Here is a 453252-nt window from a genome sequence, read left to right as displayed (position 1 = left end):
GCACCACAGGGTGGTCACTCTTGACATAGACCCCGCCACCGCGGCCCGGGCGAACTTCGGCGACACCCCTGTCGGACAGCAAGCGGATGGCTTCGCCGACGGTTGACCGCGCAAATCCGCTTTGCTTCTTCAGTTCCTCGATGGTGCCAATCATCTGACCCGGGCCAAACCCACCCTCGACGATCCGCGTTTCGATATCCCCGGCGAGCGCTTCCGCCCGGGTCTGTACCTGTCGCCCGATCATCCGAACCTCGCCTCCGCGATTGCCGCCATCAGCTCACGTCACCCCCCCTTTTAGCCCGGCCGGCGACTTGAACGCAAATCAAAACATCATTATGTTCACGTCTATTAACAAATGGCGGGAGGAACCCATGTCTTTTGATGGCCGGACGACTGAACGATTCGTCGCTCAGAGCGCAATTCGCGACAAACTTCATCAATACGCGCTACTCGCGAAAGAAGAGGCGGATTTCGCTGCGATGGTTCCTCTATGGGTGAAGGGTGGGACCTTCACCCTTCCCAATGGGCATGTCGTTGGAGCCGATCAGATCCAAACCATCGTCGCAACCGGCCAGCCAAACTTTATCCGCCACCATATAACAACGGTGGGCTATGAGTTTCCGGCAGACGACCTAGCCTATACAGATACATATTTCATTGCCTATACGGACATCGCCCAACCTGATCATTGGGGACGCTGGAAGGATCGCCTGCGCCGACAGGAGAACGGTGAGTGGCTGTTCGAGAACAAGAGTGTCATCATCGAAGGTTGGGCGAAAATTTCCTTCTGGGCGGATCTGATGGCACGCCTGGGACACTGAGGGGTAGCGACCCGCTCAGCCGCGGCTGGCTGCGAAGGAGCCGCACCACCGCATGCGGAATGGCAGGGCACGGCAGGACTTTACCTTGGTCCTCTTCGGGTCTTGAACACGATCCGAGTAAGAGCGAAGCCACCTAAGCGGCGAGACAGCCTCTCACGCAGGGATGCCGCCAGCGTACGCCATCTGGTTCGCGACACAGGCCGATGCGGCCGGCCCAGCGCACTTCCGGTGAACTCCAGCTCACCGGAAGTGTTCCCGATCATTGATCTTACGCTTTTTCTTCACGCGGACCGCAGCCCACTCGCTCGAAGCCGTTCTAACGCAGGACGCCGCGCAGAAACCCTGCGGTCATGGCGAGGTTTTCAGGGGCGTCAAAGGCGTGGTCCTCATGTCCGGCGCCTCCCAGCAGGGCAAAGACCGACCGCGCACCGGCTCGTACAAGGGCGGCGTGCAGCGCCTCGCTTTCGGAGGCCAGGATCACCCGGTCGCGATCGCCATGGGCGATCAGGAAGGGGGGTGCAGCCGAGCCGACCCAGGAGACGGGGCTCGCGCTGCGCGCGAGTTCCGGCACCTTGGCGACATCGGCCACAGACTCGACCCCCAGCAGGCCAGCTTCGAAATTGAACGGTAGAATCAAGGTCTCCAACCAACTGCGGTGGGTGGTTTCACGCAGGTCGCTCTGCCCGAACCAGCTGACCACGGCGCCAACCGCGGTGGACTGCTCGACATGCGCGCCAACGACGCCGTCCATCTCCGGCTGCCCGGCGGTGAGGCCGGCCAGCGAGGCCAGGAGTGCGCCTGCGGATGCCCCCCACACAGCAATACGTCCGGCGTCCACGCCGAGTTCTGCCCCCCTTGCCCTCGCCCAGCGAATGGCGGCCTTCACATCGTGAAGCTGGGCCGGAAAATGCGCGGTGTCGACCAGCCGGTAGTCGATGGACAGGACCGCCAGGCCCAGAGCGGCGAATGGCCGAAGCCGTGTATCGGCGCCATCGGCCCGCGATCCGACCGCCCAGCCACCGCCATGTATGTAGATCACCAGCGGCGGAGGGGTCTCAGTGATCGGCCGATAGAGGTCGGCCAACAGCTTCAGCTCGCCGATCTCCGCATATACGTGGTCCCTCGTGATTTCAACGTCGTGCATTCGCTCGCTCCTCCGCAGGGCCCGGTCGGTCTCCGGCGATTGAAAGGTCGCGACCATTTAGCTTGTTAGCTGGGAGACTCCGGGGTCGCCCAAGGCATAGGGGCGACACTTCCGCCCGTCAATACGCAGGTTTATAGGATTTAATCCGCCTTACACTCCGCCTCTTGACAAAACTGACCCACTGGCTGCAATTTCAAACATAACAATGATCATAATGATTAGGCACCCGACGCGCCTAAGGGGAGGAAGAAAATGGTAGCAGAGTGGGACGTTGTCATTGTGGGGTTCGGTCCGGGCGGCGCAGTGGCCTCGTCGTTGCTAGGACAGGCAGGCCACCGCGTTCTGGTGATCGACAAGGCGCCCGGTCCCTATGGCCAGCCGCGTATGAGCACCCTCGACGGAGAAATCGCGCGCGTGCTCCAACATGCCTCCGATCCGCGCGAGGCGATGCTGGACGCCATTCCCGCCAGGGGTATCGCCCTGTTCGGTGCGGACGACGCGCCAGTTCCCCCAATCGACTGGGACTATCGGATCGCCGGCCACTGGTCACATTACTCCCTGCACCAGCCCAATATCGAGGCTGCCATGACACGGCGCATCGCCGCGTGCCGGCACGTTGCCCTGCGGTGGGGCTGCCGGGCAGTCAAGATCGAAGATGGCGAGACCGACGCTCTCATCACTATTGAGGTCTCACCTCAGGGCGGCGGCGAGTCGCGGACGGAAACGCACCGTGCACGGTACATACTGGGCTTCGACGGCGCCAAAAGCTTCGTGCGGGAATCGCTCGGGATCTCTCTTGAAGTCATCCACGAGCACAGCGACCAATGGATACTGACGGATTTCGACGCCCTCCGCCCACTGCCGCCCGAGCTTCAGCAGACGCAGTTCCACATGCGCCCCGAGCGCGCCTGGTTTGCCGGACCCAACGGCGCTAACCGATGCCGGACGGACGTGCGCGTCCTTCCGCACGAAGACCTGACCAGCGAACTCTCGGAAGACAAGGGATATGCCTTCCTGGAGCAGCACTTCGGCGTCACGCGCGCCGACGTTCGCCTGACGCGGCGGGTGGCCTATCGGTTCCGCTCGCACATCGCCCGTTCCTTCGGCAAGGGGCATGTCTTCATCGGCGGCGACGCGGCGCATGCGATGACGCCGTATATGGGCCAGGGCGCCTGCTGCGCCATGCGTGACGCCATCAATATCGCCTGGAAGCTCCGTCTGGTCCTCGACGATGCGGTCGATGCCTCCATTCTTGAAAGCTACGAGGTGGAGCGCCTGCCGCAGTCGCGCTTCTTCGTGAACGGCTCGCTTTACGCCTGGAAGACGGTCAACGAATCCGACCCTGCGGCGGCGGCGGCCAGAGATGCCGCCGGGCGGTCTGGCGGTCCGGTTCGTATTCCGATCCCCGGTCTGGTAGGCGGAATTGTCCGACGTGGCCCGTCCGGCGATCTGACGCCAGGGGCCGGCCAGCTCGCACCCCAGGGGCGGGTTGAGATGGAAGGGCGCGAGGGCCTGCTGGATGATCTCGTGGGGTTCGGCGGTCAACTCGTCAGCGCCGTGCCGATCCGCGATCTGCTGGGGCCGGAGCGGCTGCGCCGGCTCGCCGAACTCGGTGTGCATGTCCTGCATGTGGCCGGAGCGGATGCCGACGGCGCCGACGTGATCGAGCGTGACGACAGCTATCGCGACGCCTGGACGGCATTCGATGCGGTCGCGTTGCTCGCGCGCCCGGACCACTACCTCTATGGCTGCGCGCGCGATCCGCAGGACGTGGTGACCATGGTCGACGAGTTCTTCGAAGCGCTGCCTGCCGCCAGCCACGCCTATGAGGAACAGCCCATCTACCGCCGGGCCCAGGCGTAACCCGGGCCCAGGCGTAACCCGGCCTCGGCTCCCGTTGTCGCGGCGAACAGGCCGCGGCAACGGCGAGAGCCCGATGGCCGCAGCGTCCGAAACCCGCCGCTGCGGCGTGCCTATGCCAAGAAAGACAGGCCTGACATGATCAAGCATATCGTGATGTTCTTCTGGAAGGAGGGCGTCAGCGCCGATCAGATCTCTGACTTTAATCGAGATATGACGGAGATGATGAAACTCATTCCAGACGTGGTTGCGGCAACGCACGGACCGGATCTCGAGTTTCGCGAAGGCAACGCCAATTACATCTTGACGGCAACATTCAAGGACGAAGCCGGATGGAAGAGTTATCAGGATAATCCCATCCACAAGGCATTCATCCGCGACCGCGTAGCGCCGATCCTATCCCACCGTGTGGCGGGACAGATATCAGACTGAGCCGCGACCACGGGGCTATGGCGCCCGGCGCATTCGCGCAGGGTGATCGCGCGGCCGGGCCGGATCCACGCGCGGGGTTCGGCCGGAGCGCCGCTGAAATCGGGGGTGAACAGCTCCCGCAAGGCCGGTCGAGGACCGGCCCTCCTGAACTTAACTGCAAAGGTACGACGCCGATGAGACTTGTAACCTATATGCGCGATGGACAGGTACGCCACGGCGCTCGCATCGGCGAGCGGATACGTGAATATTCGGCGGCGCGCTGCATTCTTGATATCGTTTCGGATCCGGGCGGTGCGACGGGCGGCGAGTTCGCTGTCGTGGATGTGCAGTTGCTCCCCCCACTCACGCGACCGGGCAAGATTATCTGCGTCGGCCTGAACTATACCGACCACGCGAAAGAGGGGGGAAATCCGATTCCGGATTATCCCGCCATCTTCCTGCGGGCGATCACCTCCATCGCCAGTCCCGGTGCGCCGCTGATACGCCCGTCAATGTCCGAAAAACTGGATTTCGAGGCCGAACTTGCCGTGGTCATCGGCAGGACGGCATCCCGCGTTTCCCCCGCGCAGGCCCTTTGCCACGTCGCAGGCTATACCTGCTTCAACGATGGCTCGGTGCGTGACTACCAGAGAAAATCCACCCAGTGGACCATCGGCAAGAATTTCGACCGGTCGGGATCGTTCGGCCCGGAACTGGTGACCGCCGATGCACTGCCGTCCGGCGCTCATGGCCTGCGTATCACCTCGCGGGTCAATGGCAAGGTCATGCAGGACGGCAACACGGGCAACATGATCTTCAGCGTCGCGACACTCGTCTCGGTGCTGTCGGAATGCATGACGCTGGAGCCCGGCGACATCATCGCCACCGGCACGCCGGCGGGGGTGGGCTACGCCCGTACGCCGCCCATCTTCCTCAAACATGGCGACGTCTGTGAAATCGAGATCGAAGGCATTGGCACGCTGCGCAACCCGATCAGCGACGCGGTCCCGGCCGATGCCCTGGAAATGGAACTCGTCCGTTCCTGAGGACACGCCGCGCTCTCGAGGACCGGAAAGCTTGGGCGGGACCGCTGCCCGATTTGCGCCTACCGAGCGCGGATCCGCAGCAATATGCGGTTTGGAGATTGGCTTATGATCGTTGTTCCCGCCTCGCGGGTCGAAAAATTGATCGAGGACCGCAGCGCCTTCTTTGAAGGGCCGGTCTGGGTCGATGACGAGTCCGGCGGACATCTGAAGTTCACTGACATCGCGGGGGATGCCATTGTGCAATGGAGTCCAACCGAAGGGCTGTCGATCTTCGCGGACAATTTCGTCGAGCGGTCGCCGGTGTCCGAGCCGCGCCATTTCCACATCGCAGGGCGGGATGTGACGCTGATCGGGCCGAATGGGCTGACGCGGAACCATGATGGCAGCATCATCTACTGCGGCTATGGCCAGAGACACGTCGGCAAGATCGACATGGCGGGTGAGGTGCAGATCATCGCGGAATTCTACAATGGCAGGCGCCTGAACACTCCTAATGACGTTGTCGTCAAGTCGAGCGGCGAGATATATTTCACGGATTCATCCGCCGATTCCGTACGGTCGGACGAAGATCCGAGGAAGGGACACCCCTTTTCAGCAGTCTACCGCATCGTGCGCGGGCAGGTAGAACTGCTGGACGATGATGGATTTGGCGCCGCCAACGGGCTGGCCTTTTCCCCTGACGAGAAGGCCTTCTATGTCAACGACACCTGGCGGAAGCTGATCCACGCATATTCCGTCGCCGACGATGGGACGCTGAAGGATCGCCGCCTCTTCGCCGATCTCGGCGGCGACGATCGCCCCGGCGTTCCCGACGGCATGAAAGTTGATGCCGCTGGCCGCGTCTATTGCACGGGACCGGGCGGCTTATGGATTCTCGATCCTTCGGGCGATCTGTGCGGTCTGATCGAAACCGATGAGCGACTGACCAATATTACGTTCGGTGGCCCCGAGCGGCAGTTTCTATACATGACCGGACCCTCATATGTCTGGCGGGTCGATCGAGCCCTTCTGTTCGCCGACAGCGTCTGAGCGTCCACCACAAGCTTCATGCCTTTTCCTGTGCGCGGGGGCCTGGCCACGGCCCCAGCCGATGCCGCGCGCCTGTGCGGCTGTCGCGGAGCGCTGCCCACGGGCGGTCCGCGACCGAAGGGGGCGGCTGACGGCCTTCGATAAGAAAAAGCGATTACGCAAACGTCGAATACTCAACGATCGAAACGTTTTCCTAGGAGGGGAAATATGCCGAAGAAGTTTTACCGGGCCGCTGCCTGTGTGGCTGGGGCGGGTCTCTGCGTAGCCTCACCGTGACGTTGCCCCCTGAAATGACCCCGCTCAGAAGCTAGGATCCGTCGAGAGGAGACGGACGATGCGCAAGAGCCGGTTCAGCGAGGAACAGATCATCGGGATCCTGAAGGAGCACCAGGCCGGAATCCCGGTCGTGGACCTCTGCCGGAAGCACGGGATCAGCGACGCGACCTTCTACACGTGGCGCACGAAGTACGGCGGGATGGAGGTGTCCGACGCCCGCAACCTTAAGGCGCTCGAGGAGGAAAACCGGAAGCTGAAGAAGCTTCTGGCCGAGTCGATGCTCGACGTAGCCACTCTCCGCGAGGCTCTTGGAAAAAACTTCTGACGCCCAGTTCCCGGAGGAAGGTCGTGACCTGGGCGATCGAGGAGAAGGGCTACTCGCAGCGGCGTGCGTGCGGCCTCATCGGCATCGAGCCGAAGACCTATCGCTACGCCTCGACGCGAGGCGACGATACCGCGCTCCGCCAGCGCCTTCGTGAGCTGGCGAGCTTGCGTCGGCGGTTCGGCTATCGGCGTCTGCTGATCCTGCTTCGGCGAGAGGGCAAGGAGATCAACCACAAGAAGCTCTTCAGGCTCTACCGCGAGGAGCGGCTGTCGGTGCGCCGTCGCGGCGGACGCAAGCGAGCGCTTGGCACGCGAGCGCCGATGACCTTGCCGCAGGCACCCAACCAGCGATGGAGCCTGGACTTCGTCTCCGATGTGCTCGCGGACGGACGCCGGTTCCGCGTGCTGGTGATCGTCGACGACTTCACCCGGGAGTGCCTGGCGCTCGTGGCCGACACGTCGCTGTCGAGCCACCGGGTCGTACGGGAGCTGGACGCCATCATCCAACGTCGTGGCAAGCCGCTCATGGTCGTCAGCGACAACGGCACCGAACTGACCTCGCACGCGGTCCTGCGTTGGCAGCAGGACACAGGTGTCGAGTGGCACTACATCGCTCCCGGCAAGCCGGTTCAGAACGCCTTCGTCGAGAGCCTGAACGGCCGCTTCCGCGACGAATGTCTGAACGAGCACCTGTTCCAGGGCTTGCCGATGGCACGTCGGATCATCGAAGCTTGGCGGATCGACTACAACGGCCACCGGCCTCACACGAGCCTCGGCGGCCTTACCCCAAACGAGTTCGCAGCCCGGTCCAGGCAGGACCACAACCAGAACGGATTCTGGTTATGAACGAGGGCATTCAGGGGGCAACGTCACGCGGCCCTCTCGATCCAGCGCGTGCAGTGCCGGCATCGGGCGGCCCGCATAGCAGAACTCCGTATCGTGGTCGTCCTCCAGCACCCAGGCGCCGGCGGCGCTGGCCCATTGCAGCAGGGCATGTCGCCGTTCGAGGCTCAGTTCCATGCCGAGCGGAAATTGTTTGGACGGCGAGACATAGACGAGGCGGGCATCAGGCGCGAGAGCCATGCCCCGCTCCACCACGATCCCTAATTCGTCGACAGGTATGGCCACGGGAATGGCACCCGCCGCTGTCGCCGAGGCGTAGATGCCATCATAGCCCGGATCCTCGCACCAGACCTGCTCACCGCGCGTGAGCAGGACACGGCAGGCGAGGTCCACCGCATGCTGCGCTCCCGCGAAGATGACGATGTTATGCGGGGTGCAGGTGAGGCCGCGGCTGAGCGCGACGTGCTCCGCAATGGCGATGCGGAGGGGCTCGTAACCCTGCGGATCGCCCTCGCCGAGCAACTCCCCTGCGGCGTCGGGATCCAGCTCGCGATAGAGGGTGGCGGCGAGACTGGCCCATTGCCGGACCGGTTCTTTTTCTGCCTGCCGGCGATCCTCGGCATGGAACTAGGCAATGTGTTCTCCACCGTGCTCACCCTCTCGCTCTATATGGGCGCCATTTCCAGCGAGAGCTTTCGTGCGGCGCTCAGATCCATCGGCGCCGAACAGCGCGATGCCTGTGTCGCGCTCGGCCTGCCAGCGCGGGTGAGCGTGCCCTATGTGATCCTGCCCCAGACGGTCCTGCGCGCCGTCCCGACATTGCTCTCCAACTGCGTGACCCTATTCAAGGAAAGCGCGCTGGTCTCCGCCGTCGGTATGGCGGACCTGATGTATCAGGGTCAGATGATTGCCGATTCCACCGCACGGCCGATCGAGATTCTCACCGCGACGGCGTTGATCTATTTCATCATCGCCTTCTCGGTGACGCGGATAGTCTCCTTCTACGAGCGGGGCGATCTCGCCCGCATGCGGCTGTAGACACCCTCCCGCCGCTGTGTCGCCGGCTGGCACCTAGGTTCAGGATTCATTGAAGTGCAATGACCGGCAGGTGGTGAGCGGCATCGTCTATGTGATCGACAACGGGGCGCAGGGGAAGGATGCGCCGCAGGACGACGGCGGGCGACCCGGGCGCTCTCTAGGCGAAGCTGGTCGAGCGCGACAGCGCCTCCCACGCACTGATTTCGTCGCGCATGCGGTCGAGTTTCTGTTCGACTAGTCCCAAGGCATCGTCGCCGAGGAACAGCCGCACCGGCGGGTTCTCCGCATCGACCAGGGTGAGCAATGCCTGCGCCGCCTTGGCCGGGTCGCCGGGCTGATGGCCGCTCTTGGCCTGTCGCGCGGCGCGGACCGGGTCCATCACCGCGTCATAGTCGGCGATGCTGCGCGGCGTGCGCTCCATCGAGCGTCCCGCCCAATCGGTGCGAAATTGGCCGGGCGCCAGCGCGGTCACCCGAATGCCAAAGTTCGCCACCTCCTTGCCGAGCGCCTCGGAGATGCCTTCCAGCGCGAATTTGCTGCCGCAGTAAAATGAGATTCCGGGCATGGTGATGAAACCGCCCATGGAGGTGACGTTGATGATATGGCCGCGCCGCCGCGCGCGCATGCCCGGCAGCACCGCCTTGATCATCGCGACGGGTCCGAAGACATTGGCGGCGAACTGGCGCTGCAGATCGTCCATGGACGATTCTTCCAGCACACCCTCATGGCCATAGCCCGCATTGTTCACCAGCACGTCGATCGGCCCGACCTGCCGTTCGGCCTCAGTGGTCGCCGCCGGGATCGCGTCGAAATCGGTCACATCCAGCGTCAGCGGGTGCGCGCGGCCGGGAGCGAGCGCGGCGAAGGCGTCGGCGTCAGCCTGCCGCCGCATGGTGCCGATCACCGAGTGGCCCGCCGCAAGCGCGCCCAGGGCAAAGGCGCGCCCGAGGCCGGAACTGACGCCTGTGATGAGAAATGTCTTGGGGGCGAATGGGTTGGGGGCGGAAGCCATGGTACAACTCCGGCGATGATTAGATCTATATCATGATATAGATAAGCCATGACCGGAAACAAGACCCAATCGGCGCCGGCCGCCGCGCGCGGCGAGCCGGTGCGCCAGCGCGTGCTGGACGCGGCGGAGCGGCTGCTGCGCCGGGGCAAGGCCGATTTCTCGATGCGCGATCTTGCCACCGAGGCCGGGGTTAGTTTCGCCACGCCGTTCAATCAGTTCGGCAGCAAGGCGGCGATCATGCACGCCCTGTCGGGGCGGCGGATCGAGACGATGACCCGGCGCTTTGCCGCGCTGTCGCCGCCGCCCGATGCTGCCGGCAGGGTGCTGCTGGCGATCGACATGGCGGCCGGGGTGATGCTGGAGGAGCCGGAGATAAACCGCGTCGTGATGGGCTGGATCGGCACGGCCGGCCCGTCCCCCGGAAAGGTGCTGGCGCACTCCACGACTCTTTGGTCGCTGGCGCTGGGCGCCGGCGACGGCCTGGCCGCGACACACAGGGAGCGCGCGCTGCGCTGTCTGCCGCAACAGCTCGCCTTCGCCTTTCGCGGCGTACTGTCGTTCTGGACCGCCGGCGAACTGCCGGATGAGGCGCTTGCCTCGCAGGCGCGGGACATCGCGAAGACATTGCTGCTCGGATTTACCGAGCGGGCGGACACCCGCGATGCCGCCTCCTAGCGCAATTCCCGCAGAGGCGCATAGCGGTGTTGCGAAGGGACCTGAAGGCGTCGCGGCGTCCTCCCGTGCGGGGGGCGTCACCGTGCCAGGGTGGCGCCGGCGGCGGCGCGCACGGCGCGGGTGAGCTGGCGCAGCGCGCCGGCGTGGAGGCGGGTGACGGTCCAATAGAGCGGCACCTCGATCCGCCGCCCCGGCGCCAGCTCGACCAGACGGCCGGCGGCGAGCAGTTCGTCCACCATCACCGCGGGATGCATGCCCCAGCCCAGCCCGGCCCGCGTCAGGTCGAGAAAGCCCTGCGTCGACGGCACCCAATGCACCGGGCCGAGCCGCTCCACCCCGAGCGCCTCCCGCGCCCAGCGCGCCTGCAGGAAATCGCGCCGGTCGAAGCGCAGGCATGGCGCGGCGTGCAGCGCCTCCGCCGTCACGCCGCTCGGAAAATGGCGCGCGGCAAAATCCGGGCTGGCGCAGGCGGCATAGCGCAGCGCGCCCAGCGGCACGGTCCGGCAGCCCTGCACCGGCTCGCGCTCGGCGGTGACCGCGGCCAGCACCTCGCCGGCCCGCAGCCGCGCCGCGGTATGGCCCTCATCGTCGAGCGCGATGTCGAGCGAGACCTGCGCGTTCCGCGCGAAATCGGCGGCCGCCGCCGGAAACCAGGTCGCGAGGCTGTCGGCGTTCACCGCCACCGGCAGGGTGAGCCGCTCATCCGCCGCCGTGCCGGTGCCGAGCGCCGGGGCGAGGTCATGCTCCAGCAGGCGCACACGGTCGAGATGGGCGCAGAGCGTGCGGCCGAGCGGCGTCGGCGCGCAGGGCTGGCCGCGCACGACGAGAATGGCGCCGAGCCGCTCCTCCAGCCCGCGCACACGCTGCGACACCGCCGATGGCGTCACCGACAGAACGGCGGCGGCGCGCTCGAACGAGCCTTCGCTAACCACGGCGGCGAGGGCCGCGAGGGAGGGATAGTCCAGCATGGATGAAGCATTGCTTCATCAGGCTTAGGAGAACAAGTTTTACTTTTCTCCCGCCGCGCGCCACCACGGCCGGCATGACACCCTCTTCTCTCGCCGCCGCCCTGCCCTTCGCCACCGGCTTCGCGCTCTCCGCCGCGCTGATCATCGCCATTGGCGCGCAAAATCTGTTCGTGCTGCGCCAAGGGCTGCGGCGGGAACATGTCGGCGCCATCGTGCTGTTCTGCGCCGCCGCCGATGCGCTGCTGATCGGCGCGGGCGTCGCCGGCATGGGCGCCTTCCTCACCGCCCTGCCCCGGCTCGCCACGCTGCTCGCCCTTGGCGGCGCCGGCTTTCTTGGCTGGTATGGGGTGCAGGCGCTGCGGCGCATGGCGCAGCCCGGGGCGATGGCGGTCGACGCTTCGGCCGGCACCACCCTCGCCCGCGCGCTGCTGGCCACCGCCGGCTTCACCCTGCTGAACCCGCATGTCTATCTCGACACGGTGCTGCTGATGGGCGCGGCCGGCGCCGCCCAGCCGGCGGCGGCGCGGCCGGCTTTTGTCGCCGGCGCGGCGCTGGCGAGCTTCCTGTGGTTCGCGGCGCTGGGCTATGGCGCCCGGCTGCTGCGGCCGCTTTTTGCCCGGCCGGCGGCGTGGCGGGTGCTCGATGCCGGCGTCGGCGTGGTCATGCTGGCGCTGGCCGCGTCGCTGCTCGCCCGCGCCGCCGCCCTGGGCTGAAACGCCGCCTCGCGGCCCGTCGCCAGGAACCGCCCGCCCCGGGGAAGAGTCACGGCTCGGCGGCAGCCGGCCGGCGCGTCGCCTCTTTTGCCCCTCCCATGCCCTCCCCCGCCCGCCCCGGGGAAGAGTCACGGCTCGGCGGCAGCCGGCCGGCGCGTCGCCTCTTTTGCCCCCTCCCATGCCCCCCCGGCCGCCCCCTTCCCACGGGGCCGCGGATTTTCCTGTTGGGGATAGGTTGACGATCAGTCTATCAACCTGTCATACCAGACCAAGTGATCAGACGGCGGAACGATTGTTCGCGCCCCGGCCCTGCGGCTGGGAGGACGCGACACGGCCGGGGCCGCCGCCGCGTGTGTTGAGAGGGCAGTGAACATGAAGATTGCGATCGTCGGCTGCGGCGTGGTGGGTTCATCCTGGTCTCTGGTCTTCGCCCGCGCCGGGCACGATCTCGCCATTTACGACCGCAGCCCGGCGGCGGCGGAAGCCGCGCTCGCCTTCGTCATCGCGGCCGATCCCGCCCTCAAGGCCCGCTGCCGCCTCGCCGCCAGCCTCGCCGACGCGCTGGCCGGCGCCGATTATGTGCAGGAAAGCGCGCCGGAACGGCTGCCGATCAAGCAGGAGCTCTATCGCGAGATGGACGCGCTGGTGGCGCCCACCACCATCATCGGCAGCTCCACCTCCGGCTTCCCCGCCTCGGTGTTCACCGAAGGCCTCGCCAATGCCGCGCGCTGCCTGGTGGCGCACCCGATCAACCCCCCGCACCTCATCCCGCTGGTTGAGCTGATCCCCGCCCCCTGGACGGCGACGGAAACGCTCGATTTCACCCGCAATCTGATGGCGGAGGTCGGCCAGAGCCCGATCACCCTCACCCGCGAGATCAACGGCTTCGTCGTCAACCGGCTGCAGAGCGCGCTGCTGGGCGAAGCCTTCCGGCTGGTCGAGGACGGCATCTGCACGCCGGCCGAGGTCGATGCGGCGGTGTCCGACGGGCTTGGCCTGCGCTGGTGCTTCATGGGGCCCTTCGCCACCATCGATCTCAATGCCGCCAAGGGCGTGTCGGAATACTGCGCCAATCTCGGGCCGATGTATTACGGCCTGGCCAAGGAGCAGGCCGACCCGCGCGAATGGACGCCGGAACTCGTCGCCGCCATCGAGGCGAAGATGCGCGCGCAGGTGCCCGCCGAAGGCCTGCCGGCACGCCGGAAATGGCGCGACAGCTTCCTCGCCGGCATCGTCGCCGCCAAGCGCGAGATCGCGGACAAGCTCGGCGCATGAGCGGTTTCGGCACCCCGGCCCATCTGCGCCGCGACCGGCTGTCCGACAAGATCGCCAAGGACATCGAGGCGCGGGTGCTGTCGGGCGAATTGAGCGTCGGCGACACGCTGCCCTCCGAGCGGGAGCTGATGGCGCATTACGGCGTCGGCCGCCCCGCCGTGCGCGAGGCGCTGCTCTGGCTCAGCAAGACCGGGATGCTGTCCGTCTCCAATGGCGACCGCACCCGTGTCACCGAGCCCGACCCGCGCGATATGCTGCAGCTTCTCACCGGCGCGGCGCGCATGCTGGTCGCCCGGCCGGAAGGCATTCGCCAGTTCCAGCACACCCGCATCTTCGTCGAGGTGGCGCTGGCGCGCGAGGCCGTGCGGCTGGCGACCGAGCAGGACATCGCCGAACTGGAAGCGCTGCTGCGCGTCAATGAGGCCAGCGCCGGCGACATTCCGGCGTTCTCGGCCAGCGACGATGCGTTCCACCACCGCATCGCCCGCATCGCCGACGACCCGCTGCTCGACGCGCTCTACCACGTCGTTCTCGAACTGCTGGAAGAACAGCGCCGCTTCTCGCTCAGCCATCCCGACGGCCTCGGCAAGGCGATGGCGGCGCACCGGCACATTTTCGAGGCCATCCGCGACCGCGATGCCGACCGCGCGGAAGCGGCGATGCGCGCGCATCTCGAAACGGTGATCCGCACCTATTGGGACATGCGCGCGCAGACACCCGACCCCGCATGAGCGCAACGCCTCTCCGCTCCGCACTTCTGCAAAGGCTCTGACCATGCTTCTCGGCTGCATTGGCGACGACTTCACCGGCTCCAGCGATCTCGCCAACACCCTCGCCAAGCAGGGCATGCGGGTGACGCAATATTCCGGCGTGCCGATGGGCCCGGCCGATTCCGGCGTCGAGGCCGGCGTGGTGGCGCTGAAGTCGCGCAGCATTCCCGCCAGGGACGCCATCGCCCAGTCGCTGGCGGCGCTGGACTGGCTGAAGGCGCAGGGCTGCACCCAGTTCCTGTTCAAATATTGCTCGACCTTCGACAGCACGCCCGAGGGCAATATCGGCCCGGTGGCGGCGGCCCTCGCGCAGGCGCTGGACGCCCGCAAAGTCGTGGTCTGCCCGGTGTTCCCCGGCGCCGGCCGCACGCTCTATCAGGGTCATCTCTTCGTGCAGGACCGGCTGCTGAACGAGAGCGGCATGGAGCATCACCCGCTCAACCCGATGACGGATGCCGATATCCGCCGCTGGCTCGCGCGACAGACCGAGATGAAGGTCGGCCATGTCGGCTTCGCCGCCGTGCGCCAGGGCGCCGCCGCCATCACGGAGGCGCTCACCCGCGCGGATGCGGAAGGAGCGCGGCTGATCGTGGTCGACGCGCTCTCCGACGCCGATCTGATGCAAATCGGCGCCGCGCTGGACGGCGCCCCGCTGGTGACCGGCGGCTCCGGCATCGCCATGGGCCTGCCGGCGAATTTCCGCCGCAAGGGCCTGTTGTCGGGCGAAGGCAGCGCCTGGCAGGGGGTGGAAGGCGCCTGCGTCGTGCTCTCCGGCTCCTGCTCCACCGCCACGCGCGGCCAGGTCGCCCGCCACCGCGCCGCCGGCCTGCCGCTTTACGAAATCAATGCCGACGACGCGGTGGCCGGGCGGCTCGACCCGCAGGCCATCGCCGCCTGGGCGCTGGCGCAGAAGGCGCGCCCGCTCGTCTTCTCCTCCGCCGACCCGGAAGAGGTGCGGCGCGCCCAGAACACCCATGGCCGCGAGACTGTCGCGGCGGCCATCGAGACGCTCTTCGCCGCCATCGCCCGAGCCCTGGTCGCGGGCGGCGTGGGGCGTCTCGTCGTGGCCGGCGGCGAGACCTCGGGCGCCGTGGTCGAGGGGCTGGGCCTGACCTCGCTGGAGATCGGACCGGAAATCGCCCCCGGCGCGCCTGCCTTGCGCACGGTTCCCGCCGGCGGAAGGCCGCTGGCGCTGGCGCTCAAGTCAGGAAATTTCGGCGGACCCGACTTCTTCGCCGAGGCCGATGCCGTTCTGCGCGGCCGGTGAACGCCGCGGCCTGCCCGAAGGCGGGCCGTGAAACCATAAGATCAAAAGGAGGACGTGACTTGTTGAACATCACCGTGAAGACGCTGAAGCTGGCGGTTCTCGCCGCCACCTCGGCGCTCGCCCTTGCGGCCGCGCCGGCGCCCGCCCTCGCCCAGGACGTACTGAACCTCAAGCTCGGCCATATCCAGTCCGAGCAGGATCTGTGGCATCTCGGCGCCCAGAAGTTCAAGGAGGAGCTGGAAAAGCGCTCCAACGGCACCATCACGCTCACCATCTACCCCAACTCGACGCTCGGCGGCGACCGCGACCTCGTCGAGGGCATGCAGATGGGCACGGTCGATTTCGGCCTCATCGCCGGCGTGCTCGGCAATTTCGCTCCCTCGATCCAGTTGCTGGAACTGCCCTACCTGTTCAAGTCGCAGGACGAGTTCAACACCATCATCAAGGGCAAGATCGGCGAGGAAATCGCCGGCAACGTGCTGGAAACCGCCAATGTCCGTATTCTCGACTGGTGGGAGCGCGGCTCGCGGCAGGTCACCTCGAACAAGCCGATCAACGGCATTGACGACCTCAAGGGCCTGAAGATCCGCGTGCCCGAGATTCCCGCCATGGTGACGACCTGGCGCGCCATCGGCGCCAACCCGACCCCGATGGCGTGGAGCGAGGTCTATACCGGCCTTGAGCAGGGCGTCATCGAGGCGCAGGAAAACCCGATCCCCTTCATCTTTGGCGGGCGCATCAACGAGGTGCAGTCGAACCTCGCCTTCACCAACCACAAATATGAGTATGTGACACTGGTCATCAGCGAGATGCGCTGGAACCAGCTCACGCCCGAGCAGCAGAAGATCGTCGCCGAGGCGGCCAATGCCGCCACCGCGTTCGAGAACGAGCAGGTCCGCAGCAAGACCGACGAGATGCTGAAGACCATGCAGGCCGCCGGCCTCAAGGTCACTCATCCCGACACGGCGCCGATCGCCGCCGCGGCGCAGTCCGCGCATGATGCCTTCGGCGCCAAGGTCAATCCGGACCTTTATAACCGCATCAAGCAGGAACTCGGGCGGTAACAACCGGCCCGCGCGGCCCGCACCCGCCCGCCCCGGAACCGCGATCGCCGCCGTTCCGGGGCGCGGCGACCGGCGCGCCGCCTGAGGGAGACACGAGCTTGGACAAGCTGGATCGCCTGCTACATATTTTCCTTCTCTGGGCCATCGGCGCGCTGATGTTCGCCATGATGGGCGTGACCTTCGCGCAGGTGGTCTCGCGCTATGTCTTCGCCAATTCGCTGAGCTGGTCGGAGGAACTCGGCCGCTACATCTTCGTCTGGATCACCTTTCTCGGCATGGCCGCGGCGTTCCAGTCGAAGGCGCATATCGCGCTCGACTTCCTGCTGTCGCTGCTGCCGGCCAAGCCCTCGCGCGCGCTCAACGTGGTCAATGCGCTGCTCGTCGCGGCGGTGGGGGTCGCGCTGGTGGTGGGCGGCGCCTCGCTGATCAAGTTCGGCCTGCATCAGCGCAGCGCGGCGCTCGGCCTGCCCATGTACTATGTCTACACGGTCATTCCGTTCAGCGGCGCCGCCCTCACCTATTTCGCCCTGCGCGCCGCCTGGCGTCGCGCCAGCCCGCGCGAGGTCACGCCATGATCGCCCTGCTTCTGTTCGGCGGCTTCGCGCTGTTCCTCATTCTCGGCGTGCCGGTCGCCTTCGGCATCGCGCTGGCCTCGCTCGGCGCCATTCTCTACCAGGGCTACCCGATGGCGCTGTTCGGCCAGCGGCTGTTCACCTCGGTGGATTCCTTCCCGCTGATGGCGATCCCGCTGTTCATGCTCGCCGGCTCGCTGATGGGCCATGGCGGCATCACAAGGCGCATCATCAATCTCGCTTTGGCGCTGGTCGGCAATATCCGCGGCAGCCTCGCCCATGTCGTCACCACCAGCGGCGTGATCATGGGCGGCGTCTCCGGCTCGGGCGTCGCCGATGTCGCCGCGCTCGGCTCGGTGATGATCCCGGAGATGAAGAAGCGCAATTACGACGCCGGCTTCTCCGCCGCGCTCGTCGCTTCCTCCGGCAGCCTGGCGCTGATCCTGCCGCCGAGCATCGCCATCATCATCTATGGCGTCTCCAACCAGGCCTCGATCGGCGACCTGTTCCTCGCCGCCATCGCGCCGGGCGTGGTGATCGGCCTCGGCTTCGCGCTCTATTCCTATCTCTACGCCGTCCGCCACGGCTACCCGACCGAGGGCCGCGTGAGCGGGGCGGAGAAGTGGAAGCGGCTCAAGGAGGCAAGCTGGGCGCTGATGATGCCGGTCATCATCATCGGCGGCATCCGCATGGGCGTGTTCACCCCCACCGAGGGCGGCGCCGTGGTCGCGGTCTATGCCTTCGTGATCGGCCTGTTCGTCTACAAGGAATTCACCCTCGCCGATATTCCGAAAATCTGCATGGAAGCGGCGATCGCGACGGCTGTGATCGCCGCCATCATCGCCGCTACCTCGCTGTTCGGCTGGCTGCTCACCAATGCCCGCCTGCCGCAGACCATCGCCGGCGCCATTCTCGGGCTCACCGAGAACAAGATCCTGCTGCTGCTGCTGATCAATGTCATGCTGCTCGTGGTCGGCATGTTCCTCGACAGCGGCCCGGCGATCCTGCTGATGACGCCGATCCTCGGCCCGGTGGCGGCGCATCTCGGCGTCGATCCCGTGCAGTTCGGCCTCGTCATGGTGATCAACCTCACCATCGGCCTGCTGACGCCCCCTGTGGGAACCGCCTTGTACCTTGCCAGCAGCATTTCCGGCGTGCCTGTCATGCGGCTGTCGACGGCCATGCTGCCCTTCATCGGCATCATGCTGGCGGTGCTGGCGCTGGTCACCTATGTGCCCGGCTTCACCAGTTGGGCGCTGTCGAACTAGGGCATTTTCGAGCGAAGTGGGTTCCGGTTCGCGTGAAGAAAATGCGTAAAAACAAAAGCCTAGAGCATTTTCGAGAGAATGCGGGGCCGGCGCGGCGGACGCGCCGGCCTCATCCATCGCATGGAGGAAGAAGATGAGCGCGAACTCCAAGGCCGAACTGCTGTGCGCCCTGTGCAAGAGCCTGTTCGACCGGGGCTACAGCGTCGGCGGCGCCGGCAATGTGTCGGTGCGGCTGGAGGAAGGCGGCTTCCTCGTCACCCCCACCGGCGGCAGCCTCGGCCGTCTCTCCCCCGGCGCGCTGGCGCGGATCGACGGCGAAGGCCGGCCGGTGCCGGGGCCGAAGCCGTCGAAGGAATTCGCCTTCCACCTCGCTCTGTTCGCGGCGCGGCCGGAGGCGGGGGCGATCGTGCATCTGCACTCGACCTATCTCACCGCTTTGTCCTGCCTGGAAGACCTGCCGACCGACAACGCCCTGCGCCCGTTCACGCCCTATTACGTGATGCGCGCCGGCTATATGCCGGTCATTCCCTATTACCGCCCCGGCGCGCCGGAGATCGCCCGCGACCTCGCGGTGGCGGCGAAGGCGCACCCGGTCAACGCCTTCCTGCTCGCCTCGCATGGCGTGGTGGTGCTGGGCAAGGACCTGGAAGACGCGGTCAACAATGCCGAGGAGCTGGAAGAGACCGCCCGCCTCGCCTTCCTCCTGCGCGGCGAGAAGATCCGCTACCTCACCGAGGGCGAGATCGCCGAACTGCGCGCCATGAAGAGCTGAAGCCCAAAGCTGAGGCCGGCGAACCGGCCACTTAGCCGGCACATCGTCAACGCCCGCCCCGACCGCCACCCGGGCGGGCGAAGCGGCCCGTCCCCGCCTCCCGGCCGGGATTTTCAGCGCGTTAATAAATATGCTACGCCATCGGGCGTGAAACGACGCGCAGCAAGACCTGTCCCGGCGGCAAGGCCGCTCACCCTCGCCAGCCTCGCGCTGCTGGCGGGCGGCATGCTCGTGGCGACCCCGGCCTCGGCCGCGACCAACGCGGCCACGACCAAGAAGAACGCTCCCGTGCGCAGCGTGCGCGTGGTGGCCGTCACGCTCGCCCGCGTCGTGCCGCCGCCGGTTCTGGCCCCGGTGCCGCGCTGCCCGGCCGATCTCGTCGCGCCGTCCTACAGTGCCTGGATCACCGACCCCGCGCGCGGCGCGCTCACCGGCGAGCGGCTGGTGGTGCACACGGAAGAAGTGGCCCTTGTCCCCGTGACGCCGCGCGAAACCGCTCCGACGACGACCGCGCCATCAGCGCCCGCCTCCGTGGCCGAAGCGGCCGACACTCCCACGGGCGCGCCCGACCTGCCCGCCATTCCCGTGCCGCCCAAGCGCCTGGCGGAGAAGCGCGGCCTCGTCCTCGCCTCGCTGGTGCCGCTGCCGCCGAGCCGCCCGAGTGAGCCTCTCGCCTTCGCCGCGCCGCCATCGGCTGACTCCCCCGCCTTCCCGGCCGCCGAGGCCAAGGCGGCCGCGTCCGCCAAGGTGCCGGCCGAAGCGGTGGCCGAGGCGGAGGTCGAGCCGCTGCCCGCCGGGGAAGACGCCGCGCGCCCCATCGACGACGCGCCCGAGCCGGTGGCGACCCGCGCCACCGCCGACCGCGCGCCCGCGGCGATCGAGGCGCTGCTGGAGCGCCATGCCCAGCGCTTCGACGTGCCGGTGTGGCTGGTGCGCCGCGTCGCCTGGCGCGAGAGCAAGTTCGAGCCGAGCCGCCGCAACGGCCCCTATTGGGGGCTGATGCAGATCCGCGTCGACACGGCCCGCGCCCTGGGCTTCCGTGGCGCGCCGAAGGACCTGCTCGACGCCGACACCAACCTCACCTACGCCGTCGCCTATCTCGCCAATGCCTACCGGGTGGCCGGGCGCGACGAGAAGCGGGCGGTGATGCTCTATGCGCGCGGCTATTATTACGAGGCCAAGCGCAAGAAGATGCTGGATTCGCTGATCCGCACCGCCAGCGCCACCCCCGCCCAGACCGGCGACGCCGCCGAGCCCGCCGCCCCCTAGAGCCTGATCCGATCAGGCGCTAAACGTTCGCTGGCGGAACGGGCGGAGCGACGCCGCCGGCCCGGCTGCCTCAGGTCTGCAGCCCACCCGCCACGTCGAAGCTGCTCCCGGTCATGTAGCCGCCCTGCGGCCCGGCGAGGAAGCCCACCAGCGCGGCGACCTCCTCCAGCGTCGCGATGCGGCGGATCGGGTGCTGGTCCATCAGCGCCGCCGGAGGGCCGTCCTCGCCCAGCGCGTCCACCGCCATATCGGTCGGCATGATGCCGGGCTGCACCACATTGACGGTGATGTCGCGCGGCCCGAGATCGCGCGCGACACCGCGCGCATAGCCGGCGATCGCCGCCTTGCTGCCGGCATAGTCGGCCGCGCCGGCGAAGGGCACGCGGCTGCCCATCAGCGAGCCGATGAAGATGATGCGCCCGCCATCCGACAGCACCGGCGCCGCCGCCCGCGTGGTCGCCACCGCGCCGAGCACATTGACCTGCCATTGCCGGTCGAGACCTGCGGTGTCGAGAAGCGGATCGTCGACGGTGCGGCCCTGCACGGCGATGGCGGCGTTGTTGACGAGAATGTCCAGCCGCCCGAAATGCGCCAGCACCGCCTCGACCAGCGGCTTGGCCGCCGCCCCGTCCGCCTGGTCGGCGCGCAGGGCGAGCGCGCGCACGCCCTGCGCCCGCAATGTCGCGGCCACCGCCTCGGCCTTCTCCACTGATGCGACATAGGTGAGCGCGACATCGGCGCCCTGCTCGGCCAGGGTCGTGGCGATGGCGGCGCCCAGCCCGCGCGACCCGCCGGTGACGAGGGCGACCTGGCCCGTGAGGGGTTTCGACATGAAAAATCCTTTCGCGGCGCGCGGAGGCGCCGGTACGATGGAAGCGTTCTGTAACGCTCGTTATGTAACGATGGGTATGAAATATGGACGTCGCCTGTCAAGGCGTTTTATAATGCTCGTTATGAAAACGAAGGGAACCGCCTGATGGGACGCCCGCGCGGCTTCGATGTGGACGAGGCGCTGGACGCGGCGCTCGCCCTGTTCTGGCGCAAGGGCTATGAGGGCACCTCCTATGCCGACCTCACCGCGGCGGTGGGGGTGGAGCGCCCGGCGCTCTATGCCGCCTTCGGCAATAAGGAGGCGCTGTTTCGCCGCGTCCTCGCCCGCTATACCGAGCGGGAACTCGCCTATGTGCCCGAAGCCCTCGCTTTGCCCTCGGCGCGGGAGGTGGCGGCGCACATGCTCGCCCGCGCGGTGGAGCTGAACACGCGCTGCCCCGACCATACCGGGTGCCTCTACCTCAATGGCGTGCTCGCCGGCTCGGACGCGGCGGAGCCGGTGCGGCAGGCGCTGATCGCCGCCCGCGCCGAGGGCGAAGCGGCGCTGCGCCAGCGCTTCGAGCGCGCGAGGACGGAGGGCGACCTCCCTCCGGACGCCCGGCCCGAGGCTCTGGCGGCCTTTCTCATGGCGGTGCTGCACGGCATCGGCGTACAGGCCAAGGCCGGCTTCAGCCGCGACCGGCTGGAAGCCGTCGCCGCGCTGGCGCTGGCGAGCTTTCCCGCGCGCGCGCCGGCCGCGTGAGCGGCAACCGCCGGCCCCCACGCCCCGCCATTGCGCCGGCGGGGATCGCCCCCGACAATGACACGAATCGCGCGGCCGGGCCGGGCGCCCGAGGGAGTGAGCGCCAGCGATGGACACCCGCCATCTCGAAGCCTTCCGCGCCGTCTATGAGAACGGCTCGATGAGCGCCGCCGCCGTGCTGCTGGGCAAGTCGCAGCCGGCGATCAGCAATCTCATCGCCCGGCTGGAGGACGAGATCGGGCTGAAACTGTTCCACCGCGCCCATGGAAGGCTGGAGCCGACGCCGGAGGCGGAAACTTTCTTCGCCGCCATCGTGCGCACGCTCGACGCGATGGACCGCACCCTCGCCGTCTCGCGCAATCTCAAGGGCCTGTCCTCGGCGACGCTGCTCATCGCCAGCCCGCCGGGCCTCGCCACCTATCTGCTGCCCCCCATCATCGCCGATGTGCTGAAGGAGAATGCGGGGGCCACCGCCCGCTTCATCACCCGCTCCTCCTATGCGGTACGCGATCTCGGCACCATCGGCGCCTTCGATGTCGGATTCGCGGAGCTGCCGATCGACATCCATGTCGCCTCGCTCGAACTGTTCGAGGTGGCGTGCATGTGCGTGATGCGCGCCGACCATAAGCTGGCCGGGGAGCGCTGCATCGGCCCGGAACAGCTTGACGCCCTGCCCTTCGTCACCCTGTTTCCCGAGCACATCACCCATATCGCCGCCGCGGAGGCCTTCTTCGAGGCGCAGGCGCACTGGAACGTGGTGGCGGAGGTAGAATTTTTCGGCACCGCCTGCGTGCTGGTGCAGCAGCTCGGCGCGGTGACGCTGGTCGATCCCGCCACCGCCCGCTTCTTCGCGACGATGGGCCTGGTGGCGGTGCCGTTCCGCCCGCTCGTGCCCTACCGCTTCGGCATGTTCCGGCCCAGCACAAGGCCGCCCTCGCGCATTTCCGTCGCCTTCATGGAGCGTTTCCGCCGCACTGTCGCCCCGGACCTCGCCGCCCCGCGCTGAAAGCCCCCGCCGCGCGCTCAAACTTCGGGCAGCGGTAGCCGGCGCAGCCGAGTGTATAACTTTGCCTTATGGACTTCCCGCTAATTCCTGTTTGACGCCGACGCGAAATCGACGGGAAATCGGGTGCAGTCATCAGCCGCGTGAGGGAGCCCCATGAACATTCCGGCAAGCACCGCTTCCGCAACCCGGCGCGTGGAGCAACTCGGCCTCGTGCTGCCCGGCGCTGGCGGCGGGGCGGGCTATTACGGCACGCGCTACGGCAAGATGAAGCCGCATTATCTCAGCGACAGGCTGCTGTTCCTTTCCGGCCAGACGGCGGGCGTCGATGCGCAGGGGAAGGCGCTGTTTCCCGGCCGGCTGGGGCGCGATGTCACCGTGGAACAGGGCTATGAGGCCGCCCGCCTCACCGGGCTCAACTGCCTGTCCTGCATCAAGGACGCGGTCGGCGATCTCGACCTGGTGAAGGGGCTGGTGCGCTCGCTCAATTTCATCGCCTGCGACCCCTCTTTCACCCAGCCGCATCTGGTGGCGAGCGGGCTCACCGATCTGTTCGAGCAGGTGTTCGGCCCGGAAATCGGGGTCGGCGGGCGCGCCTCCATCGGCGTGATGTCGCTGGCCGATGACTACTGCTTCGAGACCTGGGTGACGGTGGAACTCCACTGACCCGCACGCCGACCCAACACGACACGGCCCCAAGGCCGGAACCTTCCGCAGCAGGCCGCACGGCTCATCTCTTCCAGAGGAGACTTCGCATGACGATCCATCGCCTTGCCGCTGCCGTGCTCGGCATCGGCCTTCTCGCCTCCCCCGGCTTTGCCCGGGCCGAGGAGATCACCATCGGCTTCACCGCCGCGCTGTCCGGCGATTTCGCCGCCTTCGGCCTCAACATGCGCAAGGGCCTCGACCTCGCGGTAGAGGCCCTGAACAAGAAGGGCGGCAACACCTACACGATCGACGCGGTGGATGATCGCGGCGAGGCGCGCGAGGGCGTGCTGATCGCCCAGCGCTTCTGCTCCGACAAGAAGATCGATGTGGTGATGGGCTATTCCTTCTCCTCCATCGCCCTTGCCGCCGTGCCCGTGTTCAACGAGTGCAAGCTCCCGGTGCTGGCCTCGGCCGTCACCAGCCCGGCGCTGTCCAATGTCAGCCCCTATTTCCGCCGCAACGTGCTGACCGATGCGGTGCAGGGCGCGATGATGGGCGACTATGCCGCCAAGACGCTCGGCCTCAAGTCGATCTATGTGCTGAACCAGCAGGACGACTACGGCATCGGCGTCGCCAAGGCGTTCTCCGCCGCCGCCGAAAAGGACGGCGCCAAGATCGTCGGCAGCGAATCCTATCTGCTCGGCTCCAAGGATTTCCGCACCCTGCTGACCAAGGTGCGCGCCGCCAAGCCGGACGCCATCTTCATCGGCGGCTTCTACACCGAGGCGGCGAAGATCGCCGAGCAGGCGCGCGCGCTCGGCATCAAGGCGCAGCTTCTCTCCACCGATGGCGCGCTCAATGTCGAATTGATGAAGCTCGGCCGCGGCGCCGTGGAAGGCATGATCGTCTACGGCATGTTCGACCCGGCGGTCGCTACCCCGGCGACGGAGAGCTTCCTGTCCGCCTACAAGGCCGCCTACAAGGAAGACCCGAGCGCCTGGGCGGCGCTGGGCTATGACGCCGGCATGGCGCTCGGCGCGGCGGTGGACCTCGCCGCCAAGGATGGCCCCGTCACCCGGGAGAGCCTCAACGCCGCCTTCGGCAAGCTCAAGGACGTGCCCGGCGTCACCGGCCCCACCACCTTCGACGCCTCGGGCGACCGCGCCGGCGCGCTGTATTTCCTCGAAGTGAAGGACGGCAAGTTCGGCCTCGCCCCCAAGCAGCCCTAAGCGCGGCGGCGAGAGCCCTTTCTGGAAAACCACGCGGCTAACCGTCATCCCGGCCGCAGCCGAAGGCGGAGGGCCGGGATCGCCCACCGTGAAACCGAAGCGATCCCGAATATGACCTTCGGTCATTCCGGGATGACGCCGGCGGAAAGGTCTCCAAACAGGTCTGATGCTTGGCGCGGGCCACCTCTCCCCACGGGAAGAGCAAAGGCGGGCGCTCCGCGCACAACCCACCCGTCCCGGCTCGCCCGGGCCGGCGCATTCCCAGAGGCAACGCAGGCAGGCGGATGGACTATCTCGGACAGTTGCTGGCGAACGGATTGGTGCTGGGGGCGATCTACGCCCTCGCCGCCGTCGCCTTCACGCTGGTGTATGGCGTCGTGCGGCTGGTGAACTTCGCCTTTGGCGAACTGTTCATGCTCGGCGCCTTCCTCACCGCGTCGCTGATGCTGCCCGAAGTACGCCTGCTCGGCGCCATCGTGCCGATGCCGGGCTTCTCGCTCCCGGTGGCGGCGGCGGGGGCGATCGCGCTCACCGCCGCGCTCGGCGTGCTGGTAGACCGCATCGCCTATCGCCCGCTGCGCAACGCCCCGCGCCTTGCCCCGCTCATCACCTCCATCGCCGTCTCCGTGGTGCTGCAAAGCCTCGCCCAGACCATCTGGGGCGCGGAGGAGCTGCGTTTCCCGGAATTCGCCCTCGCCACACTGCCGCCGGTGGTGCTGTTCGATTCCATCTATCTCTCGGTGATGGACCTCGTGGTGATGGCGACCGCGCTCGCCGCCATGCTCGGCCTGTCCGCCTTCATCGCCCGCTCCTCGCTCGGCCGGGCGATGCGGGCGAGCGCGGAAGACCAGATGGCCGCGACGCTGGTCGGCATCCCGGTCAACCGGGTGGTGGCCGCCGCCTTCGCCATCGGCTCGGGCTTTGCCGCGCTCGCCGGGCTGCTTTATGCGCAGACCTATGGCTTCGCCCATTCCAGCATGGGCTTTCTGCCCGGGCTGAAGGCGCTCACCGCCGCCGTGCTGGGCGGCATCGGCTCCATTCCCGGCGCGGCGCTGGGTGGGCTGATCCTCGGCCTCGTCGAGGCGCTGGGGTCGGGCTATCTGCCCAACGGCACCGCCTGGAAGGACGCGATCAGCTTCGTGCTGCTGGTCGGTCTGCTCTATCTGCGTCCGCAGGGCCTGCTCGGAAAGCCGGAGCTGAATTCCGCCGGGCGCGGCAGCCTGCTCGGCGGCGCCTCGGAGTTCGGCGCAGCCTGGCTGCGCGCCTCCTTCGCCCGCTTCGACGGCGTGCTGGCGCGCGCCGCTTCCGCCGGCACGCCCGCCGCGCTCGGCCTGCTGGCGCTGGCGCTTGTCGTCGGCGTGCTGCTGCCCTCCGATTACTGGCTGCGCATCCTCACCCTCGTGGTGATCTACGGCATGCTGGCGAGCGGGCTCAATGTCATTGTCGGCTTTGCCGGCCTGCTGGATCTCGGCTTCGTCGCCTTCTGGGCGGTGGGCGCCTATCTCACCTCGATCCTGTTCGTGCTGGTGCTGAAGGACCAGTTCGGCGTCGCCCCGGCCGATATCTGGTGGCTGCTCTATCTCAACCTGCCGCTCGCCGGCCTTCTCGCCGCCGGCTTCGCCGTGATGCTCGGCACGCCGACGCTGCGGCTGCGCGGCGACTATCTCGCCATCATGACGCTCGGCTTCGGCGAGATCGTCCGCGTGGTGGCCATCAACTGGATGGACCTGACCAACGGGCCGATGGGCATTCGCGGCATTCCGGCGCCGAACCTGTTCGGCATCGCGCTCGGCTCGCCGCGCGCGCAGTTCTTCTTCGCGCTGGCGCTGGCCGTCGTCGTCGTCTTCGCCATCGCCCGGCTGGTGCGCTCCTATGTCGGACGCGCCTGGGTGGCGATCCGCGAAGATGAGGAGGCGGCGGAGGCAATGGGCGTGCCCACCGCGCGCTACAAGCTCTATGCCTATGCCGCCAGCGGCTTCATTGGCGGCTTCGTCGGCGTGTTCTACGCCCACACCCAGCAATATATCAGCCCGCTGAACTTCTCTTTGTTCGAGAACATCCTGCTGCTGATGCTGGTGGTGCTCGGCGGGCTCGGCACCTTCATCGGGCCCTTTGTCGGCGCGCTGATCTGGATCGTGTTCCTGCAGCTCGCGCTCGACCTGCCCTTCGTGCAGGCGTACCCGGAAACCCGCTTCGCCCTGCTCGGCGTGGTGCTCATCGTGCTGATGGTGTTCCGCCCGCAGGGGCTCGCCGCCAGCGCCCGCGTCGCCCTCACCATGCCAGGCTCCCGGCCAGCCCGCGCGAAGGAGGCAGCATGAGAGCCCCAACCCCCGCGCCGCTGCTGCAAGCCCGCGCCATCACCGTGCGTTTCGGCGGGCTGCAGGCCGTCGGCGACCTCGACATGGCCATCGACCGCAACGCCATTCACGGGCTGATCGGCCCGAACGGCGCCGGCAAGACCACCGTGCTGAATGTGCTGACCGGCTTCGTCCGCCCGACCGAGGGCAAACTGGTGTTCGACGGCGCGGAAATCGGCGGGCTGGGCGTCAACGGTTTCGCCCGGCGCGGCCTTGCCCGCACCTTCCAGAACATCCGGCTGTTCGGCGCCATGACGGTGCTGGAAAGCGTGCTGGTCGGCGCGCATCAGCGCTTTTCCGCCAATGCGCTCTCCCTCGTCTTCGGCCGGCGCGCCGCCCGCGCGGCGGAAGCGGCGATGATCGCCCGCGCCTATGAGCTGCTCGCCTTTGTCGGGCTGGGGGCGGAAGTCGCCGACCGCGTCGCCACCACCCTGTCCTATGGCCATCAGCGCCGGGTCGAGATCGCCCGTGCCCTCATCTCCTCACCCAAGCTGCTGCTGCTCGACGAGCCACTCGCCGGCATGAACGCGGTGGAGAAGGCCGAAATCGCCGATCTCGTGCGGCAGGTGCGGGCGCAGGGCATCGCCGTGCTGCTGATCGAGCACGACATGCAGGTGGTCCGCCGGCTGTGCAACCACCTCACGGTGCTGGAATACGGCCGCAAGCTGGCGGACGGCCCTCCGGAAGAGGTGCTGTCCGACCCGGCGGTGCAGGCCGCCTATCTCGGCCGGGCGAGGTGAGCGCGATGAGCCAGACTGGACACATCGTCCACCACACCGCACTCACTGGTCACGCCGATGCGGCGACGCCGCCGCTACTCCAGGTTGAAAATCTGGCCGTCTCCTATGGCCGCATCCGCGCCGTGGACGGCGTCAATCTGGCGGTGGAGCCCGGCCGCATCGTCTCGCTGGTCGGCTCCAACGGCGCCGGCAAGACCACGACGCTGATGGCGCTGTCCGGCCTGCTGCCGCTTGGCTCCGGCCGGATTCGCTTTGCCGGAGAAGACATTACCGTACTGGCGCCGGAGCTGCGGGTGGCGCGCGGCATCGCCCATGTGCCGGAACGCCGCCGCGTCTTCGCCGGCATGAGCGTGCGTGAAAACCTGGTGCTCGGCGCCTATGCGCGCGGCGATGCCGTTGATATCGCAAGCGATGTTGAGCGCATGGTGGCGCTGTTCCCGCGCCTCGGCGAACGCATGGGCCAGCAGGCCGGCACCATGTCCGGCGGCGAGCAGCAGATGCTCGCCATCGCCCGGGGCCTCATGTCGCGCCCCTCCCTGCTCATCATGGACGAGCCCACCATGGGCCTCGCCCCGCAGATGATCGACCTGATCCTCGATACGGTGCTGGAGATTCGCAAGCAGGGCACCACCATCCTGCTGGTCGAGCAGAACGCGGTGGAGGCCATGCGCCTCTCCGATCACGTCTACATCATGCGCCTCGGCCGCATCGTCCATGAGGACAGCGGTGCGAATATCGACCCGGAGCGCGTGAAGTCTTTCTATCTTGGAGCCGACGCATGACCGATACTTCTGGAGCCCCACGCATGCGGCTCGGAACCTTTCTCGGGGTGCCCCCGGCAACATCCGTCCGTGCGGGGCAGATCGCCGTCATCGGCCTGCCCTTCGACTGCGGCACCCACGCCACCCGCATCGGCTCGCGTCAGGGCCCGGCGTCTTTCCGCGCCATGTCGAGCGAGGTGCGCCCGTTCTATCCCCCGCTCGCCGATACCGATCCGCGCGAAGGCGGGCGGGTGGTGGACCTCGGCGATGTCGATGTCGTCGCCTCCGATATCGGCCCGTCTATGGCGGCGATGGAGGCCGTGGTGCAGGAGGTGGTGACGGCGGACGCGGTGCCCCTCTGCGTCGGCGGCGACGGCACCGTCACATTGCCGGTTTTGCGTGCGCTGGCAAAGCGTTACCCCGAGCTGGTGCTGATCCATATCGACGCCCATACCGACGCCTATCCCGGCGAGGAGCTCAACACCGGCACCACTTTCACCCTGGCGGCGCAGGAAGGGCTGATCGACACCAAGCGCTCCTTCCACATCGGCGCGCGCGGCACCATGCTGGTCGGCGGCGCCTATGACTATACGCGCGGCCTTGGCTACCGGCTGATCCCGGGCGACGAAGTGCGCCGGCGCGGCCCGGAGGCGATCGCCGCCGAGGTGCGCGAGGTGGTCGGCACGCGCCCGGTGCACCTGTCCTTCGACATGGATTATTTCGACCCCTCCGCCGCGCCGGGCGTCGCCACTCCCACCTGGGGCGGCCCGCCAGTGGCGGAAGTGTTCGATCTTCTGCACGGACTCAAGGGGTTGGACCTCGTCGGCGTCGACATCAACACGCTGAGCCCGCCCCATGACGTGCAGGGCATGTCGGCCATGCTGGCCGGCCATGTCGCCGTCATCGCCCTTCATCTCGTCCAGCTCGGCCAGGCGGAACACCGCCTGAATGCCGGGCATCGCTGAACGAAAGGCCCCGGTCATGAGCCTCGAAACGACGCTGGTTCCCGAACCCTATGTCTGGTCCGAGCCGCCGCTCGGCGACGCCAAGAGCGCCCCGACCCGCTTCTACACCGACCCGGAGGTGTTCAAGGCCGAGGTCGCCCACATCCACATGAAGAGCTGGTTCTTCGCCGGCCGGGTGGAAGAAGTGGCCAAGCCCGGTGATTTCAAGGCGCTCGACAGCGTCGGCGGGCCGGTGCTGCTGGTGCGCGGCGAGGACGAGGTGCTGCGCGCCTTCGCCAATGTCTGCCGCCACCGCGCCTCCATCCTTATGGAAGGCTGCGGCAATGCCAGGAACCTCACCTGCCCCTATCACGCCTGGAACTACCGGCTGGACGGCACGCTGGCGGGTGCGCCGGGCATGCGCGAAGTGCCGAAATTCGAGAAGCCGCCGCATGGCCTCATCCCCATCCGCATGGAGGTGTGGGAGGGCTCGGTGTTCCTCAATTACGACGACAGCGCCCCCGGCCTGATGACCCATCTCGGCAACATGCCGGAGCTGGTCGGCAGCCATAAGCTCGGCGACATGGTCAAGACCTGGCACTACGAGATCGAGACGCGGTGCAACTGGAAGCTGCTGCTCGAAAACGCCATGGAGACCTACCACACCGGCATCGTCCACGCCGCCACCGTCGGCGCCCAGCGCTCGGTGAGTTTCCCCACCCAGGGCAATTGGCACGTCATCCAGGTGCAGTCAAACCGTTCCATCGCCGTGCTCGGGCAGGAGCCGCCCTTCCCGCCGATCGAGGGCCTGTCCGAGCAGGCGCGCAAGGGCACTTTCTTCACCGTGATCGAGCCAACCGTGCAGTTCGTCTTTGCCCAGGACTGCGCCTGGTGGCTGGCGGTGCGGCCGATTTCCGTAGACCGCTCCGTGCTTTCCGTCGGCGGCTGCTTCCCCAGGGCCTATACCGAACTGCCCGATTTCGAGGAGCGCGCCGCGCCCTATTACAAGCGCTGGGAAGCGGTGGCGATGGAGGATGTCGACATCCTGCAGAAGCAGCAGATCGGCCTTTCCTCCTGCCTCGCCCGCCCCGGCCCGCTCTCCTGGCGCGACGACATGGTGCTGGCGATGAACCGCTGGGTGATGGCCCAGCTGCCGGCGGACATCGTCGCCGGCATGGCCGAGGGCACCGAATGAAACCTATGCGTGTACTGCTCACCCATAACCGCGACCTGCTCAAACATTTCTACGGCTACAGGGCCGTCGAGGCCCTGAAGGCACTGCCGATCGAGCTGGTGATGAACGACAGTCATGAGCCCCTGTCGGGAGACACCCTCGTGAAGGCGGCGGAGGGCTGCGAGGTGGTCATTTCAGACCGCCTCGCAGCCGGCCCGCGCGAGGTGATGCAGCGGCTGAAAGATGTGAGGCTGTTCACCCGCTGCGCCGTCGACATGCGCAATATCGATGTGGACGCGGCGTCCGAGGCCGGCATCCTCGTCTGCAACTGCTCGTCCGGCTATGCCGACGCGGTGGCCGAGCACACGCTGGCCCTGATGCTCGATCTCGCCCGCAACATCACGCGAGATGCCGAGCGCTATCATGCCGGCGACGCCTCCCATCCCATGGTGTTCGGCCGGCAGATGGCCGGCGCCCATGTCGGCGTCATCGGCTATGGCTCGATCGGCCGGCGCATCGTCGAGCTGGCGCTGGCCTTCAAGATGAAGGTGACGGTCTACGACCCCTATGCGCGCTTCGACAATGGCGCGGTCATCCCGGTCGGCCTCGACGAGGTGCTGTCCCAGCCGGATTTCGTCGTCTGCGCCGCCTATGCGACGCCGGAAACGGAGCGGATGATGAATGCGGAGGCTTTCGGCAAGATGCGGCGCGACGCCTTCTTCATCAACATCTCGCGCGGCATTCTGGTGGATGAGGACGCGCTGGAGGCAGCGCTCACCTCGGGCACCATCGCCGGCGCCGGGCTCGATGTCGGCGACGGGCGCGACCAGCAGCCCTCGCTGCGCCTCGCCCGCCTGCCCAATGTGGTCGCCACGCCGCATTCGGCGGCGCTGATGATCGAGCCCTCGGAATTCCAGGCGATGGAGACGGTGGAGCAGGTGAAAGCGATGCTGGAAGGCCGGCTGCCGATCCACGCCAAGAACCCGCATCGCATCCCGAACTGGCGGTCGCGATGAACGCGCTGCTGCCGGCACGGGCACCGGCCTTCACGCCGCCGCCGGGCGCGTGCGACTGCCACATGCACATTTACGGCCCGGCGGAGACCTATCCGCCGGCACCCGCCTCGCCCTTCCCGCCGGTCGCGGGGGGCGATATCGCCGCCTATCTCAAGGTGCGCGCCACGCTCGGCCTCACGCGCGCTGTGGTTGTGCAGCCCTCGGTCTATGGCTTCGACAACCGCGCCACCTTGGACGCGATGGCGATCCTCGGGGAAGACGCGCGCGGCGTCGCCGTCGTGCCCCCCGACGTGAGCGACGCGGAGCTGGAGCGACTTACCGGCCTCGGCATACGCGGCATCCGCTTCTTCATGATCGGCGGCGGCGCGCTCGGCTGGGAGGATCTGGAAACGCTGGCCGCCAAGACCGCCGCCTTTGGCTGGCATGTGCAGATGCAGATGGACGGGCGGCTTCTGCACGAGGAAGCCGGGCGCCTCGCCCGCCTGCCCGGCCGGCTGGTGATCGACCATAATGGCAAGTTCTTGGAGCCCGTCGGGCTCGATCATCCCGGTTTCAAGGCGCTGCAGCGCCTCCTCGACAGCGGCCGCACCTATGTGAAGACCTCGGGCGTCTACGAGACCTCGCGCGTCGGAGCACCCGGTTACGACGATGTCGCCGCGCTCGCCCGCGCGCTGATCGCCCATGCGCCCGAGCGCTGCCTGTTCGCCACCAACTGGCCGCACCCGTCCAAGCCCGGCAATCCGCCGGACGACGCGGCGCTGGTCGACCTGTTCCGCGACTGGTGCGGCAGTGAGGCCCTTGCCGCTAAAATCATGACAGACAATGCGGCGGCGCTGTATGGCTTCCCCGCAGTACCGCCCGAGCAGGAACGCCTCCCGTGATCACAACCCAGCGCACCGATTTCTTCGGCCCCTCCCGCCCCACCCTGTTCGCCCGCGACGCGGCGATCGCCACCTCCCACCCGCTGGCCACGGCGGCGGGGCTTGAGGTGCTGCAGGCCGGCGGCAACGCCATCGACGCGGCTTTGGCGGCGGTGGCGGCGCAATGCGTGGTGGAGCCGGCGATGACCGGCATTGGCGGCGACTGCTTCGCGCTCTACGCGCCCAAGGGCCAACCGACCGTGGCGCTGAACGGCAGCGGGCGCGCGCCGATGGCGGCGAGCGTCGCGGCGCTGAAGGCCGCCGGCCTCACCACCGAGATTCCCCGCACCAGCCCGCACGCCGTCACTGTTCCGGGCGCGATTTCCGCCTGGACGCGGCTGCACGCGGACTATGCCAGCCTGCCGCTTGAGCGGCTGTTCGCCCGCGCCATCGACTATGCCGAGAACGGCTACCCCATCGCCCAGCGCGTCGCCTTCGACTGGGCCGACGACGCCCCGCTGCTGGCGCAGGATGCGAACGCCAGCGCCTTCTTCCTCAAGGACGGCAAGCCGCTGGTGGCCGGCGACCGCCATGCCCAGCCGCTCCTCGGCCAGCGCCTGCGCGACATCGCTGCCCATGGCGCGGCCGCCTTCTATGAGGGCGCAACCGCGCAATCAATGGTGCGCTATCTCAACAGCCTCGGCGGGCTGCACACGGTGGAGGACTTCGCGGCGATGAAGGAGGGCGCTTTCTACACCACGCCGATCGCGACCGAGTATCGCGGCTACACCGTGGAAGAGTGCCCGCCCAATGGCCAAGGCCTCGCGGCGCTGATGCTGCTCAACATCCTGCGCGAATTCGATCTCGGCGAGGGTCTGTCGCTGGCCGACCGGGTGCATCTCCATGCCGAGGCCGGCAAGCTCGCTTACTTCAACCGCGACGCGCTGCTCGCTGATCCCTCGGCGATGACGGTGCCGGTGGAAGAGCTGCTCTCGCGCGAGACCGCCCGCCGCCTCGCCGCCCGCATCGACATGGGCCGCGCTTTGCCGCCGGCGCTGTGGGACGAGCCGGAGCACAAGGACACGGTCTATATCAGCGTGATCGACCGCGACGGCAACATGGTGTCGTTCATCAATTCGCTGTTCCACGGCTATGGCTCGACCCGCATCGACCCGGAAACCGGCGTGCTGCTGCATTCGCGCGGCGCCTCCTTCCGGCTGATCGAGGACCATCCCAACGCCATCGCCGGTGGTAAGCGGCCGATGCACACCATCATCCCCGGCCTGCTGCGCAGGGAGGGCGAAGCCGTCGGCGTATTCGGCGTGATGGGCGGGCAGTACCAGGCTTCCGGCCAGGCGGCGCTGCTTTCCGGCCTGTTCGACCGCGGCCTCGACGTGCAGATGGCGGTGGACGCGCCACGCTCCTTCGCCCATGACGGCGTGCTGGAAATCGAGCCGACCTGGCCCGAAAGCCTGCGAGCGGAACTGGAGGCACGCGGCCACACCGTCACCTCCGCCATCGAGCCGTTCGGCGGAGCGCAGATCATCCTGCGCGATCCCGCCAGCGGCTTCCTGCTCGCCGGCTCCGACCCGCGCAAGGATGGCTGCGCACTGGGCTTCTGAGGCGACTTCCTCGACGCCCGGCGCCATGGTGCGCCGGGCTTTTCATGCCGGAACCCTCGCATGCAGAACGAATTCCCCTCCCCCCGGCGGATCGGCATGCTGACGCCGTCCTCCAACACCGTGCTGGAGCCCTATACGGCGCGGATGCTGGAACCGCTTTTCCCCGAGGTGACGGCGCATTTCGCCCGCTTCCGGGTGACGCGGATCGCGCTCGACGACAGCGCCTCCAACCAGTTCCGCCAGGAGCCGATCCTGGCGGCGGCGGAGCTGCTCGCCGACGCCCGCACCGACATCATCGCCTGGAACGGCACCTCCGCGAGCTGGCTCGGCTTCGAGACCGATGCGCGGCTCTGCGCGGCGATCGAGGCGCGAACGGGGGTGAAGGCGACAAGCTGCATTCTCGGCCTCAACCGGCTCATCGCCGAGCGCGACATCCGCCGCCTTGGAATCGTCACGCCCTATACGGGCGATGTCGGCGCGCGCATCGCCGCCAACTACGCCACGCTCGGCGTCGAGGTGGTGGCCGGCGCCCATGGCGGCCTGTCCGACAATTTCTCCTTCGCCGACATTGACGAGGATCGCATCGGCCGGATGTGCACTGACGTCGCCGGCGCGGCGCCGGACGCCATTGCCATCGTCTGCACCAATATGCGCGGCGCGCTGGTGGGGGCGCAGGTGGAACGCGCGCTGGGCATTCCCATCATTGATTCCGTCAGCGCGACCTTGTGGGGCTGCCTGCGAGCGCTGGAGATACCCACCGCCCCGCTCGCCGGCTTCGGCGCGCTCTTCGCGCCCGCCGCGCTGTGAACCCGATCGCCGGTCAGCGCCCCTGCGCGCGGCGCCATGCCGCCGGGGTAGCTCCGATAAGCCGGCGGAAGCTGCGGGTGAGGTGCGCCTGATCGGTAAAGCCGGTGGCGGACGCGATCTCGGTCAGCGCCAGGTCGGAGCCGGCGAGTAGCGCCTGCACTTTGCGCAGCCGCGCCTTGAGGTGCCACTGATAGGGCGGCACCCCGGTCGCCGCCTTGAAGGCGTGGCTGAAATAGGATTGCGACAGGCCGGTCAGCTCCGCCAGTTCCTGCAGGCGGATATTGCGCGCGCAATTGGCCTCGATGAATTCCGTCACCCGCCGGAGTTGGCGCGGCGAAAGCGCGGCACCCTTGCCCGCCGCCTCCGGCGCCGCCCGGCCGAGCCGCAGCAGGTCGATGAACAGCGCCAGCGTCAGCCCGTCGCCATAGAGGTCGTGGCGCGGCTGCGGCGCGGTGCACTCCTCGGCGATAAGCTGCGCCAGGGTGAACAGCCGCTCGTCGAGAAAATCGAGCCGCGGCGTCGTCAGCCGCTCATCGTCAAGGTCCTCGCCCAGGCGCTCGCTCAGTGTCGGCGCGTGGAAGTGGAGGTCGAGATGGCGCACCCGCACCGACTCGTCGACATGCGACCACACCTGCATCCCGGCCGGCACGAAGCTCATGCGGTGCGGCGCGCGCGGCACCCGGCGCCGCCGCCCGTCGGCGGAAAGCTGCACATCCGAGCGCCCGCCCTCGCGCTCCAGCACCACGAACAGCCGGGCGTCGCGCGAAACATAGTGCCCGCCCGCCCCGGCCGCGCAGGCGACATGCCAGACATCGGCGATGATCCCGTTCCAGCTACGCCAGCGCAGATCATCGAGGAGGGTGATGCCCTCTACCCTGGAGGTCATGCGGGGTTGAAAGGTCATGCGGCACGCCATTCGCCAAGATCAGGACGACACTTCATAGATTAGAATCAATATGAAGTGGAAATCCATCTTGATCTCGGGCCAAATCCGTTCGATCAAGGCCCAATAGAAAACACGATCGTTCAAAATACAAGAGAATACGACAAGAACGGCAGAATGATGATTGATATGAAGCGATGTTTCCCGGGGCCGGCGGGAGGCGCTTCTTTATAATTCATCTCAACTGCTGGAAAACGGGTAGCATGATGCGCGAACGGCTGGGCCTCTCAACGATGTCGCTGCTGATGGGCAGCGCGGCGATCCTTGTCTCGGCCTCGGTCGCGCGGGCCCAGCAAAGCGCGGCGCCCATCGAGCTCGAGCGGATTGATGTCGAGGGTCAGCGAACCGACGACACGCAGGGCTATGTCGCCCGCTCCACCACCGCCGGCACCAAGACCGACACGCCGCTGGTCGAGGTGCCGCAGTCGATCTCCGTCGTCACCCGCGACCAGATGGATGCGCGGGCGGTGCAGAATGTCGGCCAGGCGCTCGACTACACCGCCGGCGTCGTCTCCCAGCCCTTCGGCACCGATCCGCGCTTCGATTCGCCGATCATTCGCGGCTTCTCCGCCGACAACAGCATGTATCTCAACGGGCTCAAGCTGATGCGCGAGGCCGGCACCCCCGCCCTCGACCCCTATGGCATGGAGCGCATCGACGTGGTGCGCGGACCGGCCTCGGTGCTCTACGGCCAGGGCAATCCCGGCGGCCTGCTCGACTTCATTTCCAAACGCCCCACCTTCACCAATTTCGGCGAGGTGCAGGTGGAAGCCGGCAGCTTCGACCGCTATGTCGGCCGCTTCGACATTGGCGGCGTGCTGCCCGACAATGCCGACATCTCCTACCGCTTCACCGGCCTCGCCCGCGACAGCGACACCCAGACCGACTATATCGACGACAACCGGCTGTTCTTCGCCCCGGCGCTGACCTGGCAACCGACGACCGACACCTCGCTGACCGTGCTGGCCAACATTCAGTACGACCAGTCCGGCACCCCGGTCGGCTTGCCGGTTCAGTACACGGTAGACGCCGATGGCGGCCTGCGCCTGCCCCGCAGCCGGTTTCTCGGCGACCCTGATTACGACAATTCCAATCGCACCTTCGGCAGCGTCGGCTACGAGTTCAAGCACCGCTTCAACGATACGTGGGAGTTCCGGCAGAACGCCCGCTACGCCGTGCTCGCCTGGGATTATAACAGCCTCTATTACAGCTCGCTGAGTTCGACCAATCCGCTCGTCGCCAATCGCGGCTCCTCGGAGAATTCCGAATCGCAGCAGACCTTCACCATCGACAGCCAGATGCATGGCCGCTTCGAAACGGGCGCCCTCGCCCATGAGGTGCTGATCGGCCTCGACTACCGCCGCTACACCGAATCCAACGTCACCGAATTCGGCACCGCCTCGCCGATCAACGTCCTCTTCCCCATCTACAACCAGCCGGTCAGCGGCGCGGCCTGGTACACGGCCGATGTCAACGGCACCATCTCCCAGACCGGCATCTATGCGCAGGACCAGATCAAGCTGCAGAACTGGCTGCTCACCGTTGGCCTGCGGCATGACTGGGCGACCACCGATTCCACCAGCCTGACCAATTTCGGCGACACCGCGCAGGACCAGGACGACAGCGCCTTCACCGGTCGCGTCGGTCTCACCTATCTGTTCGACAACGGCATCGCCCCCTATTTCAACTATTCCACCTCCTTCGAGCCGGTCATCGGCAACATGCCGACCCAGCTCGGCGGCGCCGCCTTCCAGCCCATGGAGGGCAAGCAGGTCGAAATCGGCGTGAAGTACCAGCCAGTGGGCTGGAACGGCTTCTTCACCGTCGCGGCCTATGACATCACCCAGTCCAACGTGCTCTCCACCCAGTTCATCGACGGCGTCAGCTATGAGACGCAGATCGGCGAGGTGCGGGTGAAGGGCTTCGAGTTCACCGCCGTGGCGGGGCTGGCGGAAGGGCTGAACCTGATCGCCAACTACACCTACATGAATGCAGAGATCACCGAGGGCGAATATGCCGGCAACCGGCCGGCCAATGTGCCGGAGAACATGGCCAATCTCTGGCTCGACTACACCATCCCCTCGGGCCAGTGGGCCGGCTTCGGCTTTGGCGGCGGCGTGCGCTTCGTCGGCGACCGCTACGCGCTCGACGACAACAGCATCTTCCTGTCCTCCAACACGCTGTTCGACCTGGCGCTGCATTACGAGAAGGGCCCGTTCAAGGCCCAGCTCAACGTCAACAACATCGCGGACGAAACCTATGTCGCCAGCTGCGGCTTCTTCGGCTGCTACTATGGCGACGGGCGCACCGTGATCGGAACCTTGTCCTACAAATGGTAGAGGGCACGCCTTCCGCGCCGGGCGGCGCGATTCGGAATGCGCGTGCGGCGGGCGGCCCGACGTGAGCGCAGCGACGACCCTCTCCCGCCGCGCCCTGATCGGCGGCGGGCTCGCCGCGCTGGTGCAGCCCGGCGCGCCGGCCCGGGCGGAAGGGCTGCGCGCCGCGGCCATTGACTGGGCGCTGCTGGAGACGCTGCTCGGCATGGGGCTCACCCCGGTGGCGGCGACCGAGCTCGTGCTGTTCCGCCAGGTGGCGGTGGAGCCGCCCGTGCCGGCCTCGGTGGTCGATATCGGCCTGCGCGGCGCGCTCAATTACGAGGCGTTGCGCCTCACCCGGCCGAGCGTGATCTTCTCCTCGAATTTCTACGCCGGCATGGAATCCCAGCTCGCCCGCATCGCCCCGGTGGAGACGATCTCGATCTACCGCACCGGCCGGCCGCCTTATGACGAGGCGGAAGCGGCGGCGACGCGAATCGGCGCCCTCACCGGCAAGGAAGAAGCGGCGCGATCGCTGATCGCCTCCGTGGCCGGCGAGATCGCGGCGTGCCGGCACCGCCTCGCCGGCGAAACCGGGCGGCCGCTGCTGGTGCTCAATCTCGGCGATGCCCGGCATTTCCGCGTCTTCGGCGCCGACAGCCTGTTCGGCGAGGTGCTTGCCCGGCTCGGCTTCGCCAATGCCTGGGGCGAGCGGACCTTCTATTCCGCCTCGGCCCCCATCGGCATCGAGGCGCTGGCGCGCTTCCCCGAGGCCTTCCTCGTCGTCCTGCGGCCCGTGCCGCCGGATGCCGCGCGCGTGCTGGGCACCAGCGCGCTGTGGAACGCGCTGCCGCAGATCCGCGCCCGACGGCTCGCCGTGCTCGCCAGTGTCGATCCGTTCGGCGGCCTGCCCACCGCCGCCCGCTTCGCCCGGCTGCTCACCGGCGCGCTGCTGAACCCGGACAGCGGCGCGCGGGCGGGCGAACTGGCGGGCAAGGCGGGAGGCGACATTGGCTGATCTCGCCCTTTCCCGCCCCGCCAGCCTGCGGCCGGTGCCCTTCGGCCTCGCCCTTGGCCTGTTCGCCCTCGCCCTGTTCGCGCTGGTGCTGCTGCGCCAGCCGGAAATCCCCGGCGCCGGGGCGGATCTGCGCCACCTGCTGTTCTGGCACAGCCTGATACCGCGCGCGGCCACCGCGCTGCTGGCGGGCGCGGCGCTGGGTCTTTCCGGCGCCCTGCTGCAGCGCGTGCTGCGCAACCCCCTCGCCGACCCCTCGACACTCGGCATTGCCGCCGGGGCGCAGCTGGCGCTGACGCTGGCGCTCGCCTTCGCACCGGCGCTGCTCGCCTTCTCGCGCGAGGGCACCGCCCTAGCCGGCGGGCTGGCGGCGGCGACGCTGGTGCTGGGGCTTAGCTGGCGGCGCGGCTTCGAGCCGGTCACCGTCGTCGTCGCCGGCATGACGCTGTCGCTGATGGCGGGCGCGCTCAGCGCGGCACTCATTCTCGCGCGCGGCGAATATGTGTTCTCGCTGTTCATCTGGGGCGCCGGCTCACTGCACCAGCAGAACTGGCAGCCGGCGGCGCTGATCGGCACGAGGCTGGCGCTGGGCGCGGCGGCGGCCGCCCTGCTGCTGCGGCCGCTCGGCCTGCTGGCGCTGGATGACGAGGCGGCGCTCAGCCTCGGCATGGCGGTCGCGGCCATGCGCCTCGCGGTCATCACGCTCGCCGTGTGGCTGGCGGCCAGCGTGGTGTCGCAGGTCGGCGTGATCGGCTTTGTCGGCCTCGCCGCCCCCGCCTTCGCCCGCCTCGCCGGCGCGCGCCGGCCGGGCGAGATGCTCGTCGCCGCCCCGCTGATCGGCGCGCTTCTGCTGTGGATCACCGATTCGCTCGTCCAGCTAACCGCTGGGGACGGCAGCGATCTCATTCCCACCGGCGCGGCGGTCGGCCTGCTCGGCGGGCCGCTGCTGCTGTGGCTGCTGCCGCGCCTGCGCAGCGCCGCGCCGGTCCTGGCGCCGGCCGCCCCGTCCCGCCGACTGCACCGCCCGGGCCTCGCCCTTGCCGGCCTGGCCGTGGCGGTGGGGCTGGCGGCGCTTCTCGCCCTTGTCGCCGGGCGCGATCTCGACGGCTGGAGCCTCGCTACAGGCCCGCTGCTGGCCGAGCTTCTGCCGTTCCGGGCGCCGCGCGTGCTGGCCGGCGCGGCCGCGGGCGGGCTGCTCGGCGCCGCCGGGGCGATCATGCAGCGGCTCACCGGCAACCCGCTGGCCGGGCCGGAAGTGCTCGGCATCAGCGCCGGGGCCGGCGTCGGGCTCGCGGTGGCGCTGCTGCTGGCGCCAGCGGCCGGGCCGGGCCTGCTGCTCGCATCCAGCGCCGCGGGGGCGCTGGTCGCGCTGCTGCTGGTGCTGGCCATCGCCGCCGTCACTGGCTTCGGCGCGGAAAAGCTGCTGCTCGCCGGCATCGCGCTCGGTTGCATGGGGCTCGCCATTCTCTCCGCATTCTTCGCCGCCGGCGGACCGGGCAGCTTCCTGCTGCTGGCCTGGCTGGCCGGCACCACCGACCGGGTGGACATGATGCAGGCCGGCATCCTCGCCGCCTGCGCGCTGGTGCTGCTGCTCCCCGTCGCCCTCGCCGGCCGCTGGCTGAACCTTCTCCCGCTCGGGCGCGGGGTCAGCGCCGCGCTCGGCCTGCCGGTGACGATGAGCCAGTTCCTGCTCACCCTGCTGGCGGCGGCGATGACCGGGGTGGCGGCCTTCTTCGTCGGTCCGCTCAGCCTGGTCGGGCTGATCGGGCCGCATCTCGCGCGCCAGAGCGGCTTTTCGCGCGGCGTCGCCTTCATCTACGCCTCGGCGCTGATCGGTGCGCTGGTGCTGCTGGTGGCCGATTGGCTCGCCCGCATGGTCGCCTTTCCCTATCAGCTCCCCACCGGCCTGCTCGCCGCGCTGGTCGGCGGCCCGTATCTGATCTGGCTGCTGCAGAGAGGAGGCCGGCATGGCTGAGCCCTTCACCGCCCAGGCGCGTCTCGCCTGTCCCGCCCCGGCGGCGCTGCTCGCCCGGCTGTGCGCGCGGCTGGAGCCGGAGAGCCTGCGCGAGCGCACGCCCGCTTCCGCCCGGCTGGAAAACTGGTGCGGCGAGGCGACCCTGTCCGTCGACTCCGCCGGCTATCTCGCCATTGAGGCCCGCAGCCACCGCGAGGACCGGCTGTCCGTGCTGCGCATGCAACTGGCCGAGCATGTCTACGCCGCGATGGAGGGCGCCGCGCCCGCCTTCGCCTGGGAAGGCCACGGCGCCGGCAACCCGGCGCTGCCCTATTTCCGCGCCCTGCGCGTCGTCGGCTCGCACGCGCTGACCCCGCTGATGCGCCGCGTGGTGCTGGAAGGCGACGCCGCGCATTTCGCCAGCGGCGGGCTGCATGTGCGGGTGCTCATCCCACCCGCCGGCCGCACCCCCGTCTGGCCCTATGCCGCGCCAGACGGACGCACCATATGGCCCGGCGGGGCGGACACGCTGATCCCGCGCGTCTATACGCTGCGCGAGGTCGATGCCGCTGCCGGTACCCTGGCGATTGATGTCGTCCAGCATCCCGGCGGCTCCACCCCCGGCGCCGACTGGGCGCGCGAGGCGCGCGCCGGCGATCCGGTCGGGCTGCTCGGCCCGGGCGGGGCCGGCCTGCCGCCCGCCCGCTGGTACCTGCTCGCCGGCGACGAGACGGCGCTGCCCGTCATCGCCCGCATGGTGGCCACGCTGCCGGCGGACGCGCAGGCGGTGGTGCGGCTGGAAGTGGCGGATGCGCGCGAGTGCCAGCCGCTTCCCTCACCCGCCCGCCTCGATGTGGAATGGCTCACCCGTGACGGCACCGCCCCCGGCATGAGCGACCGGCTCGAACGGGCGCTGCGCGCCGTCCCGCTTCCGGCCGACCATGCGGAGGTGCATGTCTTCGCCGGCTGTGAACAGCGGACCGCGCGGGCGCTTCGCCGGCTCATGACCCGCGAGCGCGGCCTGGCCAAATCCCGCTGCGCCATCGCCGCCTATTGGCGCGCCGGCCACACGGATGTCGATCTCGCCGATTGAGGTCGATCTCGTGGATTGAGACGGCTATAAGCGAGCCATCATGCAGATCATCCGGCCCTTCCTTTCCTATTACGCGCCCTATAAGGGCCTGTTCGTGCTGGATTTTTCCTGCGCGGTGCTGTCCGGCCTGCTGGAGCTCGGCTTCCCGCTCGCGGTGAAGCTGTTCATCGACCATCTGCTGCCGGGACAGGACTGGCCTCTCATCGTCTGGGCGGCGGTGGGGCTGCTGGCGGTCTATCTGCTGAATGCCGGGCTGATGGCGGTCGTCACCTATTGGGGCCACATGCTTGGCATCAATATCGAGACCGAGATGCGCCGGCGTGCCTTCGATCATGTGCAGAAGCTGTCCTTCTCCTATTTCGATAACAACAAGACCGGCCATCTCGTCGCCCGGTTGACCAAGGACCTCGAAGAAATCGGCGAGGTTGCCCATCACGGCCCGGAAGACGTGTTCATCGCGGTGATGACCTTCATCGGCGCCTTTCTGGTCATGCTGAGCGTCAATGTGCCGCTTGCCCTGCTCACCGCCGTCATCGTGCCGGCCAGCGCCCTCATCACCACCCGCTATGGGCGGCGGATGACGGCGAATTTCCGCGCCCTGTTCGGCCGGGTCGGCGCCTTCAATGCCCGGATCGAGGAGAATATCGGCGGCATCCGGGTGGTGCAGTCCTTCGCCAACGAGGCGCATGAAAACCGGCTGTTCGCGGCGGAGAACGCACAGTACCGTACCACCAAGCTCGAAGCCTATCGCCTGCTGGCGGCCAATGCCTCGCTGTCCTATCTCGGCATGCGGCTGACCCAGGTCGTCATCATGCTGGCGGGCACCTGGTTCGTGCTGCGCGGCGAGCTCAGCAATGGCGGCTTTGTCGGCTTCCTGCTGCTGGTCGGCGTGTTCTTCCGGCCGCTGGAAAAGATCGCGGCGGTTATGGAAGTCTACCCCAAGGGCATTGCCGGGCTGCGCTCCTATCTCGATTTCCTCGCCACCCGCCCGGATGTCGCCGACCGGCCGGGCGCGCGGGCGCTGACCGAGGTGAGGGGCGCCATCCGCTATGAGGGCGTGCGCTTCGCCTATGGCAATGCCGCGCCGGTGCTGAACGGGATCGACCTCGACATTCGCCCGGGCGAGAGCGTCGCCTTTGTCGGCCCCTCCGGCGCCGGCAAGACCACGCTGTGCTCGCTGCTGCCGCGCTTCTACGATGTCACCGGCGGGCGCATCACCATTGACGGCCACGACATTCGCGACGTGCGGCTCGACTCGCTGCGGAAGAATATCGGTATCGTGCAGCAGGACGTGTTCCTGTTCGCCGGCACCATCCGCGAGAACATCGCCTATGGCCGGCTGGAGGCCAGCGAGGAGGCGATCCTGGAGGCGGCGCGCCGCGCCCAACTCGACGGTCTGCTGGCCGAACTGCCGCTCGGGCTCGACACGGTCATCGGCGAGCGCGGCGTGAAGCTGTCCGGCGGGCAGAAGCAGCGTCTCGCCATCGCCCGCATGTTCCTGAAGGACCCGCCGATCCTCATTCTCGACGAGGCCACCTCGGCGCTGGACAGCGAGACGGAATGGGAAATCCAGCGCGCGCTGGCGGCGCTGTCGGTGGGGCGCACCACGCTGATCATCGCCCATCGCCTGTCGACCATCCGCAGCGCCGACCGCATTCTCGTCGTCACCCGCGAGGGCATTGCCGAGCAGGGCAGCCATGGCGAATTGCTGGCGCGCGGCGGCATCTATGCCCGCATGGTCCGCACCCAGTTCGCCGAGGCCGAACGCCTGCCGGCCTGAGGCGCGGCGGCAGCAGCTTTTTTCTGCCGATTGCGGGAACCTTCCCGGCCGTCGCGGGTTTATGGGCGCCGGGGAACCGTGGACGCGCCGGCCCCTGCCGCGCGTCCCGCGCCTTCCGGCTTCCCTTGTCGCCTTTCCCGGGAGTCGTGGCGGCGTGCAGCTCAAGATGTTCGAGGAGAAGCCGGCCCTTCTCTATGCGCTCCTCGCGGCCTTCACCGCGCTGGTGTTCCTCGTCGATCTGTCGGTGCCACTCGGCGTCGCCGTCTGGGTCACCTATCTCATCCCGCTGGTGCTGGCCTATCTCGCCTGGCGCACCGCCGTGCCGCTCGTCACCGCCGCCGGCGTCACCCTGGTGATCGCCGCCGGCTTCCTGATCGACCGGCCGGGCATCGACCCCAGCCTGGCGCTGGTCAACCGCTCCATGGGCGCTGTGACGGTGTGGGTGCTGGCGGCGACCGGCTTCTTCTTCATCCGCAACAAGCTGGCGGTGCGCCGCGAGGAATGGATCCGCACCGCGCAGGTCGACCTGTCGCGGCGGATGATGGGCGATCTGTCCAGCGCCGAGCTTGGCGAGCGGGTGCTCACCTTCCTCGCCGAGCGGCTCGGCGCGCAGGCGGCCCTGTTCTATATCCGAGACCATGACGCCTTCGCCCGCGTCGCCGGCTATGGCGTGCCGATGGACGCCGCCGTGCCGGCCCGCATCCGCCGCGGCGACGGCCTTGTCGGGCAGGTGATCGCCGACGGGCGCAGCTTCGCCATTGACCGCGTACCGGACGGCTATCTCTATTTCGGCTCCGCGCTCGGCAGGGGAAAGCCGGAGCATCTGGTGCTGTCGCCGACCTTCGAGGACGATCAGGTCAATGGCGTGATCGAACTCGGCTTCGACCGGTCCCCGCGCGCCGAAGCGCGGGAATTTCTGGAGCGCAGCGCCAGCGCGGTCGGCGTCGCGCTGCGCTCGGCGCAGTACCGCACCCGGCTGGAGGAACTGCTGGAGGAAACCCGCCGGCAGGCCGAAGAGCTGCGCGCCCATGGCGAGGAGCTGACCGCCGCCAATGAGGAACTGCAGGAGCAGAGCCAGGCGCTGCAGCAGTCGCAGCACCGTCTGGAACGCCAGCAGGCGGAGCTGGAGGAATCGAATGCTCAGCTCGAAGAACAGACGCAGCTTCTGGAAGCCCAGCGCGACGATCTCGCCCGCACCCAGAGCGCGCTCAAGCAGCAGGCGAACGATCTCGCCGCCGCCAGCCGCTATAAATCCGAATTCCTCGCCAACATGTCGCACGAGCTGCGCACGCCGCTCAATGCGCTCCTGATCATGGCGCGGCTGCTCGGCGAGAACCGCTTCGGCAACCTCACCGAGGACCAGATCAGCTACGCCCAGATGATCGAAAGCTCGGGCAACGACCTGCTCACCCTGATTAACGACATTCTCGACCTGTCCAAGATCGAGGCCGGCAAGCTGGAACTGCGGCCGCAGCAGGTGGAGGTTTCCGCCCTGGCCGACAAGCTGGTGCGCAGCTTCGCGCCGCAGGCGGAAGAGAAGGGCATCGTCCTGCGCGCGCAGATCGCGCCCGATGTCTCGCCGGTGCTGGAAAGCGATCCGCAGCGGCTGGAACAGGTGCTGAAGAATTTCCTCTCCAACGCGGTCAAGTTCACCGCGCAGGGCGAGGTGGTGCTGGACATCCGCGCGGAAGCCAATGGCCGGCTGATCTTCGCGGTGTCGGATTCCGGCATCGGCATCGCCGAGGACCAGCAGGAAGCGATCTTCGAGGCGTTCCGCCAGGCCGACGGCACCATCGACCGCCGCTATGGCGGCACCGGGCTCGGCCTGTCGATCTCGCGCGAGCTGACTAACCTTCTCGGCGGCGAGATCCGGCTGGAGAGCCGGCTTGGCGAGGGCAGCACCTTCAGCCTTGTGGTGCCGACACGCTTCAGCGGCGTCGTCGTCGACAGCGCGGGCGCGGCGGCGCTGCCGGCCCGCGCGCCGCAACGCAGCCCGGCGCCGCGCCCGGTGGTCGCCTCGCCCGCTCCCGCGGATGCGCCGGACCGGCCGGCCCCCGCCGGCATTGACGACGACCGCTCCCGCCTCACCGCCGGCTCGAAGCTCATCCTGGTGGTGGAGGACGATCTGGCCTTCGCCCGCATCCTGCTCGATCTCGCCCATGAGCTCGGCTTCCAGTGCATCGTCACCACCACGGCGGATGACGGCGTGGTCGCGGCGCGGCAATATCTGCCGCAGGCGGTGATCCTCGACATGGGGCTGCCGGACCATTCCGGCCTCACCGTGCTCGACCGGCTCAAGCACGATGCCCGCACCCGCCACATCGCGGTGCATGTCGTCTCCGCCAGCGACTACGAGCAGACCGCGCTCGCCTATGGCGCCGCCGGCTACATGATGAAGCCGATCCGCCGCGAGGAACTGGTGCAGACGCTCGAGCGGCTGGAATTCCGCATGGCCCGCCAGTTGCGCCGCATCCTCATCGTCGAGGACGACCCGGCCCAGCTACGCGGCCTGAGCGAGCTTCTCGCCGCCAAGGAGGTCGAGACGGTGGGCTGCGCCACCGCCGCCGACGCCCTCAAGCGGCTGGAGGCGGAGACCTTCGACTGTATGGTGCTCGACATGACGCTGCCGGACGCCACCGGCTTCGATCTGCTCAGCCGGCTCGACGATAACGAGGCCGCCGCCTTCCCGCCTGTCATCGTCTACACCGCGCGCGAACTCACCGAGGCGGAGGAACTGCGCCTGCGCCGCTATTCCAAGTCGATCATCATCAAGGGCGCCAAGTCGCCGGAGCGGCTGATCGACGAGGTGACGCTGTTCCTGCATCAGGTGGTGTCGGACCTGCCGGTGCAGCAGCAGAAGCTGCTCGCCACCTCGCTCAACCGGGACTCGCGGCTGGAAGGCCGGCAAATTCTCGTGGTGGAGGACGATGTGCGCAACGTCTTCGCCCTCACCAGCATTTTCGAGCCGCACGGCGCCCGGGTGCAGATTGCCCGCAATGGGCGCGAGGCGCTGGAGGTGCTGGAAAAGACGCAGGGCCGCACCCCGTTCGACCTCGTGCTGATGGATGTGATGATGCCGGAGATGGACGGGCTGGCCGCCACGCGCGAAATCCGCCGCCATCCGGACTGGCACGGCCTGCCCATCATCATGCTCACCGCCAAGGCGATGGCGGACGATCAGGAACAGTGCCTGGCGGCCGGCGCCAACGACTATCTCGCCAAGCCGCTCGATGTCGACAAGCTGCTCTCCCTCGCCCGGGTGTGGATGTCGCGATGACCAGCCCCGCCAGCGTCAGCGAGAAGATCGAGCTCGACCTGCTGGTCGAGGCGATCCACCGCCGCTACCACTATGATTTCCGCGCCTATTCCCGTGCCTCGCTGGCCCGCCGGGCGGAACTGCTGCGCCAGCGGCTCGACTGCCCTACCCTTTCGCATGTGCAGGCGCGGCTGCTGCGCGAGCCGGAGCTGCTGCCAGTCATGATCGACTGCCTCACCGTGCAGGTGAGCGAGATGTTCCGCGATCCCGCCTATTTCCGCACCCTGCGCGAGGAGGTCATCCCGCATCTGCGCACCTTCCCCTCGCTGAAAGTATGGGTGGCGGGCTGCAGCGCCGGCGAGGAACTCTATTCGCTCGCCATCCTGTTCCGCGAAGAGGGGCTGGAATCCCGCACCCTGTTCTACGCCACCGAGATCAACCCGGTGGCGCTGGCGCGGGCGGAACTCGGCATTTACGATCTCGACCGCATTCCGCTGTTCACCGAAAACCACCGCAAATCGGGCGGGCGCTCCTCGCTGTCGGACTACTACACCGCCGCCTATGGCGGAGCGGTGTTCGACAAGTCGCTGCGCGCGCGCACCGTGTTCGCCGAGCACAGCCTCGCTTCCGATGAGGTGTTCTCCGAAATGCACCTGATCTCCTGCCGCAATGTGCTGATCTATTTCGATTCGACACTGCAGGACCGCGCGCTGCGGCTGTTCCGGGAATCGCTGACGCGCGGCGGCTTCCTCGGCCTCGGCATGAATGAGAGCTTGCGCTTTTCCGGACATGCCGACGCCTTCGCCAGCTTCGCCCCGGAAGAGCGCATTTATCGCCGGCTCGCCGGCGTGCCGCAGAAGGAGGCCCGCCATGGCGTCGCCTGAGCCGGTGAAGTTCCTGCTGGTCGACGACATCGAGGAGAATCTGCGCGCGCTGGAAGCGCTGCTGCGCCGCGACGGTCTCGCCCTCTACAAGGCCCGCTCCGGCGTCGAGGCGCTGGAACTGCTGCTGGAGCACGACTTCGCCCTCGCTCTGCTCGACGTGCAGATGCCGGACATGGACGGATTCGAACTGGCGGAGATGATGCGCGGCACCGAGCGCACGCGGCGCGTGCCGATCATCTTCGTCACCGCTGCCTCCACCGATGAAGGCCGCCGCTTCAAGGGCTATGAGGCCGGGGCGGTCGACTTCATCTACAAGCCGATCGACCCGCTGATCCTCAAGAGCAAGGCGGAGGTGTTCTTCTCCATCGCACGCCAGCACGAGCAGCTGGCCCGGCAGAAGGACGCGCTCGCCACCGCCGCCGCCGAGCTGAAGGCCGCGCTCGACCGGCTGCAGGCGCACACCGACAATTCCCCGCTCGCCATTGTCGAGTTCGACCCGGAAATGCGCCTGCTCGGCTGGTCCAAGGGCGCCGAGCGGCTGTTCGGCTGGACGGCGGCGGACATGACCGGCCAGTCGCTCGCCGATCTCGGCTGGATCTGCGACGGCAGCATCGGCGAACTCGCGGAGATGCTGTCCGGCTCGCTGGCGGAAACGGCGCATCAGCGCGGGCACCACACCATTCGCTGCCGCACCCGCGCCGGCACGGTCCTCGACTGCGAATGGTACAGTTCGGTGCTGCGCCGGCCCAACGGCCAGCCGGTCTCGCTCAGCGTGCAGATCCTCGACATCACCGACCGCCGCCGGGCCGAGGAAACCCAGACCCTGCTCATCGGCGAACTGAACCACCGGGTGAAGAACACGCTCGCCAGCGTGCAGGCCATCGCCACCCAGACGCTGCGCTACACCCGTCATCCCGACCAGTTTTCCGCCACCTTTTCCGGCCGCATCCAGGCGCTGGCGCGCGCCCATGGCATGCTGAGCGACCGCACCTGGCAGGGCGCCGACCTGATGGACCTCGTGCACGACCAGCTAAGGCTCGGCACCATCGACCCGGCGCGGCTGGAAGCCAGCGGCCCGCGCGTGCAGCTTCTGCCGCAGCCGGCGCTGCGGCTGGCGCTCATCCTGCACGAACTGGCGACCAACGCGCTGAAATACGGCGCCTTCTCCCGCCCCACCGGCCGCGTCGCGCTGGAATGGTCGGTGGAGGGCGACCGGCTGCAACTGCGCTGGCAGGAAAGCGGCGGCCCGCCGGTGCAGGCCCCGGTCAAGCGCGGTTTCGGCTCGACGCTCATCGACAGCAGCATGAAGTCCGATGGCGGCACCGCCTCCGTCTCCTACCGCAATGACGGCGTGGTGTGGGACCTCGTCATGCGCCTCGACCGCACGCCGGACCCGATGGCGGACATTGCCGCCCGCCCCGCCGCCCCCGCCCCGGCCGAGCCCGCCCGCGAGGTGCCGGCGCTGGACGGCCGCCGCCTGCTTGTGGTCGAGGACGAGGCGCTGGTCGCGCTCGAACTCATCGCCGTGCTGGAAGATGCCGGCGCCAGCGTGCACGGCCCGGCCCGCACGGTGGAGGAGGCGCTGGAGGCGATCGAGACCGGCGCGTTCGACGCCGCCCTGCTCGACGGCAATCTGCATGGCAAGCCGGTGGACGCAGTGGCGGCGGCGCTGACCCGGCGCGGCATTCCCTTCGCCTTCGTCAGCGGCTATGGGCGCGAGAACCTGCCGCCCGCCTTCGCGCAGGCCCCCGTGGTCAGCAAGCCGTTCATGCCGCAGCAGCTCGTCGAGATGGCCGGCCGGCTGGCGCAGCGCGCGGGCAATGTCGTCGCCTTTCCCGCCGCCGCCGGCGGGGGGCGCTGAACGACCTCGACGGCGCGCTCTTGACCTGCCGGGCGCGGGCGCGCCAAAACGGGCCGGCGGGTTCGGCGGAACCCGGCCGGCGCGGCGGGCGCGCACGGCACGGCAACAGGTGAGACAGGCAGGCGCCGGTGGCGGAGAGTGGCAGCGCAGGGCAGCCTTCGGGCGCGGCGGGAGCCGTCTGGCGCGTCGGCGTGCTGTTCTCCCGCAAGGGCCATATGCGCGAGCCGGAAACCGAGCATTTCCGCGGCACCGCCCTCGCCATCGAGGAGATAAACCTCGCCGGGGGCGTGCTGGGCCGGCCGATCGAACCGGTGTGCTACGATCCGGAATCGAGCCCGGAACTCTACCGCCGCTACGCCGAGCGGCTGCTGACCGAGGACGGCATCAGCACCATTTTCGGCTGCTGCACCTCCTCCTGCCGCAAGGCGATCCTCGCCACGGTGGAGCGACGCAACGCCCTGCTCTGGTATCCCTCGCTCTATGAGGGTTTCGAATATTCGCCCAACGTCATCTATACCGGGGCGGCGCCGAACCAGAACAGCCTGCAGCTCGCCCGCCATCTGCTCGCCCGCTTCGGCCCGCGCTTCTATCTCGTCGGCTCCGACTACATCTACCCGCACGAATCCAACCGCATCATGCGCGACCTCGTCTCGCGCGAGGGCGGCGAGGTGGTGGCGGAAACCTATGTGCCGGAACAGCCGCATGAGGACCAGATCCGCCGCGTGGTGGAAGACATACGCCGCCGCGCGCCCTCGGTGGTGTTCTCCACCGTCGTCGGTGAGGGCGCGCATCTGCTCTACCGCAGCTTCCGCGAGGCCGGGCTCGACCCGCGCATCTTGCCGATCGCCAGCCTCACCATGTCGGAAGGCGAGATCCGCGCCATCGGGCCGGAACTGTGCATCGGCCACATCACCTCGGCGCCCTATTTTTCTACCGTCGACACCCCGGCCAATCACCGCTTCGTCGCCGCCTACCGCGCCCGCTTCGGCCGCGACGCGGCGGTGACGATGTATGCGGAAGCCGCCTATTTCCAGATCCACCTCTTCGCCGACGCGCTCACGCGCGCGAAGTCGCTCGACACGCAGCGCCTTGTGGATGCCGCGCTCGGCACTGAATATGACGCGCCGCAGGGCCGCATCCGCATCGACCCCGACAACAACCACACCTATCTGCTGCCGCGCATCGGCATGGTGAACGAGCATGGCGAGTTCGACGTGGTGTGGGAGGCGAAGGCGCCGGTGAAGCCCGACCCCTATCTCGTCGATCATATTTACGACCATGCGTGAGCGCCGGCCGCACGCCAGCGGGCGCCGCCGATGAGCGCGTCGCAGCTCATCCAGAACCTGCGCAACATGCGCGTCGCCGTGGTGCATCCGCGCGACCAGGACGGCGAAGACCTCGTGCGCCAGCTCCAGCGCATCGGCTGTCAGGTGCAGGTGGTGTGGCCGCCGCCCTCGCAGCTCCCGCTGCCGCTCGACGCGGTGTTCTTCCTGCTCGACCGCGACACGAAGAGCTCGATGCCGTGGCGCATGGCCGATCTCGCCATCGCCCATATCGCCATCGTCGACTACGAGAACCCCACCGTGCTGAAGGCGTTGCTGGATTCCAGCGCCCATGGCGTGCTGGTGCGCCCCATCCGCGCCTCCGGCGTGCTCTCCAGCCTGGTGCTGGCGCTGTCGCAGCGCGGCTATGAAGGGCGGCTACTCGCCAAGATCGGCAAGCTGGAAGACACGCTGCGCACGCGCCGCGATGTCGAGAAGGCGACCCGGCTGCTGATGGGGCTACGCAACCTCTCCGAGGACGAGGCCTACCAGTTCCTGCGCAAGCAGGCGACCGCCAAGCGCGTGCCCATCGGCACCATCGCCGGCTCGATCATCAATGCCCATGCGATGCTGGCCGAGCTGGACCGCGACGGCGACAGCGACAAATGAGGCAGTATGCCTAACCCATAGGCATAATTGCCGCTGCCTCTATCCTCGGCATTTGCGCTTGACAGGAGGGGCCGCCTGCGCTTTGCTTTGACCCAGCGCTTCGTGAGCGTGGCGGCAGCGTTGCCGCCCTACATCCAGGCTATGCAGCCCTCGATGGTGCCGAAAGGCACTGCCGGGGGCTTTTTGTTTTCACGCCGCGGCGCGCCGCGGCGATCGCAGAGGTGTGCCTCCATGCCGGTCTCAAGCCTTGTCCGCGTCGCCTGCATCCAGATGGAGCCGCGCTTCGGCGACACGAGCGCCAATGTCGCGCACTCGCTCACTCTCATCGCCCGCGCGGCCGAGGGCGGGGCCAAGCTCATCGTGCTGCCGGAACTCGCCAATACCGGCTATGTGTTCGAGACCCGCGAGGAAGCCTTCGGCCTCGCCGAGACCATTCCCAACGGGCCAAGCTGCCAGGCCTGGGCGCAGATCGCCCGCGAGCGGGGCCTGCACATCGTCGCCGGCATCACCGAGCGCGAGGGCACGGCGCTCTACAACAGCGCTGTGGTGATCGGGCCGGAGGGCCATATCGGCACCTATCGCAAGATGCATCTGTGGGGCAACGAGAACCTGTTCTTCGAGCCCGGCAATAACGGCTTCCCGGTGTTCCACACCGCGCTCGGCCGCATCGGCGTCGCCATCTGCTACGATGGCTGGTTCCCCGAAACCTACCGGCTGCAGGCGCTGCAGGGCGCGGACATCGTCTGCGTGCCGACCAACTGGGTGCCGATCCCCGGCCAGGCCGAGGGGCGCGAGGCGATGGCCAACATCCTCGCCATGGCCGCCGCCCATTCCAACTCGCTCTATATCGCCTGCGCCGACCGCATCGGCACCGAGCGCGGCCAGCCCTTCGAGGGCCAGAGCCTCATCCTCAGCTACACCGGCTGGCCCGCCGCCGGCCCGGCCAGCCGCGACGGTGAGGAGATCGTTTCCGCCGAGATCGACCTCGGCGCCGCCCGCCGCGCCCGCAACTGGAACGACTTCAACCAGGTGCTGCGCGACCGCCGCACCGATGTCTATGCCGAGATGCTCGGCGCGCCCATTTCCCGGGGCTGGTACTAAAGCCCCGCTTCTCCCCACCGCTGCCAAAAACCCATAACCTTCCGGAGAAAGCCTATGTCCCGTACCTCACTGCTGATGGCCGGCGTGTTCGCCGCCGGCCTTCTCACTGGGCCGGCGCTCGCCGCCGACACCATCACCATCGGCATTCCCGTCGGCCTATCCGGCGCCAATTCCGTGGTCGCGCCTTCCGTCGTGCAGTCCGCCGAGCTGGCGGTCGAGGAGATCAACGCCAAGGGCGGCATCCTCGGCAAGAAGGTGGTGCTTGAGGTCGCCGACGACGCCTCCGGCGCGGCCGGGGCGCAGAAGGCCTTCGATTCACTGATCTTCCAGAAGAAGGTCGACGTGCTGATCTCGATGGAGACCTCGGCGGCGCGCAATGCCGGCCTGCCGATCGTCAATCGCGGCAAGGTGCCCTACATCTACACCTCGTTCTATGAGGGCCGTTCCTGCAGCCCCTATATGTATGTGAACGCCTGGGTGCCGGACCAGCAGGTCGCCCCCATTGTCGACTTCTTCAACAAGGAAGGCGCCAAGACCTATTTCCTCATCGGCTCGGACTACGCCTTTGGCCGCGGCATGCTGGCCTTCACCAAGGCCTATATCGAGAAGACCGGCGGCAAGATCGTCGGCGATGAATACGCCCCGATGGACGCCACCGACTGGACCGCCATCCTCTCCAAGGTGAAGGCGGCCAACCCCGACGCCATCATCACCTCCACCGCCGGCGGCGCGCCGAATGTGACGCTGACCAAGCAGATGCGCGCGGCGGGCATCAAGTCGCTCTATGGCAACCTCGCCGTGGATGAGGGCACCGCCAAGGCCATGGGCCCGGATGCCGAAGGCATCTATATCGCCGGTTCCTACTTCACCAATATCGACACCCCCGCCAACAAGGCGTTCCTCGCCGCGATGGAGAAGAAGTTCGGCAAGGACCTGAAGACCCCGAACGACCTCTCCGTGCCGGAATATGAGGCGGTCTACGCCTATAAGGCGGCGGTGGAGAAGGCCGGCACGACGGACGCCGCCAAGGTGATTCCGGCGCTGGCGGAAGTCGCGGTGGAAGGCCCGCGCGGCACCATCGTGATGAACAAGCAGCGCCACGCGCCGCTGACCATGTATCTCGGCCAGGTGAAGGGCGACGGCTCGGTCGAGATCATTTCCACCTTCAAGGACGTGGATCCCGGCGAGCAGTGCCCGAAGCTGAAGTGAGCGCCTGACGCTTCGCCACACCATCCCCGGCCACGCCATCCCCGGCCGCGCCGGGGATGGCACGTTCCTTGTGGCGCCTCCTTGCCGGACGTCGCCTGAAAACCCAAAGGACTTCGCATGATCGCCCAGACGCTGGACATCGTGACGACCGCCGCCATCCTCTATGCGGTGGCGACCGGGCTGCTGCTCGTGTTCGGCGTCATGAAGATCATCAATTTCGCCCATGGCGGACTGATGACCCTCGGCGGCTATGCCGCGCTCGTCACCACTCAGGCCGGGCTCAACCCCTGGCTTGCCATTCCGCTCGCCGCGCTGTTCGGCGGCGTGGTCGGCATGGCCATCGAGCGCTTCGTGGTGCGCCCGCTCTATTCCCGCCCGCTCGACGCCATCCTCGCCACCTGGGGCCTGTCGATCATCATCGGCCAGCTCATCACCCTCGCCTTCGGGCGCGGCGTGCAGTTCACCCAGTCGCCGCTCAGCGGCACCATCGACATTCTCGGCGAGGGCTATTCCGCCTATCGCCTCGCCCTTGTCGGCATCGCCGCCCTGCTCGGCCTCGCCCTCACCGCCCTGCTGCAGGGCACAAGGCTGGGGCTGGAGACGCGGGCGGTGATCATGAACGAGGATCTGGCGCGCGGGCTCGGCATCAATAGCGGGCTGGTGCGCTTCCTCACCTTCACCCTGGGCTCGGCGCTGGCCGGCATCGCCGGCGCGCTGATCACGCCCCTGTCGAGCGTCGATCCTGCCATGGGCGTGCCCTGGCTGGTCAACGCCTTCATGCTGGTGCTGGTCTCCGGCGCCTCGCTGGTCAGCCTGCTCTTCGCCTGCCTGGTGCTGGGCGGGGCGCAGGTGCTGGTCGCCACCCATTTCAGCCCGGTTCTCGGAGGCCTCACCATCGCCGTGCTCGCCGCCATCATTCTGCGCATTCGCCCGCAGGGGTTCGCCCGTGACTGAAGCGCGCCGCCTCTCCCTCATCCTCGCCGTCGCCCTCGCCGCGCTGGTGGCGATCTTCGCCGGGCCTTATGTGCTCGACACCTATTCGGTCAACGTGCTCACGCGCTCGCTGCTCTATGCGGCGGTGGCGCTCACCGTGGATCTGCTGTGGGGCTTCCTCGGCATCCTCACCTTCGGCCAGTCGGTGTTCTTCGCCTGCGGCGCCTATGCGGCGGGGCTCGTCTTCACCCATCTCGACTTCTCCACCGGCAATGCCGTGCTCGCCCTCGGTCTCGGCGTCGGCGGGGCGCTGCTGGTGGCGGCGATTGTCGGCTGGCTCGCCTTCTGGCACGGCGCCTCAGCGCTCTATGCCTCGGTCATCACGCTGGTGCTGCCCATCGTGGCGACACAGTTGCTCTACTCGGGGGGCACCTTCACCGGATCGTCGAGCGGCCTCTCCGGCTTCATGAGCTTCGACCTGTCGATGGAAGCCTGGTTCTGGCTGGCGGGCTGCTTCCTCGTCGTGGTGACCACGGCCGCCTACATCTTCGTCAAGAGCGATGCCGGCAAGCTGCTGGTCGCGGTGCGCGAGAATGAGCAGCGCTGCAAATATCTCGGCCTCGACACCTCGCGGTTGAAGATCCTCGTTTATCTCGCCTGTGCCGCCATCGCCGCCATCGCCGGCTATATCTATGCCGGCTATGCGATGGTGGTGGCGCCGGAACTCGCCGGCTTCGTCTTCGGCACCGAACTGGTCATCTGGACCGCGCTCGGTGGGCGCGGCACGCTGCTCGGCCCGGTGTTCGGCGCGCTGATCGTCGATTATGAGAGCGCCCAGCTCGCCGGCGACTATCCCTTCGTCTGGCAGCTCATCATCGGCGTGCTGTTCGTGCTGGTCATCGTCGCCTTTCCGCGCGGCCTGCTGCCGGTGGTGTTCGACCTGCCGCGCAAGCTGTTCGGCCTCCTTCGCCCGCGCCGCGCCGCCCCGGCGGCCAGCGTACGGCTTTCCACCCTCGACGCGGCGGAAACGCAGGATGTCGAGCCCGGCGAGGGGCCGGCGCTGAGCGTTGCCGGCGTCGCCAAGCGCTTCGGCAGCCTCACCGTGCTGGAAGCCATCGACTTCGAGGCGAGGGCCGGCGAACTCGTCAGCCTTGTCGGCCCCAACGGCGCCGGCAAGACCACGCTGATGCGCTGCATCGCCGATGGCGCCGAGCGTTCCGCCGGCAGCATCGCCGTCAATGGCTATGATATCGGCCGCAAGCCGCCGGAAGCCTGCGTCGCGCTGGGCGTCGGCCGCAAGTTCCAGATGGCCAATGTGTTCGAAACACTGACCGTCGCCCAGTGCCTGCAGATCGCCCGCGTGCGCCATGCCCGGCCCTCGCTGTGGCGGCGGGCCAATGTGCTGCCCCTGCCGGAGGCGGCAATGCATGTCATCGCCACCACCGGGCTGGACAAGCAGCTTTCCACCCCGGCACATCTGCTTTCGCATGGCATGAAGCAGGCGCTGGAACTCGCCATGGTGCTGGCGCTGGAACCGCGCGTGCTGCTGCTGGACGAGCCCACCGCCGGCCTCACCAAGACCGAGCGCATGCAGATCGGCGCCATCCTCATCGAGCTGACGAAGAAGCAGGGCCTGTGCGTGCTGCTGGTCGAGCATGATCTCGACTTCGTGCGCGAGATTTCCTCGCGCGTCATCGTGCTGCACCAGGGTCGCATCGTGCTGGATGGCTCGGTGGAGGAAGTGGTCGCCTCCGAGCTGGTCAGGCAGGTCTATGCCGGCTCCGGCCATGCCGGCATCGATCACGAGACGGCCCCCTCCCCGAGCCAGGAGATGCCGGCATGAACGCCCTCTCGGTCGACAACCTCTCCAGCGGCTATGCCGGCGCCGTGGTGCTGCGCGAGGTCAGCCTCTCCCTCGCGCCGGGCGAAATCCTCGCCGTTCTCGGCAAGAACGGCATGGGCAAGTCCACCCTGCTGAAAGCCGTGATGGGCTTCCTGCCGAAGATGACCGGAACGGTGGCCATTGCCGGAGGCGACGCCACACGCCTTTCCCCGCACCGCGTGGCGCGGCTCGGGGTCGGCTATGTCGCGCAGGAGAAGGCGCTGTTCCAGGATATGAGCGTGGAGGAAAATCTCCGCCTCGCCGTGCGCCGTCCGGATTTCGAGGCGGCTCTCGCCGAAGTGGAAGCCTCCTTCCCTTTCCTGCTGCAACGCCTGAAACAGCGCGCCGGCACGCTGTCGGGCGGCGAGCAGAAAATGCTGCTCATGGCCCGCTCTCTGGCGACGGGGGCGAAGCTGCTGCTGGTGGACGAGATCACGGAAGGTTTGCAGCCTTCGGTCATCGACCGGCTTGCCGGCGTCATCCGCAGCGCGCGCGAGCGGCACGGCACCACCATTCTGCTGGTGGAGCAGCATCTGCCCTTCGCCCTGGCGGTGGCGGACCGCTGGGCGGTGCTGGATCGCGGCGAGATTGCCGAGACCGGCGCCACCTCCGAACCGGATTCCCGCGCGCGGGTTCTGCAGCATTTGAGCGTGTGAGGCCAAAGGCATGACCTTCTCGATCGTCGCCCGCTGCCCCGCCACCGGCCGTCTCGGCGTCGCCGTGGCCACCGCCGTGCCGGCGGTCGGCTCCCTTTGCCCGTTCACGCGGCCGAAGCTGGGGGCGGTGTCGACCCAGTCCTGGGTCAATCCCTATCTGGCGCTGGGCGTGCTCGACGCCATCGCCGGCGGCGCCACCGCCCGCGCCGCGCTATCCGCCGTGCTGGCGGAAGACGGCGCGCGCGAGCTGCGCCAGATCGGCGTCGTCGATGCCGCGGGTGAGGCCGGCGCCTTCACCGGCGCCGACTGCACACCCTGGTGCGGACAGGAAATCGGCGACGGTTTCGCCGTGCAGGGCAACATGCTCACCGGGCCGGAGGTGATCGACGCCATGGTGAGCGCCTTCCGCGCCAGCGACAGCCAGCCACTCGACGAGCGGCTGATGCGGGCGCTGGAGGCGGGCGACGCGGCCGGCGGCGACAGGCGCGGGCGCCAGTCCGCCAGCCTCAGGGTGCAGGGGGAGGAAGACTATTGCGCGCTGGACCTGCGGGTGGACGAGCACGCCCAGCCCGTTACCGAGCTGCGGCGTGTGCTGGAAATCGCCCGGCTGCAGCTCGTGCCCTTCATCGACGGCATGCCCCGGCGCGGCCATGCCGCCGGGCCGGCGCCGGAGAGCGTCACCTCGATGCTGGCGCTCGCCCCGCCGGATCGGCCGGGCGGCGGCGGCAGCCGACGCCTAACCTGAGAAATCGGCGGCGGCGGCAGCCGACGCCTAACCTGAGAAATCGGCGGCGGCGGCGGCCGACGCCTAACCTGAGAAATCGGCGACGGCAGCCGGCCCGATTGACCGAAGACGAAAAAGCGGCGGCCCCGGAAGGAGCCGCCGCGAAGTCGCATCGAGAAACGCTGTCTTAAGGTCGCACTCAGTCGGTGCTGCGCGCGTTCTGCTCGATCTGGTTGGCGATGTAGGGCTCGACGCCCTGGGTGTTGGGGCCATACATCCCGCCGGCGCTGCGGCCGTCATACATGGTGCGGCCGTCATACATGGTGGCGGCGTTGCGGCCCTCATAGACCGTGCCCGGCTGCGACCAGCCACCGCGATGGGGCGCGGCGTAATTCTGCCCCTGCTGGGTCTGCGGCGACCAGCCCGAATTAGAGCCGATCACCGGGCGGTTGGTGTCGGCAAGGGCGGGGCCGACAAACGCGGCGGCAAGAACGGCACCCAGCATCGGAATGGAAACGGTCTTCTTCATAATCAACATCCTTTGAAGAGAGCGACACTTTGACACAATATCCGGCGTCGAAAGTGCCACGATGTCTGTTTCAACTCGCATTCACCTGGCAGGTACCGAACGGCCCGGCCGGTGAATCTGTGGGGACAACGTGGACCGGCCGGCATTGTTTCCGGCGTATCGCACTCATCGGATCGCAAGCGCGTGATGCACCGCGCTTCATCTATGCGGCAACGCAGCAGAGCCGTGGCTCCGCGGCGGCGCGGCGGGTCACTCGCCGCGCGGAAAGCGCTGGTTCTCTTCCAGCACATTCAGGTCCATATGGTTGCGCATGTAGCGCTCCGAGGCTTTCTGCAGTGGCTGGAAATCCCAGGGGTAATAGGCTCCGTTGCGCAGCGCCTCATAGACAACATGCCGCCGCGCCTGGCTGGCGCGCACCTCGGCGTCGAACCGGGCGAGGTCCCAGCGCGCCGTCATTGCCGCGGTCATCGCCACCATCACCCCGGCGCAGGCGGGATCGCCCGCCCGGTTGACCAATTCCTGCGGGTCCTCGTCGAGGTTGGTAAGGATCGGCGGGTCGAGCTCGCACAGGATGAGTTTCCACGGCCCGTCGCGCAGCGCCACCAGCGGGGCATAGGAACCCTCCGCCGCATATTCCATCGGCACCGGGGAGCGCTCCCCCTCTCCCCGCGCCGGCCCGACCAGACTCTCGCCATCGGTCCACGGCATCACCCCGCCGAGATCGAGCCCGACAAGTTCCGCCAGCGTCGGCAGCACGTCGAGGGTGGACGCCGCGCGCTCAACGCGGCCGACGGGCAGGCCGGGGGCGGCGATGACAAGCGGCACCCGGGCCGAGCCTTCGAGGAAGTTCATCTTGAACCACAGGCCGCGCTCGCCCAGCATGTCGCCATGGTCGGAGACGAAGACGATGATCGTGTCATCGCTTAGCCGGCAACGCTCCAATACGTCGAGCAATTCGCCGATCTTTTCGTCGACATAGGAAATGTTGGCGAAATAGGCCCGGCGCGAGCGGCGCACATCCTCGGGCGTCACATGGCTCTTGGCATGGTCGCTCGCCAGCATCAGGCGCTGGCTGTGCCGGTCCTGCGCCTCGAAGGGAATGGGCGCCACCACGGGGTCGAGCGCCGGACAGTCCGCATAGAGGTCCCAGAAGCGCTTGCGGGCGACATAGGGGTCGTGCGGGTGGGTGAAGCTCACGGTGAGGCACCAGGGCCGGGCGTCATGGCCGCGCGCGAGGTCATAGAGCTTGCGGGCGGCGTGATAGGCCACCTCGTCGTCATATTCGAGCTGGTTGGTGATCTCCGCCACCCCGGCGCCGGTCACCGAGCCGAGATTGTGGTACCACCAGTCGATGCGCTCGCCCGGCTTGGTGTAGTCCGGCGTCCAGCCGAAATCGGCGGGATAGATGTCGGTGGTCAGCCGCTCCTCATAGCCGTGCAACTGGTCCGGCCCGACGAAATGCATCTTGCCCGACAGCGCCGTGTGGTAGCCGGCGCGTCGCAGATGATGCGCGAAGGTCGGAATGTCCGAGGTGAACTCGGCGGCATTGTCATAGACCCGCGTGCGGCTGGGCAATTGCCCGGACATGAAGGAGGCGCGCGCCGGGGCGCAGAGCGGGCTCGCCGTATAGGTGTTGGCGAAGCGCGCGGAGCGGGCCGCCAGTGCTTTGAGATGCGGCGCGTGCAGGAAATCCGCCGGCCCGTCGGGGAAGAACGTGCCGTTGAGTTGGTCGACCATCAGGATGAGGATATTGGGGCGGGCGGGCGAAGGCGTCGGCGTCGCGGTCATGGCACGGTCCACGCGGCAGGCTTGGGCGAGGGTTTGGGCGAGAGCTTGGGCGAGAGGGAAGGCCGGCAGCACCGCCGCCGGCCTCCGCGTGGGGTCACAGGCCGAGCGAGGCCTTCACCGCCGGCAGGCCCGGCTTGCCGTCGATCGTGGTCACGCCCGAAAGCCAGGGGCCGAGCACGTCGGGCTTGGCCTTCAAGAGCGCCTTGGCGGCGGCCTTGGGGTCCTGCCCGTCATCGAGGATCTTGCCCATCATGGCGTTCTCCATGGCGAGGTCGAAGGTGAGCTGCTTGAACAGCGTCGCCGCGTTGGGGCACTCCGCCGCCCAGCCGGCGCGGGCGAGGGTGCGCACATCGGCGCCGCCGAAATTGGCGCCGAAATAGGCGTCGCCGCCGGAGAGATAGGTAAGGTCGAAGGTCTCGTTCATCGGGTGCGGCGCCCAGGCGAGGAAGACGATCCAGCCCTTGCCGTTCTGCGCCCGCTTCACCTGCGCCAGCATCGCCTGTTCGCCCGATTCCACCACCTTCCAGCCCTTGAGGCCGAAATCATTGGCGTCGATCATCTTGAGGATGTTCTGGTTGGCGGGCGCGCCGGGCTCGATGCCGTAGATCTTGCCGTCGAACTTGTCGGCATGGGCGGCGAGGTCCTTGAAGTCCTTCACGCCAGCCTGCGCCACATAGGTCGGCACGGCGAGGGTGAACTTGGCGCCCTGGAGATTGGTGGCGAGCACATCCACCGCCTTCGCCTCGTTCAGCGCGTCGATGAATTTCTGCTGCGCCGGCATCCAGTTGCCGAGAAACACGTCGATATTGCCGTTCTTCATCGACTCGTAGCCGATCGGCACCGACAGCGTCTTCACGTCCTGGGTGTAGCCGAGGCCGTCGAGCAGCACGCCGGCAATGGCATTGGTGGAGGTGATGTCGGTCCAGCCGGGGTCCGACATGCGCACGGTCTTGCAGGCGGGGGCGTCGGCCGCCGCAGCGGGGCCGGCGAGAAGCAGGAGGGACAGGGCCGAAGCGGCCAGCAGGCTACGGGTCATCAGGATCACCTCTGGAAGGAGCGAGACGCGCGGGATGGTCAAGGCGCCGCCTTGTCGCGCGGCGGCTTTCCTTGCCTCGTGGGGTATCAGGCGGTTAAATGTGCAAGGCTGTGAAGCCTGATATTTTCGATGAAAGACATAAGCCCTCTCTATGTCTGAACGGCAGCTCGATCTCGGCTGGATGCGCGTGTTCGAGGCGGTGGGGCGGCTCGGCTCGCTCACCGCCGCGGCGCGCGCGCTCGGCCTGTCACAACCGGCGGTGAGCTATGTCGTGCGTGAACTGGAAACCCAGCTCGGCACCCCGCTTCTGGTGCGCGGCCATCGCGGCAGCACTCTGTCGCCGGCCGGCGAGATGCTGCACCGGGCCAGCGCGGCGGCGGTGGCGGAAATCGACGGCGCCGCCCGCGCGGTGCGCCGGCTCAGCCGCCGCCCGGTGGTGCGGCTGTTCACCGATTACGGCTTCGCCTCGTTCTGGATGATGCCGCGCGTCGCCGCCTTCCGGCAGGTGCGGCCCGAAACGGATGTGCACATCATCGCTTCCGCCAGTGCTGACCCCGGCCTCGACGGCGCCGAGGATGTCGCGGTGCTGTTCGGCGCCCGGCGGGATTTCCCGCCCGAGAGCGTGCAACTGGTGGAAGAGCGCATCTGGCCGGTGTGCAGCCCGGCCTTCGCCGCCCGCCACGGCCTCGGCGGCAATCCGGCGCGCATCGTCAACCTGCCGCTGCTGCATCTGGAAAGCACGCCGCACCCGCGCTGGTTCGGCTGGAGCGACTGGTTCGCGGCGATGGGGCTGGCGCGCGGCCCGGCGGCGAGCGATCTCAGCCTCAACACCTATGGCCTCGTGGTGCAGGCGGCGATGGCGGACCAGGGCGTGGCGCTGGGCTGGGCCGGGCTGATCGACGGTGCGCTGGCCGACGGCACGCTGGTCGCAATCGGCCCGCCGCTAAGCCGGCGCGAAACCGGCTACTGGCTGTCGCCGGGCAGCACGGTTTCGGAGGCCGCGCGCGACCTGATCGAGTGGATCGGCGCCGAGGCCCGGGCCGCGACGGTACCGGAGGGCATGCCCCTCCTCGCGCGCGAAAAAGGTTCTTGACAAGACGGTAACTTCACGCGAGCCTAGAAAACGAGCGACGGGCAAGGATGCCCATTGTCGCGGCACTTTCGGTCAACATTTCCAACGACGGCGTGTCAACGCTGGCTGGTTGGTGGCAACGACGCCCACGGCCTGACGGCCGGCGGGCGTTTTTTATTTTGGGCTTCGGCCCGGCATTGGAGCGATACGTGGCGAAGCACTTCCGCATCGGCGTCATGTTCTCGACCACGGGACCGTACAATGTGGTCGCGCGCTCGATGCTGAACGGCGCCCTGCTGGCGGTGGCGGAGCGCCCGGCGCCCGGAATTACCATCGAGCCCGTCGTGGTCAATCCCGGCGGCGAGCTCGGCCGCTATGCCGCGCTCAGCCGCGAATTGCTGCATGACGGCATCCGCCATGTCGTGGGCTGCTACACCTCGTCAAGCCGCAAGGAAGTCATTCCCTGCTTCGAGAAGCATGACGGCCTGCTCTGGTACCCCTCGCATTATGAGGGCTTCGAGAGTTCCGGCAATGTCATCTACACCGGCGCCTCGCCGAACCAGCATGTGCTGCCGCTGGTCGATCACGCGCTGGCGACGCTGGGCGCTTCCGCCTTCTGCGTCGGCTCCAACTATATCTGGGCGTGGGAGAACACCCGCATCTTCCGCGAAGCGATGACCGCGCGCGGCGCCCGCGTGCTGGCGGAACGCTATGTGCCGGTGGGCGACACCGAAATCGACCAGGTGGTCGAGGCCATTCTGGAAGCCCGCCCCGCCTTCGTGTTCAACAATCTCATCGGCACCAGCAATTACGCCTTCTTCCGCGCCTTCCGCGCCGCCTGCGTGGCGCGCGGCATCGACCAGGCCCGGACGATCCCGGTGGTTTCCTGCACGCTTTCCGAGCCGGAGCTGGAGGAGATCGGGCGGGAAGCGGTGGACGGGCACCTGTCCTCCTCGGTCTATTTCTCCTCCCTCGCCTCCCCGGCCAATGCCGCCTTCACCCGCTCCTATACGCAGGCCTTCCCCGAAGGCCCCGCCACCTCGGCGGATGCGGAAGCCTCCTACATCGCGATGAAGCTGCTCATCCTGTCGCTGGCGGAAACCGGCACCGACGATGTGGAGGCGGTGAAGGAGGCCGCCACCCGCCAGCACCTGCTGGCGCCGCAGGGCGAGGTGCGGATCGACCCGCAGACGCTGCACGCCTATCTCACGCCACGAATCGGCATTTCCAATGCGCAGGCGCGCTTCGACATTCTGGTCGAAGCGCCCGGCCCGGTCCGGCCCGACCCCTATCTCGTCCAGTCCTCGCCGCGTTACGCGGTCGCTGCCCGCAACGCGACACTGAGAGTGGTGAAGTGATGGCACCTCGGCTGCTGCAGAACTTCAATGGCGGGCGGGCGCACATCGTCACGTCCAGCCTCACGGCGGTGGAAGCGCTGGAAAAGACGCTGGGCAAGCTCGGCGTCGCCGCGACCTATCCCGCCCTCATCGACGGGCGGGCTCAGATCGACCTCGCGGCGCTGCAGCCCGAGCGCGACATCCTGTTCATCGACGGCGATCTCGACAACCCGGTGGCGCTCGACACCGATGCGGGGGCGCATCATCCCCCCGTTCCGGTGATCGGCCTTGTCGGCGTCGAGGCGCCGAGCCGGCTGAAGCACCTGGTGCAGATCGGCGCCTCCGCCTTCCTGCGCAAGCCGGTGCAGGGCGGCGCGGTCTATACGGCGCTGTTCCTCGGCATCAACCAGTTCCTGTTGCGGGGCGACCTCCGGGCCCGCCTCGACGACATGGATCGCCGCCGGCGGGGTCGCCGCGCGGTGGTCAAGGCCATCATCGCCCGCATGACGGAAGCGGGCGTGGATGACGACGAGGCCTATGAATGGCTTCGGCGCGAAAGCATGCGCTCGCGGCAGACCCTCGAGGCCTATTGCGAAGCGTTCGTGACGGCGAGGGCTGGCCCCCTCGATGAACCCGTGCAGTTCCGCCCGGCGGAGCCCAGCGCGGGAAAAAGATAACCTTTCACAGGAGAGTAAGATGAACGGGAAGACCATGCGGGGGCTGCGTGCCGCAGCCCTCACGGGAACGCTTTTGCTCAGCGTCGCCCACGCTTTCGCTGCCGATCCGATCAAGCTCGGCGTGCTCGAAGACCAGTCCGGCGACTTCGCCGCCGCCACCATCGGCAAGGTGCACGCCATCCAGCTCGCCGCCGAGGAGATCAACAAGGCTGGCGGCATTGACGGCCGCCCGCTCGAACTGGTGATCTACGATACCCAGTCCGACAATACTCGCTACCAGGAGTTCATGCGCCGCGTGCTGCAGCGCGACAAGGTGGACGTGGTGTTCGCCGGCTTCTCCTCCGCCTCGCGCGAAGCCTACCGGCCGATCGTCAACCAGTTCGACGGCCTTGCCTTCTACAACAACCAGTATGAGGGCGGCGTCTGCGACGCCAATATGATCGTCACCGGCGCGGTGCCCGAGCAGCAGTTCTCCACCCTCATCCCGTGGATGATGGAAAAGTACGGCAAGAAGGTCTACACCCTCGCCGCCGACTATAATTTCGGCCAGATCTCGGCCGAATGGGTGCGCAATATCGTCAAGGAGAATGGCGGCGAAATGGTCGGCGAGGATTTCATCCCGCTCGGCGTGTCGCAGTTCTCGCAGAACATCCAGAACATCCAGAAGGCCAAGCCCGATTTCGTGGTGACGCTGCTAGTCGGCACCGCCCAGGCCTCCTATTACGAGCAGGCCGCCGCCGCCAACGTCAACCTGCCGATGGCCTCTTCGGTGAACGTCGGCCAGGGCTATGAGCACAAGCGCTTCAAGCCGCCATCGCTCAAGGACATGTACGTCACCACCAACTACATCGAGGAAATCGACACCCCGGCTTCGAAGGAGTTCTTCGCCAAGTTCAAGGCGAAGTTCCCCGACGAGCCCTATGTGAACCAGGAAGCCGAGAACTCCTATCTCGCGGTCTATCTCTACAAGCAGATGGTGGAGCGGGCGAAGTCGACCAAGCGCGACGATTTGCGCAAGGAGATCGCCAAGGGCGATGTCTGCATGGACGCTCCCGAGGGCAAGGTCTGCCTCGACCCGAAGAGCCAGCACATGTCGCACACCATCTATCTCGCCAAGGTCGGCGCGGATCACTCCATCACCTTCCCGAAGGTGTGGGAGGACATCAAGCCCTACTGGCTGGGCGAGGCCGGCTGCGACCTGACCAAGAGCGACCCGAGCGCGCAGTACACGCCTTCCAACCCGCCGCCGAAGAACTGATCTCTCCGCTCCCTCATGGCCGGGCTTGACCCGGCCACCCAGGCTTTCGGGCCGTCATCGGCACGAGGGCTGGATCCCCGGGTCAGGCCCCGGGGATGAGGGGGTAAGTGGTTTTCAGGATGACGGCCCGACATAACAACGCATCGCTTCATCCACCCCATCCGGCTGCCGCCCTGTCCCCCCTCGGCGGCACCCGAAGGCATCGCCCCGGCCCGACCCCCCAGCTTTGGCCGGGGCGATCGCCTGAACCGCCCGCCCGCCGTCCTTTCTGACCGACCCGCTCAAACGCTAAAGGCCCCACCGCACATGGATGTCGGAACACTCGCCTTCTCCGCGCTCTACCAGTTCGGCGACGCCTTCGCCTTTCTGGTTCTGTCCGCCTGCGGCCTCGCCGTCATCTTCGGCATGATGGGCGTGATCAATCTGGCGCATGGCGAATTCATCATGTGCGGGGCCTATGTCACCGTCTCCGCCGCCCATGCCGGCGTGCCGCTGCCGCTTGCCATCCTCATCGGGGCGCTGGTCTCCGCCGCCGTGGGCGCGCTGGTGGAAATACTGGTCATCCGCCATCTCTATGACCGCCCGCTCGACACCATCGTCGCCACATGGGGCCTCAGCCTCATCTTCACCCAGGGCACGCTGATCGTGCTCGGCTCCACCATGGCCGGCGTCGGCACCCCCTTCGGCAGCTTTACCGTCGGCGATTATTCCTATTCGCTCTATCGCCTCGTTCTGTGCGGCATGGCGGTGCTGGTCATCGCCGGTCTCTACGCGCTGTTCAACTGGACGCGCTTCGGCGTCATGGCCCGCGCCACCATCCAGGTGCCGCACATGGCCGCCGCGCTCGGCATCGACACCCGCCTCGTCTACAGCCTCACCTTCGCGCTCGGCGCGGGCCTGGCTGGCCTTGCCGGCGGGCTCTACGCCCCGACCATGACGCTGGTGCCGACCATGGGCACCACCTTCATCATGGAAGCCTTCGTCACCGTGGTGGTCGGCGGCGCCGATGTGTTCCTCGGCACCGCTCCGGCGGCGGCCGTGCTCGCCGTGGTCAAGGCGACCATGACCTCCTGGTACGGCCAGCTTGCCGGCCAGATCGGCCTGCTGATCGCCGTCATCGTCGTCATCCGGGTGCTGCCGCGCGGCATTTCCGGCTTCCTTCTGCGCGAGCGCGCCTGACCCGGACACGAGACACAGCCATGAACGCGCTCTCCCGCTTCTTCTCCCGCCTCGAAGGCCCGCAGACGCTGGGCCGGGGCCCCGGCTTCTGGCTCGGCTTCCTCGTCGTGCTCGCCGGCGCCTGCGCCTACCCGCTGTTCTCCGACGGCTACACCGTCGGCAACACCGTGTATTTCTTCACCTGGATCTTCATGGCGCTCGGCCTCTGCCTCATCTGGGGCTATGGCGGCGCGCTCAGCTTCGGCCAGACTGCCTTTTTCGGCATTGCCGGCTATAGCTATGGCATCCTCACCATCAATTTCGGCGCCGCCTATGGCTTCACCTTCGTGGCGCTGCTGCTCGCCATCGGCATCGCCGCGCTGTTCGCGGCGCTGCTCGGCTATTTCCTGTTCTTCGGCCGCATCTCCGGCGTGTTCCTCGGCATCGTCACCCTTTCGGTGACGCTGGTGCTGGAACGCTTCATGGCGCAGACGGCCGGGCCGGAATGGAAGATCGGCGCCGCCCGGCTGAACGGCTTCAACGGCATGAGCAACATGCCCCCGCTCACCGTGCCCTGGCCCGGCGGCGACATCGTGCTGTTCCCCGACGTGCAGCTCTATTACGTCGTGCTCGGCATGCTGGTGCTGGTCTATCTCGGCCTGCGCATCCTGGTGAACTCGCCCTTCGGCAACGTCCTCGTCGCCATCCGCGAAAATCCCGAGCGGGCGGAGATGCTCGGCTACGACATCCGCAAATACCAGCTCGGCACCTTCGTCATCGGCGCGGCGCTGGCGGGGCTTTCGGGCGTGCTCTACACGAGCTGGGGCCAGTACATCACGCCCTCCTCCATGGGTATGACGGCCGCCGCCTTGCCCATCGTCTGGGTCGCGGTCGGCGGGCGTTCGGACCTCACCACCACGCTGGTCGGCACGCTCACCGTGCTCGCCGTGTTCCAGGCGCTCACCATCCATGGCAGCCAGTACGCGCTTGTGGTGATGGGCATCATGCTGGTGCTCACCGTGCTCTTGGCGCCGCGCGGCCTCATCTATGCGCTGGCGCGGCTCGTTGCCCGTCCCTTCTCCAAGCGGCAGCCGGGAGACGCCTGATGCCGATGCTCGAAACCAAAGGCCTCAACAAGCGCTTCGGCGGGCTGCACGTCACCAACAATGTCGACCTGACGCTTCAGGCCGGCGAGGTGCACTGCCTCATCGGGCCGAACGGTGCCGGCAAGTCGACGCTGTTCCGGCTGATCCTTGGCGAGCATGTGCCGAGCAGCGGCGCCATCCTGTTCGGTGGCGAGGACATTACCGGCCTCAAGCCGTTCCAGCGCATCCGCCGCGGCATGAGCGTGAAATTCCAGGTGCCCGGCATCTTCAAGGCGCTGAGCGTGCGGCAGAACCTCGAAATCGCCATGCAGCACCATTACCCGCCGGCGGTGCTGGAAGGCGAGATCGACACGCTGCTCGACTTCCTCAACCTGACCACCGATGCCACGCGCCTCGCCGGCAATCTCTCGCACGGCCAGAAGCAGTGGCTGGAAATCGGCATGGCGGTCAGCCTCAAGCCGCGTCTGCTGCTGCTCGACGAGCCGACCGCCGGCATGTCGCCGGAAGAGACCCATGCCACCGGCGAAATGGTCAAGCGGCTCAATGCCGAGGGCATGACCGTGCTGGCGGTGGAGCACGACATGGCCTTCGTCCGCCAGGTCGCGCACAAGGTGACGGTGCTGCATCTCGGCCGCGTCTTCGCGCAGGGCTCCATCGACGAGATCGTCGCCAATGAGGATGTCGCCGCCATCTATCTCGGCCAGACCACGGCGCACGAAACCGCTCACGAGGCCGCCCATGCGTAAGGAAGTGATGCTGTCCACCCTCGGCCTGCGCGCCGGCTATGGCGGCAAGCCGGTGCTGCAGGGGCTCGACATCGAGGTGCGCCAGGGCGAGATCGTCGCCGTCATCGGCCGCAACGGCGTCGGCAAGTCCACCTTGATGAAGAGCCTCATCGGCCTCGTGCCGGCGATGGAAGGCTCCATCGTCTTCGGCGACAGGCCGGTGGAGCACCTCTCCGCCTTCAGGCGGGCGCGGCTCGGCATCGGCTATGTGCCGCAGGGCCGCGACGTGTTCCCCCGCCTGACCGTGGGCGAGAACATCGCGGTCGGCGGCATGCGCGCGGGCCGCGTCAGCGAGGCCGACCGCGAGCGCGTGCTCGGCTATTTCCCCATCCTGCGCGAGCGCTGGAGCCAGCGCGCCGGCACCATGTCCGGCGGGCAGCAGCAGCAGCTCGCCATCGGCCGGGTGCTGGTGGCCAATCCGCAGCTCATCCTGCTCGACGAACCCTCGGAGGGCATCCAGCCCAATATCGTGCAGGACATCGCCCGCATCATGGTGCAGCTCAACGCCGATACCGGCGTCACCGTGGTGCTGGTGGAACAGAACATCGACATGATCCGGGCCATGGCCCAGCGCTGCTATGTCATGGACAAGGGCCGCGTCGTCGCCGAACTCACCCGCGAGGACCTCGCCGATGGCGAGGCGATGCGCCGCCATCTCGCCGTCTGATCGCACAGCCAGAAATCAAGGAGAACCCCATGTCCTGGCTCGAAAATTCCCTCATGGCTCGCAAAGGCCTCGCCAAGGGCCAGGCGGGCGCCACCCACTCCCTCACCGAGGCGGAGCAGGGCAAGTATCACTATGTCTACGGCCCCTATGTCGATCCGGTCCTGAAGGTCGATCCCGGCGCGGTGGTGGCGGCGGAGACGCATGACGCCTTCGAGGGCGCGATCAAGCACGAGACCGACAACCCGCTGGAAATTCTCAACTTCCCCTATCTCAACCCGCAGAACGGCCCGATCTACGTCAATGGCGCGGAGAAGGGCGACACGCTGGCGGTCTACATCAAGTCCATCGTCCCGCGCGGGCCGCAGCCGGTGGGCACGACGCTGATCATGCCTGATTTCGGCGGGCTGGTGCCGACCAAGGATACGGCGATGCTGAACGCGCCGCTGCCGATCAAGGTGAAGAAGCTGCATGTCGATGCCGAGACCGGCACCAAGTGGAACGACAAGATCACCCTGCCCTATGTGCCGTTCATCGGCACCATCGGCACCTCGCCGGAAATCGAGGCCATCACCTCGCTGCAGCCGGATTATTACGGCGGCAACATGGACCTGCCGGATGTCGGCGTCGGCGCGGTGATCTATCTCCCCGTCAACATTGCCGGCGGCCTGCTCTATCTCGGCGACTGCCACGCCACCCAGGGCGATGGCGAACTGTGCGGCGTGGCGCTGGAGCACCCGACCGTCACCACCATCCAGATCGACCTGATCAAGGGCTGGACGATTCACACGCCGCGGCTGGAGACGGAAGAGTTCATCATGTCCATCGGCTCGACCCGGCCGATGGAAGACGCCACCCGCATGGCCTATCGCGACCTCATCCGCTGGATGGCGTCCGACTACGGCTTCGACGAGGTGGAGGCCTATATGCTGCTCACCCAGTGCGGCCGCGTGCGGCTCGGCAACATGGTCGACCCCAAATACACGATGGGCGCCTCGATCCTGAAGTCGTACCTCACGGCCTGAGCGCCCCTACCCTCATGGCCGGGCCAGCCCCGGCCATGAGCGCCTGACACCACCGCCTGAGACGCAACACCCGCCATCCGAGCGACATTCCCGGACCCGCCGCCGCAACCGGCCGGGCGCCGCACGCTCCTCCATGCCCGGAGACCTGCCATGACCGCCACGCTGAAGGTCGCGACCGTCCAGTTCGAGCCGACCATGTTCGAGAAGGAGCGCAACATCGCCCGGCTGGAAGCGCTGGTGAGCGAGGCTGCCGGCGCCGGCGCGAAGCTCATCGTCACGCCGGAAATGGGCACGACCGGCTATTGCTGGGTCGACCGCGCCGAGGTCGCCCCCTTTGTCGAGGCGATCCCCGGCCCGACCACGGAGCGCTTCGCGGCCATCGCCCGCGCGCAGGACTGCTACATCGTCGTCGGCATGCCTGAGGTCGATGCCACCACCAACCTCTATTACAATTCGGCCGTGCTCATCGGGCCGCAGGGCGTGGTCGGCACCCACCGCAAGACCCACCCCTATATTGCCGAGCCGAAATGGTCGGCGCCGGGCGACCGAGGCCACGCCGTGTTCGACACGCCGATCGGCCGCATCGCCCTGCTGGTGTGCATGGACATCCATTTCGTCGAGACCGCGCGCCTCGTCGGCCTCGCCGGGGCGGACATCATCTGCCACATCTCCAACTGGCTGGCCGAGCGCGCGCCCGCGCCCTACTGGATCACGCGGGCGATGGAGAATTCCTGCTACCTCATCGAATCCAACCGCTGGGGGTTGGAGCGCACGGTGCAGTTCTCCGGCGGCAGCTGCGTCATCGGCCCGGACGGGGCCATCGAAGCGGTGATCGACACGGGCGACGGCGTCGCCTGCGTCGACATCGACCTTGAACGCGCCCGCGCCCGCCGCATGCTGGGCGAACCGGTGTTCGAACAGCGCCGGCCGGAGCTCTATATGGAGCTGCCGACCAACACCTTCACCTGGAACCCGCTCGACTTCTTCAGCCTCTACGGTCACCGCCCGCTGCCCAAGGGAAGGCGCTCGCAGGTGGCGGTGGCGCAGTTCGCCCCCACCGGCGACATTGACGCCAATCTCGGCCGCATCGAGGAACTGGCCGCGCAGGCGCGGGCGGCGGGCGCCGAGCTGGTCGTCTTCCCCGAGCGCGCCGTCACCGGCCTCGACGCTCCCGCCGCCGTGCCGCTGGACGGGGAAGCGGTCGCCCGGCTCATCGCCATCGCCACACGCCACCGCCTGCATCTTTGCGCCGGCCTCGCCGAGGATGAGGGCGGCACGCTCTATAACAGCGCGGTGCTGGTCGGTCCGCAGGGCGTGATCGGCAGCTACCGCAAGACCCATCTCGACGCCTCCGACCATAATTGGGCGACGCCCGGCAATGAGTGGGGCGTGTTCGACACCACCTTCGGCCGTATCGGCCTGCTCATCGGCCATGACGCCGCCTTCCCCGAGGCCGGGCGCGTGCTGGCGCTGCGCGGCTGCGACCTCGTGCTCTGCCCGGCGGCGCTGCGCGGAAACCTCACCTCCGCCCATGCGGGCACGGCGATTTCCCAGAACTACCCCATCCCCACCGGCGCCGATCCGCATCACTGGCACCTGATGCGGGCGCGCGCGGGCGAGAACAATGTCCATCTCGCCTTCGCCAATGTGCTGGATGAGGCCGCCGGCTATGGCGGCAAGAGCGGCGTGTTCGGGCCGGACACCTTCGAATTCCCGCGCCGCGAGGCCATCCTTCCCGCCGGCGAAGGCGTGGCGGTGGCGGAGATCGACACCACCAATCTTGACACGCCCTACCCGACCAATGTGGTGCGGCGCAAGGATCTGGTGACGATGCGCCAGCCGCATCACTACCTCCCGCTCATCGGCTGAACACGGCGAGTTCATCCACAAGCCACGCCGCCGCCCGTGCGCGGCGTGGCCTTGCGGTCTGCGAGTGAATATTGTCGCGCCTCCCTTCACGCGATTCCATAGCCCGCATGACCGACAGCAGCCTCGCCACCGCCACCGCCCGGCAGATCGCGCAGACGATCGCGCAAGAGATCGGCGCCCGCCCGCAGCAGGCGGAAGCCGCCATCGCCCTGCTCGACGAGGGCGCGACCGTTCCCTTCATCGCGCGCTACCGCAAGGAAGTGACGGGCGGGCTGGACGACACGCAGCTTCGCCGGCTGGATGAGCGGCTGGTCTATCTGCGCGAGCTGGAGTCCCGGCGCGCGGCGATCCTCGACTCGATCCGCCAGCAGGAAAAGCTCACCCCGGAGCTGGAAGCCTCGCTCGCCGCCGCCACCACCAAGGCGGAGCTGGAGGACATCTATCTCCCCTTCAAGCCCAAGCGCCGCAACCGGGCGGAAATCGCCCGCGAGCGCGGCCTCGGCCCGCTGGCCGACGCCATCCTCGCGGACCGCGCACTGGTGCCGGCGGAGCTGGCGGCCGGCTATGTCACGGCCGAGGTGGCGGATGTGAAGGCGGCGCTGGAAGGCGCGCGCGACATCCTCTCCGAGCAGTTCGCACAGAATGCCGAGCTGATCGGCCGGCTGCGGTCCTATCTCCACGCCAATGCCTTCCTGCGCGCCAAGCTGGTGGAGGGCAAGCAGGAAGAAGGCGCCAAATTCTCCGACTATTTCGACCATGTCGAGCGCTGGTCCGGCGTTCCGAGCCACCGCGCGCTCGCCATGCTGCGCGGGCGCAACGAGGACGTGCTGGCGCTGGAGATCGAGGTCGACGCCGAGGATACCCGCCCGATCAAGCCCGTGGTGCGGATGATTGCGGACGCCTACGCCATCGGCGACAAGCTGCCCGGCGATATCTGGCTGCTGGAGATCGCCGGCTGGACCTGGCGGGTCAAGCTCTCGCTCCACCTCTCGCTCGATCTGATGACCGAGCTGCGGGCGCGGGCAGAAAAGGAAGCCATCGACGTTTTCGCCCGCAATCTGAAGGATTTGCTGCTCGCCGCCCCGGCCGGCTCGCGCACCACCATGGGGCTCGATCCCGGCATCCGCACCGGCGTCAAGGTCGCGGTGGTGGATGGCACCGGCAAGCTGCTGGCCACCTCCACCGTCTATCCGTTCCAGCCGAAGAACGATGTGCGCGGCACGCAAGCGGAACTCGCCCGCCTCATCCGCGCGCACAATGTCGATCTCATCGCCATCGGCAATGGCACCGGCAGCCGCGAGACCGAGAAGCTGGTGGCCGAACTCCTTGCCGCCCTCCCTCCGTCCGCCGCCGGCAACAAGCCGCTGAAAGTGGTGGTGTCGGAAGCCGGCGCCTCGGTCTATTCCGCCTCCGAACTCGCGGCCGCCGAATTCCCCGGCCTCGACGTGTCGCTGCGCGGCGCCGTCTCCATCGCCCGCCGGCTGCAGGACCCGCTGGCGGAACTGGTGAAGATCGACCCGAAGTCGATCGGCGTCGGCCAGTACCAGCACGATGTCGACCAGTACCACCTCGCCCGCGCGCTCGACGCGGTGGTGGAAGACGCAGTGAACGCGGTGGGCGTCGATCTCAATACCGCCTCCGCCTCGCTGCTGGCGCGCGTCTCCGGCCTCGGCTCCTCGCTGGCCGAGGCCATCGTCGCCCATCGCGACGCCAACGGCCCCTTCGCCAGCCGCAAGCAGCTGAAAGACGTGCCGCGCCTTGGGCCGCGCACCTTCGAGCAATGCGCGGGCTTTCTGCGCATCCGCGACGGCGCTGAGCCGCTCGACGCCTCCGCCGTTCACCCGGAAGCCTATGGCGTGGCGCGCAAGATCGTCGCCGCCTGCGGGCGCGACCTGCGCAGCCTGATGGGCGACAGTGCCGCGCTCTCCGGCCTCAACCCCGCCGCCTTTGTCGATGAGCGCTTCGGCCTGCCGACCGTGCGCGACATCATCGCCGAACTCGACAAGCCCGGCCGCGACCCGCGCCCCGCCTTCAAGACCGCCACCTTCACCGACGGCATCGACGACATGAAGGATCTGAAGCCCGGCATGGAGCTGGAAGGCACGGTCACCAATGTCGCGGCCTTCGGCGCCTTCGTGGATATCGGCGTGCATCAGGACGGGCTGGTGCATGTCTCCCAGCTCGCCGACCGCTTCATCAAGGACGCGCATGAGGTGGTGAAGGTCGGCGATGTGGTGAAGGTGCGGGTGCTGGAGGTCGATCTCAAGCGCAAGCGCATCTCGCTCTCCATGCGCCGCGATGCCGGCGCCGGCGGGGCGAAGCCGCAGGGCGAGCGTGGGCCCCGCGATGCCTCCCCGCCCCCGCGCGGGCCCCGTCCGCCGGCGCGCGAGCCGCAAAAGGCGCCGCAGGGCGCGCTCGGCGCCGCGCTGATGGACGCGCTCAAGCGGCGGTAGGACGCCGACGCTTCAGGCGGCGATCAGCGCGATCCAGCCGGCCGCCATCGCCATGCAGGCGAGTGTGACCGGCACGCCGGCGCGGGCGAATTCGCCGAACGAGATCTTCACCCCGCAGGCCGCCGCCTGTTCCACCACGATGATGCCGGCGAGGCTGCCGAAGACGATGAGGTTGCTGGAAAAGCCGGTGCCGAGCGCCAGCGCCGCACCCAGCGCCTCGGCGTCGCCCGCAGGGTCAAGGAAAGGCACCAGCAGGATCACGGCGGGGTTGTTGCCGACGATGTTGCTCAGCACGCCGCCGGCGACATAGAGCGCCAGCGGCGCGTCGAGATTGAGTCCGAGCGCGCGCAGCCCGCCCAGCAATTCCTGCGGCAGGCCGGTCGCGGCCATGGCGGCATTGACGACGAACAGGCTCATGATCAGCACCAGCAGGTCGCCATCGACATGCGCCAGCAGGTCGCGCGAGGCGATCTGCCGGTTGATCAGCAGCACGCCGGCGGCGCCGAGCGCGATCAGCTCGCGCGGCCAGTCGCTGACGATGAAGGCCGCGACCACGAGCACCGTCACCACCCCCGCCTTCGCCGTTTCCGCCCTGTCGAGCCGCACCGGCGGCGCGGCGGGATCCCGCGGCGGCGCGGCGCCGGCCGGCAGCGTCCAGCGGCCGCGATAGACTAGCGTCACGATCCCCCACACCAGCGGCAGCGAGGCCAGCGCCGGCAGGCCGGCGAGGGCGAGAAAGCCGGTGAAGGACAGGCCAAGCTGCTGGGCGGCGATCATGTTCTGCGGCGAGCCGATCAGCGTGCCGGCCGAGCCGGTATTGGCGGCGAAGCAGAAGGCGAGGAGGAACGGCACCGGGTTCAGCCCGCGCGCCAGGGTGAGCTGGACCAGCAGCGGCGTCATCGCCACCACCACCACATCATTGGTCAGCAGCGCCGAGAGCGCGCCGCCGACCCCCACAAGCGCCGCAAGCAGCACCGGCGGGCTCACCGGCAGCAGCGCCACCCGCGCGGCGGTCCAGGCGTAGAAGCCGGAGACGACGAAGGCAGCAGAGACCACCATCAGTCCGAACAGCATGCCGGCGCTGGCATAGTCGATCGAGTCCCACGCCGCCTTGGGGCTGATGCCGCCGGTCACGATCACCGCCAGCATGCCGATAATGGCCGCCCCGGTACGGTCCACCCGGAAGCCCGGCAGCTTGCCGAAGCCCATGGCGACATAGACGAGGACGAAGATGATCAGGGTCAGCGCCATCGGCCGCGCGCTCCGCCAAACGGGCCGGCGGCAGGCGCGAGGCCGCGCCCGGCACCGCCGGCAGCAGGGAAGCCGGGCGGGGCGCCCGGCGCACCCGGCTTACTTCCTGCGAAATGGCAGGCGGGTCCACCCCCGCCGGCTACCTTTCGCGCTGGATCGTCGCGGGAGCTTCCCCGACTGAGAAGACTGCCGCGCCGCGGGCTGAAGCAATGTCGAGCGAAACACGCTAAAGCTTGGCCGGCCTGTCCGGCGCCAACAGCCGGCCGACGAAATAGGCCGCCATGTTCGCCGCCTTGCCCGGCGCTCGCAGCGCCGCCCACCCGCCCGTGCCGAACAGCGAACGGGCAGCCTTGAGCGTGTGGTGCCAGCGCGGCCGGCGCGTGAAGCGCTCCAGCAGCCGCACCAGTTCCGGATCGGAGGGAAACGGGTTCGGCAGGCCGAAATAGCTGTCGGTGAGCGTGAGGAAGCGCTGGGTCGAGCGCTCCCATCCCGCCCGCACGGCGCGCTCGACCAGCGCCGGCGGGACGACGCCGCCGAAATCGGCATGGATGCGCCCGACGAAATCGAGCGCCTTCATGAGCGGTACTTCGGCCGTGCCCAGCCGGTCGGGCCGGCGGTCGGTGCATTGCGCCAGCGAGCAGAGGGCGCGCGACAGCGGATCGAGCTGCGCGATCCGCAGCCCCTCCCAATCCTCCATGACGAGGCCGGCCGCGGCCTCGTCGACCGGCAGGAGCGTCTCGTCGGGGTCGACAATGGTGCGATGCAGTTCGATCCGCGCCATTTCCTCAGGATGGAAAAAGGGCGGGTAATGCCGCGCGCAGCCACCAAGGCCGTCCTGGAAGCCGTAGCCAAGGCCGTTCAGCACAGTCATCGCCGCGCGCTGCCGGCTCTCCTCCGGCAGCCAGACATCCAGATCCATCATCTGGCGCCCGGCGGCCGGGCCATCGGGCGGCAGCAGGGTGAGCGCCCCCTTGAGCCAGACCGGCTCCAGGCCGGCGGCGTTGAAGGCGGCGCTGACCACCCGCATCTGGCGGCGGAAGCCCGTATTGCGCTCGGTGTTCCAGTCCGCCACCGCCGCCAGCACCTCGGCCAGCTCCGCGTCCACAGCATCGGCCAGGCCATGGCGCGCGAGGGCGACATGGAAAGCGGGGATGAGCCGGTGCATATCGGCCTGGGCGAGGGCCGCCGGCCAGGACGGCATGGTCGCGGCCGCCGCCCGCGCCGCCTCGGTGGTGGAAAAGGGCGAGAGCAGCACGCAGAGCCGCCGCAGGGCGTCGACCGAATTCGGGTGTGACATCACGCCTCCAGGGCCCACGCGCGGGCGCCATCTCCAATGTCGCCGGCGCCCACGCGACGGTAAGGGGCCAGGTCGCGACCGGCAAGCCGCCCCAATGTTCTCGTGGCCGCAAATAACGCTGGTGCCATAGAACCTTTTAGGTATCATAGGAAGGTGATTTCTGCGCGTCTGCCTTTCCTGCGGTCAGTACGAGATGGATATGTCCCAGCTCCCCTCAAATCCCGAAACCGACAAGGCCCCCGCCACCGACGAGCGCCGCCGCGAGACGTTGCGCAAGCTCGGCCGCGCCGCCGTCTATGCCGTGCCCACCACGCTGGCGCTGATGTCGGTACGCCGCGCCGCCGCTGCGAGCCCTGAGCCATGAGCCACGATATCGAACACAAGGCTGGGGAAGCCGCGCCCGCGACGGCCGCCGAAACGGATGAGCGCCGCCGCGAGACTCTGCGCAAGCTCGGCCGCGCCGCCGTCTATGCGGTGCCGACCACGCTGGCGCTGATGTCGGTGCGCCGCGCCGCCGCCGTGAGCATTCCGGGATGAACAGCGAAAACGGTGGCACGGCCGGCACGCGCACGCCCGCCACCGCGCCGGAAACCGACGAGCGCCGCCGCGAAACGCTGCGCAAGCTCGGCCGCGCCGCCGTCTATGCCGTCCCCACCACGCTGGCGCTGATGTCGGTACGCCGCGCCGCCGCTGCCAGTTGATGCTGACAATGCGGCGCCAAACACCCGCATATGCGTGGCCGGCGCCGCTGCGATTGACGCAAGGTCGTTGATGGTTCAGTACTACCTTCTTGCGGATCCGCCCGCCCTCCGGCGGAGGGCCCGGCAATGGAGGCGTGGCGTGGCAGCGAGCGGTGATACGACCCCGGAACGCGATCCGGCGGCCAAAGGCGACGAGGCTGCCGCGTCCGGCTGTGGCGCGCCGCCAAATCCGCGCCGGCGCGCGGCGCTGGCGAAGCTCGGCCGGGCGGCCGCCTATGGCGTGCCCGTCACCCTCGGCCTGATGATGATGCCCCGCTCAGCCCGCGCGAGCTGACCTCCCCCGCCTCACGGCGGCACGGGCGGCGGGCGCTCCATCCCGACCCGTGAAGGTCGGCCGATAATTGATGGCCGACAGCGGCGCCGCCGCCTGTCGAACGGAGACTGATATGTCCGCCGACGCCGACCGTCGCCCCGTCGAGCCGAACCGCGATGCGCGGCCCGACCAGGCTCCCATGTGCCAGGCTCCCGCGAGCGCCCCGCTGACGGCCGATACACGCCGCCGCGCCGCGCTGCGCCAGCTCGGCAAGGCCGCGGCCTATGGCCTGCCGGCCACGCTCAGCCTCATGTCGATCCGGCGCGCCGCCGCCGACAGCTAGATCATTTCACCGTTTCACGGAAAAAATGCAGTGATCTCATTCCTTGTTTCGTCGCGTTTTCTGCAGGCGAACCGGTATCCGCTTCGCTCGAAAACGCCCTAGGCGACAGCTTCCTTTGCCATGACATTCAGCTTCCATGACACGCTGCGCGACGGCCGGGCCGCCGCAGGCATCGGCACGCGCCGCGCGCGTTCCGCAGGAACGAGGCGACCGACCCCGACATGATTTCCGCCGCCGAACCGCGCTTCTATTTCCGCGTGCTCGATGACGTGCTGTTCGTCTTCGACCAGATCGCCGAAATGGCACATGCGCTCAACGCGCCCGCCGCGCGGCTCTTCCTGTCGCTGCCGGAGCAGTTCACCGCGCCCGCCGCCCTCGGCGAGGGCACGGCAGCGCTCGATGCGCAGGATGTCCATGCCTGCCTCGGCGCCTGGGAAGACCTCGGCTGGATCGAGCGCGACGGCGCCGGCCGGGTGCGGCTGCGCCCCGCTCCGGCCGGCGCGACCGCGCCTCCCCCCGCCGCCCCGCTGCCGGAGAGCCGTCCAGCGGAACTGCTGCAGCAATGCCAGGTCCGGCTGGCGGAAACCTCCGTCGTCCTGCGCCTGCTCACCACCGGACGCCGACGCGGCGGGACCAGCGTCCCCGGCTGCATGCAATCGCGCCTTGCCACCGGCGAAAGGCTGATGGGTTTCTTCAGCGGTTTTCTCGATCCCGCTCCCGCCCGCCACCCGGTTGCCGCCACGCTCGATGTCATCGTCGAGGAAGAAGGCTTCACCCTGCGCTGCGTCGAGGGCGGGGCCGTCACCCGCCGGCTGTTCACCGACGAGGCGTCGCAGGCGGTGGGCAAGTCGCATCTGTGGCTGCTCGATCTCGTCTATCGCGACCCGCCGCCAGCGATGTTCGTTCATGCCGCCGCGCTGTCCACCGCCGACGGCACGCTGATGATGGCGGGCATTTCCGGCGCGGGAAAGAGCACCCTGTCGGCCTATCTGGTGGCGCGCGGCTGGCGCTTCGGCACGGATGATTGCCCGGCCATCGCCTTTGCCGGCGGCGAGGCGGTGGTGCTGCCCTGCCCGGGCGCGATCAATCTCAAGTCCGGCAGCCTGGATGTGCTGGCGCCGTTCTATCCCGGCCTCGCCGACCAGCCGCGCATCGGCGCGGGCGAGAAGCGTGGCTGCTATCTCCCGGTGCCGCTGGCGTGCCACATGCCACCTGCCGGGCCGGAAAATCGCCTCGCCTGCCTGGTCTTTCCCCGTTTCGAGGCCGGCCGCCCCACCGAGGTCGAGCCCATCGGGCCGGCGCGGGCGCTGCTGGAACTGATGGACGCCGAATTCGGCCTCGCCGAGCCCGCCGGCGCCGCCGAGCTCGACGCCTTCTTCGACACGCTGGAGCGGCTCCCGCGCTACGCCGTGGTCTATAGCGACCTCGCCGAGATGGAATCGGTGCTGCGCCGGCTGCTGGAGCAGGCGCGGGGCTGAGGCGAGGGGCTGAGGCACGGGGCTGGCTCGGCCGCCGCCGGCCGGGCGTTCAGCCCGCTGCGCCCTCGCGCTCCCAGTAGAACGATTCCACCGCTTCCAGATGCGCGCGCATCGCCGCTTCCGCCGCGTCGGGATCATGGGCGGCGATCGCCGCATAGATGCGCTCGTGAAAGGCGAGGGCCAGTTCCTTTGCCTCGGCGACCTGCAGCGTCACCTGGCGCTGCTTGGAGAGCCATTGCACCACCGCCTGGTGCAGCCCATTGAACAGCGGGTTCTGCGCCACCAGCACGATCTCGTAATGGAAGGCGATGTCGGAAGCGCCGAACGCCGTCATGTCGCCGAGGTCGCGCCGGTTGCGGGCGAGCGCGTCGCCGATGCGGGCGATCTCCGCCGGGCCGGCCTCGCGCGCGGCATGGCGGGCCAGCGCCGCTTCGAGATGCAGCCGCGCATTCTGGAAATGCGCCATGCCCGCCGGGCGGGCGAGATAGGCCCGCACCGAGGCGGAAAGCTCGTGGATGAAATGGCTGGGGTCCGGCCGCACCACCCGCGCCCGCTCGCCATTGGCGATGGCGATCAGCCCCGCCTTCTGCAGCGACAGCAGCGCCTCGCGGATCGCCGGCCGGCCGACCTTGAACTGGTCCATCAATTCGCGCTCGGAAGGCAGCGCGTCGCCCTCGCCCAGCGTGCCGTCGAGCATGAGCTGCTCAAGGCGTTCGGCCACATCCTCATAGAGGCGGCGGCGGCGGATCGGTTCGATGTCGAGCACGGCAGGTCCCCCGGGGCAAGGCCCGCGCGAACTGGCAGATGTCGCGGCGGCAAAGCCGCCAGTCTCGCGCGTGGTATGAAAGGATCGCCGGCGGGGGCCCCTGTCAACCGCCGCGGCGCGCCGTCACCACACCAGCGCCGGCGTCGTCACCGGCGCGCACCACAGTTCGAACTCGGCCGGGGAGAGCAACGCCAGCGTCACCGAAAGCCCCGCCATGTCGAGCGAGGTGACAAAGGTACCGACCAGCGCCCGCGCCGGCACGATCCCGCGCTCGCGCAGAAAGGCACGGGCCAGCGCGTGGGCGTAGTTGAGCTCGATCGGCGGGGTGCCGCCAAAGCCGTTGACGATCAGCAGCGGACGCGCCCCGTCGAGCGGGGCGAGCTGCGCCAGCACCGGCTCGCACAGCAGCCGCACGATTTCCGCCGGCCCGGCGCGGCCGGTGCGGTAAAGCCCCGGCTCGCCATGGATGCCGACGCCGATCTCCATCTCGTCCGGGCCGAGGGCGAAGGTGGCGCGCGCCGTGTCGGGCGAAGTGACGCCGCGCAGGGCGACGCCCATGCTGCGCAGCCGGCCGGAGAGCCCCTCCCCCAGCGCCTTGAGCGCCGCGAGATCCTCGCCGCGCTCGGCCGCCGCGCCGAGGATCTTCTCCACCACCACCGTGCCGGCCACCCCCCGCCGCCCGCGGCTGCGCACGGAAGGCCCGGTCGCCGCATCGTCCTCGACGATCACCGTCTCCACGCGGTGGCGCCCGGCGGCCATTTCCGCCGCCATCTCGAAATTCATCACGTCGCCATCATAGTTCTTCACCACCAGCAGGCAGCCGGCGCCGGTGTCGGTCTCGTCCATGGCGGCGAGGATCTGGTCGGGCGTCGGCGAGGTGAAGACATGGCCGGTGCAGGCGGCATCCAGCATGCCCGCGCCGACGAAGCCGCAATGCAGCGGCTCGTGCCCGGCGCCGCCGCCGGAAATCACCGCCACCTTGCCCGGGTGCAGGGCGCGGCGGCGCACGAATTTCGCCGCACGGCCGAAGGCGACGAGTTCCTCATGCGCGGCGACGAAACCGATGAGGCTGTCCGCCACCAGCGTCTGCGTCGCGCCGAGGAACCGCGTCATCCGACCCTCGCCCCGTCCGCCATCCGGTATGCCACACGCTGCCGCACCGGCTCAGCCCCGCCGGCGCCGGCCATGCGCCTCGCCTGTCGTCGCCCGCATCACTCGCCCCCGTTCACCAGCGCCGCCATCTTAGCCACGAAGTCGGCGATGGCATCGTCGAAGCTGCGATTCTTCTTGTCGTCGCCGAAATCCGGCACCATCAGCGCCAGGGTCCGCATAGCCGAGGCCCCGCCCACATCCGGCAGCCGGCCGGGATGGGCGGCCTCATAGGCGGCGAGAAACCGCTCCTGTTCCGTCGGGCTGAAATGGCAGACCCGCAGGATGGTTGGCAGGTGCCGGGCCGGCAGCGGCGTGTCATAGGCCGGGCTCGTCACCTGGGTGACGAAGCTGCGGTGCTTGCCCAGCGCCGCCGCCAGGCGCTGGCGCGTGCCGGAGGGCCGGTTGTCGAGAATGCCGGCAAGCAGGGTCTTGTAGGCGATCACCGCCTCGTCGCTGGTCTCGCGCGCCATTCTCAATCCCGCTTCGCCCGTCCCGGAGCGCCGACGCCGGGCCGCGCCACCGCCGGCGCCGCCCGCAGCGCCGCCCGCACCGCATCGAGATGGGCCGGCGCCACGGAAAGCCCGTCGAGCCCCAGCGCGCACAGCCGCGCCGCCATCTCCGGCCGGGCGGCGAGGTCGCCACACAAATACACCGGCCGGCCGAGCGCACGGGCCGTGGCGCAGATCGTCTCCAGCAGCCGGAACATCGCCGTCTCCGCCCCCGCATAGAGCGGCGCCACCGCCGGATCGTCGCGCGCCGCCGCTGCGAGATACTGCATCAGGTCATTGGTGCCCACGGAAAAGAACGCCGCCTGCCCGAACAGATCGAGCGTCAGCGCCGCCGCCGGCACCTCCACCATGATGCCGAGCGGCGGGCGGCGACCTTCCACGCCCTGCCGCGCCAGCCGTGCCGCCTCCTCATCGAATAATTGCGCCATCGCCGCCAGTTCGTCCGGCAGCGTCACCATGGGCAGCAGCACGCTCACCGGGCCCAGCGCGCCGGCGCGGATCAGCGCCCGCGCCTGGATGCGGGCGAGATCGGGATGGGCGAGCAGGAAGCGCACCCCGCGCAGGCCGAGCGCGGCGGCCCGGTCGCCCTCGACGAGCCCGGCCAGCGCCTTGTCGCCGCCGAGATCGAACATGCGCAGCGTCGCCGGCTTGCCGGCGAGAGCGGCGAGCAGGCGGCGATAGATGGCGAGATGGCGCTCCTCGCTCAGCGCCTCGCCGGCATGGGCGAGCACGAATTCGGTCCGCACCAGCCCGATGCCGTCGACCGCCGCGGGATCGAGCCCGTCGAGCGCGGCGAGCGTGTCAATATTGGCGAACAGGCCCGGCCGGGATGCGCCGACCGGCGCGGCGGGGGCGGCAGGCCCGGGAGACCGGACGGCGGGAGAGGCGACGACGGCAGGCGCGGCGGCGGGAGAGGGGGTGGCAGGAGAGGTGGTGGCGGGGGGCGCGGTCGCGGCATCGGCCCCCCCAGCCTCCGGGTGCAGCCGGACGAGGCCGAGCGTGCCGTCGACCAGCAGCGGCTCGCCCGCCTCTCCCGGCAGGGCACCGAGCCCGACCACCATCGGCACGCCGCGCGCCCGCGCCAGCAGCGCGACATGGCTCGCCGCGCTGCCGGCCTTAAGCGCGATGGCGCCGCCCGCCGACCAGTCATGGGCGAGGAAGACGCTCGGCGGCATGTCGCGCCCGACATAAACCGACCCGGCGGGGAAATCGGCGCGGGTGCGGCCGGCCAGCGCGTCCAGCACGCGGTGCTGCAGGTCCATCAGGTCGGCGGCGCGCAGCGCGAAGGGATCGGGCGCGGCCGCATCGGTCTCTTCGGCCACACTGTCCGCCTCATCGGACTCACCGGCCATCTCGTTGATCCGCTCGTTCATCGCCGCCGCGAAGGCCAGCGCCGCACCCTCGCCACGGGCGATGCGTGCCAGCGCGGGCGCCAGCAATTCACCGTCGAGCAGAAGTTCGATCTGGAAATCGAGAATGGCGGCACTGTCGGCATCGGCCCCGGCCGCAAGAGCGCGCAATTCGGCGATGGCGCGCTCAATGGCGGCCTGCAGCGCCGCGCGCGGCTCCGCCGCTCCGTCGCCCGGCCCGGCGGGCACCGCCGGCTCGCCGGCCGGGAACAGCGGGCCGAGCGCCCGGCCCGGCGCAGCGGGCTGGCCGCGACGCTCACAGGGGGCGGCCATCGGCGCGCCCCGGCTTGCGATCCTCGTCGAAATCACGCCGCACCAGTTCGCTCAGCGCCGCGACGGCCTCCTGCGCCCGCGCGCCCTCTGCGCGGATTCGCAAGCGCGTTCCGCGTCTTATGCGGGCGCCGATGATCTTGACGATGCTCTTGCCATTGAGCCAGTCGGCCGATCCGTCGACCGCCACCTCGACCGTGCAGGGGAAGCTCTTGGCGAGGCGGGTAAAGGCGACGGAGGGCCGGGCATGCAGCCCGACGCCATGCGTGACCTCGACCTCGGCCTGGCAGCGATGGGCGGATGGCCGCACGAGGAGGGGGGGGGCGTCGGCCATCACGCGGACAACTCTTCCGCCGTCGCCACCACCCGGGCAAGGCTCGACCCGCCGGAAGCCTCCGCCGCCGCCACCACGGCGCCCTCCACCAGCGGCGCGTTGCAGATGGCGACCTTGGCCGCGCGCGCCGGGCCGAGCCGCTCCACCGCCATCTCGCTATTGGTCTCCGCCCCGCCGAGATCGACGAAGATGGCGACGCCCGCCTCCGACCAGGCCTGCTCGATGGCGGCAAGGATCCCTGCGACATGGGTGCCAAGACCGCCCTCCACGTTGCCCCCGCTCCAGGCCAGCGGCACGCATCCCCCCACCATCTGACGCACCATGTCGGCCGCGCCCTGGGCGACCAGAGGCGAGTGCGACACGATCACGATGCCGACATTGGCGCCGCGCGCGGGGGTCATGATGGGGCATGCTCCTGGAAATACTGGCAAATCGTCGTGGCGAGCAAGGCACAGCTAGAGGCGCCGGGGTCCTCGTGACCGACAGAACGCGCGCCGAGATAGGACGCCCGGCCGCGCCGCGCCAGCATCATTTGCGTGGCCTGTGCGGCATCGCGGGCGCAGGCGGCGATGCGGGCGGGGGCCGCATGGCGGGCGATCTCCACCTGCACGGGGTAGAGCACGTCGAGCAGCGTCTTGTCGCCGGGCCCGGAACGGCCGCGCCGGGCGACGGCGGCGACGGCCTGCGCCAGCGCGGCGGCGAAATCGGCAGGCGCGATACGGAGCGGCGCGGACGGGGGAGGCGTCTCGCCGCCGGCGAGGCCCCGCCCCAGTTCCATCAGCAGCGTGCCATAGAGCGGTCCGGCGGCGCCGCCGATGCTCATGACCAGCACCAGCCCGATGCGCTCCAGCGCCGCCGGCAGCGGCAGGGCGGAAATCTCCGCGCGCTCGCGATGCACCGCCTCCAGCCCACGCCGCATATTGGCGCCGTGGTCGCCATCGCCGATCGCGCTGTCGAGCCGGCCGAGATGCTCGCAGTTCCGCTCGATCTGCGCCCGGCACAGCTCGATGAGTTCGGCGACATTGGCGGCATCAAGCGGCATCGTCCTCGTCCCTCGCCCGCCGGCCGTCAGCCGCCGGCGGCCAGCGCCTCGAACACCCGCGCCACCGCGACCGCGCCGGGATCGGGCGAGCCTTCCAGATCGCGCGCGGCGACATAGGCCGCGCGGCCGGCGCGCGCTTGCGCCATGGTTCGGGTAGCCTCCGCCCCGGCCGTCGCCGCAGCCGCCGCGCCCGCGAGGTCACTCGCGGCGAGCGCCCTCAGCGCCGGGTCGAGCGCGTCGATCATGGTGCGGTCGCCCGGCGCGGCGCCGCCATAGAATTTCATGCGATCGAGGCCGGCAAGCAGGGCGGCGGCAAGATCCTGTCCCTCGCCGCGCGCCTGGCCGGCAGCGGTGAAGAAGATGGACAGCAGCACGCCGCTCGATCCGCCCATAGCGCTGCCGAGCACCGCGCCGATGGCCTTGAGCGTGGCGGCGGCATCGGCCAGCGGAAGGCGGTCAAGACAGGCCAGCACGGCGCGGGCGCCGGTGGTGGCGGTGGTGCCGGTGTCGCCGTCGCCGGCGCGGGCGTCGAGCCGGTTCAACTCCTCCTCCAACCCGACAAGCGTCGTGCAGACGCTGCGGATCACCGCCTCGGTGGCGGCGTCGGCGCTGGCGGCAATGTTCGTCGCGCGCGGCGCGGTCGGCGCCGCCTCAATCGCCACGGTGCCGGTTGGAACCGCCGGCCGCCACGCCAGCGGCTCGGCCGCAGCGGTGAGCGCCGCCTCGCGCTCTGGGTCGAGCTTGAGGTAGGACAGCGAAAAGCCGTTCATGTTCAAGGCGGTCATAAGCGGCGCCGGCCCGATGACCAGCTTCACCCCACGCCCCAGATCGGAGGCGAGCAATGCCTCGGCGATCAGGCTCATCTCCAGAGGCGGCACTGAACCGAGATTATTGATCAGCAGTGCATAGGCGGCCGCGGGATCGAGGCGGGCGCCGAGCCTTTGGTGCATCAGCGCGACGATGTCGCTCGCCGGCAGAAGCGGGATGCGCTCCACGCCAGGCTCGCCATGGATGCCGAGGCCGAGTTCGCCCTCCTGCGCCCCCAATCGCCCCTCGAAGGGCTGGCCGGGTATCGAGCAGGAGGACAGCGAGACGCCGAGCGAGGCAATGTCGGCCGCCGCCGCCCGGGCGGCGGTGGCGACGGTCGCGAGGTCCGCGCCGGTCTCGGCGAGATGGCCGGCGATCTTGTGCACGAACAGTGTTCCGGCCACCCCGCGCGGCTGGGGAATGTCCGGCAGGGCGATGTCGTCGGCCACGATCGCCATTTCAACATTGTAGCCTTCCGTGCGGGCGCGCTCGGCGGCGAGGCCGAAATTCAGCCGGTCTCCCGTGTAGTTCTTGACGACGAGGAGGCAACCCGGCGCGCCGGTGACGGCGCGGATGGCGGTGAGCACTGCCTCGACACTAGGCGAGGCGAAGATCTCGCCGGAGACAGCGGCGGTGAGCAGGCCCCGTCCGACGAAGCCGGCATGGGAAGGTTCATGCCCGGCGCCGCCGCCGGAGATGACGGCGACCTTTGACTTGTCCCAGTCCGCCCGCAGGATGACCCTGATGTCCGGATAAGTGTCGAGCCGGGTCAGGCGACCGGGAGGCGTGGTGCGCAGGAGGCCGTCCAGCGCCTCGGTGACGATGCTGTCCCGACGATTGAAGAAATGTTTCATGGCGCCTTCCCCTCGTTCGACGCGGCATCTGGCACGGGTGCCTTCCGCCCTCAAGGCACGTTGCCTGCTTAGGTGAGTCTTTGGCCGTCCGGGCCGAAATAGAGTGGATTCTTCAAGGTCAGGTTGATGCTGTCGCCTGGAGCCACCGCCATTTCGGGATCGGCGAGGGTCACCAGCTTGTGCGTGCCGAGCTGAATATGCAGGTGGTTCTGATCGCCGAGATGTTCGATCCAGTCCACCCGCGCATTGCCGCGATCCTCGCGGGACAGCACGATGTGTTCCGTCCGCGCGCCGATGGTGCGGGTGCCGGGCGGAATCGGTACCTCCGGGACGAGGCCGACGGGAAGAAGATTGATGTGCGGCTGGCCGAGCCGGGCGGCGACATGCAGATTGGCCGGGCTGGCATAGATGTCGCGCGGTGTGCCGATCTGCACCAACCGCCCCTCGGCGAGAATGCCGATGCGGTCGGCCATGGTCATCGCTTCGATCTGGTCATGGGTGACGTAGAGCAGCGTCGCGCCAAGTTCCTTTTGAATGCGCTTCAGTTCCAGCCGCAATTCGCCGCGCAGCTTGGCGTCCAGCGAGGAAAGCGGCTCGTCCATGAGATAGATGGACGGCCGGCGCACCAGCGCACGGCCGATCGCCACGCGCTGCATCTCGCCGCCGGAGAGACGGGTGGAGCGGTTCTCAAGCTTGTGGTCGATGCGGACCATCTTCGCCACCTCGCGCACCCGCGCGTCGATGGCCGCGCCGTCCATGCGCCACGCCGGGGAGCGCAGCGGGAAGGCCAGGTTCTCGTAGACGGTGAGGTGCGGATAGAGCGAATATTGCTGAAAGACGAAGGCGACATCGCGGCTCGCCGGCGCGAGCCCCGCCATCGGCCGCCCACCAATGCTCACCGTACCGGCATCCGGTGTCTCCAGCCCGGCGATAAGGCGCAGCGTCGTCGTCTTTCCCGCGCCGGTGGGGCCGAGAAGGACGACGAATTCGCCGTCGGCGATATGCAGGTCGATACCGTCGACCGCCCGCTTGGCCCCGCCTTTGCCGAAACTCTTGCTGATGCCGTTGAGCGTCACGTCAGCCATGGCGGGCCTCCCGGCGCAACGCGCCCTCGTGAAGGGCGGAAGGAATGACGCGGCCGGAGCCGGCGTCGAACAGCGATAGCCGGTCGCTCTTGAAGGTGAGCCCGACCGGCTCGCCGATGCGGTAGCTCTGCTCAGCGGCAAGCCGCGCGCGCACCAACCCGCCCTCCGTCTCCACCGTCACGATCTGGTTAGTGCCGAGATATTCGCTGCCATAGACCGCGCCGCGCAGCGGCGAGGCATCGGAGAAGCGCACATGTTCGGGACGCACACCCAGCGCCAGAGGCCCAGGGGCGACGTCAGCGCGCAGCTCCGGCATTGCCACCTCCGCCGCGCCGATCCGCGCCGTGCGCGCCCCCCGCGCCAGCCCTCCGGTGAAGCGGATGAAGTTCATCGGCGGCGAACCGATGAAATCGGCGACATACATGGAGGCGGGCCGATCATAGATCTCCTGCGGCGTGCCGAACTGCTCGATCACGCCGTGATTCATCACGGCGATCTTGTCGGCCATCGCCATGGCTTCGATCTGGTCATGGGTGACATAGACCGTGGTGGCGTGGATACGATTGTGCAGTTCGCGCAGTTCGCGCACCATCACCTCGCGGAATTCGGCGTCGAGCGTGCCGAGCGGCTCGTCCATGAGGAAGCACATCGGCCGGCGGACGATGGCCCGCCCAAGCGCCACGCGCTGGCGATCGCCGCCCGCCAGACCCGAGACTGGGCGGTCGAGAATATGGTCGATCTGGAGAAGCCGCGCCGTCTCCTCGACCCGCGCCTTGATCTCCGCCTTCGGCACGCCCTGCGCCAGCAGCGGGAAGCCGATATTCTTGCGCACATTCATGTGCGGGTAGAGCGCGAAGAGCTGGAAGACGAAGGCGATGTCGCGCTCGCTGGCGCGCTTGTAGGTCACATCCTCGCCCCCCAGCCGGATCGTGCCCCCTGTCGGGAGTTCCAGCCCGGCGATCATGCGCAGCGTCGTGGTCTTGCCGCAGCCGGAAGGACCGAGCAAGGCGAGGAACTCGCCATCCGCCACGGCGAAGCTCGACTCCTTGACGGCGATGAACTCGCCGAAGGCCTTGCGTAGATTCTCGACCCTGATCTCGGCCATGCGCCTACTCCGGGAACTTGGACACGATCATGAACATGAACGTGCCGGCGAGAAGGGTGACGAGGGAATAGGTGTAGAGCACCAGCGCGAAGGGCTGGAACAGCATGAGGAAGCCAAGGCCGATGAGGGTGACGGCGACCGCCTCCATCGGCCCGCGCCGCAGGAAGAAGGGGCGGGAGGGCTTCGCCGGAGCGAGGCTGCGCGGGGAGTGAACAGGCTCGCTCATTTGCGCACCGCCCCGAAAGTGATGCCGCGCAGCAACTGCTTGCGCAGGAGAATGGTGAAGACGAGGATCGGCACGAGGAAGATCGTCGTGCCCGCCGCCACGGCCGGCCAGTCCTGCCCGCCCTCGCCAATGATGGTGGGGATGAAGGGCGGCGCGGTCTGGGCGCTGCCGGAGGTGAGCAGCGAGGCGAAGGCGTATTCGTTCCAGGCGAAGATCAGGCAGAAGATCGCGGTGGCGGCGATGCCGGTGGTCGCCTGCGGCAGCACCACCTTGCGGAAGGCCTGCAGCCGGGAATAGCCGTCGATCATCGCCGCCTCTTCATATTCACGCGGGATCTCGTCGATGAAGCCCTTGAGCAGCCACACGGCGAGCGAGACGTTCACGGCGGTGTAGAGCAGCATCATGCCGAGCGCGGTATCGGAAAGGCCGAGCTGCCGGTACATGAGGTAGATCGGGATCGCGACCGCGATGGGCGGCATCATCCGGGTGGAGAGAATGAAGAACAGCAGGTCGTCCGCCAGCGGCACCTTGAAACGCGAGAATCCATAGGCAGCAAGCGTGCCGAGCCCGACGGCGAGGAAGGTCGAGCCAAAAGCGATGATCAGCGAATTGGTGAAGCGCGGCAGGAAGTTGGACGGCCCGGCGATCACCATGTTGCGCTGGCGGGTCACGGCATCGCACACGCCGTCCGGCGGTGGGAGTGAGGCGATGTATTCCGGTGTCTGCCGCGTGCGGGTGGTGAAGAGGTTGCAGTACCCCTCCAGCGACGGCGTGAACAGGATCTTCGGCGGATAGGAGATCGAATCCGGCGGCGACTTGATCGAGGTGAGGAAAATCCACACCAGCGGAATCATGGTGATGACCGCGTAGAGGATCACCAGAGTGGCGGCGATGCGCTTGGAACGGGCGCTCGGCTCGACGACTGAATGGGCGGTGTTTGCCGAGCTCATCGTTGCTTCACCCTGTTGAGCGCCTTGACGTAGATGTTGGCGAGGCCGAACACCGCGACGAACAGCACGATGGCAAAGGCGGAGGATCGCCCGGTCGCCCACGCCTCGAAGGCGTCGCGCTTGAGCGCGATGGAGGCGACCTCGGTGGTCGAGCCGGGTCCGCCGCCGGTGAGCAGGTTGACCATGTCGAACATCTTGAAGTTCTCGATGCCACGGAACAGCACAGCCAGCATGATGAAGGGCAGCGCCATCGGCACGGTGATCGACCAGAACTGCCGCCAGTTCGACGCGCGATCGACTTCCGCCGCTTCATAGATGTAGTCGGGAATGGAGCGCAGCCCGGCGAGGCAGATCAGCATCACATAGGGCGTCCACATCCAGGTATCGACGATGATGATCGCCCAGGGCGCCAGGTTGACGCTGCCGAGCATCTGGATCTCCGAGGTTGGAATGCCGGTGAGGAAGGAAACGGCATAGGCGAACAGGCCGATCTGCGGCTCATAGAGGAACCGCCAGAAATTGCCGACCACGGCCGGCGACAGCATCATCGGGATGAGGATGAGCGTCGTCCAGAAGGCGTGGCCACGGAACTTGCGGTCGATGAGATAGGCCAGCGCGAAGCCGATCACCGTCTGGAGAAGGATGGTCCAGAACACGAAATGCGCCGTGGTCTGCATCGAGGCCCAGATATCGGGGTCGTTCAGCACCCGCGAATAATTGCCGAGGCCGACATTCTTCACCTCCGCATTGGGGCGGTTGGCGCGGTAGTTGGTGAAGGAGAGGTAGATCGCCCAGAACAGCGGGAAGATGTTGATCGCCAGCAGCAGCGCGATGGTGGGCGCGATGAACAGCCAGGCAATCGCCTTGTCGGAAAGCGCCCGTACCCGCCTCACGAGAGGTTCCGGGGTTGCCCGCACCGCCGCCTCGGCGGCCTTGTCGGCATAGGTGTGTGGAGATGTCGTCACGCGCGCCCTCGCTGGCGTCGGCGGAAAAGGGGCGATCCGGTGGGTCTCGGGATGAGCCGGATCGCCCGCGGGAGGAAGCGGAGCCTACTCCCTCTCCCCGCCGGGGAGAGGATGGGGCAAGGGGTGGGAGGCGCTGGACGCGCAGCTCACCCGCTCACCGACCCGCTTGGCGGGCCCCTCTCCCATCGGGGAGAGGGTCACATGGTCGCGATCTCAGATCTTGCCGTCTTCCTTGAAGATCTCGGTCCAGTCCTTTTCGAGACCGTCGAGAGCCTCCTTTGCCGTGCCCTTGCCGGCGACGACATAGTCATGCACCCGCTTCTGCATCGCCTGCAGCAGTTCGGCGTAAGACGGCTCGGCCCAGAAATCCTTCACGATCGCCATCGATTCCAGGAAGGCCGGCGCATAGGGCTGGCTGGTCTTGAAGTCGGGAGCGTCGACCACCGCCTTCAGGCAGGAATAGCCGCCGAGTTGCCACCACTTGGCCTGCACCTGCGGCTGGGCGAACCACTTGATGTACTGAAGGGCGGCGTCGCGCTTGTCCGAGTAGGACACCACCGAGATGCCCTGCCCGCCCAGCTGGGCGTAATGATACTTCTCCGCCGGGTTGGGGAAGAAGCCGATGCGGTCGCCGCCGACTTTCTCGTCCTTGTAGAGGCCGGGCCAGGTGAAGGCGAAGTTCATCTGCATCGCCACCTGCCCGGACTTGAAGGCGTCGGCCGATTCCACCATGTAGACGTTGGATGCGCCGGGCGGGGTGCAGCAATCGTAAAGCGCCTTGTAGAATTCGAGGCCCTTGATGGCGTCCGGCGAATTCACATAGCCCTGCATGTCGTAGGGCTTCTTGGGGTTGTCATACATGAAGCCCCAATCATACAGGACGTTGGTCACGCCCATCGTGATGCCTTCCGACCCGCGCTCGGTGTAGATCGAGGCGCCATAGACGGTCTTGCCGTCGATCTGCCGCTTCTGGAAGAATTCGGCGATCTGCTTGAGCTGGTCATAGGTCTTCGGCGCGTCGAGGTCCCAGCCGTACTTCGCCTTGAATTCCTTCTGGATCTCCGGGCGCGTGAACCAGTCCTTGCGGTAGGTCCAGCCCACCACGTCGCCCATCGCCGGCAGGGCCCAGTAGTTCGGCGTGTTCTTCGGCCATTCGGAATAGCCGACGACGGTCGCGGGAACGAAGTCATCCATCTTGATGCCTTCCTTCGCGAAAAAGTCGTTCAGCTTCACGTAATGCCCGTTCTCCGCCGCGCCGCCGACCCACTGGCTGTCGCCGATGATGAGGTCGCACAGCTTGCCGCGCGAATTCAGTTCATTGAGGAAGCGGTCGGCATAGCTGGTCCACGGGACGAACTCGAACTTCATGTCGATGCCGGTCTTGGCGGTGAAGTCCTTGGACAGCTCCACCAGCGCATTGGCCGGGTCCCAGGCCGCCCAGCACAGCGTGAGTTGCTCGGCCTTCGCCGCCTGCGGCACGGACATCAGCGCGCAAACGGCCGTCGCCCCGAGAAGGGGTATCCACTGCTTCAGCATGCTCTCCTCCCAGAGAACGAGGGGCTTTTTGCCCCTTTCATGGCTCACCGTGGCGCAAGGCGCGCCGGAACGATTTAGCTTTGTGTTTAGTTATGCGCCGATCGCTCAACATGACAAGAGCAAATCGTTGCTGCACCGCAGCGGTGCCGGAAGACCGCACGGCCGATGTCGCCGACGCGGCGCGGCCTTGCTTAGGATCAGGGAAGTGCGCGTCGACAGGCCGAGAGACGCCGCGCGGCTGGGCCTCTACGCCGTCGCCGTTGCGCAGCGTCGCCGGAGGCGACAAGCGGTGCGGCTGGCATGCCAGCGGAATGCCACGGAATTGCTGCAATGCACCTAAACGAAGGTTCGCTTCTTTCGATTTGACGCTATTGCGACCAAAAACACTTTCGTATAGCGTCGATATGAAGATAAAAACGAAAGCGCTACTGACCTAAAGCAGCGCACCGGGAGACACGCCTTTGAACGCTCGCACCTTGGACGAGATTTACGACCTTGCGATCATTGGCGGGGGCGTGAATGGCTGCGGCATCGCCCGCGACGCGGCGGGCCGGGGCGTCTCCGTGGTGCTGCTGGAACAGGGCGATTTCGCTGGCGCCACCTCTTCCGCCTCCACCAAGCTCATCCATGGTGGGCTGCGCTATCTCGAACATTACGAGTTCCGGCTGGTGCATGAGGCGCTGGCCGAACGCGAAGTGCTGTGGGCGATCGCCCCGCACATTATCTGGCCGCTGCGCTTCGTCCTGCCCCACCACGCCGGCCTGCGCCCGGCCTGGCTGCTGCGCCTCGGCCTTTTCCTGTACGACCATCTCGGCGGGCGCAAGCTGTTGCCGTCGACGCGCACGCTCGACCTCGCGCGCGACCCGGCTGGCCGGCCGCTGCGCGAGGGCTATCGCCGCGCTTTTGAATATTCCGACTGCTGGGTGGAGGACAGCCGCCTGGTGGTGCTGAATGCGCTCGATGCGGCCGAGCGCGGCGCTGACATACGCCGGAGCACCCGCGTCGTCTCCGCCAGCCGCGAGCCTGAATTCTGGCGTATCGAATTCGAGGAGGACGGCGCACGCCGCGTCGTCAATGCCCGCGCGCTGGTCAATGCCGCCGGCCCCTGGGTGCACGATGTTCTGGCGCATGTGTTGCGCGCCAACTCGCCCGCCAATGTCCGCCTGGTCCAGGGCAGCCATATCGTCGTGCCCCGGCTCTACGACCATGACCGCGCCTACATCTTCCAGAACGCCGATGGGCGCATCATCTTCGCCATTCCCTATGAGCAGGACTTCACCCTCATCGGCACCACCGACCGGGATTTCGGCAGCACGCCGAGCAAGCCGGTGGCGAGCGAGGAGGAGATCGCCTATCTCTGCGCCGCCGCCAGCGAGTATTTCAGCCGCCCGGTGACGCCGGGCGATGTGGTGTGGACCTATTCCGGCGTCCGACCGCTTTATGACGACGGCGCGTCCAAGGCGCAGGAAGCCACGCGCGATTATGTGCTGGAACTGGACGACCAGGACGGGCGGGTGCCGGTTCTCTCGGTGTTCGGCGGCAAGATCACCACCTATCGCCGTCTTGCCGAGCACGCGATCGAGAAGCTGACGCCCTATCTTCCCGGCGCGTCGAAGGCGTCGTGGACGGGCACCGCGCCGCTTCCCGGGGGGGATTTCGGCGTGCACGACCAGCCTCGCATCATAGCCCAGTTGCTGCGCTCCCATCCCTGGCTCGATGAACGCCTCGCCCGCCGGCTGGTGGTGGCGTATGGCACGCGGGCCATGCGCATTCTCGACGGCACCCGTGCGGCCGGCGACCTCGGGCGGGTGTTCGGGGCCGACCTGACCGAGGCAGAGGTGCGCTACCTGATGCGTGAAGAGTGGGCTCGTACCGCCGAGGATGTGCTATGGCGGCGTTCCAAGCTCGGCCTGCGCTTCTCCGCTGAGGAGACGGCGGCGCTCGATGCCTTCATGGCCGAGAGCGTATTGCCGCGCGCGGCGCCGGCTTCGCTGCGGGGTATTGCGCAATGACACTCGAACTCGCCCATGTCTCGCGCAGCGTGCGCGGCGTCCCCTTCATCCGCGATGTGTCGCTGCGCCTGGAGCGCGGCAGCCTGAACGTGCTGCTCGGCGCCACCCTTGCCGGCAAGACCAGCCTGATGCGTCTGATGGCCGGCCTCGACGCGCCGACCTCCGGCCGGGTGCTGGTGGATGGTCGCGATGTCACCGGCCTGTCGGTGAAAAAGCGCAGCGTCGCCATGGTCTACCAGCAGTTCATCAACTACCCCGCGCTGACGGTGTATGAGAACATCGCCTCGCCGCTGCGGGTGGCGGGCCTCCCCAGAGCGGAGATAGAGGAGCGTGTGCTGTCGGCGGCGAAGCTGCTGAAGCTGGAGCCCTACCTCCAGCGCACCCCGCTGGCTCTCTCCGGCGGCCAGCAGCAGCGTACCGCCATCGCCCGCGCGCTGGTGAAGCGCGCCGATCTCGTCCTGCTCGACGAGCCGCTTGCCAATCTCGACTACAAGCTGCGCGAGGAACTGCGCGAAGAGCTGCCGCGCATCTTCGCCTCAACCGGCGCCGTGTTCGTCTATGCCACCACGGAGCCGACCGAGGCGCTGCTGCTCGGCGGGAACACCGCCGCGCTACTCGAAGGCGCGGTGACCCAATTCGGGCCCACGGCCGAGGTGTATCGGGGCCCGGCGAACCTCGCCACCGCGCGCGTCTTCTCAGACCCGCCGCTCAACGCGCTGCGCGTGAAGAAGCAGGGACACACCGTGCTGATGGAGAATGGCACCGTGCTGCCGGCGCACGGCCCGCTCGCCCATGTGCCGGATGGCCGCTACACGATTGGCGTGCGCGCCCATCATCTCGAAGTGGAAGATGTCGCCACCGCCGAGCGCATCGCCGGCGACGGGCTCATCCGTCTTGGCGCGACCATCGCGGTGACCGAAGTCACGGGTTCGGAGAGCTTCCTGCATATGGATATGGGCGCGGAACGCCTCACCGCGCTGGTTCCCGGCGTGCGGCGGCTGGAACCGGACGCGCCGGTGGAAGTGCTGATCGACCCCCGCCACATCCTGCTGTTCGACGCTGACGAGCGCCGTGTCGCGCCCGCCCGCGATGCGGCGGCGGCCTGAGGGAGAGCACCATGGCCAGCATCACCCTCGACGGTCTCGCCCATGCCTACCGGCCTGATCCGCGCGGCCCGCAGGACTATGCGCTGAAAGAGATCAACCATGTCTGGCGCCAAGGCGGCGCCTATGCGTTGCTCGGACCTTCCGGCTGCGGCAAGACCACGCTGCTCAACATCATTTCCGGCCTCGTCATCCCGACGCGCGGGCGCATCCTGTTCGACGGCCGCGATGTCACGCGGCTGCCGACCGAAGCGCGCAACATTGCTCAGGTGTTTCAGTTTCCGGTCGTCTACGACACGATGACGGTGCGCGAGAACCTGGCCTTTCCGCTGAAGAACCGGAAGATGCCGCGCGAAGCGATCGCCCGCCGCGTCGAGGAAATCGCCAGCCGGCTCGACATGACCTCCGTGCTCGACCGCAAGGCTTCCAACCTCACCGCCGACGCCAAGCAGAAGATCTCGCTCGGTCGCGGTCTTGTACGCGAGGATGTCGCGGCGATCCTGTTCGACGAGCCGCTGACCGTCATCGACCCCCACTTGAAATGGCAGTTGCGTTCCTCGCTGAAGGAACTGCACCGCGCCCTCGATCTCACCATGATCTATGTGACGCACGACCAGACCGAGGCGCTGACCTTCGCCGACACCGTCGTCGTCATGCATGACGGCGCCGTGGTGCAGACCGGCACGCCGGAAGAGCTGTTCGAGCGCCCCGCCCACACCTTTGTCGGCCATTTCATCGGCTCGCCGGGCATGAATGTGCTGCCGGTGAAGGTCGAGGGGCGCACCGCCCATGTGGGTGACGTCGCCATTGCGCTGGAGCGGGCCTATCCCGCCCTGCCTCCGGGGGAACGGATCGAACTCGGCGTGCGGCCGGAATTCGCCACGCTGGCGAGGCCGGGCCACGGCCTGCCCGTGAAGGTGACGCGCATCGAGGATATCGGGCGCGCCCGCATCGCCCGCATCGAGATTTCCGGCAATCCGGCGGCGGCCATGGTCCCGGAGGCTCTGTCGCTCGACGGCGATAGCGCCGGCCTGACGCTCGATCCCCGGCAGATCCACATCTACGCCAATGGCGTGCTGGTGCCCGGCGCGCCCGCCGGCCGCGAGGGAGTTGCGTGATGGACAAGCCCGTCAACAACCGCGCCTGGCTGCTGGTCGCCCCGGTTTTCCTCATCGTCGCCTTCTCGGCCATCGTGCCGATCATGACGGTGGTGAACTATTCGGTGCAGGACACCTTCGGCAACAACCAGTTCTTCTGGAACGGCCTTGGCTGGTTCCAGGAGTTGCTCGATCCCTCCACGGAACTCGGCGGGCGCTTCCTCGACGCGCTGTGGCGAAATCTTCTCTTCTCCGCCATCATCCTCGCCATCGAGGTGCCGCTCGGCATCCTCGTCGCGCTGTCCATGCCACGCGAGGGCTGGAAGGTCGCCGCGACGCTGGTGATCATGGCGCTGCCGCTACTGATTCCGTGGAACGTCGTCGGCACCATCTGGCAGGTGTTCGCGCGCGGCGATATCGGCCTCGCGGGCTGGGCGATCAACGCTCTCGGCATCGAGTACAACTACACGGGCGATCCGCTGGCGGCCTGGATCACCATCGTGGTGATGGATGTGTGGCATTGGACCAGCCTCGTCGCGCTGTTGTGCTATGCCGGCCTCAAGTCGATCCCCGACGCCTATTACCAGGCCGCACGGATCGACGGCGCCTCCCGCTGGGCCATCTTCACCACTATCCAATTGCCGAAGATGAAGCGGGTTCTGCTGATCGCGGTGCTGCTGCGCTTCATGGACAGCTTCATGATCTACACCGAGCCCTTCGTGCTCACCGGCGGCGGGCCTGGCAACGCCACCACCTTCCTGTCCATCGACCTCGTGAAGATCGCCCTCGGCCAGTTCGATCTCGGCAAGGCGGCGGCGATGAGCCTCGTCTACAACCTCATCGTGCTTGCCCTCTGCTGGGTCTTCTACACCGTGATGACGCATGCCGGGACCGAGCGCCGGCAGGAGGAGAACCCGGCATGAGCGCCTCGTCCCACGCCTCCTCGCGCGGCGGCACCCTCGTCATGGTGCTGTATCTCGCCTTCCTGATCCTGCCGATCTACTGGCTCGTGAATATGAGCCTGAAGACGAATTTCGAGATCAATTCAGGCGTCACCCTGTGGCCGAACGACATCACGTTCGAGCACTATATCAAGATCTTCACCGATTCGAGCTGGTACTCCGGCTACATCAACTCGCTGACCTATGTGGCGCTGAACACCATCATCTCGATCACGCTGGCGCTGCCGGCAGCCTATGCGTTCTCGCGCTACAGCTTTGTCGGCGAGAAGCACCTTTTCTTCTGGCTGCTGTCGAACCGCATGGCCCCTCCAGCCGTGTTCGCGCTGCCCTTCTTCAATCTCTATTCGGCCATCGGCCTGTTCGACACGCCCTGGGCCGTGGCGCTGGCGCATTGCCTGTTCAATGTGCCACTCGCCGTGTGGATTCTCGAAGGCTTCATGTCCGGCGTGCCGCGTGAGATCGACGAGACGGCGGCGATCGACGGCTATTCCTTCCCGCGCTTCTTCATCAAGATCTTCATGCCACTGATCGCGAGCGGCATCGGCGTTGCCGCCTTCTTCTGCTTCATGTTCTCCTGGGTGGAACTGCTGCTGGCGCGTACGCTGACTGCCACCAACGCCAAGCCGATCGCGGTGACGATGACCCGTACCGTCTCGGCCGCCGGCATGGACTGGGGCCTGCTGGCCGCCGCCGGCGTGCTGACCATCATCCCCGGCGCGCTCGTCATCTGGTTCGTGCGCAACTACATCGCCAAGGGCTTTGCCCTCGGGCGGGTATGAGGATCGACGGCATGGAAAACGCTTCGTCGCCCTTCATGGAACGTCTCGCCGAGAACACCGCCTGGATGGCCTGGACCTGGCCAACGGCAGCCTTTTTCGCCGTGATTGCCGGTCTGCTCGCAATCTTCACCATGCTGGCGCTGTGGAAGCCCGAGCGCGCCCGCGTCGGCGTGCTGGGCATTCCCACCACGCGCGGCGACCGCCTGTTCATCACGCTGCTCGGCAGCGCCTTCATCAATCTCGCCTGGCTCGCCCTGGTGGGTCCCAATCTCGGCTGGGCGCTCGCGCTCTGCCTTGTCTACGCGCTGGCGGTGTTCCGCCTCGTGTGAATTCGCCTAAGCGGCAGCAAGCCGCACGATCTGGAACGAACGGGAGGAAAGACCCATGTTGCCGACAATGAGCCGAGGCCGGCTTCTGCTGGCCGCCAGCGCCATGGCGCTGATCGCCTTCGCCGCGCCGGTACGCGCGGACGAGGCCGCCGCCAAGAAGTGGATCGACAGCGAATTCCAGCCTTCCACGCTCTCCAAGGACGAGCAGATGAAGGAGATGGAATGGTTCATCAAGGCTGCCGAACCGTTCAAGGGCATGGAGATCAACGTCGTCTCCGAGACGATCACCACCCATGAATATGAGGCGAAGGTTCTCGCCAAGGCGTTCTCCGAGATCACCGGGATCAAGCTCACCCACGACCTCATCCAGGAAGGTGACGTGGTCGAGAAGATCCAGACACAGATGCAGTCGGGCAAGAACATCTACGATGCGTGGGTGAACGATTCCGACCTCATCGGCACGCATTTCCGCTACAAGCAGGCCGTGCCGCTGACCGACTGGATGGCGGGCGAAGGCAAAGACGTGACCTCGCCGACGCTCGACCTCGCGGATTTCATCGGCATCTCCTTCACCACCGCGCCGGATGGCAAGGTGTACCAGCTCCCGGACCAGCAATTCGCCAACCTCTACTGGTTCCGCTACGACTGGTTCACCAACCCGGACATCAAGGCCAAGTTCAAGGCCAAGTATGGCTACGAGCTGGGCGTGCCGCTGAACTGGTCCGCCTATGAGGACATCGCCGAGTTCTTCACCAATGACGTGAAGGAAATCAACGGCGTCAAGGTCTATGGCAACATGGACTACGGCAAGAAGGACCCCTCGCTCGGCTGGCGCTTCACCGATGCGTGGCTCTCCATGGCCGGCAATGGCGATCGCGGCCTGCCCAATGGCAAGCCGGTCGATGAATGGGGCATCCGCATGGAAGGCTGCCGCCCCACCGGCTCGACCGTCGAGCGCGGCGGCGACACCAACGGCCCGGCGGCCGTTTACTCCATCGTCAAGTATATCGAGTGGCTGAAGAAGTACACGCCGCCGCAGGCTGCCGGCATGACCTTCTCCGAAGCCGGCCCGGTGCCTGCCCAGGGCAACATCGCCCAGCAGATGTTCTGGTACACCGCCTTCACCGCCGACATGGTGAAGGAAGGCCTGCCGGTCATGAACGCCGACGGCACGCCGAAGTGGCGCATGGCCCCTTCGCCGAAGGGCGCCTACTGGAAGGACGGCATGAAGCTCGGCTACCAGGACGTGGGTTCCTGGACGCTGCTGAAGTCCACTCCGGTCGATCGTCGCAAGGCCGCCTGGCTCTACGCCCAGTTCGTCACCTCCAAGACCGTCTCGCTGAAGAAGAGCCATGTCGGCCTCACCTTCATCCGCGAGAGCGACATCTGGGACAAGAGCTTCACCGAACGCGCGCCCAAGCTCGGCGGTCTGATCGAGTTCTACCGCTCGCCGGCCCGCGTGCAGTGGTCGCCGACGGGCGCCAACGTGCCGGACTATCCGAAGCTCGCCCAGCTCTGGTGGCAGGCCATTGGTGACGCCTCCTCCGGCGCCAAGACGCCGCAGCAGGCCATGGACTCGCTCGCCCAGGCGCAGGAATCGGTGATGGAGCGTCTGGAGCGCTCCGGCGTGCAGGGCGATTGCGGCCCGAAGCTGAACGAGAAGCACCCGATGGAATATTGGGTGAAGCTCGCCAAGGAATCCGGCAACCTCGCCCCGCAGCCCAAGCTCGCCAATGAGAAGCCGCAGGGCGAGACCATCGACTACGACACGCTGATCAACTCGTGGCCGGCCACCCCGCCTAACCGGAACTGATCCGCTAAAACCCGCCGGGGACCGCGCCACGCGCCCCCGGCACCTCGTCCCGGACGCCCCCGCCGTCCGGGACGCCCCTTCCGTCGTGCCTTCGCCAGGCGGAGTCCCGCCCGACATGGACACGCCTTCCGCAGGCTGCGAGCCTTTCGGGAGGATGCCTTCCCCGGAGCGCCACGTGACGACCTATCTTCTCGCCATCGACCAGGGCACGACTTCCTCGCGCGCCATATTGTTCCGGCCGGATACGTCCATCGCGGCGCAGGCGCAGCAGGAATTTCCGCAGCATTTCCCCGCCTCCGGCTGGGTCGAGCATGAGGCGGAAGACCTGTGGCAGACGACGCTCGCCACCGGCCGCACCGTGATCGACAAGGCCGGCGTCAAGGCCTCCGACATCGCCGCGATTGGCATCACCAATCAGCGCGAAACCACCGTGGTATGGGACCGCAAGACCGGCGCCGCCATCCATCGCGCCATCGTCTGGCAGGACCGCCGCACCGCCGATCTGTGCGGCCGGCTGAAAGCTGAGGGGCATGAGCCGCTGGTCAGCGAGCGCACCGGGCTGATCCTCGATCCCTATTTCTCCGGCACCAAGATCGGCTGGATTCTCGACCATGTGCCGGGCGCACGTGCACGCGCCGAACGCGGCGAACTCGCCTTCGGCACCGTCGACAGTTGGCTGCTGTGGAAGCTCACCGGCGGCGCGGTGCATGCCACCGATGCCACCAACGCGGCCCGCACGCTGCTGTTCAACATCCACACCGGCGATTGGGACGACGACCTGCTCGCGCTGCTGCGCGTGCCGCGCTCCCTCCTTCCCGAAGTGAAGGATTGCGCCGCCGATTTCGGCCATACCATGCCGGAGATGTTCGGCGGCGCCATTGCCATTGGCGGCATAGCCGGCGACCAGCAGGCCGCCACTGTCGGTCAGGCCTGTTTCCAGCCGGGCATGATCAAGTCGACCTATGGCACCGGCTGCTTCGCCCTGCTGAACACCGGGGACACCGCCGTGGTGTCGCAGAACCGGCTGCTCACCACCATCGCCTATCAGTTCGGCGGAAAGCGCACCTATGCGCTGGAAGGCTCCATCTTCGTCGCCGGGGCGGCGGTGCAATGGCTGCGCGACGGGCTTGGCCTCATCAAGAATTCGGCCGAGAGCGAAGCGCTGGCGGAAGCGGCCGATCCAGCCCAGCAGGTCTATCTCGTGCCGGCCTTTGTCGGCCTTGGCGCACCGCACTGGAACCCGGACGTGCGGGGCGCCATGTTCGGGCTGACGCGCAGTTCCGGCCCGGCCGAATTCTGCCTCGCCGCGCTGGAAAGCGTTTGTTATCAGACCGCTGACCTTATCGCGGCGATGAATGCCGACTGGGCGCGCTCCGGCGCGGGAGGGCACCGCGCGCCGGTGCTGCGCGTCGATGGCGGCATGGTGGCTTCCAATTTCGCCATGCAGCGCCTGGCCGATCTTCTCGCCGCGCCGGTCGACCGGCCGGTGATCCGCGAGACGACGGCGCTTGGTGCGGCGTATCTCGCGGGTTATCAGGCCGGGCTGATGCCCGCGCCGGGACGGTTTGCCGATTCGTGGCGGCTCGACCACCGGTTCGATCCGGTCATGCCGGCGGAGACGCGCGAGGCCAAGCTCGCCGGCTGGCGCGACGCCGTGCGCCGCCTGACCGAACCAAATATCTGATATCTCAGTATCTTTTCACGAACATTCCGCGCTTTGCATAGACGGCGGCGGCTTCCTCGACGAGAGCGGCGACGCGCGCGGCGCCGTAATCCCGGCGCAGAAGCGTGGCGCGGTCGAGAAGCTGCTGGGCATCCCGGGCGCGGCCCGGGCGCAGCAGCTCATAGGTGTCGAGAATGAGCGCTTGCGGCACGCGCACGAGATCCGCGGCGCGCTCGAAATTCTCCGCCAGCGTCGCCCTTCCGGCAGCACGGGCGATATTCGCCTGCAATATCAACGCTTCAGGCGTGATGGCGATGTCCTCATTGCCAACCTCGCCGGAAAGCACGGCCTCCAAAGTGAGGGCGGAAAGCGGCTTTCCGGTCGGTGTCCGCACCCGCTCCGGGGCCTTTTCGGCGACGGGGTAGAGGTCGAGGTCGCTCATGGGTTTCGCGCTCATTCGGCAGCCTCCGTCGCCGGCCGAGCGGGGCGGTAATTGAGTTCGATGGGGTGGACAGTGAGATCGATGAGACCGGTCTCGATGGCGTAGAGCAGCGCCACCCGCACATGAAAGCGCGCACCGAGCGCTTCGCCATGAGTGGGCACCACCACCGGCTCGGGCGCCTCGCCGTAGGTGTGGCGAGCGGCGTTGCGGCCGAGGGCGCGGTAATGTTCCAACCCCGTCAGCGGGGCGTTGGAAAACAGTTCGAGATTCATGTGCGGCATGCGGTCGGCCTGGTGCAGCACGGTCGTGCCCTTGGCCTGGATGCCGATGCCGAAACCCGAACCCGACAGCCTTGCGGCGGCGAGGCCGAGGAAGGAAGTGTCGGCCGTGTGCATCATCCGCACCAGTCGCGCCCTGCCGCCCCCCGCCTCGATGCCGCCGACCAGCGCCGCCACCACATCGGAGAGCGCGTGCCCGGCGGTGGTCTGGTGCAGTTGCCGGGCGAAAGCCGGGCTGACGCCGATCACCACCTCATGCGGGTCGGTACCCTTCGCCGCGACACCGGCCGGCAGCAGCCAGTCGGCCTCGCCCGCCGCCTCGCCGACGACATTCTCCGCCGCCAGCACCCGCTCGCGGGTAAGCACATTGCGGATGCCCTGCACAGCCTGCCAGCGGCGCTCGGGCATGCGGTAGCCGGTGCCGGGGCCGCGATAATCATTGGGGTCGTTGATCGCGCTCAGCACCCGCCCGTCGCGGATCAGGGCGGAGGTCTGGAGATAGTCGCCGGAAATACGCTGGCGCAGCATCAGCAGAAGGTTTTCCGCCTCCTCGGTGTAGCCGCGCCTCGCCAGCGCCCGCACCACATCGAGCGCGGTGATGCCGCGCGCCTTGATGGCGGCGCTGATCGGCGTCACCTCGCCGGCGCTGTAGCTCTGCGTCTCCTCCGAGCCGGAGGCGAAGACGACGGACATCATCCGCGCCCGCGGCACGGTGCCGAGGCCGAGTTCGTCCATGACCGCCGCCAGCGCTTCCACCGCCCGCACGCGCAGGCCCATCACCTGGTCCTCCTCCACCGGGGTCAGGCCGCCATCGGTTTCGAAGTCGCGCTGCAGCAGCAGATAGTCCTCGATCTCCTCGCCATTGAAGAGGGAGGGGTTGAACGAATTGTCGTATTTCTTGATCGAGCCGAAACCGGAACAGATGAGGTCGGAGCCGGCCAGCAGATAGGGCGTGATCTTGGCGCCGACGCGGATTTCCGACTCGCTGGTGCGGCAATCATTGCCGGAGGCGCATTCGAGCGCGAGCCAGACGGCGATGAGGTTCTCCGCCATCAATTCGCGCACGCCGCCGGCCATGGAGGCGGTGAGCGGGGCGCCATCAATGCCGCCATTCTGCGTGCCCTGCACGCCCATCGCCCGCTGCAGGCACAGGCAGCGTGCTTCGAGATAAAGCAGCGAGCGCTGTTCGTGAAAGCCCATCAGCAGTTCCGCCGCCGCGCCGGAGGTGCAGCGCGCCTTGATGCCGCGCGAGGCATAGGCGGCGGTCAGCAGCGCCTTGGACCAGGGCGTGTCGTCGCCGTCGATGAAGGCGCGCTCGGTGCCGTAGACCGACACGGTTTCGGCATAGGAGGCGAGCCCGGCGAGGCCGATCTGCAACTCCTCCGCTTCCTCGATGGAGCACTGGAACAGCACGCCGCCGCGCCCGACCGCCGCGCCCACCGTGCAGGCGAGCGCATTGGACCAGCTATTGGAGGAGACGCGCATCGTGGTCTCGATCTCGTCGAAGCCCAGCGCCACCGCGACGGCGGCATCGGCGGCAAGCTGGAGCGGGTCGTCCTTGGCGTTGGTGACGTGAGCCTGATTGCCGGGGGTCTGGCGCTGGCGCATCTTCGAATAGGCGAAGGCGATCTCCAGCGCGGACAACCGGCCCACAACCTCGGCAAGGCGCGCCGGGGTGAGCCCCCGCGCCAGCGCTTCGAGTTCGGCGCGCGGCACATTGATGTCGACCAGCATGCGGGCGATCTCGCCCGGGTCCATCGCCATCGCCTTTTCCGCCATGGCGGGGTCGATGTGGTGGGCGGCGATGAAGGCATCGAGAATGTCGAAATCGGCCGCCGCCTTGCCGTCCATGACGGTGACCCGGCCCTCCTCGATGGCGAGCGAGGGCGCGGGGTCATAGGGGCTGCGGAACACCGAGAAGCCGGCCTCGGGATTTTCCGCCGCAAACTGATCATGGCGCAGGGGGCGCGCGTCCCACTCCGCGAAGCGGCGCCAGCGATTGGAGCCTTGCGCGTCGGCGTCTGGCGGCACGTCGGTCATGGTCTGCCTCCCGCAGGGTCCTCTGCGGGACCTCGTGCCAGAATAGTGAAGACGGGAAGGTGGATAAAGCGGTCACGCGCCCGGCGCGTCAGGGGGCGGGCGCCGGCAGCGGGGCGGCTGCCCCGCGCGCGGCCGGGGCGCGCGGTCCCGATGCGACGGAGCCCCGACAGGACCCCGTTCGCCCGAAGAGCGACTCAGCGGAACAGCGACAGGCTTCGGCCACGGCGCCTTTCCGCCGCGCGACGCACAGCCGGCGTCGCCCGAAAAGGCGCTAATGCAGGCGCACGATCCGCTGGCCCGGCGGCGGCTCGACCTTCACCTGGTTGACGACGGTGAAATCGCCGGCGAGGCGGCCGACGGCATCCTCGATGCTGATCTGCAGGCCGCGCGTCGGCACCCGCCCGGTCAGGGTGATGATGCGCTTGTCGCGGCAGATACCGACCTCGACCTCGGCGTCCCTCAGAACGCGCTCCACGGCATCGCGCAGGCGGCGTTTCAGCTCGGCATTCGGCATGGCACCCTCCCACGTCGACCACGGGCGGACGTGAACGGGCGAAGCTCAGCACAGGCGCGCGCCGGGCGCCTTGATCTGCCGCAACCGAGCCGGCTTCAACCCGCCGCGACCACCCTTTGGCGCTGCTCGCCAAGCCCGGAAATGGCAAGGTGCATGGTCTGGCCGGGAGCGAGATAGACCGGCGGCTTCATGCCGAGCCCGACGCCCGGCGGCGTGCCGGTGGAAATGATATCGCCCGGCTGCAGGCTCATGAACTGGCTGACATAGGACACCAGCGTCGGCACGTCGAAGATCATGGTGCGGGTGGAGCCGGACTGGCGGCGCACCCCGTCCACCTCCAGCCACATGTCGAGCGCCTGCGGATCGGGGATCTCGTCGCGCGTCACCAGCCAGGGGCCGATCGGGCCGAAAGTGTCGCAGCCCTTGCCCTTGTCCCAGGTCCCGCCGCGCTCAAGCTGGAAAGAGCGCTCCGACACGTCATTGACGATGCAGTACCCGGCAACGTGGTCATAGGCCTCGTCCACCGCTACATACTTAGCCGGCTTTCCGATGACGATGCCAAGCTCGATTTCCCAATCGACCTTGCTGGCGCCGCGCGGGATTTCGACATCGTCATTGGGTCCGACAATGCAGCTCGTGGGCTTGAGAAAGATCACCGGCTCCTCGGGAAGGGGCATGCCGGCCTCTTGCGCATGGTCGGAATAGTTGAGGCCGATGCAGACGAACTTGCCGACCGCGCCGACGCAGGGGCCAAGGCGCGGCGCGCCTTCCACCACCCGGAGGTCGCCAATGTCGATATCGCGCAGCCGGGCAAGGCTTTCCGGCACCAGCATCTTGCCCTCAATGTCGGCCACCAGCGCGGAGAGATCGCGCAGCCCGCCCTCCGTGTCGATCAGGCCGGGCTTCTCGCGCCCGCTCTCTCCGTAACGCACCAGCTTCATCGCACCTGTCTCCCTCACCGCCGACACCACGACGCCGCCCTGCCGGGCCGGCTCAAGACGTAGCGGCAAAGCCCGGCGGCGTCGAGGCCGGGAAACCACGCCGGGGAAACGACGCCCTGGGGAAACGAGGCCGGGGGAACGACGCCGGGGGAACGACGCCCGGGGGAAACGAGGCCGGCTTGCCAAAGCACGCGCCCGCCCCTATCGCTCGGCGCATGGCCCGCGCGCCAGGGCCAAGCCGGGGGAGACGCCATGGGCCATGTGCTGGTGGTCGGAAGCGTCAATGTCGATCGCCTCTGGCCGCTCGACGCGCCGCTGAAGGCGGGCGAGCGGATCACGCGGGGCGAGGTGACGCTGCGCTGCGGCGGCGGCGGCTTCAACACCGGCGCGGCGCTGCGCGCGCTCGGCCACCGCGTGACGCTGGTGGCGACGCTCTCCACCGATGCCGCCGGCCGCGCCTGCCGGACCCGGCTTGAGGCGATGGGGTTCGACCTGCGCGCCTTGCGCGAGACCGACGCACCCACCGTCCCGCTCGATATTCTCGTCGGGCCGGAGGGGGAGCGCACCATCATCGCGCCGGCCGGCACGGAGGCGCGACGGCTCACCAGCCTGCCGGCGCTGGAGGCCGACATCGCCTATGTCAATGTCCGCCGCGCCGCGCCCGGAATTCTCGACGCGCTGGCGGCGCGCCTGCCCGTGGTGGCGCAGGTGCCGCTGGAGCGCGGCGAGCGCCGCCCGGCGCAGGCGCTCATCGCCTCCAGCGCCGACCATGCGCTGTTCACCGGGGCGGATGCCTATCAACAGGCACGGGTGATCGGCGGCGACGACCTCCGCTTGCTGGTGGTGACGCAGGGCGCCGGGCCGGTGCTGCTGTGCGAGGCGGAAGGGCGGAGTTCGCTGCCGGTGCCGCCGCTCGCCGCCCCCACGGAGACGACCGGGGCCGGCGACGCCTTCGCCGCCGGCTTCGTCGACGGCTTGCTTGCCGGCGGCCCGGCCCCGGTGGCGGCGCGGCGCGGCATCGAGATCGCCGGGCGGCTGCTCGCCGGCGCGCCGGGATTCGAGCGGGCGCCGCCGCTGCCGCTCGCCACGCTTGTCACCGCGGCCGGCTGACCCGCGTCAAAGTGGCGGGCCGGCCCTGTGCTAGGCTGCTGGCTGCCGGGCGCGGCTTGAGCGTCCGGCCCGAGGAGGACGCCATGTGGCCGGACGCGCCGTTCCCCCATCCGCTCGCCCTCGCGCAGGCGGCGCAGCGGAACTGGCAGCAGGCGCAGGCCGGCACGCTCGACCTCCTCGGCTATGGCGTCGCCGGGCAGCCCTATGACATCGCCGCCGAGATGCCGCTGCTGCGGCTGCGCCACTATCGGCGCCGGGCCGCACCGCAGGGCCCGGCGGTGCTGATGGTGCCCGCCCCGATCAAGCGCCCCTCTATCTGGGACCTGACGACGAAGCTCAGCGTGGTGCGGGTCGGCCTCGATCGCGGCATGGATGTGTTTCTCACCGAGTGGTGCCCGCCGGTGGAAGGCGGCATCCCTCACGGGCTGGAGGATTATGCCGCCGCCCTGCTCGCTGCGGCCGGGGAGGTGACGGCGCGGACCGGACAGGCGCCGGTGGTGCTCGGCCATTCGCTCGGCGGCACGCTGGCGGCGCTGGCGGCGGCGCTGGAACCGGCGCATTTCCGCGCGCTGGTGCTGCTGGCCGCGCCGCTGAGCTTCGGTCCCGGCTCCAGCGCCTTTCGCGATGCGGTGGCGGCGCGGGAAGACCGCACGCCAGAAGACGGCCTTCTGCCCGGCGGGCTGCTGGCGCAGTCCTGCGCCCTGCTCGCGCCCGGCACCTTCGTCTGGAACCGCTGGCTGGACGGCACGCTGAGCCTGGCCGACCCGGCGGCGCTCGATCTGCATCTGCGCATCACCCGCTGGGCGCTGGACGAGGTGCCGCTCGCCGGCCGGCTCGTGCATGAGATGGTGGAATGGCTCTACCGCGAAGACCGTTTCACCGCCGGGCGGCTGATGCTGGGCGAGCGCCGCGTCGGGCCGGACACGCTGCGCCTGCCGGCGCTGGCGGCGGTGAGCGCCGGCGACGAGATCGGCCCGCGCGCCGCTGTGGCGCCATTCTTCGCCCGGATGGCGCCGGGCAGCACCGAGATCATCGAGCACCCCGCCGAGATCGGCGTCGGGCTGCAGCACCTCGCCATCCTCGCCGGGCGGCGGGCGCACCGGGAGGTATGGCCGCGCATCGCCGCATGGATCGCCGCCCGCGCCTGAGATCGCCCGGTCAGCGCGCGGGACGCTTCAGCCCGCCGGCGACGAGCTGGGCCCAGATATCCTCGGCGGTATCGGCGAAGCGCAGGCTGGCGACTTCTTCCGCGCTCACCATGCCATTGTCGACCAGCACCTGAAAATTGACCACCGCGCGCCAATAGGCTTCATCGAACAGCACCACGGCGGCGGCCGGCGCCTTGCCGGTGATCTGCAGGTTGAGGATTTCGAACAGCTCGTCCAGCGTGCCGAAGCCGCCGGGAAACACCACCAGCGCATGGGCGCGCATGGCGAGGTGCATCTTGCGCATCGCAAAATAATGGAAGCGGAAGGTGAGCTGGGGTGTGGTGTAGGGGTTGGGCACCTGCTCATGCGGCAGCGAGATGTTGAAGCCGATGCTGGGCGCGGCCACGTCATAGGCGCCGCGATTGGCGGCTTCCATGATGCCCGGCCCGCCGCCGGTGGCGATGACATTGTCGCGGTAGCCGCCTTCCGACACATCGAGCGCGCCGCCGCGCTGCGAGGCGATCCGCCCGAAGGCGCGCGCCTGCTCGTAAAGGAAGGGCTGGCGGCCGGGACCGTCCGCACGCACGCGGGCGGAGCCGAACACGACGAGGGTGGAGCGGATGCGCCAGCGCCGCAGCTCCTCCTCCGGCTTGGCATATTCGAGCAGGAAACGCACGCCGCGCATGGAATCGCCGAGGATGAAGTCCTGGTCGAGCGCGGCGAGGCGGTAGCTGTGCGGGGTGGTGTCGTCAGTCATTCGGTCACGCCCGCGCGGCCGGCCGCGCGGCTCCTCATTGCGGCGGGTAGCGCTTCAGGCTTCCTCGGGGAAGTTGGCGTCGAGCTCGTCGAGCCAGACTTGCGCGCTGGCGTCGGAAGGCGCGCGCCAGTCGCCGCGCGGCGAGAGCGAGCCGCCCGAAGTGATCTTCGGCCCGTTGGGCAGGGCCGAGCGCTTGAACTGGTTGGCGAAGAAGCGCTTGAGAAACAGGCGCAGCCAGTGGCGGATCTCCGCGCGCGAATAGGCACGCCGGTCCTCCGCCGGCACATTGGCCGGCCAGGCGCCGCGCGCGGCATCGCCCCAGGCGTGCAAGGCGAGATAGGCGATGCGCGAGGGGCGGAAGCCATAGCGGGTGAGGTAGTACAGGTTGAAATCCTGCAGCGCGTAGGGCCCCACCACCTGCTGTGTCGACTGGATGGTGGCGCCCGCTTCCGCCGGCACCAGCTCGGGCGAAATCTCCGTCGCCAGCACCGCCTCCAGCGCCCGCGCCGTTGCCGCCGACACGTCGCCGGAGGCGGCGACGAAGCGGATGAGGTGCTGGATCAGCGTCTTCGGCACCGAGGCGTTGACGTTGTAATGGGACATGTGGTCGCCGACGCCATAGGTGCACCAGCCGAGCCCCAGCTCGGAGAGATCGCCGGTGCCGACCACCAGCCCGCTTTGCTGGTTGGCAAGGCGGAACAGATAATCGGTGCGCAAACCCGCCTGCACATTCTCGAAGGTCACGTCATAGACCGGCTCGCCACCAGCGAAGGGGTGGCCGAGATCGGCCAGCATCTGCCGCGCCGCCGGGCGGATGTCGATCTCGCCGCCGGTGACGCCGAGGGTCTCGATCAGCGCCTGCGCATTGGCACGGGTGGCGTCGGAGGTGGCGAAGCCGGGGAGCGTATAGGCGAGAATATCGCTGCGCGGCCGGCCGAGCCGGTCCATCGCCCGCACCGCGACCAGCAGGGCCTGCGTCGAATCGAGTCCGCCGGAAACGCCGATCACCGCGCGTCGAACGCCGGAAGAGGCCAGCCGCTGGGCGAGGCCCTGCACCTGAATGTTGTAGGCCTCGTAGCAATCCTCCGCCAGCCGCTCGGGGTCATCAGGGACATAAGGGAAGCGCTCGATCAGCCGCTCCAGCGGCGCCGGGGTAGGCGGGGTTTCGAGCGCGAAGCCGATGCGGCGGAAGTCAGCGGTGCCCTCCTCCCGCACGCTCTCGCCGAAAGTGTTGGTGCGCATGCGCTCCTGCCGCAGGCGCTCCAGATCGACATCGGCGGCGAGCAGCGTCGGCCCGTCGGGAAAGCGTTCGCTCTCGCCGAGGCAGTCGCCATTCTCGAAGATCGCCGCCTGCCCGTCCCAGGCGAGATCGGTGGTGGATTCGCCCGGCCCGGCGGCGGAATAGGCATAGGCGGCGATGCAGCGGGCGGAATGGCCGGCGCAGAGCAGCCGGCGGTGGCGCGCCTTGCCAATGGTGATGTTGCTGGCGGACAGGTTGAGCAGCACTTCCGCCCCCGCCAGCGCCCCGCGGGTCGAGGGCGGCAGCGGCACCCACAGATCCTCGCAGATTTCGACATGGAAGGTGAAGGGCACCTCACCCCCGGAGCGGAACAGAAGATCGGTGCCGAAAGGTACCTCTCTGCCCGCCACGACAATAGAGCCCGACGTGCCGAGGCCCGGGGTGAAATGGCGGCGCTCGTAGAATTCGCGGTAGTTCGGCGGGTAGCTCTTGGGCACCACGCCGAGGATCGCGCCGCGATGGATCACCACCGCCGTGTTGAACAACTGCCCCTCGCGGCGCAGCGGGGCGCCGACGACCAGCACCGGGAACAGGTCACGCGAGGCTTCCGCCAGCCCCGCTATGGCCGCTTCCACCCGGTCGAGCAGCGCATCCTGAAACAGCAGGTCGTCAATGGCGTAGGAAGACAGGCCGAGTTCGGGATAAAGCAGCACGCCGATGCCGCGCGCGCTCGCCTGCTGCGCCAGCGCCAGATGTTCGGCGAGGGCGAAGGCCGGGTCGGCCACGCGCCCGCGCGGCACCCCGGTGCCTACACGCAGGAAGCCGTGGCGATAGAGACAGTGCGAATCGGCCATTACGCCCTCACCAATGCAATAATCCGCTGATATTTAACGCCTCATGCGCTGTGAACCAGCAAAAGCCGCAGGCCGGCCCTTCAGGAGAGCGACGCACCGCCCCGCGGACGGCGGAAAGCCATGGCGGCGCCGGGCGGCGGGCGCCCTGCTGCTGGTGCTGCTCGGCGGCGGAGGTGCGGGGGCGGCGGAACTACCGACGCCCGAATCGGCGCGCCATATGCGCCGCTGCCTGGCGGAGGGGCCGGGCTTTTTCTACAGCCCCGACACCGACACCTGCCTGCGCCTCGGCGGCTATCTCTGGAACGAGACCTATGCCAACAGCTACACCAACTACCCCGCCGCCAATGCGCGCTCCTACTGGGTGTCGACCTTCGGGCTGCTGACGGACGCGCGGACGCAGACCGACTATGGCACGCTGCGTTCCTATACCGACCTGCGGATCATCTGGCGCACCGCCGAGCCCTGGGGCGAGACCGTGACGGACGGGGCGCGGTTCGACCCCTACGACATCCATATCGAGTTCGCCGGCTTCACCTTCGGCTATCTCCAGTCCTTCTTCGACTTCTACGCCAATGCCAATGTCATGGGCACCGACCCGGCGACCATCGGCGACCAGACGCAACTGCCGGTGCTTGGCTATAGCTGGCGACTGGCGGAGGGCTTCGTCGCCCAGTTCTCGCTGGAAGGCTCGGCCCAGCGCGACAATGGCATATTGCCGGTCGTGGCGAGCGGCGCGGAGATCGCCGCCGACGACGCCACGGACCCCGGCGGGGCGGCCCGCTGGCCGGAATTCGTCGCCACCTTCGGCCAGAGCGGCGACTGGGGGAATTTCCAGCTTTCCGGTGCGCTGCACCAGATCGCGCAGGCGCCGGCGAGCGAGCGGACCGGCGCGTCGACCGATGAATGGGGCTACGCGCTGCAGGCCGGGGTGATGGTCAACCTGCCCATGCTGGGTACCGGCGACACGCTCTATCTGCAGGCCGCCTATGCCGACGGGGCGACCTCCTATCTCGGGCTGATCGACCCCAGCGGCCGTTTTTCCGCGCCCGACGCCTTCCGGCGGCGCGACGGCTCGCTCGTTCGGGTACGCGGCTGGAGCGCGGTCGGGCAATATCTGCACAATTGGAACGCGCGCTGGAACTCGGCGGTCTTCGGCGGCTATGGCCGCTTCGACATCGACGACAGGCTGGCGCAGATCAGCTATGGCACCAGCGGCATCGGCAACTGGAATGTCGGCGCCAACCTGACATGGACGCCGGCGGGGCCGTTCGCCGTCACGCTGCAATATGACTATAATCTCTATCAGGCCGACGATTTCCGCCCCGGCACGCCGGGGCCGGCGCTGGCCGCGCAGGCGGCGAGCGAATTCATGCTGATGTTCGCCGCCACCTTCTGATGCATGTCACTGTTCCACGGAAACAGTGACATGATCTCTTTCCTGGTTTTGTCGCGCTTCTCCACGCGAACCGGGGCCGCGCGCGTCAGGGCGCGCCCATCTCGTCCAGCGCCATCGGCGATTCCGGCAGCACCTGGCCGCCGTCGATCACCATGCCCTGGCCGGTGATGTAGCCGGCTTCCTCGCTGGCGAAGAACAGCGCCGCATTGGCGATGTCGAACACGCTGCCGAGCTTCTTCATCGGCACGCAGGCGGCGGTGGAGGCGATATAGGCTTCGCCCATGCCTTCCATGCCCTCGGTGAGGATGTTGCCGGGCATGACGGCGTTGACCGTGATGTTCCACGGCGCCAGCTCGATCGCCGCCGTACGCATGAAGCCCATCTGACCGGCCTTGGAGGCGCCGTAATGGGTCCAGCCGGGAAAGCCGGTGATCGGGCCGGTGATGGAGGAGGTGATGATGATGCGGCCCTTCTTCGCCGCCTTCATCGCCGGCAGCACGGCGGAGACGGAGAGGAAGGTGCCCTTGAGATTGGTGCCCATGACATGGTCGAAATCCTCGCCCGTCATGTCGCCGAGCTTGGCGGCGGGGAAGATGCCGGCATTGGCGCACAGCACGTCGATGGCGCCGTAGCGCTCCACCGCGGTCGCCGCCATCGCCGCCATGTCCTCGGCCTTGGTGACATCGGCGGCGAAGGCGGAAGCGTGGGGCCCGATTTCCGCCGCGACCTTCTCGGCCTCCGCGAGCGAGCGGCTGACCACCAGCACGTTGAGCCCGGCCTGGCCGAAACGCAGCGCGAGGCCGCGCCCGATCCCCTTGCTGGCGCCGGTGACGATGACGGTCTTGCCTTCGAGCGACATGAACATGATGCGGCTGTTCCCGATGGTTTTCTGGTGTTTATTATCCGGCAAATGAAAATGCCGTCGGAAGACATGCCTGCAAAACAGGCTGCCCTCCTTTTCATCAGGGTGAGCCGCAATTTTGGTGTTGTAAAGCCCAAAACCTGATGTTTAGGATCACACACAGTCCAACATATCCGCCACATCCGCCATAGGCCGGGTGGCGACCAAATGCGCGGCCGCCCAACGTTCCGCGCCAACAATCCAGAGGGACTACGAGATGGCGCAGATTTCGAGACGGTCGCTACTGAAAGGCATGGGCGCGGGGCTTGGCGCGCTCGCCGCCGCCGGCCCGCTGTTCAACGCCAACAAGGCGTTCGCGGCGCGGGAGAAGGAGCTGAACATCCTGTGCTGGGAGGGCTACAACTCCGCCCAGGTGCTCGACCCGTTCCGCTCCAAGACCGGGGCGACGGTGAAGGCGGAAAGCCTGACCAACGACCCCACCATGATCAACCGGCTGCGCGCCGGCGAGATCAACACCTGGGACCTGATCAACGTCAACAATCCCTGGGCACGCAAGGTGATGCTGCCCGAAAAGCTGATCAAGCCGCTGCCCAAGGCCGAGTTCGAGCCCTATTTCGACAAGATGCTGCCGATGTTCAAGCCGCCCTATAAATGGGCGATGAGCGACAGCGGCACCGAGCTGATCGGCATGGCCCAGCGCTTCGGGCCGTATAGCTATGTCGTCAACACCGACAAGATCTCGCGCAAGACGGCGGAAGACACCGGCTGGGACCTGTTCAACGACCCCGCGCTGGCCGGCAAATACGGCATTCTCGAATCCGACGACTGGAACGTCTTCAACATCTTCATCATCGCCGGCATCGACCCGTTCAAGACCCACACGCCGGACGAGTTCGCCACGTTCGAGGAAACCGCCAAGCGCGTCTTCAAGGGCGCCAAGCTGATCGGCGACATCGCCTCGATGAACCAGGCGCTGATCTCCGGCGAGATCGACCTGCACATGACCGGCGGCACCTATTCCGTCTCCCCCGCCCGCGCCGACGGCCACCCGAACCTGCGCGGCATCACCCCGCTGAAGGGCCCGCTGCCCGGCGGCAAGGGCGGCATCGCCTGGATCGAGATCACCTCGACGGTGAACAACCCGAACCTGTCGCCGCTGGCGCTCGAGTTCCTGAAATATGTGCAGGCGCCGGACATCGCCCACACCGTCGCCTTCGCCGAGGGCACGTTCAACCCGGTGGCGCAGATGGGCAGCAAGGCGTGCTTCGACCTGTTCACCAAGGACGAGCTCGACGCCATCCAGTGGGACAGCCTGGACGAGGAAATGGCGCGCTCGGTCGAGTACGACATCGTGCCGGATTACGACAAGGCGCTCGACCTGATGAACGCCGCCAAGCGCCTGCGCGGCTGAGGCCGCGCAGACCTGCGTCCTTCACCTCATCCGCCCCTCATGGCCGGGCTTGACCCGGCCAGCCAGCGGCGACGCCGTGCGACGGCGGGAAATCTGGGTCCCCGGGTCAAGCCCGGGGATGAGGGGCGGATAGGGATGAGCGACATCCTCGACCACCTGCGGCGACCGCCCGCCACCGGCCCATGACGGAAGACCTGATGCTCCAGACCCTGCCGGCCGACGCCCTGAGCGCCGAACTGCCGAAGCCGATCCTCCAACTGGTCGGCATCCGCAAGACCTTCGGCGCCTTCACCGCCGTCGAGAACATCGACCTCGACGTGCGCGAGGGCGAGTTCCTCACCATTGTCGGCCCCTCCGGCTCAGGCAAGACCACGCTGCTGCGCATGCTCGCCGGCATGGACACGCCGAGCGAGGGCAACATCACCCTGCACGGCAAGCTCATCAACGACGTGCCGCCGAACAAGCGGCCGACCTGCCTCGTCTTCCAGTCGCTGGCGCTGTTCCCGCACAAGAGCGTGGGCGAGAACATCGCCTTTCCGCTCAAGGTGAAGGGCGTGGATGCGGCCGCCCGCAAGGCGCGGGCGCTGGAGCTGATGCGCATCGTCCGCCTGCCGGAAAGCTATTTCGACAAGAACGTGATGAAGTGTTCGGGCGGCGAGCGCCAGCGCGTGGCGCTGGCCCGGGCGCTGGCCTATGACCCGGAAGTGCTGTTCTTCGACGAGCCGCTCTCGGCCATCGACTACAAGCTGAAGAAGACGCTGGAGAAGGAGCTGAAGGATCTGCACCGGGAAACCGGCAAGACCTTCATCTACATCACCCATTCGCTGGAAGAGGCGATGGTGATGAGCGACCGCATCGGCGTGATGCGCGCCGGCCGGCTGGTGCAGGTGGGCACGCCGGAGGAAATCTATGGCGCGCCGGTCGACCGTTTCGTCTGCGAGTTCGTCGGCGAGGTGAACACGCTGAAGGTGACGCGCGGGCCGGACGGTGGCTGGCAGGGCGTCGACGTTCCGGGCACCTTCACCCTCGCCCCGCCGCGCAGCGGTGCCGATCTCAAGGACGCCTTCGTGGTGGTGCGTCCCGAATTCATGCGGATTCTGGGCCCCGGCGAGACCGCCGACAACCGGCTGGAAGGCGTGGTCTATAACGAATACTCGCTCGGCTCGCGCATCCAATATCAGGTGCGCGTAGGACCCAAGGTCATGCTGGTGGAATTGTCGCGCGGGCGCGCTTTGCCCGCCAGCCTCGACCGCCAGGTGACACTCGGCTGGGACGCCGCCGACGCCTTCACGCTGGAGGGCTGAGCATGGCCGATCTCGCCCTCGCCCCCGCACCGGGGGCCACCGCCGAAAGCGCCCGCCAGTTGCGCCATGCGCGGATGCTGTCGGTGGGCGCGCGCTGTGCGCTCCCGGTCGCCATCCTGCTCGGCATCGGCTTTCTCGCGCCGCTGGTGGCGATCTTCGGCTATGCCTTCGCCACGCCGCGCAGCTTCGACGTGTTCACCAGCTTCACCCTGGCGAATTTCGCCACGCTGTTCGACCCCAGCAATACGGTGTGGCTGTCCTTCCTGTGGTCCTGCGGGCTGGCGCTGCTCACCGTGGCGATCCTCGCCGTCATCGCCTACCCCATCGCCTATGGGCTCAACATGGTTTTCGGCCGCTGGTCGGCGCTGATCAGCGTGCTGTTCGTGTTCCCGCTCTTCGTCTCGGAGAATGTGCGGCTCTATGGCTGGGTGTTGTTCTTCATCAAGAATGGCGTGCTCGACGGCACTCTGAAATGGCTCGGCCTCTCCGGCGGGCCGGAAGTGCTGTACACGCCGGGCATCACCCTGTTTGGCATGGTCTATACCTATCTGCCCTTCATGCTGTTTCCGATGACGCTCGGCCTTGCCCTGGTGCCGCGCGACCTCGTCGATGCGGCACGGGACCTCGGCGCCGGCCGGCTGTTCATCTGGCGCGAGATCGAATTGCCGCTGGCCATGCCGGGAATCCTGATCGGCATGCTGCTCACCTTCGTGCTCGCCATCGGCGCCACGGCGGAGGCGAAGATCCTCGGCGGCCAGTCGATCATCGTCATCTCGCACGACATCGAAATCGCCTTCACCTATTCGCAGAACTGGCCGCTCGGCTCGGCGCTGGCGGTGGTCGTCACCTTCTTCATCGGTGCGCTGACCCTGTTCGCTCTGTCGAAGCTCGATCTCGACCGCATGCTGGGGAGGCGCTGAGCCATGGGCCACAGGCGCACCAATGCCGCGATCTGGGCGTGGACCCTGTTCGTCCTCGTCGCGATCTATCTGCCGATCCTCTGCGGCGCGCTGGCGAGCTTCAACAAGAGCCGGTATTTCGGCTTCCCGATCAAGATCTACGCCACCGAATGGTGGCAGAAGACGCTGGATTCGATCGAGATCGGCATGATCGTGAAGACCTCGATCACGATCGCGCTGCTGGTGACGGTGTTCTCCGTCGTCATCGCCACCTTCGGCGCGCTGGCCTTCGCCCGCTATGAGTGGAAGGGGCGCAAGCTCTACCAGAAGCTGATCCTGCTGCCGATCTTCTTCCCCCAGCCGGTGCTCGGCCTCGCCATGCTGCTCGGCTTCAACGCCGTGGGCATCCAGACAAGCTGGATGACGGCGGTGTTCGCGCACATGATCTGGATCGTGCCCGTGGTGACGCTGGTCATCGCCATCCAGGTCTATGGCTTCGACCCCTCGCTGGAAGAGGCGGCCTATGATCTCGGCTGCTCGCGCATCCAGGTGTTCCGCGAGGTGACGCTGCCGCTGCTGTGGCCGGGCATCTGGTCCGGCATGCTGTTCGCCTTCCTGCTGTCCTGGAGCAATTTCCCGCTCTCGCTCTACACAACGGGTGCCGACTCGACGATTCCCGAATGGCTCTACGCCAAGATGGTGGCCGGCTATACGCCGATGGTGCCGGCGCTCGGCACCATGGCGACGCTGGGCGCGGCTTGCCTGCTGCTGGCGGGCGGGCTGGTCGGCATCCTGCTGCGGCGGCGGGCGGCGACATGAACGGCGCCGCACCGAAGGACAGGGACGCCCCCCTCGCACGGGCGGAGCGGCGGGCACCACGCCTCGACAAGGCGGCGCGGCAGGCGCGTATCCTCGCCGAGATGCGGGCCTCGGCCTCCGCGCGCGTCGGCGATCTCGCCACCGAGCTGAACGTCTCGACGGAGACCATCCGCCGCGACCTGTTCGAACTCGGCGAAAAGGGGCTGATCAACCGCACCTATGGCGGGGCGGTGCGGCCCCTGGCCTCCGAGCCCTCCGTCACCGAGCGGCACGGGCTGATGGTGGCCGAGCGCGAGGCCATCGCCGCCGCCACGGTGCGGCTGATCGAGCCGAAGGAGGTGATCGCCATCGGCGCCGGCGCCACCACCACCCATGTCGCCCGCCGCATGGCCGCCGCCTGCCGCGACCTCACCGTCATCACCCATTCCTTCTCGGTGGCGACGGTGGTCTCGGCCAACCCGACCATCGAGGTGATCATGTGCCCCGGCCGCTACAATGCGCGCGAGGGCATGATGGTGGGGGTGGAAACCGGCGAGTTCCTGCAGAATTACAATGTGAACCGCGCCATTCTCGGCATATCCGGCATCACCACGGACGGCCTCGCCGATGCCGAGCCGGATGCCGCCTATGTCTACCGCGCCATGATGAACCGGGCGGCGCAGACCATCATCGTCTCCGACCACAGCAAGTTCGACGTGCCATCGCTCGCCATCTGGGCCCGCATCCCTGATATCCAGCACCTCGTCACCGACCGCGCGCCCGAAGGCGCGGTGGCGCGGGCGCTGGGGCGGTCGCGGGTCGAGATCACCGTCGCCGAAACGTGAAGCCATGACCCAGCCGCTCTATGACGCCGCCTTCCTCGCCCGGCTCGAACACGCGCTGCGCGCCGCGCTGCCGCGCTGGGGCCTTTCCGACGCGACCGAATTGCGGCTGCTCACCATTTCCGAGAACGCCACCTTCCGCGCCCGCGACCCCGCCTCGGGGCGGGAACTGGTGTTCCGCGTGCACCGGCCGGGCTATCACAGCCGCGAGGAGATCGACTCCGAACTCGCCTGGCTCACCGCGCTGGGACGCGCGGGCGTGGTGGCGACGCTGACCCCCGTGCCGCAGGTCGACGGCGGGCTGATCGCCGATCTCGACGAGGACGGCACAAGCCGCCACGCCGTGGCGTTCGAACTGCTGCCGGGGCGCGAGCCGGCGGAAGGCGACGATCTCGCCCGCTGGTACCGCGAACTCGGCGCCATCAATGCCCGGCTGCACCTGCATGCGAGGGCCTGGCAGCGTCCCGAGGGCTTCACCCGCAAGCGCTGGGACTATGACGCCATGCTGGGCGAGGTGAAGCTGTGGGGCGACTGGCGCGCCGCGCTCGGCCTCACCCGCGAGGGCCGCGCCGTTCTGGAGCGCACCGCCGCGGTGCTGCGCGCCCTGCTGGACGATTACGGCACCGGGGAGGACCGTTTCGGCCTCGTCCATGCCGATATGCGCCTCGCCAATCTGCTGGTCGAGGGCGACACGCTCTGCGTGATCGACTTCGATGATTGCGGCTTCAGCTGGTACCTCTACGACTTCGCCTCCGCCATCAGCTTCAGCGAGCACGAGCCCTATATACCGGCGCTGCAGGCGGCGTGGATCGAGGGCTATCGCACGGTGGCGCCGCTCAGCGATGACGACTGCGCCATGCTGCCGGTGTTCATCATGCTGCGCCGGCTGCTGCTCACCGCCTGGATCGCCTCGCATGCCGAGACCCCGACCGCGCAGGCGCTGGGCGAAGGCTACACCCATGGCACGGTGGACCTCGCCCGCGCCTTTCTCGCCACCTATGACACGCCGCAGGAACGGGCCGTCGCCGGGAGGGCCGCATCATGACGCGGCCGAACGAGCAGCCGGAACGGCCGATCCTCGATCTCAACGCCTTCTCCGGCGCCACCGGCACGATGCTGCCGGATGTCGCCGCGCTGGTGGAGCGCCGCCGCCGTGCCTTCGGCTCCGGCTCGGTGCTGTTTTATGACGAGCCGCTGCGCATCCTGCGGGCGGAAGGCGCCACTATCCATGCGTCCGACGGGCGGGCCTATCTCGATTTCTACAACAATGTCCCGACCGTCGGGCATTGCCACCCCAAGGTGGTGGAAGCGGTGCGCGCGCAGATCGGCAGCTTCAACACCCATTCGCGCTATCTGTTCGATGTGGCGCATGATTACGCGGAAAAGCTGCTCGCCACCTTCCCGGCCGCGCTGAGCAATGTGGTGCTGACCTGCACGGGCAGCGAGAGCAACGACCTCGCCTTGCGCCTGGCCCGCAAGGTCAGCGGCGGCGAGGGCATCATCGTCACCCGCGCCGCCTATCACGGCAACACCGCCACCGTTACCGAGGTATCGCCCTCCTCCTACAAGACCGGCGCGCCGCCGCGCCATGTCCGCACGGTGCCCCCGCCCGACCCGGCGCTGTTCGGCAATGATGTGGCGCAGGGCTTCGCCGATGCGGTGAAGGCGGAGATCGCCGCGCTGAAGGCCGACGGCATCGGTTTCGCCGGATTGCTGGTCGACACCATCTTCTCCTCCGACGGCGTTTATGCCGACCCGCCGGGCTTCCTGAAGGCGGCGGTGGAGGTGGCGCGCGCCGCCGGTGGCCTGTTCATCGCCGATGAGGTACAGCCGGGCTTCGGGCGTACGGGGGCCGGCATGTGGGGCTTTTCCCGCCACGGGCTGGTGCCCGACATCGTCACCATGGGCAAGCCGATGGGCAATGGCTACCCTATGGCCGGCCTCGTCACCCGGCCGGAGATCCTTGACGCCTTCTGTGCCGATTTCGGCTATTTCAACACCTTCGCCGGCAGCCCGGCGGCCTGCGCGGCCGGGCTCGCCGTGCTGGAGGCGATCGAGGAGGACGACCTCATCGCCAATGCCGCGCGCGTCGGCCGGCACCTCACCGCGCGGCTGACACGGCTGCAGGCGCGCGCGCCCATCACCGCCGTGCGCGGGGCGGGGCTTTATCTCGGCGTCGAGTTCGGCAGCGAGAAGGGGCCGGCGCCGGACATCGCCAAGGCGCTGATCAACGGGCTGCGCGACCACGGCATCCTCATCGGCGCCGCCGGCCGCTATGGCAATGTGCTGAAGATCCGCCCGCCGCTCTGCGTGACCATCGCCGATGCCGACAGGCTGGTCGACACGCTGGAGGAACTTCTGGCCTGAGGAAGCGGGATCAGCCGAACAGCGCCAGCAAATCCTCCAGCCGGTCGATCTCACGATCGACCTCGCCGAAGCCGCCGCCGCTCGGGGTGTAGCCGACGACATAGAGCCCGGCCGCACGGGCGGAGAGCGCGCCGGAGCGGCTGTCTTCCACCGCCACCACGCTGGCTGGCGGCAGGCCGAGCCGGGCGCAGGCGCGGCGATAGGGCTCGGGGTCGGGCTTGCCCGCCGCCACGTCGTTGAGGCTGAGCGAGAAGGCGATGGCGTCGGCGATGCCGAGCGCGGCGATGTTGGCGTCCACCACCGAGCGGCTGGAATTGGAGACACAGGCCTGCGCCACGCCCAGCTTTTCCAGCGCGCGGATGGTGGCGACCGCGCCCGGCAGGGCGATCAGGCTGTCGCGGTTGCCGACATAATGCGCGTCGATCAGCGCCGCCCATTCGGCCTCCGCCACCCCGGCGGCAAGGCGGGGGGAGACCAGCTTCCACACATCGCCCATATGGATGCCGCGAAATGCCTGGTCCGGCAGGTCCGAGAGATCGCTGCCGAGCGCCCGGCAGGCGGCGAGCAGCGCGCGGTGGTGCAGCGGCTCGCTGTCGATCAGCGTGCCGTCAATGTCCCAGGCCACCGCCCTGAAGCCCGGCGCGCTCATGAGGGGCGGCCTTCGAGGCGACGGTAGAGATCGCGGTAGCGGGCATAGCCGGCGGCATAAATCGCGGCAGAGGCGGGGTTGGGCCGCAAGGTCTCGTCCTGCTCGACAAAGCGGGAAATGCCGCCCCACTCCGCCGCGCCGATGCCGACCGCCGCCGTCCACGCCGCGCCGAGCGAGGAGCCGGGATGGCCTTTCAGCCGATGCACCGGCTGCTGCAGCACATCGGCAACGATCTGCATCCACACGCGCGAATGCGAGCCGCCATCCGACACCAGCACGCGGCCGGCGCTGTGGCCCATGTCGCGCAGCACCTCGACATGGTGGGCGCAGGCATAGGCATAGCCTTCCAAGAGCGCCCGCCAGACATGGCCGATATCGTGCGACAGGGTGAGCCCGTCGATGACGCCGCGCGCGGCGGGGTCGTGGATCGGGGTCTTCTCGCCGAGGAAATAAGGCAGCACGGTCAGCCCGTCCGCGCCGGCGGGGCGGGCATCGGCGAGCGTGTCGAGATGCTGGTGCAGGCTGAGCCCGGCTTTCTCCGCCGCCGCCGCCTCGCCGCCAGCGAAGTTGCGCACGAACCAGTTGAGCCCTGAACCGCCGGTCGCCATGCAGCCATTGGGCATATAGAGGCCGGGAATGAGGTGATAATCGAGATAGAGCCGCGGGTCCGGCTTCACCTGGTCGGTGGCCACCAGCACGTCGATGGCGCCGCCGAACTTCAACAGGATGTCGCCGCGCTGGGTGACGCCGGCGCCGAGCGCCGAGGCGATCATGTCGGCCGCGCCGCCGATCACCGGCGTGCCGATCGCAAGCCCCGTGGCGGCCGCGCCCTCGGGCGAGACATGGCCCATCACCTCATGCGAGGCGGTCTTGCGCGGGATGGCGCTGCGGGGAAGCCGGGCCCAGGCGACGAGATCGTCGTCGATCTCGTGGCGGGAGACATCGACGAAGCCGGCCTCCAGCGCCCAGTTCTGTTCCACCGCCCGTTCGCCGGTGAGGCGCCAGTTCACATAATCATAGGAGCCGAACACGGTGGCGATGCGGGCGAACACCTCCGGCTCGTGGCGGGCGATCCAGCGCAGCTTGGCGGTGACGAGCTGCTGGTTGATGCCGTTGCCGGCCTTGGCGATGAAGGCGGCCTCGTCGCGCTCGGCCCGCAGTTCCGCCACTTCCGCCCCGCAGCGCCCGTCGCTCTGCTGGATGGAGGGGCGCAGGAGGGTGCCCGCCTCGTCCAGCAGCACCACCGCCGGCAGCATGCCGGTGACGCCGACGGCGGAAATCTCCGCCGCGTCGATGCCGGCGCGCGCGATAAGTTCGCGGGTGAGGGCGCAGACATTCTCCCACCACTCCGTGGCGTCTTCTTCCGCCCAGCCGGCATGGCGCGAGGTCAGCGTCACCGGCCGCGAGGCGACAGCCAGAATCTCCCCCGGCAGCCGCAGCAGCAAGCCGATGGTGGAGGTGGTGCCGATGTCGAGGCCGAGGACGCAGCTCATCGTGGGAAGCCTCTTGGGGCGGTGGGCAAGCCTAGGAAGTGCAAGAACCCACCCCGGACGGCGGCGACGCCGCCGGTCCGGGAGGGTGCGGGCGATCAGCGGATGGCGTTCACCACATCCATGAAGCGCGACACCCGGGCCTGTTCCACCGCGTTCCAGGTGTTGCCGTCGACCTTGAAATGGGTGCCGATGACGACACCCGAAGCGACCGAGAAGATGTCGCGGATATTGTCGATATTGACGCCGGTATTGGCGAAGATCGGCACGTCCTTGACCGTCTCGGCCACCTTCTTCAGATGCGACTGGTCGGCCGGCTGGCCGGTGATCGGGCCGGAGACGAGGATGGCGTCGGCGAGCGAGGAGAACACGGCGCTCTTGGCGCGCAATTCGATCGGGCGCTGGTCGAGCGAATGCGCGAACTCGGCATTGATGTTGAACAGCATCTTCATGTCGTCGCGCTTGAGGTCGTGGCGCAGCCGCGCCGCCTCGGCGCAGTTCGGCTCCCACAGCCCCATGTCGGAGGCGAACAGGCCGGTGAAGATCTCGCGCACGAAGCTGGCGCCGGTGACCGCGCCGATGGCGACGGTGGCGACGGGATCCCAGAGATAGTTGACGCCGAACGGCACCTTGAGGCTCGGCTTCACCGACTGCACGATGGCGGACATGGCGGCGATGGAAGCGGGCGAGCCCTTGAACACGTAGGGCCGGTCGTTCTCATTGCCGAACATGATGGCGTCGACGCCGCCGGCCTGCAGCTTCTCGACATCGGCGAGCACGCCCTCGATCAGCTTGTCGAGGCCGCCATCGGCATCATAGAGCGGCGCGCCGGGCAGGGCGCCGATATGCGCCATGGCGATGACGACCTTCTTCTTGGCGCCGAAACACTCGAAAACCATTGCAACTCTCCTTGAGGGGACGGCGCGCGCGGCGCCTCACTGTCCGGCGACGGGCGGCGCAAGCCGCACCTCGACACGCGCCGCGGCGAGGGCGGCAGCGATGCGCGGGGGCGGCTCGGCGTCGGTGATGAGCAAATTGATGTCGGCCAGCGTGCCGACCTGGACCAGCGACATGCGCTGGAACTTGGCACTGTCGCACAGCAGGATCTTGAAGCCCGACCGGCGCAGATAGACGCGCTTCATGTCGGTGTCCTCGAAGGAATAATCGAAGAAACCTTCCGAGGTCATGCCCGAGGTGCCGAGCACGGCGACATCGAACCACAGCTTCTCGAACTGGGCGACGGCGGTGGGGCCCCACACCGACATTTCTTCCGGCCGCACCCGCCCGCCCGCGACATAGACTTCCGGCGCCCCGCCATCGAGACGGGTGGAGACGCGCAGGCTGTTGGTGAACACTTTGAGGTGGCCGGCCTCGCGCAGATGCCCGGCCATGAGATAGGTGGTGGTGCCGACATCAATCGCGCAGGTGCGGTAGCCGGCCACGATGCCGGCGGCGCAGGCGGCGATGGCGGACTTCGCCTCGCTGCCGCGGCGCAGGCGGGCGTCGAAGCGCGGCTCCTCGCTGTCCATGGCGACGCTGCTGGCCGGCGTCTCCGCCAGCACCGCCCCGCCATGCACGCGCAGCAGCCGCCCGTCGCGCTCCAGTTCCAGCAGGTCGCGACGGATGGTCATGTCGGACACGCCGAGTTCGGTCGCGAGAGCCGCCACGCCGACGGAGCCGGCGGCGGCGAGATGATCCAGAATCCGGGCATGACGTACAGGGGACAGCGGGCGCGGGCGTTCCTCGCCGGCGGGCGGCTCGGCCGGGGAACTCTCTCGGAAGGACACGTCGTCGGCCATCGCTCACCCCTGCCTGATCGCGGTTCCCTCGCAGAGGAGCGGATTCGCGGCCGGTCGGCCAATCCTGTTTAGCCCATCAATCGCACAAGATCAAACATAAGAATCTTCTTGATGTGCGTTTCTGTTTATATAAGCTGATCCGTGAACATGAGGAGCCCCGCATGAATCCGCCCGCCACTCACGCCCCGCCCCCCGCCTATTACGAGCTGAGGGGCCGCCTCGCCTTCGTGACCGGCGGCGCTACCGGCATCGGGCGCGCCATCGCCGTTGCGCTGGTCCGGCAGGGCGTGCGGGTCGCGGTCGGCGACATCAACCTGGCGGCAGCGCAGGAGACGGCGCAAGCGCTTGGCGACGGCGCCATCGCAATCGAGGTGGATGTGCGCAAGCGCGCCTCGGTCGAGGCTGCCTTCGCCCAGGTGCTGGAAGGGCTCGGCGGCTGCGACCTGCTGGTCGCCAATGCGGGCGTCTCCACCATGCGCGGCGCGCTGGACCTGACCGACGAGGAATGGGACTTCAATTTCGACGTCAATACGCGCGGCGTCTTCCTCACCAACCAGATCGCCGCCCGCCATTTCGTGGCGCAGGGCAAGGGCTGCATCGTCAATACCGCCTCGCTCGCCGCCAAGGTCGGCGCGCCGTTCCTCGCGCACTACTCGGCCTCGAAATTCGCCGTGCTCGGCTGGACCCAGGCGCTGGCGCGTGAACTGGCGGGCAAGGGCATCCGCGTCAACGCCGTCTGCCCCGGCTTCGTCGCCACCGGCATGCAGTCGCGCGAGGTAGAGTGGGAGGCCAGCCTGCGCGGGGTGAGCCCGCAGCGCGTGATCGACGACTATATCGCGCAGACCCCGCTCGGCCGGCTGGAAGTGCCGGAAGATGTGGCCGATGTGGTGGTCTTCCTCGCCTCCGAACAGGCCCGCTTCATGACCGGCCAGGGCATCAACGTCACCGGCGGCGTCTACACCACCTGAGGCGCCACCACGCAGCGTCCGGGCGCGTTCGAACAGGGCGCGTTTGAATTAGCACTTGCGATGTTCGTTTTTGTCCGATTACACTCCGATCGCCGGCGGTGCATCGGGCAGGATTGTTCTCTCCCCTGCGTGCCGCAGGGTCTCGCCCCGCCCACCCGGGCATAAGGACCGCCGATGTCGTCGATCGAACTCGATCATGTCTCCAAGCTCTACGCCAACGGCGCCTATGGCGTCCGCGACGTGGATCTTTCCATTGGAGAAGGTGAGTTCGTGATTTTCCTCGGCCCCTCGGGATGCGGGAAATCAACGACACTGCGCATGATCGCCGGGCTGGAGAGCATTACCTCGGGCGATCTGCGCATCGGCGGGCGCAGCGTCAACAATGTGCCCCCGCGCGACCGTAACATCGCCGTGGTGTTCCAGTCCTACGCGCTCTACCCGCATATGAGCGTGCGCGAGAATATGGGCTTCGGCCTGAAGATGCGCGGCGTCGCCCGCCCGGTGATCGACGAGAAGATCCGCGAGGCGGCGGGGCTGCTCGGCCTCACCCCCTATCTCGACCGCAAGCCCGCCGCCCTCTCCGGCGGCCAGCGCCAGCGCGTGGCGCTGGGACGCGCCATCGTCCGCGATCCCGTCGCCTTCCTGCTCGACGAGCCGCTGTCCAATCTCGACGCCCAGCTCCGGGCGGAGATGCGGCTCGAACTCGTCAAGCTGCATCGCCGGCTGGGACGCACCATCGTTCACGTCACCCATGACCAGGTCGAGGCGATGACCATGGGCGACCGCATCTGCATCATGCGCGACGGCCGGATGATCCAGGTCGGCCGGCCGCTCGATGTCTATGCCGACCCGGTGGACACTTTCGTTGCCCGCTTCCTTGCCACGCCGCCCATGAACCTGCTGCCCGCCCGGCTGGAAGGGCGCGGCGACGCACTCGTGGTGGTCGGCGACGGCTTTGAGGTCGCAGTGCCGGAGCGCCACCGCGCCGCCTATGCGCCGGTGGCCGGGCGCGAGGTGATTTTCGGCTTGCGCCCGGAAGACCTGCACGAGGCGCCGCAGCCCGGCTACGCGCCGATCGAGGTGAGCGTCGTGGCGATGGAATCGCTCGGCGTCGAGAATATTCTGGTCGGGCAGATCGGGACGGGCGCGGCGGGCGGGAGCGGCGCGGGCAAGCCGCAGGAAATCTCCGCCCGGCTGTCGCGGCACTTCACGGCGCCGGTCGGCGCGCGCGTGCCGCTCTATCTCGATCCGCGCCCCATGCACCTGTTCGACACGGAGACGACGCGGGCCTTCCCCCGCCCCAGCCTCCGCCTCGGTCAGAACTGAGGGAGGGGGCGGCATGCGGCGCATTGGACTTCATCTCGGACTATTCTTCGCCTGCGCCGTCATCCTCGTGCCCCTGCTCTGGGTCATCCGCACCAGCCTGCTTCCCGAGCACCTGTCCTATTCGCCGGAGCTGATGCCGGCGGTGACGCTCGACAATTACGTCGCCCTGTTCACCTCCACCCGCTACGGCCAGTCCTATCTCAACAGCCTGATCGTCGCCTTCGGCTCGGTGGTGGTGGCGCTGCCCTTCGCGGCGATGACCGGCTATGCCTTCGCCCGGTTCAAGACCAGCGGCCGGGCCGGACGCTTCGCCGTGCTGGCGACACAGATGCTGCCCCCGGTCGCCATCGTGCTGCCGGCCTTCGCCCTGCTGCGCACGGTGGGGCTCACCAATTCGCTCACCGGCCTCATCATCGTCTATGCCGCCGTCAACCTGCCCTTCCTGATCTGGATCCTGATGGGGTTCTTCGAGGGCATTCCGGTGGATCTCGAATGGGCGGCGCAGACCGATGGCGCCACCGCCTGGGGCGCGTTCTGGCGCATCGTGCTGCCGGTCTCGCTACCCGGCATCGCCGCCGCCGGCGTGCTCGGCTTCATCCTCACCTGGAACGAGTTCCTGTTCGCTCTGGTGCTGAGCGGTCCACAGACCGCGACCGTGCCGGTGGCGCTGGCCGCGCTCCAGACCTCGAATGGCGTGCAGATCGCCAAGGTTTCCGCCGGCGTCGTGCTCGCCGTGCTGCCGCTGGTGATCGCCTCGCGCTTCATCCAGCGCTTCATCGTCCAGGGCCTGACCTTCGGCAGCGTGAAGTGATCGTGCCTTCCGCCGCGCCCATTCGGGCGCGCGCCAACGAGGCGGGCAAAGCCCGTTCCAGAGGAACAGGAGAACGAGATGCAGTTTAGGTGTAGCCTCAAGGCGGCGCTGCTCGGCGCCACCCTGCTCGCGACGGCCGGCGCGGCGCAGGCGCAGGACGTGACCCTGCGCGCGCTGATGGAAGACGTGCCGGAGACGCAGATCATCGAGAAGCTGCTGCCGGAATTCGAGAAGGAGACCGGCATCAAGGTCGAATTCGAGAAGATCGGCTATGGCGACATGCACGACAAGCTGGTCGCCCAGCTCGTCTCGCCGGAGAGCTACTACAACCTGCTCGAAGTCGACTTCCTGTGGGCGGGTGAATTCCCCGCCGCCGGCTGGCTGGAAGACCTCAACCCCTACATCGCCAAGTCCGGCTTCGACCTGAAGCCGTTCATCCCGTCCATGCTGGACCTGCTCGGCCAGACCAAGGACGCGACGCCGATCCTGCCCATGTACAATTACTCCATGGGCCTGATCTACCGCACCGACCTGCTCAACGACGCGAAGATCAAGGCGGACTACAAGGCCAAGACCGGCAAGGAGCTCGCTTTGCCGGCTTCGCTCGCCGATTATGTCGCGCTCTCCGCCTTCTTCAAGGCCAACACGCCGGTGGTCGGCGCCGCCATGCAGGGCCAGCGCGGCGACCCGAACGCGATGGAGTTCTCCAACTACCTGTTCTCCGCCGGCGGCGCCTATCTCGATGCCAACCGCAAGGTGGTGCTCAACAGCCCCGAGGGCCTGACCGCGCTGAAACTCTATGCCGAGAACGTGCAGAAGGGCGCGCAGCAGGGCGCGCTGTCCGCCACGCTCGACGACACGATGCGGCTGATGTGCGCCGGGGAAGCCTTCAGCATGGTCACCTATTGGTGGATGCTGCCGCAGCTCGACAATGCCGAGAAGTGCCCGAAGGTGGCCGGCAAGCTGGCGCTGTCCGTCATGCCCGGCGGCCATGGCGAAAGCGGCGGCTGGGGCTGGGGCATCCCGAAGAACACCTCGGATGAATCCAAGGCCGCAGCGTGGAAGTTCATCGAATGGGTGCAGAGCAAGAAAATCTCGGTCGCCCGCGCCATGGAAGGCCACGCGCCGGTGCGCTCCGACGTGTTCGAGGACGCGGCGGTGCTGAAGAAGTACCCGTTCTACAAGACCGGCCTCGACGTGGTCGCCTCCGGCAAGTCGTTCCCGATCTTCGCCTATTCCGCCCAGTATGAGGATGTGCTCGGCGCCCAGCTCTCGCTCGCCGCCGGCGGGCAGGCCAAGCCCGAGGACGCGCTGAAGGCGGCGGCCGACGGCCTGACCCAGCTGCTCAACAAGTAACCCCATCCGCCGGGAACCCTGCGTGAGCCCCGCAGGCTCCCGGCGATACGGCGCGCCAGCCTTCACCCTCGTCGGCTGGCGCGCCGGTCTCTTTTCTCGACGCTCATGAAGTAACGGACGACGCGCATGCGCTTTGCGGCACTGGCGGATCGGGACTGGCGCACCGGCTGGGCCTTCGCGGCACCGGGCCTTCTCACGCTGGCCATCGTCATGGGCCTGCCGCTGGTCTATGCGGCGCTGATCTCGGTCTCTTCGCTCACTCTGCTGAAGCCGATGCTGCAGCCCTTTACCGGGCTGAAGAATTTCACGGTTGTCATGAGCGACCCGCTGTTCTGGGACGCGCTGTGGCTGACCATCAAATATTCCGTGGTCACGGTGGCGGGCGAATTCGTGCTCGGCCTCGGCGTCGCCCTGATGCTGAACCGCGCGGTGACGATGAAGCCGGTCTATTTCGCCATCCTCACCATTCCCATGGCGATGTCGCCGGTGAGCGTGGCGCTGATCTGGCGCATGCTGCTGCAGCCCAATCTCGGCATCGCCAACCAGTTGCTGGAGAGCCTCGGCCTGCCGCGCGTCGACTGGCTCGGCGATGCCGACCTCGCGCTATGGACCATGGCGGCGATCGACATCTGGCAGCAGACCTCCTTCGTCATCCTCATCCTCGCCGCCGGCCTCGCCTCGCTGCCGCGCGATCCCTATGAGGCGGCGGAGGTGGACGGGGCGACGCCCTTCCAGCAGTTCTGGTACATCACCTTGCCGATGCTGCGCCCGGTGGCGGCGATCGCGGTGATCATCCAGCTCATCAACGAATTCCGCACCTATGACCTGCCCTATATCCTGACCAAGGGCGGGCCGGGCAACTCCACCGAGGTGCTGAGCTTCTTCGCCTATCGCCGGGCCTTTCTCGGCCTGCACCTCAATGAGGGCGCGGCGGCGGCCTTCGTGCTGCTGCTGATCGTGCTCGGCCTCACCGTGCTGTTCTTCGCCACGCTGGAGCGCCGGCGCTGAAGCCACGCGCCGCCCCGCACGAAAAAGGGCGCCCCGGCAAGGGGCGCCCTTCCCTCGGCGCGCAGGGTCGGGGGGTTAGATGCGCGCCGAAGCGGCGTAGAAGGGCGTCGGTTCCGCCTCCGGCAGATAGCCCTCGTAGAACTTCTTCACATAGGGGAACACGGCGTGGCCGAGCTCGCGGCGGGCCACCTCGTCCTCGCTGCGCGGCTTGCCCAGCGTCTCGGCGATCTCCGCCAGCACCGCCTCGCGGTCGATCTTGGTGAAGCGCCCATCCTCATAGACCCGCTCGCCATTGATGAACACGGCGTCCACCGCGCCCATCTTGGCGCGCTGCACCAGCGCGTCGAGCATCGGGATATCGGGGTCCTGATAGGGATAGGTCGCCTTGGTCCAGTTGATCAGCACGGCGTCGAAGAAGCGCCCGGCGTCGAGCCGGCCGATGCTGGCGCCGAACGCCGTGGTCATGGCGCCGGACTCAGTGGCCATCTTCACCACCTGCGGGCAGGTCGGCACGTCTTCCTCGTCCATGCCCGGCTCGCGGTGGACGCGCAAGGCGAGGCGCAATTCGGACAGCATGTCGCGATCGTCATTGATGCCGGCTTCATCGAGACCCATGCCGACATTGATGCCCTTGGCCTCCCAGCGGTTGAGCGGGGCGAGGCCGGAGCGCAGGCGGAAATTCGACGAGCAATTGTGGCAGATGCAGGTGCCGGTTTCGGCGACGATGTCGATGTCTTCCTCGTTCAGCCACACCCCGTGGCCGAGCGTCATGTGCGGGCCGAGCACGCCGAGATCATGGAGGTGGCGCAGCGCCGTCTTGCCGGTGCGGCGACGGGCATATTCCTTCTGGTAGATGGTCTCCAAGAGATGCATGTGCATCGGCACGCCGGCAGCCTTGGCCTTGGCGTCGAGCGCCTGCAGGCCCTCATCCGTGCACCAGTGCAGATTCGCCGGGGCGAGCTGGATGCGGGTCAGGTCCTTGCCCGCATTCTCCCCCGTGAGCTGGTCGAACAGCTTGAGGAAATCGTCGAAGGGCATGGCCTGCGACTTCAGGTGCCTGGCCAGCTTTTCGCCGAGTTCGGCCGGCAGCCGGGCGCAGAAGGCTTCGTCCGCCTCATAGACCAGCCGGTTCTGCTCGCGTACGGCGTAGCAATAGGAGGCGCGCATGCCGAGCGAGCGGTAGGCGTTCAGCACCTTGGTGGCGGCGCCGTGGATGGCGTCATAGCCGCCCGGCATCCAGCCATGGATGTGCTGCACCGTGGTGACGCCGGAGGCGATCATCTCGAAGGCCGAGTAGAGCGTGTCCAGCGTCAGGTCGAGCCGCCGCGCCGGCATGCGGCTGGCGAACCACAGTTCCAGCGCATGGTCGGGCGAGCCGAGCTGCAGCGGCGTCATGCCGACATGGTGGTGGCTGTTGACGAAGCCGGGCAGCATGGCGTGGTCCGGGTATTTCCGCACCTCGGCCGTCGGCGCCAGCTTCTGCATGTCGTCCAGCGTGCCGGCGGCGACGATGACGCCGTCGCGCGAGAGCACCGCGCCCTCCTCGATCACCTCAGGGGTGAAGCGGTCGCGGATGCCGGTGACGACCCAGCGGGCCTGGACGATCAATTCAGACATGATGCTACCTCAAACTGACGGGGCAGGCGCAGGCGCGCCGCCGTGGCGTTGGTCTCTCGCGCCTTCGCGAGACGTTCAGGATCAATGGCGACCAGCAGCGGCCGGCGGTCGGCGCGCGCGGCGCGGGCGAGCAGCGCGCCGTCGGGGCCGAAGGCCAGCGTCTCGCCATCATGGCGCACCGGGCGGCCGGTGACGGTTTCCGTGCCGTAGCGCGCCGCCGCCAGCGCGTAGACGGCATTGGCGCGGGCGCTCGCCTGGAGTTCGGCCGCAAAGAGCCCTTCGGGATCGGAGGGGGCCGGCCCGCCGACCAGCACCGCCACGACGTCCGCCCCCGCCTGCGCGGCGGCGCGCCAGCATTCGGGGAAGCGGCGGTCATAGCAGATGAGCGCGGCGACCCGGACCGGGCCGATCTCGACACTGCGGATGACCGGAGCGCCCGGGGTGAAATGGTCCGGCTCGCCATAGGGTTCGCCTTCACCCGCCGGCGGCAGGTGGATCTTCCGCGCCAGCACCTCCACCCGCCCGTCGGGGCGGGCGAGCAGGGCGGCGTTGAAAGGCGGCCCGCTGTCATTCATCAGCGCCATGCCGAACAGCACGGCGGCGCCGCTCGTCCTCGCCGCTGCCCGCAGCGCTGTAACGGTCGGCCCGTCGAGCGCTTCCGCCAGCCCCGCCCAGTCGCCCGGCGGCTCCGCCGCCACATAGGGCACGGCGAACAGTTCGGGCAGTACGACGAGACCGGCGCCGGCGCGGGCGGCGGCGGCAATGCCGGCCTCGGCCTCACCCCAGAGCGGCGCGGGATCGCGACCCGCCGGGCCGATGGGCAGCGCGGCGGCGAGGAACGGGGCAGCCATGGCGCCTACACCGCCTCCTGCTCGGCGAAGGCGCGGTCCACCTCGTCCGCCAGCAATTCGGTGAACAGGTCGCGATAGGCGTGATAGCGCGGATCGCGCGATTCCCGCGGGCGCGGCAGGTCGATGGGCACGATGGTCTTCACCCGGCCGGGGCGCGAGGTGAACACCACCACACGGTCGGCGAGCGAGATCGCCTCGTCGATGGAATGGGTGACGAGCAGGATGGACGCGCCGCTGTCGCGCCAGATCTGCAGCAGGAAGTCCTGCATGCGCGCGCGGGTCTGCACATCGAGCGCGGCGAAGGGCTCGTCCATCATCAGCACTTTGGGCCGCATGGCGAGTGCCCGCGCGCAGGCGGCGCGCTGGCGCATGCCGCCGGAAAGCTCGTCCGGCTTCTTGTCCAGCATGTCGCCGAGGCCTACACGCTTCAGTGTGTCCACCGCGATTTCGCGCCGCCGCACCGGCTGCACATGCTGCACGGCGAGGCCGAAGGCGACATTGTCGGCGATGGTGAGCCAGGGAAACAGCGAGGCTTCCTGGAAGATCAGCCCGCGCTCGGCGGAAGGCTCGGTGACCGGCTCGCCATCGCAGGCGATGGTGCCGCCGGAGACCTCTTCCAACCCCGCGATCATGTAGAGCAAAGTCGACTTGCCGCAGCCGGAGGGGCCAAGAAGGACGATGAACTCGCCCGGCGCGACATCGAAGCTGAGATCGTCCAGCGCCAGCACAGGGGCGCGGCCTTCCGGCGTCCAGCGCTTGGAAACGGACTGGATGGAGACGGCGGGGCGGCTCATCGTGCGGCTCCCTGGTTGGGGGCGATCCACCACAGCATCTTGGTCTGCACCTGCCGCAGGGCGAAGTCCGAGAGGAAGCCGAGCAGGCCGATGATCGCCATGGTGAAGAAGACCAGCTTGGCGTTGAAGGTGGAGCGCGCCATGGAGGTGATCTGGCCGAGGCCGGTGCCGACCCCGACCGTCTCGGCGATCAGCACCACCATCCAGGCGGCGAACAGGTTCAGCCGCAGCGTCATGAACAGGCTGGGCAGGATGGCGGGAAGGATCACTTTCCAGAAGGTCTGGCGCTGGCTGGCGCCCATGATGCGGGCGACATGGATGTAGTTCTTCGGCACGCTTTCGATCTGCGCCCCGGTGGAGAGCACGATGGCGAAGAACACGGTGATGAAGACAAGGAAGATCGCCGGCACATCGCCAATGCCGAAGACGAAGATGGCGACCGGCAGCCATGCCACCGGCGAGATGGGCGCCAGCAGCAGGATGGTCGGCAGCAGCAGGTTGCGCAGGATCTTCACATAATGGATCGCCGCGCCCACCGCGACGCCGCAGGTGAAGCCGAGGGTGAGGCCGACCAGCACGCGCAGCGTGGTCGAGCCCATGGTGAACAGCAGCGGCCAGACGCCGCCGCCGCTCGCCACCGAGCCGATGCGGTTCGAGCGGTCGAAGAATTTCAGCGTGCCGGGAATATCGGACAGGAACATGTGCGGCGGCGGCAGCAGCAGCGGGTTCAGCATGCCGAAAAACCACAGCGCCTCCCACAGGCCGGCGAACAGGCCGACCGAGACCAGCCCCCAGCCGATGGCGGAGAGCCGCCGGCGCAGGGCGGGGGAGAGGAGCGGCGATTTCGGCCGCGGCGCGGCCGGCTTGGGCGCCGCGCGCCCGGCCTCGGCATGGCCGAGGCGCGTCTGCCCGGCATCTGCGGTCATCGTCATGGCGTCCTTCCAGTGAAGCGGGGCGGGATCGGAACCCGGGCCCCGGATGGCACGCCCACGGGCCCGCGTGGCGCCCGTGGAAGGCTCAGCAAGGGCGGGGGTCCGCGTTGGACGGCGGCAGACCCCAGCGCCTCAGCCCTCTCCCCATGGGAAGAGGGCCGCCGGGCTCAGGCCGACTTCAGCTTGAGGCTGTCATAAAGCGGCTTGTTGGCGGCGATCACCGTCTCCAGCAGGCTCCAGTCGAACGCGCCCTGGTCGGGCAGCTTCTTGACGTAGCCGAGCTCCATCATCGACTGGCCGCGGTCGATGATGAACTGGGTCTGGCTGCGCTGGTCGACCACGATGGGCTGCTTGTTGGAGGCGTCCTCGGCCGCTTCCATGCTGGTCTTGTAGTATTTGCCGACCGTGTCCTTGAGCGCGGCCTGCTTGTCCGCCTCGGCCTGCGACTGGGCGACCATCAGCGCCTTGATCACCGCCTTCACCGCCGCCGGGTTGCTTTCCAGCAGCGGGGTACGGACGGCGAGCACGCAGTCCGAATAGCCCTTGCCATAGACGTCGGTGCCGTCGGAGAGCACCTTGGCGCCCTTGCGGCCGAGCACGCATTGCGAGGCATAGGGCTCGATGTGGCAGATGGCGTCGATGGCGCCGGCCATGAAGGCCTGGGCGAGTTCCGGCGAGGTGTCGAGATATTTGATCTGTACGTCGTTGAAGGAAAGGCCGGCCTTCTTCAGGTAATCATAAGGCAGCACTTCCAGCGTGTCGGCCTGGAAGGTGCCGAAGGTCTTGCCCTTGAGGTCGGCGGCGGAATTGATGCCTTCCTTGGCCACGATCATGCAGCCTTCGACGCCGCCACCGGCGACGATCTTCACCGGCGCGCCGGCGTCGTAGAGCGTCATGAAGTTGGAATAGGGGATCATCGACATGTCGACGAGACCGGCACCGAACATGGTGGTGATTTCGGTGTTCGACGGGGTGACGACGAATTCGAGATCGACGCCATCGGCCTTGGTCAGTTCCCGCTCCTTGGCGAGGAAGATGCCCATATTGCAGAAGCCGGAGCCGTGCGTCGCCTTGATGGTGGTCTCGGCAGCGCGCGCCGCGTTCGGCGCCAGCAGGCTCGCCAGCCCGGCCGGCAGCGCGATGGTCGCCGCCGCGCCGGCGACCGAGGTCTTCAGGAAGCTGCGGCGCGAGAAGTTACGATAGAAGGTGCCGTCACGATCACACATGATCCCCTCCGGATCTTGAGAACCGATACGACCCCGCCTTACAGCCCGTTCGTTGTCGAACTGTAGATCACGCCGCTACGGTTGCATGCCGCAGCAACGGAACCCGCAGACGGGATCACGATGATGGGCACGCCAACCCGAAAGAGCATTTTCGCCCTGCGCTACACCACAGGTGCGGCGAAAACATCCGCACTATACGAGGCCAATACAGGCGGCCAAGCGCAAATAAGCGCCAAAAAACCTTCGCTTCTGACCAAGAAATGAGCTGAACACGCTCATTCCCCTTCGCGCTTGCCCATTCCCGCCGGAGCAGGTCTCCGCTCCGGGCGGCCTGCGGCACCGGGCTGTCTCTTCCTGCGAAGCGGCAGCCGAACCGCGCCTGAGGGGGAGTAAAAGACGGGTGGAGCCCCGGCGCAATGATTTTTTGTATGTTGAATACAATTTACTCCAAGCGCCTATTCCTACGTCAGAATGTGACTATAATTGCAGCGTTGGGGCTGCTTATCCCGGCGCGCCTGCGTGCTAGGATCGGCGGGGGGACGGAACGGATGGACACACCACGCAAGCGAGGACGCCCGCGCAAGCTGCGCCCGGTCGAAGGTTCGGCGACGGAACGGCTCAGCCGCGCCGGGCTACACGCCCAGGCCGGCCGCCAGTTGCGGGAGATGATCGTCACCGGCGCGCTGGCGCCGGGCGCACCGATCGTCGAGGCGGATCTGTGCGCGCGCCTCGGCATTTCCCGCACCCCGCTGCGCGAGGCGGTGAAGATGCTGGCGGCGCAGGGGCTGGTGGAGCTGCGCCCCAACCGCAGCGCCCGCATCGCGCCCTTCGACGCCACCCACATCACCGAGCTGTTCGAGGCGCTGAGCAATGTCGAGCGCATCGCCGCCGAATATGCCGCGCAGCGCCTGAGCGCGCGCGAACTCGGGCATCTGCGCGATCTGCAGGAGACGATGGAAGCGCATTACCGCGCCGGCGACCTCGCCGCCTATTTCGCGGTCAACCAGGCCATTCACAGCGCCATTCTCGCCGGCGCGCACAATGCCACGCTGGTGGAAATGCATGGCTGGCTGTTCGCCCGCGCCGAACGGGCCCGCTATTTCGCCCTCGGCACCCATGCGCGCTGGGCCGAATCCATCGAGGAACACCGCGCCATTCTCGCGGCGCTGGAAGCGCGCCAGCCCGACACCGCCGGCCGGCTGCTCGCCGCCCATGTCATGCACACGAGCACTGGCGTGCTGGCGCGGCTCGCCGCCACCGCCGGGGCCGCTGCCTAAGGATTCACCCCGTGCGCCTTCTCGTGCTCAACCCCAACACCACCGACGCGGTGACGCAGATGCTGCTCGCCGCCGCCCGCCCCGCTGTTGCCCCGGGCACGGTGCTCACCGGCCTCACCGCCCCGCACGGCGTGCCCTATATCGCCTCCCGCACCGAGGCCCAGCTTGCCGGGGCGATGACGCTGGAAATGCTGGCCGAGCACCAGGGCGGCTACGACGCCGCCATCATCGCCGCCTTCGGCGACCCCGGCCTGCTGCCGGCGCGCGAATTGTTCGACCTGCCCATCCTCGGCATGGCGGAAGCGGCGATGCTGACCGCCTGCACGCTCGGCCAGCGCTTCAGCATCGTCACCTTCACCACCACCATGGCCAACTGGTACCAGGACACAGTCGACGCCTACCGCCTCTCCGGCCGCTGCGCCGGCATCCGCGCGCGCAGCCTGCCCTTCTCCGCCATTGAGAATGTTCAGGCGGAGATGGAGCAGGCCATCGTCGCGCTCGCCTGCGAGGCGGTGGAGGAGGATGGCGCGGATGTGGTGATCCTCGGCGGAGCGCCGCTCGCCGGCATGGCGCCGCGCCTGCGGGCGCAGGTGCCCGTGCCGGTGGTCGATCCCATCGTCGCGGCGGTGAAGATGGCCGAGGGCCTTATCACCCTCGCCCCGCGCAAGCCGTCGCGCGGCCGCTTCAGCCGCCCGCCGGCCAAGCCGACGACGGGCCTCGCGCCGGCGCTCGCCGCCCGCATCGAACATCGCGACGCGCCGGCAGGCTGAGGCGCGCCAGCCTACATCTCCGCTGCGGTGAAGATGCCGAGCCGCCGCAGCAGCAGCTTCTCGCCTTCCAGCACGACCATCAGCCCGACGCCGATGGCGATGATCATCACCCCGTCGAGCAGCGCGACCGGGCGGGTGTCGAAGATCGCCTGCATGACGGGCAGATAGGTGAAGGCGAACTGCCCCGCCACCACGGCGGCCAGCGCCAGCAGCACCGCCGGCGTGCCCAGCGCGCCGCGCCAGGTCAGCGAGCGCATGTGCAGGAAGCGCACATTGAACAGGTAGAAAATCTCCATCACCACCAGTGTGTTGACCACCAGCGTGCGGGCCATTTCCAGCTCCTGCCCGCGCCACAGCGAGTGGAAGAACACCGCGAAAGAGATGAGGGTGAACAGCACCGAGACCAGCACCACCCGCCACAGCATGAAGCGGGTGAGCAGACCGGCGCGCGGCGGGCGCGGCGGGCGCTCCATGACCCCCGGCTCGGTCGGCTCGAAGGCCAGAGCGAGGCCCAGCGTGGCGCTGGTGGCGAGATTGATCCAGAGAATCTGCGCCGCCGACATCGGCATGGCGAGGCCGAACAGAATGGCGCCGATCACCGCCAGCACCTCGCCGCCATTGGTCGGCAGTGTCCAGGCGATCATCTTGCGGATGTTGTCATAGACGGTGCGTCCCTCCTTCACCGCCGCGACGATGGAGGCGAAATTGTCGTCGAGCAGCACAACTTCCGCCGCCTGCTTGGCCGCTTCCGTGCCCTTGCGGCCCATGGCGATGCCGACATCCGCCTGCCGGAGCGAGGGCGCGTCATTGACGCCGTCGCCGGTCATCGCCACCACCGCGCCGGTGGATTGCAACGCCCGCACGATGCGCAGCTTGTTTTCCGGGCTCGTGCGGGCGAACACGCTGGTGCGCGTCGCCATGGCGACGAGGTCCGCGTCGGAGACCGCGTCCACCTCCGCCCCGGTGGCAACCACCGGGTTCTCGGCGAGGCCGAGTTGATGGGCGATGGCGCCGGCGGTGGCGGCATGGTCGCCGGTGATCATCTTCACCCCGATGTCGGCGCTGCGGCACTCGGAGATGGCGGCCACCGCTTCCGGGCGCGGCGGGTCGATGAAGCCGACGAGGCCGAGAAAGCTGAACCCCTCGCCGATATCGGCAAAGGAGAGACGCGCCGGCGCCGCGGCAAGCCGCTTCATGGCAAAGCCCAGCAGCCGCTCGCCCGCCGCCGCCGCCCGGTCGATCGCCGCCTCCCAGGCGCCGTCGCCGGACAGGCCGGCCAGGCGCAGCACCTCCTCCGGCGCGCCCTTGACGAACAGCACCGCCTCGCCCTCCGGGCTGCGATGCAGGCTGGCCATGAAGCGATAGGCGGCATCAAAGGGAATCTCGTCGAGCCGGGCGAAGGCGGCGCGCTCGGTGGCCGGATCGAGCCCCGCCTTGACGGCGAGGGTGACGAGCGCGCCCTCCATCGGGTCGCCCTCCGCCCGCCAGACGCCATTCTCGGCGTGGAGATGCGCGTCATTGCAGAGCAGGCCGCAGCGCAGCAGCCAAGCGGCCGCGTCGGCGGGATCGGCCGCGTCGCCCGGCCTGTCCCAGCCGAGCGCGCCGGCCGGGTCATAGCCGATGCCGGAAACGGCGATCTCCGGCTGGCCGGGCCTTGCGACCACCAGCCGGCGCGCCGTCATCTCGTTGCGGGTCAGCGTGCCGGTCTTGTCGGAGCAGATCACCGAGGTCGCCCCCAGCGTCTCCACTGCCGGCAACTGGCGAATGACGGCGTGCTGGCGGGCCATGCGCCGCACGCCGATGGCCAGCGTGATGGTGATGACCGCCGGCAGCCCTTCCGGCACCGCCCCCACCGCCAGTGCCACCACGGCGATGAGCGCTTCGCTCCAGCCATAGCCGCGCACCGCGACGGCGAACAGGAACAGCGCCGCCGCGCTGGCGATGGCCAGCCAGGTGAAGCGGCGCGCGAAGGCGTCCACCTGCCGCAGCAGCGGCGTCGCCAGCGGCTCGACCTCGGCGATCAGCCGGCCGATGCGGCCGATCTGGGTATGGGGTCCGGTGGAGACGACGATGCCGGCCCCCTGCCCGGCGGCGATGGTGGTGCCGGAAAAGGCCATGGAATGCCGGTCGCCGAGCGGGGCCTCCGGCGGCGCCGGCGCCTCGTTCTTCACCGCCGCCACCGATTCGCCGGTGAGGATCGCCTCGTCGATCAGCATGCCGCGCGCCCGGATGAGCCGCGTATCGGCCGGCACCCGGTCGCCGGCCTCCAGCAGCACGAGATCGCCGGGAACGAGATCGCGGGCATGGACGCGCTGCCGCCCGCCGGCGCGCAGTACATGGGCATGCGGGGAAATCATGTTGCGGATCGCCCGCAGCGCCTGCTCGGCCTTGCCTTCCTGGATGAAGCCGACCAGCGCGTTGACCAGCACCACAGCGACGATCACCCCGGCATCGACATAATGGCCGAGCACCAGCGCCGCGCTCGCCCCGGCCAGCAGGAAATAGATCAGCGCATTGTTGAACTGGGCGAGAAAGCGCAGCAGCGGCGGACGGCCGGGCGGCTCGGGCAGCGCGTTCGGCCCATGCGCCTTGAGCCGGGCCTGCGCCTCTTCCGGCGTCAGCCCGGTGCTGGTGACACCGAGCCGGCCGGCCACCTCCTCATGGGGAAGCGCATGCCACTCGGCGGCGGGCGGGGCGGACGGGCGGGACGCGGCATCGTTCATCGGTCGGGGGCGCTCGCTGACGTTGCGTGAACCTGAACCTAGAAGCCCGCCCTCCCCCGGCCTAGCGGAGTTTTGCGTAGAGCGCCGCGACGGCCCGCGTCAGCGCGGCGCGCGTTTGGCGAGGATGCGCTGGAGCGTGCGGCGGTGCATGGACAGGCGCCGGGCGGTTTCCGAGACATTGCGGCCGCACAGCTCATAGACGCGCTGAATATGCTCCCAGCGCACCCGGTCGGCCGACATCGGGTTTTCCGGTAGCTGGGGCTTGTAGTCGCCCTGCGCGTTGAGGGCGGCGCAGATGTCGTCGGCATCGGCCGGCTTGGCGAGATAGTCGACGGCGCCGATCTTCACCGCGTTCACGGCAGTGGCGATGTTGCCATAGCCGGTGAGGATGATGCCGCGCGCTTCCGGCCGGCGGCGCTTCAGGGCGGAAATCACGTCGAGGCCGTTGCCGTCGCCGAGGCGCATGTCGACCACGGCATAGGCGGGCGCGCTGCCTTCGACGCTGGCGAGCCCATCGGCCACGGTCTCGGCCGTGGTCACCATGAAGCCGCGGGTTTCCATCGCCCGCGCGAGGCGCTGCAGAAACGGCCGGTCGTCATCGACGATGAGCAGCGTGCGGTCCTGCGGTTCCATGGCGGTATCGAGCATCTCAACGCTTTCCATTGTGCCGGCTGCGGCCTCGCCCCGGCGGGCGGGCCCGCGCGGCGATGCGTCGCCAATTCGACTTTTGATCAAGCTTATACCCCATGGGCAGCGAGATCAAAATGTCGCAACCCCTTCTACGGCCGTGCGGCCACGCCGGTGTCGCTCTCCGCTTCACGATCACCTGATATGTCGATCAGCCCGCGCGGCCAGCGCACGCCGACAGAGGCGCCATGCGCCGGCGGGGGGCGGTTGACGAAGGTGAGCGCGGCGCCGGTGCGCTCCAGCAGCGTCTTGGCGATGAACACCCCGAGGCCGAGGCCGTTCTGGTCCTCGCCTTCCGATTCCGCGCCGCGCTTCCAGCGGTTGCGCCCCCGGCTGGTGACATAGGGCGCGCCGATGCTGTCCAGCAGCTCGATGGGAAAGCCCGGCCCGTCATCGGTGACGGAGATCGTCACCTCCTCCTCGCTCCAGCTGGCAACGATGTTGACGCGGCTTTCGGCGAAATCGACGGCATTCTCGACGATGTTGCCGAGGCCGTAGAGCAGGCCGGGATTGCGGGCGATGATCGGCTCGCCCGGGGCGCCATTGGGCAGGGTGACGGCGATGGTGATGCCGAAATTGCGGTGCGGCGCCACCACATCCTCCAGCAGATGTGAGATCGGCATGCGGTCGAAAGGCGCCTCGCCGGAATCCAGCGTGGTGAGCCGGCGCAGAATGGCGCGGCAGCGCTCGGCCTGCTCGCTCACCAGCTTGACGTCCTCGCTCAGCGGACTGTCGGGCGGCAGCGAACGTGCCAGTTCCTTCGCCACCACGGTGATGGTGGCGAGCGGCGTGCCGAGTTCATGCGCCGCCGCCGCCGCCAGTCCGTCAAGCGCGGAGAGGTGCTGCTCGCGCGCCAGCACCAGCTCGGTGGCTGCCAATGCCTCGGACAGCTCGCGCGTTTCCTCCGCCACCCGCCAGGCATGCACACCCATGAAGGCGATGGCGATGGCGAGCGCCAGCCAGATGCCGACGAGATAGAGCGTCGGCAGTTCCGGCACCTCGCCGAGCGCGCTGCTCGCCGCCCAGGGCAGCGGCATGTGCCAGAAGCCGACCAGCGCCGCGCACAGTGCCGCCAGCACGCCGAGCAGAATGGTGGTGCGCGGCGACAGCGCCGTCGCCGAGATCAGCACGGGGGCGAGAAACAGCAGCGCGAAGGGGTTGGACAGCCCGCCGGTGAGGAACAGCAGGGCGCCGAGCTGCAGGATATCATAGGCCAGCAGCCATGCCGCCTCCACATCCGACAGCCGCCGCGCGCCGGGATTGCGCAGGCGAAGCGCCAGATTGAGCCAGGCGGACAGCGCCACCACGGCAAGGCTCGCGCCGATGGGCAGCGAGAATCCCAGCAGCCACTGCACCACCACGATAGCCACGGTCTGGCCGGAAATCGCCAGCCAGCGCAGGCGGATGAGCGTATCCAGCCGCAGCCCGAAAAAGCGCTCGCCAATGGGATGATCGAGGGAAAGCGACATGAAACGGCCCCTGCGCGCACCGTTCGCGGACGGGCGCGGCCCTCTATAGCCTTTCGTGAAGCTGTCATGCGAGGGTGGAGTCGCGTTGACGCGGGCGTGAAAGAGCCTATTTATGCTGCAATGCACAAGAACGGCCAGCGAGGACCGATCACGGGGACGGTACCAAAGCGGCGCGGACGACGGAGGACAGCATGGCGATCGGCGTTTTCGGCGATATGCCCGATGCGACGGAAGCGGTAGCCTCGCCCGAGGCGACGCTGGAGGTGGCCTCGGCCCTGACACGGCCGATGTACTGGATGTTCGAACTCGGCCATGCCGCGCTCGACCCGCTGCGGGTCATGGCCGATGCCGGGCGGCTGTTCTACCGCAACCCGGCCAACCCGCTGAGCCATACCGGCTTCGGCAAGACCATGTCGGCCTCGCTGGAAATGTTCGAGCGGACGACGCGGCGCTATGGCAAGCCGGAATGGGGCATTGACGAGGTTAGCGTCGGCGGCGTCAGCGTGCCGGTCGAGATCGAGACCGTGTGGGAGCGGCCCTTCTGCAAGCTGCTGCACTTCCGCCGCGACTTCGCGCAGAAGCCGCGCCGGCCGCAGCCGCGCATGGTGATCGTCGCACCGCTGTCGGGCCATTACGCGACGCTGCTGCGCGGCACGGTGCAGACCCTGCTGACCAATCACGATGTCTACATCACCGACTGGGTGGACGCGCGCAACGTGCCGGTGTCGGAGGGGCCGTTCAGCCTCGACGACTATATCGACTACGTCATCGACATCTTCCACCATCTCGGTGGCGGGGTGCATGCGCTCGCGGTCTGCCAGCCGGCCGTGCCGGTGCTCGCCGCCGTGGCGCGGATGGAAGAGATGGGCGACCCCGACGTGCCGGCTTCCATGGTGCTGATGGGCGGGCCGATCGACACGCGCGAAAGCCCGACGGCGGTGAACCATTTCGCGGAAGAGCGCGGCATCGAGTGGTTCCAGCGCAATGTCATCACCACCGTGCCCTGGCCCAATGCCGGGGTGATGCGGCAGGTCTATCCCGGCTTTCTCCAGTTGCACGGCTTCATGGCGATGAATCTGGAGCGCCATCTGAAAGCCCATGCCGACATGTTCGGCCACCTCGTCAAGGGCGACGGCGATTCCGCCGCCAAGCACCGCGAGTTCTACGACGAATATCTCTCGGTCATGGATTTGCCGGCGGAATATTACCTGCAGACGCTGCAGACCGTGTTCATCGACCATGCGCTGCCGCGCGGGCTGATGACCCATCGCGGCGCCAGGGTCGATCCGTCGAAGATCCGCAATGTCGCGCTGCTCACCGTCGAGGGCGAGAATGACGACATTTCCGGCATCGGCCAGACGCGGGCGGCGCAAACCCTGTGCTCCGGGCTCGCCGACGACATGAAGGCGCATTACCTGCAGCCGACCGTGGGCCATTACGGCGTGTTCAACGGCTCGCGCTTCCGCGCCGAAATCGCCCCGCGCATCTCCGACTTTGTGCTCTCGCATAACTGGCCGAAGAAGGGGCACAACCAGCCGGAAAGTTGAGGGCGCCGGGAAAATAACCGCCCGTTTTCCGGCGGCGCCGGTGCCGGCGCGGTGCTAGCGTCGGGCCATGCCGACCGAAACCCTGCACGACCTGTTCGACCTCACCTTGCCGGACGCCGCCACGCTCTATCAGGCGCTGCTGGCGCGTGACGCGCGCTATGAGGGGCGCGCCTATGTCTGCGTCGCCACGACGGGCATCTTTTGCCGGCTCACCTGCCCGGCGCGCAAGCCGCTGATCGAGAATTGCAGCTTCCGCCCCACCATCGGCGCCTGCATCGAAGCTGGCTTCCGCCCGTGCAAGCGCTGCCATCCGCTGCGGCCCGCCGCTGAGGCGGACCCGATGATCGCGGCGCTGCTCGCCGCGCTCGACGCGCGCCCGGCCTATCGCTTCGGCGAGGACGACATCACCCGCATGGGCTATGACCTCTCCACCGTCCGCCGTGCCTTCAAGCGGCAATTCGGCATGACCTTTCTCGACATGGCCCGGCACCGGCGGCTGCGCGAGGGCTTCGAGACGCTGGCGCTCGGCGGATCGGTCATCGCCGCGCAGCAGGAGGCCGGCTTCCAGTCCGCCAGCGCCTTCCGCGCCGCCTTCGCCCGGCTGATCGGCTGCGCACCGGGCGAGATCGCCGGCGAGGGGCGGCTGCTCGCCGACTGGATCGGCACGCCGCTCGGCGACATGATCGCGATTTCCAGCGCCACCCATCTCCACCTGCTCGAATTCGTTGAGCGGCGCGGCCTGCCGGCGGAGATCACCCGGCTGCGCAAGGGCGCGAAGGGGGAGCTGGGGATCGGCAGCTATGCGCCAACGGAGAGCATCCGCGCCGAACTCGCGGCCTATTTCGCCGGCCGGTCGGCGGAGTTTGCCACGCCTGTCGCGCTCGACGGCAGCGCCTTCACCCGCGCCGTCTGGGCGGAACTGCGGCGCATACCGGCCGGCGCGACGGCGAGCTATGCCGACATCGCCCGCCGGATCGGCGCGCCCTCCGCCATCCGCGCCGTGGCGCGGGCGAACGGCGCCAACCAGCTCGCGCTCATCATCCCCTGCCACCGTGTGCTCGGTACTGACGGCGCCCTCACCGGCTATGGCGGCGGGCTGTGGCGCAAGCAGCGCCTGCTGGAAATCGAGGCGCACTACCGCGCCGCGCCGGCACGCACAGCCTGAGGCGGCGGGCGGTGACCGGCCGGCGGCTCGCCCGCGCTCAGTGCGCGCGGGCGAACATCTCGTTGAAGGAATAGCCGGAGCCGCGCACGGTGCGGATCGGGTCCGGCTGGCGCGGACGGTTGAGCGCCTTGCGCAGCCGGCCGACATGCACATCGACCGTACGCTCGTCGATATAAACGTCCTGCCCCCACACGCCGTCGAGCAACTGCTCGCGCGAATAGACCCGGCCGGGCGACTGCATGAGAAATTCCAGCAGGCGGAATTCCGTCGGGCCGAGATGCAGTTCCCGCCCGGCGCGGTGCACGCGCTTGGTCTCGCGGTCGAGCTCGATGTCGCCGGCCCGCAGCAAGGTGGAGATGTGCTCCGGCTTGGCGCGGCGCAGCAGCGCCCGCACCCGGGCCACCAGCTCGGGGACGGAGAACGGCTTCACCACATAGTCATCCGCACCGGTGGCGAGACCGCGCACGCGCTCGGTCTCCTCGCCGCGGGCGGTGAGCATGAGGATCGGCATCCGCTCGGTTTCCGGCCGGGCGCGCAGGCGGCGGCACAGTTCGATGCCGGAGAGGCCGGGCAGCATCCAGTCGAGGATGAGGAGGTCCGGCACGCTTTCGCGCAGCCTTGTCTCCGCCTCGTCGCCCCGCCCGACATTATCGACCGAATAGCCTTCGGATTCGAGATTGTAGCGGAGCAGGAGGGTGAGGGGCTCCTCATCCTCCACGATCAGTATGTTGGTGGGCATGATGTCGTTCCCGAGCGGTCGCGGGTCGCCGGCGTCAGGCCGGGAACGCGACGCTGGTCAGGCTGCTGGTGTCCTGCTTGGGACGCTCCTCGGTGAGAAGCTGGCCGGTCACAAGATAGTGGATGGTCTCGGCGATGTTGGTCGCGTGGTCGCCGATGCGCTCGATGTTCTTGGCGCAGAACAGCAGATGCGTGCACAGCGAGATGTTGCGCGGATCCTCCATCATATAGGTGAGGAGTTCGCGGAACAGCGAGGTGTAGAGCACATCGACCTCGCCGTCGCGCTGCCAGACTTCCAGCGCCCGCGTCTCGTCGCGGGTGGCATAGGCGTCGAGCACCACTTTGAGCTGTTCGAGCACGATGGTGGACATGTGCTCCACGCCGCGCACCAGCTTCTGCGGGTGGAACTCGCCGGTGAGGGCGAGCACACGCTTGCCGGTGTTCTTGGCGAGGTCGCCAATGCGCTCGAGATCATTGGCGATGCGCATCGCCGCGACGATCTCGCGCAGGTCGCCGGCCAGCGGCTGGCGACGGGCGATGATGAGCACCGCCTTTTCCTCGATCTCGCGCTGCAGCAGGTCGACCGGACCGTCGAGCACGATCACCTTCTGCGCCAGTTCCGTGTCGCGCTTGACCAGCGCCTGCACGGAATCGGCGACGAGGCGCTCGGACTGTCCGCCCATCTCGACGACGCTGCGGCCGAGTTCCTTGAGGTCGGTGTCGAATGACGAGACGATATGTTCGGTCATGGGGCAGGCCTCTCTCGTCGCGGGCTCAACCGAACCGGCCGGTGATGTAGTCGCGGGTGCGGGCTTCGCGCGGGTTGGTGAAAATCTCGTTCGACGCGGCGACCTCGATCAGCTCGCCGAGATAGAAGAACGAGGTGATGTCGGCGCAGCGCGCCGCCTGCTGCATGTTGTGGGTGACGATGACGATGGTGAATTCCTGCTTCAGCTCGTCGATCAGATCTTCGATCTTCGAGGTGGAGATCGGGTCGAGCGCCGAGGTGGGCTCGTCGAGCAGGATCACTTCCGGCCGCACCGCGATGGTGCGGGCGATGCACAGGCGCTGCTGCTGGCCGCCGGACATGCCGAGCGCGGAAGTGTGGAGCCGGTCCTTGGTCTCCTCCCAGATCGCCGCCTTGCGCAGGCACCACTCGACACGCTCGTCCATCTGCGCCTTGGAGAGGCGCTCATGCAGGCGCACGCCGAAGGCGATGTTGTCGTAGATCGACATCGGGAAGGGCGTCGGCTTCTGGAACACCATGCCGATGCGCGAGCGCACCACGGTGGAGTCGAGATCCTTGCTCAGCAGGTCCGCGCCGTCGAACAGGATCTTCCCTTCCGCGCGCTGGCCGGGATAGAGCTGGTACATGCGGTTGAAGATGCGCAGCAGCGTGGACTTGCCGCAGCCCGAGGGCCCGATCATCGCGGTGACGCGCTTTTCCGGGATCTCGAAATTGATGTTCTTCAGCGCGTGGTTGTCGCCGTAGAAGAAGTTCAGCTTCTCGACCTTGAGCTTGGCTTCGGCCGCCGGCGCGGTGGCGCGGTTGACGGCGGAGGCGATGTCGATCGACGTTTCAGGTGCGAAGTTCATGGTCCGTCTCACTTCATCTTCGCCAGGACGAGGCGGGAAAGGATGTTCAGGGTCAGCACCCCGACGGTGATGAGCAGGGCGCCGGCCCAGGCCAGCGCAACCCAGTCCTCGAAGGGGCTGGCCGCATATTGATAGATCGCGATCGGCAGGCTGGCCATGGGCGCATCGAGGCTGACCGACCAGCCATTATTGCCGAGCGAGGTGAACAGCAGCGGCGCGGTCTCGCCGGCGGCGCGGGCAACGGCGAGCAGGATGCCGGTGACGATGCCCGCCCGGGCGGCGCGCCAGGTGACGAAGGTGACGACCTTCCACTGCGGGGCGCCGAGGGCGAAGGCGGCTTCGCGCAGGCCGATGGGGACGAGGTTCAGCATGTCTTCCGTCGTGCGCACCACCACCGGAATGATGATGATCGCCAGGGCGATAGCACCCGCCCAGCCGGAGAAGCCGCCGAAGGGGACGACCAGGAGCTGGTAGACGAACAGGCCGATGAGGATGGACGGGGCCGACAGCAGCACGTCATTGACGAAGCGCACCGCGTTGGCGACCTGGGTTCCGCGGCCGTTCTCGGCGAGGAAGGTGCCGCACATCAGGCCGATGGGAGTGCCGATGATGAGCGCGACGCCGATCTGGATCAGCGAGCCGATGATGGCGTTGAGCAGGCCGCCACCGGCACCGGGCGGCGCGGTGATCTTGGTGAAGACATGCGGCCCGATGGCGGGCAGGCCGCGCGCCACCAGGGTCCACAGGATCCAGGCGAGCAGGATGAGCGAGAGCACGGCGAAGCCGGTGCTGATGGCCTTGACGGTGTAGTCGGTGGCGCGGCGGCGGGCGAGGGATGCCATGTGTGTCTCTCCCTCAGCCCTTGAGCCGGGACCGGACGAGCAGGCGCGAGAGCGCGAGCACGATGAACGAAATCACGAACAGGATGAAGCCCAGTTCCAGCAGCGACTGGAGTTTCAACGAGCCGATGGAGGCTTCGGGGAACTCGTTGGCGATGGTGGAGGCGATGGTGGCGCCGGGGGCGAAGAGCGAGGCGGACATGCGCGTGGCATTGCCGATGACGAAGGTCACCGCCATCGTCTCGCCCAGGGCGCGGCCGAGGCCGAGCATCACCGCGCCGACCATGGCGGTGCGGCCATAGGGCACCGAGACGTTGCGGTAGACCTCATAGGTGGTGGCGCCGACGCCATAGGCGGATTCCTTGATCATCGGCGGCACCGATTCCAGCACCTCGACGAACATGGCGGTGATGAAGGGCAGGATCATGATCGCCATGATCAGGCCGGCGGTGAGCATGCCGGCGCCGAGGGGCGGGCCCTGGAACAGCGCGCCGATCACCGGCAGCGGGCCGAGCCATTCGATCAGCGGCGGCTGAACATAGGCGGCCATCAGCGGCACGATGACGAAGAAGCCCCACATGCCGTAGATGATCGACGGGATCGCGGCGAGAAGCTGGATCGCGACGCCGATCGGCCGGCGCAGCGGGCCGGGGGCGATCTCGGTCAGAAAGAAGGCGATGCCGAAGGACAGCGGCAGGGCGATGATCACGGCGATGACGGCGCTGAAGACGGTGCCGAACACCATCACGCCGGCGCCGAACACTTCGGTCACCGGGTTCCACTGGGTCGACCAGAGGAAGGAGATGCCGAATTCCCGCAGGGCCGGCAGGCCGCCATGGAACAGCATCGCGATGATGAGGCCGAGCAGCAGCAGCACGAGAATGCCGCTGGCCCAGAGAATGCCGACGAAGACCGGGTCGCTTACGCGGCCCGTCGGCTTATGCGCCGCGATCAGGCCGGCCTCCGCCTGCCTTCCGCTGAGAGTGGCATCCATGTCGTGTGATCCTCGGAGCGCCTTGTCACCCCGAGCCGCGATCGGCCGGAGGGGCGGCATACTGTGACGGAGCAGGGTCGACGCGGCGAATTAACGCTCGCCGGGGGCAGACGAGAAGAGGCGGCCGAGGGCCGCCTCTTCCCCTTGCGGGTCAGGATCAGTTGGTCCAGACGGGCTTGCCGTCGACCTTCACGTCGCTCGCCCAAGCCTTCTTGATCTCGGAGACGACCGAGTCGGGCAGCGGGATGTAGTGCAGCTTCTCGGCGATGGCGTCGCCTTCCGCACCATAGGCCCAGTCGAAGAACTTGATGACTTCGGCCGACTGCGCGGCGTTGGTCGGGTTCTTCGGCAGCAGGATGTAGGTGGCGGAGGTGATCGGCCAGGCGCCTTCGCCGGCGGTGTCGATCATCGAGGCGGCGAAGTTCTTCGCACCCTTCCAGTCGGCAGCCGCAGCCGCTTCCATGAAGGTCTTGGTCTCGGGCTTCACGACCTTGCCGGCCTTGTTCACGAGGTCGGTGGTGGCGAGCTTGTTGGCGGCGGCGTAGATGAACTCGACGTAGCCGATGGCGCCCTTGGTGTTCTTCACGGTGCCGGCAACGCCTTCATTGCCCTTGGCGCCCGCGCCGACCGGCCACTGGACCGAGGTGGCGGCGCCGACATTGGACTTCCAATCGGCATTGGTGGCGGCGAGGTAGGAGGTGAACACGAAGGACGTGCCCGAGGAGTCCGAACGATAGACCGGGACGATTGCGAGGTCGGGGAGCTTCGCACCCTTGTTCAGGGCGGCGATCTTCGGGTCGTTCCACTTGGTGATCTTGCCCTGGTAGATGTCGGCGATGGTGGCGCCATTCAGGGTCAGGGCATGGTCTTCGCCGAGGTTGACGATGGCGACCACCGAGCCGATCACGGTCGGGAACTGCAGCAGGTTGGCGGATTCGAGCTTGTCGTCCTTCATCGGCGCGTCGGAGGCGCCGAAGTCGACGGTGCGGTTGACGATCTGGTTCTGACCACCGCCGGAACCGATCGACTGGTAGTTGAGGCCGGTGCCCGTCTTCTCCTTATAGGCCGCAGCCCAGGCCTGGTAGACCGGAGCGGGGAAGGAGGCGCCAGCACCGTTGATGTCGGCGGCGAAGGCGGCGCCGGAAACCAGGGCGCCGAACGACAGCGCAGCAGCGCCGAGCAGATGGGTGAATTTCAAGGGTCTTCTCCTTAGGTCGGGAGATGGCAGCATGCCGGAACGAGGGCGGCTGCCCGATTGGCCGAAGGGCGGTGGACAGTTCACTCGGGACTCATACCGCCCGGGCACCAAGGTTCTATGACCCTTCAATGAACCCTTGATGACAGTTCAACTATCTGAAAATTCTTGCATTATCTCTTTGGCGTCGGGGATGTCGACAGGCGCACCGAAAATGTCGAGCCCGCGCCCGGCACGCTTTCAATGCCCATCTTGCCGCGATGGCGGGCGACGATGTGCTTGACGATGGCCAAGCCGAGCCCGGTTCCACCCTGCTCGCGCGAGTGGGCGGTGTCGACGCGGTAAAACCTCTCGGTGAGGCGAGGCACATGTTCCGGCGCGATTCCGGGGCCGTAATCACGTACCGATACCAGCGCGTCCGTGCCCTCGCGCAGGACCGCGATTTCCACCCGCCCGCCAGTGCCACCATATTTCAGCGCGTTCTCGACGAGGTTCTCGAACACCCGGATCAGCTCGTCGCGATCGCCGCGCACCACCACCGGTTCGTCCGGATGCTCGAAGGCGATCTCCACCCCGCGCTCGCGGCCGAGCGGGGCCAGCGCCTCGCGCACATGGCTGACGACGGCGACGAGGTCCACCGCCGCCTCCGGGCGCAGATGGGCGTTGAGCTCGATACGCGACAGCGAGAGCAGATCGTCGATCAGCCGCGACATGCGCCGGGCCTGCTCGTTCATGATCTTGAGAAAGCGCTCGCGGGCATTGGCGTCGTTGCGCGCCGGGCCCTGCAGCGTCTCGATGAAGCCGGAGAGCGAGGCGAGCGGGGTGCGCAGTTCGTGGCTGGCATTGGCGACGAAATCGACGCGCATCTGCTCGACCCGCCGCTGCGGGGTGAGGTCGATGAAGCTCAGCAGCACCGCCTCGGTCGGCGCGCCCTCGCGCAGCAGGCCGGGGCGGATCGGCACGATGTCGGCGCGCAGCCAGCGGTCGAGCGGCACGCGCTCGGCAAATTCGATGCGGCGGGCCGTTCCGTCCGCCACCGAGGCGCGCAGCGCTTCCAGCACTTCCGGCACCCGCACGGCGAAGGAGACGGGATCGCCGACGCGCACGCTGGCGAGAAGGCCGACGGCGGTGGTGTTGGCGGCGAGCACGGTGCCGCGTGCATCCAGCAGCAGCGCCGCTTCGGGCAGGGCACGCACCAGAGCGGGCAGCCGCTCCTCGGCGCGCGGCGAAGGCTTGGCTTCCCCGCTGAAGCGGGCAAGCGCGGCAGCCACCGGGCGCCGGCGCACCGGCAGCGCCGCACCCAGCGCCACCAGCCCGCCAATGGCGAGGCCGGCGCCCGGCGTCAGCGCGCCGAACCAGTGGGCGCCGGCGAGCCCCAGAGCGGCGGCGGCAAGAACCCAGCGCGCGCCAACCAGACGCTCGCGCAGCGTGTCCTCCGCCAGTTGCCGCGACTCTCCCAGAGCCATGCCCGTTCCCGCCCGATCCAAACCGGCGGCCTCGCCCGCTTTTTCAGGCGCGCCGCTCTTTCCTGATATGCTTTCAAGGCCGTTGCTGGAAGACGAATCGCCCGGGCCGAATCACCGGGCACGAACCTTCCGCAGTTCGGCACGTTGCCACCTTATGATAGCGTTGAAAGGCTTCCATATGACGAAGAAGCCGGCCGCCCCCGGCGCGGCCACCGGGCCCGCAGAGGCGGAGCTCGCCGCCGCCATCGCCGCCTTCTCGGTCGAAGCGCCGGACATGCCCGCCATCATCGCCGAGCGCGCCTATAGCAGCGGCTTCTATCCCTATTCCGACCGGCCCAAGCGCAAGACCTATGAGGCCGAGCTGCATGCGCTGCAGATCGAGCTGCTGAAGCTGCAGGAATGGGTGAAAGCGCAGCGCGAGCGCGTCGTGCTCGTCTTCGAAGGGCGCGACGCCGCCGGCAAGGGCGGCACCATCCACCGCCTGACGCAGCATCTCAACCCGCGCTTCGTGCATGTGGTGGCGCTCGACAAGCCCACCGAGGCGGAAGCCGGCCAATGGTATTTCCAGCGCTACATCGCCCATCTGCCGCGCCGCGGCGACATCGCGATCTTCGACCGCTCCTGGTATAACCGCGCCGTGGTCGAGCCGGTGATGGGCTTCTGCACCCCGCAGGAGACCGCGCATTTTCTCCAGCAGGTGCCGACATTCGAGAAGATGCTGGTGGATGACGGCATCCGGCTGTTCAAGATCTGGCTCGACATCGGCCGGGAAATGCAGCTTCTGCGCCTGCATGAACGCCACCAGGACCCGCTCAAGCGCTGGAAGCTCTCGCCGGTGGATCTCGCGGCGCCGGCGCGTTGGGACGCGATCTCCGCGGCGCGCGACGCGATGATCGCGGCGAGCCATGCGCCCGTTCCCTGGGCGGTGGTGCTGGGCAACGACAAAATGCGGGCACGCCTCGGCGTGATCCGCCAAATCCTCGCCCAAATCCCGTATGAGGGCAGGGATGACACGGTGGTGGGCATTCCCGATCCCGCCATCGTGCTCGACGGCCGCGCCTTCCTGGCGCGGGCCGCCACCTGAACCATGCGCCGCCGACCGAGCGAAGGAGCCCCGATGCGCCGTCCTGGGATTGCCCGCCTGCTGCTGGGCCTCGGCCTGTCCTTCGCGCTGAGCGCCGCCCGTGCCGAGCCGATGCCGGCCCCGGCGGCGGACTACCGCGCCCGCGCCCGCGTGCCGCAGGGCGTGGCGCTGAACGTGTTCCACCATCAGGGCAAGGTGCGGGTCGAGGTCGAAGGCGGCAAGCTGCCGGAAGGCATGGTCAGCCTGATTGATCTCGAGAACAGCCGCGTGGTGGTGCTGATGGACGTGCCGGGCATGGACCGTCTCGCCATCGAGAAGGACATGCCGCCGGGCTTCGCCTTCTCCGACGCCAAGCGGCAGGGCACCCGCGTCGGCCAGGGTGAAGCGCTGGGGGAAGCGTGCGAGCTGTGGCGCTTCGAGGTCAAGGCGATCAATGAGCCGGTGGAGAGCTGCATCACCCCCGACGGCATCGTGCTGAAGACCACCACGAAGATGGGCACCAAGCCGGTGGTGCTGTTCGAGGTGACGGAACTGACCCGCGCGCCGCAGGACCCGGCGCTGTTCAGCCTGCCCAAGGGCGTGAAGCCGAGCAAGCTGCCGCCCAGCATGCGCGCCCTGCTGCCCGACCTCGTGCGCTAGATCAGCTCACCGTTTCACGGAGACGGGGAATGATCAAATTCCCCGTTCTGTCGCGTTTTCTTCACGCGAACCCGTATCCGCTTCGCTCGGAAACGCCCGGGACGCCGCGCGCCAGGGACCCGGGGCCTCAGCCAGCGGCGCGGCGGCGCGCGGGCGGCGACGCCTCATCCGCAGGATCGGCTTCCGTCGCCATCACCGGCATGGCGGCGAGTGGATCGGGCGAGATGCCCTTGGTGGCGTCGAGCCGGCGCCGGCTGATCATCAGTTCGCGCGCGCCCATCAGCACCAGCGCGATGGCGAAAGGCGTGACGTAATAGAGCAGGCGCAGCAGCAGCAGCGCCCCCAGCAGCGGCTCGGTCTCGAACTGCGGCAGCGCCACCAGCATCGCCGCGTCGAACACGCCGAGGCCGCCCGGCGCGTGGCTGGCAAAGCCGAGCAGCGTCGCCGAGATGAACACCACGCCGAGCGCGATCGGGTCGATATAGGGCTGCTGCGGCATCAGCACATACATGGCGGCGGCGCAGAAGGAGAGGTCGATGATGCCGATGACGATCTGCATCAGGGTGAGCCGCCATCCCGGCAGGGTGACGGTCCAGTGGCCCTTGCCGACGCCGATCCGGCGCGGCTTCAGCCCCACCCAGGTGACATAGGCGGCAAGTCCGGCGAGCAGGGCGAGGCCGATCAGCCGGTTGATCCAGGCCGGCAGGTGGTCGACCGCGCTCGCCGCCCAGGGCTCGACCGTGACGCCGAGGCCGAGAATGGCGATGTTGCCGAGCCAGAAGGTGAGGCCGGTGATGAAACAGAGCTTGGCGACATCCACCGCGCCGAGGCCATGGGCGGAATAGATGCGATAGCGCACCGTGCCGCCGGTGAAGGCGGAGAAGCCGATATTGTGGCCGATGGAATAGGAGGTGAAGGAGGCCAGCGCGGCGACCCGATAGGGCACATGCGGCTTGCCGATGGTGCGCAGCGCGAACCAGTCATAGAAGGTGAGGGTGAAATAGGCGCAGGCCACGAACAGCGCCGCCACCGCGATGCGCCACGGATCGGTGGCCGAGATCGCCTCCAGCACCTCGGTCGGCCGGATGTTGCGCAGCATCTTGTAGAGCACGAAGCCGGCGATGCCGATGATGACAAGGCTCGCGACCAGACCGAGCGTGTGCCAGCCGAGCCGCGCGCGCAGCCAGCCGGGGATCGCCTTCAGTCCCGTCATCGCGTCTCCGTCCCTGCTGTTATGCCAGTGTGCCGGCCAGCCCTAGCAGACCGGGCAGGCTTGTGAAACACGGTCGACCGACGTCGCATTAGCGCATCCCGCCGCGCGGCGCCACAGGACGCCGGCGATGTGACGACGCGGTGACGAACCATTGCGCGTTGCGCCCCCCGCTCCCGCCGGCAGCCCGTCACAGCCGGACCGGATAGCCGATCTCGATGGTGCGCGGACGCGGCAGGCCGAAGCGGTCGACCGAGCGCTCGGCATTGCGGGAGAGGAAGGCGAAGATATGGGCGAGCACGTCGCGCACCCCCAGAATGTCGTCGGGCGGCATCACACGCTCGTGACCGATGACATAGACCGCGTCGTCGGGGTCGATGCCCTGGGCGTAGAGCGCCGGGCTGAGCACGGCCGGCACGTCGATCTGCTGCATATAGCCGAAGCGCACATCGACGCGCAGATGCGCGGCGTCGAGCGGCAGCACCCGCACCCGCTCGTCCACCGGCACGCGCGGGCGCGAAGCGACCCAGACGGAGACGATGACCGCGCGGGTGAACTGCACGTCGAGCAGTTCCGACAGCCGGCCCAGCGCCACCGGCGTCATCGCCCCGCCGCGCGAGAGGAAAATGGCGGTGCGCGGGCTCACCGCGCAGCCGGCCGGGCGGCCTCTGGCGACGAAGTCGTCCAGCGGTTCGGTGAAGCGGCGCTGCTGCAGGCCGACCCCTTCCATGCCGCGCCGCCAGGACACCATGACGACGAGCACCAGCGCGGCGATGGTGACGGGCAGCCAGCCGCCATCATGCAGCTTGGTGAGATTGGCGGTGGCGAAGGCGAGGTCGATCACCCCCAGCCCGCCGGCGAGCGCGACCAGCGCCGGCCAGGGCCATTTCCAGCGGCGGCGGACATAGGCGACGAACAGGAGGGTGGTCGAGACCATGGCCATGGCGACCGCGATGCCATAGGCGGAGGCGAGCCGGTCGGAGGAGCCGAAGGACACCACGATGGCGGCGCAGGCCGCCATCATGATCCAGTTGAGCCGGCCGACATAAATGTGCTGGTCATTGTGCTCGCTGGTGTAGCGGATGCGCATCGGCGGCAGATAGCCGAGCTCGATTGCCTGCTTGGCGAGCGAGAACACGCCGGTGATGATGGCCTGAGAGGCGATCACCGTCGCCAGCGCGGCAAGGATCAGCAGCGGCACCTCGAACAGATGCGGCGCCAGATCGTAGAACGGGTTGCGCACCGAATCCCGGTGCACCAGCACATGCGCGCCCTGGCCGTAATAATTGAGCAGCAGCGCCGGCATGGCGACGAACAGCCAGGCACGGGTGATGACCGGACGGCCGAAATGGCCGAGATCGGCATAGAGCGCTTCGCCGCCGGTGACCGCCAGGAAGGTGGCGCCGAGAATGAGCCCGGCCAGCATCGGATTGTCGGCCAGCAGCAGCACCGCATGGCGCGGATCGAGCGCCGCCAGAACCTGCGGCGCCTGCACGATGCCGTGCACGCCCAGCGCCGCCAGGGACAGGAACCAGGTCAGCATCACCGGCCCGTAAAAGGCGCCGATGCGCTCCGTGCCGGCGCGCTGGGAGATGAAGACGAGCAGGATCACCAGCACGGTGACGGCGACGATCCAGTGATCGAGTTCGGGGGCGATGACCTCCAGCCCCTCCATCGCCGAGAGCACGGAGATGGCCGGGGTGAGCACGCCGTCGCCAATGAGCATCGCCGCGCCGACAAGCCCGGCGACGAGCAGGAACAGGCGTCTGCCATTGGCCGAGCGGTGCAGATCGAGCAGCGTGACCAGGGCGAGGATGCCGCCTTCGCCGTCATTGTCCGCCCGCAGCACCAGCATGACATATTTGAGCGTGACGGAGAGGATGATCGCCCAACTGATCAACGAGAGCAGGCCGAACACATCCGCGTCCGACACGCCGGGCCCGCCGACGGCGTTCAGCCCCTGCTTGAATGCATAGAGCGGGCTGGTGCCGATATCGCCGAACACGACGCCGAGCGCCGCCAGCTCGGCGGTGAAGGGGATCGCCGGCCGGCCGGCGGCGCGGCGCTCAGCCATGCCGCGCCCCCTCGCCGCGCCGCCGCGCGTCCCGGTCGACCGGCAGGGCGTGCCCGCGCCCGGCACGCGGAGTGCGGGCAAGCGGGACAGGCGACGGAGACGATGCAAGGGGACGGGGCATGAAGGCCGATCACGCAGAACAATGCCGAGGCATCGGGAGCCTCGCAGCAATAACCCGCCATACCGGCGCCGCCAAGCGCCGTGTGCGGCGGCCGCTGCGGCGCCCGGTTCTCGCGCGGCATACCATTCGCACACAAATGTGAACCGGCCGCGCGGCATGGCCGGCGGGGCTTCCAGGCTGAGGGAGGAGGATTCGGGGGGGCGGATGAATCCCCCTCCCTCTACCAGCAACCCCTTGCGCCCAAAGGCTTGCGGGTTCCTTTGGAGAGGTTTGCTGGCGAGCAGAGATCATTAGGCGCTTGCGGGCGTCAGATCAACATCGACCGAACCGTTCGGTCATTTCTAAATTTGTGCCTATTTGCCGGCGAATGATCAGGATCCTCACTTGCGTTAGAGCGGCCCAACGCCGAGATTGACGGGCAGTGATCCTTTCCTTGCTCCTCCCGACCTGATTTTTCATGGCTTCCTTGCCCGATTTCGCGCACCAGTCGTCCACCCGCCACGCGCGTGGCGGGACCGAAGGCGATACCGGTCCGGGCGCGACGCCTCCTAGCCCAAGCGCCGCCAAGCACGACCAGATTTTGCGCGGCGCGCGCGAGGTGTTTCTCGCCTCCGGCTTCGACGGCGCCAGCATGGGCGAGATCGCCCGCGCCGCCGGGGTCTCGAAAGGCACGCTCTATGTCTATTTCGGCTCAAAGGAAGATCTGTTCACCGCGCTGGTGACGGATGAATGCACCCGCACCGCCGAAGCCTGTTTCGAGCTCGACCCCGACGGGCCGACCGAGGCAACACTGCGCACCCTCGCCTCGCACTATATCGAGGCGATGCTGGAACCGGGCCATGTCCGCACGGTGAGGATGGTGATCGGCGTCGCGGAAAAGCTGCCCGCCATCGGCCGCGCCTTCCTTCAGGCCGGGCAGGAGGCTGGCGTGCAGCGGCTGTCCGACTGGCTGCGGGCGAAGACGATGCGGGGCGAACTCGTGATCGACGATGTGGAGATGGCCGCCTGGCAGTTCGTGCTGGGCTGCCAGGGCAAGCTGATCATGCCGATGGTCTTCGGCGACCCCTCACACCCGGACGAGACCGCGATCGCCCAGGTAGTGGACCACATGGTGCACGCCTTCCTCGCCGCTTTCGCCCGGCGAGGGACGGAATCTCACCAGCCGGAGCCTGCGGAAGCCGACGCCGCGGCCAGCGCCGCCAGCCCGTCGCGATAGGTCGGGTAGCGCAGCGCGCCGAGCAGCACGTGCAGGCGGTCATTGCGCACCCGCCGGTTCTCGGCCCAGAAGGACAGCGCCATCGACGACATGCGCGCGGACGCCTCCTCGAAGCGCTCCGCCGGGGGCGGTGCCACGCCGAGCAATTCGGCCGCGTAGCGCACCGGGGCGCAGGAGGGCGAGGGTTCGTCATCCACCACATTCACCACCCCGTCGAGGCGCCGGGCGAGCGCAGCCTGGATGGCGCCGGCGATGTCGTCGACATGGATGCGGTTGAACACCTGGCCCTCGCGCTCGATGCAGCGGGCGGAGCCGTCGGCCATGTCGAGCAGCGCGTTGCGGCCGGGGCCGTAAATGCCGCCGAGCCGCAGCACGGCGACGGGACGGCCGGCGCGGCGGCCGAGTTCCTGCCAGCCGGCCTCCGCTTCGATGCGACGGCGCGCGCGCGGTGCGGTGGCGGCGGCGGGCGCGCTCTCGTCGATCCACGCCCCGCCGGAATCGCCATAGACGCCAATGGTGGAGAGATAGACCAGCGGCCCCTGCCCTTGCGCCAGCGCGTCCCCGAGCGGGCCGAGGAACGGATCGCCCGCCTCGCCCGGCGCGGCGGAGACCAGCACGGCATCCGCCGCGCGGGCGGCGGCGAGCAAGGCCGGCGGGGCGTCACCTTCAAAGCGCAGCATCTCCATGCCGGGCGCGGGCGCGCCTGAACGGCTGGTGCCGATGCGGCTGGCGAAGGCCTCGCCGTAAAGGGCAGTGAAGCGCCGGGCGCAATAGCCATGCCCGAGGCAGAGCAGGGTTCCGGTCATGCGTGCTCTCCAGCGCTACGGTTAAGGGCGATCCGCCATTCCGCCCGCACCTCGGCGTCGGTCTCGCCCGCATGAGCGGCGGAAAGGGCGGCGAAAATGTCGGGCGGCAGCAGCCGGGCGAGCGCCCACACCGCCGCCCCGCGCACCAGCGGATCGGTATCACCAAGATGCCGCTCGGCCTCGGGCGCCAGACCGGCCTCGCCGGAATTGCCCATCGCCACCAGCACATTGCGCAGAAATCGGGCGCGGCCGATGCGTTTGACCGGGCTCTTGGAGAAGCGGGCGCGAAACCCCGCATCGTCCAGCCGGGCAAGTTCGGCCAGCGACGGGGCGCGGTTTTCCTCGCGCGCCGCCAGCCGGGCTTCGCGGCCGAGCGCGGCGAATTTGTTCCACGGGCAGGCGGCGAGGCAGTCGTCGCAGCCATAGACGCGGTTGCCGATGAGCGGGCGCAAGTCGCGCGGAATGGCGCCCTTCAGCTCGATGGTGAGATAGGAGATACAGCGGCGTGCGTCGATGCGGTAGGGCGCGGGGAAAGCGCCGGTCGGACAGGCATCGAGGCAGGCGCGGCACGAGCCGCAATGATCGACCTCCGGCGGATCGACCGGCAGGGCGAGAGTGGTGGCAATCGCGCCGAGGAACAGCCAGGAGCCCTTGTCACGCGAGACGAGATTGGTGTGCTTGCCCTGCCAGCCAAGCCCGGCCGCCGCCGCCAGCGGCTTTTCCATCAGCGGCGCGGTATCGACGAAGACCTTCACATCGACCGTGCCGGGCGCGCCGGCGCGGGGCACGAAGCGCGAGGCGATGCGCTTGAGCTTGCCCTTGATCAGCTCGTGATAATCGTCGCCGCGGGCATAGACCGAGATCGCCCCGCGCGTGCGGGCGGAAAGGATGGCGCGCGGGTCCTCGTCCGGCCCGTAATTCAGCCCCAGCATGAGAATGGAGGCGACCTGCGGCCAGAGATTGGCCGGCGCGGCGCGGCGCTCGGCGGTCTCCGGCATCCACGCCATCTCGCCATGCGCGCCCTCGGCGATCCACTGGTGCAGCCGCGGCCCGGCCTGGGGAATGGCATCGGCGGCGGCGATGCCCATCGCATCGAAGCCTTCCTCGCGGGCGAGCGCGAACAGGCCGGCACGCGCCGCCTCGGGCGTCAGAAATCCAGATCCGCGTAGCACGGCGCCGGCGGCATGCCCGCCATGGTCAGCGCGAGCAGCGGCCGGAACGCCGGACGCGACTTGATGCGGGCGTACCAGATCTTCGCTCCCTCATCTTCGTCCCAAGGCACGTCGCCGAGATAGTCGACGCTGGAAATATGGGCGGCGGCGGCGAGATCGGCATAGGTCATGCGGTCGCCGGCGAGCCAGTTCCGCGCCTTCAGCAGCCAGCCGATATATTGCAGATGATAGCGTATGTTGGAGCGCGCCGCGCGGATGGTCGCCATGTCCGGCGGCCCCCCGCCAAGTTCGCGCGGTGTGTAGCGCTTGTACACCTTCTCGCGCACCAGCGGCTCGGACACTTCGGCGAAGAATTTGTGGTTGAACCAGGCCGAGAGCCGGCGCACCTCGACGCGCTCGCCAATATGCACCGGCAGCAGCCGCCGGGCGCCGAGGGCGCTGCCGCGCGTCTCGTCGAGATATTCGGTGATGGGGTCGATGCCCGGCACCACGAAGCCGTCCTCCTCCACCAGCACCGGCGTCGCGCCGGCAGGATCGAGCATGAGGAAATCGGGCCGCCGCTCCCACACCCGCTCTTCGATCAGTTCCGGCTCGATGCCCATCTCGCTGAGGGCGAGACGCACGAGGCGCGAATGGGCGCAGAAGGGGTGGTGATAAAGCTGCATGTTCCGGGAGGGTTGTCGCAGACCGTCGGCGGGCGGCGCCTGAAATCGGTCTAGAAGGGTTCGCGCCTCATCGCAAGCCATCGCGGCGTCAACATGGCGGGCGGGGCCGGCCGGCGGGGATGAACCCGGCGCGGCTTTTCGGGTTATGGTGTGCGAAGCGTTAACAGGGCGGGGGAAACAGCATGGAAACCAAGTCGGAAGCCGGGCCGCCGGCGGGGCGCCCGCACGGCATCTTCATCTGGAACGAACTCAACAGCCGCGATGTTCCCGCCGCCAAGGCGTTCTATGCGCAGACGCTGGGCTGGAGCTTCGAACTGATGCCGATCGAGGGCGGGCCGGAATACTGGATCATCCGCCAGGGCGAGACGCAGGTGGGCGGCATCTTCCCGCTGGAAGGGCCGGAGTTCTGCGGCATCCCCGAGCACTGGCTGCCCTATATCGCGGTGGACAATGTCGATGCACGCTGCGAGCGGGCGGTCGCCGCCGGCGGGGCGGTGCTGCGGGCGCCGTTCGACGTGCCGGAGGTCGGCCGCATCGCCATCGTCCGCGACAGCAACGGCGCCGTCGCCGGGTGGATGACGCCGAAAATGTGACGCGGCGGCGGCTCGCCAATGCCGGCTAACCTACCGTAAATCAAGACGATTCGGCGTAGCCGTTACGTCTGTGCCATATATGTGGCGTAAGAGGGCCGCGAGATGTCGCCCGGCCGTCACACACGTTAACACTCGACATCAGGGGAAGATCGACACGATGCAGTTTCACATTCCGGTTCCCGCCATTCGCGCCTGCGGCTTCTCTCTTCGCGAAGGGAGCCCCGAATTCGACGATGTGGGAACCGGGCTCGACGAGGCGGAAGCGCTGGGCGTCGATCTCGTGGAACTGCCGGTCTATGCCTGGCACCTCGTAGTGAACGGTCGCCTGCTCGACAACCGGCTGAAAGACCTCGTCCGGGCGCTGGAGGGCCGGCGGCTCGGCTACAGCGTGCATGGCGCGCTTGCCGTCAATCTGATGGACGTGCCGGAGCGGCTGGCCCGGCATGAACAGGTGCTGGCCGCCCATATCGAGATCGCCGCCGCCATCGGCGCCGAGCATCTCGTCATGCATTCCGGCTTCGTGCGCGACCCCGACGACGATATCGAAGTCGCCTATTCCCGCCAGCGCGACGCGCTCGTCCGCGCCGGGGACCTCGCAGCGGCGAAGGGGGTGACGCTGTGCGTGGAGAACATTTTCCGCTTCATCCATGCGCGCGAGACCGCGACCCCGGCCAAGCTGGCGGGCGAACTCGCCGCCATCGACCATCCCGCCGTCAAGGCGACGCTGGATGTCAGCCACGCCTATATTCGCTGCACCGATGCGCGGCTCGACCCGATCGCGGAAATGGCGGCGCTCGCCCCGCATGTCGCGCATTTCCACCTGCACGATTCCTTCGGCCGCCCCAATGAGCGCCGGCCGGGCGATGTGTGGTTCTACGACCCGGCCGAGGCGGTCGCCTTCGGCGAGGGCGACCTGCACCTGCCGATCGGCTGGGGCGGTATCGACTGGGACGCGGTGGTGCAGATGGTGCGCCCGCCGGCGGGAGCGCTCGCCATTCTCGAACTCAACCCCCGCCACTGGCGCGAACTCGCCGACCAGGTGCCGGTGCTGCGGGCGCTGGCCGGGCGCTTTCAGGCGGCGGTAACGCCGGCCGCCTGACGCCCCCGCCCCCCTGCCCGGCCAGGGGTCGGGCCAAGGTCCGGCCACGGTCCGGCGAGGCTTTGGCCCCGCGCATCTTTTCCGTGCAAGCTGCTTCTTGCGGCGGAATGAGCCGCCCCCTATATCGGCCCCGAACGGCGCGGATAGCGTCGTACCCGATTGTTTGGGGGCCGGTCCGGGGGCGCGGCACATTGCCTGTACCTCCCCGGGTGCTTCAAGAAGGTCCGGCCGGCCTGCCGGAAGGAGAAACACATGTCTAAAGTCATCGGCATCGACCTCGGCACGACCAATAGCTGCGTCGCGGTCATGGAAGGCACCTCGCCGAAGGTGATCGAGAACGCGGAGGGCGCGCGCACCACGCCGTCCATCGTCGCCTTCACAGAGGATGGCGAGCGCCTCGTCGGCCAGCCGGCCAAGCGCCAGGCGGTGACGAACCCGGAGCGCACCTTCTTCGCGGTGAAGCGCCTCATCGGCCGCCGCTACGAAGACCCGATGGTCGAGAAGGACAAGAAGCTCGTCCCCTACCAGATCGTGCGCGCCGACAATGGCGATGCGTGGCTGGAGTCGGACGGCAAGAAATATTCGCCCTCGCAGATCTCCGCCTTCACCCTGCAGAAGATGAAGGAGACGGCCGAGGCCTATCTCGGCGCCAAGGTCGACAAGGCGGTCATCACCGTCCCGGCCTATTTCAACGACGCCCAGCGTCAGGCCACCAAGGATGCCGGCCGCATCGCCGGCCTTGAGGTGCTGCGCATCATCAACGAGCCCACCGCGGCTGCCCTCGCCTACGGCCTCGACAAGAAGTCGGCCGGCACCATCGCGGTCTACGACCTCGGCGGCGGCACATTCGACGTGTCGGTGCTGGAGATCGGCGACGGCGTGTTCGAGGTGAAGTCGACCAATGGCGACACCTTCCTCGGCGGCGAAGATTTCGACATGCGGCTCGTCAACTACCTCGCCGACGAGTTCAAGAAGGAGCAGGGCATCGACCTGCGCAACGACAAGCTCGCGCTGCAGCGGCTGAAGGAAGCCGCCGAAAAGGCCAAGATCGAGCTGTCGTCCGCGACCCAGACCGAAATCAACCTGCCCTTCATCACCGCCGATGCGTCGGGCCCCAAGCACCTGACCATGAAGCTCACCCGCGCCAAGTTCGAGGCGCTGGTGGACGACCTGATCCAGCGGACCATGGAGCCCTGCAAGAAGGCGCTCAAGGATGCCGGCCTCACCGCCGGGCAGATCGACGAGGTCGTGCTCGTCGGCGGCATGACCCGCATGCCCAAGGTGCAGGAAGTGGTGAAGCAGTTCTTCGGCAAGGAGCCCCATAAGGGCGTCAATCCGGATGAAGTGGTCGCCATCGGCGCCGCGATCCAGGCGGGCGTGCTGCAGGGCGACGTGAAGGACGTGCTGCTGCTCGACGTGACTCCGCTCTCGCTCGGCATCGAGACGCTGGGCGGCGTGTTCACGCGCCTGATCGACCGCAACACCACCATCCCGACCAAGAAGAGCCAGGTGTTCTCCACCGCCGAGGACGGCCAGACCGCGGTCACCATCCGCGTGTTCCAGGGCGAGCGCGAAATGGCGGCGGACAACAAGCTGCTCGGCCAGTTCGACCTCGTCGGCATTCCCCCGGCGCCGCGCGGCGTGCCGCAGGTGGAAGTCGCCTTCGACATCGACGCCAACGGCCTGGTCAATGTCTCGGCCAAGGACAAGGGCACCGGCAAGGAACAGCAGATCCGCATCCAGGCCTCGGGCGGTCTCTCGGATTCCGACATCGACAAGATGGTGAAGGACGCCGAGGCACATGCCGAGGAAGACAAGAAGCGGCGCGCCGCCGTCGAGGCCAAGAACCACGCCGAGGCGCTGATCCACTCGACCGAGAAGTCGCTGGCCGAATATGGCGACAAGGTCGGCGCGGCGGAGAAGGCGGCGATCGAGACGGCGCTGGCCGATCTCAAATCGGCGATGGAAGGCAATGACGCCGAGGCCATCGCCGCCAAGACCAACACGCTGGCGCAGGCCTCGCTCAAGCTGGGCGAAGCCATGTATGCCGCGCAGCAGGGCGACGCCGGCACCGCCGAGGCGCCGAAGGACGATGTGGTGGACGCCGAGTTCACCGAGGTCGACGACGACAAGAAGAAGTCGGCCTGATCGCGCTCTGAGCGCCGCCCCCGGACAGGCGTCCGGGGGCGGATTTCTTTCCGTGGCCGCGCGGCCCGCGCCGCTGCCGCCACGATCGGCGACACGCCCGGCATGCAGGATCACCGCCGGGATGTGCTCCGGCAGGTTTCCTGCATGAGGGCCGGCACCGCCCGCCGCGGGACGCGCCGGCGGCCAAGGATGCGACGGCACCACCCATGTCCAAACGCGACTATTACGAACTCCTCGAAGTCACCCGGACCTGCAGCGATGGCGAGCTGAAAAGCTCCTACCGCAAGCTGGCCATGAAGTGGCACCCGGACAAGAACCCCGGCAACAGCGAGGCGGAGCTCCGCTTCAAGGAGATCAGCGAAGCCTATGACGTTCTGAAGGACCCGCAGAAGCGCGCCGCCTATGACCGCTTCGGCCATCAGGCGTTCGAGAACGGCATGGGCGGGCCCGGCGGGCCCGGCTTCGGTTCCGACTTCGCTTCGACCTTCTCCGACATTTTCGACGACCTTTTCGGCATGTCCGGCGGCCGGCGTGGCGGCGGCGGAGGGCGCGGCGGGCGCGAGCGCGGCGCCGATCTGCGCTACAACATGGAAATCACGCTGGAGGAAGCCTTCTCCGGCAAGGACGCCACTATCCGCCTGCCGACCTCCATCACCTGCGAGACCTGTTCGGGCACCGGCGCCAAGCCCGGCACCCAGCCGACCACCTGCCGCACCTGCTCGGGCTCCGGCCGCATCCGCCAGGCACAGGGCTTCTTCACCCTTGAGCGCACCTGCCCGACCTGCCAGGGCCGCGGCCAGGTGATCGAGGATCCCTGCCCCGCCTGCGCCGGCGCCGGCCGCACCACCAAGGAGCGCACGCTGGAAGTGGCGATCCCCGCTGGCGTGGAAGACGGCACCCGCATCCGCCTCGGCAATGAGGGCGAGGCCGGCGTGCGTGGCGGCCCGCCGGGCGACCTCTACATCTTCCTCTCGCTCGCGCCGCACGATTTCTTCCAGCGCGACGGGGCGGACCTGTTCTGCCGCGCGCCGATTTCCATGGTCACCGCCGCGCTCGGCGGCACCTGCGAGGTGCCGACCATCGACGGCGAGACCACCAAGGTGAAGATCCCGGAAGGCACCCAGTCCGGCAAGCGCTTCCGCCTGTCGGGCAAGGGCATGCCGGTGCTGCGCAGCCGCACGCGCGGCGACATGTATGTGCAGGTCGTCGTCGAAACACCACAGAACCTGACGCGCCGTCAGCGTGAACTTCTGGCGGAATTCGATGCGGAATGTTCAAAGGACACGCATCCCGAATCCAGCGGCTTCTTTGCCAAGGTGAAAGATTTCTTTGCCGGCGACGCCGATTGAACGGTAAAACGTAATCGGCTCGTCATCACGGGGCCTTAACAGGAGCGGCTGCGGCCTTTAGTGTCGGTCTCGGTCCTGTCGCCTCGCTCGCCCCTGCGTGCCGCGCCTCCCCGCCACGGATTACCGGAAACGAAGTCGCATGCTCCATCGTTCTGCCGTCCCCTCGCCGAAAGAACGTCCCGACGAAGTCCGTTTCCTCCAGTCCTGGCTGCAGAACCCGCTGCGCACCGGCGCGGTGTCGCCTTCGGGCCGCGCGCTGGCGCGGACCATGGCGGGCTATGTCGACCCGGCGCAGGACGGCCCGGTGATCGAGCTCGGGCCGGGCACCGGCCCGGTGACGGCGGCGCTGATCGCCCGTGGCGTGGCGCCGGAACGGCTGGTTCTGATCGAGTACAACCCGGAATTCTGCAAGCTGCTGCGGCTGCGCTTCCCCGCCGCCACCGTCATTGAGGGCGATGCCTACAACATGGCGCGGACCCTCGAAGGCCAGCTCGACCGTCCTTCCGCCGCGGTGGTGTCCAGCCTGCCGCTGTTCACCCGCCCGGCGCCGGAGCGCCACGGGCTGCTGGACCAGGCGTTCGGCCTTTCCGTACCGCGTGCGCCCTTCATCCAGTTCACCTATGCCGTCGTCTCGCCGGTGCCGCTCGCGCCGGAGCGGTTTGACGCCCATGTCAGCCAGCGCATCTGGGCCAACCTGCCGCCGGCGCGCGTGTGGGTGTATCGTTCCACTGCGGCCCGCGCCGCCGCGCCGGAGCTGAGCGCCCTCGGTGCGTGAGGCCCGGCGCCCGGCGCCACCGGAGGAGGTTCTCATGCGCCCGCCACGGATCGTCACCTTTGCCGGCTCCATCCGCACCGGCTCCTTCTCCGCCAGCGTCGCCGCGCTGGCCGCGCGGGAACTGGCGCTGATGGAATGCGAGCCTGTGCTGCTCTCGCTCGCCGACTATCCGATGCCGATCTATGATGGCGACTTCGAAGCGGCCGAAGGCGTCCCGCAAGCCGCCCGGCAGCTACGCGACCAGCTTGCCCGCGCCGATGGCGTGTTCATCGTCACCCCGGAATATAATGCCGGCCTGCCGCCGCTGTTGAAGAACGCGATCGACTGGGCGAGCCGCGTGCGCGGGGGCGAGGGCGATGCCTTCAAGGGCCCGGTCTATGCCATCGGCTCCTCCTCTCCCGGCGGGCTCGGCGGCTACCGCGCCGCCATGATGCTGCGCCAGACGCTCGCCCTCGGCCTTGGCTGCCTGGTGCTGGCCGAGCAGGTTATGGTGGCCGGCGCCTCGCATGCGTTCGACGCGCAGGGCGACTTCACCGACGAGAAGGCGCGCGAAAGGTTGCGCGCGGTGATGACAGCGCTTATCGAGCAGGCGGCGCTGCGGGCGGGTCTGCGCGCCTGAACGAGACGGCGCCTTCCCGCAGAGGGCGCGAGCGCGGAGACCGACGCCATGCACGCCCCCGTGTCCGATCCGCGCGACCGGCTGATCGTCGCGCTCGACCTGCCCTCGGTCGGGGCGGCGGAAAGCGTCATCTCCCGTCTCGGCGACAGCGTGAGCTTCTACAAGATCGGCTATGAGCTCGGCTTTGCAGGCGGCCTCGGCCTCGCCCGCGAATTGATCGCCGACGGGCGCAAAGTGTTCATCGACTTCAAGCTGCACGATATCGGAAACACGGTGGCGCGCGGCGTCGCCAGCCTCGCCGCGCTCGGCGCCAGCTTCGCCACCGTGCATGCCTACCCCCAGACCATGCGCGCGGCGATGGAGGGCAAGGGCGCCAGCCCGCTGCGCATCCTCGCCGTCACCGTGCTCACCTCCTATGACGAGGCCGACCTCGCGGAAGCCGGCTACGGCACTGGGGTGGCGCAGACCGTGGCGCGCCGGGTGGCGCAGGCGCGCGAGATCGGCATTGACGGCATTGTCTGCGCACCCACCGACGCGGCCTCGGTGCGCGCGGCGCTGGGCGAGAGGGGCGCCATCGTCACCCCCGGCGTGCGCCCGGATGGCAGCGATGTCGGCGACCAGAAGCGCGTCGCCACGCCCTTCGCCGCCATCCGCGCCGGGGCCGACCATCTCGTGGTCGGGCGCCCCATCGTCGCCTCGCCCGATCCCGCCGCCGCCGCCCGCGCGGTGCAGGCCGAGATCGCCCGCGCGCTTTCCTGAACCGACGCAGAAGGACCGAACCCATGGCCAAGGGCTACTGGATCAGCCGCCTCGATGTGCACGACGCCGAGGGCTACACGCCCTATCTCAAGGGCGCGGAACCAGCCATCGCCGCCTTTGGCGGGCGCTTTCTGGTGCGCGGGGGCACGCCGGAAGCGCTGGAGGGCACGGCCCGCTCGCGCAATGTCGTGGTCGAGTTCCGGGATTTCGACACCGCGCTCGCCTGCTTCCACTCGCCGGAATACCAAGCCGCCTATACGCACCGCGTCGCCTCATCGGAAGGCGAGCACCTGATCATCGAAGGCTATGAGGGCGACCAGCCGGCAGCCGGCGCGCTCGCGGGCCCGGCGGCGGGGCCGGGCACCGGCTATTGGGTGATGCGGATCGACGTGCACGACATGGAGACTTACAAGTCCTATGTCGCGGCCGACGCGGTCGCCATCGCCAAATATGAGGGCTGGTTCGTGGTGCGCGGCGGCCGGCACGAGGCGGTGCACGGAGCGGCGCGCTCACGCAATGTGCTGGTGGCGTTCAAGGATCTCGCGACTGCGCTCGCCTGCTACCACTCGCCGGAATATCAGGCGGCGCTGGCCTTCCGCAGCAAGGCGGCGGCGGCTGAGGTGATCGCCATCGCCGGCGTGTAGACGCCGAGTCGCACGCCCGCACGCGGCTTTGTCGCGCCCAGCGTCGCGCCCCGGTGGACAAGGCGGGTGAGTCCTGCTATGTGCGCTCACCCTGATTGGCTGCCCGTCGTCCCGGAGGCTCCGGAACACCCGCGTCAATCGCCAGAATTCAACGATGCGCGACACGCGAAGCACGAAAGAGGAAGACACGTGCAGGTTCTCGTTCGGGACAACAACGTCGACCAGGCCCTGAAGGCGCTGAAGAAGAAGATGCAGCGCGAAGGCATTTTCCGCGAGATGAAGCTGCGCGGACATTACGAGAAGCCGTCCGAGAAGCGCGCCCGCGAGGAGGCTGAGGCCGTCCGCCGCGCGCGCAAGCTGGCCCGCAAGCGCGCCCAGCGCGAAGGCCTGCTGCCCTCCAAGCCCAAGGTCGTTCCCGGCGCCCGCTGAGACGACGCGGCGTCCCCGTGCGGGACGCCCGTTTTTGAGCGCATCCCCAAGCGCGGTGACGCCTGTCGCCGCGCTTTTTGCGTTGGAGTTCCCATGCCGGATCGCGGGCTCATCGGCGCCGCCACCCTTGCCGATCTGCGGGCGGCGCCGGCCTTCGCACCGGTCGTCGCCGACCGCGTCTGGCGCGCGTGGTGGGAAGGAAAAGGCGTGAGCCTGGCCGAACTCCGAGCCCGGCTCGACGAGAGCTTCGGCACGGCCCCCGTGCCCTCCACCTTCATCGCCCTTGACGGCACCCGCTTTCTCGGCTGCGTCGCGCTGATCGCCTGCGATGTCGAGGAACGCCCCGCGCTCGCGCCCTGGGTGGCGGCGCTGTGGGTGGAGCCGGAGGCCCGCCGGCAGGGCGTCGGTGCGGCGCTGATGGCGCGGGCAACGGACGCGGCCTTCGCCGCCGGCCATCCGCGCGTCTATCTCGCAGCGGAGCCGGCGCTCGCGCCCTATTACGCGGCACGGGGCTGGGATCGCGTGGAATCGGATGTCGACGGGCTTGAGATTTTTGCCCGGCGGGGCGGCTGAGGGCGGCGTCTACTGGCGATTATAGGGGATGGTGTATTCGCCGGCGCGGATGCGCTCGGCCAGACGCTCGGCAAAACCGGCGGCGGCTTCCTCGCCATAGGTGGCGACCATGGAACGGATGGCGGTGAACAGCGCCGCCTGGGCGAGGCAATCCTCGTCGAGCCCGTCATAGACGGCCTCGTTCCACGCCTCATCGAGATAGGCGAGCGCGGCATGGCGCTCATCCTCATGGGCCTGGTCGGCCTTGTCGTCGAGGTCGAGCGTTTCAGGGTGCTGAGACAAACCAAATCCTCCGCGTGCCGAAAGTTCGCCCCGCGGGGCACGCAACGCCCGAACCTTAGCATGCCCTGCCGGTACGTCCGCCCAAGAATTGAAGGACGGTTAATTTGCCGCGGCATAAATGCGACAGGTGTGACATAATCGTCCGCCGCCGGCCGATTCCTCGCTCAATGGCGGGCCGGCTCAATTGCTGCCATAGCGGGTCGCCACGTCGCGGGCGAGCTTGGCGCCGGTCGCGAGATAGCGCTGGCTCGCCAGCTCCGCCGAAGGCGTGCAACTGCGATAGACCTGGCGATAGCTCTCATAACCATTGTTGAAGGCGGCGGTGAGCTGGCCCCGCCGGTCGCCCGACGGCGCCTCCACATCGAGCAGACCCTGCATCTCGTCGCGCCAGCGCGCGCTCTCCGCCGCGCCGCAGAGCGGGCGCAGATAATGCAGCGCGCCGAGGATTTCCGCGAGATGCATCAGATCCGCCTCATAGGGCGGCGCGCCGCCCTGCGTCGCCTGCGCGGCGGCCGGCCGGGGCGCGAGGGCAAGGCTCGCCAGCAGGGCGAGCAGGACGAGGCGGGGCGTGGTGCATCGCATCCGGCTGTGGTGCGCCGCCGCCGCGCGGGCGTCAAGAGCCCCGGCAGCGCTATTGCGCTTCGGGCACATCATCCGCCTGCGCCAGCAGAAAGGCCGCCTCGATGATGCCGGCCAGGCCCTCGGTCGTCTCCGTGGGAAGGGCGGCGGGCAGGAACCAGCCGACCTCCGCCGCCTCCGGCCCGATGGCGGCCTCGCCCTCGACCCAGCGCGCGGCGTGGCTGACCACGACGAAATGCGCCCGCAGTTCGCCCGCCGCATCACGCTGGATAATGTCGAGCGCGCCGGCGACGCCGAGAATGTGGCAGGCGACGCCGACCTCTTCCATCACCTCGCGCGCGGCGGCCTGCGCCAGCGTCTCGCCCGGCTCGACGCGCCCGCCGGGAAGAGTCCACAGGCCCCGCGCCGGCGCTTGGCCGCGCCGAGCCAACAGCACATGGCCGTCGCGGAACACGGCAGTGCTGGCGGCGAGAACGGGGCGGATGGTGTCGGACATGGCAGGCGCTCCGGCGGGGGGATCGGCGCCATCCTAGAGCGTTTTCGAGCGAAGTGGATACCGGTTCGCGTGAAGAAAACGCGACAAAACAAGGAATTAGATCATTTCACCGTTTCCGTGAAACAGTGAAATGATCTGGCCGGATTTTCGCATGGCGGCCGCAGCCGCCGCGCCCGATTGGGGCCGTATTCGCATCGGAGAGTCGGGGGTGCGTTCACCAGGCCGGAGGCACCTATGAGCAGGACAGGCAAACGCGCGTGGCAAGGCGCTCCCGGCCTGCTGCTGGCCGGCGCGGCGCTGCTCGCCAGCCTGCCGGCGGCGGCGCAGCCCGACGGGCCCGGCCGCACGCCGGGCGGTTCGACGGAAAAGACCGATCCGGCCTGCGCGGCCTATGGCGCCGGCTTCACCCGGCTCGCCGGCTCCTCCACCTGCGTGAAGATCAGCGGCACTGTCCAGACCGATTTCTATTCCACCGATGTGAACAGCACGAGCCGCGTCGACGCGCTGGCGCCGGGCCTTAAGAGCAAATAGCGGGTGCTCAGCGCCCGAGCGCGGCGAAATAGCGGGCGATCACATCGGCATAGACCCGACTGAGCGCCACCACTTCCGCCACCGGCGTCGCCTCGTCCACCGCATGCATTGACGTGCCGACCAGCCCGAACTCGATCACCGGGCAGTAATCCTTGATGAAGCGCGCATCCGAGGTGCCGCCGGTCGTCGACAGTTCCGGGCGGCGCCCGGTGGCATGGGCGATCGCCTCCACCACGAGATCGACGAATTCGCCCGGCGCGGTGAGGAAGCTGTCGGAAGAACGCGGCTCGAAGGCGAGAGCGTAGCGCACCTCGTTGCCGGCGGCGGCGTTTAGCCGGCGGCCGATCTCGGCGGCCAGCGTTTCCGGCGTCCACAAATCGTTGAAACGGATGTTGAAGCGGGACCGCGCCTCGGCGGGAATGACGTTGTAGGCGGGGTTGCCAACATCGACCGAGACGATTTCGAGGTTCGAGGCCTGGAAATGCGCATTGCCGCCGTCTAGCGGCTCCGCCTCCAGCGCCGCGAGCAGCCTCACCATGCCGGGGATCGGGTTCTCCGCCAGATGAGGATAGCCGACATGGCCCTGCTTGCCCAACACGGTAAGGGTGCCGGAGAGCGAGCCGCGCCGGCCGATCTTCACCATGTCGCCCAGTTCCGCCCGCGAGGTCGGCTCACCGAGCAGGCAATGGTCGATGCGCTCGTCGCGGTCCGCCAGCCAGCGCAGCAGCTTCTCCGTGCCGTTGATCGCCGGGCCTTCCTCGTCGCCGGTGAGAAGGAAGGAGATGGAGCCCGGCAGTTCCGCATGGTCCGGGTCGTGGCCATGGGCGCCGGCGAAATCGAGCCCAGCGGCGATGAAGGCGGCCACGCCCCCCTTCATGTCCACCGCGCCACGCCCGTAGATGATCCCCTCATGCACCGCGCCCTCGAAGGGCGGAAAGCGCCACTGCGCCGCATCGCCCGGCGGCACCACATCGGTATGGCCGGCAAAGCACAGATTGGGGCCGCGCGTGCCGAAACGGGCGTAGAGATTCTCCACATCCGGCGTGTCCGGCGCGGTGAGTGTCACCCGGTGGGTGGCAAAGCCGGCATTGGAGAGCAGCGCGTCGAGATAGGCCAGCGCGCCGCCTTCCGCCGGGGTCACGGACGGGCAGCGGATGAGGGTGCGCAGGATGTCGACGGGATCGGCGGGCGGCTGGGAGGGTGCGGTGGCGGTCATGCATGTTCCTCTCATCGTCATCCCGGACGGCCACAGGCCGATCCGGGATCGCGTAGCGACGACATGCCCCGCTGCCGCGCGCGATCCCGGTTCTTCGCTACGCTTCGGCCGGGATGACGGTCAAGCGGGAGCGCGAGGAACCGGCGCTCAGTCGCGCAGCAGCTCGTTGATCGAGGTCTTGGAGCGGGTCTGCTCGTCCACCCGCTTGACGATGACGGCGCAATAGAGCGAGGGGCCGGGCTGGCCATTGGGGAGCGGCTTGCCGGGCAGCGCGCCGGGCACGACGACAGAATAGGCCGGCACCTCGCCGATGAAGACCTCGCCGGTGGCGCGGTCGATGATCTTGGTGGTGGCGGAGATGAACACGCCCATGGACAGCACCGCGCCGCGGCGGACGATGACGCCTTCGACCACTTCCGAGCGGGCACCGATGAAGCAGTCATCCTCGATGATGACCGGGCCGGCCTGCAGCGGCTCCAGCACGCCGCCAATGCCGACGCCACCGGACAGATGCACATTCTTGCCGATCTGCGCGCAGGAACCCACCGTCGCCCAGGTGTCGACCATGGAGCCGGAATCGACGCGCGCGCCGAGATTGACGAAAGAGGGCATCAACACGACGTTCGGGGCGATAAAGGCCGAGCGGCGGACAATGGCGCCCGGCACGGCGCGGAAGCCGGCGGCGCGGAACTCACCCTCGCCCCAGCCCTCGAACTTGGAGGGTACCTTGTCCCACCAATGGGCGCCGCCGGGGGCGCCGGGAATGGCGGTCATGTCGTTGAGGCGGAAGGAGAGCAGCACCGCCTTCTTGAGCCACTGATTGACCGTCCAGTGGCCGTCGGCGCCCGGCTCGGCGACGCGCGCCTTACCGGCATCGAGCAGCGCCAGCGCCTCGTTCACCGCGTGGCGGATCTCGCCGCCGGTCTCGAAATTGACCTCCGCCCGGTTGTCGAAGGCGGTTTCGATGATGCTCTGAAGCTGGCTCGACATGTCATTCTCCGCTGTTCGCGGGTCTTGTCCGGTCGCGCGGCGCTTCTGTCAACGGCCGAGTCGCTTCAGGCGCTCCGCAGGCCGTTCAGGAACGCGGTCAGGTCGTCCGTCACCACGTCGATATGGTCGCCGTCGCGGCCCTCATGCTCCCACGCCTCGCGATCGGCCGGGTTCACCGCGAGGCCGGGCGGCACCACCAGCACGGTGCGCATGCCGAGCTGCGCCGGCACTTCAAGGTTGCGCGCGAGGTCCTCGAACATGGCGGCGCGGGCGGGGTCCACATCGAAGCGGGCAAGGAAGCCGCGATAGGCGATCTCGTGCGGCTTGGGGTGGAATTCCGAGGAGACGATGTCATGCACATCGGCGAAATGCTCGGAAATGCCGAGCTTGGCCAGAATCTGCTCGGCATGGCCGCGCGAGCCATTGGTGTAGACCAGCTTGCGCCCCGGCAGCGCGCCGAGCGCCTCGCCCAGCGCCGGGGCGGCCTCAAGGCTGGTGAGGTCGATGGCGTGGACTGCGCTGAGGAAATCGTCCGGGTCCATGGCGTGCTCGATCATCAGCCCGCGCAGCGAGGTGCCGTATTTGCGGTAATAGCCCTTCTGCAGCGCGAAGGCCTCGTCCAGTGTCAGGCCAAGGAAATCGGCGATATAGGCGCGCATCTTCATGTCGATCTGCCGCCACAGGTCGAGCCCGGGCGGGTAGAGCGTGTTGTCGAGATCGAATACCCAGGTGTCGACATGCGAGAAGTCGACGGGTGGCGCAGTGGCGGCGTTATCGGGGGGCGTCGTCATGCGTCCTCCATAGCGGAGAGCGGGGAGCGGGGCGAGGCGCAAGTTTGCGCGCCCCCTGAACCCGCCGCACCGTCATGGCCGGGCTCGGCCCGGCCATCCACGCCTTTCCTCCGCACGCACCCGCGAAGGCGCGGATCCCCGGGCCAGGCCCGGGGATGACGACCATGAAGACGTCACCGCGTGATCAGCGTGCCGGCGCCGTGGTCGGTCAGGAGTTCCAGCAGCACCGCGTGCGGCACCTTGCCGTCGAGGATCACCACCCCCTCGACACCCTGCTCCAGCGCATAGATGCAGGTTTCCACCTTGGGAATCATGCCGCCGGAAATGGTGCCGTCGGCGATCAGCGCCCGCGCCTGGGCGATGGTCAGTTCCTTGATGAGCTGCTTGTCGGCGTCGAGCACGCCGGGCACGTCCGTCAGCAGTAAGAGGCGCTTGGCGCCGAGCGCGCCGGCGATGGCGCCGGCGAAGGTGTCGGCGTTGACGTTGAACGTGCCGCCGTCGCGGCCGGTGGCGACCGGCGCCAGCACCGGGATCAGCTCGCGGCCGAGGATCTGGTCGAGCACGGTGGTATCGACCGTCTCGGGCTCGCCGACAAAGCCGAGATCGACCACCTGCTCGATGTTCGAATCGGGATCGCGCACCGAGCGCGTCACCTTGGAGGCGACGACCATGTTGCCGTCCTTGCCGGACAGGCCCAGCGCCTTGCCGCCGGCCTCGTTGATGAAGCCGACCAGGGATTTGTTGATCGAGCCGGCCAGCACCATCTCGACGATCTCGACGGTGGCCTTGTCGGTGATGCGCAGCCCGGCGGCGAATTCGGACTTGATGCCGAGCTTGGCCAGCATGGCGCCGATCTGCGGCCCGCCGCCATGCACCACCACCGGGTTCACGCCGGATTGTTCGAGCAGCACGATGTCCTGCGCGAAGTCCCGCGCCACCTGCTCGTCGCCCATGGCGTGGCCGCCATATTTCACCACGATGATGGCGTCGTCATAGCGCTGCATGTGCGGCAGCGCCTGCACCAGCACGCGGGCCTTGGTGTGGTCGTCGATGGTCTCGGTGGCAGTCGGGGTTTCGGCGGCAGTGTCGACGGTCATGGCGGGTCCGTTCGCACGGGGAGCAGGAAGAGACGGGCGGCGCATCGGCGCGGGCGCGCGGCGGGGCCAGCCCTTCTAGCCGATTTCGATGACGCTTCTCAATCGTCGCCGCGCGGCGTGTCGCACCGGCGGGGGCGGCGACGTCATGCCATCGCCATATGGCAGGGTGGTGGCAGGCGGGCAGCGACGGATCGGCGTGCGCGCAAGCAACGGGTTGCGCGCACGGGCCTGTCCGGCGCGCCGCGCGCATGCCATATGCCCCGGCATGGACAGGACCGCCCCCCGCAAGCCGCTCAATGCCCGCTTCATCGAAGGCTCGACGCTGCGCCATGTCGCCACCATGACCGCCGCCGGCTCGGTCGGGCTGGTGGCGGTGTTCGTCGTCGATCTTCTCAACCTGTTTTACATCTCGCTGCTCGGCGAGGAGGAGCTGGCGGCGGCCATCGGCTATGCCGGCACGGTGATGTTCTTCACCACCTCCATCGGCATCGGCGTGATGATCGCTGGCTCGGCACTGGTCTCGCGGGCCATCGGCAGCGGGCGGATCGAGGACGGGCGGCGGCTCTCCACCTCCTCGCTCATCTATATGGCGCTCGCCACCGGGGCGATGACGCTGGCGATGCTGCCCTTTCTCTCGCCCCTGCTGGCGCTGCTCGGGGCCAGCGGGCGCACGCTGGAGCTGGCGCGCGACTTCCTGCTGATCGTGCTGCCCTCCACGCCGCTGCTCGGCCTCGGCATGGCGGCGTCCGGCACGCTGCGCGGAATAGGCGATGCGCGCCGTTCCATGTGGGTGACGCTGTCGGGCGGGTTGACCACCGCCGTGCTCGACCCGCTGCTCATCCTCGCCCTCGGCCTCGGCGTCGAAGGCGCCGCCATCGCCACCGTGCTGGCGCGCGGGGTGATGGTCGCCTATGGGTTGAACGCGGTGATACGGGTGCACAAGCTCGCCGCGCGCCCGCGCGTCGCGGATTTCCTTGCCGATATCGGGCCGCTCTCGGCCATCGCCGTGCCGGCCATCCTCACCAATGTCGCGACGCCGGTGGGCAATGCCTACATCACCTTCGCCCTCGCCCCGCATGGCGATGCGGCGGTGGCGGCCTGGGCGGTGATCGGCCGGCTGATCCCGGTCGCCTTCGGCCCGCTCTTCGCCCTCACCGGCGCCATCGGCCCGGTGATCGGCCAGAATGTCGGCGCCCGGCGCTATGACCGGGTGCGGCAGACGGTGCGTGACAGCCTGAAGCTCATCGTCGCCTATGTACTCGGGGTCTGGCTGGTTCTCGCACTGGTGCGCCAGCCGCTCGCCGGGCTGTTCGGCCTCTCGGCGGAAGGCGTGGCGCTGGTGGAATTCTTCTGCCTCTATGCCGCCGGCGCCTATGTGTTCTTCGGCGCGCTGTTCGTCGCCAATGCCGCCTTCAACAATCTCGGCGCGCCGCTGCTCTCCACCCTGTTCAACTGGGGGCGGGCGACGCTCGGCACCATTCCCTTCGTCTGGCTCGGCAGCCGCTGGTATGGCGTCGAGGGGGTGATCGCCGGGCAGGCGCTGGGCTCGGTCTTCTTCGGCGTCGCGGCGCTGATCTGCGCCTTCGCCGTGGTGCGCCGGCTCAGCGCCGGCAGCCTGCCGCCCGCGCCGGCCACCGCGCTCGCCGGGCCGGAACTGCCCGCCTTCTCGCGCGGCGAGGACGCCCCGGCCATCGAGACCGCCGCCGGGGTCTTTCCTCGCGAGGAGGAGAACGGATAGAGTACGGGAATGAGCGACATCGGCTTTCCCGACCTCGTCCTGCCGCCGGATGGGCGCCAGTCCGAAACCGCGCGCGGCATACAGCGCGGGGCGCTGCGCTATCTCGCCGCGCGCGGGCTGGTGGGCGTGCCGGAATTCAGCCTCGCCTCCGGCCGGCGGGCGGACATCGCCGCGCTCGACCTGCGCGGCGAGGTGTGGATGGTGGAGATCAAATCCTCGGTCACCGATTTCCGCACCGACCGCAAATGGACGGAGTACCGCGCCCATTGCGACCGGTTGTTCTTCGCCGTCGGCCCGGATTTCCCGCTGGAGATCCTGCCCGAGGACACCGGCATCCTGGTGGCGGACGCCTTCGGCGCCGGGCTGGTGCGCGAGGCGCCGCTGCATGCGCTGGCCGGGGCGACGCGCAAGGCGCTGACCCTGCGCTTCGCCCGCGCCGCCGCCGGACGGCTGATGGGGCTGATGGACCCGGAAGCGCTGCGCGGCGTGGTGCTTTAGAGGGGATAACCGCACCCGGCGCTTGAAAGGCGCCCCTCCCCTCTGCCAGCGTCCCCGCCATGGATCAGCCCGAGAACAGCACCGCGCCCCAAGCGCTCGCGGATAGCGAGCGCGTCACGTCCAAGGCGGCCGCCGACACCGAGCGCGTGACGCCGATGATGGCGCAGTACATCGAGATCAAGGCTGCCAATCCCGGCAGCCTGCTGTTCTACCGGATGGGCGATTTCTACGAGCTGTTTCTCGAAGACGCCGAGATCGCCGCGCGCGCGCTCGGCATTGTGCTCACCAAGCGCGGCAAGCACCAGGGCGAGGACATCCCGATGTGCGGGGTGCCGGTGGACCGGGCTGAGGAATATCTCCACAAGCTCATCGCCGCCGGCCACCGCGTCGCCGTGTGCGAGCAGATGGAGCCGCCCGCCGAGGCGAAGAAGCGCGGCCCGAAGAGTGTCGTGAAGCGCGACGTGATCCGCCTCGTCACCCCCGGCACGCTGACCGAGGACGCGCTGCTCGATGCCCGGCGCGAGAACGTGCTGGCCAGCCTCGCCCGGGTGAAGGGCAGCGGCGAGGAAGGCGATGGCTATGTCTATGCCCTCGCCTTCGCCGATATCTCCACCGGCTCCTTCCGCGTCGCGGAAACCGACAGCGCACGACTGGCCGCCGACCTCGCCCGCATCGAGCCGGCCGAGCTTCTGGTCGCCGACGCCGTCTATGACGATGCCGAGCTGCGCCCGCTCTGGCGCACCCTGCCCGCCGTGACGCCGCTGCCGAAGGAGAGCTTCGATGGCACTACGGCCGGGCGGCGCATCGCCGGCTTCTTCCAGGTGGCGACGCTGGATTCCTTCGGCAGCTTCTCCCGCGCCGAACTCGCCGCCGCCGCCGCCATCGTCGCCTATATCGAGCGCACCCAGCTCGGGGCCCGCCCGCCGCTCGGCCGGCCGCAGCGCGAGGCCTCCAGCGAGGCGATGATCATCGACCCGGCGACGCGGGCCAATCTCGAAATCCTGCGCACCACCACCGGCGAGCGTACCGGGAGCCTATGCGCCGCCGTGGACCGCACCGTCACCTCGGCCGGGGCGCGCCTGCTCGCCCGCCGCCTCGCCGAGCCGCTGACAGACCCGAAGCGCATCGCCGAGCGGCTCGACGCGGTGGAATGCCTGGTCGAGGAAACCAGCCTGCGCGCGCAATTGCGCGACCGGCTCGCCGGCGTGCCGGACCTCGCCCGCGCGCTGTCCCGCGTCGCGCTGGGCCGCGCCGGGCCGCGCGACCTCGCCGCCATCGGGCGCGGACTGAATGAGGGCGCCGCCATCGCCGGGCTGATCGCCGACGCCCCGGCCCCGGCCGAATTGCAGGCCGCCGCCCGGGCGCTCAGTGGGGTCGATCCGGCGCTGGCGGCCAGACTTACCGCCGCGCTCGACGACGAACTCCCGCTCAACCGCCGCGACGGCGGCTTCATCCGCCCGGGCTATCACCCCGAGCTCGACGCCACCCGCGCCCTGCGCGACGAAAGCCGGCGCGTGGTGGCGGCGCTGGAGCGGCGCTATGTCGAGGAAACCGGGGTCCGCGCGCTCAAGATCCGGCACAATGCGGTGCTCGGCTATTTCGTCGAGGTGAGCCAGCAGAACGCCGACCGGCTGCGCGAGCCGCCCTTCGACGCCGTGTTCATGCACCGCCAGACCATGGCGGGGGCGATGCGCTTCACCTCCACCGAACTCGCCGAGCTGGAGGCGAAGATATCCAGCGCCGGCGAGCGGGCGCTGGCGCTGGAGCAGGGGCTGTTCGACGAACTGGTCGCCGCCGTGACCGCCGAGACCGAGGCGATCCGCGCCTGCGCCGAGGCGCTGGCGGTGATCGACGTCACCGCCGGCCTCGCCAAGCTGGCGGTGGATGAGAACCATGTGCGCCCGGAGGTGCATGAGGGGCTCGATTTCCGCATCGAAGGCGGGCGCCACCCGGTGGTGGAGCAGGCGCTGCGCCGCGATGGCGGGCCGTTCGTCGCCAATGAGTGCGAGCTTTCCCCGCCCGAAGGCGCCCGCGCCGGGCGGATCTGGCTGGTCACCGGCCCGAACATGGCGGGTAAGTCGACCTTCCTGCGCCAGAACGCGCTCATCGCCATCCTCGCCCAGGCCGGCGCCTACGTGCCGGCGCGGCTGGCGCGCATCGGCGTGGTCGACCGGCTGTTCTCCCGCGTCGGCGCGGCGGACGATCTCGCGCGCGGGCGCTCCACCTTCATGGTCGAGATGGTGGAAACCGCCGCCATCCTCAACCAGGCCACCGAACGCTCGCTGGTGATCCTCGATGAGATCGGGCGCGGCACCGCGACCTTTGACGGCCTCTCCATCGCCTGGGCGAGTCTGGAGCACCTGCACGAGGCCAATCGCTGCCGTGGCCTGTTCGCCACCCATTTCCACGAGCTGACCGCCCTGTCCCAGCGGCTTTCCCGCCTCGTCAACGCGACGGTGAAGGTGAAGGAATGGGAAGGCGAGGTGATCTTCCTGCATGAGGTGGTGCCGGGCGCGGCGGACCGCTCCTACGGCATTCAGGTCGCCAAGCTCGCCGGCCTGCCGCATGCGGTGGTGGAGCGCGCCCGCGCCGTGCTGACCGAGCTTGAGTCCGCCGACCGCGCCGCGCCGGCGCAGCGCATTCTCGACGATCTCCCGCTCTTCGCCGCGCTCAACCGCGCCCCGCCTCTCGCCGCCCCGACGCCGAAAACCGACCCGGTGGCGGCGGCGGTGAAGGACGCGCTCGCTACGCTCGACCCCGACGAAATGACCCCGCGCGAGGCGCTGGAAGCGCTGTACCGGCTGAAGGCGGCAGCGAAGGGCGGGTGAGGGGGAACAGCGCCCCCCTCGCCGACCCGCGTTATCCCCGGGCTCGACCCGGGGATCCACGATTTTTCATCGCCGCTCGATGATTGCGTGAATGCCCGGGCCAAGCCCGGGCATAAGTTTGTCTTGTGCAGGCTCGCCCCACTCACGCCTGGCTGGCGGCCTTGGTCTTCAGCGCGGCCTGGGCGGCGGCGAGGCGGGCGATCGGCACGCGGAAGGGCGAGCAGGACACATAGTCGAGCCCGACTTCCTCGCAGAAGGCGACCGAGGCGGGATCGCCGCCATGCTCGCCGCAAATGCCGAGCTTGAGCTTCGGGCGCACGGCGCGGCCGCGCTCGGTGGCGATCTTCACCAGTTCGCCCACACCATCCGTGTCAATCGACACGAAGGGGTCCACCTCGAAAATGCCCTTGGCGATATAGGTGCCGAGGAAGGTGCCGGCATCGTCGCGGGAAATGCCGTAGGTGGTCTGGGTGAGGTCGTTGGTGCCGTAGGAGAAGAACTCGGCGGTTTCCGCGATCTCGCCCGCCTTCAGCGCGGCGCGCGGCAGCTCGATCATGGTGCCGACCTGATACTCCAGCGCCACCCCGGTCTCGGCCTCCACCTTCTTCGCCACCGTGTCGATGTCGTGCTTGACGAGGTCGAATTCCCGCTTGCCGGTGATCAGCGGTACCATGATCTCCGGCACCACCGGCTTGCCGGTGGTCTTCTGCGCCGCCACCGCCGCCTCGAAGATGGCGCGCGCCTGCATCTCCGCGATTTCCGGGAAGGCGATAGCGAGACGGCAGCCGCGGAAGCCGAGCATCGGGTTGAACTCGTCGAACTCCCGCTTGCGGGCGGCGAGCTTGGCCGCGCTGACCCCGAGGCCCTGCGCCACCTCGGCAATGTCCGCCTCTGTGTGCGGCAGGAATTCGTGCAGCGGCGGGTCGAGCAGGCGGATGGTGACCGGCAGCCCGTCCATGATCTCGAACAGCTCCTGGAAGTCCGAGCGCTGAGCGGCGAGCAGCTTGGCGAGCGCGGCGCGGCGGCCCTTCTCGTCGTCGGCGAGGATCATCTCGCGCACGGAGCGGATGCGGTCACCCTCGAAGAACATGTGCTCGGTGCGCGAGAGGCCGATGCCCTCGGCGCCGAAATTCTTCGCGGTGCGCGCGTCCAGCGGGGTCTCGGCATTGGCGCGCACCTTCAGCCGGCGCACGCCGTCGGCCCAGCCCATGAGCGTGGCGAATTCGCCCGACAGTTCCGGCTGCAGCGTGGGCACCGCGCCGGCGATCACCTGGCCGGTGCCGCCGTCAATGGTGAGGATGTCGCCCTTCTTCAGTGTCACCCCGCCTGAGGTGAGCGTGCCGGCGGCATAGTCGACGCGGATGGTGCCGGCGCCGCAGACACAGGGCTTGCCCATGCCGCGCGCCACCACGGCGGCGTGCGAGGTCATGCCGCCGCGCGTGGTGAGGATTCCCTGCGCCGCGTGCATGCCGTGAATGTCTTCCGGCGAGGTCTCGATGCGCACCAGAATGACCTTGCGGCCCTGCGTCTTGAGCAGTTCCGCCTCGTCGGCGGAGAACACGATCTCGCCCGAGGCGGCGCCCGGCGAAGCCGGCAGGCCGGCGCCGATCACCTTCTTGTCGGCCTTGGGGTCGAGCATCGGGTGCAGCAATTGGTCGAGCGCGGCGGGGTCGACGCGGCCGATCGCCTCCTCGCGGGTGATGACGCCGTCATGGGCGAGCTCCACGGCGATGCGCAGCGAGGCCTTGGCGGTGCGCTTGCCGGAGCGGGTCTGCAGCATCCACAGCTTGCCGCGCTCGACGGTGAATTCGAGGTCCTGCATGTCGCGATAGTGGCCTTCGAGCACGCCGGCGATGCGGACGAACTCGGTGTAGACCTCCGGCAGCGCCTTCTCCATCGAGGGCTTGTCGGAACCGGCGCCAATGCGCGCGGCCTCGGTGATGTTCTGCGGCGTGCGGATGCCGGCCACCACATCCTCGCCCTGGGCGTTGATCAGGAACTCGCCATAGAGCGCGTTCTCGCCGGTGGAGGGGTTGCGGGTGAAGGCGACGCCGGTGGCGGAGGTCTCGCCCATATTGCCGAACACCATGGCCTGCACATTCACCGCCGTGCCCCAGCTTTCCGGGATCTGGTGCAGGCGGCGATAGACGATGGCGCGCTGGTTCATCCACGAGCCGAACACGGCGCCGATGGCGCCCCAGAGCTGGTCGTGCGGGTCCTGCGGGAAGGGCTTGCCCAGCTCATGCGCCACCAGCGCCTTGTAGCGGGCGACGATTTCCTTCCAGTCCTGCGCCGACAGATCGGTGTCGAGATTATAGCCGTGGTCGCCCTTGAAGCCGTCCAGCACCTCCTCGAAATGGTGATGCGGGAAGTCCAGCACCACATTCGAGTACATCTGGATGAAGCGGCGATAGCTGTCATAGGCGAAGCGGGCGTCGCCGGAGGAGGCGGCCAGCGCCTCCACGGTGACGTCGTTCAGCCCGAGATTGAGCACCGTGTCCATCATGCCCGGCATGGAGGCGCGGGCGCCCGAGCGCACGGAGACGAGCAGCGGGTTGGCGGGGTCGCCGAAGGTTCGGCCGGCGAGCTGCCCGACATGGGCCAGCGCGGCGTCGACATCGCCCTTCAGGCTGTCGGGATAGACGTTCCCATTGGCGTAATAATAGGTGCACACCTCGGTCGAGATGGTGAAGCCGGGAGGCACCGGCAGGCCGAGATTCGACATTTCCGCGAGGTTCGCGCCCTTGCCGCCAAGCAGGTTGCGCATCTCCGCCGCACCCTCTGCCGTGCCGTCGCCGAAGGTGTAGACCCATTTCGTCATTTCAGATGCCCCGTTGGGTGGGGCCGAATGGGTCCCCGCCGCCGTGATGGAAATTCAGCCATGGCTGAAATGCACGCAACGCCAAAGGGTTGAGCCAGGACACGCCAAGGGGTCCCGCGCCTTTTCCCACAAGTGGTCTAGCGTCTTGAGGTCTTCCCTTCAATCCATCATTCGCAGATGCGTCATGAAATTTGTGCCCTGCGCCAAAGGTGATGACGCCGGCGGATTGCCGCGCGCGGGCGGTTGGGGCAGGCTCCACGCGCCGGCACACCCCAAGCCTTGAGGGCGATCTTCATGAATGGCACGTTGACTCGACTGGCTCCCCACATTCTGAGCCTGCTGCGCATCATGGCGGCACTGCTGCTGCTCCAGCACGGCACCACCAAGGTGCTCGGCTTTCCCGCGACGCAGATGAGCGGCATCAGCCTCACTTCCATGCCGGGCCTTGCCGGCATCATCGAGCTGGTCGGCGGCGCGCTGCTGCTGATCGGGCTGTTCTCGCGCCCGGTCGCCTTCATCCTCTCGGGCATGACGGCGGTGGCCTATTTCCTCGTCCACGCGCCGAAGGACTTCTATCCCATCCTCAATGGCGGCGAGCTGGCGGCGCTGTACTGCTTCGTGTTCTTCTATCTCACCTTCGCCGGCCCCGGCCCGTGGAGCGTCGACGCCCTGCGCGGGGCGGAGCGGCGCTGAGCGCGTGGCACCGGAGCCCTGCCCGGCAGCCCGGGCAGGGCGCAGGCCTCAGATGCCGAGCCGCTGGCCGATATTCTCCAGCCCGCCGGTGCCGAGCAGGCCGACAATGCCGATGAAGATCAGATAGATGGCGACGATGAAGCTTAGCAGGCGCGGCATTACGAGAATGAGGATGCCGGCGATGAGCGCGACGATCGGCTGAATGGCGACGATATTGATGTCCATGGGACACTCCGCTGGGTGGTAGCGACATAAGCCGCGCCCGGCAGGATGGTTCCGCCCTCGGGTGCACGCAAGCGTTCCGGCGCCTGAACGTCCGATGGCCGTCATCCCGGCCGCAGGCAAAGCCGGCGAGCCGAGATCGCGATGGCGCGACGGCAAGACACCACGCGATCCCGGAGACGGCCTGGCGGCCGTTCCGGGATGACGGCGTAAGGAGTGCGCCGCCTACCCCTCGATGCGCTCGAAATCGGCGATGGCGCGGGTGGCGGCGCGGATGTCGGCGAGCAGGCGCAGGCGGTTGACCCGCAGCGCCTGGTCTTCCGCATTCACCGTCACCTTCTCGAAGAAGGCGTCGACCGGTGCGCGCAACTGCGCGATCAGCGCCATAGCGGCCTCGAAGTCTTCACGCGCCAGTGCCTGTTCGATCTGCGGGCCGAGCGCAGCGATCGCGTCAGCCAGCGCGCGTTCCTCCGGCTCGTGCAGCAGCACCATGTCGACGCCGCCTTCATAAGCGACGCCGTCCTTCTTCTCCTCGATGCGCAGAATATTCGCCGCGCGCTTGGTGCCGGCGAGCAGGTTCTTGCCGTCCTCGGTGGCGAGGAACCGCCCCAGCGCCTCGACGCGCTTCACCACGAGCAGCAGGTCGTCCTGGCCGGGAAGGGCGAAAACGGCATCGACCAGATCGTGGCGGGCACCGGCTTCGCGCAGATGGACCTTGAGACGGTCGGCGAAGAAGGAGAGCAAATCCGGCTCGGCAAACGCGCCGAGTTTCACCGTCAGCCCATTCTCCAGCACAATCCGCACCACGCCCAGCGCCGCGCGGCGAAGGGCATAGGGGTCCTTGGAGCCGGTCGGCTTCTCGTCGATGGCCCAGAAGCCGACCAGCGTATCGAGCTTGTCGGCCAGCGCCACGGCGATGGAGACCGGCGCGGTGGGGACAATATCGGTCGGGCCCTGCGGCTTGTAATGCTCTTCCGCCGCGGCGGCGATTTCCTCAGGCAGGCCTTCGAGACGGGCGTAATAGCGGCCCATCAGCCCCTGCACTTCGGGGAATTCGCCCACCACCTCCGTGCGCAGATCGCTCTTGGCATAGAGCGCGGCCTGCTCCGCGAGGTCCGGATCGGCGCCCACCACGGGCGCGAGTTCGCGCGCAAGACGGGCGATGCGGCGGATGCGCTCAAGCTGCGAGCCGAGCTTCTCGTGGAAAGTGACATTGCCGAATTTCGCCAGCCGCTCTTCCAGCGGCACCGAGGCGTTGGTCTTCTTGTCCGTCTCCCAGAAGAACTTGGCGTCGGAGAGCCGGGCGCGGATGACGCGCTCATTGCCGGCGATGATCGCCGCGCCGCCATCGCTGGCGGCAAGGTTCGACACCAGAATGAACCTGTTGGCGAGCCGCCCGGTGGCGGGGTCCTTCAACACGAAGCATTTCTGGTTGGCGCGGATGGTGGCGCGCACCACCTCGTCCGGCACGTCGAGAAAGGCGGGGTCGAACGACCCCATCAGCACGACGGGCCATTCCACCAGCCCGGAAATCTCGTCCAGCAGGCCGGCATCCTCCACCAGTTCCAGCCCCTGCGCGAGGGCGAGATCCTTGGCGTCGTTGAGGATGATGTCCTTGCGCCGCTCGCGGTCCACCACCACGAAGGCGGCTTCCAGCTTCGCCATCCAGTCTTCCAGCCGGCGCACGCGGATCGTGCCCTCAGCGAGGAAGCGGTGGCCGCGCGTGACATCGCCGGAGCGGAGGCCGTCGATCTCGAAAGCGACGATCTCCGGCTCCTCGGTCTCGGGGCCGAAGGTGCACAGGATGGATTGCAGCGGCCGCACCCAGCGCAGCGCGTTCGGGCTGGTCGAGCCCTTGCCCCAGCGCATGGACTTCGGCCAGGGGAAGGCGCGGATCACGGCGGGCACGATCTCGGCAATCACCTCTGGCGTCGGCCGGCCATGCTTGTGGATGCGGGCGATGTAGAACTCGCCCTTTTTCGGGTCGCTCTCGATGCTCGCCTGTTCGATGGAGGCGAGGCCGGCGGCTTTCAGGAAGCCGTCAATGGCGCCCTGCGGGGCGCCGACGCGCGGGCCCTTGCGCTCCTCATGCGTGTCCGGCTGCTGCGCCGGCAGGCCGTGCACGGCGAGCGCCAGCCGGCGCGGGGTGACGAACGCCTTGGCGCCCTCATAGACGAGGCCGCGCTCGACCAGCGCATCGGTGACGAGCTTGCGCAGGCTCTCCGCCGCGCCGGCCTGCATGCGGGCGGGGATTTCTTCGCAGAACAGTTCGAGCAGGAGATCGGGCATGGCGCTGCGTCACGTCGGCTGGCGGGCGGCACCTGGCGGCGCGCGCCGTTGCGGGAAGGTCGGCCGACGCCCTAGCACGTCGCGCCCGGCGAGGGGAGGCGTCTCGTTCAGGAAAGCGCCCGGCCACGGGTCTCCTTCATCGTCAGCGCGGCGGCGAGCGAGACCGCCGCCACCGCGATGAGATAGGCGGCGGGGCCCATGTCGAACTGTTCGCGATTGACCAGATACACCGCCACCATCGGCGCGGTGCCGCCGGCAAGGCCGAGGGCGAGATTGTAGCTGAAGGAGAGCGCGCTGCAGCGCGTGGCGGGGCGGAACATTTCCACCAGCACGCAGGGCATAGGCCCGGCATAGGCGGCGACCAGCACGGCAAAGCCGAGCTGGCCGATGAGCGCGTTCGCCGCCACGCCGGAATCGAGCAGGCGGAACAACGGCCAGGAGAACAGGATGAGACCGATCAGCCCGCCGCAGACCACGGGCTTGCGCCCGATCCGGTCCGACAACGCGGCGAAGAGCGGCGCCAGCCCGAGCACGGCCACCATGCTGATGGTGTTGATCTGCAGCGAGAGGCGCTCGGTGAGGCCGTCCACCTGCTGCATATAGGTGGTGAGATAGACGAACAGCATATAGAAGCTGACGCCCAAGGTGAGGTTGAGCACCGCGGCGCGGATCATCTCGCGCCCATCGGTGCGCAGGGCCTCGACCAGCGGCAGCCGGCCGGGCCGGTGCGGGCGGGAAGGCGCGTCGTCAATGGCGGAACCGCGCAGATAGAGCGTGAAGCCGCCGAGCAGGATGCCGAGCAGGAACGGGATGCGCCAGCCCCAGGCGACGAGATCGTCCGTGCTCATCATCATGGCGGTGACGGCGCCGACCATGGAGCCGAGCAGCGTGCCGCCGGAGGCGCCGCAGCCGGCGAAGGAGGCGATGAGCCCGCGCCGCCGCAGCTTGGCATTCTCGGCGAGGAAGATCGCCGAGGTGGTGTATTCCCCGCCGATCGACAGCCCCTGCAGCAGCCGCAGCAGCAGGAGCAGCAGCGGCGCGGCGACGCCGATCGTCGCATAGGTCGGGAGCAGGCCGATGGCGACGGTGGAGACCGTCATCATCGCGGCGGAGATGAACAGCGCCCGGCGGCGGCCATAACGGTCGCCAATATGGCCGAACACCATGCCGCCGACCGGCCGCATGACGAAGGAGGCGGCGAACACGCCGAAGGCGGCGATCAGGCCGACAAAGGGGTCGCTGTCGGGGAAGAAGTTCCTGGCGAAGATCGCGGCCAGAAAGCCATAGGCGGCGAAATCATACCATTCCAGCACATTGCCCAGCGCCCCGGCGATGAGCGCGCGGGAACCGGCCGGGGTCTCGGCCGGCTCGGGGCCGGAATAGGACGCGACATCGACGCTGGCCATGGGCGCGCTCCGCGCGGGGAGGAAGGAGAAGATCAGGCCGCCGGTGTGCCGCCCGCCGCCGTGGCCAGCCAGGCCGCCCCGCAGGCCTTGGCGAGTTCGCGCACGCGCAGAATATAGCTCTGCCGCTCGGTGACGGAGATCACCCCGCGCGCGTCGAGCAGGTTGAACACATGGCTCGCCTTGATGCACTGGTCATAGGCGGGCTGCGCCATCAGATGGCGGGTCTTGCTGCCGTCTTCCCAGCCGGCCTCAAGATATTTCGCCGCCGCGCTCTCGGCCATGCGGAACTGCTCGAACAGCATGTCGGTGTCGGCATGCTCGAAATTGTGCCGGGAATATTCCTCTTCCGCCTGCAGGAACACGTCGCCATAGGTGACCTTCTCGTCGCCCTCGCGGCCGTTGAAATTGAGGTCGTAGACGTTCTCGACCCCCTGCACATACATGGCGAGGCGTTCCAGCCCATAGGTCAGCTCGCCTGCCACGGGGGCGCATTCGAAGCCGGCGACCTGCTGGAAATAGGTGAACTGGCTCACCTCCATGCCGTCGCACCAGCACTCCCAGCCCAGCCCCCAGGCGCCGAGCGTCGGGCTTTCCCAATCGTCCTCGACAAAGCGCACATCGTGCAGGTTGAGGTCGATGCCGATGGCCGAGAGCGAGGCGAGATAGAGGTCTTGCAGGTCGGCCGGCGAGGGCTTCAGGATCACCTGGTACTGGTAATAATGCTGCAGCCGGTTGGGGTTCTTGCCGTAGCGCCCATCCTTGGGCCGGCGCGAGGGCTGCACATAGGCCGCCTTCCACGGCAGCGGCCCGAGGGCGCGCAGCGTGGTGGCGGGGTGGAAGGTGCCGGCGCCGACTTCCATGTCGTAGGGCTGCAGCACCACGCAGCCCTTGTCCGCCCAGAAGGCATGGAGCGCGAGGATGAGCCCCTGGAACGACTTGTCGGGGCGCATATGCGGCGGCAGAGCGGGATCGATCATGGGTAAGCCGGCGGTTGGCTGAAAAGGCGGCGCAACCTAGGCCGGGGAAGGGCGGGGATCAAGGTGCCGAGGCCGGATCAGGAGGCACGTCATCCCGGACGGCCGCAGGCCGAGCCGGGATCGGGGTCAGCGGAGTGCGATCCCGGCTCTCCGGCTCCGCCCCCGGCCGGGATAATGTAGAGGCCCGCCCCGTTTCCGCCCCGGCCAAAACCCATTATCACTGCCCCATGCCCGACAGCCTCGCCGAATCGCCCGTCTCCAACGCCGCCGACTGGACCGTCTCGGAACTTTCCGGCGCGCTCAAGCGCACGGTGGAGGATTCCTTCGGCCATGTGCGGGTGCGCGGGGAAATCTCCGGCTATCGCGGCCCGCATTCCTCCGGCCACGCCTATTTCAGCCTGAAGGACCAGAACGCCCGGCTGGACGCCGTGGTGTGGAAGGGCAATTTCGGCCGGCTGAAGATCCGGCCGGAGGAAGGGCTGGAAGTGGTCGCCATCGGCCGCATCACCACCTTTCCCGGCAAGTCCTCCTACCAGATCGTCATCGAGCAGCTGGAATTCGCCGGCGCCGGCGCCATCATGGCGATGCTGGAGGAGAGGAAGCGCCGCCTCGCCGCCGAAGGCCTGTTCGCGCCCGAGCGCAAGCGCCGCCCGCCTTTCCTACCCCGTGTCATCGGCGTCGTCACCTCGCCCACCGGGGCGGTGATCCGCGACATTCTCCACCGGCTGAACGATCGGTTTCCCCGCCATGTGCTGGTGTGGCCGGTGCGGGTGCAGGGCGACACGTCGGGGGCCGAGGTGAGCGCCGCCATTCGCGGCTTCAACGCGATACAGGCCGGCGGGGCGATCCCGCGTCCGGACGTGCTCATCGTCGCGCGCGGCGGCGGCTCGCTGGAAGATCTGCTCGGCTTTTCCGAGGAAAGCGTGGTGCGCGCGGCGGCGGAGAGCGCCATCCCGCTGATTTCCGCCGTCGGCCATGAGACCGACGTGACGCTGATCGACTTCGCCGCCGATCTGCGCGCCCCCACCCCGACCGCCGCCGCCGAGATGGCGGTGCCGGTGCGCGCCGATCTCGTCGCCGAACTGGCGCGGCTCGACGCGCGGCGGCGCGCCGGCCTCGCCCGCGCGCTCGACCGGCAGCGCAGCGAACTGCGGGCACTGTCACGCCTGCTGCCGAGCGCGGATGCCGTGCTCGCCGTGCCGCGCCAGCGGCTCGACCTGGCCGGCCAGCGCCTGCCCCGGGCGCTGAAAGCCAATGCCGGCGCGCACCGGCTGGCGCTGACCCGCATCGAAGGGCGGCTGACGCCCCAGCTTCTCGCCGGCGCCCTCACCCGCCGGGGCGAGCGCCTGGGCGACATCGCCGCCCGGCTGCCGCGCGGGCTGGCGGTCAACACCTCAAGCCACCGTCTGCGGCTCACCCGCGACGAGGGGCGGCTGCGGCTGCTCGCGCAGGCGCTGCGCGAGCGCGGCAGGCGCGGGCGCGACCGGCTGGAAAATGCGCAGGCGCGCCTTGTCCGCTGCCGGCGCCAGCAGGCGGCCGAGCGCGCCGGCCGGCTCGACGCGGTGGCCAAGCTGCTCACCGCCCTCTCCTATAAGGGCGTGCTGGCGCGGGGTTATGCGCTCGTCCGCGACGCCTCGGGCGCGCCGGTCCATGCGGCGGCGGGCATCGCCGCCGGGGACGCGATGGAGATCGAATTCCGCGACGGGCGGGTCGCCGTGTCCGCCACCGCCGCCGCCGGTCCGGACGCGCCGCCCTCCCCCGCCCGGCCGGCACGCAAGCCGAAGAGCCGCGCAGCCTCCCCCTTGCCGGAGGGGCCGCGCCAACCCACCTTGTTCGATAATTGACCGGGCGCCACGCCGATAGGTGCTCCATCGGACTTGCCGTATGGACCACCGGCTCTTTATTGTCGCGCCAACCGAACCGACAGGATGGGCGGGAACATGAACCGCTTCGAACGTTTCTCCGCCTCGGGTGAAGCCGAGGTGCGCTATCTCGACGGCGACTTCCGCGTCGTGCGTCCCGGCACCTTCGTACGCTGCGCCGTGACCGGCGAGGCGATCCCGCTCGACGAGCTGCGCTATTGGAGCGTCGACCTGCAGGAAGCCTATGCCAGCCCGCAGGCGGTGCTGGCGCGGCTGCATCCCGACCGCCTCAAGCCGGCCTGAACGGTGCCGAAGCCCGGCCGATCGGGTTGAATCAACCGGATCGGCATCCACTGCGCTCGAAAACGCGCTAGAGCGCGATCCGATCAGATTGAATCAATCTGATCGGTAAATCGCCCTCTAACTCTAAGATAGAGAACGCGTTATCCGATCAGCTTGCGATGCAAGCTGATCGGCGCGTGCTCTAACGCTCGCGCGGGCCGGATTCCAGGCCGCCCAGCATGCGCTCCAGCGCTTTCGCGCTCTGCGGCTCCAGCGCCATCCGCACCGGCAGCACATCCGACACTTCGATCAGCGGCTGGCCGACCTCGCTGCCGGCGAGGCGCATCGCGTCCTTTTCGGTGGTGACCAGCACGAGGTCCATCTTCTGCGCCTCGGCGCGAAGCTCTTCCACCTCGGCCGCCGTGTAGACATGGTGGTCCGGGAAGGCCCGCGTCACGACAGGCAGCACGCCGAGCGTGCGCAGCGTCTCGAAGAATTTGGCGGGACGGCCAATACCGGCATAGGCGAGCACGCGCTTGCCGAACAGCCGCGCCACCGCCTGCGCCTCCGGGGCGAGACGCCCGCGCAGCACCACGGCGCCGGCGGCATAGCCCTCGCGCGCGGCGCGCTCGCCTGGCGCTCCCTCGCCGATGACCAGCAGCGCCTGCGCCTGTTCGAGCTGGGGGGCGAGCGGCGCGCGCAGCGGTCCGGCGGGCAGGCACAGGCCGTTGCCGATGCCGACGCCGGCGTCGATGACGAGGATCGACAGAGATTTCGCCAGCGCCGGGCTCTGGAAGCCGTCATCCATGATGAGGATGTCGGCGCCGGCCTGCGCCGCCGCCTGCGCCCCAGCGAGCCGGTCTCGGGCGACGAAGGTCGGCGCCGCGCGGGCGAGCAGCAGCGGCTCGTCGCCCACATCATCGGCGCCGTGCAGCAGCGGATCGACCCGCACCGGGCCCTTCAGCCGGCCGCCATAGCCGCGCGTCAGCACCGCCGGCTTGTGGCCATGCAGGGCGAGCCGGCGGGCGATCTCGATCACGGTCGGGGTCTTGCCGGCGCCGCCGACGGTCGGGTTGCCGACACATATGACCGGCAGGCCGACACCCGTGCCCGGCCGGCGAAGCCGCGCCAGCGTGATTCCGCCGACCAGCGCGCCCAGCGGCGCCAGCAGCTTCGCCAGCAGGCTGTGTTCGCGTCGCCACCAGAAGTGAGGTGCCTGCATCACGTTCAGCGCCTCTCAAGCTGGATCTGCACCAGATAGGGGTCGATGGCGCCGAGCGTGCGCTCCAGCGCGCCGCCGAAGCTCTCGATCGTCGCCCGCCCGGCCGCGATCATCGTAGCGCGCGAGGCCGGGTCCGCCAGCAGCATATAGGCCGCCGCCGCGAGCGTGCGCGCATCGGTGACGCACAGCGCCCCGCCCGCCTCGTCGAGCCGGTCGTAGAGCGCGTTGAAATTGGTCACATGCGGGCCGTGCAGGATGGCGGTGTCGAGCTTGATCGGCTCGATCGGATTCTGCCCGCCCCGGCGCGCCAGCGAGCCCCCGAGCAGCGCCACCGGCCCGAGCCGGTAGAACAGGCCGAGTTCGCCGATCGTGTCCGCGACATAGATCGCCGTGCCCTTGTCCGGCTGGTAGCCGTCGCTGCGCAGCACCGCCGGGCAGCCGGCGGCGGTGGCGAGCTGCACCACCGCCGTGCCGCGTTCGGGATGGCGCGGGGCGAGGATGGTGAGCAGGTTCGGCAGTTCCTTGGCGAGACGCTGATGCGCCTCGATGACGATTTCCTCCTCGCCGGGATGGGTGGAGGCGGCGACGACGACGCTGCGCCCGGCCGTCGCCAGCCGCAGCGCGTCGAAGGCGGCGATATCGACGGGAGGCGGCGGCGCGTCAAATTTGAGATTGCCGGTGACGGTGACGCGCGGCGCGCCGAGCTGGCGCAGCCGCTCGCCATCGTCCGGCCCCTGCGCCAGACACAGGTCGACCCGCGACAGCAGCGCCGCGACGCTGCCCGGCACCCGTCGCCAGCTCTCGAAGGAGGAGGGCGACATCCGCGCATTGACCAGCACCAGCGGGGTGGCGCGCGCCTTCACCTCCAGAATGAGGTTCGGCCAAAGCTCGGATTCCACCAGCAGCACCAGGTCCGGCCGCCAGTGCCGGAGGAAGCGCCGCAGGAACAGCGGCGAATCCAGCGGCACGAACTGGTGCGGCACGTCGGGCGGTAGCCGCGCCTGGGCCAGCCGCGCCGAGGTCACCGTGCCGGAGGTGAACAGCACGCGGAAGCCGCGCTCGCGCAGCCGCTCGATGAGCGGCAGCACGGCGATCATCTCGCCGACACTGGCGCCATGCACCCACACCAGCGGCCCGCGCGGACGGGCGGCGCTGGCGCGACCATAGCGTTCGGTGAGGCGGGCGCCGTCCTCCTTGCCGCGCTTCAGCCGGCGCGCCAGCAGCAGGCGGACGAAGGGCGTCGCCAGCCAGGTCGCCGCCCGGTAGCAGCGGACGAGAAAGGGGGAATGCGCGCTGGCCATGACGCGCTAGCCGTTGGCGGAAGCGGCGGGCGCGGAATCCCCGGGCGCGGCGGCGGCGATCGCGCTCTTGCGGGCGAGCGCCCTTGCCTCTTCCGGCCGGCCGACCAGTTCCTCGGCGCGGGCGGTGGCGACTTCGAGCTGGCGCTGAATTTCGCGCCGCGCCGCTTCCAGCTCCTGCGGCCCGGCATCGGCAGCGACGCGCACCCCATCTCCGGCGACCACGGCGGCGCGGCCGAAGGGCAGGTGGATCGCCGACTTGTCCCAGGAACGGGCGATGATGCGCCGCGAGGTGGCGATGGCGACGGGATAGATCGGCCGCCCGGAATGCTTGGCGATGGTGACGACGCCCAGCCCGGCCACGCGCGAGATCTTCGGCACATCGGCCGTCATCGCGACATTGGTGCCCTCGGACAGGTGGCGGATCATTTCCAGCGTGGCGTTGAAGCCGCCCTTGGTGCGGAAATCGCGCCCCTGCGCGCCCGAGCCGCGCACCGCGCCGATGCCGAGCGCCTCCGCGGCGATGGCGTTCACATCCGCATCGGCGCTGCGCGAGATCATCACCTTGGCGCGGTGATAGGGCCGCACCAGGAACGGGGTGAGGAAATGCTGCCCGTGCCAGAAGGTGAGGATCATCGGCAGCTCGGCGTCAGCCAGCTCATAGAGATTGGCCGGCTCCATCACCACGCGCTGGGTCCGCCAGACGAAACGCAGATAGGACGCCATGCTCCGCCCGAGAACGGTGCGGACCGTCGGTGAGGTGCGCAGTCGACGCCACATACGGAAAGGCCGGCGCTCAGCTTGTCGTCGCGCTGGCGTCCGGGTCCAGCAGGCGATGGAGATGAACGATGAAATAGCGCGTCTGCGCCTGGTCGACGGTCTGCTGCGCCTTGGCCTTCCACGCCGCATGGGCGGTGGCGTAGTTCGGGTAGACGCCGACAATGTCGAGCGCGTCGAGATCCTTGAAGGTGACGCCGTCGATCTTTTCGAGCTCGCCGCCGAAGACAAGGTGCAGAAGCTGGGGACTGGTGGTCTCGGGCATTCCGGTCGCGTCCTGTGCTCGGGAACGATCAGCGCGCCACGGCCATGAGCGCCGGGTGCAGCCGGCGGCCGGCGGAAACCAGCGCCCCATGCCGCGGCACCGGCGCGTTATAGGCGAGCGGACGGCCGTCGAGCGTGGTCAGCCGTCCGCCTGCTTCGTGCACCAAAAGGTCCGCGGCGGCAAGGTCCCAATCATTACCGTTGGGCGAGGCGAGCGCCGCATCGAGCTCGCCGGTGGCGACTCGGGCGAGGCGCAGGGCGAGCGAACGGATGCGGTCCACCCGCCGCCAGTCACCGGCGCGGTCGAGATGGGCGAGCCACGGCGCCGGGCCGTCAATGCGCGCGCCATCCAGCGCGCCGGTGGCGGAGACGCGGATCGGCCGGCCGTTGCGGGTCGCCCCGCCGCCGCGCACCGCCATGAACAACTCGTCGGTGACGGGGGCGAACAGGGCGCCGGCGATCGGGCGGCCATCCTCGACCAGCGCCGCCTCCACGCACCAGTCGGCGTGCCCGGCCATGTAAGCCCGGGTGCCGTCGATGGGGTCGACGATCCACACCCGGCGGCGCGACAGGCGCGAGGGTTCGTCCACCGTCTCCTCCGACAGCCAGCCATAATCCGGCCCGACCAGGCTGAGCCGCTCGCGCAGCATCACGTCGACGGCGAGGTCGGCCTCGGTGACGGGGGAATCATTGTGCTTGGACCAGCTCTTCACCCCGGCGCGGAACATCTCCACCGCCACCGCCCCGGCGGCGACCACCGCCTCGGCCAGATGCCGCGCGGCGACGGCGGGATCGGCCAGAGGATCGGGACCGGGCAGATCGGCGGCAAGGCTTGGCATGGTTTCCATTCGCGGGACGTAGGCGCACGAGGCGGGGATTGCAAATGCGATATTGGCATTGCGAGCGATTCCGACAAGCAATCGTCAAGCATAGGTGCCATTCCCCGCCGGGAAGAAACTCTCAACCATGTCCTTTAAGCGGCGGAGCAAGGGGTCGCGACTAGGGTGTGCCCACGACCGAGGCCACTGAGCCAGAAAATCGGCGGGGAGATGCGTGATGCGTCAGGACAGACTGGACCTGAAGACAAGGCCGGAGGCGGCGCGCCAGACCTATGTGGCGCTGGCGCGCCCCACCGCGCCGGAAGAATGGCCGCTGCGATTCGACGCCGCCGACGACGGCGCGGATGACGGGGTGCGGCAGATCGAGATCGGGCCGGAGGGGGTGAGGCTGAGCCGGCGCCTCGCCGGCGTGACGGTGACGGCCGCATGCCCGCTCTCCGCCTATCGCGGCCTCGCCGTGGCGCTGCTCGACCCGGAAGGCGACGATGACGGCATCGCCCTGCTCTTCGTGCATGCGGACCCGGCGCTGTCGGTGACGCTCTACAGCGCGCCGCATATTGACGACGTGGTGGCGGAATGGCGCGGCTGGAGCGCGGCGCTCGGCCGGCCGATGCTGGTGACGCTGGCCGATGGCAGCCACCGGCCCGCCCATGCGATGATCGGTCGGCTCATCATCGGCGCGGTGCAGGGGCGCCGGGCACGGCGTGGCGCGCTCAAGCACCGCCGGCCGAGCGTCTACCGCCGGCGCGGAGCCGGGCGGCCGGGAGAGCTCACCGTGCATCGCGGCGAGCGCGAGATCAGCGCACGGGACTGACTGTCGCGGCGAGGTGCCTCACGGGCGGTTCCCTCGCCCGCGGTCAGTCGCCACCCTCGCGCCCGATCGGGTGCAGCAAATGGCCATGGAAGGCGAAGGCGATGGCGGTGAGGCCGGCCAGCAGCACGCAGGCGGCCGCCAGCGAGGGGACCAGCCCGCTCGCCGCCAGCAGCATGGCGCCGATGCCCGCGCCGATGACGAAGGACGCCCAGGAACCGGCATAGGACAGCGCCTCCACCGGTCCGCCGCGCCGCCGCGCCCAGCGGGCGAGCGCCTGGCCGACGCCGAACAGCGCACCGGTGACGAAGCTCTTGCCGACATCCGCCCCGGCGATGACCTGGTGCACGCTGTTCTGCATGCCCATGGCGAGCGCGACCGGCAGCAGCGACAGCCTTCCCGCATCCCCGCCCGCCAGCACCGCCGCCAGCACGAACAGCACCACCTCGCTGCCGAGCACGGCGACCAGTTTCCATTCGCCCGCCACATCGGCGATCAGCGTGCCGGCAAAGGCGCCGATGACGAAGCCGGCGATGACAGAGGCGGTGAACAGCGCCAGCGGCCAATGTCCCTGCGCCAGTTGAATGCCGAGCCGGGTGCTGTTGCCGCTCATGAAGGAGAGGAACAGCCCGCCGAGATGGGCGTAGCCGACGGCATCGACGAAGCCGGCGATCAGGGTGGCGAAGGTGGCGAAGAGCAGCGGGCGGTAGCCGTCGCGCATGGGGTCTCGAATCTCCCGCGCAGCGGCGGGATCGTGATGGAGCGGGAGACCGACAAAAAAGGGCGCGCACGCGCACCCTTCTCCGTGGATCAGCCACAAGGTGGGCCGGCTTGTGTCCCAAGGCGGCTCGCCTCAAGGCGGCGGCAGAGCCCGCAGGGTTTCACGCCGCCTCAGGGGCAGACATGCACCCAGCCGCCACCCCAGGTGCGGCGCCAGAAGCAGTTCGGGCGCACCGGCGGGCCCCAGCCACGGGCATAGGGGGGCACGTACCAATTATAGTTCGGGCGCCAGAAGCAGCGGAACGGGCCGCAGACCCAGGCCACATTCTCGGTGAGCGCGGCGGAGGGAGCGAGCGTGCCGGCGGCGACGGCCGACGGGGCGGCGAGGCCGGGCGTGACCACGCCGGCTTCAGCGGTGCCGCTGGCGAGGCCGGCGGCGGTGAAGGCGGCGACAGCCAGGGCAGCGGCAAACGCCGCCCGGCGCAGCCGCGCGACGGCGGAGGCGAAGGAGGGATAACGCATGAAGCACTCCCGAGGGGATCCGGTGATGATAGCGAGCAAGGATATCACGCGCCTGTCGCCGCACCAGCCGTAACCCCATGCGTCAATGCAAATTTCCTGTGCGCGCCGCGCCTGCGGGCGACAGCGGGCGCGGCTTCGCCTAAGCTCGGCTCCCGCATCCCGCGCCGCGTGCGGCGGCGCCATCCGGAGGCCACCCATGCGCTCGAAGATCATCGGCACCACGCTACCCGTGCTCGAACTCCAGCTCGACGCCGGCGACCGCATCGTCGGCGTGCCGGACCAGCTTTCCTGGATGTCCGGCGACATCGTGCTGACCACCTCCACCGCCGGCGGCGGGGCGGGCGGGCTGCTCGGGCTGGTGAGCCGGGCCGTTTCGGGCGGCGGCCTGTTCATGACCGAATTCCACGCCGAGCGCGGACCCGGCAATGTCGCCTTCGCCGCCAAGCTGCCGGGCAATTTCGTGGAGATCGAGGTCAGCCCCGGCCGCGCCTATCTCGCCCATCGTCACGGCTTCGTCTGCGGCACGCCGGGCATCGAGGTCAGCACCGCCTTCCAGCAGACGCTGGGCGGCGCGGTGTTCGGCGGCGAGGGCTTCGTGCTGCAGCGCCTCGCCGGGCAGGCGAGCGCCTATGTCGAGCTGAGCGGCGAACTGGTCACATATGAGCTGAAGGCGGGCCAGCAATTGCTTGTCCATCCCGGCCATGTCGGGCTGTTCGAGGAAAGCGTGTCCTTCGAGCTGACGACGATGCGCGGGGTGCGCAACGCCCTGTTCGGCGGCGACGGGCTGTTCCTGGTGCGGCTCTCCGGCCCCGGCAAGGTGTGGCTGCAGAGCCTGACGGCGCCGGGCCTCGCCCATGCGGTCAGTCCCTATCTGCCCGAGCGCCGCGGCTGAGCACGCCCGGCACGGCCCCTGCGGGAGGGGTCAGGACGGCGGCATCCCCGCGCCGGTGCCGCTGAGCAGGGCCAGCCCCACCAGCCCGCCGCCGAGCACCAGCAGCGCCGGGTTCACCTTCTTCACGCAATAGACCCCGGCGAAAACGGCGAAGGCGATGATGACGGTGAGCGTGCCGTCGATCGCCGTGCGGGCGATGGAGATGGTGCCCGAGGCCATCAGCCCGACCACCAGCGGCGCCAGCCCCTGCTGCAGCGAGCGCCGCCAGGGCGAGCCCTCGAAATGGTCCCACACGCGCGAGGCGGCCCAGGACAGCGCCCCCGCCGGCAGGAAGAAGCCGACAAAGGCCATCAGCGCGCCCATGAAGCCGGTGACGTGATAGCCGATGACGATGACCATCAGCATGTTCGGCCCCGGCACCACCTGGCCGAGGCCGTAAATGTCGCGGAACTGGTCGTCGTTCAGCCAGTGATAGGTGCCGACGACGAGTTCCTTGGTTTCCGGCAGTACGGCGGCGCCGCCGCCGACCGCGAGAACCGAGAGCAGGGAGAAGACGCCGAGGACGGAGAGATTCTCGTTCATGGCGCCTTCCGGTCGTGCGCATCCGTTTCGTCGGCGCCCTTGCGCGGGCGGAACAGGAACACCGCCACCGGGCCGACGGTGAGCAGCACCCAGATCAGCGAGATGTGCAGGAAGCTCACCATCAGCACGGTCGCGGCGATGATGGCGACGTTGACGATTTCGCCGAGCTGCTTGTGGCCGATCTGCAGCGTCACCGCCGAGAGCATGCCCACCGCCGCCGCGCCGACGCCGACGAGCGCGGCATTGACGTAAGGATTGTGGTCATTGGCGGCATAGGCGACGCCCAGCGCCAGCACCATGCTGCCGCCCGGCAGCGTCATGCCGATGAAGGCGACGATGGCGCCGGCCACGCCGCGCAGCCGGTCGCCGACGATGATGCTCATATTGGTGGCGTTGAGGCCGGGAAGCGCCTGGGAGATTTCCAGCGCCGAGAGGAAATGCTCCTCGTCGAGCCAGCCCTTCTTCAGCACCAGGCTGGCGCGCAGATAGGCCACCACCCCGCCGCCGAAGCTGATGGCGCCGATGAACAGGAAGGTGACGAAAATCTCCCACAGCGGCACGCCGCGCGGCACCGCATAGGGGGCGGGCGGCTCGCTGGCGGCGGCGCCCGGTGCTGGCGGAGGCGAAGGGGTCATGCGAGGCGTTTCCCGAGAGGCGCCGGCGGCGGGTTCAGCCCTCGTGACTGGCCACGAGCTGCTTGCCGAAATTATAGACCAGCGCGGTCTTGGTCGCGCCGAGCTTCACCCATTCCGGCGCCTGGGTCTGCGCCGCGCGGAAGAACTCCTCCGAGCGCGTCAGCGCCTTGGCATGCAGCGCGTCATAGCGGTCGAACTTCGCCTGGAAGGCGAATTCGCCGATGATCGCGCTTTCCGTCGTGCGGTCGCGCCACACCGAAATGGTCGCCTTGGCAATCAGCCCGTGGCCGAAATCGAAAGAGCCGACATTCACCTGCACCTCTTCGACGGGGAGGTTGTTGACCAGCGAGATGGTCGCCGCCTTGTCGGCCGGGCAATGTTCCGCCAGTTCCGGAAACACCGAGGTGATGCGCTCCAGCCCGGCGTCCAGCACGATGCCGGGGCTGAGCAGCACGCAATTATGCGAATAGAGCGAGCGCATACCGCCCAGGCTGTCCTTCAGCGGCAGCAGCTCTTCCTTGAACTTGATGTCCGCCTTGCCGCTCAGATGCGGCACCACATCCACCGCCGCCGCCACGGCAAGCTCGGGATGACGGAACTTGAGGGTCAGCTCATGCTCCGGCTCGGGCCAGCCATCGGTGTAGAAGGTGCGCTTGCGCAGGATGAAGGCGTTTCGGTAGAGGTCGTAGTCCGGCGTGTCGTAGAAGAGCACTTCGCGCACCTGGCGCTTGAAGCCGTCCTTGTTGGTCACCACCCCGACCTTGAACTCGGGCGCGATGAGGCCCAGCTTGTGCCAGTAGACCTCGAATTGATGCGGATCGAAGAAGCGCTCCGGGCGGAGCAGGATTTTATATTCGCGGTAGTGAATATCGTCCATGGCAGGTCCCGCTGGCCCAGGCCGCACGCCGGGCGTCGAGATTTACGCCTCTCGCGCCGCCGCGACAAGATCGTGCGCACTGCAATGTCACATGCGTGTCATCGCTTGCGCAGCTTGAAGACAGCGCCCCAAATGTGGTCCAACGAAGCTGATCCGTCGCCCGTGCCTGCGGACAGGACCACCGGGGTCCACTCCCGCGAGAAGAGAGATAGCGCCATGCCCTCCAAGCTCGACCAACTGCGTGCCATGACCGTCGTCGTTTCCGACACCGGCGACATCGAGACGGTCCGCCGCCTGAAGCCGCAGGACTGCACGACCAACCCCACGCTGCTGCTCAAGGCGGCGGAGATGACCGCCTATGCCAGCCTCGTCGACGAAGCGATCGACTGGGGCCGCCGGCAGGGCGGCGCCTCGGAAGCGGTGGTGGACGCCACCTGCGACCGGCTGGCGCTGAATTTCGGCGCGGAACTGTCGAAGATCGTTCCCGGTCGCGTCTCCACCGAGGTGAATGCCGACCTGTCCTTCGACACGCAGGCCACCCTCGCCAAGGCGCGCGCCTTCATCGCCTCCTATGAGGAGCGCGGCGTCGGGCGCGAGCGCATCCTGATCAAGATCGCCTCCACCTGGGAAGGCATCCGCGCGGCGGAAGTCCTGCAGAAGGAAGGCATCGACTGCAACCTCACCTTGCTGTTCTCGCTCACCCAGGCGGCGGCGGCGGCGGATGCGGGCGCGTTCCTCATCTCGCCCTTCGTCGGCCGTATCCTCGACTGGCACGTCGCGGCCGGCGAAGGCCCCTTCACCTCGGAGACCGACCCGGGCGTCGTCTCGGTGCGGCAGATCTACGCCTATTACAAGAAGCACGGCATCCCGACCGTCGTCATGGGCGCCTCCTTCCGCAACACCGGTGAGATCGAGGCGCTGGCGGGCTGCGACCGCCTGACCATCGGCCCCTCGCTGCTGGACGAACTCGCCGCCGCCGAGGGCGAACTGCCGCGCAAGCTCGACCCGGCCAACACCGAGGGCGCGCCGGAGCGGCTGCATCTCGACGAGAAGGCGTTCCGCTTCGCCCTCAACGAGGACCAGATGGCGACGGAGAAGCTCTCCGACGGCATCCGCCACTTCGTCAAGGATTTGCGCACCCTGCGCGGCCTCGTCGCCAAGCGGCTCGACGGCGCCAAGGCGGCCTGAGCCTCGGCCGGCGGCTGAGCCGATAGCAGCAACAGGCGGCGCCGTGCCGTCAGCGTGAGGAGGAGGGTGTTCGCCCTCCTCCGTTTCTTTCCCGGCCCGCCTGATGTTCGTACCCGATCCCGCTTTCGCCCTTGCCGCCGGCCTCGCGGCCTTCTTTGTCGGCATGGGCAAGGGCGGCGTGCCGATGATCGGCTCGCTCGCCGTGCCGACGCTGGCGCTGCTGATGTCGCCGGTCACCGCCGCCGGCCTGCTGCTGCCGGTCTATGTCGTCAGCGACATGTTCGGCGTGTGGGCATATCGGCGCGAATTTTCCGGGCGCAACCTCGCCATCCTCATTCCCGCCGCCACATTCGGCATCGGCATTGGCTGGGCCACCGCCTCGCTGGTGACCGATGCGGAAGTGATGCTGATCGTCGGCGCCATCGGCCTTGCCTTCTGCCTCATCCGCTGGCTGGGCGGGGCAGGGGCGGCGGCGCGGCCGGCCGATGTGCCGCGCGGGCTGTTGTGGGGCACGGTGACGGGCTTCACCAGCTTCGTCAGCCATGGCGGCGCTCCGCCCTACCAGATGTATGTGCTGCCGCAGCGCCTGCCGAAAATGGTCTATGCCGGCACGACGACGCTCACCTTCGCCGCCATCAACGCGCTCAAGCTCATTCCCTATGCTGCGCTGGGCCAGCTCAACCCGGCCAATCTCACCGTCACCGCGCTGCTGCTGCCGGTGGCGGTGGCGGCGACCTTCGCCGGGGTCTGGCTCACCCGCCGCCTGCCGGAAAAGCTGTTCTACCGGCTGGTGATGGGGGCGCTGCTGCTGATTTCGTTGAAGCTCATCTGGGACGGCGCCACAGGCATATTCGCCGGCTAATCCTCGTCCTCCAGCGGCCGGGCCAGCGCGGCCGCGCACCAGAAACCCGCCGCCAGCAGCGCGGCGAGGGCGATCACCGCGAACAGCACCGCGTCATAGGAGCCGGTGGCGGTCCACAGCATGGCCATGCCGGCGGGGGCCAGGGCGCGCGAGAACGTCGCCGGCACCGAGAGCGCGCCATTCACCGCGCCATAGGCCCGGCGGGTGAGCAGCTCCGGAACCACCAGCCCGCGCACGATGGTGATGATGCCGTTGACCGAGCCATAGGCGAGGGCGAACAGCGCGACATAGGCGAAATCCGGCGGGATCAGTTCCAGCGCCAGGAAGGCGAGCGGGAACACCGCGACGATCACCGAGCCCACCACCCGCACCGGCGCGCGCGGCGCCAGCAGGGTGACGAGGATGCGCCCGGCCACCTGCGCCGGGCCGATGACGGCGATGGCGCTCACCACGGCGGCGGTGTCGAAGCCGCGCTCCACCAGCAGCGGGTACATGTGGAAGGTGAAGCCGGAAAACATCGCGGCATAGGCGGTGAAGGCCACCGCCAGCGCCCAGAACACCGGCCGGCGGATCACCCCGCCGATCACCGAACGCGGTGTCCCCGCGGGGGTGGGGCGGGCCGGCGGGCGCTCCCGCCCGCCGCCGGCGGCGAGGAAATTCATCGTCGCGCACAGGCCGATATTGATCGCCGCCAGCGCCAGCAGCGTGCCGCGCCAGCCGAAGCCCTGCAGCAGCACCTGGATCAGCGGAATGAAGACGGTGGAGGAGAAGCCGCCCCACAAGGTGAGGGCGGTGATGCCGGGGCGGGCATTCAGCGCGCCGGCGCGCCGGGCGACGACGGCGAAGGCCGGCTCATAGAGCGTCGCCGCCTGCACCGCGCCGATCCCCGCCACTGCGACATAGAACAGGCCGTGGCTCTCGACCTGCGACCACAGCGCCAGCAGCAGCCCCGCCAGCAGCGAGGCGCCGGCCATGATCGCCCGGCCATGGCCGCGGTCGATCGCCGCGCCGACGGGATAGGCGGCGAGCCCCGCCAGCGCGAGGCCGAGCGTCGCCGCGCCGTAAAGCTCCGCCTTGGACCAGCCGAGATCCTCGCCCATCGCCTGCGCGATCTGCGGAAAGCTGTAATAGAGGCTGCCCCAGGAGCAGAGCTGCGCCACGCCGAGACCAATGATGAAGGGCGTGCGCCCATGGGGCGGGGAAGCGGCGTCGGGGCTCACGGAATGCGCGCTCCCGCGCGCTCCCGCCCTGCCGGGCGGCGGACGGCGCCCCGCAGCAGGCCGGACGCGGGAAGACCCGTCCTCTCGCCCGGCATTTCGTCCGTCATTTGCGGCATCGTCCTCACCCCTGCCACGCCGACGGCCGGCCCTGTCGCCGGCCCAGTTAGGCCGGGGCGGCGCCGCCGACAAGCGCGCGGGCGGAAGGGGGCCTCCCCCCGCTTTGCATGGGTGCGCTGCAGCACGCGGCAGGGTGCCGCTTTCGCCGAAATGAACGGCCCTTGGCCCGGCGCTGCGATAGAGAGGGATGCGGCGGAATTTTTCGCAGGATGCTGGGAATAGGCCCGCCAACGGCTCCGTATACGGGACATGAAGCGCGACGACACCACCTTCGACGTGCCGGCCCAGCTCGGCGTCATGCGGCGCTATGCGCGTTCGCTGACGCGCGACGATGTCGAGGCCGAGGACCTGGTGCATGACGCACTGGTCCGGGCCTATGAGCGGCGCGGCAGCTTCGATGCCGAGCCCGCCGCTGCCGGCACGGGCAAAGGCGGCGGAAGCCGGGGCGGCGAGGCCGGGGGCGGGGCGCGGCTGCGCGGCTGGCTGCTCTCGGTGCTGCACAATGTGTTCATCGACCGCCGCCGCTCGCGCGTCGCCGAGGCGCGGCGCGAGGCCGACAGCCTCGACCTCGCCGAGACCAGCGCCGCGCCGGCACAGGAGCACCGTCTGCGCCTCGCCCAGGTGCGCGGCGCCTTCATGGCCCTGCCGGAGGAACAGCGCGCCGCGCTTCATCTCGTCGCCATTGAGGGGCTCGGCTATGCCGAAGCCGCCGCCACGCTCGGCATTCCCCAGGGCACGCTGATGTCACGCCTGTCGCGCGCCCGCGCGACGCTGCGGGCGATGGAAGAGGGCGGCGCGGGGGAAGGCCCGGCGCGCCTGCGCATCGTAGGAGGTACGGATGAGCCAACCCGTTGATCCCGTCTCCGGCGACGATCTGCAGGCCTATGTCGACGACCAGCTCGGCGTGGCGCGGCGCATCGACGTGGAAGCCTATCTCAGCGCCAACCCCGCCGCCGCCTCGCGGGTGATGGGCGATCTGCGCATCCGCGACGAACTGCGCCTCGCCCTCGCCGAGACACCGCGCGCGGCCTCCACCGCCACGGCGCGGCTGGCGACGGCGGAAGCCGCGCGGCGGCTGCAGGGGGCGCTCGCCCGCGCCCGCTGGACCCGGCGGCTGCGCATCGCCGCCATGGTGGCGCTGCTGGTCGGCGCCGGCTGGATGGCGAACGCGCAATTCGGCCATCTCGGCGTCAGCCGCGTGGTCGCCTCGGCACTGCCCCCGGCCTATCTGGAGGATGCGGTGCGCGCCCACCGCACCGCGCGCGTGCGCGCCGACATGCCCTCGCTGCCGGGCGCCAGCCGCTACGACCCGGCGGAAATCCGCGCCGCCACCGCCATCGTCATGCCGGTTTTGCCGGAGGGGTGGAAGGTGGCGGATGTGCAGGTGTTTCCCTCCACCTTCGGGCCGAGCGTGGAAATGACCGTGGAAGCCGGGGAGATCGGCACCGCCTCGCTGTTCGCGGTGCGGCCGGGCGGGTTCGACGTGGTGCCGGCCACCACCGTGCCGCGCGACGAGCTGACCGCCGCCTATTGGCAGGTCGGCGAGGTGGCCTATGCGCTGGTCGCCCAGACCGGCCCCGCCGCCGACACGAAAGATCTCGACCGGGCGGCCGCACGCCTTGCCCGGACGCTGTACTGAAACCAGATGATCCTCATCAGGAGACTGACATGAACACGCCGAATACCGGCTTCCAGTGGTCCCGGACCGCCAGCGTCGACCAGGCCGTCTTCGACGAGGGCCTGCGCCGCCACATGCTGCGGGTCTACAACTACATGGCCCTCGGCCTGGTGCTGACCGGCGCGGTGGCCTTCATCGTCGGCACCACGCCGGCGCTCTATGTGCCGATCTTCTCCACCCCGCTGAAATGGGTGGTGATGCTGGCCCCGCTCGCCTTCGTGCTGTTCTTCTCGTTCCGCATGCAGTCCATGTCGGGCAGCGCGGCGCAGACCATGTTCTGGGCCTTCTGCGCGGTGATGGGCCTGTCCATGGCCTCGATCTTCCTGGTGTTCACCGGCACCTCGATCGCGCGCACCTTCTTCATCGCCGCGACGATGTTCGGCGCCACCAGCCTGTATGGCTACACCACCAAGCGCGACCTCTCGCAGTTCGGCTCGTTCCTGATCATGGGCCTGATCGGCGTGGTGATCGCCAGCCTCGTCAACATCTTCCTCGGCTCGACGATGCTGCAGTTCATCGTCTCCGTGGTCGGCATCCTCGTCTTTGTCGGCCTGACCGCCTGGGACACCCAGTCGATCAAGGAACAGTACGCCGACCATTTCGACGCCGAGTCGCAGCAGAAGCTCGCCGTGTTCGGTGCCTTCTCGCTCTATCTCAACTTCGTCAACATCTTCCAGCTCCTGCTGAATTTCACCGGCGAGCGGGAGTGAGGCGACGGACCCCCAAGGGAACACAGCCATGAATGAGCAGGATCGTCAGGCCATTGACGGCCTCTTCGCCAAGCTCGCCGAGGCCGAGCGCCAGTCCGGCCCGCGTGACGCGGAAGCCGAGGGCTTCATCGCCCAGCGCATCACCCAGCAGCCGGCCGCGCCCTATCTGATGGCGCAGACCATCGTCATGCAGGACTATGCCCTGCAGCAGGCGCAGGCGCGCATCGAGGAGCTGGAGCGGCAGGCGCAGGAAGCCGCCGCCCAGCCGGCAAGCGGCGGCGGCCTCTTCGGCGGGCTGTTCGGCTCCAGCCAGCCCCCGGCCCGGCGCAGCGGCGTGCCCGCCATGCCGCGCAGCGGATTGGGCAGCGGGGCGGCCGGCGCGATCCCGGCCACCGCCTCCCCGGCCTGGCAGTCCGGCGCGGCGGCGGGCCAGCCGATGGGCGCGCCCGGCGCCGCGCCGCAGCAGGGTGGTTTCGGCCGCCCGGGCTTCGGCGGCGGTGGCGGCGGCTTCCTCGCCGGCGCGGCGCAGACGGCGATGGGCGTGGCGGGCGGCGTGCTGCTCGGCAGCGCCATCTCCAGCATGCTCAGCGGCGGTTCGGCCCATGCCTCCGAAGCGCCCGCCGATGCCCCGGCCGACGAGCCGGCGGCGGCGGACGAGCCCGCGGACACCGGGGCGGAAGATGCCGGCGCGGTGGATGATGGCGGCTTCTTCGGCGGCGGCGACTGGTTCGGCGGCAGCGACGAGTTCTGAGGCCGGCGGCGCCGGCTTTCGCGATCGCCTCATCCCGGCGCGCGCTCCGGGTCCGGCCTGCGGCCGGCCGGAAGTAGGGCGGACAGCACCGCCGAGGCGGGACGCCTGGGTTAAGCCGCAAGCAGCTTCCCGCCCCGCCGGGGCGGGACACTTCCCAACTCCCAGCAGGCCGGCCCCTCACCGGCCTGTTCTTTTTTGTGCCTATACACGCAGGCCGTTTTCGGTAGCGTAGTCCTTCAGCCCCCGCTCCGGGCGGGCGCCGATATGGCTGATGATCTCCGCCGCGCACAGCGCGCCGAGCGCGAGGCATTCCCCGGCCGGCATGTTCTGGGCGAAGCCGTGGAGATAGCCGGCGGCGAACAGGTCGCCCGCGCCCGTGGTGTCCACCACCTTCGCCACCGGAAAGGCCGGCACCGCCACCATGTCCCCGCCGGAGAGCGCCAGCGCTCCCTTCTCGCTGCGGGTGACGACGGCGTGCCGCGCCTCCTGCCGCAACTGCGCCAGCGCCGTATCGAAATCGGTCTCGTAGAGCGACATCAACTCCGCCTCATTGGCGAAGACCAGATCGACCGTGCCCGCGCGCAGGAGATTCAGGAACTCCGCCCGGTAGCGCCCGACGCAGAAAGCGTCGGACAAGGTGAGCGAGACGGTGCGCCCGGCGGCATGGGCGATGGCGGCCGCCTTGAGGAAGGCTTCCTTGGCCGGCGGCGGATCCCACAGATAGCCTTCGAGATAGGTGACCTTGGCCCCCGCCACCATGCCCTCGTCAACATCGGCGGGGGACAGGTCCTGCGCCGCGCCGAGATAGGTGTTCATGGTGCGCTCGCCATCCGGCGTCACCAGGATGAGGCAGCGGGCCGTGGCCGGGCCGGAGGCGGCGGGCGGCGTCGCATAGGCGACCCCGGCGGCGCGGATGTCATGGGCGAAGATGCCGCCCAGTTCGTCGTCGCGCACCTTGCCGATGAAGCCGGCCCGGCCGCCCAGCGCAGCGATGCCGACCATGGTGTTTGCGGCCGAGCCGCCGGAAATCTCCACCCCCGGCCCCATGGCGCCATAGACCGCTTCCGCGCGCTCTTCGTCGATCAGCGTCATGCCGCCCTTGCGCATGGCGTGGCGGTCGAGAAACGCCTCTTCGGCGCGGGAGATGACATCGACAATGGCGTTGCCGAAGCCGAGCACATCGAGCGGGGGGACGGTCATGGACGGCTTTTCTCCGCAAGGTCTTGCCGGGGATGGGGCGGCACTCGCGGTAGCAGACGGGCGCGCGTCCCGCAACGGCGGGGCACGGCCGCGCGCCTCCCTTTCCCTGCCCGCTCCGGGCGACTATTGCTAGGCCATGGCCCTGCTCCGCCACGCCTCCACCGTCGCCCTCCTCACCCTGACCTCGCGCGTGCTGGGCTTTGCCCGCGATGCCGGGGTGGCGGCGCTGTTCGGCACCGGCATCGTCGCGGAAGCCTCGGTCGCCGGGCTCGCCGTGCCGCAGATCGCCCGGCGCCTCCTCGGCGAGGGCGCGCTCAACGCGGCGCTGCTGCCAGCCTTGGCGCGGGCGGAGAATGAGGCGGCCCGCGCCCGGCTGGCCGGAGCGGCGCTGGTGCTGTTCGCCCTCGCCGGCCTGGCGCTCGCGGCGCTGCTGTTCTTGTTCATGCCTGTCGTGGTGAGCCTTCTGGCGCCCGGCTTTGCCGGCGAAGGACCGCGTGCCGAGGGCGCGGTGCTGGCGGGGCGGCTCAGCGTGGTCTGCCTGCCGCTCGCTCTTGTCGCCGGCGTGTTCGCCGCCTTCGCCAATCAGGCCGGCCGTTTCGCCCGGCCCGCCCTTGCGCCGGCGGCCGCCAATGTCGCGGTGCTGGCGCTGCTGATGATGCTGTGGCTCGCCGGCGCGCATGCCGTGAGCGTGTCCACCGCGCTCATCTGGCTGTCGGCCGGCGTGGTGGCGGGCGCGGCGACGCAATGTCTCATCAACCGCGCCGCCGTGCCGCGCGGTTTCTTCCGCCTGTCGGTGGCACCGGCCGACCTCAAGGCGGCGCTGCCGCTGCTGACCGGCGCGGGAACGCCGCTGCTGGCCGCCGCCCTGCCGCAGCTTCGCTTCCTCATCGCGGCGGCGGCGGCCTCGGGCATAGGTGGCGGGGTCGCGGCGCTGTTCTATGCGACGCGGCTGGTGGAACTGCCGCTCGGCCTCGTCGGCGCCAGCGCCGGCGCGGTGCTGCTGCCGGCCCTCGCCGCAACTCCGGGCGGGTCCGGCGAGGAGGGGCTCGGCACCGGCGGGCTGATCGCCGCGCTGGCGCTCTCGCTGCCGGCGGCGCTGGGCCTCGCCGTTCTCGCCCATCCCATCGTCGTCGTGCTGTTCGAGCGCGGCGCCTTCGACCCGCAGGCGAGCGAGCTCACCGCCACCGCCCTCGCCCTGCTGGCGCTGACCCTGCCGGCGCAGGCGCTGGAGAAGGTGCTGATCGCCATCGCCTTCGCCCGCGGCCAGGCGCGCCTCGTCAGTCGGACCTGCCTGGCCGCGCTGCCGATCGGGGCGGTGGCGGGCTTCCTCGCGGCCGGCCCGCTCGGCATGGCGGGGCCGGCGCTGGGGGTGCTGCTCTCCAGCCTGATCGGCGTCGCCGGGCTGGGGGTCGGGCTCGGAAGGCGGCGGCTGGTGGGCCTGCCGCGGCCGCTGCGACGCGGGCTGCTCCGGCTGACGGCGGCGGCGTTCGCCATGGCGGGGGCGGTGCTGCTCGCCCGCACCGGGCTGGAGGGAGTGCTGGCGCAGGGCGGGCTCGCCGCCGCCGCCGCGCTCCTCGGGCTGGTAGCGCTCGGCGCCGCCGTCTATGGCGGGCTCGCTATGGTGCTGGGCGGCATCACGACCGCCGCGCTGCGGGCCAGCTTCGGCAAATAGCGCGTCTGCCGCTTGCCCCTGAAGGTCATGCGTGCCATAGCGCCCGCGCGCCGGGGGCATTCCCGCGGCACGGCAGGGCGCAGACCACAGGACGTTCCGACATGGAATTCAAGCCGCTCGTGTTTTCCGGCGTCCAGCCGACCGGAAACCTGCATCTCGGCAATTATCTCGGCGCCATTCAGCGCTTCGTGGCGCTGCAGGACAGCCATGACTGCCTCTATTGCGTCGTCGACATGCACGCGATCACCGTGTGGCAGGACCCGGCCGACCTGAAGCGGCAGATCCGCGAGGTCACCGCCGCCTTCCTCGCCGCCGGCATCGACCCGACCCGGCACATCGTGTTCAACCAGAGCCAGGTCTCCGGCCATGCCGAACTCGCCTGGGTGTTCAACTGCGTGGCGCGCCTCGGCTGGCTCAACCGCATGACCCAGTTCAAGGAAAAGGCCGGCAAGGACCGCGAGAACGCCTCGGTGGGCCTCTACGCCTATCCGAACCTGATGGCCGCCGACATCCTGCTCTACCGCGCCACCCATGTGCCCGTTGGCGAGGACCAGAAGCAGCATCTGGAACTGACCCGCGACATCGCGCAGAAATTCAACAATGATTTCGGCCCCTCCATCGCCGCCAACGGGCTGGGCGAGGGCTTCTTCCCGCTGCCCGAGCCGCTGATCGGCGGGCCGGCGGCGCGGGTGATGAGCCTGCGCGACGGCGCCAAGAAGATGTCGAAGTCGGACCCGTCCGATCTCTCGCGCATCAACCTGACCGACGATGCCGATCTCATCGCCTCGAAGATCCGCAAGGCCAAGACCGATCCCGAGCCGCTGCCCTCCGAGGCGGAGGGGCTGAAGGGGCGGCCGGAGGCGGAGAACCTCGTCGGCATCTATGCCGCGCTGGCGGAAATGCCGAAGGAGAAGGTGCTCGCCCAGTTCGGCGGCGGGCAGTTCTCCACCTTCAAGAGCGCGCTGGTCGACCTCGCAGTGGCCAAGCTCGGGCCGATCGGCGCGGAGATGCAGCGCCTGGTCGCCGCGCCGGAGCATATCGACGCCATCCTGCGCGACGGCGCCGCCCGCGCCCGCGTGCTGGCGGAGGCGACGATGACGGGCGTGCGCGACATCGTCGGCTTCGTGCGCTAGCCTTCCGGCAATCGAACCGCCCCCGGGGGGAAGCCATGCCGCGCCGGCGCCAAAGCCATGAGCCCGGCCATCGCCGGAAGTTCCTCGTGCTCGCCGACGACACGCCGGAATGCGACCGTGCGCTCTATTACGCGGCACGGCGCGCGGCGCGGACCGGCGGCGCGGTGGTGCTGCTCGCCGTGCTGCAACTGGAGGAGGCCCCGAGCCAGTGGCTCGGCGTCGCCGATCTGATGCGGGCGGAAGCGACCGACAAGGCCGAGGCCCGGCTCGATCTGCTCGCCGCCCGGGCGCACGGCATTTCCGGCGTCGACAGCGAGCGTGTGGTGCGCGAGGGCGCGGTCGCCGACCAAATCGTCGCGGTCATCGAGCAGGACGAGGATATCGCCATTCTCGTGCTCGCCGCCGGCACCGGCAAGGAAGGGCCCGGGCCGCTGGTCGCCTCGCTGGCCAAGGGCCTATGGGCGAGCCTGCCGGTGCCGATCACCCTGGTGCCCGGCTCGCTCTCCGATGGCGAGATCGACGCGCTGGCGTGAGCGGGCGGGACATCGCGCACCCTTCCCCTCGGGCCGGTGAGAGCTTATCTAAAGTGCACATTCCCCCGTCGCCGTGGCCTTGAACCCCGGTTGGCAAGGAGACTTCCATGTTCATCCAGACCGAAACCACCCCCAACCCCGCCACGCTGAAGTTCCTGCCCGGCCGTTCCGTGCTGGGCGAGGGCACGTTCGAGGCGCGCGACGCCGAGGAGGCCGCCCGCTCGCCGCTGGCGGTGCGCCTGTTCGAGGTGCCCGGCGTCACCGGCGTGTTCTTCGGCTCGGATTTCGTCACCGTCACCAAGGCGCAGGGCGAGTGGGCGCATCTCAAGCCCGCCATCCTCGGCGCCATCATGGAGCATTTCGTCTCCGGCCAGCCGATCCTGCCGGACGACCACGCCCACACCGCCGACGACGCCTTCTTCGAGGCCAAGGATGCCGGGCTGGTCGACACCATCCGCGAGCTGATCGACACCCGCGTGCGGCCGGCCGTGGCCAATGATGGCGGCGACATCACCTTCCGCGGCTATAAGGACGGCGTGGTGTTCCTCGCCATGAAGGGTTCCTGCGCCGGCTGCCCGTCCTCCACCGCGACGCTGAAGAACGGTATCGAGAACCTGCTTCGCCACTTCGTGCCCGATGTGGTCGAGGTGCGCCCGGTCTGAGCCTGCGGCGCGGCCGTGCCCTTCCCATAGGGCCGCGTGCAGGTGCATGGTGGGTGGATGACCGCGTTCCACCCTGCTGATTCTGACCCATGCTGATTCTCGCCATCGACACCGCGCTCGACGCCTGTTCGGCCGCCGTGCATGACATGGGCACCGACGAGACCCGGGCGGTGGAACATGTCGTCATGGCACGCGGCCACGCCGAATCGCTGATCCCGATGGTGGAGCGGGTGATGGCCGCGGCCGGAACGGCCTTTGGCGATATCGACCTGTTCGCCGTCACCGTCGGCCCGGGGAGCTTCACCGGCCTGCGGGTGGGCCTGTCGGCAGCGCGTGGCTTCGGCCTCGCCACCGGCAAGCCGGTGCTCGGCCTGCCGACGCTGACCGTGCTCGCCGCGCCGCTCCTGGCGCGCGACGACGCGGTGCCGGTCGCCGCCGCCATCGACGCCCGCCACGGCAATGTCTATCTGCAGATGATCGGCCCCGCCGGCCGGGTGCTGGTGAGCCCGCGTGCCATGGCGGCGAAGGATGCCGCGCGCTCGGTCGCCAATGGCCCGGTGCGCCTCGTCGGCTCCGGCGCCGGCCTGCTGGTCGATGCCTGGCCGCTCGGGGCCCAGCCGCCACTGGAGGTGCGCGCCACCGCGACGCCCGATCCGGTCTGGCTCGCCCGCATCGCCAGCGTCGCCGATCCGGCCCGCTCCGAGCCCAAGCCGCTTTATCTGCGCGAGGCCGATGCCAAGCCGCAGACCGGCGGGCGGATCGCCCGGCGATGACCGGGCTGCCGCTCTGGCTCGACTGGGCGCGGATGCGCCCGCGCGAGGCGTCGCTGCGCGCCATACGGGCCGGCGATGCCGAGGCGCTGGCCCGGCTGCACGCGCAATCCTTCCGCATCGGCTGGGACGCGGCGGAATTCGAGCGGCTGATCGCCAATCGGCTGACGCGCGGACTGGTGGCCACCGACGGGCCCGACGGTGCCGTGGTGGGCTTCATTCTTCTGAGCGGGGTGGCACCGGAGATGGAAATCCTCTCCGTCGCGGTCGAGGCGCGCCGGCGCGGCGCCGGCCTCGGCCACCGGCTGGTGGAGGCCGCCTTTGGCGCGCTGGCGGCGGAGGGCTACCGTACCGTGTTCCTCGAAGTCGAGGACGGCAACGCCGCCGCGCTCAGGCTCTATGCCCGCACCGGCTTTCGTGAGATTGGTCGCCGCCCGGGCTATTATCGCGACGCGGCCGGCGCTCCGGTCGCGGCGCTGACCATGCGGCGCGACATCGCCTAGGCGGCGTTGCCCTCAAGACGCCATTGCCGCAGAGAAGCCATTGCCCCAGAGAAACCATTGCCCTTGCCGGCCCCGCTGCGCCATAAGGCGGGGCGGGCGGAATGGGCCGGGCGCAGCGGGCTGAAGGAAGCAGGCCGAGGAATGAACGACAAGCCGACCGCGATCGAGGAAGCCTGCGTCACGCTGGGCCTGCGGATGACCGACCAGCGCCGGGTGATCGCCCGCATCATCGCCGATGCGCAGGACCATCCCGACGTGGAGGAACTGCACCGGCGTGCCGTCGCCGTCGACGACCGCATCTCGATCTCCACCGTCTACCGCACGGTGAAGCTGTTCGAGGATGCCGGCATCATCGCCCGCCACGATTTCCGCGACGGCCGCTCGCGTTATGAGCCGGTGCCGGACGAGCACCACGATCACCTCATCGACCTGCGCAATGGCACGGTGGTGGAGTTCCGCTCCGAGGAAATCGAGCATCTGCAGGAAGAAATCGCCCGCAAGCTCGGCTATCGCCTCGTCGGCCACCGGCTGGAGCTCTACGGCGTGCCGCTCGACCCCAAGAAGGACTGACAGCGTGCGGGCGTGGCTGGTGATCGTGCCGGTCGTGCTCGTCACGCTTATCGGCCTTCCGCTGCAATGGCTGTCGGTGACGCTCGGCCTGCCGACGCGGCGAACGATTCCCGTGCTCTATCACCGCCTCGTGCTGGCGCTCATCGGCGTGCGGGTGCGGGTGGTCGGCGCGCCGGCGCCCGCGCGGCCGCTGCTCATCGTCGCCAACCATGTGTCCTGGCTCGACATTCCCGTTCTCGGCGCGCGCCTGCCGCTGTGCTTCGTCGCCAAGAGCGAAGTGGCGCGCTGGCCCGGCATCGGCCTCTTGGCGAAGCTCCAGCGCACCATCTTCGTCGACCGCACCTCGCGAACGGCGACGGGGCGGGTGGCGGGGGAAATGGCGGCACGGATGAACGATGGCGACCCGGTGGTGCTGTTCGCCGAGGGCACGTCGAGCGACGGCAACCGGGTGCTGCCCTTCCGCTCGGCGCTGATCGGCGCCGCCCGCCAGGGCATGGGCGAGGAGGAAGGCGCGGCCGCCAGCATCCAGCCGCTCGCCATCGCCTATGTCGGCCTTTCCGGCCTGCCGGTCGGCCGTGCCGGGCGCCCGCATCTGGCCTGGTATGGCGACATGGACCTCGCGCCGCATTTGATGCAGGTGCTGCGGCGTGGCGGCGTCGAGGTGGAGCTGCGCTTCGGCGCCCCTCTGGCGGCGGCCAGCCGCAAGGCGGCGGCGCAGGAGGCCGAGCGCGCGGTGCGCTCCCTGCTGGCGCAGGCGCTGAACGGGCGCCACGGCTGAGGAAAACCGCGCAAATTCGCCCTGCCGGCCCCGCCGCCATCGCTCCCGCACATTTCCTTTTCGCGCAAATCCCGCTACACAGGTGGCATAGGCGTCAATCGCGGAGACGTGGACGATCTCGACCTGCAGTCGACCGAGGTGGGAACGAGCGGCGAGGAACGAGGGCGCCTTGCGGGAACGCGCCCACCGCGCCCTCGGCATTCCAACGCAAGACGCCGCGAGCCGCCTCACGGGCGGGCGGCACGGGTCGATCGACACGCAATGAGTGATACGCGCAAGCTCTACGTCCGCTCCTTCGGCTGCCAGATGAACGTCTATGACGCCCAGCGCATGACGGACACGCTGGCCAAAGAGGGTTATGTCGAAACCGACAGCCCGGACGATGCCGATCTCGTCATCCTCAACACCTGCCATATCCGCGAGAAGGCGGCCGAGAAGGTCTATTCCGAACTCGGCCGGCTGAAGAAGGCGCAGGAAGAGGCTGGCCGCCGGCAGATGGTGGCGGTCGCCGGCTGCGTCGCGCAGGCGGAAGGCGGGGAAATCCTCAAGCGCGCCCGGGGCGTCGACCTCGTCGTCGGTCCGCAAAGCTACCATAAGCTGCCCGAACTGCTGGCCGACGCGCAGCGGCGCGGCCATAACCGGCGCGCCGGCATTGTCGAAACCGAATTCCCGGTCGAGGACAAGTTCGACTTCCTGCCCCCGCCGACCAAGGCGGCGATCGCCAAGCGCGGCCCCGCCGCTTTTGTGACCGTGCAGGAAGGCTGCGACAAATTCTGCACCTTCTGCGTCGTGCCCTATACGCGCGGGGCGGAAGTCTCGCGCCCGCTCCCCAAAATTCTCGACGAGGTGATCCGCCTCGCCGAGGCCGGGGTGCGCGAGGTGACGCTGATCGGCCAGAACGTCAACGCCTATCACGGCGCCGACGCCGCCGGCCGCACGGCGAACCTGCCCGAGCTGGTGCGCCGCATCGCCGAGGTGCCGGGCATCGCCCGCGTGCGCTACACCACCAGCCACCCGCGCGACATGGATGACGAGCTGATCGCCGCCCATCGCGAAATTCCTGCGCTGATGCCCTATCTGCACCTTCCCGTTCAGTCCGGCTCCAACCGGGTGCTGGCGGCGATGAACCGCAAGCACGACCGCGAACTGTTTTTCGACATCGTCGCCCGCGTGCGCGCGGCGCGGCCGGACATCGCCTTCTCCTCGGATTTCATCGTCGGCTTCCCCGGCGAGACCGAGGCCGATTTCATGGAGACGATGGATCTGGTGGAGCGCGTCGGCTTCGCCTCGGCCTTCTCGTTCAAATATTCCCCGCGCCCCGGCACGCCGGCGGCGGGCATGGGCGAACAGGTGCCGGAGGCAGCGAAATCCGAGCGCATCCATGCGCTTCAGGCGCTGCTCGACCGGCAGAAGGCAGCGTTCGATGCCGCCTGCCGGGGACGGCGCTTCGACATATTGCTGGAAAAGCCCGGCCGCTTCCCCGGCCAGCTCATCGGCCGCTCGCCCTATCTGCAGTCCGTCGTGGTCGAGGCTCCCCCGGAGGCCATCGGCACGCTGGCGCAGGTCGAGGTGCGCGAGGTCAGCACCAAGAGTCTTTCGGGCGACATATGCGGCGGCGAATTTTTCACTGAACGGCCGGCGCGCGAATCGCGTTTCATCGGGCAGAGCGAAAAGCTGGAGGCGTAGGCGTGCGTCGACCTGGTAGCGGATCTGGTAGCGAGACGGAACGTAGCCTCACCTCACCACGCGCGGCCCCGCGCGCCCTGCCGGCGGCGCCGCGCTGGATCGGCCCGACGGAGGACGATTCCGCCGGTCAGATCGTGCTCGCCTTTGACGATAACCGCATCGCCAGCCAGCTTTTCGGCCATTACGGGCAGAATCTCGCGCTGATCGAACGGCGGCTGGAAATCGTCGCCGAGCAGCGCGGCAACCATGTCACGCTGGAAGGCCCGCGCGAGGCGTGCGAGCAGGCGCGCCATGTGCTGGAAACGCTCTATGCCCGGCTGAAGAAGGGCGGCGAATTGCAGCCCGGCGATGTCGAGGGCGTGCTGCGCGAAGCCGCCGCGCAGGGCCAGCTTTTCGAGTTCGACCCCGCCACCAAGAAGCAGAGCTTCGACGAAATCCAGCTCCGCCGCCGCCCGGTGCGCGCCCGCACCGCCGCGCAGGACGCCTATATCCGCGCGCTCAAGCGCCAGACGCTGGTGTTCGGCGTCGGTCCCGCCGGCACCGGCAAGACCTGGCTGGCAGTCGCCTATGCCGTGCACCTGCTGGAGCGCCGCGTGGTCGACCGGCTGATCCTCTCCCGCCCGGCGGTGGAGGCGGGCGAGCGGCTCGGCTTCCTGCCCGGCGACATGAAGGAGAAGGTCGATCCCTATCTGCGCCCGATCTATGACGCGCTGCACGATCTGATGGACCGCGCCTTCGTCGAGCGGGCGATGATGTCGGGCGAGATCGAGATCGCTCCGCTCGCCTTCATGCGCGGGCGCACGCTGGCCAATGCCTGCGTCATCCTCGACGAGGCGCAGAACACCACCTCCATGCAGATGAAGATGTTCCTCACCCGCCTGGGCGAGAACTCGCACATGATCATCACCGGCGACCCCAGCCAGATCGACCTGCCGCCGGGCCAGACCTCCGGCCTTGCCGAGGCGGTTGGGCTGCTGGGCGAGGTCGAGGGCGTCGAAGTATGCCATTTCAACGCCGCCGACGTGGTGCGCCACGAACTCGTCGGCCGCATCGTCGCCGCCTATGACCGCAAGGATTCGGCGGCGCGGGCGCCCGCCCCGGCGCCGGCGGGGATCGCGCGCTCATGAACGACGCGGGGGACAGTACGGCGCCGCTGGTCGAGGTCGACGTGCTCATGGATGCCGGCCCCTGGGCGACGCTGGCCGAAGCCGAGGCGCTGGTGGTGCGGGCGGTGAACGCCGCCTGCGCCGGCGCCCTGACCGAATATGAGATCGACCTCGCCGGCGCCGAGATGGCGGTAAAGCTGACCGACGACGCCACCATCCGCGCCCTCAACCGCGATTGGCGGGGCAAGGATTACGCCACCAACGTTCTCTCTTTTCCCACGCCCGAGGTGGCACGGGCGGGCGGCGATCCCCATCTCGGCGATGTTGCGATCGCCTATGAGACGCTGGCGCGCGAAGCGGAGGCCGAGGGCAAGCCGCTCGCCGACCATCTCGCGCATCTCGTCGTCCATGGTACGCTGCATCTGCTCGGCTATGATCACGAGGGTGCGGACGAGGCCGAGGAGATGGAGGCGATGGAGCGCCGTGTGCTCGCGACACTCGCCATCGCCGATCCCTATGCCGAGACCGAACCCGTTCACCCCTGACCGAATCAACTGAACAAGGCCAATGTCCGATCCTCTTCCGAGTTCGTCCTCCGCTTCCCCCGGCAGCGAGGGCCCAAGTAGCGGCGCCGTGGGCAACGGCGCGTCCAGCGGCAACGCCACCAGCGTCGGCCAGCGAAGCAGGGCCGGCGGAGGCTCCAGCGAGCCTCGCGCCGGCTTCCTTGGCCGTCTGCGCCACCTCATCGGCGGCCGGCGCTCCACCGGCTCGCTGCGCGCCGACCTCGCCGGCATCCTGGCGGCGGCGGGCGGCGAACCCGGTACCGACCTGACCGCCACCGAGCGGACGATGCTCAAGAGCATCCTCGAACTGCGCGAATTGCGGATCGGCGACCTCATGGTGCCGCGCGCGGACATTGTCGCCGTGCAAAAGGATATTTCGCTCGGCGAGCTGCTCGCCGTCTTCGCCGAGGCCGGCCATTCGCGTCTGGTCGTCTATGACGACACGCTCGACGATCCCGTCGGCATGGTCCATATCCGCGATCTCGTGACCTATCTGACCCAGCGCGCCATGACTCCGCGTGCCGCCGCCTCCCGCGGCGAGGCGGCGCGCGGCGCGCGCGAGGGCGCGGCGGAGGCGCCGGACAGCGCAGGCAAGGCCCCGCGCCCGGCGTTCAACCTCAAGGCCATCGACCTCTCCAATTCGCTCAGCGGCGCCAAGCTGATCCGCCGCCTGCTGTTCGTGCCGCCCTCCATGCCGTCGATCGAACTGCTCGCCAGCATGCAGGCGAGCCGCATCCATCTCGCCCTCGTCATCGACGAATATGGCGGGACCGACGGCATCGTCTCGATGGAAGACCTGGTCGAGGAGATCGTCGGCGACATCGAGGACGAGCACGACGAGGACGAGACACCGACCATCGCCCGCCAGGCCGATGGCAGCTTCATCGCCGATGCCCGCGCCAGCCTCGAAGACGTGGCTGACATGGTCGACCCCGCCTTCGCCCTCGGCGAGGAAGCGGAGGAAGTCGACACGCTCGGCGGCCTGCTCGTCACCCTGGCCGGCCGGGTGCCGGTGCGCGGCGAGATCGTCTCCGGCCCGGGCGATTTCGAGATCGAGGTTCTCGATGCCGATCCCCGCCGGGTGAAGCGCCTGCGCCTCTCGTCAAGCCGGGGCGAGGCCGGGGCCGACGCCCGCCCGGCCGGGAGCGACGCCACCGCCACCAAGGCGCGCGCGCTGCCGCCGCCGGCCCAGCAGACAGGCGAGAGCATGCGCCACGACACGACCCGCGGCACCGATGCGGCGTGAGATGACGGCCGGCTCGGCGGCCCGGACGGCCAGCGGCCCATGCTGACCCCGGCTCGTCTGCAAGCGGCGCCGGCCCGCTGGCGCGCGCTGGCCGCGCTGGTCGCCGGCGGTCTGTCCGCCCTCGCCATGCCGCCCTTCGGGCTGTGGCCGGTGCTGGCGCTGACCCTGCCGGTGCTGGTGTTCCTGCTCGACGCCACCGCAGCCCTGCCCCTGCGCCCGGCGCTGCGGGCGAGCTTCCTCGCCGGGTGGCTGTTCGGCCTCGGCTATTTCGTCGCCGGGCTGTGGTGGATAGGCGAGGCCTTTCTTGTTCAGGCCGATACCTTCCTGTGGCTGATGCCCTTCGCGGTGCTGGGGCTGCCGGCCTATCTCGCGCTTTATACCGGGCTTGGCTGCGTGCTGGCGCGCCTGCTGTGGACGCCGGGGCCGGGGCGCATTCTCGCCTTCGCCGCCGCCCTGACCCTGGCGGAGATCGCGCGCGGCGCTTTGCTCACCGGCTTTCCCTGGAACGATTTCGGCTATGGCCTGGCGACCGATCTGCGCTTTGCGCAGATCGCGTCCGTCGTCGGGCTGGTCGGGCTCTGCCTGCTGACGCTTGCCTGCCTCGCCAGCCCGGCGGCCCTGTTCTCCGCGCAGGGGACATCCCGCGCCCGCCAATTGCCGCTCGCCCTCGCCGTGGCGCTGCTGGCGGCGCTGTGGGCCGGCGGCCAGTGGCGGCTCGCCACCACCGAAATCGGCACCGTGCCCGGCGTGCGGCTGCGGCTGATGCAGCCGGACCTGCCGCAGGACCAGAAATTCCGCTACGACGCCCGCCGCACGGTTATGGACCTGTACCTCGCCACCAGCGAAAGCCAGGGCGGACTCACCGGCGTCACCCATCTGTTCTGGCCGGAATCGGCCTTTCCCTTCTTCCTCGAGCGCGAGCCGGAAGCGCTGGCGCGCATCGTCGCGATGCTGCCGCATGGCACGACGCTGATCACTGGCGCGGCGCGTTACCAGGCGGTGCCCGGCCGCGAACGCCCGGACGTGTTCAACAGCGTGAGGGTGATCGATTCCAACGGGACGATTCGCGGCTATGCCGACAAGGTGCACCTCGTTCCGTTTGGCGAATATCTGCCGTTTCAGGAAACGCTGGAAGCGCTGGGCCTGGAGGCGCTGACCCGCGTGCGCGGGGGCTTCGCCGCGGCGCAGGAGCGCCGGCTGCTCGCCATTCCCGGCCTGCCCGATTCGGTGCCACTGATCTGCTATGAGGCGATCTTTCCCGATGAGGTGATGCCCGCGTCAGGGTCCGGCGGCGGCGAGCGGCCGGGCTTTCTGCTCAACCTGTCCAATGACGCCTGGTTCGGCCTGACCCCCGGCCCCTACCAGCATTTCGAACAGTCGCGCCTCAGGGCGATCGAACAGGGGCTGCCGCTGGTGCGGGTGACCAATAACGGTATTTCCGCCGTGGTGGATCCGCTGGGACGGATCCGCGCGCTTCTACCCCTGGGTGTGCGGGGAGTCATCGACGACAGCCTCCCGCAAGCCTTGTCGGCTACCCCTTATGCCACCCATGGCAGAGTGATATCGTGGTTGCTGCTTTTCGGCTGCTTCTGCGGGGCGCTCATGCTGCGCCTGCGAACGTTACACGCCTAGATTGATCGACGGCGGAACGCACTGCGCTTAGACTGTTCGCGGGCTCGGGTACTGCTTCTCTCCCTCTTTGCGGGGGGAGGAATTTTTTTTGTTTGCAGTCGGGGAAGCCGATGACCAAGAAATCACCCAATCCCGTCGACAAGCATGTCGGCAGCCGGGTCCGAATGCGCCGCATGATGGTCGGGATGAGCCAGGAAAAGCTCGGCGAGAGCCTTGGCATCACCTTCCAGCAGATCCAGAAATACGAGAAGGGCACCAACCGTATCGGCGCCAGCCGCCTGCAGAATATCTCGCAGGTGCTCTCCGTGCCGGTGGCGTTCTTCTTCGAGGGCGCGCCCTCGATGAGCGGCGAGGCCGGCGGCTTCGCCGAGGACGCCTCGCCCGCCTATGTCTCGGATTTCCTCGCCTCGTCGGAAGGTCTCGCCCTCACCCGCGCCTTCCTCAAGATCGCCGATGCCAAGGTCCGGCGCCGGATTGTCGATCTCGTCGAAGCGCTGGCGGAGCCCACGCCGGCGACCTGAGTGGCGACGCCGCGCCGTTCTGTTTTCCGAACGATTCCGACGTTAAAACCTTGACCGTCCCGACCGCGCTTGCAAAAGATGCGCGGCCGGGCGCGGGTTTAGCGCCGGCCGACAATCGAGGAGCCGTCGCGTGTCCCGCCAAGCCTATCTCTTCACCAGCGAATCCGTTTCCGAAGGCCATCCGGACAAGGTGTGCGACCGCATCTCCGACGAGATCGTCGACGCCTTCTTCAAGCACGGCCCGGAATTCGGCTGGGACCCGAGCCATCTGCGCGTCGCCGCCGAGACCCTCGCCACCACCAACCGCGTGGTCATCGCCGGCGAGACGCGCGGCCCGGCGCAATTGACCCGGGATTTCCTCAGCCACATCGCCCGCCTCGCCATCAAGGATATCGGCTACGAGCAGGACGGCTTCCACTGGGAAAACGCGGCGATCGACGTGCATCTGCACGCGCAGTCCGTCGACATCGCCCAGGGCGTCGATTCCGCCGGCAACAAGGATGAAGGCGCGGGCGACCAGGGCATCATGTTCGGCTATGCCTGCCGCGAGACGCCCGAGCTGATGCCGGCGCCGATCTATTACGCGCACAGGATCCTCAAGCTGCTCGCCGAGGCCCGTCATTCCGGTGAGAGCACCGTGCTCGGCCCCGATGCCAAGAGCCAGGTGACGGTGCGCTATGAGGGTGGCAAGCCGGTCGAGGTCACGCAGATCGTGCTCTCGACCCAGCATCTCGACGCCGACCTGTCCTCGCATGACGTGCAGAGCATCGTCGAGCCCTATATCCGCCAGGCGCTGCCGGAGGGCTGGATCACCCCGGCGACCGTGTGGCACGTCAACCCGACCGGCAAGTTCGTCATTGGCGGGCCGGACGGCGATTGCGGGCTGACCGGCCGCAAGATCATCGTCGACACCTATGGCGGCGCGGCCCCGCATGGCGGCGGTGCCTTCTCCGGCAAGGATCCGACCAAGGTCGACCGTTCGGCCGCCTATGCCGCGCGCTACCTCGCCAAGAACGTCGTGGCCGCCGATCTCGCCGACCGCTGCACCATCCAGCTCGCCTATGCGATCGGCGTGTCCGATCCGCTGGCGGTCTATGTCGATCTCTACGGCACCGGCCGGGTCGAGGAAGCCAAGCTGGAAACCGCGCTGCGCGAGGTGATGAATCTGCGCCCGCGCGGCATTCGCGAACATCTCGGCCTCAACAAGCCGATCTATGCTCGCACCTCCGCCTATGGCCATTTCGGCCGCGCCCCGGACGCCGATGGCGGCTTCTCCTGGGAGCGGACCGATCTCGTCGAGGCGCTGAAGGCCGCCGTCGGCTGATCCTCTTCCCGCGCGATTGCGCGCGGAACCCACTGCGATTATGCGGGGCGGACGGGCATGTCCGCCCCGTCACTGTTTTTCGAGTACCCGCATGACCGCCGACGACGAGACCCGCCAGCCCGGCGATAGCGTGCGCGCCAATGCCTTTTACGGCCGGCGCAAGGGCAAGAAGCTGCGCACGGCACAGGCCGCCCATCTCGCCGACGACCTGCCGCGTCTTTCCATCGCGCTGGAGGATGTCGGCGCCGGACCGCTCGACGCCCTGTTCCCGCATCCCGTGCGGTCGGTGCGGCTGGAAATCGGCTTTGGCGGCGGCGAGCATCTGGTGTCGGAGGCGGCGCGCCATCCCGATATCGGCTATATCGGCGCCGAGGCGTTTCTCAACGGCATTGCCAAGGCGACGGCGCTGGTGAGCGCGCGCGGCCTCGCCAATGTGCGGCTCTATGGCGACGACGTGATCCCGCTGCTTGACCGCCTGCCCGACGGCGCGCTGGAGCGCATCGACCTGCTCTACCCCGACCCCTGGCCCAAGCGCCGGCACTGGAAGCGGCGCTTCGTGCAGGCGGATAATATCGACCGCTTCGCCCGGCTGCTCGTCCCCGGCGGGCATTTCCGCTTTGCCACCGACATCGAGCATTATGCGGCCTGGACGCTGCGCCAGTTCCTTGCCGACTCCCGCTTCGAATGGACCGCCGAGCGCGCCGATGACTGGCGCCGCGCCTGGGAGGGCTGGCCCGGCACGCGCTATGAGGCCAAGGCGCTGCGCGAGGGACGCCAGCCGGGATACTACGAGTTCCGCCGCCGCTGATTACCGCCTAGTGTGGGAACCATGATGCCGGCCGGCGCGTTGACCGGCACGCCCCCCTTCGTTCCCCACTCCGGAGAGTTTCCATGGCCCAACCCAATGCGCAGGACGATTTCGCCAAGCTGTCCGCCGATCTCGCCACGCTGCGCGGCGACGTGGCAAAGCTGACCGAGACGCTCGCCACCATCGCGCGGACGGAGAGCGGCGCGGCGGCCGATGCCATCACCGGGCGCCTGCGCTCCGGCGCGGCGCGCGCCGAGGCTGCGGCCTCCGGTCTCGCCGAGGAAGGCTATGCCGCGCTGCAGGAAGCGCGCACCCGCGCGCAGGCGCTGGGCGGCGATCTCGGCGCCACCATCGAGCGCAATCCCTATGGTTCGGTCCTCGCCGCGCTGGGCGTCGGCTTCCTGTTCGGCCTGCTCTCGCGGGGCAAGTGATGCTTCGCCTGCTGCTGGCGATCTTCGGGGCGGAAATCCGCCTCACCGTGCGCAGGGCCGCCCGAACGGCCCTGCTCTGCGCGATTGGCGGGCTGCTGGTCGCGTCCTCGGCGGTGTTCTTCATGATCGCCGCCTTCATCGCGCTGGCGGAACGCTATGACGCGCTGACCGCCGCGTTGGTGATTGGCGGCGCTATGCTGCTGCTCGGCCTGATCTTCCTGCTCGTCGCGCTGATGCGCCGCCGCAGGCGGCCCGTCGGCCTCGGCGGCTATGGTGCCTATGGCGTTCCGCCGGTGGCGCCCGTCGTTCCCCCCGCAGCCCCGACCGCCACGTCCGCCGGCATGCCTCCCGCGAGCGTGAAGACCGTGCTCGGAATTGCGGCCGGCGCGGCGGTGATCGGCCTTATTCTTGGCCGACGCATCTGAAAATGTGGCGCCGGGTCCGCAAGGGCCCGGTCCGCATGCGGCTCCCCTTATTGCAGGGGCAGCTAAAAAGGACCAATCTGCCATCAAGGCCGGAGACCGGCGCCACCTTCGGGTGGGGCCGGATGCGCCGTTTGCCGCAGGAGGTTCCAACTTGACGTCTCGACGTTTGTCGCTGCGGCCGGGAGCGGCCATTCTCGCCACGCTCACGGCGCTGGGTACCGCCCTGCCCGCGCATGCCGACGCCCCTCCCGCCGATTTCATCGCCCGCTCGTCGCCCGCCGGCAATTATCTCGCCGCCCGCCTTGCCATCAGCGAACGCGACACCGCCGCCGCCGCCGCCTATTATCGCGAGCTGGCCCGCCTGTTCCCGCGCCAGCGCGACCTGCAGGAGCGCGCCTTCCTCACCCTGCTGGCGGAAGGCTCGATCGACGAGGCGGTGGAACTCGCGCAGCGGCTGGTGCGCATCGACCCGGAGCACACGCTGGCGCGGCTGGTGCTCGGCGTGAAGGCCATCAAGGCCAAGCAATATGTCACCGCCCGCAGCAATCTGCGCCGCTCCGGCCAGGGCGCCATCGCCGAGCTGAACGCCACCCTGCTCAGCGCCTGGAGCCAGTTCGGCTCGGGCGACGCGCGCGCCGGGGTGAAGACGATCGACGCGCTGCAGGGGCCGGAATGGTATGATGGGTTCAAGGATTTTCACGCCGGCCTGATGCTCGACGCCGCCGGCATCAAGAAAGAGGCCGGCCAGCGTCTCGACGCCGCGCTCAAGCGCGACCCGCGGACGCTGCGTGTGGTCGACGCCTATGCGCGCTGGGCCTCCCGCAATGCCGGCAAGGCGGAAGCCATCGCCACCTATGAGGCGTTCGACAAGCTGGTGCCGGGCGACCCGCTGGTGGCTCGCGCCGTGGCGACGCTGAAGGCCGGCAAGACGCTGCCGCCGCTGGTGACCACCCCTGTCGCCGGCGCGGCCGAGGTGCTGTACGGTCTCGGCGCCGCGCTCGGCCGGCAGGGTGGCGAGGATCTCGCCCTCGTCTATTTGCAGCTCGGCCGCTGGCTCGATCCGTCCCAGCCGCTGATGGCGATCACCCTCGCTGATCTGTTCGAGACGATGAAGCGTCACGAGGACGCCATCGCCCTGTTCGCCGCCGTGCCGGATTCGTCCCCCTTCAAGACCAATGCCGAGGTGCAGCGCGCGCTCAACCTCGACGCCATCGGCAAGCATGACGAAGCGCTCGCCGTACTGAAGCAGGTGGTGGCGGCGGATGTGAAGGACCAGCGCTCGATCATGGCGCTGGGCGACGTGCTGCGCGCCAACGAGAAATTCGCCGAGGCGGCGGAGGTCTACACCACCGCCATCGACCAGCTCGGCACGCCGCAGGCCAAGGACTGGGTGCTCTTTTATTTCCGCGGCACCTGCTATGAGCGCACAAAGCAGTGGGACAAGTCCGAGGCCGACCTGAAGAAGGCGCTGGCGCTCAGCCCCGACCAGCCGCATGTGCTGAACTATCTCGGCTATAGCTGGATCGACCAGGGCATCAACCTGGAAGCCGGCACCGACATGATCCGCAAGGCGGTGCAACTGCGCCCGGATGACGGCTTCTTCATCGACAGCCTGGGCTGGGCCTATTACCGCACCGGCCATTACGACGACGCCGTGCGCGAGCTCGAACGCGCGGTGGAGCTGAAGCCGAACGAGGCGGTCATCAACGACCATCTCGGCGATGCCTATTGGAAGGTCGACCGCAAGCTCGAAGCCCGCTTCAAGTGGAACCATGCCCGCGACCTGAAGCCGGAGCCGGACGAGCTGGTGGATATTGAGCGCAAGATCGCGGTGGGCCTCGACGAAGCCGAGCGCGTCAAGGCCGGCAAGGCGACAATCCAGAAGACCGAGGCCGCCCCGGCCCCCGAGCCGCAGAAGGCGGCGGTGGACAAGACCCAGGACACCGACAAGCCGGGCAATGGCGGCTGACGCCGCCGCGCGCGCGCGTCACGACAAGAGAGGGCGGGTCCTGCGGGGCCCGCCCTTTTCTGTCGCGGCGACCGGCGCGCTCAAGCGGTGGCGGGACGGCCGAGGAAGAACAGCGGGCGGGAGCGCAGCGCGAAGGCGCCGTCGCCGATCAGCCAGAGCGCGAAGGAGGCGACGATCAGGAAGCCGGGATATTCCCAGCCGCCGCCGGCGGCGGAGAACAGCCAGCCATTGGGAATGTGCACGCTCATGGCGCCGGCCATGACCGGGATCAGCAGCAGCGCGACATGGCGGGCATAGATGCCGGCGATGATGAGCGCGCCGCCGATGAGTTCGGCGAGGAAGATCGGCCAGGCCAGCGCTTCCGGCAGGCCGAGGCTGCCGAGGAAGCCGGCAAATCCGGGCAGGGTGAAGACGAGATATTTCAGCAGCGCGTGCGACACCCACATGAGGCCGAGGGCGACGCGGAGCACGAAGGCGCCATAGGGCGCGGAACGGGAATCGATCATGACGGGTCTCGCGAAAGCGTTGAAGAGAAGCGCAGGCGGTGCCTGACGGGTCTCGGAGGTAACGCACCGCCGGACGCAAGACGATAGCCGTGAAAACCGGAAAGAAATTGCAATTTTGCAATATATGAGCGTTGACAGCCCTGCCGCCCGACCAGCGACGCGCCACAGAGCGCGCGGCCACCGCCGCATGTCGCGTTCACTCATGATGTCGGAAAGGTCGGGCGCGTGCCGGCGCCGTCACTTCTCGGAGGCGATCTCGGCGGTCATCTGCGCCGCGGCGCCGTCCTCCGCCACAGACGGGGCAGCGGCCCGCGCGGGCTTGGGCGCCACCGCACGCTCGGCGAGACGGGTTCGGCCGCTGCCGCCGCGCTTGAATTCGCACCACAGCCGGTCGGCCCCGGCGAGATTGCCGCGGAAGCTGACCTTGTCGGTCTTTTCCAGCTCGAAGCAGGGCTGGAAGGCGATGCCCTTGAGCTTGGCGCACACCGACTCGCCACGCACCATGATGGTGCCGGCCGGCAGCGTCACATAGCGCGTATTGCCCTTGCCGCGAATCTGGATCGTGCCGGCGACCGAGCCATCGGGCAGAATGCGCCCCGCCCCCACCGTGCCCTCATAGCAGGTGTAGGAGAAGGTTTGCCCGACGACGAAACGCTGCGCCTCCTGTGCCGTCAGCGTCTCGGCCGATGCGGAGAGCGGCAGCGCGACGGTGGCGGCGAGAAGGGCGGCGGCCGGCAGGGCGGAACACAGGCGCATGAGGATGTCCATCGCTCGGTGAGTTTTCACGATGCGCTGCGAAGGGCCCACCTTGTCAAGGTCGCACGGCGAATCAGCCCGGTCTGCCGGGGCACGCGACGCGCCTGTGTGGCCCCTTCGCAACGGGATCGGTACCACGATCCCTAAGGTGAAGCATCGCGGTTAACAGCTCGCAAATGCCCGCCACAGCTCAGCCCGCCGCCGGCACCGCGCCGCGCGCCACCGGCTTCTCGATGATCGGCAGGTTGATGGCGGCGGAGGCAAAGCTGAGCGCCACCGCCAGCCACCAGACGAAATCATAGGAGCCTAGGCTCTCATAGAGCAGCCCGCCGAGCCAGACCCCGAGAAAGCCGCCGACCTGATGGCTGAAGAAGGCGAAGCCGTAGAGCATGGCGAGATAGCGCGTGCCGAACATCAGCATCACCAGCCCGGAGGTCGGCGGCACGGTGGAGAGCCAGAGCAGCCCCAGCACGACGCCGAAGCCGATCGCCGTCACCGGGCTCGCCGGCAGCAGCACGAAGGCGATGATGGCGAGGCCGCGGGCGAAATAGATCGCCGCCAGCAGAAAGCGGCGCGGCATGCGGCTCGACAGCCAGCCCGAGCCGAGCGAGCCGACCATATTGGCGAGGCCGATCACCGCCAGCGTCCAGCCGCCCACCGTGATGGAGAGGCCGCGGTCGATCAGATAAGCCGGCAAGTGGGTAGTGACGAAAGCGAGCTGGAAGCCGCAGGTGAAGAAGCCGAGCACGAGGAGCACATAGCTCGGATGGCGGAACGCTTCGCCCAGCGCGGCGCCGATCGACTGCTGGCGCTCGCCCGCCTTCGGCGCCGCCGGGGCGTTGGACAGCGCCAGCGCCAGCGGCATGATCAGCAGCATGGCGAGGCCGAAGACCAGCAGCGTCTGGTGCCAGCCAATGGTGGTGTTGAGCCCGGCCGCCAGCGGCGGAAACAGGAACTGGCCGAAGGAGCCCGCCGCCGTGCCGGCGCCGAAGGAGAGCGGGCGCCAGCGCTCGGGGAGCATCTTGCCGAACGCCGCCAGCACGATGTTGAACGAACAGCCCGACAGGCCGAAGCCCACCAGCACGCCGGCGGAGAGATGCAACAGACCCGGCGTCGCGGAATAGGCCATCAGCGCCAGCCCGGCGGCGTAGAGCGTGGCACCGAGGCACAGCACCCGGGTGACGCCGAAGCGATCGGCCACCGCGCCGGCGAAGGGCGTGCCGACGCCCCAGAGCAGGTTCTGAATGGCGATGGCGAGGCCGAACGTGTCGCGCCCCCAGCCATACTCGCCCGTCATCGGCAGCATGAAGAGGCCCGAGGAGGCGCGCGGCCCGAAGCTGAGCATGGCGATGAGGCAGCCGCACAGCACGATCAGCAGCGGGGCGCGGGCGGCAAGGCTGGGGCGGGGAGCGGTGCTGGCGGACATCGGAGCCTCGATTCGGCGCGGCACGGCGCAGGCCGCCGTGATGGTGAAGCTAGCGCCGCTGGCGCACCGCTGGAAAACGAATAATTTTCAGGATGGGCATCAGCAAAACCGATGAATGGCCGCTACGGTGCAGGCGGCGGTGCCCCACTACAAGCATGTGAGGCTGCTGCGCCACACCTACCGGCAATTGCGGCGGGTGACGGGGGCGTGATCACCCTGTTCACGAACTTTGCCATGCTTCGCCTGTAGGTGAGGATCATTGCCCCATTCGCCGTTCCCCCACCTCTTCTCCCTGCGTGCGCCCCCATGCTTCTCGACCGCCGCCTGTTCCTGATCGCCTCGCCTCTCGCCCTCGCCGGTTGCGCCACCACGCGCGAGCCGGTGGCGAGCCGTATCCTGCCGCCCGCCATGGACCCGCAATATCTGCGCATGTACGCGGCGATCAATGACGAGCCGTTCCCGGTGCCGGCGGTGGATCTGACGCAGATCGACCCGCGCTTCCTGCGCCAGGAAGTGGCCTATTCGACCCGCTACCAGCCGGGCACCATCGTGGTCGATCCCAATGAGCGCTTCGCTTATCTTGTCATGGCCAATGGACGGGCGCTGCGCTACGGCGTCGGCGTGGGCCGCGAGGAAGGCTTCAATTTCCGCGGCGAAGGCGTTGTCGCCCGCAAGGCGGAATGGCCGCGCTGGACGCCGACCCAGGCGATGATCGCCCGCGAACCGGAGCGCTACGGACCCTATGCCGGCGGCCTGCCGGGCGGCCCGACCAACCCGCTCGGCCCCCGCGCGCTCTATCTCTACAAGGACGGACGCGACACCTATTATCGCCTGCACGGCACCACCGAGCCCTGGACCATCGGCACGCAGGTCTCGTCCGGCTGCATCCGCTTCATCAATCAGGACATTATCGACCTCTACCGCCGCGTGCCGACCGGCACTCGGGTGGTGGTGCTGCCGGCCACGGGCGTTCCGGTCGGCTGAGCCGCGGCGGCCCGGGCACGGCGCCCGCCGCGCCCTTTTCGCCACTACACGTCATGCCCGGGCCCGGCCCGGGCATCCGCGCCTTCTCCTTTATGCGGGCACCAATCGTGGATCCCCGGGCCAAGCCCGGGGATGACGGCGGGAGGGGCCAAGCCTGGGGGTGAGGGCGAGATGGGCCAAGCCCGGGGATGACGGCGAGCGGCGGGGCATCATGTGCCGCGCGGGCGATGGCTGGGGCCGCCCAGCCTCCTCAAGCCAGCCCCTCACCCCAGCCTGATTTCGAACGGCTCGTTCTCCATCGCCTCGCGGCCGCGGCCGATGGCGGCGATGGCGGCGCGCATGCGGCCCTGCCGGCCGAGCACGCCATCGGCGATCTCCACCAGCAGCGCGTTTGGTGTGGCGATGGGCGAGGCGGCGCGCAGCGCCTGAGCGATTTCCGCCTCGTCCCGCTCCGGCGCCAGGGCGCAGGCGGCGATATAGGCCGAGGCGGTGGAGCGGCTCACCCCGAGATAGCAATGCACCACCAGCGGCGCCTGACGCGGCCAGCGGCGGGCGAAGCCGAGAATGGCCTCGACATGGTCGAGCGAAGGGTGGATCAGCCCTTCCTGCGGGGCCAGAATGTCGTTGAAGCCGACGAAGAGATGGTTCTCCGGCCGCACCGTGGCCGGAAGCGTCACCGGCGTGGCGACATTGATCACCGAGAGCACATGCTCGGCCCGGGTGCGGGCGACGGTCTCCTCCAGCCGCGAGAGCGGGCAGACATGAATCATGAGGCCTCCGCGACCAGTTCCTCGAAGCGGGCGAGGAAGCGGGCCTTTGCCTCGCCCGCGCTCCACGGGGTGAGGTAGTCCCGTTCCAGCGCGCTGTCGAGCGGGCAGGGCGTGCCGAACAGCCGCCGCGCCTCCGGGATGGCGAAGCCGGCGAGCCGCGTCGCCTCCAGAAAGGCGCTGGCGCGGTCGGCTGCCTTCACCCGCGCGGTCAGCGTCGCCGGCCACTGCACCGGCAGTCCGAAGCGCAGGCTCACCGCCGCCAGCAGCCGCGCCTCCACCGCCTTGTAGTCGCCGCCGATCACCGCCTTGAACGGGCTGATCATGTCGCCGACCACATATTCCGGCGCGTCATGCAGCAGCATGGCGAGCCGCCAGCGGCGATCAATTTCCCCGCCCCGCGCCGCTGCCTGACGGCGGGCGATGAGTTCCACCAGCACCGAATGCTGCGCCACCGAGAAGATGTGCTCGCCGGCCGTCTGGCCGTTCCAGCGGGCGACGCGGGCGAGGCCATGGGCGATGTCCTCGATCTCGATATCGAGCGGCGAGGGGTTGATGAGATCGAGCCGCCGGCCGGACAGCATGCGCTGCCAGGCGCGCACGGGTTTCGCCGCCGCCTTCTTTGCGGGTGTCATCGCGTCGGCAAGGCTCATCGCGCCGCCCTCACGCCCGCGCCGCCGACGCATCTTGGCTCGCCCGCCCGTGCCGGTGGCAGGTCACGGCGTGATCGTCGACCATGCCCACCGCCTGCATGAAGGCATAGACGATGGTCGGCCCGACAAAGTTGAAGCCGCGCTTCTTCAGTTCCTTCGACATGGTGATGGCGACGGGAGAGGTCACCAGCGCCGGGGCGTCCGGCGCGCGCCGATTGTCGAGCACCGGGCCGTTAATGCCCCAGAGCAGCTTGGCGAATCCCGGCCCGCGCTCCTGAATGTCGAGCCAGACCTGTGCCGAGCGTATGGTCGATTCGATCTTGGAACGGTTGCGCACAATGCCGGCATCCTGCATCAGCGCTTCCACTTTTTCCGGCCCGTAGCCGGCAATGATCTCCGGCTGGAAGCCGTCAAACGCCGCGCGAAACCCCTCGCGCTTGCGCAGAATGGTGATCCAGGCCAGCCCGGCCTGAAAGCCGTCGAGGATCAGCTTCTCGAACAGCGCGCGGTCGTCATATTCCGGCACGCCCCATTCGGTGTCGTGATAGGCGACATAGAGCGGATCGGTGCCGCACCAGGCGCAGCGCGTCACGCCATCTTCATGCGTATGGACCTTCACGCCCCCTCCTCCGTGCCGGGAATGGCGAAGTGCGCCCAGCCCGGCCGTTCGGGCACCAGCGCGGCGCCGTCGGCTTCAACGGTCTGGCCGGCGGCGCGCGCCTCCTCCAGCCGGTCGAGCCGGATCAGCGCCAGCGCGCGGCCGTCGATGCCCGAGCCGAGGCGGCCCAGCGTCTTGCCGCCGGCGGTGATCGGCGTGCCCTCGGCTGGCGGCGGACCGCACAGGGCCACCGGAATGATGCGCGTGCGCGCCGTGCCGCGATGCTGCATGCGGCTGACGATTTCCTGCCCGACATAGCAGCCCTTGTCGAAGTCGATGCCGCCGAGCTGGTCCATGTCCGCCTCGTGCGGGAAGGCGTCGCCATAGAGGAAATCCTGACCGCCCTCGGGCACGCCGAGGGCGATGCGGTGCGCATGCCATTCCGCTTCCGGGACCATGGAAATCTGCGCCGGTTCGGCGGCGGGCAGCAGGAAGCGCCGGCCGAGCGCAGGCAGGCGCGGGTCGTCATAAGCCAGCGTGTCAATGAGCGGGCTCGCCCCGCCCCAGGCCACGCCGACGGCGAGATCGTCGAGCAGGCCGATCTCCACCTTGGCGCGCAGCCGGTAGAGCTGCAGCCGCTTGAGAAGGTCGGGCGCCACCGCGCGGGGAAGATCAAGCCGGTACCCGCCTTCGGTCGCCCGCACGATCATGTCGGCGATGATCTTGCCCTGCGGGGCGAGCAGCGCGGCATAGCGTGCGGCGCCCGGCGCGGGGGTGCGGGCGGTGAGCAGATTGTCGAGGAAATGCGTAGCGTCTGCCCCGGCAATGCGGGCGACGACGCGCTCCTTCAGGATCGCGATCGGCATGGAGGCGCGCTCCGAATGTGCGGGCCCGGCAGGTCGGGCAGGTCGAACGAGAGGTACGACGCAGCGCTGCGGCGGGCAAGCCCAAAGAAACAAATCAGGAACACATACGCCTGCGCCGTGCGCACGCGCAAGCGAAGCGGCGACAGGCGGTTGTCCGCCGCCGGGGACGCCCCATCTTGAGGCAGGCGGGCCGGCTCCGGCCCCCTCGGCCCGTCCTATCGGGTCCATCGGACCCATGTCACAGGGAGATTTGCATGTCCGGCACCGTTCTCTTCACCGGCACCGCCACCGCCGTCGGCGGCCGCAACGGCCATTCGCAGACCAGCGACGGCTCGGTCTCGGTCGATCTCGGCATGCCGAAAAACGGCGTGCTCGATTCCGGCAAGACCACGCCCGAGCACCTGTTCGCCACCGGCTATGCCGCCTGTTTCGGCTCCGCCGTGGAAGCCGTCGGCCACCAGAAGAAGCTGGATGTGACCGGCGCCGCCGTCACTGTCGCGGTGTCGCTGGTGAAGGGTGATGACGGCTTTAGCCTCGCCGCCAAGCTGTCGCTCACCGCCCCCGCCCTGTCGCCGGAACAGACCCGGGAGGTGCTGGAAGCCGCGCACCAGATGTGCCCCTATTCCAAGGCGACGCGCGGCAATATTCCGGTCGAGCTCAGCGCCGGCTGAATTCTCCTGCGCGCACCTTGATAATGATGTCATCCCGGACGGCCGCAGGCCGATCCGGGATCGCAGGCCGTTCGCGGTTCTGAAGCCTATCCCGGCTCTCCGGCTTCGCCGGCGGCCGGGATAATGGCAAAGGGGCAGCCGCGCCTGCCGGCTCAGGCCGAGCGGCGCAGCTCGCCCGTGCCGCCCTGCGCCACCAGTTCGCCGAGGCTCGGCAGTTCCACCGGGGTGCCGGTAGGGCTGACCAGGCCGCGCGCGCCGGCAAGCGCGCCGGAGATCAGTTCCAGCCCGAGGAAGCGGCTGCGGTCGAAGGCGCCGGGCAGCCACAGGCCCTGCGTCAGCGCCGGATCGAAGCCGAAGCGGGCATAATAAGGCGCATCGCCCACCAGCAGGATCGCGCCATGGCCGAGCCGGCTCGCCTCGCAAATGGCGGTGTTCATCAGCGCGCCGCCGAGGCCGCGATCACGGAACCAGGGATGCACCGCCAGCGGGCCGAGCAGCAGCGCCGGACGGCCGGGACCGGCCGTCACATGCCACAGGCGCAGCGTCGCCACCACGCGCCCATCCGGGCCGTGCGCGGCGAAAGCGAGGCCCTCGGCCGGCTTGCGGCCTTCGCGCAGGCGCTCGCTGGTCTTGGCGAGGCGCGCCGCGCGGCCGAAGGCGAGGTCGAGCAGCGCCTCGCGCTGGACGACATCGGCGGCCGTCTCAAGCGAGATGGCGGGGGCGGTGAGGGCGGGCGAGAAGGTGGACATGAGCGGCCTCCAACACCCGGGATGGACCGGGCAAAAGAGGGACAGGGAATTGTGAGGATGCGTCATCCCGGCCGGCGCCGAGGCGGGAACCGGGATGTCCTTGGAGCGGGCCGCGACCCGCTCAGATCACGTAGGATCGCAGCGGATCGAAGCCGTTGAACGCCACCGCCGAATAGGTGGTGGTGTAGGCGCCGGTGGCCTCGATCAGCACCTTGTCGCCGATGGCGAGCGACACCGGCAGCAGGACCGGGGTCTTCTCGTACAGCACGTCGGCCGAATCGCAGGTCGGGCCGGCGAGCACGCAGGGCTCCACCGCATCGCCGTCGCGCGGGGTGACGATCGGGTAGCGGATCGCCTCGTCCATGGTCTCGGCGAGACCGCCGAACTTGCCGATGTCGAGATAGACCCAGCGCACCGAATCGGTGTCCGACTTCTTCGAGATCAGCACCACCTCGGCCTCGATCAGGCCCGCCGCGCCGACCATGCCGCGGCCCGGCTCGATGATGGTCTGCGGGATGGCGTTGCCGAAGTGCCGGGACAAAGCGCGGAAGATCGCCTCGCCGTAGGCCTCGGCGGCCGGCACGTCCTGCAGGTACTTAGCCGGGAAACCACCGCCAAGATTGACCAGCGACAGCGAGAAGCCGCGCAGGGCGCATTCGCGGAAGATCGCGCTCGCCGAGGCCAGCGCGGAATCCCAGGCTTCGACATTCTTCTGCTGCGAACCGACATGGAAGGAGACGCCATGCGCCTCCAGCCCGAGCCGGTGGGCGTGCTCCAGCACGTCGACGGCCATGTCGGGCTCGCAGCCGAACTTGCGCGACAGCGGCCATTCGGCGCCGGCGCCGTCGCAAAGGATGCGGCAGAACACCTTGGAGCCGGCGGCGGCGCGGGCGATCTTCTCGACTTCCTCGGTGGAATCGACCGCGAACAGGCGCACGCCCAGCTCGAAGGCGCGCGCCACATCGCGCTCCTTCTTGATGGTGTTGCCGAAGGAGATGCGGTCGGGCGTGGCGCCGGCGGTGAGCGCCATCAGGATCTCGGCGACCGAGGCGCAGTCGAAGCAGGAGCCCATCTCGGCCAGCGCCGAGAGGATGGCCGCGTCGGGATTGGCCTTCACCGCGTAGAAGACGCGGGTGTCCGGCAGCGCCCGGGCGAAGGCGGCATAATTGGTGCGCACCACGTCGAGATCGACGACGACGCAAGGACCGTCCTCACGTCGGTTGCGCAGGAACTCGCGAATACGGTCGGTCATGGCGCTCTCCCACAGACCCGAAGCCTCGATCCAGATGAAGCGGACATGTGGATGCGAACACCCTCACGCGGCGCCAATGGGCCGCGTTGATGGCGAGAATACGCATCCGTCCGCCGGCCGCGCGGCAGGAGCCGTTCGGCCGTTCGGAATGGAGCCGTGGCATCAAGGCGAAGCTGCGCGCATGTGGAGAGCGCCAGCGTCGTCGGATGCCTTCGCTTGGTACGGGAGACCCGACCGCACGCCCGGCAAGAAGTAGTGCCTCTTCAGTTTCCCGACCTTTGGAGGGCCGACAGAGACTAAAAAAGCCCGTACGTCGTTGCTTCAAGTCACGTTCCCCGCTGAGAGCGAGGTGCGCCGGTTTCGCCTCCGGCTACCGATCTGACTGGCGATTTTCCGGCCTCTTGTCCGGACTTCCGCCGATCGGCACGCGACCACAGGCACGTGCGAATGTTGGGCAGGGCGGGATGTAGGACCCTATGCTGTCATATGCAAGCGGGTTTTGCGTTTTTTATCGCATACGCCCGATATATCGGCATGCACGCCGATGAGGCGGAACGGTGCGCCGGCAAAAGGCCGGCCGGACGTCAGCCCTCGACGAAGGGCTCGATCGACTTCGCCTTCATCACGAAGCGGTAAATGCCGTAAATGGCGAGCAGGGCGAAGGCGCCTTCGAAGATGAGCTCCCACATCACGCTGGCCTCGAACAGGGCGGCGAGGGCCCAGCCGGCGGCAAGACCGGCCCCGATCAGCTCGGCGCCCAGCAGGATCGCGGCGCTCCCCACCGTGCTGACATTGTCCCAGCGAATGCGTCGGCCCGTGCTCATCGCGTCCCATTCCGTCTACTTCGGCGGCGCGCAACCTGCTATGCCCGGCGGCGCGGGTCAAGCGGCCGGGCGGCCGCGCGGACACGGGCGGAGGCGGAACTGGCTCACGATCGGCTTTATGAGAGCGTGCGCGCTGGCGGCGGCATGGTCGCCGCCCCCCATGGGCAGGCCGCCGAGGCCGGCCGCGCCGTGCTGGAAGAGGGCGGCAATGCGGTGGAAGCGGCGCTCGCCGCCGCCGCGGCGCTGACGGTCGTCGCGCCGCATCTCGCCTCGCTCGGCGGCGATTGCCTGTGGCTGATTCGCGATCCCGCCGGGCGCGTCACCGTCATCGACGCCGCCGGGCCCGCCGGGGCGGGCGTGTCGGCGGCACGCATGCGCGCCGCCGACCATGAGGCGATCCCCCGGCGCGGGCCGCTCGCCGTGCTCACCGTGCCCGGCGCGGTCGGCGGCTGGCTGCGGGCGCAGGAGGCCGCACGCGCCTTTGGCGGACGGATGCCGACGCGGCGGTTGATGGAATCGGCGATCGAACTGGCGCAGGCCGGTCGCAATGTCTCCCCCGCCCAGCAGCGGGCGAGCGAACAGGCGCGGGCCGAGCGCGACGCGATGCCCGGCTTCGCCGCCGCCTTCCTCGCTCCCGACGGCACGGCGCCGGCCACCGGCACGGCGCAGCGCTGCGCCCGGCTCGCCGACACGCTGGACCATCTCGCCGCCGCCGGGCTTGACGATGTCTACCACGGCGACGTGGCGCGCGAGATGGCGGCGGATCTGGAGCGGGCGGGCAGCCCTCTGGCACGGGCCGATTTTTGGGCCTATCGCGCCCTCACCCGGCCGGCGCTCAGCGTCAGCCTGCCGGGCCTGACGCTGTGGGCGCCGCCGCCGCCGTCGCACGGGCTGGAGACGCTGCTCACCCTCGCCCTGTTCGGCCGCCTGGAGGTGACGCAAGGCGAGAGCCCCGCCCATCTGCACGGGCTGATCGAGGCGGGTGCCCTCGCCGCCCGGCTGGCCGCGCCGGCGATCACCGATTCCATTGTCGTCACCGCCGATCCCGCCGCTCTGCTGGCGCCGGAGGCGCTGGCGCGCGAGGCGGCGGGCATCGACCGTCACCGCGCCACGCCGGGTCCGCGCCACGCCGCCCCCGCCGGGGTGCCGGGCAGCGGCTGGATCGGCGCGGCCGACCGCAACGGGGTGATGGTGTCGGCCGTTCATTCGCTGCACGACGCCTTCGGCGCCGGCCTCGTGCTGCCGGCGACGGGGGTGCTCATGCATAATCGCGGCGCCGCCTTTTCGCTCGATCCGCGCGCGCTCACGCCGCTGCAGCCCGGCCGCCGCCCGCCGGTGACGCTCAGTCCCGCCTTCGCGTCGCTGCCGGACGGGCGTGTCCTCGCCTTTGGCAGCGGCGGCGCGGACGCGGCGCAGACGTCCGCCATCGTGCTCAGCCGCCTGCTCTTCGGCACCCCTCTCGGCGCCGCGCTCGCCGCCCCGCGCTGGCGGAGGGGCGAACGGCTGACCATCGAGGCGGGGATCGACGAGGGCATCAAAGACCGGCTCGCCGCCGCCGGTCACGATGTCGAGATCATCGGCGCGCCATTTTCCGATGCGATGGGCCATGCCGGCGCGGTGATCCGGCATCCCGGCATGGCGGAGCTGGAAGGCGCCCATGACCCGCGCGGCGACGGCGAGGCGCGCGGGCTGTGAGCCGAGCCGCCTGCCTCGCCACTTCATCGAACGGTCACAACAACATGCGAGACGCGCCGCCATGGACGTGATTCTCACCAATGCCCGCCTTGTTCTGGACGACCGCGTGATCGACGGCACGCTGGTCCATGGGGAAGGGCGCATCCGCGCGATCGACGAAGGCCGCTCGCAGCTTTCCGCCGCCATTGACTGCGAGGGCGCTTTCCTGGCGCCTGGGCTGATCGACCTGCACACGGACGCGCTGGAAGGCCATTTCGTGCCGCGCCCCAAGGTGATCTGGCCCGATGCCCGCGCCGCCGCGCTGGCGCATGACGCGCAGATGGCCGCCTCGGGCGTCACCACGGTCTATGACGCCATCTGCGCCGGCGGCTTCGACCAGGCCAAGGCCGACCGCCGGGCGCTGTATGAGGTGATGCTGGACGCGGTCGATTCCGGCGTCGAGCGCAACCTGTTCCGCGTCGACCACCGCATCCATCTGCGCTGCGAACTCACCGACCGCACCCTGCCCGATCTCGTCGATGCCGCGCTGGGGCGCCCGACGCTGGCGCTCGCCTCGCTGATGGACCACACGCCCGGCACCCGCCAGTGGCGCAATGTCGAGCATCTCAAGGTCTATCTCACCGGCATCGGCAAGAGCGGCGGCGACATCGACGCCGAGGTCGCCGACCGCATCGAGCGCGCACGCGGCGCGGTGGCGGAAAACTACCGGCGGATGGTGGCCCTTTTCGCCTCCTCCGGCCTCGTGCTGTCGAGCCATGACGATACCACGCCCGCCCATGTCGACGAGGCGCTGGCGGCCGGCTGCACCATCTCCGAATTCCCGACCACGCTGGAAGCGGCACGGGCCGCCCATGAGCGCGGCCTCGCCACCATTGGCGGCTCGCCCAATGTGGTGCGCGGCGGCTCGCATTCCGGCGGCGTGTCGATGCGCGACCTCGCCCGCGAGGGACTGCTCGACGCCCTCGCCTCGGATTATGTGCCGGCCAGCCTGCTGCAGGGCGCGCTGGCGCTGACCCGCACCGCCGGCCTTTCTCTCCCCGCCGCCATCGGCCTCGTCACCGCCGCCCCGGCCCGGCTGGCCCGGCTGGAGGATCGCGGGCGGCTGGAAGAGGGGCTGCGCGCCGATCTGGTGCGCTTCCGCCTCGCCGACGACACCCCCCGGATCGACGAGGTGTTCGTCGCCGGGCGGCGCGTGTTCTAGGGGGCGCCGATGACCGCCTCGACCCCCACCACGCCCGCTCCTGCCGCGCCTGCTCCTGCCACGCCCGCCACGTCTGCGGCGGCGCGTCCGGCCACGCCGCGCTACGCGCTCTATTTCGCCCCTCCGGCGCAGAGCCCGCTCTGGCGCTTCGGCTCCGCCGTGCTCGGCTATGACGCCGAGGCCGGCACGCCGGTCGCGCCGCTGCCGCTGCGCCGTTTTGACGCCGCGCGCTGGAGCGAGATCACCGCCGAGCCGCGCCGCTATGGTTTCCACGCCACGCTGAAGGCGCCGTTCCGCCTCGCGCCCGGCCGCAGCGAGGCGGAACTCGCCGCCGCCTGCACCCGCTTCGCGCAGAACCGCGCCGGCTTCGCCTGCCCCGGCGTGACGCTGGCGAGCATTGGCCGCTTCCTCGCCCTGCGCCTCGCCGCCCCCAGCGCCGCGCTCGACCGGCTCGCGGCAACGGGCGTGGCGGCGCTGGACGAGTTCCGCGCCCCGATGTCCGAGGCCGAGCGCGAAAAGCGCCTGCGGGCGCCGCTCACTCCGCGCCAGCGGGAATATCTCGACCGCTGGGGCTATCCCTATGTGCTCGACGATTTCCGCTTCCACATGACGCTGACCGGCCCGCTGGAAGATGAGGAGCGCGCCCTGGCCGAAGCGGAGCTGGCGGAGCATTTCGCCGCCAGCGGCGCCGACGGCCCGCTCATCGTCCGCGAGATCGCGCTCTACCGGCAGGAAGCCGGGCCGTTCCGGCTCGTCGCCCGCTTTCCCTTCGGCAGCTAAGGCCCAGACAGCCCATGGCGCACAAGCTCGGACCCTCGCCCACCGTCGATCCCACCGCCAAGATCACCCGCTCGACGCTTGGGCGCTACACCGAAGTGGGCCCGCGCACCCAGCTTCTGGAAGTGGAACTCGGCGACTATTCCTATGTGGTGAACGATTCCGACATCGCCTATGCGCGGATCGGCAAGTTCACCTCCATCGCGGCGATGACCCGCATTAACCCCGGCAATCACCCGATGCAGCGGGCGAGCCAGTCGCATTTCACCTATCGCGCCTCCGCCTATTTCGACGACGCGCAGGACGAGCCGGATTTCTTCGCCTGGCGCCGGGCGCAGGGCGTCACCATCGGCCATGATGTGTGGATCGGCCATGGCGCCATCGTGCTGGCGGGACGCGCCATCGGCGATGGCGCGGTGGTCGCCGCCGGGGCCGTGGTGACCAAGGACGTGGCGCCCTACAGCATCGTCGCCGGGGTGCCGGCGCGGCCGGTGAAGGAGCGCTTTCCGCCGGCCATCGCCGCCCGGCTGCAGGCGCTCGCCTGGTGGGACTGGGACCATGCCCGCCTGCGCGCCGCGCTGGAGGATTTCCGCACGCTGGCCATCGAGGCGTTTCTGGAAAAACACGGCGGGTAGCGCCGCCTCCCCGACCCTCCCCACCCTTGCGCCGCCCCTCCCGCGCCGCTACGCCTTGGCTCCGGATCAGGAGGACGCCATGGCCGCCAGCGCATTGGATGTCGACGAGGTGCTCGCTCGCCGCCGGCTGCGGCGCAAGCTCGCCTTCTGGCGGGTGTTCGCGCTGCTGGTGGTGCTGGTCGGCGGCCTCGGCGCCTTTGCCTGGTGGAGCGACGGCGCCATGCTGCCGCGCGCCTCCGCCCATGTTGCCCGCGTCTCCATCGGCGGCATCATCCGCAATGAGCGCGAGCGGATCGAGATGCTCGACGCCATCGGCAAATCCGGCGCCAAGGCGGTGATCCTTTCCATCGACAGCCCGGGCGGCACCGTGGTCGGCTCGGCCGCGCTGTATGACGCGCTGCGGCGGCTGGCGGAGAAAAAGCCGATCGTCGCCGTGGTCGGCGGCATGGCGGCGTCGGGCGCCTATATCGCGGCGCTGGGTGCCGACCATATCGTCGCGCCGCGCAACGCGCTGGTAGGCTCGATCGGAGTGATCTTCCAGTTCCCCAATTTCTCCGAACTGATGAAGACGGTCGGCATCTCCTATGAGGAGATCAAGTCGAGCCCGCTGAAAGCCGCGCCCAACATGTTCGATCCGCCCACCGAGGCGGCGAGGGCAGCGGTGCGCGCGCTGGTCGAGGACAGCTATGGCTGGTTCAAGGGGCTGGTGGCGGAACGCCGGCTGCTCGACGACGAAAAACTCGCCATCGCCGCCGACGGGCGCGTGTTCACCGGCCACCAGGCGCTGCCGCTGCGGCTGATCGACGAGATCGGCGACGAGCGCACCGGCCGCGACTGGCTCGCGCGCGAGAGGGGGGTGGACAAGGAACTTCCCATACGGGACTGGCACACAAGCCGCGCCGGCGACGAATTCGGCTGGCTGCACGGCATTTCCGTGCGACTCATGTCGTTGATCGGGCTTGAAGATATCGCCCGTCTCGTGGCAGATGCGGCGAGCGGGGCCGCTGAACAGGCCCGCCTTGACGGTCTTCTGGCCCTCTGGCACCCTCGCGGTGGCTAGACGGGGCCAAGAGCTTCCAAAATATCAATTTTTTGGAGTACCGACGAGCCGAACGAAAAAGGGGCCGGGGCGTCGATGATCAAGTCTGAACTGGTGCAGCGGATCGCCGAGGCGAATCCGCATCTCTACCAACGCGATGTCGAGAACATCGTGAATGCCATTCTCGACGAGATCGTCGCGGCGCTCGCGCGCGGCGACCGCGTCGAGCTGCGCGGTTTCGGCGCCTTCTCGGTGAAGGCGCGGCCGGCGCGCACCGGCCGCAACCCGCGCACCGGCGAACATGTGGATGTCGACGGCAAGGCCGTGCCCTATTTCAAGACGGGCAAGGAAATGCGCGAGCGCCTGAATGATGGCGTCGATCTGGAATAAGCCTGCCGCGAGGGAGACATCGTGCTGCGCCGTCTGTTGCTGATCCTCATCGTCCTGCCGGTCTCGGTCGGGCTCGTCATGCTGGCCGTGGCCAACCGCCACCCGGTGTCGCTGGTCGTCGACCCGCTGACCGGGGCCGGCGGCTGGTCGGTCGAGGTACCGCTGTTCCTCGTGGTCTTCACGGCGATGATCATCGGCGTGGTGCTGGGCGGCGTGGCGGCGTGGCTGAGCCAGGGCCGTTACCGCAAGGCGGCCCGGCGTTCGGCGCGCGAGGCGCGCTCCGCCCATGCCGAGGTGGAGGAACTGCGCGCCGCCCAGCGTGACAGCGCGGCGCGGCCAATGCTCGCCCACCGCCGCGACGCGGCCTGAGGGCTGTTCTCGAACGGATATTTGTCATGAGCGATCTGCGCTTCATCTCGTCGGGCGAGATCGCCGGGCTTTTGTCCTTCCCCGCGCTGATCGACGCCATTGAGGCGGCGTTCCGCCGCCGCATCACCGTGCCGGTGCGCCATCATCACACCATGGCCCGCCCGGATGGCGACGCCACCGCGCTGCTGATGCCGGCCTGGACCAGCGAGGGCACCGAGGACGATGTGTACGGCACCAAGCTGGTGACCGTGTTCCCCGGCAACAACGCCCGTGGGCTTGAGAGCATCACCGGGCTGTATCTGCTCAATTCCGGCGCCACCGGCCAGCCGCTGGCGGTGATGGATGCGCGCACCCTCACCGTGTGGCGCACCGCCGCCGCCTCGGCGCTCGCCGCCCGCTATCTCGCCCGCGAAGACGCCAGCCGGCTGGCGGTGATCGGGGCCGGGGCGCTCGCCCCCTATCTCGCCCGCGCCCATGCCAGCGTGCGGCCCATCCGCACCATCAGCATCTGGAACCGCACCCTCGCCAAGGCCGAAGCGCTCGCGGAAAGCCTGCGTGCCGAGGGCTTCACTGCCACGGCCGAGCCCGACCGGGGCGCCGCTATCGCCGGGGCCGACATCGTCACCTCGGCCACGCTGTCGCCGCAGCCTCTGGTCGAGGGGCGCTATCTCAGCCCCGGCCAGCATGTCGACCTCGTCGGCGGCTTCACCCCGATCATGCGCGAGGCCGATGATGAGGCGATCCGCCGCGCGCGGGTCTATGTCGACACCCGCGCCGGGGCCGGCAAGGAAGCGGGCGACATCGTCATCCCGCTGGCGAGCGGCGTACTGACGCCCGACGCCATTCACGGCGACCTGTTCGAACTGACCGCCGGCACCGCCAAGGGCCGTGGCAGCGCCGAGGAGATCACCCTGTTCAAGTCGGTCGGCACCGCCATTGAAGATCTCGCCGCCGCCGAGCTGGTGTGGAAGGCGCTGAAGGGCTGAAGGGCTGAAGGGCTGCGGGCTGGCGCTCAGTGCCCCGGCTTGCCCTGCGCCTTCACGCGGGCGGCGTCGAGCCGCTCGATGATCGCCTTCGCCACCAGCGTCACCAGCGCGACAAGGGTCAGCAGCGTCGCCACCGCGAAGGCGGCGACCGCGTTATTGTCCTGATAGAGCAACTCGATCTGCAGCGGCAGCGTGTTGGTCTGGCCGCGAATATTGCCCGCTACCACCGAGACCGCGCCGAACTCGCCCATGACACGCGCATTGCACAGCGCCGCGCCATAGAGCAGGGCGAAGCGCACATTGGGCAAGGTGACGAGGCGCAATATGCGCCAGCCGCCCGCCCCGAGCGTCACCGCCGCTTCCTCTTCCTCCGAACCTTGAGCGATCATCAGCGGAATCAGCTCGCGGGCGACGAAGGGCGCGGTGACGAACAGGCTGGCGAGGATGATCGCCGGCACCGCGAACATGATCTTGATGTCGTGCTCGGCCAGCCAGGGTCCGAGCAGCCCCTGCGCGCCATAGACGAAGAGATAGGCGACGCCGGCGATGATCGGCGAGATGGAGAAGGGCAGCTCCACCAGCGCCACCAGCAGGTTGCGGCCGGGAAAGCGGAACTTGGCGATGCACCAGGCGGCGGCGATGCCGAAAGCCACATTGACCGGCACCACGATCAGCGCGGTGAACAGGGTGAGGCCGATGGCATATTGCGTGTCCGGCGCGCGGAAGGAGGCGGCATAGGCCGCCGCGCCGTGCCGGAACGCCTCGGCGAAGATGGCGAGCAGCGGCGCCACCAGCACCAGCGCGGTGACGAGCAGCACGGTGCCGATCAGCAGGCGGCGCGTCGCCGGCCCGTCGCCGACGCGGATGCGGCGGGGGCCCTGTTCGTCGGCGGAGGAGGCGGGTTCTCGGGCCATGATCAATCCCCCGTGCCGATGCGGCGCTGCTGCCAGAGCTGGAGCATATTGACCAGGAACAGCAGGACGAAGGCGAAGCCCAGCAGCGTCGCGGCGATGGCGGCGGCGGCGGGGTAGTCATATTCCTCGATGCGGATGAAGGTGAGCAGCGACACCACTTCGGTCTTCAGCGGCAGATTGCCGGCAATGAAGATGATGGCGCCGAATTCGCCGAGCGAGCGGGCGAAGCCGAGCGAGGCGCCGGTCAGGAAGGCCGGCAATATGGCGGGGAAGATGATGCGGGCGAAGATGCGCAGATCCGAGGCGCCGAGCGTCGCGGCGGCTTCCTCCACATCGGCGGCGAGGTCTTCCAGAACCGGCTGCACCGTGCGCACCACGAAGGGAATCGAGGTGAAGGCCATGGCGATGGCGATGCCGAGCGGGGTATAGGCCACCTCGATGCCGAGCCCGGCCAGCGGCCCGCCGAACCAGCCATTCTTGGCGAACAGCGCCGACAGAGCGAGGCCGGCGACAGCGGTGGGCAAGGCGAAGGGCACATCCACCAGCGCGTCGAGAAAGCGCTTGCCGGGAAATTGATAGCGCACCAGCACCCAGGCCAGCGCCAGCCCGTAGACGCAGTTGAACACCGTCGCCAGCGCGGCGGTGGACAGGGTGAGGCGGAAGGCGGCCATGGTGCGCGCTCCGCTCATAATGGCGAGGTAGCGGTCCCAGCCGACATCCAGCGCCTGCCAGACCAGCGCGCCGAGTGGCAGCAGCACGATCAGGCTGAGATAGAGCACGGTGATGCCGAGCGAGAGCGGAAGGCCCGGTATGACGCGGTTCAACGGGCGGCTCCTTGCGTCTGGGGCCCCGTTCGCGAACGGGGAGCGGAAGAACTCCAGAACGGAGTTGGCCGGGACACGCCCGGCCATTGCCGCAATTCAACTCAGAAGTCCAGCGCGGTTGGGCGTTCTGCCCGTCTGGCACGTCATCCCGGAAGTGCCGCAGGCAATATCCGGGATGACGTCAACGCTTTTCCTTTGCGCGATCCCGGCTCTGCGCTGCGCTTGGCCGGGATGACGAACGGGCGCTACGTCGCCTACTGCGCGACAAACAGCTCGTCGAGCTTGCCGCCGGAGGCGAAATGGGTCTTCTGCGCATTGGCCCAGCCGCCGAACACGTCCTCGACCTTGACGAGGCGGACGGGGGCGAACTTGCCCTTGAACTCTTCCGCCACCTTCGGATCGACCACGCGGTTGTTGAACTCGGCCGCGATCTTCTGGCCTTCCGGCGAGTAGAGATAGGTGAGGTAGTCGGTGGCGATCTGGCGCGAGCCGCGCTTGTCGACCACCTTGTCCACCACCGCGACCGGGAATTCGGCCAGCAGGCTCACCTCCGGCACCACGACCTGGAAGTTCTTGTCCTTATAGGCATCCTTCACGCCGATCACCTCGGCCTCGAAGGTGATGAGCACATCGCCCTGCTCGCGCTCGACGAAGGAGGTGGTGGCGCCGCGCCCGCCAGTGTCGAACACGACGACATTGGAAAGCAGCTTCTTGGCGAAGGCGTCGGCCTTGGCCACGTCGCCGTTGAACTTCTCCAGCGCGAAGGCATAGGCGGCGAGATAGGTGTAGCGCGCATTGCCCGAGGTCTTCGGGTTGGGGAACACCAGCTTCACGTCGTCGCGGACGAGGTCGTCCCAGTTTTTCACGTTCTTCGGGTTGCCCTCGCGCACGAGGAAGGCCGGGAAGGAGTACCAGGGCGAGGAGGCGTTGGGCAGGCGGGTCTGCCAGTCCTTGGCGATGAAGCCCTTGTCGACGAGGAAGGTGATGTCGGTGACCTGGTTGAAGGTCACCACGTCGGCCTCAAGGCCCTCGACGATGGAGCGCGCCTGCTTCGACGTGCCGGCATGGCTCTGGTTGACCTTGATCTCCTTGCCGGTCTTCGCCTTGTAGGCCGGCTCGAACTGCTTGTTCTCGGCGTCGAACAGCTCGCGGGCGATGTCGTAGGAGGCGTTGAGAATCTGGTTCGGCTCGTCGGCGCGGGCCTGCGGCAGGCCGAAGGCGACCGGCGCCAGCGCGGCGGCGAGGGTGGCGGACAGGATCAGGCGGCGCGAGAGGCGCATGGGCAGTCTCCACAGTCGGGAGAAGAACGACCGCTCCGGCCGCTATCTCCAATTTAATCTCGTGAATTACTAAATTTCACAGTCAAAGCTGTGTAGCATGAGCAATGTCGTGACGGAAGGGGCATTTTCAACCCGTCCGACCACTGGAGCCGGAAATGCCCGCGAGATCGCGGGGCCGCACAGAACACCGTCGATCAGCGACCCGGTCCGGGGATCGACGATGTCACCCCGCGCGCCCATGGCATGCGGGCACCCCCTGTCGGCCCGCTTCCGCGCCGGCGTCGGCGACGCCCTCGATTCACGGGGCGGTTCCGTGCTAGGTGGCTCTCTTCCGAGGAGACGGCTTTGGCGCTTGAGATCAAAATCTGCGGGCTGAGCACCGGCGAGACACTGGAAGCGTCGCTCGGCGCGGGTGCGGACATGGTGGGCATGGTGTTCTTCGCCCCCTCGCCGCGCCATGTCGATCTCGCCACCGCCGCCGCTCTGGGCGCCCAGGCGCGCGGGCGGGCGCAGATCGTCGCGCTCACCGTCGATGCCGACGACGCCACGCTCGCCGCCATCGTCGACGCGCTGAACCCGGACATGCTGCAACTGCACGGCCGCGAGACTCCGGAGCGTGTCGGCGCCATCCGCGCGCGCTTCGGCCTGCCGGTCATGAAGGCGCTCGGCATTGCCTCGGCTGAGGACCTCGCCGTCCTGCCCGCCTATGAGGGCGTGGCCGACCGGCTGCTGCTCGACGCCAAGCCGCCCAGGGGCGCGCGACTTCCCGGCGGCAATGGCGTCGCCTTCGACTGGAACCTCATCGCCGGCCTTGACCCCGCCCGGCCCTTCATGCTGTCAGGCGGGCTCGACCCGGAAAACGTCGCCGGCGCGGTGCGGCTCATCCATCCGCCGGGTCTCGACGTATCCTCCGGTGTCGAACGTGGACCCGGCATCAAGGACCCGTCCCGCATCGAGGCTTTCCTGCGCGCCGCGCGGGCGGCCGAGGCGCAAGGGTCTTCCGCTCCGACCGCCGACACCTTCCCCGGCTCCGCGCCGACGCCGCCTTCACCTGCCAGAGAGACGAGCCCGTCGTGAACGCTCCCAATTCCTTCCGCACCGGCCCCGACGACAACGGGCATTTCGGCCTCTTCGGCGGCCGTTTCGTTGCCGAAACGCTCATGCCGCTCATCCTCGATCTGGAGACGGCCTATAATGAGGCCAAGGCCGATCCCGCCTACAAGGCGGAGATGGATGCCGGGCTGAAGCATTATGTCGGCCGCCCCAGCCCGCTCTATTACGCCGAGCGGCTGACCGAGCATCTGCGCGCCAGCGCCCCGGCGGGGATGGGTGCCAAGATCTATTTCAAGCGCGAAGAGCTGAACCACACCGGCTCGCACAAGGTGAACAACGTTCTCGGCCAGATCCTGCTCGCCCGCCGCATGGGCAAGAAGCGAATCATCGCCGAGACGGGCGCGGGCCAGCATGGCGTGGCCACCGCCACGCTCTGCGCCCGCTACGGCCTCGAATGCGTGGTTTATATGGGCGCGGTCGATGTCGCCCGGCAGGCGCCCAACGTGTTCCGCATGAAGATGCTCGGCGCCAGCGTCGTTCCCGTCCAGTCCGGCTCGAAGACGCTGAAGGACGCGATGAACGAGGCGCTGCGCGACTGGGTGACCAACGTTTCCGATACCTTCTACTGCATCGGCACGGTGGCGGGCCCGCACCCCTACCCCGCCATGGTGCGCGACTTCCAGAGCATCATCGGCACCGAGACCCGCGAGCAGATGCTCGCCATGGAAGGCCGCCTGCCGGACAGCCTGATCGCCTGCATCGGCGGTGGCTCCAATGCCATGGGCCTGTTCCATCCTTTCCTCGACGACCCGAGCGTGAAGATCTTCGGCGTCGAGGCCGCCGGCCACGGCATCCCTTCCGGCCAGCACGCCGCCTCGCTCACCGGCGGGCGCCCGGGGGTGCTGCACGGCAACCGCACCTATCTGCTGATGGACGGCGACGGCCAGATCGCCGAGGCGCATTCCATCTCCGCCGGGCTCGACTATCCCGGCATCGGGCCGGAGCATTCCTGGCTGCACGACACCGGCCGCGCCACCTATATCTCCGCCACCGATGACGAGGCGCTGGAGGCGTTCCAACTGGTGGCGAAGCTGGAAGGCATCATCCCGGCGCTGGAGCCGGCGCATGCGCTGGCCAAGGTCGCGCAGCTCGCCCCCACCTTCCCGGAAGATCACCTGATGGTGGTCAACCTCTCCGGCCGGGGCGACAAGGACATCCCGCAGGTGGCGGACATTCTGGGAACGAGCCTATGAGCACCCGCATCGAAACCCGCTTCCGCGCCTGCGCCGCCGAGGGGCGGGCCGCGCTCGTCACCTTCGTCACCGCCGGCGATCCCGACCACGACACCTCGCTGGCGCTGCTGAAGGCGCTGCCGGCGGCGGGTGCCGACATCATCGAACTCGGCGTGCCCTTCACCGACCCGATGGCCGACGGCCCGGCGATCCAGGCCGCGGGCCTGCGCGCGCTGGCGGCCGGGCAGACGCTGGCCAAGACGCTCGCCATGGTGAAGAGCTTCCGCGAAGGCGACGACACCACGCCCGTGGTGCTGATGGGCTATTACAACCCGGTCTATGTCTATGGCGTCGAGCGCTTCCTCGCCGACGCCAAGGCAGCGGGCGTGGACGGCCTCGTGATGGTCGACCTGCCGCCGGAGGAAGATGGCGAACTCTGCCTGCCGGCGCTGGCGGCGGGGCTCGACTTCATCCGCCTCGCCACCCCGACCACCGACGACAAGCGGCTGCCGGCCGTGCTCGCGAACACGGCGGGCTTCGTCTACTACGTCTCGATCACCGGCATCACCGGCGCGGCGCAGGCCGACCCGGACGCGGTCGGCCGGGCGGTGGCGCGGATCAAGCGCCACACCGCGCTGCCCGTCGCGGTCGGCTTCGGCGTGAAGACCCCGGAAAGCGCCGCCGCCATCGCCGCCAATGCCGATGGCGTGGTGGTCGGCTCGGCGCTGATCGACGCGCTGCGCGCCACGCTCGATGCTGAGAACCGCGCCACGCCCGCCACCCTTACCGCCGTCACCGACCTTGTCGGCCGGCTGGCCGAAGCCGTGCGCGGGGTGCGCCGCCAGGCGGCGGAATAGCGGCGGAACAGCGGGGCAGGCGGGCGCCGCACCGCCCGGCCCGCGGCCGAATCGCGCCTGCGCCTTTTCATCGCCGTTGTGCGGCATTAGATGAAGGGCGGCCGGCGGCGGGGACACCCCGTCGCGGCCGCCGCGTCACCCGTCCGGAGCCCGACCGTTGAACTGGATCTCGAACGTCGTCCCCAAGCTGAGCTCCTTCCTGAACCGTCGGGAAGTGCCGGAAAATCTCTGGGTGAAGTGCCCGGAGACCGGGCAGATGGTGTTCCACAAGGACCTGGAGGCCAATCTCCATGTCGTCCCCGGCTCCGGCTATCACATGCGCATGGACCCGACGGCGCGGCTGCGCTCGGTGTTCGACGGCGGCAAATGGTACGACATCGCCCTGCCGGCGGTGGCGGTCGACCCGCTGAAGTTCCGCGACGAGAAGCGCTATGTCGATCGCTTGAAGGACGCCCGCACCAAGACCGGCGCGCAGGACGCGGTGAAGGTCGGCTATGGCAAGCTGGAAGGCCTGCCGGTCACCGTGGCGGTGCAGGATTTCGGCTTCATGGGCGGTTCGCTCGGCATGGCGGCGGGCGAGGCCATCGTCACCGGGCTGGAAACCGCCGCCTCGCGCGGCACACCCTTCATCATGTTCGCCTCCTCCGGCGGCGCGCGCATGCAGGAAGGCATCCTCTCGCTGATGCAGATGCCGCGCACCACCTGCGCCATCCAGGAACTGCGCGAGGCGAAGCTGCCCTATATCGTGGTGCTGACCAACCCGACCACGGGCGGCGTCACCGCCTCCTACGCCATGCTGGGCGACATCCAGATCGCCGAGCCGGGCGCGCTGATCGGCTTCGCCGGCCCGCGCGTCATCGAGCAGACCATCCGCGAGAAGCTGCCCGAGGGGTTCCAGCGCGCCGAATATCTGCGCGACCACGGCATGATCGACCTCGTGGTGCACCGTCACGCCATGCGCGCGACGCTGGCGCGGCTCTGCCGCCTGCTGATGCGCGCGCCCGCCGCCGCGGCGGAACCCGCCAAGGCGCCGGCGCCCCCGCCCGCCGAGGACAAGTCGGCCGAGGCCCCGGCCCTGCCGGCTCCCGCCCCCGCCAACCCCGCGCCCGCCAGCGCCTGAGGCCCCGATGAGCGCGCTTCCTGCCGCCGGTCCCGCGCCTCAGGAGGGCGCGCGGGCGCCGGTCGACGCCATTTTCGACCGCCTGCTGGCGCTGCACCCGAAGCTGATCGACCTGTCGCTCGACCGGATGTGGCGGCTGCTGGAGCGGCTCGGCCATCCCGAGCGCCGGCTGCCGCCGGTCATTCATGTCGCCGGCACCAATGGCAAGGGCTCCACCGTCGCCTTCATGCGGGCGATACTGGAAGCCGCCGGCCAGCGCGTGCATGTCTATACCTCGCCGCATCTGGTGCGCTTCAACGAGCGCATCCGCCTCGCCGGCACGCTGGTGGACGATGCCCGCCTCACCGCGGCGCTGGCGCGGGCGGAAGTGGCCAATGGCGGCGAGCCCATCACCTTCTTCGAGATCACCACGGCGGCGGCGCTGTTGCTGTTCTCGGAAACCCCCGCCGACATATTGCTGCTGGAAGTCGGCCTCGGTGGCCGGCTCGACGCCACCAATGTGATCGAGCGGCCGCTGGTCAGCGTCATCACCCCGGTCTCGATCGACCATGTCGATTTCCTCGGCGAGACCGTGGCGGAGATCGCCGGCGAGAAGGCCGGCATTCTCAAGCGCGGCGTGCCCGCCGTGCTCGGCCACCAGCCGCGCGAGGCGCTGCGGACCATCGAGCGGCAGGCGGCGCGCCTCGGCGTGCCGCTCTCGGTGATGGGCGAGCACTACCAGGCACATGAGGAAGGCGGCCGGCTGGTCGTCGCCGACGAGGCGGGCCTGCTCGACCTGCCGCGCCCGCGCCTGGTCGGCCCGCACCAGATCGTCAATGCCGGCCTCGCGGTGGAGGCGCTGCGCGTCGCCAATCTCGGCCTGCCGCCCTCCGCCTTCGAGGACGGCATGCGCAGCGCGCAATGGCCGGCACGGCTGCAGCGGCTGGGCCCCGGCCCGCTCACCGCCCGCGCGCCGGAAGGCGTCGACCTCTGGCTCGACGGCGGCCACAACGCCGCTGGCGGACAGGCGCTCGCCGCCGCGCTGGCCGATCTCGAAGACCGGGTGTCGCGACCGCTGGTGCTGATCGTCGGCATGCTGGGCAACAAGGATGCGGAGGCGTTTCTGGCGCCCTTCGCCGGCCTTGCCCGCGAACTGATCGCGGTGCCGGTGCCGGGCGAGCACAAGGGCGCGGCGCCGGAGGCTCTGGCGCAGACGGCGCGGGCGCAGGGGCTCGACGCCTCCACCGCGCCGAGCGTCGCCGCCGCGCTGGAAGGGCTCGCCGCTTTTCCGGTGGGGGCGGCGCCGCGTGTGCTGATCGCCGGCTCGCTCTATCTCGCCGGCGCGGTGCTGGGCGAGAACGGCGCGTTGCCGGATTAGGCGGCGTCGAGGAAGACGCCCCCCCGGACGCGCCGATCCCGGACCCGGCCTTTCGGCCGTTCCGGGATGAGGTCGGACAAGGCGCGGCCGCCGCGCTCAGCGCGGGGCCAGCACCATGATCATCTGGCGGCCTTCGAGCGAGGGCTCGGCCTCGACCTTGGCGATGGTCGCCAGCTCTTCCTTGACCTTGTTGAGCAGCTTGTAGCCGAGCTCCTGGTGCGCCATCTCGCGCCCGCGGAAGCGCAGGGTGATCTTCACCTTGTCGCCTTCCTCGAAGAAGCGGTGGATGGACTTCATCTTCACCTCATAGTCATGGGTGTCGATGCCGGGCCGCAGCTTGATTTCCTTGATCTCGACGACGTGCTGCTTCTTGCGCGCCTCATTGGCCTTCTTCTGGTTCTGATATTTGAACCGGCCATAGTCGAGAATCTTGCAGACGGGCGGGGCGGAGTTCGGCGCGATCTCGACGAGATCGAGGCCGGCGTCCTGCGCCATCGCGATCGCGTCGCGCGTCAGCACGACGCCGCGATTCTGCCCGTCCTGGTCGATGAGCTGAACTTCGCGGATGCGGATATCTTCGTTGACGCGCGGACCGTCCTTTTCCGGCGCGACGGGTCTCATGGGGCGGCGAATGGCGTCTTCTCCTCTGCCATTTCAGAAAATTGCGTTTTCACCGCGCTCCGAAGGGTCGCCGGCCGGCTGATTTCCGCGCGCGTAAAACGGTCGCAGAAGATCGTGACAAACCCGACAGAAGTCAACGGCGTGAAAGCACGGATCGCCTGTAATAACACATGCCGACGCACGGCCTTGACGCGATCCCTGCCCCCGCGCTGTTCCCGCAGGCGGTGTGGCTGTAAGCCAAGATGGCGTGCGCGGCGCGAATCGCAAGGTTTCGCGGCCCGCGAGCCTCGCCGCCACGCCCCGCGTCCCGACCGGAGGAATGAGTATGAGCGAGCCCGTCCCGTCCCACGCCCCGCACGCCCCCGCCGGGGTCGATGCGCCGTCCTTCCTCAGCGTCGGCGCGGATTCGCGCGCCATCGCGGTGCGCGTCACGCCGGGCCGCTCGACGGCGGAACATCCCGGCATCGTCTGGTGCGGCGGCTTCCTCTCCGACATGCGGGGCACCAAGGCGGAGGCGTTGGCCGAATGGGGCGCGGCGCAGGGCCGGCGCGTGGTGCGCTTCGACTATTCCGGCCATGGCGAATCGGGCGGCGCTTTCGAGGACGGCACCATCTCGCGCTGGGCCGAGGACGCCTTCGCCGTGTTCGACCGCCTCACCGAGGGGCCGCAGATCGTCGTCGGCTCCTCCATGGGCGGCTGGATCGCGCTGCTGCTCGCCCGGGCGCTGGCGGCGCGGGGCGAGAGCGCCCGCCTCGCCGCGCTGGTGCTGATCGCCCCGGCGCCGGATTTCACCGAAGAGCTGATGTGGAAGGCGATGCCGGAGGATGTCCGCGCCGCGCTGCTGCATGACGGGCGCTGGGTGCGGCCCTCGCAATATGGCCCCGGCCAGGTCATCACCCGCGCGCTGATCGAGGACGGGCGGCAGAATCTGGTGCTCGGCGCCCCCTTCGCGGTCGGCTGCCCCGTGCGCATCCTGCAGGGCGTGGCCGACCCTGATGTGCCGTGGCAGCACGCGCTGCGCCTCGTCACCTGCCTCGCCGAGGACGATGTGGTGCTGAGCCTGATCAAGGATGGCGATCACCGCCTCTCGCGCCCCGAGGACATCGAGCGGATTCTCGCCGCGGTGCAGGAGGTGGGGTGAAGGCGACGCGCGCCGGTCAGCCCGGCGCGCGCAGGAACACGATCTCGGACGTGTCGTAGCGCCGACGCTCGACCTCCTCGAAGCCTTCCGGGGCGCTGAAGGCGGCCTCGACCGATTCCTCCACCACGACGAGCGCGCCCGGCGCCAGCCATTTTCCGGAAAGGGCGCTCGCCAGCGCCTTTTCCGCCAGCCCGCGCCCATAGGGAGGATCGCAGAACACAAGGTCGAACGCATCGCTGACCAGCGCCTCGCCCAGCTTGGTCGCGTCGCGGCGGAAGATGCGGGTGATGCCGCCAACGCCCAGCGTCTCGACATTGGCGCGGATCAGGCCGCGCGGTTCCGGCGCCTCGTCGACGAAGACGGCGAAGGCCGCACCGCGCGAGAGCGCTTCCAGCCCCAGCGCGCCGGTGCCGGCGAACAGGTCGAGCACGCGGGCGCCGTCGGCGGCATCGCCATAGGCATGGGCGAGCACGTTGAACAGCGCCTCGCGCAGCCGGTCGGAGGTCGGCCGCGTGGCGTTGGAAGTGGGGCCGCGCAGCGCACGCCCCTTGAAGCGCCCGCCGACGATGCGCATCCGCGCGCCCGTCAGCTACGGGGCGACCGGGGCGGGCGACCGCCGCCGGAGGGTTTGCCACCCGAAGGTTTGCCCCCCGTGGGACGGCCGCCGGACGGCTTGCCGCCGGTGGGGCGGCCACCCGAAGGTTTGCCGCCGAAGGATTTGCCCCCCGCCGGACGGCCGCCGGGCTTGCCGGACGGCTTGCCCGCGAAGGGCTTGCCGCCACCCGAACGCCCTTCCGGCCGGTCGGCGAAATTCTTGGCGCCGTAGCTCTTGCCCGCGCCGCCCGCCGGCCGGTCGCCGAAGGATCGGGCCGGACGATCGCCACGCGGCGCGCGGTCCTCACGGGGCGGACGGTCGTCGCGCGCGGGCCGGTCGTCGCGGCTGCGGAACGGGCGCGCGCCTTCCGGGCGCGGCGCGCGCTCGCGGAACGGACGGTCCCCCTCGGGCCGCTCGCGGCGGGCGGGGCGCTCCTGCCCTTCCGGACGCGGCCGGAACGAACGGGCCGGGCGCTCGCCCTCCGCACGCGGGGCGCGCTCGCGGAACGGGCGCTCGCCCTCAGGACGCTCGCGGCGGGCGGGGCGCTCATCACCTTCGGGGCGCGGGCGGAAGCTCCGCGTCTGCTCGGACTTCACCCGGCCGCTATAGGGCCGGTCGCTGCCAGCGCCGCGGAAGGGACGCTCGCCCCGCTGCGAACCCTCGCTGCGCTGCGGGCGCTCGCCGCGCTCGCGGAAGGGGCGCGCGGGACGCTCGCCACGGGGGGCGCGGTCGCCGCCCTCGTCGCGGCTGCGGAACGGGCGCTCCGGGCGCTCGCCCGCCTCGCCCTCGCGCTCGACACGCGGACGGGCGGGACGCGGGCCGCCGACCTTGCGGTCGCGGCTCTTGGCGCCGGCGCGGGCGGGACGCTCGCGGAAGGGACGCTCCTCGCGCTCGGGGGCGCCTTCCGCCTCCCCGCCACGCTCGGGGCGCTTGCGGAAGGTGCGCTCGCCGCCGCGCTCGCCGGCAGCGGCGCCGGGGCGCGTGCCGGTGCGCACCTTGGCGCGCTCCTCATCGCGGCGGGCGCGGGCCGGGGCGGGCTCGGGCACGGGTTCGGTGGAGCGGACGCGCTGCACCAGCACCTTGCGGCCCTTGCGGTCGGCGACGACACCGGCCGTCACGCTCTTGCCCTCGCCCGGCTCGGTGTCGATGGGCAGGCGGCGATGGCGGTCCTCCGCGCCTTCCGGCTTGGCGTAGCGCGCCTTGCCGGGCTTCGCCGGACGCTTGGGCGCGTCGTCCTCGGCGTGGTTGAACAGCGGTCCCTCGAAATCCGCCCCGGCCTGCTTGGCCAGCGCGTCGCCGAGCTGGTCGGCCAGCACGCGGGTGCGCACCTCTTCCACCTCGCCCTGCGGCAGCTCGCCGAGCTGGAACGGGCCGTAGGAGAGCCGGATCAGCCGGTTCACGTCCAGGCCGAGCGAGCCGAGCACATTGCGCACCTCGCGATTCTTGCCTTCGCGCAGCGCGAGGGTGAGCCACACATTGGCGCCCTGCACGCGGTCGAGGACCGCCTCGATCGGGCCATACTGCACCCCGTCGACGGTGACGCCGGCGATGAGCGCGTCGAGCTTGTCCTGGGTGATATCGCCCTTGGCGCGCACGCGGTAGCGGCGCAGCCAGCCGGTTTCCGGCAGTTCCAGCACCCGCGAGAGCCCGCCATCATTGGTGAGCAGGATCAGCCCCTCGGTGTTGAGGTCGAGCCGGCCGACGGAAACGAGGCGCGGCAGGCCGGAGGGAAGGATCTCGAACAGGGTCGGGCGCCCTTCCGGGTCGAAATTGGTCGTCACCACGCCCTTGGGCTTGTGGTAGAGGAACAGCCTTGTGCGCTCCCTCGCCGGCAGCGGCGCGCCATCGACGGTAATTTGGTCCTCGGGCGTCACCGTGCGGGCGGGGCTTTCCAGCACCTCGCCATTCACCGCCACGCGCCCGGCGAGGATCCATTCCTCGATCTCGCGGCGCGAACCCAGCCCGGCGCGGGCCACCACCTTGGCGATGCGCTCGGCCTCGCGCGCGCCGGCCTCCTCCGGCGCCGCCGCACGGGCGGGACGGGGGACGCGGTTGTGTTCCTTGCGGGGCGGCGTGTTTTTCGGCATGGGGATGATCCGGTCTCCGGGCGGCGGGTGCTAGCATGTCCTGCGAGACGAAGCGAGCTTTAGACGATGAGGACCGTGACCAGCGCGCGTCGCGACGCCGCAGACGGCGGCACAGGACGCCGCGATTTCATGCAGCTTGCCCTCGATGAGGCGGCGCGCGCCGCCGCCCGGGGCGAGGTGCCGGTCGGGGCGGTGCTGGTGCGCGCCGGCGAGGTGCTGGCCGCCGACGGCAACCGCACGCGCGAACTGTGCGACCCCACCGCCCATGCGGAAATCCTGGTGCTGCGCGCCGCCGGCGCCCGGCTCGGCAATGACCGGCTCGGCGACTGCGATCTCTACGTCACGCTGGAGCCCTGCACCATGTGCGCGGCGGCGATTTCCTTCGCCCGGCTGCGGCGGGTCTATTACGGCGCCGCCGATCCCAAGGGCGGGGCGGTGGAAAGCGGCGTGCGCTTCTTCGCCCAGCCGACCTGCCATCATCGGCCGGAGGTCTATGGCGGCCTGCGCGAGCGCGACGGCGCCGCCCTGCTGCGCGACTTCTTCGCCGGGCGGCGAGAGTAAGATCTAGCCCAGCACCGCCTCCAGCCGGCGCTTCACCTCGTCCTTCACCGGCTCGGCGGCCTTGAGGATGGCGGCGGCGCGGAAGAAGTCGAGCACGCGGAAATCATGCACATCCGGGCGGATGAGGATGTCCGGCGCGCCGGATTTCAACTTCTCGCCGACAATCGACGAGGCCATGATCTGCAGCGTGGCGAACATCGCCTCGAACGGGGCGGGCACGCCGCGCGTCTCGGCGCCGTGGCCGCCGGTAATGTCGACCGCGATCACCACATCGGCGCGGGTGCGCAAAAGGTCGAAGGGCAGCGGGTTCACCGCCCCCCCATCCACCAGCGTGTGGCCATCATGCTGCACCGGGCGGAGGAGGCCGGGAATGGCGAGCGAGGCCGCCAGCGCCGGGCGGATCGGCCCCTGCGTGAAGGTGCGCTCGCAGCGCTCCCAGTAATCCGTCGCCACCACCCGCAGTGGTATGGAGAGTTCCTCGAAGGTCTCCGGCACCAGCCGGGGCAGGAAGCCAGCGATGAAGCGCTCGGCGTCGATCAGCACGGGATTGCCCAGCCCGGCGCCGAACAGATCGGTGATCCGCCCCACCCGCGCCGCCAGAAGCCGCCGCATCACCTCGCCGCGATTCTTCAGCGTGAGGGTGACGAGATGGCGGATGTCGCGCGCCGGCATGCCGGCGGCATAGACGCTGGCGAATAGCGCGCCGATGGAGGCGCCCGCCATGGCGGCAGGGCGCAGGCCGAGATCGTCCAGCGCTTCGAGAACGAGAATATGCGAGAGCCCGCGCGCCCCGCCCGAACCGAGCGCGACGCCGAGCGTCGGCCCGCCGGGGCCGGGCGCGTCGGAAGCGGGCGTCCCGGCCGAGGAGAGCACCGCGTGTCCCTTTTGCGGCGCCGCTCCGGCCCGGGGGCTGGGGGGCGGCGCCAGAGCCTCCGGGGCGGGCTCGCCCGCCGGCGCCCGCCGACGCCGGCCCTGCGTGGAATCGTCCATCGGTGTCGTCCATCTGCCGGTGCCGGGGAGGCGGCTCCCCCGCACGGCGCGCCCACTATGCCACGCGGGCGCGGCATTTTTTGTGAAAATGGGCATCGGCGCCCCGCGCTGCCAGAGCGCCGGGCGCAAAAGAACGCGCAGGCCGCGCTCAGCCGGCCAGCGCCCGCCAGGCGATGTCGTGGCGGCAGAAGCCTTCCGGCCAGTCGATGCGGGCGACGGCGTCATAGGCCCGCTCGCGCGCTTCCGCGACATTGGCGCCGACGGCGGTGACATTCAGCACCCGCCCGCCATTGGCGACGATATCCTCGCCCGCCCGGCGCGTGCCGGCATGGAACACCTTGACGCCGGGAATGGTCTCGGCCGCCTCCAGCCCGCCAATGCGCGAGCCCTTGCCATAGGCGCCGGGATAGCCCTTCGTCGCCATGACGACGGAAATCGCCGCGTCGGGCTTCAGCGCCACCGGCTGGTCCTCCAGCCGCCCGGTCGCCACGGCGGCGAGCAGCGGCAGCAGGTCGCCCTCCATCCGCATCATCAACACCTGGCATTCCGGGTCGCCGAAGCGGACATTATATTCGATCAGCTTCGGCCCCTCGCGGGTGATCATCAGCCCGGCAAACAGCACACCGCGATAGGGGCTCGCCGCATCCGCCAGCGCCCGCGCGGTGGGCTTGACGATCTCGTGCAGCGTGCGCCGCTCCATTTCGGCGGTGAAGACCGGCGCGGGCGAATAGGCGCCCATGCCGCCGGTATTGGGGCCCTCATCGCCGTCAAAGGCGCGCTTGTGGTCCTGCGCCGAACCGAAGGGCAGCACGGTCTCGCCATCGACCAGGCAGAAGAACGAGACCTCTTCGCCCTCCAGAAATTCCTCGATCAGAATTTCCGTGCCGATGCCGCCCATGGCGAACACCTCGTCAATGCCGGCGAGCGCCTCTTCCAGCGTCATCGCCACGATCACGCCCTTGCCGGCCATCAGCCCGTCGGCCTTGAGCACGATCGGCGCGCCATGGTGCTGGACGAAGGCGCGGGCGCCCTCCACCTCGGTAAAGCGGCCGAAGGCGGCGGTGGGGATGGCGTGCGCCTTGCACAATTCCTTGGTGAACAGCTTGGAACCTTCGAGCTGCGCCGCCACCCGGCGCGGGCCGAACACGGCGATGCCCTCGGCTGTCAACCGGTCGGCGATGCCGTCCACCAGCGGCGCCTCGGGGCCGACGAGCACGAGGTCGATCTTTTCGGCAAGGCACAGGGTGACGATGGCGTCGTGGTCCTCCAGCGGCACGCTGTCAAAACAGGTGGCGAACTGGGCGATGCCGGGATTGCCGGGCAGCGCGAAGAAGGCGCCCATGAGCGGGCTCTGCGCCAGCTTCCAGGCAAGGGCATGCTCGCGGCCCCCCGAGCCGAGCAGAAGAACGTTCATGCGGCAAACCTCCAGCGCCCCGACATGGCGTTTCGCCTAAACGTTCGGGCGGCGAGGGGCAAGGGTTATGGACGCGCCCCGCATCTGTCATCCCGGCCGGAGGCGAAGCCGAAGAGCCGGGATCGTCCACATGCAAGGCGCGCGATTCCGGCGCGGCCTTCGGCCGTCCGGGATGACGGCCGGGGGCCTTCACTCATAGGCCAGCGCCACCACCGGATCGAGCCCGGCAGCCTTGCGCGCGGGGAGATAGCCGAAAACGAGGCCGGTGAGGAAAGCGCAGCCGAAGGCGAGCAGCGGCGGCATCAGCGAAAGCACGATGGTGGCGCCCATCCACTCCACCCCGAGCGCGGCGGCGAGGCCGAGCCCGACACCCACCGCCCCGCCGACCGAGCACACCACCAGCGCCTCGGTGTTGAACTGCAGCATGATGTTGCTCATGCGCGCCCCGGTGGCCATGCGGATACCGATCTCGCGGGTGCGCTCGGTCACGCTGACCAGCATGATGTTCATCACCCCGATGCCGGCCACCAGCAGCGAGATGGCGGCGACGCAGCCGAGCACGAGGGTCAGCGTGTTCTGCGTCTCCATCGCCGTTTCCAGGAACTGCGCGGTGTTGCGCACCTGGAAATCCTCGGCCTGGTGGCGGTCGGCGAGGATGCGGGTGATCGCCGCCTCGATGTGGGGAATCTCCTCCGCCGCACCAACTTTCAGCGTGATCGAATTGAGGAATTGCCGGCCGAACACCCGCACGAAGCCGGTGGAGAGCGGCACCAGCGCCACGTCGTCCTGGTCCTGGCCAAAGGCATTGGCGCCGCGCGGGGCGAGCACGCCGATCACCTCATAGGGCACGTTCTTCACCAGTATATAGCGCCCGAGCGGATCGTCGGCGCCGAACAGGTTGCGCGCCACCGTCTCCCCCAGCACCACCACGGGCGCATAGGCGCGCACATCGGCAGGCGTGAACATCACCCCCCGGCTGAGCGTCCAGTCACGGGCGGCGAGATAGTCCGGCGTGGTACCGGTGACGGTGGTGAAATAGTCGAGCGAGCCATAGCGCAGCGTGTAGCGGCCGGAACGGTCCGGGGCGATGGCGTCGATGCCGGGAATGGCTTTCAGCGCCTCGGCATCCTCCGGCAGCAGCGTGGCGTTGTCGCCGGCGGTGCGGATGCCCGGCGCGCCGGGGCGGACGATGAGCAGATTGGTGCCGATCTGCGAGATGCGGTCCAGCACGCTCTGCTTGCCGCCATCGCCCACCGCCAGCATGGTGATGACCGAGGCGACGCCGATGACGATGCCGAGCAGGGTCAGCGCGGTGCGGAACAGGTTCGCCGTCATCGAGGCAATCGCCATGCGCACCGCTTCCGCGAGGTCCGGCACGAAGCGGGCCAGCCCGCCGCGCCGCGCCGGACCTGTGCCAGGTAGCGGGGTGCGGGAAGGCTCTTCCTCCCGCCGCTCGTCGGAGACGATGCGCCCGTCCTGAAACCGCACCACGCGCCGGGCATGGGCGGCGACATCGGAATCGTGGGTGATGAGGATCACCGTGTGACCCTCGGCGTTGAGTTCGCCGAGCAGCGCCAGCACCTCCTCGCCGGAGCGCGAATCAAGCGCGCCGGTCGGCTCGTCGGCGAGGATCACCGGCGCGGCGTTCATCAGCGCGCGGGCGATGGAGACGCGCTGCTGCTGGCCGCCGGAAAGCTGGCTCGGCCGGTGCTCGCTGCGCGCGCCAAGGCCGAGCCGGGCGAGCAGCGCATGCGCCCGCTCCTCGCGCGCCTCGCGCCCCGTCCCGGCATAGATGGCGGGAATGGCGACATTCTCCGCCGCCGTCAGGCTGGGCAGCAGATTGTAGCGCTGGAACACGAAGCCGAAGGTGGAGCAGCGCAGCTCCGCCAGCTCGTCCGGGCCGAGATCCTCCACATCGACGCCATTGACCCGGTAGAGGCCAGAGGAGGGCCGGTCGAGGCAGCCGACAATGTTCATCAGCGTCGATTTGCCGGAACCGGACTGCCCCATGATGGCGACGAACTCGCCGGGCTCGATCGCCAGCGACACCTTGTCGAGCGCCCGCACCACGCTCTCGCCATTGGGGTAGATGCGGCTCACCTCCACCAGCTCGATGATCGGCGGCGCCAGTGGCGCCGGCCGCGCGGGTACGGCGCCGGGCGCGCTGCGGATGGCGCTGGTGCTCATCGGCTCAGCCCAGGCGCGGCGGCATGGGGGGCCGCCCGCCGCCGGGCCGCGCGGCCGCCGGCGGCGCGTTGGTGCCGGTTATCACCGTTTCGCCCGGCTCCAGTCCCTCGGTGATCTCGGTCTGGCTGCGGTTGGACAGGCCGGTCTTCACCGCGCGTTCCTGCGGCCCCTCAGGGGTGAGCACGCGCACGCTCTGGCTGCCGTCGCGGGCGGTGCGGACCGCCGGGGTCGGCACCAGCTTCACGCCCTTCGCTTCGCCGAGGCGGAAGAACACCTGCGCCGTCATGTCGGTCATCAGCATCAGATCGTCATTCGGCACGTCGATCAGCACATTGTACAGCACCACGTCGTTGACGATGGTCGGCGTCGGCTCGATCTGCCGCACCGTGCCGCGCCAGCGCCGGTCCGGCAGGCCGAGCGTGGAGAACGAGGCCGGCGTGCCGACGCTGATGCGGGGAATGTCGCCCTCCGCCACCTGCGCCGTCACCGTCATGGTCTGCAGGTCGGCGATGCGCAGCACGATGGGCGCGGACTGGTTGGCGTTCAGCGTGCCGCCCTCGCGGGCGGTGATGGAAACGACGGTGCCGTCCATCGGCGCGTAGATCTTGGTGTAGCCGAGATTGGCGAGGTCGCCGTCGAGCGTCGCCTGCATCTGGGCGATCTGCGCCTTCAGCGCGTCGATCTTGGCTTCGCTGATCCGCGCGGTCGCTGCGGCGGCGTCGGCCGCGTCCTTGCTGCCGGACTGGTTCTTGAGCAATTGCTGGGCGCGCTCATCGCGCAGCCGGTCGAGGGTGAGCTGCGCCTGCGCCTGCGCCAGTTGCGCGCGCAGATTGTCGAGGCTGGCGCGGTCGGCGGCGACGCGGGTCTGGTAGACCGTGGGGTCGATCTCGGCCAGAAGATCGCCCTTCTTCACGAGGTCGCCGACATCGGGATGGATCGTGCGCAACTGGCCGGAAACCTGCGTGCCCACATCGACATAGGTCTTGGGCTGCATCTTGGCGATGGCGTTGACGCTGGTTTCGATATCGCCGAGCGCGACCACCGCCGTCTGGAAGGCGGGCGCCGCCTCCGGGGTCTCGATGCGGGTATAGGCGGCATAGCCAGCGCCGGCGAGCAGCAGGGCGGCGAGCAGCCACGGCCAGCGGCGACGGCGCCGGCGGCGCGTCGTCCTCTCTCCCGTCCAGCCTGTTTCCGCCTTCTGCAGCATCGCGCCCGGCCCTCCTCGGCACCTCAAGGGGTAAGGCTCAAGTCCCGGCGATCAAAGTGAATTCGCGGTAATGATGGACCCTGCGGGCGGCCCGGCCGGGTCAGGAATCGCCGGGCCGGTATTCGCCGGTGGCGGGGTCGCGGCGAAGCGTCGCGCGCGGGTCGAGCGTGCCGGCCTTCTCCGCCCGGCGCTGGGCGTCGAGCTCGGCATTCACCCGGCGCGCCTCGCGGCCGAGCACCTTGACCAGAGCGGCGGTGCCGAGGGCACCGAGGGCGAGAATGACGAGCGGCGGCATGGGCGGTTTTCCGAAAGGGCGTCGGCGTCAGAGCCCGAAACGGGCCCATAATGCCCGCTCCTCTGCGGCGGAAATGAGGGCCTGCGCCGCGCCGGCGCCAATCTCGGCTGCCGGCCCCTCGCCCAGCGCTGCCGCGATACCCAGCCCGGGCGAGCGACGGCCGAACAGGCCGGGCTTCACCTCGATCAGCGGGGTGCGGACGCTCTCGCCATAGCGGGCGCGCAAAAAGCTTCTGAGATCGCCGATGGCGTCGACCAGGCCCAGCTCCTGCGCCTGCGGCGCCGCCCAGAATTCGCCGGAGAACAGCGTGTCGTCGTCGCTAGACAGCACATCGCCGCGCCGCGCCTTCACCAGCGCCACGAAGGCGGCATGGATTTCCTGCTGCAGGGCTTTCAGCCGCTCGACATCCTCCGCCTTCTCCGGCTGGAACGGATCGAGCATCACCTTGCGGGTGCCGGCGGTGTAGACCCGGCGCTCGATGCCGAGCTTCTCCAGCGCGGCGGGAAAGCCGAAGCCGGCGCTGACCACGCCGATGGAGCCGAGAATGGAGAAATCATCGGCGACGATCTCGTCCGCCGCGCAGGCCAGCATATAGCCGCCCGACGCCGCGACATCCTCGACGAAGGCGATCACCGGCAGTTGCTTCTCCGCCGCCAGCGCGCGAATGCGCTTATAGACGAGATGCGACTGGGTCGGCGCGCCGCCGGGCGAATTGATCAGCAGCGCCACCGCCTTCGCCCCCTTCACCGCGAAGGCGCGGTCGAGGGCTTTCGCCGTATTGGCGAAGGTGATGCCGGGGCGGAAAGGGCTGGCCATGCCGATCGCCCCGGTGAGCCGCACCACCGGCACCACGGGGGTTCCGCCGCGCAGCCTGGCGGGCAGGAAGGGATCGAGACGGCGGCGGAGATCGGAAATCAGCGATGATGTGGCCATGGACCACAGATAGGGTGCGCGCGGGATTTGCTCAATGACCGCACGCAGGCTTGTGACGCTGCGTTAGTCAGGGCTGATCGCACGACCCTCGCGCAGCACCTGTTCCGCCGCCGCGCTCGGCCGGCCATCCGCTTCGGCGAGCACGAGGCCGGGCAGGAAGGCGGGCGGCGTGCGCCGGCCCTTCACCGCCCCGATCAGCAGCCGGTGCGCCGGCGCCCCGGGGGCGGGGTGCACCGGGCGGATCGTCACAGCACCGAAACGACCTTTCAGCCCCGCCAGCAGCGCTTCGACAGCTTCCGGCCGGTGGATCAGCGCCAGACGGCCGCCCGGCAGCAGCAGCCGCTCCGCCGCGCGCAGCCAGATCGTGACATCGGCATCGGCGACGGCATGGGCGAGGGCGCGGCCGGCATGCGGCGAGAGGCGATGGCGGGCGGGATCGTTGAAGGGCGGGTTCATCAGCACGAGGTCGGCGGCGCGGGCGGGCGGCTCCGCCGGCCACGATGGGCGCCCGAGCGCGGCGACATCGGCCTCAACCACCCGCACCCTCTCCGAAAGGTCGGGCGACTGGCGGGCGGCGTTGCGGAGGGCAAGCGCGGCGAGTTCCGGCACGATCTCGACCAGCGTCACCTGCGCCGCCGGCACCCGCACGCCATAGGCAAGGCCGGCCGCGCCGACCCCGGCGCCGAGATCGACCACCTGCGTCGCCTCCGGCGCGCTGGCCGCCAGCAGCATCGCGTCATGCCCGGCACGGTGGCCGCGACAGGGTTGCAGCAGGTGCAGCCGCCCGCCGAGAAAGGCGTCGTCGGTCAGGGCGTCCTCGGCCGCAGCGTCGCCCGACGCCGCCACCGGCGCAGCCTCGGTCCCGACGCTCATGGCGCGACGAGCGCGGCGCCAAAGCCGGCGCCTTCCAGCAGCGCCCGCGCCGCGTCCGCGCGCTCCTCCTCCACCAGCAGCCGGCGCGGCAGCAGGCCGATCGAGCCCTCCATCACGCTCATATGCTGGTCGAGCACGAGATGACCGATCCCCGCGCTCTCCAGCAGGGCGGCGATGGCGGAAAGGAGGACGACGTCATTGGTCCGCAGGATTTCGCGCATCGCCTATATGAGGCAGCAAGCCGCGCCGCTGGCAAGGCGGCGGGTCGCCATGTCGCTCACAGCCGCATTTCCGCGCGCACGGCGGGGTCGAAATCCTCATCGAGGCCGAGACGGACCAGTTCGCGGTACTGGATGGTCAATTTGCGCTTGAGCACGGGGAAGCCGAGATCGAGCACGAATTCCGGGTGCATCATCGGGAAGGAGGCAAAGAGCCGCTTGGCGCGGATGCGGCCAGCCAGCGCGTCGCGGATGCGCAGTGGCGACCAGCCCTTGTCGAGCAGCGGCTGCAGCATCGCCTTGTCCTTCGGGTTCAGCCGGCACTGATAGGCGAAGATGCGCCCGAGCTTGTCGGCGTCCTCCAGCGCCATCAGCCGGTCGATCACCGCGCGCCAGTGCACCAGCGCGCCCAGCGTGTAGCCCCGGCGGGCGAAATGGCGCGACAGGCCGCGCTCCAGCCGCCGCACCACCAGATGCTTGTTGTCGATCAGCGGCATGTCGCGCCAGAAGGCGAGGAAATCCTTGCTGGCCAGCAGACGCGGCGAGAAGGAGAGGAAATAGGACTGCACATAGTCCCGGCTGACGCCAAAGCGCGGTACGCCATTGAGCAGGAAGCCGAACACGTCCTCCGGCGCCGCCCGGCAGCGCGCCAGCGCGTCGCAGTCGGTCCGCAGCGGAAACCACAGGCTGTCATTCATCACCACCAGCCGGCGCGGACGCACGCCGCGCTCGTCCAGGGTGAGGATGCCCTCGCGGAAGCCGCCGAAATCATAGCCGATATTGGGCCGTTCGATCACCAGATGCGTATGCAGGGCGAGCCGCGCGCGGTCTTCCTCGCGCAGCGGGGCATTGGACACGACGACGCAGGCAAAGCCGTTGCGGGCGAAATGGTCGAGTGTGGCAAGGGTGGAGCCGGGTATGCCGTCGCGCGGAAAGATCACCAGAATCGCGATTTCGTCGGCGGCCGCCTGCCGGCCGGGCGTAATCGTGACGCTCTCGGCGCGGCGGGCGTCGTATTCGCGGCGCTTCAACCCGCCGAGAAACATCCATGGAGCGCTGCGCAGCTTGGCGCGCCAGCGTCCAAGCTCCTTCCGGACTTTCGAAAACACGGCCAAGTCCGAAACCTCGGGCAAAAGACGGATGGCGATTTCTGGCAAATCGGCGTCATCTCCGCAACAGCCGGTTTCGCCCGCCCCGGGGTTGGCGGCCCCCGCCCGGCCGCGGCACGGCCGGCGCGCGCACCGTGAACCATGAAAACTTTCGCCGTCCGGCGCGGTAAGCTATGAGAACCCGTCGGGTCGCCGTCGCCTTGCTGAGGGAGCCTCCTTTGTCCGTTGCCTACTCCTTCAATCCCGCCGTGAGCGCGACCGAAGCCTCGCTGGAGGGCATCGTCGCGCTTGTGCGGGCCGATATGGACCGTGTGAACGCCCTGATCCTGTCGCGCACCGGTTCCGAGGTGGCGATGATACCGGAGGTGGCGCAGCACCTGATCTCGTCCGGCGGCAAGCGCCTGCGCCCCATGCTGACCCTCGCGACAGGGGCGCTCTCCGGCTATGAGGGCGAGGGCACGGTGAAGCTCGCCGCCTCCGTCGAGTTCATGCACACGGCGACGCTGCTGCATGACGACGTGGTCGACGACAGCGAGATGCGCCGTGGCAAGCTCGCCGCCCGCATGCTGTGGGGCAATGAGGCGAGCGTGCTGGTGGGCGACTTCCTGCTCGGCCAGGCCTTCCGCATGATGATCGAGGTCGGCAATATGCGGGCGCTCGACATTCTCTCCACCGCCGCCGTTGTCATCGCCGAGGGCGAGGTCGCCCAGCTCGCCGCCGCCAAGAATATCGGCACCGACGAGGAGGCCTATCTCGGAGTGATTCGCGGCAAGACGGCGGAACTGTTCGCCGCCGCCTGCGAGGTCGGGCCAGTGCTGGCCGGGCGCACGCCGGAAGAACAGGCCGCCTGCCGCGCCTATGGCATGAATCTCGGCATCGCCTTCCAGCTCGTCGACGACGCGCTCGACTATGGCGGCTCGCAGGCCGATCTCGGCAAGAATGTCGGCGACGATTTCCGCGAGGGCAAGATCACGCTGCCCATCGTGCTGGCGCTACGCGGCGCCGACGAGGGCGAGCGCGATTTCTGGCGCCGCTGTCTGGAGCGGGGCGAGATCGGCCCGGGCGATCTCGATCAGGCGATGTCGCTGCTGGTGCGGCACGGCGCCATCGCCGAGACGGTGGAGCGCGCCCGCTTCTATGGCGCGGCGGCCAAGCAGGCGCTCGATGTGTTCCCCCCCAGCCCGGCGCGCGACGCGCTGCTCGACGTGGTGGATTTCTGCGTCGCCCGCGTTCGTTAGCGCGTGAATCGCGTTCAGCCGCGTGGCGCGAAGATGATCAGCGCGGCGCCGGCGAGGCACACCGCTCCGCCCATCAGGTCCCAGCGGTCGGGGCGGAAGCCTTCCACCGCCCACAGCCACAGCAGCGACGCCGCGACATAGACCCCGCCATAGGCGGCGAAGGCGCGCCCGGCCGCGGCGGCCTCGATCTGCGTCAGGGCGAGGCCGAAGGCGAGGAGGCTGAGCCCGCCCGGCAGCAGCCACAGTGCGCTCGCCCCGTTGCGAATCACCGCCCAGAAGGCGAAGCAGCCGGCAATCTCCAGCAAGGCCGCGAGGGCGAAGAACAGGGCGGTGTGCACCAGCGCCTCTCCTAACCCAGCACGGTGGATTTCACCCACCAGCCCGAATACGCCCCCGCCACCTGCCGGGCAGCCGCGGCGGCGGCGCGGCAATCGTCATAGAGCGCGAACATCGTCGCGCCGGAGCCGGACATACGCACCAGCCGCGCGCCCGGTGTGGCCGCCAGCGCCGCCTCGACCTCGCCAAGCACCGGCGCCAGCGCGCGGGCGGGCGGTTCGAGATCGTTCGGCTCGGCGGCGAGCCACGCCAGCAGCGCCGCCCGGGACGGCGCCGATGGCAAGGCCGGTCCGCTCGGACCGAAAGACGTGCCCGGGACCAGCGCCAATGCGCGGAACACATCGGCCGTCGCCACCGCCACGCGCGGATTGACCAGCACGGCGCCGAAGCGCGGCAAAACGAGCGGGGAGATCGCCTCGCCACGCCCGGCCATCAGGCAGGAATGGCCAAAAAGACAGGCCGGCACGTCCGAGCCCGCCTCCAGCGCCGCCTCGAACAACCGTTCATCGTCCATGGCCAGCCCATTGGCCCGCGCCAGCAGCCGCAGCGCCGCCGCCGCATCGGCCGAGCCGCCGCCGAGCCCCGCCGCCACCGGCAGGCGCTTGGCGAGGGTGAAGCGCCCGAGCACCAGCCCCGGGACATGCGCCGCCAGCGCCCGCGCCGCCTTCAGCACCAGATTGTCCGCCTCCCCCGCCAGCAGCGGCGCCCCCGGCCCTTCAAGGGCGAGCGTCAGTTCCGGCCCGGGGAGCAGCGACAGCCGGTCGCCCGCGCCGGCGAAGGCGACGACGCTGGCGAGGTCGTGATAGCCGTCCGCGCGCCGGCCGAGCACCCGCAAGGTGAGGTTCACCTTGGCGGGCGCGCGTTCGTGCAGCAGGGTTTCGCGGGGTTGAGCGGCAGGCATGGCGCGCTTATGCGACGCGCGCCGGCCGGCGGCAAGCCGGCGCGGCGGCGCTTCGCCGGGTGCCCGACTTGCGCGAGACCGCCTTTTGGCTGTATAAGCAGCGCATTCAACGATCTCACAAACGATCATCTGGTCGGTTGAGAGTGGGTTCCGCCGGCGGAGCCCGCTCTTTTTGCATTGCGGATCGTCAGGCGATCCGGCGAGGACGATGAGCGACACCGAAACCCACGCGACTGACGCGAACAACGTGGCCGAGAGCCGTCTCGACGAGCCGCGCCTCGTCATTGAGGCCGGCCCCGCCGCCCGTGTGGCCGGCATTGTCGGCCCGGTGCTGGAAGGGCTCGGCTTCCGCCTGGTGCGCGTGCGCATTTCCGGCGGCAGCCCGCCCACCCTGCAGATCATGGCCGAGCGCGCCGACGGCTCCTTCGGCATCGACGAGTGCGAGGCGGCGAGCCGCGCCATCTCGCCGGTGCTCGATGTCGAGGACCCGATCAGCGGCGCCTATAATCTCGAAATGTCCTCGCCCGGCATCGACCGGCCGCTGGTGCGCCTGTCGGATTTCCGCCGCTGGGCCGGGCATGACGTGAAGATCGAGATGGCCGTGCCGCATGAGGGGCGCAAGCGCTTCCGCGGCATACTGGCCGGCGCCGAGGGCACGAATGCGCTGGTGCGCCTGCCGGACGCCCCGGCCGATGCGCCTGCCACCGTCGCCCTGCCCATCGCCGACATCGGCGATGCCCGCCTCGTCATGACCGACGCGCTGATCCGCGAGGCGCTGCGCCGCGACAAGGCGCTGCGCGAGGGCGCCGGCATCGAGGAAGACGACATCGACACCGCCGATATCGGCGAGGTGCCGCTCGACGGGGATGACGACGACAACGGCGACGACGACCTGTTCGTCGGCGGCGAGGGCGTCGCCCCGCGCGTCATTCCGGCCAAGAAGATGCCGGTGAAATCCAAGCCGATGCTGAAGCCCAAGGGCGCGGCCAAGCCCGGCAAGAAATCCAACGCCAAACGCAAATCCTATGCGAAGGAGACGCACTGATGGCCGTCGTCAGCGCCAACCGGCTTGAACTCCTGCAGATCGCCGACGCGGTCGCGCGGGAAAAGACGATCGACCGGGGCATCGTGATCGCCGCGATGGAAGATGCGATCGCCAAGGCGGCCCGCTCGCGCTACGGCGCGGAGACCGACATCCACGCCGAGATCAACCCGCGCACCGGCGAGCTGCGCCTCGCCCGCCACCTTCTCGTGGTCGAGCAGGTCGACAACCCCGCGGTCGAGATCGACCTCATCGGCGCGCGCCGGCTGAACCCGGCGGCGCAGATCGGCGATTCCATCGCCGACACCCTGCCGCCCTTCGATTTCGGCCGCATCGCCGCGCAGTCCGCCAAGCAGGTCATCGTGCAGAAGGTGCGCGAGGCCGAGCGCGACCGTCAGTATGACGAGTTCAAGGACCGCATCGGCGAAATCGTCAACGGCGCGGTCAAGCGCGTCGAATACGGCAATGTCGTCGTCGATCTCGGCCGTGGCGAAGCCTCGCTGCGCCGCGACGAGTTGCTGCCGCGCGAAGTGTTCAAGCCCGGCGACCGCATCCGCGCCTATGTCTATGACGTGCGCCGCGAGCAGCGCGGGCCGCAGATCTTCCTGTCGCGCACCCATCCCCAGTTCATGGCCAAGCTGTTCGCGCAGGAAGTGCCGGAAATCTATGACGGCATCGTCGAGATCAAGTCGGTGGCCCGCGATCCCGGCTCGCGCGCCAAGATCGCCGTCACCTCGCGCGATTCCTCGGTCGACCCGGTCGGCGCCTGCGTCGGCATGCGCGGCTCGCGCGTGCAGGCGGTGGTGAACGAGCTGCAGGGCGAGAAGATCGACATCATTCCGTGGTCGCCGGATGTCGCGACCTTCATCGTCAACGCCCTCGCCCCGGCCGAAGTGGTCAAGGTGGTGCTGGACGAGGACCGCGAGCGTATTGAAGTCGTGGTCCCCGATGCCCAACTAAGCCTTGCCATCGGCCGCCGCGGCCAGAATGTGCGCCTTGCCTCCCAGCTTACCGGCTGGGACATCGACATCATGACCGAGGCGGAGGAAAGCGAGCGGCGGCAGAAGGACTTCGCCGAGCGCACCACCATGTTCGCCGAGGCGCTCGACCTCGACGAGATGATGGGCCAGCTTCTCGCCTCCGAAGGTTTCGCCTCGGTGGAAGAAATCGCCTATGTGCCGCTGAACGAGCTGGCGAGCATCGAAGGCTTCGACGAGGACACGGCGCAGGAACTGCAGAACCGCGCCCTCGCCCATCTGGCGCAGGTGGAAGCCGCCTTCGACGCCCGCCGCCGCGAACTCGGGGTCGAGGACGCGCTGCGCGACGTGCCGGGCGTCACCTCGCCCATGCTGGTGGCGTTCGGCGAAAACGACATCAAGACGGTCGAGGATCTCGCCGGCTGCGCCACCGACGATCTCACCGGCTGGACCGAGCGCAAGGACGGCGAGGTCGTCCGTGTCGCCGGCGCGCTGGACGGGTTCGAACTGTCGCGCGAGGACGCCGAGCAGTTGATCATGCAGGCCCGCGTCAAGGCCGGCTGGATCACGCCGGAAGAACTGGCCGGCCCGGCCGATGACGAGGCGGGCGAGACGGACGAGGCCGGCGAGGCCGAGGCCTGAGAGGCCGGGCCGAAGGCGGCGCGACCGAAGGGAAGACGACGGTGACGGACGAGACGGCCTCTCACGGGGCAGCACCGGCGGACACCGGCTCTGAAGCGGGCTTCACGGACGCCGATCAGGCGGAGGTGGAACTCACCGATGCCGGCCTGCCCGATGCGGGCCGCGCCCCGGCCCGGCTGTGCATCGCCAGCCGGACGGTGCGCCCCGTGGCGGAACTGCTGCGCTTCGTCGTGGCGCCCGACGGCACGGTGGTGCCGGACATCCACGCCCGGCTGCCCGGGCGCGGCGCCTGGGTGACGGCACGGCGCACCGTGCTCGCCGAGGCGCTGAAGCGGAAGGCGTTTTCCCGCGCCTTCCGGGGAAAGGGACGTGCCGGGCCGGAACTGTCCGATCTTGTCGGCCAGCTTCTGGAGAAGGATGCCCTCGCCGCGCTCGGCATGGCCAAGAAGGCGGGGCAGGTCGTGACAGGCAACGCCAAGGTCATCGAGGCGCTGCAGAGCGGCAAGGTCGTCGTGCTGCTGCATGCGAGCGACGCCGCCCCGGACGGGGCGGCAAAGCTCGACGCGCTGGCCCGGCGGATCGGCGAGGCTGACGGACGGGAAATTGCCCGGCTGGACAGCTTGCCAGGGCAACAATTGGACTTGGCGCTTGGGCGGGCAAATGTGGTACATGCTGCGCTGCTCGCGCATCCGACGAGCGCGGGGTTCCTCGCGCGAATGAAACGGCTCGAAGGCTGGCGCGCGGAATAAGCAGGCTGGCCGACGATAGTGGGGCCTTTCCGCATGAGGCGGGAAGGTACAGGAACGGATACCGAATGACCGATACGAAGAACCCGGGCGAGAAGACGATGGGCGTCGGACAGGGCGGCAAGACCACCCTCACGCTCAAGCGACCTGTCGAGCAGGGCGTCGTCCGCCAGAGCTTCAGCCATGGGCGGTCCAAGTCCGTCGTGGTGGAGAAGGTAAAGCGCCGTGTACTCGGCCCGGGCGACAAGCCCGAGGCGCCGGCACCGGTCGCGCCCGCTTCGCCGCCGGCATCCGCTCCCCCCGCGGCGCAGGCCGCCCGCCCGGCGCCGGCCACTCCGGCAGCGCCCGCGCGTCCGGCCGCTCCCAGCGCCCCGGCGGCACCCGCCGCACCGGCGGCGGCAGCTCCGGCGGCTCCGGCCGTGCCGCGCCCCGCCGCGCCAGCCGCCCCCGCACGCCCGGCCGCGGCCGCGGCCGCGGCCGCGGCCGCTCCCGCTCGTCCTGGTGCTGGCGCTCCCGCCCGTGCGGCCGCCGGCCAGCCGGCCGGCCGGCCGCCGCTGCGCACCCAGCCCTCTCCGGGCGCCAATCTCTCCGGCCCGCGCCCGGCGCCGCAGGGCAGCCGCCCGGGCGGCGTGGTGCTGCGCACGCTGACGGAGGAAGAGGCCCGCGCCCGCGCCGCCGCCCTGCAGGATGCCCGCATCCGCGAGGTGGAGGAGCGCAAGCGCGCCGAAGAGGAAGCCCGCCGCCGCGCCGAGCGCGAGGCGCGCGAGAAGATCGAGCGCGAGGCGGCGGAAGCCCGCAAGCGCGAGGAAGAAGCGCGCCGCGCCTTTGACGAGGAAGCCAAGCGCAAATCCGAGCAGGAGGCGCGCAAGCGCTTCGGCGAGGACCAGCCGGCCGCCGCGGCTCCGGCCGCCGCCGCGCCCCGCGCCGCCACCCCCGCCAGCCCGGCACAGACCCCGGCCGCCGCTCCCGGCGCGCCGCGTGTCGCCACGCCGCGCGGCCCGATGGATGCCGAGGAGGACGATCGCCGTCCGGCCCGTCGCGGCCCCGGCGGCGCCCCCGCGCGTCCCGCCGCCCCGGCCAAGCCCACCCGCCCGGCCGGTCCGGAAAAGAGCCGTGGCCGCCTCACCGTCGTCAACGCCCAGTCGGCCGATGACGAGCGCCAGCGCTCCGTCGCCTCGTTCCGCCGCCGCACCCAGCGCATGAGCGGCCATCGCCATGTCGAGGCGAAGGAAAAGATCGCCCGCGAAGTGACCGTGCCGGAGACCATCTCCATCCAGGAGCTGGCCAACCGCATGGCCGAGCGCGCGGTCGACGTGATCCGCCTGCTGATGAAGCAGGGCCAGATGGTCAAGATCACCGACGTGATCGACGCCGACACCGCCCAGCTCATCGCCGAGGAACTCGGCCACAGCGTGCGCCGCGTCGCCGAATCGGACGTGGAAGAAGGCCTGTTCGACACGGCGGACACCGAGGAGAACCTCGAAACCCGTCCGCCGGTCGTCACCATCATGGGCCATGTCGACCACGGCAAGACCTCGCTGCTCGACGCCATCCGCAAGGCCAATGTCGTCTCCGGCGAGGCCGGCGGCATTACCCAGCATATCGGCGCCTATCAGGTGACCTCGCCGCTCGGCGGCAAGATCACCTTCATCGACACGCCCGGCCACGCCGCCTTCACGGCGATGCGCGCGCGCGGCGCCAAGGTGACGGACATCGTGGTGCTGGTGGTGGCTGCCGATGACGGCGTCATGCCGCAGACGATCGAGGCGATCAATCACGCCCGCGCCGCCAAGGTGCCGCTCATCGTGGCGATCAACAAGATCGACAAGCCGGACGCCAAGCCCGAGCGCGTGCGCAGCGAATTGCTGCAATACGAAGTTCAGGTGGAAAGCCTCGGCGGCGACACGCTGGAAGTCGAGGTCTCCGCCAAGGCGCAGACCAATCTCGACAAGCTGCTGGAGCTGATCAGCCTGCAGGCGGAAGTGCTCGATCTCAAGGCGAACCCGAACCGCGTCGCGGAAGGCACCGTCATCGAGGCCAAGCTCGACCGCGGCCGTGGCCCCGTCGCCACGGTGCTGGTGCAGCGCGGCACGCTGCATGTCGGCGACATCGTCGTCGCCGGCGCCGAGATGGGCCGCGTGCGCGCCCTGATCGACGACAAGGGCGCCAATGTCAGCGATGCCGGCCCGTCCTTCCCGGTCGAGGTGCTCGGCTTCAACGGCACGCCGGAGGCGGGCGACCGTCTCGCCGTGGTCGAGAACGAAGCCCGCGCCCGCGAGATCACCGACTATCGCCAGCGCCAGAAGCGCGAGAAGGCGGCGGCCCGTTCCGCCACCGTCCGCGGCTCGCTGGAGCAGATGATGAGCCAGGCCAAGACCTCGGGCCGCAAGGAATTCCCGCTCATCATCAAGGGCGACGTGTCCGGTTCGGTCGAGGCGATCATCACCTCGCTGGAAAAGCTCGGCACCGACGAGGTGCAGGCCCGCATCATCCACTCCGGCGCCGGCGGCGTGAACGAGAGCGACGTGACGCTGGCCGAGACGGCCGGCGCGGCGATCATCGCGTTCAATGTCCGCGCCAACAAGGAAGCGCGCGACGCGGCCGAGCGTGCCGGCATCGAAATCCGCTACTACAACATCATCTACGACCTCGTGGATGACGTGAAGGCGGCGATGGGTGGCCTGCTCGCCCCGGTCAACCGCGAGACCATGCTCGGCAACGCGCTCATCAAGGAGATCTTCGCGGTCTCCAAGGTGGGCAAGGTCGCCGGCTGCCTCGTCACCGACGGCATTGTCGAGCGCGGCCAGCATGTCCGCCTCATCCGCGACAACGTGGTCATTCACGAAGGCAAGCTGGCGACGCTCAACCGCTTCAAGGATGCGGTCAACACGGTGCATTCCGGCCAGGAATGCGGCATGTCCTTCGAGAACTACCAGGACATGCGCGCCGGCGACGTCATCGAGTGCTACCGCGTCGAGGTCGTGCAGCGCACGCTCTGAGCCGGCGCCTCGCCGACACGCTGTTCAGGCCGCTCCCGCACGCGGGCGCGGCCTTTCCACGGGAGTGCGCGGTCCAAACCCGAGCGCTCCGGTTGCGGTCGGCCCCTGCGCCCGCGCGGCGGACGGGGCCCTGAAGGTTTGAAAACATGAAGAATAAAGCGAGTTCGGGCTCCGGCCCGAGCCAGCGCCAGCTTCGCGTGGGCGAGCTGGTGCGCCATGCGCTCTCCGACATTCTCGCCCGGGGCGACCTGCCCGATCCGGCGCTGGCCAAGGTGCTGATCACCGTGCCGGAAGTGCGGATGAGCCCGGACCTGAAGATCGCCACCTGCTATGTCATGCCGCTCGGCGGCAAGGACCCGAAGGCGGCGATCGAGGCGCTGGCGACCAATGCCAAGCCGCTGCGCGGCGAGATCGCCCGCCGCGTCGAGCTGAAATTCGTCCCCGAGCTGCGCTTCCGCATCGACACCTCGTTCGAGGAGGGCGCGCGCATCGACGCGCTGCTGCGCCTGCCGCAGGTGCAGCGCGACCTCGACGGCGCCGACACCGACACTCCTGACAGCCGAGAGGACGAGGCATGAGCGCCCCGCTCGATTCCACCCACCCGACCGAGGACGCCGAGCTGCCGTCGGCGGCACCGGTGGAGACCGGTCGCGAGGCCCCGCGCAAGCGCCGGCCCAAGCGCGATGTCGATGGCTGGGTGCTGCTCGACAAGCCGGTCGGCATGACCTCGACCCAGGCGGTCGGCGCGGTGAAATGGCTGTTCCAGGCCAAGAAGGCCGGCCATGCCGGCACGCTCGACCCGCTCGCCTCCGGCTGCCTGCCGATCGCGCTGGGCGAAGCGACCAAGACCGTTCCCTTCGTCATGGACGGACGCAAGGTCTACCGCTTCACCGTGCGCTGGGGCATCGAGACCGACACCGACGACAGCGAGGGCCAGCCGGTCGAAACCTCGGACCTTCGCCCGACCCGTGAGGCCATTCTCGCCCTGCTCCCCAGCTTTCGTGGCGAGATCGAGCAGGTGCCGCCGGCCTATTCGGCGCTGAAGATCAATGGCGAGCGCGCCTATGACCTCGCCCGCGACGGCATCGAGGTGCAGCTCGCCGCCCGCACCGTGGTCATCCATTCGCTGGAGCTGGTCGAGCAGCCCGACGCCGACCACGCCGTGTTCGAGGCGGAATGCGGCAAGGGCACCTATGTGCGCTCGCTGGCCCGCGATTTCGGCCGGGCGCTCGGCGCGCGCGGTCACATCGCGGCCCTGCGCCGCACCCGCGTCGGCACCTTCGCGGAAGAGGAGCTGGTGCCGCTGGCGAAGCTGCGTGAGGTCTCCGAATCCATGGATGACGCCCCGCCGCTGTTCGCGCTGCGCCCGGTGGAGATCGGCCTCGACAGCCTGCCGGCGCTGCGCGTCTCTTCCTCGGATGCCGCCCGCCTCGCCCATGGCCAGCCGATCATCCTGCGCGGGCGCGACGCGCCGGTGCTGGAAGGCCCGGTCGCCATCACCATGGGCGGGCGCCTCGTCGCCCTCGGCGAGGCCGAAGCCGGCGAGATCCACCCGAAGCGGATCTTCCATTCGGGCCGGTGACGCCGCTCACGCCTGCCGCGCGCCCCGCACATCACGCTGGCACCTCCGGCGTTTTCGTGTATGGTGCGCGCGCGTCGCGGACCCCCTGTCCGCGCGACCGTAGTTCTTTGACCGCGCTGGACGACATCCCGGCCCGGCCAATCTGCGGAACCCGGCGCGCCCTTCCGGCCTACCGGCCCGGCGCCGCCTTCTCACCTGAAGTCACGAAAGGACTTGCCCGATGTCGATCACTCCCGAGCGCAAGCAGGAGCTCATCAAGGAATACGCCACCAAGCCGGGCGATACCGGTTCGGCGGAAGTGCAGGTGGCGATCCTCACCGAGCGGATCACCAACCTCACCGGCCACTTCAAGGGCCACGCGAAGGACAACCATTCCCGTCGCGGCCTGCTCAAGATGGTGTCGGCGCGCCGTGGTCTTCTCGACTACCTCAAGAAGACCGAGGAAGCCCGCTACAAGTCGCTGATCCAGCGCCTGGGCATCCGCCGCTGAGGCAACACGCGAGGCTCGCGCCCCACAGGCGCGGGCCTCGCGCGCATTGAAGACGGCGCGGGCGGAGGACCCGCCGCGCTGAAGACGCATGATGCGGCGGGCATGGGGCTCGCCGCGACCGATAGTGAAGCGGCGCGCCATGGCAGGATCGCCGGAGACTCACGGGTCCGTGGCCTCGCCACCGTGAAACCCCAGAGTCTCTCGCCGTCTTGCCCATGGCCCCGCTTCGGAAAGCCAGAGACAGACATGTTCGATATTCACCGCGAGGAACTCGACTGGGGCGGGCGCACGCTGACCCTCGAGACCGGCCGTATGGCGCGCCAGGCTGATGGCGCCGTGCTCGCGACCTATGGCGACACCACGGTGCTCGCCACCGCCGTTTCCGCCAAGGCGCCGAAGCCCGGCCAGGACTTCTTCCCGCTCACCGTCAACTACCAGGAAAAGACCTACGCGGCCGGCCGCATTCCCGGTGGCTATTTCAAGCGCGAAGGCCGCCCGAGCGAGAAGGAGACCCTCGTCTCCCGCCTGATCGACCGTCCGATCCGCCCGCTCTTCGCCGAAGGCTACAAGAACGACACCCAGGTCGTCGTCACCGTGCTCTCGCACGACCTTGAGAACGACCCCGACATCGTGGCGATGGTCGCCGCCTCCGCCGCCCTCACCCTGTCCGGTGTGCCGTTCATGGGCCCGATCGGCGGCGCCCGCGTCGGCTTCGTCGACAATGAATATGTGCTGAACCCGACGCTCGACGAGCTGAAGGAATCGGCGCTCGACCTCGTGGTCGCCGGCACCGCCGACGCCGTGCTGATGGTCGAATCCGAAGCCAAGGAGCTCTCCGAAGAGGTGATGCTCGGCGCCGTGATGTTCGGCCACCGCCATTTCCAGCCGGTGATCGACGCCATCATCCGCCTCGCGGAGAAGGCCGCCAAGGAGCCGCGTGAGTTCAGCGCTCCCGACCATTCGGCGCTGGAAGCCGAGGTGCGCACGCTGATCGACGCCGATCTGCGCGAGGCCTACAAGATCGTCCGCAAGCAGGACCGCTACGCCGCCGTCGACGCCGCCAAGGCGAAGGCCAAGGCGCATTACGCTGCGCTGGCCGCCGAAGGCAAGGACGTGCCGGACTCCCAGACCCTCTCCGAGGTGCTGAAGGAGCTCGAAGCCAAGATCGTGCGCTGGAACATCCTCGACGACGGGATCCGCATCGACGGCCGCGACACCAAGACCGTCCGCCAGATCGTCGCCGAGGCGAGCGTTCTGCCGCGCGCTCACGGTTCCGCCCTGTTCACCCGCGGCGAGACGCAGGCCCTGGTGGTCGCGACCCTCGGCACCGGCGAGGACGAGCAGTTCATCGACAGCCTGGAAGGCACCTATAAGGAGCGCTTCCTGCTGCACTACAACTTCCCCCCCTTCTCGGTGGGTGAGACCGGCCGCATGGGTTCGCCCGGCCGCCGCGAAATCGGCCATGGCAAGCTCGCCTGGCGCGCCATCCGTCCGCTGCTGCCGCCGGCGCATGAGTTCCCCTACACGCTGCGCGCCGTCTCGGAGATCCTGGAGTCGAACGGCTCCTCCTCCATGGCGACCGTCTGCGGCACCTCGCTCGCTTTGATGGACGCCGGCGTGCCGATGCGCCGCCCGGTGGCCGGCATCGCCATGGGCCTCATCCTTGAGGGCGAGAAGTTCGCCGTGCTCTCCGACATCCTCGGCGACGAGGATCATCTCGGCGACATGGACTTCAAGGTGGCCGGCACCGACAAGGGCGTCACCGCCCTGCAGATGGACATCAAGATCGCCGGCATCACCGAGGAGATCATGAAGGTCGCCCTCGCCCAGGCGAAGGATGGCCGTCACCACATTCTCGGCGAGATGAGCAAGGCGCTGACCGGCGCCCGCTCCGAGCTCGGCGAGCATGCCCCGCGCATCGAGGTGATCCAGATCCCGGTCGACAAGATCCGCGAAGTGATCGGCTCGGGCGGAAAGGTGATCCGCGAGATCGTCGAGAAGACCGGCGCCAAGATCAACATCGAGGACGACGGCACGGTGAAGGTCGCTTCCGCCTCGGGCGAGTCGATCAAGGCGGCGCTGAACTGGATCAAGTCCATCGCCTCCGAGCCGGAGATCGGCCACATCTATGAGGGCACGGTGGTCAAGGTCGTCGATTTCGGCGCCTTCGTGAACTTCTTCGGCGCCAAGGACGGCCTCGTGCACGTCTCGCAGCTCGCCAAGGAGCGCGTGGCCAAGCCCTCCGATGTCGTCAAGGAAGGCGACAAGGTGAAGGTGAAGCTGCTCGGCTTCGACGAGCGCGGCAAGACCCGCCTGTCGATGAAGGTCGTCGACCAGGCGACCGGCGAGGACCTCGAAGCCAAGGCCAAGGCCGAGGAAGGCGAGGCCGCTTCGGCGGAGTGATCCGCCGCTTCACGCGGTTGAGGATTGTGAGCGGGGCGCCCTTGGCGCCCCGTTTTCTTTTGGGCGGAACCGCCCGCAACGACGCTGTGAGCGACATCCTTCGAGGCGCGCCCTGCGCGCACCTCAGGAGGAGGTGGCTCTTGGCTTGGCGGTTCTCTTCCTTCGTACACCGTCATGCTGAGGTGCCGGCCGCAGGCCGGCCTCGAAGCATGCCACCGCCGGACGACGTACCCGCGAGCACCGCGCGAACCCGTGCGCGGCGGGCAGGGCTGCTGCGCCTGTCAGGCAATCGACACCTCCCGTGCCTTAGGATTAGAACCTTTCTAATCTTATCTCCGGGGGCCTGCCATGAAACGCTTCTCCGACCTCAGCGAGGCGGAAATTCTCGCTCTCGCCATCTCCAATGAGGAGGAGGATGCCCGCATCTACCTCCAGTTCGCCAGCCGGCTCAAAGCCGACTATCCCGCCACGGCGGCGATGTTCGAGCGCATGGCGCAGGAGGAGCACGGCCATCGCCACGCGCTGCACCAGCTCTATGTCGCCCGCTTCGGCGAGGCGCTGCCCTACATCACACGGCAGGACGTGAAGGGCTTCCTCAAGCGCAACCCGCTCTGGCTGCTGGAGACGCTGCGCATCGACGCGGTGCGCCGGCAGGCCGAGGTGATGGAATACGAGGCGCAGCAATTCTACATCAAGGCCGCCGCCCGCGCCCATGACGCCGCCACCCGCCAGCTTCTCGCCGATCTCGCGGAAGCCGAGAGCGCGCATGAGACCCTGGCGCAGGAACTGGGCGGGCAGATCGAGACCAGCGGCGCCCGCGTGCATGAGGACGAGGCCGCCCACCGCGTCTTCGTGCTGCAGATCGTCCAGCCGGGCCTCGCCGGGCTCATCGACGGCTCGATCTCCACCCTGGCGCCGATCTTCGCCGCCGCCTTCGCCACCCAGGATTCCTGGGCCGCCTTTCTGGTCGGGCTCGCGGCCTCCATCGGCGCCGGCATCTCCATGGGCCTCACCGAGGGCCTGTCGGATGACGGCGCCATCACCGGGCGGGGCAGCCCGTGGCCGCGCGGCCTCGCCTGCGGGGTGATGACCATGCTGGGCGGGCTCGGCCACACCCTGCCCTATCTCATCCCCGATTTCTGGACCGCCACGGCGGTCGCCGGCGTTGTCGTCGCCGTCGAGCTCGCCGCCATCGCCTATGTGCGCACCCATTATATGGAAACGCCCTTCGGCTCGGCGCTGGTGCAGGTGGTGCTCGGCGGCCTGCTGGTGCTGGCGGCCGGCATCCTCATCGGCAGTTCGTGACCGGGCATCGCTGACCCGGGCAGCACCCGGCCGCTCAGCCCGCCCGCACCATGTCGACGAAGCTGTGCACCTCGCGGCGCAGCGTCACCGCCTGCAGCGACAGGTCGCGCGCCGAGGTCAGCACACGGTGCGCGGCGGCGGCGGAGGCCTGCGCCGTGCGCTGGACGGCGGAGATGTTGGTGGTCACCTCCTGCGTCCCGCTCGCGGCCTGCTGGATCGAGCGCGCGACCTCCGAGGTGGTGGCGTGCTGCTCGGTCATGGCGGCGGAGATCGCCGCCGCGGCGTTACGCAGCTCGGTGATGGTGTGGCTGAAGCCGGCAATGGCTCCCTGCACCCCGCCCGTCGAGTCCTGAATGCCGGAAATCCGCTCGGAAATGCCGGCGGTGGCCTCGGCGGTCTGGCTGGCCAGCGCCTTCACCTCCTGCGCCACCACGGCGAAGCCGCGCCCGGCCTCGCCGGCGCGGGCGGATTCGATGGTAGCGTTCAGCGCCAGCAGATTGGTCTGGCCGGCGATCGAGTCGATCAGGCCGGTAATGGTGCCGATCTGCTCGGCCGAGGCCTTGAGCTGGTTCATCTGGCTGCTGGTGGCGGCGACCTCGCCCACCGCCCGCTCGGTCATCACGGTGGAATGCTGCAGCCGGTCGCCGATTTCCTGCGCGGCGGCGGAAAGCTCCTCCATCGCCGACGCCACGGTCTGCACATTGGAGGTGGCGAGCTGCGCCGCCGCCGCCACGGCTTCGGCCTGGCTGGTGGCATCCTCCGCCGTCGCGTTGAGCGCTTCGGACGCCGCCTGCAGGTCGTTGGCGGCGGTGGCGACCATGTCGACCACCGCACCGACGGCGGCCTCGAACTGGTCGGCGAGCTGGCGCATCTCGGCATGGCGGTTCTCGGCCGCACGCTGGGCGGCGAGACGCCCCTCCTCGCGCAGCCGCTCGGCCTCGCGCAGCCCGTCGCGGAACACGGTCAGCGCGCGCGCCTGCTCGCCGATCTCGTCCGCGCGGGTGGCATGGGGGATGGCCGTTTCCAGATCGCCGGCGGACACCTGCTCCATCGCCGCGCTCACCTCGCGCACCGGCCGGGCAATGCCGAAGAAGGAATAGGCGCCGGCCAGCACCGCCGCGAGAATGGCGATGGCGGAGAACACCATGATCCGCATCATGCCGTCGGCCAGCGCCTGCTTGGCCGCCAGCCGGGCTTCCTCGGCCTGATCCGCCGTCTCCACCGACACACGATGAAGCACGAGCTTGGCCTCGCGCATCAGCGGCTCGCTGCGGTCATTGACCAGCGCGGTGCGGTTGGCGAGTTCGGCGAGATTGGCGTCGATGAGCTTCTTGTAGGCGTCGAAATCCTTCAGCGCCACTTCCACCGTCTCGGCCACCTGCGCGTTGTCGCCGAGCTGCTGGCGCACATCGGTGAGGATCGTGACCACGCGGTTCTGCATGGACGCCAGCCGCTTGAGCTGCTTGGCGTCGCCTTCCAGCATATAGGTGGAGGCGGCGAGATTGATGTTGTCGACCAGTTGCTCCAGCGGCTGCAGATTGCTCGCCATGTCGGTCTGGCCGAGTTCGAGCATCTGGCCGGTGAGGGTGGAGAAATGGGTGCGCGCACGCATGGCGAGGGCCGGGCGGGCTTCGACCAGACGTTGCTGCGTTGCCTCGGAGGCATGCACCTCGGCCGTGACGGCGCCGAAATCGCCGAGCAACTGCTTCAGCTTGATGAAATCGGCGCGATCATCGTCATGGGTTTCCAGCTCCATCAGCCGGTCGAGCCGGCCCTGGGCGGCCTCGACATCGCCGCTCACTGCGCCGAGCAGCGCAGCATTGGCCGGATTGGCGAAGGACAGCCGCATTTCGGTGGCGTTGAGCTGGATGCGGGTCAGCAGGTTGCCCACTTCCTCGCTCTGGCTGAGGATCGCGGCCTGCCGGTCGGCGGCCGCATTGGCCTCCTCGATGCTCGTCATCGCGAAGTGCCGGCTGACCAACACACCGCACGAGAGAAGCACGAGCAGCACGGACGCAATACCGAGCTTCATCGCGATGCCGAGACGCATCGTACCCACGGGGGACCTCCACCTGTCCATTGACCTTGCGGCACAGAAGGACATGTGGCTTGCGCCAGACTTGCCCGGCCGAGCCGGGCCTGCCGGGAGTTGTGGCGCCGGGTCGCCGCGGGCGGCGCGGTTCAGCCATAGGCGGCGAAGGCGTCGGCCAGCGCCGCGCGGTCCCAGCCGGCCGCCAGAGCGAGGCTCAGCAGCAGGCGGGCCTTCACCCCGGTGAGCAACCCGGCGGACAGCACGCCGCGCCCGAGCAGGTCGATCTCCGAGCCGGGATAGCCATAGGTTCGCTCGAACACCGGCCCGGCCAGCGTCCGGCTGGCCATCACCACCGGCAGCCGCGTGGCCACCTCGCCGACCAGCGCCGCCACGGCGCCGGGCACATGGCCCGCCCCCGCTCCCTCGATGACGAGGCCGGCATAGCCGAGATCGGGCACGGCGCGCAGCAGCCGCCCGTCCTCCCCCAGCGCGATCTTGAGCAGCGCCACCGGCGGCAGCGGCCCCTCGCCGGGGTCGAGCGCGGGCAGCGCCGGACGCGCCACCCCTGCCAGCATCCGCACCCGCCCCTCCGCCACCAGCCCGAGCGGGCCGGCCATGTCGGAGACGAAGGCGGAGGTGAGCGCCGTATGCGCCTTGCGCACGAAGCGGGCGGCGTGGATCTCGTCGTTCAGCACCACCAGCGTGCCCAGCCCGCGTGCCGCCACGCTGGCGGCGACGCGCGCGCCGGCGAGAAGATTGGCCGGCCCGTCGGCGCCCGGCTGCTGCGGGCCGCGCATGGCGCCGACCACCACCACGGGCCGCTCATCGCGCACCAGAAGATCGAGCAGGAAGGCGGTTTCCTCGATCGTGTCGGTGCCCTGGATGACGACGGCGCCGTCGAAACCGCCCGCGAATCCCGCGCGGATCTCCCCCGCCACCGCCGCGATATTCTCCGGGGTGAGCGAGGCGCTGCCGACCTTCATCGGCGAGCGGGCCTTGATGTCAGCCACTTCGGCGAGGCCCGGCACGGCACCCACCAGTTCGGCCGCGCCGAGAGTGGGCAGGATGCCGCCCTCGGCCGTCGCCGTCATGGTGATGGTGCCGCCGAGGGAGAGGACGAGGAGACGGGGAAGGGACATGAGGGAACCTGAGACGCCGGATGGGAACATCACCCTAGAGCGCTTTCGAGCGACGTGGATACCGGTCCGCGTGACGAAGACGCGCCAGAACAACGAATGAGATCATGTCACTATTTCCGTGAAACAGTGACATGATCCAGCCCTCGCCGCCGCGCCGCCCCCCCTAACGCTGTCAGCCCGTCACGCCGCCGCGCGCAGCCCCGCCAGCTCGGCCGGCATCGGCCCGCCGGTCGCCCAGTCCAGCAGTTCCACCGTGTGGACGACCGGCACGCTTGTGCCGCCGCCGATCTGCGTCATGCAGCCAATATTGCCGGCGGCGATCACCTGCGGATCGGTACGCTCGATATTGGCCACCTTGCGCGCGCGCAGGCGCCCGGCGATCTCCGGCTGGAGAATATTGTAGGTGCCGGCCGAACCGCAGCACAAATGCCCCTCGGCCGGCTCCAGCACGGTGAAGCCGACACCGGCCAGCAGCGTCTTCGGCGCGGTGCGCACGCGCTGGCCGTGCTGCAGCGAGCAGGCGGAGTGATAGGCGACGCGGATGCCGGGCGCGATCACCGGCGCGGGAAGCTCCTGCGCGGCGAGGAACTCGCTCACATCCCTGGCCAGCGCCGACACCTTGGCCGCGCGCTCGGCATAGGCCGGGTCGGTGCGCAGCATGTGGCCGTAATCCTTGATGGTGGTGCCGCAGCCCGAGGTGGTGACGAGAATGGCGTCGAGCCCCTCGCCCTCGATCTCGCGCATCCAGGCATCGACATTGGCGCGGGCATTGGCCAGCGCCAATTCCTCCTTGCCCATGTGATGGGTGAGCGAGCCGCAGCAGCCCCCGCCCACGGGGCGGACGATCTCCACCCCCAGCCGGGTGAGCAGGCGGATCGCCGCCGCGTCGATCTCCGGCCGCAGCACTGGCTGGGCGCAGCCATCGAGCAGGGCGACGCGGGCGCGGCGGGTGCCTTGCGCGGGAAAGCGCCGCACGCCCTCATCTGCCGAGCGCGTGGCCGGCCGGGCGGGGGCGAGGCGCAGCATGGCGGCCACCGGCTTGAGACCGGGGATGGAATCGAACAGGCCGGCGAAGGGCTTGGCCACCATCGCCCCGCCAATGGCGAGGCGGAACAGCGTGCGGCTCGGCAGCACCCGCGCCAGCAGCGCCCGCGTCAGCCGGTCCATCAGCGGCCGGCGATAGGTTTCCTCCACATGGTCGCGGGCATGGTCGATCAGGTGCATGTAATGCACGCCGGAGGGGCAGGTGGTCATGCAGGAGAGGCAGGACAGGCAGCGGTCGACATGCTTGGCGACTTCCTGCGTCGCCGGCCGGTCGTTCTCCAGCATGTCCTTGATCAGGTAGATGCGCCCGCGCGGGGAATCCAGTTCATCCCCCAGCAGCACATAGGTCGGGCAGGTGGCGGTGCAGAAGCCGCAATGGACGCAGGCGCGCAGCACCTGCTCGGAGCGCGCGGTCTGCGGATCGGCGAGCTGGGCGAGGGAGAAATTGGTCTGCATGGCTCACACTCCCGCATAGATGCGCCCGGGGCTCAGCACGCGCCCGGGGTCGAAGCCGTTCTTCATCCGGGCGATCAGCGCGCCGGTGATCGGGTCGAGCGGCTGGAAGACCTCTTCCGCCGCCCGTGCCGCCGCGCTGGCGCGGATCAGCGTCGCATGGCCACCGCCCGCCGCCGTCACCGCCGCGCGCACCGCCGCCGTCTGCGGTTCCGCGCCGGGCATCTCCACCCAGACGAGGCCGCCGGCCCAGTCGTAAAGGCAGCGCGCGCCCAGCCCCGCCAGCGCCGCGCCGACACCCGCCCCCGCCATCGGCGCCACCGAGACGCGCCAGAGAGCGGGGAGATTCTCCAAACGCGCTTCCTCATCCCCGGGCTTGACCCGGGGATCCAGACTCTTGGACCCCGGCACGGCTTCACTCTGGGTGGCCGGGTCAAGCCCGGCCATGAGGAAGGCCGGAAGGGGCGCCGCAAACGGCGTCACGTCCCGCACCGCCTGCCAGAAGGCGAGCGACGCCTCCGCGTCGAGAAAGGACAGCGTGCCGCGCCCGCGCAGCATCTCTTCCAGCTTGCCCCGGCGGTGGCGGATCGAGGGCGCCACCCCTTCCAGCCGCAGCGCGGTCACCGAGGTGCCCGTCCCGGCCACGGCGGGAATCGCGGCCGCCACCGCTTCCGGCACATGCGCGGCGCCGGACACATCGTAATAGGAACCGACCGCCGCGCTCATTGCCGCGCTCGCGGCGGCGGGATCGAGGCCGAGCAGCAGCAGCGTCTCCACCGTCTCCGGGCGGGGCAGCACCTTGATGGTGAGTTCGGTGAAGGCGGCGAGCGTGCCATAGGAGCCCGCCAGCCCGCGCGGCAGATCATAGCCGGTGACGTTCTTCACCACCCGCCCGCCGGCCTTGAACGCTTCCGCCCGGCCGGAAACGGCGCGGATGCCGAGCGCATGGTCGCGCGCCGCCCCCGCGCTCGGCCGGCGCGGCCCGGCGAGGTTGCACGCGATCAGCCCGCCCAGCGTGCCGCCGCCCGGCGCGACCCCGAGCAGGGGCCCGAAATCCATCGGCTCGAAGGCCAGCATCTGGTTGGAGGCCGCGACCAGCGCCTCGATCTCCGCCACGGGCGTGCCCGCCTTCGCGCTCAGCACCAGCTCTTCCGGCTCATAGAGGGTGACGCCGGAAAGGCCCTTCAGCTCCAGCGTGGCGTCGGTCTGGATGTGCCGGCCGAGCCCCGCCTTGGAGCCGGAGCCGGCGACATCGAGGGTGCGCCCGTTGGACACCGCCCAGCGCACCGCCTCCACCACCTCCGCCTCGTCGCGCGGACACAGCCTCTCGCTCATCTCAAGCCACTCCCGAAAGCGCGGCGAGCCGCGCGGCATGCGTGTTGTGTTCGGCGACGACCGCCGGCAGGTCGACCGTCACCACCTCGCCATGGGCGACGACCGGCCTTCCATGGACATAGGTGAAGGCGGCGCGGCCCGGCGTGCAGAACAATGCGGCGGCGACCGGGTCGGCGAGGCCGCCGGCAAAGGCGACATCGTCGAGCCGCAGCGCGAAGAAATCCGCGCATTTGCCGGGTTCCAGCGCGCCGATATCCGCGCGCCCCAGCACCGCCGCCCCGCCCAGCGTGGCGAGTTCCAGCGCCTGCCGCGCGCTCATCCATTCATGGTCGCGCGCGGGGTCGGCGGTCGAGAGCGTGGTGTCCGGCCCCTCGGGCGGGCGCAGGCTTATCTGCAGCCGCGCCAGCAGCATGGCCTGGCGCGCTTCGGTGAGCAGATTGTTGCCGTCATTGGAGGCCGAGCCGTCGACGCCGAGGCCCACCTTCACGCCCGCGCGGGAATAGGCCCGCACCGGGGCGATGCCGGAGGCGAGGCGCATATTGGAAGAGGGGCAATGACAGACGCCCACTCCTGCGCCGGCAAAGCACCCGATCTCATGCGCGTTCACATGCACTGCATGGGCGAACCACACATCGCCGCCGAGCCAGCCAAGTTCTTCCATATAGGCCACGGGCCGCTTGCCGAAGCGCTCCAGCGTGTAGCGCTCCTCATCCACCGTCTCGGCGAGATGGGTGTGCAGCCGCACGCCCTTCTCCCGCGCCAGCGCCGCGCTCGCCCGCATCAGTTCCGGCGTCACCGAGAAGGGCGAGCAGGGGGCGAGGGCGATCTGCAGCAGCGCGCCGGGCGCGGCGTCGTGATAGCGGGCGATGACGCGCTCGCTGTCTTGGAGGATGGCGTCCTCGTCCTCCACGCAGTCGTCCGGCGGCAGGCCGCCCTTGGACTGGCCGAGCGACATGGAGCCGCGCGAGACCATGAAGCGCAGCCCGATCTCGCGGGCGGCGGCGATCTGGTCGTCCACCGCGCAGCCATTGCGGAAGACATAGGCGTGGTCGAAACAGGTGGTGCAGCCCGACAGCGCGAGTTCCGCCAGTCCCACCAGCGTCGCCGTGCGCGAGGCTTCCGGCGTCCGCGCCGCCCACAGCCGGTAATGCGCGCCGAGCCAGCGGAACAGGTTCACATTCTGCGCCGCCGGCAAGGCGCGGGTCAGCGTCTGGTCGAGATGGTGGTGGCAGTTCACCAGACCGGGCAGCACCACATGGCCGGAGAGGTCGAGCACCGCGTCGGCGCTTTCCGGCAGGGTCTCGCTCGGCCCCACCTGCTCGATGAAGCCATCGCGTGCGAAAAACCCGCCGCCGGCGATTTCGCGGCGGGCGCCGTCCATGGTGACGAGCACCGTGGCGTTGCGGACGAGGAGGCTCGCCATCAGAAGCGCGGCAGGTCGGGGAAGGGCAGCTTGCCGCCCGAGACATGCATGCGCCCCAGCTCGGCGCAGCGGTGCAGCACCGGAAAAACCTTGCCGGGGTTGAGCAGCGCGTCAGGGTCGAAAGCGCATTTCAGCCGCTGCTGATGGGCGAGGTCGGTCTCGTCGAACATCGAAGGCATGAGGTCGCGTTTCTCGACGCCCACCCCGTGCTCGCCGGTGAGCACGCCGCCGACCTCGACGCAGAGCAGGAGAATATCGGCGCCGAAGGCTTCCGCCTTCTCAAGCTGGCCGGGCTGGTTCGCGTCGTAGCAGATCAGCGGGTGGAGGTTGCCGTCGCCGGCATGGAAGACATTGCCGCAGCGCAGGCCGTATTTCTCCGACATCTCCTCCATGCGCTTCAGCACCAGCGGCAGCGCCTTGCGCGGAATGGTGCCGTCCATGCAGAGATAATCCGGCGAAATCCGCCCCACCGCCGGGAAGGCCGCCTTGCGACCGGCCCAGAAGGCGACGCGCTCCTCCTCGCTGGTGGAGGCGCGCAGCGTCATGCAGCCGAGGCCGCGGCCGATCTCGGCGACGCGCTCGATGAGGTGGTTCACCTCCGCTTCCGGCCCGTCGAGCTCGACGATCAGCAGCGCCTCGACATCGAGCGGGTAGCCGGCCCCGAGGAACGCCTCGGCAGCATGCACCATCATTTTGTCCATCATCTCCATGCCGCCGGGGATGATGCCGGCGGCGATGATGGCGGCGACGCAGGCGCCCGCCGCTTCCGAGGAGGGAAAGCCCAGCAGCACGGCCCGCGCCGTCTCCGGCTTCTTGAGGATGCGGACGGTGACTTCCGTCACCACGCCGAGCAGGCCTTCCGAGCCGACGATGAGGCCGAGCAGGTCCAGCCCGCCGGAATCGAGATGCTTGCCGCCGATACGGACGATCTCCCCAGTGATCAGCACCATCTCGACGCCGAGCACATTATTGGTGGTGAGGCCGTATTTGAGGCAGTGCACCCCACCGGAATTCTCGCCGACATTGCCGCCAATGGTGCAGGCGATCTGCGAGGACGGGTCGGGCGCGTAATAGAAGCCCTCATGCGCCACCGCCGTGGTGATGCCGAGATTGGTCACGCCGGGCTGCGCGACCACGGTGCGGTTGGCGAAATCAATGTCGAGAATGCGGTTGAACTTGCCCATGCCGAGCAGGATGCCGTCTTCCAGCGGCAGCGCACCGCCGGAGAGCGAGGTGCCCGCCCCGCGCGGCACCACGGGAATGCCATTGGCATGGGCATAGGCCAGCACCTGCGACACCTGTTCGGTGGTGGAAGGCAGCACCACCACGAGCGGGAGCTGGCGATAGGCCGTCACCCCGTCGCTCTCGAACGGGCGCATCTCCGCCTCGGTGTCGATCACCCCCTCGCCCGGGACGATGGCGCGCAGATCGGCGACGATCTGGGCGCGGCGGTCCAGCACATCCGCCTTCGGCGCCGGCATGACGAGACCGGACATGGCATTTCTCCCTGATGCGTCTTGTGCGGCCCGCGCGGCCGGACCCGGCCGACGCGAAGCTTCCCGCTTTCGAGCCATTCTAGGGAAAAGCGCGGCCGCTTCCTATGGTAAAAAAACTAGACCACGCATGAAAATGTCGTGTCCGGCCCCGGCTTTGCCGGTCCTGACGCGGCGCTCTCGCCCGGCGCCGTTGCCCGGCGCCGTTGCCCGGCGCTCTTGCGCGCGATCAAGGCGCGGCGCAGCTTCGTCGCCTAAGGCCGGTGCCAAGGCCGCGCCGCATGCCGGCCGCCGCACACAGGGAGACGCGCATGAACGAGATCACGGGCCGCAGCGAAGACACCGCCAGCGAGGGCGCCGCCGACGCGCTCAGCCGCATCCGCCTGCATCTCGCCCGCTCGAAGGAGTTTCCCGAGGGCAGCGCCCGCCATGGCTATGAATTCGTCGCCCCGCTGGACGGCGCCGGCCGCATCGACCCGGAGGCGTGGAAGGGCCAGCGCGCCGCCTGCACCGTCACCCGCTTCTGGGCTCATGAGGCGCCCGAGCAGGGGCGGCTGGTGCACCGCGCCGGCGGGGTCGGCGGATCGAGCTGGGTGTTCGACTATGAGGCGGAGGCCAGTGACGACGACGAGACCGGCTATCGCTTCGGCGACCACGCCTTCGTGCCGGGCGAATATGTCTCGCTGCGCGACGAGGAGGGCGAGATGCACACTTTCGTCGTGTTCTCGGTCGAGCCGGCCTGATCGCGCGGCCTAAAACGCCAACGGCGCGGAGCCCTCGCGGGTCCGCGCCGTTTTCGATCGAGGCAAGGATATCAGTTCGAGGTGCCGGTCCCGGCCGGCGCGGTCGGCACCGCGCTCGGGGCGGCGGCGGTTTCCGCGCCGGCGAGCGGGGCAGCGGCGCCGCTCTGGGAGGCGGGGACGGGAGCGCTCGGCGCGGCCGGCGCCACGGCGGGCGTCGCCGCGGGAGTGGCGGCAGGGGCGATGGCGGGAGTTGCAGCGGGGGTGGCAGCAGGCGCGGTTGCCGCGTCGGCCGCCGGGGCCTCCACCGGCTTCGGCTTCGGCGTCGCCGCCACGGCGCGCGGGCGCGGCGCCCGCTGGATCATGCCGATGACCTTGTTGTGCAGTTCGGCTGCCTTGTCGATGTTGAAATGGCTCAGGGCCCCGGAGCCCGTCAGGTCGATATTCTCCACGCGGGGGCCGGAAACCGGCTTGCCGGAGCCGCCGGCCTGGTAATAATTCACCACCTTGCCGATCTTCGGCGAGGCGGTCATCGCCGTCACGGGGTCGAAGGTCACCACCAGCGGCACCGGCACGCCGGCGGCGCTCACCCGGTTGCCCATGGTGACGGCGGCATCGGCGCCGAGCGAATGGCCGATGATGATCACCGGAGAGGGGCGGCGCTTGCCCGTGCTGGCCTGCTCGATGGCGTAGCGGGTCAGCGTGTCGAGGTCGACATAGGAATGCACGCTGGCCTCGATGCCGCGCGCGCGCAGCTTGGCGGCGAGATCGTCCATGCCGAGCGAGAAGATGTTGGCAAGCCCGCGCAGCAGATAGACGCGCGGCTGGTTCGGGTTCGGCTTGGCTTGCGCCTGGGCCGGCGCGGCAAGGGCGAGGGCAAGCACGGCGACGACAGCGAGGCACCCGGCCCAGATCCGCGAGAACTTCATGTCACAAATCCCGAAATAACCATCTGACTTCATGCTCTGGCGACCTGACCCTTGCAAACAGATTCTAGATCGTCCCCGCTTTGCCAGCGCCCTGATGCGCAGGCGCAACAGTTTCCCGATCCCGGCTCAACCCAGCGTCACCGCCGGGCCGCGACACCCGCCCCGGTGCCGAAAGGGGCGGGTTCGGCCGCTGTGCCGGGGAGCGCGCCGGCGCCGGTTTGCCCTCTTGCCAGCGCGCCGTGAGCATGCAACCCACTGGGGCGCGCGGAGTTCCCCGGCGCGGCGCGACGCCCCGGGGAGGTGAAGGAGCGAGCTTCGGTGACGACGAACGCGACGGCCAAGGCTGCCGGCAAGGCCTTCTACGACCACCCCCTGCGCGCCCCGGTGATGGCGGAGCTGCACGCCCGGCCCTTCGTCGCGGTGTCGACGCCGGCGCGCATCCTGCACGTCGCCTTTCTCGTCGACCGCGCGCAGGCCATCGCCGACCGCGCCGCCTTCGCCAGCCTGTGCATGGCGCGCGGCCAGCCGGCTCCGGACCGCGAGGCCAAGCAGCACCGTGCCGCCTTTGGCCGCTTCGTCGTGCGCTGGGAGCGCCACGCCGAATTCACCACCTATACCTGGGAGCTGCCGGCCGAGGATGTGGTCGAGGGTGGCCTGCCCTTCCAGCCCTCCGCCGCCAGCCTGATGGATGTGCTCACCCAGTTGCCGCAGCCCGGCCCGCTGCTGGTGGCGGTGGACCTGCACCTCGTCACCGACACGGCGGACGCGCTGCCGCTCGACCGGCTGTTCGACCGCACCAGCCTCGCGCGGTCGGATGTCGAGGACGGCTTCGCCGAGATCGCCACCGATTTCCAGCCCGACCCGTCCGGCTTCGTGCGCATTCTGGTGCGCGATCGCGGCATGACCGACGACGCCGCCGGCGCGCTGGTGCAGCGTGTGCTGGAAATCGAGACCTACCGCACCCTCGCTCTGCTCGGCCTGCCGGAGGCGCAGCGCCTCGCCCCCACTGTGGCGCATAGCGAGAACGAATTGTCCGCGCTCACCGAGCAGATGCGCCAGACCGAGGGGCTGGCCGCCAACCACAAGCTGCTCGACGCGCTCACCGGCCTCGCCGCGCAGCTCGAAGCCGACGCCGCCGCCTCGCTGTTCCGTTTCGGCGCCACCCGGGCCTATGAGGAGATCGTCTCCTCGCGGCTGCGCACCATCGGCGAGCGGCCGATTTCCGGCTATCCCACCTGGCAGCAATTCCTGCTGCGCCGGCTGCAGCCGGCCATGCGCACCTGCCAGGCCATCGAGCAGCGCCAGGCCAACCTGTCGGTCAAGCTGACCAGCGCCGCCAACCTGCTGCGCACCCGCGTCGATGTCGAGCTGGAACAGCAGAACCGCAACCTGCTGCAGAGCATGAACAAGCGCGCGCGCATGCAGCTACGCCTGCAGCAGACGGTCGAAGGGCTCTCCGTCGCCGCCATTTCCTATTATGTCGTCAGCCTGCTGCACTATGCGCTGGAAGGGCTGCACGCCCGCGCCGAGGAAGCCGGGCTGCACTACGATGTCGGCACCGCCACCGCCATCGCCGTGCCGATCGTGGTGCTGACGATCTGGACGGTGGTCCGCCGCATCCGCCGCGGCCACGCCGAAAGCTGAGGGCGCCCGCCCCGCCGCTCGCGGCAGCGCGCGTGAAAAAGCCCCGGTTTCCCGGGGCTTTTTGCTGAAACGCGGCCGGTGCGGCGCGTCTACTGCGAGAAGCCGCCGGTCGAGGGCGCCGGGGCACCGATCCACTGGGTCTGGCTGTTGTCCGGGGCCGGGGCGGGCGTGCTGGCCGCCGGTGCCGGGGTGATCGTGCGCGCGGGCGTCGCGGCCGCCGGTGCGGTGGCGGCGGGCGCCGGGGTGGCGGGCGCGGTCTGCACCGTCGTGCTCGGCGCCGCCGGGGCGGTGCGCGGCGCGGCGCTGGTGGCCGGCGTCACGGTCGGCGACACCTGACGCGGCGTCGCGGTGGGCGCGGGCGTCACCACCGGGGCGGGGCGGGGCGCCGTCGCGGCCGGGGCCGGGCGCTGCGCCTGCGGCTGGGTGCGCGGTGCCGCCGGGCGGGTGCGCGCGGGCTTCTCTTCCTTGCCCTGGGGGTCGAAGCCGACATAGAGCACATAGCGCTCGGACAGGTCCGGCGACGGCCGCGGGAAGGTCACATCGTCCGCCACCAGGCCGAAATCGACCTGCATGACATTGGGGCCCACTTCCACCGGCACCGCATAGAACTTGGTCCACACCGATTTCGGCGCCGGGCCCTCTTCCACCACGGCGAGGCGGATCGGCACGGTCAGCTTGCCCGGCCCGCCCTTGGGCCCGAGCAGCACCCGGCCCTGAATGCCGACGCGCATGGTCATGTCGGGGGCGGAGAAGCGGCATTCGCGGGAGAACTGGCCGAGCGTCGCCTGGTAGCGCACGCCGCCATCGGAGGGTTCCGTCACCTGCCAGGCCGCCGCCCCCGCGCGCACCTGCACCGGCGGGCAGGTGAACTCGGAAGCATCGGGCGCCCCGGGCGTCACCGCCGCCGTGCCGGCGCCGCTGGTGGCGCCGCCGGCCGCCGTCGGCGAGACCGTGGTGGTCTGCATGCTGGAGCCGAGAAAACCCTGGTCGCCGGCATCGCCGGAACCCATCGGCCCCTCATTGCCATTGCCGCCGCCAATGCCGGCGCCGGCACAGCCCGCCAGCAGCAGCGCCAGCACCGGAACCGCGAGCCATGCCGGCGCGCGTCCCCCGTGCCCCTGCCTGCGTTCCGCCCGGCCGACCGGCCGCTTCCGCACGTCCCCGATACCCATACGCATACTCCCCGCCGTCCCGGGCTGGATGAGCCGTGGCGCCTTCCCCCGAAGCGCCGGCCGGCCGGTGATCCTGGATCCGCTTTACCGGACGCTCTTATAGCAGGCCACCGCGCACAGGAAACCTGTCCTGTGGCGGTCCCGTCAAGCCTGCCCTTGCGCCCCGGCGCCGGTGCGCCGCCTCAGCCGCCATTGCCGGCGGCGGGCGTCGCCGCAAGGCCGGCCGGCTCGCCGACCAGGCTGAACAGAAGGGCGGGATGCGCGTTCAGCCGGGCGGCAACCCGCTTCACATCCTCCAGCGTCACCTTGGCCACCAGCTCGTTGCGGATGTCGATATAGTCGATGCCGAGATTGTCGATCTGGATCTGCAGCAGTTGCGAGGCGACCTTGGCCGAGCTGTCGAAGCGCAGGGCGAAGGAGCCGATGAGATAGCTCTTGGCGTCCGCCAGTTCCTCCTCGCTCGGCCCCACGGTGAGCAGGCGCTCATATTCCGCCCGGATCAGCGCCGCGCTCTCCGCCGCCCGGTCGTTCTTGGTGGCGGTGCCGCCGAGGATCAGCGCCGTGTGGTCGAGCGGGGCGAGATGGCTGTAGACGGAATAGGCGAGGCCGCGCTTCTCCCGCACTTCCCTAAACAGGCGGGAGGAAAAGGCCGAGCCGCCGAAAATGTGGTTGAGCACGAAGGCGGGGATGAAATCCGGGTCGTCGCGCTTGAGGCCGATGCCGCCGAAGACGATGGAGGTCTGCGGCACGGCGAGCGTCTTCACCACATCGGTGCCGAGGCCCTGCGGCTCCACATCCGGCACCGGGGTCAGCGCCGCCTTGGCCGGCAGGGCGCCGAACATGGCATCGAGCGCCGGGCCGAGCTTCTCCGCCGTGATGTCGCCGACCACCGCGATCTTCAGATTGTCGCGGGCGAGGTTGCGGGCGACGAAGCTCTTGAGGTCGTCGCGGCTGATGGTGGGCACGCTCGCCAGCGTGCCGGCCACCGGGCGGCCATAGGGGTGGTTGGGGAAGGCGGCGGCCGACCAGCCGAGGCTCGCCAGCGAGGAGGGATCGTTCAGCCGCCGGCGTAGCTGGGCGAGCTGGCCCTGGCGGATGCGCTCCACCGCCTCGTCGTCGAAGCGCGGCGCGTTCACCGCCAGCCCCATCAGCGCGAAAGCGTCGTCGACATTCTCCGACAGCGTGCGCAGCGAGCCGCCGAGGCTGTCGCGCGAGGCGTCGAAGCGCAGCTCGATCGCCTTTTCCGCCAGACGGTCCTGGAAGGCGCGGGAATCGAGATCGCCCGCGCCCTCATCGAGCAGCGAGGAGGTGAGGCTGGCGACGCCGGGCTTGTCGGCCGGGTCCTGCGCCGCGCCGCCGAGAAAGGCGATTTCCATCGCCACCAGCGGCAGGGTGGTGTCGTGCACCAGCCACGCCTCGATGCCGCCCGGGCTGATCACCCGCTGGATGCGCGTGGTCTCGGACTGGGCGGGGGAGGCGGGGGCGAGGGCGAGGGTCATGAGCGTGGCCGCGGCGAGCGAGAGGAAGGGGCGGAGAAGGCGGGGGCGCCGGCCGGCGGCGCGGCCGCTCACGAACGGTCCTCCCCGGGGCTCGCCTGCTCCGCGCCCGGTTCGGGCAAAGCGGCGGCGGGGGCGGGCTTGACCTGCAGAAGCTGGCTGGTGACGGCGCGGGCGGGCCGCAGCCAGCGCCGGGCGGCGTCGCGCACCTGCTCGGCGGTGACGGACTTCACCAGTTCCGGCCAGATCTTCACGTCCTGCGCGGTGGAGCCGGTGGCGAGCGCGGCGCCATAGATGCGCGCCAGCGTCGCCTGGTTGTCCTGGGCGTAGATCGCCTCGGCCACCAGCCGGGTCTTGGCCCGCTCCAGCTCGGCCGCATCCGGCCCGTCCGTGGCCAGCGCCGCGAGGGTCTCGTCGAGCGCGGTCTCCACCGCCTCCATCGTCACCTCCGGGCGCGGGGTGACGGAGAGGCCGAAGCGCGTGTCGTCTAGCGCGGTCGACTGGTACCAGGCGCCGGCATTGGCGGCCACCGCCTTGTCGATCACCAGCGAGCGGTAGAGCCGGCCGGTGGAGCCACCGCCCAGCACCTGGGCGAGCACGTCGAGCGCGACGCTCTCCTCGCGGTCGCCGCGATAGGAGGGGACGAGATAGCTGCGCGAGAGGCTCGGCTGGCCGACGCGGCTGTCGGCGAGGACGAGCCGGCGCTCGGCGCGCGGCGCCGGCTCCTGCGGCCGCACGCGCTCCGCCGTCGGCGCGCGCGGGGCGATCTTGCCATAGGTGTCTTCCGCCAGCTTCTTCACCTCGTCGGGCTCGACATCGCCCGCCACCACCAGAATGGCGTTGTTCGGCGTGTAGAAGCGGCGGTAGAAATCAAGCGCGTCCTGCCGGTTGAGCTGCTTGATCTCGTCTTCCCAGCCGATGATCGGATGGCCATAGGGGTGGTTGACGAACATCGCCGCCTGCGCGGCCTCGGAGAGCTGCGAGGCGGGGTCGTTATCGGTGCGCATGCGGCGCTCTTCCAGCACCACGTCGCGCTCGGGCAGTACCACCTCGTCGGTCAGCACCAGCCCGGTCATGCGGTCGGCCTCGAAGCCCATCACGGTCGCGAGGTTCTGCTTGGCGACGCGCTGGAAATAAGCGGTGTAGTCCTGCGAGGTGAAGGCGTTTTCCTGCCCGCCGAGCTTGGCCACCACCTGCGAGAACTCGCCGGCCGGGTGCTTGTCCGTGCCCTTGAACATGAGATGTTCGAGGAAATGGGCGATGCCGGACTTGCCGGGCTGCTCGTCGGCCGAACCCACGCGGTACCACACCATGTGGGTGACGACCGGGGCGCGATGGTCGGGCACCACCACCACCTGCATGCCGTTCTCCAGGGTGAACTCCGCCACTTCGGCGGCGCCGGCGCGCGTGGGGGCGGTGGCGAGGCCGGCGGCGGCGCCGGCGAGCAGCATGAGAGCGGGCATCAATCTTCCAGTCACAGCTTCATCCGTTTCGGCGGCCGCCCGGAGGAGATCGGGAGAGCGCATGGCCCGAGGCCCGGGCCGCGCAGGGCGGTAGCGCAGGGCAATGTAGCGACGAAGCGGGCGCGGCGCGATGCGCGGGCGGCGGGCTTCACCGCGAAGTGAGGGGCAGAGGGGGCAGGGCCGGCACGGCGCGCGCGGCAGGCTGCACCGGGCGCCGCGCCTCGGCAAAAAAGCAGCGCGCCCGGCTGGGGCGGGCGCGCGGGATCGGTCACTGGTTCTTCTGGGTCCGGTCGAACCAGCTCGGCATCTTCCACTCCTTGTCCTCCGGCCGGTCGGCGACGACGCCATATTTGGCGCCGGGAGCGGGTGTCTGCAGGCCGGGCGGCGGCTGGACGAGCGATTCACGGTCCGGCTCGCCCTCGAACGGGATCGCCTGTTCCTCCGCGCTCTTCTTGTTGCCCCAGCCGAAGAAGTCCAACTGGTTCAGCGAGAGGCGGTTGTCGTCATTGGCTTTCTGGTTCTTGAAGCCGGAACCCGTCACCTTGCCGGACTTGTAGCCCTTTTCGAGCTGGGCCGGGGTGAGCGAGCGGCCGCTGGTGGTGCCGTCACGGGCGACGGATTCCCAGGACTCGGCCCAGTTGGTCTTCGCCGCCGCCTCGCGGGCGACCGCGTCATGGTCCTTCGGCCAGGCCGGGTTCTCCGAAATCGCCGAGGCGTCGCGCGGCGGGGGAAGAATGTCGCCGGTCGGCGGCACCACCAGCGGGGCGCGCTCGCGGTAGTCGATGTCGGGCGGGGGCGGCGGCACCAGGCCGAGCCCGGTGAGAAGCTGGCCGGTCAGATTCATGTCCGGCGAATCCTCGGCCAGCGCCGGTGCGGGGCCGAGCGCGCCAAAGCCGGCGCACGTCAGAACGCCGGCAAGCAGCGCGGCGCGGGTGGCATGAACTCGTGTCGTCATCCGGTCGTCTCCTGCCGGCCCGTGGGGGGCGGGAAAGCCCCGCCCACGCGACCGCTCAAGCGTGCGGAAGGTCCGATCTCACTTCAGGGCGGCGATTTTGCGGCGCTCCCGAAAAAGGAAGCATACAAAAGCAGGCCCACACCGGCAACAATGGCGACATCCGAGAGGTTGAACACATACCAGTAGAAGCCGAAAGCGTGCAGCGAGACGAAGTCGAACACGGCGCCATAGGCGGCGCGGTCGATGGCGTTGCCGAGCGCGCCGCCGATCAGCAGCCCCAGAGCGGCGGCTTCCAGCCGGTTGTCGGTCCGCGCCAGCCACAGCCAGAACAGCACCGCCGCCGCCAGCTTCACCCCGCCGAGCACCCACCAGCCCTCGGCGCCCAGCGAGAACAGGCCGTAGCTGATGCCGGTGTTCCACGCCCAGACGATATCGAGGAAGGGCGCCACCTGCACGAGGCCGTCGGGACCGAACTCCACCCCGTGCAGCACGGCGAGCTTGGAGCCCTGGTCGATCGCCAGCGCGGCGAGCGCGAACAGGGCGCCGAACAGGGTGTGGGGACCGGCGAGGCGGAGCGTCATGAGGATTCTGCCTGAGCCGTCATCCCGGACGCGCGGCACGCGCGCGCCGGGATCGCTTTGCGTTGGAAAGGGCGGCCACCACCGTCACGCGATCCCGGATACGGCCTCGCGGCCGTTCCGGGATGACGTGGAATCGCCCGGCTCACTCCGCCGCCCGGCGGGCATGGGCCAGTTCGCGCAGCGCGGTGGCGTCGCGCGGGGTCACGTCGGGATAGTCGGGATCGGTGCCGACCAGCGGCGAGATCTTCCAGGAGCGGGCGCATTTGTGCCCCTGCGCCCGGTTCGGCACCACCGCCACGCCCGGCACGTCGGGCAGGCGGAAGGCGTCGGCCGGGCCTTCGTCCGGCATCAGATGCGCGTCGGAGGTGATGCACACTTCCGCGAGATCGACCGCGCTCACCGCCGCGAACAGGTTGGGATCGCTCACATGCACCACCGGCGCCGCCTCCAGCGAGGAGCCGATGCGCTTGGCCGCCCGCTCCACTTCCAGCGCGCCGAGCACGACGCGCCGCACCAGCCGGATCTTGCGCCACTCATCCGCCAGCACCGGGTCGCGCCACTTGGCCGGCGTGTCGGGGAAGGTTTCCAGATGCACCGAGCCGGTCTCGGAGGGGAAGCGCGCCAGCCAGGTCTCCTCCGCCGTGAAGGGCAGGATCGGCGCCAGCCAGACGACGAGCCGGTTGAACACCTCGTCGAGCACGGTCAGGCACGCCCGCCGCGTCACCGAGGACAGCGGGTCGCAATAGAGCGCATCCTTGCGCACGTCGAAGTAGAAGGCCGAGAGCTCGCTGGTCATGAAGGCGGTCAGCGCCGCGTTCACCCGCTTGAAGTCGAAGGCGGCATAGGCCTCGCGCACCACGCCGTCGAGTTCGGCGAGGCGGTGCAGCACCATCTTTTCCAGCGCCGGCATGTCGGCGAAGGCGACGCGCTCGGCCTCTCGGTAATGATGCAGCGAGCCGAGCAGCCAGCGCAGCGTGTTGCGCAGCTTGCGGTAGGTCTCGACCGTGGTTTTCAGGATTTCCGGCCCGATGCGCAGATCGTCGGAATAGTCGGAGGCGCACACCCACAGGCGCAGAATGTCGGCGCCGGAGTTCTTGATCACCTCCTGCGGGGCGACGACATTGCCGACCGATTTCGACATTTTGCGGCCCTGCTCGTCGAGCACGAAGCCATGGGTCAGCACCACGTCATAAGGCGGGCGCCCGCGCGTGCCGCAGCTCTCCAGCAGCGAGGAATGGAACCAGCCGCGGTGCTGGTCCGAGCCTTCGAGATACATCACCCGGTCCGGCCCGCCATTGAAGGCGCGGTCGGCCTTCAGGTCCGCGCGCACTTCCAGCGTGAAGGCGTGGGTGGAACCGGAATCGAACCACACGTCGAGAATGTCGTCGACCTTGCTCCACTCATTGGCGCTGTAGTCGGTGCCGAGGAAGCGCTGGGCGGCGCCTTCCTTGTACCAGGCGTCCGCCCCCTCGGTGGCGAAGGCCTCGGCGATGCGGGCATTCACCTTGTCGTCGCGCAGGATTTCGACCGTGCCGTCGCCCTTGTCCTTGACGAAGACGGCGATCGGCACGCCCCAGGCGCGCTGGCGCGAGACCACCCAGTCCGGGCGGTTCTCGATCATGCCGGTGATGCGGTTCTGGCCGGAGGCCGGCACCCACTGCACCCCGGCGATGCCGCCGAGCGCGCGGGCGCGCAGCGTGTCGCCGCCCGTGGTGGAACCGTCCACCGCCGCGATGTCCTTGTCCATCGCGATGAACCATTGCGGCGTGTTGCGGAAGATGATCGGCGCCTTGGAGCGCCAGCTATGCGGGTACTGGTGCTTCAGCCTTCCGCGCGCCAGCAGCTTGTCGGCCGCCATCAGCGCCTTGATCACCGCGTCATTGGCGTCGCCATCCTTGCCCTTGTCATCCATGACGCGGGCGCCGGCGAACAGCGGCACATGGTCGTAATAGCGCCCGTCGGGGCCGACCGTGTGCGGCACTTCGCCGAGATGGGCGGACATAAAGAGATTGAAGTCGTCGGCGCCGTGGCCGGGGGCGATGTGGACGAAGCCGGTGCCGGTGTCGTCGGTGACGAAATCGCCGGGCACGACCGGCACGCGGAAATCGAAATAGCCCTGCGCGCCCTCGACGCCGTTCAGCGGATGGGCGCAGACGAGATGCGTCGGGTCCACCTCTTTATGGCGCTCGTAAGCCGTGACGCGCGCGGCCTTGAACACCTCTTCCGCCAGCTTGTCGGCGAGGATGAAATGCTCGCCCACCTTGGCCCAGTTGTCGTGCGGCGCCTCGGTCACCTCATAGACGGCATAGGTGACATTGGGCGAGAAGGCGATGGCGCGGTTGCCGGGAATGGTCCAGGGCGTGGTGGTCCAGATCACCACGCTGGCGCCCTCATAGGAGGGGAACAAATGGATGTCGGCGGCGTCCTCCGGCGGTTCCAGCCCCTTGGGCAGGCCGCCGGCGGTGGCGGCGCTCTTGCGATAGCCCGTCACCGGGAACTTGACGAAGATCGTGGTCGACTGGTGGTCGTGATACTCGACCTCGGCCTCGGCCAGCGCGGTGCGCTCCACCACCGACCACATGACCGGCTTGGAGCCGCGATAGAGCAGCCCATTGCCGGCGAATTTCATGATCTCGCGGGCGATCTGCGCTTCCGCGTCATAGCTCATGGTCACATAGGGGTGCGACCAGTCGCCCTCGACGCCGAGCCGTTTGAACTCGGCGCGCTGCACGTCGATCCAGCCCTCGGCGAAGGCGCGGCATTCCTGGCGGAACTCGACGACCGGCACCTCGTCCTTGTTCTTGCCCTTGGCGCGGTATTGTTCCTCGATCTTCCATTCGATCGGCAGGCCGTGGCAGTCCCAGCCCGGCACATAGTTGGAATCATGGCCGAGCGCGCCCTGGGAGCGCACCACCACGTCTTTGAGGATCTTGTTGAGCGCGTGGCCGATATGGATGTTGCCATTGGCGTAAGGCGGGCCATCGTGCAGCACGAAGCGCGGACGGCCCTCGCCGGCCTTGCGCTGCTGGCCATAAAGGTCGATCCGCTCCCAGCGCGCCAGCAGCTCCGGCTCGCGCTGCGGCAGGCCGGCGCGCATGGGGAAATCGGTCTGCGGCAGGAACAGGGTCGCGGAATAGTCGTGCGCCGTGCCCTCGCCGGCCGGCTCAACCGACGCTTCGTTCCCGTTGCGACCATCGCTGTTGCGGCTCGTCATGACGCGCTCCTTAAGCCTTCGCGCCCGGTTTAAGCGCAGCGCCGGGCGCGTGCAAGGGAGGGCGGGGGATGCGGCCGTTCAGCCGGGCGTCACCACGATCTTGCCGAAGGCGCCGCGCGCGAGATGGTCGAGAGCCGCCGGCAGCTCCGCCAGCCGGTAGCGGCCATCAATGACCGGCCTCAGCCCCGTCGCGTCGACCGCCCGCACAAGATCCTCCAGCGCCCGCCGATGACCGACGCCGATGCCGTTGACGGTGAGTTGCTTCAGCATCAGCGGGCCGAGCGGCAGCGACGCCTCGAAGCCCTCGATGACGCCGATCTGGGCGATGCGCCCACCGATCGCCGCCACCTCCACCGCCCGGCCGAGCGCGGCGCCCCCGGCCAGCGCGAGAACATGGTCGGCACCGCGTCCGCCGGTCGCCGCCCGCACCGCGTCCACCCAGTCGCCCTGCGTGCGGTCAATGAGGATGTCGGCGCCGAGCGCGCGGGCGCGCTCCCGCTTGGCGGCGCTGCCGGAAACCACGATGACGCGCGCGCCCATGGCCTTGGCGATCTGCACCCCGAACAGCGCGACGCCGCCGGTGCCTTCCACCAGCACGGTGTCGCCGGCCCGGAGCCCGCCGCGCTCGACCAGCCCGAACCAGGCGGTGAGCCCGGCGCAGGGCAGGGTGCTGGCGTCCTCAAGCGGACACGCCGCCGGCGCCGCCGACAGCCAGGCCTCGGGCAGCGCGACATAGTCGGCGAGCACGCCGGGATAGGCGCCCCCCAGCGCCTGATAGGGCAGACGGGCGGAATCGCCTTGCGGCAACCCGTCGATCCAGCCGGGAAAGAAGGTGGAGATCACCCGCGCCCCGGTCGCGAAGCGCGCCGCGCCCTCGCCGGTGGCGACGACGGTGCCGGCGAGATCGGAAGCGGGCGTGAAGGGAAAGGCGAGCGGCGCGCCCATGCCGTCGGCGATGATGAGCAGGTCGCGGTAGTTCAGCGCCACCGCCGCCGCCTTCACCAGCACCTCGCCCGGGCCGGGCCGGGGCACCGGCACCTCGCGCAGTTCCAGCGCCGCGCGGCCGAAACCGTCCATCTCCCAGCGCCGCATCGTGGCGGGAATCGTGTCTGCGTTCATGGTCCTTGCTCCGTGAGCGAAAACGTCTCGGAGCGTTGTAAGGTTGAAGGTGTGTCTCCGGTCGCGCTAGTTTCTCACCGTATTGGCGACTATTTGGCGCCAATACCGGCAGAGCGAGCGGAGAGCGGCATGAGCGAGGTTCTGGCAGGCGTGGACGCTTTCGTCGCGGCGGTGGACACTGGCAGCTTCTCGGCCGCGGGCGCCCGCCTCGGCCTGACCCGGTCGGCGGTGGCGAAGACGGTGGCGCGGCTGGAAGGCCGGCTCTCGGTGCGGCTGTTCCACCGCACCACCCGCGCGCTGAGCCTCACCGAGGACGGCCAACGCTATTACGAGCATTGCGTGCGGGCGCTGGGCGAATTGCGCGCCGGCCGGGCGACGCTGGAGAGCGGGCGGCGCGAGGCCACGGGCCGCCTGCGGGTGAGCGCGCCGCTGCTGTTCGGGCGGCGCTGCGTCGCGCCCGTGCTGGCGCAACTTGCCGCCCGCCATCCCCGGCTCGAACTCGATCTCGCCCTGTCGGACCGGCTGGTCGATCTGGTCGAGGACGGGTTCGATCTCGCCATCCGCAATGGCGCCATCGGGTCAGGCCACGGATTGATGACCCGCACCGTCGGGCTGCAGCGCATGACCGTCTGCGCCGCCCCCGCCTATCTCGCGGTGGCGGGCGTGCCCCGGCATCTCGACGACCTTCACCGCCACCATGCCGTGACCTATGCCCGCGACGGCCGGGTGCGGCCGTGGGAGTTTCCCCACGGCGACAGCGCGCCGGTGGCGGTGACGCCGCCGAGCCGGCTACGCTTTGACGACCTTGAGGCGATCGCCGATGCCGCCGAGGCGGGGCACGGCCTCGCCTGGCTGCCCTGCTGGCTCATCCGCGCGCGGGTTCACAGCGGCGCGCTGGTGCCCTTGCTGGCGGACGTACCGCGCCAGGTCTTGGCCACCCATGCGCTGTGGCCGGCGGCGCCGCATATGCCGATGAAACTGCGCCTCGCCCTCGACGCGCTCGCCGCCGAACTTCCCGGCAGCGCCGAGCTTTGATGCTAACTCTTTCTTTTGTCGCGTTTTCTTCCCGCGAACCGGTATCCACTTCGCTCGAAAACGCTCTACCCCAGCGCCGCGCGGGCCCGGGCGCTGTCGATGTCCATCTGCGCGATCAGCGCGTCGATGCCATCGAATTTCAGCTCCGGCCGCAGCCAGGCATGGAAGGCGACGGTGAGCACGCGGCCATAGAGGTCGCCGGCATAGTCGAAGATGAAGGTCTCCAGCCGTGGCGCGCCGTCATCGAAGGTCGGGCGGCGGCCGAAGCTCGCCACGCCCTTGTGGCGCACGCCGTCGATCTCCACCGTCACCGCATAGATGCCGTGCGCCAGCGTCACCGCCGGGTCGAGCCGCATATTGGCGGTGGGGTAGCCGAGTTCGCGCCCGCGCTTGTCGCCATGCACCACCTCGGCCTCGATGGCGAAGGGCGCGCCCAGCATATGGGCGGCCTGCTCGACGCGGCCCTGCGCCAGCGCGGCGCGGATGACGCTGGAAGAGATCTGCGCGCCCTCGTCGAGCAGCGGCGGCACGATCTCCACCCCGAAGCCATGGCGCTTGCCGGCCTCGCGCAGGAATAGCGGCGAGCCGCCCCGGCCCTTGCCGAAATGGAAATCATAGCCCGCCACCACCATGGCGACGCCGAGCCGGGCGACGAGGATGGCGGCGACGAAATCCTCCGCCTCGCGCCCGGCCATGGTGGCGTCGAAGGCGAGCACGACAGCGCCGTCGAGCCCGGTCTCGCTCAGGCGCTTGAGCTTCATCGGCTCCGGCGTCAGGCGGAAGATCGGCTCGGCCGGGCGGAAATAGGCGCGCGGATGCGGCTCGAATGTCAGCGCCAGCGCCGGGCGCCCGAGCGAGCGCGCCTGGTCGATGGCGGTGCCGATCACCGCCCGGTGGCCGCGATGCACGCCGTCGAAATTGCCGATGGCGACCACCGGCCGGGCGAGGGCCGGGGGCAGCGCGTCACCCTCGCGCAGGATGGGGAAAGGGTGCGGGGAGGCGGCGGCGTGGGTCATGTCAGCGCAACGCAACGGGAGGGGCGCCCCTGGAGGCGTCGGGAGAGGCGGCTGCTTAAGTGGCCCCGTCCCGCGCCGCCGTCAATCCGGGCGCCTACCAGGCGAGGCGCGTGGTAACCGCCGCCGGGCGCCCCGGCCCGTCGGCAAGCAGGCGGGCCAGCGCCTTCACATCCACCTCGGCGCCCTGTTCGAGGCCGAGTTCGCCGGCATGGATGCCGGCCGCGACGAACAGGCAGTCAATGCCATGGCCCAGCGCCCCGGCGAGATCCGTGCGCAGCGCGTCGCCAATGGCGATGGCGCGCGCCTTCTCCACCGGCGCGCCGCGCAGCCTCGCCGCCGTGGCGAAGGCGGTCTCGTAGATGGGGCGGTGCGGCTTGCCGCAGAACACCACTTCGCCGCCGAGTTCCGCATAGGCCTCGGCGATGGCGCCGGCGCACCAGATCAGGTCGCCGCCGCGCTCGACCACGATATCCGGGTTGGCGCAGATGAAGGGCAGGCCCCGGCCGCGCGCCGCCGCCAGCGTGTCGGCATAGTCGTCCGGCGTCTCCACCGTGTCGTCGAACAGGCCGGTGCAGACGATCAGCTCCGCCTCGTCGAAGGAGGCGAGGGTGAGGTCGAGCCCCTTATAGATGCCGAGATCGCGCTCCGGGCCGAGATGCCACATCTTCACCCCCGGCCGCTGCGCCAGCAGCGCGCTGGTGACCATGCCGGAGGTGACGATGGCGTCATAGGCGTCGCGCGGAATGCCGAAGCCGTCGAGAATGCGGGCGACACCCTCCGGCTCGCGCGGGGCGTTGGAGACGAGGATCACCGTCGTCCCGCCCGCCCGCGCGCGCCGCAGCGCATCCGCCGCCGCCGGGGAACCGGCGACGCCATTATGCAGCACGCCCCACACGTCGCACAGGACGAGATCGTAGCGCGGCGCCAGCGTGGCGAAGGAGGAGATGACGGGCGGGATGTTGTCGTGTTCCATGACGGCGCGCATGCCATTTCCGCGCGCCGCGCACAAGGCCCGCGCCGGCAGGGCAGGGCTGCGGGAACCTTCCTCCCTCCTGCTCACGGGCGGAAGGACGGGCCGTTGGTGATGACCATGCCGTGGCCGGCCACCTCATTGGCGCGGGGATAGACGCCGCTCAGCACCTCGTCGAAATGCCGCTTCACCGCCGCATGGCAGCCGCAGCACAGGCCGCGCAGCCGCTCGGAATCGGTGATGCGGATGCGCCCGCGGCGCGGCTCGACGGCGCCGGCCGCCTTCATCTCGCCGAGCACCCGGCTGATATAGGGGCGGCCCACCGCCAGCATGGCGGCGAGCTGTTCCTGGGTCAGGCGCAGCGTGTCGTCGCCGGTGCGGTCATGGGCGGCGAGCAGCCATTTGGCGGTGCGCTGGTCGATGGAATGGGTGGCGTTGCAGGCGACCGACTGGAAAACCTGCGCCAGCAGGCAGTCGGCATAGCGGGCGAACAGGTTGCGCAGCGGCGGCGATATCTCCTTCGCCCGCTCCAGCTCGCCGCCGTCGAGCCGCAGCAGCGGGCCTTCCATCTGCACCACGGCGCGGGCGAAGGCCGGCAGCCTTCCCTGGCTGACAATGCCGCCGACCGCGCCCTCGCGGCCGATGCTGGTGATCTCCACCTGCTTTCCGTCCTCCAGCAGCACCATGAAGGAGACCAGCGTCTGCCCGCAGGGGAAATAGACATGGCGCACATCGTCGCCCGGCTCGTAGAGCACGGCGCCGGCCGGCCGGTCGATGCGCTTGAGATGCGCGCGCAGCAGCGCGAAATCGGCCGGGCGCAGCGCGCCCAGCAGGTTGTTGCCGCCCGACGAGGCTACCGCCCCGCCGCTGCTGCCCGTCTGGTCTTCCTCGTTGAGGCGCATGGTCCGGTCCCCGTTTCCCTATCAACGCACCGCATGGGGAAATGTTCACAAAGGGACAGAACCGAGGTGACGAGTTGGGTACAAACGGGCACACTCGCGCACCGTCACGGGGGCGCGCGATGGGGAGTCCTGATCTGATGCTTGCGACTTCCACGGCGCGCGACGGGGCGCCTCTCCGCAACCGGCCGGCGTCCGCCCGCCCCTCGACCTTTCGCCCATGATGGACGGTTTGGCCCGTCAGCGGGAGGCCGCGCGCACCGGCGGCACGACCGATCCGGCCGCGCACGGCGAAGCGACGGCAGGCGATGGGCGTGCGGCACGAGACGACACCCCCACGCGGGACGACGCGACCGGGCGCGACAGCGTGGACCGTTCGTTCTTCTGGTCGCTGGTGCAGGCCGCCCAGCCGCTGCGCCGCCATCCCTGGCTGCCGGACGCGGTGGGGGTGGCGATGTTCGGCTTCGCCCTGGCGCTGCGCTTCGCGGTGGACGATGTGCTGCCGCCGGGCTTCCCCTTCCTCACCTTCTTCCCGGCGGTGATCCTCACCACCTTCTTCTGCGGGCTGCGGCCGGGCATCACTTGCGCGGTGCTCTCCACCTTCGCCGCCTGGTTCTTCTTCATCGGTCCGGCCAACGGGATGCGGATCGACGGCCAGAGCCTGCTGGCGCTGGGCTTCTTCGTCGTCATCGCCGCCATCGACATCACGCTGATCCACTTCACCTTCAGCGCCGCCGATCGGCTGCGAAGCGAGAAGGAGACCACCGCCCGGCTCTATGAGAACCAGCGCACCATGTTCCAGGAGCTGCAGCACCGCGTCGCCAACAACATGCAGTTCGTCGCCGCCCTGCTCAGCCTGCAGAAGCGCAAGGTGGGGCAGGATGCGGGCCAGGCGATCACCGCGCTGGACGAGGCGCGCTCGCGGCTCGACACCATCGCCCGCATCCACCGCCAGCTCTACGCCCCCGAGCGGCTGGACCTGCCCACCGACCAGTTCCTGCGCCAGCTCTGTTGCGATCTCGTCACCGCCTCCGGCACGCCCGGCATTGGCTGCACGGTGGACGCGCCGAACCTGCCGCTGAATGTGGCGCAGCTCACCACCCTGTCCATGCTGGTGGCGGAGATCGTCACCAATTCCCTCAAGCACGCCTTTGTCGGCGCCGAGACCGGCCTCATCGTCATCACCGTGCTGCCCGCCGCGGCCGGCCGCTACGAGATGACCATCGCCGATGACGGGCGCGGCCTGCCGCCCGGCGCCGACCTCTCGCGCAGCGACGGGCTCGGCTGGCGCATCATCCAGAGCCTCGCCTCCCAGCTCGGCGGCAAGGTGGAACTCGCCAACCGGGTCGAGCCCAGCCGCGGCACCGCCGTGCGGGTGCAGTTCGCGCTGGTGTAAGCCGCCGACGGGGACGGAAGGCGTTCACCTGCGCCGCGCTTTGGCGTAAGAGCGAGCCGGCGCCGGCGCGGCGGCACCCTCTCTCATCACCGGCGGGGACAGCATGACTGAGACCTTCGATCTTCTCCTCAAGGGCGGCACGGTGGTGAACCAGGACGGCATCGCCGCGCGCGATGTCGGCATTCGCGGCGGGCGCATTGCCGGCCTCGGCGCGTTCGACGCGGCGCAGGCGGGCGAGACGGTGGACTGCACCGGCCTGCATCTGCTGCCCGGCGTCATCGACACCCAGGTGCATTTCCGCGAACCCGGCCTCGACCATAAGGAAGACCTCGAATCCGGCTCGCGCGCCGCCGTCATGGGCGGCGTCACCGGCGTGTTCGAAATGCCCAACACCAACCCGCTCACCACCTCCGCCGGGGCGCTGGAAGACAAGCTCACCCGCGCCCATCACCGCATGCATTGCGACTTCGCCTTCTTCGTCGGCGGCACGCATGACAATGTGAACGATCTGCCCGAGCTGGAAATGCTGCCCGGCGTGCCGGGGGTGAAGGTGTTCATCGGCTCCTCCACCGGCTCGCTGCTGGTGGCCGACGATCCCGGCGTGCGCGCCATCCTCAAGGTGATCCGCCGCCGCGCCGCCTTCCATTGCGAGGACGAGCCGCGGCTGGAGGAGCGCAAGGGCCTGCGCGTGCCGGGCGACGCCTCCTCGCACCCGGTGTGGCGCGACGAGATCGCCGCGCTGACCGCCACCACGCGGCTGGTCAACCTCGCCCGCAGCGAGGGCAAGCGCGTGCATGTGCTGCACATCACCTCACAGGAAGAGATCGAGTATCTGCGCGGCCAGAAGGATGTCGCGACCGTCGAGGTGACGCCGCATCACCTCACCATGGACGCTTCCTGGTACGCCACCCATGGCACGCTGGTGCAGATGAATCCGCCGGTGCGCGAGGCGCGGCACAGGACGGCGCTGTGGCGCGGGCTGGCGGAGGGCGTGGTCGACGTGCTCGGCTCCGACCATGCCCCGCACACGCGGGAAGAGAAGGCCAAGCCCTATCCGGCCAGCCCCTCGGGCATGACCGGGGTGCAGACCTTCGTGCCGACCATGCTCGACCATGTGAATGCCGGCCGGCTGACGCTGGAGCGCTTCGTCGACCTTTCCAGCGCTGGCCCGGCGCGCATCTTCAACATCGCCACCAAGGGCCGCATCGCGGTGGGCTATGACGCCGACTTCACCATTGTCGACCTCAAGCGCCGCGAAACCATCCGCAATGAGTGGATCGCCTCCAAGGCCGGCTGGACGCCCTATGACGGGGTCGAGGTGACGGGCTGGCCGGTCGGCACGCTCATTCGCGGCAAGCGGGTGATGTGGGAAGGCGAACTGGTGACGCCGGCCAAGGGCGAGGCGATCCGCTTTCTGGAAACGCTGGCGCGGGGGTGAGGCTCAGACCGTCATTCCGGACGGCCGCAGGCCGATCCGGGGTCGCAATCCGAACGACGATCCCGGCTCTCCGCTGCGCTTGCCTCGTCCTCCCTCATGGCCGGGCTTGACCCGGCCATCCAGGCTTTCACGCCACTGGGTCCCCGGGTCGAGCCCGGGGATGAGGACCTCGCGGGTCCTCGCCATGACGGCACTCTCAATAGGTCACTTCGGCCAGATAGAGCCCGGCCGAGGGCGCCATCGGGCCGCAGCGCGTGCGGTCCTTCGCCTCCAGCGCGGCGGTCACGTCGTCCGGGGTCCACGCCCCCTCGCCCAGCTTCACCAGCGTGCCGACCATGGAGCGCACCTGATGGTGCAGGAAGGAGCGCGCCTGCGCGTGCACGCGGATCTCCATGCCCGGCCCGGTGAGCGGCACGGTTTCCACCTCCAGCCGGTCGAGCGTCTTCACCGGCGAGGCCGCCTGGCAGCCAATGGCGCGGAAGGTGGTGAAGTCATGCCGGCCGATCAGCCGGGCCGCGCCTTCCGCCATCGCCTGCGCGTCGAGCGGGCGCAGCACCCGCCACGCGCGGTCGCGTTCCAGCACGAGGTCCGGCCGGCGGGCGATGATGCGGTAGAGATAGCGCCGCCCCGTCGCCGAGAACCGGGCGTGAAAATCCTCCGCCACCTCTTCCGCCGCCAGCACCGCGACGGGATGCGGGCGCAGATGCGCGTTCATGGCGTCGCGTACCGTGTCCGGCTTCCAGTCGCGGGCGAGTTCGACATGCGCCACCTGCCCGGTGGCGTGCACCCCGGCATCGGTGCGCCCGGCGCCGTGGACCGGCACCGTCTCGCCGGAAAAGCGGCGCACCGCCTCCGCGAGCACGCCCTGCACGCTCAGCCCCGCCGCCTGGACCTGCCAGCCGACAAAGGGGGTGCCGTCATATTCGATGGTGAGCTTGTAGCGCGGCATGGTGTTTTCCTGCGCGCTCTGTAGCGCCCGGCGGCGCCCGCGTCACCTGTGGGGGTGGCATGCCCCCGTCACGCCCTCATGCCCGGGCTTGACCCGGGCATCCAGTCTTTCGCCGCGTCCGACAGCAGCTGGGTCCCCGGGTCAAGCCCGGGGATGAGGGAAGGAGGGGGCAGCCCCCTCTCCACGCCCCCTTGCCCCGGCGCGGCGCCGGGGGCATCGTGCGGCCGCAAACGGAGCCCGCAATGCCCGCCAACGATGCCCATCACGAGACTGTCGACACCGGCGACCATGTCGTCCTGATCGACGGCTCGGCCTATATTTTCCGCGCCTATCACGCTTTGCCGCCGCTCACCCGCACCTCCGACAAGCTGCCCGTCGGCGCGGTGGCGGGCTTCTGCAACATGCTGTGGAAGCTGGTGCGCGCCGGGCAGAATGGCGGCGGATTCGCGCCCCGGCCGACCCATCTCGCCGTGGTGTTCGACAAATCCGAACAGACCTTCCGCAAGGATATCTACCCGCTCTACAAGGCTCAGCGCCCGGAGCTGCCGGAGGATCTGCGCCCGCAATTCCCGCTGATCCGCGAGGCCACCCGCGCCTTCGACCTCGCCTGTGTGGAGCAGGCCGGCTTCGAGGCCGACGACCTCATCGCCACCTATGCCGAGCAGGCCAAGGCGCGCGGCGCCCGCGTCACCGTCATTTCCTCCGACAAGGATCTGATGCAGCTCGTCGATGGCCTCGTGCGCATGTACGACCCGATGAAGGACAAGGCGATCGGCGTCGAGGAAGTGTTCGAGAAATTCGGCGTCGCCCCGGACAAGGTGGTGGACGTGCAGTCGCTCGCCGGCGATTCCGTCGACAATGTGCCCGGCGTGCCCGGCATCGGCATCAAGACCGCCGCGCAGTTGCTCGCCGACTATGGCGACCTCGACACGCTGCTCGCCCGCGCGGGCGAGATCAAGCAGACGAAGCGGCGCGAGAACCTGATCGAGTTCGCCGACCAGGCCCGGCTCTCGCGCCAGCTCGTGACGCTGAAGCGCGACGTGCCGCTCGACGTGCCGCTCGACGACATCGCCGTGGTGGAGCCGTCGGCCACCCGCCTCGTCGCCTTCCTCAAGGCGATGGAGTTCACCACGCTGACCCGCCGCGTGGCCGAGGCCTATGAGGTCGATGTCGCCGCCATCGAGCCCGATCCCGACCTCAAGGCGGGGGGGCCCTCCCTCATGGCCGGGCTTGACCCGGCCATCCAGACAGCGGAGGCCGCCGGCGACGGGCTGGGTCCCCGGGTCAAGCCCGGGGATGAGGGCGCGCCAATGGGAGACGCCGGCTTCACGCCTCTCGCCCTCGCCGCCGCCCGGCAGGCGGAAGCCACCGCCACCCCGGTCGACCGCACCCGCTACGAGACGGTGCGCACACTCGCCCGGCTGGAGGAGTGGATCGCCCGCGCCCGCGCGGCCGGCACCGTCGCCGTCGACACCGAGACCACCGGCCTCGACCCGATGCAGGCGGAGCTGGTCGGCTTCTCGCTCGCCACCGGGCCGAACGAGGCTTGCTATGTCCCGCTCACCCATAAGGGCGGCGATGAGGGCCTGTTCAGCGAGGGGCTGCTGCCGGACCAGATTTCGCTGCGCGAGGCACTCGCGGCGCTCAAGCCGCTGATGCAAGACCCGGCCGTGCTCAAGGTCGGGCAGAACCTGAAATATGACTGGCTGGTGCTGAGGCGCCTCGGCATCGAGGTGGCGCCCTATGACGACACGATGCTGATCTCCTATGTGCTCGACGCCGGCGCCTCGCCGCACGGCATGGACCCGCTCTCCATGCGCTGGCTCGGCCACACCCCGATCAAGTTCGAGGAGGTGTGCGGCAAGGGCAAGGGGCAGATCACCTTCGACCGCGCCCCGCTCGACCGGGCAAGCGAATACGCCGCCGAGGACGCCGATGTCACGCTGCGGCTGTGGCGGGTGCTCAAACCCCGCCTCGCCAGCGAGGGCAAGGCCACCGTCTATGAGACGCTGGAGCGCCCGCTCGTCGCCGTGCTCGCCCGCATGGAGGCGCGCGGCATCATGATCGACCGGCAGATGCTCTCGCGCCTGTCCGGCGAGTTCGCGCAAGGCATGGGCCGGCTGGAGGCGGATATTTCCGAGATGGCGGGGGAGAGCTTCAACCCCGGCTCGCCCAAGCAGCTCGGCGACATATTGTTCGGCAAGATGCAGATTCCCGGCGGGCGCAAGACGCCGACGGGCGCCTGGTCCACCGGCGCCGACGTGCTGGAGGAGCTGGCGGAGCAGGGGCACGAGCTGCCGCGCCGCATTCTCGACTGGCGCCAGCTTCAGAAGCTGAAATCCACCTATGCCGACGCCCTGCCCTCCTATGTCCATCCCGAGACGGGCCGGGTGCATTCCTCCTTCGCCCTCGCCGCCACCACCACCGGGCGGCTCTCCTCCTCCGAGCCCAATCTGCAGAACATCCCGGTGCGCTCGGAAGAGGGGCGCAAGATCCGCAAGGCCTTCATCGCCGCGCCGGGCCACAAGCTGATCTCGGCCGATTATTCGCAAATCGAGCTGCGCCTGCTCGCCGAGATCGCCGACACGCCCTCGCTGCGCCAGGCCTTCCAGGACGGGCTCGACATTCACGCCATGACCGCCTCGGAAATGTTCGGCGTGCCGATCGAGGGCATGCCGGGCGAGGTGCGCCGGCGGGCCAAGGCGATCAATTTCGGCATCATCTACGGCATTTCCGCCTTCGGCCTCGCCAACCAGCTCTCCATCCCGCGCGAGGAGGCGGGCGCCTATATCAAGCGCTATTTCGAGCGCTTCCCCGGCATCCGCGCCTATATGGACGAGACCCGCGCCTTCGCCCGCGAGCATGGTTACGTGGAAACGCTGTTCGGCCGGCGCTGCCACTACCCCGACATCAATGCCAAGAACCCCTCGATCCGCGCCTTCAATGAGCGCGCGGCGATCAATGCACGGCTGCAGGGTTCGGCCGCCGACATCATCCGCCGCGCCATGGTGCGGATGGATGGGGCGCTGGAGAAGGCACGGCTGTCCGCCCGCATGCTGCTGCAGGTGCATGACGAACTGATCTTCGAGGTGCCGGACGAGGAGGTCGCCGCCACGCTTCCCGTGGTCCGTGAGGTGATGGAACTCGCCCCCTTCCCGGCGGTGGCGCTGAAGGTGCCGCTGAAGGTCGACGCCCGCGCGGCGTTGAACTGGGACGAGGCGCATTGAGGGGGTGGGCGGCGGCCAGCCCTCATCGTCATCCCGGCCGAGCGACGCGAGAGCCGGGATCGTGCGCCGCTTGCCGCCGCTCCTCTGGTAACGCCCCTCATCCCCGGGCCTGACCCGGGGATCCAGCCCATCCTCCCCGCCCCGGTCCGCAGGCTGGGAGGCCGGGAGGCCGGGTCAAGCCCGGCCATGAGGGGCAGGGTGGCGGCGGACGCGGCCAGCCCTCATCGTCATCCCGGCCGAGCGCCGCGAGAGCCGGGATCGCGTGCCGCTTGCCGCCGCTCCTCTGGTAACGCCCCTCATCCCCGGGCCTGACCCGGGGATCCAGCCCATCCTCCCCGCCTCGGTCCGCAGGCTGGGTGGCCGGGTCAAGCCCGGCCATGAGGCGCATTGAGGGGCGGACGCGGCCAGCCCTCATCGTCATCCCGGCCGAGCGGCGCGAGAGCCGGGATCGCGTGCCGCTTGCCGCCGCTCCTCTGGTAACGCCCCTCATCCCCGGGCTTGATCCGGGGATCCAGCCCATCCTCCCCGCCCCGGTCCGCAGGCTGGGAGGCCGGGTCAAGCCCGGTCATGAGGGGCAGGGTGGCGGCGGACGCGGCCAGCCCTCATCGTCATCCCGGCCGAGCGCCGCGAGAGCCGGGATCGTGCGCCGCTTGCCGCCGCTCCTCTGGTAACACCCCTCATCCCCGGGCTTGATCCGGGGATCCAGCCCATCCTCCCCGCCTCGGTCCGCAGGCTGGGAGGCCGGGTCAAGCCCGGCCATGAGGGGCAGGGTGGCGGCGGAACGACCGCCGGTTCCTCAGAACTCCACGTCCAGCTCTTCCATCTCGTCGGGCTCGGCGCGGGCGGCGTCCATCCATTCCTGCATCGCCGGCAGGGCCAGCATGGTGGCGCAATAGGCGCGGCTCGCCGGGTCCAGCGGCACGTCATAGGTGGTGAAGCGCGAGCAGACGGGGGCGTACATCGCGTCCGCCATGGTCGGCGCCGCGCCGAACAGATAGGGCCCGCCGGAGGCGGCGAGGCATTCCGTCCAGATGGTGACAATGCGCAGAATGTCGCTATGCGCGCCCGCCCACACCTTGAAGCCGGGATGGTGCGCCTTGATGTTCATCGGCAGCGCCGAGCGCAGATTGGCGAAGCCCGAATGCATCTCGCCGCAAATGGAGCGGCAATGCGCCCGCGCTGCCCGATCCCTGGGCAGAAGTCCGGCCTCTGGCGCCCATTCGTGCAGATATTCGGCGATGGCCAGCGTGTCCCAGATGCGCAGCCCCTCATGGTCGAGGCGCGGCACCAGGAAGGAGGAGGATTGCAGCAGCAGCTCCGCCCGGATCGCCGGATCGTCGGCGGAGACGCGCGCCTCGGTGAAAGGCAGGCCGGCCAGCCGGCACAGCAGATAGCCGCGCAGCGACCAGGACGAGTAGTTCTTGCTGCTCAGCGTCAGCACCGCCGCCGGAACACCCGGCTCCTGCGGGGCCTTCACCTTCGCGGCCGCCTTTGCCGGCGCCCTCTTGCGGGCCGGAGCGGTGGCAGGCTTGGGCATGGCGGTCGCGGAGGGCATGGCAGGCGTCCTGTTCGGCGGGGCGTTCAGTGTGCAGCCCGCAAGAGGCAATCACACTTCGTGCCATTCCTGACAGGGCTGTGACAGCGCGCCGGGCGCCCCGGCGCCTTTCACCTCCTTCGTAATCGCCTTGACGACCTGCTTGACGACCTGCTTGACGACCTACTTGGCGACCTACCCGGCAACCTCCTTGGCAGCGTCATTGCATCCGCTCTAGGATGGCGCCGGCAGACCTGCCGATCCCGCATCGCCGCGCGCGCCCCGCCCGCCGCTCCTTCTGCCGGAAGATCGCCCGCCCATGCTCTATGCCGCCTATCAGGCCCAGTCCGACCTGTTCGATCCGCTCCGCCTCGCGGCCAGGCTGTCGCGGCAGATGCTCGGCACGATGGGTGAGGCGATGGGCGGCCTCCACGACACGCCGCTGCTGCGCAACCTCTCGGCCGGCTTCGAGATGATCGAGCGCGCCGGGCTGAGCCATGAGCGCCCGCCCTTCGCCATCGGCACGGTGATGGTGGGCAATCGCGAGGTGGAGGTGCGCGAGGAGGTGGCGCTGGCCTTGCCCTTCGGCTCGCTGCTGCATTTCGCCAAGGATGTCGAGCAGAAGCAGCCGCGCCTGCTCGTCGTCGCGCCGCTGTCGGGCCATTTCGCCACGCTGCTGCTCGACACGGTGAAGACGCTGCTGCCGGAAAACGATGTCTACATCACCGACTGGCACAATGCCCGCGACGTGCCGCTCAGCGAGGGCGGCTTCGGCTTCGACGATTATGTCGCCCATGTCATCCGCTTTCTGGAAGAGATCGGGCCGGGGGGGCATGTGCTGGCCGTGTGCCAGCCCTGCGTGCAGGTGCTCGCCGCCGGGGCGGTCATGGCGCAGGACAACAACCCCGCCCAGCCGCTCTCCATGACGCTGATGGCCGGGCCGGTGGATACCCGCATCAACCCGACCAAGGTGAACGAACTCGCCACCTCCAAGCCGATCGACTGGTTCGCGCAGAACCTCATCGCCACCGTGCCGCCCGGCTTCAAGGGCGCGGGGCGGCGGGTCTATCCCGGCTTCATCCAGGTCGGCGCCTTCATGGCGATGAATCTGGAACGCCATGTGAAGGCGCATGTCGGGCTTTATGAGAACCTCGCCATGGGCGAGCACGACAAGGCGGCGACCACCAAGACCTTCTATGATGAATATTTCGCCGTGCTCGATCTCGCCGCCGAGTTCTATCTGGAAACCATCGCCAAGGTGTTCCAGCAGCACGAATTGCCGCGCGGCGTGCTGACCTATCGCGGCCAGCGCATCGACTTCCGCGCCATCCGCCGCACCGCGCTGCTCACCGTGGAGGGCGAGCGCGACGATATCTGCGCCGTCGGCCAGACGGTGGCGGCGCAGGACATCTGCACGGGCCTGCGCCCGCATCTGCGCCGCCACCACATGCAGGCCGGCGTCGGCCATTACGGCGTGTTCTCCGGCCGCCGCTGGAAGGGCCAGGTCTATCCGCTGGTGCGCAGCCACATCCTCGCCGCCGATGCGTGAGGCGCGGGGCGGGCCCTGACCCCCGCCGGGCGTTCTGCCGACAGGCGCCCGCCCTGCCCAACACACCGTCACGCCCGGTCCCGGGCCGGGCATCCACGCCTTCCCCGCCTCGCGCCCGGTCCCTGAAGACATGGAGGACCGCGACAAGCCCGGCCATGACGCTCTCCGCGATGCCGCCGTCCCGCCCGACGCCCCGTCATGAACCCTTCGTCGCCCGGAGAGCCACCGTCACGCGCGCGTCACCATTGACGCGGCAGGCTGCTGCACCCCATGGTGCGGCCGTCTTCCAACCTGCGGAACCAAAGGAGTGTCCCCGAGAATGTCAGTCTGGCCGGTCTACGGAAAAATCGACGGTCCCATCGTGATGATCGGCTTCGGCTCGATCGGTCGCGGCACCCTGCCCCTGCTGGAGCGGCATTTCGATTTCGACAAGGAACGGCTGACCGTCATCGACCCGGTGGACGACAACCGCGCCCTGCTCGACGAGCGCGGCATCCGCTTCCTGCAGCTCGCCATCACCCGGGAAAACTACATCGAGGTGCTGAAGCCCCTGCTGACCACCGGCGGGCGTGGCTTTCTCATCAACCTCTCCGTCGATACCGGTTCGGTCGACATCATGACGCTCGCGCGCGAGTGCGGCGCGCTCTACATCGACACCGTGGTCGAGCCCTGGCTCGGCTTCTATTTCGACAAGGACGCCACCCCCGCCAGCCGTTCCAACTACGCGCTGCGCGAATCCATGCTCAAGGCCAAGCGCGCCAATCCCGGCGGGCCGACGGCGGTTTCCTGCTGCGGCGCCAATCCCGGCATGGTGTCGTGGTTCGTCAAGCAGGCGCTCATTGATGTCGCCACCGACACCGGGCTCGACTTCACCGAGCCCACCACCCGCGAGGGCTGGGCGGAGCTGATGGCCCGCGTCGGCGTCAAGGGCATCCACATCGCCGAGCGCGACACCCAGCGCGCCCGCGATCCCCGCCCCTTCGGCACCTTCGTCAACACCTGGTCGGTGGAAGGCTTCGTCTCCGAGGGCCTTCAGCCGGCCGAGCTCGGCTGGGGCACGCACGAAACCTGGATGCCGGCCAACGCGCACACGCATAATTTCGGCTCCGGCGCGGCGATCTATCTGATGCAGCCGGGCGCCGCCACCAAGGTGCGCACCTGGTGCCCGAGCCTCGGCGCCCAGCACGGCTTCCTCGTCACTCACAACGAGTCGATCTCGATCGCCGACTATTTCACCCTGCGCAATGGCGCGCAGGTCGCCTATCGCCCGACCTGCCATTACGCCTACCATCCGTGCAACGATGCGGTGCTGTCCTGGCACGAGATGTTCGGCAATGAGGGGCACTTCTCGGGCGACTGGACCATCCTGACCGAGGGCGAGATCGTCGACGGCCGCGACGAGCTCGGCGTGCTGCTCTATGGCCACGCCAAGAACGCCTATTGGTACGGGTCGCAGCTCACCATCGAGGAAGCGCGCAACCTCGCCCCCTACCAGACCGCCACCGGCATGCAGGTCACCTCCGCCGTGCTCGCCGGCATGGTGTGGGCGCTGGAAAACCCGGAAGCCGGCATCGTCGAGACCGACGAGATGGATTACCGCCGCTGCCTGGAAATCCAGAAGCCCTATCTCGGCACGGTGAAGGGCTACTACACCGACTGGACCCCGCTGGACGGCCGCCCCGGCCTGTTCCCGGAGGATATCGACCCCTCCGACCCCTGGCTGTTCCGCAACATTCTGGTGCGGTGAGGCGCAGCGACGGCCGGAGGCTCACCCCTCCGGCCGGCCGATGCTGAGGCAGCGCCGGCGCGCCGCCTCCAGCCCTTCGGCCACCACCTCGGTGAGGCCCGCCGCCCGCAGCGCCTCCAGCCCCGCCGCCGTGGTGCCGGCATAATCCACCATCTCCTGAACGAATTCCGCCGCCGGCCGCTCGCTCCCCGCCAGCATCGCCCCGGCGGCATGGAAGAGCTGCCCCACCGCCCGGCGCGCCACGACAGGCGCCACGCCCTGGCCTTCGGCATAATCCTGCACCGCGGCGGCGAAAGCGGCGACGAAGCCGGGCACCGGGCCGGTGATGGCGGTGAACACGTCGATCTGGCCCTCGTCCGGCACCTCGTCCTGCGTCCCGCAGGCGGAAAACAGCGCCCGCACCACCGCCCGGTCGCCCTCGCTCACACCCGGCCCGGCGAAAAACGGCGAATAGGCCATGCCGAGCGCGGCGGCGGGGCTCGACATCGCCCGCACCACCCGCGCCCCGCCGCTGATCGCCGTGAGTTCGTCGACCCTCACCCCGGCCATGACCGAGACCGCCAGCCGCCCCGCGCCGGCAAAGCGCAGCGCCCGCCCGGCGGCGGGGGGAAGCGCGAGCAGGATCACCTCGCAGCGATCCGCCAGCCTCCCCACATCCGCGTTCCAGTTCACCCCCGGCACAGCGGCGAGCGGCCCCGCCGGGCCGGAGCGGTTGGCGACCCACAGATGCTCCGGCCTCACCACGCCCGCGCGCAGCAGCGCCGTGCCGATCGCCCCGCCGAGCTGGCCGCCGCCGATCAGCCCCACACTCTGCCCGAGAACCGCCATCCCGCCTCCTGATCCTCCCGCCGCCGGCCAGCGTACACCAGGAGGCGGCAGGCACGGCTGCGGCGCCCGCGACATTCGTCCGGTTGGAATGCGGCGCCCCTCACCCTATAAGCACGGCACATTCTGCCGGCAGCGATCCGTCGAGGAAGTAGCGATGAACAAGCCTGTTGCGGCCAAGGACACCTCCGTGGCCCTCACCCCCGCCCCGGGCGGCGGGCTGCCCGCCGGCCACCCGCCGGTGGCCTTCGGCAAGATCGGCGTGCTCATCGTCAATCTCGGCACGCCCGACGGCACCGATTACTGGTCGATGCGCCGCTACCTCAAGGAGTTCCTCTCCGACCGGCGGGTGATCGAGGTCAACCGCGTGCTGTGGTGGTTCATCCTCAACGTCATCATCCTGTCCATCCGCCCGCAGGCGAAGGGCAAGGATTACGCGACGATCTGGAACAATGAGCGCAATGAAGGCCCGCTGCGCACCATCACCCGCGCGCAGTCGGAAAAGCTCGCCGCCGCGCTCGGCGTGCGCAGCGACCGGCTCGTCTTCGACTGGGCGATGCGCTACGGCAACCCGTCCATCGCCTCGCGCATCGAGGCGCTGCAGGCGCAGGGCTGCGAGCGGCTGCTCCTCGTGCCGCTCTATCCGCAATATGCCGCCGCCACCTCGGCCACGGTGTGCGACGCCGCCTTCGACGCCCTGAAGAAGATGCGCTGGCAGCCGGTGCTGCGCGTCGCCCCGCACTGGCCGGACGAGCCGGCCTATATCGAGGCGCTGGCCAACTCCATCACCTCGGAACTCGCCACGCTGGACTGGGAGCCGGAGCTGGTCATCGCCTCCTTCCACGGCATTCCGAAGGAATATTTCGACAAGGGCGACCCCTATCACTGCTATTGCTACAAGACCACGCGGCTGGTGCGCGAGAAGCTCGGCTGGCCGGAGGGCAAGCTGCGCCTCACCTTCCAGTCGCGCTTCGGCAGCGCCGAATGGCTGCAGCCCTACACCGACAAGACCATCGAGGCGCTGGCGAAATCCGGCGTGAAGCGGCTCGCCGTGCTCACCCCCGGTTTCGTCGCCGACTGCCTGGAAACGCTGGAGGAAATCGCCGGCGAGAACGCCGAGATCTTCCACCATAATGGCGGCGAGAAGTTCCACTTCATCCCCTGCCTGAACGACTCACCCGGCGGCATCAAGGTGCTGGCAGCGGTGGTCGCGCGCGAGCTGAAGGGCTGGGTGGAGATTTAAGAAGGCGCCCTCTCCACCATCGCACCCTCATCCCCGGGCTCGACCCGGGGACCCAGCCTACCCGCGCCACGGCTCGGGTTTCCGTCTTTGGGTGGCCGGGTCAAGCCCGGCCATGAGGGAGAATGGGGGCGGCCGGCACCTCAGCCTGACGACGCAACACCTCAGCGCTACATCCTCGCGCCGTCATCCTGAGGCGCGAGCGCAGCGAGCCTCGAAGGACGCAGGCCGTCTCCACCTTCACGCCCTCATCCCCGGGCTCGACTCGGGGACCCAGCCTCCCCGCGCCACGGCTCGGGTTTCCGTCTTTGGGTGGCCGGGTCAAGCCCGGCCATGAGGGAGAATGGGGGGCGGCCGGCTCCTCAGCCTGACGGCACGGCTAAAGGTGGCCCCTCGTCATCCCAAGGTGCGCGCAACGCGCGCCTCGAAGGACGCAGGCGCGGCCCACCTTCACGCCCTCATTCCCGGGCCTCGGACCGGCCGAAGGCGAAGGGGGCTTGCGTCATCCCGGACGGCCGGAGGCCGATGCGGGATCGCTCCCCGCCCGCTCACATCGCTGGAACCGATCCCGGCGCGGCGCCCGCGGCGCCGACCGGGATGACGCATCCTGACGGCGTGGCCGGGTCCTCTGTCACCTCGCGAAACCCAAAGTGTGTTGCCGCGCCCCGCCCTATCGCCCAAGCAGGGCGTCCCGCGACAGCCACGGAGCGCCGCCCATGTCCCCATCCGCACGCCGCGAACCCGGCCTTCCCGCCGCCGACGATCCGCGCAGCGAGATGCAGCGCATGCTGGCGGGCGATCTCTACCGCGCCAGCGATCCGGAGATTCAGGCCGCCGAGCGCGCCTGCTTCACCTGGCTCGCCCGCTTCAACGCCTCGCTCACCCTCTCGCGGGCGGAGCGGCGGGCGCTGCTGGCGGAAGGACTCGGCACGGTGGGCGAGCGCACCGGCATCCGCCCGCCCTTCCACTGCGATTACGGCTTCAACATCCATCTCGGCACGGGGGTGTTTCTCAATTTCGACTGCGTGATCCTCGACGTGGTGGCGGTGCATATCGGCGACGGCACCGAGATCGGGCCCGGCACCCACATCTACACCGCCGAGCACCCGCGCGACGCGGAGGTGCGCCGCCTCGGCCTGGAATATGGCCGGCCGGTGAACATCGGCCGCAATGTGTGGATCGGCGGCAAGGCGATCCTCCTGCCGGGCATCACCATTGGCGACAATGCGGTGATCGGCGCCGGGGCGGTGGTGACGAGGGACGTTCCCGCGGGCGCGACGGCGGTGGGCAATCCGGCGCGGGTGCGGTGAGGGCAGGAGCGCCGCTTCCGAACAACGCTTGCAAACAAAACGGCCGGCGTGTCGCCACGCCGGCCGTCTTTTAGCTTTGTCGATCAGCCGTCAGGCCAACCGGATCAGGCCGATCACTCGGCCTTCTCCAGAGAGGCGGATCAATCCGCCTTCTCCAGAGAGGCGGATCAATCCGCCTTCTCGGCCTGCTTCTTCAGCGCGGCGCCGAGGATGTCGCCGAGCGAGGCACCGGAATCCTGCGAGCCGAACTGGGCCACGGCTTCCTTCTCCTCGGCGATTTCCAGCGCCTTGATCGAGACCTGCACCTTGCGCGCCTTGCGGTCGAACAGGGTGACGCGGGCGTCGAACTTCTCGCCGACGGCGAAGCGGTCCGGGCGCTGGTCGCCGCGGTCGCGGGCCAGTTCCGAGCGCTTGACGAAGGTGGTCATGTCGGAGCCGATGATCTTCACATCGACGCCGCCATCCTTCACGTCGATCACCTCGCAGGTGACGATGGCGCCCTTGCGCAGTTCGCCGGCGTCCTGGAAGGGGTCACCGCCGAGCTGCTTCACGCCGAGCGAGATGCGCTCCTTCTCGACATCCACGTCGAGAACGACCGCCTTGATCATGTCGCCCTTCTTGAACTCCTCGATCACCTGCTCGCCCGGACGGTTCCAGTCGAGATCGGAGAGGTGGACCATGCCGTCCACATCGCCGTCGAGGCCGAGGAACAGGCCGAACTCGGTCTTGTTCTTGACCTCGCCCTCGACCACCGCACCGGCCGGATACTTCTCGGCGAAGGCGTCCCAGGGGTTCTGCAGGGTCTGCTTGAGACCGAGCGAGATGCGGCGCTTGACCGGATCGACCTCGAGGATCGCCACTTCCACTTCCTGCGAGGTGGCGACGATCTTGCCGGGGTGGACGTTCTTCTTGGTCCAGCTCATTTCGGAGACGTGGATCAGGCCTTCGATGCCCGGCTCCAGTTCCACGAACGCGCCGTAGTCGGTGATGTTGGTGACGCGACCCTTGAAGCGGGCCTCCACCGGGTACTTGGCCTCGATGCCCTCCCACGGATCGCCGAGGAGCTGCTTCATGCCGAGCGAGATGCGGTGGGTCTCGTGGTTGATCTTGATGATCTTCACCTTGACCGTCTGGCCGATGGTGAGCACCTCGGTCGGGTGGTTCACGCGGCGCCAGGCGATGTCGGTGACGTGCAGCAGGCCGTCAATGCCGCCAAGATCGACGAACGCACCGTAATCGGTGATGTTCTTGACCACGCCGTCGATGACCTGACCTTCTTCGAGGTTCTGCACCAGCTCGTGGCGCTGCTCGGCGCGGGTCTCTTCGAGAACCGTGCGGCGCGACACCACGATGTTGCCGCGGCGACGGTCCATCTTGAGGATCTGGAACGGCTGCGGGTTGTGCATCAGCGGGCCGACATCGCGGATCGGGCGGATGTCCACCTGGGAGCGCGGCAGGAAGGCCACGGCGCCGTCGAGGTCGACGGTGAAGCCGCCCTTGACCTGGTTGAAGATGACGCCCGTCACCTTCTCCTGCGCGTTGAACGCCTTTTCGAGGCGGACCCAGCTTTCTTCGCGGCGGGCCTTGTCGCGGGAGAGGACGGCTTCGCCCAGCGCGTTCTCGACGCGCTCGAGATAGACCTCGACCTCGTCGCCGACCTTGATGTCCTGGTCGCGGCCGGGGCCGGCAAATTCCTTCAGTGCCACGCGGCCTTCGGTCTTCAGGCCGATATCGATGATCGCGAGATCCTTCTCGATCGCGACGACGATGCCCTTGACGACGGAACCTTCGGCGAGCTCGGACTGGCCGAAGCTCTCTTCGAGCATGGCGGCGAAATCGTCACGCGCGGCGGCAAGCGTTTGAGTAGCGGACATAGATGCTCCTTGCCAGGATCTGCGCCGGACGGGGTTGAATGAGCCTCTTTTCCCACGGACGCCGGGTCTGGCAGGCCCGGCGCTGTCCGCCCGTGAGGGCAAACCCGGCGCGCTGGCCGCGGGAGAAAAGGCTTGGAGCTTGGAGGGCGATTTACCGATTCGATGGGTTCAATCGGATCGGATCGCACTCCAGGTAAACGCATGTTCGGCGTCGGCGCCACGCGCGGCCCTTTTCTCAAGGAGCCGAGACGCCAGGCACGCCGCCGGGAAAAGCTGTGTGGGTCCGGGGCAAGCCGCGAGGCGGGAATCGGAGGACAGGCCTCCAAGCGACGGAGAGCGCGCATCCCGCGCCTCCGGCCCTCCCGATGGACCGCCTCGAAAAGATGGTGGCCCGGACACGCGCGTGCAATAGCGCAAGGGGAGGGGAAGGGCAAGCGGGGGGGGGTTGGAGCTAAATGATTACAAAAGGCCAACCTGTTAAGACGACTCACGAATTTGGCGTATTCGGACTTGACAAAATGAAAACGCGGAGTCTTCCGTTGACGCAGTTCTTGCGGCGCACTACGTTAGATTCACTCTCGCAACCTGAAGCCACTGCCTCGGCAGTGGACCCGTCCAAGACGGCGACCCTTGGGTCTAGGGTTGCGAGACCATTATCGTAGCTGGCGATGCCATATTGTGAACTTTCCCCGCATCGCAGTGTCTATTTGCGCATTTTTGATGCCAGCACGATCCAGAATATAATCTGAAAGCTCACACTTCGCTGGCGACGCTTCTGGCTTGAGGCGATGGCCGTTCAGTTGAAACGCAAGACCACCTAGCATGACGTCGACCAGTTGAATTGCTTGGCATTGCGCCGAATCCCGAAAATGAACGCGACGGAATGGCCAATCCCTCTTGTCACCACTCTTCGCTAATCCCCTGTTCAATATAAGCCTTAGTTCTTCGGTCGATGAATTTGTTTTTCGACTGTCAGGGTATAAATGAAACATGTTAGTCTTATACAGACGCCCCATCTTCATTGCGAGCTGATATATTTCCTTGTTAAAGCCGGCTTCACGCGAGCCCATATTGAACTTCGCGTCATTTATCTTAGATGTATCAACTACTATTGTATGAAAATCGATATATCTAATATTAACGGGATTATTGAAGAATAAATCAACGATTTTCTTATAGGCTGGCAATTTTGATCTTGACACTTTAACCCATGCGCATTCGCCCGACGGCAATTCAGGGTGCCGAACCTCTGCCATGGCTTGCTCGAATAGCGAGGCTTGATTCGTTGGAATAATTAGAGCGCCGAGCGCCAAATATCGATGCTTGGTTTGGCTCGACTCGTCTATGTAAACGTCGCTAAATTCGTTCATCTGGATCAACTGAATCTTCGTCGTTTAATTATAAACGTGAAACTCAAGTCGCTTCGTTAATAGAATATATCGATGTCGACCAGAGAAGCCCATTCACATCCCGCCGAGGGTTACACATTGGCGCTGTGGTCCTTGATGCAATCTTGACCTTGGTTTCGACCCCACGGCGGGCGATCTGAAAACACCTCCCCGCTGGAATCAAAATCTCGTGCAATAAACCGCTCTGCCACATCTCGATGGGCCGCCCGTTCCCCAAGGTTCGGGGCGGCTCTGTTTGGGTGCTACTCAGCAAACCATGCGAGAGACGGTGTCCGACTCCGGCCTACACGTCAACCTTGCGTCACAAACTCTAGTGTGGAGTGCGTGAAAAAATCCCCAAATCTAGATGGCGTCTGAAGGTGTCCGGTGACGAAGCCGCTATGCAATCGAGAGGGGATTCGCGCACCAAGTCCAGCGCCGAACGCAATGGGCAGGAAAAGGCGGTGAACAGTGGGGATGACGTGAATGTCAAAAGACTAGGCCACTAGAAGTGGCTTTTCATAACTCCGGCAGCGGAAGCTGCCGCTTTAAGGCCCCCCAGTTGAATACTGAGCCTTAGCCAACTTGCTGTGACGGCCGCACCGAGGCGCGTCTTCCCCGAAACTCCGTCATCCCGGCCGCAGCCGAAGGCTTCGAGCCGGGATCGTCCACCAAGCTACCGACACGATCCCGGACAGGACCTGCGGTCCTTCCGGGATGACGCGGGCGGCAGCGCGTTGAAATGGGGGCTCGCATGCGGGGCGCCCGGCCGGGCCGGCCTTCGTCCCGGCGAAAGCATCACCCCCTCCCCGCCCGCACCACCGCCGCGACGCCCATGAGGATCAGCCCGGTGCAGATCCCTGCCGCCACCACGGCGGTCGGGGTCATGCGGGCGCCGCCGGAAAGGTGCAGCGGGCCGAGGCGGACATCATAGGCCGCCTTCATCTCGTGCGGATGCGTCGGCGGGGCGGCGAGCCAGTCGAGCGCGGGGGAGGGTCGGGGGCCGGCCGCGCCTGAAAACGAGGCGGGGCGCGCGGCGGGAGGCGGCGCGGTCACGGCGCCCGGCACGGCGGCGTTGGCGGGGGTCAGGTTCGGCATCGGGGTTTCCTCCGGCGGAACCTCGATTATGGACCGGAATCCCGCCCCGTCGAGGGCCGGCCGCGCGCGCCGCGCAGGCCCCCACCCCGCTCGCCACCGCGAACGCCCCTGCTCGCGCGCTACCGCGAACGCCGCTTACGCGCGGCTCCTACGCGCGGCTCCTAGGCGCGGCTCTTGCGCGCCAGCCACACATCCATCACCCAGCCGCGCGCCGCCTTCACCTGCGCCCGCCTTGCCGCGATCTCGCCGGCGACCTCCGTCAGCCTTCCCTGCGCCAGCACCTGCGCCGGGGTGCCGAGATTGGCGCCCCACCAGACCTCGCCGTCAAAACCCCGCGCCGCCAGCGCGGCGAGACTGGTGCCATCGTCCAGCAGCACGGCGAAGGCGGGGGAAGCGGGCGTCGCTGCCGCCACATTGCGCCCGGTGGTGAGCGCCACTTCCTCGCCAATGGCGTTGAGCGGGATGCCATGCGCCGCGCACAGCGCCTGCAGCGCCGTGACGCCGGGAAACACTTCCATAGCGAAGTCCACCTGCGCCCGCGCCATGGCGAGCACGCGCAGGGTGGAATCATAGAGCATCGGGTCGCCCCAGACGAGCAGCGCGCCCGTCCCCTCCTCCGATAGCTCCGCACGGATGAGGCCGGCGAGCAGGCGGGCGCGGGCGTCGTGCCAGTCCGCCACCGCGCCCTCATAGGTTTTTCGCGCGCCTTCCAGCGCAGCCGGGCGGCGGGGCGGGCTCGGCGCCCGCACCACGCGGTGGCCGGGCCTGCCGAAGCGGGCGATCAGCTCTTCGCGCGCCGCCACCAGTTCCCCGGCGCCTTCCCCCTTGTCGAGCAGCACGAAGGCATCCGCCCGGCCGAGCGCCGCGATGGCGTGGCCGGTGAGCCCTTCCGCCTCGCCCATGCCGATGCCGATGACCAGCACCCGGCGCATGGCCTAGCCCGCCGCCGGGGCGGCATCGCGCGCGGAAAAGACCTCGCGCGCGATGAACAGCGCGTCGAGCGCGGCGGGGAAGCCGGCATAGAGCGCCATCTGCATGATGACCTCCACCACTTCCTCGCGCGTCGCCCCGACATTCAGCGCCGAGCCGATATGCACGCGCAGCTCCCGCTCGGCATGGCCGAGGCAGACCAGCCCGGCGACGGTGGCGAGCATGCGGGCGCGCAGATCCAGCCCCGGGCGCGAATACACATCGCCATAGCCGAACTCGAAAATATAGCGGGCGAAATCGGGGGCGACATCGCCGAGCGCGGCCATCACCTCCTCGCCGGAGCGGCCGGTGATTTCCGACAGCCGCGCCTGGCCACGGGCGAGGCGGTCGTCGGCGGGGAGAGATTTGGCCGCATCGGACTCATCGGCCCGATCGGTCTCATCGTCCACCTCATCGGACTCACTAGCCACACTCATCGCGCCCCTCCCAAAGCCTGCCGGCGGGCAAGGATGGCCAGCGCCGCCTGCCAGCTTTCCTCGACACCGAGATGGGTATTGTCGAGGATTTCGGCATCCTCGGCGCGCAGGAGCGGGGCGCTGGCGCGCCCGCTATCCCTTTCATCGCGCTTGGCAATATCCGCCAGCACCTGCTCGAAGGTGACGGCTTCGCCGCGCTGGACAAGCTCGGCGTGGCGGCGCGCGGCGCGCGCTTCCGGCGTCGCGGTGACGAAGATTTTCACCTGCGCGTCCGGCGCGATGACGGTGCCGATATCGCGCCCGTCCAGCACCGCCCCGCCCGGCTGGCGGGCGAAATCCTGCTGCAAGGTCAACAGCTTGGCGCGAACGCCCGGCAGGGCGGCGACGCGCGAGGCGGCTTCCCCGATGGCGCCGGATTTCAGCGTTTCGGGGTCGAGGGTGGCAAGGTCCAGGCCGCCGGCGAGGCGTTCGAGAGCGGCTTCGTCATCGAAATTGACGTGTTCCGCCAAGGCCTTGGCGCCCACCGCCCGGTAGAGCAGCCCGGTGTCGAGATGCGGCAGGCGGAAATGCGCGGCGAGCCGCCGGGCGATGGTGCCCTTGCCCGAGGCGGCCGGTCCGTCAAGCGCGATGATCACGCCGCCGCCTCGCTCTCGATCACCGCCCCCAGCGCCCGCATCTGCGGGAGGAAAGTGGGGAAGGAGGTGGCGATGAAGGAAATATCGTCCACTTTCAAGGGCTTGTCGGTGGCGAGCCCCATGACGAGGAAGCTCATGGCGATGCGGTGATCCATATGGGTCGCCACCGTGCCGCCCCCCGCCGCCGCCCCGGCGCCGGTGACGATGAGGTCGTCACCCTCGATGCGGTAGGCCACACCCGCCTGCGCCAGCCCGTCCGCAACAGCCGCGAGCCGGTCGGACTCCTTCACCCGCAATTCGGAAAGCCCGTTCATCCGCGTCTCGCCGGTGGCGAAAGCGGCGGCAACGGCCAGCACCGGATATTCGTCGATCATCGACGGCGCCCGCTCCGCCGGAACGTTCACCCCGGTGAGCGCGGAGGCGCGCACGCGAATGTCGGCGACGCTCTCGCCGCCTTCCACGCGCTCGTTCTCGAAGGCGATGTCAGCGCCCATCTCCTTGAGCGTGATGAACAATCCAGTACGCAGCGGGTTGGTCATCACCCCCTCGATCACCACTTCCGAGCCCGGCACGATCAGCGCCGCCACCAGCGGGAAGGCGGCGGAAGAGGGGTCGGCCGGCACGCGGATCGGCGCCGGCTTCAGCTCCGGCCGGCCCTTCAGCGTGACCTTGCGGCCGTGTTCGCCATAGGGCTCCACCGTCACCTCGGCGCCGAAATGGGTGAGCATGCGCTCGGTATGGTCGCGGCTCGCCTCCTTCTCGATCACCGTCGTTTCGCCCGGTGCGCCAAGGCCGGCGAGCAGCACGGCGGACTTGATCTGCGCCGAGGCGACGGGGCTTTCATAGGTGATCGGCACCAGCTCCTGCGGCCCCTTGAGGGTGAGCGGCAGGCGCCCGCCTTCGGCGGCGTCGACGACCGCGACGCCCATCTGCTCCAGCGGGTCGAGAATGCGACGCATCGGCCGGCGGCGCAGGCTCGCATCGCCGTCGAAAGTGGCGGTGATGGGATTGCCGGCGACCACGCCCATCATCAGCCGCGAGCCGGTGCCGGCATTGCCGAAATCGAGCACGCCCTCGGGGGCCCGCAGCCCGCCGACGCCGACGCCATGCACCCGCCATTCGCCCTCGCCCACCCGCTCCACATCCGCGCCGAGCGCAGCGCAGGCCTTGGCGGTGTTGAGCACGTCCTCGCCCTCCAGCAGGCCGGAGATGCGGGTTTCGCCAATGGTGAGCGCACCGAAGATGAGCGAGCGGTGCGAGACCGACTTGTCGCCGGGCACGCGCACCCGGCCCTTCAGCGCCGGGGAGCGGCGGGCAAGGGCGGGAACGGGAAGGGTGGCGTGACCGGTGCTGCTCATCACTCAAGCCTTGTCTTGCGATGGATCGGGAAACCGTCCCCCCAGGGGAGCGGTAACGCGGGGCGCCGGGAGACGGGCCATCCGGCGCCCGCAGGCGCGGCCCCTCCTAGCACGAGGCCCCGCCTGCCGCCACGGCCCTTGCAGATGCGGCTTGACTCCGCCACTTCAGCGGTTCAATGGGAGCACCCTTTCCATCACCACCCGAGGTCCGAAACCGTGGTGAAACCTGAATTAGGCACCAAGCGCGTCTGCCCCGTCACCGGGCGCAAGTTCTACGACCTGAACAAGGATCCGGTGATCTCGCCCTATACCGGCCAGATCGTCCCGATCACCCTTCCGGTGTCGCGCGGTCGCGTCGAAGCCCCGCGCGCCGCCGCCGCGGCGGCCGATACCGATCTCGAAGAGACGGCCGATGTCGAACTGGTCTCGCTGGAGGATGCCGACGAGGAGACCGCCGGCACCTCCAAGGCGGCAGTGGCCGACGACGATCTCGAAATCGACGACGATGAGGTCGCCAGCGACGATGACGACACCTTCCTCGAAGAAGACGAGGATGGCGATGATGACGTGACCGATCTCATCGGCGACGGCATCGAGGACGACGAAGAGAGCTGAACGAAGAAAGCCCTGGGGACAGACCGCTCGATTTAAAATCGAGGCTTGCAGTCCGATCCGTCCTGTGGTTTACGAGCGTCCCGCCCCGGAGCGATCCGGGCCGGAAAGTCCGGATGAGAACCCAAGGTGCAGCGCTCTGGCGCTCCACGCATCCGGCGCCCTCGGTGGGGCCATAGCTCAGTTGGGAGAGCGCTTGAATGGCATTCAAGAGGTCGGCGGTTCGATTCCGCCTGGCTCCACCAAATCTCTCCTCCGCGTCGTCATCGCCCGCTCGAAGGTGACAAGTCCGCCGCCCGGCCCTCGCGCCGTGCCGCCTTGGTAGGACCGACCTGCCCCGCTCCCCCACCCGGTTCGGTTTATGTGATTCGCGACGCTTCCTCCGGAAACGGGCCGGAGCCGCCCTTGGACCCCGATGCCACCAGGTTGAAACAACCTGAGGGGTAAAACGTTCTTTAGCCGCGCAATGCCGCGGCAGGCGACTGGCGATAGGCCAGAACAGCCGGCAGCAGGGCCGCCAGCCCACCAATGGCGAACAGCAGGAAAAAGCCGCCCGCATCCTCGGCGACGAATTCCACCGGCAGCACGATGCCGGTCTGCATCGAAATCTGCCGCGCCAGCGTCCGCGCGACGCCATAGCCGAGCGCGAATCCGCCAGCCAGCCCCGCGCCCATCACCAGAACGGCCTCCAGCCAAACCACGGCACATACCACCGCGCGCGGCGCGCCGAAGGCCCTGAGAGCTCCGATCTGGCGGCGGCGGGCCATCACATGGATCAACACCACCAGCAGGACCGCCGCAGCCACCAGAAGCTGCGCGTTCAGCGTCACGAAGGCGAGAATCTGCCGCGCATCGCCAAGGGTGCCGTAGAGCCGGGTCAGCACTTCACCGGGAAAGACAGCAAGGGTGTGGTCGGTGCGGTAGGCCTGACGCAGCCGGTAGGCATCGGCGATGGTTCGAGGCTTCACCATGATCGCCGGGACGCCCGGCGCGGCGGGATCTGTGACCGCCGCCGGATTGATCAGGGCATCGAGGCCCGCCGCGTCGTCCTGATCGCGGCGCCTCTGCGCCTCCGCAATGGTCCGCGCGGGCGCGGCGCTCTCGGTGCCGGCCACGGGTGGCGCGGCCTCGTCGTCATGATGGTCGTCATCCGTGTGCGCCTCATGCCCGTGGATGCCCGGCGCATGGGTGCGCCATACCGCCTCGATCGGCACCAGAATGGCCCGGTCCCAGGCCGTGCCGGTCGGCGCCAGCCGCCCGACAATGCGATAGGTAATGGCGCTGTGGACGCCGCCATGGGCCTCCGCCATCCCATGCATCGGATGAAAGCTCTCGCCGAGGGCGCGGGGCACGGCGGCGCCGATGATCGCGTCCCCCAGCCTCTCGAAACTGCGCCCTTCGGTGACGCCGCCAAGCCCGTCGACGAGCGGCTGCGTGGTGCCCACCAGCGGCCGGTCATCGGAAAAATCGCCGAAACCGACCGGGGCCGCATAGGCGACGCGCGGATCGGTGGCCAGCGCGGCGAGGATGCTGCCCGGCAGCAGGGTCAGCGGCGCCGGCTGCAGGAACACGGCGGAGAGCACCAGTTGCGTCTCGCTGCCCGGCGCGCCGACCACGAGATCGAACGCCGCCGCCGCCCGCGCGCTGCCGAGCCGCAGGGCGCGCTCTTCCAGCGTCACCACCACGCCGAGCGCGGTCGCCAACGCGATCAGCAGCGCAATGGCGAGCGCTCCCCAACGGTGGCGCACGAGATCGGCGGCAATCAGCCGGAACATCTATACACCCTCGGCGGCAGGGTCGGGGGAAGCTCCGGCCGGGGCCACACCGACCGGGGCCGAGGCGACGGGAACCAGCCGGCCGCCTTCGAGACGCAACACGCGCGCCATGGTGGCAATGAGCCCGACATCATGGGACGCCACGATGAGGGTTGCCCCCACCTCGCAGGCGAGCGCGGCGAGCAGTTCCGCCACCGCCGCGCCGGCTTCGGCGTCGAGGCTGGCCGTCGGCTCGTCGGCCACGAGGATGCGCGGGCGGGCCACCAGGGCCCGCGCCACCGCCACGCGCTGCATCTGGCCGCGCGAGAGGGTCTCGATCCGCTGGCCCGGCCGCTCAATCCCCACGCGAGCCAACAGCCGGAGGGCCTCCTCCCGCACCGATGGCGCCAAGCGAAAGCGGGTGAGGCGCTGCGGCAGCAGCACATTCTCGAGGGCTGAGAGGCCGGGAAACAGGTGAAATTCCTGCATCACCAGCCCGACATGGGCCGCGCGCCAGCGGTCGCGGGCCCCCTCGCCGAGGCGGGCAATATCGGTGTCGCCCCACATGACCCGCCCGGCCGGCGCACGGTCGAGCCCGGTGATGATGTTGATGAGCGTGGTCTTGCCGGAACCGGAAGGTCCGGTCAGCGCCACATGGCTGCCGGCGTGAAGATCGAGCGCGGGAATATCGAGCGCCGGCCGCTCCAGCCCGGGAAAGCGCACCACGAGGTCGCGGAGGATGAGACCCGGCATGGTCAGACGGTCCGGAAGGAAGCACCGACCAGCCGCAGCAGGCTGACGAAGCCGGTTTGCGGATCGGTCCAGGAGCCGACCTCCAGCCGGCCGGTCACGTCGATCGGCGCATTGGCCTGAACGAAGGTCTGGGCGCGGTCGAGATAGATCACGACGATATTGTCCGGCCAGTCGCTGTCCGAGGAACAGAAGGGGCAGATGGACATCGGAATCTCGGTCAGCACGAAGAAATTGGCCTCGGCCTTCAGCGGCGGCGCCATGAAGCCGCGCATGGTCACGTCCTGACCCTGAAGGCTCTTCACCTTGTCGGAGAAGGTCAGGCCCAAGACGGTGACCTTGGCGTAAAGCTCGTCGAAGTCGAGTCGCGGCGCGGCGGCAGCGGGCAGGCCGCTCAGAGTAGCGCTACCGGCCCCAAGCAGCAGCCGCGCGCTCCCGATGAGGAAGGCGCGGCGTCCGTCAAAGCCGGCCCCCGTGGGGGCCGGCAGGGGCGAGCGCATCGTTGCGTCGCTGGCGATCACTTCTGCGCCGGGGCGAGGGCGAATGCATCCACCAGCACGCGGTACACGTCGCTTTCTTCCATATAGCCCTTGAAGGCTTCGGCGCCGGGGCCGGAGGCCTGCAGGATGCCGTCATCCACCGCATGCACGGCGGTGTCGGTGGAGCGCGGAATATTGCCGATCCGCAGCACCGCGCCGGGCACGTCCTTATAGGCGGCGTTGGCGACGTACTCGCCCTTCTCGTTCTTGATCGCCGGGTCGAACGGGCCGTTCAGCTTCGGCCGCCAGGTCTCGTAATAGTCCGGGAAGTTGTTGGCGAAGACGGCCAGGCGGCGCGACACGTCCACCTTGTCGGGATAGCCGTCGCCGTCCGTGTCGGTGTAGTTGGGGAAGCCGGCGGCCGCGTAGACGCCCACCTTCTCGCGCATGTCCTCGCCCGGCTTGTCGTCGTCGATGGTGCCGATGATGGAAACGCCGTGGGTGTGATCCGGGGTGGCGATGACCAGCGTGTCGGGGTGGTCCTTGGCGAAGTCCATCGCCACCCGCAGCGCCTGGTCGAACTCAATGGTGTCGTAAAGCGCGCGGTCCCAATCCAAGGGATGCGACATCTTGTCGATGGTCGCGCCTTCCACCATCAGGAAGAAGCCGTCCGGATTCTTGGCGAGCTGGGCCAGCGCCACCTTGGTCATGTCCACCAGGCCGGGCTGGTCGGGGAACTTGTCGACCGTGCCCTTCTTCAGGAACTTGCGGTCCAGCACGGAGTCCATATTGCCGGTGTGGAACAGGCCGAGGATCTTGCCGGCATTCGCCTGGCCGGCCGCCTGCAGCGCCGCGGCATCGGTCGCCAGCGTGTAGCCGGACTCGGTGAAGGACTTGATGAAGTCCTTATCGTCCTTGCGCTTCGAGCCGGGGGTGGACTTCGGCAGGAAATAGGCCGAGCCGCCGCCGAGCACGACCTCGGGCTTCAGCGCGAACATCATCTCGACGATCTCCGCCTTGCGGTCGCGCAGGCGGGTATGGGCGACAACGGCGGCCGGAGTGGCGTCTTCCACCTCGGCGGTGGTGACGATGCCGACCGACTTGCGGCCGGTGCGGGCGAGCGCTTCGGTGATGTTCTCGACGCGGGGATCGTCCAGCGGATCCTTGGTACGGTCGGCATAGACGCCGAGCGCGTTCACTGCGGTCTTGTGGCCGGTCATGTGCGCCGACATGGTGTTGGCGCTGTCGGTGGCGATGGCGTTGGTGGACGAGGTGCCGATGAAGGCCATGTAGTCGAGATCGTCCATGGCGAGGCGGCCATTGGCCTTGCCCTCGGTCATGCCCTTGGAGAGCAGTCGGGCGCCGGTGCGGTGCGCCACCGACATGCCGTCGCCGAGAAAGAAGATGATGTTCTTGGCCTTCGGGGTGTCCGGGGTGCCGTAGACATCCCAATGCACCGTCTTGGTGTCATTGCCGGCCTTGACTTCGACCGTGTACTGGCCCGGCTTCACCACCTTGGCCGCGCGCAGCAGCACCGCGGAGGCGTCGACGCCCTCTTCCTTGGCGATGAACGCATAATCCTTGCCAAGGATGTTCGCCGCCGGCTCGCCATTGATGGTGATCGACACCTCTTCCGGCTTCACGACGCCGGCGAACTCGACCTTGAAGTCGAAGGCCGAGCCGGCAAGGATCGTGGCGCGGTCTATCGGGTAGACGTTTGCCGCGTCGGCGGTGCCGATCAAGCAGATAGTGGCGGCCAAGGCCGCCGCGAAAATACGCATGGAAGTCCCCTCACTTCAGCGACGTATCGGGACGTGTTAGAGCCGGTGCGTGTCGCTGCGATAACAGCGGCCTGCCCTGTGGGACTCCCCGCCCGGGTTCTACTCCCGTGCGCTGCGCCAGTGGGGGTAGGTGACATAGGCGGTCGTCGCGCCTTCCTCATGCGAGCGGATGGTGACGGCTTCGCCCTTCGGCATATAAACGATCTCGCCCGGCCCGGCCTCCACCGCCACGTCCGGAGTCGACACGGAAAGGCGGCCGGCCAGCACGATCATGACATCATGCACCGCCATCGTCTCCTCCAGCGTCTGCTGCGGCGCGTAGCGGCCATAGCCGATGGTGATCGGCCCGCCCTGGCGTTCATCGACCAGATTGCCGGTATAGATCTCCGCCTCGGTGCCGGGTGTCCGCTCCATGGCAGCGTCGGCAATGGTGAATTTCTGCAGCGTCATCGTCCTCTCCCTGCCGTCGGCGAGCGGCCGCCCCGGATGGGTCACGGGCGCGCTTCCGGTAGGACGAACGGGCCGTGGCGAAGTTCCCGGCCTGAGGCGGTTGTGAACAGCCGCGCAGGAGTACAGCCGTGCAGGCCGACCGGACAAGATTATCCGGCCGGCCTGCGAAGCCTCAAGGCGCGCGCGGCAGCACGAAGCGGTCAATGGCGTGGGCGATGCCGTCTTCCTCATTGGTGAGGGTGACGAAATGCGCCTGTTCCTTCACCTCCGCCGCGCCATTGCCCATGGCGATGGCCAGGCCGCCAAGCGCGAACATCGGCAGGTCGTTCGGCATGTCGCCAATGACCGCCACCTCGTCCATCGACACGCCGTAATGACGCGCGAAGGCGCACGCGGCATAGCCCTTGTCGGTGCCCGGCGGGGTCATGTCGAGATATTTCGCCTGCGAGCGCCGCGCCGTCGCGCCGTCGCCCACCAGCGCCTGGAGCTCCGGCTCGCTCGCCGCCAGCATGTCGAAATCGGTGGAGGAGAACACGATCTTGCCGGCGCGGGTGATATGGTCGCCGAAATCCGACACGACGGTCGGCTGAAAGGCGACCGTGCGTATTTCGCCGGCAACGTAGGTGCTGTCGGGATCGGTGACGAACCATTCGTCATCGGCGAACACCCACACCGCCGCGCCACGCAGCTGCATCAGCGCAATGCCGGCGCGCACCGCTTCGGTAGCGACGAAATGCTGTTCCACGATCGTGAAATCGCGGCGCTGGATGCAGCCGCCATTGAAGCCGCCGAACAGATCGACATTCAGCGCCTCCACCAGCCGCCGCATGCCGCGCGGCGGGCGGGCCGAGACGGCGGCGAAGGCGATGCCGGCTTCATGCAGGCGGCGCACCGCCGCAATGGTCGCCGGCGTCACCTCCTTGGCCTTGTTCACCAGCGTGCCGTCGACATCCGACACCATGAGGCGGATGCGTGAAGCCGGGGGGCGTGTGGCACCGCCGCGCTCATCGAGGGCGCCGGGATCGGTGGCGTGTTCGGGGGAAGCGTTCATCGCGGGCGATCCCTCTCAAGCGGCAGCCACTGGAAGCCGTCCTGCGCCAGCATCACGTCGGACATGGCCGGGCCGCTGGAGCCGGCGGAATAGAACTGCACGTCGTTCTCCCCGCCGCTGACCGCCTCCAGAATCGGCTCCACCGCTTCCCAGCCGGCCTCGATCGTGTCGGCGCGCTGGAACAGGGTGGGGTCGCCGCACAGGCAGTCATAGATCAGCGTCTCATAGCCGGTGCTGGGCGCTGCCTTGAAGTAGTCGGCATATTTGAAGCTCATCTCGACATCCGAGAGCCGGACCTTGCGGCCGGGCACCTTGGCGGCGAAGCGCAGCGACACGCCCTCATCCGGCTGCACATGGATGACCATCAGATTCGGCTTCAGCGCCGTGGGCAGGTGGCGGAACAGCACACCCGGCGCCCGCTTGAACTGGATGGCGATCTCGGTGCGTCGCACCGCCAGCGCCTTGCCGGTGCGCACATAGAAAGGCACGCCGTTCCAGCGCCAGGAATCGACGAAGCATTTGAGCGCCACATAGGTCTCGGTGCGGCTCTCAGGATGCACGTCCTTCTCGTCGCGATAGTCCTTCACCGCCTCGCCATTGACGAAGCCCGCCCGGTACTGGCCGCGTACCGCCGCGCCGATCGCTTCGCTCGGGCGCATGTGGCGGATGGCCTCGATCACCTTGGTCTTTTCCGAGCGCACCGCATCCGCGTCGAACGAATTCGGCGGCTCCATCGCCGTCATCGCCAGCAACTGGAACATGTGGTTCGGCACCATGTCGCGCAGCGCGCCGGTGGCGTCGTAAAAGCCGCCGCGCTGTTCCACCGTCACCGTCTCGGCGGCGGTGATCTGTACATGGTCGATATATTCCTTGCTCCAGATCGGCTCGAAGATGCCGTTGCCGAAGCGCAGCGCCATCATGTTCTGGACCGTTTCCTTGCCGAGGAAATGGTCGATCCGATAGATCTGCCGCTCATCCGCCACCGCCAGCAGCCGGCGGTTCAGCGCCTTGGCCGAGGGCATATCGGAGCCGAAGGGCTTTTCCACCACCACATGGCGGAAGCTGTCCTCGCCCTCCTTCAGCAGCCCGGCGGCGCCGAGCTGCTCGGCGATGGTGGCGAAGAAGCGCGGCGCCACGGCGAGATAGAACACCGCATTGCCGGTCTGGCCCTTGCGCTGGTCCAGCCGCTCGCGAATGCGCGCATAGGTCGCCGGGTCTTCGAAATCCCCGGCGACATAGAAAATGCGGCTGATCAGCCATCGCCAGGTTTCGCCCTCGGTATCGAGCGAGCCGGGCAACTCCCGCACCGCATCGGTGAGGAAAGCGCGGTAATCCTCCTCGCTGCGCTCGACATGGTCGACGCCGACAATGGCGAAATCGTCGACCAGGACGCCCTCATGGGCGAGGTTGTAGAGCGAGGGCAGCAGCAGGCGCTTGGTCAGATCGCCCGACGCGCCGAAGATGAAGAAGGTCGAGGCCGGTGCCGGCGCCGCATCGGGCGCCAGCACCTTCTGGCCGAGAACGACGGACTCGCTTCCCATGGATCGCTATCCGCCGCTCACTTGGTCTTGAATTCAGTATGGCCGCCGAACTGGAAGCGCATCGCCGACAGGAGCTTTTCGCCGAAGGTGTGGTCCTGGCGCGAGCGGAAGCGGGTGTAGAGCGCGGCGGACAGCACTTCGGCCGAGACCGCCTCCTCGATCGCCGCCATCACCGTCCAGCGGCCCTCGCCGGAATCGGCGACCTCGCCGGGGAAGTCGCTCAGGCTCTCGTCCTTGGTCAGGGCGATGGCCGAGAGGTCGAGCAGCCAGGACGACACCACCGAGCCACGACGCCACACCTCGGCGACATCGGCCATGTCGAGGGTGAAGCGCTCATTCTCCGGCAGGTCGGTGGAATTCTTCTTCTTCAGGATTTCAAAGCCTTCGGCATAGGCCTGCATCAGGCCGTATTCGATGCCGTTATGCACCATCTTGACGAAGTGGCCGGAGCCGGCCGGGCCGCAATGCATGTAGCCATGCTCGACGCGGGAATCGCGGTCCTCGCGGCCGGGCGTGCGGGGAATATCGCCGAGCCCGGGGGCGAGGGCGGAGAAGATCGGGTCGAGCCGGTCCACCGCCTCTTTCGGGCCGCCGATCATCATGCAATAGCCGCGTTCCAGGCCCCACACGCCGCCGGACGTGCCGACATCAATGTAATGCAGCCCCTTCGGCTCCAGTTCGGCGGCGCGGCGGATGTCGTCCTTGTAGAAGGTGTTGCCGCCGTCGATGATGACATCCCCGGGCGCCAGCAGGCCGGTCAGGGTGGCGATTGTGCTCTCGGTCGGGCCACCGGCCGGCAGCATCACCCAGATGGCGCGCGGCGCGTCGAGCTTGGCGACGAGATCGGCGAGATCGGCGGCGGGCCGGTTGCCTTCCCCGCCCAGTTCGCTCACCGCCGCCTCGTTGCGGTCCCACACCACGCAGTCATGTCCCGCCTTGGTGAGACGACGCGCGATATTTCCACCCATACGGCCGAGGCCAACGATTCCGAGCTGCATCTGTTTATCTCCCCGATACGACGCCCGCGCCCGTGAACCCGCGGTTCGGGACGGCGCCCACTGCATTCGATCCGAATGTCTAGGGCAAGCCTATGCCGACCATGCGACAATTGGAACGGGGCGGGCACGAATGCGCCGGCTTTCGGCAATGCGGGCCGGCGGCGCGGGGTCAGGACGAGAACTCGGTCTCGTGCTTGAGCACGTCCTCGGCCTCCGGGTTCAGTGGGCGGGCGGGGCGCTCGGGCTCTACCAGCGGCTCGGGTTCCAGCGGCAGCGGACCGCGATCCTCGCCTTCGGCCATCTGCCGGCGAAGGCGCTCCAAATCACGCTGGCGCACATCGGCCACGGTCGCCTGCGCGGTGGCGGCGTCGATGCCATTGGCGCGCAGCGCGGCTTCACCGAAAGCGAGAGCCGATTCGAAGGTCTCGCGGATCTCGAAATCCACCCCGCGCCCGCGCAGCGCCACCGCATGGGTGCGGTCATAGGCGCGCGCATGCAGGCGCACATCCGGCATGTTCTGGCGGATGATCTCGACGATGCGGTCGGTGGTCTCGCGCCGGTCGACGCAGACCGCGACCACCCGCGCCCGCTCGGCACCCGCCGCGCGCAGCACGTCAAGCCGGGTGCCGTCGCCGTAGAAGATGCGGAAGCCGAAGCGCCCGGCGCTCTGGATCATTTCGACATCATTGTCGATGATGGTCACTTCCAGCCCGCGCGCGAGCAGGCACTGCGAGACGATCTGCCCGAAGCGCCCGAAGCCGACGACCAGCACCGACCCATGGGCGTCGCTGAAATCCTCGTGCGGCACCGCCGCGCGGCGGTCCAGCCGGCGTGCGAGCTGCTCGCCGAGCAGCGCGACGGGCGGGCCGAGCAGCATGGTCATGGCGGCGCAGGCGACGAGCATGTCCGACTGGCGCGAATCGATCAGCCCCAGGCTGAGCGCGAGCGGAAACAGCACGAAGGAGAATTCGCCCGCCGGGGTCAGCACCGAGGCGGAGCGTACCGCATCCGCGCGCGTGCTGTCGGAGAAGCGGAACACCGCCCACACCGACACCGCCTTTACCAGCGTCACCATCAGCGTGCCGACGATCAGCAGCAGGGCATTGGCCAGCACCACGTCGAGATTCATCGACATGCCGACGCCCATGAAGAACAGCGCGATCAGCAGGCCGCGAAAGGCGTCGATATTGGCTTCCAGCTCGTGACGGAAATTCGATTCGGAGAGCATGACCCCGGCGAGGAACGCGCCGAGCGCCATCGACATGCCGGCCGAGGCCATCAGCGCCCCGGCGCCGAGAACGACCAGAAGCGCCGCCGCCGTCATCACCTCGCGGGCGCCCGAACGGGCGAGGGTGCGGAACAGTGTCGGCAGCAGATAGCGGCCGGCGCCGACGATGAGCAGCATCGAGCCGATGATGATCGCGACATGCTCGGCCGATTCAAGGAAGCTGTATTCCTCATGCGTGCCCTGGCCGAGAAAGGGCAGCAGGGCCAGCAGCGGCACGATCGCCATGTCCTGGAACAGCAGCACACCGAACGCACGCTGGCCATAGGGCTGGGCGAGCCCTCCCTTCTCTTCCAGCAATTGCAGCGCGATCGAGGTGGCCGACAGCGCCAGTGCCATGCCGGCGACCAGCGCGCCGCGCCAGTCGAAGTCGCGGGCGGCATAATGGCTGAGCACGGCGATGGCCGCACCTGAGAACAGGAGCTGCGCCGTGCCGAGGCCGAAAATGGCGCGGCGCAGCGCCAGCAGCCGTGAGAACTGCAGCTCCAGCCCGATGATGAACAGCAGCAGCACGACACCGATCTCGGCGACGGTGATGATCCGCTCGGGATCGTTGAAAGCGCCAATGCCGGAGGGCCCTATGGCGATACCGGCCAGGAGATAGCCGACGATCGGTGACAGGCCGAGCCGGCGCGCGACCGGAACGGCGATGACGGCGGTGGCGAGAAAAACCAGCGCCCCGAGCAGAAATCCGTTGCCGTCATCATGCATGGACCCGCCATCCTCCGCGCTGCTGCCGCACCTTAGAGGATGCGATGAAGGGTGCCGATGGCGGAAGCGTGATGAAAAGGCGAAGATTCGCGGCGAATGCGCCTGTTCGCACGGAAATCGGGTGGCGAAAAAACCCGCCGCTTACTGACGTTGGGGTAGATCGGCGCCGAAACGGCCAGAACGGCGCGGATCGTCCAGCCCAAGACCGGCCGCCCAAGACCGGCCGCCCAAGAAGACCGGAGGCCTCCGGGCGGGCCGGTCTCAGGCGAAAAGCGGCTCAGTGATGATGCGCGGTCGGGCCGGGAATGTCGCGGGTCGGGCGGGGCAACGGAATGCTGTCGCGCGACACCGGCGGCAGCGACTTCAGCGCCTCAAGCACATGCGGGGCAAGACCCTCGCCGCCGGCGGCGATGTGGTCCTCGATACGCGCGCGCATGCGCGGATCCCAGAAGTCCTTGATATGCTTGGCGACGCCCTTCACGGCCTTCTCATAGCCCTGCGGCTCGAAGAACTTGCCGATCTGGTTCGCCATATAGACCAGACGTTCCATCGTGTTAGCCGACATGGGCGATCCGCTCCTTCTCTGCCCCGTCCAGCACGATGCGATGGGGGTGGGTGAACACTTCAAATCCATCGTCGCGGGCGATGGCGACGAGGGTGATGCCGGCCTTCTCCGCCGTGCGCACGGCGAGAGCGGTCGGCGCCGACACCGCCACCAGCACCGAGGCGCCGAGCATGGCGGTCTTCTGCACCATCTCGATCGACACCCGGCTGGTGAGCAACACGAGCCCGCCACCGGCCCCATGGTTGTTGCGAACCAGATGGCCGACGAGCTTGTCGAGCGCATTGTGGCGGCCGACATCCTCTCGCACCGCGACAAGCCCGGCGTCCGGCTCCCAGAACCCGGCCGCGTGCACGGCGCGGGTCTGGTGGTTCAGCGTCTGCGCCGGGGGCAGGGAGGCCACGGCGCGGGAGATTTCCGCCGCCGTGAACCGACGACCTTCCGGCACGGTGCGGGCGGGCTTCACCGCCAGCTCCAGACTCTCCACCCCGCACAGGCCACAGCCCGTCGGGCCGGCGATCTGGCGGCGGCGGGCAACCTGTTCACCGGCGCGGGCGGCGGTGAGCCAGAGGCGTACCTCGACGCCACTGACGCCGTCCTCCTCGCCGAATTCGAGCGTCTCGATCTGCTCGACATCGGCGAGGCTCTCGATGACGCCCTCGGTCAGGCTGAAGCCATAGCCGAAATCCTCGAGATCGGCCGGCGTCGCCATCATCACGGCATAGGTGGAGCCGTTATGGACGATGGCGACGGGCGTCTCCTCGGGGATCGCCCGCTCGCCCGCCATCACACCCGTGGAGGTGACGGCGCGGCGCGCAACGCGGGCGACCGGCGGGATCATGACCGCGAGGCCCCGCTCACTCCGCCGCGACCGCGATGCGGCGGCTCTGGCGGGTGAACTCGTCATAGTCCTCCTGCCACTCCGACGGGCCGTTGGAGCGGGCGATCTGCACCGCCGTCACCTTGAACTCGGGGCAGTTGGTGGCCCAGTCCGAGAAGTCGGTGGTGACGACATTCGCCTGCGTCGTCGGGTGGTGGAAGGTGGTGTAGACGACGCCAGGCGCGACGCGGTCGGTGATCTGCGCGCGCAGGGTGGTGGAGCCGGCGCGGCTGTCGATCCGCACCCAGTCGCCGTCGCGCACCCCACGCTGCTCGGCGTCGTGCGGGTGGATTTCCAGTACGTCCTCGGGATGCCAGGCCACGTTCTCGGTGCGGCGGGTCTGCGCGCCGACATTGTAGTGGCTGAGGATGCGGCCGGTGGTGAGCAGCAGCGGGAAGCGCGGGCCGGAACGCTCGTCGGTCGGCACATATTCGGTGACGACGAACTTGCCCTTGCCACGCGCGAAGCCGCCAATATGCATGATCGGCATGCCCTCGGGATTGGCGTCGTTGCAGGGCCACTGCACCGAGCCCATCTCGTCCAGCTTCTTGAACGACACGCCGGCGAAGCTCGGGGTGAGCGCGGCGATCTCGTCCATGATCTGGGCGGGGTGGCTGTAGTTCCAGTCGAGGCCGATGGCGCGGGCGAGCATCTGGGTCACTTCCCAGTCGCCATAGCCGTTCTTCGGCGCCATCACCTTGCGCACGAGCTGGATGCGGCGCTCGGCATTGGTGAAGGTGCCGTCCTTCTCAAGGAAGGTGCAGCCCGGCAGGAACACATGCGCGTAGGCGGCGGTCTCGTTCAGGAAAAGGTCCTGCACGATCACCAGTTCCATCGCCGCGAGGCCGGAGGCGACGTGATGCGTGTCCGGGTCGGACTGCAGAATGTCCTCGCCCTGGATGTAGATCGCCTTGAAGGTGCCGTCGACCGCGGCGTCCAGCATGTTGGGAATGCGCAGGCCCGGCTCGGGGTCGAGCGGACGGCCCCACATCGCCTCGAAAGTGGCGCGGGTCGCGTCGTCGGAGATGTGGCGGTAACCCGGCAGCTCATGCGGGAACGAGCCCATGTCGCACGAGCCCTGCACGTTGTTCTGGCCGCGCAGCGGGTTCACGCCGACGCCGCGGCGGCCGATATTGCCGGTCGCCATGGCGAGGTTGGCGATGGCCATCACCGTGGTCGAGCCCTGCGAGTGCTCGGTGACGCCGAGGCCGTAATAGATCGCGGCATTGCCGCCGGTGGCGTAGAGCCGCGCCGCGCCGCGAATCTGCTCGGCCGGCACGCCGGAAAGCTTTTCCACTTCCTCGGGCGAGTGGCGCGGATCGGCGACGAACTCGGCCCAGTCCTGGAATTCCTCCCAGTCGCAGAACTGGCGGACATAGTCCTCGTTCACCAGCCCCTCGGTCACGATGACATGGGCGAGCGAGGTGACGATGGCGACATTGGTGCCGGGCTGCAGCGGCAGGTGGAAATCCGCCTTGATGTGGGGCGAGCGCACCAGGTCGATGCGGCGCGGGTCGATGACGATCAGCTTGGCGCCCTCGCGCAGCCGCTTCTTCATGCGCGAGCCGAACACCGGATGACCGTCGGTCGGGTTGGCGCCAATCACCAGGATGACGTCGGAATCCTCGACCGAGTCGAAGTCCTGCGTGCCCGCCGAGGTGCCGAAGGCCTGGTTCAGGCCGTAGCCGGTCGGCGAGTGGCAGACGCGGGCGCAGGTGTCGACATTGTTGGTGCCGAAGCCGGCGCGGATGATCTTCTGGACGAGATAGGCTTCCTCATTGGTGCAGCGCGAGGAAGTGATGCCGCCGACCGACTTGCGGCCATAGGTGTCCTGGATGCGCTTCAGCTCGGAGGCGGTGTAGGCGATCGCCTCCTCCCACGACACTTCCCGCCACGGCTCGGTGACCTTGGAACGGATCATCGGCTTGAGGATGCGGTCCTGGTGCATGGCATAGCCCCAGGCAAAGCGGCCCTTGACGCAGCTATGGCCGCGATTGGCCTTGCCGTCCTTCCACGGCACCATGCGCACCACTTCCTGGCCGCGCATTTCCGCCTTGAAGGTGCAGCCGACGCCGCAATAGGCGCAGGTCGTCACCACCGAATGCTCGGGCGTGCCGATGTCGATCAGGCGCTTTTCGGAGAGGGTCGCGGTCGGGCAGGCCTGCACGCAGGCGCCGCAGGACACGCATTCCGAGGTGAGGAAAGCTTCCGACTGGCCGGGCGAGACGCGGCTGTCGAAGCCGCGGCCGGAAATCGTCAGCGCGAAGGTGCCCTGCACTTCCTCGCAGGCGCGCACGCAACGATTGCAGACGATGCACTTGGCCGGATCATAGGTGAAGTACGGGTTCGACTCGTCCTTCGGCATGGCGAGCTCGGAGGAGGGGGCGAAATGGTTCGCCCCTTCCATGCCGTAGCGCACTTCGCGCAGGCCGACCGCGCCGGCCATATCCTGCAGCTCGCAATCGCCATTGGCGGCGCAGGTCAGGCAGTCTAGCGGGTGGTCGGAGATGTAGAGCTCCATCACGCCCTTGCGAAGCTGGGCGAGACGCGGGGTCTGGGTGTGGACCTTGATGCCCGGCGCCACCGGCGTGGTGCAGGAGGCCGGGGTACCGTTGCGGCCCTCGATCTCGATCAGGCAGAGGCGGCAGGAGCCGAACGCCTCCAGCGAATCGGTGGCGCAAAGCTTGGGGATTTGCGTCCCCATCTCCATAGCCGCGCGCATGATGGAGGTGCCTTCCGGCACGGTCACTTCCATCCCGTCGATGGTGAGGGTCACCATCTTGTCGGTCTTCGGAGCCGGCGTACCGTAGTCGATCTCATGGATGAGAGACATGATGCGTCCTCCTCATTCGGCGGCTTCGAGGCGGCGCGGGGGTGCGCCGAATTCCTCGGGGAAATGGTTCAGCGCGCTCAGCACCGGATAGGGGGTAAACCCGCCAAGGGCGCAAAGCGATCCAAGCTTCATGGTCTGGCAGAGGTCGGTGAGCGTGGCGAGATTGGCCTCGACGCGCTCGCCGGCAATGATCTTGTCCATCAGTTCGACGCCGCGCGTCGAGCCGATGCGGCAGGGCGTGCACTTGCCGCAGCTTTCCACGGAGCAGAACTCCATGGCGAAGCGCGCCATCTTGGCGAGGTCGGCGCTCTCATCGAACACGACGATGCCGCCATGGCCGATCAGCGCGTCCTTGGCCGCGAAAGCCTCGTAGTCGAAGGGCAGGTCGAACTGCCAGGTCGGCACATAGGCGCCGAGCGGGCCGCCGACCTGCGCGGCCTTCACCGGCTTGCCGGTGGCGGTGCCGCCGCCAATGTCGTTGATCAGCTCGCCCAGCGTGATGCCGAAGGCGGTTTCGAACAAGCCGCCGAACTTCACATTGCCGGCGATCTGGATCGGCATCGTGCCGCGCGAGCGACCCATGCCGAAATTGGCGTAGAACTCGCCGCCATCGGCCAGGATATGCGGCACGGCGGTGAGCGAGAGCACGTTGTTGATGACGGTCGGCTTCTGGAACAGGCCCTTATGCGCCGGCAGCGGCGGCTTCGCGCGCACCGTGCCGCGCTTGCCTTCCAGACTGTCGAGCAGGGCTGTTTCCTCGCCGCACACATAGGCGCCGGCGCCCATGCGCACTTCCATGTCGAAGCTGTAGGCCGAGCCGGCGATGTTGACGCCGAGCATGCCGTGGGCGCGCGCCACCTCGATCGCCTTCTCCATCGCCCAGATGGCGTGGGGATATTCGGAACGGGTGTAGACATAGCCCTTGGTGGCGCCCACCGCGATGCCGGCGATGGTCATGCCCTCGATCAGCTCGAACGGGTCGCCTTCCATGATCATGCGGTCGGCGAAGGTGCCGCTATCGCCTTCGTCGGCATTGCAGACGATATATTTGCGGTCGGCCTTGGCGTCGGCCACCGTCTTCCACTTGATGGCGGTCGGGAAGCCGGCGCCGCCACGGCCGCGCAGGCCGGACTTCTTCACTTCCTCGATGATCTCGGCCGGCCCGAGCTGCAGCGCGCGCTCCAGCCCCTTATAGCCGCCATGAGCGCGGTAATCGGCATAGGAGGCCGGGTCGATGATACCGCAGCGGGCGAAGGTGAGGCGGGTCTGCTTGGCGAGGAAGGGGTGCTCCTCCGGCTTGCCGATGCGCAGCGCATGCGCGCCGCCGGTGAGGAAGCCCGCCGCGAACAGGCCGTCGACATCGCCGGCCTCGACCGGGCCATAGGCGATGCGGCCCTCGTCGGTGACGACCTCGATCATCGGCTCCAGCCACAGCATGCCGCGCGAACCGTTGCGCACGATCTCGATCGGCTGCTTACGGGTCAGGGCAGCGGCGGCGATCGCCTCGGCCACCTCGTCGGCGCCGCAGGCGATGGCGCAGGCATCCTTGGGAACGTAGATGCGGACAGTCCCGGTGGCGCTCACGACTGGGCCTCCTCGATCAGGGCGTCGAGCCGGCGCTCATTGAGCCGCGCGACGATGCGACCATCCAGCATGGCGGAAGGAGCGGTGGCGCACAGGCCGAGGCAATAGATCGGCTCGACAGTGACGCGCCCGTCCGCCGTGGTCTCGCCGAGCTTGCAGCCGAGCCGGTGTTCAGCGTGTTCGGCCAGCGCATCGCCGCCCGCCGCCTGGCAGGCCTCGGCGCGGCAGAGCTTCAGCACATGGCGGCCGGCCGGCTCGTGGCGGAAATCATGATAGAAGGTCACCACCCCGTGCACCTCGGCGCGCGAGACGTTGAGCTTTTCGGCCAGCATGGGCACGACGGCGTCGGGAACGTGGCCGAACGTCTCCTGCACCGCGTGGAGCATCGGCATTAGCGGGCCTTCAAGATGAGAGAACTCATCAATGACCGCGCGGGCGCGCTCGTCGCTCCAGGGCTCGTAATGCGGCATTTCTCCCGTAGCCTTCTTTTAGAATTTTCCAAAGGTAAGGATGGTACGGGGCGAAACCCAAATCAATGCAGGTGTTCCGTGCCACGATAGAATTTCTCTATCACCAATCTGGCGCATCGGCGCCCCGACCTTTCGGCGGGGTTCCCGCCGTTTGTTCCCTACTTGTTCTTGACCTGCGTACCTGAGGCCGTATTCTGCCACCAGCGGGTGCGGAAAGCCGCGCCGCAACGAACCCCGGCGGGGAGGGCGCGATGGTCCAGCGTGTGGCGACGGTGGCGTTCGAGGGGGTCGAGACCCGCCCGGTCGATGTTCAAGTTCAGGTGAGCCCGGGCCTGCCGGCCTTCAATCTCGTCGGCCTCGCCGACAAGGCGGTCACCGAAGCGAAGGAGCGGGTGCGCGCCGCCCTCACCGCCTCCGGCCTTGCGCTTCCCGCCCGCCGCATCACCGTCAACCTCGCCCCGGCCGACCTGCCGAAGGAAGGCAGCCATTACGACCTGCCCATCGCCCTCGGGCTGATGGCGGCGATTGGCGCCATCGGCCCGGACGCGCTCGACGGCTTCACCGTGGTCGGGGAACTCGCGCTCGACGGGCGCATCGCCGCCGTGTCCGGCGTGCTGCCGGCGGCCATCGGCGCCAATGCGCGCAGCCACGGCCTCATCTGCCCGGAAGCCTGCGGGCCGGAGGCGGCCTGGGCGAGCCCGGACATGGCGGTGCTGGCGCCGCACTCGCTGATCCAGCTCGTCAACCATTTCGCCGGCCGTCAATTGCTCTCCCGCCCGGAGCCCCGGCTGGAGGCGGGGACGGCGCAATTGCCTGATCTCGCCGATGTGAAGGGGCAGGAGACCGCCCGTCGGGCGTTGGAGATCGCCGCCGCCGGCCGTCACAACCTGCTGCTCAGCGGCCCCCCCGGCGCCGGCAAGTCGATGCTGGCGCAGCGCCTGCCCTCGCTGCTGCCGCCCCTCACCCCTTCCGAGCTGCTGGAAGTGTCGATGGTTGCCTCGGTGGCCGGCACGCTGCAGGGCGGGGCGCTGACCAGCCGGCGCCCGTTCCGCGCCCCGCATCATTCCGCCAGCATGGCGGCGATGGTGGGCGGCGGCATGCGCGCGCGGCCGGGCGAGGTGTCGCTGGCGCATAATGGCGTGCTGTTCCTCGACGAATTGCCGGAATTCACCCCCGCCGTGCTCGATTCGCTGCGCCAGCCGCTGGAGACGGGCGAGGCGGTCATCGCCCGTGCCAATCACCGCATTTCCTACCCCGCCCGCTTCCAGCTCATCGCGGCGATGAATCCGTGCCGCTGCGGCCGGGCCGGCGAGCCGGGGCAGAGCTGCCGGCGCGGGCCGCGCTGCGCGGCGGAATATCAGGCGCGGCTGTCCGGCCCGTTTCTCGACCGCGTCGACCTCCATCTCGACGTGCCGGCGGTGGCGGCGGTCGATCTCGTCCGCCCCGGCCCGTCGGAACCCAGCGCCGTTGTGGCGCGGCGGGTGGCGCAGGCACGCCTACTGCAGCGCGAGCGTTTCCTCGCCCTCGGCCGGCCCGATCTGTTCACCAATGCCGAGGCCACGGGCCCGATCCTGGAAGAGATCGCCACCCCCGACGCCGCCGGCACCGCGCTGCTGGCGGATGCGGCGCGGCTGATGCGGCTCTCCGCTCGCGGCTATCACCGCGTGCTGCGTGTGGGGCGCACGCTCGCCGATCTCGCCGGGGCCGAGACGGTGGGCCGGGCCCATCTGGCGGAAGCGCTGGCCTACCGCGCCGCGGCCGACCGCCACGCCGCCGCGGCGTGAAGGGCCGGGCGGCGCCCCCGGTTGCGTATGGAGCCGCCGCCGAGCCGCCTGAGCCGACGGCGAGAGGCCGGCGCCCTCCCCAGCGGCGCCGGCCATGCCACAAATAACATCGCCTCTCCGGCAAAGGGCGGGTCGGAACAGGAGATCGCGAAAGGCAGGCGCGAACCGGCATCGCGCGATGGGACGCGCGAAGTACAGAGCTCCGGCGCGGGGCGAGCGCCGTGCGCAGGCGCCGGAGCCCTCCCCGCCGCCGCGCCCGTCCCGATCCCCCATCCGGCGGGCGCGCGAGGGCCGGCTGCCGGCCGCTGCAGCGGCGCGAGCCGGGCCGGCGGCGTGCAATGGCGGCGCCCACGGCCCCTATGGCGGGCGGGTGCGCGCGCACCGGACTGTCACAAGAGCGTCCGAGAAATGTGATTCCTGTCACAAAACGCTATAGTGAAGGCAGCGGGGGGATCGGGCATGACGGAGCTATTCGCCGAAGAGAGTGTCAGGACGCCGTCGTCATCCCGCGCTGTCCCCTTCGCCGCGCCGGGCCTGTCGGCGCTGCGCAGCTTCTTCACCCCCAAGCCTGTCGCCGGAAAGCCCGTCGCCGACAAGCCCGTCGCCGGCAAACTCTTCACCGCCAAACCCGCCCCGCTGCGGCTCGTGCCTGCCGCGCTCACCCCCTCGCGTCTCATGCCGGCGCTGCGCTCCTATTCCGGGCTGCGGCACCGCGGCAGCCGGGGCGAAACCGGCCCGGCCACGCTGGGGCGCATCGGCGCGCTGGAAGTGCGGCTCGCGGTGACGGCGGCGGATGTACGGCGCGCCCAGCGCCTGCGCTACGAGGTGTTCTACGAGGAAATGTCGGCGACCCCGGCCGCCGCCATGCGGCTCGCCCGGCGCGATGTCGACGCCTTTGATGGCATTTGCGATCATCTGCTGGTGCTCGATCACGATTCCTGCCGCGTCGTGCGCGGCCGGCGCGTGCCGCGCGTCGTCGGTACCTACCGCCTGCTGCGGCAGGAGATCGCCGACCGGCACAATGGCTTCTACACGGCGGGCGAGTTCGACATCGGCCCACTGCTGGCGCGCCACCCGCACCGCCGCTTCCTGGAGCTCGGCCGCTCCTGCGTGCTCAGCTCCTACCGCACCAAGCGCACGGTGGAACTGCTCTGGCACGGCATCTGGGCCTATGTCCGCCGCCACGGCATCGACGTGATGTTCGGCTGCGCCAGCCTCGAAGGCTGCGATCCCCAGGCGCTCGCCCGGCCGCTGGCCTTTTTGCACCATTTCGCGCCCACCGATCCGGAATGGGCGGCGCAGGCGCTGCCGCAGCACGCCGCGCCGATGGACCTCGTCTCGGTCGAGGCGCTGGATGCCAAGGCGGCGCTTGCCGCGCTGCCGCCGCTGATAAAGGGCTATCTGCGCCTCGGCGCGCAGATCGGGCGCGGCGCCGTTGTCGATCGCCAGTTCGGCACCACCGATGTGCTGATCGTGCTGCCGGTGGAAAAGATCAACCCGCGCTATCTCGACCATTTCGGCGTCAATGGCGAGCGCCACGCCGCCTGAGCGCGGCGCCCCAGCCTCACGCTGAAACTGGCGCTCGACCCTTGCCCGGGGAGCGCAAGCGGCCCCGGCCGTGTTGACCGCCGGGAGGGCGCCTACCCGCCCCCTTGCCTCTCCCGCGAGCCTTTCACCGGCGCCGCCTGGGCGCGAAAGCCGTTCACTGGCGGCCCGCTGGCGGCAGAGGTCGCGCCGCCCTGTCTTGCGCGGCGGCGGGCGCCCTCCCATATCGCTTCCCAACGGGATGCCTCACGGGGTCCCATCACACAAAGTCGCTTCAGACGAGGACTTTGGGAGCATGTCGCGTATTCCCTCGCTGTCGAGCCCCTTCCTGCTCGGCTTTGACGAGGTCGAGCGGGCGCTCGACCGGGTCATGAAAGGTTCCGACGGGTACCCGCCCTACAATATCGAGCGGGTGGCCACGCCGGACCAGCCGGAAAAACTTCGCATCACTCTGGCCGTCGCGGGCTTCACCCGCGAGCAGCTCGACGTGACGGTGGAGGAGAAGGAACTCGTCATCCGTGGCCGCCAGAGCGAAGAGCCCGGGCGGGTCTTTCTGCACCGGGGCATCGCCGCCCGCCAGTTCCAGCGCGTCTTCGTGCTGGCCGATGGCATGATGGTGATCGGCGCCGAGCTGAAGAACGGCCTGCTCTGCGTCGAATTGGTGCGGCCGGAACCGGAACGCATCGTCCGGCGTATCACCATTGCGACGGATGAGTGACGACGTTCCCACGCGGTCCCGCCTGGACGCAGAGGAGTAGCCGACCATGACCAATGAGTTCCACATCGACCCCGCTTCCGCCGGTTCGGCGCTCGCCGGCGCCCTCACCGCAGAGGATTTTGCCAATCTCGGCGGCGGGCACATCGCCTATCTGCGCACCATCCGTTCGGAAGAGGCGGCGGAAATGTTTCCGCAAGCGCATCTCTCGCCCGGCCTCGTGCTGTTCACCCTGCACGCCGCCGACGGCACACCGATCATGCTCACCGACAGCCGGGAAGCGGCGATCGCCAATGCGATGCAGAACGAACTGGTGACGCTCAGCGTGCACTGAGCGGCCTGCGCTTGAAAAGACGGCACCGTCCCCACCGGGGCGGTGCCGTTTTCGTTTGATCCCCGTCGGCCCGGCCTCAGCGGCGCTTGGCCTCGATCATGTCCCACACCGTCACCGCGATGTCCGGCCCGCCCAGTCGCTTGATGGCGCGGATGCCGGTCGGGGCGGTGACGTTGATCTCGGTGAGATGGCCGTCGATCACGTCGATACCGGTGAGCAGCAGGCCGCGTTCGCGCAGCGCAGGCCCCAGCCGCTCGCAGATCTCGCGCTCACGGGCGGTGAGGTCGGTTTCCGCCGCCGCGCCGCCGCGCACCATGTTGGAGCGGACATCGCCCTCGCTCGGCACCCGGTTCACCGCGCCGGCGAACACGCCGTCGACCAGGATGATGCGCTTGTCGCCATGGCGCACCTCGGGAAGGAAGCGCTGCACCACCCAGGGCTCGCGGAAGGTGGTGGCGAAAAGATCATAGAGCGAGCCGAAATTCAGATCGTCGCGGGTGAGCCGGAACACCGAGGCGCCGCCATGCCCGTAGAGCGGCTTCATCACGATGTCGCCGAACTCGTCGCGGAACGCCTTGATCTCGTTGAGGTCGCGGGTGATCAGCGTCGGCGGCATCAAATCCGGAAATTCGGTGACGAAAATCTTCTCCGGCGCGTTGCGCACATGGGCGGGGTCGTTCACCACCAGTGTCTTCGGGTGAATGCGCTCCAAGAGATGCGTGGCGGTGATGTAGCTCATGTCGAAAGGGGGGTCCTGCCGCATCAGGATCACGTCGAACGTGTCGAGCCGCACCCGCCGCGCCTCCCCAAGCGTGTAGTGGTCACCCTTCACATCGCGCACCTCCAGCGGGTGAACGGTGGCGAACACCTCGCCATCGCGCATCGCCATGCGGTCGGGCGTGTAATAGGCGAGCGCGTGGCCGCGCGCCTGCGCTTCCAGCAGCAGGGCGAAGGCGGAATCGCCGGCAATATTGATGCGGTCGATCGGGTCCATCTGGACGGCGACGTTGAGGCTCATGGCAGTTCCGTCTGCGACAGGAGGGAGCCGGCCGGCGGCACATGTGCCCGGCGGCGTTTTCATCTTCCTGTTTAGTCGCTCGCGCGGCGCCGCGCCACGGCCTCGTTCCCCCGGCTCATTCCGCCTCGAAGGCGCCGGGAAGATGCAGCGGCGGACGATCCGGCGCCACCAGCACCACATCGAGCCGCATGTCGAGCCCGGCCAGCTCGGGGTGGCCGGCGAGATAGATTTCCGCCGCGCCGATGATGCGCCGGCGCTGGCGCGGCAGGATCGATTCGGCAGCGAAACGCAGCGCCGCCCGCGCCTTCACCTCAATGAACACCACCAGGTCGCCCCGCCGCGCCACCAGGTCGATCTCGCCGCGCGGGGTGCGCGCGCGCCGGTCCAGAATGACGAAGCCATCGGCCTCGAACAGGACGGCGGCGGCGGCTTCCGCCGCCATACCTCGGGTGAAAGCGGCCTGCCGGCGCTGAAGCGCCCGCGCGCGCCCCGCATCCGCCGGCGCGCCGCCCTCAGCCATCGCCGCCCTGCAGGGCCAGCGCGCGGGCATAGACGGCGCGGCGCGGCAGGCCGGTGGCGGTCGCCACCGCCGCCGCCGCATCCTTGACCGAGAGGCTCGCCAGCGCCGCCTTCAGCGCGGTGTCGAGATCGGCCTCGCTCGCTTCCGCCGCCGCTGGCGGGCCGATCACCAGCACGATCTCGCCCCTGGGCGGGCCGGCTTCGGCATAATGGGCGGCGAGGGCGTCCAGCGTGCCGCGCCGCGCCTCCTCGAAGGTTTTGGTGAGTTCCCGGCACACCGCCGCCGGGCGCGGGCCGAGCCCGTCGGCAAGGTCGGCGAGGCTGTCGGGCAGGCGCGGGCCGCTCTCATAGAGGATCAGCGTCGCCGGCAGCGTCTTCAATTCGCTGATGCGGGTGCGGCGCGCGCCGCTCTTGGCCGGCAGAAAGCCCTCGAAGAAGAAGCGGTCGGTCGGCAGGCCCGCCGCCACCAGCGCGGCAAGGCTCGCCGAGGCGCCCGGCAGCGGGACAACCCGATGACCGGCCTCGATGGCGGCCGCTACCAGCTTGTAGCCGGGATCGGAGACCAGCGGCGTGCCGGCGTCCGACACCTGCGCCACCACGCCGCCCTCTGCCAGCCGCGCCAGCAGACGCGGGCGCGCCTGCTCGGCATTGTGGTCGTGATAGGCCACAAGCTTTGTTTCGATACCGTAACGTTCCAGCAGCCGCCGCGTCACCCGCGTGTCCTCGCAGGCGATGAGGTCGGCGCCGGCGAGCGTTTCCAGCGCGCGCAGCGTCACATCACCAAGATTGCCGATCGGCGTGGCGACGATGTAGAGGCCGGGCTGCGGGCGCGCGGCGGGCAGGCTGTGCGCGCCGATGCGGAAGCGGCGCGGCGCGGAGGTCTCGGCGGAATCGCAGGTAGCGGGGGAAAGGGTCATGCGCGCATTGTAGAGAGCCGCGCGGCCCGCGTCATGCGCCGCGTGCCGGCCCGGCACGCCCGGCGATTGCGGGAAAAGACGGCCGAACGCGTGGATATTTAACGCTTTCGCGCGCCCGGCCTTGCGGAGAAGGTGACAGCGCGAGTCCCGCCGTCCTAAAAAGGGAGGGCAACGTCGGCCAGGGTGGCGGGCGCACAGCCGAGCCGAACGACCGGATGAACGCGAAGGAAACGGCCGCGATCCGCACAGCCCTCGCCCGCACCAGCCGGCGCGGCTTCCTCCTGATGGCGGGCGCCGCGGGACTGGCCGCCTGTTCCTCCGGGCCGGAGATGAGCGCGCCGCAGGCGGCGCTGCCCATGCCGGAGGCGCCGCCGCCCGACCCGAATGCCGGGCTCGGCTCCGGCACGCCGATCGGCCTCATCCTGCCGCTCGGCGCCAGCGGCAATGCCGGCGCGGTGGCGCTGTCGCTGCGCAATGCCGCGGAAATGGCGCTGTCGGAATTCTCAGGCGCCCGCATAAGGCTGATCATCAAGGATGATGGCGGCACCGGCCCCGGCGCGCAGGCGGCGGCCAACCAGGCGCTGGACGAGGGTGCGCGCGCGCTCATCGGCCCGCTCTTCGCCCATTCCGTCGCCGCCGCCGGGCAGGTGGCGCGCCAGCGCGGCGTGCCGCTGGTCGGCTTCTCCACCGACACCAATGTGGCGACGCAGGGCGTCTATCTCCTGAGCTTCCTGCCCCAGAACGATGTCGAACGGGTGATCCGCTACACCGCGGCGCAGGGCCGGCGTTCCTATGCCGGGCTGGTGCCGGACAATGCCTATGGCTCGGTGGTCGAGGCCGCTTTCCGCGAGACCGTGCCAATCGTCGGCGGGCGGGTGGTCGGGCTGGAACGCTACAGCCCCGGCCAGGCGGCGGAAGCCGCGCGCCGCCTCGCCGGCTCGGTGGCGCAGGCCGATGCCGTGTTCCTGCCCGATGCCGCCGATACCGTGCCGCAGATCGTGCAGGCGCTTACCGGTGCGGGAGCCAATCTCGCCGGCAAGCAGCTCATCGGCACCGGCCTGTGGGACGACGCCCGGCTGTTTGCCAATCCCGCGCTCAATGGCGGCCTGTTCGCCGCCCCCGACACATCCGGCTTCCGCGCCTTCGCCGCGCGCTACCGGGCGCGCTTCGGCAGCGAGCCAGTGCGCACCACCACGCTTTCGCATGACGCGGTGTCGCTGATGGCGGCGCTGGTGAACAACTATGGCGAGAACGGCATCACCGACGCGGCGATCCAGAATCCCTCGGGCTTTTCCGGCATTGACGGCATTTTCCGCTTCCGCGCCGACGGCACCAACCAGCGCGGGCTGGCGGTGATGCAGATTTCAGGCGGCACCAGCCAGATCGTCAGCCCCGCCCCGCGCAGCTTCGCGCAGGCGACGTAGCCGGTCGTCCTCACGCCGCGAGATCGGCGACGATCGCGTCCAGCACCGGCAGGCCGAGTGCGGTGGCGCGCAGGCGCTGGCCCGGCAGTTCCTCGATCATGCCGTCGTCCAGCAGCGTCGCCACCCGCGCGGGATCGAAACCGCGCCCGGCGAGGCGGGCGAAGCGGTCGCGGTCGATGCCCTCGGCGAGGCGCAGGCCCATCAGCAAATATTCGTCGGCCTGCTCGGCGCGGGTGAGCGGTTCATCAGTGATCACGCCGTGACCCTGCGCCTCGACCCGTGCCACCCATTGCTCCGGCCCGCGCTCGGTGGAGGTGGCGACGCGCCCCTCGGGCGTATCGAGCCGCCCATGGGCGCCGGGGCCGATCCCGGCATATTCGCCATAGCGCCAATAGAGCAGATTGTGCCGGCTCTCCGCCCCTGGGCGGGCATGGTTGGAAATCTCATAGGCCGGGAGGCCGGCGGCGCGGGTCGTCTCCTGCGTCACGTCCCACAGCGCGCGGGCCACCTCGTCCTCCGGCACGATCAGCTTGCCCGCGCGGTGCAGCGCGGCGAAGGGCGTGCCGTCCTCGATGGTGAGCTGGTAAAGCGAGAGATGCTCGCAGCCCTCGTCAATAGCGCGCCGGAGTTCGGCGGCCCAGTCCTGCGGCCGCTGCTCCGGCCGGGCATAGATGAGATCGAAGGAAACACGCTCGAAGGCGGCACGCGCCACCGCCACCGCCCCCAGCGCCTCGTCGGCCGTGTGCATCCGCCCCAGCGCCTTCAGCGCGGCATCGTCCAGCGCCTGCACGCCGAGCGAGACGCGGTTCACCCCCGCCGCGCGATAGCCGCGAAAGCGGCCGGCCTCGACGCTGGTCGGGTTGGCTTCCAGCGTCACCTCGGCGCCCGCATCCAGCGGCCATGCCGCATGGATGGCGTCGAGAATGGCGCCGACCGTCTCTGGCTCCATCAGCGAAGGCGTGCCGCCGCCGAAGAACACGCTGTGGGTGCGGCGCTGGCCGATGCGTTCGCGTGTGTGGGCGATCTCGGCGCGGAACGCCGCGACGAAGCGCGCCTGGTCGGGCGGCGCGTGACGCACATGCGAGTTGAAGTCGCAATAGGGGCATTTGGCCTTGCAGAACGGCCAATGCACATAGACGCCGAAGCCGGGATCCGCCGGCGGCGGCGCGGGCGAGCGCTCAGTCAAACGTCGCCCCGAGGCAGGCCTGCGCCAGCGCCATGAACGCCCGCGCCCGGTGCGACAGGCCGCGCCCCAGCGGCGGCAGGCCGTGCTTCTCGGCCCCGCTCATCTCGCCGAAGGTCCGCGGATGGTCGTCCGGCTGGCCGTCGGGCTGGAACATCGGGTCATAGCCGAAGCCCGCCGGCCCGCGCGGCGGCCATACCAGCGTGCCGTTCACCACGCCCTCGAATTCCTCGACATGCCCGTCCGGCCAGGCCAGGCACAGAGCGGAAACGAAATGCGCCCCGCGCAGATCGGGAAGTTCCGCCCCGGCCTCGCGCAGCTCTTCCTCCACCCGGGTCATCGCCGCCATGAAGTCCTTTTCCGGCCCCGCCCAGCGGGCGGTGAACAGCCCCGGCGCCCCGCCCAGCGCATCGACGCACAGGCCGGAATCGTCGGCGAAGGCCGGCAGCCCGGCGGCATTGGCGGCGGCGGTCGCCTTGATGCGGGCATTCTCGCCGAAGGTGAGCCCGGTTTCCTCCGGCTCCGGCAGGCCGAGCTCGCCGGCGGACACGGCGTCGACGCCATAGGGAGCCAGCAGGCCGCGCATTTCCTCCAGCTTGCCCGGATTATGGGTGGCGATGACGATGCGGCCTTCCAGCCGCCGGTGCGGGGCGGCGCTCATGCGACCGCCAGCTTCTGCAGATCGACCAGCTTGGCCACGCCCTTGCGGGCGAGGCCGAGCATGGCGTTGAACTCGTCCTCGGTGAACGGCGTCTTCTCGGCGGTGCCCTGCACCTCGACGAAGCCGCCCGAGCCGGTCATCACGAAGTTCACATCCGTATGCGCCTCCGAATCCTCGGCATAGTCGAGGTCGAGCCGTGGCTCGCCATCGACAATGCCGCAGGAAACGGCGGCGAGATGGTCGCGCAGCGGGATGGCCGGCAGCATGCCGCGCGCCTTCATCCAGCTCAGGCAGTCATGCAGGGCGATCCATGCCCCGGTGACGGAGGCGGTGCGGGTGCCGCCATCGGCCTGGATCACGTCGCAATCGACGGTGATCTGGCGCTCGCCGAGCTTTTCGAGATCGACCACCGCGCGCAGCGAACGGCCGATCAGGCGCTGGATTTCCTGGGTGCGGCCGGACGGCTTGCCGGAGGTCACCTCGCGGCGGGTGCGCTCATGGGTGGCGCGCGGCAGCATGCCATATTCCGCCGTCACCCAGCCGCGCCCCTGCCCCTTCAGCCAGGGCGGCAGCCGCTCTTCCAGCGTGGCGGCGACGAGCACATGGGTTTCGCCGAACTTGACGAGGCAGGAACCCTCGGCATGGCGCAGCACGCCGCGCTCGAAGCTCACGGCCCGCATCTCGTCGGGAAGGCGGCGGGAAGGGCGCATGCGAAAGGTCTCCTCAAGGGCGGCACCAGCCTGTGGCCGGACCTTGTAAGGGCGGCGCGGGCCGGGCGCAATCGCCGCCCCGGCTTGTAGATGGGCGGCGATTACCGAGATAATAGTCACCCATGACCGGGTAGACGAGACAAGGGACAGGCCCCGCGATGCCCCTCGATCCATTTCTGTCCGCCGCCGCACCCTCGCTGGCACGGCTCGATGAGCGCTCCCGCGAGATTTTCCGGCAGATCGTCGAGACCTATCTCGCCACCGGCGAGCCGGCCGGCTCGCGCAATATTTCCCGCCTCATCCCGATGACGCTGTCACCGGCCTCGGTGCGCAATGTCATGGCCGATCTCGAAGCGGCGGGGCTGATCTTCGCCCCGCACACCAGCGCCGGCCGGCTGCCGACCGAGCGCGGGCTGCGCTTCTTCGTCGATGCGCTGCTGGAAATCGGCGATGTCTCGGAAGACGAGCGCAATTCGATCGAGACGCAGGTGCGCGCCGCCGCCCGCGCGCAGACGGTGGAAGGGGTTCTGGCGGAAGCCTCCAACCTGCTCTCCGGCCTCTCGCGCGGGGCCGGCGTCGTCACGACAGGCAAGACCGATGTGCGGCTCAAACATATCGAATTCGTGCCGCTCGACCCCAGCCGGGCGCTGCTGATCCTCGTTTCCGAGGATGGCGAGGTGGAGAACCGGCTGGTGCCCTTGCCCAAGGGCCTGCCGTCCTCGGCGCTGGTGGAAGCGACGAATTTCCTCAGTGCGCTGACGCGCGGGCGCACGCTGGCGGAGCTGCGCACCGAGGTGGAGCGCACCCTCGCCGCCCGCCGCGCCGAGCTCGACGAGGTGACCGCGCGGGTGGTGGAAAGCGGCATGGCAAGCTGGTCCGGCGGCGACAAGGCCGAGCGGCGCCTCATCGTGCGCGGCCAGACGCGGCTGCTGCACGATCTGCGTGCCATCGAGGATCTGGAGCGCGTACGGCTGCTGTTCGACGATCTCGAAGCCAAGCAGGAAGTGGTGGACCTGCTGGGCCGGGCCGAGGACGCTCAGGGCCTGCGCATCTTCATCGGTTCGGAGAACAAGCTGTTCTCGCTGTCCGGCTCCTCCACCATCGTCGCGCCCTATCGCGACGGACAGGGAAGGGTGGTGGGCGTGCTCGGGGTGATCGGCCCGACCCGGCTCAACTATGCCCGCATCGTGCCGATGGTGGACTTCACCGCCCGCGTGGTCAGCCGCGTTCTCGCCGGTCCGGGGATTGACGCGGCTTGATTTTTGCCGCTTCCACCCCGATATGGCGATCGTCCGCGCGCGCTGCCGCCGGACACATTCATTCTTCGACGAGGTATTCATGAGCGACGAGAACCGCACCCCGGCTGACCAGCCCGAAACGGGCGATCAGACTGTCGGCGCCGAGGCCGGCGCAGCGGCCGCGCCGGACGACCTCGCTGCCGCCTTCGCCGCCGAGAAGGAACAGCTTGAGGCCGAGATCGCCGCGCTGAAGGACAAGTTCCTGCGCGCCTTCGCCGAGGCCGACAATGTGCGCCGCCGCGCCGAGCGCGAGGTGGCCGACGCCAAGGTCTATGGCATCACCGGCTTTGCCCGCGACATCCTTACCGTCGCCGACGATTTCGAGCGGGCGCTGGGCGCCATCGACGCCGAGGCGCGCGCGAGGGCCGACGGCACGCTGAAGACGTTGCTGGAAGGCATCGACCTGACCAGCCGGGCGCTGCTGCAGGCGCTGTCCAAGCATGGCGTGGCGCGCATCGAGGCGGAAGGCGCCCGGTTCGACCCCAACATGCATCAGGCGATGTTCGAGGTGCCCAATACCGAGGTGCCGTCCGGCACCGTGGTTCAGGTCATCCAGCCCGGCTACAAGCTCGGCGAGCGGGTGCTGCGCCCGGCGCTGGTCGGCGTGTCCAAGGGCGGCCCGAAGGCGGCGCCGGCCGAGGCGCCCGCCGCGAACTGAACGCCGGCCGGCCAGAATGTCGCGTGAAAAAGGGCCCCGCGGGGCCCTTTTTTGTCGGGGAATGGCGCCGGATCAGCGCAGCGTCACGCCGTCGCGCACGGCGCGCATGGCGGTGTAATCGGCCTCGAAGGTTTGCGCCGGCGCGACGCCGACCATGCGCAGATAGCCGTTGCGACCGAAGCTCAGCCATTGCGCCACCTTCACCGGCTGGCCGGTCTGCTGGTCGACCGCATTGGCGATCAGCTCATAACCGGGCTGGCCGCCGACACGCAGCGGCCCGCCGCGCTCGACGCGCAGCTCCTTGATGCCCGGCACGCTGGCGATCGCCCGCTTGGCCACCGCCTCGCGCTCCTCCTCGCGAATATCGCCCGGACCGACGGCGACGATGAAGAAGGACTGGGTCTGCGGCGCGTCCTTGCCCTCGCCCGCCGGCTTGTCCGCATCGGGCTTGGTGAGCAGCACGGCATTGCTGCCGATCACCTTCATCACCTGATAGCCGCTGAGCTGGTCGAGAGTGAAAGGCAGCTTGGCCAGCATTTCCTCGGGGCTCGGCGGGGCGCGGAACACCACCGTCTTCAGCGCCGCCTCCACCTTGGCGTCGGGGTAGCGGCTGGCGGCGGCCTCGGGGAACTGCACCGTGATCATGCCGGTCTGGTCCTTGCCGCCGGCGATGAGGATCCACTTCTTCAGCGCACCGGCACCCACGGTCTGGAAGCCCTTGAGCAGCACCGCCGGCACGCCGTCGGCCAGGGTGAGGTCGCGCCGCTCCTCCACCGTCACGCCCTGCTTTTCCAGCTCCTTGGTGGCGACATTGGTGGTGATCTCGGCATAGGCGGGCTTGGGCATTTCAAGCACCAGGATCGACGCCTTGGCCGCCGGGTCCTGGAAACCGGGCACGCCGGGAACCGGCATCATGCCGTCCGGCGGAACGAGGCCGATCGTGCCGTCATTGGCGAAAATGGTCTGGGCGGTGGCGGGAAGGGCGAGGGCCGCAAGTGAAACCGCAAGGGAAAAGGCGGCGGCGGCAAAACGGGCAACAAGGCGCATTCGCAATCCTTCGGGCTTTAAGGAAGCTGTAACTTCGCCCTTTCTGCGCGTTCATCAAGGCCGAATTTCGCCGGCCCCCGCCTGGCGTACCCGCCGTAACGTCAGATTGATGCGCCCGGGCTGCTTCAGCAGGGTTGATGTGCCGGGATAGAGCCGGTCGATCCCGTGAAAGGCGAGCCGCGCCGGGCCGGACAGCAGCAGCGCGTCGCCGGAGGCGAGGCGGAGCGAGCGGGTCGGGTCGCTGCGGGTGGTGCCGCCGATGCGGAACAGCGCCGTGTCGCCGAGCGAGAGCGACAGCACCGGGGCGGAGAACTCCTCCTCGTCGCGGTCCTGATGCAGCCCCATGCGCGCCTGCGGCCCATACCAGTTGATCAGGCACGCCTCCGGGGCCGGCGCGCGCCCGGCCAGTTCCTCCCAGGCGCGGCTTAGCATCGGCGGGAAGGGCGGCCAGGGCCGGCCGGTCTCGGGATGGGTCTCCTGGTAGCGATAGCCGCCGACATCCGACACCCAGCCGAGCGGCCCGCAATTGGACATGCGGACGGAAAAAGGCTTGCCGGTGCGCGGCATGAGCGGGGTGAACAGCGGCGCCTCGGCCAGCACATGGCGCAGTTCCTCCGCCAGCGCTTCCTGCCCCTCGCGGTCGAGCCAGCCGGGCCAGTAGAGGCAGCCAGGCACGATCGCGACCGGCGAATTCATCTTTCACCCGTCATCCCGGACGGCCTAAGGCCGATCCGGGATCGTCCGCCTCCACGCGAGCCCAATGCCCGCGATCCCGGCTCTGCGCTTCGCTCCGGCCGGGATGACCGCACGTTTTGGCGTCCGGGCAGCAGAGGGCCCATTCACAGCTTCCTCAGCGCCACCGCCTCGACCTCATGGTCGCCGCCCTTGCGCAGGATGAGGTCGGCCCGCTGACGGGTAGGCAGGATGTTCTCGCGCAGATTGACGAGGTTGATCGAGCGCCAGATGGCGCGGGCGGTGGCGTCCGCCTCCGCCCCCGTCAGGCTGGAATAGCGGTGGAAATAGGCTTTCGGATCGCGGAAGGCGGTCTCGCGCAGCCGCATGAAGCGCTCGACATACCAGCGCTCCAGAATGGTCTCGTCGGCGTCGATATAGACCTTGAAGTCGAAGAAATCGGAGACGAAGGGAATGCCCTTGCCATCCTTGGGCGGCCGGCTGGTCTGCAGCACGTTCAGCCCCTCGACGATGAGGATGTCCGGCTGGTCGACCTCGATCATCCCGTTCGGGGTCACGTCATAGTCGAAATGGCTGTAGACCGGCGCCCGCACCGGCCGCCGCCCGGCCTTGATGTCGGTGAGGAAATGCAGCAGCGCCGGCAGGTCGTAGCTTTCCGGAAAGCCCTTGCGCCCCATCAGCCCTTCCTGTTCGAGAATGGCATTGGGCAGCAGGAAGCCGTCCGTTGTGACCAGCGCAACCTTCGGCGTGTTCGGCCAGCGCGCCAGCAGCGCCTGCAGCACGCGGGCGGTGGTGGATTTTCCCACCGCCACCGAGCCGGCGACGCCGATGATATAGGGCATCTTGCCGTTCTGCTCGGGCCCGAGAAATTTCTGCATCTGCCGGAACAACTTTTGCGTCGCCCCGACATAGATCGAGAGCAGGCGCGACAGCGGCAGGTAGATTTCCTCGATCTCGGGGATCGACAGCCGGTCATTGAGGCCCTGCAGCCGCTGAATCTCGTCCGGCTTGAGCGGCTGGGGGGTATCGGCACGCAGAGCCGCCCATTCGGCGCGGCTGAAATTACGGAACGGCGACAGCATCGCCCCGTCGAGCTTCAGGTCCATGGTAGCGTTTCCCGGCTCGCCCGGACATTCAAAGCGCCAGGCGTTGGTCGACCGTATACCACTTTAGCAGGGGACGTGATACCACCCGGCCCGTGCCCTCCGGCGACGCGCCCTGCAAGCCTCGCGGCGCCCTCACCCCCTGGGCCGGGACGCCTTTTCCTCCAGGCCGGACTGGTTCGTCCGGCGGCCGAGCTCCGCATACACGTCATCCAGCGACACGCCGCGCGCCTGAAGCAGCACGGCGAGATGGTAGAGAAGATCAGCGCTTTCGGAAATGACCGCTTTGGTATCGGTGCCGACGGCGGCGAGCGCCGTCTCCACCGCTTCCTCACCGAGCTTCTGGGCGCATTTGGCGACGCCCTTGGCGATGAGCGTGCGGGTATAGGACGGCTCGCCTTCCGCCGCCGCGCGGGCGGCGACGATGGCGGCAAGGTCTTCCAGCGTGACGCGGGCGGGCGCTGCCTTCATCGGCCGGTCTCCTCAATGTCGCCGCCGCCGTGCCGGACCGGCAGGCCGGCTTGCGCCAAGGCTTCCTTGGCGGCGCCGATGGTGAAGGTGCCGAAATGGAAGATCGACGCCGCCAGCACGGCGGAGGCCCCGCCCTCGCGGATGCCGTCGACCAGATGGTCGAGCGTGCCGACCCCGCCCGAGGCGATCACCGGCACCCGCACCGCGTCGGAAATGGCGCGGGTCAGCTTGAGGTCGAAGCCCTCGCCAGTGCCGTCGCGGTCCATGGAGGTGAGCAGGATCTCGCCAGCGCCGAGCGCCACGACCTCTTTCGCATAGTCCACCGCGTCGATGCCGGTGCGGTTGCGCCCGCCATGGGTGAAGATTTCCCAGCGGTCGGGCTCGCCCTCGGCGGAGACCTTCTTGGCGTCGATGGCGACGACGATGCACTGCTCGCCGAACTTCGAAGCCGCCTCGCGCACGAACTCGCGCCGGTTCACCGCCGCCGTGTTGATCGACACCTTGTCGGCGCCGGCGTTGAGCAGCGCGCGGATGTCCTCCACCGTACGCACCCCGCCCCCGACGGTAAGCGGCATGAAGCACTGTTCGGCGGTGCGGCTCACCACGTCGATCAGCGTGCTGCGGGCCTCGACGCTGGCGGTGATGTCGAGAAAGCACAATTCGTCGGCGCCGGCCGCGTCATAGGCCTTGGCCGCTTCCACGGGATCGCCGGCATCGCGCAGATCGACGAATTTCACGCCCTTGACGACGCGGCCGTCCTTCACGTCGAGGCAGGGGATGACGCGGACCTTGAGCATGGACGCCTCACCTTTCCCGTTCATGTCGGCAGGCCCGCCACCAGCGCCAGCGCGGCGCGCGGATCAAGCCGGCCATCATAGAGCGCGCGGCCGGTGATGGCGCCTTCCAGCTTCGCCGCGCGCGGCTCCAGCAGCGCCTTCACATCGTCGAGCGAGGCGAGCCCGCCCGAGGCGATGACCGGAATGGATATGGCATCCGCCAGCGCGATGGTGGCCTCCATGTTGAGGCCCTTCAGCAGCCCGTCGCGGGCGATGTCGGTGTAGATGATGGCGGCGACGCCGGCATCCTCGAAGCGCTGCGCCAGTTCCAGCGCGGTGAGGTCGGAAGTCTCGGCCCAGCCTTCCACCGCCACGCGCCCGTCCTTGGCGTCGAGACCCACCGCCACCCGGCCGGGGAAGCGGCGCGCCGCTTCCTTGACGAAAGCCGGATCGCGCACCGCCGCCGTGCCGAGAATGACGCGGGTGATGCCCTTTTCCAGCCAGTCCTCGACCCGGCCGATGTCGCGAATGCCGCCGCCGAGCTGCACCGGCATGGTGACGGCTTCGAGAATACGCTCCACCGGCGCCGCGTTCACCGGCGCGCCGGCAAAGGCGCCGTCGAGATCGACGATATGCAGGTAGCGGAACCCCTGCGCCTCGAACTGCGCCGCCTGCTGGGCGGGGTCGTGGTTGAAGATGGTGGCACGCGCCATGTCGCCCTGCTGCAGGCGCACGCACTTGCCGTCCTTGAGATCGATGGCGGGAAAGAGGATCACGGCGCCCACGTCAGGAAATTGGCGAGAAGGGCGAGGCCGAGGCGCTGGCTCTTCTCGGGATGGAACTGCGTTCCGGCGATGTTGTCGCGGCCGACCATGGCGGTGATCGCCCCGCCATAGGAGGTGGTGGCGATCACGTCGTCGGGGCGCGCGGTCTTGAGGTGGTAGGAATGCACGAAATAGGCGTCGAGCCCGTCCTCGCCGGTGGGTATGCCGTCGAGCAGCGCATGGGTGCGGGCGACGGCGAGCGAATTCCAGCCCATATGCGGGATCTTCAGCGACGGATCGGCCGGCTCGATCTTCACCACGTCGCCGGCGATCCAGCCGAGCCCGGCGGTCTCGCCATGCTCCAGCCCGCGCGTCGCCATCAATTGCAGCCCGACGCAGATGCCGAGGAACGGGCGTCCCCGGACCATCACCGCCTCGGTCAGCGCCTCCACCATGCCGGGAATGGCGTCGAGCCCACGCCGGCAATCGGCATAGGCACCGACGCCGGGCAGCACGATGCGGTCGGCGCGGCGCACCACATCCGGGTCGGCCGTCACCAGCACGGCCTTGCCGCTGGCGCCCTCGCGCGCGGCGCGCTCCAGCGCCTTGCCGGCGGAATGCAGATTGCCGGAACCGTAGTCGATCAGGGCGACGGGCGCGGGAGGAATCATCGGGCGGCCTCCGGAAACAGGCCGAGCACGCCGGCCTCGGCTGGCCGCGCCCCGGCATTGGCACGGGCGCCGCCGAGCGGCGGCAGGAAGGGACGCGGCGCGGCCACATCGCCGAGCCGGGCATGGAAATAGCGCTGCTCGGCGGCTTCCAGCGTCGGCGCCACCACGCAGCCGGCTTCCTCATAGCCCTGCGCGAGCAGCTTCGACCGCCGCAGGCCCGGCAGGCCGACCGCCACCGCAACATTGCCGACCAGCAGAAGAAGGAAGGCGCGGTCGGGAAGGTCGAGCAGAAGCATGACCGCGAGGGCCGCGCCCTGCGCCAGCACATAGGCGAGCAGGGCCAGCCAAAGCCGATGGCGCAGCAGCACCAGCGCGGCGAAGGGCAACGCGCTCCAGGACAGCCGTTCGGGTATCAGGACGACGCCGTCCGCCCAGGTGAGGGTGCGCGGCTCCTCCGTTTCCTCCGGCTCGAAAACCGTCCAGACTGCCATCAGATGCCCGATCCCGCTTCTTCAGCCGCCGAGGCTGCCCTTGGTGGAGGGGATTTCCCCCGCCGCGGCCGGGTCGATGGCCACCGCCGCGCGCAGCGCCCGTGCCAGCCCCTTGAAGCAGCTCTCCGCTATATGGTGCGCGTTGGCGCCATAGAGAGTCTCGACATGCAGGGTCAGCCCGGCATTGATGGCGAAAGCCTGGAAGAACTCGCGCACCAGCTCGGTGTCGAACTCCCCGATCTTCGCCACCGCGAACTCGGTGCGGAACACCAGGAAGGGCCTGCCGGAAATGTCGAGCGCGACGCGGGTCAGCGTCTCGTCCATCGGCAAATGCAGGCTGGCATAGCGGGTGACGCCGCGCATGTCGCCGAGCGCCGCCTTCACCGCCTGGCCGAGCGCGATGCCGACATCCTCCACCGTGTGGTGGAAGTCGATATGCAGGTCGCCCTTGGCCTCGATCTCCATGTCGATGCGCGAATGGCGCGCCAGCAGGTCCAGCATGTGGTCGAAGAAGCCCACGCCGGTGGCGATCGTCGCCTTCCCCGTACCGTCGAGATCGACGGAGAGGCGGATCTGCGTTTCCTTGGTGGCGCGGGTGATGCTGGCCGTGCGCATGGCGAGAGGCTCCCGAAAGAGCGCGCGTCTTAGCAGCTAACGTGTTGCAATGCCATATGCGCGGCGGCGAGCGGCCCGACGGCGCACGCGGCGAGTTGCGCCCCGGCTTTCAGGCCTTAAGTAAGGAGCCTCGACCGGAGCCCTTCATGACCCATTCCCCCGACACGATCTACGGCACCACCATCGTCTCCGTCCGCGCCGAAGGGCGCGTCGCCATTGGCGGCGACGGGCAGGTGACGCTCGGCAACACGGTGATGAAATCCAATGCCCGCAAGGTGCGCCGGCTGGGCAAGGGCGATGTGATCGGCGGCTTCGCCGGCGCCACGGCGGACGCCTTCACCCTGTTCGAGCGGCTGGAAGCCAAGCTGGAGCAGTATCCCGGCCAGTTGCAGCGCGCCTGCGTCGAACTGGCCAAGGACTGGCGCACCGACCGCTATCTGCGCCGGCTGGAAGCGATGATGATCGTCGCCGACGCCCAGGTGACGCTGGTGCTCACCGGCACGGGCGATGTGCTGGAGCCGGAGAATGGCATCGCCGCCATCGGCTCGGGCGGCGGCTTCGCGCTGGCGGCGGCGCGCGCGCTGGCCGACAGCGGCAAGGACGCGGAGACCATCGTGCGCAAGAGCCTCGCCATCGCCGCCGATATCTGCATCTACACCAACCAGAATGTGGTGGTGGAGACGATCGGGTGACGATCTCGGAACGCACCGTCCTCATCGCCACCGAGCGCGGCCTCATCACGCGGGACCAGGCCGAGCGCCTGCGCGCGCTGGAAGCGGAGCTGGCGCCGAGCGCCAGCGCCATTCTCCCGCCGCCGCAGGATGACGAGCGGCTGCGCTTCATCACCGGCTTCGGCGACATCTTCGTCACCATCGGGCTGGCGCTGTTCCTCGGCGCGCTGGGCTATTTCGGCGAGACGCTTGGTCCGGCCGGCATGTGGGCGACGGTCGGCGCGGCCAGTTGGCTGCTGGCGGAATTCTTCACCCGCATGCAGCGCATGGCCCTGCCCAGCATCGTGCTGCTGGTGGTGTTCTGCGCCTCGGTGTTCATGGCGTCGTCCGCATGGTTCGGCGTCATCGCCCCTCTCGTCCCGAGCCTCATGTCGCTCAGCGAGGATCCGCTGGTGCTGGCGCTGGCCGGTCTGGCGACGCTGGCGGCCGCGACGCTGCATTACTGGCGCTTCCGGGTGCCGATCACAATCGCCGCCGGCGCGGCGGCGCTGGTGGCCATTGTGGTCGGCTTGGTGGCAGCCATCGCCCCGGGCGGTCTCGACGCGGCGATCAATCCGGTGCTCATGCTCTGCGGCCTCGGCGTCTTCGGTCTCGCCATGCGCTTCGACATGAGCGATCCGCAGCGGCTCACGCGGCGCACCGACATCGCTTTCTGGCTGCATCTGCTGGCGGCGCCGCTGATCGTGCACCCGCTGATCCGTGGATTCATCTGGCCGGACGGCGCGCCGGGCGACGGAAACGCGCTGCCGATGCTCGCGGTATTCGCCGTGCTCGGCGTGGTCGCGGTGCTGATCGACCGCCGCGCCCTGTTGGTCTCCGGCCTCGCCTATGCCGGCCTCGCCTTTGCCTCGCTCATCAAGGTCAGCGGTTTTGCCGGTAGCACCACGCCGCTGACCGTCTTCGTGCTCGGCGCCTTCATCCTGCTGCTCAGCGCCTTGTGGCATCCGCTGCGCCGGGCCGTGCTCGCCGTGCTTCCGGCCCGTTTGGCGCGGCGCCTGCCGCATCCGAACGCCCTTCCCACCCCACATATTGCATCATCATCATGACCAGCTTCTCGCCCCGCGAAATCGTCTCCGAGCTCGACCGCTATATCGTCGGCCAGCACAAGGCCAAGCGGGCGGTGGCCATCGCCCTGCGCAACCGCTGGCGCCGCCAGCAATTGGAGGGCCAGCTCCGCGAGGAGGTGCTGCCGAAGAACATCCTCATGATCGGCCCCACCGGCGTCGGCAAGACGGAAATCTCCCGCCGCCTCGCCCGGCTCGCCGGCGCCCCCTTCCTCAAGGTGGAGGCGACCAAGTTCACCGAGGTCGGCTATGTCGGCCGCGATGTCGAGCAGATCGTCCGCGATCTCGTCGAGGTCGGCATCGGCCTGGTGCGCGAGGTGCGCCGCAAGGGGGTGGAAGCCAAGGCGCATCTCGCCGCCGAGGAGCGGGTGCTGGACGCGCTGGTCGGCGCCACCGCCTCGTCCGGCACGCGCGAGAGCTTCCGCAAGAAGCTGCGCGACGGCCTGCTGGACGACAAGGAGATCGAGATCGAGATCGCCTCCGGCAATCAGGGCATGCCGATGTTCGAGATTCCCGGCATGCCCGGCGCGCAGATGGGCGCGGTCTCCATCGGCGACATGCTGGGCAAGGCCTTTGGCGGACGTTCCAAGCCGCGCCGGGTGACGGTGAAGGACGCCCATCCGCTGCTGCTGTCGGAAGAGGCCGACAAGCTGATCGACCAGGACGCCATCGTGCAGGAGGCGATCCGCTCGGTGGAGGAAAACGGCATCGTCTTCCTCGACGAGATCGACAAGATCGCCGGCTCGGAGCGGCGCGGCGGCGCCGACGTGTCGCGCGAGGGCGTGCAGCGCGATCTGCTGCCGCTGATCGAGGGCACCACCGTCTCCACCAAGCACGGCGCGGTGAAGACCGACCACATATTGTTCATCGCCTCCGGCGCCTTCCACGTCTCCAAGCCGTCAGACCTGCTGCCCGAACTTCAGGGCCGGCTGCCGATCCGGGTCGAGCTGGAAGCGCTGACCCGCGAGGACTTCACCCGCATCCTCACCGAGACCGAGGCGAGCCTCGTCAAGCAGTCGGTGGCGCTGATGGGCACGGAAGGGGTGGAACTGACTATCACCGAGGACGCGGTGGCAGCCATCGCCGACATCGCGGTGCAGGTGAATGCCAGCGTCGAGAATATCGGCGCCCGGCGGCTGCAGACGGTGATCGAGCGGGTGCTGGACGAACTCTCCTTCACCGCCCCCGACCGGGCGGGCGAGACGGTGGTGGTGGATGGCGACTATGTCCGCGCGCGGGTTTCCGACCTCGCCGGCAACACCGATCTCAGCCGGTATATCCTCTGATTCGGGGCCGGAACGAGCGCTGAGCCGGCTCAACGTTTCACGTGAAACGGGGGGAGAAGGCGTCATCCCGGACGGCCGTAAGGCCGATCCGGGATCGCATGCTGGAAAGCGGAAGACGATCCCGGCTCTGCGGCTTGGCCTTCGGCCGGGATGACAGACGACCGATGCTTTGGGCTACCCCGGCCTTCCCAAGATCTTGAGCCGGCCAAGCAGTTCCGCCACCGCTTCGGGCGGGAGAGTGGCGATCTCGCGGGCCAGCAGATTGGCCAGTTCCGTCGCCTCGGGCGAGAGGCCGGACGTGTCCACCACCACGCGCGGGTCGGAAAGCTCCGCCAGCGCCTGCAGCGCCTCGGCCTCGTCCCAGATCACGTTGAAATAGGCGATGATGCGCTGGAGCATCAGCCAGGTCGGCTGTCCGCGCTTGCCATGTTCCAGGGCCGAGAGATAGGCGGCGGAAACCCCGATCGCCTCCGCCATCTGGCTCAGCGTCACCCCGCGCTCGGCGCGCAATTCGCGCAAGCGCCGGCCGAAGGGGGTCACGGCCGGCCTCCGCGCAGCCGCCGCACCCGGACATAAAGCGCGCCTTCCCCGCCATGGCCGCGCCCGGCGGTCTCGAAGCCGAGCACGATAGTGCGCAGTTCCGGCGCGCCGAGCCATTGCGGCACCAGCCGGCGCAGCACGCCGCGCCCGCCTTCGCCGGCCAGCATGCTCATCGCCTCGCCCTTGCCCGTTATGACCAGCACGAGCCCATGACCCTGGCCCTGCGCCGCGCGCAGAAAGCCGATCAGCCGACCATGCGCCGCGGCCTGGGTCATGCCGTGCAGGTCGAGACGGGCATCGACCTCCGCCCCGCGCGACAGCCGGCGGCGCAGCTTCGGCTCCAGCGGGGCGAGCGGTGGCGGCGCCGGCGGCTTTGGCGGGGCTTTGGCAACCACGGCAACCGACGTGGCGGCGCGGGCGGGCTTTTCCGCCGCCGGGTCAGCCGCCGGCTCGGGCGGCTCCGCCGGTGCGAGGCTGGTCCGCTTCACCGGCCGGATCGGCGTCACCGAGCGGGTGACATGCTCCCACAGCGCCTTTTCCTCGGCGTCGAGCGGCCGGCGGCGGCGCGAGCGCCCGCCCGGAGGGGTCGGCGCCGTCATCACCGCGTCTCCGACACGGCGGCGGCAAGCGGCGGGCGGGGTCTCGGCAATGGCGCATGCCCGCGCGCGGGGTCGAGCGCGCGCGGCAGCAGCAGCACGAAGCGGCCGGGATGCTGCACCCGCCCCGCCGTCGCGCCGGCCTCCTTGCCAGCGCCGAAGAAGATGTCGCCGCGCGCCGGGCCGATAATCGCCGAGCCGGTATCCTGCGCGATCATCAGCCGCTCGAAGGGCTGGCTCGCGCCGTCCGGCCCGGTCGGCAGCTCGGCGTCGAGGAAGATGGGCGTGCCATAGACATGGATCGCCTTGTCCACCGCCAGCGAGCGCCCGGCGGTGAGCGGCAGGCCCTGCGCGCCGACCGCGCCGTCCTCGGGGCCGAGTTCGCGGGCGACGCGGAAGAAGACATAGGAACGGTTCTGCCGCATCAAGTCGCGCCCCTCTTGCGGGTGAGCGGCGATATAGGCGCGGATTGCGTCCATCGACATCTGTTCGCGCGGCACCAGCCCGCGCTCGATCAGCAGCCGGCCGATTGGCGTGTAGGGCTGGCCATTATGGCCGTCATAGTTGAGCCGCAGCACCTCGCCATCGGGCAGGCGCACGCGCACCGAGCCCTGAATATGGGCGAAGAAGGCATCGGCGGGGTCGCGGACCCAGGCCACCACCTCGGCCCGGTCGCCCAGCGCCCCGTCCTCGATGGCGGCGCGGTCGAAATAGGGCACGCGCGCGCCGTCGACCTCGCGGAAGGCGCCGCTCTTGTTGGTCGGCGGCCCGCCGCCGGGCGGGGTCTCGATGATGAGATCCGTCGGCCGGGCATAGAGCGGCGTGGCGAAGATGTCGGAGCGGGTGCGCGATCCCTCGACTTCCGGCTCGTAATAGCCGGTGAGGAACCCTTCCGGCCGGTCCAGCGCGGCGATGATGTAGGGGCGGAATTCGCGTTCGAAGAAGCGCCGCGCCGCCGCGTCGCCCGGCTTTTTCGGCAGCCGCACTGCCCGCGCGCAGATCGGCCGCAGCGCGGTGAAGAGCGGGCGGGGCGGGGTGACGAGATCGGGCTTTTTCGCCAACACCGCGCAGCTTCGGCGAAAGGTGGCGAGAGCCTTTTCGTGGTCGTCGCCGGCCCAGCCGGGAAGAGCGGCGAAGGCGATCGGCTCCAGCACAGCCTGCGGAAACAGCGGGGGAGGCACGAAAGCGCGCGCCGCCCCTGCCTCGCCGGCGAGGGGGGCGGTCAGAAGGGCGGCGAGAACCGGGATGACGAGAAAGATGCGCACCCCGTCATCTTCTCACGAAGCCGCTTCGGTGGCGACCAGCTTCCAGTTCGGGTCGCGGGCGCCGAGTTCGCGCGCGAAGGTCCACACATCGGTCACGTCGGCGACCTGCTCGGGATCGCCGTCGATCACCCCGCCCTGGCGGTCGCGGGTGACGGAAATGAGCTGGGAGAGGAAACGGACGGTGATCTGGGCGCTGCGCCCGCGCGCCTCGGCCTCGATGATCTCCGCCTTCTCGATGCCGACGAATTGGGTGTCCATCTTCTCGCCGCGCTGCTCGCGCTCGGCGATGGCGGCGCTGAAGCCGTCGAACACGTCGCGGGCGAGAAGATCCTTCAGGCTGGCGCGGTCGCCATTGGCGAAGGCGACGATGATCATCTCATAGGCCGCGCGCGCACCGGTGAGGAAGTGCCGGGCGTCGAAGTCACGCTCCTGCGCGGCGATGGCGTCGAGCCCGTTGGCGACGGCCGAGCCGACCTCGGCGACGCCCGCCCAGCGCGCCGGCGCGGGATCGGCGTCCTCCTCCAGCGGTTCCACCGGGGCCGGCACCGCCGGCTTGTCGCTCGCCGTGCCGGGGAAATTCACCACCTTGTCGGTGGCCCCCGCCGGGGCCTTGGCGGCATCGCGGCGCGAATAGGGGTCGTAAGGCGGCCGCTCGCGCCCGGTACGCTGCCCCAGCACGCTCCGCAGCCGTATGAAGATGAACACGGCGAGGGCCAGGAAGATGATCGTATAAATGTCGAACACGTCGCAGTTCGCCGCTGTTGGCCCCGCCGGAGCCGTTCCGGCGCGGGACTGTTCATCATGTGGTGTCCGCGCGGCGCCTGCCAAGGACGCGCCATCCGGTTCCCATGACCTATTTACGACGTCTGGCCGATTTCGCCACCCCGTCCCTGCCGCAGGGTCATCACATCGGCGCCACGGCACGTCGGGGCGGAACGGCGCGGCCGGACCTCGGAGCCTACAGTAAATCACCGCCCCCGCTTCCGCCAAGCGTTGTGGTTCGAGGCGCCGGAGGCCGGCGCGGCACGCCGCGCGCGCTTGTGAGCTTCATCCAACCGTGTTAGCGACACCCGCCCTTTGAAAGACCGGCTGAGGCGGGATCGCCGACCCAGCGGCCATCGCCGGCGCCCCCTTGGCGGTGGCCGGCGAACCCCACGGAGAAACCTATGGCTGACACCGACAACGCCCAGATGCCGACGCTTCAGGTGCTGACGCAGTACACGAAAGACCTGTCCTTCGAAAATCCGGGCGCGCCGGAATCGCTGGTCGTCAAGGGCCAGCCGCAGATCGGCATCCAGATCAATGTCGGCGCCAAGCCGCTGCGCGAAGGCTCGGAATATGAGGTCGAGCTGAAGGTGGAAGCGAAGGCGGAGCTGAACGGCAAGACCCTGTTCGCGCTCGAACTGGTCTATGCCGGCATCTTCCGCGCCCAGAACGTGGCGCAGGAGACCATCCACCCCTTCATCCTGATCGAATGCCCGCGCATGCTGTTCCCCTTCGCGCGGCAGATCGTCGCCGATACGGTGCGCAATGGCGGCTTCCCGCCGCTGATGATCGACCCGGTCGACTTCGTCACGCTGTATCGCCAGCGCATGGCCCAGCAGGCGCCGAGCAACGTGCTCGCTTCCTGACGCGCCCGCCGCGACCGTCCAACGCTTTACGACACGGCCGGCGGCGTCAGCTTCCGGCCGTGTAGTCGTTCCAGATGGCGTTTTCGCCCAAAGTAGCGATGAAGGCGGCATGCGCCGCCGCCTCTTCCGCGCTGCGGCGCGGGGCCAGCGGGCGCGGGCGCTGCAGCGGCGCCGCCACCTGCCCTTCGACCACCACGACGGTCGTTTCCGAAACGGTCAGGCTCAGCGCCGTCTGCTTGCCGCCGCACAGTTCGGCATAGACTTCCGCCAGCAGTTCCGAATCCAGCAGCGCCCCGTGCTTGGTGCGGCGGGAGGAGTCGATGCCGTAGCGGTTCATCAGGTCGTCGAGACGATTCGACGCACCGGGGTGCCGCCGGCGGGCGAGGGCGAGCGTGTCGACCACGCGGTCGAAGCTCAGCGCCGGCCGGCCGACCTTGGCCAGTTCCGCATTGAGGAAGCCGATATCGAAGGCGGCGTTGTGAATGACGAGCGGATCGCCGGCGATGAAGGCGAGGAAATCGTCCACCACCTGCGCGAAGAGCGGTTTGTCGGCGAGGAATTCGGTCGAGAGGCCGTGGACGTTGAACGCCTCCACCGGCATGTCGCGCTGGGGGTTCAGATAGACATGGTAGACCTGCCCCGTCGGGATGCGGTTGTAGATCTCGACGCAGCCGATCTCGACCAGCCGATCGCCGGTCAGCGGGTTGAGCCCGGTGGTCTCGGTGTCGAGCACGATCTCACGCATCGCTTTTCCCTTCCTCGTCGCCGCGCATCGCCCGCAGCTCGTCCAGCAGAGCCGCCACCGCCGCACGGGCCCGCTCCAGCCCGTGGCCGGTGTCGATCACATGGTCGGCCCGCCGCCGCTTTTCCGAATCGGGCACCTGCCGGGCGAGGATGGCGGCGAATTTCTCCGCCGTCATGCCCGGCCGGGCCAGAACACGGGCGCGCTGCACCGATTCCGGCGCGCTGACGACCAGCACGGCGTCCACCCGTTCCTCGGCACCGGTCTCATAGAGCAGGGGAATGTCGAGCACGGCGATCGGCGCGCCCGCCTGCGCCGCCGCGTCGAGAAACGCCTGTTCGCGCGCGCGCACCAGCGGATGGACGATGGCTTCCAGCCGTTTCATCGCGGCGTCATCGCCGAGCACGCGGGCGCCGAGCAGGCTGCGGTCGATCCGCCCGCCCTGGGTCACGCCGGGAAACGCCGCCTCGACCGGGGCGACACCCTCGGCGCCATAAAGCGCATGAACGGCCGCGTCGGCATCGTGCACCGGCACGCCAAGCTCGCGGAAAATCTGCGCCGTGGTGGATTTGCCCATGCCGATCGAGCCGGTGAGGCCGAGTCGGAAGGGAGGGCGACGGCTCACGCGAACGGACCCTTCACGCGAATTGCCCCTTGGCCTTGAGGTCGGCGATGGCGAGGGCGCGCAGTTCCGCTGTCACCTGCGGGCGCACGCCGAACCAGCGCTCGAAGCCCGGCACGGCCTGGTGCAGCAGCATGCCGAGCCCGTCCACCGTGGCGAGGCCGCGCGCCTTGGCGGCCCTCAAAAGCGGCGTTTCCAGCGGCACATAGACGATGTCGGTCACCAGCGCGTCGGGCGAGAGGGCGGAAAGGTCGAGATCGAGCGGCGGCTGGCCCTTCATGCCGAGCGAAGTGGTGTTGACCAGCAGACGGCACCCCATGAGCCGCCCGCCGAGATCGCGCCACTCCACCGGCAGCACGCGCGGGCCGAACTGGTCGCGCAGCGCCTGCGCCCGCGCCAGGGTCCGATTGGCCACCACCACGCGGTCGACCCCGCGCTGCAGCAGCCCGTAGACAATCGCCCGCGCCGCCCCGCCGGCGCCCAGCACCACCGCCTCGCCCAGCGCCCGCGCCCAGTCCGGCTCGGCGGCGTCGAGATTGGCGAGGAAGCCGTGCACATCGGTATTGGCACCATGGAGAGCACCGTCCTCAAGCCAGATCGTGTTCACCGCGCCGAGCGCCTGCGCCACCGCGTCCCGCGCCGCGCAGGCGCGGAAGGCGGCTTCCTTGTGCGGCACGGTGACATTGCCGCCGACAAGGCCGGAGGCGGCGAAATCGGCGAAAAAGCCGGCAATATCGCCGGGCGCGACATCGCGCACGCCATAGGAGCCGTCGATGCCGTGCTGGGCCAGCCAGTAGCCATGGATGAGCGGCGAGCGCGAATGGGCGACGGGATGGCCGATAATGGCCACGTTGCGGGTCACAGCAGAAGTCCTTCGGAGCGCAGAAAGTCGAGCAGCGGCAGAAGCGGCAGACCCAGTATCACCGAATGGTCGCCCTCGACACGGGTGAACAGGTGAATGCCCAGCCCCTCCAACTGATAGCCACCGACGCTGGAGAGCACGGCCGCGCCGGCGGCATCGAGATAGGCGTCGATCGTCTCCTCTGTGAGCGGGCGCATGGTGAGATGCGCGCTCTCCACCGCCGCCCACAGCACGGCGCCCTCACGCGCCACCGCCACGGCCGAGTGCAGGCTATGGGTACGGCCCGCCAGCCGGGCGATCTGCGCCTTCGCCGCCGCACGGTCGGCGGGCTTGTGGAAAGCGTCATCGCCCAGCGCCAGCGTCTGGTCGGCGCCGATGACGAGCCGGCCGGGATAGGCGGCCGCTCCCGCCAGCGCCTTCGCCCGCGCCAAAGTGAGGGCGACGGCCGCCGGGCCTTCGCCGTCACCCACGGCCTGCGCCTCGACGGCGCGCTCATCGACCTCCACGCTCATCGCCTCGAAGGGCAGGCGGGCGGCGTCCAGCAAAGCGCGACGCGCGGCGCTCTTGGAGGCGAGCAGGAGCGGCGCCCCACCGCGCCACAGCGGATTTCCCGGTGCGGTCTCAACCATTCGGATTCTCGGTCTGCTGGCGCCGGCGCTCCTGCAGCAGGGCGATGATCGCCGCCGCCGTCTCCTCGATCGAGCGGCGAGTCACGTCGATCATCGGCCAGCCATGGCGGGCGCAGAGCCGGCGGGAGAAGGCGATCTCCTCCGCCACCGCCTCGCGGTCCGTATAGGTATCGGCGGCTTGGGCAGCGTTGAGCCCGAGCAGCCGGTTGCGGCGGATTTCCACCACCCGGTCGGCGCTGGCGAGCAGGCCGACCACCAGCGGGCGCTTCAGTTCGGCGAGGCCCGGCGGCACCGGCAGGCTCGGCACCAGCGGGATATTGGCGGTCTTGATGCCGCGATTGGCGAGATAGATGCTGGTCGGGGTCTTCGACGAGCGGGAAATGCCGAGCAGAACCACGTCGGCGGCTTCCAGCCCGTCCACATGCTGGCCGTCATCATGCATGACGGTGAAGTTCATCGCGTCGATGCGGCGGAAATAATCGCCGTCGAGCTGGTGCTGGCCGCCGACACGCGGCTCCGGCGCTCCGCCGAGATAGGCCTGGAACAATTGCACCACTGGCGCCAGCACCGAGAGCACCGGCACGCCATGCTCGCGGCAATAGGTCTTCAGCCGGTTGCGCAGTTCCGGATCGGTGAGGGTGTAGAGGACAATGCCGGGGCATTCGTCGATCGCCTGCACCACCTTGTCGAGCTGCTTGTGCGAGCGCACCAGCGGATAGATGTGCTCGATCGGCTTGAGATCATACTGCGCCGCCGCCGCCCGGCCGACGCTGATCAGCGTCTCGCCGGTGGAATCCGAGACGAGATGCAGGTGGTAGTAGCTCTCCGAGGCGCGGGGGGCGTCAGTCACGCCGGTCATCCACAGGGCTGTGCATGGGATGGGAACAAGCCATGCCCTTTGCCCGTTCGCAAGGGGAGCCCTGGGGATAGCGGGCTTTTTCCTCCACAGGCGAGACCCTGTGCGCTGAATCAACGCGCCTGCGGCGAACTGCGTGGATAAATCCGTACGCCGCGTGTAACTGCCTCACGGCACTCAAATTTGCCGCACACGCCGGCCCGCGCGGAAGCGACGCGGCTGGGGGCGTGTTGTGGGGAACGAGGAAGATGTCTAATCCCCTGCTCACTACACAGACAACCTTCTATTCAAAGTGCTTAAAGAAGTATGAAGAGGCAGGGGACAACGTGACGGAAAGCGCCGGAATGGAAAGTTCCCCCCAGGGGGCGAGCGTGCAGGACGAGCCGATCCTGCTGCAGGCGCTGGACGGGCGCGTGCCCTCCCGCACGCCGATCTGGATGATGCGCCAGGCCGGCCGCTATCTCCCGGAATATCGCGAGGTACGGGCCAAGGCCGGAGATTTCCTCACACTGTGCTACACGCCGGATCATGCCGTCGAGGTGACGCTGCAGCCGATCCGCCGCTTCGGCTTTGATGCGGCGATCCTGTTCTCCGACATTCTCGTCGTGCCGCACGCCCTCGGCTGCCCGCTGACCTTCGCGGCCGGCGAGGGCCCGCGCCTTTCCCCCGTCACCACCGGCGCGGAACTCGCCGCGCTGCGCCAGACGCTCGACCCGGACAAGATCGACCGCGTGCTGGAAGCGGTCAGCCGCATCCGCGCCGAATTGCCGCGCGAGACGGCGCTGCTCGGTTTCTGCGGCGCGCCCTGGACGGTGGCGACCTATATGATCGCCGGGCGCGGCACGCCGGACCAGGCGCCCGCCCGCCTCGCCTCGCTGACCGATCCCGCCTTTTTCACCGCGCTGATCGACCTGCTGGTGGAAACCTCCGCCCGCTATCTCGTGGGCCAGCTCAAGGCGGGCGCCGATGCGGTGCAGATTTTCGATAGCTGGGCCGGGGTGCTCGATCCCGAGAGCTTCCGCCGCTGGTCGATCGACCCGATCGCCCGCCTCGTCGCTGCCGTGCGGGCCGAGGTGCCCGGCGCGCGCATCATCGCCTTTCCCAAGGGGGCGACGCTGTCCGGCCTCACCGAGATGGTTGAGGCCACGGGCGTGAACGCGGTGGGCCTCGACTGGACCGCCGACCGCAAGGCAACGCGTTATGCGCTGGGAGCGAAATGCGCGCTGCAGGGCAATCTCGACCCGCTCACCCTGATCGCCGGCGGCGCGGCGCTCGATAACGCCATAGACGCGATCCTGGCGGATTTCCGCGGCGCCTCGCATGTGTTCAATCTCGGCCATGGCATCCGCCCGGAAACGCCCATCGCCCATGTCGAACGGATGATCGCGCGGATTCGCGGCGGTTGAGGCAGGCCACGCGCACGGGCCGTCATGCCCGGCCTTGAGCCGGGCATCCACGACCGGGCCGGCGCAAGACGTGGATGGCCGGGCCAGGCCCGGTCATGGAAGCGTTGGAAACGGAGCGATTGTAGTCTCGATGCTCTATGAGTGGATCAAGGTGCTGCATGTGCTCGCCATCATCTCGTGGATGGCCGGCATGCTCTATCTGCCGCGGCTGATGGTTTATCACTCCGACGCGCCCAAGGGCTCGCCGCAGTCGGAAACCTTCAAGGTGATGGAACGCCGCCTGCTCAAGGCGATCATGAACCCGGCGATGATCGTCGCCTGGCTCGCCGGGGTGTGGCTCGCCTGGGACGGCGGCTGGTTCGCCTCGGGCTGGTTTCACGTGAAACTGGCGCTGGTGCTGGGGATGAGCGGTTTTCATGGCGCGCTGTCGCGCTGGGTGAAGGATTTCGCCGCCGACCGCAATGTCCGTCCGGCGCGCTTCTACCGCATCATGAACGAGGTGCCGACACTGCTGATGATCGGCATTGTCATCATGGTCATCGTAAAGCCATTTTGAGCGGTTCAAAGCGTCACGCGGCGCACTTGCGCCGAATCGTGCCTTTGCCTATGGTGCGCGAACTCCACGAAGCTGGCTGTCGCTCCGTTCAGGCGGGCATCTTCCCCGATGCCGCACGGTGTGCCGGATAAGAAGCCGATCCCCTCGGCCTGGGTCCGCAGACCAGCACTTCCCACCTTTTGTCGTTTCGGCGGGTTTTTCCGGCCGGGTACGCCCACATTTAGATATCGAGGCCTTTTCCCATGGGGGAAATGAAGCTCCAGGACCTCAAGTCCAAGAATCCCGCCGAACTTCTGGTGTTCGCCGAGGAACTTGAGGTCGAGAACGCCAGCACGCTGCGCAAGCAGGAGTTGATGTTCGCCATTCTCAAGCAGCTCGCCGCCCGCGACACCGATATCATCGGCGAGGGCGTGGTCGAGATCCTCTCCGACGGGTTCGGCTTCCTGCGCTCCCCGGACGCCAACTACCTCCCCGGCCCCGACGACATTTACGTCTCGCCCAGCCAGATCCGCCGCTTCGGCCTGCGCACCGGTGACACGGTCGAAGGCCAGATCCGCTCCCCGAAAGATGGGGAGCGCTACTTCGCCCTCCTCAAGGTCAATACGATCAATTTCGAGGACCCGGACAAGATCCGGCACAAGATCAACTTCGACAACCTCACCCCGCTCTATCCCGATGAGCGGCTGAAGCTGGAAATCGAAGACCCGACCCGCAAGGATTTCTCGGCCCGCGTCATTGATGTCGTGGCGCCCATCGGCAAGGGCCAGCGCGGCCTCATCGTTGCGCCGCCGCGCACCGGCAAGACGGTGCTGCTGCAGAACATCGCCCAGTCCATCACGACAAATCATCCCGAGTGCTACCTCATCGTGCTGCTCATCGACGAGCGGCCGGAGGAAGTCACCGACATGCAGCGCTCGGTGAAGGGCGAGGTGGTGTCCTCCACCTTCGACGAACCAGCCCAGCGCCATGTGCAGGTCGCGGAAATGGTGATCGAGAAGGCCAAGCGTCTGGTCGAGCATAAGCGCGACGTTGTCATCCTTCTGGACTCCATCACCCGCCTCGGCCGCGCCTACAACACGGTGGTGCCGTCGTCGGGCAAGGTGCTGACCGGCGGTGTCGATGCCAATGCGCTGCAGCGGCCCAAGCGCTTCTTCGGCGCGGCGCGCAACATCGAAGAGGGCGGCTCGCTCACCATCATCGCCACCGCGCTGGTTGATACCGGCTCGCGCATGGACGAAGTGATCTTCGAAGAGTTCAAGGGCACCGGCAATTCCGAGGTCATTCTCGACCGCAAGGTGTCGGACAAGCGCGTCTTCCCGGCGATCGACATCACCCGCTCGGGCACGCGCAAGGAAGAGCTGCTTGTGCCGGCCGACGTTTTGAAGAAAATGTACGTCCTGCGCCGCATTCTCAACCCGATGGGCACGGTCGACGCGATCGAGTTCCTGGTCGACAAGCTGCGCCAGACCAAGACCAATGGCGACTTCTTCGATTCAATGAATACCTAAGGCGCAAAGCCGAAAGCAGACCGCGGGGAGGCGGGCATGAGGGCAGGGCAGTTCTACCGGCTTTCCGTCATGGCGCTTCCCCTCACCCTGCTTCTGGTGAGGCCGGTGCAGGCCGGCGTCGCGGAACGCGAGCCGCCGACAGCGGAACTCTGGCTGTTCGTCATCGGCATTGCCGCGCTGAGCTGGGTCATGGCCTGCCGGCGCTGGTGGCTGCCCCTCGCCGTGTGGCTGCCCACCGCCCTGTTCGTCGCCAGCCTGATCGCCGATTTTGCCGACCCGGTCATCGGGCCGGCGGTGCGGGAGGAACTCGGCCTTGGCTATGTGCTGCAGGCCGATCTTGCCGGGGCGCTGATGCTGGTGGTGCCGCTGATGCTGGCCAATGTGAAGTTCAGCCGGCTGGACACGGATAATCGTCCCGGCATGCGGCGTCAGCGGCGCTGATTGCCCGTCTGCAATAACGAGGGCAAATTCGCCAGTATTTCTTGCTAATTTGCCAAAGACGCATCATTTCGCTTACGAAATGATGGCCCTCAGAAATGACTCAGGGCAGGCGAAAGGCGTGTCGTCCGATCCATCCATCGTAAAAGCCGAAACGCCCGCCAGCGGCCATTTCTGTTGATTTGCGCGGGGGTGGGGCTTTTTCTCCCCGGATTATCCACAGACTTACTCACAAAGGCTGTCGCGCGGCGCGGTTTGACCTAAAGACGCCGCAGGCGCAGCGAACACCGTCCGCCCATGCGAGCCAAGCCGGGAGAACTCCCATCGGCCGCCGCGCTTCAGCCGCCGCGCAGCAACTCCTCCAGTCGATTCACCTCCGTAACGGGGAGCGAGCAACTACCGCCGGCGCAGACAAAAGCGGCCGTCGGTCCGCTGGTGCCGACGCTTCCGCTCAGCACGCTTTCGGCCTTTGCCCGCGCCGGGTGATCGGCGGGCAGGGTGGAGGGGCCGGCCACGCGCTGCACGTTGATATCAACCAGCGGCATCCGCCGGGCGGCGTCCGCCAGCGCGTCCGCCTCCGCGCCTGCGCCGATCACCACCACCTCGCGCGCCCGCAGCCTTGTGTCGAGCGCGTTGAGCAGGCCGGCATGACCATAAAGATTAGGCGCGGCGCGCGGCAGCAGCGCGTCGAACAGGCGATCGGCGCGGGCCCGATAGGTGTCATCGCCGGTCAGCGTCGCCAGCCGCACCAGGTTGCGGGCGATCAGCGCCTGCGGGTTGGTCACCGCATCATCGGCGGTGGCGTCCGGGCGCAGGATCAGCCCTTCGGCGTCGTCGGCGGTAAGGTAATAGCCGCCGGTCTCGGCCGCATGGTGCCGCTCCAGCATCCCCTGCCACGCCACCGCCTGGTCGAGATAAGGCCGCTCGCCCGTCGCTTCCGCCAGGGCCAGCGCGGCGCCGATCATCGTCGCGTAATCCGAGGCAAGACCGGGGAACACCAGCCGCCCCGCGCGCCAGCTATGGCCGAGCCGCCCGTCCTTTACCATCGATTCGGCGATGAAACGGAAGGCGTCCGCCGCCAGCGTCACCCATTCCGCCCGGTCGAAGCGCGGCGCGGCGCCGACCAGCGCGGATATCATCAGCCCGTTCCAGTCCGCGAGCACCTTGTCGTCGCGACCGGGCGGCACGCGCTTTTCCCGCACGGCGAGCAGCTTGTCGCGCAATAGGGCGAGCCGCATCTCGTCGGCGCCGGAGCGCTCCATCTCCTTCAGCCGGTTGGGGATCGACACGCCCTCCCAATTGCCGAACGGGGCGATGTCGTAATGGCGGGCGAAGAATTCCGCGTCCTGCGCCCCCAGGGCGTCCAGCACCTCCTTCAGCGTCCAGACATAATAGCGGCCCTCATGGCCTTCGGAATCGGCGTCGAGGCTGGCGGCGAAGGCGCGGCCCTCGGTCATCATCTCCCGCTGCAGCCAGCCCACCGTCTCGATGGCGCGGGCGCGAAAAAGCTCGGCGCCGGTCTCGGCATAGGCGAGGCCGAGCAGGTCGAGGATCTGCGCATTGTCGTAGAGCATCTTCTCGAAATGCGGGACCAGCCAGCGGTCATCGACGCTGTAGCGGGAATAGCCGCCGCCGATATGGTCGTAGATGCCGCCCTCGCTCATGCCGTCCAGCGCGTGCAGCGCCGCGTCGCGCAGCTTTTGCCGGCCGGTGCGTTCCCAGCCGCGCCACAGAAGTTCGAGAAACGGCGTGTTGGGGAATTTCGGCGAGCCCTGCAGCCCGCCATGCTCGGTGTCCATGATGCCGAGAATGCGCCCGGCGATGTCGTCGAGCTCATTGGTGCCGATCACCACCTGGCCCGCCGGCCGCGCCTTCTGCCGCAGCCGCTCCAGCAGGGCGACGCGGTTCTGGGCGATGCGCGGATCGCCTGAGGCATAGGCGTTCGCCATGGTCCTCAGCACATCGGTGAAGGCGGGCTGGCCATAGCGCGCCTCCTTGGGGAAGTAGGTGCCACCCCAGAAGGGCGCGCCCTCGGGGTCGAGGAACATGGTCATCGGCCATCCCCCCTGCACGCCGAGCTGCTGCAGCGCCGCCATGTAGATCTGGTCCACCTCCGGCCGCTCCTCGCGATCGACCTTGATGTTGACGAACAGCTCGTTCATCACCGCCGCCGTCGCCGCGTCCTCGAAGCTTTCATGCGCCATCACATGGCACCAATGGCAGGCGGCGTAGCCGATGGAGAGAAGGATCGGCCGGTTGCTGCGGCCCGCCTCCGCGAAGGCCTCCGGCGTCCATTCCCACCAGTCGACGGGGTTGTCCTTGTGCTGGAGCAGATAGGGGCTGGCGGCGGCGGCGAGCTGGTTGGGCAAGATGACGCTCCGGCTTGGGACGGGGTATCGTGGCGGCCGGTCACGGCGGCCGATTCAACAGATAGGGCGTAGCGGGTGGACGTGCAGAAAAATAGCGCAATCGCGGCCGACGCAAAGGCGACCGGTCTTGCCGGCGGGGCGGGGGGCGGGACGCTGGGCGATACCATCGCGGCGGTCTCTTCCGGCACGGGCGGGGCGGTGGCGGTCATTCGCCTCTCCGGCCCGCAGGCCGGGGCGGCGCTCGCAGCGCTGGCGGGGCGGGTGCCGGAGCCGCGCCGCGCCCAGCTCGCCCGGCTTCGCGATCCTGCCACCGGGGAGGTGCTCGACCAGGGGCTCGCCTTGTGGTTCCCGGCTCCGCGCAGCGCCACCGGCGAGGACATGGCGGAGCTGCAGATCCATGGCGGCCGCGCCGTCGTCGCCGCGGTGCTCGCCGCCGTGCTCTCCGTGCCGGGGGTGCGGCCGGCGCAGGCGGGGGAGTTCACCCGTCGCGCCTTTCTCAACGGGCGGATGGACCTGACGGAGGCCGAAGGCCTCGCCGACCTCATCGCGGCGGAGACACAGGCGCAGCGCCGGCTCGCCTTCGCCCATGCCTTCGGCCATCTCGGCCAGCAGGTGGAAGCCTGGCGCGCCCGGCTCATCCGCGCCATGGCGCTGGTGGAAGCCGGCATCGACTTCGCCGATGAGGACGATGTGCCGGCGGGGGCGCGGGCTCTGGCGAAGCCGGAAGTGGCCGCGCTTCTGGAAGAGCTCACCCGCGCGCTGGCGGACCGGCGCGGTGCGCTGGTGCGCGAGGGCGCGCTCATCGCCATTGCGGGCCTGCCCAATGCCGGCAAGTCCTCCCTGCTCAACGCGCTCGCCCGGCGCGAAGTCGCCATCGTCTCCGACGAGCCGGGCACCACGCGCGACCTGCTGGAAGTCGCGCTCGACCTTGACGGCCACAAGGCGACGCTGGTCGACACGGCCGGGCTGCGCGAGGCGGAAAGCCGCGTGGAGGCCGAGGGCATTCGCCGCGCCCGCGCCCGCATGGCGGAAGCCGACCTCGTGCTCTGGGTGCACGATCTGACCGACGGCCCCGCGCCGGCGGAGGCCCCCGTGACGGCGGAGGCGCCGCTCTGGCTGCTGGGCAACAAGGTCGACCGGGCGGAGGGTTCCCCCGCGCTCGACGTTGCGTGGGCCAGCGATCATCTCACGCTGTCCGCCGCGCGCGGCGAGGGGCTGGAAGAACTCACGGGCGCCCTCGGCCGCTTCATCGCCGCGCGGGCGGCGGGGGAGCATCCGGCGTTGCTGCGGGCCCGCCATCGCGCCAGTGCGGAGGAAGCGCGCGGCCATCTCTTTGTGGCCCTGGAACGCTGGGACGATCTCGACGACGAATTGCTCGCCGAGGAACTGCGCCTCGCCGCCCGCGCGCTCGGGCGGATGACCGGCGCCATCGGTGTCGAGGATCTTCTCGATGTCGTGTTCCGCGAATTCTGCATCGGCAAATAGGCGCTCGCGCAGCCGGGGGATTCACGTGAAACACCGGCCGCACCGGGGCCGATTCGTAAACGAAATGTTTCACGTGAATCAGCCCAGCCCGTTCTCCACCGCGAAGACCGCCGACTCCGCGACTTGACGGAACGGCGAAACGCTGGCTCAAACAGCGCTCTCCCTTTGCCGGCCGATCCGTGCGCGTGCTTTCAGCGACGCGGCAGAAATTCGCGAGCCCATGACCAGCGCTTCCGTATCTCCCGATCTTCGCTTCGACGTCGTCATCGTCGGTGGCGGGCATGCCGGCACCGAGGCGGCGGCCGCCGCCGCCCGGCTTGGCGCCCGCACCGCGCTGGTGACGCACAGCCACGCCACGCTCGGCACCATGTCGTGCAATCCGGCGATCGGCGGGCTCGGCAAAGGTCATCTCGTGCGCGAGATCGACGCGCTGGACGGGCTGATGGGCCGCGTCGCCGATCAGGGCGGCATCCAGTTCCGACTGCTCAACCGGCGAAAGGGGCCAGCGGTGCGCGGGCCGCGCGCCCAGGCCGACCGCAAGCTCTACGCGCAGGCGATGCAGCGCGAAATCGATTCGCAGCCGAACCTATCGGTGGTCGAAGGCGAAGCCGACCGGCTGATTCTGCGGGACGGCCGCGTCGCTGGGCTGGTGTTGGCGGATGGCCGCCATGTCGCGGCCGGCACCATCGTCATCACCACGGGAACCTTTCTCAACGGGTTGATCCACATCGGCGGCCGGCAGATCCCGGCCGGGCGGATGGGGGAGGCGCCGGCGCGTGGCCTTTCCTCGTCGCTGGCCGCGCTCGGTCTGCGGCTTGGCCGGCTGAAGACCGGGACGCCGCCGCGTCTCGACGGCCGTACCATTGATTGGGCCGGCCTGGAGATGCAGGAGGGCGACACGCCGCCGGAGCCGTTTTCCGCCCTCACCACGGCAATCACCAACCCCCAGGTGATGTGCGGCATCACCCGCACCACGCCGGAAACCCATGCGGTGATCCGTGCCAATATCGCGCGTTCGGCCATGTATTCCGGCAACATCCAGAGCGTCGGCCCGCGCTACTGCCCCTCCATCGAGGACAAGATCGTCCGCTTCGGCGAACGGGACGGGCACCAGATTTTCCTGGAGCCGGAGGGGCTGGACGATCCCACGGTCTATCCCAACGGCATTTCCACCTCGCTGCCGGAAGAGGTGCAGCGCCAGTTGCTCGCGACCATTCCGGGGCTGGAACGGGTCGAGGTGCTGCGTCCCGGCTATGCCATCGAATATGACCATGTCGACCCGCGCGAGCTGGAGCCGACGCTGGAGGTACGCAAGGCGCGCGGCCTGTTCCTTGCCGGTCAGATCAACGGCACGACGGGCTATGAGGAAGCTGCCGCGCAGGGGCTGGTCGCGGGGCTCAATGCCGCGCGCCGCGCCGGTGGCCAGGACGGCGCGACCTTCGACCGGGCCGAGGCCTATATCGGTGTGATGATCGACGATCTCGTCACCCGCGGGGTAAGCGAGCCCTACCGCATGTTCACCTCGCGCGCCGAATACCGCCTGTCGCTGCGTGCCGACAATGCCGACCAGCGGCTGACCGGTAAAGGCGAAGCCCTGGGGCTTGTCGGCCCGGCCCGCCGCGCGCATTTCGCCGCCCGGCACGAGGCGCTTGGCCGGGTGACGCAGTGGGCGCGTTCTGTTTCCATCACCCCGGGGGAGGGGGACCGGCACGGTCTCAGCCTCAACCGCGACGGCCAGCGGCGCAGCGCCTTCGACCTGCTATCCTATCCGCATGTCGGCTGGGTCGATATTTGCCGCATCTGGCCGGAGGCGGGCGCCGAAGACAGCCGTATTGGCGAGCAGGTCGAGATCGACGCCAAATACGCCGTCTATCTGCATCGGCAGGAGGCCGACATCGCCGCCTTCCGCCGGGAGGAAACGGCCGAATTGGCGGAGATGGATTACCGTGGGCTGGCCGGTCTCTCCAATGAGATCAAGGCCAAGCTGGAATCGATTCGGCCCCGTACCATTGGCCAGGCGGGTCGCATTGACGGTATGACCCCGGCGGCGCTGGCGCTGCTTGCCGCCCATGCCCGGCGTGTGTCGTAAAGCGGTGTGGCGGTGGCGCGGGGCGGCTGATCCCGCCGCCCGGCTGCGTTAGACTGCGGCATGTCCCAGAGCGATTCGTCCGACCGTGCCCGCGCCTTGAGCCTGATCCCTGTTTCACGTGAAACAGAGGCGCGGCTCGACACCATCGTCACGCTGCTGGAAAAATGGCAGCGCACCATCAACCTCGTCGCCCCGGCGACCCTGCCGGTGATCTGGACCCGCCATGTCGCGGATTCCTTGCAGCTCGTGCCGCTGGCCGGGACGGTGCGGCGCTGGGTCGATCTCGGCTCGGGCGGCGGCTTTCCCGGCCTGGTGGTGGCCGCCGCTCTGGCGGAGCGGCCGGAGTCCGATGTGACGCTGGTGGAAAGCGACAGCCGCAAGGCGGCGTTTCTGCGCGAGGCGGCGCGGCTGGCGGATCTTCCCGTCACGGTGATTCCGTCCCGCATCGAGCAGGTGGCGCCGCGCATCGCCGCGGGTGTCGAGGTGGTCTCGGCGCGCGCGCTTGCGCCATTGCCGCGCCTGCTCGACCTCGCCGCGCCCTTCCTTGCACAGGGAGCGACCGGGCTGTTCCTGAAGGGACAAGATGTTGATAACGAATTGACCGAGTCAGCTAAATCTTGGAGAATCGACGCTGACATTACGGCTAGCCTGACGGGTGGCGGCGGGCATGTCCTGATCGTCCGCCGTGCCGTCCCGCTTGCCGCCGACGCTGGTGCCGGAACCCCGTTTGGCACGAACTTCTCGCAGGGTGACCATCATGAATGAGGCCTCGCTCGCTCCCGCCGCGCCCCGGCCGGTGCCCCGCGTACTCGCCCTCGCCAATCAGAAGGGCGGGGTGGGCAAGACCACGACGGCGATCAATCTCGGCACGGCGCTCGCCGCCATTGGCGAGACGGTGCTGATCATCGACCTCGACCCGCAGGGTAACGCCTCCACCGGCCTCGGCATTGATCGCCGTAGCCGCCGCGTCTCGACCTATGACGTGCTGACCGGCGATATCGAGCTGCGCGAGGCGGTGCTGGAAACCGCCGTGCCGCGCCTGCACATCGCCGCCTCGACGCTGGACCTGTCGGGCATCGAGCTGGAACTCGCCAGCCAGCGCGACCGCGCCTATCGCCTGCGCGACGCCATCCGCCGGCTCAACGCGCCGGCCACAGGGTCCGAACGGGAACGAAACGATCCCGAATACACCTATGTGCTGATCGACTGCCCGCCCTCGCTGAACCTGATCACGGTCAACGCCATGGCGGCGTCGAACGCCATTCTGGTGCCGCTGCAGTGCGAGTTCTTCGCGCTGGAAGGGCTGTCGCAGCTCCTGAAGACGGTGGAGCAGGTCCGCACCACGCTCAATCCGGAGCTGAGCATCCATGGCATCGTGCTGACCATGTTCGACGCGCGCAACAATCTCTCCACCCAGGTGGTGGACGACGTGCGCCAGTTCATGGGCGCCAAGGTCTATGACACCATCATTCCCCGCAATGTGCGGGTGTCGGAGGCGCCGTCCTATGGCAAGCCGGTGCTGCTCTACGATCTCAAATGCGTGGGCTCGCAGGCCTATCTTCGTCTCGCATCCGAAATAATCCAGCGCGAGCGCAGCCTGCGCGTCGCGGCGGCGTAAGGGGAGGCGGCAATGGCGATGGCGGAAGATGGCGGCGGACGCTCGCGTCTCGGGCGTGGCCTCGCCGCGCTGATCGGCGATATGGGCGAGGATGCCGGGGCGGCGAATGACCGCAACCGGACGCCCGGCGGCGCGCGCAAGGTGCCGCTCGCCTTCCTGCGCGCCAATCCGCGCAACCCGCGCCGCAGCTTCGCCGAGGCCGACCTCGAGGATCTCGCTGCCTCCATTCGCGAGCGCGGCATCATCCAGCCCATCGTCGTGCGCCAGGTGGCGGGCGAGCGCGACTCCTATGAGATCGTCGCCGGTGAGCGCCGCTGGCGCGCCGCCCAGCGGGCGGCCATTCACGAGGTGCCGATCGTCGTCGTCGAGGTCAATGACCGCGAGGCGCTTGAGATCGCCATCATCGAGAATGTCCAGCGCGCCGATCTCAACCCCCTGGAAGAAGCGGCGGGCTATCAGTCGCTGGCCGACCAGTTCGGCTATTCGCAGAACGATCTCGCCCGCGTCATCGGCAAGAGCCGCAGCCATGTCGCCAATACGATGCGGCTGCTGCGCCTGCCGGAGCCAGTGAAGGCGTATCTGGCCGATGGCCGCCTCTCCGCCGGCCATGCCCGCGCGCTGCTGACGCAGGACGATCCCGAAGCGCTGGCGCGGGCGATTGTCGACCAGGGCATGAATGTGCGCGCCATCGAGGCGCTGGCGCAGGAACTCAACGTCGCCAAGGCGGAAGCCGCCGGCAAGCCGGCGAAGAAGCCGAAGCATCCCGCGCTCGATGCCGACACCGCCGCGCTGCAGCGTCGGCTGTCGGACGAGCTGGGGCTGGCGGTCACGCTCAAGCATGATGGCGAGGCGGGCGAGATCCGCATCCGCTATTCCTCGCTCGATCAGCTGGATGAGGTCTGCCGGCGTCTCGCCGGCGGCTGATCTTCAGCCGCGCCGCGCCTGCGCCGCCATCTGCAGCAGAACCCGCTCGGCAATGGCCGGGCCGAGGGCGGCATTGCGCCGCGCGGCCAGCAGCGCGTCGTCGAGCGCGAACAACGCTGTCTCCAGCCGTGCCGTGTTCCAGCCGCGCAGCGCCTTCTCGATCAGCGGCTTGCGGCGGAAATGGATGGTGGGGCGCGCGCCTTCCACCGCCCGCTCGACCGAACCGCCGGCCTCGATGGCCAGCCGCATCTGGTGCAGCGTCTGCGCCGTCCGGCACACCGCCCCCAGCACGATATCGGCGCGCATGCCCTCGGCCGTCGCCTTGGCGAAGGCGGCGGCCATGTCTGCCGGCTGGCCGGCGAAAGTGGCGTCGGCGATCTCGTCCAGGGCGAGGCTGGAGGCGTCGCCGACAATGGCGCGCACATGCGCGCTGGTGATGCGCGGCTCGCCGGCGGCGTAAAGCAGCAGCTTGGCGATCTCGCCGCGCGAGGCCATGCGGTCGCCGCCGAGCAACGAGAGCAGCTCGCCGCGCGCGTCGCGGTCGATCTGCTGGCCGGCCTCCGCCACCATCGTGTCGACCAGCCGGCTAAGATCGCGTTCCGTATCGCTGTAGCAGGCAATGGCGAGAGCATGCGGCGAGGCTTCGCACAAGGCCCGCAGGCCCTGGCCGCGCTTGAGGTCGCCGGCCTCGATGACGACGATCGCCTGTTGCGGCGGGGAGGCGAGCAGCGCTTCCACCGCCGGCAAAACATTTCGGCTGCCCACGCGCAGCGACACCACCCGGCGCCCGCCGAACAGCGCCACCGTGCCGGCTTCGTCGACCAGCCGGCCGGGATCGCCGGAAATCTCGTCGCCGTCGAGCCGGACGAGACCGAACGGATCGTCGGAGCCGGCGCTGGCGCGGGCGAGATAAGACTTGGCGCGCTCGCGTACCAGCCCGCTATCAGGCCCGAACAACAGCAGGACGGGGCGCAGCGGATCGAGCCGGCTCAGCGTCGCCTCGACATCGCCCGGCCGCACGGCCACCATAGCCGGCTCAGCTCTTGGCGGCCGGAGCGAGCGGCGCGGCGGTGACGGGCGCAGCGCCTGCAGGGGCAGCACCCGTGGTGGCAGCACCCGGCGCGGCCGTCCGCGGGCCGCCGGTGTAGAAATAGGAGGCAAGCTGGCTCTTGATCGAATCAGCGGCCACCGAGGCGGAGCGGTTCTCCGCGTCGCGAATGGCGCGGGCGCGGGCGAAGCGCTGATAGCCGCTGTCGAGCGAGGCCTTACCGCTGGCCTTGCCGGTACGCAGCGGGGTCTTGGTGTTGCCTGCCTCGAAGAGCTGCCAGCTCACATCGACCGAGACGATCTCGACTTCCGGCAGGCCGGTCAGCGGGCTTACCACCGAGGCCTGGGTGGTGCGGCTGTTCACGTTCAGCACCAGCCGGTAGGGAGCGCCGGCCGGGTTGCCGGCGCCGCCGGTGAGGGCGAAAATCAGGTCGTTGCGCACCTCGTCGGCGACGCGGCCCTGCGCGAACACCACTTCCACCTGGCTGAGGCTTTCCTGCAGGGACGAGCCCTGGCCGGGGGTCGTCTCCGCATACATGGGCTGGAAGCAGCCCGCCGTGGAAAGGGCGAGCAGGCCCGCCCCGGCGAGACCGATCAGGCGGCGTCGCGGGTGGCTTCGTGCGGGCATCGTGTTCCTCCGGTCAGGCGACGACATTCACAATCCTTTGCGGCACGACGATGATACGCTTCGGGGCGCGTCCGTCGAGGGCCTGGGCGATCAGATCGAGCGCCAGCACCGCCTTCTCCACCTCGGCGGGGCTGGCATCCTTCGCCACCACGATTTCGCCGCGGCGCTTGCCGTTGATCTGGATCGGCAGCGTCACGCTGTCGTCCACCAGCAGAGCGGGCTCCACCTGCGGCCAGCCGGCCTCGGCGATCAGCCCGCCCGTGCCCAGCACCTCGCCGCATTCTTCCGCCAGATGCGGCACCATCGGCGCCACCACCGCGACGAGGAAGCCCGCCGCCTCGCGCAGGGCGAAGGCGAGGTCGGGCGCCAGCGCGCCGGCCGCGCTCTTGCGCACGGCGGCGAGGGCATCGCCGAACTCATTGGCGAAAGCGTGCACCCGCGCCACGGCGACGTTGAAGCGCAGCCGCTCGATATCCTCGGCGACCTGCGCCGCCAGCCGGTGCGCGGCACGGCGCAGCGCGAGCGATTCGGCACCGAAATCATCCGGCCGCGCCGCCGCCTCGGGCACGAGCGCGACGGTGTCGCCCACAAGGCGCCACACGCGCTGCACAAAGCGCCAGGCGCCCTCGATGCCCTTGTCCGTCCATTCGCTGTCGCGCTCGGGCGGGGTATCGGAGAGCATGAACCAGCGCGCGCTGTCGACGCCATAGGTGTCGGCCACCACTTCCGGCGGCACGACATTCTTCTTCGACTTCGACATCTTCTCCGGCGCGCCGATGGTCACCGGTTCGCCGGTGCCGATCTTCACCGGCCGGCCGTCGGCGTCGCGCTCCACCTCTTCGGGGAACAGCCAGCGCCCGGCCGCATCCTTATAGGTCTCGTGGACGATCATGCCCTGGGTGAACAGTCCGGCGAAGGGCTCGGCGATGGAGACGCGGCCGAGCTTCTTCAGCGTGCGGATGAAGAAGCGGGAATAGAGCAAATGCAGGATCGCGTGCTCGATGCCGCCAATATACTGGTCGACCGGCAGCCAGTGATCGGCGGCGCCCTTCTCCAGCGGCGCGGCGCCGGGTTCGGCGGCGAAGCGGGCGAAATACCAGGAGGAATCGACGAAGGTGTCCATGGTGTCGGTTTCGCGCCGGGCCGGCGCGCCGCAGCGCGGGCAGTTCACATGCTTCCATGTCGGGTGGCGGTCCAGCGGGTTGCCGGGCTGGTCAAAGGACACGTCCTCCGGCAGCTTCACGGGAAGCTGGTCGTCCGGCACCGGCACCGGGCCGCAGGAATCGCAATGGATGATCGGGATCGGGCAGCCCCAATAGCGCTGGCGCGAAATCCCCCAGTCGCGCAGGCGGTAATTCACCGCCCGCTCGCCGACGGGGGCGGTGCCGAGAATCTCGTTCTCCAGCCGCAGCGCCACCTTCTCCTTCGCCGCCGGCACGGTGAGCCCGTCGAGGAAGCCGGAATTGAACAGCACGCCCTCGCCCTCATAGGGCGCCTCCGCCACCGAAAAGCTCGCCGGGTCGACATCGGGCGGCAGCACGACCGGGATGATCGGCAGACCGTATTTGCTGGCGAAGTCGTGGTCGCGCTGGTCATGCGCCGGGCAGCCGAAAATGGCGCCGGTGCCGTATTCCATCAGCACGAAATTGGCGACATAGACCGGCAGTTCCGGCCCGCCCAGCGGATGGCGCACCTTCAGCCCGGTGTCGAAGCCCATCTTCTCCTGGGTCTCGATCTCGGCGGTCGAGGTGCCGCCGCGCCGGCATTCCTCGACGAAGGCCGCCAGCGCCGGGTTGCCGGCGGCAAGCCGCTCGGTCACGGGGTGGCCGGGGGAAAGCGCGAGGAAGGCGGCGCCAAACAGCGTGTCCGGCCGGGTGGTGTAGACCTTGATCTCGCGGGGCAGGTTTTCGGCGACGCCGGCGGGCGCGTCGGCCAGCGCGAAGCGCACATGTAGCCCTTCCGAGCGGCCGATCCAGTTGCGCTGCATCAGCCGCACCTTGTCGGGCCAGCGCTCCAGCGTGTCGAGCCCGGCGAGTAGTTCCTCCGAGGCGTCGGAAATGCGGAAGAACCACTGCGCCAGCTTGCGCCGTTCCACCAGCGCGCCGGAACGCCAGCCGCGCCCGTCGATCACCTGCTCATTGGCGAGCACGGTGTTGTCGACCGGATCCCAGTTGACCTCGCTCTCGCGGCGATAGGCGAAGCCGCCCTTGAGGAAATCGAGGAAGATGCGCTGCTGCTCGCCATAATAGGCGACATCGCAGGTGGCGATCTCGCGCGACCAGTCGAGCGAGAGACCGAGCAGCTTGAGCTGCTCGCGCATGGTGGCGATGTTCTCGTAGGTCCACTCGCCCGGATGCGTCTTGCGCTCGATGGCGGCATTCTCCGCCGGCAGGCCGAAAGCGTCCCAGCCCATGGGGTGGAGCACGTTGAAGCCCTTCATCCGCTTGAAGCGGGCCACCACGTCGCCCATCACATAGTTGCGGCCATGGCCGATATGGATGCGCCCCGAGGGGTAGGGGAACATTTCGAGCACATAGTATTTGGGACGCGGATCGTCATTGCGGGTGCGGAAGATGCCGCGTTCGTCCCAGATCTTCTGCCAGCGGGGCTCGGCCTCGCGGGCGTTGTAGCGCTCGGTGCTCATGGACAGGCTTCTTGGATAGGCGGACGTGGGAGAAAGTGCCGCAAGGGTTCAGGTAATGGCGCCGGACTAGGCACCAAGTCGCGTTCCCGGTCAACCTTTCGCTGCGCTGCGGGGTTTTCGCCGGCCCCGCGTTTGCGCGCGGGCGCGATTGGCGTATCTGGTCGGGGTCCGAAGCAGGAGACCGCCATGGAACCCACCCGCGAGGAAGCCGCCGCCGCCCAGGCGATCACCGCCCGTCTGGACGAGGTGCGCGCGCGCATCCGCGAGGCCTGCCGCGATGCCGGGCGCGATCCCGCCTCGGTGCAGTTGATCGCGGTGTCGAAGACCTTCGGCCCGGAGGCTATCGCCCCGGTCATCGCCGCCGGCCAGCGACGCTTCGGCGAGAACCGGGTACAGGAGACGGCGGGCAAATGGCCGGCGCTGCGCGCGGCCCATCCCGGTCTCGAACTGCATCTCATCGGCCCGCTGCAGACCAACAAGGTGCGCGAGGCGCTCTCCCTGTTCGACGTGATCCAGACGCTGGACCGCCCCTCGCTCGCCGCCGCCCTGGCGAAGGAGCTGAAGCGCGAGGGCGCCCCGCCGGCCCCGCGCCTCTTGGTGCAGGTCAATACCGGCGAGGAGCCGCAAAAGGCCGGCGTCGCCCCGCACGAGGTCGACGCCTTCCTCGCCGAATGCCGCGACGCGCACGGGCTGGCGATCGAGGGGCTGATGTGCATTCCCCCGGCCGACGAGCCGGCGGCGCCGCATTTCGCCCTGCTGGCGAAAATCGCCGCCCGCCATGGGCTGAAGATCCTCTCCATGGGCATGAGCGGCGATTACGAGACCGCCATCGCGCTCGGCGCCACCCATGTGCGGGTCGGCAGCGCCATTTTCGGCCACCGCTAGAGCCGCTGGCGTTCCGCCCCCGCCCCCGCCCCCGCCATGTCGAGAAAAGCCTGCGCCGCCCGGGTGGCGTAGCGTTCGCGGTGGCGCAGCGAGAGGAAGGGGCGCGAGGGCAGGGGGTAGTCGATCAGCGCCATGGTGCCGGCGCGGATGGCGCCTTCCACCACCCGGCGGGAGATCACCGTCGCCCCGCTGCCCGCCTCCACCGCCGCCCGCACGGCTTCGTTGGAGGGGTATTCCAGCACGACGCGCAGGCCGGCGGGGGCGATGCCCGCCTGTTCGAGATAGGATTCGAAGATGGCGCGCGTGCCCGAGCCCGGCTCGCGCAGCACCCAGGGGCCCTCGCTCAGTTCGGCCGGGGAGGCGGGTGCCCGCCAGTGCCAGGGATGCGTCACCGGCGCCACCAGCACCATTTCGTCGTCCGCCACCGGCGTCGCCGCCAGCACCGGCGCCTCGATCCCGCCCTCGATGAAGCCGAGATCGGCGGCGCCCTCCTGCACTCTTGCGGCGACGAAATCGGTATTGCCGATGGTCAGGCTCACCGCCACGCCGGGATAGCGGCTGCGATAGGCCTCGATGAGCGGCGGCAGCCAGTAATTCGCCACGGTCTGGCTGCCCGCCAGCGCCAGCGTGCCATGCACCAGCCCGGCGAGGTCGGCCAGCACCTTCTCGGCGGCGCTGGCACGGGCGAGCACGGCGCGCGCTTCCGGCAGGAACAGCCGCCCCGCCTCGGTCAGCACGATGCCCCGGCCGACCCGGTCGAACAGCCGTGTGGCGTGGCGCGCCTCCAGCGCGGCGATGGCGGCGCTGGTGGCGGAAGGCGTCAGGTGGATGGCGCGCGCGGCCCGGGTAATGTGCTCACGTTCCGCCACCGCCACGAAGATGCGTAGCTGTTCCAGGGTCATCCACCGTCCTCGCCTCGCTCAGGCGGTCATCTTTACCAGAGCGAGGCTGAACAGGGCGATGAAGACGAAGGCGGCGAGGCCGAGCAGGAAGGGGCGCACGCCCTTGGCGCGCAGCTTGGCGATGTCGGTTTCCAGCCCCATCGCCGCCAGCGCCATGGAGAGCATGAAGGTGGTGGCGAGAACCAGCGCCGCCTTCATCTCGGCCGGCATCGTCACCACGCTGTTGAGCGCCACCATGGCGAGGAAGCCGAGCACGAACCAGGGCAGGGGCGGGCGGGCGTGGCCGGCCTCGTGCCCGCGCCGGCGGGCCTGGCGCGCCGCCATCAGCCCGAGTGCGATCACCATCGGCGCCAGCAGCATCACCCGCGACAGCTTGGCGATGGTGCCGAATTCGCCCGCCGCCGGCCCGCCCTGATAGGCGGCGGCCACCACCTGGGCGATTTCGTGGATCGAGGCGCCGGCCCACAGCCCATAGGCGTGCGGGGAGAGGCCGAGCACCACGGGGAGCAGCGGATAGAGGAACATCGCCACCGAGCCGAACACGGTGACGCAGGCCACCGCATAGGCGACATCCTCATCATGGGCGCGCGTCACCGTGTTGGTGGCGATCACCGCCGAGGCGCCGCAGATCGAGGTGCCGGCGGCGATGAGCTGGGCGAGCCCGCGCTCAACCCCCATCAGCCGGCCGAGCCAGGTGGTGAACAGGAAGGTGGAGACAAGGGTGAGGGCGATCACGGCGAGGCCCGTGGCGCCGACTTCCGCCACCTGCGCGGCGGTGAGCTGCAGCCCCAGCAGCACGATCGCCGCGCGCAGGATGCGCCGCATGGCGAAGGTGACGCCGGGCTTGGCCCGGACCGGCGTGCCGATCAGATTGTGAAAGCCGATGCCGATCATGATGGCGAGGATCATCGGGCTCAGCACCCCGACCATGGGCAGCTGGCGCAGCCCGAAGGCGAGGCCGGCGATGCCGGCGGTGAGCGCGAGGCCGGGCAGGATCGCGGTGTGGTGGGCGCGGACCGTGCGGTGCGGTTCGGCCATGTCGGCATGCGCAACCATGATGCGTCTCCCCTTTGGTAACCGCCCTCTGATCGCAGCGGATGATCATTCGATCCAGCGGATTATATCGCACAAATCATCCGACATAATTGGATGATCGAGCCGTCGTCGTCGTCAGCCCGCGAGCTACGAAGATCAGGCGTGACACTCACTATTGGCGGCGAGGGACATCTGCGGCGCAGTCCATGCTGGGCGCTGCCTGCGACGCACCTCTCCCTGTTGGGGAGAGCTGGCCCACGAAGCGGGTCGGTGAAGGGTGGGGGGGGGGGGGGTGAACCGCCCGCCGAGTCCCTGATGCCGGCAGTGGTAGCGAAGGTGATCCGGACCCAGCGCAGGGCCCCCAAGGCACTTTACCGAGCGGGGTTGTGCGCAGCCTGCGGCTGTTCTGGAGCCCTCATGGCCGGGTTTGACCCGGCCACCCCGCCTTCCCCGGCGCACCAGCGGAAACGCTGGGTCCCCGGGTCAAGCCCGGGGATGAGGGCTCGGGTGGTGCGCAGCGCGCTCCCGGTCCTTCTGGCGGGAGGAGGAACCCTTATCGAGCGAAGCGGAGGCGCTCCCGGCTCATCCTCACAACGTAACGCCCCCTCATGGCCGGGCTTGACCCGGCCACCCAGATTTTCCCCCGCGCGCATGCGCAAACAAGGCATCGCGGCTCACGCCCCGGGATGAGGGCGTGCGGGAACGCGGAACGAACGACTGAAACGGGGAAAGGGGTGCGGCCGGGGTTTCAAAGCCGGGGCGTAAGGAATGGTGCCGCTTGTCAGACTCGAACTGACGACCTCCGCATTACGAATGCGATGCTCTACCAACTGAGCTAAAGCGGCACGCGCGGCTCTGATAGCGGCGAAGCGCGGCTTTTTCAAGCGCCACGGCGGCAAAGCGGACGCGATGCGCGCGCGATCGACGCGCAGGGCGGGAAAACAGCGGCCGCCGGCGCCCGGCCTGCGCGGCGCGGCGCCCGAAACGGCTCCCGCGCTCAGCCCCAGGGGCCGCGCCGGTCGCGGTCGCCGCTGCGTCCCCAGGGATTGCCGGTCGGGCGGCTGGCCGGTCGCGAAGCCCCGCCCCTCGCCCACGGCCCGCCCTGCGGGGCCGAAGCGGCGGCGTTGTCATAGCCATAACCGCCCGAACCCATCTGCTGCGCCAGCGCCTGCAGCGCGGCGATGCGGTTCTCCGTGGCGGGGTGGGTGGAGAACAGATTGTCCATCCGCTCGCCCGACAGCGGGTTGATGATGAACATGTGCGCGGTGGCCGGGTTGTGCTCGGCCGGCATGTTCGGCACCGCATGGGCGGCGTTGGAAATCTTCGCCAGCGCCGAGGCGAGCCACATCGGCTGGCCGCAGATCTGCGCGCCGAGCTTGTCCGCCTCATATTCGCGCGAACGCGACACCGCCATCTGCACCACCATGGCGGCGAGCGGGGCGAGGATCACCATCGCGATAGTGCCGATGATGCCGAAGCCGTTAGTGTTGTTGCGGTTTCCGCCGAAGAACATGGCGAAGTTCGCCAGCATGGAGATCGCGCCCGCCAGCGTGGCGGTGATGGTCATGGTCAGCGTGTCAAAGTTTTTCACATGCGCCAGCTCATGCGCCATCACGCCGGCGACCTCTTCGCGCGAGAGCGAATGGAGCAGGCCGGTGGTGGCGGCGACCGCGGCGTTCTGCGGGTTGCGGCCGGTGGCGAAGGCGTTGGGCTGCGGATTGTCCATGAGGTAGACGCGCGGCATCGGCAGTTGCGCCCGGGCGGCGAGTTCCTCCACCATGCCGTAGAATTCCGGCGCGCTGGCCCGGTCGACCTCGCGCGCGCCATACATGGACAGCACCATGCGGTCGGAATTCCAGTAGCTGAACACATTCATGCCGGCGGCGACCATGAGCGCGATCATCATGCCGCCCTGGCCGCCGATCATGAAGCCGACGCCCATGAACAGCGCGGTCATGCCCGCGAGCAGGATCGCCGTACGGAAATAGTTCATCGTTCCCTCATGCGCCGCCGGTTGCGGCATGTCGGTGGGGAAATGGGAGCGGCCGGCCGCGCGCGCAAGATTGGCCGGGGGGCAGGGGCGTCGCGCGCTCGTGAGCGGACCTGTCTTGACGCGGGCGCGCGGCGGGTGGTTCCAATGGCGCATGAGCCAGAGCGATCCCACCGCACCGATCGGTCACACACTCCACCCCACCGGCCTCACCGGTCAGGCCGCGGAGAGCGCTGCGCCAGCCCCGCGCCGCCCGCTCACCCCCGCCGCCGAGCGGGCGCTGGCCGAGGCGGAGGCACGCCGCGCCGCCGCCGCGCCCTTCGCCGGGCCGCGCGAGATCGACGGGCGCGATGGTCCCGAGCCGGTGCGCTATGGCGACTGGGAAGTGAAGGGCATCGCCACCGATTTCTGACGCCGCCCCAAGGCCGGATACCTCTTTGTCAATTAGCGGTTCAACTGGTTGAAATCCCGTGCTCTTGTGCGGCAGGCCCAGAGCGTCCGGATGGCGGAAGCATGGTGCCGGCCTGGAGGCCGAGATGTCGACCCTGCTGAGCTGTGGCTGTACGACGGCGCATGGATCCGGTTGCCATGAAGCGCGCGGCGTCAACCGCCCCCTGTTCATGGCAAGTGCTGTTGCCGCCGGTCTCGCCGGTCCTGCCGGTTTTTCACTGTCCAGCGCCCAGGCCGCCACGGACCTGCCGCCCGGCAAGGCGGTATTCATGGAAGAAGCGACGCGCCTTGCGATCGAATCCGTTGAGAAGGGCTGGGGCGGGCCGTTCGGCGCGGTGATCGTCAAGGACGGCGAGATTATTGGGCGCGGCCAGAATCGGGTGCTGCTCACCGGCATTCCCGTCTTCCATGCCGAGATCACCGCCATCATGGATGCGTCCGCGCGCCTCAACCCCAAGGCGCTGCTCGGCAGCGACTACGGTGCCGGCACCATTGAGGCTCACTCCTCGGGCGCTCCGGGCCGGTCGCGGCGCAGCGACTTGATGCCGGAGCGCTTGGCCTTGCCCTCCAGCCGGCGGATTTTCGAGCCCAGCGTCGGCCGGGTCGGGCGGCGCGTGACCGGCACCACCGCCGCCTCGCGCACCAGCTCGACCAGCCGTGCCAGCGCATCGGCGCGATTCTGCTCCTGCGTGCGGTAGCGCTGGGCGACGAGAACCAGCACACCCTCCTTGGTGAGGCGCCGCCCGGCGAGCCGCTCCAGCCGTTCTTTCACATGGTCCGCCAAGGTCTTGGAGCCGCGCACGTCGAAGCGTAGCTGCACCGCGCTGGAGACCTTGTTGACGTTCTGCCCGCCCGGACCGGAGGCGCGGATGAAGGTTTCCTCGATCTCGTCCTCGTCCAGCCAGACCCGGGGCGCGACCGGAATCATCGCCGCCGCACGTCCTCGATCGCCTCCAGCCGCTCGCGCACCCGTTCGAGATCGGCAAGGGTGGCGGAAACGCGCTCGCTCAGCCGGCGGGTCAGCTCGCGCGCGGCGTCGGGATAGCTTTCCAGCGTGCGCAGGAACACGTTGCGGGGAATGCGCAGCACTTCCGCCGGCTCCAGCGCGGTGGCGGTGGCGGGACGGCGGGTCTCGGTCAGCAGCGCCATCTCGCCGATCAGCGCGCCTTCGCCGGCGCGGGCGCTGTGGCCGGGACGCATCGCCAGTTGCGGGTCTTCCGGCGCCACGCGCAGGCTGCCTTCCTGCACGACATAGGCGCAGTCCGCCGCTTCGCCTTCATGGAACAGCGTCTGGCCGCGCGTCAGCGTGTAATGCTCGACGCTGATGGCGATGACGCGCAACGCCTCACGCCCCATCAATGCGAGCGTCGGCACACGTTCCAGAAAGGCGATGTCGTCCTCGATGGACATTCGGCGGGCGAAACTCCAAGGCAGGACGAATCAATCGGCCTGTCAGGGCAGCAATTTGTACCCGCCAGCCTCGGTGGCAAGCAGGCTGGGGTGGGACGGGTCTTTCTCGATCTTCTGGCGCAGGCGGTAAATATGCGTCTCAAGCGTATGGGTGGTCACGCCGGAATTATAGCCCCACACTTCCTGCAGAAGTATTTCGCGCGCCACCGGTTTCTTTCCAGCCCGATAGAGGTACCTCAGTATGGCGGTTTCCTTCTCGGTCAGGCGAATCTTCGAGTTGCGCTCGGTCACCAGCATCTTGGCACCGGGACGGAAGGTGTAGGGCCCGATGGTGAACACCGCGTCCTCGCTCGCCTCATGCGAGCGCATCTGCGCGCGGATGCGGGCGAGCAGCACGGCGAAGCGGAACGGCTTGGCGACATAGTCATTGGCGCCGGCTTCCAGCCCCATGATGGTGTCGCTGTCGGTGTCGTGGCCGGTGAGCATGATGACCGGCGCCTTGAAGCCGTTCTGGCGCATCACCCGCACCGCCTCGCGCCCGTCCTTGTCCGGCAGGCCGACATCCATCAGCACCAGATCGACGCGCGTCGATTCGACTTCGCTGATCGCGGCATTGGCACTATCGACGGAGACCACCTCGAATTCGTCATAGAGCGAGAGCTGTTCGACCAGCGCCTCGCGCAGATCCTTGTCGTCGTCGACCACCAAAACTCGCAGAGCGTTCGCCATATCGCTTTCCCGAATATCCGCGTTCCCGAGAGCGGCCGCTGGTCGAAGCCCTTGTCCCAGGTGCCTCGCGCGTCCACTCTCACGCAAGGTTGGAGTGAAATGCCGTATGCCCCGAGTAGGCAGGCAGAACGCATTCGGCAAGCGTCGAGGAGTCACGGGACGAAGGTGCTGACGGTTCGTGACGTGATCGTGAACGGAAATGGCGTGAAGAAGAAGACCCTTCGCACAGAATCACACCGAAAATCCCGCATCGTTTCCGAGCTGCGCGTCGCCCGCCAGCCTGCCACTCGCGCGCCTTTCCCGTCGCGCGGCGTCCTGCTGCTGGACGGGCGGCCGGTCCCCGTCGCCCTGGGCCGGACCGGAATCCGCGCCGACAAGAGGGAGGGCGACGGCGCCACGCCGCGCGGCGTCTGGCACCCGCGCGAGGTGCGCTACCGCGCCGATCGCGGCCCGCGCCCCGTCACCCGGCTCCCGGTTCTGCGGCTGAGCCGCGAGGACGGCTGGTGCGATGCGCCGCGCGACGGGCGCTACAACCGGCTGGTGCGGCGGCCGTTTTCCGCATCACACGAGGAAATGTGGCGGGCGGACGGGCTGTATGATCTCGTCGTGGTGCTCGACCACAACAGCCGCCCGCGCCGCGCCCATCGCGGCTCGGCGGTCTTCATGCACATCGCGCGCGGTGCCCTGGAGCCAACCGCCGGCTGCGTCGCCTTCCGCCCGGCCGATCTGCGCCGCCTGCTCGCCCGGCTCGGCCCACGCACCGCGATCCGAATCGTCTGAACCGAGCCGCGACGGGCGGGCACCCGTCGCGGCGTCAGCGGCGCCAGATGCGCTCGAAACGCTCTTAGCGGTAGACATACCAGCAGCGACGTACCGGACGGCCCCAGCGATTGCGCCGCACCGCGCAGACCCGGCGCCGCCGGCGCCGGCGGCGCCAGCCCGGAGGGGGTGGGCCGGGCGGACCCCATTGGGCGTCCTCGATCGCCGTGCCATCGGGTGTCCGGGCCGCGGCGTCGATCGCGTCCGGTGCGCGGGTCCCGCTATCGCGCAGCGGGCCCAAAGGGGCTGCCTCCGCCGAGGAAGCCAGCACCGTGCCGGCGGCGGCGCCCGCGCCCAGCACGCCGGCAAGGCCGAGCAAGAAGCCTCGTCTGTCCATGTTCGTCTCCACACTTCACCTGTGCCCGAGGGCTGCCGACGCCCGACAACGCGGCACGGGGAAGATGGTTCGCGGCTCCGCGACGCGCCCTTGGAGCGCCTTTCGCGGCCATTGTGCGCGCTTGCCGCCGGCGGGGCCGCGCGCGATAGTCAGGTCAGCGAATCGCAGAGGTCGGACATGAATGTCTTCGGCACCACATCCCGCAGCCTGCTGGCCCTCGGCGCTAAGGCCGCGGGCTGGGTGATCCGGGTCACGCTCGCGCTTGCCGTCGCCCTGCCGCTGCTGGCGGCGAGCCGGCCGGCGCAGGCGAGCAATTCCACCGGCGCGCTGATCGGCGGCCTCGTCGCCGGCGCCCTGATCGGCTCGGCGGTCACCGCCGCGGCGAACCAGCCCAAGACCTATTACTACGCGCCGCCGCCGCCCCCGCCGCCGGCCTATTACCCGCCGCCGCCGCGCCCGGTCTATGGCCCCGGCTATTGCGGCGCGCCGCCCTATCCGCCGTGCCGCACGCCGGTCTATTGAGACGCGGCGCTCCGCTCCTTCCGGTCACGTACCAGGGCACTCCCATGTTGAAGTCGGCCGCTACCGCGCTCTGCCTCATTCTCGGACTCGCTGCCGCGCAGGCCCCGGGGTCCGCACTGGCTCAGGCGCCCGCACAGTCTCAGGACGCGCCGGTTCAGCCGCCGCAGGCGCTCGATTCGTCCGGCGCCCCCACCGGGCCGTCCGACGCCGTGCCGCCCGCAGCCCCGGCCGGCGACACGCTGCCCGACGCGATTGCCTGCACCTTCGACAAGGTGTTCATCTGCGCCGCCGCCGGCTGCAATCCCTCGCCCGAGCTCGGCACGATCGACCTGCCGGCGCATTTCCTCATTCATTTCGGCGAGCAGATCATCGCCAGCGTGTCGGATGACAAGCGCCCGCATATCAGCTCGATCCAGAGCGTCATCGGCAATGGCGAGACGCTGATGCTGGACGGCAATGATGACATGGCGGCCTGGGCGATCGAACTCTCCCCCACCGCGCCGGAGGCGACGCTGTCGACGCTGGCCGGTGGCAAGGTGCTCAGCGCCTTCGGCACCTGCCAGAAGGCGGAGTGAGCGGCGCGGCGGCGCGCCGGACGGCAGAGTGGCCCGGCATCCCCGGCCGAGGCGTCGGCGCGTCGGCTTTTCGCTTGGCTCCGCCCGCCGTTTCGTTATAGACACCCCACCGCGCGGGCGTGGCGGAATCGGTAGACGCGGCGGACTCAAAATCCGTTTCTGGTGACAGAGTGTCGGTTCGAGTCCGACCGCCCGCACCAGCTTCTCTTAAAATCGGACCGAACGTTTCCACGCCGCTCCCGGCGGCGTGCACTCGTGGGGCGATGCCTAGCTGAGATAACCCTTCTCCAGCAGATAGGCGAAGATGCGTTCCGCCGCCGCTTCGGCCGCCAGCGCCCCGCTCGCAATGGTGATTTCCGGGTTCAGCGGCGGCTCATAGGGGCTGTCAATGCCGGTGAAATTGCGGATCTGTCCGGCCCGCGCCCGCTTGTACAGCCCCTTCACGTCGCGCTGTTCCGCCACCTCGAGCGGTGTGTCGACGAAGATCTCGACAAACTCTCCCGGCTCCAGAAGCTCGCGCGCCATCTCGCGTTCGGCCCGGAACGGCGAGATGAAGGAGACGAGCACGATCAGCCCGGCATCCACCATCAGCCGGGCGACTTCCGCCACGCGGCGGATATTCTCCACCCGGTCGGCATCGGTGAAGCCGAGATCCTTGTTCAGCCCGTGGCGGACATTGTCGCCGTCGAGCAGATAGCTGTGTCGGCCCAGCGCGTTGAGGCGCTTCTCCACCAGATTGGCGATGGTCGACTTGCCCGCCCCGGAGAGGCCGGTGAACCACAGCACCGCGGGCTTCTGCAGCTTCAGCCCGGCGCGGCTGGCCTTGGACACGTCCAGCGCCTGCCAATGTACATTGGTCGCCCGCCGCAGGCCGAAATCGACCATGCCGGCGCCGACCGTCTGGTTGGTCATGCGGTCGATGACGATGAAGGCGCCGGTCTGGGGAATGTCGGCGAAGGGGTCGATGGCGATCGGCTCATGGGTGGCGACATTGACCACCGCGACATCGTTCAGCGCCAGCGTCTTGGCGGCCAGCTTCTGGAAGCTGTTCACGTCGATGCGGTGCTTGATCTCGGTCACCGACATGACGACGGTGCGCGTGCCGATCTTCATGAGATAGGGCCGGCCCGGCAGCAGCGCCTCCTCATGCATCCAGATGAGATGCGCGGCGAACTGGTCGGTGACTTCCGGTCGGGCATTGGCCGCCGCGATCACATCGCCGCGCGAGGCGTCGATTTCGTCGGCAAGGGTGAGCGTCACCGCCTGGCCGGCCCCGGCCTCGGGCAGTTCCCCGTCGGCAGTGACGATGGCGGCGACGCGCGACGTGGCGCCCGATCCGGCGACGACCACCGCCTCGCCCACCCGAACCGTGCCGGAGGCGATGGTGCCGGAAAAGCCGCGGAAATTCAGGTTTGGCCGGTTGACCCACTGCACCGGCAGGCGGAACGGGCGTGTATGGGCGCCATCCTCCACCTCCAGCGTGTCGAGATGGTCGAGCAGCGAAGGGCCGTCATACCAGGGCGTGTTGGCGCTGCGGGCGATGACATTGTCGCCATGGCGGGCGGATATCGGGATCGGCACCAGTGTGCGGAAGCCGAACTGCGCGGCGAAGGCGCGGTATTCGGCGACGATCTGATCGAAGACCGCCTGCGAATAGTCCATCAGGTCGATCTTGTTGACCGCCAGCACCACATCCTTCAGCCCCAGCAGCGAGACGATGAAGGAATGCCGCCGCGTCTGGGTGAGGATGCCCTTGCGCGCATCGACCAGAATCACCGCCACATCGGAATTGGAGGCGCCGGTGGCCATGTTGCGGGTGTACTGCTCATGGCCGGGCGTGTCGGCGACGATGAATTTGCGCCGCTCGGTGGCGAAGAAGCGGTAGGCAACGTCGATGGTGATGCCCTGTTCGCGCTCCGCTGCCAGTCCGTCGACCAGCAGGGCGAAATCGAGGTCCTCGCCGGCGGTGCCGTGCTTGCGCGAATCCGAGGCGAGCGTCGCCAGTTGGTCTTCGAACAGCAGCTTGGTGTCGTAGAGCAGCCGGCCGATGAGGGTGGACTTGCCGTCATCCACGCTGCCGCAGGTGAGGAAGCGCAGCAGGCCCTTGCCCTCGTGCCGTGCGAGATAGTCGGCGGCGCCGAGGGAGGCGATGGTCTCGTTCATCAGAAATAGCCCTCGCGCTTCTTCTTCTCCATCGAGGCGGCCTCGTCATGGTCGATCAGCCGTCCGGCGCGCTCGGAGGTGCGGGCGAGCAGCATCTCGCCGACAATGGCTTCCAGCGTGTCGGCGTCGCTCTCGATGGCGGCGGTGAGCGGGTAGCAGCCGAGCGTGCGGAAGCGCACCCGCTTCATCTGCGGCACCTCGCCCGGCGCCAGCGGCAGGCGCTCGTCATCCACCATGATGAGTTGTCCGCCGCGCTCCACCACTGGCCGCTCGGCGGCGAAATAGAGCGGAACGATGGGGATGTTCTCGGCGAGGATGTATTGCCAGATGTCGAGTTCGGTCCAGTTGGACAGCGGGAACACCCGGATCGATTCCCCGGGCCGGACGCGGGCATTGTAGAGGTTCCACAGTTCCGGGCGCTGGCTCTTGGGGTCCCAGCCATGGCTGGCGGTGCGGAAGGAGAACACGCGCTCCTTGGCCCGGCTCTTCTCCTCGTCGCGCCGCGCGCCGCCAAAGGCGGCGTCAAAGCCGTGCAGGGTCAGCGCCTCTTTCAGCGCCTCGGTCTTCATCACATGGGTATAGAGCGATGAGCCGTGATCGAACGGGTTGATGCCGCGCGCGAGCCCATCCTGGTTGGTATGCACCAGCAGCTCGAAGCCAAGGCGCTTGGCCATGGCGTCGCGGAAGGCGATCATCTCGCGGAACTTCCACGTCGTGTCGATATGCATGAGCGGGAAGGGCGGCGGCGAGGGATAAAACGCCTTGGCCGCCAGATGCAGCATCACGGCGGAATCCTTGCCGATGGAATAGAGCATGACGGGATTGGCGAACTCGGCCGCCACCTCGCGCATGATGAAGATGGATTCCGCTTCCAGACGCCTGAGATGCGTCATCCGTTCAGACGACATCGAACCCGCCTATTTCTGGTGATGGCCGCCGCCTGTCGGACGCGCGGGTGCGGACATCCCGCGCCGCGGCGCGCGGGCGAGCCCTGCCATCCGCTCCGGAGCGACGCCGTCGCGGCCATGGATAGCGGCCATGGCCAGCGTGCGCGGAACCGGGTCGGATGACCGTGCCGGATTGAACCTCACACGCCGTTCTTAGACAGGCGAGGCAAGCGGGTCAATATCTCACAGGCAACATTCGGCATCATCGAAAATATACGGAAACAATATGTTCTTTGTCGGCTCGCGCCCCGCCGATCCCCCCTGCGCGTCCCGCGGGCCAAGACAGCCGGCATCCGCACCTTAGATAAGCTCTAAACTATTGATATTGCACGTTTATTCGATTTCACGTAGGTGTGAACGCGGATGAGGGTCAACGCCCGCGCGGCGTATGAGGTAGGGCAACGGTGACTGGCGACCTGAAAGTGGCGTTCCACACCCATGGGCCGGAGCTGCGCAACTATCTTCGCGGCCGCCTCGGCGATGCGCATATGGCCGCGGACCTCGTGCAGGACACGTTTCTGCGGGTGATCGAGCGTCCGGAAACCCGGGTGCAGGATCTGCGCGCCTATCTCTACACCGTCGCGCGCAATCTTCTGCTCAATCATCGCAAGCAGGAGGCCCGCCGGCGCACCGATGCCATGCCGCATGAATGGCTCGGGGACATCGCCGCCGATGCGCCCTCACCGGAAGACGCCGCCGACGCCACGCTGCAGCTTGAGCGCCTTCAGCGTTTCATTGGCGAACTCCCCGCGCGCACCCAGCAGATTTTCGTCCTGAACCGCGTCGACGGCCTGACCCAGCCGGAAGTGGCGCGTGCGCTGTCGATTTCGGAGAGCTCGGTGCAGAAACATCTGGCGATGGCGATCCAGCACGTGACGCAGCGGCTGCGCGCCCGCTAGACCTGTACAGGTTTACGGGTTTTGGCCGTGCCAGTTGTCTTCCCTTCTGGGAAGTCGGCAGGCGACGCGGTTGAGTGGGATGACGGCGTGAACGAGGATCAATCGTCGGAGACCGACCAGCGCGCGGCGCTGTGGGTCGCCCGTCTCGATGGCGGGCCGCTGGACGCGGCCGAACGCGCCGCCTTCCGGCACTGGCTCGCCGCCGACCCGGATCATCGCGCCGCGTTCGAGGAAGCGCACAGCGCCTGGCGCAGCCTCGATCTTCTGCGCCGCGAACCCGGCCCGCTGCGGGCGGTGCCGCGCCCCCGGGGCCGCAAGCCGCTCGGCCGGGCCGGGATGGCGGGCGCGGTCCTGCTGCTGCTTGCCGTGGGACTGGCGGTGCTGCGCTATCAGGTTGGCGATCCCTGGATCGCCCTCGCCGCCGACTGGCGCACGGCGCCCGGCCAGACCCTGCAGGTGACGCTGGCCGATGGCAGCCTCGTCGATCTCGGCCCGGAAAGCGCCATAGCGGTCGCCTTCACCGCGCGGGAACGCCGTGTCACCCTGCTGGCGGGCGAAGCCTTCTTTCAGGCGGCGCCGCGGGCAGGCGTGGAGGGTCGCCCCTTCGTGGTCGCCGCCGCGCAGGGCACCACCACCGCGCTCGGTACCCGCTTCCAGGTGGAGCATTGGGAGTCGGGCGCCCGGGTCACCGCCGTCGAGCACCGCATCGAGATCGCGCTCGATATGCCGGGGCGTGGCGACGAGCGCGTCGTGCTCTCGCCGGGCTCGGTGGTGGAATATGACGAGGCGGGCGGCATCGGCCCGATCGGTGCCGCCGATGTGGAGGAGGCGACCGCCTGGCGGCGGGGCCTGCTGGTGTTCGATTCGCTGCCGCTGGAGCAGGTGGTGCACCGGCTCAACCGCTACCGGCGCGGGCGCATCGTCATCGCCAATCCCTACCTTGCCCAGCGCAAGGTCAGCGGCGTGTTCGCCAGCGCCGATCTCGACGATGTCATTCGCACCATCACCGCCGAGCTCGGCGCCCATGCGTCTTCGCTGCCGCCGCTGGTCACGGTCCTGTACTGAGGCAAATTATTTTTACGGGGTTTGGCCGTCACGGTTGTCTTCCTTCACCAGAGACCGATCGCTGGCACGAGGGGATGGACCGCATGGCGGAGAATGGCGATTTCACGGGTGTTGGCGCGCGCCGCCGGCTGGCGGCGGGCCTGGTGGCGGGGCTGCTCGCCTCGGTCGCGCTGCCCGGCAGCGTGTCGGCCCAGCAATCCGTCGGCACCGCGGCGACCCGCATCGCCTTCGACATTCCGGCGCAGGATCTCAATCGCGGCGTGCTGAAATTCGCCCAGCGGGCCGGGGTTCAGGTGTTCTACGACACGGCGAAGCTCAAGGGCCGCCGCTCCTCCGCCGTCTCCGGCACGCTGACGCCGCAGGAAGCGCTGACCCGCCTGCTGGCCGGCACCGGCCTCGTCTACCGCTTCACCGGCCCCAGCCAGGTGACGATCGTCGATCCCACCGCCACCAGCGCGGTGGCTCCCGGCCCGGACGGCGCCATCGAACTCGGCACGATCGACGTGCAGGGCAATGGCACGGTCGGCTATGTCGCGACGGAAAGCACCGTCGGCACCAAGACCGACACGCCGCTGATCGAAACGCCGCAGTCCATCTCCGTCGTCACCCGCGACGAACTCGATGATCGCGACGTGCAGTCGCTGACCCAGGCGGTGGCCTATACGCCGGGCGTGCGCACCGGGCAGAGCGGCTTCGATCCGCGCTTCGATTCCTTCTCCATCCGCGGCTTCGACACCACCTATAATGGCATCTACCGCGACGGGCTGCGCTGGCCGGGCGCCAACATGTCGGTTTTCAAGATCGAGCCCTATGGGGTGGAGAGCGTCACCGTGCTGCGCGGCCCGAGCTCCGCGCTCTATGGTCTCGGCTCCCCCGGCGGCCTCGTCGATGTCACCTCCAAGCGCCCCACCGAGGAAGCCTTCGGCGAGGTGGAGCTTCAGGGCGGTAATTATGACTGGTGGCAGGGCCAGTTCGATGTCGGCGGTCCGATCGACAAGGACGGCCAGTTCCTCTACCGGCTGACCGGCCTGCTGCGCGACGCCGGTTCGCCGAATACGCTGGGCGGCGGCGTCAACGACATGGCGTTCATCGCCCCGGCGCTGACCTGGAAGCCGACCGACCAGACCCGCATCACCTTCCTCGGTGAGTACCAGCAGTCGGAGACTCCGGCCTCGCTGCCCTTCTATCAGTGGCAGGGAGGGGGCGGGACCTTCAGCCGCGCACCCGGCGACTATAACAGCCAGCCTCAGGAGCAGTGGCGTATCGGCTATCTCGCCGAGCACGACATCAACGACGTGTTCACCGTCCGCCAGAACCTGCGCTACGGCTCCGCCGACACCACGGTCCGCTATACCAGCGTCTACGATATCGACCCCGCCACCAACATCGCCACCCGCGGCACCGGCTATGTGCATGACCTGCTCGACTCCTTCGCCGTCGACAACCAGGTCCAGGCCGATTTCGTCACCGGCCCGGTGACACACAAGCTGCTCGTAGGTCTCGACTACACCTATCTCGCGCTGGACGGCGGCATCGGCTTCGGCACGGCGGCGGATTTCAACTTCAATACCGGCCAGCCGCTCGGCCCGACGTTCGACCCGCCGTTCAACTATGCCCGCTACAAGCAGACGCAGAGCCAGACCGGCATCTATGTGCAGGAACAGGCGACGTTCGACCGCTGGATCGTGACGCTGACCGGCCGCTACGACTGGGTGTCGTCCACGGATGACGACCTGCTGACCTTCACCACCGAGAACACCGACGACAACGCCTTCACCGGCCGAGCCGGCCTCACCTATCTGTTCGACAACGGCATCGCCCCCTATGTGAGCTACGCCACCTCTTTCGCGCCCACGCTCGGCGTCGATGCCAGCGGCAATGCTTTCGTGCCAACCACGGCGCGGCAGATCGAGGGCGGCGTGAAATATGTGCCGCCGGGCTTCGACGGCTATTTCACCGCCGCCGTGTTCCAGATCAACCAGGAGAACGGGCTCACCACCGATCCCATCAATCCGCTGTTCCAGGTGCAGACGGGCGAGGTTCGCGCCCGGGGCTTCGAGCTGGAGGCGGTGGCAAATCTCGGCAACGGGCTCAAGCTGCGCGGCGCCTACACTTATCTCGATCTCACCAATGTGGCCGGCGATCCCGACACGGTCGGACTCACCCCGTCCGGCCAGCCACAGAACGCCTTCGCCATCTGGGTGGACTACCAGTTCCAGGAGGGCAGCAAGCTGGCCGGGCTGGGTGTCGGCGCCGGCGTGCGCTACACCGGCGCCACCTGGGGCGACTCGCTCAATACCTTCCAGAACAGCGCCTATACGCTGGTCGACGCCAAGCTGAGCTATGACTTCAGCTATCTCAACGTGGCCCTCAAGGGTTGGAGCCTGCAGGTCAACGCGCAGAACCTGCTGGACGAGGAATACGTCACCTGCGATGCCGGCTATTGCTACATGGGGGCTCCCCGTACGGTCCTCGCCGGGCTGAAATATCGCTGGTAGGCGGTGCTCGTGCCCGCTCTCGACGCTGTCCCGACGCGGCGCGGCCTGGTGGCTGCCGCCGCGCTCGGCCTGGTGCTGGCGTCCTCGCGCCTGCGCGCCGAGCCGGCGCCGACGCCGAGGCGGATCGTCTCGCTGGATTACGGCCTCGCCGAAACCCTGCTGGCGCTGGGTGTGACCCCGCTCGCCATCGCCGAGGCGGATCAATGGGCGACCTGGGTGGTCGAGCCGCCCATGCCGCCGGATGTGGTCAATCTCGGCGCGGCGCAGGAGGCCAATCTCGAGCTTCTGTCCGTGCTGAAGCCCGATCTCATCCTCTCCACCCCCTATCTCGATGCGCTGCGCCCGACCCTGCAACGCATCGCCCGCACCGAGATCTTCGCCATCAACACGCCCGAGCCCGGCACGCCCTATGTGCGCAGCGTCGACGCGACAAGGCGGCTCGGCGGGCTGATCGGGCGGGCGGGCGAGGCGCAGGCGCTGATCGCCGCCAGCGCCGCGCAGATGGCCGCCACCCGCGCCGCGCTCGCCCCGCAGGCCGGGCCCCCTGTGTTTCTCGTCAGCTTCATGGACACCCGTCATGTCCGCGTCTATGGCGCCAAGAGCCTGTTCGACGATGTGCTGACGCTGTGCGGCCTCACCAATGCCTGGCAGGGCCACGCCAATTACTGGGGCTTCGCCACGGTCGGCATCGAGCAACTGGCGCGCGCGCCCGAGGCGCGGCTGATCTATGTCGAGCCGATCGCCGCCGATGTGCGCGCGGCGCTCGCCCGCTCGCCGCTGTGGAACAGTCTCGGCTTCGTCCGCGCGGGACGAGTGCACGCCATGCCGCCGGTGCTGATGTTCGGTATGCTGCCGTCCGCCATGCGCTTCGCCCGGCTGCTGCAAAACACCCTTGCCGGGGACGAACGCATATGAATAGCCGGCTCTCGATCAGTGCCGGTCCTCTGGTCGGCGTGCTGGCGCTCGCCGCTTTCGGCCTGACGCTGGCGACCCTGGCCAGCCGGCTTCCTCCCGCCCTGTGGCTGGAGGCGCTGACGGCGCCCGACGCCGCGGACATCGGCCAGATGCTGGTGCACTACAGTTTCGCGCCGCGCCTCGTCACCTCGCTGCTGTGCGGCGGCGCGCTCGGCCTCGCCGGCGCCCTCCTGCAAATGGCGCTGCGCAATCCGCTGGCTTCACCCACCACGCTGGGCGTGTCGGCCGGCGCCAATCTCGCCCTTGCCGCGGCGATGCTGTGGGCGCCGTCCCTGCTGGCCGCGGGGCGGGAATGGACGGCGATGGCCGGCGGGCTTCTCGCCGCGCTCATCGTGCTCGGCCTGTCCTGGCACCGGCGGCTGTCGCCGCTCACCGTCGTTCTGGCCGGCATGGTGGTCAGCCTCTATTGCGCCGCGCTGGCGGCGATGCTGGCCCTGTTCAACAGCCATTATCTCGCTGGCCTGTTCATCTGGGGCGGCGGCTCGCTGAGCCAGCAGGACTGGGAAATCCCGCTGTTCCTCGCCCCCCGTCTCGCTCTCGCCGGCGTCGCCGCCGCGCTGCTGGTGCGCCCTCTCACCCTGCTGACGCTGGACGACGATCAGGCCCGCAGCCTCGGCCTCTCCGTGCCGCTGATCCGGCTGGCGACGCTGGCGCTCGCCGTCGCCCTCACCGGCTTCGTCGTCGGCACGGTCGGCGTCATCGGCTTCATCGGCCTCGCCGCCCCGGCGCTGGTGACGGCCGCCGGCACCCGCCGGGTCGGGCCGCGGCTGCTCGGTTCCGCCCTGCTCGGCGCCGTGCTGCTGTGGCTGACCGACCAGGGCGTGCAGAGCCTCGCCGGCGACTCCGCCGAAATGGTGCCGACCGGCGCCGTCACCGCCCTGTTCGGCTCGCCTCTGTTGCTGTGGCTGGTGTCCCGCCTGCGGCTGTCGCTGCAAAAGCCCGCCGGGCCGGAGGAGGCCGTCCGCCGCGCCGGGCGTCCGCTTGTGGTTCTCGGCGGGCTCGGGCTCGTTCTGCTGGTTCTCGTCGTTCTGTCGCTCAGTCTCGGCTATGGCCCGGAGGGCTGGAGCCTCGCGCCCGATCTCCTGGAATGGCGCTGGCCGCGTGCGGTCGTCGCCCTTGCGGCCGGCGTGATGCTGGCCTGCGCCGGCGGCATGCTGCAGCGTATGACCGGCAACCCGATGGCGAGCCCGGAGGTGCTGGGCGTCAGCGCCGGCGCCGCCTTCGGCCTGATCATCGCCATGTTCGCGCTCGACGCGAGCGGCCGCGCCGAGCAGCTCGGCGCCGCCTCCCTCGGCGCGCTGCTCGCCTTGCTGGCGATCCTGGCGCTGGGCCGGGGCCGCGCGGCGGCGCCGGAGCGGGTGCTGCTGGCCGGCGTCGCGCTCGGGGCGATGTTCGATGCGCTGGTCACCGCGCTGATGGCGGGCGGCGATCCGCGCGCCATGCTGCTGCTCAACTGGATGACCGGCTCGACCTATGCGGCGAGCGCCGGCGATGCCGGCGTGGCGCTCATCGCCGCCGTGGCGAGCCTTGCCGCGTTGCCGCTGCTCGCCCGCTGGCTGGATATCGCCCCGCTCGGCGGCATCACCTCCACGGCGCTCGGCCTGTCGCCACGCCGCAGCCAGGCCGTGCTGCTCATGGCGACGGCGGCGATGACGGCGGTGGCCACGCTGGTGATCGGTCCGCTGACCTTTGTCGGGCTGATGGCGCCGCACCTCGCCCGGTTTCTCGGGCTGCAGCGGGCATTGCCGCAACTGGTCGCGGCGGCGCTGGTCGGCGGCATCATCATGGTGACGGCCGACTGGCTGGGCCGCACCCTCGCCTTTCCCTGGCAGATACCGGCGGGGCTGACCGCCACCTTCATTGGCTGCCCGGCCCTGATGTGGCTGCTGGCCCGGAGACAACGCGCATGACGATGCCCGCCCACATCCCCGGTACCGTATGGTTCGACCTTGCCTCGCGGGCGGGCGGCGAGCCGCATCGCATCTATCTCTACACCCCACCGGGCGAGCCGCCCGCCGGCGGCTGGCCGGTGCTGTACCTGCTCGACGGCAATGCGGTCATCGCCACGGCGGTGGAGGCCCTGCGGGCGCAAGCGCCCTATACGCTGGGCACCGGCATCGGCTTCGGAGTGATCGTCGCCATCGGCTATCCCACCGAGGAGGCCTATGACAGCCTGCGCCGCTCCTGGGATCTCGGCCCGCCGCCCGGCCAGACCTACCCCCCTTTCGTCGAGGGCGGCCCGCCGGTGCGCACCGGCGGCGCGGACGAATTCTTCGCCTTCATCGAGAACGAGGTGAAGCCCGAGATCGCCCGCCGCGTGCCGGTCGATCCGGGCCGGCAGGCGATCTTCGGCCATTCCTTCGGCGGGCTGTTCGTGCTGCACGCGCTGTTCCGGCAGCCCGACGCCTTTTCCGCCTGGATCTCGGCGAGCCCGGCGATCTGGTGGGAAGGCGCCGGCATCGTGGCGCGGGCGCAGGCCTTCGTGATGGATGGGAAGGGCGGGGGTGGGCGGCTGCTGCTGCTGGTCGGGGAATATGAGCAGAAGCTCGCCCCGTTCCAGATCGGCGCGGTGGATGCCGAGAAGCGGCTCGCCAGCTTCCTTGAGAGCCGCATCGTCGACAACACGCGGGAAATGGCCGAGCGGCTGGCGCCGGTCCCCGGTCTCGCGACCGCCTATGAATTCCTGCCGGGCGAAAACCACATGTCGGTGCTGCCGGCCGCGATCAACCACGCCCTGCGCGTCGCCTTCGCGGCCAAACCCGACGAGTAAGTCCGGCGGGTGGCGAGTGTCAGCCCCCGCCGCCTCGCCTCAGACCGCCACTCCGAGCCGGCGCCAGAGCGGAACGGGCCCCGCGCGCAGCTTCTCGATCAGCTCGCCGAGTTCCCCGGCATCCGCCGCGCCGAGCGCCCGGCCGTTCCGCCGTATCTTGTGGCCCGTGCTCTCGGTCTGGCCGATGACCCGGGCGGCGATGTCCGCGGAGGGCGCGTCCGGGTTGGCGAGCAGTGCCGGCAGTGCGAGACGGTCGAACTGGGCGGTGGCGATGGCCGAGCCGGCAACGGGCGCGGCAAGGAAGCGATGGGTATCCGTGGCGCCGGCCATGGCGCAGACGGCGGCATTGAGCCGCCGGGCCGCGCTCTGGTCCTGCGCGCCGCCATCACGGCGGCAGGGAAGCGCCGCGCCGTTCTCCACCATCAGTTCGATCACGATCGGCACATCACTGGCGGCGAAGCCCTCGGCACCGGCCCGCTCGATGATCTCCTGCCCGGTCGCGGTGCCTTCGCTCAGAAGCGAGACGACGGCGTCCACCAGGCCCGGCCGGGGACGTGCCTCGCCGGCGGGAACCTTCCAGCTCTCCTTTTCCGTCGCCGCCACGGCCGTGAGGGCGAAGCGACTGCGCGCGAAGCTCTGCCATTGCTCGGCCGGAGTCAGCGCGATCGGCCCCTTCACATAGACATCGCGGCGGAACTGCTTGTTGGCGACGAAGTCCTTGATCTGCTCGCGCATATCGAGGTCGGTCGCGGAATTGACCAGCTCGTGCATGTCTTTCGGCACGGCGAGCGACAGGCGGTTTTCGCCGATGGCGGCCGAGCCGACATAGGTGAGCTTGGCCTCGCGGAACTGCGCGAAGGCGTCCGTCACATAGATCGGCGACCAGAAATCGTTCAGGAACTCATGCGCGAGGTAGTTCACGTCCTGCTTGGCAATGATGTCGAGCCGGTTTCGCGCCGTCGGGTTCTGCGCCGTATAGGCGCAGTTGGGCTGCGCCAGCCGCAGGATCATGTCCCGCGCCTGGGCGACGCGGGCCGCGCTGTCGCCGGTGGACCGGGCAGCCACTTGGCGGATCATGTGCTGCAGCGGGGCGACCGCCGCCCAGCCGGGATAGGTGTTGTAGCTGACATAGGCGATGCCGCCCGGCCGCAACCGCGTGCGCAGGAAGGCGACGATGTCGCGTCGCGCCTCGGGGCTCACCCAGGTGAACACGCCGTGCAGGGTGACGAAGTCGAAATCGTCCAGCCCCGGATCGCCCGATGTCACCGCGTCGCCGAAGCTCGCCTCGACGAAGCTGAGATTGGCCAGGCCGACCTTCTCGGCGAAGGCGCGGGCCTCGGCGATGTGGGTCGGGTTGAAGTCGATGCCGACCACATCCATGTCGGCATTGGCGGCGGCGAGCAGGGCGGTGCCGTAGCCCCGGCCGCAACCGAGTTCGCAGTAACGCAGCCTGCGCCCCTCCGGCGGGCCCTTCACCCCGTTGGATTCGCAGACATAGTTCAGAAAGGCGGGAGAGAGTTCACGATAAAACCCCAAGGTGTAGGCAATGTCGCTGACATAGCCGCCCATCCAACGCGCCGACATGATATCCCCCCGGAAGACCCCGCATGAGCCTGTCCGGCTACATAGGGGGGCGAGCCGGCCCGGATCAAGCGGCGGTCGCCGGCGACGCCATGCGCCTTACCCCGCCCGGCGCGAGGGAAAAGGCGATAAAGGTCTTCCGCTCCGAAGCCGCATTGGCGGAACGTGGGAAAGAAAGCGCCAAAAGCGTTTGAAGTTCAGTGCCTTAGAAAAGACGTGGCCTCCCGGAAGGGAATCGAACCCCTGACCCCAGGTTTAGGAAACCTGTGCTCTATCCTGCTGAGCTACCGGGAGTGACCGCGCGTACATGACCCGAATTGGGTGCGGCGATCAAGGGGGTAGGGGCTCGTCGGAAGGCGTCGCCGCCGGGGAGGTTCGGCCGTGGGCGCTTCCTGGCCGGGGCGCGCTGGCAGGGTGGGCGCGGGCCGGGCTTTGCGCTAGGCTCTCGCCTCATGCCCAGGTGAGCTGTCGGCGATGGCCGGTCGCGGCGGCGGGCGCCGCAATCACTCTCGGCCGCGCGATTTCGTGAGGACCCATGGCGCCGCGCCTGCCTCCCGCGCCTGCTCCGCCGCTCCGGTCTCCCGCCGCCGGATGTCGCCTTGCGGCGCTGGTGGCCGGCCTGCTGGTGCTGCTGCCGGTGGCCGGGACATCGGCCGAGGCCGGCCCGCCGGTCGGCCGCGAGGTCGCAGCCGTCCCCTGTCCGAACCCGGTCGAGGAGCGGGGCCATGTGTCGGAGGTGACGGCGGCCGGCGACCTTGTCCTCGCCGATGGCACGGTGCTGCGCCTCGCCGGGCTTGCCGGCGGCGGTTCGGGCGCCGACGTGGTCTGGCGCGCCGAGCTTGCGGCGCGCGTGAAGGGAGGCGAGATCACTTTCGCCGCCGGCCCCAGGCGCGACCGCTATGGCCGCCGTGCGGCGCTGGTGCGTGATCATACCCCCGCCGGTGGGGCCGGACCCGCCGCGGCGCCGACGCTGCAGCAGGAGGTGCTGCGCGCCGGTCTGGCGCTGGTGCGGCCGGAAGACATGGTAGAAGCCTGTCTTCCCGCCTGGTTCGCCGCCGAGGCAGCGGCCCGGCGCGCGGGGCGCGGGCTGTGGCGCCGCCTGCCGGTGGCGGCAGCGAATATCGAGGCTTTGCGCGCCGCGCAGGGGCGCTTCACAATCGTGGCAGGCCGCATTGTTGACGTTGGAAAGACACGCCGCGTGGATTACCTCAATTTTGGCCGGGTTTGGCGTCAGGATATGACCGGCAGGGTTGAGGCCGAAGGGCGCGCGGCGCTGGAAGCGCGCGGGCTCACGGCCGACGAGCTTGCCGGACGGTGGGTGCGGCTGCGCGGCACGCTGTTCGAGGCCGGCGGCCCGGCGATCACGCTGCGCCGGGCGGAGCAGATGGACATCATCCTTGAGCGCGGGCAGGCTCCGCGCGCGGAGGATGGCGACAACGAGGTTTCCGGCCGGCAGCGGCCGACAGGGGGCGAGTGACGGCGGTGAGGGGCAGGAACAGGATGCAGCGCGCCGCGCCCTTCGGGCGTGCGCTGGCGCGCGCCTGCCTGCTGGGCGTGGCGCTGTTCGTCGCCGGCTGCGCGGCGGTCGACGACAAGCAGGCCACTGCCCCCTCGATGAGCCAGCCGCTGGACGCGCTCCCGCCGGCGCAGCGCAAGGAACATGAGCGCCTCGTTGCCTCCTATGGCGGCGCCTATAACGATCCGAAGCTGCAGAAGCAGATCGAGGTGGTGGTCGCGCGCCTCGTCGCCGCCTCCGAGCGGCCGGATCTGCATTACCGCGTCACCATCCTCAATTCGCCCGCGGTCAACGCCTTCGCCTTGCCCAATGGCTCGCTCTATGTGACGCGCGGCCTGCTGGCGCTCGCCTCCGACAATGCGGAACTTGCCTCGGTGCTGGCGCATGAGATGGCGCATGTCATCGCCAACCATGCGGCGACGCGCGAGGACCAGATGAAGCAGGCGGTGCTGGTCAGCCGCGTCATTTCCGATGTGGTGAACGATTCCGATCTCGGCGCGCTGGCGCTGGCGCGCAGCCGGGTGTCGCTCGCCAGCTTCTCGCGTGGGCAGGAACTGGAGGCGGACGCGATCGGCGTCGGCATCAGCGCGCGGGCCGGCTACGACCCCTATGGCGCGGAGCGCTTCCTCACCACCATGGGGCGGCAGGCCGGCATGCGCTCGCTCTCGGTCAACCAGAACGCCAGCACGGACTCGCCGGATTTCCTCGCCAGCCATCCGGCGACGCCCGAGCGTATTTCCATCGTCATGGCCAATGCGCGCGAATATGCGGCGCCGGACAAGCCGGGCGAGCGCGACCGCAAGCAATATCTCGAGGCGATTGACGGCCTCGTCTATGGCGATGACCCGAAGGAAGGCTTCGTCCGCGGCAGCCGCTTCTTCCATCCCAAGCTGGGCTTCACCTTCACCGCGCCGCCGGGCTTCACGCTGGAGAACACCTCGCAGGCGGTGCTGGGCGCCAGCGCCTCCGGGCGCGAGGCGCTGCGGCTCGACGCGGTGCGCGTCGCCGGCGACCAGTCGCTGGGGCAGTATCTGTCCTCGGGCTGGATCGAGGGGGTGGAGATTTCCACCGTGGAAAGCCTGGTGCTCAACGGCTTCCCCGCCGCGACAGCCGTGGCGCGCGGCGACCAGTGGTCGTTCCGCATGTTCGCCATCCGCTTCGGCAGCGATGTCTATCGGCTGATCTTCGCCGCCCGGCAGTTGACGCCGGAACTCGACCGCGCCTTCCGCGCGGCGGCGGAAACCTTCCGCCGCGTGTCGATCGAGGAGGCGGAGAACGTCAAGCCGCTGCGCCTGCGCATCGTCACCGCCGGGCTGACCGACACGCCGGAGCGGCTGGCGGCGAAGATGGATGTGCAGGACAAGGCGCTGGAGCGCTTCCTCATTCTCAACGGGCTCAATCGCGGCGACAAGCTCGGCTATGGCGAGCCCTACAAGATCATCGCGGAATAGGCCGAGGTCGGCTACTGAGGCTGCGCCTCGGGCCTGCTTCAGGCAGTGAACGCCCCGCGCGGCACGTCCGGCCCGTTGGTCAGCGCGAAGCGCAGTTTCTCGATGGCGCGGCTCTCGATCTGCCGCACCCGCTCCTTGGAAATGCCGAGCCGGGCGCCCAGCACTTCCAGCGTCTCGCTCTCATCATTCAGCCGCCGGGCCTTGATGATGCGGAATTCGCGCTCGTTCAGCCCGCGCAGCGCCCGCACCAGCCAGCGGCGCTGGCGCTCGCCGTCGATCTCGCGGCTCACCTGCTCGTCGGGCAGCGGATCGGGAGCGACAAGCTGGTCGAGCCGCTCGCCGCCGTCCTCCTCGCCAACGGCGAGCGGCGCGTTGAGCGAGAGGTCGGGAATGTTCAGCCGCGCATCCATGCGCGCGACCTCGGTGGGGCTGACGCCGAGCTTTTCGGCGATGGAGCGGTGCATCTCCTCGCGGGTGGGCATCGCGCCGCCCTCACTGGCGCGCTCCAGCCGCGCCCGCACCCGGCGCAGGTTGAAGAACAGCGCCTTCTGGCCGGAGGAGGTGCCGCCGCGCACGATCGACCAGTTGCGCAGCACATAGTCCTGGATCGCCGCGCGGATCCACCAGGTGGCATAGGTGGAGAAGCGCACATCGCGTGCCGTCTCGAAGCGGGCGGCGGCTTCCATCAGCCCGATATGGCCTTCCTGGATCAGGTCCGGCATGGGCAGGCCGTAATTGCGGAAACGGCGGGCAATGGCCAGGGCGAGGCGCATATGGGCGTGGATCAGGGCGTGCAGCGCCTTCTGGTCGCCTTCCTCGCGCCAGCGACGGGCGAGCTCGGCTTCCTGCTCGCGTTCAAGCAGCGGCGTCGCCATGGCGGTGCGCGCCATCAGGGTGCTGCGGCTGGCCGGGTCGCTCATGCGCCTCTCCCCTCTCTGCCGGGGGATGGCGTCAAGGCGGACATGCCGCCGGACACGCCGCCCCGGGCCCGATCGGGCTATCAACGCGCGCGCGGCCGGGAAGTTCCCGCGCGGCGGGTGCGAGATAGGGCGGGGGAGGCGGATGTCAACGAAAAGGCCCGGCAGGAGCCGGGCCTTCGGGAGTCGGGGCACGCCGCGCGCAGCGGGGCCGGGAGCGCGAGGCTCAGGCGGCGGCTTCCTCGGTATCGGCCTCGTCGTCGGCCTCCACCGCGTCGGCTTCCGCCTCGCCCTTGCCGGTGCGGCGCGGGCCCTTGAGCAGGTTCTGCTCGATGAGCTTGATCGCCTCGGTCTCGGTCAGGTTGTCGACGGCGGCGAGTTCGCGCGCCATACGGTCGAGGGCGGCCTCGTAGAGCTGGCGCTCGGAATAGGACTGCTCGGGCTGCGCCTCGGAACGGTAGAGGTCGCGCACCACTTCCGAGATGGCGACCAGGTCGCCGGAATTGATCTTGGCCTCATATTCCTGCGCGCGGCGGCTCCACATGGTGCGCTTCACGCGGGCGCGGCCCTTCAGCGTTTCCAGCGCCTTTTTCATCACCGTCGGCTCGGAGAGCTTGCGCATGCCGACCGAAGCGATCTTCGGCACGGGCACGCGCAGCGTCATCTTGTCCTTCTCGAAATGGATGACGAACAGCTCAAGCTTGAAGCCCGCAACTTCCTGGTCCTCGATCGCCATAATACGCCCGACGCCATGGGACGGATAGACGATGTGCTCGCCCGTCTTGAAACCCTGGCGGATGTTGCTGGACGGCTTCTTGGTCGACGTCATTCTGTGCCTGCTCCTGGGTCTCGGTTCATCCGGCGCCGCGTCGCCCTCGGCGCGCTGCCGCCTGCGGCCCGGCCGCAGGGAAAAGAAACACCCCGGCACCCCGCGGATGCGGGAGCCGTCTTTCAGCCGTCGACGGAAAATTCAGGGATGCTCTTCCCGCGGCGTGCGCCGCACGAGGAGCGAAGACCCGACATTGGTTCCGGGAGGGGCGCTCCGGGACGGGAGCGTTGCGCCATGGCAAACCCAATCGACTGCACGAAAGGCTTTATAGCACAAATCGGGGGAGAATCAAAATACTGCCGCATTGCAGCGCGTAACAGCGCGCTGCCGCCGGCAGCAAGAGCCGCGGCGAATCACAGGGCCGGCAGGCTTCCGCTGGGGCCGCCGCTCAGTCCTGCTTACCCGGTTCGGGCGAGAGATACTGTAGCTTGTCGGGCACACCGTCCCACTCCTTGGCGTCCGGCAGCGGCTCTTTGCGGTCGGTGATGTTCGGCCAGACCTTGGCGTAGTCGGCGTTCAGAGTCAGCCATTTGTCGAGCCCCGGCTCAGTGTCCGGCTTGATCGCCTCCGCCGGGCATTCAGGTTCGCACACGCCGCAGTCGATGCACTCGTCCGGGTGGATGACGAGGAAATTCTCGCCCTCATAGAAGCAGTCCACCGGGCACACGGAGACGCAGTCGGTGTATTTGCACTTGATGCAATTATCCGTGACTACGTAGGTCATTGCTCAGGTCTCCGTGCGGGACATGTGAATTAGGCGCGCCAGACGGCCCCGCAACGGCTCCCCTACCGCACCTTCCGGAACCGCGCAACATCCCTCAGGTGCCGGGCACGCATGGGAGCACTGCATGGCAGAGATGCCGCCGGCTAGAGGCCCGGTCCATTCGGGGGCAGCTAGGGCGGCGGCTCCGCCGTCAGTTCCACATAGGTGGTGAGCGCGCTCGCCGCATCCCCCCGCCGCTCGATAAAGCCGGTCACACGCCACAGCCGAACCCGGGCGTCGAGCGACAGGGTGAGCACGTCGCCGGGTCGCACGGCCTGGCCGGGGGCGGTGACGCGCGCGCCATTCAGCCGCACCCTTCCGGCCTTCACCAGAGCGGCGGCGCTGCTGCGCGTACGCACGCAGCGGGCGTGGAACAGCCAGATATCGAGCCGCTGGCGCGCAGGCTCCACGCCGCCTTCGACCGCCGGCGGGCCAAAACCCGGACGGGAGCCGGCGCCACGCACGACTCAGCCGCCCTTCTTCTCCGCTTCCATGCGCGCCTTGAGGGCGAGCAGGGCGGCGAAGGGCGAATCCGGATCGACCGGCTTGTCGCGGCGGGGTTCGCTGCGCGTCTCGCCGCGATGCTCATTGCGGTGGTCGGGCCGGCCATGGCCGCGGTCCGGACGGTCACCGCGCTCGGGACGCGGCGGACGGGGACCGCTCTCGCGGCGATTCTCGTCGCGGCGGTTCTCGTCCCGGCGCGGCTCGCGCTCGCCCTCGGGACGGCGCTCGCGCCGCTCGTCGCGCGGCGGGCGACGGCCGCGCTCGCCTTCAGGGCGATCCCCTTGCGGACGATCCCCCTGCGGACGATCTCCCTGCGGCCGCTCGCGGCGCGCCTCGCTGGCCCCGGCTTCCGCCGGCGCCCCGCCACGCGGCCCCGATCGGTCCTGCGCGGCGCCCTCGCGGGCACCCTGTCCGCCCCGACGCCCGCCATGGGCGGGGCGGTTCTGCCCCGGCGGGCGGCCGGGACGCCAGATCTCGATCATCGCCGGCTCGGCGGGCGCCTCGGCGGCGATCTCCGTCGCGACGGCATCGCTGGCGGGGGGCTCGCTCGCGGCGACCTCGGTTGCGCTGGCCTCGACCGGCGCCGCCAATGGCTCCGCGGCCGGCTCGGTGGTCTGCTCGACGGCCGGCTCGACGGTCTGGTCGAACACCGGATCGGTGAACACCGCGCCGCTGACCGCGCCATCATCGACCGGCAGCGCCGCGCGCGGCGGCTCGGCGGTCGCGGCCGCAGGCTCCTCCAGCGCCGGCTCGACCGTCTGGTCGAAGGCGACATCGGTGCCGACCGGCACCTCGGCCGCCGCACTGTCAGCCGCCCCGGCCTCGGCGGCAATTGTCGCGGTCGCGGTGATCTCGGTCGCGGAGTTTTCAGTCGCGGTGGTATCGGTCGCGGTGGTATCGGTCGCGGGCGTCGGCGCGGCCGGGGCCTCCACCGGCGCCGGGCGGCGTTCCATGCGGTAGCCGAGCGAGCGCAGGATGGAAGCGAAGTCCTCGCCCGCGCAGCCGGCCAGCGAGGTCATCGCCACCGTGGCGACGAAGCCGTTGCCGTCGAACGCGCCTGCCGGCTTCTCGCCGGGCGAATTGGGCCGCCAGGCCAGCGCCGGGCGGATGAGATCGGCGAGGCGTTCGAGAATATCCACGCGCACCGCCCGCTCGCCGGCCACGCGGAAGCCGACGGCACGGTAGAGACCCTTCTGGATTTCCGGGTCGACCGGAATCGAGGTGCGGCCCGAGGCGGCGAGGTGCGGCAGCTCGTCCAGCCCCTTCTGCTGCAGCCCGCCATGCTTGAGCGCCCAGAGCTGCGCCGCCAGCGCGCGCGGTGCCGGCTTCAGCAGCGCGGGGAGGTAGATGTGGTGGGCGCCGAAACGAACGCCATGGCCGCGCAGCACCGCGCGGGCCTCCTGCGGCAGCGCCTTCATTTCCTCGGCGACGCGGTGGCGTTCCAGCACGCCGAGCGATTCGACCAGTTGGAAGGCAATGCCGCGGGCGATGCCGGTCACGTCCTCGGCCTTGCCGAGCACCATGAGGGCGCCGAGCAGCTTGTCGATATGCGCCTTCAGCCACAGCTCGATGCGCGCCTGCACCGCGTCGCGGGCCGGACCGGTGAGATGTTCGTCGGCGATGATCTTGAGGCGCGGGGTCAGCACCTCCTCGCCGGGAATGAGCTTGGCGACGGGATCGCCGATCCAGCGCAGCGTGCCGTCGGTGGAGAGCACGAAGGCGTCGTCGCCTGCCTCGGAAAGCCGCGCGGCGCGGGCCTCGATCTCGCCGGCCAGCGCCTTCTGCGCGGCGGCGCGCAGCGCCTTGGCCTCCGGCCCGCCGGCGGAGGCGTCCGCGGCGAACTGGAAACCGAGGAGATGGCCGATCACATGGCCTTCGACGACGACATCGCCGGTCTTGGTGATTTCAGTTTCGAGCATCGCGTTCTCTCGCAGGCGTCTCATCAGCACGCTGGTCCGGCGATCGACGAAGCGGTGGGCGAGCCGCTCGTGAAGCGCATCGGACAGCCTATCCTCTACACGCCGCGTGACACCCTGCCAGTGTTCCGGGTCGTCGAGCCAGTCCGGCCGGTTCGCCGCGAAGGTCAGAGTACGGACCTGCGCTATGCGTCCCGACAGGGTGTCTATGTCACCTTCCGCTCGGTCCGCCAAGGCCACTTGTTTGCCAAACCACTCCGCAGACAGCCTTCCGCGCTGCATCAGGTCGGCATAGACCGTCGCCACCAGGTCGGAATGCGAGGCCGGGGAGACCTTGCGGTAGTCCGGCAACTGGCAGGCTTCCCACAGCCGCTCGATCGCCTGCGGGCTGCTGGCGAGGCGGCGGATGGCGGGATCATTGGCGAGCCGCTCCAGCACCAGCACGTCGTCGGCGGTGGGCGCGCGGGTCAGCCCTTCCTCGCGCGGCGGGATGGCGAGCGAGCGGTTGAGCCCTTCGATCGAGGCGAAATCGAGCTGGCTGTTGCGCCATTGCGCCATGCGGTGCGGCTCGAAGGCGTGCGCTTCCAGCCGTTCCACCATTTCCGCGTCGAACGGCGTGCAGCGCCCTGTCGTGCCGAAGGTGCCGTCGCGCTGGGCGCGGCCGGCGCGGCCGGCGATCTGCGCCAGCTCGCCGGGGTTGAGCCGGCGGAACTGCCAGCCGTCGAATTTGGTGTCGCCGGCGAAGGCGACATGGTCGACATCGAGATTGAGCCCCATGCCGATGGCGTCGGTGGCGACGAGATAGTCGACATCGCCATTCTGGTACATCGCCACCTGGGCGTTGCGGGTGCGGGGCGAGAGCGCGCCCAGCACCACCGCCGCCCCGCCCTGCTGGCGGCGGATCAGCTCGGCGATGGCATAGACCTCGTCGGCCGAGAAGGCGACGATGGCCGAGCGGCGCGGCAGGCGGGTGATCTTCTTCTCGCCGGCGAAGGTGAGGTTGGACAGGCGCGGGCGCACCAGAATGTTCACGCCCGGCAGCAGCTTCTCCACCAGCGGGCGCATGGTGGCGGCGCCGAGCAGCAGCGTTTCTTCGCGGCCGCGCCGGTTCAGCAGCCGGTCGGTGAAGACGTGGCCACGGTCGAGATCGGCGGCGATCTGGATTTCGTCCAGCGCCACGAAGGCGACATCGAGATCCCTCGGCATCGCCTCGACGGTCGCGACCCAGTAGCGCGGATTGTCCGGCTTGATGCGCTCCTCGCCGGTGATCAGCGCGACATTGTGCTCGCCGGCGCGCTCCACCAGCTTGCCATAGACCTCGCGGGCGAGCAGGCGCAGCGGCAGGCCGATCAGCCCGGAGGAATGGCCGAGCATGCGCTCGATGGCCAGACTGGTCTTGCCGGTATTGGTGGGGCCCAGAACGGCAGTGACACCGCGCGCGCGCTCGCCGGGCCGAAGCGGTAGCGACTGGGACCTGAACGTACTGGCATTCCCCGGCGGGGCGGCGATATTCATACGACACTGGATCCGTCGGGCCGGAAGGGCGGCCCTTTTAGCACGAGGCAGCGACCCGCGGCGAGCCGTCCTTCATCCCCGATGACGGGGCGGGTCAACGGGCCGAACATCATGACACAGGCGGCACGACCGGATTTCGCCACGGCGCTGGAGCAGACGGGCCTGCTAGCGGCACTCGCCGCCTTCGATCCGCATGTCGTCGGCACGCCGCCGCCCGGCCTCGATCTCCCGGCCAGCGACATCGACATCGTCTGCTGCGCGGCGGATGACCTTTCGTTCACGACCCTCATGTGGGATGGCTTTCGCCACGAGCAATGCTTCGGCCTGCGGCAATGGCGCTTTGGCGAGCGGGCGGTGGTGGCGTCCTTCACCGCGCATGGCTGGCCGTTCGAGGTCTTCGCCTCGCCCCGCCCGGTGGCGCAGCAGGCCGGCTGGCGGCATTTCCGCGTCGAGACGCGACTGCTGGACCTTGGCGGCGCGGCCTTGCGCCGAAGGGTCATGGCGCGGCGCTTGGCCGGTGCGAAGACCGAGCCGGCCTTTGCGCAGGTGCTCGGCCTCGCGGGCGATGCGTATACGTCGCTGCTCGATCTCGAGGAATTCAGCGATGGCGCGCTGCGGCGTCTGATCGCCGCCGCCGAGGGTTGAGAGCTACGGCATCCCCGCCTTGGCCGGGGCGGCGCGGCTGCCGATCATCTCGCGCGTTTCGAAGGCTTCCGCCTCCAGCGCGGCGATGCCGATGGCGGTGGCGACCGAGGCGCGGAACGGCACCAGCACGCGGGTGCCGGCCACCGGCGCCAGCCACACGAACATGTCCTTGTTCTTCATCATGTACTTCACCCCCGCGCGGTCCGGCTTGTGGCCGGACACCGGGCGGTAGGCGACGCGGCAGACCACGGCCGGGCCGGCATAGCCCTTCTCGGCCTTCACCTCGTCGATGCGCTCATAGCTGAGCACGAGATCATAGCGCTGGCGGCCGTCGAAAATCGCCAGCGTGCGCTCGCACGCCTTTTCCGACACCGGCGAGTCGGTGCCCGGCACCAGCACCAGCGCCGCCGTCATCGGGTCGAAAATGCCCCTCTTGTCCTTGTCCGCCACCGGCACGCGGTCGGGGGAGGGGTTCACCGGCGGCACGACGCGCATGTCGGCGACGCCGGAGGCGTTCATCACCAGGCGGATCGCCTCGTTCTTCTTGTTGGCTTCCGCCTCCATGGCAAAGCTGCGCGGGGCGAGGCCGCCGCCGCTGATCGAGCCGCGCGCGCCGGCCGTGCCCTTGCCGGGGGCCACCGCCTGCACCACGCCGGTGAGGCGGCCGCTGCCGGAGGCGATGTAGGAGCTGTCGTCGATCTCGACCAGCAATGCGGCGCGGCCGAGTTCCAGCCCGCCCAGCGACAGGCGATAGCGTGCGTCCAGCCGCCCGTCGGCGAAGGCATCCGTCACCATCGTGCCCGCGCCGGCAAGCGCGAGGAAAGCCGAGAGGCAGGCGCGCATCATGAAAGACTAATCCCGAATCGACCCGCCGGCCGGACGAAGCGTCAATTTATCCCGGTTTCGGATGGGCGGGGAAGGCGGCGGAACTGTGACTCGCCCCCTCACGAACGCGACAGTGCCGTGACAGGTGTGCCCGCTCCGGCCTTGACGGCCCAGGGTCATCCCCTTATAGGAGCGCACTCTAATTTCCACGGATGCCGCATGCGGGATCGTCGGGCGCTCATCACTGCCTGCGACGCATCGGTTTTGATACAAGGAAGTCCACGATGTCGCGTCGGTGCGAACTTACCGGGAAGGCGGTTCTGACCGGCAATCTCGTGAGCCACTCCAACCGCAAGACCCGTCGGCGCTTTCTGCCGAACCTGGTGAACGTTACCCTCACCAGCGACGTGCTGAAGCGGTCGGTGAAGCTCCGCGTGAGCGCCAATGCCCTCAAGACCGTCGATCATCGCGGCGGCCTCGATGCGTTCCTGCTGAAGGCCCGCAGCGAAGAACTGTCGCCCAAGGCGGCCGAGCTGAAGCGCGCCGTCGCCAAGGCGAGCCTGACTGCCGCCGCCTGAGCGCGATGAAGCCCGCCTCTCCCGCGATCCCGTTCAGGACGCTCGCCCTCCCCGTCATCGCCATGATGGCGGTGGTGGCGGCGTCGAACGTGCTCGTGCAGCACCCCGTCGAGGCCTTCGGCCTGAATGAGGTGCTGACCTGGGGCGCCTTCTCCTATCCCGTCGCCTTTCTCGTCAACGACCTGACAAACCGCCGCTTCGGCCCCGCCGTGGCGCGGCAGGTGGTCTATGCCGGCTTCGCGCTGGCGGTGGTGCTGTCGATCTATCTGGCGACGCCGCGCATCGCGCTGGCTTCGGGCACCGCCTTCCTGTTCGGCCAGTTGCTCGATATCGGCGTGTTCAACCGGCTGCGCCGCCTGAGCTGGTGGCAGGCGCCGCTGGCCGGCAGCCTGTTCGGCTCGGCCATCGACACGGTGCTGTTCTTCTCGCTCGCCTTTGCTGGCGATGCCGACATGTCCGCCCCCGTCACCTATGCCTCGACCGGCATCACCGTGCCGCTGTGGATGGGTCTCGCCTATTTCGACTTCCTGGTGAAGGCCGCCTGCGCCCTGCTCGCCCTGTTGCCCTATGGCGCGCTGATGGGCTGGCTCAAGCCCTGGCGCGCGGCCCCCGGCGCCCGCTGAGGCGGGTGGCGCCTTTCTCTCCCCTCACTCGACCACGGCGAAGCGTAGCAGCAGCGTGCGCTGCAGCGGCGAGAAATTATCGTCCGAGATCAGCGTCAGGATCAGCTCGCCCGCCGCGTTGCGGTGAAGCGCCAGGCCTTCCATGTTGTCGATGGCCGCGAGCCGGTTGGCGGTGAGGATCACCTCGCCCTCGATCGCCGCCCCTGGCTGCAGCGCGGCGAGCGGAAAGCGGCGCAGCCGCATGGCGACGCCGCGCAGCAGGTCGAAGCGGCGTTCCAGCAGATAGACCGTGTCGTCATCGGCCACTGCGGCGTCGGTGGCGGAGAATTCGTCCGTCCGCGTAAGGGTGAAGCGGCCCTTCGGCTTCGGCGCGGCCAGTGGGTCGAACAGGAAGCCGGGCAGGATGTTGGGGTCGTCCGGGCTTTCCTCGGCGATGACGATCACCGCCGCGGGCACGCCGCGCGGCGGCGCTAGCAGCGCTTCCGGCCCCTGATTGCCGCCGAGCCGCGACAGGGCGGGATCGGCGATCAGCTTGCGGCCGGTCGCGGTGAGCGGCTCGGCGCCATCGAACCGCCAGACTTCCTGCACCTGCTCGATGCCCACCAGAACCCCGCCCGGCACGCGGGCGAGCGATTCCACATCCCCGCGCCCCAGCGCCGCCAGCGTCGCGCCCTTGGCCGCCTTCATCGGCGCCATCCGGGCCTCCGCGATGCCGACCGGCGTGTCGCCCTCGCTGACGATGCGGCCGGTGAGCCACCAGCCCTTGTCGGTGACAGCGAGAAAGCCCACGCCATCGGCATCGACGAGAAGGCCGGAAAGGCCGCCGAATTGGGGTGAGGGCGAGGAGAGCACCAGCCCGCCGCGAAACTCCAGCGGCCCGAAGCGCATGGCGCCGCCGGCATCGAAGCGCTCGATCGGCGTCGTCGACACTGTCACGGGCTCGGGCGCTTGCGCCCAGCCCGGCCCCGAGCCGATCAGCAGCAGGGCGACGAGGAGGGCGCCGGCACGGGGCGCGGCCGGTCTGTGTCGCCCGCCGGGCCGGTGGCGGCAGGTGCGGTCAGGTTTCGCAGCCATGCAGTGCCTCTCCCCATACTTGGCCCCCATAGTTGGCCCCCCATACGGCCCCGGACGGCTGGCCGAATCGGCGCCGGGGCCCGCGCATATTGCGGTGGCTTTCCTTTCCGTGCCATGTCAGGGCATCAGCCAGTGGGGGCGGGCCTTAGGGGGGCGAGCCAGAATGCGGAAGCCTTCATTGATCGCCGCGCGTCCCGCCGACCCCGCGCCCGTCCGCCGCACGGCCGGGACCGTCGCCGACATGCCGGCCCGCGTGGGAAATCCACCGCGCCCGAAGACGCCCCACCGCCTTCGCCGCATTGAAGAAAAGCGCGCCGCGATTCTCGATGCCGGGCTGGCGCTGTTCTCGCGCCAGGGCCTGCATGGCACCACGGTGGAGCAGATCGCCCGCGCCGCCGCCTCCTCCAAGACCAACCTGTTTTATTATTTCGCCTCCAAGGAGGAGGTCTATGTCGGCGTGCTGAGCCGGCTGCTGGACGAATGGCTGGAACCGCTGCGCGCGCTGGAGGTCGAGAGCGACCCGGTCGAGGGCATCCGTGCCTATATCGCCCGCAAGATCCGCTTCTCGCGCAGCCATCCCGAAGCCTCGCGGCTGTTCTGTCTGGAAGTGGTGCAAGGGGCGCCGCTGCTGCGCGGGGAACTCGAAACCACGCTCAAGCAGCTTGTCGACGCCAAGGCGGGCGTGATCCGCGGCTGGACCGCCGCCGGCAAGCTGGCGCCGGTGGACCCGCATCACCTCATTTTCGCGCTGTGGGCGACGACGCAACATTATGCGGACTTCGCGCCGCAGATCGACGCGCTGCTCGGTCGGGGGCTGGACGAGGAGGCGTTTGTCGAAGAGGCTACGGCCAATGTGCAGCGCCTTCTCCTCGATGGTCTGCGCCCGCGCTGACGCGCGGGTGCGCATGGGGCGGGCGCGGCCCCGTGTGGAAGGACGTTCCGATGAAGCGCCGCGCGCTGCTCCTCACCCTCGCCGGCGCCCTTCTCGGCGCGGCGCTGCCGGCTTATGGCGCAACGCCGGCGGTGAAGCCGCCGGCCGAGCAGCGCACGCTCGATGTCGAGGCGCTGCTGAACGATCCGCACACCCCGACCTTCGGCAACCCCGCCGGCGATGTCACCATCGTCGCCTTTTTCGACTATCATTGCGGCTATTGCCGCAAGTCGCTGCCGGCGCTGGAGCGCCTGGTGGCCGAGGACGGCAAGATCCGCCTCGTCTACAAGGACTGGCCGATCCTGTCGGAATCCTCCGTCGTCGCCGCCCAGCTCGCGCTCGCGGCGAATTATCAGGGCCGCTATCTCGATGCGCACAAGGCGCTGATGAAGATGCCCGCCCGCGCCTCGACCGAGCGGATGAGCGCGGCGCTCGCCGCGGCCGGGATCGACGGCAAGCGGCTGGCGAAAGATCTGAAAGCCCATGCCGGCGAGATTGGCGCGCTGCTCCGGCGCACCAATGATCAGGCCGAGGCGCTCGGCCTGCCGGGCACGCCGGTCTATCTCGTCGGCCCGTTCAAGGTCGCCGCCGCGCTGGACTATCAGGGCTTCAAGGATGTCGTCGCCGATGCCCGCGCCCGCGCGGCGGAGAGCGCGAAGCCGAACTGATCCTCAAGGGTCCAGCAGCGCCCGCGCCTGCGCCAGCACGGCGGCGGGGGGCTGCGTCGAATCGAGCCGCACCCAGTCGAGCGGGCCGGGATCGCGTCCGGCCTGCCAGCGCACCACCTCGGCGGTGGCGTCGGAGGCGTCGCCCCGCCGCGCCTCGACCCGCCCGGCGAGCGCGTCCACCGGCGCCTCCAGCCACAGGCCGAGAAAATCCACCCCGCTCGCCTGCGCCACCGCGGCGATCTCCGCCCGCTCGTCGGGGCGCTGGTGCACGGCGTCGACGATGACGCCGTGGCCGGCGGCGAGAATCGCCTCGGCCCGCGCCCGCAGCACTGCATAGACCTCGTCGGTCGCCGCCAGCGAATAGGCTTCGGGCGGCAGCCGCTCCAGTTCCGGCGTGCCGTTGAGGCGCTTGCGCTCCACATCCGAGCGCAGATGTACAGCGCCGGGCAGCGGCCCCAGATGCGGCGCCAGCGCGGCGGCGAGCGTGCTCTTGCCGGAGCCGGATAGCCCGCCCACCGCCACCAGCTTCACCGGGCGCGGCGCCAGCGCCTGTTCGGCATAGGCGAGATAGGCGCGTGCCTCCGCCCCGGCCGCCGCGCGCCCCTCCGCGTCGCGAAAGGCCGCCGCCGCCGCGCCCACCTGCGCCCGTATCGCGGCGCGAAGAGCGAGAAACAGCGGCAGCGCCGCGAGCCCGTCATAGGGCGGGGCCTCGCCGCAGGCGATGAGATAGCGGTTGAGCAGCCGGTTGGCCTCGCCCGCCAGCCCCCGCATGGCGATGTCCATGATGAGGAAGGCGAGGTCGTAGAGCCGGTCGGTGGTGGCGAGAGCTTCGTCGAATTCCAGCGCGTCGAACAGCACCGGCGCGCCGTCGATGAGCGCGATGTTGCGCAGATGCAGATCGCCATGGCAGCGCCGCACCTCGCCGGCGGCGGCGCGGCGGGCGAGCAGCGGCTCCAGCCGGTCGAAAGCCTCAAGCAGCGCCGCCTCCAGCGCGGTGACGCGGGCCGGGGGCAGCAGGTCCGGCGCCTCGCGCAGCCCGGCGACGACGTTGCGCGCCACCGCCCGCAATTCCCGCCCCGACGTGCCGGCGATGACCGGCGCCCCGGCATGGGCGCGCGCCACCGCCTGCGCCAGCGCGGCGATCAGCGCCGGGGTGAGCCCGCCTTCCGCCGCCACATGGTCGAGCGTGGCGGTTTCGTCGAAGCGGCGCATCTGCACCGCCCATTCCACCACCTCGCCTTCGTCGCCGCCGAGATGCAGCGCCGTGCCGCGCCGGCGGATCGGCACCACGCCGCGATACAGGCCGGGAGCGGTGGCGCGGTTCAGTTCCATTTCGCGGGCGCAGGCGTGGCGGCGTTTGTCCAGCGTCGAGAAATCCATGAAGGAGAAGCGCACCGCGCGCTTGACCTTGTACACCTCGGCGCCGGCGAGAAACACCACCGCGCCATGGGTGTCGATGCGGCGCACGGGTTCGCGCACGCCGTAGGTGGCGGGGTCGGCGAGCAGGGCGAACACCGCCTCCTGGTCGGCGACCACATGGTCACGGGCACTCATGCCGCCATTTAAGCCGGCCGCGCCGCGCGGCGCCATCCGGCAAGTGACGCAGCCGCACAGGTCCTCCGGCTCACCGGGGCGGGGGGAGAGGTCCGGCGATTGACAAGGGGCCGCGCGGCGGCTTCCTCATTCCGGCAAGCCTTCCGCCGCATGGTCACGGGCACTCATGCCGCCATTTAAGCCGGCCGCGCCGGGCGGCGCCATCCGGCAAGTGACGCAGCCGCGCAGGTCCTCCGGCTCCCTGGGGCGGGGGGAGAGGTCCGGCGATTGACAAGGGGCCGCGCGGCGGCTTCCTCATTCCGGCAAGCCTTCCGCCGCAGGAGCCGCCGTGAACGCCACACCCCCCGCCCGCCCGCCCGGTTTCGGCAGCGACAATGTCGCCGGAATCTCCCCCGCCATCCTCGAAGCGCTCGCGGCGGCCAATGAAGGGCCGATGCCCTCCTATGGCGCCGACGAGATTTCCGCCCGCGTCGAGGCCAAGCTCTCCGCCCTGTTCGAGCGCGACGTTGCGGTGCTGCTGGTCTCCACCGGCACCGCCGCCAATGCGCTGGCCCTGAGCGTCCTCACCCCGCCCTGGGGCGCGGTGCTGTGCCATGAAGACAGTCATATCGAAAATGACGAATGCGGCGCGCCGGAATTCTTCACCGGCGGCGCCAAGCTGGTGCATGTGCCGGGCGCCGCGGCCAAGATCGACCCCGCCGCGCTCGCCGCCGCCGCCCGCCGCGACCGGGGCGACGTGCATTGCGTGCAGCCTTCCTGCGTCTCCATCACCCAGATCACCGAACGCGGCACGCTCTATTCCGTGCAGGAGACGGCGGCCATCGGCGCCGTCTGCCGGGAGGCCGGCCTCGGGCTGCATATGGATGGCGCGCGCTTCGCCAATGCGGTGGCGGCGCTCGGCGTCTCGCCGGCGGAGATGACGTGGAAGGCGGGTGTCGACATCCTGTGCTTCGGCGCCACCAAGAACGGCGCGATGGGGGTCGAGGCCATCGTGCTGTTCGATCCCGCCCGCGCCGGTGAACTCGCCTTCCGCCGCAAGCGCGGCGGGCACCTCACGTCGAAAATGCGGTTTCTCGCCGCGCAGATGGACGCCTATCTCGATGGCGACCTCTGGCTGGCCAATGCCCGCCACGCCAACGCCATGGCCGCGCGCCTCGCCAGCGGCCTCGCCGGGATCGCCGGGGTGGAACTGGAGGGCAGGGTGGAGGCCAACATGCTGTTCGCCCGCCTGCCGCCCGCCATGTGCGAGGGGCTGCTGGCGCAGGGCTTCCGCTTCTATACCGACCGCTGGGGGGCGGGGGTGGTGCGCCTTGTCACCTCCTTCGCCACGTCAGAGGCCGATGTCGACCGCCTGCTGGCCGCGGCGCGGGCGCTGGGCTGAGGGGCAGCCTGTTGCCTCCCTCAGGACCGGGCCTGGCCGCTTCTCATCGCCGTTCTGCCGCCCTCGCGGCGCCCGCAGCCGGCGCGCTCCCTTCCGCGTCGGTGTCGCTCGGCGCGGCCTCTGCCACCGTCGCCGTGGCGGGCGGCTTTGCGCCCTTGTCGGTCCATTCCGGCGGCAGGCCAAGATGACCGCCGACGGCACCGGCAAGGCCGGGATAACGGCCATAGCTCTCGCAGGCGGCGTTTTTGGGCGCGAGGCCCATGCTGGAATTGACCCGTTGCGCCGAGGGCAGCTCGACGCCCTTCTGGCCAAAGGGGCTTTCGCCTTTGACCAGCAGATAGCCGAAATCCTGGCCGAAGGCGTCGGCCAGCTCATAGGCGTCACTGGCCTTCGAGGCGCGCGGCGAGCTGAAGAAGGCATTCGCCCCCCGTGCCCACAGCATGGAGGCTTGCGGCTGCCCCGTCGCATCGACGGCCTCGGCCTCCATGGAGAGCGTACCGAGGCCGATGGGCAGGCGCGGTGTGGGCACCGGCACGCCCATATCGACGAAATTCATGCCGAACGACGCCGCAGCGGAAATGCCGGCCGCGACCTCGTCGGTCTCCGTGACTTGGGTGACGGATGCCTTGACCGTCAGATCGGCCGGCTGGTCCGGTGCCACCACCTTGAACCGGTCGCTGAGGCTGACGCACAAGCCGCGATTGACCGCATTGGCGATGAGGTCGCGCTGCGGGTCGGTCAGCTTGGCGGCGAGGTTGGGCGGAAAGCTCGTCGGCTCGATCCGCACCGTCCGCGCGGCCAGCACATTCTCCTTGTTCACGCTCAGGCGTGATTTGGTCAGCACGCCGTCGGACGGCGCCATGTCCTCATAGGTGGACAGGCCGGAACCTTCCACCAGCGGCGCGGCAGCGCAGCCGCCGAGCGCGCCCGCCACGGCGAGCAGGCCGGCGCAGCCGGCTCTGCGCAGCACGGGCATGCAGCCATCCTCGCGCGCGGGCATTCGTCCCTGCGGCGGGCTCCCGCCTCTGTCCGTCCGCATGAGCCCGGCTCGCGGCGCCGCTCCCCTGCCGGGAGCCTCCGCAACAGGATACGCCGAATGACGGTCGGCCGAACACAGATCCATGAGGCGATTCCTGGCACCGGCCGTGCCGTTATGTTGCACACGGCGCCAGTGGACAGTGTTTTGCGGCGAAAATCGGAAGCGGAATGTCCGAAGGCGTCTGCACGGCGGGTTTTGGTATCCGAGCATGTCTAGCGGCCCGCCGGACATCATTTGATACAAACCGCGCTTGCCCGCGGTCGCCCTGCGCCTGCCGCCGCGGCTCACAGCACCGCCGAGACCACCTCCGGCGATTCCTCCAGCGCATGCGCCATGAAGTCCAGCGCCGAGCGGATCTGCGCCCGCGTCGCCGGACCGCCGAGGCAGACGCGCACCGCCTCGATCGCCGGGCCGGCGGCGGTGAAGGCGTCGCTCGCCACCACGCCGATGCCGGTCGCGCGCATATGGCCGACAAAGGCCGAGCGCGTCCACGGCGCGGGGAGTTCGATCCAGAGATTGAAGCTCAGCGGGTCGGCGCGGAAGCTCCCCCGGGGCAGGATCGCGCTCGCCAGCGCCTGCCGCGCGGCCGCTTCGGTGCGGATGAAGCGCAGCAGCGTGTCGGCGGTGCCGTCCTCGATCCAGCGTGTGGCGAGCGCGGTGGTCAGCGGCGAGGCCATCACATTGGCGGTGCGCAGCGCGCTGGCGAAGGGGTAGCCCGCGCGGGCCTCGGGGGCGACGACATAGGCGGCGCGCAGCCCGGCGCCGATGCATTTGGCCAGCCCGGCAATGTGCCAGGTGAGGTCCGGGGCGATGGCGGCGAGCGGGGGCGGGCCGTGCGGCGGCACGAAGCCATAGGCGTCGTCCTCGACGATCGGCACGCCGAAGCGCCGCGCCACCTTGGCGATGGCCTCGCGCCGCTCCTCGGGAATGGTCAGCGTGGTCGGGTTCTGCAGCGTCGGGTTGAGATAGAGCGCCTTCGGCGCCAGCTCGCGGCAGGCGGCCGCAAAAGCGTCGGGGTCGATGCCGTCCGCATCCATCGGCAGGCCGGCGAGCCGGATGCCGAGCTGGGCGGCGATGGCGCGCACGCCGGGATAGGTGATGGCCTCGCACAGGATCATATCGCCCGGCCGCGCCAGCAGGCCGAAAATGCCGAGCAGCGCGGGATGCGCGCCGGGCGTGACGAAAATGCGCTCCTGCGCCGGTACCAGCGCGCGGCGGCCGAGCCAGGCGGAGGCCGCGTCCTTGTCCGCCGCGGTGCCGCCGAAGCCCTGATAGCGCAGCAGGCTGACGAGATCGCGCGCCACTTCCGCCAGCCCGTCCTGCATGCGCTCGATCAGCGCCGGGTCGTCCGGCTCGGGCGGCAGATTCATCGAGAGATCGACCGTGCCGGGCTTGGGCGCGGCGGGGCTCCGCGTCTTCGGGCGCGGCGCGCCGGTGACGAAGGTGCCCTGGCCGACGCGCGATTCGACCAGGCCGCGCTTCTGCGCCTCGACATAGCCGCGCGCCACGGTGGTAAAGTCGATGTCGAGCCGGGCCGCCAGCTTCCTCTGCGGCGGCAGCCGGTCGCCGATGGACAGCCGGCCGGCGCGGATGTCCTCGCCGATCAGGTCGGCAATGGCGAGATAGCGCGGCTTGTCGGAACGGCTGAGGTCGGGAATCCAGTCGGCCATGCGTCTTGCTCACCTTGTCGCGGCGCGCGGCCGCAGGGCCGGCGACGATTGACTGTATAATGTTGCAAAGGTGGCCTGTCACCCGTGGTCCACAACTTGCTGCGTCTCGGGTGTATCCGACCGCGCCTCGTCGCCTGCGCAGCAAGCGTGCACTTTCCCGCCGTTTCTCTGAGCGTCCGCCTGTTCTCTCGCCAGACCTCGATCGCGCCGCCGTGCCATATTGAATGTATTATTGTATGTAATTTGAATGTTTTGATGATTCTTTCGGGATTCTGTCAATTGGCATCTTGATTGCATTTTCCCTGGGGCCGGTCCCCCGCCGGCCTGTTCCACCCAAGGAGAGCGACATGGCCACCATCACCGTGCCGGCCCACAATAAGGGCGACGTGCTCGTCGATTACGAAGAGAAGAAGTTCGAGGACGTGAAAGCCGCCCCCGGCGAAAAGGCGCTCGTCACCTTCCACACCGTCGCCTTCGAGGGCTCGATCGGCCTCGTCAACCTGCTGCAGGCCTCGCGCCTGATCCAGAAGGGCTTCGAGACCTCGGTGCTGCTCTATGGCCCCGGCGTCACGCTCGGTGTGCAGCGCGGCTTCCCCAAGCTCGGCGACGAGGCGTTTCCCGGCCATCTCAATTTCAATGGCCGCATCGAGAAGATCCTCAACGATGGCGGCAAGGTCTATGCCTGCCGCTTCGCCCTGCAGGCGCTTTATGGCCATGGCGAGGGCGCGCTGATCCCCGGCATCATCCCCGTCAGCCCGCTCGACGTGCTCGACATCGTGCTGCTCCACCGGCGCGAGAACGCTTTCATCCTCGACACCTGGACGCTGTGAGGCGTTCCCGTCATCCCGGCCGGCACCGGTAGGGCGCTGAGCCGGGGCCGGATGCCCGGAATTGCCTGCCAATGACGAAGCGATCCCGGCTCGGTGGCGGCGCCACCGTCCGGGATGACGACCAACCGGGAGGCCGCGATGGCCGAGAACAAAGTGGCCGAAAAGAAAATCGTCCGCGTCGCCGCGGTGCAGATCGCGCCCGACCTCGACTCGCTGGAAGGCACGCTCGCCCGCGTGCTCGCGGCGCTGGAGGAGGCGGCGGGCAAGGGCGCGCAGCTTGTCGTCTTCCCCGAGACCTTCCTGCCCTGGTATCCCTATTTCTCCTTCGTGCTGCCCCCGGTGCTGACCGGGGCGGAGCATTTGCGTCTCTATGAGCAGGCGGTGCTCGTCCCCGGCCCGGTAACGGAGGCGGTGAGCGCCAGCGCCCGCCGGCTCGGCGTGGTCGTCGTGCTCGGGGTGAATGAGCGCGACCACGGCTCTCTTTATAATACGCAGCTCGTCTTCGACGCCGATGGCAGCCTGAAGCTCAAGCGCCGCAAGATCACGCCCACCTTTCATGAGCGGATGATCTGGGGCCAGGGCGATGGCGCCGGGCTGAAGGTGGTGGACACCACTGTGGGCCGCGTCGGCGCGCTCGCCTGCTGGGAGCATTACAATCCGCTCGCCCGCTACGCGCTAATGGCGCAGCATGAAGAGATTCACGTCGCGCAGTTCCCCGGTTCGCTGGTCGGCCCGATCTTCGCCGAGCAGATCGAGGTGACGATCCGCCACCACGCGCTGGAATCGGGCTGCTTCGTCGTCAATGCCACCGGTTGGCTGACCGAGGAGCAGATCGCCCGCATCGCGCCGGACGAGAAGCTGCGCCGCGCCCTCACCGGCGGCTGCATGAGCGCGATCATCTCGCCGGAGGGCAGCCATGTCGTGCCCCCGCTGACCACGGGCGAGGGCATCCTGATCGCCGATCTCGATATGGCGCTGATCACCAAGCGCAAGCGGATGATGGATTCGGTCGGCCATTACGCCCGCCCGGAACTGCTCAGCCTCCACCACGACACACGCCCGGCCGTGCCCGTCCACACCACTGCCGGGGCCGATTTCCCCGTGCCGACAGGGAGCGTTTCCGATGAAGCCGATGGATCTCGCCAGCGAACTCACGCCGCTGCCGACGCAGCAATTGATCAACGAGTTGCAGTCCTACGGGGTGCGGCTGGTTGATCCGCGCGCCGGCGCCGAATCGCGCCGGGGTGGGGCGGGGCCGTCCGACCATAAGGCGATGACGCTGGATGGCATGACCGTCATGGTGCCGGTGCACACGGCGCCGGCCTTCGAGAGCCCCTATCTCGTCGACCAGCCGGACGCCTTCGGCCGCAGCCGCATCCGCCGCGACGGGCTGGTGCTTGGCGAGGTGTCGTTTCCGCTGCAGCCGAAATTCTATGGCCTCACCACCGCCGACGGCATCCCCTATTCCAAGATCGCCGTGCTGCATGGGCGCGACGTGCTGGCCACCACCGTGCTGCAAAGCTGCATCCGCTATCAGAGCCGCACCAAGACCTGCCAGTTCTGCGCCATCGGCCAGTCCTTGGCCGCCGGCCGCACCATCGAGCGCAAGAGCCCGGCGCAGCTCGCCGAAGTCGCCAAGGCCGCCGTGGAGCTCGACGGGGTGAAGCACATGGTGATGACCACCGGCACGCCGCCCGGCAAGGATCGCGGCGCGGCGATCCTCGCGGAAAGCGCGGCGGCGGTGAAGGCGGCGGTGAGCCTGCCCATTCAGGTGCAGTGCGAGCCACCCGACGATGATGCCTGGTTCGGCCGCATGTTCGAGGCCGGCGCCGACGCGCTCGGCATGCATCTGGAAGCCTGCACCGAGGAAGTGCGTCACCGCATCATGCCCGGCAAGGCGCAGGTGTCGGTGGAGCGCTATTTCTCAGCCTTCGCCGCCGCCGTGCCGGTGTTCGGGCGCGGGCAGGTGTCGACCTACATTCTCGCCGGCCTCGGCGACACCGCCAAAGACATCCTTTCCGTCTGCGACCGGCTGACGAAGATGGGCGTCTATCCCTTCGTGGTGCCCTTCGTGCCGATTTCCGGCACGCCGCTGGAAAGCCACCCCACGCCGTCGCCCGCCTTCATGAACGCCATTCTCGGCCCGCTCGCGGGCATGTTGCGGGCGACCGGGCTGAAGGCGACCGAGGTCAAGGCGGGCTGCGCCAAATGCGGCGCCTGCTCGGCGCTCGCCACCTATGAGCGGCAGGGCGCGGCGCCCGGGGGGTGCGCGTGATGTTCGAACCCTTCCGCCCCTTTCTCGCCGCCGACTTCACGGTCAAATTCGCCACCGCCACCTGGGAGAAGCGCGGCGCGGCGCGGCTGCGCCGCGAGGTGTTCTGCGAGGAGCAGGGCCTGTTCGCCGGTGACGACCGCGATCCGATCGACGAGGTAGCGATTCCGCTTGTTGCCGTCTCCATGCTGGGTTTGTTAGCCGACGATGTAGTTGGCACCGTGCGCATCCATGAGCCCGAACCAGGCCTGTGGTGGGGCTCGCGCCTCGCCGTCGCGGCGGAGTACCGCAAGGTTGGCGCGCTAGGCGCGGCACTGATCCGGCTCGCCGTGTGTTCGGCCCATGCGCGCGGCTGCACCCGCTTCCTCGCCCATGTGCAGAGCCAGAACGCCCTGCTGTTCCGCCGGCTGCGCTGGGACATCGTGGAAGAGATCGAGCTTCATGGCCGGCCGCATGTACTGATGCAGGCGGACCTCGCGCATTACCCGCCGATCCGCGATCCCGAAACCGGCTTCCACGCCCAGCCGCGCCGGGCGGCGTGAGGAGGGGCGCATGTCACTCACTCTCGCCCGCCCCGCCGCCGGCCGGCTCGACTTCGCCGGGGTTGCATTTTCGGAGGTGGTAAGCCGGCTACGCGCTTCGGCCGGCCTCGCCTCCAAGGCCGATATCGCCCGCGCGGCTGCCCGCCTCGGCTTTGACGGGCGCGAGGCCATCCGCGTCGGTGACGATTGCGCGGCGATCCCCGATGGCGAGGGCTATCTGCTCTTCGCCATTGAAGGCTTCATGAACGGTTTCGTCGCCGCCGATCCCTGGTTCGCCGGCTGGTGCGGGGTGATGGTCAATCTCTCCGACATCGCCGCCATGGGCGGGCGCCCGCTGGCGGTGGTGGACGCGGTGTGGGCCAGGGGCGAGGACGGCGCCGCCCCGGTGCTGGAGGGGCTGCGTGCGGCCTCGCAGCGCTTCGGCGTGCCCATTGTCGGCGGGCACACAAATTTGGCGAGCGAGCAGGGCCAGCTTTCCGTCGCCGTGCTGGGCCGGGCATCAAGGCTCCTCACCTCCTTCGACGCTCGCCCGGGCGAGGTGCTGGTGGCGGCCATCGACCTGCGCGGGCGCTACCGGGAGCCCTTCGCCAATTGGGACGCCGCCACCGATGCGCCGGCGGAGCGGCTGCGCGGCGATCTCGACCTGCTCCCCCGCTTCGCCGAGGCGGGGCTGGCCCGCGCCGCCAAGGACATCAGCCAGGGGGGGCTGGTCGGCACCGCCGCCATGCTGGCGGAGGGGTCCGGCGTCGGCATCGAGATCGACCTCGCCGCTGTGCCGGCCCCCGAGGGGGTGGACCCCGCGCGCTGGCTGATGACCTTTCCGAGCTTCGGCTACATCATCCCAATCGGACACACTGTCCTCCCCATCGTACTCACGAGCCTCGCCGAGCGGGGCATCGCGGCCGCAGTCGTCGGCACCGTCACCGCCGAACGTAAAGTGACGGTCACGCATGGGCTAAGCCGCGAAACTGTCTGGGATTTTTCCCGCGCGCCGCTGATCGGCTGCGGCCCGGCGGAGGACGCGGCATGAGCCGGGCCCCGCGCATCGCGATTCTCGCCCATTCCACCAATCCCAGGGGCGGGGTGGTGCACGCGCTGGAACTCGGCGACGCCTTGATACGACTGGGTTTCGAGGCGGTGGTGCATGCGCCCGATCCGCGCGGCGCCGGCTTCTTCCGCCCCAGCCTGTGCGAGACGGTGAGCGTGCCCGCCGCGCCCGCCCCCGCCGATATCGCGGCCATGGTGCGCCAGCGGGCCGGCGAGTATGTCCGTCATTTCGAGGTGCCGGCGAACCGCCGCTTCGATGTGTTCCACGCCCAGGACGGTATATCGGCCAATGGGTTAGCGACGTTGAAGCAGCGCGGGCTGATCCCTGCTTTCGCCCGGACGGTGCATCATGTCGACGCCTTCCGCGACCCGGAACTGACGGCGCTCCAACGCCGCTCCATCCTCGCCGCCGACCGGCATTTCGTGGTCAGTCGTCTCTGGCAGGGCCTGCTGCGCGACGGGTTCGGGTGCGAGGCGACGATTGTCGGAAACGGCATAGACATCAAGCGCTTCACTCCCGTTCCCGACGGCCGGGAGGCGGCGCTGGCGGCCCGTCTCGGCCTCGGCCCCGGCCCTGTGGTGCTCAGCATTGGCGGGGTGGAGACGCGCAAGAATAGCTGCCGGATCCTTGAGGCTTTCCTCCAGCTACGGGCGATGCACCCACGCGCCCAGCTCGTCATCGCCGGAGGCGCGAGCTTGCTCGACCATCACGACTATATCAACGAATTCAATGCGTTGAAGGCAGAGGCCGACCTGCCCTCTGAGGCCGTGCGCCGCACCGGGCCGCTGCCGCAGGAAGATATGCCGGCGCTGTACCGCCTCGCCGACGTGCTCGTCTTCGCCTCGGTGAAGGAGGGTTTCGGCCTGGTGGCGCTGGAGGCAATGGCCTGCGGCGTCCCCACCGTCGTCTCGCGCATCGCCCCCTTCACCGAGCACATTGGCGAGAACGAGACAGTGTGGTGCGATCCGCTCCATGCCGGTTCGATCGCCGACGCGCTGATGCTGGCGCTGCAGCCGCAAACCTCTGCGCGACTTGCGAAAATCGGCCCGACTGCCGCCGCGCGCTTCGACTGGGCCGACACCGCCCGCGCGCATCTACCGACCTATGAAAGCCTGCGGGAGCCCGCCCATGCGTGAGGATCGCCATGCCTGAAATGCGCTTCACCATCCGCTGGCCGGACGGCGAAAGGGAGCAGTGTTACTCGCCCTCACTGGTCGTGAAGGATTACCTAACCCCTGGGGAAAGCTACGCTTTGGCCGATTTTCTGGCGCGCATCCGCGAGGCGCTGTCCATTGCCAGCGCCCGGGTCGCGGCCCGCTACGGCTTTTCCTGCTCGCGCGCCATGGCCCAACTCGCCCGGCTGGAAGCCGCCGGCCGCGCCTATGCCCCCCATCCCGAAGCCCGTGTCGCCGTCGAGGCGTTCGAGGAATGAGCCGGAGACCCGCCATGAACGAGAATCGCGTCGCGCATTACCCGGTTGTCATTGTCGGCGGCGGACAGGCCGGACTGTCCACCAGCCACCATCTCACCCGCCACGGCATCGAGCATCTGGTGTTCGAAAAACGTACCGCCATGCATGCCTGGGAGACCCAGCGCTGGGACAATTTCTGCCTTGTCACCCCGAACTGGCAATGTGACCTGCCGGGCCACCCCTATGCCGGACCGGACCCGGGCGGCTTCATGAAGAAGGACGAAATACTCAACTATCTCAAGGAGTTCCGCGCCAAGGTCGACCCGCCGATCCGCGAGGGCGTCAGCGTGCGCCGCGTCAGCCGGCGCCTTGAGGGCGGCTTTCATATCGCCACCTCTTCCGGCGATGTCAGCGCCGATCAGGTCGTGGTGGCCTCGGGCGGCTATCATGAGCCCATCGTTCCGCGCATGGCCGAGCGCCTGCCCCCCGCCATCACCCAGCTCCATTCCGCGCAATACCGCAATGCCGGTCAGTTGCCCGAGGGCGCGGTGCTCGTCGTCGGCTCCGGCCAGTCCGGCGCGCAGATCGCCGAAGATCTGCATCTCGCCGGACGCAAGGTGTTCCTCGCGGTCGGCAACGCGCCCCGCTGCGCCCGCTTCTATCGCGGCCGCGATGTGGTGAGCTGGCTCGCCGACATGGGCTATTACGACATGCCGGTGGAGGAGCACCCGCTGCGCGAGGGCGTGCGCGACAATACCAATCATTACGTGACCGGCCGCGACGGCGGACGTGACATCGACCTGCGCCGATTCGCCCGGGAGGGGATGGAGTTGTTCGGCGTTCTCAAGGACTTTGACGGCGCACGCCTTCTGTTCGAGTCCAACCTCACCGCGTCGCTGGACGAGGCTGACCGGACCTATAACGGCATCAACGCCGCCATCGACAAGCACATCGCCGCCAACGGCCTCGCCGCCCCGCCGCCCTCCGTCTATGAGCCGGTCTGGCAGCCGGCGCGCGAGCGGCCCGAGCTCGACCTCGTCGGCTCGGGCATCGCATCCATCATCTGGTGCATCGGCTTTCGGCCGGATTTTCGCTGGCTCGATGCGCCCGTGTTCAATGGTGCCGGTCATCCCCAGCACCGGCGCGGCGTGACGGCGCAGGAGGGTGTGTATTTCGTCGGCCTGCCTTGGCTGCACACCTGGGGATCGGGCCGCTTCGGCAGCGTCGGCCGCGATGCCGCTTACATCGCCGCGCATATTGCCGGGCGGCTGTCCCGCACCGGACAGGACAATGCGGCATGAATATCGCTCTTTCACGGGAAGCCTTCGCCGCCACGGCTGTGTCGAGTGCAACCGACACAGTCCTGCTCGGCATGCCGCAGCTCAGCCTCACCGGCCTGTCCGAAATCTGGTTGTTGAAAGAGCTTGGGCACCGGCACTGGATGGGACTGGCGCGCCTGGCAGGCCGGACGGTGCCGGATTTCCGCGCCGCTGACGGAACCCCGGTCTATGCGGCCTTCCGCGCCCTCTCGGTCGAACAGGCCGATTTTGCCTCGCTCGGCGAAAACGACCGACTGACCATTCGCAGCGAGGTACGGCGCATCAGTCGTACCCAATGTGCCAGCCGGCATGAGCTGACTTGCCAGGAGCGCCCGGTTGGGACGGTACAGCTCGTTTCGGCCTTTGTACGCCGCGCTCCCGGAGGGGGAAATCATACGGTGGCCCGCGTGCCGCTTGAGGAATTTCCCGCGCCGGACGTTTCGCCGGCGGGCTGGGCAGGGACGGGGGGCGAATCGCTCGCCGCGCGCGCCGCGGCATTCCGCACCCGCGGCGCGACCCCGGATGCCGGATTTGGGTGGGGCCGGAAAACCGACGCGACGGCGGCGACGTTCGATCCCTGCCCGTCGCAGGACTTCAACGGGGCGGGGTTCCTCTATTTCTCCAGCTTCATCGCCTTTATCGACCGCGCCGAATGGCAGGCTGGTGGCCGCACCGCCCTGCTGGCCACGACGCACCGGCGCGAGGTCTATTTTCATGGCAATATTGATCCCGGGGAAGGCGTGGTCGTGCGTCGGCTCACGGCCGATTGGCGTGCCTGCGAGGGCGTCCATCATTGTCGGCTGGAGCGGGCAGGCGACGGCATTCCGCTCGCCGACGCCTTCACCCACCGGGTCTTCCGGCCTCTCGACCGGGCTCCGTGACCGTCTGGAACCGGCAGCGTCATCTGTCTGTGAGAAATCCAGCAAGACCCAGTTGCAATCCGCGCGAGGCTGGGGCATAGAGGCGTCCCGTTCGGGGCGGCAAGCAAAGCTGACACGGACGACGGAGCGGGCGGGTGTAGCTCAGGGGTAGAGCACAACCTTGCCAAGGTTGGGGTCGTGGGTTCGAATCCCATCGCCCGCTCCAATTTTTCCCAAGAGAATCTGATAGTTAGCAAACGCCCTTCGGGGCGTTTTCTGCTTAGATTTGTCCGCGACCGCGACATTCTGAGCAGAATCTAGGCTCCCGCCAGGCAAATCATCACACCGTGGGACTAAACCCTTCGCCGCCGCACCTCAATCAGCAGGGTCCGCACGTAACACAGGGCGACCACCGTCACCACCTACATCGCTTGGGCGCACAATATGCTGGGCGGCTTCAGCATCGAGGCCCCGTGATGCGCCGGAGGTCGTGGTTCCGGTAATCGTCCGGGCAGATTAGCTGTTCCCGCCTTCGTACCAGGCCAGGAAGCGCGCCACCTCCATGCCGCGCGTCAGCATCTGCAGATATTGTGGCCTTTGACTCTGCGCGGACGCCACGTCGCGCGGCCAGTTGTCCAGCAGGCCCCGCAGCCGGTCGAGATCCACCACGCGGCTGGCCAGGCGCTTGGTGCGCAGCCGTTCCAGGTCGGCCAGCATGGCAGGCCGATGCGCCGTCACGATGCGGAACCAGTCGCCGTTCTGCACGCCGCGCGCCCGGCTTTCGACAATCTCCGCCGGCAGGCGTCCGCGCAGCAGGCGGCGGGCGATCGAGCGCGTCTCGCCGTTTCTGAGAAACTGATCCGGAGGCAGTGCGCCGAAGAAGTCCACCACCCGCCGGTCGGACAGGGGCAGCCGGTGGTCGATGCCGGTGATGGCGCGAATGACGTTTAGACCATCCCGCGCCGCCTCGTCCTCCCAGACCCAGGCGCGCAAGGCGGTGACGGAGCGGTGGCCGCCACCCACGCGCATGCGATACCGGCTGATGTCCAGCGTTTCGCCCAGACGCAGTTCGGCGGCAAATTTCGGGTTGATGGCGCTATGTCTGGCCCACGGCTCCGGCGCGGAGCGCAGGCGGCGCAGCCGCCAAGACATGGGTTCAAACGGGCGCATGACCTCTTGCCTGGTTACCGCCCACGCAGACCGGCCCTGGACCCGGGACAGGGCTCCGATTTCCCGGGCCAGCCGGCCCCACCGCAGGCTCGTCAGCATGGACGGCAGGAAGGCCACGCCATCGTCGCTGAAATAGGTATTTCCCAGTTCACCGCCGAGGCTGACGGAGCTGCCGTGACGGGCCATCAGGCGATAGATGGGGAAGAACCACGCAATGTTCTGCGGCGCCCGGCTCGGCTTGCCGCCCATCAGGAAGCCGCGGAGAGGATCGAGATCGTCCTGCTCCCGATCGTCACCGCCCACGCAATGCCAGTCGAGGGTGGGCAGGTGCCGTGCCAGCAGGCGGATGCGGGGCGCTTCATCGTGGTAGCGATCGACCGTCGCCTCCGCAATGGCGCCATCCGGCACCCGGGTCATGGCCAGGTGCCGGCCCGGCGCCAATTGTCGGGTGGCGCTTTCGACCATGGCGGCGCTGTCGAGGCCGGCCGTCAGAAGCTGGGTCACCGGCCCCTGGGCGCGCAGGGCATCGCCCACCGCTTGGTCCAGAATGGACCGGCCCTCTTCCTCATAAGATTGATCCGAGGAACGGGAGAGGCTGCCGGGTTCGGGCGGATGCCAATGCCGGGACAGGCGCACGCCGTCCGCACTGACCACAGCGACATGGGCGATGGGGACACGGGTGATTGCCTGATAGAGCGTTCGCATCGGCTCTCCGAGATTCAGGATCAGATGGTCGGCCAGCGCGGCGTCATCGAGATCGCGCGGGATATCGGGCAGGGTCAGCAGAGCCCGCAGCCGGGTCGAAAAGGCGACCAGCCGGTCGGTGCGGTGCAGGTAAAGGGTGCGACAGCCGCCATGGTCCCGTAACAGAACCAGTCTGCGCTCGGCCGGATCCCAGATCGCAGCCGCGTAGTCGCCCAGCAGCCGGGAGGCACAGTCCGCCCCCCAACGCTCAAAGGCGGCCAGGATCGGCGGCGATGAGGGGCGGGGATACTTCCAGGTTCCGGACATGCGCGGCCGGGTGGTGGTGGGCACCGGCATGGGCACCCAGCTGAGCTCATGGAGCGTAAATGATCTACGGGGCGCCGAACGCGTCGTCCTGACAGTGGGGCAGATCCCCATCCACACCCATAAAATTTCTACGGAATTCGCTGCCTATGACACTCACGTGTCGAACTTCACCCGCGCGCCGACAGCGGGTATCTCTTACCCGTCCCGTTTGATGGCGCCGACGGACGCCACCACGGCCAACACTTATGCCGCCTACGCCAAGGCGGCGACGGCCAAGCCCGACACGTACTTGGCCGAGGCCGCGTTAAGCGAGGCATTGGGCGTGGAGGCCAACGGAGGGCACGAGAACCGACAGCCTGTTCTTGCCATGCGGTTCGCGATCAATGCCATCGATGGTTTTTATCCGCCTTTCGACTGACCCACTGCTGGGCGCGGTGTGTTCCTGCGAGGCGGCGAGTTTCCGGAGTCGCAACCGCCGCCTATGAGGCCTGCATTCCTGCCGGCAAGTCAGCAATGGTGCCATCGTCGCGATATCCCAGACGCATCATGATGGCCTGATGATCGTTCCACACGCGCTCGGCCTGCGCCGCACTGAGGCTCTGGCGCCATGTTCCGGCCTGCCCCTGACGGAAGAAGGCCTTCTGGTTGTGCCGGCGTTCGCTGAAGCCGGACCGGGCCTCTTCCGCCCGCAGGCTTTCGAAGGACGTGGCCGCCACCGATTCCCGGATGACGGCGGTGTCGACCTGCAGCCCGGTGAAACGGACCAGCGCCTCGAAGGATGCGGCGGGCGCCGCCAGCATGTCCTCATAGCGCAGCAGCAGCTTGGCGCCCGGGGCCTCATCCAGCCATGAGCGCACATTGGCGGACCAGTCTCCCAGTCGCTGCAGCGCGTGGATAGGCGGTTTCGCCCCTCGCGAACTGATGGTGAAACGGGGGCACCCCATCCGCGCGATCGCATCGTCAATCCCGATGCTCAGATGATCGGCGAGGGAAGGGACCACGTCCCGCGGATCGCGGACGATGAGGATCGTTCCGGCACAAGGTACCGGCGCGAGCAGGGAGGGATCGTAAGAGTCATGAATCTTCAGAATGGCGGGAGGGCGCGCCGCTGTCGGGTACAGGCGGCACGCTTCCGTCCGCATCAGTGCCTGCTCCTCCGTCGTCATGTCGACCACCGGAAGATCAAGCACCTCCTCCATCCAGACGAGGGCGGCAGCGTTCGGGCACAGCTCCGTGCCTCGGGCAAGGTCGGGCAGGCGGCCGCCTTTGACCAGGCTGGCGAGCGCAATGCGCACCCAGGTGTTTCCCGATTTGGGGTAGGAGGCGAGCCAGTGGACGCCGCCCGCCGTCACTGGCCCACTTCCCGTTCAATCAAGGCGGCGACCTCCGGCAGATCCTCAAAGCGCATGGGTCGCAGAAGGCGATAGACGGGCACGGCAGAAGCGAGCCGTGCCGTCGTCGTGAACAGCCGTCCCTGGTGGCCGAGGGCCGTGGCGGCCTGCCGAAGGGTGACATGCGTCTGAATGGCGGGGACGGCCGCCCGCGGCGCCAGCCTAGACAGCGTCGTCTCCGGCCCGCCCCCCAGCACCAGGATGGCGTCCAGCGGCAAGGGCGTCTGATCGAAGCCACCGTGCGGCCGCAACTCGTATTTGTCCAAATGCGGGCGCACCCGCGTCAGGCCCTCGGTGCTGAGCCCCGCCGCGTCGAGGGTGGTTCGCCACAGTCTCAGGCGGGGGAAGGTCGGCACGATTTCCGGACGGTCGCCATCATAGCGGATGACGGTCACGTCGTCGGACAGCAGGAGATGACCCCGCTGGTTGAGCGCGTAGGCCAGGGTGGATTTACCAGCGCCCTGGACGCCCGCAATGGCGATGGTGCGGCCGTCAATGCGCAGGGTCGCGGCGTGAAGGGGGAAGACGCCCCGCTGATGGCAGAGATAGGACAGCACCGTGCCCAGGAAAAACAGGCGCCAACTTTCCGGCTCTTCCCGTTTACACAGGTCGATCGTGACCCGCCGCCCGTCCTGGACGAGGAAGCGCAGGGTGTCGCCGATGCGCAGCAGGATGGTGCCCGCCGGGTCGACCATCACATACTGGCCGGGCGTCACAGACCGGTCCAGCCGCTCCGGCACGTCCCCTTCCTCGATGAGGAGGTCCACCGGCCGTTCATCGGCGGCGGGCCAGTGAACGAGGTCCGGGATGGG

The 453252-nt window shown here is 68.9% G+C and carries 424 protein-coding genes, 5 tRNA genes and 2 pseudogenes (2 of these 431 only partly in view); 229 read left to right on the top strand and 202 right to left on the bottom strand.

Annotated features, from left to right (window positions below; genetic code table 11):
- Window positions 1–244 carry the 5' end (the start) of a FadR/GntR family transcriptional regulator gene (locus tag AAC979_RS19975; RefSeq protein ID WP_371348632.1) on the bottom strand. The gene continues 449 nt to the left of window position 1, outside the view, so the window shows 244 of its 693 coding nt (coding positions 1–244); its start codon is at window positions 242–244; its stop codon lies beyond the left edge, outside the window.
- Between the two features lie 127 nt (window positions 245–371).
- Here AAC979_RS19975 and AAC979_RS19970 point away from each other — a divergent pair, with 127 nt between their 5' ends.
- Window positions 372–821: a hypothetical protein gene (locus AAC979_RS19970; protein ID WP_371348631.1), complete on the top strand. Its 450-nt coding sequence runs from the start codon at window positions 372–374 to the stop codon at window positions 819–821.
- A 316-nt stretch (window positions 822–1137) separates the two neighbouring features.
- Here the strand turns inward: AAC979_RS19970 and AAC979_RS19965 are convergent, their stop codons facing one another.
- Window positions 1138–1965, bottom strand: a complete 828-nt coding sequence (locus AAC979_RS19965; RefSeq protein ID WP_371348630.1) for an alpha/beta hydrolase fold domain-containing protein — start codon at window positions 1963–1965, stop codon at window positions 1138–1140.
- A gap of 252 nt (window positions 1966–2217) precedes the next feature.
- On the opposite strand from AAC979_RS19965, the gene AAC979_RS19960 reads away from it, so the two are divergent.
- From AAC979_RS19960 to AAC979_RS19940, 5 genes are all read left to right on the top strand, one after another.
- Window positions 2218–3828 carry an FAD-dependent monooxygenase gene (locus AAC979_RS19960; protein WP_371348629.1) on the top strand — a complete coding sequence of 537 codons (1611 nt, stop codon included), beginning with the start codon at window positions 2218–2220 and terminating at the stop codon, window positions 3826–3828.
- A 135-nt stretch (window positions 3829–3963) separates the two neighbouring features.
- Window positions 3964–4257 carry a Dabb family protein gene (locus AAC979_RS19955; protein ID WP_371348628.1) on the top strand — a complete coding sequence of 98 codons (294 nt, stop codon included), beginning with the start codon at window positions 3964–3966 and terminating at the stop codon, window positions 4255–4257.
- A 173-nt stretch (window positions 4258–4430) separates the two neighbouring features.
- Window positions 4431–5282: a fumarylacetoacetate hydrolase family protein gene (locus AAC979_RS19950; protein WP_371348627.1), complete on the top strand. Its 852-nt coding sequence runs from the start codon at window positions 4431–4433 to the stop codon at window positions 5280–5282.
- Window positions 5283–5387: 105 nt separating this feature from the next.
- Complete coding sequence (locus AAC979_RS19945) at window positions 5388–6311, top strand: SMP-30/gluconolactonase/LRE family protein (protein ID WP_371348626.1); 924 nt, start codon at window positions 5388–5390, stop codon at window positions 6309–6311.
- Window positions 6312–6645: 334 nt separating this feature from the next.
- Window positions 6646–7757 (top strand): IS3 family transposase gene (locus AAC979_RS19940; protein WP_371346076.1). Its coding sequence is split into 2 segments (ribosomal slippage): window positions 6646–6901 and window positions 6901–7757, totalling 1113 coding nucleotides; the frame shifts between segments, so codons are not numbered across the junction.
- On the opposite strand, the gene AAC979_RS19935 is transcribed toward AAC979_RS19940, so the two are convergent.
- Complete coding sequence (locus AAC979_RS19935; RefSeq protein WP_371349105.1) at window positions 7752–8300, bottom strand: aminotransferase class I/II-fold pyridoxal phosphate-dependent enzyme; 549 nt, start codon at window positions 8298–8300, stop codon at window positions 7752–7754. The genes AAC979_RS19940 and AAC979_RS19935 overlap by 6 nt on opposite strands.
- 48 nt (window positions 8301–8348) lie before the next feature.
- Here AAC979_RS19935 and AAC979_RS19930 point away from each other — a divergent pair.
- Window positions 8349–8792, top strand: a pseudogene (locus tag AAC979_RS19930) (ABC transporter permease subunit); the annotation flags it as partial.
- 157 nt (window positions 8793–8949) lie between these two features.
- Here the strand turns inward: AAC979_RS19930 and AAC979_RS19925 are convergent.
- Window positions 8950–9804 carry an oxidoreductase gene (locus tag AAC979_RS19925; RefSeq protein ID WP_371348625.1) on the bottom strand — a complete coding sequence of 285 codons (855 nt, stop codon included), beginning with the start codon at window positions 9802–9804 and terminating at the stop codon, window positions 8950–8952.
- Window positions 9805–9852: 48 nt separating this feature from the next.
- On the opposite strand from AAC979_RS19925, the gene AAC979_RS19920 reads away from it, so the two are divergent.
- A complete protein-coding gene (locus tag AAC979_RS19920; RefSeq protein WP_371348624.1) occupies window positions 9853–10479 on the top strand; it encodes a TetR/AcrR family transcriptional regulator in 627 nt (208 codons plus the stop codon).
- Between the two features lie 77 nt (window positions 10480–10556).
- Here AAC979_RS19920 and AAC979_RS19915 read toward each other — a convergent pair whose 3' ends face one another.
- Window positions 10557–11447, bottom strand: a complete 891-nt coding sequence (locus tag AAC979_RS19915; protein ID WP_371348622.1) for a LysR family transcriptional regulator ArgP — start codon at window positions 11445–11447, stop codon at window positions 10557–10559.
- Window positions 11448–11521: 74 nt separating this feature from the next.
- On the opposite strand from AAC979_RS19915, the gene AAC979_RS19910 reads away from it, so the two are divergent.
- From AAC979_RS19910 to AAC979_RS19870, 9 genes are all read left to right on the top strand, one after another.
- Window positions 11522–12160 (top strand): LysE/ArgO family amino acid transporter, encoded by a 639-nt coding sequence (locus tag AAC979_RS19910; RefSeq protein ID WP_371348621.1) that lies wholly within the window; start codon window positions 11522–11524, stop codon window positions 12158–12160.
- Between the two features lie 372 nt (window positions 12161–12532).
- Window positions 12533–13435: a 3-hydroxyacyl-CoA dehydrogenase gene (locus AAC979_RS19905; protein WP_371348620.1), complete on the top strand. Its 903-nt coding sequence runs from the start codon at window positions 12533–12535 to the stop codon at window positions 13433–13435.
- A complete protein-coding gene (locus AAC979_RS19900; protein WP_371348619.1) occupies window positions 13432–14166 on the top strand; it encodes an FCD domain-containing protein in 735 nt (244 codons plus the stop codon). Before AAC979_RS19905 ends, AAC979_RS19900 begins: the two co-directional genes overlap by 4 nt.
- Before the next feature lie 43 nt (window positions 14167–14209).
- Entirely contained in the window at window positions 14210–15472 is a 1263-nt protein-coding gene (otnK, locus tag AAC979_RS19895) for a 3-oxo-tetronate kinase (protein WP_371348618.1), read from the top strand.
- Window positions 15473–15531: 59 nt separating this feature from the next.
- On the top strand, window positions 15532–16536 hold the full coding sequence (locus AAC979_RS19890) for a TRAP transporter substrate-binding protein (protein WP_371348617.1): 1005 nt from the start codon (window positions 15532–15534) through the stop codon (window positions 16534–16536).
- 98 nt (window positions 16537–16634) lie between these two features.
- Window positions 16635–17111 (top strand): TRAP transporter small permease, encoded by a 477-nt coding sequence (locus AAC979_RS19885; RefSeq protein ID WP_371348616.1) that lies wholly within the window; start codon window positions 16635–16637, stop codon window positions 17109–17111.
- The gene (locus AAC979_RS19880; protein WP_371348614.1) at window positions 17108–18376 is read left to right on the top strand and encodes a TRAP transporter large permease; all 1269 of its coding nucleotides are present in this window, start codon (window positions 17108–17110) and stop codon (window positions 18374–18376) included. The genes AAC979_RS19885 and AAC979_RS19880 overlap by 4 nt, the downstream gene beginning before the upstream one ends.
- 133 nt (window positions 18377–18509) lie before the next feature.
- Window positions 18510–19148 carry an aldolase gene (locus AAC979_RS19875; RefSeq protein ID WP_371348613.1) on the top strand — a complete coding sequence of 213 codons (639 nt, stop codon included), beginning with the start codon at window positions 18510–18512 and terminating at the stop codon, window positions 19146–19148.
- 147 nt (window positions 19149–19295) lie between these two features.
- Window positions 19296–20417 (top strand): transglycosylase SLT domain-containing protein, encoded by a 1122-nt coding sequence (locus tag AAC979_RS19870; RefSeq protein ID WP_371348612.1) that lies wholly within the window; start codon window positions 19296–19298, stop codon window positions 20415–20417.
- Between the two features lie 70 nt (window positions 20418–20487).
- Here the strand turns inward: AAC979_RS19870 and AAC979_RS19865 are convergent, their stop codons facing one another.
- Window positions 20488–21249 carry an SDR family NAD(P)-dependent oxidoreductase gene (locus AAC979_RS19865; protein WP_371348611.1) on the bottom strand — a complete coding sequence of 254 codons (762 nt, stop codon included), beginning with the start codon at window positions 21247–21249 and terminating at the stop codon, window positions 20488–20490.
- Between the two features lie 144 nt (window positions 21250–21393).
- Here AAC979_RS19865 and AAC979_RS19860 point away from each other — a divergent pair, with 144 nt between their 5' ends.
- From AAC979_RS19860 to AAC979_RS19800, 13 genes are all read left to right on the top strand, one after another.
- On the top strand, window positions 21394–21990 hold the full coding sequence (locus tag AAC979_RS19860; RefSeq protein WP_371348610.1) for a TetR/AcrR family transcriptional regulator: 597 nt from the start codon (window positions 21394–21396) through the stop codon (window positions 21988–21990).
- Between the two features lie 109 nt (window positions 21991–22099).
- A complete protein-coding gene (locus AAC979_RS19855) occupies window positions 22100–22996 on the top strand; it encodes a LysR family transcriptional regulator (protein ID WP_371348609.1) in 897 nt (298 codons plus the stop codon).
- A gap of 153 nt (window positions 22997–23149) precedes the next feature.
- On the top strand, window positions 23150–23659 hold the full coding sequence (locus tag AAC979_RS19850) for a RidA family protein (protein WP_371348608.1): 510 nt from the start codon (window positions 23150–23152) through the stop codon (window positions 23657–23659).
- Window positions 23660–23748: 89 nt separating this feature from the next.
- On the top strand, window positions 23749–24870 hold the full coding sequence (locus tag AAC979_RS19845) for an ABC transporter substrate-binding protein (protein ID WP_371348607.1): 1122 nt from the start codon (window positions 23749–23751) through the stop codon (window positions 24868–24870).
- 284 nt (window positions 24871–25154) lie between these two features.
- On the top strand, window positions 25155–27188 hold the full coding sequence (locus tag AAC979_RS19840) for an ABC transporter permease (protein ID WP_371348606.1): 2034 nt from the start codon (window positions 25155–25157) through the stop codon (window positions 27186–27188).
- Entirely contained in the window at window positions 27185–27967 is a 783-nt protein-coding gene (locus tag AAC979_RS19835; RefSeq protein ID WP_371348605.1) for an ABC transporter ATP-binding protein, read from the top strand. The genes AAC979_RS19840 and AAC979_RS19835 overlap by 4 nt, the downstream gene beginning before the upstream one ends.
- Before the next feature lie 122 nt (window positions 27968–28089).
- Window positions 28090–28749, top strand: coding sequence for an ABC transporter ATP-binding protein (locus AAC979_RS19830; RefSeq protein WP_371349104.1), 660 nt, complete (start codon window positions 28090–28092; stop codon window positions 28747–28749).
- A 23-nt stretch (window positions 28750–28772) separates the two neighbouring features.
- A complete protein-coding gene (locus AAC979_RS19825) occupies window positions 28773–29693 on the top strand; it encodes an arginase family protein (protein ID WP_371348604.1) in 921 nt (306 codons plus the stop codon).
- A 16-nt stretch (window positions 29694–29709) separates the two neighbouring features.
- Window positions 29710–30867 carry an aromatic ring-hydroxylating dioxygenase subunit alpha gene (locus AAC979_RS19820; protein WP_371348603.1) on the top strand — a complete coding sequence of 386 codons (1158 nt, stop codon included), beginning with the start codon at window positions 29710–29712 and terminating at the stop codon, window positions 30865–30867.
- Window positions 30864–31862 (top strand): NAD(P)-dependent oxidoreductase, encoded by a 999-nt coding sequence (locus AAC979_RS19815; protein WP_371348602.1) that lies wholly within the window; start codon window positions 30864–30866, stop codon window positions 31860–31862. Before AAC979_RS19820 ends, AAC979_RS19815 begins: the two co-directional genes overlap by 4 nt.
- Complete coding sequence (locus tag AAC979_RS19810) at window positions 31859–32743, top strand: amidohydrolase (RefSeq protein WP_371348601.1); 885 nt, start codon at window positions 31859–31861, stop codon at window positions 32741–32743. Before AAC979_RS19815 ends, AAC979_RS19810 begins: the two co-directional genes overlap by 4 nt.
- The gene (locus AAC979_RS19805) at window positions 32740–34344 is read left to right on the top strand and encodes a gamma-glutamyltransferase family protein (protein ID WP_371348600.1); all 1605 of its coding nucleotides are present in this window, start codon (window positions 32740–32742) and stop codon (window positions 34342–34344) included. Before AAC979_RS19810 ends, AAC979_RS19805 begins: the two co-directional genes overlap by 4 nt.
- Window positions 34345–34404: 60 nt before the next feature.
- Window positions 34405–35151 (top strand): aspartate/glutamate racemase family protein, encoded by a 747-nt coding sequence (locus AAC979_RS19800; RefSeq protein ID WP_371348599.1) that lies wholly within the window; start codon window positions 34405–34407, stop codon window positions 35149–35151.
- A gap of 13 nt (window positions 35152–35164) precedes the next feature.
- On the opposite strand, the gene AAC979_RS19795 is transcribed toward AAC979_RS19800, so the two are convergent.
- Window positions 35165–36055, bottom strand: a complete 891-nt coding sequence (locus tag AAC979_RS19795; RefSeq protein WP_371348598.1) for a helix-turn-helix domain-containing protein — start codon at window positions 36053–36055, stop codon at window positions 35165–35167.
- 242 nt (window positions 36056–36297) lie between these two features.
- Here AAC979_RS19795 and AAC979_RS19790 point away from each other — a divergent pair, with 242 nt between their 5' ends.
- The 16 genes from AAC979_RS19790 to AAC979_RS19715 all read left to right on the top strand — a co-directional run bounded on the left by AAC979_RS19790 (window position 36298) and on the right by AAC979_RS19715 (window position 58709).
- Entirely contained in the window at window positions 36298–38433 is a 2136-nt protein-coding gene (locus AAC979_RS19790; protein WP_371348597.1) for a TonB-dependent siderophore receptor, read from the top strand.
- Window positions 38434–38494: 61 nt separating this feature from the next.
- Entirely contained in the window at window positions 38495–39427 is a 933-nt protein-coding gene (locus tag AAC979_RS19785) for an ABC transporter substrate-binding protein (RefSeq protein ID WP_371348596.1), read from the top strand.
- Entirely contained in the window at window positions 39420–41399 is a 1980-nt protein-coding gene (fhuB, locus tag AAC979_RS19780; RefSeq protein WP_371348595.1) for a Fe(3+)-hydroxamate ABC transporter permease FhuB, read from the top strand. Before AAC979_RS19785 ends, fhuB (AAC979_RS19780) begins: the two co-directional genes overlap by 8 nt.
- Entirely contained in the window at window positions 41392–42471 is a 1080-nt protein-coding gene (locus AAC979_RS19775; protein ID WP_371348594.1) for a siderophore-interacting protein, read from the top strand. The genes fhuB (AAC979_RS19780) and AAC979_RS19775 overlap by 8 nt, the downstream gene beginning before the upstream one ends.
- A gap of 40 nt (window positions 42472–42511) precedes the next feature.
- Entirely contained in the window at window positions 42512–44251 is a 1740-nt protein-coding gene (locus AAC979_RS19770; protein ID WP_371348593.1) for an ABC transporter ATP-binding protein, read from the top strand.
- Between the two features lie 154 nt (window positions 44252–44405).
- Complete coding sequence (locus AAC979_RS19765) at window positions 44406–47528, top strand: response regulator (RefSeq protein ID WP_371348592.1); 3123 nt, start codon at window positions 44406–44408, stop codon at window positions 47526–47528.
- Window positions 47525–48391 (top strand): protein-glutamate O-methyltransferase CheR, encoded by an 867-nt coding sequence (locus AAC979_RS19760; protein WP_371348591.1) that lies wholly within the window; start codon window positions 47525–47527, stop codon window positions 48389–48391. The genes AAC979_RS19765 and AAC979_RS19760 overlap by 4 nt, the downstream gene beginning before the upstream one ends.
- Window positions 48378–50252: a response regulator gene (locus AAC979_RS19755; protein WP_371348590.1), complete on the top strand. Its 1875-nt coding sequence runs from the start codon at window positions 48378–48380 to the stop codon at window positions 50250–50252. Before AAC979_RS19760 ends, AAC979_RS19755 begins: the two co-directional genes overlap by 14 nt.
- A 128-nt stretch (window positions 50253–50380) precedes the next feature.
- Window positions 50381–51538, top strand: coding sequence for a transporter substrate-binding domain-containing protein (locus AAC979_RS19750; protein WP_371348589.1), 1158 nt, complete (start codon window positions 50381–50383; stop codon window positions 51536–51538).
- Between the two features lie 30 nt (window positions 51539–51568).
- Window positions 51569–52183, top strand: coding sequence for an ANTAR domain-containing response regulator (locus AAC979_RS19745; protein ID WP_371348588.1), 615 nt, complete (start codon window positions 51569–51571; stop codon window positions 52181–52183).
- 231 nt (window positions 52184–52414) lie between these two features.
- Window positions 52415–53284, top strand: a complete 870-nt coding sequence (locus AAC979_RS19740; RefSeq protein WP_371348587.1) for a nitrilase family protein — start codon at window positions 52415–52417, stop codon at window positions 53282–53284.
- 54 nt (window positions 53285–53338) lie between these two features.
- Entirely contained in the window at window positions 53339–54493 is a 1155-nt protein-coding gene (locus AAC979_RS19735; RefSeq protein WP_371348586.1) for a substrate-binding protein, read from the top strand.
- Window positions 54494–54610: 117 nt separating this feature from the next.
- Window positions 54611–55447: a branched-chain amino acid ABC transporter permease gene (locus AAC979_RS19730; RefSeq protein ID WP_244379532.1), complete on the top strand. Its 837-nt coding sequence runs from the start codon at window positions 54611–54613 to the stop codon at window positions 55445–55447.
- Window positions 55440–57269 (top strand): ATP-binding cassette domain-containing protein, encoded by a 1830-nt coding sequence (locus tag AAC979_RS19725; protein WP_371348585.1) that lies wholly within the window; start codon window positions 55440–55442, stop codon window positions 57267–57269. Before AAC979_RS19730 ends, AAC979_RS19725 begins: the two co-directional genes overlap by 8 nt.
- Window positions 57266–57964 (top strand): ABC transporter ATP-binding protein, encoded by a 699-nt coding sequence (locus tag AAC979_RS19720; protein ID WP_371348584.1) that lies wholly within the window; start codon window positions 57266–57268, stop codon window positions 57962–57964. Before AAC979_RS19725 ends, AAC979_RS19720 begins: the two co-directional genes overlap by 4 nt.
- 10 nt (window positions 57965–57974) lie before the next feature.
- Window positions 57975–58709: a DUF1028 domain-containing protein gene (locus tag AAC979_RS19715; RefSeq protein WP_371348583.1), complete on the top strand. Its 735-nt coding sequence runs from the start codon at window positions 57975–57977 to the stop codon at window positions 58707–58709.
- 178 nt (window positions 58710–58887) lie between these two features.
- On the opposite strand, the gene AAC979_RS19710 is transcribed toward AAC979_RS19715, so the two are convergent.
- From AAC979_RS19710 to choX, 3 genes are all read right to left on the bottom strand, one after another.
- The gene (locus tag AAC979_RS19710) at window positions 58888–59217 is read right to left on the bottom strand and encodes a hypothetical protein (protein ID WP_371348582.1); all 330 of its coding nucleotides are present in this window, start codon (window positions 59215–59217) and stop codon (window positions 58888–58890) included.
- Between the two features lie 249 nt (window positions 59218–59466).
- Complete coding sequence (gene betC / locus AAC979_RS19705) at window positions 59467–61005, bottom strand: choline-sulfatase (RefSeq protein ID WP_371348581.1); 1539 nt, start codon at window positions 61003–61005, stop codon at window positions 59467–59469.
- A gap of 94 nt (window positions 61006–61099) precedes the next feature.
- Entirely contained in the window at window positions 61100–62041 is a 942-nt protein-coding gene (gene choX, locus AAC979_RS19700) for a choline ABC transporter substrate-binding protein (RefSeq protein ID WP_371348580.1), read from the bottom strand.
- Window positions 62042–62192: 151 nt separating this feature from the next.
- Here choX and AAC979_RS19695 point away from each other — a divergent pair, with 151 nt between their 5' ends.
- The 11 genes from AAC979_RS19695 to AAC979_RS19645 all read left to right on the top strand — a co-directional run bounded on the left by AAC979_RS19695 (window position 62193) and on the right by AAC979_RS19645 (window position 75445).
- Window positions 62193–63134 (top strand): LysR substrate-binding domain-containing protein, encoded by a 942-nt coding sequence (locus AAC979_RS19695; protein ID WP_371348579.1) that lies wholly within the window; start codon window positions 62193–62195, stop codon window positions 63132–63134.
- A gap of 215 nt (window positions 63135–63349) precedes the next feature.
- Window positions 63350–64471 (top strand): transporter substrate-binding domain-containing protein, encoded by a 1122-nt coding sequence (locus tag AAC979_RS19690; protein ID WP_371349103.1) that lies wholly within the window; start codon window positions 63350–63352, stop codon window positions 64469–64471.
- Window positions 64471–65127, top strand: coding sequence for an ANTAR domain-containing response regulator (locus AAC979_RS19685; RefSeq protein ID WP_371348578.1), 657 nt, complete (start codon window positions 64471–64473; stop codon window positions 65125–65127). The genes AAC979_RS19690 and AAC979_RS19685 overlap by 1 nt, the downstream gene beginning before the upstream one ends.
- A 19-nt stretch (window positions 65128–65146) precedes the next feature.
- Window positions 65147–66385: an urea ABC transporter substrate-binding protein gene (locus tag AAC979_RS19680; RefSeq protein WP_371348577.1), complete on the top strand. Its 1239-nt coding sequence runs from the start codon at window positions 65147–65149 to the stop codon at window positions 66383–66385.
- 306 nt (window positions 66386–66691) lie between these two features.
- Window positions 66692–67564, top strand: coding sequence for a branched-chain amino acid ABC transporter permease (locus tag AAC979_RS19675; RefSeq protein ID WP_371348576.1), 873 nt, complete (start codon window positions 66692–66694; stop codon window positions 67562–67564).
- Window positions 67565–67584: 20 nt separating this feature from the next.
- Entirely contained in the window at window positions 67585–68649 is a 1065-nt protein-coding gene (locus AAC979_RS19670) for a branched-chain amino acid ABC transporter permease (protein WP_371348575.1), read from the top strand.
- Window positions 68649–69395 (top strand): ABC transporter ATP-binding protein, encoded by a 747-nt coding sequence (locus AAC979_RS19665; RefSeq protein WP_371348574.1) that lies wholly within the window; start codon window positions 68649–68651, stop codon window positions 69393–69395. The genes AAC979_RS19670 and AAC979_RS19665 overlap by 1 nt, the downstream gene beginning before the upstream one ends.
- Window positions 69388–70101: an ABC transporter ATP-binding protein gene (locus AAC979_RS19660; protein WP_307018899.1), complete on the top strand. Its 714-nt coding sequence runs from the start codon at window positions 69388–69390 to the stop codon at window positions 70099–70101. Before AAC979_RS19665 ends, AAC979_RS19660 begins: the two co-directional genes overlap by 8 nt.
- Window positions 70102–70130: 29 nt before the next feature.
- A complete protein-coding gene (locus AAC979_RS19655) occupies window positions 70131–71123 on the top strand; it encodes an acetamidase/formamidase family protein (RefSeq protein ID WP_371348573.1) in 993 nt (330 codons plus the stop codon).
- A 150-nt stretch (window positions 71124–71273) separates the two neighbouring features.
- Window positions 71274–72992: a nitrilase-related carbon-nitrogen hydrolase gene (locus AAC979_RS19650; protein ID WP_371348572.1), complete on the top strand. Its 1719-nt coding sequence runs from the start codon at window positions 71274–71276 to the stop codon at window positions 72990–72992.
- Between the two features lie 107 nt (window positions 72993–73099).
- Window positions 73100–75445, top strand: a complete 2346-nt coding sequence (locus tag AAC979_RS19645; RefSeq protein ID WP_371348571.1) for a Tex family protein — start codon at window positions 73100–73102, stop codon at window positions 75443–75445.
- A gap of 12 nt (window positions 75446–75457) precedes the next feature.
- On the opposite strand, the gene AAC979_RS19640 is transcribed toward AAC979_RS19645, so the two are convergent.
- Window positions 75458–76696, bottom strand: a complete 1239-nt coding sequence (locus AAC979_RS19640) for an SLC13 family permease (RefSeq protein WP_371348570.1) — start codon at window positions 76694–76696, stop codon at window positions 75458–75460.
- 226 nt (window positions 76697–76922) lie between these two features.
- Window positions 76923–77993 carry a nucleotidyltransferase family protein gene (locus tag AAC979_RS19635; protein WP_371348569.1) on the bottom strand — a complete coding sequence of 357 codons (1071 nt, stop codon included), beginning with the start codon at window positions 77991–77993 and terminating at the stop codon, window positions 76923–76925.
- 199 nt (window positions 77994–78192) lie between these two features.
- Here AAC979_RS19635 and AAC979_RS19630 point away from each other — a divergent pair, with 199 nt between their 5' ends.
- From AAC979_RS19630 to AAC979_RS19605, 6 genes are all read left to right on the top strand, one after another.
- Window positions 78193–78357 (top strand): hypothetical protein, encoded by a 165-nt coding sequence (locus tag AAC979_RS19630; protein ID WP_371348568.1) that lies wholly within the window; start codon window positions 78193–78195, stop codon window positions 78355–78357.
- On the top strand, window positions 78354–78530 hold the full coding sequence (locus AAC979_RS19625; protein ID WP_371348567.1) for a hypothetical protein: 177 nt from the start codon (window positions 78354–78356) through the stop codon (window positions 78528–78530). Before AAC979_RS19630 ends, AAC979_RS19625 begins: the two co-directional genes overlap by 4 nt.
- Window positions 78527–78694, top strand: a complete 168-nt coding sequence (locus tag AAC979_RS19620) for a hypothetical protein (RefSeq protein ID WP_371348566.1) — start codon at window positions 78527–78529, stop codon at window positions 78692–78694. The genes AAC979_RS19625 and AAC979_RS19620 overlap by 4 nt, the downstream gene beginning before the upstream one ends.
- A 139-nt stretch (window positions 78695–78833) precedes the next feature.
- On the top strand, window positions 78834–79028 hold the full coding sequence (locus AAC979_RS19615) for a hypothetical protein (RefSeq protein ID WP_371348565.1): 195 nt from the start codon (window positions 78834–78836) through the stop codon (window positions 79026–79028).
- A gap of 112 nt (window positions 79029–79140) precedes the next feature.
- Window positions 79141–79350, top strand: a complete 210-nt coding sequence (locus tag AAC979_RS19610; protein WP_371348564.1) for a hypothetical protein — start codon at window positions 79141–79143, stop codon at window positions 79348–79350.
- 221 nt (window positions 79351–79571) lie between these two features.
- Window positions 79572–80828 carry a hypothetical protein gene (locus tag AAC979_RS19605; RefSeq protein WP_371348563.1) on the top strand — a complete coding sequence of 419 codons (1257 nt, stop codon included), beginning with the start codon at window positions 79572–79574 and terminating at the stop codon, window positions 80826–80828.
- 49 nt (window positions 80829–80877) lie between these two features.
- Here AAC979_RS19605 and AAC979_RS19600 read toward each other — a convergent pair whose 3' ends face one another.
- The 14 genes from AAC979_RS19600 to AAC979_RS19535 all read right to left on the bottom strand — a co-directional run bounded on the left by AAC979_RS19600 (window position 80878) and on the right by AAC979_RS19535 (window position 93787).
- Window positions 80878–81594 (bottom strand): FCD domain-containing protein, encoded by a 717-nt coding sequence (locus AAC979_RS19600; protein ID WP_371348562.1) that lies wholly within the window; start codon window positions 81592–81594, stop codon window positions 80878–80880.
- Between the two features lie 123 nt (window positions 81595–81717).
- Window positions 81718–82707 carry a dihydroxyacetone kinase subunit DhaK gene (locus AAC979_RS19595; RefSeq protein ID WP_371348561.1) on the bottom strand — a complete coding sequence of 330 codons (990 nt, stop codon included), beginning with the start codon at window positions 82705–82707 and terminating at the stop codon, window positions 81718–81720.
- A 98-nt stretch (window positions 82708–82805) separates the two neighbouring features.
- Window positions 82806–83216, bottom strand: coding sequence for a hypothetical protein (locus tag AAC979_RS19590; RefSeq protein ID WP_371348560.1), 411 nt, complete (start codon window positions 83214–83216; stop codon window positions 82806–82808).
- Window positions 83217–83218: 2 nt separating this feature from the next.
- On the bottom strand, window positions 83219–84937 hold the full coding sequence (locus AAC979_RS19585; RefSeq protein ID WP_371348559.1) for a putative PEP-binding protein: 1719 nt from the start codon (window positions 84935–84937) through the stop codon (window positions 83219–83221).
- Window positions 84921–85268, bottom strand: a complete 348-nt coding sequence (locus AAC979_RS19580; RefSeq protein ID WP_371348558.1) for an HPr family phosphocarrier protein — start codon at window positions 85266–85268, stop codon at window positions 84921–84923. The genes AAC979_RS19585 and AAC979_RS19580 overlap by 17 nt, the downstream gene beginning before the upstream one ends.
- Window positions 85268–85669 carry a dihydroxyacetone kinase phosphoryl donor subunit DhaM gene (dhaM, locus tag AAC979_RS19575; RefSeq protein WP_371348557.1) on the bottom strand — a complete coding sequence of 134 codons (402 nt, stop codon included), beginning with the start codon at window positions 85667–85669 and terminating at the stop codon, window positions 85268–85270. The genes AAC979_RS19580 and dhaM overlap by 1 nt, the downstream gene beginning before the upstream one ends.
- A complete protein-coding gene (dhaL, locus tag AAC979_RS19570) occupies window positions 85666–86310 on the bottom strand; it encodes a dihydroxyacetone kinase subunit DhaL (protein ID WP_371348556.1) in 645 nt (214 codons plus the stop codon). Before dhaL ends, dhaM begins: the two co-directional genes overlap by 4 nt.
- Window positions 86311–86336: 26 nt before the next feature.
- Window positions 86337–87971 (bottom strand): dihydroxyacetone kinase subunit DhaK, encoded by a 1635-nt coding sequence (locus tag AAC979_RS19565; protein ID WP_371348555.1) that lies wholly within the window; start codon window positions 87969–87971, stop codon window positions 86337–86339.
- A 68-nt stretch (window positions 87972–88039) separates the two neighbouring features.
- Window positions 88040–89056, bottom strand: a complete 1017-nt coding sequence (locus tag AAC979_RS19560) for an ABC transporter ATP-binding protein (RefSeq protein ID WP_371348554.1) — start codon at window positions 89054–89056, stop codon at window positions 88040–88042.
- Window positions 89049–90161, bottom strand: a complete 1113-nt coding sequence (locus tag AAC979_RS19555; RefSeq protein ID WP_371348553.1) for an ABC transporter ATP-binding protein — start codon at window positions 90159–90161, stop codon at window positions 89049–89051. Before AAC979_RS19555 ends, AAC979_RS19560 begins: the two co-directional genes overlap by 8 nt.
- 4 nt (window positions 90162–90165) lie before the next feature.
- The gene (locus tag AAC979_RS19550) at window positions 90166–90387 is read right to left on the bottom strand and encodes a hypothetical protein (RefSeq protein ID WP_371348552.1); all 222 of its coding nucleotides are present in this window, start codon (window positions 90385–90387) and stop codon (window positions 90166–90168) included.
- Window positions 90384–91337: a carbohydrate ABC transporter permease gene (locus AAC979_RS19545; protein ID WP_371348551.1), complete on the bottom strand. Its 954-nt coding sequence runs from the start codon at window positions 91335–91337 to the stop codon at window positions 90384–90386. The genes AAC979_RS19550 and AAC979_RS19545 overlap by 4 nt, the downstream gene beginning before the upstream one ends.
- Window positions 91334–92302, bottom strand: coding sequence for a carbohydrate ABC transporter permease (locus AAC979_RS19540; protein ID WP_371348550.1), 969 nt, complete (start codon window positions 92300–92302; stop codon window positions 91334–91336). The genes AAC979_RS19545 and AAC979_RS19540 overlap by 4 nt, the downstream gene beginning before the upstream one ends.
- Window positions 92303–92515: 213 nt before the next feature.
- Window positions 92516–93787: an ABC transporter substrate-binding protein gene (locus AAC979_RS19535; RefSeq protein ID WP_371349102.1), complete on the bottom strand. Its 1272-nt coding sequence runs from the start codon at window positions 93785–93787 to the stop codon at window positions 92516–92518.
- Between the two features lie 512 nt (window positions 93788–94299).
- Here AAC979_RS19535 and glpD point away from each other — a divergent pair.
- The 8 genes from glpD (at window position 94300) to glpK (ending at window position 103617) form a co-directional block, all read left to right on the top strand.
- On the top strand, window positions 94300–95850 hold the full coding sequence (glpD, locus tag AAC979_RS19530) for a glycerol-3-phosphate dehydrogenase (RefSeq protein ID WP_371348549.1): 1551 nt from the start codon (window positions 94300–94302) through the stop codon (window positions 95848–95850).
- A complete protein-coding gene (locus tag AAC979_RS19525) occupies window positions 95847–96956 on the top strand; it encodes an ABC transporter ATP-binding protein (RefSeq protein WP_371348548.1) in 1110 nt (369 codons plus the stop codon). The genes glpD and AAC979_RS19525 overlap by 4 nt, the downstream gene beginning before the upstream one ends.
- Before the next feature lie 11 nt (window positions 96957–96967).
- Window positions 96968–98071 carry an ABC transporter ATP-binding protein gene (locus tag AAC979_RS19520; RefSeq protein WP_371348547.1) on the top strand — a complete coding sequence of 368 codons (1104 nt, stop codon included), beginning with the start codon at window positions 96968–96970 and terminating at the stop codon, window positions 98069–98071.
- Window positions 98071–98973 carry a carbohydrate ABC transporter permease gene (locus tag AAC979_RS19515; RefSeq protein WP_371348546.1) on the top strand — a complete coding sequence of 301 codons (903 nt, stop codon included), beginning with the start codon at window positions 98071–98073 and terminating at the stop codon, window positions 98971–98973. Before AAC979_RS19520 ends, AAC979_RS19515 begins: the two co-directional genes overlap by 1 nt.
- Window positions 98970–99791, top strand: a complete 822-nt coding sequence (locus AAC979_RS19510) for a carbohydrate ABC transporter permease (RefSeq protein WP_371348545.1) — start codon at window positions 98970–98972, stop codon at window positions 99789–99791. The genes AAC979_RS19515 and AAC979_RS19510 overlap by 4 nt, the downstream gene beginning before the upstream one ends.
- Window positions 99792–99802: 11 nt before the next feature.
- On the top strand, window positions 99803–100120 hold the full coding sequence (locus AAC979_RS19505; protein WP_371348544.1) for a DUF2160 domain-containing protein: 318 nt from the start codon (window positions 99803–99805) through the stop codon (window positions 100118–100120).
- Between the two features lie 55 nt (window positions 100121–100175).
- The gene (locus tag AAC979_RS19500) at window positions 100176–101933 is read left to right on the top strand and encodes an ABC transporter substrate-binding protein (protein WP_371348543.1); all 1758 of its coding nucleotides are present in this window, start codon (window positions 100176–100178) and stop codon (window positions 101931–101933) included.
- Between the two features lie 175 nt (window positions 101934–102108).
- Window positions 102109–103617 carry a glycerol kinase GlpK gene (gene glpK / locus AAC979_RS19495; protein WP_371348542.1) on the top strand — a complete coding sequence of 503 codons (1509 nt, stop codon included), beginning with the start codon at window positions 102109–102111 and terminating at the stop codon, window positions 103615–103617.
- Window positions 103618–103621: 4 nt separating this feature from the next.
- Here glpK and AAC979_RS19490 read toward each other — a convergent pair whose 3' ends face one another.
- The 4 genes from AAC979_RS19490 to AAC979_RS19475 form a co-directional block, all read right to left on the bottom strand.
- A complete protein-coding gene (locus AAC979_RS19490; protein ID WP_371348541.1) occupies window positions 103622–104053 on the bottom strand; it encodes a diol dehydratase small subunit in 432 nt (143 codons plus the stop codon).
- Window positions 104050–106356: a propanediol/glycerol family dehydratase large subunit gene (locus tag AAC979_RS19485; RefSeq protein WP_371348540.1), complete on the bottom strand. Its 2307-nt coding sequence runs from the start codon at window positions 106354–106356 to the stop codon at window positions 104050–104052. Before AAC979_RS19485 ends, AAC979_RS19490 begins: the two co-directional genes overlap by 4 nt.
- Before the next feature lie 271 nt (window positions 106357–106627).
- Window positions 106628–106870, bottom strand: coding sequence for a BON domain-containing protein (locus AAC979_RS19480; RefSeq protein ID WP_371348539.1), 243 nt, complete (start codon window positions 106868–106870; stop codon window positions 106628–106630).
- Window positions 106871–106965: 95 nt separating this feature from the next.
- Window positions 106966–107811 carry a fumarylacetoacetate hydrolase family protein gene (locus AAC979_RS19475; RefSeq protein ID WP_371348538.1) on the bottom strand — a complete coding sequence of 282 codons (846 nt, stop codon included), beginning with the start codon at window positions 107809–107811 and terminating at the stop codon, window positions 106966–106968.
- A gap of 252 nt (window positions 107812–108063) precedes the next feature.
- Between AAC979_RS19475 and AAC979_RS19470 the strand changes: the two genes are divergently transcribed.
- Together AAC979_RS19470 and AAC979_RS19465 are read left to right on the top strand one after the other, a co-directional pair.
- The gene (locus AAC979_RS19470; RefSeq protein WP_371348537.1) at window positions 108064–108921 is read left to right on the top strand and encodes a PfkB family carbohydrate kinase; all 858 of its coding nucleotides are present in this window, start codon (window positions 108064–108066) and stop codon (window positions 108919–108921) included.
- Window positions 108922–109004: 83 nt separating this feature from the next.
- Window positions 109005–110069 (top strand): alpha/beta fold hydrolase, encoded by a 1065-nt coding sequence (locus AAC979_RS19465; protein WP_371348536.1) that lies wholly within the window; start codon window positions 109005–109007, stop codon window positions 110067–110069.
- Between the two features lie 10 nt (window positions 110070–110079).
- On the opposite strand, the gene AAC979_RS19460 is transcribed toward AAC979_RS19465, so the two are convergent.
- Together AAC979_RS19460 and AAC979_RS19455 are read right to left on the bottom strand one after the other, a co-directional pair.
- Window positions 110080–110826: an LOG family protein gene (locus AAC979_RS19460; protein ID WP_371348535.1), complete on the bottom strand. Its 747-nt coding sequence runs from the start codon at window positions 110824–110826 to the stop codon at window positions 110080–110082.
- A gap of 54 nt (window positions 110827–110880) precedes the next feature.
- Window positions 110881–112920: an NAD(+) synthase gene (locus tag AAC979_RS19455; protein WP_371348534.1), complete on the bottom strand. Its 2040-nt coding sequence runs from the start codon at window positions 112918–112920 to the stop codon at window positions 110881–110883.
- 154 nt (window positions 112921–113074) lie between these two features.
- On the opposite strand from AAC979_RS19455, the gene AAC979_RS19450 reads away from it, so the two are divergent.
- Complete coding sequence (locus AAC979_RS19450) at window positions 113075–114316, top strand: porin (RefSeq protein ID WP_371349101.1); 1242 nt, start codon at window positions 113075–113077, stop codon at window positions 114314–114316.
- 85 nt (window positions 114317–114401) lie between these two features.
- On the opposite strand, the gene fabG is transcribed toward AAC979_RS19450, so the two are convergent.
- Window positions 114402–115181 carry a 3-oxoacyl-ACP reductase FabG gene (fabG, locus tag AAC979_RS19445; RefSeq protein WP_371348533.1) on the bottom strand — a complete coding sequence of 260 codons (780 nt, stop codon included), beginning with the start codon at window positions 115179–115181 and terminating at the stop codon, window positions 114402–114404.
- Window positions 115182–115434: 253 nt separating this feature from the next.
- On the opposite strand from fabG, the gene AAC979_RS19440 reads away from it, so the two are divergent.
- From AAC979_RS19440 to AAC979_RS19410, 7 genes are all read left to right on the top strand, one after another.
- Window positions 115435–116589: a PotD/PotF family extracellular solute-binding protein gene (locus AAC979_RS19440; RefSeq protein ID WP_371348532.1), complete on the top strand. Its 1155-nt coding sequence runs from the start codon at window positions 115435–115437 to the stop codon at window positions 116587–116589.
- Between the two features lie 197 nt (window positions 116590–116786).
- Window positions 116787–117893: an ABC transporter ATP-binding protein gene (locus AAC979_RS19435; protein ID WP_371348531.1), complete on the top strand. Its 1107-nt coding sequence runs from the start codon at window positions 116787–116789 to the stop codon at window positions 117891–117893.
- Between the two features lie 2 nt (window positions 117894–117895).
- On the top strand, window positions 117896–118813 hold the full coding sequence (locus AAC979_RS19430; RefSeq protein ID WP_371348530.1) for an ABC transporter permease: 918 nt from the start codon (window positions 117896–117898) through the stop codon (window positions 118811–118813).
- A gap of 3 nt (window positions 118814–118816) precedes the next feature.
- Entirely contained in the window at window positions 118817–119611 is a 795-nt protein-coding gene (locus AAC979_RS19425) for an ABC transporter permease (RefSeq protein ID WP_371348529.1), read from the top strand.
- The gene (locus AAC979_RS19420; RefSeq protein WP_371348528.1) at window positions 119608–120435 is read left to right on the top strand and encodes a DeoR/GlpR family DNA-binding transcription regulator; all 828 of its coding nucleotides are present in this window, start codon (window positions 119608–119610) and stop codon (window positions 120433–120435) included. Before AAC979_RS19425 ends, AAC979_RS19420 begins: the two co-directional genes overlap by 4 nt.
- A gap of 4 nt (window positions 120436–120439) precedes the next feature.
- Window positions 120440–121477 (top strand): phosphotransferase enzyme family protein, encoded by a 1038-nt coding sequence (locus AAC979_RS19415; protein WP_371348527.1) that lies wholly within the window; start codon window positions 120440–120442, stop codon window positions 121475–121477.
- On the top strand, window positions 121474–122799 hold the full coding sequence (locus tag AAC979_RS19410; protein WP_371348526.1) for an aspartate aminotransferase family protein: 1326 nt from the start codon (window positions 121474–121476) through the stop codon (window positions 122797–122799). The genes AAC979_RS19415 and AAC979_RS19410 overlap by 4 nt, the downstream gene beginning before the upstream one ends.
- A gap of 10 nt (window positions 122800–122809) precedes the next feature.
- On the opposite strand, the gene AAC979_RS19405 is transcribed toward AAC979_RS19410, so the two are convergent.
- The 4 genes from AAC979_RS19405 to AAC979_RS19390 all read right to left on the bottom strand — a co-directional run bounded on the left by AAC979_RS19405 (window position 122810) and on the right by AAC979_RS19390 (window position 126737).
- Entirely contained in the window at window positions 122810–123448 is a 639-nt protein-coding gene (locus AAC979_RS19405; RefSeq protein ID WP_371348525.1) for an HAD family hydrolase, read from the bottom strand.
- Window positions 123445–124941, bottom strand: coding sequence for an FGGY-family carbohydrate kinase (locus tag AAC979_RS19400; RefSeq protein WP_371348524.1), 1497 nt, complete (start codon window positions 124939–124941; stop codon window positions 123445–123447). The genes AAC979_RS19405 and AAC979_RS19400 overlap by 4 nt, the downstream gene beginning before the upstream one ends.
- A gap of 95 nt (window positions 124942–125036) precedes the next feature.
- Window positions 125037–125837: a BtpA/SgcQ family protein gene (locus AAC979_RS19395; RefSeq protein ID WP_371348523.1), complete on the bottom strand. Its 801-nt coding sequence runs from the start codon at window positions 125835–125837 to the stop codon at window positions 125037–125039.
- A 36-nt stretch (window positions 125838–125873) separates the two neighbouring features.
- A complete protein-coding gene (locus tag AAC979_RS19390; RefSeq protein ID WP_371348522.1) occupies window positions 125874–126737 on the bottom strand; it encodes a DeoR/GlpR family DNA-binding transcription regulator in 864 nt (287 codons plus the stop codon).
- 161 nt (window positions 126738–126898) lie between these two features.
- Here AAC979_RS19390 and AAC979_RS19385 point away from each other — a divergent pair, with 161 nt between their 5' ends.
- The 5 genes from AAC979_RS19385 (at window position 126899) to AAC979_RS19365 (ending at window position 132206) form a co-directional block, all read left to right on the top strand.
- Window positions 126899–127705 (top strand): SDR family NAD(P)-dependent oxidoreductase, encoded by an 807-nt coding sequence (locus AAC979_RS19385; protein WP_371348521.1) that lies wholly within the window; start codon window positions 126899–126901, stop codon window positions 127703–127705.
- 174 nt (window positions 127706–127879) lie between these two features.
- On the top strand, window positions 127880–129031 hold the full coding sequence (locus AAC979_RS19380; protein ID WP_371348520.1) for an ABC transporter ATP-binding protein: 1152 nt from the start codon (window positions 127880–127882) through the stop codon (window positions 129029–129031).
- 13 nt (window positions 129032–129044) lie between these two features.
- Window positions 129045–129842 carry a carbohydrate ABC transporter permease gene (locus AAC979_RS19375; protein ID WP_371348519.1) on the top strand — a complete coding sequence of 266 codons (798 nt, stop codon included), beginning with the start codon at window positions 129045–129047 and terminating at the stop codon, window positions 129840–129842.
- Window positions 129843–129920: 78 nt separating this feature from the next.
- Complete coding sequence (locus AAC979_RS19370; protein WP_371348518.1) at window positions 129921–131198, top strand: extracellular solute-binding protein; 1278 nt, start codon at window positions 129921–129923, stop codon at window positions 131196–131198.
- 126 nt (window positions 131199–131324) lie between these two features.
- A complete protein-coding gene (locus tag AAC979_RS19365; RefSeq protein WP_371348517.1) occupies window positions 131325–132206 on the top strand; it encodes a carbohydrate ABC transporter permease in 882 nt (293 codons plus the stop codon).
- 75 nt (window positions 132207–132281) lie between these two features.
- Here the strand turns inward: AAC979_RS19365 and AAC979_RS19360 are convergent, their stop codons facing one another.
- The 5 genes from AAC979_RS19360 to AAC979_RS19340 form a co-directional block, all read right to left on the bottom strand.
- Window positions 132282–133823: an amidohydrolase family protein gene (locus tag AAC979_RS19360; RefSeq protein WP_371348516.1), complete on the bottom strand. Its 1542-nt coding sequence runs from the start codon at window positions 133821–133823 to the stop codon at window positions 132282–132284.
- Window positions 133811–134674 carry a carbon-nitrogen hydrolase family protein gene (locus AAC979_RS19355; RefSeq protein ID WP_371348515.1) on the bottom strand — a complete coding sequence of 288 codons (864 nt, stop codon included), beginning with the start codon at window positions 134672–134674 and terminating at the stop codon, window positions 133811–133813. Before AAC979_RS19355 ends, AAC979_RS19360 begins: the two co-directional genes overlap by 13 nt.
- 5 nt (window positions 134675–134679) lie before the next feature.
- A complete protein-coding gene (locus tag AAC979_RS19350; RefSeq protein ID WP_371348514.1) occupies window positions 134680–135468 on the bottom strand; it encodes an ABC transporter ATP-binding protein in 789 nt (262 codons plus the stop codon).
- A complete protein-coding gene (locus AAC979_RS19345; protein WP_371348513.1) occupies window positions 135465–136400 on the bottom strand; it encodes an ABC transporter permease in 936 nt (311 codons plus the stop codon). Before AAC979_RS19345 ends, AAC979_RS19350 begins: the two co-directional genes overlap by 4 nt.
- 167 nt (window positions 136401–136567) lie before the next feature.
- The gene (locus AAC979_RS19340) at window positions 136568–137626 is read right to left on the bottom strand and encodes an ABC transporter substrate-binding protein (protein ID WP_371348512.1); all 1059 of its coding nucleotides are present in this window, start codon (window positions 137624–137626) and stop codon (window positions 136568–136570) included.
- A 548-nt stretch (window positions 137627–138174) separates the two neighbouring features.
- Between AAC979_RS19340 and AAC979_RS19335 the strand changes: the two genes are divergently transcribed.
- Together AAC979_RS19335 and AAC979_RS19330 are read left to right on the top strand one after the other, a co-directional pair.
- Complete coding sequence (locus tag AAC979_RS19335) at window positions 138175–138903, top strand: GntR family transcriptional regulator (protein WP_371348511.1); 729 nt, start codon at window positions 138175–138177, stop codon at window positions 138901–138903.
- Between the two features lie 11 nt (window positions 138904–138914).
- Window positions 138915–139673, top strand: a complete 759-nt coding sequence (locus tag AAC979_RS19330) for an aspartate/glutamate racemase family protein (RefSeq protein WP_371348510.1) — start codon at window positions 138915–138917, stop codon at window positions 139671–139673.
- Window positions 139674–139684: 11 nt separating this feature from the next.
- On the opposite strand, the gene AAC979_RS19325 is transcribed toward AAC979_RS19330, so the two are convergent.
- The 3 genes from AAC979_RS19325 to AAC979_RS19315 form a co-directional block, all read right to left on the bottom strand.
- Window positions 139685–142396 carry an HAD-IC family P-type ATPase gene (locus AAC979_RS19325; protein ID WP_371348509.1) on the bottom strand — a complete coding sequence of 904 codons (2712 nt, stop codon included), beginning with the start codon at window positions 142394–142396 and terminating at the stop codon, window positions 139685–139687.
- A 99-nt stretch (window positions 142397–142495) separates the two neighbouring features.
- Window positions 142496–143059: an ActR/PrrA/RegA family redox response regulator transcription factor gene (locus tag AAC979_RS19320; protein ID WP_371348508.1), complete on the bottom strand. Its 564-nt coding sequence runs from the start codon at window positions 143057–143059 to the stop codon at window positions 142496–142498.
- A gap of 116 nt (window positions 143060–143175) precedes the next feature.
- Window positions 143176–144552, bottom strand: coding sequence for an ActS/PrrB/RegB family redox-sensitive histidine kinase (locus tag AAC979_RS19315; RefSeq protein ID WP_371348507.1), 1377 nt, complete (start codon window positions 144550–144552; stop codon window positions 143176–143178).
- Window positions 144553–144743: 191 nt separating this feature from the next.
- Between AAC979_RS19315 and AAC979_RS19310 the strand changes: the two genes are divergently transcribed.
- Both AAC979_RS19310 and AAC979_RS19305 read left to right on the top strand, forming a co-directional pair.
- Window positions 144744–146099 (top strand): polyhydroxyalkanoate depolymerase, encoded by a 1356-nt coding sequence (locus AAC979_RS19310; RefSeq protein WP_371348506.1) that lies wholly within the window; start codon window positions 144744–144746, stop codon window positions 146097–146099.
- 67 nt (window positions 146100–146166) lie between these two features.
- Complete coding sequence (locus AAC979_RS19305) at window positions 146167–147264, top strand: bifunctional transcriptional activator/DNA repair enzyme AdaA (RefSeq protein ID WP_371348505.1); 1098 nt, start codon at window positions 146167–146169, stop codon at window positions 147262–147264.
- 37 nt (window positions 147265–147301) lie between these two features.
- Here the strand turns inward: AAC979_RS19305 and phoB are convergent, their stop codons facing one another.
- The 7 genes from phoB to AAC979_RS19270 form a co-directional block, all read right to left on the bottom strand.
- Complete coding sequence (phoB, locus tag AAC979_RS19300) at window positions 147302–148003, bottom strand: phosphate regulon transcriptional regulator PhoB (RefSeq protein WP_018388729.1); 702 nt, start codon at window positions 148001–148003, stop codon at window positions 147302–147304.
- A gap of 34 nt (window positions 148004–148037) precedes the next feature.
- The gene (phoU, locus tag AAC979_RS19295) at window positions 148038–148751 is read right to left on the bottom strand and encodes a phosphate signaling complex protein PhoU (RefSeq protein ID WP_371348504.1); all 714 of its coding nucleotides are present in this window, start codon (window positions 148749–148751) and stop codon (window positions 148038–148040) included.
- 25 nt (window positions 148752–148776) lie between these two features.
- Window positions 148777–149598 carry a phosphate ABC transporter ATP-binding protein PstB gene (gene pstB / locus AAC979_RS19290; protein ID WP_371348503.1) on the bottom strand — a complete coding sequence of 274 codons (822 nt, stop codon included), beginning with the start codon at window positions 149596–149598 and terminating at the stop codon, window positions 148777–148779.
- 8 nt (window positions 149599–149606) lie between these two features.
- Entirely contained in the window at window positions 149607–150440 is an 834-nt protein-coding gene (gene pstA, locus AAC979_RS19285; RefSeq protein WP_371348502.1) for a phosphate ABC transporter permease PstA, read from the bottom strand.
- A gap of 13 nt (window positions 150441–150453) precedes the next feature.
- Window positions 150454–151431, bottom strand: a complete 978-nt coding sequence (gene pstC, locus AAC979_RS19280; RefSeq protein ID WP_371348501.1) for a phosphate ABC transporter permease subunit PstC — start codon at window positions 151429–151431, stop codon at window positions 150454–150456.
- Window positions 151432–151588: 157 nt separating this feature from the next.
- Complete coding sequence (gene pstS, locus AAC979_RS19275) at window positions 151589–152629, bottom strand: phosphate ABC transporter substrate-binding protein PstS (RefSeq protein WP_371348500.1); 1041 nt, start codon at window positions 152627–152629, stop codon at window positions 151589–151591.
- A 170-nt stretch (window positions 152630–152799) separates the two neighbouring features.
- Complete coding sequence (locus AAC979_RS19270; RefSeq protein WP_371348499.1) at window positions 152800–154092, bottom strand: ATP-binding protein; 1293 nt, start codon at window positions 154090–154092, stop codon at window positions 152800–152802.
- 178 nt (window positions 154093–154270) lie between these two features.
- On the opposite strand from AAC979_RS19270, the gene ppk2 reads away from it, so the two are divergent.
- A complete protein-coding gene (gene ppk2 / locus AAC979_RS19265; protein WP_371348498.1) occupies window positions 154271–155176 on the top strand; it encodes a polyphosphate kinase 2 in 906 nt (301 codons plus the stop codon).
- A gap of 33 nt (window positions 155177–155209) precedes the next feature.
- On the top strand, window positions 155210–155815 hold the full coding sequence (locus AAC979_RS19260) for a hypothetical protein (RefSeq protein ID WP_371348497.1): 606 nt from the start codon (window positions 155210–155212) through the stop codon (window positions 155813–155815).
- Window positions 155816–155942: 127 nt separating this feature from the next.
- Here AAC979_RS19260 and AAC979_RS19255 read toward each other — a convergent pair whose 3' ends face one another.
- Together AAC979_RS19255 and AAC979_RS19250 are read right to left on the bottom strand one after the other, a co-directional pair.
- Window positions 155943–157028, bottom strand: a complete 1086-nt coding sequence (locus AAC979_RS19255; protein ID WP_371348496.1) for a UPF0104 family protein — start codon at window positions 157026–157028, stop codon at window positions 155943–155945.
- Window positions 157029–157215: 187 nt separating this feature from the next.
- Complete coding sequence (locus AAC979_RS19250; protein WP_371348495.1) at window positions 157216–159099, bottom strand: potassium transporter Kup; 1884 nt, start codon at window positions 159097–159099, stop codon at window positions 157216–157218.
- A gap of 578 nt (window positions 159100–159677) precedes the next feature.
- Here AAC979_RS19250 and AAC979_RS19245 point away from each other — a divergent pair.
- Window positions 159678–160436 carry a TetR/AcrR family transcriptional regulator gene (locus tag AAC979_RS19245; RefSeq protein ID WP_371348494.1) on the top strand — a complete coding sequence of 253 codons (759 nt, stop codon included), beginning with the start codon at window positions 159678–159680 and terminating at the stop codon, window positions 160434–160436.
- Here the strand turns inward: AAC979_RS19245 and AAC979_RS19240 are convergent.
- From AAC979_RS19240 to AAC979_RS19230, 3 genes are read right to left on the bottom strand one after another with little or no spacing between them, the layout of a single operon-like run.
- Complete coding sequence (locus tag AAC979_RS19240; RefSeq protein WP_371348493.1) at window positions 160376–161242, bottom strand: NAD-dependent epimerase/dehydratase family protein; 867 nt, start codon at window positions 161240–161242, stop codon at window positions 160376–160378. The genes AAC979_RS19245 and AAC979_RS19240 overlap by 61 nt on opposite strands.
- Window positions 161239–162414 carry a tRNA epoxyqueuosine(34) reductase QueG gene (gene queG / locus AAC979_RS19235; RefSeq protein ID WP_371348492.1) on the bottom strand — a complete coding sequence of 392 codons (1176 nt, stop codon included), beginning with the start codon at window positions 162412–162414 and terminating at the stop codon, window positions 161239–161241. Before queG ends, AAC979_RS19240 begins: the two co-directional genes overlap by 4 nt.
- Entirely contained in the window at window positions 162390–163079 is a 690-nt protein-coding gene (locus AAC979_RS19230) for a glutathione S-transferase family protein (protein ID WP_371348491.1), read from the bottom strand. The genes queG and AAC979_RS19230 overlap by 25 nt, the downstream gene beginning before the upstream one ends.
- Window positions 163080–163261: 182 nt before the next feature.
- Between AAC979_RS19230 and AAC979_RS19225 the strand changes: the two genes are divergently transcribed.
- The 10 genes from AAC979_RS19225 to AAC979_RS19180 all read left to right on the top strand — a co-directional run bounded on the left by AAC979_RS19225 (window position 163262) and on the right by AAC979_RS19180 (window position 172067).
- The gene (locus AAC979_RS19225; protein WP_371348490.1) at window positions 163262–163672 is read left to right on the top strand and encodes a VOC family protein; all 411 of its coding nucleotides are present in this window, start codon (window positions 163262–163264) and stop codon (window positions 163670–163672) included.
- Window positions 163673–163829: 157 nt separating this feature from the next.
- Window positions 163830–164771: a sugar phosphate isomerase/epimerase family protein gene (locus AAC979_RS19220; protein WP_371348489.1), complete on the top strand. Its 942-nt coding sequence runs from the start codon at window positions 163830–163832 to the stop codon at window positions 164769–164771.
- Window positions 164772–165023: 252 nt separating this feature from the next.
- Complete coding sequence (gene dnaK / locus AAC979_RS19215; RefSeq protein WP_371348488.1) at window positions 165024–166919, top strand: molecular chaperone DnaK; 1896 nt, start codon at window positions 165024–165026, stop codon at window positions 166917–166919.
- Between the two features lie 206 nt (window positions 166920–167125).
- The gene (gene dnaJ, locus AAC979_RS19210) at window positions 167126–168268 is read left to right on the top strand and encodes a molecular chaperone DnaJ (RefSeq protein ID WP_371348487.1); all 1143 of its coding nucleotides are present in this window, start codon (window positions 167126–167128) and stop codon (window positions 168266–168268) included.
- A gap of 139 nt (window positions 168269–168407) precedes the next feature.
- Entirely contained in the window at window positions 168408–169043 is a 636-nt protein-coding gene (locus AAC979_RS19205; RefSeq protein ID WP_371348486.1) for a class I SAM-dependent methyltransferase, read from the top strand.
- Between the two features lie 34 nt (window positions 169044–169077).
- Window positions 169078–169662, top strand: coding sequence for an NADPH-dependent FMN reductase (locus tag AAC979_RS19200; RefSeq protein ID WP_371348485.1), 585 nt, complete (start codon window positions 169078–169080; stop codon window positions 169660–169662).
- A gap of 48 nt (window positions 169663–169710) precedes the next feature.
- On the top strand, window positions 169711–170421 hold the full coding sequence (gene pyrF, locus AAC979_RS19195) for an orotidine-5'-phosphate decarboxylase (RefSeq protein WP_371348484.1): 711 nt from the start codon (window positions 169711–169713) through the stop codon (window positions 170419–170421).
- A 23-nt stretch (window positions 170422–170444) separates the two neighbouring features.
- Window positions 170445–171065, top strand: a complete 621-nt coding sequence (locus AAC979_RS19190) for a DUF1330 domain-containing protein (RefSeq protein WP_371348483.1) — start codon at window positions 170445–170447, stop codon at window positions 171063–171065.
- Between the two features lie 189 nt (window positions 171066–171254).
- Window positions 171255–171494 (top strand): 30S ribosomal protein S21, encoded by a 240-nt coding sequence (rpsU, locus tag AAC979_RS19185; RefSeq protein WP_213755039.1) that lies wholly within the window; start codon window positions 171255–171257, stop codon window positions 171492–171494.
- Window positions 171495–171587: 93 nt separating this feature from the next.
- Window positions 171588–172067: a GNAT family N-acetyltransferase gene (locus AAC979_RS19180; RefSeq protein ID WP_371348482.1), complete on the top strand. Its 480-nt coding sequence runs from the start codon at window positions 171588–171590 to the stop codon at window positions 172065–172067.
- A gap of 9 nt (window positions 172068–172076) precedes the next feature.
- Here the strand turns inward: AAC979_RS19180 and AAC979_RS19175 are convergent, their stop codons facing one another.
- From AAC979_RS19175 to AAC979_RS19165, 3 genes are all read right to left on the bottom strand, one after another.
- Window positions 172077–172349, bottom strand: a complete 273-nt coding sequence (locus AAC979_RS19175) for a hypothetical protein (protein ID WP_371348481.1) — start codon at window positions 172347–172349, stop codon at window positions 172077–172079.
- A 180-nt stretch (window positions 172350–172529) separates the two neighbouring features.
- Window positions 172530–173003: a TIGR02301 family protein gene (locus AAC979_RS19170; protein WP_371348480.1), complete on the bottom strand. Its 474-nt coding sequence runs from the start codon at window positions 173001–173003 to the stop codon at window positions 172530–172532.
- Window positions 172981–173424, bottom strand: a complete 444-nt coding sequence (locus tag AAC979_RS19165; RefSeq protein ID WP_371348479.1) for an NUDIX hydrolase — start codon at window positions 173422–173424, stop codon at window positions 172981–172983. Before AAC979_RS19165 ends, AAC979_RS19170 begins: the two co-directional genes overlap by 23 nt.
- Window positions 173425–173658: 234 nt before the next feature.
- Here AAC979_RS19165 and AAC979_RS19160 point away from each other — a divergent pair, with 234 nt between their 5' ends.
- Window positions 173659–173955, top strand: a complete 297-nt coding sequence (locus tag AAC979_RS19160; protein ID WP_371348478.1) for a hypothetical protein — start codon at window positions 173659–173661, stop codon at window positions 173953–173955.
- Window positions 173956–173962: 7 nt separating this feature from the next.
- On the opposite strand, the gene dapE is transcribed toward AAC979_RS19160, so the two are convergent.
- The 4 genes from dapE to argB form a co-directional block, all read right to left on the bottom strand.
- A complete protein-coding gene (gene dapE, locus AAC979_RS19155) occupies window positions 173963–175171 on the bottom strand; it encodes a succinyl-diaminopimelate desuccinylase (RefSeq protein ID WP_371348477.1) in 1209 nt (402 codons plus the stop codon).
- 147 nt (window positions 175172–175318) lie between these two features.
- On the bottom strand, window positions 175319–176161 hold the full coding sequence (gene dapD, locus AAC979_RS19150) for a 2,3,4,5-tetrahydropyridine-2,6-dicarboxylate N-succinyltransferase (protein ID WP_371348476.1): 843 nt from the start codon (window positions 176159–176161) through the stop codon (window positions 175319–175321).
- A 65-nt stretch (window positions 176162–176226) separates the two neighbouring features.
- Window positions 176227–176952: a pyrimidine 5'-nucleotidase gene (locus AAC979_RS19145; RefSeq protein WP_371348475.1), complete on the bottom strand. Its 726-nt coding sequence runs from the start codon at window positions 176950–176952 to the stop codon at window positions 176227–176229.
- Between the two features lie 173 nt (window positions 176953–177125).
- A complete protein-coding gene (argB, locus tag AAC979_RS19140; protein ID WP_371348474.1) occupies window positions 177126–178049 on the bottom strand; it encodes an acetylglutamate kinase in 924 nt (307 codons plus the stop codon).
- Window positions 178050–178314: 265 nt separating this feature from the next.
- On the opposite strand from argB, the gene AAC979_RS19135 reads away from it, so the two are divergent.
- Genes AAC979_RS19135 through mutS form a run of 3 tightly spaced genes read left to right on the top strand, consistent with a single transcriptional unit; the run spans window position 178315 to window position 183113 of the window.
- A complete protein-coding gene (locus AAC979_RS19135; protein ID WP_371348473.1) occupies window positions 178315–179787 on the top strand; it encodes an MATE family efflux transporter in 1473 nt (490 codons plus the stop codon).
- Window positions 179788–179796: 9 nt separating this feature from the next.
- Complete coding sequence (locus AAC979_RS19130; protein WP_371348472.1) at window positions 179797–180285, top strand: MmcB family DNA repair protein; 489 nt, start codon at window positions 179797–179799, stop codon at window positions 180283–180285.
- A gap of 59 nt (window positions 180286–180344) precedes the next feature.
- Window positions 180345–183113: a DNA mismatch repair protein MutS gene (mutS, locus tag AAC979_RS19125; RefSeq protein WP_371348471.1), complete on the top strand. Its 2769-nt coding sequence runs from the start codon at window positions 180345–180347 to the stop codon at window positions 183111–183113.
- Window positions 183114–183255: 142 nt separating this feature from the next.
- Here the strand turns inward: mutS and ppdK are convergent, their stop codons facing one another.
- Window positions 183256–185934 (bottom strand): pyruvate, phosphate dikinase, encoded by a 2679-nt coding sequence (ppdK, locus tag AAC979_RS19120; RefSeq protein WP_371348470.1) that lies wholly within the window; start codon window positions 185932–185934, stop codon window positions 183256–183258.
- 294 nt (window positions 185935–186228) lie between these two features.
- Between ppdK and AAC979_RS19115 the strand changes: the two genes are divergently transcribed.
- Window positions 186229–186627, top strand: a complete 399-nt coding sequence (locus tag AAC979_RS19115) for a DoxX family protein (RefSeq protein WP_371348469.1) — start codon at window positions 186229–186231, stop codon at window positions 186625–186627.
- A 48-nt stretch (window positions 186628–186675) separates the two neighbouring features.
- On the opposite strand, the gene AAC979_RS19110 is transcribed toward AAC979_RS19115, so the two are convergent.
- The 4 genes from AAC979_RS19110 to AAC979_RS19095 form a co-directional block, all read right to left on the bottom strand.
- Window positions 186676–186852, bottom strand: a complete 177-nt coding sequence (locus AAC979_RS19110) for a DUF3096 domain-containing protein (protein ID WP_371348468.1) — start codon at window positions 186850–186852, stop codon at window positions 186676–186678.
- A gap of 222 nt (window positions 186853–187074) precedes the next feature.
- Entirely contained in the window at window positions 187075–189138 is a 2064-nt protein-coding gene (glyS, locus tag AAC979_RS19105; RefSeq protein ID WP_371348467.1) for a glycine--tRNA ligase subunit beta, read from the bottom strand.
- Between the two features lie 107 nt (window positions 189139–189245).
- Window positions 189246–190544 carry an MFS transporter gene (locus tag AAC979_RS19100; protein ID WP_371348466.1) on the bottom strand — a complete coding sequence of 433 codons (1299 nt, stop codon included), beginning with the start codon at window positions 190542–190544 and terminating at the stop codon, window positions 189246–189248.
- A 32-nt stretch (window positions 190545–190576) separates the two neighbouring features.
- Window positions 190577–191521, bottom strand: a complete 945-nt coding sequence (locus tag AAC979_RS19095) for a glycine--tRNA ligase subunit alpha (RefSeq protein ID WP_371348465.1) — start codon at window positions 191519–191521, stop codon at window positions 190577–190579.
- 227 nt (window positions 191522–191748) lie between these two features.
- Here AAC979_RS19095 and xseA point away from each other — a divergent pair, with 227 nt between their 5' ends.
- Together xseA and AAC979_RS19085 are read left to right on the top strand one after the other, a co-directional pair.
- Window positions 191749–193365, top strand: a complete 1617-nt coding sequence (xseA, locus tag AAC979_RS19090; RefSeq protein ID WP_371348464.1) for an exodeoxyribonuclease VII large subunit — start codon at window positions 191749–191751, stop codon at window positions 193363–193365.
- 96 nt (window positions 193366–193461) lie between these two features.
- The gene (locus AAC979_RS19085; protein ID WP_371348463.1) at window positions 193462–193686 is read left to right on the top strand and encodes a DUF2093 domain-containing protein; all 225 of its coding nucleotides are present in this window, start codon (window positions 193462–193464) and stop codon (window positions 193684–193686) included.
- Window positions 193687–193867: 181 nt separating this feature from the next.
- Here the strand turns inward: AAC979_RS19085 and lpxK are convergent, their stop codons facing one another.
- The 5 genes from lpxK to AAC979_RS19060 all read right to left on the bottom strand — a co-directional run bounded on the left by lpxK (window position 193868) and on the right by AAC979_RS19060 (window position 198065).
- Window positions 193868–194887 (bottom strand): tetraacyldisaccharide 4'-kinase, encoded by a 1020-nt coding sequence (lpxK, locus tag AAC979_RS19080; protein ID WP_371349100.1) that lies wholly within the window; start codon window positions 194885–194887, stop codon window positions 193868–193870.
- Between the two features lie 5 nt (window positions 194888–194892).
- A complete protein-coding gene (locus tag AAC979_RS19075) occupies window positions 194893–196188 on the bottom strand; it encodes a 3-deoxy-D-manno-octulosonic acid transferase (RefSeq protein ID WP_371348462.1) in 1296 nt (431 codons plus the stop codon).
- 6 nt (window positions 196189–196194) lie between these two features.
- On the bottom strand, window positions 196195–196911 hold the full coding sequence (locus AAC979_RS19070; protein ID WP_371348461.1) for a lysophospholipid acyltransferase family protein: 717 nt from the start codon (window positions 196909–196911) through the stop codon (window positions 196195–196197).
- Between the two features lie 70 nt (window positions 196912–196981).
- Entirely contained in the window at window positions 196982–197227 is a 246-nt protein-coding gene (locus tag AAC979_RS19065; protein ID WP_371348460.1) for a DUF4170 domain-containing protein, read from the bottom strand.
- Window positions 197228–197255: 28 nt separating this feature from the next.
- A complete protein-coding gene (locus AAC979_RS19060; RefSeq protein ID WP_371348459.1) occupies window positions 197256–198065 on the bottom strand; it encodes an inositol monophosphatase in 810 nt (269 codons plus the stop codon).
- Between the two features lie 217 nt (window positions 198066–198282).
- Here AAC979_RS19060 and AAC979_RS19055 point away from each other — a divergent pair, with 217 nt between their 5' ends.
- Window positions 198283–198879 (top strand): DUF6101 family protein, encoded by a 597-nt coding sequence (locus AAC979_RS19055; protein WP_371348458.1) that lies wholly within the window; start codon window positions 198283–198285, stop codon window positions 198877–198879.
- Between the two features lie 43 nt (window positions 198880–198922).
- On the opposite strand, the gene AAC979_RS19050 is transcribed toward AAC979_RS19055, so the two are convergent.
- Entirely contained in the window at window positions 198923–199597 is a 675-nt protein-coding gene (locus AAC979_RS19050) for a YoaK family protein (protein ID WP_371348457.1), read from the bottom strand.
- A 170-nt stretch (window positions 199598–199767) separates the two neighbouring features.
- On the bottom strand, window positions 199768–200118 hold the full coding sequence (locus AAC979_RS19045; protein WP_371348456.1) for a hypothetical protein: 351 nt from the start codon (window positions 200116–200118) through the stop codon (window positions 199768–199770).
- Between the two features lie 196 nt (window positions 200119–200314).
- On the opposite strand from AAC979_RS19045, the gene AAC979_RS19040 reads away from it, so the two are divergent.
- Window positions 200315–201010, top strand: coding sequence for a TIGR00266 family protein (locus AAC979_RS19040; protein WP_371348455.1), 696 nt, complete (start codon window positions 200315–200317; stop codon window positions 201008–201010).
- 30 nt (window positions 201011–201040) lie between these two features.
- Here the strand turns inward: AAC979_RS19040 and AAC979_RS19035 are convergent, their stop codons facing one another.
- From AAC979_RS19035 to AAC979_RS19025, 3 genes are read right to left on the bottom strand one after another with little or no spacing between them, the layout of a single operon-like run.
- Window positions 201041–201592, bottom strand: coding sequence for a chromate transporter (locus AAC979_RS19035; RefSeq protein ID WP_371348454.1), 552 nt, complete (start codon window positions 201590–201592; stop codon window positions 201041–201043).
- Window positions 201589–202227 carry a chromate transporter gene (locus AAC979_RS19030; RefSeq protein WP_371348453.1) on the bottom strand — a complete coding sequence of 213 codons (639 nt, stop codon included), beginning with the start codon at window positions 202225–202227 and terminating at the stop codon, window positions 201589–201591. Before AAC979_RS19030 ends, AAC979_RS19035 begins: the two co-directional genes overlap by 4 nt.
- Window positions 202228–202261: 34 nt before the next feature.
- Window positions 202262–203104: a hypothetical protein gene (locus tag AAC979_RS19025; protein ID WP_371348452.1), complete on the bottom strand. Its 843-nt coding sequence runs from the start codon at window positions 203102–203104 to the stop codon at window positions 202262–202264.
- Window positions 203105–203320: 216 nt separating this feature from the next.
- Here AAC979_RS19025 and tal point away from each other — a divergent pair, with 216 nt between their 5' ends.
- Together tal and AAC979_RS19015 are read left to right on the top strand one after the other, a co-directional pair.
- Window positions 203321–204292, top strand: coding sequence for a transaldolase (gene tal, locus AAC979_RS19020; protein WP_371348451.1), 972 nt, complete (start codon window positions 203321–203323; stop codon window positions 204290–204292).
- Window positions 204293–204395: 103 nt separating this feature from the next.
- Window positions 204396–205154: a sulfite exporter TauE/SafE family protein gene (locus tag AAC979_RS19015; RefSeq protein WP_371348450.1), complete on the top strand. Its 759-nt coding sequence runs from the start codon at window positions 204396–204398 to the stop codon at window positions 205152–205154.
- On the opposite strand, the gene AAC979_RS19010 is transcribed toward AAC979_RS19015, so the two are convergent.
- A complete protein-coding gene (locus tag AAC979_RS19010; RefSeq protein ID WP_371348449.1) occupies window positions 205151–206374 on the bottom strand; it encodes an MFS transporter in 1224 nt (407 codons plus the stop codon). The two genes, AAC979_RS19015 and AAC979_RS19010, sit on opposite strands and share 4 nt — an antisense overlap.
- 366 nt (window positions 206375–206740) lie before the next feature.
- Here AAC979_RS19010 and AAC979_RS19005 point away from each other — a divergent pair, with 366 nt between their 5' ends.
- The 4 genes from AAC979_RS19005 to AAC979_RS18990 are packed head-to-tail and all read left to right on the top strand — an operon-like array spanning window position 206741 to window position 209630.
- Window positions 206741–207346, top strand: a complete 606-nt coding sequence (locus tag AAC979_RS19005) for a sigma-70 family RNA polymerase sigma factor (protein WP_371348448.1) — start codon at window positions 206741–206743, stop codon at window positions 207344–207346.
- Window positions 207330–208130: an anti-sigma factor gene (locus tag AAC979_RS19000; protein WP_371348447.1), complete on the top strand. Its 801-nt coding sequence runs from the start codon at window positions 207330–207332 to the stop codon at window positions 208128–208130. Before AAC979_RS19005 ends, AAC979_RS19000 begins: the two co-directional genes overlap by 17 nt.
- A 29-nt stretch (window positions 208131–208159) precedes the next feature.
- Complete coding sequence (locus AAC979_RS18995) at window positions 208160–208879, top strand: Bax inhibitor-1/YccA family protein (protein WP_371348446.1); 720 nt, start codon at window positions 208160–208162, stop codon at window positions 208877–208879.
- 28 nt (window positions 208880–208907) lie between these two features.
- Entirely contained in the window at window positions 208908–209630 is a 723-nt protein-coding gene (locus tag AAC979_RS18990; RefSeq protein ID WP_371348445.1) for a DUF2076 domain-containing protein, read from the top strand.
- 201 nt (window positions 209631–209831) lie between these two features.
- Here AAC979_RS18990 and AAC979_RS18985 read toward each other — a convergent pair whose 3' ends face one another.
- A complete protein-coding gene (locus AAC979_RS18985; RefSeq protein ID WP_371348444.1) occupies window positions 209832–210830 on the bottom strand; it encodes an adenosine kinase in 999 nt (332 codons plus the stop codon).
- 136 nt (window positions 210831–210966) lie between these two features.
- On the opposite strand from AAC979_RS18985, the gene AAC979_RS18980 reads away from it, so the two are divergent.
- The 19 genes from AAC979_RS18980 (at window position 210967) to AAC979_RS18890 (ending at window position 229162) form a co-directional block, all read left to right on the top strand.
- Window positions 210967–212502, top strand: a complete 1536-nt coding sequence (locus AAC979_RS18980; protein WP_371348443.1) for a lipid II flippase MurJ — start codon at window positions 210967–210969, stop codon at window positions 212500–212502.
- A gap of 101 nt (window positions 212503–212603) precedes the next feature.
- Window positions 212604–213635 carry a tryptophan--tRNA ligase gene (trpS, locus tag AAC979_RS18975; RefSeq protein ID WP_371348442.1) on the top strand — a complete coding sequence of 344 codons (1032 nt, stop codon included), beginning with the start codon at window positions 212604–212606 and terminating at the stop codon, window positions 213633–213635.
- Between the two features lie 35 nt (window positions 213636–213670).
- The gene (locus AAC979_RS18970) at window positions 213671–214168 is read left to right on the top strand and encodes a universal stress protein (RefSeq protein WP_371348441.1); all 498 of its coding nucleotides are present in this window, start codon (window positions 213671–213673) and stop codon (window positions 214166–214168) included.
- A 107-nt stretch (window positions 214169–214275) separates the two neighbouring features.
- Window positions 214276–214830: a NifU family protein gene (locus AAC979_RS18965; protein WP_371348440.1), complete on the top strand. Its 555-nt coding sequence runs from the start codon at window positions 214276–214278 to the stop codon at window positions 214828–214830.
- Between the two features lie 89 nt (window positions 214831–214919).
- Entirely contained in the window at window positions 214920–215603 is a 684-nt protein-coding gene (gene tsaB, locus AAC979_RS18960; RefSeq protein WP_371348439.1) for a tRNA (adenosine(37)-N6)-threonylcarbamoyltransferase complex dimerization subunit type 1 TsaB, read from the top strand.
- Window positions 215600–216103: a GNAT family N-acetyltransferase gene (locus tag AAC979_RS18955; protein ID WP_371348438.1), complete on the top strand. Its 504-nt coding sequence runs from the start codon at window positions 215600–215602 to the stop codon at window positions 216101–216103. The genes tsaB and AAC979_RS18955 overlap by 4 nt, the downstream gene beginning before the upstream one ends.
- 141 nt (window positions 216104–216244) lie before the next feature.
- Complete coding sequence (locus AAC979_RS18950) at window positions 216245–216673, top strand: Fur family transcriptional regulator (RefSeq protein WP_371348437.1); 429 nt, start codon at window positions 216245–216247, stop codon at window positions 216671–216673.
- Window positions 216674–216677: 4 nt separating this feature from the next.
- The gene (locus tag AAC979_RS18945) at window positions 216678–217451 is read left to right on the top strand and encodes a lysophospholipid acyltransferase family protein (protein ID WP_371348436.1); all 774 of its coding nucleotides are present in this window, start codon (window positions 216678–216680) and stop codon (window positions 217449–217451) included.
- 261 nt (window positions 217452–217712) lie between these two features.
- On the top strand, window positions 217713–219137 hold the full coding sequence (miaB, locus tag AAC979_RS18940) for a tRNA (N6-isopentenyl adenosine(37)-C2)-methylthiotransferase MiaB (protein ID WP_371348435.1): 1425 nt from the start codon (window positions 217713–217715) through the stop codon (window positions 219135–219137).
- A 77-nt stretch (window positions 219138–219214) separates the two neighbouring features.
- Window positions 219215–220264, top strand: a complete 1050-nt coding sequence (locus AAC979_RS18935; protein ID WP_371349099.1) for a PhoH family protein — start codon at window positions 219215–219217, stop codon at window positions 220262–220264.
- Window positions 220261–220788: an rRNA maturation RNase YbeY gene (ybeY, locus tag AAC979_RS18930; protein WP_371348434.1), complete on the top strand. Its 528-nt coding sequence runs from the start codon at window positions 220261–220263 to the stop codon at window positions 220786–220788. Before AAC979_RS18935 ends, ybeY begins: the two co-directional genes overlap by 4 nt.
- A 22-nt stretch (window positions 220789–220810) precedes the next feature.
- Window positions 220811–222052 (top strand): hemolysin family protein, encoded by a 1242-nt coding sequence (locus AAC979_RS18925; protein ID WP_371348433.1) that lies wholly within the window; start codon window positions 220811–220813, stop codon window positions 222050–222052.
- Between the two features lie 39 nt (window positions 222053–222091).
- Complete coding sequence (lnt, locus tag AAC979_RS18920; protein WP_371348432.1) at window positions 222092–223684, top strand: apolipoprotein N-acyltransferase; 1593 nt, start codon at window positions 222092–222094, stop codon at window positions 223682–223684.
- A gap of 110 nt (window positions 223685–223794) precedes the next feature.
- Entirely contained in the window at window positions 223795–224205 is a 411-nt protein-coding gene (locus tag AAC979_RS18915) for a helix-turn-helix domain-containing protein (RefSeq protein ID WP_371348431.1), read from the top strand.
- Window positions 224206–224335: 130 nt separating this feature from the next.
- The gene (gene metK / locus AAC979_RS18910; protein ID WP_371348430.1) at window positions 224336–225529 is read left to right on the top strand and encodes a methionine adenosyltransferase; all 1194 of its coding nucleotides are present in this window, start codon (window positions 224336–224338) and stop codon (window positions 225527–225529) included.
- A 91-nt stretch (window positions 225530–225620) separates the two neighbouring features.
- The gene (gene trmB / locus AAC979_RS18905) at window positions 225621–226337 is read left to right on the top strand and encodes a tRNA (guanosine(46)-N7)-methyltransferase TrmB (RefSeq protein ID WP_371348429.1); all 717 of its coding nucleotides are present in this window, start codon (window positions 225621–225623) and stop codon (window positions 226335–226337) included.
- Between the two features lie 83 nt (window positions 226338–226420).
- A complete protein-coding gene (locus tag AAC979_RS18900; protein ID WP_371348428.1) occupies window positions 226421–226768 on the top strand; it encodes a hypothetical protein in 348 nt (115 codons plus the stop codon).
- The gene (locus tag AAC979_RS18895; RefSeq protein ID WP_371348427.1) at window positions 226768–227193 is read left to right on the top strand and encodes a phage holin family protein; all 426 of its coding nucleotides are present in this window, start codon (window positions 226768–226770) and stop codon (window positions 227191–227193) included. Before AAC979_RS18900 ends, AAC979_RS18895 begins: the two co-directional genes overlap by 1 nt.
- Before the next feature lie 151 nt (window positions 227194–227344).
- Window positions 227345–229162, top strand: coding sequence for a tetratricopeptide repeat protein (locus AAC979_RS18890; RefSeq protein ID WP_371348426.1), 1818 nt, complete (start codon window positions 227345–227347; stop codon window positions 229160–229162).
- Between the two features lie 80 nt (window positions 229163–229242).
- Here AAC979_RS18890 and AAC979_RS18885 read toward each other — a convergent pair whose 3' ends face one another.
- The 3 genes from AAC979_RS18885 to AAC979_RS18875 all read right to left on the bottom strand — a co-directional run bounded on the left by AAC979_RS18885 (window position 229243) and on the right by AAC979_RS18875 (window position 231850).
- Window positions 229243–229668, bottom strand: coding sequence for a DoxX family protein (locus AAC979_RS18885; protein ID WP_371348425.1), 426 nt, complete (start codon window positions 229666–229668; stop codon window positions 229243–229245).
- A gap of 237 nt (window positions 229669–229905) precedes the next feature.
- Window positions 229906–230424: a hypothetical protein gene (locus tag AAC979_RS18880; protein WP_371348424.1), complete on the bottom strand. Its 519-nt coding sequence runs from the start codon at window positions 230422–230424 to the stop codon at window positions 229906–229908.
- Window positions 230425–230614: 190 nt separating this feature from the next.
- Window positions 230615–231850, bottom strand: coding sequence for an MFS transporter (locus AAC979_RS18875; RefSeq protein WP_371348423.1), 1236 nt, complete (start codon window positions 231848–231850; stop codon window positions 230615–230617).
- A gap of 306 nt (window positions 231851–232156) precedes the next feature.
- Between AAC979_RS18875 and AAC979_RS18870 the strand changes: the two genes are divergently transcribed.
- Complete coding sequence (locus AAC979_RS18870; RefSeq protein ID WP_371348422.1) at window positions 232157–232834, top strand: L,D-transpeptidase; 678 nt, start codon at window positions 232157–232159, stop codon at window positions 232832–232834.
- A 263-nt stretch (window positions 232835–233097) separates the two neighbouring features.
- Here the strand turns inward: AAC979_RS18870 and AAC979_RS18865 are convergent, their stop codons facing one another.
- Genes AAC979_RS18865 through AAC979_RS18850 form a run of 4 tightly spaced genes read right to left on the bottom strand, consistent with a single transcriptional unit; the run spans window position 233098 to window position 235718 of the window.
- Complete coding sequence (locus AAC979_RS18865) at window positions 233098–233604, bottom strand: tyrosine phosphatase family protein (protein WP_371348421.1); 507 nt, start codon at window positions 233602–233604, stop codon at window positions 233098–233100.
- A complete protein-coding gene (locus AAC979_RS18860) occupies window positions 233601–234236 on the bottom strand; it encodes a YfbR-like 5'-deoxynucleotidase (RefSeq protein WP_371349098.1) in 636 nt (211 codons plus the stop codon). Before AAC979_RS18860 ends, AAC979_RS18865 begins: the two co-directional genes overlap by 4 nt.
- Before the next feature lie 28 nt (window positions 234237–234264).
- Window positions 234265–234873, bottom strand: coding sequence for a DNA-3-methyladenine glycosylase I (locus AAC979_RS18855; RefSeq protein ID WP_371348420.1), 609 nt, complete (start codon window positions 234871–234873; stop codon window positions 234265–234267).
- Window positions 234870–235718: a folate-binding protein YgfZ gene (locus tag AAC979_RS18850; RefSeq protein WP_371348419.1), complete on the bottom strand. Its 849-nt coding sequence runs from the start codon at window positions 235716–235718 to the stop codon at window positions 234870–234872. Before AAC979_RS18850 ends, AAC979_RS18855 begins: the two co-directional genes overlap by 4 nt.
- Before the next feature lie 254 nt (window positions 235719–235972).
- Here AAC979_RS18850 and AAC979_RS18845 point away from each other — a divergent pair, with 254 nt between their 5' ends.
- Complete coding sequence (locus AAC979_RS18845) at window positions 235973–236389, top strand: Ohr family peroxiredoxin (RefSeq protein WP_371348418.1); 417 nt, start codon at window positions 235973–235975, stop codon at window positions 236387–236389.
- Window positions 236390–236541: 152 nt separating this feature from the next.
- On the opposite strand, the gene AAC979_RS18840 is transcribed toward AAC979_RS18845, so the two are convergent.
- From AAC979_RS18840 to AAC979_RS18830, 3 genes are all read right to left on the bottom strand, one after another.
- Window positions 236542–237138: a GNAT family N-acetyltransferase gene (locus AAC979_RS18840; RefSeq protein ID WP_371348417.1), complete on the bottom strand. Its 597-nt coding sequence runs from the start codon at window positions 237136–237138 to the stop codon at window positions 236542–236544.
- 121 nt (window positions 237139–237259) lie between these two features.
- Window positions 237260–238390 carry a type III PLP-dependent enzyme gene (locus AAC979_RS18835; RefSeq protein WP_371348416.1) on the bottom strand — a complete coding sequence of 377 codons (1131 nt, stop codon included), beginning with the start codon at window positions 238388–238390 and terminating at the stop codon, window positions 237260–237262.
- 584 nt (window positions 238391–238974) lie between these two features.
- Complete coding sequence (locus AAC979_RS18830) at window positions 238975–239214, bottom strand: hypothetical protein (RefSeq protein ID WP_371348415.1); 240 nt, start codon at window positions 239212–239214, stop codon at window positions 238975–238977.
- Between the two features lie 144 nt (window positions 239215–239358).
- On the opposite strand from AAC979_RS18830, the gene AAC979_RS18825 reads away from it, so the two are divergent.
- The 8 genes from AAC979_RS18825 to AAC979_RS18790 all read left to right on the top strand — a co-directional run bounded on the left by AAC979_RS18825 (window position 239359) and on the right by AAC979_RS18790 (window position 246306).
- The gene (locus AAC979_RS18825; RefSeq protein WP_371348414.1) at window positions 239359–240909 is read left to right on the top strand and encodes a gamma-glutamyltransferase family protein; all 1551 of its coding nucleotides are present in this window, start codon (window positions 239359–239361) and stop codon (window positions 240907–240909) included.
- 61 nt (window positions 240910–240970) lie between these two features.
- Window positions 240971–242110: an alpha-D-ribose 1-methylphosphonate 5-triphosphate diphosphatase gene (locus AAC979_RS18820; RefSeq protein ID WP_371348413.1), complete on the top strand. Its 1140-nt coding sequence runs from the start codon at window positions 240971–240973 to the stop codon at window positions 242108–242110.
- Between the two features lie 9 nt (window positions 242111–242119).
- Window positions 242120–242890 (top strand): DUF1045 domain-containing protein, encoded by a 771-nt coding sequence (locus tag AAC979_RS18815; RefSeq protein ID WP_371348412.1) that lies wholly within the window; start codon window positions 242120–242122, stop codon window positions 242888–242890.
- Window positions 242891–242904: 14 nt separating this feature from the next.
- A complete protein-coding gene (locus AAC979_RS18810; protein WP_371348411.1) occupies window positions 242905–243522 on the top strand; it encodes a DapH/DapD/GlmU-related protein in 618 nt (205 codons plus the stop codon).
- Between the two features lie 79 nt (window positions 243523–243601).
- Window positions 243602–244582, top strand: coding sequence for a signal peptide peptidase SppA (gene sppA / locus AAC979_RS18805; protein ID WP_371348410.1), 981 nt, complete (start codon window positions 243602–243604; stop codon window positions 244580–244582).
- Between the two features lie 75 nt (window positions 244583–244657).
- Window positions 244658–244951 carry an integration host factor subunit beta gene (locus AAC979_RS18800; RefSeq protein ID WP_371348409.1) on the top strand — a complete coding sequence of 98 codons (294 nt, stop codon included), beginning with the start codon at window positions 244658–244660 and terminating at the stop codon, window positions 244949–244951.
- 21 nt (window positions 244952–244972) lie between these two features.
- Window positions 244973–245320 (top strand): LapA family protein, encoded by a 348-nt coding sequence (locus tag AAC979_RS18795; RefSeq protein ID WP_371348408.1) that lies wholly within the window; start codon window positions 244973–244975, stop codon window positions 245318–245320.
- 26 nt (window positions 245321–245346) lie between these two features.
- Complete coding sequence (locus tag AAC979_RS18790) at window positions 245347–246306, top strand: ornithine cyclodeaminase family protein (protein WP_371348407.1); 960 nt, start codon at window positions 245347–245349, stop codon at window positions 246304–246306.
- Between the two features lie 26 nt (window positions 246307–246332).
- Here the strand turns inward: AAC979_RS18790 and cysW are convergent, their stop codons facing one another.
- The 3 genes from cysW to cysP form a co-directional block, all read right to left on the bottom strand.
- On the bottom strand, window positions 246333–247220 hold the full coding sequence (gene cysW / locus AAC979_RS18785; RefSeq protein WP_371348406.1) for a sulfate ABC transporter permease subunit CysW: 888 nt from the start codon (window positions 247218–247220) through the stop codon (window positions 246333–246335).
- Window positions 247221–247222: 2 nt separating this feature from the next.
- Entirely contained in the window at window positions 247223–248044 is an 822-nt protein-coding gene (cysT, locus tag AAC979_RS18780) for a sulfate ABC transporter permease subunit CysT (RefSeq protein ID WP_371348405.1), read from the bottom strand.
- A gap of 254 nt (window positions 248045–248298) precedes the next feature.
- Window positions 248299–249324 carry a thiosulfate ABC transporter substrate-binding protein CysP gene (cysP, locus tag AAC979_RS18775; RefSeq protein ID WP_371348404.1) on the bottom strand — a complete coding sequence of 342 codons (1026 nt, stop codon included), beginning with the start codon at window positions 249322–249324 and terminating at the stop codon, window positions 248299–248301.
- A gap of 345 nt (window positions 249325–249669) precedes the next feature.
- On the opposite strand from cysP, the gene AAC979_RS18770 reads away from it, so the two are divergent.
- From AAC979_RS18770 to AAC979_RS18750, 5 genes are all read left to right on the top strand, one after another.
- Window positions 249670–250401 carry a phosphoribosylanthranilate isomerase gene (locus AAC979_RS18770; protein ID WP_371348403.1) on the top strand — a complete coding sequence of 244 codons (732 nt, stop codon included), beginning with the start codon at window positions 249670–249672 and terminating at the stop codon, window positions 250399–250401.
- Window positions 250398–251630, top strand: coding sequence for a tryptophan synthase subunit beta (gene trpB / locus AAC979_RS18765; protein WP_371348402.1), 1233 nt, complete (start codon window positions 250398–250400; stop codon window positions 251628–251630). Before AAC979_RS18770 ends, trpB begins: the two co-directional genes overlap by 4 nt.
- Window positions 251627–252466 (top strand): tryptophan synthase subunit alpha, encoded by an 840-nt coding sequence (gene trpA, locus AAC979_RS18760; protein WP_371348401.1) that lies wholly within the window; start codon window positions 251627–251629, stop codon window positions 252464–252466. Before trpB ends, trpA begins: the two co-directional genes overlap by 4 nt.
- A gap of 157 nt (window positions 252467–252623) precedes the next feature.
- On the top strand, window positions 252624–253586 hold the full coding sequence (gene accD, locus AAC979_RS18755; RefSeq protein WP_371348400.1) for an acetyl-CoA carboxylase, carboxyltransferase subunit beta: 963 nt from the start codon (window positions 252624–252626) through the stop codon (window positions 253584–253586).
- Window positions 253587–253593: 7 nt separating this feature from the next.
- Complete coding sequence (locus AAC979_RS18750; RefSeq protein ID WP_371348399.1) at window positions 253594–254943, top strand: folylpolyglutamate synthase/dihydrofolate synthase family protein; 1350 nt, start codon at window positions 253594–253596, stop codon at window positions 254941–254943.
- 96 nt (window positions 254944–255039) lie between these two features.
- Here AAC979_RS18750 and infC read toward each other — a convergent pair whose 3' ends face one another.
- Complete coding sequence (gene infC / locus AAC979_RS18745) at window positions 255040–255564, bottom strand: translation initiation factor IF-3 (protein ID WP_371348398.1); 525 nt, start codon at window positions 255562–255564, stop codon at window positions 255040–255042.
- A 325-nt stretch (window positions 255565–255889) separates the two neighbouring features.
- Here infC and AAC979_RS18740 point away from each other — a divergent pair, with 325 nt between their 5' ends.
- The gene (locus tag AAC979_RS18740) at window positions 255890–256705 is read left to right on the top strand and encodes an alpha/beta hydrolase (RefSeq protein ID WP_371348397.1); all 816 of its coding nucleotides are present in this window, start codon (window positions 255890–255892) and stop codon (window positions 256703–256705) included.
- 16 nt (window positions 256706–256721) lie between these two features.
- Here the strand turns inward: AAC979_RS18740 and rsmD are convergent, their stop codons facing one another.
- Both rsmD and AAC979_RS18730 read right to left on the bottom strand, forming a co-directional pair.
- The gene (gene rsmD / locus AAC979_RS18735; RefSeq protein ID WP_371348396.1) at window positions 256722–257279 is read right to left on the bottom strand and encodes a 16S rRNA (guanine(966)-N(2))-methyltransferase RsmD; all 558 of its coding nucleotides are present in this window, start codon (window positions 257277–257279) and stop codon (window positions 256722–256724) included.
- Window positions 257280–257290: 11 nt separating this feature from the next.
- Window positions 257291–259387 carry a pseudouridine synthase gene (locus AAC979_RS18730; protein ID WP_371348395.1) on the bottom strand — a complete coding sequence of 699 codons (2097 nt, stop codon included), beginning with the start codon at window positions 259385–259387 and terminating at the stop codon, window positions 257291–257293.
- A gap of 129 nt (window positions 259388–259516) precedes the next feature.
- Between AAC979_RS18730 and AAC979_RS18725 the strand changes: the two genes are divergently transcribed.
- Window positions 259517–259948, top strand: a complete 432-nt coding sequence (locus AAC979_RS18725; protein ID WP_371349097.1) for a nucleoside deaminase — start codon at window positions 259517–259519, stop codon at window positions 259946–259948.
- A gap of 3 nt (window positions 259949–259951) precedes the next feature.
- On the opposite strand, the gene AAC979_RS18720 is transcribed toward AAC979_RS18725, so the two are convergent.
- The 9 genes from AAC979_RS18720 to AAC979_RS18680 all read right to left on the bottom strand — a co-directional run bounded on the left by AAC979_RS18720 (window position 259952) and on the right by AAC979_RS18680 (window position 269174).
- Window positions 259952–260938 (bottom strand): patatin-like phospholipase family protein, encoded by a 987-nt coding sequence (locus tag AAC979_RS18720; protein WP_371348394.1) that lies wholly within the window; start codon window positions 260936–260938, stop codon window positions 259952–259954.
- A 148-nt stretch (window positions 260939–261086) separates the two neighbouring features.
- A complete protein-coding gene (purD, locus tag AAC979_RS18715; protein WP_371348393.1) occupies window positions 261087–262352 on the bottom strand; it encodes a phosphoribosylamine--glycine ligase in 1266 nt (421 codons plus the stop codon).
- 189 nt (window positions 262353–262541) lie between these two features.
- On the bottom strand, window positions 262542–264539 hold the full coding sequence (locus AAC979_RS18710; RefSeq protein ID WP_371348392.1) for a MacB family efflux pump subunit: 1998 nt from the start codon (window positions 264537–264539) through the stop codon (window positions 262542–262544).
- A gap of 4 nt (window positions 264540–264543) precedes the next feature.
- Entirely contained in the window at window positions 264544–265746 is a 1203-nt protein-coding gene (locus tag AAC979_RS18705; protein ID WP_371348391.1) for an efflux RND transporter periplasmic adaptor subunit, read from the bottom strand.
- A 100-nt stretch (window positions 265747–265846) separates the two neighbouring features.
- Entirely contained in the window at window positions 265847–266041 is a 195-nt protein-coding gene (locus AAC979_RS18700) for a hypothetical protein (protein ID WP_371348390.1), read from the bottom strand.
- Between the two features lie 27 nt (window positions 266042–266068).
- Window positions 266069–266974: a S49 family peptidase gene (locus tag AAC979_RS18695; protein ID WP_371348389.1), complete on the bottom strand. Its 906-nt coding sequence runs from the start codon at window positions 266972–266974 to the stop codon at window positions 266069–266071.
- Window positions 266975–267037: 63 nt separating this feature from the next.
- The gene (locus AAC979_RS18690) at window positions 267038–267847 is read right to left on the bottom strand and encodes a tRNA1(Val) (adenine(37)-N6)-methyltransferase (RefSeq protein WP_371348388.1); all 810 of its coding nucleotides are present in this window, start codon (window positions 267845–267847) and stop codon (window positions 267038–267040) included.
- On the bottom strand, window positions 267844–268068 hold the full coding sequence (locus AAC979_RS18685; protein WP_371348387.1) for a DUF2007 domain-containing protein: 225 nt from the start codon (window positions 268066–268068) through the stop codon (window positions 267844–267846). Before AAC979_RS18685 ends, AAC979_RS18690 begins: the two co-directional genes overlap by 4 nt.
- Before the next feature lie 56 nt (window positions 268069–268124).
- Window positions 268125–269174 carry a rhamnan synthesis F family protein gene (locus tag AAC979_RS18680; RefSeq protein WP_371348386.1) on the bottom strand — a complete coding sequence of 350 codons (1050 nt, stop codon included), beginning with the start codon at window positions 269172–269174 and terminating at the stop codon, window positions 268125–268127.
- A 218-nt stretch (window positions 269175–269392) separates the two neighbouring features.
- Here AAC979_RS18680 and AAC979_RS18675 point away from each other — a divergent pair, with 218 nt between their 5' ends.
- Entirely contained in the window at window positions 269393–270412 is a 1020-nt protein-coding gene (locus tag AAC979_RS18675; RefSeq protein WP_371348385.1) for a polyprenyl synthetase family protein, read from the top strand.
- Window positions 270413–270426: 14 nt separating this feature from the next.
- On the opposite strand, the gene AAC979_RS18670 is transcribed toward AAC979_RS18675, so the two are convergent.
- Together AAC979_RS18670 and AAC979_RS18665 are read right to left on the bottom strand one after the other, a co-directional pair.
- Entirely contained in the window at window positions 270427–270750 is a 324-nt protein-coding gene (locus AAC979_RS18670) for a YnfA family protein (protein ID WP_371348384.1), read from the bottom strand.
- Between the two features lie 11 nt (window positions 270751–270761).
- On the bottom strand, window positions 270762–271649 hold the full coding sequence (locus AAC979_RS18665) for a 4-(cytidine 5'-diphospho)-2-C-methyl-D-erythritol kinase (protein ID WP_371348383.1): 888 nt from the start codon (window positions 271647–271649) through the stop codon (window positions 270762–270764).
- 208 nt (window positions 271650–271857) lie between these two features.
- On the opposite strand from AAC979_RS18665, the gene rimP reads away from it, so the two are divergent.
- From rimP to mbfA, 9 genes are all read left to right on the top strand, one after another.
- Window positions 271858–272694, top strand: coding sequence for a ribosome maturation factor RimP (gene rimP, locus AAC979_RS18660; protein ID WP_371348382.1), 837 nt, complete (start codon window positions 271858–271860; stop codon window positions 272692–272694).
- Complete coding sequence (gene nusA / locus AAC979_RS18655; protein ID WP_371348381.1) at window positions 272694–274310, top strand: transcription termination factor NusA; 1617 nt, start codon at window positions 272694–272696, stop codon at window positions 274308–274310. The genes rimP and nusA overlap by 1 nt, the downstream gene beginning before the upstream one ends.
- Before the next feature lie 41 nt (window positions 274311–274351).
- A complete protein-coding gene (locus AAC979_RS18650) occupies window positions 274352–275059 on the top strand; it encodes an RNA-binding protein (protein ID WP_371348380.1) in 708 nt (235 codons plus the stop codon).
- Window positions 275060–275124: 65 nt separating this feature from the next.
- A complete protein-coding gene (infB, locus tag AAC979_RS18645; RefSeq protein WP_371348379.1) occupies window positions 275125–278055 on the top strand; it encodes a translation initiation factor IF-2 in 2931 nt (976 codons plus the stop codon).
- A 146-nt stretch (window positions 278056–278201) separates the two neighbouring features.
- Window positions 278202–278633 carry a 30S ribosome-binding factor RbfA gene (gene rbfA / locus AAC979_RS18640; protein ID WP_371348378.1) on the top strand — a complete coding sequence of 144 codons (432 nt, stop codon included), beginning with the start codon at window positions 278202–278204 and terminating at the stop codon, window positions 278631–278633.
- Entirely contained in the window at window positions 278630–279637 is a 1008-nt protein-coding gene (gene truB / locus AAC979_RS18635) for a tRNA pseudouridine(55) synthase TruB (protein WP_371348377.1), read from the top strand. Before rbfA ends, truB begins: the two co-directional genes overlap by 4 nt.
- Window positions 279638–279857: 220 nt before the next feature.
- Window positions 279858–280127 (top strand): 30S ribosomal protein S15, encoded by a 270-nt coding sequence (gene rpsO, locus AAC979_RS18630; RefSeq protein ID WP_371348376.1) that lies wholly within the window; start codon window positions 279858–279860, stop codon window positions 280125–280127.
- A 246-nt stretch (window positions 280128–280373) separates the two neighbouring features.
- Window positions 280374–282530 (top strand): polyribonucleotide nucleotidyltransferase, encoded by a 2157-nt coding sequence (gene pnp / locus AAC979_RS18625; RefSeq protein ID WP_371348375.1) that lies wholly within the window; start codon window positions 280374–280376, stop codon window positions 282528–282530.
- A 348-nt stretch (window positions 282531–282878) separates the two neighbouring features.
- Window positions 282879–283835, top strand: a complete 957-nt coding sequence (gene mbfA / locus AAC979_RS18620) for an iron exporter MbfA (RefSeq protein WP_371348374.1) — start codon at window positions 282879–282881, stop codon at window positions 283833–283835.
- 34 nt (window positions 283836–283869) lie between these two features.
- Here the strand turns inward: mbfA and AAC979_RS18615 are convergent, their stop codons facing one another.
- The 6 genes from AAC979_RS18615 to AAC979_RS18590 form a co-directional block, all read right to left on the bottom strand.
- Window positions 283870–285885, bottom strand: a complete 2016-nt coding sequence (locus tag AAC979_RS18615) for a methyl-accepting chemotaxis protein (RefSeq protein WP_371349096.1) — start codon at window positions 285883–285885, stop codon at window positions 283870–283872.
- Window positions 285886–286016: 131 nt separating this feature from the next.
- Complete coding sequence (locus AAC979_RS18610) at window positions 286017–287006, bottom strand: asparaginase (RefSeq protein WP_371348373.1); 990 nt, start codon at window positions 287004–287006, stop codon at window positions 286017–286019.
- 180 nt (window positions 287007–287186) lie between these two features.
- Window positions 287187–288506: a glycolate oxidase subunit GlcF gene (glcF, locus tag AAC979_RS18605; protein ID WP_371348372.1), complete on the bottom strand. Its 1320-nt coding sequence runs from the start codon at window positions 288504–288506 to the stop codon at window positions 287187–287189.
- 3 nt (window positions 288507–288509) lie between these two features.
- A complete protein-coding gene (locus AAC979_RS18600) occupies window positions 288510–289838 on the bottom strand; it encodes an FAD-binding protein (protein WP_371348371.1) in 1329 nt (442 codons plus the stop codon).
- Between the two features lies 1 nt (window position 289839).
- Window positions 289840–291261: an 8-oxoguanine deaminase gene (locus AAC979_RS18595; protein WP_371348370.1), complete on the bottom strand. Its 1422-nt coding sequence runs from the start codon at window positions 291259–291261 to the stop codon at window positions 289840–289842.
- Window positions 291261–292757, bottom strand: coding sequence for an FAD-linked oxidase C-terminal domain-containing protein (locus AAC979_RS18590; protein ID WP_371348369.1), 1497 nt, complete (start codon window positions 292755–292757; stop codon window positions 291261–291263). The genes AAC979_RS18595 and AAC979_RS18590 overlap by 1 nt, the downstream gene beginning before the upstream one ends.
- A 308-nt stretch (window positions 292758–293065) precedes the next feature.
- Here AAC979_RS18590 and AAC979_RS18585 point away from each other — a divergent pair, with 308 nt between their 5' ends.
- Window positions 293066–293497 carry a hypothetical protein gene (locus AAC979_RS18585; RefSeq protein WP_371348368.1) on the top strand — a complete coding sequence of 144 codons (432 nt, stop codon included), beginning with the start codon at window positions 293066–293068 and terminating at the stop codon, window positions 293495–293497.
- Window positions 293498–293568: 71 nt separating this feature from the next.
- Here the strand turns inward: AAC979_RS18585 and AAC979_RS18580 are convergent, their stop codons facing one another.
- Window positions 293569–294423 (bottom strand): hypothetical protein, encoded by an 855-nt coding sequence (locus AAC979_RS18580; protein WP_371348367.1) that lies wholly within the window; start codon window positions 294421–294423, stop codon window positions 293569–293571.
- A 318-nt stretch (window positions 294424–294741) separates the two neighbouring features.
- On the opposite strand from AAC979_RS18580, the gene AAC979_RS18575 reads away from it, so the two are divergent.
- Window positions 294742–296067, top strand: a complete 1326-nt coding sequence (locus AAC979_RS18575; protein ID WP_371348366.1) for a DUF3422 family protein — start codon at window positions 294742–294744, stop codon at window positions 296065–296067.
- Between the two features lie 89 nt (window positions 296068–296156).
- Here the strand turns inward: AAC979_RS18575 and AAC979_RS18570 are convergent, their stop codons facing one another.
- From AAC979_RS18570 to AAC979_RS18540, 7 genes are all read right to left on the bottom strand, one after another.
- Window positions 296157–297239, bottom strand: a complete 1083-nt coding sequence (locus AAC979_RS18570; RefSeq protein WP_371348365.1) for a hypothetical protein — start codon at window positions 297237–297239, stop codon at window positions 296157–296159.
- A 182-nt stretch (window positions 297240–297421) separates the two neighbouring features.
- Complete coding sequence (locus AAC979_RS18565) at window positions 297422–298810, bottom strand: M16 family metallopeptidase (protein WP_371348364.1); 1389 nt, start codon at window positions 298808–298810, stop codon at window positions 297422–297424.
- Window positions 298807–300198 (bottom strand): M16 family metallopeptidase, encoded by a 1392-nt coding sequence (locus tag AAC979_RS18560; protein ID WP_371348363.1) that lies wholly within the window; start codon window positions 300196–300198, stop codon window positions 298807–298809. The genes AAC979_RS18565 and AAC979_RS18560 overlap by 4 nt, the downstream gene beginning before the upstream one ends.
- 268 nt (window positions 300199–300466) lie before the next feature.
- Window positions 300467–301153, bottom strand: coding sequence for a hypothetical protein (locus AAC979_RS18555; protein ID WP_371348362.1), 687 nt, complete (start codon window positions 301151–301153; stop codon window positions 300467–300469).
- 83 nt (window positions 301154–301236) lie between these two features.
- Complete coding sequence (gene lspA / locus AAC979_RS18550) at window positions 301237–301734, bottom strand: signal peptidase II (RefSeq protein WP_371348361.1); 498 nt, start codon at window positions 301732–301734, stop codon at window positions 301237–301239.
- 142 nt (window positions 301735–301876) lie between these two features.
- Window positions 301877–304948, bottom strand: coding sequence for an isoleucine--tRNA ligase (gene ileS / locus AAC979_RS18545; protein WP_371348360.1), 3072 nt, complete (start codon window positions 304946–304948; stop codon window positions 301877–301879).
- Between the two features lie 78 nt (window positions 304949–305026).
- Window positions 305027–306067: an NAD(P)-dependent alcohol dehydrogenase gene (locus tag AAC979_RS18540; RefSeq protein ID WP_371348359.1), complete on the bottom strand. Its 1041-nt coding sequence runs from the start codon at window positions 306065–306067 to the stop codon at window positions 305027–305029.
- Window positions 306068–306196: 129 nt separating this feature from the next.
- On the opposite strand from AAC979_RS18540, the gene AAC979_RS18535 reads away from it, so the two are divergent.
- Window positions 306197–307102, top strand: a complete 906-nt coding sequence (locus tag AAC979_RS18535) for a LysR family transcriptional regulator (protein WP_371348358.1) — start codon at window positions 306197–306199, stop codon at window positions 307100–307102.
- A 65-nt stretch (window positions 307103–307167) separates the two neighbouring features.
- On the opposite strand, the gene AAC979_RS18530 is transcribed toward AAC979_RS18535, so the two are convergent.
- The 3 genes from AAC979_RS18530 to AAC979_RS18520 form a co-directional block, all read right to left on the bottom strand.
- Complete coding sequence (locus tag AAC979_RS18530; RefSeq protein ID WP_371348357.1) at window positions 307168–308118, bottom strand: bifunctional riboflavin kinase/FAD synthetase; 951 nt, start codon at window positions 308116–308118, stop codon at window positions 307168–307170.
- Between the two features lie 94 nt (window positions 308119–308212).
- Window positions 308213–309103, bottom strand: a complete 891-nt coding sequence (locus AAC979_RS18525) for a TIGR01459 family HAD-type hydrolase (protein ID WP_371348356.1) — start codon at window positions 309101–309103, stop codon at window positions 308213–308215.
- Between the two features lie 71 nt (window positions 309104–309174).
- Entirely contained in the window at window positions 309175–309990 is an 816-nt protein-coding gene (locus tag AAC979_RS18520) for a Crp/Fnr family transcriptional regulator (protein ID WP_371348355.1), read from the bottom strand.
- A 217-nt stretch (window positions 309991–310207) separates the two neighbouring features.
- Here AAC979_RS18520 and AAC979_RS18515 point away from each other — a divergent pair, with 217 nt between their 5' ends.
- Together AAC979_RS18515 and AAC979_RS18510 are read left to right on the top strand one after the other, a co-directional pair.
- Entirely contained in the window at window positions 310208–311383 is a 1176-nt protein-coding gene (locus tag AAC979_RS18515) for a sensor histidine kinase (RefSeq protein ID WP_371348354.1), read from the top strand.
- A gap of 103 nt (window positions 311384–311486) precedes the next feature.
- Window positions 311487–312821, top strand: coding sequence for a dihydroorotase (locus AAC979_RS18510; RefSeq protein ID WP_371348353.1), 1335 nt, complete (start codon window positions 311487–311489; stop codon window positions 312819–312821).
- A gap of 196 nt (window positions 312822–313017) precedes the next feature.
- On the opposite strand, the gene truA is transcribed toward AAC979_RS18510, so the two are convergent.
- Window positions 313018–313770 (bottom strand): tRNA pseudouridine(38-40) synthase TruA, encoded by a 753-nt coding sequence (gene truA / locus AAC979_RS18505; RefSeq protein WP_371348352.1) that lies wholly within the window; start codon window positions 313768–313770, stop codon window positions 313018–313020.
- Window positions 313771–314012: 242 nt separating this feature from the next.
- On the opposite strand from truA, the gene polA reads away from it, so the two are divergent.
- Window positions 314013–316997 carry a DNA polymerase I gene (gene polA / locus AAC979_RS18500; protein WP_371348351.1) on the top strand — a complete coding sequence of 995 codons (2985 nt, stop codon included), beginning with the start codon at window positions 314013–314015 and terminating at the stop codon, window positions 316995–316997.
- A 796-nt stretch (window positions 316998–317793) separates the two neighbouring features.
- Here the strand turns inward: polA and AAC979_RS18495 are convergent.
- A complete protein-coding gene (locus AAC979_RS18495; RefSeq protein ID WP_371348350.1) occupies window positions 317794–318552 on the bottom strand; it encodes a glutathione S-transferase in 759 nt (252 codons plus the stop codon).
- Between the two features lie 298 nt (window positions 318553–318850).
- Between AAC979_RS18495 and AAC979_RS18490 the strand changes: the two genes are divergently transcribed.
- Both AAC979_RS18490 and AAC979_RS18485 read left to right on the top strand, forming a co-directional pair.
- Window positions 318851–320080: a polyhydroxyalkanoate depolymerase gene (locus AAC979_RS18490; protein WP_371348349.1), complete on the top strand. Its 1230-nt coding sequence runs from the start codon at window positions 318851–318853 to the stop codon at window positions 320078–320080.
- A gap of 319 nt (window positions 320081–320399) precedes the next feature.
- Window positions 320400–321827: a homospermidine synthase gene (locus AAC979_RS18485; RefSeq protein ID WP_371348348.1), complete on the top strand. Its 1428-nt coding sequence runs from the start codon at window positions 320400–320402 to the stop codon at window positions 321825–321827.
- Window positions 321828–321848: 21 nt separating this feature from the next.
- Here the strand turns inward: AAC979_RS18485 and AAC979_RS18480 are convergent, their stop codons facing one another.
- The gene (locus tag AAC979_RS18480) at window positions 321849–322655 is read right to left on the bottom strand and encodes a pyrroline-5-carboxylate reductase family protein (protein ID WP_371348347.1); all 807 of its coding nucleotides are present in this window, start codon (window positions 322653–322655) and stop codon (window positions 321849–321851) included.
- Between the two features lie 154 nt (window positions 322656–322809).
- Between AAC979_RS18480 and hemH the strand changes: the two genes are divergently transcribed.
- Together hemH and AAC979_RS18470 are read left to right on the top strand one after the other, a co-directional pair.
- The gene (hemH, locus tag AAC979_RS18475) at window positions 322810–323895 is read left to right on the top strand and encodes a ferrochelatase (protein WP_371348346.1); all 1086 of its coding nucleotides are present in this window, start codon (window positions 322810–322812) and stop codon (window positions 323893–323895) included.
- 713 nt (window positions 323896–324608) lie between these two features.
- Complete coding sequence (locus tag AAC979_RS18470; protein ID WP_371348345.1) at window positions 324609–325202, top strand: sugar O-acetyltransferase; 594 nt, start codon at window positions 324609–324611, stop codon at window positions 325200–325202.
- Window positions 325203–325369: 167 nt separating this feature from the next.
- On the opposite strand, the gene rpsA is transcribed toward AAC979_RS18470, so the two are convergent.
- The 7 genes from rpsA to aroA form a co-directional block, all read right to left on the bottom strand.
- Window positions 325370–327076 carry a 30S ribosomal protein S1 gene (rpsA, locus tag AAC979_RS18465; protein ID WP_371348344.1) on the bottom strand — a complete coding sequence of 569 codons (1707 nt, stop codon included), beginning with the start codon at window positions 327074–327076 and terminating at the stop codon, window positions 325370–325372.
- A gap of 653 nt (window positions 327077–327729) precedes the next feature.
- The gene (locus tag AAC979_RS18460; RefSeq protein ID WP_371349095.1) at window positions 327730–328446 is read right to left on the bottom strand and encodes a DUF3800 domain-containing protein; all 717 of its coding nucleotides are present in this window, start codon (window positions 328444–328446) and stop codon (window positions 327730–327732) included.
- 816 nt (window positions 328447–329262) lie between these two features.
- Complete coding sequence (locus AAC979_RS18455; protein ID WP_371348343.1) at window positions 329263–329562, bottom strand: hypothetical protein; 300 nt, start codon at window positions 329560–329562, stop codon at window positions 329263–329265.
- Window positions 329563–329723: 161 nt separating this feature from the next.
- Window positions 329724–330494, bottom strand: coding sequence for a precorrin-6A synthase (deacetylating) (gene cobF, locus AAC979_RS18450; protein WP_371348342.1), 771 nt, complete (start codon window positions 330492–330494; stop codon window positions 329724–329726).
- 3 nt (window positions 330495–330497) lie between these two features.
- On the bottom strand, window positions 330498–330968 hold the full coding sequence (locus AAC979_RS18445; RefSeq protein ID WP_371348341.1) for a carboxymuconolactone decarboxylase family protein: 471 nt from the start codon (window positions 330966–330968) through the stop codon (window positions 330498–330500).
- Window positions 330965–331603 carry a (d)CMP kinase gene (gene cmk / locus AAC979_RS18440; protein WP_371348340.1) on the bottom strand — a complete coding sequence of 213 codons (639 nt, stop codon included), beginning with the start codon at window positions 331601–331603 and terminating at the stop codon, window positions 330965–330967. Before cmk ends, AAC979_RS18445 begins: the two co-directional genes overlap by 4 nt.
- Entirely contained in the window at window positions 331600–332961 is a 1362-nt protein-coding gene (gene aroA / locus AAC979_RS18435; RefSeq protein ID WP_371348339.1) for a 3-phosphoshikimate 1-carboxyvinyltransferase, read from the bottom strand. The genes cmk and aroA overlap by 4 nt, the downstream gene beginning before the upstream one ends.
- 216 nt (window positions 332962–333177) lie before the next feature.
- On the opposite strand from aroA, the gene AAC979_RS18430 reads away from it, so the two are divergent.
- Both AAC979_RS18430 and AAC979_RS18425 read left to right on the top strand, forming a co-directional pair.
- On the top strand, window positions 333178–333576 hold the full coding sequence (locus tag AAC979_RS18430; RefSeq protein WP_371348338.1) for a TIGR02300 family protein: 399 nt from the start codon (window positions 333178–333180) through the stop codon (window positions 333574–333576).
- Window positions 333577–333742: 166 nt separating this feature from the next.
- Window positions 333743–333818, top strand: a tRNA-Ala gene (locus tag AAC979_RS18425).
- 210 nt (window positions 333819–334028) lie between these two features.
- On the opposite strand, the gene AAC979_RS18420 is transcribed toward AAC979_RS18425, so the two are convergent.
- From AAC979_RS18420 to AAC979_RS18355, 14 genes are all read right to left on the bottom strand, one after another.
- Window positions 334029–335348, bottom strand: a complete 1320-nt coding sequence (locus AAC979_RS18420) for an FtsX-like permease family protein (protein ID WP_371348337.1) — start codon at window positions 335346–335348, stop codon at window positions 334029–334031.
- Window positions 335349–336080: an ABC transporter ATP-binding protein gene (locus AAC979_RS18415; RefSeq protein ID WP_371348336.1), complete on the bottom strand. Its 732-nt coding sequence runs from the start codon at window positions 336078–336080 to the stop codon at window positions 335349–335351.
- Between the two features lie 2 nt (window positions 336081–336082).
- Window positions 336083–336577 carry a hypothetical protein gene (locus AAC979_RS18410; RefSeq protein ID WP_371348335.1) on the bottom strand — a complete coding sequence of 165 codons (495 nt, stop codon included), beginning with the start codon at window positions 336575–336577 and terminating at the stop codon, window positions 336083–336085.
- A gap of 17 nt (window positions 336578–336594) precedes the next feature.
- Window positions 336595–338337: an alkaline phosphatase gene (locus AAC979_RS18405; RefSeq protein ID WP_371348334.1), complete on the bottom strand. Its 1743-nt coding sequence runs from the start codon at window positions 338335–338337 to the stop codon at window positions 336595–336597.
- Window positions 338338–338436: 99 nt separating this feature from the next.
- On the bottom strand, window positions 338437–338787 hold the full coding sequence (locus AAC979_RS18400; protein ID WP_371348333.1) for an ethanolamine utilization protein: 351 nt from the start codon (window positions 338785–338787) through the stop codon (window positions 338437–338439).
- Window positions 338788–338959: 172 nt separating this feature from the next.
- The gene (locus AAC979_RS18395; RefSeq protein ID WP_371348332.1) at window positions 338960–339838 is read right to left on the bottom strand and encodes a Cof-type HAD-IIB family hydrolase; all 879 of its coding nucleotides are present in this window, start codon (window positions 339836–339838) and stop codon (window positions 338960–338962) included.
- Window positions 339835–341379, bottom strand: a complete 1545-nt coding sequence (gene zwf / locus AAC979_RS18390; RefSeq protein ID WP_371348331.1) for a glucose-6-phosphate dehydrogenase — start codon at window positions 341377–341379, stop codon at window positions 339835–339837. Before zwf ends, AAC979_RS18395 begins: the two co-directional genes overlap by 4 nt.
- 17 nt (window positions 341380–341396) lie before the next feature.
- A complete protein-coding gene (gene gnd, locus AAC979_RS18385) occupies window positions 341397–342443 on the bottom strand; it encodes a phosphogluconate dehydrogenase (NAD(+)-dependent, decarboxylating) (RefSeq protein WP_371348330.1) in 1047 nt (348 codons plus the stop codon).
- A 103-nt stretch (window positions 342444–342546) separates the two neighbouring features.
- The gene (locus AAC979_RS18380) at window positions 342547–344373 is read right to left on the bottom strand and encodes a monovalent cation:proton antiporter-2 (CPA2) family protein (protein ID WP_371348329.1); all 1827 of its coding nucleotides are present in this window, start codon (window positions 344371–344373) and stop codon (window positions 342547–342549) included.
- 277 nt (window positions 344374–344650) lie between these two features.
- Window positions 344651–344938, bottom strand: a complete 288-nt coding sequence (locus AAC979_RS18375; protein ID WP_371348328.1) for a formate dehydrogenase subunit delta — start codon at window positions 344936–344938, stop codon at window positions 344651–344653.
- Window positions 344928–345776, bottom strand: coding sequence for a formate dehydrogenase accessory sulfurtransferase FdhD (gene fdhD / locus AAC979_RS18370; protein WP_371348327.1), 849 nt, complete (start codon window positions 345774–345776; stop codon window positions 344928–344930). The genes AAC979_RS18375 and fdhD overlap by 11 nt, the downstream gene beginning before the upstream one ends.
- A gap of 16 nt (window positions 345777–345792) precedes the next feature.
- Window positions 345793–348648: a formate dehydrogenase subunit alpha gene (fdhF, locus tag AAC979_RS18365; RefSeq protein WP_371348326.1), complete on the bottom strand. Its 2856-nt coding sequence runs from the start codon at window positions 348646–348648 to the stop codon at window positions 345793–345795.
- A 12-nt stretch (window positions 348649–348660) separates the two neighbouring features.
- Complete coding sequence (locus AAC979_RS18360) at window positions 348661–350232, bottom strand: formate dehydrogenase beta subunit (RefSeq protein ID WP_371348325.1); 1572 nt, start codon at window positions 350230–350232, stop codon at window positions 348661–348663.
- Window positions 350229–350702 (bottom strand): formate dehydrogenase subunit gamma, encoded by a 474-nt coding sequence (locus AAC979_RS18355; protein WP_244380283.1) that lies wholly within the window; start codon window positions 350700–350702, stop codon window positions 350229–350231. The genes AAC979_RS18360 and AAC979_RS18355 overlap by 4 nt, the downstream gene beginning before the upstream one ends.
- A 251-nt stretch (window positions 350703–350953) precedes the next feature.
- Here AAC979_RS18355 and AAC979_RS18350 point away from each other — a divergent pair, with 251 nt between their 5' ends.
- The 4 genes from AAC979_RS18350 to AAC979_RS18335 all read left to right on the top strand — a co-directional run bounded on the left by AAC979_RS18350 (window position 350954) and on the right by AAC979_RS18335 (window position 355080).
- Window positions 350954–352486: a YifB family Mg chelatase-like AAA ATPase gene (locus tag AAC979_RS18350; protein WP_371348324.1), complete on the top strand. Its 1533-nt coding sequence runs from the start codon at window positions 350954–350956 to the stop codon at window positions 352484–352486.
- Between the two features lie 459 nt (window positions 352487–352945).
- Window positions 352946–354034, top strand: a complete 1089-nt coding sequence (locus tag AAC979_RS18345; protein WP_371348323.1) for a GNAT family N-acetyltransferase — start codon at window positions 352946–352948, stop codon at window positions 354032–354034.
- 292 nt (window positions 354035–354326) lie between these two features.
- Window positions 354327–354749: an Hsp20 family protein gene (locus AAC979_RS18340; RefSeq protein WP_371348322.1), complete on the top strand. Its 423-nt coding sequence runs from the start codon at window positions 354327–354329 to the stop codon at window positions 354747–354749.
- A gap of 46 nt (window positions 354750–354795) precedes the next feature.
- The gene (locus AAC979_RS18335; protein WP_018388532.1) at window positions 354796–355080 is read left to right on the top strand and encodes a DUF1150 domain-containing protein; all 285 of its coding nucleotides are present in this window, start codon (window positions 354796–354798) and stop codon (window positions 355078–355080) included.
- A gap of 76 nt (window positions 355081–355156) precedes the next feature.
- On the opposite strand, the gene gshB is transcribed toward AAC979_RS18335, so the two are convergent.
- The 3 genes from gshB to rsmI all read right to left on the bottom strand — a co-directional run bounded on the left by gshB (window position 355157) and on the right by rsmI (window position 357534).
- Window positions 355157–356098 (bottom strand): glutathione synthase, encoded by a 942-nt coding sequence (gene gshB / locus AAC979_RS18330; protein ID WP_371348321.1) that lies wholly within the window; start codon window positions 356096–356098, stop codon window positions 355157–355159.
- A 115-nt stretch (window positions 356099–356213) separates the two neighbouring features.
- Entirely contained in the window at window positions 356214–356618 is a 405-nt protein-coding gene (locus AAC979_RS18325; RefSeq protein ID WP_371348320.1) for a YraN family protein, read from the bottom strand.
- On the bottom strand, window positions 356611–357534 hold the full coding sequence (gene rsmI, locus AAC979_RS18320) for a 16S rRNA (cytidine(1402)-2'-O)-methyltransferase (RefSeq protein WP_371348319.1): 924 nt from the start codon (window positions 357532–357534) through the stop codon (window positions 356611–356613). The genes AAC979_RS18325 and rsmI overlap by 8 nt, the downstream gene beginning before the upstream one ends.
- Window positions 357535–357749: 215 nt before the next feature.
- Between rsmI and AAC979_RS18315 the strand changes: the two genes are divergently transcribed.
- On the top strand, window positions 357750–358958 hold the full coding sequence (locus AAC979_RS18315) for a penicillin-binding protein activator (RefSeq protein ID WP_371348318.1): 1209 nt from the start codon (window positions 357750–357752) through the stop codon (window positions 358956–358958).
- A 10-nt stretch (window positions 358959–358968) separates the two neighbouring features.
- Here the strand turns inward: AAC979_RS18315 and hemW are convergent, their stop codons facing one another.
- Genes hemW through rph form a run of 3 tightly spaced genes read right to left on the bottom strand, consistent with a single transcriptional unit; the run spans window position 358969 to window position 361512 of the window.
- Entirely contained in the window at window positions 358969–360144 is a 1176-nt protein-coding gene (hemW, locus tag AAC979_RS18310; protein ID WP_371348317.1) for a radical SAM family heme chaperone HemW, read from the bottom strand.
- Entirely contained in the window at window positions 360137–360802 is a 666-nt protein-coding gene (locus AAC979_RS18305) for a non-canonical purine NTP pyrophosphatase (RefSeq protein ID WP_371348316.1), read from the bottom strand. Before AAC979_RS18305 ends, hemW begins: the two co-directional genes overlap by 8 nt.
- On the bottom strand, window positions 360799–361512 hold the full coding sequence (gene rph / locus AAC979_RS18300) for a ribonuclease PH (RefSeq protein ID WP_371348315.1): 714 nt from the start codon (window positions 361510–361512) through the stop codon (window positions 360799–360801). The genes AAC979_RS18305 and rph overlap by 4 nt, the downstream gene beginning before the upstream one ends.
- Window positions 361513–361670: 158 nt before the next feature.
- Between rph and hrcA the strand changes: the two genes are divergently transcribed.
- Window positions 361671–362771 carry a heat-inducible transcriptional repressor HrcA gene (hrcA, locus tag AAC979_RS18295; protein ID WP_371348314.1) on the top strand — a complete coding sequence of 367 codons (1101 nt, stop codon included), beginning with the start codon at window positions 361671–361673 and terminating at the stop codon, window positions 362769–362771.
- A gap of 79 nt (window positions 362772–362850) precedes the next feature.
- Complete coding sequence (grpE, locus tag AAC979_RS18290; protein WP_371348313.1) at window positions 362851–363468, top strand: nucleotide exchange factor GrpE; 618 nt, start codon at window positions 362851–362853, stop codon at window positions 363466–363468.
- Window positions 363469–363540: 72 nt separating this feature from the next.
- Here the strand turns inward: grpE and AAC979_RS18285 are convergent, their stop codons facing one another.
- From AAC979_RS18285 to hisB, 9 genes are all read right to left on the bottom strand, one after another.
- Complete coding sequence (locus tag AAC979_RS18285; RefSeq protein WP_371348312.1) at window positions 363541–364515, bottom strand: hypothetical protein; 975 nt, start codon at window positions 364513–364515, stop codon at window positions 363541–363543.
- A gap of 54 nt (window positions 364516–364569) precedes the next feature.
- Complete coding sequence (locus AAC979_RS18280) at window positions 364570–365211, bottom strand: alpha-ketoglutarate-dependent dioxygenase AlkB (RefSeq protein ID WP_371348311.1); 642 nt, start codon at window positions 365209–365211, stop codon at window positions 364570–364572.
- Window positions 365212–365354: 143 nt separating this feature from the next.
- Window positions 365355–366314 carry a type I pantothenate kinase gene (gene coaA, locus AAC979_RS18275; RefSeq protein WP_371348310.1) on the bottom strand — a complete coding sequence of 320 codons (960 nt, stop codon included), beginning with the start codon at window positions 366312–366314 and terminating at the stop codon, window positions 365355–365357.
- A gap of 132 nt (window positions 366315–366446) precedes the next feature.
- On the bottom strand, window positions 366447–366782 hold the full coding sequence (locus tag AAC979_RS18270) for a phosphoribosyl-ATP diphosphatase (protein WP_371348309.1): 336 nt from the start codon (window positions 366780–366782) through the stop codon (window positions 366447–366449).
- Window positions 366779–367579, bottom strand: a complete 801-nt coding sequence (gene hisF / locus AAC979_RS18265) for an imidazole glycerol phosphate synthase subunit HisF (RefSeq protein ID WP_371348308.1) — start codon at window positions 367577–367579, stop codon at window positions 366779–366781. Before hisF ends, AAC979_RS18270 begins: the two co-directional genes overlap by 4 nt.
- A gap of 20 nt (window positions 367580–367599) precedes the next feature.
- Window positions 367600–368334 (bottom strand): 1-(5-phosphoribosyl)-5-[(5-phosphoribosylamino)methylideneamino]imidazole-4-carboxamide isomerase, encoded by a 735-nt coding sequence (gene hisA / locus AAC979_RS18260; protein WP_371348307.1) that lies wholly within the window; start codon window positions 368332–368334, stop codon window positions 367600–367602.
- Window positions 368331–368993 (bottom strand): imidazole glycerol phosphate synthase subunit HisH, encoded by a 663-nt coding sequence (gene hisH / locus AAC979_RS18255; protein ID WP_371348306.1) that lies wholly within the window; start codon window positions 368991–368993, stop codon window positions 368331–368333. Before hisH ends, hisA begins: the two co-directional genes overlap by 4 nt.
- Window positions 368990–369484, bottom strand: coding sequence for a DUF2628 domain-containing protein (locus AAC979_RS18250; protein ID WP_371348305.1), 495 nt, complete (start codon window positions 369482–369484; stop codon window positions 368990–368992). Before AAC979_RS18250 ends, hisH begins: the two co-directional genes overlap by 4 nt.
- Window positions 369485–369505: 21 nt before the next feature.
- Window positions 369506–370099: an imidazoleglycerol-phosphate dehydratase HisB gene (gene hisB, locus AAC979_RS18245; protein WP_371348304.1), complete on the bottom strand. Its 594-nt coding sequence runs from the start codon at window positions 370097–370099 to the stop codon at window positions 369506–369508.
- 146 nt (window positions 370100–370245) lie between these two features.
- Here hisB and hslV point away from each other — a divergent pair, with 146 nt between their 5' ends.
- From hslV to hslU, 3 genes are read left to right on the top strand one after another with little or no spacing between them, the layout of a single operon-like run.
- On the top strand, window positions 370246–370791 hold the full coding sequence (gene hslV, locus AAC979_RS18240; protein ID WP_371348303.1) for an ATP-dependent protease subunit HslV: 546 nt from the start codon (window positions 370246–370248) through the stop codon (window positions 370789–370791).
- A complete protein-coding gene (locus AAC979_RS18235; protein ID WP_371348302.1) occupies window positions 370788–371876 on the top strand; it encodes a hypothetical protein in 1089 nt (362 codons plus the stop codon). Before hslV ends, AAC979_RS18235 begins: the two co-directional genes overlap by 4 nt.
- A complete protein-coding gene (gene hslU / locus AAC979_RS18230; protein WP_371348301.1) occupies window positions 371873–373180 on the top strand; it encodes an ATP-dependent protease ATPase subunit HslU in 1308 nt (435 codons plus the stop codon). The genes AAC979_RS18235 and hslU overlap by 4 nt, the downstream gene beginning before the upstream one ends.
- A gap of 174 nt (window positions 373181–373354) precedes the next feature.
- Here hslU and AAC979_RS18225 read toward each other — a convergent pair whose 3' ends face one another.
- Genes AAC979_RS18225 through AAC979_RS18210 form a run of 4 tightly spaced genes read right to left on the bottom strand, consistent with a single transcriptional unit; the run spans window position 373355 to window position 376325 of the window.
- Window positions 373355–373720 (bottom strand): helix-turn-helix transcriptional regulator, encoded by a 366-nt coding sequence (locus tag AAC979_RS18225; protein WP_244380373.1) that lies wholly within the window; start codon window positions 373718–373720, stop codon window positions 373355–373357.
- A complete protein-coding gene (locus tag AAC979_RS18220) occupies window positions 373717–374319 on the bottom strand; it encodes a Smr/MutS family protein (protein WP_371348300.1) in 603 nt (200 codons plus the stop codon). The genes AAC979_RS18225 and AAC979_RS18220 overlap by 4 nt, the downstream gene beginning before the upstream one ends.
- Entirely contained in the window at window positions 374319–375581 is a 1263-nt protein-coding gene (locus AAC979_RS18215; protein ID WP_371348299.1) for a murein transglycosylase A, read from the bottom strand. Before AAC979_RS18215 ends, AAC979_RS18220 begins: the two co-directional genes overlap by 1 nt.
- A 12-nt stretch (window positions 375582–375593) precedes the next feature.
- Window positions 375594–376325, bottom strand: a complete 732-nt coding sequence (locus tag AAC979_RS18210; RefSeq protein ID WP_371348298.1) for a Tim44/TimA family putative adaptor protein — start codon at window positions 376323–376325, stop codon at window positions 375594–375596.
- 422 nt (window positions 376326–376747) lie between these two features.
- Here AAC979_RS18210 and secB point away from each other — a divergent pair, with 422 nt between their 5' ends.
- A complete protein-coding gene (secB, locus tag AAC979_RS18205) occupies window positions 376748–377212 on the top strand; it encodes a protein-export chaperone SecB (protein WP_371348297.1) in 465 nt (154 codons plus the stop codon).
- Between the two features lie 46 nt (window positions 377213–377258).
- Here secB and dnaQ read toward each other — a convergent pair whose 3' ends face one another.
- The 5 genes from dnaQ to AAC979_RS18180 are packed head-to-tail and all read right to left on the bottom strand — an operon-like array spanning window position 377259 to window position 380926.
- The gene (dnaQ, locus tag AAC979_RS18200) at window positions 377259–377957 is read right to left on the bottom strand and encodes a DNA polymerase III subunit epsilon (RefSeq protein WP_371348296.1); all 699 of its coding nucleotides are present in this window, start codon (window positions 377955–377957) and stop codon (window positions 377259–377261) included.
- On the bottom strand, window positions 377950–378579 hold the full coding sequence (gene coaE, locus AAC979_RS18195) for a dephospho-CoA kinase (RefSeq protein WP_371348295.1): 630 nt from the start codon (window positions 378577–378579) through the stop codon (window positions 377950–377952). Before coaE ends, dnaQ begins: the two co-directional genes overlap by 8 nt.
- Before the next feature lie 13 nt (window positions 378580–378592).
- Window positions 378593–379438, bottom strand: coding sequence for a shikimate dehydrogenase (locus AAC979_RS18190; protein WP_371348294.1), 846 nt, complete (start codon window positions 379436–379438; stop codon window positions 378593–378595).
- Window positions 379435–380067 (bottom strand): Maf family protein, encoded by a 633-nt coding sequence (locus tag AAC979_RS18185; RefSeq protein ID WP_371348293.1) that lies wholly within the window; start codon window positions 380065–380067, stop codon window positions 379435–379437. Before AAC979_RS18185 ends, AAC979_RS18190 begins: the two co-directional genes overlap by 4 nt.
- On the bottom strand, window positions 380060–380926 hold the full coding sequence (locus AAC979_RS18180) for a pyruvate, water dikinase regulatory protein (protein ID WP_371348292.1): 867 nt from the start codon (window positions 380924–380926) through the stop codon (window positions 380060–380062). The genes AAC979_RS18185 and AAC979_RS18180 overlap by 8 nt, the downstream gene beginning before the upstream one ends.
- A gap of 341 nt (window positions 380927–381267) precedes the next feature.
- On the opposite strand from AAC979_RS18180, the gene hemE reads away from it, so the two are divergent.
- The 4 genes from hemE to AAC979_RS18160 all read left to right on the top strand — a co-directional run bounded on the left by hemE (window position 381268) and on the right by AAC979_RS18160 (window position 384834).
- The gene (gene hemE / locus AAC979_RS18175; RefSeq protein WP_371348291.1) at window positions 381268–382329 is read left to right on the top strand and encodes a uroporphyrinogen decarboxylase; all 1062 of its coding nucleotides are present in this window, start codon (window positions 381268–381270) and stop codon (window positions 382327–382329) included.
- A gap of 130 nt (window positions 382330–382459) precedes the next feature.
- A complete protein-coding gene (hemJ, locus tag AAC979_RS18170; RefSeq protein ID WP_371348290.1) occupies window positions 382460–382885 on the top strand; it encodes a protoporphyrinogen oxidase HemJ in 426 nt (141 codons plus the stop codon).
- Window positions 382886–383127: 242 nt separating this feature from the next.
- Complete coding sequence (rho, locus tag AAC979_RS18165) at window positions 383128–384393, top strand: transcription termination factor Rho (protein ID WP_213373436.1); 1266 nt, start codon at window positions 383128–383130, stop codon at window positions 384391–384393.
- A gap of 36 nt (window positions 384394–384429) precedes the next feature.
- Window positions 384430–384834 (top strand): hypothetical protein, encoded by a 405-nt coding sequence (locus AAC979_RS18160; protein ID WP_371348289.1) that lies wholly within the window; start codon window positions 384430–384432, stop codon window positions 384832–384834.
- 335 nt (window positions 384835–385169) lie between these two features.
- Here AAC979_RS18160 and AAC979_RS18155 read toward each other — a convergent pair whose 3' ends face one another.
- Window positions 385170–387200, bottom strand: a complete 2031-nt coding sequence (locus AAC979_RS18155; protein ID WP_371348288.1) for a thioredoxin domain-containing protein — start codon at window positions 387198–387200, stop codon at window positions 385170–385172.
- Window positions 387201–387275: 75 nt separating this feature from the next.
- Here AAC979_RS18155 and mnmE point away from each other — a divergent pair, with 75 nt between their 5' ends.
- The 5 genes from mnmE (at window position 387276) to AAC979_RS18130 (ending at window position 393316) form a co-directional block, all read left to right on the top strand.
- Entirely contained in the window at window positions 387276–388685 is a 1410-nt protein-coding gene (gene mnmE / locus AAC979_RS18150) for a tRNA uridine-5-carboxymethylaminomethyl(34) synthesis GTPase MnmE (protein WP_371348287.1), read from the top strand.
- A 220-nt stretch (window positions 388686–388905) separates the two neighbouring features.
- The gene (gene mnmG, locus AAC979_RS18145; protein ID WP_371348286.1) at window positions 388906–390774 is read left to right on the top strand and encodes a tRNA uridine-5-carboxymethylaminomethyl(34) synthesis enzyme MnmG; all 1869 of its coding nucleotides are present in this window, start codon (window positions 388906–388908) and stop codon (window positions 390772–390774) included.
- Between the two features lie 60 nt (window positions 390775–390834).
- Complete coding sequence (gene rsmG, locus AAC979_RS18140; RefSeq protein ID WP_371348285.1) at window positions 390835–391539, top strand: 16S rRNA (guanine(527)-N(7))-methyltransferase RsmG; 705 nt, start codon at window positions 390835–390837, stop codon at window positions 391537–391539.
- Entirely contained in the window at window positions 391532–392392 is an 861-nt protein-coding gene (locus AAC979_RS18135) for a ParA family protein (RefSeq protein WP_371348284.1), read from the top strand. The genes rsmG and AAC979_RS18135 overlap by 8 nt, the downstream gene beginning before the upstream one ends.
- Before the next feature lie 12 nt (window positions 392393–392404).
- A complete protein-coding gene (locus tag AAC979_RS18130; protein WP_371348283.1) occupies window positions 392405–393316 on the top strand; it encodes a ParB/RepB/Spo0J family partition protein in 912 nt (303 codons plus the stop codon).
- Window positions 393317–393319: 3 nt separating this feature from the next.
- Here the strand turns inward: AAC979_RS18130 and holA are convergent, their stop codons facing one another.
- Genes holA through leuS form a run of 3 tightly spaced genes read right to left on the bottom strand, consistent with a single transcriptional unit; the run spans window position 393320 to window position 397635 of the window.
- On the bottom strand, window positions 393320–394345 hold the full coding sequence (gene holA, locus AAC979_RS18125) for a DNA polymerase III subunit delta (protein ID WP_371348282.1): 1026 nt from the start codon (window positions 394343–394345) through the stop codon (window positions 393320–393322).
- Window positions 394346–394352: 7 nt separating this feature from the next.
- Entirely contained in the window at window positions 394353–394991 is a 639-nt protein-coding gene (locus AAC979_RS18120; protein ID WP_371348281.1) for a hypothetical protein, read from the bottom strand.
- Window positions 394992–395004: 13 nt separating this feature from the next.
- The gene (gene leuS, locus AAC979_RS18115) at window positions 395005–397635 is read right to left on the bottom strand and encodes a leucine--tRNA ligase (protein ID WP_371348280.1); all 2631 of its coding nucleotides are present in this window, start codon (window positions 397633–397635) and stop codon (window positions 395005–395007) included.
- 186 nt (window positions 397636–397821) lie between these two features.
- Here leuS and AAC979_RS18110 point away from each other — a divergent pair, with 186 nt between their 5' ends.
- A complete protein-coding gene (locus AAC979_RS18110) occupies window positions 397822–398520 on the top strand; it encodes a YggS family pyridoxal phosphate-dependent enzyme (protein ID WP_371348279.1) in 699 nt (232 codons plus the stop codon).
- Here the strand turns inward: AAC979_RS18110 and AAC979_RS18105 are convergent.
- From AAC979_RS18105 to htpX, 4 genes are all read right to left on the bottom strand, one after another.
- Window positions 398517–399422: a LysR family transcriptional regulator gene (locus AAC979_RS18105; RefSeq protein WP_371348278.1), complete on the bottom strand. Its 906-nt coding sequence runs from the start codon at window positions 399420–399422 to the stop codon at window positions 398517–398519. The two genes, AAC979_RS18110 and AAC979_RS18105, sit on opposite strands and share 4 nt — an antisense overlap.
- An 18-nt stretch (window positions 399423–399440) precedes the next feature.
- Complete coding sequence (locus AAC979_RS18100) at window positions 399441–400478, bottom strand: YeiH family protein (RefSeq protein WP_371348277.1); 1038 nt, start codon at window positions 400476–400478, stop codon at window positions 399441–399443.
- Between the two features lie 748 nt (window positions 400479–401226).
- Window positions 401227–401302, bottom strand: a tRNA-Thr gene (locus tag AAC979_RS18095).
- Between the two features lie 152 nt (window positions 401303–401454).
- Window positions 401455–402450 carry a zinc metalloprotease HtpX gene (htpX, locus tag AAC979_RS18090; protein WP_371348276.1) on the bottom strand — a complete coding sequence of 332 codons (996 nt, stop codon included), beginning with the start codon at window positions 402448–402450 and terminating at the stop codon, window positions 401455–401457.
- Between the two features lie 178 nt (window positions 402451–402628).
- Between htpX and AAC979_RS18085 the strand changes: the two genes are divergently transcribed.
- Window positions 402629–402859, top strand: a complete 231-nt coding sequence (locus tag AAC979_RS18085; RefSeq protein ID WP_371349094.1) for a DUF1674 domain-containing protein — start codon at window positions 402629–402631, stop codon at window positions 402857–402859.
- A 124-nt stretch (window positions 402860–402983) separates the two neighbouring features.
- Window positions 402984–403289: pseudogene (locus AAC979_RS18080) on the top strand (nucleoside deaminase); the annotation flags it as partial.
- Between the two features lie 107 nt (window positions 403290–403396).
- Here the strand turns inward: AAC979_RS18080 and arfB are convergent.
- Genes arfB through AAC979_RS18065 form a run of 3 tightly spaced genes read right to left on the bottom strand, consistent with a single transcriptional unit; the run spans window position 403397 to window position 405036 of the window.
- Window positions 403397–403825: an alternative ribosome rescue aminoacyl-tRNA hydrolase ArfB gene (arfB, locus tag AAC979_RS18075; RefSeq protein WP_371348275.1), complete on the bottom strand. Its 429-nt coding sequence runs from the start codon at window positions 403823–403825 to the stop codon at window positions 403397–403399.
- On the bottom strand, window positions 403822–404307 hold the full coding sequence (locus tag AAC979_RS18070; protein ID WP_371348274.1) for a cyclic nucleotide-binding domain-containing protein: 486 nt from the start codon (window positions 404305–404307) through the stop codon (window positions 403822–403824). The genes arfB and AAC979_RS18070 overlap by 4 nt, the downstream gene beginning before the upstream one ends.
- 42 nt (window positions 404308–404349) lie before the next feature.
- Complete coding sequence (locus tag AAC979_RS18065) at window positions 404350–405036, bottom strand: response regulator transcription factor (protein ID WP_371348273.1); 687 nt, start codon at window positions 405034–405036, stop codon at window positions 404350–404352.
- A 165-nt stretch (window positions 405037–405201) separates the two neighbouring features.
- Between AAC979_RS18065 and AAC979_RS18060 the strand changes: the two genes are divergently transcribed.
- The gene (locus AAC979_RS18060) at window positions 405202–405816 is read left to right on the top strand and encodes a L,D-transpeptidase (protein WP_371348272.1); all 615 of its coding nucleotides are present in this window, start codon (window positions 405202–405204) and stop codon (window positions 405814–405816) included.
- 64 nt (window positions 405817–405880) lie between these two features.
- On the opposite strand, the gene AAC979_RS18055 is transcribed toward AAC979_RS18060, so the two are convergent.
- The gene (locus tag AAC979_RS18055; protein ID WP_371348271.1) at window positions 405881–406192 is read right to left on the bottom strand and encodes a hypothetical protein; all 312 of its coding nucleotides are present in this window, start codon (window positions 406190–406192) and stop codon (window positions 405881–405883) included.
- 177 nt (window positions 406193–406369) lie between these two features.
- Between AAC979_RS18055 and AAC979_RS18050 the strand changes: the two genes are divergently transcribed.
- From AAC979_RS18050 to AAC979_RS18040, 3 genes are all read left to right on the top strand, one after another.
- Window positions 406370–406714 (top strand): hypothetical protein, encoded by a 345-nt coding sequence (locus AAC979_RS18050; RefSeq protein ID WP_371348270.1) that lies wholly within the window; start codon window positions 406370–406372, stop codon window positions 406712–406714.
- A gap of 44 nt (window positions 406715–406758) precedes the next feature.
- Window positions 406759–407289, top strand: coding sequence for a hypothetical protein (locus AAC979_RS18045; protein WP_371348269.1), 531 nt, complete (start codon window positions 406759–406761; stop codon window positions 407287–407289).
- A 113-nt stretch (window positions 407290–407402) separates the two neighbouring features.
- Window positions 407403–407489, top strand: a tRNA-Leu gene (locus AAC979_RS18040).
- A 67-nt stretch (window positions 407490–407556) separates the two neighbouring features.
- Here AAC979_RS18040 and cysN read toward each other — a convergent pair.
- Both cysN and cysD read right to left on the bottom strand, forming a co-directional pair.
- Entirely contained in the window at window positions 407557–409452 is a 1896-nt protein-coding gene (gene cysN, locus AAC979_RS18035; protein ID WP_371348268.1) for a sulfate adenylyltransferase subunit CysN, read from the bottom strand.
- On the bottom strand, window positions 409452–410360 hold the full coding sequence (gene cysD / locus AAC979_RS18030; protein ID WP_371348267.1) for a sulfate adenylyltransferase subunit CysD: 909 nt from the start codon (window positions 410358–410360) through the stop codon (window positions 409452–409454). The genes cysN and cysD overlap by 1 nt, the downstream gene beginning before the upstream one ends.
- A 443-nt stretch (window positions 410361–410803) precedes the next feature.
- Here cysD and AAC979_RS18025 point away from each other — a divergent pair, with 443 nt between their 5' ends.
- The 6 genes from AAC979_RS18025 to AAC979_RS18000 all read left to right on the top strand — a co-directional run bounded on the left by AAC979_RS18025 (window position 410804) and on the right by AAC979_RS18000 (window position 418606).
- Entirely contained in the window at window positions 410804–411298 is a 495-nt protein-coding gene (locus tag AAC979_RS18025; RefSeq protein WP_371348266.1) for an RNA polymerase sigma factor, read from the top strand.
- 87 nt (window positions 411299–411385) lie between these two features.
- Window positions 411386–412363 carry a FecR domain-containing protein gene (locus tag AAC979_RS18020; RefSeq protein ID WP_371348265.1) on the top strand — a complete coding sequence of 326 codons (978 nt, stop codon included), beginning with the start codon at window positions 411386–411388 and terminating at the stop codon, window positions 412361–412363.
- A gap of 83 nt (window positions 412364–412446) precedes the next feature.
- Entirely contained in the window at window positions 412447–414861 is a 2415-nt protein-coding gene (locus AAC979_RS18015) for a TonB-dependent siderophore receptor (protein WP_371348264.1), read from the top strand.
- A gap of 9 nt (window positions 414862–414870) precedes the next feature.
- Window positions 414871–415776, top strand: a complete 906-nt coding sequence (locus tag AAC979_RS18010) for an ABC transporter substrate-binding protein (protein ID WP_371348263.1) — start codon at window positions 414871–414873, stop codon at window positions 415774–415776.
- A complete protein-coding gene (fhuB, locus tag AAC979_RS18005) occupies window positions 415773–417746 on the top strand; it encodes a Fe(3+)-hydroxamate ABC transporter permease FhuB (RefSeq protein WP_371348262.1) in 1974 nt (657 codons plus the stop codon). Before AAC979_RS18010 ends, fhuB (AAC979_RS18005) begins: the two co-directional genes overlap by 4 nt.
- Window positions 417743–418606 (top strand): alpha/beta hydrolase, encoded by an 864-nt coding sequence (locus AAC979_RS18000; protein WP_371348261.1) that lies wholly within the window; start codon window positions 417743–417745, stop codon window positions 418604–418606. The genes fhuB (AAC979_RS18005) and AAC979_RS18000 overlap by 4 nt, the downstream gene beginning before the upstream one ends.
- A 39-nt stretch (window positions 418607–418645) precedes the next feature.
- On the opposite strand, the gene AAC979_RS17995 is transcribed toward AAC979_RS18000, so the two are convergent.
- Entirely contained in the window at window positions 418646–420190 is a 1545-nt protein-coding gene (locus AAC979_RS17995; protein WP_371348260.1) for a methyltransferase regulatory domain-containing protein, read from the bottom strand.
- 23 nt (window positions 420191–420213) lie between these two features.
- On the opposite strand from AAC979_RS17995, the gene AAC979_RS17990 reads away from it, so the two are divergent.
- Window positions 420214–420381, top strand: coding sequence for a hypothetical protein (locus tag AAC979_RS17990; protein ID WP_371348259.1), 168 nt, complete (start codon window positions 420214–420216; stop codon window positions 420379–420381).
- 23 nt (window positions 420382–420404) lie between these two features.
- Here AAC979_RS17990 and AAC979_RS17985 read toward each other — a convergent pair.
- A tRNA-Arg gene (locus AAC979_RS17985) sits at window positions 420405–420481 on the bottom strand.
- Window positions 420482–420722: 241 nt separating this feature from the next.
- Between AAC979_RS17985 and AAC979_RS17980 the strand changes: the two genes are divergently transcribed.
- Both AAC979_RS17980 and AAC979_RS17975 read left to right on the top strand, forming a co-directional pair.
- Window positions 420723–421664 carry a nuclease gene (locus AAC979_RS17980; RefSeq protein ID WP_371348258.1) on the top strand — a complete coding sequence of 314 codons (942 nt, stop codon included), beginning with the start codon at window positions 420723–420725 and terminating at the stop codon, window positions 421662–421664.
- Window positions 421665–421687: 23 nt separating this feature from the next.
- Window positions 421688–423154, top strand: a complete 1467-nt coding sequence (locus AAC979_RS17975; RefSeq protein ID WP_371348257.1) for a M48 family metalloprotease — start codon at window positions 421688–421690, stop codon at window positions 423152–423154.
- 38 nt (window positions 423155–423192) lie between these two features.
- Here the strand turns inward: AAC979_RS17975 and AAC979_RS17970 are convergent, their stop codons facing one another.
- The 5 genes from AAC979_RS17970 to AAC979_RS17950 all read right to left on the bottom strand — a co-directional run bounded on the left by AAC979_RS17970 (window position 423193) and on the right by AAC979_RS17950 (window position 429598).
- Complete coding sequence (locus AAC979_RS17970) at window positions 423193–424074, bottom strand: RNA polymerase factor sigma-32 (RefSeq protein WP_371348256.1); 882 nt, start codon at window positions 424072–424074, stop codon at window positions 423193–423195.
- 223 nt (window positions 424075–424297) lie between these two features.
- Window positions 424298–424900 (bottom strand): CarD family transcriptional regulator, encoded by a 603-nt coding sequence (locus AAC979_RS17965; protein ID WP_371348255.1) that lies wholly within the window; start codon window positions 424898–424900, stop codon window positions 424298–424300.
- Between the two features lie 388 nt (window positions 424901–425288).
- The gene (gene fdxA, locus AAC979_RS17960; protein ID WP_371348254.1) at window positions 425289–425624 is read right to left on the bottom strand and encodes a ferredoxin FdxA; all 336 of its coding nucleotides are present in this window, start codon (window positions 425622–425624) and stop codon (window positions 425289–425291) included.
- Between the two features lie 170 nt (window positions 425625–425794).
- Window positions 425795–426073: an RNA-binding S4 domain-containing protein gene (locus tag AAC979_RS17955; protein ID WP_371348253.1), complete on the bottom strand. Its 279-nt coding sequence runs from the start codon at window positions 426071–426073 to the stop codon at window positions 425795–425797.
- 57 nt (window positions 426074–426130) lie between these two features.
- Window positions 426131–429598 (bottom strand): helicase-related protein, encoded by a 3468-nt coding sequence (locus AAC979_RS17950; RefSeq protein ID WP_371348252.1) that lies wholly within the window; start codon window positions 429596–429598, stop codon window positions 426131–426133.
- Window positions 429599–429709: 111 nt separating this feature from the next.
- On the opposite strand from AAC979_RS17950, the gene AAC979_RS17945 reads away from it, so the two are divergent.
- Window positions 429710–430243 carry a DUF4269 domain-containing protein gene (locus tag AAC979_RS17945; protein WP_371348251.1) on the top strand — a complete coding sequence of 178 codons (534 nt, stop codon included), beginning with the start codon at window positions 429710–429712 and terminating at the stop codon, window positions 430241–430243.
- Between the two features lie 3 nt (window positions 430244–430246).
- Here the strand turns inward: AAC979_RS17945 and AAC979_RS17940 are convergent, their stop codons facing one another.
- Window positions 430247–431089 (bottom strand): DUF3108 domain-containing protein, encoded by an 843-nt coding sequence (locus tag AAC979_RS17940; RefSeq protein ID WP_371348250.1) that lies wholly within the window; start codon window positions 431087–431089, stop codon window positions 430247–430249.
- 263 nt (window positions 431090–431352) lie between these two features.
- Here AAC979_RS17940 and rpmB point away from each other — a divergent pair, with 263 nt between their 5' ends.
- Window positions 431353–431646 (top strand): 50S ribosomal protein L28, encoded by a 294-nt coding sequence (gene rpmB / locus AAC979_RS17935; RefSeq protein ID WP_371348249.1) that lies wholly within the window; start codon window positions 431353–431355, stop codon window positions 431644–431646.
- A 5-nt stretch (window positions 431647–431651) separates the two neighbouring features.
- Window positions 431652–432269: a queuosine precursor transporter gene (locus tag AAC979_RS17930; protein WP_371348248.1), complete on the top strand. Its 618-nt coding sequence runs from the start codon at window positions 431652–431654 to the stop codon at window positions 432267–432269.
- Window positions 432270–432293: 24 nt separating this feature from the next.
- On the opposite strand, the gene AAC979_RS17925 is transcribed toward AAC979_RS17930, so the two are convergent.
- A complete protein-coding gene (locus AAC979_RS17925; RefSeq protein WP_371348247.1) occupies window positions 432294–433343 on the bottom strand; it encodes an esterase-like activity of phytase family protein in 1050 nt (349 codons plus the stop codon).
- 163 nt (window positions 433344–433506) lie between these two features.
- Between AAC979_RS17925 and rutR the strand changes: the two genes are divergently transcribed.
- Complete coding sequence (gene rutR, locus AAC979_RS17920) at window positions 433507–434235, top strand: HTH-type transcriptional regulator RutR (RefSeq protein WP_371348246.1); 729 nt, start codon at window positions 433507–433509, stop codon at window positions 434233–434235.
- Window positions 434236–434285: 50 nt separating this feature from the next.
- A complete protein-coding gene (locus AAC979_RS17915) occupies window positions 434286–434942 on the top strand; it encodes a DsbA family protein (RefSeq protein WP_371348245.1) in 657 nt (218 codons plus the stop codon).
- A 3-nt stretch (window positions 434943–434945) separates the two neighbouring features.
- Here the strand turns inward: AAC979_RS17915 and AAC979_RS17910 are convergent, their stop codons facing one another.
- Window positions 434946–436496 carry an AAA family ATPase gene (locus AAC979_RS17910; RefSeq protein WP_371348244.1) on the bottom strand — a complete coding sequence of 517 codons (1551 nt, stop codon included), beginning with the start codon at window positions 436494–436496 and terminating at the stop codon, window positions 434946–434948.
- A 328-nt stretch (window positions 436497–436824) separates the two neighbouring features.
- Here AAC979_RS17910 and AAC979_RS17905 point away from each other — a divergent pair, with 328 nt between their 5' ends.
- Window positions 436825–437877 carry a low specificity L-threonine aldolase gene (locus AAC979_RS17905; RefSeq protein ID WP_371348243.1) on the top strand — a complete coding sequence of 351 codons (1053 nt, stop codon included), beginning with the start codon at window positions 436825–436827 and terminating at the stop codon, window positions 437875–437877.
- A gap of 43 nt (window positions 437878–437920) precedes the next feature.
- Here the strand turns inward: AAC979_RS17905 and AAC979_RS17900 are convergent, their stop codons facing one another.
- The gene (locus AAC979_RS17900) at window positions 437921–438853 is read right to left on the bottom strand and encodes a DUF3313 domain-containing protein (RefSeq protein WP_371348242.1); all 933 of its coding nucleotides are present in this window, start codon (window positions 438851–438853) and stop codon (window positions 437921–437923) included.
- 347 nt (window positions 438854–439200) lie between these two features.
- Window positions 439201–440586 carry a PLP-dependent aminotransferase family protein gene (locus AAC979_RS17895; RefSeq protein ID WP_371348241.1) on the bottom strand — a complete coding sequence of 462 codons (1386 nt, stop codon included), beginning with the start codon at window positions 440584–440586 and terminating at the stop codon, window positions 439201–439203.
- 347 nt (window positions 440587–440933) lie between these two features.
- Between AAC979_RS17895 and AAC979_RS17890 the strand changes: the two genes are divergently transcribed.
- The 10 genes from AAC979_RS17890 (at window position 440934) to AAC979_RS17845 (ending at window position 449094) form a co-directional block, all read left to right on the top strand.
- Window positions 440934–441416, top strand: coding sequence for an MSMEG_0572/Sll0783 family nitrogen starvation response protein (locus AAC979_RS17890; protein WP_371348240.1), 483 nt, complete (start codon window positions 440934–440936; stop codon window positions 441414–441416).
- 138 nt (window positions 441417–441554) lie between these two features.
- Window positions 441555–442631 carry a Nit6803 family nitrilase gene (locus AAC979_RS17885; RefSeq protein WP_371348239.1) on the top strand — a complete coding sequence of 359 codons (1077 nt, stop codon included), beginning with the start codon at window positions 441555–441557 and terminating at the stop codon, window positions 442629–442631.
- Window positions 442549–443691 carry an MSMEG_0568 family radical SAM protein gene (locus tag AAC979_RS17880; protein ID WP_371349093.1) on the top strand — a complete coding sequence of 381 codons (1143 nt, stop codon included), beginning with the start codon at window positions 442549–442551 and terminating at the stop codon, window positions 443689–443691. The genes AAC979_RS17885 and AAC979_RS17880 overlap by 83 nt, the downstream gene beginning before the upstream one ends.
- Window positions 443688–444230, top strand: coding sequence for an MSMEG_0567/Sll0786 family nitrogen starvation N-acetyltransferase (locus AAC979_RS17875; RefSeq protein WP_371348238.1), 543 nt, complete (start codon window positions 443688–443690; stop codon window positions 444228–444230). The genes AAC979_RS17880 and AAC979_RS17875 overlap by 4 nt, the downstream gene beginning before the upstream one ends.
- 10 nt (window positions 444231–444240) lie before the next feature.
- A complete protein-coding gene (locus tag AAC979_RS17870; RefSeq protein ID WP_371348237.1) occupies window positions 444241–445260 on the top strand; it encodes a sll0787 family AIR synthase-like protein in 1020 nt (339 codons plus the stop codon).
- Window positions 445257–446414 (top strand): MSMEG_0565 family glycosyltransferase, encoded by a 1158-nt coding sequence (locus AAC979_RS17865; protein WP_371348236.1) that lies wholly within the window; start codon window positions 445257–445259, stop codon window positions 446412–446414. The genes AAC979_RS17870 and AAC979_RS17865 overlap by 4 nt, the downstream gene beginning before the upstream one ends.
- Window positions 446415–446422: 8 nt before the next feature.
- Window positions 446423–446710 carry an MSMEG_0570 family nitrogen starvation response protein gene (locus AAC979_RS17860; protein WP_371348235.1) on the top strand — a complete coding sequence of 96 codons (288 nt, stop codon included), beginning with the start codon at window positions 446423–446425 and terminating at the stop codon, window positions 446708–446710.
- Between the two features lie 14 nt (window positions 446711–446724).
- Window positions 446725–447990, top strand: coding sequence for an MSMEG_0569 family flavin-dependent oxidoreductase (locus AAC979_RS17855; RefSeq protein ID WP_371348234.1), 1266 nt, complete (start codon window positions 446725–446727; stop codon window positions 447988–447990).
- 71 nt (window positions 447991–448061) lie between these two features.
- Entirely contained in the window at window positions 448062–448889 is an 828-nt protein-coding gene (locus AAC979_RS17850) for a Pnap_2097 family protein (protein WP_371348233.1), read from the top strand.
- Window positions 448890–449019: 130 nt separating this feature from the next.
- Window positions 449020–449094: transfer RNA gene (locus AAC979_RS17845), tRNA-Gly, on the top strand.
- Between the two features lie 290 nt (window positions 449095–449384).
- On the opposite strand, the gene AAC979_RS17840 is transcribed toward AAC979_RS17845, so the two are convergent.
- Window positions 449385–451079 (bottom strand): asparagine synthase-related protein, encoded by a 1695-nt coding sequence (locus tag AAC979_RS17840; protein WP_371348232.1) that lies wholly within the window; start codon window positions 451077–451079, stop codon window positions 449385–449387.
- On the opposite strand from AAC979_RS17840, the gene AAC979_RS17835 reads away from it, so the two are divergent.
- On the top strand, window positions 451048–451467 hold the full coding sequence (locus AAC979_RS17835) for a phage tail protein (RefSeq protein WP_371348231.1): 420 nt from the start codon (window positions 451048–451050) through the stop codon (window positions 451465–451467). The genes AAC979_RS17840 and AAC979_RS17835 overlap by 32 nt on opposite strands.
- Before the next feature lie 61 nt (window positions 451468–451528).
- Here the strand turns inward: AAC979_RS17835 and AAC979_RS17830 are convergent, their stop codons facing one another.
- Together AAC979_RS17830 and AAC979_RS17825 are read right to left on the bottom strand one after the other, a co-directional pair.
- On the bottom strand, window positions 451529–452401 hold the full coding sequence (locus AAC979_RS17830) for a sulfotransferase domain-containing protein (protein ID WP_371348230.1): 873 nt from the start codon (window positions 452399–452401) through the stop codon (window positions 451529–451531).
- Window positions 452398–453252, bottom strand: the 3' portion of a protein-coding gene (locus tag AAC979_RS17825; protein WP_371348229.1) for a hypothetical protein. The gene runs 120 nt beyond the window's last position; only the last 855 of its 975 coding nucleotides appear in the window; its start codon lies off the right edge, out of view; it ends in the stop codon at window positions 452398–452400. Before AAC979_RS17825 ends, AAC979_RS17830 begins: the two co-directional genes overlap by 4 nt.

This window comes from Ancylobacter sp. IITR112 (genome assembly GCF_041415945.1).
Taxonomy (GTDB): Bacteria; Pseudomonadota; Alphaproteobacteria; order Rhizobiales; family Xanthobacteraceae; genus Ancylobacter.
This window is presented reverse-complemented; position numbering and strand designations above follow the sequence as displayed.

Coding starts and splice junctions, on each gene's coding strand:
- AAC979_RS19970 (WP_371348631.1), top strand. CDS start 372: ATGTCTTTTGATGGCCGGACGACTGAACGATTCGTCGCTCAGAGCGCA.
- AAC979_RS19965 (WP_371348630.1), bottom strand. CDS start 1,965: ATGCACGACGTTGAAATCACGAGGGACCACGTATATGCGGAGATCGGC.
- AAC979_RS19960 (WP_371348629.1), top strand. CDS start 2,218: ATGGTAGCAGAGTGGGACGTTGTCATTGTGGGGTTCGGTCCGGGCGGC.
- AAC979_RS19955 (WP_371348628.1), top strand. CDS start 3,964: ATGATCAAGCATATCGTGATGTTCTTCTGGAAGGAGGGCGTCAGCGCC.
- AAC979_RS19950 (WP_371348627.1), top strand. CDS start 4,431: ATGAGACTTGTAACCTATATGCGCGATGGACAGGTACGCCACGGCGCT.
- AAC979_RS19945 (WP_371348626.1), top strand. CDS start 5,388: ATGATCGTTGTTCCCGCCTCGCGGGTCGAAAAATTGATCGAGGACCGC.
- AAC979_RS19925 (WP_371348625.1), bottom strand. CDS start 9,804: ATGGCTTCCGCCCCCAACCCATTCGCCCCCAAGACATTTCTCATCACA.
- AAC979_RS19920 (WP_371348624.1), top strand. CDS start 9,853: ATGACCGGAAACAAGACCCAATCGGCGCCGGCCGCCGCGCGCGGCGAG.
- AAC979_RS19915 (WP_371348622.1), bottom strand. CDS start 11,447: ATGCTGGACTATCCCTCCCTCGCGGCCCTCGCCGCCGTGGTTAGCGAA.
- AAC979_RS19910 (WP_371348621.1), top strand. CDS start 11,522: ATGACACCCTCTTCTCTCGCCGCCGCCCTGCCCTTCGCCACCGGCTTC.
- AAC979_RS19905 (WP_371348620.1), top strand. CDS start 12,533: ATGAAGATTGCGATCGTCGGCTGCGGCGTGGTGGGTTCATCCTGGTCT.
- AAC979_RS19900 (WP_371348619.1), top strand. CDS start 13,432: ATGAGCGGTTTCGGCACCCCGGCCCATCTGCGCCGCGACCGGCTGTCC.
- otnK (WP_371348618.1), top strand. CDS start 14,210: ATGCTTCTCGGCTGCATTGGCGACGACTTCACCGGCTCCAGCGATCTC.
- AAC979_RS19880 (WP_371348614.1), top strand. CDS start 17,108: ATGATCGCCCTGCTTCTGTTCGGCGGCTTCGCGCTGTTCCTCATTCTC.
- AAC979_RS19875 (WP_371348613.1), top strand. CDS start 18,510: ATGAGCGCGAACTCCAAGGCCGAACTGCTGTGCGCCCTGTGCAAGAGC.
- AAC979_RS19865 (WP_371348611.1), bottom strand. CDS start 21,249: ATGTCGAAACCCCTCACGGGCCAGGTCGCCCTCGTCACCGGCGGGTCG.
- AAC979_RS19860 (WP_371348610.1), top strand. CDS start 21,394: ATGGGACGCCCGCGCGGCTTCGATGTGGACGAGGCGCTGGACGCGGCG.
- AAC979_RS19855 (WP_371348609.1), top strand. CDS start 22,100: ATGGACACCCGCCATCTCGAAGCCTTCCGCGCCGTCTATGAGAACGGC.
- AAC979_RS19850 (WP_371348608.1), top strand. CDS start 23,150: ATGAACATTCCGGCAAGCACCGCTTCCGCAACCCGGCGCGTGGAGCAA.
- AAC979_RS19845 (WP_371348607.1), top strand. CDS start 23,749: ATGACGATCCATCGCCTTGCCGCTGCCGTGCTCGGCATCGGCCTTCTC.
- AAC979_RS19840 (WP_371348606.1), top strand. CDS start 25,155: ATGGACTATCTCGGACAGTTGCTGGCGAACGGATTGGTGCTGGGGGCG.
- AAC979_RS19835 (WP_371348605.1), top strand. CDS start 27,185: ATGAGAGCCCCAACCCCCGCGCCGCTGCTGCAAGCCCGCGCCATCACC.
- AAC979_RS19825 (WP_371348604.1), top strand. CDS start 28,773: ATGCGGCTCGGAACCTTTCTCGGGGTGCCCCCGGCAACATCCGTCCGT.
- AAC979_RS19820 (WP_371348603.1), top strand. CDS start 29,710: ATGAGCCTCGAAACGACGCTGGTTCCCGAACCCTATGTCTGGTCCGAG.
- AAC979_RS19815 (WP_371348602.1), top strand. CDS start 30,864: ATGAAACCTATGCGTGTACTGCTCACCCATAACCGCGACCTGCTCAAA.
- AAC979_RS19810 (WP_371348601.1), top strand. CDS start 31,859: ATGAACGCGCTGCTGCCGGCACGGGCACCGGCCTTCACGCCGCCGCCG.
- AAC979_RS19800 (WP_371348599.1), top strand. CDS start 34,405: ATGCAGAACGAATTCCCCTCCCCCCGGCGGATCGGCATGCTGACGCCG.
- AAC979_RS19795 (WP_371348598.1), bottom strand. CDS start 36,055: ATGACCTTTCAACCCCGCATGACCTCCAGGGTAGAGGGCATCACCCTC.
- AAC979_RS19790 (WP_371348597.1), top strand. CDS start 36,298: ATGATGCGCGAACGGCTGGGCCTCTCAACGATGTCGCTGCTGATGGGC.
- AAC979_RS19775 (WP_371348594.1), top strand. CDS start 41,392: ATGGCTGAGCCCTTCACCGCCCAGGCGCGTCTCGCCTGTCCCGCCCCG.
- AAC979_RS19770 (WP_371348593.1), top strand. CDS start 42,512: ATGCAGATCATCCGGCCCTTCCTTTCCTATTACGCGCCCTATAAGGGC.
- AAC979_RS19760 (WP_371348591.1), top strand. CDS start 47,525: ATGACCAGCCCCGCCAGCGTCAGCGAGAAGATCGAGCTCGACCTGCTG.
- AAC979_RS19755 (WP_371348590.1), top strand. CDS start 48,378: ATGGCGTCGCCTGAGCCGGTGAAGTTCCTGCTGGTCGACGACATCGAG.
- AAC979_RS19745 (WP_371348588.1), top strand. CDS start 51,569: ATGAGCGCGTCGCAGCTCATCCAGAACCTGCGCAACATGCGCGTCGCC.
- AAC979_RS19740 (WP_371348587.1), top strand. CDS start 52,415: ATGCCGGTCTCAAGCCTTGTCCGCGTCGCCTGCATCCAGATGGAGCCG.
- AAC979_RS19735 (WP_371348586.1), top strand. CDS start 53,339: ATGTCCCGTACCTCACTGCTGATGGCCGGCGTGTTCGCCGCCGGCCTT.
- AAC979_RS19730 (WP_244379532.1), top strand. CDS start 54,611: ATGATCGCCCAGACGCTGGACATCGTGACGACCGCCGCCATCCTCTAT.
- AAC979_RS19720 (WP_371348584.1), top strand. CDS start 57,266: ATGAACGCCCTCTCGGTCGACAACCTCTCCAGCGGCTATGCCGGCGCC.
- AAC979_RS19715 (WP_371348583.1), top strand. CDS start 57,975: ATGACCTTCTCGATCGTCGCCCGCTGCCCCGCCACCGGCCGTCTCGGC.
- AAC979_RS19710 (WP_371348582.1), bottom strand. CDS start 59,217: ATGAAGAAGACCGTTTCCATTCCGATGCTGGGTGCCGTTCTTGCCGCC.
- betC (WP_371348581.1), bottom strand. CDS start 61,005: ATGACCGCGACGCCGACGCCTTCGCCCGCCCGCCCCAATATCCTCATC.
- choX (WP_371348580.1), bottom strand. CDS start 62,041: ATGACCCGTAGCCTGCTGGCCGCTTCGGCCCTGTCCCTCCTGCTTCTC.
- AAC979_RS19695 (WP_371348579.1), top strand. CDS start 62,193: ATGTCTGAACGGCAGCTCGATCTCGGCTGGATGCGCGTGTTCGAGGCG.
- AAC979_RS19690 (WP_371349103.1), top strand. CDS start 63,350: ATGTTCTCGACCACGGGACCGTACAATGTGGTCGCGCGCTCGATGCTG.
- AAC979_RS19685 (WP_371348578.1), top strand. CDS start 64,471: ATGGCACCTCGGCTGCTGCAGAACTTCAATGGCGGGCGGGCGCACATC.
- AAC979_RS19680 (WP_371348577.1), top strand. CDS start 65,147: ATGAACGGGAAGACCATGCGGGGGCTGCGTGCCGCAGCCCTCACGGGA.
- AAC979_RS19675 (WP_371348576.1), top strand. CDS start 66,692: ATGGATGTCGGAACACTCGCCTTCTCCGCGCTCTACCAGTTCGGCGAC.
- AAC979_RS19670 (WP_371348575.1), top strand. CDS start 67,585: ATGAACGCGCTCTCCCGCTTCTTCTCCCGCCTCGAAGGCCCGCAGACG.
- AAC979_RS19665 (WP_371348574.1), top strand. CDS start 68,649: ATGCCGATGCTCGAAACCAAAGGCCTCAACAAGCGCTTCGGCGGGCTG.
- AAC979_RS19660 (WP_307018899.1), top strand. CDS start 69,388: ATGCGTAAGGAAGTGATGCTGTCCACCCTCGGCCTGCGCGCCGGCTAT.
- AAC979_RS19655 (WP_371348573.1), top strand. CDS start 70,131: ATGTCCTGGCTCGAAAATTCCCTCATGGCTCGCAAAGGCCTCGCCAAG.
- AAC979_RS19650 (WP_371348572.1), top strand. CDS start 71,274: ATGACCGCCACGCTGAAGGTCGCGACCGTCCAGTTCGAGCCGACCATG.
- AAC979_RS19645 (WP_371348571.1), top strand. CDS start 73,100: ATGACCGACAGCAGCCTCGCCACCGCCACCGCCCGGCAGATCGCGCAG.
- AAC979_RS19640 (WP_371348570.1), bottom strand. CDS start 76,696: ATGGCGCTGACCCTGATCATCTTCGTCCTCGTCTATGTCGCCATGGGC.
- AAC979_RS19635 (WP_371348569.1), bottom strand. CDS start 77,993: ATGTCACACCCGAATTCGGTCGACGCCCTGCGGCGGCTCTGCGTGCTG.
- AAC979_RS19630 (WP_371348568.1), top strand. CDS start 78,193: ATGTCCCAGCTCCCCTCAAATCCCGAAACCGACAAGGCCCCCGCCACC.
- AAC979_RS19625 (WP_371348567.1), top strand. CDS start 78,354: ATGAGCCACGATATCGAACACAAGGCTGGGGAAGCCGCGCCCGCGACG.
- AAC979_RS19620 (WP_371348566.1), top strand. CDS start 78,527: ATGAACAGCGAAAACGGTGGCACGGCCGGCACGCGCACGCCCGCCACC.
- AAC979_RS19610 (WP_371348564.1), top strand. CDS start 79,141: ATGTCCGCCGACGCCGACCGTCGCCCCGTCGAGCCGAACCGCGATGCG.
- AAC979_RS19605 (WP_371348563.1), top strand. CDS start 79,572: ATGATTTCCGCCGCCGAACCGCGCTTCTATTTCCGCGTGCTCGATGAC.
- AAC979_RS19595 (WP_371348561.1), bottom strand. CDS start 82,707: ATGACGCGGTTCCTCGGCGCGACGCAGACGCTGGTGGCGGACAGCCTC.
- AAC979_RS19590 (WP_371348560.1), bottom strand. CDS start 83,216: ATGGCGCGCGAGACCAGCGACGAGGCGGTGATCGCCTACAAGACCCTG.
- AAC979_RS19585 (WP_371348559.1), bottom strand. CDS start 84,937: ATGGCCGCCCCCTGTGAGCGTCGCGGCCAGCCCGCTGCGCCGGGCCGG.
- AAC979_RS19580 (WP_371348558.1), bottom strand. CDS start 85,268: ATGGCCGACGCCCCCCCCCTCCTCGTGCGGCCATCCGCCCATCGCTGC.
- dhaM (WP_371348557.1), bottom strand. CDS start 85,669: ATGACCCCCGCGCGCGGCGCCAATGTCGGCATCGTGATCGTGTCGCAC.
- dhaL (WP_371348556.1), bottom strand. CDS start 86,310: ATGCCGCTTGATGCCGCCAATGTCGCCGAACTCATCGAGCTGTGCCGG.
- AAC979_RS19565 (WP_371348555.1), bottom strand. CDS start 87,971: ATGAAACATTTCTTCAATCGTCGGGACAGCATCGTCACCGAGGCGCTG.
- AAC979_RS19560 (WP_371348554.1), bottom strand. CDS start 89,056: ATGGCTGACGTGACGCTCAACGGCATCAGCAAGAGTTTCGGCAAAGGC.
- AAC979_RS19555 (WP_371348553.1), bottom strand. CDS start 90,161: ATGGCCGAGATCAGGGTCGAGAATCTACGCAAGGCCTTCGGCGAGTTC.
- AAC979_RS19550 (WP_371348552.1), bottom strand. CDS start 90,387: ATGAGCGAGCCTGTTCACTCCCCGCGCAGCCTCGCTCCGGCGAAGCCC.
- AAC979_RS19545 (WP_371348551.1), bottom strand. CDS start 91,337: ATGAGCTCGGCAAACACCGCCCATTCAGTCGTCGAGCCGAGCGCCCGT.
- AAC979_RS19535 (WP_371349102.1), bottom strand. CDS start 93,787: ATGTCCGTGCCGCAGGCGGCGAAGGCCGAGCAACTCACGCTGTGCTGG.
- AAC979_RS19525 (WP_371348548.1), top strand. CDS start 95,847: ATGACACTCGAACTCGCCCATGTCTCGCGCAGCGTGCGCGGCGTCCCC.
- AAC979_RS19520 (WP_371348547.1), top strand. CDS start 96,968: ATGGCCAGCATCACCCTCGACGGTCTCGCCCATGCCTACCGGCCTGAT.
- AAC979_RS19515 (WP_371348546.1), top strand. CDS start 98,071: ATGGACAAGCCCGTCAACAACCGCGCCTGGCTGCTGGTCGCCCCGGTT.
- AAC979_RS19510 (WP_371348545.1), top strand. CDS start 98,970: ATGAGCGCCTCGTCCCACGCCTCCTCGCGCGGCGGCACCCTCGTCATG.
- AAC979_RS19505 (WP_371348544.1), top strand. CDS start 99,803: ATGGAAAACGCTTCGTCGCCCTTCATGGAACGTCTCGCCGAGAACACC.
- AAC979_RS19500 (WP_371348543.1), top strand. CDS start 100,176: ATGTTGCCGACAATGAGCCGAGGCCGGCTTCTGCTGGCCGCCAGCGCC.
- AAC979_RS19490 (WP_371348541.1), bottom strand. CDS start 104,053: ATGAGCGCGAAACCCATGAGCGACCTCGACCTCTACCCCGTCGCCGAA.
- AAC979_RS19485 (WP_371348540.1), bottom strand. CDS start 106,356: ATGACCGACGTGCCGCCAGACGCCGACGCGCAAGGCTCCAATCGCTGG.
- AAC979_RS19480 (WP_371348539.1), bottom strand. CDS start 106,870: ATGCCGAATGCCGAGCTGAAACGCCGCCTGCGCGATGCCGTGGAGCGC.
- AAC979_RS19475 (WP_371348538.1), bottom strand. CDS start 107,811: ATGAAGCTGGTGCGTTACGGAGAGAGCGGGCGCGAGAAGCCCGGCCTG.
- AAC979_RS19470 (WP_371348537.1), top strand. CDS start 108,064: ATGGGCCATGTGCTGGTGGTCGGAAGCGTCAATGTCGATCGCCTCTGG.
- AAC979_RS19465 (WP_371348536.1), top strand. CDS start 109,005: ATGTGGCCGGACGCGCCGTTCCCCCATCCGCTCGCCCTCGCGCAGGCG.
- AAC979_RS19460 (WP_371348535.1), bottom strand. CDS start 110,826: ATGACTGACGACACCACCCCGCACAGCTACCGCCTCGCCGCGCTCGAC.
- AAC979_RS19455 (WP_371348534.1), bottom strand. CDS start 112,920: ATGGCCGATTCGCACTGTCTCTATCGCCACGGCTTCCTGCGTGTAGGC.
- fabG (WP_371348533.1), bottom strand. CDS start 115,181: ATGTTCATGTCGCTCGAAGGCAAGACCGTCATCGTCACCGGCGCCAGC.
- AAC979_RS19440 (WP_371348532.1), top strand. CDS start 115,435: ATGGCGCAGATTTCGAGACGGTCGCTACTGAAAGGCATGGGCGCGGGG.
- AAC979_RS19435 (WP_371348531.1), top strand. CDS start 116,787: ATGCTCCAGACCCTGCCGGCCGACGCCCTGAGCGCCGAACTGCCGAAG.
- AAC979_RS19430 (WP_371348530.1), top strand. CDS start 117,896: ATGGCCGATCTCGCCCTCGCCCCCGCACCGGGGGCCACCGCCGAAAGC.
- AAC979_RS19425 (WP_371348529.1), top strand. CDS start 118,817: ATGGGCCACAGGCGCACCAATGCCGCGATCTGGGCGTGGACCCTGTTC.
- AAC979_RS19420 (WP_371348528.1), top strand. CDS start 119,608: ATGAACGGCGCCGCACCGAAGGACAGGGACGCCCCCCTCGCACGGGCG.
- AAC979_RS19415 (WP_371348527.1), top strand. CDS start 120,440: ATGACCCAGCCGCTCTATGACGCCGCCTTCCTCGCCCGGCTCGAACAC.
- AAC979_RS19410 (WP_371348526.1), top strand. CDS start 121,474: ATGACGCGGCCGAACGAGCAGCCGGAACGGCCGATCCTCGATCTCAAC.
- AAC979_RS19405 (WP_371348525.1), bottom strand. CDS start 123,448: ATGAGCGCGCCGGGCTTCAGGGCGGTGGCCTGGGACATTGACGGCACG.
- AAC979_RS19400 (WP_371348524.1), bottom strand. CDS start 124,941: ATGAGCTGCGTCCTCGGCCTCGACATCGGCACCACCTCCACCATCGGC.
- AAC979_RS19395 (WP_371348523.1), bottom strand. CDS start 125,837: ATGGTTTTCGAGTGTTTCGGCGCCAAGAAGAAGGTCGTCATCGCCATG.
- AAC979_RS19390 (WP_371348522.1), bottom strand. CDS start 126,737: ATGGCCGACGACGTGTCCTTCCGAGAGAGTTCCCCGGCCGAGCCGCCC.
- AAC979_RS19385 (WP_371348521.1), top strand. CDS start 126,899: ATGAATCCGCCCGCCACTCACGCCCCGCCCCCCGCCTATTACGAGCTG.
- AAC979_RS19380 (WP_371348520.1), top strand. CDS start 127,880: ATGTCGTCGATCGAACTCGATCATGTCTCCAAGCTCTACGCCAACGGC.
- AAC979_RS19375 (WP_371348519.1), top strand. CDS start 129,045: ATGCGGCGCATTGGACTTCATCTCGGACTATTCTTCGCCTGCGCCGTC.
- AAC979_RS19370 (WP_371348518.1), top strand. CDS start 129,921: ATGCAGTTTAGGTGTAGCCTCAAGGCGGCGCTGCTCGGCGCCACCCTG.
- AAC979_RS19365 (WP_371348517.1), top strand. CDS start 131,325: ATGCGCTTTGCGGCACTGGCGGATCGGGACTGGCGCACCGGCTGGGCC.
- AAC979_RS19360 (WP_371348516.1), bottom strand. CDS start 133,823: ATGTCTGAATTGATCGTCCAGGCCCGCTGGGTCGTCACCGGCATCCGC.
- AAC979_RS19355 (WP_371348515.1), bottom strand. CDS start 134,674: ATGGCTGCCCCGTTCCTCGCCGCCGCGCTGCCCATCGGCCCGGCGGGT.
- AAC979_RS19350 (WP_371348514.1), bottom strand. CDS start 135,468: ATGAGCCGCCCCGCCGTCTCCATCCAGTCCGTTTCCAAGCGCTGGACG.
- AAC979_RS19345 (WP_371348513.1), bottom strand. CDS start 136,400: ATGACGATGACCGCAGATGCCGGGCAGACGCGCCTCGGCCATGCCGAG.
- AAC979_RS19340 (WP_371348512.1), bottom strand. CDS start 137,626: ATGTGTGATCGTGACGGCACCTTCTATCGTAACTTCTCGCGCCGCAGC.
- AAC979_RS19335 (WP_371348511.1), top strand. CDS start 138,175: ATGGACACACCACGCAAGCGAGGACGCCCGCGCAAGCTGCGCCCGGTC.
- AAC979_RS19325 (WP_371348509.1), bottom strand. CDS start 142,396: ATGAACGATGCCGCGTCCCGCCCGTCCGCCCCGCCCGCCGCCGAGTGG.
- AAC979_RS19320 (WP_371348508.1), bottom strand. CDS start 143,059: ATGGAAAGCGTTGAGATGCTCGATACCGCCATGGAACCGCAGGACCGC.
- AAC979_RS19315 (WP_371348507.1), bottom strand. CDS start 144,552: ATGTCGCTTTCCCTCGATCATCCCATTGGCGAGCGCTTTTTCGGGCTG.
- AAC979_RS19310 (WP_371348506.1), top strand. CDS start 144,744: ATGGCGATCGGCGTTTTCGGCGATATGCCCGATGCGACGGAAGCGGTA.
- AAC979_RS19305 (WP_371348505.1), top strand. CDS start 146,167: ATGCCGACCGAAACCCTGCACGACCTGTTCGACCTCACCTTGCCGGAC.
- phoB (WP_018388729.1), bottom strand. CDS start 148,003: ATGCCCACCAACATACTGATCGTGGAGGATGAGGAGCCCCTCACCCTC.
- phoU (WP_371348504.1), bottom strand. CDS start 148,751: ATGACCGAACATATCGTCTCGTCATTCGACACCGACCTCAAGGAACTC.
- pstB (WP_371348503.1), bottom strand. CDS start 149,598: ATGAACTTCGCACCTGAAACGTCGATCGACATCGCCTCCGCCGTCAAC.
- pstA (WP_371348502.1), bottom strand. CDS start 150,440: ATGGCATCCCTCGCCCGCCGCCGCGCCACCGACTACACCGTCAAGGCC.
- pstC (WP_371348501.1), bottom strand. CDS start 151,431: ATGGATGCCACTCTCAGCGGAAGGCAGGCGGAGGCCGGCCTGATCGCG.
- AAC979_RS19270 (WP_371348499.1), bottom strand. CDS start 154,092: ATGGCTCTGGGAGAGTCGCGGCAACTGGCGGAGGACACGCTGCGCGAG.
- ppk2 (WP_371348498.1), top strand. CDS start 154,271: ATGACGAAGAAGCCGGCCGCCCCCGGCGCGGCCACCGGGCCCGCAGAG.
- AAC979_RS19260 (WP_371348497.1), top strand. CDS start 155,210: ATGCGCCGTCCTGGGATTGCCCGCCTGCTGCTGGGCCTCGGCCTGTCC.
- AAC979_RS19255 (WP_371348496.1), bottom strand. CDS start 157,028: ATGACGGGACTGAAGGCGATCCCCGGCTGGCTGCGCGCGCGGCTCGGC.
- AAC979_RS19250 (WP_371348495.1), bottom strand. CDS start 159,099: ATGGCTGAGCGCCGCGCCGCCGGCCGGCCGGCGATCCCCTTCACCGCC.
- AAC979_RS19245 (WP_371348494.1), top strand. CDS start 159,678: ATGGCTTCCTTGCCCGATTTCGCGCACCAGTCGTCCACCCGCCACGCG.
- AAC979_RS19240 (WP_371348493.1), bottom strand. CDS start 161,242: ATGACCGGAACCCTGCTCTGCCTCGGGCATGGCTATTGCGCCCGGCGC.
- AAC979_RS19230 (WP_371348491.1), bottom strand. CDS start 163,079: ATGCAGCTTTATCACCACCCCTTCTGCGCCCATTCGCGCCTCGTGCGT.
- AAC979_RS19225 (WP_371348490.1), top strand. CDS start 163,262: ATGGAAACCAAGTCGGAAGCCGGGCCGCCGGCGGGGCGCCCGCACGGC.
- AAC979_RS19220 (WP_371348489.1), top strand. CDS start 163,830: ATGCAGTTTCACATTCCGGTTCCCGCCATTCGCGCCTGCGGCTTCTCT.
- dnaK (WP_371348488.1), top strand. CDS start 165,024: ATGTCTAAAGTCATCGGCATCGACCTCGGCACGACCAATAGCTGCGTC.
- dnaJ (WP_371348487.1), top strand. CDS start 167,126: ATGTCCAAACGCGACTATTACGAACTCCTCGAAGTCACCCGGACCTGC.
- AAC979_RS19205 (WP_371348486.1), top strand. CDS start 168,408: ATGCTCCATCGTTCTGCCGTCCCCTCGCCGAAAGAACGTCCCGACGAA.
- AAC979_RS19200 (WP_371348485.1), top strand. CDS start 169,078: ATGCGCCCGCCACGGATCGTCACCTTTGCCGGCTCCATCCGCACCGGC.
- pyrF (WP_371348484.1), top strand. CDS start 169,711: ATGCACGCCCCCGTGTCCGATCCGCGCGACCGGCTGATCGTCGCGCTC.
- AAC979_RS19190 (WP_371348483.1), top strand. CDS start 170,445: ATGGCCAAGGGCTACTGGATCAGCCGCCTCGATGTGCACGACGCCGAG.
- AAC979_RS19180 (WP_371348482.1), top strand. CDS start 171,588: ATGCCGGATCGCGGGCTCATCGGCGCCGCCACCCTTGCCGATCTGCGG.
- AAC979_RS19170 (WP_371348480.1), bottom strand. CDS start 173,003: ATGATGTGCCCGAAGCGCAATAGCGCTGCCGGGGCTCTTGACGCCCGC.
- AAC979_RS19165 (WP_371348479.1), bottom strand. CDS start 173,424: ATGTCCGACACCATCCGCCCCGTTCTCGCCGCCAGCACTGCCGTGTTC.
- AAC979_RS19160 (WP_371348478.1), top strand. CDS start 173,659: ATGAGCAGGACAGGCAAACGCGCGTGGCAAGGCGCTCCCGGCCTGCTG.
- dapE (WP_371348477.1), bottom strand. CDS start 175,171: ATGACCGCCACCGCACCCTCCCAGCCGCCCGCCGATCCCGTCGACATC.
- dapD (WP_371348476.1), bottom strand. CDS start 176,161: ATGTCGAGCCAGCTTCAGAGCATCATCGAAACCGCCTTCGACAACCGG.
- AAC979_RS19145 (WP_371348475.1), bottom strand. CDS start 176,952: ATGACGACGCCCCCCGATAACGCCGCCACTGCGCCACCCGTCGACTTC.
- argB (WP_371348474.1), bottom strand. CDS start 178,049: ATGACCGTCGACACTGCCGCCGAAACCCCGACTGCCACCGAGACCATC.
- AAC979_RS19135 (WP_371348473.1), top strand. CDS start 178,315: ATGGACAGGACCGCCCCCCGCAAGCCGCTCAATGCCCGCTTCATCGAA.
- AAC979_RS19130 (WP_371348472.1), top strand. CDS start 179,797: ATGAGCGACATCGGCTTTCCCGACCTCGTCCTGCCGCCGGATGGGCGC.
- mutS (WP_371348471.1), top strand. CDS start 180,345: ATGGATCAGCCCGAGAACAGCACCGCGCCCCAAGCGCTCGCGGATAGC.
- ppdK (WP_371348470.1), bottom strand. CDS start 185,934: ATGACGAAATGGGTCTACACCTTCGGCGACGGCACGGCAGAGGGTGCG.
- AAC979_RS19115 (WP_371348469.1), top strand. CDS start 186,229: ATGAATGGCACGTTGACTCGACTGGCTCCCCACATTCTGAGCCTGCTG.
- AAC979_RS19110 (WP_371348468.1), bottom strand. CDS start 186,852: ATGGACATCAATATCGTCGCCATTCAGCCGATCGTCGCGCTCATCGCC.
- glyS (WP_371348467.1), bottom strand. CDS start 189,138: ATGCCCGATCTCCTGCTCGAACTGTTCTGCGAAGAAATCCCCGCCCGC.
- AAC979_RS19100 (WP_371348466.1), bottom strand. CDS start 190,544: ATGGCCAGCGTCGATGTCGCGTCCTATTCCGGCCCCGAGCCGGCCGAG.
- AAC979_RS19095 (WP_371348465.1), bottom strand. CDS start 191,521: ATGATCGATCCCGCTCTGCCGCCGCATATGCGCCCCGACAAGTCGTTC.
- xseA (WP_371348464.1), top strand. CDS start 191,749: ATGCCCGACAGCCTCGCCGAATCGCCCGTCTCCAACGCCGCCGACTGG.
- AAC979_RS19085 (WP_371348463.1), top strand. CDS start 193,462: ATGAACCGCTTCGAACGTTTCTCCGCCTCGGGTGAAGCCGAGGTGCGC.
- lpxK (WP_371349100.1), bottom strand. CDS start 194,887: ATGCAGGCACCTCACTTCTGGTGGCGACGCGAACACAGCCTGCTGGCG.
- AAC979_RS19075 (WP_371348462.1), bottom strand. CDS start 196,188: ATGGCCAGCGCGCATTCCCCCTTTCTCGTCCGCTGCTACCGGGCGGCG.
- AAC979_RS19070 (WP_371348461.1), bottom strand. CDS start 196,911: ATGGCGTCCTATCTGCGTTTCGTCTGGCGGACCCAGCGCGTGGTGATG.
- AAC979_RS19065 (WP_371348460.1), bottom strand. CDS start 197,227: ATGCCCGAGACCACCAGTCCCCAGCTTCTGCACCTTGTCTTCGGCGGC.
- AAC979_RS19060 (WP_371348459.1), bottom strand. CDS start 198,065: ATGCCAAGCCTTGCCGCCGATCTGCCCGGTCCCGATCCTCTGGCCGAT.
- AAC979_RS19055 (WP_371348458.1), top strand. CDS start 198,283: ATGCGTCAGGACAGACTGGACCTGAAGACAAGGCCGGAGGCGGCGCGC.
- AAC979_RS19050 (WP_371348457.1), bottom strand. CDS start 199,597: ATGCGCGACGGCTACCGCCCGCTGCTCTTCGCCACCTTCGCCACCCTG.
- AAC979_RS19045 (WP_371348456.1), bottom strand. CDS start 200,118: ATGCGTTATCCCTCCTTCGCCTCCGCCGTCGCGCGGCTGCGCCGGGCG.
- AAC979_RS19040 (WP_371348455.1), top strand. CDS start 200,315: ATGCGCTCGAAGATCATCGGCACCACGCTACCCGTGCTCGAACTCCAG.
- AAC979_RS19035 (WP_371348454.1), bottom strand. CDS start 201,592: ATGAACGAGAATCTCTCCGTCCTCGGCGTCTTCTCCCTGCTCTCGGTT.
- AAC979_RS19030 (WP_371348453.1), bottom strand. CDS start 202,227: ATGACCCCTTCGCCTCCGCCAGCACCGGGCGCCGCCGCCAGCGAGCCG.
- AAC979_RS19025 (WP_371348452.1), bottom strand. CDS start 203,104: ATGGACGATATTCACTACCGCGAATATAAAATCCTGCTCCGCCCGGAG.
- tal (WP_371348451.1), top strand. CDS start 203,321: ATGCCCTCCAAGCTCGACCAACTGCGTGCCATGACCGTCGTCGTTTCC.
- AAC979_RS19015 (WP_371348450.1), top strand. CDS start 204,396: ATGTTCGTACCCGATCCCGCTTTCGCCCTTGCCGCCGGCCTCGCGGCC.
- AAC979_RS19005 (WP_371348448.1), top strand. CDS start 206,741: ATGAAGCGCGACGACACCACCTTCGACGTGCCGGCCCAGCTCGGCGTC.
- AAC979_RS19000 (WP_371348447.1), top strand. CDS start 207,330: ATGAGCCAACCCGTTGATCCCGTCTCCGGCGACGATCTGCAGGCCTAT.
- AAC979_RS18995 (WP_371348446.1), top strand. CDS start 208,160: ATGAACACGCCGAATACCGGCTTCCAGTGGTCCCGGACCGCCAGCGTC.
- AAC979_RS18990 (WP_371348445.1), top strand. CDS start 208,908: ATGAATGAGCAGGATCGTCAGGCCATTGACGGCCTCTTCGCCAAGCTC.
- AAC979_RS18985 (WP_371348444.1), bottom strand. CDS start 210,830: ATGACCGTCCCCCCGCTCGATGTGCTCGGCTTCGGCAACGCCATTGTC.
- AAC979_RS18980 (WP_371348443.1), top strand. CDS start 210,967: ATGGCCCTGCTCCGCCACGCCTCCACCGTCGCCCTCCTCACCCTGACC.
- trpS (WP_371348442.1), top strand. CDS start 212,604: ATGGAATTCAAGCCGCTCGTGTTTTCCGGCGTCCAGCCGACCGGAAAC.
- AAC979_RS18970 (WP_371348441.1), top strand. CDS start 213,671: ATGCCGCGCCGGCGCCAAAGCCATGAGCCCGGCCATCGCCGGAAGTTC.
- AAC979_RS18965 (WP_371348440.1), top strand. CDS start 214,276: ATGTTCATCCAGACCGAAACCACCCCCAACCCCGCCACGCTGAAGTTC.
- tsaB (WP_371348439.1), top strand. CDS start 214,920: ATGCTGATTCTCGCCATCGACACCGCGCTCGACGCCTGTTCGGCCGCC.
- AAC979_RS18955 (WP_371348438.1), top strand. CDS start 215,600: ATGACCGGGCTGCCGCTCTGGCTCGACTGGGCGCGGATGCGCCCGCGC.
- AAC979_RS18950 (WP_371348437.1), top strand. CDS start 216,245: ATGAACGACAAGCCGACCGCGATCGAGGAAGCCTGCGTCACGCTGGGC.
- miaB (WP_371348435.1), top strand. CDS start 217,713: ATGAGTGATACGCGCAAGCTCTACGTCCGCTCCTTCGGCTGCCAGATG.
- ybeY (WP_371348434.1), top strand. CDS start 220,261: ATGAACGACGCGGGGGACAGTACGGCGCCGCTGGTCGAGGTCGACGTG.
- AAC979_RS18925 (WP_371348433.1), top strand. CDS start 220,811: ATGTCCGATCCTCTTCCGAGTTCGTCCTCCGCTTCCCCCGGCAGCGAG.
- lnt (WP_371348432.1), top strand. CDS start 222,092: ATGCTGACCCCGGCTCGTCTGCAAGCGGCGCCGGCCCGCTGGCGCGCG.
- AAC979_RS18915 (WP_371348431.1), top strand. CDS start 223,795: ATGACCAAGAAATCACCCAATCCCGTCGACAAGCATGTCGGCAGCCGG.
- trmB (WP_371348429.1), top strand. CDS start 225,621: ATGACCGCCGACGACGAGACCCGCCAGCCCGGCGATAGCGTGCGCGCC.
- AAC979_RS18900 (WP_371348428.1), top strand. CDS start 226,421: ATGGCCCAACCCAATGCGCAGGACGATTTCGCCAAGCTGTCCGCCGAT.
- AAC979_RS18895 (WP_371348427.1), top strand. CDS start 226,768: ATGCTTCGCCTGCTGCTGGCGATCTTCGGGGCGGAAATCCGCCTCACC.
- AAC979_RS18885 (WP_371348425.1), bottom strand. CDS start 229,668: ATGATCGATTCCCGTTCCGCGCCCTATGGCGCCTTCGTGCTCCGCGTC.
- AAC979_RS18880 (WP_371348424.1), bottom strand. CDS start 230,424: ATGCGCCTGTGTTCCGCCCTGCCGGCCGCCGCCCTTCTCGCCGCCACC.
- AAC979_RS18875 (WP_371348423.1), bottom strand. CDS start 231,850: ATGTCCGCCAGCACCGCTCCCCGCCCCAGCCTTGCCGCCCGCGCCCCG.
- AAC979_RS18870 (WP_371348422.1), top strand. CDS start 232,157: ATGCTTCTCGACCGCCGCCTGTTCCTGATCGCCTCGCCTCTCGCCCTC.
- AAC979_RS18865 (WP_371348421.1), bottom strand. CDS start 233,604: ATGATTCATGTCTGCCCGCTCTCGCGGCTGGAGGAGACCGTCGCCCGC.
- AAC979_RS18860 (WP_371349098.1), bottom strand. CDS start 234,236: ATGACACCCGCAAAGAAGGCGGCGGCGAAACCCGTGCGCGCCTGGCAG.
- AAC979_RS18850 (WP_371348419.1), bottom strand. CDS start 235,718: ATGCCGATCGCGATCCTGAAGGAGCGCGTCGTCGCCCGCATTGCCGGG.
- AAC979_RS18845 (WP_371348418.1), top strand. CDS start 235,973: ATGTCCGGCACCGTTCTCTTCACCGGCACCGCCACCGCCGTCGGCGGC.
- AAC979_RS18840 (WP_371348417.1), bottom strand. CDS start 237,138: ATGTCCACCTTCTCGCCCGCCCTCACCGCCCCCGCCATCTCGCTTGAG.
- AAC979_RS18835 (WP_371348416.1), bottom strand. CDS start 238,390: ATGACCGACCGTATTCGCGAGTTCCTGCGCAACCGACGTGAGGACGGT.
- AAC979_RS18830 (WP_371348415.1), bottom strand. CDS start 239,214: ATGAGCACGGGCCGACGCATTCGCTGGGACAATGTCAGCACGGTGGGG.
- AAC979_RS18825 (WP_371348414.1), top strand. CDS start 239,359: ATGGTCGCCGCCCCCCATGGGCAGGCCGCCGAGGCCGGCCGCGCCGTG.
- AAC979_RS18820 (WP_371348413.1), top strand. CDS start 240,971: ATGGACGTGATTCTCACCAATGCCCGCCTTGTTCTGGACGACCGCGTG.
- AAC979_RS18815 (WP_371348412.1), top strand. CDS start 242,120: ATGACCGCCTCGACCCCCACCACGCCCGCTCCTGCCGCGCCTGCTCCT.
- AAC979_RS18810 (WP_371348411.1), top strand. CDS start 242,905: ATGGCGCACAAGCTCGGACCCTCGCCCACCGTCGATCCCACCGCCAAG.
- sppA (WP_371348410.1), top strand. CDS start 243,602: ATGGCCGCCAGCGCATTGGATGTCGACGAGGTGCTCGCTCGCCGCCGG.
- AAC979_RS18800 (WP_371348409.1), top strand. CDS start 244,658: ATGATCAAGTCTGAACTGGTGCAGCGGATCGCCGAGGCGAATCCGCAT.
- AAC979_RS18790 (WP_371348407.1), top strand. CDS start 245,347: ATGAGCGATCTGCGCTTCATCTCGTCGGGCGAGATCGCCGGGCTTTTG.
- cysW (WP_371348406.1), bottom strand. CDS start 247,220: ATGGCCCGAGAACCCGCCTCCTCCGCCGACGAACAGGGCCCCCGCCGC.
- cysP (WP_371348404.1), bottom strand. CDS start 249,324: ATGCGCCTCTCGCGCCGCCTGATCCTGTCCGCCACCCTCGCCGCCGCG.
- trpA (WP_371348401.1), top strand. CDS start 251,627: ATGAGCACCCGCATCGAAACCCGCTTCCGCGCCTGCGCCGCCGAGGGG.
- AAC979_RS18750 (WP_371348399.1), top strand. CDS start 253,594: ATGAGCGCGCTTCCTGCCGCCGGTCCCGCGCCTCAGGAGGGCGCGCGG.
- infC (WP_371348398.1), bottom strand. CDS start 255,564: ATGAGACCCGTCGCGCCGGAAAAGGACGGTCCGCGCGTCAACGAAGAT.
- AAC979_RS18740 (WP_371348397.1), top strand. CDS start 255,890: ATGAGCGAGCCCGTCCCGTCCCACGCCCCGCACGCCCCCGCCGGGGTC.
- rsmD (WP_371348396.1), bottom strand. CDS start 257,279: ATGCGCATCGTCGGCGGGCGCTTCAAGGGGCGTGCGCTGCGCGGCCCC.
- AAC979_RS18730 (WP_371348395.1), bottom strand. CDS start 259,387: ATGCCGAAAAACACGCCGCCCCGCAAGGAACACAACCGCGTCCCCCGT.
- AAC979_RS18725 (WP_371349097.1), top strand. CDS start 259,517: ATGCAGCTTGCCCTCGATGAGGCGGCGCGCGCCGCCGCCCGGGGCGAG.
- AAC979_RS18720 (WP_371348394.1), bottom strand. CDS start 260,938: ATGGACGATTCCACGCAGGGCCGGCGTCGGCGGGCGCCGGCGGGCGAG.
- purD (WP_371348393.1), bottom strand. CDS start 262,352: ATGAACGTTCTTCTGCTCGGCTCGGGGGGCCGCGAGCATGCCCTTGCC.
- AAC979_RS18710 (WP_371348392.1), bottom strand. CDS start 264,539: ATGAGCACCAGCGCCATCCGCAGCGCGCCCGGCGCCGTACCCGCGCGG.
- AAC979_RS18705 (WP_371348391.1), bottom strand. CDS start 265,746: ATGCTGCAGAAGGCGGAAACAGGCTGGACGGGAGAGAGGACGACGCGC.
- AAC979_RS18700 (WP_371348390.1), bottom strand. CDS start 266,041: ATGCCGCCGCTCGTCATTCTCGCCCTCGGTGCCCTCGGCACCGCCGCT.
- AAC979_RS18695 (WP_371348389.1), bottom strand. CDS start 266,974: ATGGCCACATCATCGCTGATTTCCGATCTCCGCCGCCGTCTCGATCCC.
- AAC979_RS18690 (WP_371348388.1), bottom strand. CDS start 267,847: ATGAGCGTCGGGACCGAGGCTGCGCCGGTGGCGGCGTCGGGCGACGCT.
- AAC979_RS18685 (WP_371348387.1), bottom strand. CDS start 268,068: ATGCGCGAAATCCTGCGGACCAATGACGTCGTCCTCCTTTCCGCCATC.
- AAC979_RS18665 (WP_371348383.1), bottom strand. CDS start 271,649: ATGCCTGCCGCTCAACCCCGCGAAACCCTGCTGCACGAACGCGCGCCC.
- rimP (WP_371348382.1), top strand. CDS start 271,858: ATGAGCGACACCGAAACCCACGCGACTGACGCGAACAACGTGGCCGAG.
- nusA (WP_371348381.1), top strand. CDS start 272,694: ATGGCCGTCGTCAGCGCCAACCGGCTTGAACTCCTGCAGATCGCCGAC.
- infB (WP_371348379.1), top strand. CDS start 275,125: ATGACCGATACGAAGAACCCGGGCGAGAAGACGATGGGCGTCGGACAG.
- rbfA (WP_371348378.1), top strand. CDS start 278,202: ATGAAGAATAAAGCGAGTTCGGGCTCCGGCCCGAGCCAGCGCCAGCTT.
- truB (WP_371348377.1), top strand. CDS start 278,630: ATGAGCGCCCCGCTCGATTCCACCCACCCGACCGAGGACGCCGAGCTG.
- rpsO (WP_371348376.1), top strand. CDS start 279,858: ATGTCGATCACTCCCGAGCGCAAGCAGGAGCTCATCAAGGAATACGCC.
- pnp (WP_371348375.1), top strand. CDS start 280,374: ATGTTCGATATTCACCGCGAGGAACTCGACTGGGGCGGGCGCACGCTG.
- mbfA (WP_371348374.1), top strand. CDS start 282,879: ATGAAACGCTTCTCCGACCTCAGCGAGGCGGAAATTCTCGCTCTCGCC.
- AAC979_RS18615 (WP_371349096.1), bottom strand. CDS start 285,885: ATGCGTCTCGGCATCGCGATGAAGCTCGGTATTGCGTCCGTGCTGCTC.
- AAC979_RS18610 (WP_371348373.1), bottom strand. CDS start 287,006: ATGTCCCTTCCCCGTCTCCTCGTCCTCTCCCTCGGCGGCACCATCACC.
- glcF (WP_371348372.1), bottom strand. CDS start 288,506: ATGCAGACCAATTTCTCCCTCGCCCAGCTCGCCGATCCGCAGACCGCG.
- AAC979_RS18600 (WP_371348371.1), bottom strand. CDS start 289,838: ATGAGCGAGAGGCTGTGTCCGCGCGACGAGGCGGAGGTGGTGGAGGCG.
- AAC979_RS18595 (WP_371348370.1), bottom strand. CDS start 291,261: ATGGCGAGCCTCCTCGTCCGCAACGCCACGGTGCTCGTCACCATGGAC.
- AAC979_RS18590 (WP_371348369.1), bottom strand. CDS start 292,757: ATGTCCGGTCTCGTCATGCCGGCGCCGAAGGCGGATGTGCTGGACCGC.
- AAC979_RS18585 (WP_371348368.1), top strand. CDS start 293,066: ATGAACGAGATCACGGGCCGCAGCGAAGACACCGCCAGCGAGGGCGCC.
- AAC979_RS18580 (WP_371348367.1), bottom strand. CDS start 294,423: ATGAAGTTCTCGCGGATCTGGGCCGGGTGCCTCGCTGTCGTCGCCGTG.
- AAC979_RS18570 (WP_371348365.1), bottom strand. CDS start 297,239: ATGGGTATCGGGGACGTGCGGAAGCGGCCGGTCGGCCGGGCGGAACGC.
- AAC979_RS18560 (WP_371348363.1), bottom strand. CDS start 300,198: ATGCCCGCTCTCATGCTGCTCGCCGGCGCCGCCGCCGGCCTCGCCACC.
- AAC979_RS18555 (WP_371348362.1), bottom strand. CDS start 301,153: ATGACGACACGAGTTCATGCCACCCGCGCCGCGCTGCTTGCCGGCGTT.
- lspA (WP_371348361.1), bottom strand. CDS start 301,734: ATGACGCTCCGCCTCGCCGGTCCCCACACCCTGTTCGGCGCCCTGTTC.
- ileS (WP_371348360.1), bottom strand. CDS start 304,948: ATGACGAGCCGCAACAGCGATGGTCGCAACGGGAACGAAGCGTCGGTT.
- AAC979_RS18540 (WP_371348359.1), bottom strand. CDS start 306,067: ATGAACGCAGACACGATTCCCGCCACGATGCGGCGCTGGGAGATGGAC.
- AAC979_RS18535 (WP_371348358.1), top strand. CDS start 306,197: ATGAGCGAGGTTCTGGCAGGCGTGGACGCTTTCGTCGCGGCGGTGGAC.
- AAC979_RS18530 (WP_371348357.1), bottom strand. CDS start 308,118: ATGACCCACGCCGCCGCCTCCCCGCACCCTTTCCCCATCCTGCGCGAG.
- AAC979_RS18525 (WP_371348356.1), bottom strand. CDS start 309,103: ATGCGCGCCGTCATGGAACACGACAACATCCCGCCCGTCATCTCCTCC.
- AAC979_RS18520 (WP_371348355.1), bottom strand. CDS start 309,990: ATGCGCCTCAACGAGGAAGACCAGACGGGCAGCAGCGGCGGGGCGGTA.
- AAC979_RS18515 (WP_371348354.1), top strand. CDS start 310,208: ATGATGGACGGTTTGGCCCGTCAGCGGGAGGCCGCGCGCACCGGCGGC.
- AAC979_RS18510 (WP_371348353.1), top strand. CDS start 311,487: ATGACTGAGACCTTCGATCTTCTCCTCAAGGGCGGCACGGTGGTGAAC.
- truA (WP_371348352.1), bottom strand. CDS start 313,770: ATGCCGCGCTACAAGCTCACCATCGAATATGACGGCACCCCCTTTGTC.
- polA (WP_371348351.1), top strand. CDS start 314,013: ATGCCCGCCAACGATGCCCATCACGAGACTGTCGACACCGGCGACCAT.
- AAC979_RS18495 (WP_371348350.1), bottom strand. CDS start 318,552: ATGCCCTCCGCGACCGCCATGCCCAAGCCTGCCACCGCTCCGGCCCGC.
- AAC979_RS18490 (WP_371348349.1), top strand. CDS start 318,851: ATGCTCTATGCCGCCTATCAGGCCCAGTCCGACCTGTTCGATCCGCTC.
- AAC979_RS18485 (WP_371348348.1), top strand. CDS start 320,400: ATGTCAGTCTGGCCGGTCTACGGAAAAATCGACGGTCCCATCGTGATG.
- AAC979_RS18480 (WP_371348347.1), bottom strand. CDS start 322,655: ATGGCGGTTCTCGGGCAGAGTGTGGGGCTGATCGGCGGCGGCCAGCTC.
- hemH (WP_371348346.1), top strand. CDS start 322,810: ATGAACAAGCCTGTTGCGGCCAAGGACACCTCCGTGGCCCTCACCCCC.
- AAC979_RS18470 (WP_371348345.1), top strand. CDS start 324,609: ATGTCCCCATCCGCACGCCGCGAACCCGGCCTTCCCGCCGCCGACGAT.
- rpsA (WP_371348344.1), bottom strand. CDS start 327,076: ATGTCCGCTACTCAAACGCTTGCCGCCGCGCGTGACGATTTCGCCGCC.
- AAC979_RS18460 (WP_371349095.1), bottom strand. CDS start 328,446: ATGAACGAATTTAGCGACGTTTACATAGACGAGTCGAGCCAAACCAAG.
- AAC979_RS18455 (WP_371348343.1), bottom strand. CDS start 329,562: ATGCCGAACCTGACCCCCGCCAACGCCGCCGTGCCGGGCGCCGTGACC.
- cobF (WP_371348342.1), bottom strand. CDS start 330,494: ATGCGCCGGGTGCTGGTCATCGGCATCGGCATGGGCGAGGCGGAAGGG.
- AAC979_RS18445 (WP_371348341.1), bottom strand. CDS start 330,968: ATGAGTGTGGCTAGTGAGTCCGATGAGGTGGACGATGAGACCGATCGG.
- aroA (WP_371348339.1), bottom strand. CDS start 332,961: ATGAGCAGCACCGGTCACGCCACCCTTCCCGTTCCCGCCCTTGCCCGC.
- AAC979_RS18420 (WP_371348337.1), bottom strand. CDS start 335,348: ATGTTCCGGCTGATTGCCGCCGATCTCGTGCGCCACCGTTGGGGAGCG.
- AAC979_RS18415 (WP_371348336.1), bottom strand. CDS start 336,080: ATGCCGGGTCTCATCCTCCGCGACCTCGTGGTGCGCTTTCCCGGGCTG.
- AAC979_RS18410 (WP_371348335.1), bottom strand. CDS start 336,577: ATGCGCTCGCCCCTGCCGGCCCCCACGGGGGCCGGCTTTGACGGACGC.
- AAC979_RS18405 (WP_371348334.1), bottom strand. CDS start 338,337: ATGCGTATTTTCGCGGCGGCCTTGGCCGCCACTATCTGCTTGATCGGC.
- AAC979_RS18400 (WP_371348333.1), bottom strand. CDS start 338,787: ATGACGCTGCAGAAATTCACCATTGCCGACGCTGCCATGGAGCGGACA.
- AAC979_RS18395 (WP_371348332.1), bottom strand. CDS start 339,838: ATGAACGCTTCCCCCGAACACGCCACCGATCCCGGCGCCCTCGATGAG.
- zwf (WP_371348331.1), bottom strand. CDS start 341,379: ATGGGAAGCGAGTCCGTCGTTCTCGGCCAGAAGGTGCTGGCGCCCGAT.
- gnd (WP_371348330.1), bottom strand. CDS start 342,443: ATGCAGTGGGCGCCGTCCCGAACCGCGGGTTCACGGGCGCGGGCGTCG.
- AAC979_RS18380 (WP_371348329.1), bottom strand. CDS start 344,373: ATGCATGATGACGGCAACGGATTTCTGCTCGGGGCGCTGGTTTTTCTC.
- AAC979_RS18375 (WP_371348328.1), bottom strand. CDS start 344,938: ATGTCGGCTAACACGATGGAACGTCTGGTCTATATGGCGAACCAGATC.
- fdhD (WP_371348327.1), bottom strand. CDS start 345,776: ATGATCCCGCCGGTCGCCCGCGTTGCGCGCCGCGCCGTCACCTCCACG.
- fdhF (WP_371348326.1), bottom strand. CDS start 348,648: ATGTCTCTCATCCATGAGATCGACTACGGTACGCCGGCTCCGAAGACC.
- AAC979_RS18355 (WP_244380283.1), bottom strand. CDS start 350,702: ATGCCGCATTACGAGCCCTGGAGCGACGAGCGCGCCCGCGCGGTCATT.
- AAC979_RS18350 (WP_371348324.1), top strand. CDS start 350,954: ATGGTCCAGCGTGTGGCGACGGTGGCGTTCGAGGGGGTCGAGACCCGC.
- AAC979_RS18345 (WP_371348323.1), top strand. CDS start 352,946: ATGACGGAGCTATTCGCCGAAGAGAGTGTCAGGACGCCGTCGTCATCC.
- AAC979_RS18340 (WP_371348322.1), top strand. CDS start 354,327: ATGTCGCGTATTCCCTCGCTGTCGAGCCCCTTCCTGCTCGGCTTTGAC.
- AAC979_RS18335 (WP_018388532.1), top strand. CDS start 354,796: ATGACCAATGAGTTCCACATCGACCCCGCTTCCGCCGGTTCGGCGCTC.
- gshB (WP_371348321.1), bottom strand. CDS start 356,098: ATGAGCCTCAACGTCGCCGTCCAGATGGACCCGATCGACCGCATCAAT.
- AAC979_RS18325 (WP_371348320.1), bottom strand. CDS start 356,618: ATGGCTGAGGGCGGCGCGCCGGCGGATGCGGGGCGCGCGCGGGCGCTT.
- rsmI (WP_371348319.1), bottom strand. CDS start 357,534: ATGACCCTTTCCCCCGCTACCTGCGATTCCGCCGAGACCTCCGCGCCG.
- AAC979_RS18315 (WP_371348318.1), top strand. CDS start 357,750: ATGAACGCGAAGGAAACGGCCGCGATCCGCACAGCCCTCGCCCGCACC.
- AAC979_RS18305 (WP_371348316.1), bottom strand. CDS start 360,802: ATGAGCGCCGCCCCGCACCGGCGGCTGGAAGGCCGCATCGTCATCGCC.
- rph (WP_371348315.1), bottom strand. CDS start 361,512: ATGCGCCCTTCCCGCCGCCTTCCCGACGAGATGCGGGCCGTGAGCTTC.
- hrcA (WP_371348314.1), top strand. CDS start 361,671: ATGCCCCTCGATCCATTTCTGTCCGCCGCCGCACCCTCGCTGGCACGG.
- grpE (WP_371348313.1), top strand. CDS start 362,851: ATGAGCGACGAGAACCGCACCCCGGCTGACCAGCCCGAAACGGGCGAT.
- AAC979_RS18285 (WP_371348312.1), bottom strand. CDS start 364,515: ATGCGCCTTGTTGCCCGTTTTGCCGCCGCCGCCTTTTCCCTTGCGGTT.
- AAC979_RS18280 (WP_371348311.1), bottom strand. CDS start 365,211: ATGAATTCGCCGGTCGCGATCGTGCCTGGCTGCCTCTACTGGCCCGGC.
- coaA (WP_371348310.1), bottom strand. CDS start 366,314: ATGGACCTGAAGCTCGACGGGGCGATGCTGTCGCCGTTCCGTAATTTC.
- AAC979_RS18270 (WP_371348309.1), bottom strand. CDS start 366,782: ATGAAGGCAGCGCCCGCCCGCGTCACGCTGGAAGACCTTGCCGCCATC.
- hisF (WP_371348308.1), bottom strand. CDS start 367,579: ATGCTCAAGGTCCGCGTCATCCCCTGCCTCGACGTGAAGGACGGCCGC.
- hisH (WP_371348306.1), bottom strand. CDS start 368,993: ATGATTCCTCCCGCGCCCGTCGCCCTGATCGACTACGGTTCCGGCAAT.
- AAC979_RS18250 (WP_371348305.1), bottom strand. CDS start 369,484: ATGGCAGTCTGGACGGTTTTCGAGCCGGAGGAAACGGAGGAGCCGCGC.
- hisB (WP_371348304.1), bottom strand. CDS start 370,099: ATGCGCACGGCCAGCATCACCCGCGCCACCAAGGAAACGCAGATCCGC.
- hslV (WP_371348303.1), top strand. CDS start 370,246: ATGACCCATTCCCCCGACACGATCTACGGCACCACCATCGTCTCCGTC.
- hslU (WP_371348301.1), top strand. CDS start 371,873: ATGACCAGCTTCTCGCCCCGCGAAATCGTCTCCGAGCTCGACCGCTAT.
- AAC979_RS18220 (WP_371348300.1), bottom strand. CDS start 374,319: ATGACGGCGCCGACCCCTCCGGGCGGGCGCTCGCGCCGCCGCCGGCCG.
- secB (WP_371348297.1), top strand. CDS start 376,748: ATGGCTGACACCGACAACGCCCAGATGCCGACGCTTCAGGTGCTGACG.
- dnaQ (WP_371348296.1), bottom strand. CDS start 377,957: ATGCGTGAGATCGTGCTCGACACCGAGACCACCGGGCTCAACCCGCTG.
- AAC979_RS18185 (WP_371348293.1), bottom strand. CDS start 380,067: ATGGTTGAGACCGCACCGGGAAATCCGCTGTGGCGCGGTGGGGCGCCG.
- AAC979_RS18180 (WP_371348292.1), bottom strand. CDS start 380,926: ATGACCGGCGTGACTGACGCCCCCCGCGCCTCGGAGAGCTACTACCAC.
- hemE (WP_371348291.1), top strand. CDS start 381,268: ATGGAAAGTTCCCCCCAGGGGGCGAGCGTGCAGGACGAGCCGATCCTG.
- hemJ (WP_371348290.1), top strand. CDS start 382,460: ATGCTCTATGAGTGGATCAAGGTGCTGCATGTGCTCGCCATCATCTCG.
- rho (WP_213373436.1), top strand. CDS start 383,128: ATGGGGGAAATGAAGCTCCAGGACCTCAAGTCCAAGAATCCCGCCGAA.
- AAC979_RS18160 (WP_371348289.1), top strand. CDS start 384,430: ATGAGGGCAGGGCAGTTCTACCGGCTTTCCGTCATGGCGCTTCCCCTC.
- mnmG (WP_371348286.1), top strand. CDS start 388,906: ATGACCAGCGCTTCCGTATCTCCCGATCTTCGCTTCGACGTCGTCATC.
- rsmG (WP_371348285.1), top strand. CDS start 390,835: ATGTCCCAGAGCGATTCGTCCGACCGTGCCCGCGCCTTGAGCCTGATC.
- AAC979_RS18135 (WP_371348284.1), top strand. CDS start 391,532: ATGAATGAGGCCTCGCTCGCTCCCGCCGCGCCCCGGCCGGTGCCCCGC.
- AAC979_RS18130 (WP_371348283.1), top strand. CDS start 392,405: ATGGCGATGGCGGAAGATGGCGGCGGACGCTCGCGTCTCGGGCGTGGC.
- holA (WP_371348282.1), bottom strand. CDS start 394,345: ATGGTGGCCGTGCGGCCGGGCGATGTCGAGGCGACGCTGAGCCGGCTC.
- AAC979_RS18120 (WP_371348281.1), bottom strand. CDS start 394,991: ATGCCCGCACGAAGCCACCCGCGACGCCGCCTGATCGGTCTCGCCGGG.
- leuS (WP_371348280.1), bottom strand. CDS start 397,635: ATGAGCACCGAGCGCTACAACGCCCGCGAGGCCGAGCCCCGCTGGCAG.
- AAC979_RS18110 (WP_371348279.1), top strand. CDS start 397,822: ATGGAACCCACCCGCGAGGAAGCCGCCGCCGCCCAGGCGATCACCGCC.
- AAC979_RS18105 (WP_371348278.1), bottom strand. CDS start 399,422: ATGACCCTGGAACAGCTACGCATCTTCGTGGCGGTGGCGGAACGTGAG.
- AAC979_RS18100 (WP_371348277.1), bottom strand. CDS start 400,478: ATGGTTGCGCATGCCGACATGGCCGAACCGCACCGCACGGTCCGCGCC.
- htpX (WP_371348276.1), bottom strand. CDS start 402,450: ATGAACTATTTCCGTACGGCGATCCTGCTCGCGGGCATGACCGCGCTG.
- arfB (WP_371348275.1), bottom strand. CDS start 403,825: ATGATTCCGGTCGCGCCCCGGGTCTGGCTGGACGAGGACGAGATCGAG.
- AAC979_RS18070 (WP_371348274.1), bottom strand. CDS start 404,307: ATGTCCATCGAGGACGACATCGCCTTTCTGGAACGTGTGCCGACGCTC.
- AAC979_RS18065 (WP_371348273.1), bottom strand. CDS start 405,036: ATGGCGAACGCTCTGCGAGTTTTGGTGGTCGACGACGACAAGGATCTG.
- AAC979_RS18055 (WP_371348271.1), bottom strand. CDS start 406,192: ATGGACAGACGAGGCTTCTTGCTCGGCCTTGCCGGCGTGCTGGGCGCG.
- AAC979_RS18050 (WP_371348270.1), top strand. CDS start 406,370: ATGAATGTCTTCGGCACCACATCCCGCAGCCTGCTGGCCCTCGGCGCT.
- AAC979_RS18045 (WP_371348269.1), top strand. CDS start 406,759: ATGTTGAAGTCGGCCGCTACCGCGCTCTGCCTCATTCTCGGACTCGCT.
- cysN (WP_371348268.1), bottom strand. CDS start 409,452: ATGAACGAGACCATCGCCTCCCTCGGCGCCGCCGACTATCTCGCACGG.
- cysD (WP_371348267.1), bottom strand. CDS start 410,360: ATGTCGTCTGAACGGATGACGCATCTCAGGCGTCTGGAAGCGGAATCC.
- AAC979_RS18015 (WP_371348264.1), top strand. CDS start 412,447: ATGGCGGAGAATGGCGATTTCACGGGTGTTGGCGCGCGCCGCCGGCTG.
- fhuB (WP_371348262.1), top strand. CDS start 415,773: ATGAATAGCCGGCTCTCGATCAGTGCCGGTCCTCTGGTCGGCGTGCTG.
- AAC979_RS18000 (WP_371348261.1), top strand. CDS start 417,743: ATGACGATGCCCGCCCACATCCCCGGTACCGTATGGTTCGACCTTGCC.
- AAC979_RS17995 (WP_371348260.1), bottom strand. CDS start 420,190: ATGTCGGCGCGTTGGATGGGCGGCTATGTCAGCGACATTGCCTACACC.
- AAC979_RS17990 (WP_371348259.1), top strand. CDS start 420,214: ATGAGCCTGTCCGGCTACATAGGGGGGCGAGCCGGCCCGGATCAAGCG.
- AAC979_RS17980 (WP_371348258.1), top strand. CDS start 420,723: ATGGCGCCGCGCCTGCCTCCCGCGCCTGCTCCGCCGCTCCGGTCTCCC.
- AAC979_RS17975 (WP_371348257.1), top strand. CDS start 421,688: ATGCAGCGCGCCGCGCCCTTCGGGCGTGCGCTGGCGCGCGCCTGCCTG.
- AAC979_RS17970 (WP_371348256.1), bottom strand. CDS start 424,074: ATGAGCGACCCGGCCAGCCGCAGCACCCTGATGGCGCGCACCGCCATG.
- AAC979_RS17965 (WP_371348255.1), bottom strand. CDS start 424,900: ATGACGTCGACCAAGAAGCCGTCCAGCAACATCCGCCAGGGTTTCAAG.
- fdxA (WP_371348254.1), bottom strand. CDS start 425,624: ATGACCTACGTAGTCACGGATAATTGCATCAAGTGCAAATACACCGAC.
- AAC979_RS17950 (WP_371348252.1), bottom strand. CDS start 429,598: ATGAATATCGCCGCCCCGCCGGGGAATGCCAGTACGTTCAGGTCCCAG.
- AAC979_RS17945 (WP_371348251.1), top strand. CDS start 429,710: ATGACACAGGCGGCACGACCGGATTTCGCCACGGCGCTGGAGCAGACG.
- AAC979_RS17940 (WP_371348250.1), bottom strand. CDS start 431,089: ATGATGCGCGCCTGCCTCTCGGCTTTCCTCGCGCTTGCCGGCGCGGGC.
- rpmB (WP_371348249.1), top strand. CDS start 431,353: ATGTCGCGTCGGTGCGAACTTACCGGGAAGGCGGTTCTGACCGGCAAT.
- AAC979_RS17930 (WP_371348248.1), top strand. CDS start 431,652: ATGAAGCCCGCCTCTCCCGCGATCCCGTTCAGGACGCTCGCCCTCCCC.
- AAC979_RS17925 (WP_371348247.1), bottom strand. CDS start 433,343: ATGGCTGCGAAACCTGACCGCACCTGCCGCCACCGGCCCGGCGGGCGA.
- rutR (WP_371348246.1), top strand. CDS start 433,507: ATGCGGAAGCCTTCATTGATCGCCGCGCGTCCCGCCGACCCCGCGCCC.
- AAC979_RS17915 (WP_371348245.1), top strand. CDS start 434,286: ATGAAGCGCCGCGCGCTGCTCCTCACCCTCGCCGGCGCCCTTCTCGGC.
- AAC979_RS17910 (WP_371348244.1), bottom strand. CDS start 436,496: ATGAGTGCCCGTGACCATGTGGTCGCCGACCAGGAGGCGGTGTTCGCC.
- AAC979_RS17900 (WP_371348242.1), bottom strand. CDS start 438,853: ATGCCCGTGCTGCGCAGAGCCGGCTGCGCCGGCCTGCTCGCCGTGGCG.
- AAC979_RS17895 (WP_371348241.1), bottom strand. CDS start 440,586: ATGGCCGACTGGATTCCCGACCTCAGCCGTTCCGACAAGCCGCGCTAT.
- AAC979_RS17890 (WP_371348240.1), top strand. CDS start 440,934: ATGGCCACCATCACCGTGCCGGCCCACAATAAGGGCGACGTGCTCGTC.
- AAC979_RS17885 (WP_371348239.1), top strand. CDS start 441,555: ATGGCCGAGAACAAAGTGGCCGAAAAGAAAATCGTCCGCGTCGCCGCG.
- AAC979_RS17880 (WP_371349093.1), top strand. CDS start 442,549: ATGGATCTCGCCAGCGAACTCACGCCGCTGCCGACGCAGCAATTGATC.
- AAC979_RS17870 (WP_371348237.1), top strand. CDS start 444,241: ATGTCACTCACTCTCGCCCGCCCCGCCGCCGGCCGGCTCGACTTCGCC.
- AAC979_RS17865 (WP_371348236.1), top strand. CDS start 445,257: ATGAGCCGGGCCCCGCGCATCGCGATTCTCGCCCATTCCACCAATCCC.
- AAC979_RS17860 (WP_371348235.1), top strand. CDS start 446,423: ATGCCTGAAATGCGCTTCACCATCCGCTGGCCGGACGGCGAAAGGGAG.
- AAC979_RS17855 (WP_371348234.1), top strand. CDS start 446,725: ATGAACGAGAATCGCGTCGCGCATTACCCGGTTGTCATTGTCGGCGGC.
- AAC979_RS17850 (WP_371348233.1), top strand. CDS start 448,062: ATGCCGCAGCTCAGCCTCACCGGCCTGTCCGAAATCTGGTTGTTGAAA.
- AAC979_RS17835 (WP_371348231.1), top strand. CDS start 451,048: ATGCGCGGCCGGGTGGTGGTGGGCACCGGCATGGGCACCCAGCTGAGC.
- AAC979_RS17840 (WP_371348232.1), bottom strand. CDS start 451,079: ATGCCGGTGCCCACCACCACCCGGCCGCGCATGTCCGGAACCTGGAAG.